General features: G+C 63.5%; 415 protein-coding genes, 1 tRNA gene and 6 pseudogenes (2 of these 422 running past the window's edge). 266 read left to right on the forward strand and 156 right to left on the reverse strand.

The annotated features are described in order from the left end of the window. The 10 genes from IC761_RS06220 to IC761_RS06265 form a co-directional block, all read left to right on the forward strand. Positions 1-687: the final stretch of a M3 family oligoendopeptidase gene (locus tag IC761_RS06220; protein ID WP_195802404.1), read on the forward strand. It extends 1,206 nt beyond the left edge of the window; only the last 687 of its 1,893 coding nucleotides appear in the window; its start codon lies off the left edge, out of view; the stop codon is at positions 685-687. A 150-nt stretch (positions 688-837) separates the two neighbouring features. Continuing rightward, on the forward strand, positions 838-990 hold the full coding sequence (locus tag IC761_RS06225; RefSeq protein WP_008136857.1) for an aa3-type cytochrome c oxidase subunit IV: 153 nt from the start codon (positions 838-840) through the stop codon (positions 988-990). Positions 991-1,126: 136 nt separating this feature from the next. Then, positions 1,127-2,254 (forward strand): Re/Si-specific NAD(P)(+) transhydrogenase subunit alpha, encoded by a 1,128-nt coding sequence (locus IC761_RS06230; RefSeq protein WP_195802405.1) that lies wholly within the window; start codon positions 1,127-1,129, stop codon positions 2,252-2,254. Positions 2,255-2,265: 11 nt separating this feature from the next. After that, on the forward strand, positions 2,266-2,583 hold the full coding sequence (locus IC761_RS06235; RefSeq protein WP_014492434.1) for a proton-translocating transhydrogenase family protein: 318 nt from the start codon (positions 2,266-2,268) through the stop codon (positions 2,581-2,583). Positions 2,584-2,622: 39 nt separating this feature from the next. Further along, positions 2,623-4,020 carry an NAD(P)(+) transhydrogenase (Re/Si-specific) subunit beta gene (locus tag IC761_RS06240; RefSeq protein ID WP_195802406.1) on the forward strand — a complete coding sequence of 466 codons (1,398 nt, stop codon included), beginning with the start codon at positions 2,623-2,625 and terminating at the stop codon, positions 4,018-4,020. A 42-nt stretch (positions 4,021-4,062) separates the two neighbouring features. Next, entirely contained in the window at positions 4,063-4,860 is a 798-nt protein-coding gene (locus IC761_RS06245; RefSeq protein WP_195804563.1) for an alpha/beta hydrolase, read from the forward strand. Continuing rightward, the gene (locus IC761_RS06250; RefSeq protein WP_195802407.1) at positions 4,814-6,289 is read left to right on the forward strand and encodes a sodium:proton antiporter; all 1,476 of its coding nucleotides are present in this window, start codon (positions 4,814-4,816) and stop codon (positions 6,287-6,289) included. Before IC761_RS06245 ends, IC761_RS06250 begins: the two co-directional genes overlap by 47 nt. A gap of 50 nt (positions 6,290-6,339) precedes the next feature. Beyond that, entirely contained in the window at positions 6,340-7,437 is a 1,098-nt protein-coding gene (locus tag IC761_RS06255; protein ID WP_195802408.1) for a calcium:cation antiporter, read from the forward strand. A 41-nt stretch (positions 7,438-7,478) separates the two neighbouring features. Then, a complete protein-coding gene (locus tag IC761_RS06260) occupies positions 7,479-7,763 on the forward strand; it encodes a cupin domain-containing protein (RefSeq protein WP_195802409.1) in 285 nt (94 codons plus the stop codon). A gap of 141 nt (positions 7,764-7,904) precedes the next feature. Beyond that, positions 7,905-8,846 (forward strand): prolipoprotein diacylglyceryl transferase, encoded by a 942-nt coding sequence (locus IC761_RS06265; protein WP_195802410.1) that lies wholly within the window; start codon positions 7,905-7,907, stop codon positions 8,844-8,846. Here IC761_RS06265 and IC761_RS06270 read toward each other — a convergent pair. Beyond that, positions 8,843-10,105, reverse strand: a complete 1,263-nt coding sequence (locus tag IC761_RS06270) for an ROK family protein (protein ID WP_195802411.1) — start codon at positions 10,103-10,105, stop codon at positions 8,843-8,845. The two genes, IC761_RS06265 and IC761_RS06270, sit on opposite strands and share 4 nt — an antisense overlap. 287 nt (positions 10,106-10,392) lie before the next feature. Between IC761_RS06270 and IC761_RS06275 the strand changes: the two genes are divergently transcribed. From IC761_RS06275 to IC761_RS06290, 4 genes are all read left to right on the forward strand, one after another. After that, positions 10,393-11,346 (forward strand): sugar-binding protein, encoded by a 954-nt coding sequence (locus tag IC761_RS06275; protein WP_246791444.1) that lies wholly within the window; start codon positions 10,393-10,395, stop codon positions 11,344-11,346. Positions 11,347-11,408: 62 nt separating this feature from the next. Further along, positions 11,409-12,935, forward strand: a complete 1,527-nt coding sequence (locus IC761_RS06280; protein WP_195802413.1) for a sugar ABC transporter ATP-binding protein — start codon at positions 11,409-11,411, stop codon at positions 12,933-12,935. Continuing rightward, positions 12,932-13,996, forward strand: a complete 1,065-nt coding sequence (locus IC761_RS06285) for an ABC transporter permease (RefSeq protein ID WP_195802414.1) — start codon at positions 12,932-12,934, stop codon at positions 13,994-13,996. The genes IC761_RS06280 and IC761_RS06285 overlap by 4 nt, the downstream gene beginning before the upstream one ends. A 134-nt stretch (positions 13,997-14,130) precedes the next feature. After that, positions 14,131-15,480 (forward strand): carbohydrate porin, encoded by a 1,350-nt coding sequence (locus IC761_RS06290; RefSeq protein ID WP_195802415.1) that lies wholly within the window; start codon positions 14,131-14,133, stop codon positions 15,478-15,480. Positions 15,481-15,540: 60 nt separating this feature from the next. Here the strand turns inward: IC761_RS06290 and IC761_RS06295 are convergent, their stop codons facing one another. Both IC761_RS06295 and rpsU read right to left on the reverse strand, forming a co-directional pair. After that, positions 15,541-16,188 carry a tetratricopeptide repeat protein gene (locus tag IC761_RS06295; RefSeq protein ID WP_195802416.1) on the reverse strand — a complete coding sequence of 216 codons (648 nt, stop codon included), beginning with the start codon at positions 16,186-16,188 and terminating at the stop codon, positions 15,541-15,543. A 127-nt stretch (positions 16,189-16,315) separates the two neighbouring features. Beyond that, on the reverse strand, positions 16,316-16,612 hold the full coding sequence (gene rpsU / locus IC761_RS06300; RefSeq protein ID WP_027545547.1) for a 30S ribosomal protein S21: 297 nt from the start codon (positions 16,610-16,612) through the stop codon (positions 16,316-16,318). 265 nt (positions 16,613-16,877) lie between these two features. Here rpsU and aqpZ point away from each other — a divergent pair, with 265 nt between their 5' ends. Further along, a complete protein-coding gene (gene aqpZ / locus IC761_RS06305; protein WP_195802417.1) occupies positions 16,878-17,600 on the forward strand; it encodes an aquaporin Z in 723 nt (240 codons plus the stop codon). A gap of 46 nt (positions 17,601-17,646) precedes the next feature. Here the strand turns inward: aqpZ and IC761_RS06310 are convergent, their stop codons facing one another. Both IC761_RS06310 and purE read right to left on the reverse strand, forming a co-directional pair. Then, positions 17,647-18,753, reverse strand: coding sequence for a 5-(carboxyamino)imidazole ribonucleotide synthase (locus tag IC761_RS06310; protein WP_195802418.1), 1,107 nt, complete (start codon positions 18,751-18,753; stop codon positions 17,647-17,649). Next, complete coding sequence (gene purE / locus IC761_RS06315) at positions 18,750-19,238, reverse strand: 5-(carboxyamino)imidazole ribonucleotide mutase (protein ID WP_195802419.1); 489 nt, start codon at positions 19,236-19,238, stop codon at positions 18,750-18,752. The genes IC761_RS06310 and purE overlap by 4 nt, the downstream gene beginning before the upstream one ends. 142 nt (positions 19,239-19,380) lie before the next feature. Between purE and IC761_RS06320 the strand changes: the two genes are divergently transcribed. After that, positions 19,381-20,100 (forward strand): GGDEF domain-containing protein, encoded by a 720-nt coding sequence (locus tag IC761_RS06320; RefSeq protein WP_195802420.1) that lies wholly within the window; start codon positions 19,381-19,383, stop codon positions 20,098-20,100. Here IC761_RS06320 and IC761_RS06325 read toward each other — a convergent pair. The 3 genes from IC761_RS06325 to IC761_RS06335 form a co-directional block, all read right to left on the reverse strand. Then, positions 20,097-20,348, reverse strand: a complete 252-nt coding sequence (locus tag IC761_RS06325; protein WP_195802421.1) for a hypothetical protein — start codon at positions 20,346-20,348, stop codon at positions 20,097-20,099. The genes IC761_RS06320 and IC761_RS06325 overlap by 4 nt on opposite strands. Positions 20,349-20,370: 22 nt before the next feature. Further along, entirely contained in the window at positions 20,371-20,583 is a 213-nt protein-coding gene (locus IC761_RS06330) for a hypothetical protein (protein ID WP_195802422.1), read from the reverse strand. 108 nt (positions 20,584-20,691) lie between these two features. After that, positions 20,692-20,898: a YdcH family protein gene (locus tag IC761_RS06335; protein WP_027553252.1), complete on the reverse strand. Its 207-nt coding sequence runs from the start codon at positions 20,896-20,898 to the stop codon at positions 20,692-20,694. A gap of 331 nt (positions 20,899-21,229) precedes the next feature. Here IC761_RS06335 and IC761_RS06340 point away from each other — a divergent pair, with 331 nt between their 5' ends. Then, positions 21,230-21,412 carry a YdcH family protein gene (locus tag IC761_RS06340; RefSeq protein ID WP_008131172.1) on the forward strand — a complete coding sequence of 61 codons (183 nt, stop codon included), beginning with the start codon at positions 21,230-21,232 and terminating at the stop codon, positions 21,410-21,412. 170 nt (positions 21,413-21,582) lie between these two features. Here IC761_RS06340 and IC761_RS06345 read toward each other — a convergent pair whose 3' ends face one another. Beyond that, complete coding sequence (locus IC761_RS06345) at positions 21,583-22,686, reverse strand: NAD(P)/FAD-dependent oxidoreductase (protein WP_195802423.1); 1,104 nt, start codon at positions 22,684-22,686, stop codon at positions 21,583-21,585. Between the two features lie 202 nt (positions 22,687-22,888). Between IC761_RS06345 and IC761_RS06350 the strand changes: the two genes are divergently transcribed. Both IC761_RS06350 and IC761_RS06355 read left to right on the forward strand, forming a co-directional pair. Beyond that, the gene (locus IC761_RS06350) at positions 22,889-25,576 is read left to right on the forward strand and encodes a sensor domain-containing protein (RefSeq protein ID WP_195802424.1); all 2,688 of its coding nucleotides are present in this window, start codon (positions 22,889-22,891) and stop codon (positions 25,574-25,576) included. 39 nt (positions 25,577-25,615) lie between these two features. Beyond that, complete coding sequence (locus tag IC761_RS06355) at positions 25,616-27,076, forward strand: glycerol-3-phosphate dehydrogenase (protein WP_195802425.1); 1,461 nt, start codon at positions 25,616-25,618, stop codon at positions 27,074-27,076. Here the strand turns inward: IC761_RS06355 and IC761_RS06360 are convergent. Then, positions 27,073-27,375, reverse strand: coding sequence for a type II toxin-antitoxin system RelE/ParE family toxin (locus tag IC761_RS06360; RefSeq protein WP_195802426.1), 303 nt, complete (start codon positions 27,373-27,375; stop codon positions 27,073-27,075). The genes IC761_RS06355 and IC761_RS06360 overlap by 4 nt on opposite strands. Beyond that, complete coding sequence (locus IC761_RS06365; RefSeq protein WP_195802427.1) at positions 27,372-27,602, reverse strand: hypothetical protein; 231 nt, start codon at positions 27,600-27,602, stop codon at positions 27,372-27,374. Before IC761_RS06365 ends, IC761_RS06360 begins: the two co-directional genes overlap by 4 nt. A gap of 123 nt (positions 27,603-27,725) precedes the next feature. On the opposite strand from IC761_RS06365, the gene IC761_RS06370 reads away from it, so the two are divergent. Genes IC761_RS06370 through IC761_RS06380 form a run of 3 tightly spaced genes read left to right on the forward strand, consistent with a single transcriptional unit; the run spans position 27,726 to position 30,620 of the window. Further along, on the forward strand, positions 27,726-28,898 hold the full coding sequence (locus IC761_RS06370) for an ABC transporter ATP-binding protein (protein ID WP_195802428.1): 1,173 nt from the start codon (positions 27,726-27,728) through the stop codon (positions 28,896-28,898). Beyond that, positions 28,895-29,806 (forward strand): ABC transporter permease, encoded by a 912-nt coding sequence (locus IC761_RS06375; protein WP_195802429.1) that lies wholly within the window; start codon positions 28,895-28,897, stop codon positions 29,804-29,806. The genes IC761_RS06370 and IC761_RS06375 overlap by 4 nt, the downstream gene beginning before the upstream one ends. 1 nt (position 29,807) lies before the next feature. After that, entirely contained in the window at positions 29,808-30,620 is an 813-nt protein-coding gene (locus IC761_RS06380; protein WP_195802430.1) for an ABC transporter permease, read from the forward strand. 1 nt (position 30,621) lies between these two features. Here IC761_RS06380 and IC761_RS06385 read toward each other — a convergent pair whose 3' ends face one another. From IC761_RS06385 to IC761_RS06400, 4 genes are all read right to left on the reverse strand, one after another. Further along, positions 30,622-31,488, reverse strand: coding sequence for a carbohydrate ABC transporter permease (locus tag IC761_RS06385; RefSeq protein WP_195802431.1), 867 nt, complete (start codon positions 31,486-31,488; stop codon positions 30,622-30,624). Beyond that, positions 31,485-32,357 carry a carbohydrate ABC transporter permease gene (locus tag IC761_RS06390; RefSeq protein WP_195802432.1) on the reverse strand — a complete coding sequence of 291 codons (873 nt, stop codon included), beginning with the start codon at positions 32,355-32,357 and terminating at the stop codon, positions 31,485-31,487. The genes IC761_RS06385 and IC761_RS06390 overlap by 4 nt, the downstream gene beginning before the upstream one ends. Before the next feature lie 65 nt (positions 32,358-32,422). Beyond that, on the reverse strand, positions 32,423-33,808 hold the full coding sequence (locus IC761_RS06395) for an ABC transporter substrate-binding protein (RefSeq protein ID WP_195802433.1): 1,386 nt from the start codon (positions 33,806-33,808) through the stop codon (positions 32,423-32,425). Positions 33,809-34,003: 195 nt separating this feature from the next. After that, positions 34,004-35,926, reverse strand: a complete 1,923-nt coding sequence (locus tag IC761_RS06400; protein WP_195804564.1) for an AsmA family protein — start codon at positions 35,924-35,926, stop codon at positions 34,004-34,006. Between the two features lie 282 nt (positions 35,927-36,208). On the opposite strand from IC761_RS06400, the gene IC761_RS06405 reads away from it, so the two are divergent. The 4 genes from IC761_RS06405 (at position 36,209) to hemN (ending at position 39,757) form a co-directional block, all read left to right on the forward strand. Continuing rightward, positions 36,209-36,916 carry a CoA transferase subunit A gene (locus IC761_RS06405; RefSeq protein ID WP_195802434.1) on the forward strand — a complete coding sequence of 236 codons (708 nt, stop codon included), beginning with the start codon at positions 36,209-36,211 and terminating at the stop codon, positions 36,914-36,916. Positions 36,917-36,931: 15 nt separating this feature from the next. Then, complete coding sequence (locus tag IC761_RS06410; RefSeq protein ID WP_195802435.1) at positions 36,932-37,582, forward strand: 3-oxoacid CoA-transferase subunit B; 651 nt, start codon at positions 36,932-36,934, stop codon at positions 37,580-37,582. 22 nt (positions 37,583-37,604) lie between these two features. Further along, the gene (locus IC761_RS06415; RefSeq protein WP_195802436.1) at positions 37,605-38,243 is read left to right on the forward strand and encodes a GNAT family N-acetyltransferase; all 639 of its coding nucleotides are present in this window, start codon (positions 37,605-37,607) and stop codon (positions 38,241-38,243) included. A gap of 161 nt (positions 38,244-38,404) precedes the next feature. Beyond that, on the forward strand, positions 38,405-39,757 hold the full coding sequence (gene hemN / locus IC761_RS06420; protein ID WP_195802437.1) for an oxygen-independent coproporphyrinogen III oxidase: 1,353 nt from the start codon (positions 38,405-38,407) through the stop codon (positions 39,755-39,757). Positions 39,758-39,763: 6 nt separating this feature from the next. On the opposite strand, the gene IC761_RS06425 is transcribed toward hemN, so the two are convergent. Continuing rightward, positions 39,764-40,801 carry an AraC family transcriptional regulator gene (locus IC761_RS06425; protein ID WP_195802438.1) on the reverse strand — a complete coding sequence of 346 codons (1,038 nt, stop codon included), beginning with the start codon at positions 40,799-40,801 and terminating at the stop codon, positions 39,764-39,766. A gap of 201 nt (positions 40,802-41,002) precedes the next feature. Between IC761_RS06425 and IC761_RS06430 the strand changes: the two genes are divergently transcribed. Together IC761_RS06430 and IC761_RS06435 are read left to right on the forward strand one after the other, a co-directional pair. Continuing rightward, on the forward strand, positions 41,003-41,623 hold the full coding sequence (locus IC761_RS06430) for a response regulator transcription factor (RefSeq protein ID WP_195802439.1): 621 nt from the start codon (positions 41,003-41,005) through the stop codon (positions 41,621-41,623). Positions 41,624-41,789: 166 nt separating this feature from the next. Next, entirely contained in the window at positions 41,790-43,481 is a 1,692-nt protein-coding gene (locus IC761_RS06435; protein ID WP_195802440.1) for a mucoidy inhibitor MuiA family protein, read from the forward strand. 70 nt (positions 43,482-43,551) lie between these two features. Here the strand turns inward: IC761_RS06435 and IC761_RS06440 are convergent, their stop codons facing one another. The 5 genes from IC761_RS06440 to IC761_RS06460 form a co-directional block, all read right to left on the reverse strand. Continuing rightward, positions 43,552-44,907 (reverse strand): esterase-like activity of phytase family protein, encoded by a 1,356-nt coding sequence (locus IC761_RS06440; protein WP_195802441.1) that lies wholly within the window; start codon positions 44,905-44,907, stop codon positions 43,552-43,554. Positions 44,908-44,992: 85 nt separating this feature from the next. Continuing rightward, positions 44,993-45,889, reverse strand: a complete 897-nt coding sequence (locus tag IC761_RS06445) for a carbohydrate ABC transporter permease (protein ID WP_195802442.1) — start codon at positions 45,887-45,889, stop codon at positions 44,993-44,995. Next, positions 45,882-46,838, reverse strand: coding sequence for a carbohydrate ABC transporter permease (locus tag IC761_RS06450; protein ID WP_195802443.1), 957 nt, complete (start codon positions 46,836-46,838; stop codon positions 45,882-45,884). Before IC761_RS06450 ends, IC761_RS06445 begins: the two co-directional genes overlap by 8 nt. A gap of 117 nt (positions 46,839-46,955) precedes the next feature. After that, entirely contained in the window at positions 46,956-48,293 is a 1,338-nt protein-coding gene (locus IC761_RS06455; RefSeq protein ID WP_195802444.1) for an ABC transporter substrate-binding protein, read from the reverse strand. A gap of 97 nt (positions 48,294-48,390) precedes the next feature. After that, entirely contained in the window at positions 48,391-49,434 is a 1,044-nt protein-coding gene (locus tag IC761_RS06460) for a C-terminal binding protein (protein WP_195802445.1), read from the reverse strand. A 251-nt stretch (positions 49,435-49,685) separates the two neighbouring features. Between IC761_RS06460 and IC761_RS06465 the strand changes: the two genes are divergently transcribed. Then, positions 49,686-51,371 carry a methyl-accepting chemotaxis protein gene (locus IC761_RS06465; protein WP_195802446.1) on the forward strand — a complete coding sequence of 562 codons (1,686 nt, stop codon included), beginning with the start codon at positions 49,686-49,688 and terminating at the stop codon, positions 51,369-51,371. 84 nt (positions 51,372-51,455) lie between these two features. Here the strand turns inward: IC761_RS06465 and IC761_RS06470 are convergent, their stop codons facing one another. Next, a complete protein-coding gene (locus IC761_RS06470; RefSeq protein ID WP_195802447.1) occupies positions 51,456-52,391 on the reverse strand; it encodes a DMT family transporter in 936 nt (311 codons plus the stop codon). A gap of 104 nt (positions 52,392-52,495) precedes the next feature. On the opposite strand from IC761_RS06470, the gene IC761_RS06475 reads away from it, so the two are divergent. Further along, a complete protein-coding gene (locus IC761_RS06475) occupies positions 52,496-52,885 on the forward strand; it encodes a DUF1330 domain-containing protein (RefSeq protein WP_195802448.1) in 390 nt (129 codons plus the stop codon). Between the two features lie 114 nt (positions 52,886-52,999). Here the strand turns inward: IC761_RS06475 and IC761_RS06480 are convergent, their stop codons facing one another. Continuing rightward, positions 53,000-53,932 (reverse strand): DMT family transporter, encoded by a 933-nt coding sequence (locus IC761_RS06480; RefSeq protein ID WP_195802449.1) that lies wholly within the window; start codon positions 53,930-53,932, stop codon positions 53,000-53,002. A 414-nt stretch (positions 53,933-54,346) separates the two neighbouring features. On the opposite strand from IC761_RS06480, the gene IC761_RS06485 reads away from it, so the two are divergent. Further along, positions 54,347-55,639, forward strand: coding sequence for an adenylosuccinate synthase (locus IC761_RS06485; protein ID WP_195802450.1), 1,293 nt, complete (start codon positions 54,347-54,349; stop codon positions 55,637-55,639). Positions 55,640-55,676: 37 nt separating this feature from the next. Next, a complete protein-coding gene (locus IC761_RS06490; protein ID WP_195802451.1) occupies positions 55,677-57,290 on the forward strand; it encodes a hypothetical protein in 1,614 nt (537 codons plus the stop codon). Between the two features lie 39 nt (positions 57,291-57,329). Here IC761_RS06490 and IC761_RS06495 read toward each other — a convergent pair whose 3' ends face one another. Together IC761_RS06495 and IC761_RS06500 are read right to left on the reverse strand one after the other, a co-directional pair. Continuing rightward, complete coding sequence (locus tag IC761_RS06495) at positions 57,330-57,602, reverse strand: hypothetical protein (protein WP_246791445.1); 273 nt, start codon at positions 57,600-57,602, stop codon at positions 57,330-57,332. Between the two features lie 266 nt (positions 57,603-57,868). Next, on the reverse strand, positions 57,869-58,114 hold the full coding sequence (locus tag IC761_RS06500) for a hypothetical protein (RefSeq protein WP_195802452.1): 246 nt from the start codon (positions 58,112-58,114) through the stop codon (positions 57,869-57,871). 143 nt (positions 58,115-58,257) lie between these two features. On the opposite strand from IC761_RS06500, the gene IC761_RS06505 reads away from it, so the two are divergent. Both IC761_RS06505 and IC761_RS06510 read left to right on the forward strand, forming a co-directional pair. Continuing rightward, positions 58,258-58,683, forward strand: a complete 426-nt coding sequence (locus tag IC761_RS06505; protein WP_195802453.1) for a DUF5413 family protein — start codon at positions 58,258-58,260, stop codon at positions 58,681-58,683. A gap of 61 nt (positions 58,684-58,744) precedes the next feature. Next, a complete protein-coding gene (locus IC761_RS06510) occupies positions 58,745-59,287 on the forward strand; it encodes a DUF4112 domain-containing protein (protein WP_195802454.1) in 543 nt (180 codons plus the stop codon). Positions 59,288-59,366: 79 nt separating this feature from the next. Here IC761_RS06510 and IC761_RS06515 read toward each other — a convergent pair whose 3' ends face one another. The 4 genes from IC761_RS06515 to msrA form a co-directional block, all read right to left on the reverse strand. Next, complete coding sequence (locus IC761_RS06515; RefSeq protein WP_027532521.1) at positions 59,367-59,660, reverse strand: hypothetical protein; 294 nt, start codon at positions 59,658-59,660, stop codon at positions 59,367-59,369. Between the two features lie 214 nt (positions 59,661-59,874). Then, entirely contained in the window at positions 59,875-60,039 is a 165-nt protein-coding gene (locus IC761_RS06520; protein ID WP_187436663.1) for a DUF3309 family protein, read from the reverse strand. Between the two features lie 108 nt (positions 60,040-60,147). Continuing rightward, positions 60,148-60,582: a peptide-methionine (R)-S-oxide reductase MsrB gene (gene msrB / locus IC761_RS06525; protein ID WP_195802455.1), complete on the reverse strand. Its 435-nt coding sequence runs from the start codon at positions 60,580-60,582 to the stop codon at positions 60,148-60,150. Between the two features lie 30 nt (positions 60,583-60,612). Continuing rightward, the gene (gene msrA / locus IC761_RS06530) at positions 60,613-61,317 is read right to left on the reverse strand and encodes a peptide-methionine (S)-S-oxide reductase MsrA (RefSeq protein ID WP_195802456.1); all 705 of its coding nucleotides are present in this window, start codon (positions 61,315-61,317) and stop codon (positions 60,613-60,615) included. Between the two features lie 319 nt (positions 61,318-61,636). Here msrA and IC761_RS06535 point away from each other — a divergent pair, with 319 nt between their 5' ends. Beyond that, on the forward strand, positions 61,637-63,325 hold the full coding sequence (locus IC761_RS06535) for a caspase family protein (RefSeq protein WP_195802457.1): 1,689 nt from the start codon (positions 61,637-61,639) through the stop codon (positions 63,323-63,325). Positions 63,326-63,508: 183 nt separating this feature from the next. On the opposite strand, the gene IC761_RS06540 is transcribed toward IC761_RS06535, so the two are convergent. Then, positions 63,509-64,624: an ATP-dependent DNA helicase gene (locus IC761_RS06540; RefSeq protein ID WP_195802458.1), complete on the reverse strand. Its 1,116-nt coding sequence runs from the start codon at positions 64,622-64,624 to the stop codon at positions 63,509-63,511. Between the two features lie 193 nt (positions 64,625-64,817). Here IC761_RS06540 and IC761_RS06545 point away from each other — a divergent pair, with 193 nt between their 5' ends. The 4 genes and pseudogenes from IC761_RS06545 (at position 64,818) to IC761_RS06560 (ending at position 69,899) form a co-directional block, all read left to right on the forward strand. Further along, positions 64,818-66,056, forward strand: a complete 1,239-nt coding sequence (locus tag IC761_RS06545) for an acyltransferase family protein (RefSeq protein WP_195802459.1) — start codon at positions 64,818-64,820, stop codon at positions 66,054-66,056. A gap of 97 nt (positions 66,057-66,153) precedes the next feature. After that, the gene (locus IC761_RS06550; RefSeq protein WP_195802460.1) at positions 66,154-67,359 is read left to right on the forward strand and encodes an LLM class flavin-dependent oxidoreductase; all 1,206 of its coding nucleotides are present in this window, start codon (positions 66,154-66,156) and stop codon (positions 67,357-67,359) included. A 237-nt stretch (positions 67,360-67,596) separates the two neighbouring features. After that, positions 67,597-68,385 carry a helix-turn-helix transcriptional regulator gene (locus IC761_RS06555; RefSeq protein ID WP_195802461.1) on the forward strand — a complete coding sequence of 263 codons (789 nt, stop codon included), beginning with the start codon at positions 67,597-67,599 and terminating at the stop codon, positions 68,383-68,385. 160 nt (positions 68,386-68,545) lie between these two features. Continuing rightward, positions 68,546-69,899, forward strand: a pseudogene (locus IC761_RS06560) (IS1182 family transposase). 190 nt (positions 69,900-70,089) lie between these two features. Here IC761_RS06560 and IC761_RS06565 read toward each other — a convergent pair. Next, on the reverse strand, positions 70,090-71,013 hold the full coding sequence (locus IC761_RS06565; RefSeq protein ID WP_195802462.1) for a dienelactone hydrolase family protein: 924 nt from the start codon (positions 71,011-71,013) through the stop codon (positions 70,090-70,092). A gap of 308 nt (positions 71,014-71,321) precedes the next feature. Between IC761_RS06565 and IC761_RS06570 the strand changes: the two genes are divergently transcribed. Both IC761_RS06570 and IC761_RS06575 read left to right on the forward strand, forming a co-directional pair. Next, positions 71,322-72,701, forward strand: a complete 1,380-nt coding sequence (locus tag IC761_RS06570) for a transposase (RefSeq protein ID WP_195798804.1) — start codon at positions 71,322-71,324, stop codon at positions 72,699-72,701. Positions 72,702-73,124: 423 nt separating this feature from the next. Beyond that, entirely contained in the window at positions 73,125-73,925 is an 801-nt protein-coding gene (locus IC761_RS06575) for a L,D-transpeptidase (RefSeq protein ID WP_195802463.1), read from the forward strand. Between the two features lie 22 nt (positions 73,926-73,947). Here IC761_RS06575 and IC761_RS06580 read toward each other — a convergent pair whose 3' ends face one another. Continuing rightward, positions 73,948-75,051 carry a tetratricopeptide repeat protein gene (locus IC761_RS06580; RefSeq protein WP_195802464.1) on the reverse strand — a complete coding sequence of 368 codons (1,104 nt, stop codon included), beginning with the start codon at positions 75,049-75,051 and terminating at the stop codon, positions 73,948-73,950. Positions 75,052-75,082: 31 nt separating this feature from the next. Then, positions 75,083-75,394 (reverse strand): hypothetical protein, encoded by a 312-nt coding sequence (locus tag IC761_RS06585; protein WP_246791446.1) that lies wholly within the window; start codon positions 75,392-75,394, stop codon positions 75,083-75,085. Between the two features lie 235 nt (positions 75,395-75,629). On the opposite strand from IC761_RS06585, the gene IC761_RS06590 reads away from it, so the two are divergent. The 7 genes and pseudogenes from IC761_RS06590 to IC761_RS06620 all read left to right on the forward strand — a co-directional run bounded on the left by IC761_RS06590 (position 75,630) and on the right by IC761_RS06620 (position 81,917). Further along, positions 75,630-76,796 (forward strand): cytochrome P450, encoded by a 1,167-nt coding sequence (locus IC761_RS06590; protein ID WP_195802465.1) that lies wholly within the window; start codon positions 75,630-75,632, stop codon positions 76,794-76,796. A gap of 373 nt (positions 76,797-77,169) precedes the next feature. Further along, the gene (locus tag IC761_RS06595; RefSeq protein WP_195802466.1) at positions 77,170-78,120 is read left to right on the forward strand and encodes a sulfonate ABC transporter substrate-binding protein; all 951 of its coding nucleotides are present in this window, start codon (positions 77,170-77,172) and stop codon (positions 78,118-78,120) included. Between the two features lie 136 nt (positions 78,121-78,256). Next, positions 78,257-79,414, forward strand: coding sequence for an FMNH2-dependent alkanesulfonate monooxygenase (ssuD, locus tag IC761_RS06600; RefSeq protein ID WP_195802467.1), 1,158 nt, complete (start codon positions 78,257-78,259; stop codon positions 79,412-79,414). Continuing rightward, a complete protein-coding gene (gene ssuC / locus IC761_RS06605; protein ID WP_195802468.1) occupies positions 79,411-80,217 on the forward strand; it encodes an aliphatic sulfonate ABC transporter permease SsuC in 807 nt (268 codons plus the stop codon). Before ssuD ends, ssuC begins: the two co-directional genes overlap by 4 nt. Positions 80,218-80,425: 208 nt before the next feature. Then, positions 80,426-81,061: pseudogene (locus tag IC761_RS06610) on the forward strand (ATP-binding cassette domain-containing protein); the annotation flags it as partial. A 32-nt stretch (positions 81,062-81,093) separates the two neighbouring features. Continuing rightward, on the forward strand, positions 81,094-81,675 hold the full coding sequence (locus IC761_RS06615; RefSeq protein ID WP_195802470.1) for a flavin reductase family protein: 582 nt from the start codon (positions 81,094-81,096) through the stop codon (positions 81,673-81,675). A gap of 86 nt (positions 81,676-81,761) precedes the next feature. Continuing rightward, entirely contained in the window at positions 81,762-81,917 is a 156-nt protein-coding gene (locus tag IC761_RS06620) for a hypothetical protein (protein ID WP_195802471.1), read from the forward strand. A gap of 12 nt (positions 81,918-81,929) precedes the next feature. Here IC761_RS06620 and IC761_RS06625 read toward each other — a convergent pair whose 3' ends face one another. The 9 genes from IC761_RS06625 to IC761_RS06665 form a co-directional block, all read right to left on the reverse strand. Next, a complete protein-coding gene (locus tag IC761_RS06625; protein WP_195802472.1) occupies positions 81,930-83,075 on the reverse strand; it encodes a M20 family metallopeptidase in 1,146 nt (381 codons plus the stop codon). 205 nt (positions 83,076-83,280) lie between these two features. Further along, on the reverse strand, positions 83,281-84,666 hold the full coding sequence (flbD, locus tag IC761_RS06630; protein WP_195802473.1) for a sigma-54-dependent transcriptional regulator FlbD: 1,386 nt from the start codon (positions 84,664-84,666) through the stop codon (positions 83,281-83,283). 53 nt (positions 84,667-84,719) lie between these two features. After that, positions 84,720-85,070, reverse strand: a complete 351-nt coding sequence (gene fliN, locus IC761_RS06635; protein ID WP_195802474.1) for a flagellar motor switch protein FliN — start codon at positions 85,068-85,070, stop codon at positions 84,720-84,722. A 3-nt stretch (positions 85,071-85,073) separates the two neighbouring features. Beyond that, complete coding sequence (locus IC761_RS06640) at positions 85,074-85,694, reverse strand: FliH/SctL family protein (protein WP_195802475.1); 621 nt, start codon at positions 85,692-85,694, stop codon at positions 85,074-85,076. Further along, positions 85,694-86,785 (reverse strand): flagellar motor switch protein FliG, encoded by a 1,092-nt coding sequence (gene fliG, locus IC761_RS06645; protein WP_195802476.1) that lies wholly within the window; start codon positions 86,783-86,785, stop codon positions 85,694-85,696. The genes IC761_RS06640 and fliG overlap by 1 nt, the downstream gene beginning before the upstream one ends. Before the next feature lie 17 nt (positions 86,786-86,802). Then, positions 86,803-88,419: a flagellar basal-body MS-ring/collar protein FliF gene (gene fliF / locus IC761_RS06650; protein ID WP_195802477.1), complete on the reverse strand. Its 1,617-nt coding sequence runs from the start codon at positions 88,417-88,419 to the stop codon at positions 86,803-86,805. A 192-nt stretch (positions 88,420-88,611) separates the two neighbouring features. Beyond that, positions 88,612-88,887, reverse strand: coding sequence for a CtrA inhibitor SciP (sciP, locus tag IC761_RS06655; RefSeq protein ID WP_002714638.1), 276 nt, complete (start codon positions 88,885-88,887; stop codon positions 88,612-88,614). A gap of 369 nt (positions 88,888-89,256) precedes the next feature. After that, positions 89,257-89,970, reverse strand: a complete 714-nt coding sequence (locus tag IC761_RS06660) for a flagellar hook assembly protein FlgD (RefSeq protein WP_195802478.1) — start codon at positions 89,968-89,970, stop codon at positions 89,257-89,259. A gap of 14 nt (positions 89,971-89,984) precedes the next feature. After that, entirely contained in the window at positions 89,985-91,595 is a 1,611-nt protein-coding gene (locus IC761_RS06665) for a flagellar hook-length control protein FliK (protein ID WP_195802479.1), read from the reverse strand. Between the two features lie 337 nt (positions 91,596-91,932). On the opposite strand from IC761_RS06665, the gene mnmA reads away from it, so the two are divergent. From mnmA to IC761_RS06685, 4 genes are all read left to right on the forward strand, one after another. Further along, positions 91,933-93,114 carry a tRNA 2-thiouridine(34) synthase MnmA gene (gene mnmA / locus IC761_RS06670; protein WP_195802480.1) on the forward strand — a complete coding sequence of 394 codons (1,182 nt, stop codon included), beginning with the start codon at positions 91,933-91,935 and terminating at the stop codon, positions 93,112-93,114. 247 nt (positions 93,115-93,361) lie between these two features. Next, a complete protein-coding gene (locus IC761_RS06675) occupies positions 93,362-94,000 on the forward strand; it encodes a class I SAM-dependent methyltransferase (protein WP_195802481.1) in 639 nt (212 codons plus the stop codon). 44 nt (positions 94,001-94,044) lie between these two features. After that, the gene (locus IC761_RS06680; protein ID WP_195802482.1) at positions 94,045-94,407 is read left to right on the forward strand and encodes a hypothetical protein; all 363 of its coding nucleotides are present in this window, start codon (positions 94,045-94,047) and stop codon (positions 94,405-94,407) included. 256 nt (positions 94,408-94,663) lie between these two features. Further along, a tRNA-Met gene (locus IC761_RS06685) sits at positions 94,664-94,740 on the forward strand. Positions 94,741-95,023: 283 nt separating this feature from the next. Here IC761_RS06685 and IC761_RS06690 read toward each other — a convergent pair. The 4 genes from IC761_RS06690 to IC761_RS06705 all read right to left on the reverse strand — a co-directional run bounded on the left by IC761_RS06690 (position 95,024) and on the right by IC761_RS06705 (position 99,682). Next, a complete protein-coding gene (locus tag IC761_RS06690) occupies positions 95,024-95,617 on the reverse strand; it encodes an acyl-CoA dehydrogenase family protein (RefSeq protein WP_246791447.1) in 594 nt (197 codons plus the stop codon). A 122-nt stretch (positions 95,618-95,739) separates the two neighbouring features. Continuing rightward, a complete protein-coding gene (locus IC761_RS06695; protein ID WP_195802483.1) occupies positions 95,740-97,020 on the reverse strand; it encodes an MFS transporter in 1,281 nt (426 codons plus the stop codon). A gap of 37 nt (positions 97,021-97,057) precedes the next feature. Next, positions 97,058-98,686: an FAD-dependent oxidoreductase gene (locus IC761_RS06700; protein WP_195802484.1), complete on the reverse strand. Its 1,629-nt coding sequence runs from the start codon at positions 98,684-98,686 to the stop codon at positions 97,058-97,060. A gap of 15 nt (positions 98,687-98,701) precedes the next feature. Next, positions 98,702-99,682, reverse strand: a complete 981-nt coding sequence (locus IC761_RS06705; protein WP_195802485.1) for an amidohydrolase family protein — start codon at positions 99,680-99,682, stop codon at positions 98,702-98,704. A gap of 124 nt (positions 99,683-99,806) precedes the next feature. Here IC761_RS06705 and IC761_RS06710 point away from each other — a divergent pair, with 124 nt between their 5' ends. From IC761_RS06710 to IC761_RS06765, 12 genes are all read left to right on the forward strand, one after another. Beyond that, positions 99,807-100,502, forward strand: coding sequence for a GntR family transcriptional regulator (locus tag IC761_RS06710; protein WP_195802486.1), 696 nt, complete (start codon positions 99,807-99,809; stop codon positions 100,500-100,502). Positions 100,503-100,649: 147 nt separating this feature from the next. Continuing rightward, positions 100,650-101,474, forward strand: a complete 825-nt coding sequence (locus IC761_RS06715; protein WP_246791448.1) for a fumarylacetoacetate hydrolase family protein — start codon at positions 100,650-100,652, stop codon at positions 101,472-101,474. 129 nt (positions 101,475-101,603) lie between these two features. Further along, complete coding sequence (locus IC761_RS06720) at positions 101,604-102,518, forward strand: VOC family protein (protein ID WP_195802488.1); 915 nt, start codon at positions 101,604-101,606, stop codon at positions 102,516-102,518. A gap of 73 nt (positions 102,519-102,591) precedes the next feature. After that, positions 102,592-103,056 (forward strand): (2Fe-2S)-binding protein, encoded by a 465-nt coding sequence (locus tag IC761_RS06725; RefSeq protein WP_195802489.1) that lies wholly within the window; start codon positions 102,592-102,594, stop codon positions 103,054-103,056. Beyond that, complete coding sequence (locus tag IC761_RS06730) at positions 103,053-105,275, forward strand: xanthine dehydrogenase family protein molybdopterin-binding subunit (protein ID WP_195802490.1); 2,223 nt, start codon at positions 103,053-103,055, stop codon at positions 105,273-105,275. Before IC761_RS06725 ends, IC761_RS06730 begins: the two co-directional genes overlap by 4 nt. A 167-nt stretch (positions 105,276-105,442) precedes the next feature. Beyond that, on the forward strand, positions 105,443-106,444 hold the full coding sequence (locus IC761_RS06735) for an NADP-dependent oxidoreductase (RefSeq protein ID WP_195802491.1): 1,002 nt from the start codon (positions 105,443-105,445) through the stop codon (positions 106,442-106,444). A 91-nt stretch (positions 106,445-106,535) separates the two neighbouring features. Beyond that, positions 106,536-107,015: a hypothetical protein gene (locus tag IC761_RS06740; RefSeq protein ID WP_195802492.1), complete on the forward strand. Its 480-nt coding sequence runs from the start codon at positions 106,536-106,538 to the stop codon at positions 107,013-107,015. Positions 107,016-107,322: 307 nt separating this feature from the next. After that, positions 107,323-108,261, forward strand: a complete 939-nt coding sequence (locus IC761_RS06745) for a helix-turn-helix domain-containing protein (protein WP_195802493.1) — start codon at positions 107,323-107,325, stop codon at positions 108,259-108,261. Between the two features lie 113 nt (positions 108,262-108,374). Continuing rightward, complete coding sequence (locus IC761_RS06750; RefSeq protein WP_195802494.1) at positions 108,375-109,619, forward strand: acyl-CoA dehydrogenase family protein; 1,245 nt, start codon at positions 108,375-108,377, stop codon at positions 109,617-109,619. A 39-nt stretch (positions 109,620-109,658) separates the two neighbouring features. Continuing rightward, positions 109,659-110,903: an acyl-CoA dehydrogenase family protein gene (locus tag IC761_RS06755; protein ID WP_195802495.1), complete on the forward strand. Its 1,245-nt coding sequence runs from the start codon at positions 109,659-109,661 to the stop codon at positions 110,901-110,903. Between the two features lie 38 nt (positions 110,904-110,941). Beyond that, on the forward strand, positions 110,942-111,661 hold the full coding sequence (locus IC761_RS06760) for an SDR family NAD(P)-dependent oxidoreductase (RefSeq protein WP_195802496.1): 720 nt from the start codon (positions 110,942-110,944) through the stop codon (positions 111,659-111,661). 136 nt (positions 111,662-111,797) lie between these two features. Continuing rightward, positions 111,798-112,100 (forward strand): hypothetical protein, encoded by a 303-nt coding sequence (locus tag IC761_RS06765; protein ID WP_195802497.1) that lies wholly within the window; start codon positions 111,798-111,800, stop codon positions 112,098-112,100. 264 nt (positions 112,101-112,364) lie between these two features. On the opposite strand, the gene IC761_RS06770 is transcribed toward IC761_RS06765, so the two are convergent. Both IC761_RS06770 and IC761_RS06775 read right to left on the reverse strand, forming a co-directional pair. After that, complete coding sequence (locus IC761_RS06770; RefSeq protein WP_246791449.1) at positions 112,365-114,017, reverse strand: tetratricopeptide repeat protein; 1,653 nt, start codon at positions 114,015-114,017, stop codon at positions 112,365-112,367. 173 nt (positions 114,018-114,190) lie between these two features. Next, a complete protein-coding gene (locus tag IC761_RS06775) occupies positions 114,191-115,168 on the reverse strand; it encodes a LysR family transcriptional regulator (protein ID WP_195804568.1) in 978 nt (325 codons plus the stop codon). An 837-nt stretch (positions 115,169-116,005) separates the two neighbouring features. Here IC761_RS06775 and IC761_RS06780 point away from each other — a divergent pair. From IC761_RS06780 to IC761_RS06855, 16 genes and pseudogenes are all read left to right on the forward strand, one after another. Continuing rightward, the gene (locus IC761_RS06780; protein WP_195802498.1) at positions 116,006-117,427 is read left to right on the forward strand and encodes an ABC transporter substrate-binding protein; all 1,422 of its coding nucleotides are present in this window, start codon (positions 116,006-116,008) and stop codon (positions 117,425-117,427) included. Positions 117,428-117,439: 12 nt separating this feature from the next. Continuing rightward, positions 117,440-118,453, forward strand: a complete 1,014-nt coding sequence (locus IC761_RS06785) for an ABC transporter permease (RefSeq protein WP_195804569.1) — start codon at positions 117,440-117,442, stop codon at positions 118,451-118,453. Between the two features lie 3 nt (positions 118,454-118,456). Further along, positions 118,457-119,299, forward strand: coding sequence for an ABC transporter permease (locus tag IC761_RS06790; RefSeq protein ID WP_195802499.1), 843 nt, complete (start codon positions 118,457-118,459; stop codon positions 119,297-119,299). Next, positions 119,299-120,210: an ABC transporter ATP-binding protein gene (locus IC761_RS06795; protein ID WP_246791450.1), complete on the forward strand. Its 912-nt coding sequence runs from the start codon at positions 119,299-119,301 to the stop codon at positions 120,208-120,210. Before IC761_RS06790 ends, IC761_RS06795 begins: the two co-directional genes overlap by 1 nt. Further along, positions 120,204-121,004, forward strand: coding sequence for an ABC transporter ATP-binding protein (locus IC761_RS06800; RefSeq protein WP_195802501.1), 801 nt, complete (start codon positions 120,204-120,206; stop codon positions 121,002-121,004). Before IC761_RS06795 ends, IC761_RS06800 begins: the two co-directional genes overlap by 7 nt. A 27-nt stretch (positions 121,005-121,031) precedes the next feature. Further along, entirely contained in the window at positions 121,032-121,844 is an 813-nt protein-coding gene (locus IC761_RS06805; RefSeq protein ID WP_210338520.1) for a phosphate/phosphite/phosphonate ABC transporter substrate-binding protein, read from the forward strand. A 275-nt stretch (positions 121,845-122,119) separates the two neighbouring features. Then, positions 122,120-123,550 (forward strand): FAD-binding oxidoreductase, encoded by a 1,431-nt coding sequence (locus IC761_RS06810; RefSeq protein ID WP_195802502.1) that lies wholly within the window; start codon positions 122,120-122,122, stop codon positions 123,548-123,550. A gap of 511 nt (positions 123,551-124,061) precedes the next feature. Then, positions 124,062-125,378: a flavin-containing monooxygenase gene (locus IC761_RS06815; protein WP_195802503.1), complete on the forward strand. Its 1,317-nt coding sequence runs from the start codon at positions 124,062-124,064 to the stop codon at positions 125,376-125,378. Between the two features lie 19 nt (positions 125,379-125,397). Continuing rightward, the gene (locus IC761_RS06820) at positions 125,398-125,814 is read left to right on the forward strand and encodes a RidA family protein (protein WP_195802504.1); all 417 of its coding nucleotides are present in this window, start codon (positions 125,398-125,400) and stop codon (positions 125,812-125,814) included. A 112-nt stretch (positions 125,815-125,926) separates the two neighbouring features. Next, on the forward strand, positions 125,927-126,856 hold the full coding sequence (locus IC761_RS06825) for an ABC transporter substrate-binding protein (protein WP_210338521.1): 930 nt from the start codon (positions 125,927-125,929) through the stop codon (positions 126,854-126,856). 12 nt (positions 126,857-126,868) lie between these two features. Then, positions 126,869-127,879: an ornithine cyclodeaminase family protein gene (locus IC761_RS06830; RefSeq protein ID WP_195802506.1), complete on the forward strand. Its 1,011-nt coding sequence runs from the start codon at positions 126,869-126,871 to the stop codon at positions 127,877-127,879. A gap of 4 nt (positions 127,880-127,883) precedes the next feature. Further along, a complete protein-coding gene (locus IC761_RS06835) occupies positions 127,884-129,542 on the forward strand; it encodes a thiamine pyrophosphate-dependent enzyme (RefSeq protein WP_246791451.1) in 1,659 nt (552 codons plus the stop codon). 122 nt (positions 129,543-129,664) lie between these two features. Further along, entirely contained in the window at positions 129,665-130,339 is a 675-nt protein-coding gene (locus IC761_RS06840; protein ID WP_195802507.1) for a DUF1028 domain-containing protein, read from the forward strand. Positions 130,340-130,509: 170 nt separating this feature from the next. Continuing rightward, positions 130,510-131,313, forward strand: coding sequence for an ABC transporter ATP-binding protein (locus tag IC761_RS06845; RefSeq protein ID WP_195802508.1), 804 nt, complete (start codon positions 130,510-130,512; stop codon positions 131,311-131,313). Next, positions 131,310-132,143 carry an ABC transporter permease gene (locus IC761_RS06850; RefSeq protein ID WP_195802509.1) on the forward strand — a complete coding sequence of 278 codons (834 nt, stop codon included), beginning with the start codon at positions 131,310-131,312 and terminating at the stop codon, positions 132,141-132,143. The genes IC761_RS06845 and IC761_RS06850 overlap by 4 nt, the downstream gene beginning before the upstream one ends. Before the next feature lie 60 nt (positions 132,144-132,203). Then, positions 132,204-132,696 (forward strand): annotated as a pseudogene (locus tag IC761_RS06855) (ornithine cyclodeaminase family protein); the annotation flags it as partial. 1,265 nt (positions 132,697-133,961) lie between these two features. Here IC761_RS06855 and IC761_RS06860 read toward each other — a convergent pair. Together IC761_RS06860 and rpoH are read right to left on the reverse strand one after the other, a co-directional pair. Next, positions 133,962-134,240, reverse strand: coding sequence for a hypothetical protein (locus IC761_RS06860; RefSeq protein ID WP_195802510.1), 279 nt, complete (start codon positions 134,238-134,240; stop codon positions 133,962-133,964). A gap of 1,205 nt (positions 134,241-135,445) precedes the next feature. Next, a complete protein-coding gene (gene rpoH / locus IC761_RS06865; RefSeq protein WP_195802511.1) occupies positions 135,446-136,354 on the reverse strand; it encodes an RNA polymerase sigma factor RpoH in 909 nt (302 codons plus the stop codon). Between the two features lie 146 nt (positions 136,355-136,500). Here rpoH and IC761_RS35795 point away from each other — a divergent pair, with 146 nt between their 5' ends. After that, positions 136,501-137,145 carry a cytochrome c gene (locus IC761_RS35795; RefSeq protein WP_246791452.1) on the forward strand — a complete coding sequence of 215 codons (645 nt, stop codon included), beginning with the start codon at positions 136,501-136,503 and terminating at the stop codon, positions 137,143-137,145. Positions 137,146-137,203: 58 nt separating this feature from the next. On the opposite strand, the gene IC761_RS06875 is transcribed toward IC761_RS35795, so the two are convergent. Further along, entirely contained in the window at positions 137,204-138,577 is a 1,374-nt protein-coding gene (locus IC761_RS06875; protein WP_195802512.1) for a sensor histidine kinase, read from the reverse strand. A 61-nt stretch (positions 138,578-138,638) separates the two neighbouring features. After that, positions 138,639-139,319, reverse strand: a complete 681-nt coding sequence (locus IC761_RS06880; protein ID WP_195802513.1) for a response regulator transcription factor — start codon at positions 139,317-139,319, stop codon at positions 138,639-138,641. 825 nt (positions 139,320-140,144) lie between these two features. Here IC761_RS06880 and IC761_RS06885 point away from each other — a divergent pair. Continuing rightward, complete coding sequence (locus IC761_RS06885) at positions 140,145-140,390, forward strand: hypothetical protein (RefSeq protein ID WP_195802514.1); 246 nt, start codon at positions 140,145-140,147, stop codon at positions 140,388-140,390. Between the two features lie 395 nt (positions 140,391-140,785). Here IC761_RS06885 and IC761_RS36235 read toward each other — a convergent pair whose 3' ends face one another. Then, on the reverse strand, positions 140,786-141,055 hold the full coding sequence (locus IC761_RS36235) for a hypothetical protein (protein ID WP_195802515.1): 270 nt from the start codon (positions 141,053-141,055) through the stop codon (positions 140,786-140,788). A gap of 485 nt (positions 141,056-141,540) precedes the next feature. On the opposite strand from IC761_RS36235, the gene IC761_RS06895 reads away from it, so the two are divergent. Next, positions 141,541-142,350, forward strand: a complete 810-nt coding sequence (locus IC761_RS06895) for an alpha/beta fold hydrolase (protein WP_195802516.1) — start codon at positions 141,541-141,543, stop codon at positions 142,348-142,350. Between the two features lie 276 nt (positions 142,351-142,626). On the opposite strand, the gene IC761_RS36140 is transcribed toward IC761_RS06895, so the two are convergent. Both IC761_RS36140 and IC761_RS06905 read right to left on the reverse strand, forming a co-directional pair. Then, entirely contained in the window at positions 142,627-142,794 is a 168-nt protein-coding gene (locus tag IC761_RS36140) for a hypothetical protein (RefSeq protein ID WP_368367098.1), read from the reverse strand. Positions 142,795-142,840: 46 nt separating this feature from the next. Further along, positions 142,841-143,425 (reverse strand): hypothetical protein, encoded by a 585-nt coding sequence (locus tag IC761_RS06905; protein ID WP_195802517.1) that lies wholly within the window; start codon positions 143,423-143,425, stop codon positions 142,841-142,843. A gap of 215 nt (positions 143,426-143,640) precedes the next feature. Here IC761_RS06905 and IC761_RS06910 point away from each other — a divergent pair, with 215 nt between their 5' ends. The 6 genes and pseudogenes from IC761_RS06910 (at position 143,641) to IC761_RS06935 (ending at position 154,427) form a co-directional block, all read left to right on the forward strand. Beyond that, positions 143,641-144,810 (forward strand): efflux RND transporter periplasmic adaptor subunit, encoded by a 1,170-nt coding sequence (locus tag IC761_RS06910; RefSeq protein WP_195802518.1) that lies wholly within the window; start codon positions 143,641-143,643, stop codon positions 144,808-144,810. Further along, positions 144,807-147,920, forward strand: coding sequence for a multidrug efflux RND transporter permease subunit (locus tag IC761_RS06915; protein ID WP_195802519.1), 3,114 nt, complete (start codon positions 144,807-144,809; stop codon positions 147,918-147,920). The genes IC761_RS06910 and IC761_RS06915 overlap by 4 nt, the downstream gene beginning before the upstream one ends. A 152-nt stretch (positions 147,921-148,072) precedes the next feature. Then, positions 148,073-148,768 (forward strand): hypothetical protein, encoded by a 696-nt coding sequence (locus IC761_RS06920; protein ID WP_195802520.1) that lies wholly within the window; start codon positions 148,073-148,075, stop codon positions 148,766-148,768. A gap of 51 nt (positions 148,769-148,819) precedes the next feature. Further along, positions 148,820-149,310, forward strand: a pseudogene (locus tag IC761_RS06925) (hypothetical protein). Positions 149,311-149,979: 669 nt separating this feature from the next. Next, positions 149,980-153,171 carry an efflux RND transporter permease subunit gene (locus IC761_RS06930; protein WP_195802521.1) on the forward strand — a complete coding sequence of 1,064 codons (3,192 nt, stop codon included), beginning with the start codon at positions 149,980-149,982 and terminating at the stop codon, positions 153,169-153,171. Next, entirely contained in the window at positions 153,168-154,427 is a 1,260-nt protein-coding gene (locus IC761_RS06935; protein ID WP_195802522.1) for an efflux RND transporter periplasmic adaptor subunit, read from the forward strand. Before IC761_RS06930 ends, IC761_RS06935 begins: the two co-directional genes overlap by 4 nt. Before the next feature lie 580 nt (positions 154,428-155,007). On the opposite strand, the gene bamA is transcribed toward IC761_RS06935, so the two are convergent. Further along, positions 155,008-157,293 (reverse strand): outer membrane protein assembly factor BamA, encoded by a 2,286-nt coding sequence (gene bamA / locus IC761_RS06940; protein WP_195802523.1) that lies wholly within the window; start codon positions 157,291-157,293, stop codon positions 155,008-155,010. Between the two features lie 286 nt (positions 157,294-157,579). Between bamA and IC761_RS06945 the strand changes: the two genes are divergently transcribed. Together IC761_RS06945 and IC761_RS06950 are read left to right on the forward strand one after the other, a co-directional pair. Then, a complete protein-coding gene (locus IC761_RS06945) occupies positions 157,580-158,635 on the forward strand; it encodes a hypothetical protein (RefSeq protein WP_195802524.1) in 1,056 nt (351 codons plus the stop codon). Between the two features lie 139 nt (positions 158,636-158,774). Beyond that, positions 158,775-158,999, forward strand: a pseudogene (locus IC761_RS06950) (metallophosphoesterase); the annotation flags it as partial. 232 nt (positions 159,000-159,231) lie between these two features. Here the strand turns inward: IC761_RS06950 and IC761_RS06955 are convergent. Further along, positions 159,232-160,407: a helix-turn-helix transcriptional regulator gene (locus IC761_RS06955; RefSeq protein ID WP_195802525.1), complete on the reverse strand. Its 1,176-nt coding sequence runs from the start codon at positions 160,405-160,407 to the stop codon at positions 159,232-159,234. A 206-nt stretch (positions 160,408-160,613) separates the two neighbouring features. On the opposite strand from IC761_RS06955, the gene IC761_RS06960 reads away from it, so the two are divergent. The 4 genes from IC761_RS06960 (at position 160,614) to IC761_RS06975 (ending at position 165,447) form a co-directional block, all read left to right on the forward strand. After that, complete coding sequence (locus IC761_RS06960; RefSeq protein ID WP_195804573.1) at positions 160,614-161,741, forward strand: metallophosphoesterase; 1,128 nt, start codon at positions 160,614-160,616, stop codon at positions 161,739-161,741. 302 nt (positions 161,742-162,043) lie between these two features. Then, positions 162,044-162,292: a hypothetical protein gene (locus tag IC761_RS06965; protein WP_195802526.1), complete on the forward strand. Its 249-nt coding sequence runs from the start codon at positions 162,044-162,046 to the stop codon at positions 162,290-162,292. 101 nt (positions 162,293-162,393) lie between these two features. Then, the gene (locus IC761_RS06970; protein WP_195802527.1) at positions 162,394-163,293 is read left to right on the forward strand and encodes a hypothetical protein; all 900 of its coding nucleotides are present in this window, start codon (positions 162,394-162,396) and stop codon (positions 163,291-163,293) included. A gap of 1,527 nt (positions 163,294-164,820) precedes the next feature. Next, positions 164,821-165,447, forward strand: a complete 627-nt coding sequence (locus IC761_RS06975) for a response regulator (protein WP_195802528.1) — start codon at positions 164,821-164,823, stop codon at positions 165,445-165,447. Between the two features lie 547 nt (positions 165,448-165,994). On the opposite strand, the gene IC761_RS06980 is transcribed toward IC761_RS06975, so the two are convergent. The 6 genes from IC761_RS06980 to IC761_RS36240 form a co-directional block, all read right to left on the reverse strand. After that, complete coding sequence (locus tag IC761_RS06980; RefSeq protein WP_195802529.1) at positions 165,995-169,123, reverse strand: efflux RND transporter permease subunit; 3,129 nt, start codon at positions 169,121-169,123, stop codon at positions 165,995-165,997. Continuing rightward, positions 169,120-170,364, reverse strand: coding sequence for an efflux RND transporter periplasmic adaptor subunit (locus IC761_RS06985; RefSeq protein ID WP_195802530.1), 1,245 nt, complete (start codon positions 170,362-170,364; stop codon positions 169,120-169,122). The genes IC761_RS06980 and IC761_RS06985 overlap by 4 nt, the downstream gene beginning before the upstream one ends. Positions 170,365-170,399: 35 nt before the next feature. Continuing rightward, positions 170,400-170,885 (reverse strand): DUF992 domain-containing protein, encoded by a 486-nt coding sequence (locus IC761_RS06990; RefSeq protein WP_195802531.1) that lies wholly within the window; start codon positions 170,883-170,885, stop codon positions 170,400-170,402. Beyond that, positions 170,886-171,845 carry an AI-2E family transporter gene (locus tag IC761_RS06995; RefSeq protein ID WP_497006448.1) on the reverse strand — a complete coding sequence of 320 codons (960 nt, stop codon included), beginning with the start codon at positions 171,843-171,845 and terminating at the stop codon, positions 170,886-170,888. 231 nt (positions 171,846-172,076) lie between these two features. Next, on the reverse strand, positions 172,077-172,313 hold the full coding sequence (locus tag IC761_RS07000) for a hypothetical protein (RefSeq protein WP_195802533.1): 237 nt from the start codon (positions 172,311-172,313) through the stop codon (positions 172,077-172,079). A 229-nt stretch (positions 172,314-172,542) separates the two neighbouring features. Beyond that, the gene (locus tag IC761_RS36240; RefSeq protein ID WP_438265084.1) at positions 172,543-172,740 is read right to left on the reverse strand and encodes a DUF6894 family protein; all 198 of its coding nucleotides are present in this window, start codon (positions 172,738-172,740) and stop codon (positions 172,543-172,545) included. Between the two features lie 241 nt (positions 172,741-172,981). Between IC761_RS36240 and IC761_RS07005 the strand changes: the two genes are divergently transcribed. Continuing rightward, a complete protein-coding gene (locus IC761_RS07005) occupies positions 172,982-173,692 on the forward strand; it encodes a Bax inhibitor-1/YccA family protein (RefSeq protein WP_195802534.1) in 711 nt (236 codons plus the stop codon). A 6-nt stretch (positions 173,693-173,698) separates the two neighbouring features. Here IC761_RS07005 and IC761_RS07010 read toward each other — a convergent pair whose 3' ends face one another. The 8 genes from IC761_RS07010 to IC761_RS07045 form a co-directional block, all read right to left on the reverse strand. After that, positions 173,699-174,202, reverse strand: a complete 504-nt coding sequence (locus IC761_RS07010) for a DUF1269 domain-containing protein (RefSeq protein WP_195802535.1) — start codon at positions 174,200-174,202, stop codon at positions 173,699-173,701. A 185-nt stretch (positions 174,203-174,387) separates the two neighbouring features. Next, positions 174,388-176,160, reverse strand: coding sequence for a complex I subunit 5 family protein (locus tag IC761_RS07015; RefSeq protein ID WP_195802536.1), 1,773 nt, complete (start codon positions 176,158-176,160; stop codon positions 174,388-174,390). Beyond that, a complete protein-coding gene (locus IC761_RS07020) occupies positions 176,160-176,501 on the reverse strand; it encodes an NADH-quinone oxidoreductase subunit K (RefSeq protein WP_195802537.1) in 342 nt (113 codons plus the stop codon). The genes IC761_RS07015 and IC761_RS07020 overlap by 1 nt, the downstream gene beginning before the upstream one ends. Then, positions 176,501-177,442 (reverse strand): MnhB domain-containing protein, encoded by a 942-nt coding sequence (locus IC761_RS07025; RefSeq protein ID WP_195802538.1) that lies wholly within the window; start codon positions 177,440-177,442, stop codon positions 176,501-176,503. The genes IC761_RS07020 and IC761_RS07025 overlap by 1 nt, the downstream gene beginning before the upstream one ends. Then, positions 177,439-177,732: a cation:proton antiporter gene (locus IC761_RS07030; protein WP_195802539.1), complete on the reverse strand. Its 294-nt coding sequence runs from the start codon at positions 177,730-177,732 to the stop codon at positions 177,439-177,441. The genes IC761_RS07025 and IC761_RS07030 overlap by 4 nt, the downstream gene beginning before the upstream one ends. After that, positions 177,729-178,019, reverse strand: a complete 291-nt coding sequence (locus IC761_RS07035) for an MrpF/PhaF family protein (protein ID WP_195802540.1) — start codon at positions 178,017-178,019, stop codon at positions 177,729-177,731. Before IC761_RS07035 ends, IC761_RS07030 begins: the two co-directional genes overlap by 4 nt. Continuing rightward, positions 178,012-178,533: a Na+/H+ antiporter subunit E gene (locus IC761_RS07040; RefSeq protein ID WP_195802541.1), complete on the reverse strand. Its 522-nt coding sequence runs from the start codon at positions 178,531-178,533 to the stop codon at positions 178,012-178,014. Before IC761_RS07040 ends, IC761_RS07035 begins: the two co-directional genes overlap by 8 nt. Positions 178,534-178,755: 222 nt before the next feature. Beyond that, positions 178,756-178,968: a DUF3551 domain-containing protein gene (locus IC761_RS07045; protein ID WP_195802542.1), complete on the reverse strand. Its 213-nt coding sequence runs from the start codon at positions 178,966-178,968 to the stop codon at positions 178,756-178,758. A gap of 408 nt (positions 178,969-179,376) precedes the next feature. Between IC761_RS07045 and IC761_RS07050 the strand changes: the two genes are divergently transcribed. Next, positions 179,377-180,480, forward strand: coding sequence for an efflux RND transporter periplasmic adaptor subunit (locus IC761_RS07050; protein ID WP_195804574.1), 1,104 nt, complete (start codon positions 179,377-179,379; stop codon positions 180,478-180,480). Then, positions 180,477-183,542 carry an efflux RND transporter permease subunit gene (locus IC761_RS07055; protein ID WP_195802543.1) on the forward strand — a complete coding sequence of 1,022 codons (3,066 nt, stop codon included), beginning with the start codon at positions 180,477-180,479 and terminating at the stop codon, positions 183,540-183,542. Before IC761_RS07050 ends, IC761_RS07055 begins: the two co-directional genes overlap by 4 nt. 6 nt (positions 183,543-183,548) lie before the next feature. Here IC761_RS07055 and IC761_RS07060 read toward each other — a convergent pair whose 3' ends face one another. The 7 genes from IC761_RS07060 to IC761_RS07090 form a co-directional block, all read right to left on the reverse strand. Then, positions 183,549-185,378 (reverse strand): SLC13 family permease, encoded by a 1,830-nt coding sequence (locus tag IC761_RS07060; protein ID WP_195802544.1) that lies wholly within the window; start codon positions 185,376-185,378, stop codon positions 183,549-183,551. A gap of 50 nt (positions 185,379-185,428) precedes the next feature. Continuing rightward, positions 185,429-187,258, reverse strand: coding sequence for an SLC13 family permease (locus IC761_RS07065; protein ID WP_195802545.1), 1,830 nt, complete (start codon positions 187,256-187,258; stop codon positions 185,429-185,431). Positions 187,259-187,312: 54 nt separating this feature from the next. Continuing rightward, complete coding sequence (locus IC761_RS07070; protein ID WP_195802546.1) at positions 187,313-188,695, reverse strand: M20/M25/M40 family metallo-hydrolase; 1,383 nt, start codon at positions 188,693-188,695, stop codon at positions 187,313-187,315. 106 nt (positions 188,696-188,801) lie between these two features. After that, complete coding sequence (locus IC761_RS07075) at positions 188,802-190,451, reverse strand: MFS transporter (protein ID WP_246791454.1); 1,650 nt, start codon at positions 190,449-190,451, stop codon at positions 188,802-188,804. A gap of 73 nt (positions 190,452-190,524) precedes the next feature. Next, positions 190,525-191,523 (reverse strand): glutaminase A, encoded by a 999-nt coding sequence (gene glsA / locus IC761_RS07080; RefSeq protein ID WP_195802547.1) that lies wholly within the window; start codon positions 191,521-191,523, stop codon positions 190,525-190,527. A gap of 203 nt (positions 191,524-191,726) precedes the next feature. Next, complete coding sequence (locus tag IC761_RS07085) at positions 191,727-193,292, reverse strand: AbgT family transporter (RefSeq protein WP_195802548.1); 1,566 nt, start codon at positions 193,290-193,292, stop codon at positions 191,727-191,729. 239 nt (positions 193,293-193,531) lie between these two features. Continuing rightward, positions 193,532-195,127, reverse strand: coding sequence for a DcaP family trimeric outer membrane transporter (locus IC761_RS07090; RefSeq protein WP_195802549.1), 1,596 nt, complete (start codon positions 195,125-195,127; stop codon positions 193,532-193,534). 501 nt (positions 195,128-195,628) lie between these two features. On the opposite strand from IC761_RS07090, the gene IC761_RS07095 reads away from it, so the two are divergent. From IC761_RS07095 to ertD, 14 genes are all read left to right on the forward strand, one after another. Next, a complete protein-coding gene (locus tag IC761_RS07095) occupies positions 195,629-196,846 on the forward strand; it encodes a sensor histidine kinase (RefSeq protein WP_246791455.1) in 1,218 nt (405 codons plus the stop codon). Positions 196,847-197,213: 367 nt separating this feature from the next. Beyond that, positions 197,214-197,849, forward strand: coding sequence for a response regulator transcription factor (locus tag IC761_RS07100; RefSeq protein WP_195802550.1), 636 nt, complete (start codon positions 197,214-197,216; stop codon positions 197,847-197,849). A gap of 616 nt (positions 197,850-198,465) precedes the next feature. Next, entirely contained in the window at positions 198,466-199,467 is a 1,002-nt protein-coding gene (locus IC761_RS07105; RefSeq protein WP_195802551.1) for an ornithine cyclodeaminase family protein, read from the forward strand. A gap of 22 nt (positions 199,468-199,489) precedes the next feature. Then, complete coding sequence (locus IC761_RS07110) at positions 199,490-200,302, forward strand: phosphate/phosphite/phosphonate ABC transporter substrate-binding protein (protein WP_195802552.1); 813 nt, start codon at positions 199,490-199,492, stop codon at positions 200,300-200,302. Between the two features lie 254 nt (positions 200,303-200,556). Further along, positions 200,557-201,498 carry an ABC transporter permease gene (locus IC761_RS07115; protein ID WP_195802553.1) on the forward strand — a complete coding sequence of 314 codons (942 nt, stop codon included), beginning with the start codon at positions 200,557-200,559 and terminating at the stop codon, positions 201,496-201,498. A 35-nt stretch (positions 201,499-201,533) separates the two neighbouring features. Further along, a complete protein-coding gene (locus IC761_RS07120) occupies positions 201,534-202,406 on the forward strand; it encodes an ABC transporter permease (RefSeq protein WP_246791552.1) in 873 nt (290 codons plus the stop codon). Beyond that, complete coding sequence (locus IC761_RS07125) at positions 202,403-203,386, forward strand: ABC transporter ATP-binding protein (RefSeq protein WP_195802554.1); 984 nt, start codon at positions 202,403-202,405, stop codon at positions 203,384-203,386. Before IC761_RS07120 ends, IC761_RS07125 begins: the two co-directional genes overlap by 4 nt. Further along, entirely contained in the window at positions 203,383-204,360 is a 978-nt protein-coding gene (locus IC761_RS07130; protein WP_195802555.1) for an ABC transporter ATP-binding protein, read from the forward strand. The genes IC761_RS07125 and IC761_RS07130 overlap by 4 nt, the downstream gene beginning before the upstream one ends. A 78-nt stretch (positions 204,361-204,438) precedes the next feature. Beyond that, entirely contained in the window at positions 204,439-206,376 is a 1,938-nt protein-coding gene (locus tag IC761_RS07135) for a LysR family transcriptional regulator (protein ID WP_195802556.1), read from the forward strand. 205 nt (positions 206,377-206,581) lie between these two features. After that, positions 206,582-207,874, forward strand: coding sequence for an NtaA/DmoA family FMN-dependent monooxygenase (locus IC761_RS07140; protein WP_195802557.1), 1,293 nt, complete (start codon positions 206,582-206,584; stop codon positions 207,872-207,874). 33 nt (positions 207,875-207,907) lie between these two features. After that, positions 207,908-208,975 (forward strand): flavin reductase, encoded by a 1,068-nt coding sequence (locus IC761_RS07145; protein WP_195802558.1) that lies wholly within the window; start codon positions 207,908-207,910, stop codon positions 208,973-208,975. Beyond that, entirely contained in the window at positions 208,972-209,838 is an 867-nt protein-coding gene (locus IC761_RS07150; protein ID WP_195802559.1) for an aldo/keto reductase, read from the forward strand. The genes IC761_RS07145 and IC761_RS07150 overlap by 4 nt, the downstream gene beginning before the upstream one ends. A gap of 35 nt (positions 209,839-209,873) precedes the next feature. Further along, the gene (locus tag IC761_RS07155; RefSeq protein ID WP_195802560.1) at positions 209,874-211,451 is read left to right on the forward strand and encodes an ABC transporter substrate-binding protein; all 1,578 of its coding nucleotides are present in this window, start codon (positions 209,874-209,876) and stop codon (positions 211,449-211,451) included. 50 nt (positions 211,452-211,501) lie between these two features. Continuing rightward, positions 211,502-212,896: a hydantoin-5-propionate amidohydrolase gene (gene ertD / locus IC761_RS07160; RefSeq protein WP_195802561.1), complete on the forward strand. Its 1,395-nt coding sequence runs from the start codon at positions 211,502-211,504 to the stop codon at positions 212,894-212,896. A gap of 59 nt (positions 212,897-212,955) precedes the next feature. Here ertD and IC761_RS07165 read toward each other — a convergent pair whose 3' ends face one another. Both IC761_RS07165 and ertE read right to left on the reverse strand, forming a co-directional pair. Beyond that, a complete protein-coding gene (locus IC761_RS07165; protein WP_195802562.1) occupies positions 212,956-214,311 on the reverse strand; it encodes a UbiD family decarboxylase in 1,356 nt (451 codons plus the stop codon). Next, complete coding sequence (gene ertE, locus IC761_RS07170; protein WP_246791456.1) at positions 214,308-215,546, reverse strand: N-carbamyl-l-glutamate amidohydrolase ErtE; 1,239 nt, start codon at positions 215,544-215,546, stop codon at positions 214,308-214,310. Before ertE ends, IC761_RS07165 begins: the two co-directional genes overlap by 4 nt. Positions 215,547-215,748: 202 nt before the next feature. Here ertE and IC761_RS07175 point away from each other — a divergent pair, with 202 nt between their 5' ends. Then, positions 215,749-216,327, forward strand: a complete 579-nt coding sequence (locus IC761_RS07175; protein ID WP_195802564.1) for a UbiX family flavin prenyltransferase — start codon at positions 215,749-215,751, stop codon at positions 216,325-216,327. Positions 216,328-216,375: 48 nt separating this feature from the next. Continuing rightward, positions 216,376-218,067 (forward strand): tetratricopeptide repeat protein, encoded by a 1,692-nt coding sequence (locus IC761_RS07180; RefSeq protein ID WP_195802565.1) that lies wholly within the window; start codon positions 216,376-216,378, stop codon positions 218,065-218,067. Positions 218,068-218,164: 97 nt separating this feature from the next. On the opposite strand, the gene IC761_RS07185 is transcribed toward IC761_RS07180, so the two are convergent. Next, positions 218,165-218,647, reverse strand: coding sequence for a winged helix-turn-helix transcriptional regulator (locus tag IC761_RS07185; protein ID WP_195802566.1), 483 nt, complete (start codon positions 218,645-218,647; stop codon positions 218,165-218,167). Between the two features lie 207 nt (positions 218,648-218,854). Between IC761_RS07185 and IC761_RS07190 the strand changes: the two genes are divergently transcribed. The 11 genes from IC761_RS07190 to IC761_RS07240 all read left to right on the forward strand — a co-directional run bounded on the left by IC761_RS07190 (position 218,855) and on the right by IC761_RS07240 (position 230,501). Further along, positions 218,855-219,493 carry a 2-hydroxychromene-2-carboxylate isomerase gene (locus tag IC761_RS07190; RefSeq protein ID WP_195802567.1) on the forward strand — a complete coding sequence of 213 codons (639 nt, stop codon included), beginning with the start codon at positions 218,855-218,857 and terminating at the stop codon, positions 219,491-219,493. Positions 219,494-219,553: 60 nt separating this feature from the next. Continuing rightward, entirely contained in the window at positions 219,554-221,101 is a 1,548-nt protein-coding gene (locus IC761_RS07195) for a class I adenylate-forming enzyme family protein (RefSeq protein ID WP_368367100.1), read from the forward strand. 40 nt (positions 221,102-221,141) lie between these two features. Beyond that, complete coding sequence (locus IC761_RS07200) at positions 221,142-221,879, forward strand: SDR family oxidoreductase (RefSeq protein WP_195802568.1); 738 nt, start codon at positions 221,142-221,144, stop codon at positions 221,877-221,879. A gap of 12 nt (positions 221,880-221,891) precedes the next feature. After that, the gene (locus tag IC761_RS07205) at positions 221,892-223,073 is read left to right on the forward strand and encodes an acyl-CoA dehydrogenase family protein (protein WP_195802569.1); all 1,182 of its coding nucleotides are present in this window, start codon (positions 221,892-221,894) and stop codon (positions 223,071-223,073) included. A gap of 25 nt (positions 223,074-223,098) precedes the next feature. Then, positions 223,099-224,229 (forward strand): acyl-CoA dehydrogenase family protein, encoded by a 1,131-nt coding sequence (locus IC761_RS07210; protein ID WP_195802570.1) that lies wholly within the window; start codon positions 223,099-223,101, stop codon positions 224,227-224,229. A gap of 13 nt (positions 224,230-224,242) precedes the next feature. Further along, positions 224,243-225,430, forward strand: coding sequence for an acetyl-CoA C-acyltransferase (locus tag IC761_RS07215; RefSeq protein WP_195802571.1), 1,188 nt, complete (start codon positions 224,243-224,245; stop codon positions 225,428-225,430). A 20-nt stretch (positions 225,431-225,450) separates the two neighbouring features. After that, positions 225,451-226,461, forward strand: coding sequence for an NAD(P)H-dependent flavin oxidoreductase (locus IC761_RS07220; protein ID WP_195802572.1), 1,011 nt, complete (start codon positions 225,451-225,453; stop codon positions 226,459-226,461). Between the two features lie 36 nt (positions 226,462-226,497). After that, positions 226,498-227,658: an iron-containing alcohol dehydrogenase gene (locus tag IC761_RS07225; protein ID WP_195802573.1), complete on the forward strand. Its 1,161-nt coding sequence runs from the start codon at positions 226,498-226,500 to the stop codon at positions 227,656-227,658. Positions 227,659-227,731: 73 nt separating this feature from the next. Next, positions 227,732-228,931 carry an ABC transporter substrate-binding protein gene (locus IC761_RS07230; protein WP_195802574.1) on the forward strand — a complete coding sequence of 400 codons (1,200 nt, stop codon included), beginning with the start codon at positions 227,732-227,734 and terminating at the stop codon, positions 228,929-228,931. Between the two features lie 30 nt (positions 228,932-228,961). Next, a complete protein-coding gene (locus IC761_RS07235; RefSeq protein ID WP_195802575.1) occupies positions 228,962-229,768 on the forward strand; it encodes a glutathione S-transferase family protein in 807 nt (268 codons plus the stop codon). A 31-nt stretch (positions 229,769-229,799) separates the two neighbouring features. Further along, on the forward strand, positions 229,800-230,501 hold the full coding sequence (locus IC761_RS07240; protein WP_195802576.1) for an SDR family NAD(P)-dependent oxidoreductase: 702 nt from the start codon (positions 229,800-229,802) through the stop codon (positions 230,499-230,501). Positions 230,502-230,507: 6 nt separating this feature from the next. On the opposite strand, the gene IC761_RS07245 is transcribed toward IC761_RS07240, so the two are convergent. The 3 genes from IC761_RS07245 to IC761_RS07255 form a co-directional block, all read right to left on the reverse strand. Next, positions 230,508-230,831 (reverse strand): hypothetical protein, encoded by a 324-nt coding sequence (locus tag IC761_RS07245; RefSeq protein ID WP_195802577.1) that lies wholly within the window; start codon positions 230,829-230,831, stop codon positions 230,508-230,510. A gap of 41 nt (positions 230,832-230,872) precedes the next feature. After that, positions 230,873-231,343: a DUF302 domain-containing protein gene (locus IC761_RS07250; protein WP_195802578.1), complete on the reverse strand. Its 471-nt coding sequence runs from the start codon at positions 231,341-231,343 to the stop codon at positions 230,873-230,875. Between the two features lie 1,026 nt (positions 231,344-232,369). Further along, a complete protein-coding gene (locus tag IC761_RS07255) occupies positions 232,370-234,157 on the reverse strand; it encodes a peptide ABC transporter substrate-binding protein (protein ID WP_195802579.1) in 1,788 nt (595 codons plus the stop codon). Between the two features lie 276 nt (positions 234,158-234,433). On the opposite strand from IC761_RS07255, the gene IC761_RS07260 reads away from it, so the two are divergent. After that, a complete protein-coding gene (locus IC761_RS07260; RefSeq protein WP_195802580.1) occupies positions 234,434-236,755 on the forward strand; it encodes a molybdopterin guanine dinucleotide-containing S/N-oxide reductase in 2,322 nt (773 codons plus the stop codon). Between the two features lie 231 nt (positions 236,756-236,986). Then, complete coding sequence (locus IC761_RS07265; RefSeq protein ID WP_195802581.1) at positions 236,987-237,826, forward strand: outer membrane protein; 840 nt, start codon at positions 236,987-236,989, stop codon at positions 237,824-237,826. 38 nt (positions 237,827-237,864) lie between these two features. On the opposite strand, the gene IC761_RS07270 is transcribed toward IC761_RS07265, so the two are convergent. Genes IC761_RS07270 through IC761_RS07280 form a run of 3 tightly spaced genes read right to left on the reverse strand, consistent with a single transcriptional unit; the run spans position 237,865 to position 240,536 of the window. Then, positions 237,865-238,752 carry a polysaccharide deacetylase family protein gene (locus IC761_RS07270; protein ID WP_195802582.1) on the reverse strand — a complete coding sequence of 296 codons (888 nt, stop codon included), beginning with the start codon at positions 238,750-238,752 and terminating at the stop codon, positions 237,865-237,867. Positions 238,753-238,777: 25 nt separating this feature from the next. Next, the gene (locus IC761_RS07275; RefSeq protein WP_195802583.1) at positions 238,778-239,863 is read right to left on the reverse strand and encodes an LLM class flavin-dependent oxidoreductase; all 1,086 of its coding nucleotides are present in this window, start codon (positions 239,861-239,863) and stop codon (positions 238,778-238,780) included. A 28-nt stretch (positions 239,864-239,891) separates the two neighbouring features. Further along, the gene (locus IC761_RS07280; RefSeq protein WP_195802584.1) at positions 239,892-240,536 is read right to left on the reverse strand and encodes a FadR/GntR family transcriptional regulator; all 645 of its coding nucleotides are present in this window, start codon (positions 240,534-240,536) and stop codon (positions 239,892-239,894) included. 187 nt (positions 240,537-240,723) lie between these two features. On the opposite strand from IC761_RS07280, the gene IC761_RS07285 reads away from it, so the two are divergent. The 11 genes from IC761_RS07285 to IC761_RS07335 all read left to right on the forward strand — a co-directional run bounded on the left by IC761_RS07285 (position 240,724) and on the right by IC761_RS07335 (position 250,337). Continuing rightward, positions 240,724-241,887 carry a zinc-dependent alcohol dehydrogenase gene (locus IC761_RS07285; protein ID WP_195802585.1) on the forward strand — a complete coding sequence of 388 codons (1,164 nt, stop codon included), beginning with the start codon at positions 240,724-240,726 and terminating at the stop codon, positions 241,885-241,887. Further along, entirely contained in the window at positions 241,887-242,798 is a 912-nt protein-coding gene (locus IC761_RS07290) for a dihydrodipicolinate synthase family protein (protein WP_195802586.1), read from the forward strand. Before IC761_RS07285 ends, IC761_RS07290 begins: the two co-directional genes overlap by 1 nt. Positions 242,799-242,855: 57 nt before the next feature. Further along, positions 242,856-243,299, forward strand: a complete 444-nt coding sequence (locus IC761_RS07295; protein WP_195802587.1) for a cupin domain-containing protein — start codon at positions 242,856-242,858, stop codon at positions 243,297-243,299. A 31-nt stretch (positions 243,300-243,330) separates the two neighbouring features. Beyond that, a complete protein-coding gene (locus IC761_RS07300; RefSeq protein ID WP_195802588.1) occupies positions 243,331-244,314 on the forward strand; it encodes a quinone oxidoreductase family protein in 984 nt (327 codons plus the stop codon). 100 nt (positions 244,315-244,414) lie between these two features. Further along, positions 244,415-245,293 carry a branched-chain amino acid ABC transporter permease gene (locus tag IC761_RS07305; protein ID WP_195802589.1) on the forward strand — a complete coding sequence of 293 codons (879 nt, stop codon included), beginning with the start codon at positions 244,415-244,417 and terminating at the stop codon, positions 245,291-245,293. Continuing rightward, complete coding sequence (locus tag IC761_RS07310; RefSeq protein WP_195802590.1) at positions 245,293-246,291, forward strand: branched-chain amino acid ABC transporter permease; 999 nt, start codon at positions 245,293-245,295, stop codon at positions 246,289-246,291. Before IC761_RS07305 ends, IC761_RS07310 begins: the two co-directional genes overlap by 1 nt. Next, on the forward strand, positions 246,288-247,052 hold the full coding sequence (locus tag IC761_RS07315) for an ABC transporter ATP-binding protein (RefSeq protein WP_195802591.1): 765 nt from the start codon (positions 246,288-246,290) through the stop codon (positions 247,050-247,052). Before IC761_RS07310 ends, IC761_RS07315 begins: the two co-directional genes overlap by 4 nt. Further along, positions 247,042-247,773, forward strand: a complete 732-nt coding sequence (locus tag IC761_RS07320; RefSeq protein WP_195802592.1) for an ABC transporter ATP-binding protein — start codon at positions 247,042-247,044, stop codon at positions 247,771-247,773. Before IC761_RS07315 ends, IC761_RS07320 begins: the two co-directional genes overlap by 11 nt. A gap of 36 nt (positions 247,774-247,809) precedes the next feature. After that, the gene (locus tag IC761_RS07325; protein ID WP_246791553.1) at positions 247,810-249,081 is read left to right on the forward strand and encodes an amino acid ABC transporter substrate-binding protein; all 1,272 of its coding nucleotides are present in this window, start codon (positions 247,810-247,812) and stop codon (positions 249,079-249,081) included. A gap of 37 nt (positions 249,082-249,118) precedes the next feature. Then, complete coding sequence (locus IC761_RS07330) at positions 249,119-250,039, forward strand: NAD(P)-dependent oxidoreductase (RefSeq protein ID WP_195802593.1); 921 nt, start codon at positions 249,119-249,121, stop codon at positions 250,037-250,039. Positions 250,040-250,049: 10 nt separating this feature from the next. Then, positions 250,050-250,337: a DUF1330 domain-containing protein gene (locus tag IC761_RS07335; protein WP_195802594.1), complete on the forward strand. Its 288-nt coding sequence runs from the start codon at positions 250,050-250,052 to the stop codon at positions 250,335-250,337. Positions 250,338-250,551: 214 nt separating this feature from the next. Here IC761_RS07335 and IC761_RS07340 read toward each other — a convergent pair whose 3' ends face one another. After that, a complete protein-coding gene (locus tag IC761_RS07340) occupies positions 250,552-251,127 on the reverse strand; it encodes a TetR/AcrR family transcriptional regulator (RefSeq protein ID WP_195802595.1) in 576 nt (191 codons plus the stop codon). A gap of 152 nt (positions 251,128-251,279) precedes the next feature. Here IC761_RS07340 and IC761_RS07345 point away from each other — a divergent pair, with 152 nt between their 5' ends. From IC761_RS07345 to IC761_RS07390, 10 genes are all read left to right on the forward strand, one after another. Beyond that, positions 251,280-252,734, forward strand: coding sequence for an MATE family efflux transporter (locus IC761_RS07345; protein WP_195802596.1), 1,455 nt, complete (start codon positions 251,280-251,282; stop codon positions 252,732-252,734). Between the two features lie 165 nt (positions 252,735-252,899). Beyond that, positions 252,900-253,682 (forward strand): MetQ/NlpA family ABC transporter substrate-binding protein, encoded by a 783-nt coding sequence (locus IC761_RS07350; protein WP_195802597.1) that lies wholly within the window; start codon positions 252,900-252,902, stop codon positions 253,680-253,682. A gap of 142 nt (positions 253,683-253,824) precedes the next feature. Then, a complete protein-coding gene (locus tag IC761_RS07355; protein WP_195802598.1) occupies positions 253,825-254,859 on the forward strand; it encodes a putative FMN-dependent luciferase-like monooxygenase in 1,035 nt (344 codons plus the stop codon). A gap of 27 nt (positions 254,860-254,886) precedes the next feature. After that, entirely contained in the window at positions 254,887-255,486 is a 600-nt protein-coding gene (locus IC761_RS07360; protein WP_195804580.1) for a CMD domain protein, read from the forward strand. 14 nt (positions 255,487-255,500) lie between these two features. After that, positions 255,501-256,076: an alkylhydroperoxidase domain protein gene (locus IC761_RS07365; RefSeq protein WP_195802599.1), complete on the forward strand. Its 576-nt coding sequence runs from the start codon at positions 255,501-255,503 to the stop codon at positions 256,074-256,076. 62 nt (positions 256,077-256,138) lie between these two features. Further along, the gene (locus IC761_RS07370) at positions 256,139-257,293 is read left to right on the forward strand and encodes an ABC transporter substrate-binding protein (RefSeq protein ID WP_195802600.1); all 1,155 of its coding nucleotides are present in this window, start codon (positions 256,139-256,141) and stop codon (positions 257,291-257,293) included. A gap of 53 nt (positions 257,294-257,346) precedes the next feature. Next, the gene (locus IC761_RS07375) at positions 257,347-259,170 is read left to right on the forward strand and encodes an ABC transporter permease (protein WP_195802601.1); all 1,824 of its coding nucleotides are present in this window, start codon (positions 257,347-257,349) and stop codon (positions 259,168-259,170) included. Further along, positions 259,170-260,018, forward strand: a complete 849-nt coding sequence (locus IC761_RS07380; protein ID WP_195802602.1) for an ABC transporter ATP-binding protein — start codon at positions 259,170-259,172, stop codon at positions 260,016-260,018. Before IC761_RS07375 ends, IC761_RS07380 begins: the two co-directional genes overlap by 1 nt. After that, positions 260,015-260,749: an ABC transporter ATP-binding protein gene (locus IC761_RS07385; RefSeq protein ID WP_195802603.1), complete on the forward strand. Its 735-nt coding sequence runs from the start codon at positions 260,015-260,017 to the stop codon at positions 260,747-260,749. Before IC761_RS07380 ends, IC761_RS07385 begins: the two co-directional genes overlap by 4 nt. A gap of 114 nt (positions 260,750-260,863) precedes the next feature. Further along, the gene (locus IC761_RS07390; protein ID WP_438265086.1) at positions 260,864-261,907 is read left to right on the forward strand and encodes a HoxN/HupN/NixA family nickel/cobalt transporter; all 1,044 of its coding nucleotides are present in this window, start codon (positions 260,864-260,866) and stop codon (positions 261,905-261,907) included. On the opposite strand, the gene IC761_RS07395 is transcribed toward IC761_RS07390, so the two are convergent. The 3 genes from IC761_RS07395 to IC761_RS07405 form a co-directional block, all read right to left on the reverse strand. Next, positions 261,904-263,397 (reverse strand): helicase HerA domain-containing protein, encoded by a 1,494-nt coding sequence (locus IC761_RS07395; RefSeq protein ID WP_195802605.1) that lies wholly within the window; start codon positions 263,395-263,397, stop codon positions 261,904-261,906. The two genes, IC761_RS07390 and IC761_RS07395, sit on opposite strands and share 4 nt — an antisense overlap. Positions 263,398-263,502: 105 nt before the next feature. Next, positions 263,503-264,321, reverse strand: a complete 819-nt coding sequence (locus tag IC761_RS07400) for a YkgJ family cysteine cluster protein (RefSeq protein WP_195802606.1) — start codon at positions 264,319-264,321, stop codon at positions 263,503-263,505. 398 nt (positions 264,322-264,719) lie between these two features. Next, on the reverse strand, positions 264,720-265,784 hold the full coding sequence (locus IC761_RS07405) for a ketopantoate reductase family protein (protein WP_195802607.1): 1,065 nt from the start codon (positions 265,782-265,784) through the stop codon (positions 264,720-264,722). 358 nt (positions 265,785-266,142) lie between these two features. Between IC761_RS07405 and IC761_RS07410 the strand changes: the two genes are divergently transcribed. Beyond that, positions 266,143-266,292, forward strand: coding sequence for a hypothetical protein (locus IC761_RS07410; RefSeq protein ID WP_195802608.1), 150 nt, complete (start codon positions 266,143-266,145; stop codon positions 266,290-266,292). A gap of 312 nt (positions 266,293-266,604) precedes the next feature. Further along, positions 266,605-267,531: an alpha/beta hydrolase gene (locus IC761_RS07415; protein ID WP_368367101.1), complete on the forward strand. Its 927-nt coding sequence runs from the start codon at positions 266,605-266,607 to the stop codon at positions 267,529-267,531. Positions 267,532-267,668: 137 nt separating this feature from the next. On the opposite strand, the gene IC761_RS07420 is transcribed toward IC761_RS07415, so the two are convergent. Next, positions 267,669-268,148: a MarR family winged helix-turn-helix transcriptional regulator gene (locus IC761_RS07420; RefSeq protein ID WP_195802610.1), complete on the reverse strand. Its 480-nt coding sequence runs from the start codon at positions 268,146-268,148 to the stop codon at positions 267,669-267,671. Positions 268,149-268,660: 512 nt separating this feature from the next. On the opposite strand from IC761_RS07420, the gene IC761_RS07425 reads away from it, so the two are divergent. Beyond that, positions 268,661-270,241 carry a porin gene (locus IC761_RS07425; RefSeq protein WP_195802611.1) on the forward strand — a complete coding sequence of 527 codons (1,581 nt, stop codon included), beginning with the start codon at positions 268,661-268,663 and terminating at the stop codon, positions 270,239-270,241. 870 nt (positions 270,242-271,111) lie between these two features. On the opposite strand, the gene IC761_RS07430 is transcribed toward IC761_RS07425, so the two are convergent. The 4 genes from IC761_RS07430 to IC761_RS07445 form a co-directional block, all read right to left on the reverse strand. Then, entirely contained in the window at positions 271,112-271,747 is a 636-nt protein-coding gene (locus tag IC761_RS07430) for a MarR family winged helix-turn-helix transcriptional regulator (protein ID WP_195802612.1), read from the reverse strand. Between the two features lie 845 nt (positions 271,748-272,592). Beyond that, on the reverse strand, positions 272,593-273,918 hold the full coding sequence (gene fliI, locus IC761_RS07435; RefSeq protein WP_195802613.1) for a flagellar protein export ATPase FliI: 1,326 nt from the start codon (positions 273,916-273,918) through the stop codon (positions 272,593-272,595). Positions 273,919-273,954: 36 nt separating this feature from the next. Continuing rightward, positions 273,955-274,683 carry a flagellar basal-body rod protein FlgF gene (gene flgF, locus IC761_RS07440; protein WP_195802614.1) on the reverse strand — a complete coding sequence of 243 codons (729 nt, stop codon included), beginning with the start codon at positions 274,681-274,683 and terminating at the stop codon, positions 273,955-273,957. Between the two features lie 3 nt (positions 274,684-274,686). Then, positions 274,687-275,487: a DUF1217 domain-containing protein gene (locus IC761_RS07445; protein ID WP_195802615.1), complete on the reverse strand. Its 801-nt coding sequence runs from the start codon at positions 275,485-275,487 to the stop codon at positions 274,687-274,689. 142 nt (positions 275,488-275,629) lie between these two features. On the opposite strand from IC761_RS07445, the gene motA reads away from it, so the two are divergent. From motA to IC761_RS07630, 37 genes are all read left to right on the forward strand, one after another. Then, positions 275,630-276,526, forward strand: coding sequence for a flagellar motor stator protein MotA (motA, locus tag IC761_RS07450; protein ID WP_195802616.1), 897 nt, complete (start codon positions 275,630-275,632; stop codon positions 276,524-276,526). Beyond that, on the forward strand, positions 276,523-277,464 hold the full coding sequence (locus tag IC761_RS07455; protein WP_195802617.1) for a flagellar motor switch protein FliM: 942 nt from the start codon (positions 276,523-276,525) through the stop codon (positions 277,462-277,464). The genes motA and IC761_RS07455 overlap by 4 nt, the downstream gene beginning before the upstream one ends. After that, on the forward strand, positions 277,445-277,759 hold the full coding sequence (locus IC761_RS07460; RefSeq protein WP_195802618.1) for a hypothetical protein: 315 nt from the start codon (positions 277,445-277,447) through the stop codon (positions 277,757-277,759). The genes IC761_RS07455 and IC761_RS07460 overlap by 20 nt, the downstream gene beginning before the upstream one ends. Before the next feature lie 76 nt (positions 277,760-277,835). Continuing rightward, entirely contained in the window at positions 277,836-278,210 is a 375-nt protein-coding gene (fliN, locus tag IC761_RS07465; RefSeq protein ID WP_195802619.1) for a flagellar motor switch protein FliN, read from the forward strand. Between the two features lie 2 nt (positions 278,211-278,212). Continuing rightward, on the forward strand, positions 278,213-279,253 hold the full coding sequence (locus IC761_RS07470) for a flagellar motor switch protein FliG (RefSeq protein ID WP_195802620.1): 1,041 nt from the start codon (positions 278,213-278,215) through the stop codon (positions 279,251-279,253). 13 nt (positions 279,254-279,266) lie between these two features. Then, positions 279,267-280,352, forward strand: coding sequence for a flagellar biosynthesis protein FlhB (flhB, locus tag IC761_RS07475; protein WP_195802621.1), 1,086 nt, complete (start codon positions 279,267-279,269; stop codon positions 280,350-280,352). A gap of 85 nt (positions 280,353-280,437) precedes the next feature. After that, positions 280,438-280,818 carry a flagellar basal body rod protein FlgB gene (flgB, locus tag IC761_RS07480; RefSeq protein ID WP_195802622.1) on the forward strand — a complete coding sequence of 127 codons (381 nt, stop codon included), beginning with the start codon at positions 280,438-280,440 and terminating at the stop codon, positions 280,816-280,818. Between the two features lie 11 nt (positions 280,819-280,829). After that, entirely contained in the window at positions 280,830-281,246 is a 417-nt protein-coding gene (gene flgC, locus IC761_RS07485) for a flagellar basal body rod protein FlgC (RefSeq protein ID WP_195802623.1), read from the forward strand. Positions 281,247-281,248: 2 nt separating this feature from the next. Further along, positions 281,249-281,578, forward strand: coding sequence for a flagellar hook-basal body complex protein FliE (gene fliE / locus IC761_RS07490; RefSeq protein ID WP_195802624.1), 330 nt, complete (start codon positions 281,249-281,251; stop codon positions 281,576-281,578). A 17-nt stretch (positions 281,579-281,595) separates the two neighbouring features. Further along, positions 281,596-282,387 (forward strand): flagellar basal-body rod protein FlgG, encoded by a 792-nt coding sequence (gene flgG, locus IC761_RS07495; RefSeq protein WP_195802625.1) that lies wholly within the window; start codon positions 281,596-281,598, stop codon positions 282,385-282,387. Positions 282,388-282,400: 13 nt separating this feature from the next. After that, positions 282,401-282,877: a flagellar basal body P-ring formation chaperone FlgA gene (gene flgA / locus IC761_RS07500; RefSeq protein WP_246791457.1), complete on the forward strand. Its 477-nt coding sequence runs from the start codon at positions 282,401-282,403 to the stop codon at positions 282,875-282,877. Continuing rightward, positions 282,874-284,004: a flagellar basal body P-ring protein FlgI gene (gene flgI, locus IC761_RS07505; RefSeq protein WP_195802627.1), complete on the forward strand. Its 1,131-nt coding sequence runs from the start codon at positions 282,874-282,876 to the stop codon at positions 284,002-284,004. The genes flgA and flgI overlap by 4 nt, the downstream gene beginning before the upstream one ends. A 67-nt stretch (positions 284,005-284,071) precedes the next feature. After that, positions 284,072-284,830 (forward strand): MotE family protein, encoded by a 759-nt coding sequence (locus IC761_RS07510; protein ID WP_195802628.1) that lies wholly within the window; start codon positions 284,072-284,074, stop codon positions 284,828-284,830. Continuing rightward, positions 284,831-285,538, forward strand: a complete 708-nt coding sequence (gene flgH / locus IC761_RS07515) for a flagellar basal body L-ring protein FlgH (protein ID WP_195802629.1) — start codon at positions 284,831-284,833, stop codon at positions 285,536-285,538. 12 nt (positions 285,539-285,550) lie between these two features. After that, positions 285,551-285,994 (forward strand): flagellar basal body-associated FliL family protein, encoded by a 444-nt coding sequence (locus tag IC761_RS07520; protein ID WP_195802630.1) that lies wholly within the window; start codon positions 285,551-285,553, stop codon positions 285,992-285,994. Further along, on the forward strand, positions 285,991-286,731 hold the full coding sequence (gene fliP / locus IC761_RS07525) for a flagellar type III secretion system pore protein FliP (protein WP_195802631.1): 741 nt from the start codon (positions 285,991-285,993) through the stop codon (positions 286,729-286,731). The genes IC761_RS07520 and fliP overlap by 4 nt, the downstream gene beginning before the upstream one ends. A 240-nt stretch (positions 286,732-286,971) precedes the next feature. Then, on the forward strand, positions 286,972-287,880 hold the full coding sequence (locus tag IC761_RS07530) for a flagellin N-terminal helical domain-containing protein (RefSeq protein WP_195802632.1): 909 nt from the start codon (positions 286,972-286,974) through the stop codon (positions 287,878-287,880). A 281-nt stretch (positions 287,881-288,161) separates the two neighbouring features. Continuing rightward, positions 288,162-289,073, forward strand: a complete 912-nt coding sequence (locus IC761_RS07535; RefSeq protein WP_195802633.1) for a flagellin N-terminal helical domain-containing protein — start codon at positions 288,162-288,164, stop codon at positions 289,071-289,073. Positions 289,074-289,396: 323 nt separating this feature from the next. Then, the gene (gene fliF / locus IC761_RS07540; RefSeq protein WP_195802634.1) at positions 289,397-291,022 is read left to right on the forward strand and encodes a flagellar basal-body MS-ring/collar protein FliF; all 1,626 of its coding nucleotides are present in this window, start codon (positions 289,397-289,399) and stop codon (positions 291,020-291,022) included. Continuing rightward, positions 291,019-291,699, forward strand: coding sequence for a hypothetical protein (locus tag IC761_RS07545; RefSeq protein ID WP_195802635.1), 681 nt, complete (start codon positions 291,019-291,021; stop codon positions 291,697-291,699). The genes fliF (IC761_RS07540) and IC761_RS07545 overlap by 4 nt, the downstream gene beginning before the upstream one ends. A gap of 7 nt (positions 291,700-291,706) precedes the next feature. Further along, a complete protein-coding gene (locus IC761_RS07550) occupies positions 291,707-293,026 on the forward strand; it encodes a MotB family protein (protein ID WP_195802636.1) in 1,320 nt (439 codons plus the stop codon). Continuing rightward, positions 293,023-294,204, forward strand: coding sequence for a chemotaxis protein (locus IC761_RS07555; RefSeq protein WP_195802637.1), 1,182 nt, complete (start codon positions 293,023-293,025; stop codon positions 294,202-294,204). The genes IC761_RS07550 and IC761_RS07555 overlap by 4 nt, the downstream gene beginning before the upstream one ends. Further along, positions 294,201-295,592 carry a flagellar hook-length control protein FliK gene (gene fliK, locus IC761_RS07560; protein ID WP_195802638.1) on the forward strand — a complete coding sequence of 464 codons (1,392 nt, stop codon included), beginning with the start codon at positions 294,201-294,203 and terminating at the stop codon, positions 295,590-295,592. The genes IC761_RS07555 and fliK overlap by 4 nt, the downstream gene beginning before the upstream one ends. Then, the gene (locus IC761_RS07565; protein WP_195802639.1) at positions 295,543-296,124 is read left to right on the forward strand and encodes a transglycosylase SLT domain-containing protein; all 582 of its coding nucleotides are present in this window, start codon (positions 295,543-295,545) and stop codon (positions 296,122-296,124) included. The genes fliK and IC761_RS07565 overlap by 50 nt, the downstream gene beginning before the upstream one ends. A gap of 122 nt (positions 296,125-296,246) precedes the next feature. Continuing rightward, on the forward strand, positions 296,247-297,485 hold the full coding sequence (locus IC761_RS07570; RefSeq protein WP_195802640.1) for a flagellar hook protein FlgE: 1,239 nt from the start codon (positions 296,247-296,249) through the stop codon (positions 297,483-297,485). Positions 297,486-297,531: 46 nt separating this feature from the next. Further along, positions 297,532-299,013 (forward strand): flagellar hook-associated protein FlgK, encoded by a 1,482-nt coding sequence (gene flgK / locus IC761_RS07575; protein WP_195802641.1) that lies wholly within the window; start codon positions 297,532-297,534, stop codon positions 299,011-299,013. Beyond that, complete coding sequence (locus IC761_RS07580) at positions 299,010-300,056, forward strand: flagellar hook-associated family protein (RefSeq protein ID WP_195802642.1); 1,047 nt, start codon at positions 299,010-299,012, stop codon at positions 300,054-300,056. The genes flgK (IC761_RS07575) and IC761_RS07580 overlap by 4 nt, the downstream gene beginning before the upstream one ends. A 52-nt stretch (positions 300,057-300,108) precedes the next feature. Beyond that, positions 300,109-300,453 (forward strand): flagellar biosynthesis regulator FlaF, encoded by a 345-nt coding sequence (gene flaF, locus IC761_RS07585; RefSeq protein WP_195802643.1) that lies wholly within the window; start codon positions 300,109-300,111, stop codon positions 300,451-300,453. Further along, complete coding sequence (flbT, locus tag IC761_RS07590) at positions 300,453-300,866, forward strand: flagellar biosynthesis repressor FlbT (RefSeq protein WP_195802644.1); 414 nt, start codon at positions 300,453-300,455, stop codon at positions 300,864-300,866. The genes flaF and flbT overlap by 1 nt, the downstream gene beginning before the upstream one ends. A gap of 14 nt (positions 300,867-300,880) precedes the next feature. Then, complete coding sequence (flgD, locus tag IC761_RS07595; protein WP_195802645.1) at positions 300,881-301,294, forward strand: flagellar hook assembly protein FlgD; 414 nt, start codon at positions 300,881-300,883, stop codon at positions 301,292-301,294. A 3-nt stretch (positions 301,295-301,297) separates the two neighbouring features. Continuing rightward, complete coding sequence (gene fliQ / locus IC761_RS07600) at positions 301,298-301,564, forward strand: flagellar biosynthesis protein FliQ (RefSeq protein WP_195802646.1); 267 nt, start codon at positions 301,298-301,300, stop codon at positions 301,562-301,564. Positions 301,565-301,642: 78 nt separating this feature from the next. After that, a complete protein-coding gene (gene flhA / locus IC761_RS07605; RefSeq protein WP_195802647.1) occupies positions 301,643-303,724 on the forward strand; it encodes a flagellar biosynthesis protein FlhA in 2,082 nt (693 codons plus the stop codon). Then, positions 303,721-304,473 (forward strand): flagellar biosynthesis protein FliR, encoded by a 753-nt coding sequence (fliR, locus tag IC761_RS07610; protein ID WP_195802648.1) that lies wholly within the window; start codon positions 303,721-303,723, stop codon positions 304,471-304,473. The genes flhA and fliR overlap by 4 nt, the downstream gene beginning before the upstream one ends. Positions 304,474-304,479: 6 nt before the next feature. Next, positions 304,480-304,899 (forward strand): hypothetical protein, encoded by a 420-nt coding sequence (locus tag IC761_RS07615; RefSeq protein ID WP_195802649.1) that lies wholly within the window; start codon positions 304,480-304,482, stop codon positions 304,897-304,899. Further along, positions 304,896-305,378 carry a rod-binding protein gene (locus tag IC761_RS07620; RefSeq protein WP_195802650.1) on the forward strand — a complete coding sequence of 161 codons (483 nt, stop codon included), beginning with the start codon at positions 304,896-304,898 and terminating at the stop codon, positions 305,376-305,378. The genes IC761_RS07615 and IC761_RS07620 overlap by 4 nt, the downstream gene beginning before the upstream one ends. A gap of 43 nt (positions 305,379-305,421) precedes the next feature. Then, positions 305,422-305,946 carry a flagellar biosynthesis protein FlgN gene (locus IC761_RS07625; protein ID WP_195802651.1) on the forward strand — a complete coding sequence of 175 codons (525 nt, stop codon included), beginning with the start codon at positions 305,422-305,424 and terminating at the stop codon, positions 305,944-305,946. Continuing rightward, positions 305,943-306,401: a hypothetical protein gene (locus tag IC761_RS07630; protein WP_195802652.1), complete on the forward strand. Its 459-nt coding sequence runs from the start codon at positions 305,943-305,945 to the stop codon at positions 306,399-306,401. Before IC761_RS07625 ends, IC761_RS07630 begins: the two co-directional genes overlap by 4 nt. A 105-nt stretch (positions 306,402-306,506) precedes the next feature. Here IC761_RS07630 and IC761_RS07635 read toward each other — a convergent pair whose 3' ends face one another. After that, positions 306,507-307,277: a response regulator transcription factor gene (locus tag IC761_RS07635; protein ID WP_195804581.1), complete on the reverse strand. Its 771-nt coding sequence runs from the start codon at positions 307,275-307,277 to the stop codon at positions 306,507-306,509. Positions 307,278-308,086: 809 nt separating this feature from the next. Between IC761_RS07635 and IC761_RS07640 the strand changes: the two genes are divergently transcribed. Next, a complete protein-coding gene (locus IC761_RS07640) occupies positions 308,087-309,028 on the forward strand; it encodes a hypothetical protein (protein ID WP_195802653.1) in 942 nt (313 codons plus the stop codon). 13 nt (positions 309,029-309,041) lie between these two features. Here IC761_RS07640 and IC761_RS07645 read toward each other — a convergent pair whose 3' ends face one another. Next, positions 309,042-309,620, reverse strand: a complete 579-nt coding sequence (locus IC761_RS07645) for a MarR family winged helix-turn-helix transcriptional regulator (RefSeq protein ID WP_195802654.1) — start codon at positions 309,618-309,620, stop codon at positions 309,042-309,044. 548 nt (positions 309,621-310,168) lie between these two features. Here IC761_RS07645 and IC761_RS07650 point away from each other — a divergent pair. Then, a complete protein-coding gene (locus IC761_RS07650; RefSeq protein WP_246791554.1) occupies positions 310,169-311,395 on the forward strand; it encodes an MFS transporter in 1,227 nt (408 codons plus the stop codon). Positions 311,396-311,509: 114 nt separating this feature from the next. Beyond that, the gene (locus IC761_RS07655) at positions 311,510-312,397 is read left to right on the forward strand and encodes a dienelactone hydrolase family protein (protein WP_195802655.1); all 888 of its coding nucleotides are present in this window, start codon (positions 311,510-311,512) and stop codon (positions 312,395-312,397) included. A 71-nt stretch (positions 312,398-312,468) separates the two neighbouring features. Here the strand turns inward: IC761_RS07655 and IC761_RS07660 are convergent, their stop codons facing one another. Further along, positions 312,469-313,320, reverse strand: a complete 852-nt coding sequence (locus IC761_RS07660) for an SDR family oxidoreductase (RefSeq protein ID WP_195802656.1) — start codon at positions 313,318-313,320, stop codon at positions 312,469-312,471. A 143-nt stretch (positions 313,321-313,463) separates the two neighbouring features. Here IC761_RS07660 and IC761_RS07665 point away from each other — a divergent pair, with 143 nt between their 5' ends. Next, a complete protein-coding gene (locus tag IC761_RS07665) occupies positions 313,464-314,189 on the forward strand; it encodes an HAD family hydrolase (protein WP_195802657.1) in 726 nt (241 codons plus the stop codon). Between the two features lie 3 nt (positions 314,190-314,192). On the opposite strand, the gene IC761_RS07670 is transcribed toward IC761_RS07665, so the two are convergent. Then, positions 314,193-314,606, reverse strand: coding sequence for a nuclear transport factor 2 family protein (locus tag IC761_RS07670; RefSeq protein ID WP_195802658.1), 414 nt, complete (start codon positions 314,604-314,606; stop codon positions 314,193-314,195). A gap of 108 nt (positions 314,607-314,714) precedes the next feature. Then, on the reverse strand, positions 314,715-315,653 hold the full coding sequence (locus IC761_RS07675) for a LysR family transcriptional regulator (protein WP_195802659.1): 939 nt from the start codon (positions 315,651-315,653) through the stop codon (positions 314,715-314,717). 211 nt (positions 315,654-315,864) lie between these two features. Here IC761_RS07675 and IC761_RS07680 point away from each other — a divergent pair, with 211 nt between their 5' ends. The 6 genes from IC761_RS07680 to IC761_RS07705 all read left to right on the forward strand — a co-directional run bounded on the left by IC761_RS07680 (position 315,865) and on the right by IC761_RS07705 (position 321,772). Beyond that, the gene (locus IC761_RS07680; RefSeq protein WP_195802660.1) at positions 315,865-316,947 is read left to right on the forward strand and encodes an ABC transporter ATP-binding protein; all 1,083 of its coding nucleotides are present in this window, start codon (positions 315,865-315,867) and stop codon (positions 316,945-316,947) included. A gap of 36 nt (positions 316,948-316,983) precedes the next feature. After that, complete coding sequence (locus IC761_RS07685; protein ID WP_195802661.1) at positions 316,984-317,700, forward strand: HAD family hydrolase; 717 nt, start codon at positions 316,984-316,986, stop codon at positions 317,698-317,700. Positions 317,701-317,716: 16 nt separating this feature from the next. After that, complete coding sequence (locus tag IC761_RS07690) at positions 317,717-319,024, forward strand: NAD(P)/FAD-dependent oxidoreductase (protein ID WP_195802662.1); 1,308 nt, start codon at positions 317,717-317,719, stop codon at positions 319,022-319,024. Positions 319,025-319,058: 34 nt separating this feature from the next. After that, positions 319,059-320,108 carry an ABC transporter substrate-binding protein gene (locus IC761_RS07695; RefSeq protein ID WP_438265133.1) on the forward strand — a complete coding sequence of 350 codons (1,050 nt, stop codon included), beginning with the start codon at positions 319,059-319,061 and terminating at the stop codon, positions 320,106-320,108. 69 nt (positions 320,109-320,177) lie between these two features. Then, a complete protein-coding gene (locus IC761_RS07700) occupies positions 320,178-320,990 on the forward strand; it encodes an ABC transporter permease (RefSeq protein WP_195804583.1) in 813 nt (270 codons plus the stop codon). Next, complete coding sequence (locus IC761_RS07705) at positions 320,987-321,772, forward strand: ABC transporter permease (protein ID WP_195802664.1); 786 nt, start codon at positions 320,987-320,989, stop codon at positions 321,770-321,772. Before IC761_RS07700 ends, IC761_RS07705 begins: the two co-directional genes overlap by 4 nt. A 343-nt stretch (positions 321,773-322,115) precedes the next feature. On the opposite strand, the gene IC761_RS07710 is transcribed toward IC761_RS07705, so the two are convergent. Further along, positions 322,116-322,766, reverse strand: coding sequence for a TetR/AcrR family transcriptional regulator (locus IC761_RS07710; RefSeq protein ID WP_195802665.1), 651 nt, complete (start codon positions 322,764-322,766; stop codon positions 322,116-322,118). A 211-nt stretch (positions 322,767-322,977) separates the two neighbouring features. Here IC761_RS07710 and IC761_RS07715 point away from each other — a divergent pair, with 211 nt between their 5' ends. Together IC761_RS07715 and IC761_RS07720 are read left to right on the forward strand one after the other, a co-directional pair. Beyond that, on the forward strand, positions 322,978-324,315 hold the full coding sequence (locus tag IC761_RS07715) for an MFS transporter (protein ID WP_195802666.1): 1,338 nt from the start codon (positions 322,978-322,980) through the stop codon (positions 324,313-324,315). Then, positions 324,312-325,808, forward strand: coding sequence for a carboxylesterase/lipase family protein (locus IC761_RS07720; protein WP_246791459.1), 1,497 nt, complete (start codon positions 324,312-324,314; stop codon positions 325,806-325,808). The genes IC761_RS07715 and IC761_RS07720 overlap by 4 nt, the downstream gene beginning before the upstream one ends. A gap of 187 nt (positions 325,809-325,995) precedes the next feature. Here the strand turns inward: IC761_RS07720 and IC761_RS07725 are convergent, their stop codons facing one another. Continuing rightward, positions 325,996-326,832 carry a transporter substrate-binding domain-containing protein gene (locus IC761_RS07725; RefSeq protein WP_195802667.1) on the reverse strand — a complete coding sequence of 279 codons (837 nt, stop codon included), beginning with the start codon at positions 326,830-326,832 and terminating at the stop codon, positions 325,996-325,998. A gap of 217 nt (positions 326,833-327,049) precedes the next feature. On the opposite strand from IC761_RS07725, the gene IC761_RS07730 reads away from it, so the two are divergent. The 10 genes from IC761_RS07730 (at position 327,050) to IC761_RS07775 (ending at position 336,612) form a co-directional block, all read left to right on the forward strand. Further along, entirely contained in the window at positions 327,050-327,967 is a 918-nt protein-coding gene (locus tag IC761_RS07730) for an NAD(P)-dependent oxidoreductase (RefSeq protein WP_195802668.1), read from the forward strand. A 9-nt stretch (positions 327,968-327,976) separates the two neighbouring features. Then, positions 327,977-328,330 (forward strand): RidA family protein, encoded by a 354-nt coding sequence (locus IC761_RS07735; protein ID WP_195802669.1) that lies wholly within the window; start codon positions 327,977-327,979, stop codon positions 328,328-328,330. A 112-nt stretch (positions 328,331-328,442) separates the two neighbouring features. Then, complete coding sequence (locus IC761_RS07740) at positions 328,443-330,104, forward strand: thiamine pyrophosphate-binding protein (protein WP_195802670.1); 1,662 nt, start codon at positions 328,443-328,445, stop codon at positions 330,102-330,104. Positions 330,105-330,107: 3 nt separating this feature from the next. After that, complete coding sequence (locus tag IC761_RS07745) at positions 330,108-331,373, forward strand: NAD(P)/FAD-dependent oxidoreductase (protein ID WP_195802671.1); 1,266 nt, start codon at positions 330,108-330,110, stop codon at positions 331,371-331,373. A gap of 9 nt (positions 331,374-331,382) precedes the next feature. Next, a complete protein-coding gene (locus IC761_RS07750; protein WP_195802672.1) occupies positions 331,383-332,126 on the forward strand; it encodes an aspartate/glutamate racemase family protein in 744 nt (247 codons plus the stop codon). A 103-nt stretch (positions 332,127-332,229) separates the two neighbouring features. Beyond that, positions 332,230-332,931 (forward strand): GntR family transcriptional regulator, encoded by a 702-nt coding sequence (locus IC761_RS07755; RefSeq protein WP_246791460.1) that lies wholly within the window; start codon positions 332,230-332,232, stop codon positions 332,929-332,931. 288 nt (positions 332,932-333,219) lie between these two features. Continuing rightward, positions 333,220-333,759 (forward strand): thiamine pyrophosphate-binding protein, encoded by a 540-nt coding sequence (locus IC761_RS07760; RefSeq protein WP_195802674.1) that lies wholly within the window; start codon positions 333,220-333,222, stop codon positions 333,757-333,759. A gap of 5 nt (positions 333,760-333,764) precedes the next feature. Next, a complete protein-coding gene (locus IC761_RS07765; protein ID WP_195802675.1) occupies positions 333,765-334,355 on the forward strand; it encodes a thiamine pyrophosphate-dependent enzyme in 591 nt (196 codons plus the stop codon). 57 nt (positions 334,356-334,412) lie between these two features. Next, the gene (locus tag IC761_RS07770; protein ID WP_195802676.1) at positions 334,413-335,192 is read left to right on the forward strand and encodes an SDR family NAD(P)-dependent oxidoreductase; all 780 of its coding nucleotides are present in this window, start codon (positions 334,413-334,415) and stop codon (positions 335,190-335,192) included. 121 nt (positions 335,193-335,313) lie between these two features. Continuing rightward, the gene (locus IC761_RS07775; protein WP_195802677.1) at positions 335,314-336,612 is read left to right on the forward strand and encodes an MFS transporter; all 1,299 of its coding nucleotides are present in this window, start codon (positions 335,314-335,316) and stop codon (positions 336,610-336,612) included. Positions 336,613-336,621: 9 nt separating this feature from the next. Here the strand turns inward: IC761_RS07775 and IC761_RS07780 are convergent, their stop codons facing one another. Continuing rightward, entirely contained in the window at positions 336,622-338,136 is a 1,515-nt protein-coding gene (locus IC761_RS07780; protein ID WP_246791461.1) for a glycosyl hydrolase family 79 N-terminal domain-containing protein, read from the reverse strand. 194 nt (positions 338,137-338,330) lie between these two features. On the opposite strand from IC761_RS07780, the gene IC761_RS07785 reads away from it, so the two are divergent. The 8 genes from IC761_RS07785 to IC761_RS07820 all read left to right on the forward strand — a co-directional run bounded on the left by IC761_RS07785 (position 338,331) and on the right by IC761_RS07820 (position 347,868). After that, complete coding sequence (locus IC761_RS07785) at positions 338,331-339,680, forward strand: ABC transporter substrate-binding protein (protein WP_195802678.1); 1,350 nt, start codon at positions 338,331-338,333, stop codon at positions 339,678-339,680. An 80-nt stretch (positions 339,681-339,760) separates the two neighbouring features. Beyond that, positions 339,761-340,651, forward strand: coding sequence for an ABC transporter permease (locus IC761_RS07790; protein ID WP_195802679.1), 891 nt, complete (start codon positions 339,761-339,763; stop codon positions 340,649-340,651). After that, positions 340,648-341,538 (forward strand): ABC transporter permease, encoded by an 891-nt coding sequence (locus tag IC761_RS07795; RefSeq protein ID WP_195802680.1) that lies wholly within the window; start codon positions 340,648-340,650, stop codon positions 341,536-341,538. The genes IC761_RS07790 and IC761_RS07795 overlap by 4 nt, the downstream gene beginning before the upstream one ends. A 7-nt stretch (positions 341,539-341,545) precedes the next feature. Beyond that, positions 341,546-342,652 carry an ABC transporter ATP-binding protein gene (locus IC761_RS07800; protein ID WP_195802681.1) on the forward strand — a complete coding sequence of 369 codons (1,107 nt, stop codon included), beginning with the start codon at positions 341,546-341,548 and terminating at the stop codon, positions 342,650-342,652. Positions 342,653-342,673: 21 nt separating this feature from the next. Then, the gene (locus IC761_RS07805) at positions 342,674-343,165 is read left to right on the forward strand and encodes a (2Fe-2S)-binding protein (RefSeq protein ID WP_195802682.1); all 492 of its coding nucleotides are present in this window, start codon (positions 342,674-342,676) and stop codon (positions 343,163-343,165) included. Positions 343,166-343,167: 2 nt separating this feature from the next. Beyond that, the gene (locus IC761_RS07810) at positions 343,168-345,555 is read left to right on the forward strand and encodes a xanthine dehydrogenase family protein molybdopterin-binding subunit (RefSeq protein WP_195802683.1); all 2,388 of its coding nucleotides are present in this window, start codon (positions 343,168-343,170) and stop codon (positions 345,553-345,555) included. A gap of 11 nt (positions 345,556-345,566) precedes the next feature. After that, complete coding sequence (locus IC761_RS07815) at positions 345,567-346,364, forward strand: FAD binding domain-containing protein (protein WP_195802684.1); 798 nt, start codon at positions 345,567-345,569, stop codon at positions 346,362-346,364. 16 nt (positions 346,365-346,380) lie between these two features. Beyond that, complete coding sequence (locus IC761_RS07820; RefSeq protein ID WP_195802685.1) at positions 346,381-347,868, forward strand: amidase; 1,488 nt, start codon at positions 346,381-346,383, stop codon at positions 347,866-347,868. A 3-nt stretch (positions 347,869-347,871) separates the two neighbouring features. Here IC761_RS07820 and IC761_RS07825 read toward each other — a convergent pair whose 3' ends face one another. Both IC761_RS07825 and IC761_RS07830 read right to left on the reverse strand, forming a co-directional pair. Next, positions 347,872-348,771 carry a LysR substrate-binding domain-containing protein gene (locus IC761_RS07825; protein WP_195802686.1) on the reverse strand — a complete coding sequence of 300 codons (900 nt, stop codon included), beginning with the start codon at positions 348,769-348,771 and terminating at the stop codon, positions 347,872-347,874. 46 nt (positions 348,772-348,817) lie between these two features. Next, positions 348,818-349,783, reverse strand: a complete 966-nt coding sequence (locus IC761_RS07830) for a LysR family transcriptional regulator (RefSeq protein ID WP_195802687.1) — start codon at positions 349,781-349,783, stop codon at positions 348,818-348,820. Between the two features lie 137 nt (positions 349,784-349,920). Between IC761_RS07830 and IC761_RS07835 the strand changes: the two genes are divergently transcribed. The 10 genes from IC761_RS07835 to IC761_RS07880 all read left to right on the forward strand — a co-directional run bounded on the left by IC761_RS07835 (position 349,921) and on the right by IC761_RS07880 (position 361,258). After that, positions 349,921-351,234 (forward strand): cation:dicarboxylate symporter family transporter, encoded by a 1,314-nt coding sequence (locus IC761_RS07835; protein ID WP_246791462.1) that lies wholly within the window; start codon positions 349,921-349,923, stop codon positions 351,232-351,234. 18 nt (positions 351,235-351,252) lie between these two features. Further along, positions 351,253-352,287: a PdxA family dehydrogenase gene (locus IC761_RS07840; RefSeq protein WP_195802689.1), complete on the forward strand. Its 1,035-nt coding sequence runs from the start codon at positions 351,253-351,255 to the stop codon at positions 352,285-352,287. Next, positions 352,277-353,731 carry an MmgE/PrpD family protein gene (locus tag IC761_RS07845; protein ID WP_195802690.1) on the forward strand — a complete coding sequence of 485 codons (1,455 nt, stop codon included), beginning with the start codon at positions 352,277-352,279 and terminating at the stop codon, positions 353,729-353,731. Before IC761_RS07840 ends, IC761_RS07845 begins: the two co-directional genes overlap by 11 nt. A gap of 15 nt (positions 353,732-353,746) precedes the next feature. Then, positions 353,747-355,183, forward strand: coding sequence for an MmgE/PrpD family protein (locus IC761_RS07850; protein ID WP_195802691.1), 1,437 nt, complete (start codon positions 353,747-353,749; stop codon positions 355,181-355,183). Between the two features lie 39 nt (positions 355,184-355,222). Continuing rightward, positions 355,223-356,194: a Bug family tripartite tricarboxylate transporter substrate binding protein gene (locus tag IC761_RS07855; RefSeq protein WP_195802692.1), complete on the forward strand. Its 972-nt coding sequence runs from the start codon at positions 355,223-355,225 to the stop codon at positions 356,192-356,194. Positions 356,195-356,198: 4 nt separating this feature from the next. Next, positions 356,199-356,987 (forward strand): SDR family NAD(P)-dependent oxidoreductase, encoded by a 789-nt coding sequence (locus IC761_RS07860; protein ID WP_195802693.1) that lies wholly within the window; start codon positions 356,199-356,201, stop codon positions 356,985-356,987. Continuing rightward, positions 356,987-357,805, forward strand: a complete 819-nt coding sequence (locus IC761_RS07865) for an alpha/beta fold hydrolase (RefSeq protein ID WP_195802694.1) — start codon at positions 356,987-356,989, stop codon at positions 357,803-357,805. Before IC761_RS07860 ends, IC761_RS07865 begins: the two co-directional genes overlap by 1 nt. Positions 357,806-357,892: 87 nt before the next feature. Continuing rightward, positions 357,893-358,684, forward strand: coding sequence for a fumarylacetoacetate hydrolase family protein (locus tag IC761_RS07870; protein ID WP_195802695.1), 792 nt, complete (start codon positions 357,893-357,895; stop codon positions 358,682-358,684). 61 nt (positions 358,685-358,745) lie between these two features. Further along, a complete protein-coding gene (locus IC761_RS07875) occupies positions 358,746-360,404 on the forward strand; it encodes a carboxylesterase/lipase family protein (protein WP_195802696.1) in 1,659 nt (552 codons plus the stop codon). A 56-nt stretch (positions 360,405-360,460) separates the two neighbouring features. Then, a complete protein-coding gene (locus IC761_RS07880) occupies positions 360,461-361,258 on the forward strand; it encodes a transporter substrate-binding domain-containing protein (RefSeq protein ID WP_195802697.1) in 798 nt (265 codons plus the stop codon). 12 nt (positions 361,259-361,270) lie between these two features. Here IC761_RS07880 and IC761_RS07885 read toward each other — a convergent pair whose 3' ends face one another. From IC761_RS07885 to IC761_RS07900, 4 genes are read right to left on the reverse strand one after another with little or no spacing between them, the layout of a single operon-like run. Continuing rightward, positions 361,271-362,011, reverse strand: a complete 741-nt coding sequence (locus tag IC761_RS07885; RefSeq protein ID WP_195802698.1) for an IclR family transcriptional regulator — start codon at positions 362,009-362,011, stop codon at positions 361,271-361,273. 21 nt (positions 362,012-362,032) lie between these two features. Continuing rightward, the gene (locus IC761_RS07890; protein ID WP_195802699.1) at positions 362,033-362,884 is read right to left on the reverse strand and encodes an HpcH/HpaI aldolase/citrate lyase family protein; all 852 of its coding nucleotides are present in this window, start codon (positions 362,882-362,884) and stop codon (positions 362,033-362,035) included. Continuing rightward, positions 362,884-363,336: a MaoC family dehydratase gene (locus IC761_RS07895; protein ID WP_195802700.1), complete on the reverse strand. Its 453-nt coding sequence runs from the start codon at positions 363,334-363,336 to the stop codon at positions 362,884-362,886. The genes IC761_RS07890 and IC761_RS07895 overlap by 1 nt, the downstream gene beginning before the upstream one ends. Positions 363,337-363,380: 44 nt before the next feature. Beyond that, positions 363,381-364,583 carry a CaiB/BaiF CoA transferase family protein gene (locus tag IC761_RS07900; protein ID WP_195802701.1) on the reverse strand — a complete coding sequence of 401 codons (1,203 nt, stop codon included), beginning with the start codon at positions 364,581-364,583 and terminating at the stop codon, positions 363,381-363,383. Positions 364,584-364,813: 230 nt separating this feature from the next. Between IC761_RS07900 and IC761_RS07905 the strand changes: the two genes are divergently transcribed. The 5 genes and pseudogenes from IC761_RS07905 to IC761_RS07925 all read left to right on the forward strand — a co-directional run bounded on the left by IC761_RS07905 (position 364,814) and on the right by IC761_RS07925 (position 370,164). After that, positions 364,814-365,830: a TRAP transporter substrate-binding protein gene (locus tag IC761_RS07905; RefSeq protein WP_195802702.1), complete on the forward strand. Its 1,017-nt coding sequence runs from the start codon at positions 364,814-364,816 to the stop codon at positions 365,828-365,830. Between the two features lie 27 nt (positions 365,831-365,857). Next, a pseudogene (locus IC761_RS07910) lies at positions 365,858-366,411 on the forward strand (TRAP transporter small permease). A 12-nt stretch (positions 366,412-366,423) separates the two neighbouring features. Further along, positions 366,424-367,713: a TRAP transporter large permease gene (locus tag IC761_RS07915; RefSeq protein ID WP_195802703.1), complete on the forward strand. Its 1,290-nt coding sequence runs from the start codon at positions 366,424-366,426 to the stop codon at positions 367,711-367,713. Between the two features lie 29 nt (positions 367,714-367,742). Continuing rightward, positions 367,743-368,909: an acyl-CoA dehydrogenase family protein gene (locus IC761_RS07920; RefSeq protein ID WP_195802704.1), complete on the forward strand. Its 1,167-nt coding sequence runs from the start codon at positions 367,743-367,745 to the stop codon at positions 368,907-368,909. Positions 368,910-368,916: 7 nt separating this feature from the next. Continuing rightward, complete coding sequence (locus IC761_RS07925) at positions 368,917-370,164, forward strand: acetyl-CoA hydrolase/transferase family protein (protein ID WP_195802705.1); 1,248 nt, start codon at positions 368,917-368,919, stop codon at positions 370,162-370,164. Here the strand turns inward: IC761_RS07925 and IC761_RS07930 are convergent. The 3 genes from IC761_RS07930 to IC761_RS07940 all read right to left on the reverse strand — a co-directional run bounded on the left by IC761_RS07930 (position 370,161) and on the right by IC761_RS07940 (position 374,537). Further along, the gene (locus tag IC761_RS07930; RefSeq protein ID WP_195802706.1) at positions 370,161-370,697 is read right to left on the reverse strand and encodes a hypothetical protein; all 537 of its coding nucleotides are present in this window, start codon (positions 370,695-370,697) and stop codon (positions 370,161-370,163) included. The genes IC761_RS07925 and IC761_RS07930 overlap by 4 nt on opposite strands. A 13-nt stretch (positions 370,698-370,710) precedes the next feature. Continuing rightward, positions 370,711-372,030 carry a hypothetical protein gene (locus IC761_RS07935; protein WP_195802707.1) on the reverse strand — a complete coding sequence of 440 codons (1,320 nt, stop codon included), beginning with the start codon at positions 372,028-372,030 and terminating at the stop codon, positions 370,711-370,713. A 92-nt stretch (positions 372,031-372,122) separates the two neighbouring features. After that, entirely contained in the window at positions 372,123-374,537 is a 2,415-nt protein-coding gene (locus IC761_RS07940; protein ID WP_195802708.1) for a hypothetical protein, read from the reverse strand. A gap of 513 nt (positions 374,538-375,050) precedes the next feature. Between IC761_RS07940 and IC761_RS07945 the strand changes: the two genes are divergently transcribed. Together IC761_RS07945 and IC761_RS07950 are read left to right on the forward strand one after the other, a co-directional pair. Then, positions 375,051-375,749, forward strand: coding sequence for an RNA polymerase sigma factor (locus tag IC761_RS07945; protein WP_195802709.1), 699 nt, complete (start codon positions 375,051-375,053; stop codon positions 375,747-375,749). A gap of 138 nt (positions 375,750-375,887) precedes the next feature. Next, the gene (locus IC761_RS07950) at positions 375,888-376,712 is read left to right on the forward strand and encodes a flagellin (protein WP_195802710.1); all 825 of its coding nucleotides are present in this window, start codon (positions 375,888-375,890) and stop codon (positions 376,710-376,712) included. Positions 376,713-376,744: 32 nt separating this feature from the next. On the opposite strand, the gene IC761_RS35805 is transcribed toward IC761_RS07950, so the two are convergent. Beyond that, entirely contained in the window at positions 376,745-376,927 is a 183-nt protein-coding gene (locus IC761_RS35805; protein WP_246791463.1) for a hypothetical protein, read from the reverse strand. On the opposite strand from IC761_RS35805, the gene fliD reads away from it, so the two are divergent. From fliD to IC761_RS07995, 9 genes are all read left to right on the forward strand, one after another. Then, positions 376,872-378,506, forward strand: a complete 1,635-nt coding sequence (gene fliD / locus IC761_RS07955; RefSeq protein WP_438265091.1) for a flagellar filament capping protein FliD — start codon at positions 376,872-376,874, stop codon at positions 378,504-378,506. The two genes, IC761_RS35805 and fliD, sit on opposite strands and share 56 nt — an antisense overlap. Continuing rightward, positions 378,506-378,934, forward strand: a complete 429-nt coding sequence (locus IC761_RS07960; RefSeq protein WP_195802712.1) for a flagellar export chaperone FliS — start codon at positions 378,506-378,508, stop codon at positions 378,932-378,934. Before fliD ends, IC761_RS07960 begins: the two co-directional genes overlap by 1 nt. Positions 378,935-379,103: 169 nt before the next feature. Next, the gene (locus IC761_RS07965; protein ID WP_195802713.1) at positions 379,104-379,376 is read left to right on the forward strand and encodes a hypothetical protein; all 273 of its coding nucleotides are present in this window, start codon (positions 379,104-379,106) and stop codon (positions 379,374-379,376) included. Positions 379,377-379,637: 261 nt separating this feature from the next. Then, complete coding sequence (locus IC761_RS07970; RefSeq protein WP_195802714.1) at positions 379,638-380,303, forward strand: flagellar hook assembly protein FlgD; 666 nt, start codon at positions 379,638-379,640, stop codon at positions 380,301-380,303. A 31-nt stretch (positions 380,304-380,334) separates the two neighbouring features. Further along, a complete protein-coding gene (gene flgE / locus IC761_RS07975) occupies positions 380,335-381,600 on the forward strand; it encodes a flagellar hook protein FlgE (RefSeq protein ID WP_195802715.1) in 1,266 nt (421 codons plus the stop codon). Between the two features lie 3 nt (positions 381,601-381,603). Further along, positions 381,604-381,864: a hypothetical protein gene (locus IC761_RS07980; protein ID WP_195802716.1), complete on the forward strand. Its 261-nt coding sequence runs from the start codon at positions 381,604-381,606 to the stop codon at positions 381,862-381,864. Between the two features lie 15 nt (positions 381,865-381,879). Next, complete coding sequence (locus tag IC761_RS07985; RefSeq protein WP_438265092.1) at positions 381,880-382,335, forward strand: flagellar protein FlgN; 456 nt, start codon at positions 381,880-381,882, stop codon at positions 382,333-382,335. An 18-nt stretch (positions 382,336-382,353) separates the two neighbouring features. Further along, entirely contained in the window at positions 382,354-384,129 is a 1,776-nt protein-coding gene (gene flgK, locus IC761_RS07990; RefSeq protein ID WP_195802718.1) for a flagellar hook-associated protein FlgK, read from the forward strand. A gap of 15 nt (positions 384,130-384,144) precedes the next feature. Next, complete coding sequence (locus IC761_RS07995; protein ID WP_195802719.1) at positions 384,145-385,056, forward strand: flagellin; 912 nt, start codon at positions 384,145-384,147, stop codon at positions 385,054-385,056. Positions 385,057-385,063: 7 nt separating this feature from the next. Here IC761_RS07995 and IC761_RS08000 read toward each other — a convergent pair whose 3' ends face one another. The 8 genes from IC761_RS08000 to IC761_RS08030 all read right to left on the reverse strand — a co-directional run bounded on the left by IC761_RS08000 (position 385,064) and on the right by IC761_RS08030 (position 390,136). Next, complete coding sequence (locus IC761_RS08000; protein WP_195802720.1) at positions 385,064-386,632, reverse strand: AMP-binding protein; 1,569 nt, start codon at positions 386,630-386,632, stop codon at positions 385,064-385,066. Positions 386,633-386,665: 33 nt separating this feature from the next. Further along, complete coding sequence (gene upp / locus IC761_RS08005) at positions 386,666-387,301, reverse strand: uracil phosphoribosyltransferase (protein ID WP_195802721.1); 636 nt, start codon at positions 387,299-387,301, stop codon at positions 386,666-386,668. 97 nt (positions 387,302-387,398) lie between these two features. Further along, on the reverse strand, positions 387,399-387,527 hold the full coding sequence (locus tag IC761_RS36070; protein ID WP_283814493.1) for a hypothetical protein: 129 nt from the start codon (positions 387,525-387,527) through the stop codon (positions 387,399-387,401). Between the two features lie 100 nt (positions 387,528-387,627). Further along, positions 387,628-388,005, reverse strand: coding sequence for a hypothetical protein (locus IC761_RS08010; protein WP_195804586.1), 378 nt, complete (start codon positions 388,003-388,005; stop codon positions 387,628-387,630). Between the two features lie 13 nt (positions 388,006-388,018). After that, positions 388,019-388,210: a hypothetical protein gene (locus IC761_RS08015; RefSeq protein WP_195802722.1), complete on the reverse strand. Its 192-nt coding sequence runs from the start codon at positions 388,208-388,210 to the stop codon at positions 388,019-388,021. A gap of 127 nt (positions 388,211-388,337) precedes the next feature. Next, complete coding sequence (gene dapA / locus IC761_RS08020; protein WP_195802723.1) at positions 388,338-389,255, reverse strand: 4-hydroxy-tetrahydrodipicolinate synthase; 918 nt, start codon at positions 389,253-389,255, stop codon at positions 388,338-388,340. Positions 389,256-389,281: 26 nt separating this feature from the next. After that, positions 389,282-389,530 (reverse strand): hypothetical protein, encoded by a 249-nt coding sequence (locus IC761_RS08025; protein ID WP_195804587.1) that lies wholly within the window; start codon positions 389,528-389,530, stop codon positions 389,282-389,284. Positions 389,531-389,668: 138 nt separating this feature from the next. Continuing rightward, positions 389,669-390,136, reverse strand: coding sequence for a hypothetical protein (locus IC761_RS08030; protein ID WP_195802724.1), 468 nt, complete (start codon positions 390,134-390,136; stop codon positions 389,669-389,671). Positions 390,137-390,647: 511 nt separating this feature from the next. Between IC761_RS08030 and IC761_RS08035 the strand changes: the two genes are divergently transcribed. The 6 genes from IC761_RS08035 (at position 390,648) to IC761_RS08060 (ending at position 398,862) form a co-directional block, all read left to right on the forward strand. Continuing rightward, entirely contained in the window at positions 390,648-390,737 is a 90-nt protein-coding gene (locus IC761_RS08035; RefSeq protein ID WP_038965694.1) for a K(+)-transporting ATPase subunit F, read from the forward strand. Positions 390,738-390,849: 112 nt separating this feature from the next. Further along, positions 390,850-392,553 carry a potassium-transporting ATPase subunit KdpA gene (gene kdpA / locus IC761_RS08040; protein WP_195802725.1) on the forward strand — a complete coding sequence of 568 codons (1,704 nt, stop codon included), beginning with the start codon at positions 390,850-390,852 and terminating at the stop codon, positions 392,551-392,553. Between the two features lie 29 nt (positions 392,554-392,582). After that, entirely contained in the window at positions 392,583-394,697 is a 2,115-nt protein-coding gene (kdpB, locus tag IC761_RS08045) for a potassium-transporting ATPase subunit KdpB (protein ID WP_195802726.1), read from the forward strand. Positions 394,698-394,806: 109 nt separating this feature from the next. Beyond that, positions 394,807-395,412 (forward strand): K(+)-transporting ATPase subunit C, encoded by a 606-nt coding sequence (locus IC761_RS08050; RefSeq protein WP_195802727.1) that lies wholly within the window; start codon positions 394,807-394,809, stop codon positions 395,410-395,412. A 40-nt stretch (positions 395,413-395,452) separates the two neighbouring features. After that, positions 395,453-398,176, forward strand: a complete 2,724-nt coding sequence (locus tag IC761_RS08055) for a DUF4118 domain-containing protein (RefSeq protein WP_195802728.1) — start codon at positions 395,453-395,455, stop codon at positions 398,174-398,176. Continuing rightward, entirely contained in the window at positions 398,173-398,862 is a 690-nt protein-coding gene (locus tag IC761_RS08060) for a response regulator (RefSeq protein ID WP_195802729.1), read from the forward strand. The genes IC761_RS08055 and IC761_RS08060 overlap by 4 nt, the downstream gene beginning before the upstream one ends. A gap of 118 nt (positions 398,863-398,980) precedes the next feature. Here the strand turns inward: IC761_RS08060 and ku are convergent, their stop codons facing one another. Next, complete coding sequence (gene ku, locus IC761_RS08065; protein WP_195802730.1) at positions 398,981-399,865, reverse strand: non-homologous end joining protein Ku; 885 nt, start codon at positions 399,863-399,865, stop codon at positions 398,981-398,983. Between the two features lie 119 nt (positions 399,866-399,984). On the opposite strand from ku, the gene ligD reads away from it, so the two are divergent. Beyond that, the gene (gene ligD, locus IC761_RS08070) at positions 399,985-402,657 is read left to right on the forward strand and encodes a DNA ligase D (RefSeq protein ID WP_195802731.1); all 2,673 of its coding nucleotides are present in this window, start codon (positions 399,985-399,987) and stop codon (positions 402,655-402,657) included. A 96-nt stretch (positions 402,658-402,753) separates the two neighbouring features. Here ligD and IC761_RS08075 read toward each other — a convergent pair whose 3' ends face one another. Continuing rightward, entirely contained in the window at positions 402,754-402,918 is a 165-nt protein-coding gene (locus tag IC761_RS08075; protein WP_007595743.1) for a DUF3309 family protein, read from the reverse strand. Between the two features lie 182 nt (positions 402,919-403,100). Between IC761_RS08075 and IC761_RS08080 the strand changes: the two genes are divergently transcribed. Further along, a complete protein-coding gene (locus IC761_RS08080; protein ID WP_195802732.1) occupies positions 403,101-403,418 on the forward strand; it encodes a polyhydroxyalkanoic acid system family protein in 318 nt (105 codons plus the stop codon). A 2-nt stretch (positions 403,419-403,420) separates the two neighbouring features. On the opposite strand, the gene treY is transcribed toward IC761_RS08080, so the two are convergent. Genes treY through IC761_RS08110 form a run of 6 tightly spaced genes read right to left on the reverse strand, consistent with a single transcriptional unit; the run spans position 403,421 to position 417,433 of the window. After that, positions 403,421-406,207, reverse strand: a complete 2,787-nt coding sequence (treY, locus tag IC761_RS08085) for a malto-oligosyltrehalose synthase (protein ID WP_195802733.1) — start codon at positions 406,205-406,207, stop codon at positions 403,421-403,423. 1 nt (position 406,208) lies between these two features. Further along, complete coding sequence (gene treZ / locus IC761_RS08090) at positions 406,209-407,963, reverse strand: malto-oligosyltrehalose trehalohydrolase (protein ID WP_195802734.1); 1,755 nt, start codon at positions 407,961-407,963, stop codon at positions 406,209-406,211. Then, a complete protein-coding gene (gene glgX / locus IC761_RS08095) occupies positions 407,960-410,038 on the reverse strand; it encodes a glycogen debranching protein GlgX (RefSeq protein WP_195802735.1) in 2,079 nt (692 codons plus the stop codon). Before glgX ends, treZ begins: the two co-directional genes overlap by 4 nt. Positions 410,039-410,041: 3 nt before the next feature. After that, entirely contained in the window at positions 410,042-412,189 is a 2,148-nt protein-coding gene (gene glgB, locus IC761_RS08100) for a 1,4-alpha-glucan branching protein GlgB (RefSeq protein WP_246791465.1), read from the reverse strand. Beyond that, positions 412,182-415,475: a maltose alpha-D-glucosyltransferase gene (gene treS, locus IC761_RS08105; RefSeq protein ID WP_195802737.1), complete on the reverse strand. Its 3,294-nt coding sequence runs from the start codon at positions 415,473-415,475 to the stop codon at positions 412,182-412,184. The genes glgB and treS overlap by 8 nt, the downstream gene beginning before the upstream one ends. 11 nt (positions 415,476-415,486) lie before the next feature. Further along, on the reverse strand, positions 415,487-417,433 hold the full coding sequence (locus IC761_RS08110; RefSeq protein WP_195802738.1) for a maltotransferase domain-containing protein: 1,947 nt from the start codon (positions 417,431-417,433) through the stop codon (positions 415,487-415,489). A 205-nt stretch (positions 417,434-417,638) separates the two neighbouring features. On the opposite strand from IC761_RS08110, the gene malQ reads away from it, so the two are divergent. After that, positions 417,639-419,615, forward strand: coding sequence for a 4-alpha-glucanotransferase (malQ, locus tag IC761_RS08115; protein ID WP_195802739.1), 1,977 nt, complete (start codon positions 417,639-417,641; stop codon positions 419,613-419,615). Between the two features lie 33 nt (positions 419,616-419,648). Next, positions 419,649-421,454, forward strand: coding sequence for a glycoside hydrolase family 15 protein (locus IC761_RS08120; RefSeq protein ID WP_195802740.1), 1,806 nt, complete (start codon positions 419,649-419,651; stop codon positions 421,452-421,454). Position 421,455: 1 nt separating this feature from the next. Here IC761_RS08120 and IC761_RS08125 read toward each other — a convergent pair whose 3' ends face one another. Genes IC761_RS08125 through IC761_RS08150 form a run of 6 tightly spaced genes read right to left on the reverse strand, consistent with a single transcriptional unit; the run spans position 421,456 to position 428,976 of the window. Continuing rightward, on the reverse strand, positions 421,456-422,268 hold the full coding sequence (locus tag IC761_RS08125; protein ID WP_195802741.1) for an HAD family hydrolase: 813 nt from the start codon (positions 422,266-422,268) through the stop codon (positions 421,456-421,458). 39 nt (positions 422,269-422,307) lie between these two features. Then, complete coding sequence (locus IC761_RS08130) at positions 422,308-422,838, reverse strand: gluconokinase (protein ID WP_195802742.1); 531 nt, start codon at positions 422,836-422,838, stop codon at positions 422,308-422,310. After that, entirely contained in the window at positions 422,825-423,574 is a 750-nt protein-coding gene (gene pgl / locus IC761_RS08135) for a 6-phosphogluconolactonase (protein WP_195802743.1), read from the reverse strand. Before pgl ends, IC761_RS08130 begins: the two co-directional genes overlap by 14 nt. Then, positions 423,574-425,085: a glucose-6-phosphate dehydrogenase gene (gene zwf / locus IC761_RS08140; RefSeq protein ID WP_195802744.1), complete on the reverse strand. Its 1,512-nt coding sequence runs from the start codon at positions 425,083-425,085 to the stop codon at positions 423,574-423,576. Before zwf ends, pgl begins: the two co-directional genes overlap by 1 nt. Positions 425,086-425,115: 30 nt before the next feature. Next, positions 425,116-426,114, reverse strand: a complete 999-nt coding sequence (gnd, locus tag IC761_RS08145) for a phosphogluconate dehydrogenase (NAD(+)-dependent, decarboxylating) (protein ID WP_195802745.1) — start codon at positions 426,112-426,114, stop codon at positions 425,116-425,118. Positions 426,115-426,126: 12 nt separating this feature from the next. Next, complete coding sequence (locus IC761_RS08150) at positions 426,127-428,976, reverse strand: bifunctional transaldolase/phosoglucose isomerase (protein WP_195802746.1); 2,850 nt, start codon at positions 428,974-428,976, stop codon at positions 426,127-426,129. Positions 428,977-429,270: 294 nt separating this feature from the next. Between IC761_RS08150 and IC761_RS08155 the strand changes: the two genes are divergently transcribed. The 4 genes from IC761_RS08155 (at position 429,271) to IC761_RS08170 (ending at position 435,017) form a co-directional block, all read left to right on the forward strand. After that, complete coding sequence (locus IC761_RS08155; RefSeq protein WP_195802747.1) at positions 429,271-429,942, forward strand: STM3941 family protein; 672 nt, start codon at positions 429,271-429,273, stop codon at positions 429,940-429,942. Positions 429,943-430,241: 299 nt separating this feature from the next. Further along, on the forward strand, positions 430,242-432,185 hold the full coding sequence (locus IC761_RS08160) for a PrkA family serine protein kinase (protein WP_195802748.1): 1,944 nt from the start codon (positions 430,242-430,244) through the stop codon (positions 432,183-432,185). Between the two features lie 19 nt (positions 432,186-432,204). Beyond that, positions 432,205-433,482, forward strand: a complete 1,278-nt coding sequence (locus tag IC761_RS08165; RefSeq protein ID WP_195804588.1) for a YeaH/YhbH family protein — start codon at positions 432,205-432,207, stop codon at positions 433,480-433,482. Further along, positions 433,479-435,017 carry a SpoVR family protein gene (locus tag IC761_RS08170; RefSeq protein ID WP_195802749.1) on the forward strand — a complete coding sequence of 513 codons (1,539 nt, stop codon included), beginning with the start codon at positions 433,479-433,481 and terminating at the stop codon, positions 435,015-435,017. Before IC761_RS08165 ends, IC761_RS08170 begins: the two co-directional genes overlap by 4 nt. 79 nt (positions 435,018-435,096) lie before the next feature. Here the strand turns inward: IC761_RS08170 and IC761_RS08175 are convergent, their stop codons facing one another. The 6 genes from IC761_RS08175 to IC761_RS08200 all read right to left on the reverse strand — a co-directional run bounded on the left by IC761_RS08175 (position 435,097) and on the right by IC761_RS08200 (position 437,732). Then, entirely contained in the window at positions 435,097-435,522 is a 426-nt protein-coding gene (locus IC761_RS08175) for a DUF1801 domain-containing protein (RefSeq protein WP_195802750.1), read from the reverse strand. Further along, positions 435,519-435,731, reverse strand: a complete 213-nt coding sequence (locus tag IC761_RS08180; protein ID WP_246791466.1) for a hypothetical protein — start codon at positions 435,729-435,731, stop codon at positions 435,519-435,521. Before IC761_RS08180 ends, IC761_RS08175 begins: the two co-directional genes overlap by 4 nt. A gap of 46 nt (positions 435,732-435,777) precedes the next feature. After that, a complete protein-coding gene (locus IC761_RS08185) occupies positions 435,778-436,209 on the reverse strand; it encodes an SRPBCC family protein (RefSeq protein WP_195802752.1) in 432 nt (143 codons plus the stop codon). Beyond that, complete coding sequence (locus IC761_RS08190) at positions 436,206-436,529, reverse strand: ArsR/SmtB family transcription factor (RefSeq protein WP_195802753.1); 324 nt, start codon at positions 436,527-436,529, stop codon at positions 436,206-436,208. The genes IC761_RS08185 and IC761_RS08190 overlap by 4 nt, the downstream gene beginning before the upstream one ends. Positions 436,530-436,618: 89 nt before the next feature. After that, positions 436,619-437,068 carry a DsrE family protein gene (locus IC761_RS08195; RefSeq protein ID WP_195802754.1) on the reverse strand — a complete coding sequence of 150 codons (450 nt, stop codon included), beginning with the start codon at positions 437,066-437,068 and terminating at the stop codon, positions 436,619-436,621. Positions 437,069-437,111: 43 nt separating this feature from the next. Beyond that, complete coding sequence (locus IC761_RS08200) at positions 437,112-437,732, reverse strand: hypothetical protein (protein WP_195802755.1); 621 nt, start codon at positions 437,730-437,732, stop codon at positions 437,112-437,114. Positions 437,733-437,929: 197 nt separating this feature from the next. On the opposite strand from IC761_RS08200, the gene IC761_RS08205 reads away from it, so the two are divergent. Beyond that, positions 437,930-438,514 carry an STM3941 family protein gene (locus IC761_RS08205; RefSeq protein WP_195802756.1) on the forward strand — a complete coding sequence of 195 codons (585 nt, stop codon included), beginning with the start codon at positions 437,930-437,932 and terminating at the stop codon, positions 438,512-438,514. A gap of 76 nt (positions 438,515-438,590) precedes the next feature. Here IC761_RS08205 and IC761_RS08210 read toward each other — a convergent pair whose 3' ends face one another. The 10 genes from IC761_RS08210 to pqqA all read right to left on the reverse strand — a co-directional run bounded on the left by IC761_RS08210 (position 438,591) and on the right by pqqA (position 448,646). Further along, positions 438,591-439,646 carry a 2-oxoacid:ferredoxin oxidoreductase subunit beta gene (locus tag IC761_RS08210; RefSeq protein WP_195802757.1) on the reverse strand — a complete coding sequence of 352 codons (1,056 nt, stop codon included), beginning with the start codon at positions 439,644-439,646 and terminating at the stop codon, positions 438,591-438,593. Next, positions 439,643-441,490, reverse strand: a complete 1,848-nt coding sequence (locus IC761_RS08215; RefSeq protein WP_195802758.1) for a 2-oxoacid:acceptor oxidoreductase subunit alpha — start codon at positions 441,488-441,490, stop codon at positions 439,643-439,645. Before IC761_RS08215 ends, IC761_RS08210 begins: the two co-directional genes overlap by 4 nt. Beyond that, complete coding sequence (locus tag IC761_RS08220; protein WP_195802759.1) at positions 441,460-443,259, reverse strand: FAD-dependent oxidoreductase; 1,800 nt, start codon at positions 443,257-443,259, stop codon at positions 441,460-441,462. The genes IC761_RS08215 and IC761_RS08220 overlap by 31 nt, the downstream gene beginning before the upstream one ends. Before the next feature lie 247 nt (positions 443,260-443,506). Next, the gene (locus tag IC761_RS08225) at positions 443,507-444,196 is read right to left on the reverse strand and encodes a DUF4286 family protein (protein WP_195802760.1); all 690 of its coding nucleotides are present in this window, start codon (positions 444,194-444,196) and stop codon (positions 443,507-443,509) included. Between the two features lie 12 nt (positions 444,197-444,208). Beyond that, positions 444,209-445,195 carry a prolyl aminopeptidase gene (pip, locus tag IC761_RS08230; protein WP_195802761.1) on the reverse strand — a complete coding sequence of 329 codons (987 nt, stop codon included), beginning with the start codon at positions 445,193-445,195 and terminating at the stop codon, positions 444,209-444,211. Further along, positions 445,185-446,381 carry a pyrroloquinoline quinone biosynthesis protein PqqE gene (gene pqqE, locus IC761_RS08235; protein WP_195802762.1) on the reverse strand — a complete coding sequence of 399 codons (1,197 nt, stop codon included), beginning with the start codon at positions 446,379-446,381 and terminating at the stop codon, positions 445,185-445,187. The genes pip and pqqE overlap by 11 nt, the downstream gene beginning before the upstream one ends. Beyond that, a complete protein-coding gene (gene pqqD, locus IC761_RS08240) occupies positions 446,378-446,689 on the reverse strand; it encodes a pyrroloquinoline quinone biosynthesis peptide chaperone PqqD (RefSeq protein WP_195802763.1) in 312 nt (103 codons plus the stop codon). Before pqqD ends, pqqE begins: the two co-directional genes overlap by 4 nt. 11 nt (positions 446,690-446,700) lie before the next feature. Further along, on the reverse strand, positions 446,701-447,468 hold the full coding sequence (gene pqqC / locus IC761_RS08245; protein WP_195804589.1) for a pyrroloquinoline-quinone synthase PqqC: 768 nt from the start codon (positions 447,466-447,468) through the stop codon (positions 446,701-446,703). 35 nt (positions 447,469-447,503) lie between these two features. Further along, on the reverse strand, positions 447,504-448,433 hold the full coding sequence (gene pqqB / locus IC761_RS08250) for a pyrroloquinoline quinone biosynthesis protein PqqB (protein WP_195802764.1): 930 nt from the start codon (positions 448,431-448,433) through the stop codon (positions 447,504-447,506). Positions 448,434-448,565: 132 nt separating this feature from the next. Further along, positions 448,566-448,646, reverse strand: coding sequence for a pyrroloquinoline quinone precursor peptide PqqA (pqqA, locus tag IC761_RS08255; protein ID WP_045002119.1), 81 nt, complete (start codon positions 448,644-448,646; stop codon positions 448,566-448,568). Between the two features lie 249 nt (positions 448,647-448,895). On the opposite strand from pqqA, the gene IC761_RS08260 reads away from it, so the two are divergent. After that, positions 448,896-449,153 carry a DUF6894 family protein gene (locus IC761_RS08260; protein WP_195802765.1) on the forward strand — a complete coding sequence of 86 codons (258 nt, stop codon included), beginning with the start codon at positions 448,896-448,898 and terminating at the stop codon, positions 449,151-449,153. Between the two features lie 168 nt (positions 449,154-449,321). Here IC761_RS08260 and IC761_RS08265 read toward each other — a convergent pair whose 3' ends face one another. Continuing rightward, on the reverse strand, positions 449,322-450,443 hold the full coding sequence (locus IC761_RS08265) for an IS481 family transposase (protein WP_195798467.1): 1,122 nt from the start codon (positions 450,441-450,443) through the stop codon (positions 449,322-449,324). A 181-nt stretch (positions 450,444-450,624) separates the two neighbouring features. Here IC761_RS08265 and IC761_RS08270 point away from each other — a divergent pair, with 181 nt between their 5' ends. Genes IC761_RS08270 through IC761_RS08280 form a run of 3 tightly spaced genes read left to right on the forward strand, consistent with a single transcriptional unit; the run spans position 450,625 to position 452,758 of the window. Then, complete coding sequence (locus IC761_RS08270) at positions 450,625-452,025, forward strand: amidase family protein (RefSeq protein ID WP_195802766.1); 1,401 nt, start codon at positions 450,625-450,627, stop codon at positions 452,023-452,025. Between the two features lie 2 nt (positions 452,026-452,027). Continuing rightward, positions 452,028-452,504, forward strand: a complete 477-nt coding sequence (locus IC761_RS08275; RefSeq protein WP_195802767.1) for a glutathione peroxidase — start codon at positions 452,028-452,030, stop codon at positions 452,502-452,504. After that, positions 452,501-452,758: a DUF3297 family protein gene (locus tag IC761_RS08280; RefSeq protein ID WP_195802768.1), complete on the forward strand. Its 258-nt coding sequence runs from the start codon at positions 452,501-452,503 to the stop codon at positions 452,756-452,758. The genes IC761_RS08275 and IC761_RS08280 overlap by 4 nt, the downstream gene beginning before the upstream one ends. Before the next feature lie 208 nt (positions 452,759-452,966). Here IC761_RS08280 and IC761_RS08285 read toward each other — a convergent pair whose 3' ends face one another. The 3 genes from IC761_RS08285 to IC761_RS08295 form a co-directional block, all read right to left on the reverse strand. After that, positions 452,967-454,415 (reverse strand): MmgE/PrpD family protein, encoded by a 1,449-nt coding sequence (locus tag IC761_RS08285; protein ID WP_195802769.1) that lies wholly within the window; start codon positions 454,413-454,415, stop codon positions 452,967-452,969. 218 nt (positions 454,416-454,633) lie between these two features. Then, complete coding sequence (locus IC761_RS08290) at positions 454,634-455,986, reverse strand: malonyl-CoA decarboxylase (protein WP_195802770.1); 1,353 nt, start codon at positions 455,984-455,986, stop codon at positions 454,634-454,636. A gap of 270 nt (positions 455,987-456,256) precedes the next feature. After that, a complete protein-coding gene (locus tag IC761_RS08295) occupies positions 456,257-457,057 on the reverse strand; it encodes an AraC family transcriptional regulator (protein WP_195802771.1) in 801 nt (266 codons plus the stop codon). A 59-nt stretch (positions 457,058-457,116) separates the two neighbouring features. On the opposite strand from IC761_RS08295, the gene IC761_RS08300 reads away from it, so the two are divergent. From IC761_RS08300 to IC761_RS08310, 3 genes are all read left to right on the forward strand, one after another. Continuing rightward, positions 457,117-458,289 carry an MFS transporter gene (locus IC761_RS08300; RefSeq protein WP_195802772.1) on the forward strand — a complete coding sequence of 391 codons (1,173 nt, stop codon included), beginning with the start codon at positions 457,117-457,119 and terminating at the stop codon, positions 458,287-458,289. 358 nt (positions 458,290-458,647) lie between these two features. Next, complete coding sequence (locus tag IC761_RS08305) at positions 458,648-460,915, forward strand: cation:proton antiporter domain-containing protein (protein WP_195802773.1); 2,268 nt, start codon at positions 458,648-458,650, stop codon at positions 460,913-460,915. A gap of 65 nt (positions 460,916-460,980) precedes the next feature. Then, a protein-coding gene (locus tag IC761_RS08310) for a potassium transporter Kup (RefSeq protein ID WP_210338524.1) crosses the window boundary here: on the forward strand, positions 460,981-461,373 show its start. Its footprint extends 1,581 nt past the window's final position; only the first 393 of its 1,974 coding nucleotides appear in the window; it begins with the start codon at positions 460,981-460,983; its stop codon lies beyond the right edge, outside the window.

The following is a 461,373-nucleotide window of genomic DNA, read 5'->3' on the forward strand; positions in this document are numbered from 1 at the left end:
GCGCACCCCTATGTGCTGATGAACTACCAGGGCAAGCCGCGCGACGTGATGACGCTCGCGCACGAGCTCGGCCATGGCGTGCACCAGGTGCTGGCTGCGAAGAACGGCGCGCTGATGGCGCCGACGCCGCTGACGCTGGCCGAGACCGCGAGCGTGTTCGGCGAAATGCTCACGTTCAAGCGGCTCCTTGCCCAGACCAAGAATGCAAAACAGCGCCAGGCGCTGCTCGCCGGCAAGGTCGAGGACATGATCAACACCGTGGTGCGGCAAATCGCGTTCTATTCGTTCGAGCGCGCGGTGCACACCGAGCGCAAGAATGGTGAGCTCACTGCGACGCGGCTCGGCGAGATCTGGCTGTCGGTGCAGGGTGAGAGCTTAGGCCCCGCGATCGAGATCAAGGCGGGCTACGAGAGCTACTGGATGTACATCCCGCATTTCATCCATTCGCCGTTCTACGTCTACGCCTATGCCTTCGGCGATTGCCTCGTGAACTCGCTCTATGCCGTCTACGAGAACGCAGCTGACGGTTTTGCCGAGCGCTATCTCGACATGCTCGCCGCCGGCGGCACCAAGCATTATTCCGAGCTGCTACGGCCGTTCGGGCTCGACGCCAAGGATCCAAAATTCTGGGATGGGGGTTTGAGCGTCATCGCGGGGATGATCGACGAGCTGGAGGCGATGGGCTGAGCGGGCAGGGCGGGCTCAGGCGCCGGATCTGCGACAATCCGGATTCCAAATGAGCCGATTTGCCGGAAAACCCCGTCTCGGCGCCGTTGCCCTGCCCGAAGGTTTAAGGTATCCCAGCCCAAGAATTCGACGTTCGACTGGGGACATTCCATGGCTGACCATAGCGAAGTGGCGTACACCACCGCCGACGGCAACGACTACGTTGCCCACGAGCAGACCTATGAGGGCTTCATCAAGCTGGTGAAGTACGGAACGGCCTCGGTCGCGCTCATCGTGATCCTGATGGCGATCTTCCTCACCTGAGCATCGCCTGTTGCACCGCCAGCGTCGTCGGTGCTCATAATATTTGCATTCAAGCCGGTACCAAAACCGGTATCCAACGTTGCGGGAGTGACGCTAAGTTTGCGTGCGCGCTTCGTCCCGCGTCGCCGGAGGGCCTATGAAGATCGCCGTTGCCAAGGAAATCGATCCGTCGGAACCGCGCGTTGCCGCTTCGCCTGATACGGTGAAGAAGTTTAGGGCGTTAGGCGCCGAGATCGCAGTCGAGCCGGGCGCCGGCCTCAAATCGGGCCTGCCGGATTCCGAGTTCACCGCTGTGGGTGCCACCGTCAGCGCCGATGCGCTTGTTGACGCCGACATCATCATCAAGGTGAAGCGCCCGGAGGCATCCGAGCTTGCGCAATACAAGCGCGGCGCACTCGTCATCGCCATCATGGACCCTTACGGCAATGAAGCCGCGTTGAAGGCGATGGCCGATGCCGGTGTCTCCGCCTTCGCGATGGAATTGATGCCGCGCATCACCCGCGCGCAGGTGATGGACGTGCTGTCCTCGCAGGCGAACCTCGCCGGCTACCGCGCCGTGATCGAGGGCGCCGAGGCGTTCGGCCGCGCCTTCCCGATGATGATGACGGCCGCCGGCACCGTTCCGGCCGCCAAGGTGTTCGTGATGGGCGTCGGCGTCGCCGGTCTCCAGGCGATCGCGACCGCGCGCCGTCTCGGCGCCGTCGTCACCGCGACCGACGTCCGGCCCGCAACGAAGGAGCAGGTGGAATCGCTCGGTGCGAAATTCCTCGCTGTCGAGGACGAGGAGTTCAAGAACGCGCAGACCGCCGGCGGCTACGCCAAGGAAATGTCCAAGGAGTACCAGGCCAAGCAGGCCGCGCTCACCGCCGAGCACATCAAGAAGCAGGACATCGTGATCACCACCGCGCTGATCCCGGGCCGGCCGGCGCCGAAGCTCGTCTCCGGCGAGATGGTCAAGTCGATGAAGCCGGGTTCGGTGCTGGTGGATCTCGCCGTCGAGCGCGGCGGCAACGTCGAGGGCGCCAAGGCCGGTGAGGTCGTCGACCTCGATGGCATCAAGATCGTCGGCTACACCAATGTCGCCGGCCGCGTCGCGGCGTCGGCCTCCAGCCTTTACGCGCGCAACCTGTTCAACTTCATCGAGACCATGGTCGACAAGGCCAGCAAGGCGCTCGCCGTGAACTGGGACGACGAACTCGTCAAGGCCACCGCCCTGACCAGGGACGGCGCTGTCATCCACCCGAACTTCCAGCCGAAGGCCTAAGGAGAGCCGCCATGGAGCATGCTGCACAGGTCGTCGACCCCTTCATCTTCCGGCTGTCGATCTTCGTCCTCGCCGTCTTCGTCGGCTATTTCGTGGTGTGGTCGGTGACCCCTGCGCTGCACACGCCGCTGATGAGCGTGACCAACGCGATCTCCTCGGTGATCGTGGTCGGCGCGCTGCTCGCGGGTGGTGTCGCCAACGTCTCGAGCGGCTCCGGCTGGGCGCGCGCCTTCGGCTTCGTCGCGCTGATCTTTGCCTGCATCAACATCTTCGGCGGCTTCCTTGTCACCCAGCGCATGCTGGCGATGTACAAGAAGAAGTCGAAGTAAGCGGCCACCTCGGGCTGATGGGATCAATGGGGACCTGAGATGAGCGCCAATCTCTCTGCATTTTTGTATCTCGTGGCGGGAGTGCTGTTCATCCTGTCGCTGCGCGGGCTGTCGAGCCCGGCGTCGTCGCGCCAGGGCAATCTGTTCGGCATGATCGGCATGGCGATCGCGGTCGCCACCACGCTGGCCAACCATCCGCCGGCAGACGGTCTCGCCTGGGTGCTCGTCATCGTTGGTATCGCGATCGGCGGCAGCATCGGCGCGGTGATCGCCCGCCGCGTGCCGATGACGTCGATGCCGGAACTGGTCGCCGCCTTCCACTCGCTGGTCGGCATGGCCGCGGTGCTGGTCGCCGCCGGTGCGTTCTACGCGCCCGAGGCTTTCGACATCGGCACGCCCGGCAACATCCATTCGCAGAGCCTGGTCGAAATGTCGCTCGGCGTCGCCATCGGCGCGCTGACCTTCACCGGCTCGGTGATCGCGTTCCTGAAGCTGTCCGCACGCATGAGCGGCGCGCCGATCATCCTGCCGTTCCGCCACATCATCAATATCGCGCTCGCTGTGGCGCTGGTGTTCTTCATCGTCGGCCTCGTGCTGACTGGCAGCGCGGTCGACTTCTGGCTGATCGTCATCCTGGCGCTGGCGCTCGGCGTGCTCATGATCATCCCGATCGGCGGCGCCGACATGCCGGTCGTGATCTCGATGCTGAACTCCTATTCCGGCTGGGCCGCGGCCGGCATCGGTTTCACGCTCGGCAATTCGGCGTTGATCATCACGGGCGCGCTGGTCGGCTCGTCGGGCGCGATCCTGTCCTACATCATGTGCCACGCGATGAACCGGTCCTTCATCTCGGTCATCCTCGGCGGCTTCGGCGGCGAGACGGCTGCTGCCGGCGGGGCGACAGGCGAGCAGAAGCCGGCCAAGCTCGGCTCGGCGGACGACGCCGCCTTCATCATGAAGAACGCCTCCAAGGTCATCATCGTGCCCGGCTACGGCATGGCGGTGGCGCAGGCCCAGCATGCGCTGCGCGAGATGGCCGACATCCTGAAGAAGGAAGGCGTCGAGGTGAAATACGCCATTCACCCGGTCGCGGGCCGGATGCCCGGCCACATGAACGTGCTGTTGGCCGAGGCCAACGTGCCCTATGACGAGGTGTTCGAGCTCGAGGACATCAACTCCGAATTCGCGCAGGCCGACATCGCCTTCGTGATCGGCGCCAACGACGTCACCAACCCCGCGGCCGAAGAGGACAAGACCTCGCCGATCTACGGCATGCCGGTGCTCCAGGTCTGGAAGGCCGGCACCGTGATGTTCATCAAGCGCTCGCTGGCATCGGGTTACGCCGGCATCGACAATCCGCTGTTCTATCGCGACAACACCATGATGCTGCTCGGCGACGCCAAGAAGGTCACCGAGAACATCGTCAAGGCGATGTAGCATCGTGCCGGAATAGCGGGTCAAATGACACGCCGCTCCGGCATGATCATCCTCAAGTGGATCCTCATCATCCTCGCGGCCGGTTATCTCGCCGGTCTCGCCCTGCTCTATCTGAAGCAGCGCGACATGCTGTTTCCGATCCCGCCCGTCGGCCGCACCGCGCCGGATGCCGCGGGCTTCGCCGAGGCGGAAGAGCATGTGCTGACCACGTCGGATGGCGAGAAGGTCATCGTCTGGCACGTGCCGGCCAAGCCAGGCCGTCCCGTCGTCCTGTTCTTCCCCGGCAATGGCGACTTTCTCGCCGGCCGGGTCAGCCGCTTCAAGGCGATCACGGCTGACGGGACCGGCCTCGTCGCGTTGTCCTATCGCGGCTATGCCGGCTCGAGCGGCGCGCCGAGCGAAGAGGGCCTGCTGCGCGATGCCAGAGCCGCCTACGCCTTCACCACCGCGCGCTATGCGGCGGATCGAATTGTCGCCTGGGGCTTTTCACTCGGGACGGGCGTTGCGGTCGCGGTTGCCTCCGAGCAAGCCGTCGGCAAATTAATCCTGGAGGCGCCGTACACCTCGACGGTCGATGTCGCCGCCTCAATGTTCCGCTTCGTCCCGGTCCGCCTCTTGATGCGCGATCAGTTTCGTTCCGACCAGCGGATCGCGCGCGTCACGGTGCCGCTGCTGGTGATGCATGGCACCAATGACCTTGCCATTTCGATCGGGTTCGGAGAGCGTCTGTTCGCGCTCGCGCATGAACCGAAGCAGTTCGTCCGCTTTGCGGGCGGCGGACACGAAAATCTCGATGCTTTCGGTGCGATTGAAACGGCGAGGCGCTTCATTGCAGATTAGATGGCTCGCAAGGTGTGCGGGCGGACTCATCGCCGCGATTCTCGTGCTCTTGCCACAGCCTGTATGGGCTGCAGCCGCCCTCGACGGCGCGGCAATGGGCTGGCCCTATGCGCTGCCATTTGCTGGTCTCCTGCTCTCGATCGCGCTCGGGCCGCTGCTGGCCCCGAAATTCTGGCATCACCATTACGGCAAGATCGCAGCCGTCTGGTCGCTGCTGGCGCTCGGCGCGCTGGTCTGGCTTGCCGGCGGCATGGCGATGCTCGCCGCGCTCGTTCAAGCGCTGCTCGCCGAATATCTCGGCTTCATCGTGCTGCTGTTCGCGCTCTATGTCGTGGCGGGCGGCATCCTCGTCAGCGGCGACATCAGGGGCACGCCATGGGCAAACACCGGCATCATGGCGCTGGGCACGCTGATGGCGAGTGTCGTCGGTACCACCGGTGCCGCGATGATCCTGATCCGGCCGCTGATCCGCGCCAACCGGTCGCGGCGACATAACGCCCATGTCGTCGTCTTCTTCATCATTCTGGTGGCCAATGTCGGCGGGGCGCTGAGCCCGCTCGGCGACCCCCCGCTGTTCGTCGGCTTCCTGCACGGCGTCGACTTCTTCTGGACCACCCGCAACATCTGGCTCCAGACCGCGATCGTTGCAGGCCTGCTGCTTGCCATCTTCTCCGTTGTCGATGCCTGGCGTTTCCGCAGCGAACCACGGTCCGGCGCGGCGGGACCTGGAGAACCCATCCGGATTCGCGGCCTCGTCAACCTCGCGCTGATCGCGGCCATTGTCGCGAGCCTGTTGGGGTCGGCGATGTGGAAGCCGGGCATTGCATTTGATGTCTTCGGTACGCGGATGGAGCTCGAGAGCCTCGTGCGAAATGTCGTGCTGCTGGTCATTGCCGCCCTGTCGGTCTGGCTGACGCCGGACGAGCACAGGGAGGCCAACGGCTTCACCTGGGAGCCGATCCGCGAGGTCGCAAAACTCTTTGCCGGCATCTTTGTCGCGATCATTCCGGTCATCGCCATGCTCGACGCCGGCCATCACGGCGCGTTCGCCTGGCTGTTGTCGGCGGTGACCGCGCCAGACGGGACGCCGCGCGAGGCGGCCTATTTCTGGTTCACCGGCCTGATGTCGGCATTCCTTGACAATGCGCCGACCTATCTGTTGTTCTTCGAGCTCGCCGGCGGCGATCCGCAGGTGCTGATGGGCCCTCTCGCGGGCACGCTCGCCTCGATCTCCATGGGCGCGGTCTATATGGGCGCGCTCACCTATATCGGCAACGCGCCGAACTTCATGGTGAGCAGCATCGCCAATGAGAACGGCATCGAGATGCCGAGCTTCTTCGGTTATCTGCTGCGGGCCGGCGCCGTGCTGATCCCGCTGTTTCTGCTGCTCACCCTCCTGCCGGTCGCGCCGATCCTGCACTGGCATTGAATCCGCCGGCCGATTTGCTACTGCTGAGCCCGAGCAATTTGGAGCGGTGGATGAGCGCGCATAGCCCGATGCCGAGATCGGCCTGGATCTTCCCGGCGCTGGCCGTGCTGTTATTCGCAGTTGTTACCGCGACAGGCTATGTATTCACGCTTTCGCCGGGCGGGCTCGGCTTTGCGATCGTGCTGCTCGTGATCCTGTTCGGGACGGTGTTCGCCGCCGTTCATCATGCCGAGGTGATCGCGGAGCGGGTCGGCGAACCTTTTGGGACGCTGCTGCTGACGCTCTCGGTGACCATCATCGAGGTTGCGCTGATCACGACGATCATGCTGGGCGACAAACCCGCGCCGGCACTGGCGCGTGACACCGTGTTTGCGGTCGTGATGATCGTCTGCAACGGGCTGGTCGGGCTCTGCATCTTCATCGGCGGCTTGCGCTACCGCGAGCAGGGTTTTCAGCTCTCCGGCGCCAACGTCTATCTCAGCGTTCTGTTCGCGCTGGCGACCATCACACTGATCATGCCGAACTACACCACGACGACGCCGGGGCCGGTCTATTCGACGATCCAGCTTGGCTTCGTCGACGTAGTCACGCTCGCGCTCTACGCGGTGTTTTTGTACACTCAGACGGTGCTGCACCAGGATTACTTCGTCCATGAACGTGCCGACGGCGAGGGCGGGGAAGTCCACCTCTCGGGCGGGATGTTCGTGCTTAGCGTCGTGATGCTGCTGGCTTCGCTGTTGGCGGTGGTGCTGCTGGCCAAGAAATTCTCGCTGGTGGTCGATGCGGTCGCGATCAAGATCGGGGCGCCGCCGGCCTTTGCCGGGCTTCTGGTCGCACTCCTGATCCTGATGCCTGAGGGCGTCTCGGCCATTTCGGCGGCCCGGAAGAACGACCTCCAGAAGAGCATCAACCTCGCGCTCGGATCGTCGTTGGCAACCATCGGGCTAACGATTCCGGCCGTCGGCGTCGCCACCTACGCGCTGGGCAAGGAACTCGAGCTTGGCCTTAGCCCCCAGGGCATCGTGCTGCTGCTCCTGACCTTCTTCCTGAGCATGCTGACCTTCGGTACGGGCAGGACCAACGTCCTGTTCGGACTGGTCCATATGGTGGTATTTGCGGTGTACGTGTTCATGGTTTTCGTGCCCTGAAGCGCGATCGCGCTTCAGATTATTGTTTGGAGAAGGTTCCGATGCTTACCGCCAAGTCCGAGGTTCAGATCGACAATGACGAGGTCCGGGTGACCGAATGGCGACTCGCCCCGGGCAGCGCTACCGGGCACCACACCCATGGGATGGACTATGTGATTGTTCCCGTCGTCGCCGGCGAAATGACCATCGTGGCGCCGGGCGGCGAGCGCTCCAAGGCGCAGCTTGCGGCCGGGAAGTCTTACTTTCGCAAGGCCGGCGTCCAGCACGACGTGCTTAACGAAACCTCAACCGAGATCGTGTTCCTTGAGATCGAGCTGAAGGCTTAGGGGAGCCTCTGGGAAGTGTTCCGCCGAAGTCTTTAGCCGAAGTCTTGGACTGACGTGATCGATTGCCATCGATCCGTCGCAGTTGATCCCTTACTATGCCTCAAAGTTCCCGCATCAGATCCTGCGGGGAGTGGCCGAGAAATGCTGAAATACCTCGCTAAAATCTCGATGGATATTTTCCCCTCGGTGCTCGCAACGATCATCGGGGCCTACATCGTCAATCATTACATCAACGCCAAGCCGGCGGCGGATGCGCCAGCCGCGGTGGTGGCGCCTGCCCAGGCCGGCAAGAACGGCAAGCCTGCCGATGTGGCCAACCTCCCGGCCCCCGGCGTCAAGGCCAAGGGTATTTCCGAGAAGAACGTGACCGAGAAGGCAGCGGTCGAGAAGGCTGCCGACAAGCCGGCCGAGCAGCCTGCTGCCGAGACCAAGGCTGCGGATTTGGCGCCCGCCGAGACCACCCCCCGCGGCCGCGTGTCGGCGCGTGAGAAGGCAGCGGCCAAGTCCAGCTCGGCGCCTACCCCGGCTGTTGCTGCTCCCGCCACCGTTCCCGTGGTGGAGGCCAATTCGGCTCCGTCCGTTGCGCCTGCGGCCGCGGGCCCCGATGCCAACGATCTCGCGCGCGCCGCAATCGAGCGCCTGCGCAAGTTCCCCGAGAGCAAGTCGGCAGAAAAGCCGGTTGAGCCCGCGTCGCAGTCGCAGGAGGCCGCTCGCACGCCCGAAGCGCCTCGTGCCCAGGAGGCTCCGCGTGTCGTGACTGCGGCGCCGTCGGCCGTGCGGCCGCTTCCACCTCCGATCACGGTCTCGACCCCATCCCCCGAAGCTTATGGCAACGGCGCTTCCGGTAATGGCGCTTCGTCGCCGGCTACCTCGCCCTATACGTCCTCGGTCGGCAATGACGATCCAAATCGGTTGACGCCGCCAGCGGATATTCCGGTCCCGGTAATCGCGCCGCCGCTCGACCTGCGCGCCGACGCCGGCGCGCCCGCGCCGCGGCCCAAGAGCAATGTCGCCGACGAGATGCTGTCCGGCGTCAAGTCGATGTTCCACGCCGTTCTGCCCAAGAACGTCACCCCGGACTAGCTCGTCTCCATATAGTTTCGGTCCACGAGCTCCAACGTTCGCCGCACCATGCCGTCGAGAATCGTCACCGACTCGCTCGGACGCACATGTATTGCAGTGGACTTGAGCAACCACGGCAAAACCGCCTGTTCGAGCCGCTCCTCATAGGCGGGGCGCATCATCTCAAATGCCTGCAGGCCGGAGCCCGCCAGGATGACATGCTGCGGGCGCAGCACCGATATTGTTACGGCGACCGCCTCTGCAAGCGCATGGCCTGCTTGCCGGAATAAGTGCGCGAGGCGAGGATCGCCGTCCATTGCTCGCTCGCGCAGCAGAGCCATCTGCGCCTCGGACGGCTGCTGTGATAGCGCCGGCGGCAGGTCAAGGAAGGTGCGGGCATCTCGATAGAGCGCATAATCGGCGAGATGGGCCTCGATGCAGCCACGCTGGCCGCAGCGGCACTGAGGGCCGTTCGGCGCCAGCTTGACATGGCCGATCTCGCTGCCGGCGCCCCAGCGCGCCTCGCCGTCGATCACGACGCCCATCCCGACGCCGTGGCCGACCATGATCGTGGCGGACAGGCCCTGGGCCAGTGCCGGCTCCGCGGCCGCGATGGCCAGCGCAACTGCGACGGCATCATTCGCCATCACGACCTCGACGCCGAATGCCTGACGTATCGGCTTCGCCAGTTCGACGTCGGTAACCGAGAGCGCCGGGCTCCACAGATGCCGGCCGGTGTCGGCGTTTACGATGCCCTGGAGCGCGATCCCGATACCAAGCAGCCGATGGCGCGGCGTGGCCGTCGCTTCGAGCATGGAGTCGATCTGTGCGATCACGAGGTCGCACAGCGCGGCTGAATCGAGCGCGCGCGTCGCGAGAGCGAGCCGCGATTGCGCCAGGTCCGAGCCACTGAAATCCGCGATCAGTGTCTCGATCTGGTTCATGCGCAGCGAGACCGCAATGATGCAGCCAAACGCCGGGTTCAGGGTCAGCAGCACCGCCGGCCGGCCGCGGCGACGGCCGTTCTCCGCGTCCTCCTCGTCGGTCTCGCCGGGCCACGACATCGCCGTGCCGGTCTCGGACTCGGCTTCGCACAGCAGCTCATCCGAGATCAGCCGCGCCGTTATGGCTGAAATGGCCGGGAAGCTCAGCCCCGTGCTGCGCGCCAGCTCCACCCGCGGCGATGGTCCCTGGCGTCGCAAGACTTCGACGAGACGGCCACGGTTCGATCCGCGAGCCACGCCTGACGCACGTTTCGGTGGCTCGGGTTGGTCATCCATGCCGCCGGTTTTTAATTCGTTTGCGAAGTTAATCAATGTCGGGAACCTTTAAATTCGGCCCGGGAAATTAATCGGCCGGACCGAGGTGGAAACGAGAAAAAGTGGTGCTCAAAAGTCGCACTATCATACCTTATTGCTACTCCTGCACGAGGGTTGTAGCAGAAACAGCCTTGACCAGAGAGCTTTCCCCGGCAATTAATTCATCGCGTAAATAAAATAAGGCGCGTAAACGCCGCGCTACCCCTCATGCGGGGTGATCAAAAGGGAGGATGCCCGTGAAGCACTCAATGAAGAAATTGATCGTCCCGTTGTTGGCGAGCGCAACCGCGCTCGTGATGGCCATCGACGTGGCGCAGGCCCAGCAGAAAAAGACCATCGCGCTGGTGACCAATGCCGCGGCCGATTTCTGGACCATCGCCGGCCGCGGGCTCGAGAAGGCTCAGAAGGAGCACCCGGAATACGATATCCAGTTGATCGTCACCAACGATGCGACCGCGGCGGGCCAGCGGCGTGAGCTGGACGACCTGCTGGTGCGCGGCGTCGCCGGCATCTCGATCTCCGTAGACGATGCGCCACATGCAACCGAAGAGCTCAACAAGGTTGCGGCCAAGACCGTGCTGATCACGACGGATAGCGACGCGCCGCAGAGCAAGCGCCTCGCCTATATCGGCACCGACAACATCGCGGCCGGGCGGCAGGCGGGCGAGGAGATCAAGAAGGCGTTGCCGAGCGGCGGCAAGATCGCGCTGTTCGTCGGCACGATGGACGCCGATAACGCCCGCGAGCGGGTGCAAGGTATCAAGGAAGCGATCGCGGGCACCAAGGTCGAGCTGGTCGACGTGTTCACCGACCAGGTGGACTTCGCCAAGGCCAAGGCCAACATGGAGAACGTGCTCGTCAAATATCCGGACATTGCGCTGTTGTCCGGCCTTTGGAGCTACGAGACACCGCTGATCTATGACGCGGTCAAGGCGGCGGGCAAGGCCGGCAAGGTGAAGATCGTCGGCTTCGACGAGGATCAGCGCACGCTGCGGGGAATTTCCGACGGCACAATCGAGTCGACGGTGGTGCAGCAACCGTATGAATTCGGGTATCTCTCCGCCGTCAACATCATCAAGACGCTGAACGGCGACAAGTCCTGGATTCCGGCCGACAGCAAGCTGATCGTGCCGACCCAGGTGATCGGCAAGTCGAACGTCGCGGAGTTCACCGCTCATATGAAGGAGCTGCTGAAGAAGTGATTTTCAGTACCTTTCGACGTCCGGCTGGCACAACCTGTCGGGCGTCGGACGGGAGGAAATGAATGGCGGAAATCCTGTTCGAACTCGCCGGGATCAGCAAGTCCTACCCCGGGGTCATGGCCCTCGACGATGTCAGCCTGCGCGTGGACCGCGGCGAGGTGTTAGGCCTGATCGGCGAGAACGGCGCCGGCAAGTCGACCTTGATGCGCGTGCTTGGCGGCGTGATTGCGCCGAGTGCGGGCGTGATCCGCATCGGCGGCACTGACCATGCCCGTATGACGGTGAGCGAGGCGACGCACGCCGGCATCGCCTTCGTGCACCAGGAACTGAATCTGTTCGAGAATCTCGACGTCGCGGCCAACGTCTTTATCGGGCGCGAGAAGCTTACCGGCGGCGCGCTGAAGCTGGTGGACAACGCGCAGATGCGTGCCCGCGTGACGCCGCTGCTGGAGCGGCTGGGAGCCGATTTCACGCCCAACACCCTGGTCGACAACCTGTCCATCGCGCAGCGTCAGATGGTGGAGATCGCCAAGGCGCTCTCGATCGACGCCCGCGTGATCATCATGGACGAGCCGACCTCCAGCCTGACCATTTCGGAGACTGAGCGGCTGCTGGAGGTGATTGCCGATCTGAAGGCGCACGGCATCGCCGTGATCTACATCTCTCACCGGCTCGGCGAGATCATGACCTGCGCCGACCGCGTCGTGGTGCTGCGCGACGGGCGCACGGTGGGAGAACTGGCGCGGCACGAGCTCAACCATGCCGCGATGATCCGGCTGATGATCGGCCGCGACCTGAAAGCACTGCATACACCGCCAAAACTACCCCCGCAGCCGGGCGGCTGCGACATCGTCGGCCTCGTGACGTCAGCCTTTCCCGATCGGCAGATCGATCTTTCCGTGCGGCATGGCGAGATCCTCGGACTGGCAGGGCTGGTAGGTGCTGGTCGTACCTCGCTTGCCCGCGCGGCCTTCGGCATCGACCCGCCACTAGGTGGCGAGATCAGGATCGACAACGCGCCGGTCGATGTCGCATCGCCCCGGGACGCGATCAGGCAAGGCATCTATCTGGTGCCGGAGGACCGCAAGAAAACCGGACTCGTGCTGGAGCTGCCGATCCGCGAGAACGTGACGCTGGCGAGCCTGCTGAATTACGCGCGGATGTGGCTGGTCAGCGGGACGGCCGAGCGCAATGTCGCGAAGGAACAGGTCAGGCGGCTCTCCATCAAGGTGCCGAGCATCGATATGGAGGTCGTGACGCTCTCCGGCGGCAACCAGCAGAAAGTCGTGCTGGGCAAGTGGCTCTCCATGCAGCCGCGCGTGATGTTCTTCGACGAGCCGACCCGCGGCATCGATGTCGGTGCCAAGAGCGAGATCTACGCGCTGATGCGCGAACTCGCCGACCGGGGCGTCGCGATTGTGATGATCTCCTCCGACATGGAGGAGGTCATCGGTGTCTCCGACCGGGTCGCGGTGATGCATGAAGGCAGCGTCAGCGGTGTGCTGGAGCGCCCGCAATTCAGCGAATACAACGTGCTACGGCTTGCAATGGGCCAGCCGCTGGAACCCATGGAAGCCGCTGCGCCATGAACAAGAAAGAACTTGGCCTCGGCTTGCTGCTCGTGGTGATTTCCGTCATCACGGGCGCGATCAATCCGGCCTTCCTGTCGCTGGTGAACCTGTTGAACATGGCCAATCTGATCGGCCTGTTCGGTGTGTTTGCGCTTGGCGAGGGGCTCGTGATCATCACCGGCGGCATCGACCTTTCGCTCGGCTCGATGTTCGCGCTGCTCGGCGTCGTATTCGTAGATCTTCTGACGACCTACGAGATTCCCTGGCCCTTGGCACTGCTGGCCGTGCTGCTGGGTGGACTGGCGCTGGGAGCCATCCAGGGTTTCCTGATCACGCGGCTGAAAATGCAACCCTTCATCGTGACGCTGTGCGGGTTGCTGATCTATCGCGGCGCCGCCCGCTACTATACGACCGATTCGACACGCGGCTTCGGCTACGGTGACGAGGCCGGGACACTGAGCAACATCGCCTCCGGCAATGTGGCGGGCGTCCCGAACACCTTCATCCTCCTCATCATCCTTGCGCTGATTCTCGGCGTGCTGCTGCACCGTTCGGTCTACGGGCGCTGGCTTTATGCCGTCGGCAAGAACGAGGAAGCCGCGCGCTTCTCCGGCATCAGCACAAATATCGTGATCGCAACCGCCTATATCATCAGCGGCGGGCTCGCCGGAGTTTCAACAGTCTTGTTCGTGTTCTACACGAACTCGGTCTCACCGAGCTCCTTCGGCAACTTTTATGAGCTCTACGCGATCGCGGCTGCCGTCCTGGGCGGGTGCAGCCTGCGCGGCGGCGAGGGCTCGATCCTCGGGATCGTGCTGGGGACGGCGCTGCTCCAGGTGCTGCAAAACCTCGTGAATATCCTGGGTATCCCCAATTCCCTGAACTTCGCGGTGATGGGGACGGTGATTCTGCTCGGCGTGTTGGCCGATCAGCAATTGCAGGCGCGGCGGCGGCGCAAGATGGCGCTGGCTGGCGTGGCCCCCACGGCACCGCGATCGAAACCGGCGCAGGAAAAAAACCAGGATGCATCGCCGCGCAGCGCGGCTGCATTGCCGGCGAGAACGGGCGATCAGGCATGACAGATCCAGGCTCCAGTTGAAGCAGGGCCGCTTCGTCGGCGGCTGCTGGAGAAGGAGCACGTTCCGGGCTCGTGGGCTTGGGCAAGGACGTGAGGCAAGAACAACAAGGCCCGAGACGGCGGGAGGACGAGAATATGTTGCGCAGGTTTGTAAGCATCGCACGTGTATGCGGTGTGGGGATTGCTTTCTCATCGTTGTTGAGCGGGACAGTGCAGGCGGCCGATTTTTCAACGAAAGCGGCTCCTGTTCCTTACGCTGTGGGCGACGATTTCTGGACAAGACCGTATCTGTTCGGCGATCTCGGCAGGACCAAGCTGAAGGAGCAGGGCATCGATCTGGGTCTGACGCTGGGTGACGAAGCCGTCGGCAACGTCTCGGGTGGAAACAGGAACACCGCAGCCAACGCCGGTCAGTTGTGGTTCGGCGCGAAGTTCGATCTGGCGAAGCTTGCCGGCATCCCCGGCGGCACGGTCGGCCTCACGCTGGTCGACCGCTTCGGCGACAATCTGAACAGCGAAGCGGGTATTCCCGCGCTCCAGTTGACCAACGAAGTGTTCGGCCGCGGTAATATTCTGCGCCTGACACAGCTCTACTATTCGCAGAAGCTGTTCGATGACCGCCTTGAGCTCAAGGGCGGCCGTCTTCCGGTCGGCTCCGACTTCTTCTTCGGTCTGTGCGAATTCATCAACCTGACGTTCTGCGGCGGCCAGCCCGGCAACATCCAGGGCGGGTACATCTATAACTGGCCGGTGAGCCAGTGGGCCGGTGTCGTCCACTACAAGGTGGCCCCGGAATTCACGGTTTCGGTCGGCGTCTACGACGCCAATCCGAAGTATCTGACGACGGACGAAGCTACCACCTACTTCTTGCCGGGCGTTCCCTCCTCGAGCCCCGCCAGCGGCGTGTTGGTGCCGGTTGAGTTGGTCTGGACGCCGAAGGCTCCCCTGAATGGCACCTGGAGACTTGGCGGCTGGTATGACAGCGCGTCGACCATCGATGGTGGCCTGCCGGGTATCATCACCACCATCCCGGGCACCGGTGGTATCCCGGATCAGAATCTCGGAGATCAAAGAGGCCGCTACGGCATTTACGAGTCGATCGTGCAGCGGTTGACCGTCGATGGTCCGGGCGCGGTGGGTTGGTATACCTTCCTCAATACGACGTGGGCCGATCACCGGACGTCGTACCAAGACTACCAGATCGCCCTGGGCTTCAGGCATACCGGAACGTTCGCCTGGCGTCCCCAGGACGAGGTCGGCTTCGCGGTGGGCACAACCCATGTGAATTCGGCCGCGCTCAGCCCCAATGCCGACGGCAACGAAGTTCCGCTCGAAGTCTGGTACGGATGGCAGGCGACGGGCTGGCTGAACCTCAAGTTCGACGCGCAGTATGTGATCAATCCCGGCGGGCGCGGCTACAACGCCGCGGGCGTGAAGACCGACAATGCCGTGGTTCTCGGCATGCGCACCGAGGTCCACTTCTGATCCGGCGTCATCCCGTGTCGAGAGGCCCCGCCATAGCCAGGGCCTCTTGAACGCTCCGGATCAGCCGCCGACGCGGGCAAGGCCGCTGCGGGCCGCCTCGTCGCGCGGACGAAGGGCGACGGCCCTGGCGTAGGACGCCGCCGCCTTGGTCTTGTCACCGAGCTTCTCGTAGGCCTGCCCCCGTGTCGTCCAGACCTGGGCGTTGTGCGGATCGGCCTCGGAGGCCTCGTCGAGATCGGCGGCTGCTTCCTTGACCTTGCCGATGGCGAGATAGCTGATGGCGCGGCCGAGCAGCGGTTCGACCTTCTGCGGATTGAGGCCGCTCGCCGCACCGAAATCGGCGATCGCGAAATCATGCTCGTTGTTGCCTTGGTAGACCAGGGCACGGCCGTAGAGAGCCTGCGCATTGTAGGGATCGAGCGTAACGGCGCGGTTGAACTCCTCGAGCGCCGCGGCCGTGTCACCCGACTTGGCGAGGGCCTGGGCCTTTGTCGTGTGGCTCTGTGCTTCGCTGACGTTTCCGGCGCTGACGGCGCTCTCGGAGACGGCCGGCTTGGGCTCCTCCCGCGGCTTGTCTTTCTCGGGCATCAGCGAACCCAGGTCGAAGGAGCAGCCGGAGAGAGCGATCGCGACCAACACCAAAGCGAGCAGGCGTTGCCAGGGTCGACACGACCGTGCAAAGCCGGGCTCGGGGAAGGGGAAGGCCATCTACGGTTCGCCCGCGCGCTGGTGCCGCATCTGTGGTGCCCGTCCCGGAAAAGGCACCGCTCACAAAATAATAACGCGGGCACAGGGCCCGCGTCATCGAAAACTCAGTCTTGCAATTCCGGCAAGATCAGCGCGGTCCGCGCGGACCTGCACCCGGGCCGCCACGACCGCCACGCTCGCCGCCGGGGCCAGCGCCGAACACCGGCTTCGGCTTCATCGGCAACAGGCCTTCACGCTGCAGCTTCTTGCGGGCCAGCTTGCGCGCGCGGCGCACGGCTTCGGCCTTTTCGCGGGCCTTCTTCTCGGAGGGCTTTTCGTAGTGACCGCGGAGCTTCATCTCGCGGAAAATACCCTCGCGCTGCATCTTCTTCTTCAGCGCCTTGAGGGCTTGGTCGACATTGTTATCGCGAACGAGAACCTGCACGCGGCATCCTCTTCAGTGGATCGGATTTGAATTCTGGTAAGTCTAAGGGGATGGCAAAACGCGCAGGCCCTTAACCTTGAGGGCGCGTCTGTATCAGACAAAAGCCGCGATGTCCACCTGCCAAGCAGGTTTTCGGACCAAGTTCAGCCATTAAATCAGGCGAAATTACCCCCTGTGCGGCCTTGATTTGGGTGGTTTGGCGCCAAGGACGGGCTGTTCCCGGACGACTCGCGCCGGAAACCAGAAAATCAGGGGAGGACGCCACATGGACATGAAGAAATACGCGGCCGAGGCGATCGGCACGTTCTGGCTGACATTTGCAGGCTGCGGCAGCGCGGTGATCGCCGCCGGCTTTCCCCAAGTCGGCATCGGCCTGGTCGGCGTGTCCCTGGCCTTCGGCTTGAGCGTCGTCACGATGGCTTATGCGATCGGCCACGTCTCGGGCTGCCATCTCAATCCGGCCGTCACGGTCGGTCTCGCCGCCGGTGGGCGTTTTCCGGCGGGGCAGATCCTGCCATACATCATCGCACAGGTCTGCGGTGCGATCGTCGCCGCCGAGCTGCTCTACGTGATCGCCAGCGGCGCGCCCGGCTTCGACGTCACCAAGGGCTTTGCTTCCAACGGCTATGATGCGCATTCGCCCGGCCAATACAGCCTGGTCGCGTGCTTCATCACCGAGGTGGTGATGACCATGATGTTCCTGTTCGTCATCATGGGCTCGACCCATGGCCGCGCGCCGGCGGGCTTCGCGCCGCTCGCGATCGGGCTTGCGCTGGTGATGATCCATCTCGTCAGCATCCCCGTCACCAACACGTCGGTGAATCCGGCGCGCAGCACCGGACCCGCGCTGTTCGTCGGCGGCTGGGCTTTGGCGCAGCTCTGGCTGTTCTGGATCGCGCCCCTGATCGGCGGTGCGCTAGGCGGGGTGATCTATCGCTGGCTCAGCGAGGAGCCGGGCGGCGTTGTCGCCGGCGCAAAGACGGCGTGATCGCAAAGCGGGATCGCGGGCGTCAGCGCGGTCCCGCCACCGGGCCTTACTTGGATTTTGAAGGCCAGACTTCGGTGACATGGCCCATCTTGCGGCCGGGGCGCGGCGCGCCCTTGCCGTAGATGTGCACGGTCGCGCCCGGCACGCTCAGCCATGTTTCGTAATCATTGATCTCGTCGCCGATCAGATTGGTCATGGTGACGATGTCGCCGTGGCGCACCGGCTTGCCGAGCGGCCAGCCGGCGATGGCGCGGATGTGCTGCTCGAACTGGGAGACGGAGGCGCCGTCCAGCGTCCAGTGTCCGGAATTGTGCACGCGCGGGGCGATCTCGTTGACCAGTACCTTCGGTCCGGAGCCGTTGGCGAGCACGAACATCTCCACCGCCAGCACGCCGACATAGTCGAGCGCGGTGGCAATCTTGCCGGCGATGCTGCGCGCCTCCTCGGCGAGTGCATCGGGAATCGGCGCGGGCGCGCGGGAGATCTTCAGAATGTGGTCGCGGTGCTCGTTCTCGGTGACGTCGAAACATTCGACCTGACCTGCGGCGGAGCGCGCGGCGATCACCGAGATCTCGCGCTCGAACGGCACGAAAGCTTCCAGGATCGCGGATTTGGTGGCGAGGCTGGTCCACACCTTGGCGATGTCGTCGCCTTCGCGGATGATGGCCTGACCCTTGCCGTCATAGCCGAAGCGGCGGGTCTTCAGCACGGCCGGCAGGCCAATCTTTGCGATCGCCTCGCGCAACGACGCGACGGAGGTCACGTCGGCATAAGCAGCAGTGCCGATGCCGAGCCGCGTCACAAAATCCTTCTCGGCGAGCCGGTCCTGGGTGGTCTCCAGGATCTTGCGATTCGGCAGCACCGGGCGGCGCGCATCGAGCACCATGGCGGCCGCCGACGGCACGTTCTCGAATTCGTAGGTGATCACGTCGACGTCGTTGGCGAACAGCTCGAGTGCCTCGACATCGGCATATTCGGCGCAGGTCGCGTTCAGCACGACGTCGAAGGCCGGCGAATCCGGATCGGGCGAGAACACCTGGCAGCGCAGGCCGAGCCGCGAGGCGGCCATTGCCAGCATGCGCCCCAATTGTCCGCCGCCGAGAATTCCGATGGTGTCGCCGGGCTTCAGCTTCACCTGCTTTCCGTCAGTCACGCCTTGTCCTCCGGACGCTCGGCGACCGCCTCGGTCTGCGCCTTGCGCCAGGCGGCGAGGCGATCGGACAGCGCCGGATCGGACAGTGCCAGCACGGCGGCCGCAAGCAGCGCCGCGTTGATCGCGCCCGCCTTGCCGATCGCGAGCGTGCCGACCGGGATGCCTGCCGGCATCTGAACGATCGAATAGAGCGAATCGATGCCCTTGAGCGTCCTGGATTCGACGGGCACGCCGAACACCGGCAGTTCTGTCAGCGCCGCGGCCATGCCGGGCAGATGCGCCGCGCCGCCGGCGCCGGCAATGATGACCTTGAAGCCTTCAGCTTTGGCGCCTTTGGCGAAACTAAACAGCCGGTCCGGGGTCCGGTGTGCCGAGACGATGCGGGTTTCGCAGGCAACCCCGAGCGCTGCGAGCGTATCGGCAGCATGCCGCATCGTCTCCCAGTCCGACTGGCTTCCCATGATGATGGCGATCGGCGCGGTCATGTCGTCAATTGTGCTCGGGAAAACAGAAACATAGGCCAGATTAACGGTTCCGGCCGGCGGCTCGCAAGGCGGTGGCAAGGAGAAGGGAATGCACTATCCTGTCTTGGTGAATCCCCGCAAGCCTTCATTGAGCAGGAAGCCCATGAAGAAACCAAAAAGGGCGACCGCTGCGAAGGCCAAAAAGGGCCGAAAAACCAGCGGGAGCCGACCCAAAACGGTCTCCAAGCGTTCGGCGGCGCCGGTGCGTCGTCGCGCCTCAGCCGCTGACGATGTCGAGGATACCGTCAAGGCGACCATTCGTGGTCTGCGCAGCAAGCTCAAGGAGGCGCAGCGTCGGGTCGCGGAACTCGAGTCGGCTGCCGACACCGATTTCCTGCTCGACATTCCCAACCGGCGCGGTTTCGAGCGCGAGCTCCAGCGCGCCATCGCCTACATGAAGCGCTACCGCGCCAGCGGCGCACTGATCGTGCTCGACGTCGACCGGCTGAAGCCGATCAACGATTCCTTCGGCCATGCCGCCGGTGACGAGGTGCTCAAGGCGATCGCCAGCACGTTGACGCGACAGATCCGCGCGTCCGACGTGGTCGGCCGTCTCGGCGGTGACGAGTTCGCGCTGCTGTTGTGGAATCTCAGCGAGACCGACGCCAAGGCGAAGGCTGTGATCTTCGAGCAGGCGGTCGACGAATTGTCGTTCGTGTTTCGCGGCCAGCACGTGACTGCGGGCGCCTCTGCCGGCGTCGCGCTGCTCGGCCCGCAATCCGATGCAGCCCGTGCGCTGGAAGAGGCAGATGCCGCCATGTATGTGCGCAAGGCCCACCGGCGGCACGAGCCGCGGATCAGGCTTGTCAGCAGCGAGCGCTAAAGTGTCGCGAGATCTTCCGGCACATTGCCGAATTTGCGCAGCAGTTTGGCGTCGCCGAATTCGCCGGTCATGGGATCGCCGCTGCGGCTGAATGCGACGGCGCCGATATGGCCGGCGGTGTGCGCCAGGTTCTCGGCGCGCCGTAGCGCGGCGGTCGATGTCTGGCATTCCTCCGCGGTGCCCGCGACAGGCGATCCATCGGCATCGATCAAAAAGGGCATTGCAACGTAATAGGTCAGATCGGACATGGCGTTGCTCCGGTATCAAAAACTAGGCGGCGCTGCTCCGCGCCTTGCTGCGTGAGGTTTCCGGAATGCAGCCGGCCGAGATCGCCGCCCGCAATTCCTCGAGCTCGGCTTCGAGATATTCGTTGGCCATGATCAGCGCCTTGATGGTGCTGCGCAGATTGCCGTCGCACATCGCGATGGCCTGATCGCAGGCTTGCTCATAGTGGCTGTTGTCGAAGAGGGCGGTTGCGGACATCGGCGTTTTCCTGGGCGGTTGGGTGTGAATGTTCCCTCTTTGTTCTTATTGAGTCAAGTGGAATCGAACGCCGTCGCGTCGCGTCGCAGCAAGACGCAGGCAGTCGGATCAGGCGATGATGTCAGGCGTGATCTGGTCTTCGATGAAGGCGATGCGGTCGCGTAACAACAGCTTGCGCTTCTTCAACCGCTGCAACCGCAATAGGTCGGGTGCTGGCGATTGATGCAGTGCATCGATCGCCGCATCGAGATCTCGGTGTTCCTGCTGCAACCGGGCGAGTTCGGCTTCGAGCTCGCGCTCGTCTTCATTGGTCATGTCTGCGGTGGCCGAAAAACCGATAGGCGTGAGATTAAGGCTGTGGATGCCCTGTGGAAATTATCGTCCTTGCGCGGCGTGATCGCAAGCGATCTGGATCGTCGCTCACCGTTCTCTCGCAAGATATTTCGGTGGATCGCTCAACGCTGCCTGCGTAAGCACTTTGATATCATGGATTTTTTGCCACGTGGTTCCTTACTCACGCTTCATTACATATGAAAATTCAAAAATGACGCTGCGACGACGGATACCCATCGACAGAACGAATCGGTGATGTACACTTCCTCGTCCGGATCGAATCCAAGGTTCACCCCTACCGAGGAGGTTTCGAATGACAATTCAGGCACATCTGGTTGAATTGGAACGGAAGCATAAAACTCTCGAAAACGAATTGCACGAAGCTCTCGTGCACCTTTCAACAGACGACCTGCAAATTGTTGAGTTGAAGCGCCGGAAGTTGATGGTCAAGGACCAGATCGAGCGTCTGAAGCACACCGGCGACACGCTTCACTAGTAACCCCCCGTAACAGCGTAGAGTTTGACCGTACCCTTTCGCGCAGGGATGAGGGCTTTTGCGTTCATCCCTGCCGCAAGATGCGCGCTGCGCAACGATCGTTGCGCGGCGGATTCTTGTTTTGACGCGTTTTCTCGCGCGAACCGGTATCTGCTTCGCTCGAAAACGCTCTAGATATTTGCGAGCTCGGCGACGTGATCGGCGATCGCGAGCGACGATGTCAGTCCGGGTGATTCGATACCGAACAAATTGATCAGGCCTTCGACGCCATGGTCGCGCGGGCCCTGCATTAGAAAATCCTGCGTGGCGACAGCTGGCGGCACGATCTTCGGGCGAATGCCTGAATAGCTCGGCATCAACGCGCCATCGGGCAGCGTCGGCCAGTATTTGCGGATCGCCGGATAGAAGCGCTCGGCGCGCGACGGATCGACCTCATAGTCGATCGTCTCGATCCATTCGACGTCGGGGCCGAAACGCGCCTGTCCTGCCATGTCCAGCGTCAGATGCACGCCCAACCCGCCGGGCTCTGGCACCGGATAGATCAGATGCGAGAACGGTGCCCTGGCGTTACAGCTGAAGTAATTGCCCTTGGCGAGGTAGGCCGGCGGAATCCGCTCCAGCGGCATGCCGTCGATGTGGCGCGCGACCGTCGTTGCCGATAGCCCGGCGGCGTTGACGAGAAGGCCGCATTGCAACGTCATCGGCGCCTCGCCGCCAGCGTCGATCTCGATGATCCCACCAGCCGCCTTGGCGCGGATCAGCGGTGTGTGAAACGCGAAGGCTGCGCCCGCCTCTTCCGCCTCGCCGCGCAGCGAGAGCATGTAGGCATGGCTGTCGATGATGCCCGTCGAGGGCGACAGCAGCGCGGCGTCGCAGGCCAGTGCCGGCTCGAGCGCGCGTGCGGCCTCGCCCGAGAGCAGCTGCATGTCGAGCACGCCGTTGGCCTCGGCATGCGCCTTGATCGATTGCAGCTTCTCGGTTTCCTTCGTGCTGGTCGCGACGATCAGCTTGCCGCAGTTCTTGTGCGGGATGCCGCGCTCGCCGCAATAGCGGTAGAGCGCGTGCTTGCCGCTGACGCACATGCGCGCCATCCAGCTTCCGGCGCGGTAGTAGATCCCGGCGTGGATCACCTCGCTGTTGCGCGAGGAGGTGACGGTGCCGATCGCCTCGGCTTCCTCGAGCACGATCACCTCGCGCCCAGCCTGTGCAAGCTTTCTGGCCACCGCGAGCCCGACCACGCCGGCCCCGATGACGACGCAGTCGACCCTATCCATGGTCGTTCAGGATGCTCGTCATGGGTTGCGCCGGGACTTCGCCGGGAAAGCGGGCCCGAAGGATGTTCTCCATTAAGGAAACATTTATCATGTCAGGGCAATTGCCGTATTTCTCGTCACATTTTTCCGTCGTTCTTACAGGCGTTTACCCGATCCAAACCCGTGAAGCCAGACAATCCGCAGTTGAAATCGCGGGTGGCTGATGGCTGAGAAGAACTGGCACGCGGGCAGCACCATTCTGATTGCTGTGCAGGTCGTCGTGTGCCTGTCCGGAGCGATCACGCCTGCGCGCGCCTTTGCGCAGTCCGAACCGTCCGCGCCGGAGGCCTATCTCCCCGGGCTCGATCCCAGCCTGGTCTGGGAGGCCCTGATCTGCGGCATTGCCGTCTGCTCGCTGCTGGTGGCCATCGGCGTGTGGATCAATTCCGCATTGCACCGGGCCAGGCGTTCGCAGTTGCGGCGTAACGCCTTCGTCTCCTCCGCCATGAACAACCTGAACCAGGGCGTGGTGATGACGGATGCGCAGCGGCGCATCATCTTCTGCAATGACCGCTATCTGGAGATCTACGGCCTGTTGCGGTCGGAGCTCTGGGCCGACATGACCGGCTACGACATCCTCGAGTTGCGGCGCCAGCGCGGGGTGCTCGGCGGCGTCTCCGACGACGAATTCTACGAGAAGGCGGCAAGCCCCAACGGCCTGATCACCGAACTGCCGGACGGCCGGGCCATCCTGGTGAAATATTTCGAGCTGCCGAATGGCGGTTCGGTGGCGACGCATCTCGACGTTAGCGAGCAGCGCATGCTGTCGCGGCAACTCGCCTCCACGAAACAGTTTCTGGAAACCGTGCTGGACCATGTGCCGGCCTGCGTCGCCGCGAAGAGCATCGAGGACGGCCGCTATATCTTCGCCAACAATGCCTATGAGCGGTTCTGGGGCTTTTCGCCGGACCAGGCCGTCGGCAAATGCGCGCGCGAGCTGTTTGCGCCGAGCTCGGCGGCCAGCATCGAGGCGACCGACCGGGCGGCGCTCATGGCGCCCGACGGCCAGTACCGCAACGAATTCGAGGTCGAGCGCGGCTCGGAGCGGCGCATGGTCGCCTCGATCCGCATCGTCGTCCGCAACGAGAGCAACAAGCCGGAATTCCTGCTGCTCGTGTTCGAGGATATTACCGACCGGCGTTCGCTCTCGCAGGAACTGGAGAGCACCAAGAAGTTCCTCGAGCTCGTGGTCGACAACATCCCGGTGGCTCTGATCGTGGAGCAGGTCAAGGATGGGCGCTATCTGCTCGCCAATCGCAGCGCGGAGACGATCCTCAACCGCAAGCGCGAGGAAGCCACAGGCTTGACCGCCTCCGACATCTTCAACGCCAAGGAAGCCAAGCTGATCATCGCGCGCGACGAGGCCGCGATCAAGAAGCGCGGGATGGTCACCGAGGAACATCCGATCTCCACCAAGGATGGCCTGCGGCTGTTCCTCACCCGCCGCGCCACCGTGCTCGGCGATGGCGGCGAGCCGCAATATCTGATCAAGACCCACGAGGACGTCACCGACCGGCGGCAGACCGAGTCGCGCATGGCGCATATGGCCTATCATGACGGCCTCACCGACCTGCCGAACCGCGCCGCCTTCCTTCAGGCGCTGACCCAGATGATCGAGGCCTGCGAGGGCACCAACGAGGAGTTCGCCGTCCTCTGCGTCGATCTCGACGGGCTGAAGGAGGTCAATGACGTCTTCGGCCATGCGCTCGGCGACAAGCTGCTGATCGAGGTGGCGCAACGGCTCCAGGACGCCGCGCGCGGCGGCGTGGTGGCGCGCCTGTCCGGCGACGAGTTCGGCCTGATCATCGACGGCAAGCAGCCCGAGGCCGGCCTTGCGCTGGCGCAGCAGCTCGGCGACGCCGTCGCCCAGGAATTCCAGATCGACGGCCGCGCGGTGCGCGCCGGCGTCACCACCGGCATGTCGGTCTTCCCGCACAACGGTGCCGACGGCGCCTCGCTGCTCGCCAATGCCGGTGCGGCGCTGTTCCGCGCCAAGCAAAAGTCGCGCGGCACGATCAGCCTCTACCAGCCCGAGATGGACCAGCAGATCCGCGATCGCCGCGTGCTGCATCAGGACCTGTCGAAAGCAATCAAGAACGGCGAATTGTCGCTCGCGTTCCAGCCGCAGGGCATCGCGCGCGACAGCGTTGCCGAGAGCGAGATCATCGGCTTCGAGGCCCTGGCGCGCTGGGCGCATCCGGTGCGCGGCCAGGTTTCGCCGGCTGAGTTCATCCCGATCGCGGAAGAGAGCGGCCTGATCGTCGAGATGGGCGAATGGATCTTGCGCCAGGTCTGCCGCGAGGCGGCGTCGTGGCCGAAGCCGCTTCAGGTTGCGGTCAATCTGTCGCCGGCGCAGTTCATGCACGGCGACGTGGTCGGGCTCGTCCATTCGATCCTGATCGAGACCGGCCTTGCGCCCGGCCGGCTCGAGCTCGAAATCACCGAGGGCGTGCTGATCGAGGACTTTGATCGCGGCTTGGCGTTGCTCCGCCGGCTGAAAGCGCTGGGTGTCCGCATCTCCATGGACGATTTCGGCAGCGGCTATTCCTCGCTGAGCTATCTCCAGGCGTTCCCGTTCGACAAGATCAAGATCGACCGCGCCTTCATCATGAATCTTGGCCGCAACCCGCAATCGGCGGCGATCGTGCGTGCCGTGATCGATCTCGGCCACGGCCTGGAAATGTCGATCATCGCCGAGGGTGTCGAGACCATCGACCAGCTCGCCTTCCTCGCCAAGGAGGGCTGCGACGGCGTGCAGGGCTATCTGCTCGGCAAGCCGCTTCCGATCGGCCAATATGCCGGCCTCATCGGCCGGGTCGAGGCCATGGAGCTTGCGCTCAAGACCGGCTAGTGGTGGCGGGCGTATCCTTTCGTTCCTCTCGACGGCTTCATGGCGGATTACGACCTAGCGATCATCGGCGGCGGCCTGAACGGTGTCAGCCTCGCACGCGATGCTGCGGGCCGCGGCCTGCGGGTGATTCTGATCGAGCAGGGCGATCTCGGCGGGGCCGCGTCATCGGCGACACCGCGGCTGATCCATGGCGATCTGTCGGTGCTGGAGCGGCGCGGCTTGTGGCGGGTGCGCCGGGCGCTGGCCGAACGGCGCACCTGGCTCCGGATCGCGCCGCATCTGGTGCGGCCGATGCGCTTCGTGATCCCGGCCCATTCCGACGAGCGTCCGCCCTGGCTGCTGCGCGCCGGCCTCTATGCCTATGACAGCCTCACCAACCGGGGCGGATTGCCGGCATCGGCCACCCTCGACATCACGCACCACCCGGTCGGCAACGCCCTGAAGCGACCGTTCGGCATCGCCTTCGAATATGCCGATTGCATCGTCGACGATTCCCGCCTGGTGGTGCTCACGGCGCTGGATGCCGCCGAGCGCGGCGCGGTGATCAAGACCGGAGCGCGTTGCGTGCGCGCTGACAGGACCGAGATCTGGCGGCTTGCGGTGGTCGATCGCGGTCATCGCCGGGTGATCACGTCGCGTGCGCTCGCCAATGCCAGCGGCGGCTGGACGTCGATGGTCGCGGAGACCGTGATGCGGCAGCCGCAGCCCGCGATGGCGGCGGTGCAGATGAGCCAGATCATCGTGTCGCGGCTGTTCGAGTCCGACAATGTCTACGTTTTCCAGAACGGCGACGGGCGGCTCATCTTTGCAAGCCCTTTCGAGCGCGACTTCACGCTGATCGGCACGATCACGCATGCCTTCACCGGCGATCCCGCGATCGTCGCGATGCCTAGCGCCGACGTCACCTATCTCTGCGAGGCGGCGAGCCGCTATTTTCGTGAACGCGTCGCGCCGACCGATGTGGTGCGGAGCGTCTCCGGCGTCAACCTGACGCCGGCGGCGGCGCGACGACGCGACGGGACAACGCTGTTCCACGCGCGCCGGCGCAAGGCCCCGCTGATCACGATGTTCGGCGGCGACGTCACCACCTCGCGGTTGCGCGCGGAGCGGGCGGTGACCAGGCTGACGCCGTTCTATCCGATGTCGCCGCGCTGGACCGCCGGCGCAGCGCTGCCCGGCGGAGACTTTTCCTGGGATCGCTTCGACACCGAGGTCGACGTCGCGCGCGACCGCTGGCGCTTTCTGTCGGAGCCGCAAGCCCAGCGCCTGGTTGCAGCCTACGGCTCGAGACTGCCGGCTGTGCTCGGCGAGGCGACGACACGCGACGAGCTCGGCCCTCACTTCGGCCCCGAACTGACCGGCGCCGAGGTGCGCTATTTGATGGCCCACGAATGGGCGCGCTTTCCCGACGATATTCTCTGGCGCCGCTCCAAGCTCGGCCTGACGATGCCCGAGGCGGACCGGAATGCACTCGCCGCGTTTATGGCGGGCGTGGCTTAGACCGGGCCGCGTGCACCCGGCATCCCTCCTGGATTGCGCGCGCCATGGCGGATGGCGTGGATGATGATCTCCTGGCTCGCGATCTCATAGAAGATGAGAAACGGGTAAGGAGTCGTCGTCAGCCTCCGAATGTCCGGATCGTCGGTTCGGAGACCAATCTCGGGATGCGCCAGCAGCAGGCTAACAATGTTCTGAATGCGCTTTTGGACCCGTGCAGCGCCCTGCGGTGATGTTGCCGAAATGTAGGTCAGAATGGAATCGAGATCGGCCAGCGCGGGAAGCGTGTAGCGGATCTTCACAGGCCGTGCTTGGCCCAAGTCGCCCGGACTTGAGCCTCGGTCGCGAATTCACCGCGCGCAGCAGCCTCTTTGGAGACAGCAATGGCCGACTTCTCGTCATCCGTGAGGATGACAGGGGATTCTGCCTCTGCGCCGGCGAGTTGAAGCACGATCCGGGCAATATCGTCCTGCGCGTCCGACGGCAGGCCGCGCGCAATTTCGAGAGCTTGGTCCAACAGCTTGGTCATGTCGCGAGCATACGCGGTTTGACGTCCGGCATGAAGACCAATTTGGAGCGATCCGCCGCGAACCGGTTGAGCAAAGGCCGATCCGCCGCTAGCGTGCGGCGGCATTTGGGGTTGGCAGGGAACATGACTGACGAGTTGCCCAAAACGGAAGTCGGGGCGGATGCTGCCGATGGTGAGACGCATCGGGCGGCCGACCAGCCGCTGCTGCGGATCGAGGGCGTGACGAAGACGTTCGGGACGTTCCGTGCGGTCGACGGTGTTTCGCTCGATATCAAGGCCGGCGAGTTCTTTGCGCTGCTCGGGCCCAGCGGCTGCGGCAAGACCACGCTGCTCCGCATGCTTGCCGGCTTCGAGGCGCCGGACGAGGGGCGCATTTTGCTTGGTGGCCAGGACATCGCACAGGCGCTGCCGCATGAGCGCCCGATCAACATGATGTTCCAGAGCTATGCGTTGTTTCCGCATCTGTCGGTGCGCGACAACATCGCCTTCGGTCTGAAACGAGCTGGGATGGCGCGCGTCGACATCGCCACGCGCGTGGCGGAGATGGTCGCACTGGTGAAGCTAGAGGGGCTGGAGAAGCGCAAGCCCGACCAGCTCTCCGGCGGCCAGCGCCAGCGTGTCGCGCTGGCCCGCGCGCTGGCGCGCCGGCCGCAATTGCTGCTGCTCGACGAGCCGCTTGCAGCGCTTGACAAGAAGTTGCGTGAAAACACGCAAGGCGAGCTGATGGAGCTCCAGCGCCGGCTCGGCATGACCTTCATCATCGTCACCCACGACCAGGAGGAGGCGATGACGATGGCGAGCCGGATCGGCGTGATGAATGCCGGCAAGCTCGCCCAGGTCGCAACGCCGCGCGAGCTCTATGAGGCGCCGCGCTCGCGCTGGATCGCGGAGTTCGTCGGCGACATCAATTTGTTCGACGCCGAGTCCAAGCTGCGCGACGGTCATCGCCTGGTCATTGGCACGCGTGATGCGGGTACCTTGGTGGTGGCCGAGCCGCGCGAGCCCGTCGGCGAAGGCAAGCTATCGGTGGCGATCCGGCCCGAGAAGGTCAAGCTGTCGCGCCGCGGTCCGGTGAGCGAAGCCGGTCATGAGTCGGCGATCAATCGCCTCGACGGCGTGGTTGCGGATGTCTGCTATCTCGGCGGCACCACCACCTACAAGGTGAAGCTCGATTCAGGCGGGATGGTGCAGGCCTCGGTCGCCAATAGCGCGCGGCTCGATGTCGACGCCTACAGCGTCGACCAGCATGTCGTCGCCTGGTTCACGCCCGATGATTGCGTGGTGCTGCCGTCATGAGCGCGCGCCGCATCTTCGCGCGGCCGGCGCGCTTTGCCGCGATTGCGCCCTATGTCTGGATGGCGCTGTTCTTCCTGGTGCCGTTCGGCTTCGTGCTGAAGATCAGCCTGTCGCAGACCGCGATCGCGCAGCCGCCTTACGAGCCGGTGTTCGACCTGACGGCCGGATGGGCGGCGCTGAAGGCTGCCTTTGCCGCGCTCTCGATCGACAGTTTCAAGCTGCTCGCCTCCGACGACATCTATGTCTACGCCTATCTGCGCAGCCTCACCGTGGCCATCACGGCAACCGCGCTGCTGCTGCTGATCGGCTATCCCATCGCCTATGGCATGGCTCGGCTGCCGCAACGCTGGCAGGCGGTGGCGATGGTGCTGGTGATCGTGCCGTTCTGGACCTCGTTCCTGATCCGCATCTATGCCTGGATCAACATCCTCCAGCACGACGGCCTGCTCAACCAGATCCTGCTGGCGCTGCATCTGGTCAGCCAGCCGGTGGTGTGGCTCTCGACCGACATCGCGATGTATATCGGCATCGTCTATTCCTATCTGCCGTTCATGATCCTGCCGCTCTACGCTACGCTCGCCAAGATGGAGCCGGCTTTGGAAGAGGCGGCCTCCGATCTCGGCGCCCCGCGGCGGCAGGTGTTCTGGCTCGTGACCTTCCCGTTGTCGTTGCCCGGCGTCGGCGCCGGCGTGCTGTTGTGCTTCATCCCGATCGTCGGCGAGTTCGTCATCCCGGATCTCCTGGCCGGCTCCGATTCGCTGATGATCGGCCAGACGTTGTGGCTCGAATTCTTCACCAACAAGGACTGGCCGGTCGCATCGAGCGCGGCGATCGTGCTGCTTGTGGTCTTGCTGTTGCCGCTGTTGCTCTACGAGCGGCTCCAGCGCCGGCAGCTGGAGGAGCGCTGAGATGCACAAGCTCTCGCGCCTGTCCCGCTTCAACATCGCTTCGCTCGCGCTGGGGCTGGCGTTCCTTTATCTGCCGATCCTCATTCTCGTCATCTATTCCTTCAACGCCTCGCGGCTGGTGACGGTGTGGGGCGGCTGGTCGCTGCGCTGGTATCGCGAGTTCTTTGGCGATCGCGCCATGATCGAGGCGTCCTGGATGAGCCTGCGGGTCGCGGTGTCGTCGGCGAGCATCGCCACGCTGCTCGGCACGCTCGCGGCGGTGGCGCTGTCGCGCGGCGAGCGTTTCCGCGGTCGGACGCTGTTCTCCGGCATGCTCTATGCGCCGCTGGTGATGCCGGAGGTGATTACCGGATTGTCGCTGCTGCTGCTGTTCGTCGCGCTCAACGCCGAACGCGGCTTCTGGACGGTGACGATCGCCCACACCACGCTGACGATGTGCTTCGTCGCCGTCGTCGTGCAGTCGCGGCTCGGCTCGCTCGATCGTTCCCTGGAGGAAGCGGCGATGGATCTCGGCTGCGATCCGGTCCGCGCCTTCCTGTCGGTGACGCTGCCGCTGATCGCGCCCGCGATCGTCGCGGGCTGGATGCTGGCCTTCACGCTGTCGCTCGACGATCTCGTGATCGCGAGTTTTACGACCGGCCCCGGCTCGGCCACCTTGCCGATCCGGATCTATTCCGAGGTGCGGCTCGGCGTGAAACCCGAGATTAATGCGATCTGCACGCTGGTGATCGGCCTGATCGCCGTTGTCATCGTCATCGCCTCGCTCGCCTCGAAACTGTCGAGCTCGCAGGGCGAGAGCGCAGCGCCGCTGTGACTTAAGACTTCACCGCACCCGCCGTCAGCCCGCCCACCATGTAGCGGCGGAAGGCGTAATAGACCGCAGCCGGCGGCAGCGCGTAGATGAAGCCGGTGGTCATCAGCAGCTCCCACGGCGAATCGTCGGCGGCGAGGAAGTTGCCGAGCGCGACGGGGAGCGTGATCTCGCGGTCGTTGGAGAGCAGCAGGAACGCATAGAGATATTCGTTCCAGGCAAGCAGCACCGCATAGGTTCCGATCGCGACCAGCGACGGCATCATCAGCGGCAGATAGACCAGGCGGAAGATCTGCGGGATCGTCGCGCCATCCATCACGGCGGCCTCGTCGAGCTCGACCGGCAATTTGTCGGAAGCCTGTTTCAGCACCCAGATCGCGTAAGGCGAGGCAATCGTCACCATCGCCAGGATCAGCGCCCAGTGATTGTTGAGCAGGCCGTAATTGCCCATGGTGCGGTACATGGGCACGGCGAGGAACGCCGCGGGAATGAAATAGGTGAACAGCGCGAGATTCAGCACCACGCGCCCACCCGGCACTTTCAGCCGCGAGATCGAGAAGGCCGCGGCCGTGGCGACGACCAGCGTCAGCACGCCGACGGCGGCTGCGATCACCAGCGAATTCCAAAACTGCACGTAGAAGTCGCGCAGGAAATAGTGCTGCTGCTTGAACACGATTTCGAAGTTGTGCAGCGTCGGATGATCCGGCCACAGTTTCCCGGAGAACGCGTCCTCCTTCGGGGAGATCGCGAACAGGAACATGTGGTAGATCGGAATCATCGTCCACAGGAAGACGGGAATGCCGATCAGGAGCAGCCGCGCTTCCGTTGCGATGTCGCGCCAGGAAAACTCGCTTACGCCGGGAAGCTTCATCGCGACAACCGTTTCATCATGAAATACACGAGCGGCAGGACGAACGGCATCGCGCAGACGATGGAGGCCATCGCAAGCGAGAGCTGGTCGAGCCGGAGATAGCGGATGCCCAGCGTCGACAGCACATGCGTCAGGTCCGCCGGGCCGCCGCCGGTGAGCAGATAGACGCTGTTGAAGTCGCCGAGCGTCCAGATCATCGAGAGCAGCGTGCAGGTGATGTAGAGCGTCTGCATCGACGGCCAGGTGATGAAGCGGAATTTCTGCCACCAGCTCGCGCCGTCGACCTCGGCAGCCTCGAATAGATCGTGCGGGATCGCGAGGCGTCCGGTGATCAGGATCAACGTCCAGAACGGCAGCGACTTCCAGATGTGGACGCCGATCGCCATGGTCAGAGCCACGGTCGGGTCGTTCAGCCAGTTCGGGCCGTCATCTCCGGTGAAGGAGAAGATGAGGTGGTTGATCAAGCCCCATTCGGGATTGAGCATGAAGCGTACCGACAGGATGGTCGGGATCGACGGCACCGCCCAGGGCAGGATGAAGATCACCGAGAGCCATTTGATCCAGGTGCGCTGCTGCGCGAAGAAGCCGGACAGGAACAGCGCGATCAGCATCTTGATGTTGATGCCGATGACCAGGAAGATCAGCGTGTTGACCGCGGCGCGCGCAAAGATCGGGTCGTTGTAGAGCGCGACATAGTTCGACGGCGCGCGTGCCAGCCAGAGCCCGTAGCAGACGGGATAGACGACGAAGGCGAGGAAGACGAGCAGATAGGGCGCGAGCAGCACAATGCCCCACACCTGCGGCGGGGTCAGCCGCGACGACAGGGGCGGAGAGGGGATCGCGTGATCGCCGGAGAGCGTGATCGCCATGCTTTCGGACTCTTCATCTCTAATCTAACCTCTCCCCGTAAGAACGGGGAGAGGGAGGGCAACACTTAACCCGCGACCTGCTTGATGCGGGCGATCAACTCGTCGACGGCTTTGTCGACCGGGACCTTCTCGCTGACGACCCGGTTCATCGCCTTGGCCCAGACGTTCTCGTTGTTGAGAATCGTGAACTTCCAGTTCTTGGTGAAGTCGAACGGCGCGGTACCGCCGGTGAACTGGGCGTGGACCGCCTTGCGGTGCTTGTCGGCCTGCCAGAACGGGCTCGCCTGGCTTTCCTTGGTCACCGGGAACCAGCGGCCGAGCGCGCCCTCGATGTAGGGGCGGACGTTCTCTTCCTGGAGCAGGAAGCTGATGAACTGCTTGGCCTCGGCCTTGTTCTTGGCCGCGGTGAAGATCAGCCCGGTCTTGACGTCGGAGCGGTAGCGAATGGTCGACCCATCGGGCGCTTTCGGGAAGGACGCCGTGATGATGTCCTGCTCATAGGCCTTCTTGCCGGCGTCGCGCTGCTCTTGCGTCAGCGCCTGATTCTGCGAGTCCTCGTACCACTTCGCCGCGATCGAGATCGTGAAGTTGTGGGTCATCACGATCGTCTTGTTGTGGAAGGCGACGTTGTTGTCGGGGTCCTTCCAGGTCGTGGACGAGGGCGGCGTGCAGCCCTTGATATAGGTGTCGGTGTAGTCCTTCAGCGCCTTGATCAGGCCGTCGCGCACCTTGGGATCGTCGACCAGCAGCTTGCCGTCGTCGTCGACGAGCTTGACGTGGTAGGCGTCCATGAAGGTGTAGAACGACTGGAAGGCGTCGGTGGATTCCACGCCCATCGGCTGGCCGACGGCGTAGATGCGCTGGCCGGTCGCTTTACGGATCCCCGGCTGCACCTTGTCGCACCAGAAGGTCCAATAACCTTCCCAGTCGGTCGGGATGTCGCTCTGCTTGAAGCCGGCCTTCTCCAGCATGTCGTTCCAGATCTGGACGTGCATGCTCTGCTGCTTCAGCGGGAAGCCGTAATAGGCCTTCTTCTTGGTGACGTCGTTATAGAGGATCGACGCGTCCAGCGTGTTCTGCACGAACCGATCCTTGATCGGCTCCATGACATCGGTGAGGTCCTCGAGCTTGCCCTCATAGGCCCATTTGCCCTGCGCCTGCACGTCGTAGGTGTCGGAATAGGCGACGTCGGGCACGGTGCCGGCGTCGAGGGCGGCGACCGTCTTCGGAATCATGTCCTGGATCGCGTATTGCGACAATTCGACCTTGATGCCGGTCTTGGCTTCGAACTTCTTGATCGTGTCGAGCAGCGCGTCGTCTTCGGAGCGATAGAAGCCCTTGCCCCACCAGACCGTAATCGTTTTTTGCTGTGCAAAGGCGGGTGCAGCGGCTGCAAACAGCCCGACCGCGGCGACCGCCAGTGTGACTGCGCCAATAACCTTGGATTTCACGTTTTTCTCCCTGAAGCCGCCGGTGTTTTAACCGGTCGGATAAAACTCTAGCGCATGGCCGCTATCCGATCTAGCGGCATGTTGTCAGACCTAGGTCGTGGGGTATTGGGCTGTGGAGGATGCTTAACGCGTGTATCGATGCGATCGCCGCATCAATTTGCCCCGATCAATTCGCGAGATCGGCGGACGCCATCCTCAGTTGGACTTCGCGCCCTCTTTGGCGTTCTCCGCCGTCGGTGCTGGCGGCGGCGCCGGGCGCTTGATGCCGGTGATCTGCTCGATGACCGAGCGCACCGCGTCGCCGGTTTTGCGATCCTTCGGCTCGAGCAGCGGCGCGGCGAAGGGCGAGCGGCGGATCAGCACTTCCGAATCGGGAAAGATCAGGGGATCGTCCCAGGGACCCTGCACCACAAAGGGCAGCTGGAAGCCGGACGTCGTGTTGAGGCTCGCCACGCCCTTCATGTCGTATTCGCGCGTCGGCACCGAGGCGGTACCGGTCAGCGTGATCTTTGCCGTGGGTCCTTCGATGCGGATGTCCTCGGCGGTCGCGACCCCGTCGGCGAACTTCACCGCGATGGTGAGATTGTCATAAGGCGTCGAGCCGTTGCGGAAATTGCCGCCGCCAGACAGCGGCCGCCGCTCCAGCCGCTTCAGAAGCTGCTCGGCGTTGATGCCCGCGATCGCGCCGTCATGCCCGGTGACAGTGGCTGAGCCGTCAAGCGACTGCACGAGGCCGAACGGGCTCGAGCCGGAAGCGAGCAGTGAGACGTTGATGTTGCCGCGGCCGGACAGCTTGTTGATGCCGAACAGCTCCGAGGCGCAGGCCTGGAGGTCGACGTCGATGAACTGGAATTGCGCCTTGACGTCGGCGACCGTGTCGGAACGTGCGATGCCGAACGAGCCCTTGGCGATGCCGCCATAGACCTGCGCCTCGCCGACCGAGAGCGCCAGCGTGCCGTTGCGCAAATTGGCGCCGATCGCGGTGCGGCCGAGCTTCGTCGGGCCGACCGTCAGCTTGGCTGCCGACAGGCGCATGTCGAGATCGGTGGTCGACAGCCCGTTGAGATCGAACAGCTGCCTGTTCCAGTCGCGCGCGCCGCTCGCGAGCAGGCGGAAGGTGGAGATATAGGGCGTGAAGTCGAGCGCGTCGGCGGCGAGCGTGGCCTGCAGCGTCTGCCGGCCGTTGTTGGCGTAGGTCATCACGCCCTCGGCGGTGTTGCCGTCGAGCTCGACATTGACGTTGGTAAGCGCAATCGAGGCGCCGACGACATTGGCGCGCGCCTTCAGCGCGAAGCGGCCGAAGCCGCCGCTGCCGGGTTGCGGCTGGCCGGTCCAGCGCAGCGCGTTGCGCAAGGACGGGCTGTCGATGGTGAGGGTACCTTCCATCATCGGGCTGGTGCGGTTGGCGACGCTGCCGTCGAAGGCGAGCTTGAGCGGGGCGCTGGCGATCCGCGCCTTCAGGCCCGAGCGGTCGCCGGAGAGCGCGGCGACGAAATCGGCAAAGCTGATCGAGCCGTCGACGCGCTCGCCGCGCCAGTCGAACTGCCCGGTCGCTGCAAAGGAGCGCGAGATCGAGGGCCAGGCCAGCGACAGGTCGATGTCGTCGAACTGCTCGGTGGCGTGAGTGGCGGCGTCCTCGTAATTGAGCACGCCGTCCTGGATCCGGATCTCGGAGAACGAGACCTGGTTGTCGGCGCCGGGCTTCATCGTGCGCGCAATGGTCTGGATGAAGGGCGTCCAGTTGCTCTCGCCGTCCGCCTTCAGGCTGACATGGATCTGCGGCCGCAGCAGCGTCAAATCGGCGATCTCGAATCGTTGCAGCAGCAGTGGCAGCAGCCGGAGATTGGCCGTGAGCACGTCGACATGGAGCGCGGGGTCGCTGGTGCCGCCGCCCTTCAGGCCGACGTCATGGAAGGAGATGTAGCTCGCCGGCAGCACCGAAATGTCGATGTTGCCGGCGACGTTGAGCTCGAGCCCGGTGACGTCGCGGATCTGCGCTTCGACCGCCTTGCGCAACGCGTCGCGGTTGATGAGCCAGGAGGTCGCGATCAGGGCGATCAGCGCCACGCCGAGCAGCGCCGCGATCGGCGTCCCGAGGCGCTTCATTCCTTGGGCCATGGTCAATGGCATGTCCTGATCGGGTTGGTCGTTGGAGCCAGAAGGCCGGGCCGGGAAACCTGCGTGCCCACGCCCAAATCCTGTTATGTTAAGTCCCGCAACTTGATGGGTTTTCTTGTCGCTTTCAAGGCCGCGGACGGGTCTGCCCACGGCGTGGGCAGCTTCTATCACCGGGGGCCGGAGCGGAGAACCCCGTATCATTGACGGCCTCGGACGATTTCGCCTAATAATCGCCGCCAATAAGGCGCTGCGCCTGCAAGCCGAAGGTTCGAGGGTTTTTGCATGAACAAGGTCTATCCCGACGCCAAGTCGGCTCTTGAGGGCGTTCTCAAGGACAACATGATGATCATGTCCGGCGGCTTCGGCCTCTGCGGCATCGCCGAGGCGCTTTCGGATGCGATCCGCGACGCCGGCGTCAAGGGTCTGACCGTGGTCTCCAACAATGCCGGCGTTGACGGCATCGGGCTCTCCCGCCTGCTCGAAACCCGCCAGATCAAGAAGATGATCTCGTCCTATGTCGGTGAGAACAAGCTGTTCGCCCAGCAATTCCTCGCCGGCGAGCTGGAGCTCGAATTCAATCCGCAGGGTACGCTGGCCGAGCGCATCCGCGCCGGCGGCGCCGGTATCCCGGCCTTCTATACCAAGACCGGCGTCGGCACGCTGATCGCCGAGGGCAAGGAAGTGAAGGAGTTCGACGGCGAGAAGTACCTGATGGAGCGCGGCCTGTTCGCCGACCTCGCCATCGTGCATGCCTGGAAGGGCGACACCGCCGGCAACCTGATCTACCGCAAGACCGCGCGCAACTTTAACCCGATGATGGCAACTGCCGCCAAGGTCACGGTGGCCGAGGTCGAGCATCTGGTTCCGGCCGGCGAACTCAATCCCGACCACATCCACACGCCCGGCATCTTCGTGAAGCGCATTGTCGAGGTCGGCACGGCCAACAAGCGCATCGAATTCCGCAACACCCGCCCGCGCACTGCCGCCTAAGATCAGGAGAGTTACATGGCCTGGACCCGTGAACAGATGGCCGCGCGCGCCGCGAAGGAATTGCGTGACGGCTATTACGTCAATCTCGGCATCGGCATCCCGACGCTGGTCTCGAACTACATCCCCGACGGCGTCGATGTCAGCCTCCAGAGCGAGAACGGCATGCTCGGCATGGGCCCGTTTCCCTATGAGGACGAAGTGGATGCCGACCTCATCAACGCCGGCAAGCAGACCGTGAGCGAACTGCCGTCGACCTCGTATTTCTCGAGCGCGGATTCCTTCGGCATGATCCGCGGCGGCCACATGGACCTGTCGATCCTCGGCGCCATGCAGGTGGCCCAGAACGGCGATCTCGCCAACTGGATGATCCCGGGCAAGATGGTCAAGGGCATGGGCGGCGCGATGGACCTCGTCGCCGGCGTCAAGCGCGTCGTCGTGGTGATGGAGCATTCCGCCAAGGACGGCGCCAAGCTGCTGAAGAAGTGTAACCTGCCGCTCACCGGCGAGCGCGTGGTCGACATGGTGGTGACGGACCTCGCCGTCTTCACCATCGACAAGCATGGCGACGGCGGCATGGCGCTGATCGAGCTTGCCGACGGCGTCACGCTCGACGAGGTCAAGGAAAAGACCGAAGCCGAATTCCGCGTCGCGCTGAAGAATACGTAGGGTCTTCGCAACGGGGGCGCGCATGACGACCATACGGTCTGCGCGTCCTGAAGACGCCGATTTCATCGCCAAAACCATCCTGCGATCGATGCGCGGCTACAGGCCGCGCGGCTGGTTCGACGTCGCGCTCGGCTGGCCCGAAGCGGAGTGCCTCGATTTCATCGCGCGCGTCGCGGTCGCACCCACGGTGTCGATGTGGCACGTCTCGCAGTTCCGGATCGCGGAAGTCGATGGTGAGCCCGGCGCCGCGCTCTGCGCCGTGCCCGCGGCTGGCACCGGTCCTGCGGCTTGGCATGCCATCGAGGAAGTCGGAGCCGCGACCGGGCTCACGACTTCAGAGCTGGATGCTATCCGCCAGCGCGGCGCCTACGCACGCGCCTGCTGGGTTCAGGGCGGCGAGGGCGACTGGATGATCGAGCATGTCGCAACCGATCCAGCCTATGGCGGCCGCGGTCTCGTGCAGGCACTGATCGCGCACGCGCTGGATCAGGGGCGGACAGCCGGCTTTACCCGTGCGACGATATCGTTCCTAATCGGCAACACGCCAGCCGAGCGTGCGTATACCAAGGCCGGCTTTGCGTTCGCGGAAGAGAAGCGCGATCCCGCGTTCGAAGCGCTGATCGGCGCACCGGGGTTTCGCATGTTTGCGCGCGCGATCTGACCTTGTCGCGAAGAGATCACGCGGGCAACGCGATCATCGACCAAATCCGGCACCGGATCGTTGAGCGAGCGCAAGGTCATCTTCCCAAAAACGGGTAATCCGATGCCATCCGGGATTTGCCGCGCCACTGCGCGCGGCATCGATTGACGAATGGACGACAGATGAGCACCGATCTCGCGGCGAGCTACGGCGAGGAGCGCTTGCCGCGCTACACGAGCTATCCGACCGCCCCGCATTTCTCGCCGGCAATCGGCGCGCACATCTACGCACGCTGGCTGTCCGAGCTCCCCTCGAACGCCAGTGCCTCTCTTTACCTGCACGTGCCGTTCTGCCGCGAGATGTGCTGGTACTGTGGCTGTCACACCCAGATCGTTCGTCGCGACCAGCTCGTCGCGGCCTACCAGCGGACGCTGCTGCGCGAGATCGCGCTCGTCACTGGGGCGATTGGACGCCGCATCAGGGTCGAGCATATCCATTTTGGCGGCGGCACGCCGACCATCATGGCGCCGGAGGCCTTTGCCGAGATAATGGCGGCGATGCGCCAGGCGTTCTTCGTGCTGCCCTCGGCCGAGATCGCCGTCGAGATCGATCCGCGCACGCTGACATCAGGGATGGTCGAAGCCATGCGGCTCTCCGGCGTCAATCGCGTCAGCCTCGGCGTGCAGAGTTTTGATCCCGTCGTGCAGCGCGCGATCAACCGCGTGCAGAGTTTTGAGCAGACGGCCGTCGTCGTTGACATGCTGCGGCGGGCCGGCGTCAACGGCATCAATTTCGACCTGATCTATGGGCTGCCGTATCAGACGGTCGCCTCGTGCCTGGACACCGTGCGGCGCAGCCTTGCGCTCGCACCCGACCGCTTCTCGGTGTTCGGCTATGCGCATGTGCCCGGCTTCAAGAGGCATCAGCGCATGATCGACGAGGCCGTCCTGCCCGATGGCCTTGCGCGTCACGACCAGGCTTGTGCGATCGCCGGCACGCTGAAAGACGCCGGCTACGTGCAGATCGGGCTCGATCATTTCGCGCGCCCAGACGATGCCATGGCCGTGGCCTTCGAAGAGCGGACGCTGCGCCGCAACTTTCAGGGCTACACGACGGACAGAGGGGAGGTCCTGCTCGGCTTCGGCGCCAGCGCGATCGGGCGTCTGCCGCAAGGCTACGTCCAGAACGAGGTGCAGATCGGCGCCTATGGGCAGAGCATCGCTGGCGGCCGCCTCGCCACCGCGAAGGGCTATGGGCTGACCGACGATGATCGGCTGCGCGCCGACATCATCGAACGGATCATGTGCGAGTTCGGCGCCGATCTCGGCGAGATCTGCGCGCGTCATGGCGCAGGGCTCGATGCGATGCTGACATCGGCGTCGCGGCTCAAGCCGCTGATCTCGGACGGTGTCGTGAAGCTCGATGGCGACCGGCTAGCGGTCGCGCACGATTCGCGCTTCCTGGTCCGCAGCGTCGCTGCGGCATTCGACGCGCATCTCGACCCGGCGAAGCAGTTGCACAGCAGGGCGGTGTAACCCGGCCTAGGCCGCGCTCGCCGGCCGCACGCTGCCCGGCTTTGCCAGCGGCCGCACGCCCCTACGCCATGCGGTGATGGTGCAGCCGAAGCGGCCGCGGAACCAGCGCGCCATGGCGCTTTGTGCCGAGAAGCCGAGTTGCGCGGCAATATCCGCCAGCGGCCGCTCGGGATCCTCGATCAGCTGGATCACGAGATCGGCGCGCTGCGCGTCGAGAATTTTCGAGAAGCTGGTGCCGGCCTCGGCAAGGTGGCGGTGGATGGTGCGGCGGGTGCAGGCGAGGTGCTCGGCGACGCGCTCGACCGTGCAGTCGCCGCTGGCGAGCAGGAGGCGCACGACTTCGTCGACTTTTTCCTCCCAGCTTGCCGGCCGGTTCTCGATCGCCTCGATCCGCTTGCGCAGATAGCTCGCGATCAGCGGATGCGCGCTCGGAATACGGCGCTCCATGTCGTGCGCCGACAGCAGGATCGCATCGTCCTCCGCGTTGAAGATCACGCGGCAGCCGAAGAAGTCGCGGTAGCGCTTGCGATCGTGCGGCGGCGGATAGTGCAGGTGCACCTCCTGCGGCCGCCAATCGCTGCCGAACAGCGACTGAATGATGCGGTGGATGCTGCCCAAGGCCATGTCGATCGACTGGCGCGGCGCGGTCGGCTGCCGGCCGCGCAGATGTAACCTGATGGTCACCGTCTGCTTGTCGCGCGCGACGTCGAGCCGCATGCCGTCATGATGAATATGGATGAAGCGCGAGAAGGCTTCGATCGCCTCGCCGACGGTCGCCTGCTCGCGCACGATCAGGCCGACCGCGCCGAAATTGGTCAGGCCGCCGTGCTCGGCCAGCCGCAAGCCGAAATCTTCGGCACCGGAGGCTTCTGCCGACAATTCGAGCAGGCGGCGCAAGGCTGTGACGGCGATGGGGGTGTCAGGCTTGTCGAGGACTGCCAGCGGCAGCCTGACCTTGCGCATCATCTGCCTGGGGTCGAGCCCGACCGACCGGGCGACTTCCGGGTAATAACTCAAGCCTGCGCTGCGAATGAGGTCGGTCATGCCAACCGTTCCTGCCAGCCATTCCCGCAGATGTCCCGAAATGTAAAGTTTCTGTCCCGATCCGTCAAATCCGGGAACACGGCGGAACATACATAACGGAAACCGAAGCACTGGCGCGAATGCCACGCTCATGACGGTGGGGTGCGATCGAGCCCCCGGCCGTCTCGGATCATTTGACCAAGACATTGCTGGATCGGGATTATGCCGGGGAACATGCTTTCCAAGGGTGAGGTATTCGTCATTGAAACCGACGCTGCCTCCCGCGAACAACTCTCAACGGCGCTTCAACAGAGCGCCTATGACGTGATCTGCTTTGCCGACGGCGCCTCGCTGTTGTCCGAAGCTAGGGCACGGATGCCGGCCTGCGTGCTGCTGGAGATGCCGCCCGATCGCTCCGCCCTCGACGTGCTCAAGCGGCTGCGCGAGGAGAATTGCATGGCGCCGGTGCTGGTGACCTCGGCCAATGGCAGCATCGCGATGGCGGTCGACGCCATCAGGAGCGGCGCGGCCGATTTCATCGAAAAGCCGTTCCGCACCCGTGACATCGTCAACCGCATCGACGCCGCGATCGACGAGTTCGCGCAGCCCGATGCGAGCCGGCAGCGCTGGCTGCCCGGCTGCGAGCCGCTGACCGTGCGCGAAGGCGACGTGCTCGAACATCTCGCCGCCGGCCTGACCAACAAGGAGATCGCTCGGCGCATGCATCTGAGCGCACGCACGGTCGAGGGCTATCGCGCCAGCATTTTGAAGAAGGCCGGCGCCAAGAACGTGACCGATCTGCTCCGCCGCATCTTCGGCCAGGGTTCGCCCGGCCAGATCTGATCTGCTGCGGGCCAATGGCGCGTTCCGCGGCCTTGGTGCCGCCGTAGCGGCGCCCCACGGAAACCCCATTCGAACCAGTTCCTTCGCTGCCGCGTCTTACCACGATGGCGTGGCATTTCTCGCGCGTCCGGCTGGCGGCGCAGCGATATCGGCAGGAGGGATCTTTATGCGGACGATCGCAAGATATCTGGCGACGACGAGCCTGGTTCTGGTGACCAATGCTGTCGTCTTACCGTCATGGGCTGCCGATGTGGACGCCACATCGGCCATCGATACCGTCACCGTCTATCCCGATGGCGCCACTGTGACGCGCGTCATGGTCCTGGATATCGCCTCGGGCGACAGCACGCTGGTCGCCAGGGATTTTCCGCTCTCGCTCGATCCGTCCTCCCTCCGGGTCGAGGGCGAGGCGGGCGCAAAGCTCACCATCGGCACGATCGACGCGCGCCCGCCGCGCGCGGCGCAGCCCGTCAACCTCCCGGAACTCGACAAGCGCATCGAAGCGCTGAGGGATCAGCGCGCCGATCTGCAAGGCGACATCGATGCGGCCACCGCCCGGCGCAAGTTCGCGCAGCACTTTGCCGAAGCGTCTCCGGCCGGTCTCGGCGAGAAGGGCGAGGCTCGGCCGATCGCTGAATGGCGCGCGGCCTTTACTGCCGTGGCCGAGGAAATCGCGACCGCTGACACCGCGATCCGCGATGCTGCGCGAAAGCAGCGTGAGATCGACCGCCAGATCGCGCAGCTCGAAGCCGAGCGCGCGGCCAAGCCGCCGAGCAAGCTCGAGGTGAGGATCGATGTCGCTTCAGCGGCTGCGACGAAGGCGACGCTGCGCGTGACTTACGCTGTGCGCAATGCGCGCTGGCTGCCGCTTTACGACGCCCGGCTCGACACCGGCGGCAAGGACCGCAAGCCGCAGCTCGAGCTGGTTCGCCGCGCCGAGGTCACGCAATCGACCGGCGAGGACTGGTCGAATGTCACGCTCGGTGTCTCCACCGTTCGTATCGGCCGTGGCGGCAGCGCTCCGGAGCTGATCTCGCTGGTTGCGCAGTATCCGCAGGTGCCGAAGCCGCGGGCCCTCGGTGCGGTCTCGGACGCCATGCCGTCAGCCGCGCCCGCGCCTATGTTGCGAAGGATGGAGCAGGCATCTTCCAATATGAAAGACAAAGACGAAATTGCGCCGGCCCAGCGCGCCGACGAGCAACAGGCGGCCGCCGAGATCGGCGACTTCCAGGCCACCTTCAAGATCCCCGGCCACGTCAGCCTCGGTGCCGCCGAAGGCGCCAAGAGCCTGCGCATCGCTTCAATGTCGGTGCCGGCCGATCTCGCGGTGCGCGCCGCGCCGGTTCAGGACCCCACCGCCTTCCTCGAAGCGAGCTTCAAGCAGGCCGACGACACGACGTTGCTGCCAGGCAAGGTCGCGATCTATCGTGATGGCGTCTTCGTCGGCCGCGGCAAGCTCTCGGCCTCGGCCAAGGACGACATCGTCCGGCTCGGCTTCGGCGCCGACGACAAGGTCAAGATCGAGCGCGCGGTGCTCAAGCGCAATGAGGGCTCGGCCGGCCTACTGGTCACGACCTCGAAGACCGACGAGCGTGCGTTCAAGACCACAATCCGCAACGGTCACGACTTCCCGATCAAGGTCGCGATCGAGGATCAGCTGCCGGTCAGCGAGAGCGAGGAAATCACGGTCGAAATGCTGCCCACGACCACGCCACCCACGGCAAAGGATATCCGCGACAAGCGCGGCGTGCTGGAATGGTCGTTCGACGCCAAGCCCGGCGAAGTCAAGGACATCAACTTCGCCTGGCGCGTCCGCTGGCCGAAGGACAAGAACGTGGTAATCGCGCCAGCGGGCTAGAGTCGGTCGCGACACGACGGAGGTGCTGTCCCGCTTGCGGGAGAGGGAGCGCACCTTCGCCGCCGAACCCTTACTTCGCCTTCAGGAAGTCCGCGACCTCGAGCAGCATGAACTCGTTGTCGTCGGCCTTGTTGGGATCGCGGCTCGAGGAGAACGGCAGATTGTTGTCGTTGCCGACGATGATGTGGGCGTCGTCGACACGATCGACGTTCTCGATGGTGAAGAACGGGAAGGTGTAGACGCCGTCATTGAGCGGCTTGCGGGCATTCTTGTCGGGGTCCTGGATCTTCATGAGGTCGATATAGCCGATCTTGCGCACGGGCTTGCCGACATTGGCGTCGGACAGCTCGATCTTGTAGATGCGCTTGAACTTGGCAACGTCCGGGAAGCAGTTCTCGCCGCGGGTGCCAGCCGGGCAGGCCTTGTCGGGCGTGCCTTCGCCATTGTCGCGCTCGATCACGAGGCCGGCTACCGGGTCCATCATGTTGAAGTCGCCGATGGCGTTGCCGTTCTGCTCGAACACATACTGCCAGTAGCGACCCGTGAACTTTTCGGTAGCGACGTCGAATTCGAGGATGCGCGAGGCTTCCTTGCCGTCGACCCGCTCCCAGTCCTTCTTGTCGGCGTCCCACAGCGGGCCTTCGAGCAGGCCGTAGAGGAACTTGCCGTCCTTCGACGAAGCAAAGCCTTCAAAACCCTTGGAGCGGCGGAGATTGACGTTGGTGTAGGTCGCGCCCGGCGCGCCCGGGGTCGAGACCGCCCAATGGTCGGGCGAGCGCACCGGCTTGCCGTCGGCGATGGTCTCGAACAGGGCGAGGATCTTGCCGGTCTTGTCGGCCTTCAGGATGTAGGGGCCGAACTCGTCGCCGATCCAGAAGGTGTCGCCGATGATCTGGAAACCCTCGGTGTCGAAATCGGCGCCGGTGAGGTAGCGCTTCTCGGTGTCCTCATGCACGATGCGGAACGGCACGCGTCTGTCGGGATCGTGCAGGAAGATGGTCTCCTGGCGCTCGATCTTGCCGCTCGCCCAATCCATCCTGTAGCGGTTGAGATACAGCATCGAGTCCATCGAGTTGGCGCGCGCGCCCATGCCGTTGTCGGTGATGACCCAGTAGCTGCCGTCGGGCATATGCTTGATGCCGGAATGGCCCTGGAGCGGCTGGCCCTTGAACGGCAGCGAGATGCCGGTCGGACGCTCAAACGACTTGCCCATCACGGTGCCGAGCGCGTCGACGCGTTTTCCCGTGGTGTACTTGCCGGACGTCTTGAGATCCGCGGGCGCGTCCGCCGGCGCATCGATGAAGGTCGCGGCCGGCATCACCACGTGGCCGGCGAGCTTGGCCGGGAATTCGCCCTCGCTCTCGGCGAGCGCGCTGCTCGCGGCGAGAATGATCGTTGCGACGGTGCTGAGAAAAGTCGCGCGCATGTGCGTCTCCTGTTAGCGGACGCACGCCTTATGGGGATTGCATATTGCAATTTTGTGAAGTCGGGCGAAACGCCGCAGGCGCCGGTTACTCCTTCACCGCGCCCGTCAGCGACGAGACGTAATAGTCCACGAACAGCGAGTAGAAGATCGCAACCGGCAATGAGCCGAGCAGCGAGCCCGCCATCAGCGCGCCCCATTGATAGACGTCGCCGGTGACGAGCTCGGTCAGGATCGCGACCGGCACGGTCTTGTTGGCGCCGCTCTGGATGAAGGCGAGCGCATAGATAAACTCGTTCCAGGACAGCGTGAAGGAGAAGATGCCGGCCGAGATCAGCCCGGGCACCGCGAGCGGTAGTGTGATCCGCCGCAGGATCTGCAGCCGCGTCGCGCCGTCGACCAGTGCGCATTCCTCGAGCTCGTAGGGGATCGACTTGAAATAGCCGATCAGGAGCCAGGTGCAGAACGGCACCAGGAAGGTTGGATAGACCAGAATCAGCGCCAGCGGTGAATCGAACAGGCCGAACTGCACCACGACGGTTGCGAGCGGAATGAACAGGATCGACGGCGGCACCAGGTAGGCGAGATAGATGCCGAGGCCGACATAAGCACTGCCGCGGAAGCGCAGGCGCTCGATGGCGTAGGCGGCGAGCGTGCTCGCGATCAGCGACAGCGTGGTCGAGCCGATCGCGACCAGCATCGTCGTCCACAGCCAGCGCGGATAGGCGGTGTCGAACAAGAGATGCTTGATGTGGGCGAGTGTCGGAGAGGAGATCCAGAACGGGTTGTGCTCCTTGTAGTTCATCAGCTCGGCGTTCGGCTTGAACGACGTGATCGCCATCCAGTAGAACGGAAACAGCAGGATCAGCACGAAGCAGCCGAGCGGCAGATAGATCATCATCAGCCGCCGCAGCCCGGAATCCCAGGCCATGGTGTCGGGTGCCGCCCTCGCGTCGGCGGTCGGTTGCGCGACGGTGTCAGTCATTGGCCTCTCCCTGCTGCCATTTGCGGCGCGCCAGGCCGAAATAGGAGAACAGCGTCGCGAACACCAGGAACGGGATCATCGACACCGCGATCGCCGCACCTTCGCCGAGCTCGCCGCCGGCGATGCCGCGCTGGAAGGCGAGCGTCGCCAGCAGATGGGTCGAGTTGACGGGCCCGCCGCGGGTAATGGCGTAGACGAGCTGGAAGTCGGTAAAGGTGAAGATGATCGAGAAGGTCATGACGATGGCGAGGATCGGCATCATCATCGGGAAGGTGATGTAGCGGAAGCGCTGCCAGGCGCTGGCGCCGTCGAGCATCGCGGCCTCGTAGAGCGAGGGCGAGATGGTCTGCAAGCCCGCGAGAAGCGAAATCGCGACAAAGGGAATGCCGCGCCAGATGTTGGCGGCGATCAGCGAGAAGCGCGCCGGCCACGGTGAGCCGAGGAAGTCGATGTTGCTCGTGCGCCAATGCAGCACGTCGACCAGCAGATAGGAGATGATCGAGAATTGCGGATCATAGATCCACCAGAACGCCAGCGCCGAGAGCACCGTCGGCACGATCCAGGGCAACAGGATGATCGCGCGCAACAGGCTCTTGAACGGAAAATGGTTGTTGAGCAGCAACGCGAGCCAGAAGCCGAGCGCGAACTTTCCGAAGGTCGCGATGGCCGTGTAGACCACGCTGTAGAATACCGCGTTCCACCACAGGGGATCGGTGAGCAGATACTGGAAGTTCTCCAGGCCGACGAAGACGCCCTTCCGCCCGATCGTGGTGTCGGTGAAGGCCAGCCAGATGCCCAGGCCGAGCGGATAGGTCAGGAACACCGCGAGCAGCCCGATCGCGGGCGCGAGGCACATCACGATCAGGAACGGCTTGGTGTCGAACAGCCGCACCAGCCAGGATGGCTGCCGTTGCGTCAGGGCGGGAGAGGGGAGCGTGGTCACGGACATTGGGTTGTTGGCCTGTCTTTGGAGGTCACCACACCGTCATCACGAGCGAAGCGACTCGTCCGCCGAAGCTCTAGCGAAGGCACAAGCCGCTGCTCGCAATGATGGTACTTCCCGCAACTACCTCCTGAAGTATCGCTTCGCCCGCCGCTCCGCCTCCGCCGCGGCGGCTTCCGGCGTCGCCGCATCGGTGGCGACAGATGCGAACATCTGGACGAGCACGTAGTCAGCACCTACGGCGCCGGTCGCAGTCGAGATCGGCCCCTTGTAGCCAGTCCAGTATTCGTTCCGCATGGTGTCCTTGAAGATCTTCACTTTCGGATCACCCGACCACACGGCTGCGTCGTCGTAAGCCGCGAGCGGCTGCGCCCAGTAGCCACTGTTGGCGTTGAGCCAAGGTTCGTACTGCTCCTTCTCGAGCATGAACTGGAGGAACGCCTTTGCCGCGTTGGGATAAGGGCTGTGCTTGAATACCATTGCATTCAGCGTGAGGCCGGACATCGGGGGACTCGGCGCGAGCCCCTTCGGCAGGAACTGATGCTCGCTGTCGTCGGCAATCGGCTTGGTCGCGGGATCGTTCTTCAATGAGAAATAGAGCGAGACGCCGTTCGCGGTCAGCGCGATTTCCTGGGAGGAATAGGCGCGATTGTTCGATACGTCGTTCCAGGACGGCGTGCCGGCGATGAAGGTCGGGTACAGCTCCTTCAGATATTTCAGTGCTGCGATCGTTTCCTTGCTGTTGATGGTAAGATTGCCGTCTACGTCGAGCAGCGCGGCGCCGTGCGACCACAGCAGCCATTCCGCAAAGCCGTTGCCGTCGCCGACGGCGTTGCCGAGCGCGAAACCGGCCGGTTTGCCGGCTTTCTGCAATTTACGGCAGACGTCGAGGACCCCGGCATGATCCTCGGGCACGCGGTCGAAGCCGATCTGTTGCAGCACCGACTTGCGGTAGATCAGCGGCCCTCCGCTGGCGCCGAACGGCAGGCCGATCCAGTCGTTGCTCTTGGCGCGCTTACCGAACTTCGAGGCCAGGAAGAGCCAGCCGCCGTAGCGCTTGCCGAGGTATTCGGCGACATCGCTGAGCTCGATCAGCTTGTCGACGTAGATATGCGGCGCGTCGCGGAAGCCGATGATGATGTCGGGACCGGCGCCGGAATTGGCTGTCACCGCCGTCTGCTGGTTGATGTCCTCCCAGCCGACGAAATCGACCTTGACCTCGACACCGGTGTCCTTGGTGAATTTTGTCGCATTGGCGCGGAACACGTCTTCGTCGGCCTGGACGAAGCGCACCGGCCGCAGCATGCGCAGCGTCGCGCCCTTCTCGATCGGCAGTTTCGGCGCGGGGACGTCCGCGGCCTTGATCGCGGATTGGGCGTGCGCTGCAACACCGGAGGCAGCGAACGTTGCTGCGGACAGGCCCAGCGCCAAGGCATCACGACGCGTGATGTCGTTCCTCATCAGTTCCTCCCTGTGATGTCTCCCTTCCCGGCGTTGATCGCCGGTGAAGGGCCGTTCCGGTTTTGCCGGTCTTTCGGCGCGTTTTGCGCCGGCCGCCTCAGCTGTTCGGACCGCGGTCCATGCTGACGGGCTGCCAGCGGCGGAGCGCGGTGTCCTGCAGCACCGACGGATTGACGCAGCTTACCGGCCACATGCCCTGAAGCACCAGTGACAATTCGTAGCCCACGCGGCGCTTGCGCGCCTCGTCGAACCGTGCCGAGGCCGAGGCGACATGGGCGGTCAGGGTCACGCTCTCCATGCCCAGAAGCGGGTTGTTGTGCGAGGGCGGCTCCTTCTCCAGCACGTCGAGGGCGGCATGTGCGATCCAGCCCTCCTGCAGCGCCTTGATCAGGCTTTCCTCGTCGACCGTCGCGCCGCGGCCGGTGTTGATGAAGATCGAGCCTTTCTTCATCTGCCGAAAGTGCTTCTCCGTCAGCATGTGATGCACCTCGGGCCGGGCCGGCGCGTGCATCGAGATGAAGTCGGATTGCGACAGCACCTCGTTCAGCGTCGCCGGGATGACGCCATGGTCCCACATCAGCGTTTCCTGGATGAAGGGATCGTAGGCCATCATGCGCAGGCCGAACGGGGCGGCGCGCTTCGCAACCGCGCGCGCGACGCGGCCGAACGAGACGAAGCCGAGCGTATGGCCCATCAGCCGCGGAATCTTCAGGAGCGCCGGCCGGCCCTCGGCCCAGCGCCCGCTGCGCACCATCCTGTCCTGCTCGACCAGGCGGCGGAAGCCGGCGAGCAGCAGCATCATGGCGTGGTCGGCGACCTCCTCGATGAAGGTGTCGGGGATGTTGGTGACGGGAATGCCGCGCGCGGTTGCCGCCTTCACATCGACGCTGTCGACGCCGACCGAGCCGAGCGTGATGACCTTGCAGCTCTCGAGTGCGTCGATGATGGTCTTGGTGATCGGGATGCCCTTGGCGTAGATCGCGTCGGCGTTTTTCGCGGCGACGATGAACTCGGCCTCGTTGGCGGGGGCCTCGACGATCTCGGCATCGATCGGATCGAGCGCCTCGCGCTCGTATGAATAGTCGCTGCCGGCGACCGTGAAGCTCGCGCCCTTCGGCGTCACCACCCTGTATTTCGGCATTTCCTGCTCCCGATTTGGTTTGTCGGTTCTTGTTGTGGCCGGCCTCCTTGGGCGGGCCTTTGCGTCTTTTACGCGAAATCGATGCGGTCGCGTACAATTCCCGGTTGTCGTGGCAGCGATTATTTGCCGGTTTCCCGGCAGCGTACGGGCTTCTACGGAGGCGTGTAAGTAACTTGCTAAGGGGTCTAACGGTAAAAATTGACTCAAATCAGAAAAACCGCGCCGCGTTCGCGCCGTTCAAGGAGCCCATCGTGAAGTTGAGCAATCTGAAAATCGCGCCCAAGCTTGGCATTCTTGTCGGCGTTACCTTGTTCGGCCTCTGCATCTCAGGCGTTCTCGCCGGGTATCTGATGAAGCAGGAGATGGTGAGCGCGCGCATCGACCAGACCAAGGCGATCGTCGATCTCGGCCGCAACTATGCTGCCGCGCTGAAGAAGCGCATCGATGCCGGCGAGATGACGAAGGATGCGGCCTTGGCCGAGCTTCGCCGTTACGGCAATTCGATGACCTACGACAACGGCTCGGGTTACTTGTTCGGCACGACCTATGACGGCATCACCCAGCTCGCCCCCGATCCGAAGCAGATCGGCACCAACCGCATGGACGTCGTGACCAACGGCCGCAAGCTGTCGGTCGAGCTGATGGACGGCGTCAAGGCCAACGGCTCGATCCTGCTCTATTATGAATATGTGAAGCCCGGCCAGGAGACGCCGATCCGCAAGATCGGTTACGCCGTCGCGGTCCCCGGCTTCGACATGTATCTCGGCACCGGTGCCTATCTCGAGGACATCGATCGGAAGATGGGCCCGGTCTACTGGCTGCTCGGCCTCGCCATGCTCGGCATCGTCATCGTTGCCGGCGGCGTCGCCTGGCTGCTCGGCCGCAGCATCAGCCGTCCGCTGGCGCTGCTCGGCACCCGCATGAAGGATCTCGCCGACGGCAAGCTCGAAGGCGACATCCCCGGCGTCGGCCGCGGTGACGAAGTCGGCGCGATGGCCTCGACCGTCCAGATCTTCAAGGACAACGCGGTCCGCATCCGCGACCTCGAGCAGACCGAAGCGGCTGCGAAGGAGCGCGCCGCGGCCGAGCGTCGCAGCGCGATGGAAGATATCGCCAACGACTTCGAACGCAGCGTCAACGGCATCGTCCGCTCGGTCTCCTCGGCCGCGGCCGGCATGCAGAGCACGGCGCAGTCGATGACCGCGACCGCGAGCGACGCCTCGTCGCGTGCGGCAACGGTCGGTGCAGCCTCGCAAAAAGCCTCCGGCAATGTCGGCACCGTTGCCGCCGCCGCCGAAGAGCTGTCGAGCTCGGTTGCTGAGATCTCGCGCCAGGTGACGCGCTCGACCGAAGTGGCGAGCAAGGCCGTCAGCGATGCCGAGCGTACCAACGCCACGGTGCAGGAGCTTTCCACCGGCGCCGAGAAGATCGGCGAGGTGGTCAAGCTCATTCATTCGATCGCGGCGCAGACCAATCTGCTCGCGCTCAACGCCACCATCGAGGCGGCGCGTGCCGGCGAATCCGGCCGCGGCTTCGCCGTCGTCGCTTCCGAGGTCAAGGCGCTGGCGAACCAGACTGCGAAGGCGACCGAGGAAATCTCTGCCCAGGTCGCGGCGATGCAGACCTCGACCAGCGACGCGGTCGCAGCGATCGGCGGCATCACCCAGACCATCGCTGAGATGAGCGAGATCACCGCCGGCATTTCGGCCTCGATCGAGCAGCAGGGCGAGGCCACCCGCGAGATCGCCCGCAACATCCAGTCGGTCGCGGCCGGCTCGAGCGAGATCAACGCCAATATCGGCAGCGTCACCTCGGCCGCGGAAGCGACCGGTACTGCGGCCGGCGACGTGCTCACCAACGCCCGCGAGCTGGACAGCCAGTCCGGCGCGCTGCGCAACGCTGTGGACGGCTTCCTCGCCAAGGTGCGCGCGGCGTAAATTCTTGCGCTGAATTCGTAGGGTGGGCAAAGGCGCGAAGCGTCGTGCCCATCTTTTCTTTTTTGAGGTCGCCGCGCTGCGGAATTACTTCACGCCCGAGCCCTGGCGCGAGGCGATCACCACGCCGGCGAGCACCAGCGCGTAGCCGATCAGGTGAAACGGCTGGAGCTTTTCGCCGAGCAGCAGGATCGCCATCGCCGAGCCGAACACCGGCACCAGATGGAAGAACGGCGCGGCGCGGTTCGGGCCGATCAGCGCGACGCCGCGGTTGAAGAAGAGATAGGCCAGCGTCGAGGGGAAGATCAGGATGTAGCCGAGCGTCATCAGCGTCACGGTGTCGAACTGCATGACATTGCCGCTCCACGCCTCCCAGATCGCCGTCGGCAGCAGCATCATCGCGCCGCAGCAGGTGGTGAAGGACAGGAACGAGAGCTGATGCACCTTCGGCCGGCGCGGGATGAAGGCCGAGTAGATTCCGAACGCCACCAGCGACGAGGCGAACATGATGTCGCCCCTGTTGAACGAGATGCTGGCCAGCGCCGCGAGATCGCCGCGCAGGATGATGATCAGCACGCCGGCGAGCGAGATCGCGATACCGGCGAGCTGTGCGGCCGTCAGCCGCACGCCGAACAGCAGCAGCGACCACAGCGCCACGAACAGCGGCCCGGCCGACTGGATCAAGAGCGCGTTCAGCGCTTCGGTATATTGCAGGGCCCAGTAGGAGATCGCGTTGTTGAAGGCAAAACCGACCAGCGACAGAAACAGCATCAGCGGCAGGCTGTTGCGCAACGCGGGCCAGTCGCGCCTCAGATGCGGCCAGGAAAACGGCAGCAGGATCAGGAACACGCCGAACCAGCGGATCGTGGTCACCGTCAGCGGCGGCACGTGCGCGCCGACATGGCGCGCGAGCACGATGTTGCCGGCCCAGAACAGCGAGCTCAGGCTGAGCAGCAGATAAGGCTGGTTGTTGAGCCAACTGGCCGGATTCGAGGCCGGTGGCGCGGGCGAAGCGATCGTCATTGGCGTTGGATGCGACCTTGCGCCGGATTCTCGTTGTGACACAAGTCACGTGACCGCAAGGCTACAATGCAAAGCAGATCAGGGAGGTGTCATTGGCGGTTAATATGTTGAACATCGAGGGCCTCGAACGGCTCGACCAGCATGCGCCTGTGGTGATGCTGAACCTGATGCGCTTCCACGAGCACGCGCTGGACGGCGACGGCTCCGGCTGGGACGCCTATTTGCGCTACAGCGCGATCACGGTGCCGATGATCAGGGCGCGCGGCGGCACGTTGCTCTGGACCGGCGAAGCCAAGGCGGTCGCGCTCGGTCGGCACGCCGGCAACCAATGGGACTTTGTGGCGCTGGTTTATTATCCGACTGTTACGGCCTTCCTCGACATGATGACGTCGGAAGCCTACGAGACCAACGCCGATCCGCATCGCGTCAACGGTTGCGCCGAACACGTCATCATCGCGACCAGCGAGGCTTACAGCAAGTTCAAGATGAGCTGACGTGAGATTCGTAGAGTGGGCAAAGGCGCGCTCTTCGCGCGCCATGCCCACCATCTTCCACGCTCCGTGTGGCATCGTGGGCACGCTTCGCTTTGCCCACCCTACGAATGGGAGTTACGTCGCCTGCTTCCGCGACGCCACGAACACGCCCGACAGCACCAGCGCGAAACCGATGAAGTGGAAGGCCTGCGGAAGCTCGCCGAGGAAGATCATCGCCATGATCGAGCCGAACACCGGCACGACGTGGAAGAACGGTGCGGCGCGGTTGGCGCCGATCAGGCGGACGCCGCGATTGAAGCAGAGATAGGCGAGCGTCGACGGGAAGACAGCGACGTAGAACAGGGTGAGCAGGTTCGGCCCGTCGAGCTTCATCACGGGACGAGCCGACAATTCCCAGATCTCGAGCGGGATCAGGCAGGCCGCACCGGCGCCGAAGGTGAAGGCGAGGAACGACAGGCCGTGGATCGGCGGGCGTTTCAGCGTCAGCACCGAATAGAGCGCGAAGATGATGAGTGCGACGATGAAGATCAGGTCGCCCTTGTTGAAGGCGATGTTCGACAGCGTGGTGAAGTCGCCGTGCAACAGGATGATCAGCACGCCGCACATCGAGATCAGCACGCCGAGCGCCTGCGCCGCGGTCAGCCGGATGCCGAGAATGACCAGCGACCACAGCGCCACGACCAGAGGTGCTGCCGATTGCAGCAGCAGCGTGTTGAGCGCCTGGGTGTGCTCCAGCGACCAATATTGCAGCGTGTTGAAGGCGCCGATGCCGGTGATCGACAGCACGATCATCAGGCCGAGTTTCTCGCGGATCGCGGTCCAGTCCTGGGCGAGGTGCTTCCAGGCGAATGGCAGCACCAGCAGGAAGGCGAAGGTCCAGCGCAGGAACGACAGCGTCACCGGCGGGATGTGGCCGGCGGCGAGCCGCCCGACAATTGCATTGCCGGCCCAGCACAGCGCGGTGATGCTGAGCAGAAGATAAGGCTGGTTGGCGATCCAGTTGTGGCCGGGCTGATCGGCGCTTGTGGTCTGGCCGGTGGCGGTCATTGTGATTGTTATGGCCCCGCAAGATGCGCCGAGGCCGTCGGCCCGGCGATGCCCGGGCCGGCTCAGAGCCCGGCCTCGCTCAAAGACACGGAAATCGCGGCGGCATCAACGGGGGGCGGACGCATCGCGACCATGCAGCGGCGGATGCTGCGTCTCACGCTTTGGTCGAGGCCCCCAGACGTTTCTGGATTTTCCGGGGATATCAAAGGCTTGGAGGAGCTTCCGGGCCCTGAAAAAGCCCCGTTCTTGCTTGCCTAGAGAGGCTGCTTCCTTTATCCGGTTGGGCTGCCTCGCGTGCGAGCGGCCCCGGCCGTGGATTGGGCTGGGCGATAGGCATGATCCCGGAAAAGTGGGCACCGGTTTTCCGCGAGGATCACGCCTCTTAGAGACAGGTTGAATAGGGATTACCCGCGAATGGCCAACGTTGTCGTCGTCGGCGCCCAGTGGGGCGACGAAGGGAAGGGCAAGATCGTCGACTGGTTGTCGGAGCAGGCGGACATCGTCGCGCGCTTCCAGGGCGGCCATAACGCCGGCCACACGCTGGTCATCAATGGCGAGACCTACAAGCTCGCGCTGCTGCCCTCCGGCGTGCTGCGCCCGTCGAAGCTGGCGGTGATCGGCAACGGCGTGGTGTTCGATCCACAGGCCTTCCTCGACGAGGTCGCCAAGCTGCGCGGACAGGGCGTGGCGGTCGGCCCGGAGAATCTGCGCGTCGCGGAGAACGTCACCCTGATCCTGCCGCTGCATCGCGAGCTCGATGCGCTCCGCGAATCCTCCAACTCCGCGACCGCGATCGGCACCACCCGCCGCGGCATCGGGCCGGCTTACGAGGACAAGGTCGGCCGCCGCGCCATCCGCCTGATGGACCTCGCCGACCTCGACACCCTGCCGCACAAGGTCGACCGGCTGCTGGCTCACCACAACGCATTGCGCCGCGGTCTCAACCTGCCGGAGTTCGACGGCAAGGAGATCTTGAAAGAGCTGAGCGCGCTGGCGCCGCAGCTCTTGCCCTATGCCGAGACGGTGTGGCGGCTGCTTGATAGCGAGCGGCGTGCGGGCAAGCGGATCCTGTTCGAGGGCGCGCAAGGCGCGCTGCTCGACGTCGACCACGGCACTTATCCGTACGTCACCTCGTCGAACACGGTGGCGGCGCAGGCCGCGACCGGAACGGGCATCGGTCCGGGTGGGGTCGGCTATGTGCTCGGTATCTGCAAGGCTTATACGACCCGGGTCGGCCAGGGACCGTTTCCGACTGAGCTTCTCAACGAGATCGGCGAAGAGATCGGCCGTCGCGGTCGCGAGTTCGGGGTCAATACCGGACGCAAGCGCCGCTGTGGCTGGTTCGACGCCGTGCTGGTCCGCCAGACCGTGCGGACCTGCGGCATCAACGGGCTGGCGCTGACCAAGCTCGACATTCTCGATGGCTTCGATTCGATCGAGGTCTGCGTCGGCTACAAGCTCGACGGCAAGGAGATCGATTATTTCCCGGCGGGCGAGGGCGCCCAGGCCCGGGTCGAGCCGATCTACGAGACCATCGAGGGCTGGAAGGAGCCGACCGCCAACGCCAGGTCCTGGGCGCAGCTGCCGGCCCAGGCCATCAAATATGTCCGCCGGATCGAGGAATTGGTGGGGTGCCCGGTCGCGCTGCTTTCCACCAGCCCCGAACGCGAGGATACTATCCTGGTGCAAAATCCGTTTGAGGCTTAACGATATCTTACCGGGACGCGCGTATAGTTGAGTTGAAATGGCTGATTACTATCCGCTGATCGCCCGCGCTATTGCCGCCCTGGACCCCAACGCTCCCGGCGAAAGCCGTCGCGCGCTCTATGAGCGGGCGCGCACGGCGCTGATCGCGCAGCTGCGCAGCGTGCAGCCGCCGCTCTCCGAATCCGAGATCACCCGCGAACGGCTGTCGCTGGAAGAGGCCGTCCGCAAGGTCGAATCGGAAGCCGCCCAGCGCGCCCGCGAGGCCTCGCGCGCCAGTGGCGGCGCCCGCGCGGGTGGCGGCAGCGGCGATGCGTTCCGCCGGGCCACCGCCCGCGCCACCGAGGCTAACCCGCCACCTGCATCGCCTCCGGCCGCCGCTGCTGCTCCGCCGCGCGCCCGTCCGGCCGCACCGCCGCCGCGCCCGCAACCCGGCGGCGACGATCAGGGCGATGCCCCGCGTCCGCCGCGCGCCCCGCGCTTCGACGCGCCGCGCCAACCGGAGCCGCCGGCGCCTCCGCCGGTCGGGCGTGATCGCTCCGCTGGCCGGCGTCCGCCGGATGCCAGTCCGCCGCCACCGCTGCCGCCGGCGCCCGGTGTGCGCGGCTTCCGCGACATTACAGCGGACGCCAATGATCTCGGCGGTGCCGCCGCGCAGGCCAACCGCGCCGCGCGCCGCACCTATGCCAACGTGCCCTCGCCCTCGCCGGAATTCGACCGGCTCGAGCCGAGCCTGGAAAACCGCGCCGGCGAGGGTGAGGCGCCCTATTCCTATGACGAGTCGATGGAGGAGGCCGAGCGCTATGCGCCGCGGCCGCCATCGGGGCGCCCGCATATCCCGGTCCTCGACCGCGGCGCCGACAAGAGGCAGAGGCCCAAGCGCGCCGGCTCCATCTTCCCGTTCAAGAGTGCGATCGCCGTCGGCATCGTGCTGATTCTGGTCGGCGCCGGCATCCTCTGGGGCAAGTCGCTGGTCCAGACCGCGACCAATTTGTTCAAGTCCTCGCCGACCCAGGTGGTGGAGGCGCCGAAGGATTCCTCGCAGCCGCAGTCCAAGCCCAAGATTCCGGACCGCGTCGGCCAGCCCTCGGCGAGCGATCAGCCGGTCGCACCGGTGGCGCAGAAGGTCGTGCTCTATGACGAGGATCCGTCCGATCCCAAGGGCAAGCAATATGTCGGCTCGGTGGTGTGGCGGCTCGAGCCGATCAAGGCGTCGGGCAACCAGAAGGCCGACGTCGCCGTGCGCGCCGACATCGAGATTCCCGACCGCAAGTTCAAGATGACGATGTCATTCCGCCGCAACACCGACTCGTCGCTGCCGGCGAGCCACACCGCGGAACTGACCTTCATCCTGCCACCGGACTTTCCCGGCGGCGGCGTCTCCAACGTGCCGGGCATCCTGATGAAGTCGAACGAGCAGGCGCGCGGCACGCCGCTCGCGGGCCTGGCCGTCAAGGTCACCGACGGCTTCTTCCTGGTCGGTCTCTCCAATGTCGACGCCGACCGAACCCGCAATGTCCAGCTCCTGAAGGAGCGCTCCTGGTTCGACGTACCGCTCGTCTACGCCAACCAGCGCCGCGCCATCATCGCGATCGAGAAGGGCGCCCCGGGCGAGCGCGCCTTCAACGACGCCTTCGCGCAGTGGGGCGACTGAGCTCTTCTCGCTGCTGAACGGCCCAACCGAAATTGAAGCCTACTGCGCCGCCGCTTCCCGCTTGCGCGCTGCGGCGGCGGCGGCAGCCTCGCGATCCATCACGGCGCGGCAGCCGGGGCTGACCTGCGCCTTCTTCTGGACCATGCAGGCCCTGATCCTGGGGATGTCGGGGATTTCACTGGCGCATAGCCGCATCGCATCGCCCGAGCACATCTGCTGCGCTTCGGGCGAGAAGGCGAGGCTTGGCGATGTCTGGAGGGCCATGGCGGTGGCAAAGGCGAACAGCGTGGCGATGGTCTGATAGCGTGTCATGCAGTATGCGTCCCCGAAGTTCCGCGGATTGAACCGCTTGATTTTGGGGCGCCGCACGCGGCTTGATCTGCCGCATGTCGCTGCCATCACGCAGGGCCCTCACCCTGCACGTGGTCGCTCGATCTCTTGATTTTCGAATCGAAAGTGCTGCGCCGCCCGATTCGAGTATGCGCCATTGCCACGAAGCTGCAATGGGAGTCGCGAAGGAATTCGCAGATGTTGCGCGTCCGTCACGCAAAATGCCGGCACGCACTCGCCAAGCCCGCTCACATGCCGTGGCTCTCGAACACCTTGCCGCACGATCTCGACAGTTTGGCGCGGTTGGCTTGCAGGCAGCTCTGCACCGCACCGTCATTGCCGAGGTCCTTGCGGCACAGCCGCGAAGCATCGCGCGAGCAGGCGTTCTGCTCCTGCGGTGTGCCCATATGGCCCTGCGCGAGAATGGGCGTGGTCGACAGGCCGCTCAGGGCCGCAAGTGCGATCGTCGCCAGGACAAACAGTTTGCGGGACATCGGCGGCTCCAAATCTGACAGGTGAATTTCAAGTCCTGTCAGAACCCGCCGCCTTGCCACTTGTTCCCCCAAGGCGGCCTGCAACCGCTATCCAAGGTTCCGGCCGCGCTGCTATAAAAGCCGCCGACTGCAAGGAGTACTTGATGAAACGCTATCTGGTGTTTGCGCTCGTCGGCCCGTTCGTGGGCGGGTTCCTGCTGCTGCTGACCACCACCTACCAGTCCGGCTACTGGACCCAGACCAATTGGGGCGAGGTCGGCAAGCTGTTCGTGGTGTTCTTCAAGACCCTGCAATACAGCTATTTGTTCGGCTTCCTGCCGTCGCTGATGATCGGCGCGGTCGACGACATCCTGCTCCATGTCAGGCGGGTCGGGCCGATGCTGCGGATGATGCTGGTCGGGCTGTTCGCCTTCATCCTGGCCTCGCTGACCTACAGCTCACGCGGGTCGGATTCGGGCGCGGTGCAGTTCATCCTGTACGGCCTGGTCGGCTTCGTGCCGGCGGTGCTGTCATCCTGGTTCGTGCATCGCTATGTCGAGGAGCCGCAACCGGCGGCGGTCGCGAGCTGAGCGCGCGATCCTCTGGCGCGGCGCAGCAACCTCTGCCGCGCTCGTGCGTTTCCTTCAGGCCATGACGATGTCCGACGACGATATTCTTGCCCCACGAAAGTCCCGTTCGGGGGCGCATGCGCGCGCCGACTTTTCGGGCCGCGCGGCGCGCGGGCCAATCATCGACCAGGACGGCCACGAGATCCGGCCCGAGACGCTGGAGCAGGGTTTTCGCGAATTCCGCTTCGAGTTCGGCCAAGGCAACCCGTTCGGCAACCTGACACGCGAGCAACGGATCGCGCGGCTTGAGGCGATCGCAAAACTGCTCGACGTCGCCTTCATCCTGCCCGGCACCAATATCCGCTACGGCATCGACGGGCTGATCGGGCTGATCCCGATCGTCGGCGACATCATCACCACCGCGATCTCGTTGTGGCTGGTGCGCGAGGCCCGCGCGCTGGGCGCGCCCTGGTATCTCACCGCGCGGATGCTCGGCAATGTCGCGGTCGACGGCGTGGTCGGCATGGTCCCGTTCGCGGGCGACGCCTTCGACGTCATGTTCCGCGCCAACATGCGCAACGTCCGCCTGCTGCGCCGCTGGCTGGACAAGCAGCCGCGGATCTGAGGCGCCCTCAAACGCAAAAAGCGCGATGACCGTTTGGCCATCGCGCTGTCTGCGCACATCGGAGGCTTGCGAGAGAGGCTTACGCCGCGTCGGCGTCGGTCTCGGCGACCGGTTCGGGCTTGCGGTGACGGGGCAGCGGGAACGCTTCGCTCTCATAGAGCGAGCGGATGCCGTTCTGGTCGAAGCGAGCTTCCTCGACCTGGAGATAGGCACCGTTCAACGAATCCGTCGGCAACTGCTCCATGGCGAACTGCACGGCTTCGGCCGCGGTGCCGAACCGCCGATAGGTGAAGCCCGCGCGCTTCTTCTTGCGGATCGCAGCGGGGAAGAGTTCGGCGGAAGTGTTGAAGTTGAACGGACGCAGTGGACGCATGGTCAAAGACCTCGTGATCTTCTCTGGGGCTTTAAGCGCGTGGGGTTTGGGAGGGCGGAGGCCACAATCGGGTGGGCCCGCCGCACATGTCATTCTCGGTCTCTAATATAAGCCGATTTGACAAAATTGCGACCCCTGCGATGCGAGATGATGAATCCGCGCATGGCTGGTCCGCAGCAGCATAAATCATAATTATTTCAATATCTTATGTGGTTTACAGTTTGCCGAGAAGCAGCAGGACGAGCAGCACCACCAGAACGACGCCGCCGATCCCCATGCCGGAATGGCCCATGCCGTAGCCATAGCCGCCGATCCGGCCCGACCAGCCGCCCAGCAGATAGATGATCACCAGGATGATCAGGATGGTCCCGAGTGACATTTCATCCTCCCTGGCGGCCGCCGGAATGCGATGACCGGCCGCGCCGCCTGAGAAGAAAAGCACAACGGGCCGCCGGGTTCCATGCGGGAACCCGGCGACCCCTAACGTTTATTTCGGATCGAGCTTCAGCGCCGCCGAGTTGATGCAGTAGCGCAGGCCGGTCGGTCCCGGGCCGTCGGGGAAGACGTGGCCGAGATGGCCGCTGCACTTCGAGCACAGCACCTCGGTGCGGATCATGCCGTGGCTGACGTCCCGCTCCTCGTCGACATGGCTATCGACGGCCGGGGCCGTGAAGCTCGGCCAGCCGCAGCCGGAATCGAACTTGGCGTCGGACTCGAACAGCACATTGCCGCAGCCGGCGCAGACATAGGTGCCGGCGCGGTGGTCGTGCTCATATTCGCCCGTGAAGGGACGTTCGGTCGCCTTCTCGCGCAGCACCGCGTATTGCATCGGCGTCAGTTCGCTGCGCCACTGCTCGTCGGTCTTGATGACCTTGTCGTCTGTGGTTTTGCCGTCTGTGGTTTTCGTCTTGGTGTCGGGCATGGGTCTCCCGTTTTTGTGGTGATCTCGCGATCAGTTGGTGGCCTTGCTGGCACTCACCAGCGTCGGCTTCTCGATATAGTTCTCCGCGAACAGCTTTTTCAGGTTCTCGACCTTCGGGATGTCGTTATAGGCGATGTAAGGCTGGCTCGGGTGCAGCGTCAGATAGTCCTGGTGATAGCCCTCGGCCGGATAGAACGCCTCCAGCGCGCCGACCTTGGTCACGATCGGCTTGCTGTAGACCTTGGCACCGTTGAGCTGGGCGATATAGGCGTCCGCGACCTTCTTCTGCTCGTCGGAGGTGGTGAAGATCGCCGAGCGATATTGCGTGCCGCTGTCCGGACCCTGGCGGTTGAGCTGGGTCGGATCATGGGCGACCGAGAAGAAGATCTGGAGGATCTTGCCGTAGGAGATCTTCTTCGGGTCGTACTTGATCTCGACCGACTCGGCGTGGCCCGTCGAGCCCGACGAGACGGTGTGGTAGTCCGCGGTCGCCTTCGAGCCGCCGGCATAGCCGGAGACTGCGTTGACGACGCCGGCCGTGTGCTGGAATACGCCCTGGACGCCCCAGAAGCAGCCGCCGGCGACCACCGCGGTCTGGATGCCGCTTGCGGGCGCGGCGTCCACGGTCGGGGCGGGGATCACGACCGCGTCCTCGGCGGCCCGCGACGGCAGGGCAAAAGCCAGCGTCAGGGCGGTGGTGGCGGCAAGCAGGGACAGCAGGGCGGCGCGGCGCATGGCGGATCCTCTTTTGCGGAAGATGTGACAGTTTAGGGCGGTTGGAGCCGGGCGAACAGCCTGCCCGGCGGCGTTTTCGCATCGTCTGAGATACGGCCGCAGCCCCTGCTTGTTACGCCGGAGCGGACACGAGTCCGTGAAAAAGGGCGTCCAGGATGGCGGGCTGAGAACTCGGCTTGGCGGGGCGAGGAACTCCGCGCTAAGAGCATGATCCGGAAAAGTGTGAAGCGGTTTTCTGCAAAGATCATGCTCAAACAATAGATGAACCCGCGCGATCCATGATCGACATAAAAATGGTGGCTGGAGCTGACCTGACAACATGCTGCGGATCGTTTCCCTGACCCTCGTCATCCTGGCCGCCGGTGCCTCGTTCGCGGCGGCCGAGCCGCAAGCCGGCGACGACCTCGCCACCTGCCGTGACCGCCAGGCGGACCAGCAGGCGCGTGCCACGGCCTGCGACAATCTGCTCGATGGCGACCGGGTGACCGGCAAGGACAAGGTGGTCGCGCTCTCCGTGCGCGGCAACACGCTGGTCAACAAGCACGACTATGACAAGGCCATCGAGGTGCTCTCAGCCGCAATTGCTGCCGATCCGGACAATGTCGGGGCCATCAACCTGCGCGGCGTCGCCCATGAGCGCAAGGGCGAGGACGATCTCGCGATGGCCGACTACAACCTCGCCATCCAGAAGCGCGCCAATTACGGCGTTCCCTACAGCAATCGCGCCACCATTCAGCTGCGTCGGGGCGCGCTGCAAAGCGCGCTCGACGATCTGAACGTGGCGGTCAAATTCGCACCGAAGTTCCTGCTCGGCTGGACCAATCGCGCCCGCGTGCGCACGCTGCTGAAGGATTTCGATGGCGCGCTACAGGACTTTGCCGAGGCCGAGAAGATCGATCCGAGCGCGCCGCAGATCGCCGGCAACCGCTGCATCACCTACGGCATGATGGGCAAGTACGATCAGGCTTTTGCCGATTGCAACGGCCTGATCGAGCGGCAACCGAAAAACACTTTCGCGATCAACAATCGTGGCGACGTCAACATGATGAAGGGTGACATCGACGCCGCGTTGAAGGACTACAATGCGGTCCTGGCCGCCTATCCCAACAACGTGCGTGCCCATTCCGGCCGCGGCCAGGTATTCGAGCAGAAGCACGATCTCGCCCAGGCCCGCGCGGACTATCGCTCGGCCGCCTATGCGCTCAGCCCGTTTGACGAGCTCGACGTCGCCCGTGCCCGCGCCAAGGCGCAGGAACGGCTCGCAGCGCTGACGGCGCAGACACCCGGAACCGCAACCAATGCGCGCCGCATCGCGCTCGTGATCGGCAACGGTGCCTACAAGAACGTCCATGCGCTCGACAATCCGCCGCGCGATTCAAAGCTGATTGGAAACGTGTTGCGCGATCTCGGCTTCCAGACCGTCACGGTCGCCAATGACCTGACGCGCGACAAGTTCTTCGAGACGTTGCGGGCGTTCGCGGCGGACGCGGAGAAGGCCGACTGGGCCGTGGTCTATTATGCCGGCCATGGCTTTGAGATCGGCGGGGTCAATTATCTGGTGCCGATCGATACCAGGCTCGTCGCCGACAAGGACGCCGAGACCGAGGCTGTGGCGCTCGAACAGGTGATTGCCGCGGTCGGCGGTGCCCGCAAGCTGCGCCTGGTCATTCTCGATGCCTGCCGCGACAATCCATTCGCGCCGACCATGCAACGCACGCTGTCGATGAAGCTCGTCGACAAGGGGTTTTCGAACATCGAGCCCGGCGCTGGCTTCATGGTGGTCTATGCCGCCAAGCACGGCGAGACGGCAATCGACGGTGACGGCGGTGCCGACAGCCCGTTCGCCACCGCGCTCGCCCGCGACATCAAGGAGCCGAAGGTCGAGATCCGAAAGCTGTTCGACATCGTCCGCGACGACGTCTGGACCGCCACCAGGCACGAGCAGCAGCCGTTCACCTACGGCTCGCCGCCGGGACGGGAAGATTTTTACTTCGTGGCGGGGAAGTGAGGGCTGTTCGCTGGACGCGATGGCGGCGCCTCACAACTGGCGTCGTCCCGGCGAAGGCCGGGACCCATAACCACAGGCAGAAGTTTGGCGAAGACTCGACGTGATCCGATATTCGTTCGGTACTTGCACCACCGAATACGGATAGATCGCGCGGTATGGGTCCCGGCCTTCGCCGGGACGACGCTACACCACGATACTCAATCGCTTCGCCGCGCGCGTGATCCCCGTGTACAGCCACCTCGCCCTTGAGTCCTGAAACGCAAAGCTCTCGTCGAACAGCACGACGTCGTCCCATTGCGAGCCCTGCGATTTGTGTACGGTCAGCACGTAGCCGTAGTCGAACTCGTCATAGGGCTTGCGCTGCTCCCAGGCGACCGCTTCGACGCCGCCCTCGAAGCAATCGGCGCGCACCGAGACTTTTGTCACCTTGTGCCCGAAATCCTCGTCGGGGGAGAGGCGCATCGAGAGGATGCGCGATTTCGAGCGCGAGGTGTTGCGCGATTTCACGCGCCAGAGGCCGCCGTTGAACAGGCCCTTCTTGCGGTTGTTGCGCAGGCAGACCAGCTTGTCGCCGGCGACCGGAAAAACATCCTCGATGTTCTGGCGCTGCCGCACCCGCATGTTGTAGGCGCGGCGCGTGTTGTTGCGCCCGACCAGCACCTGGTCGGCGCCCATGACGCGATCGGGGTCGAGCTCCTTGCGCGACACCACCTCGCTCTCGCCGTAACGGCCGATCTCGAGCTCGCGGCCCTCGCGGATGTCCATCGACATCCGCACGATCGGATCGTCCTGGGCCTGGCGGTGCACTTCGGTCAGCATCGCGTCCGGCTCGGTGTTGGTGAAGAAGCCGCCGCCCTGGATCGGCGGCAGCTGCGCGGGGTCGCCGAGCACCAGCAGCGGGCAGTCGAACGACATCAGATCGCGGCCCAATTCAGCATCGACCATCGAGCATTCGTCGATCACGATCAGCTTGGCCTTGGAGGCCGGCGCGTCGTCCCACAATTCAAAGCTCGGCTGCTCCTCGCCGGATTCGCGGGCGCGGTAGATCAGTGAATGGATGGTGGAGGCGTCGTCGCAACCCTTGTTGCGCATGACGAGCGCGGCCTTGCCGGTGAAGGCGGCAAACTTCACCTCGCCGTCGACGCCGTCGGCGATATGCCGTGCCAGCGTGGTCTTGCCGGTGCCGGCAAAGCCGAACAGGCGGAAGATCGGCGGCGTGCCGTTGCGGCCGGGTTTGGCTTTGAGCCAGTCGCCGACGGCTTTCAGCGCGGCATCCTGGTGCGGGGTGAATGTCGGCATGTCTGTCTTGAGGAAGGGCGAGGCGATTCGCCATCCCTCAAAACTAACCATTCGTCCCGCCGGTTCAAGCCGGCTGAGCTTTGGCCGCCGCGATCGTCAGCGCAATTTTAGATTGTCCCTGCACGAGCGTGATGCGACAATGATCAGGCAGATTGCGGGTTTGAAGTCGTTTTCCAGCAAGTCGAGCCTCGCCATGTCCCAGCTGCCCTCCGCCAGCTTTGCATCCGAACGGCTCCACGCGCTCGACGCGGTCAGGGGTTTTGCCCTGCTGCTTGGCATCGTCCTGCACGCGACATTGTCGTTCGTTCCGTCCCCGACCAGGATCTGGATCATCCAGGACACCCATCAAAGCCTCGCGCTCGCCCTGCTGTTCTTCACCATCCATGTCTTCCGGATGACGACCTTCTTCCTGATGGCGGGCTTCTTCGCCCGCATGAGCCTTCAGCGCCGGGGCAGTCTTGGCTTCGTCACGGACAGGTTGCAGCGGATCGCGCTGCCGCTCGTGGTCGGCTGGCCGATCCTGTTCGCGCTGATCTTTCTGATCGTGACCTGGGCGTCTTTTTTCCCGAATGGCGGCAGGGTCCCCGGCGCACGCACCTGGCCGCCGGTGCTGCCGAATTTCCCCCTGACCCATCTCTGGTTTCTCTATGTGCTGCTGGAGCTCTATGTCGCCATGTTCCTGCTCCGCGGCGCGATCGTTTGGCTCGACACGTCCGGCGCTCTGCGATCGCTGCTTGACCGTCTCTTCGCGCGGATCATGCGAAATCCGCTCGCTCCCCTGATCCCGGCGATCCCGATCGGCATCGCGTTCGGCCTCGACCAGAGATGGGTCACTGTGTTCGGCGTCAGGACGCCGGATCAATCGCTCGTCACCAATGCGCAGGCCTGGATCGGCTTCGGCACCGCATTCGCCGTCGGCTGGTTCCTGCATCGGCAGGTCGATCTGCTGCGGCTGCTCGAGCGGCGCTGGCTGGCGCATCTCCTGCTCGCAATCGGCCTGATCCTGATCAGCTTCGTTCTAGTGGGTGTGATGTTCCCCGCGCCGGGCGCACCGAAACCGCCGTTCAGCTTCGCGACGCTCAGGCTCGTCTCCGTGGTTCTGTATGCGCCGGCGATATGGATTGCGACCTTCGCGGTCATCGGTCTCGCGCTCCGCTTCATGTCCGGCTTCAGCCCGGCCCGGCGCTATCTCGCCGACGCCTCCTACTGGCTCTATCTGATCCACCTGCCGATCGTGATGGCATTGCAGGTCGCGCTGTCGCAGCTCGACTGGCCCGGGCTGGTCAAGTTCGCAATCATTCTCCTCGTCGCGATTCCGCCGATGCTGGCGAGCTATCATCTCTTGGTGCGCTTCACCTTCATCGGCGTGATCCTCAATGGCCGCCGCGCCGAGAAGCGCGTTCTCCCGCAAGGCGGAATTGCGACTGCGTAGACAGCGCCGCCCCGCGCATTAAGATGGGCGCAACAAAAATAAGCGGGCAAGAAAACTTGCAAGAACACTTGCAAGAAAACTTGGGAGAGACGTCGTCATGAAGTTCGGCATCTTCTACGAGCTGCAGCTGCCGCGGCCCTGGGTGGCCGGCGACGAACTCGCCCTCTACCAGAACGCGCTCTCGCAGCTGGAGCTGGCCGACAGCCTCGGCTACGACCATGCCTGGGTCGTCGAGCATCACTTCCTCGAGGAATATTCGCATTCACCCTCGCCGGAATCCTTCCTCGCGGCTGCGAGCCAGCGCACCAAAAACATCCGGCTCGGCCACGGCATCCTCCAGCTCACCACCAACCATCCGGCCCGCGTCGCCGAGCGCGTCGCGGTGCTCGACCTGCTCTCCAACGGCCGCTGCGAATTCGGCATGGGTGAGAGCGCCTCGATCACCGAGCTGACGCCGTTCGGCCGCGACATGGAGACCAAGAAAGAAGTGTTCGAGGAGGCCGTCGCTGCGATCTTCCCGATGTTCAAGGACGCAGGATCCGAGCATCACGGCAAATATTTCGACATCCCCTTGCGCAATGTCGTGCCAAAACCGGTGCAGAAGCCGCATCCGCCGCTGTGGATGGCCTGCTCGCAGCTGCCGACCATCGAGCGCGCCGGACGCCACGGCTTTGGCGCGCTCGGCTTCCAGTTCGTCAGCGCGGACGCCGCGCATGCCTGGGTGCATGCCTATTACAACGCGATGACCAAGCGTCTCGCAAAGCTCGCCGATTACGAGATCAACCCGAACATGGCGCTGGTGTCGTTCTTCATGTGCGCAAAGACGGATGAAGAGGCGCGTGCGCGCGCCGACGGCGCCACCTTTTTCCAGTTCGCGCTGCGCTTCTACGGCGCCGCGCAGAACCGCCAGCGGCCGGCGCCCTACACCGTCAACATGTGGGACGAGTACAACAAGTGGAAGCGCGATAACCCGGAGGCGCAGGAGGCGGCGCTGCGCGGCGGCCTGATCGGCTCGCCGGAGACGATCCGGCGGAAGCTGAAGCGCTTCCAGTCCTCGCATATCGACCAGGTCATCCTGCTGAATCAAGCCGGCAAGAACAGCCACGCGCACATCTGCGAATCGCTCGAGCTGTTCGGCCGCGAGGTGATGCCGGAGTTCCAGAACGATCCGGCGCAGGCGGCCTGGAAGCAAAGCGTGATGAGCGGCGAGATCAAGCTGGAAGAGATCGACACCGAGGCTTTTACGGACCGCTACGGCAAGCTCGCCATCAACGTCCCGCCGGCAAAGGCGGCGGCGGGGTAACGCTTCGTATCCGGCATGGGCCCCGGCTCAGCAGCGCACCGCCGAAGAGGCGCTGCGCTGCATCCGGGGCACGAGACTGTACGCGATACGCCAACTCTCGTGTCCCGGACGCGCTGCAACGCGTAGCGTTGCCGCGCAGAGCCGGGACCCAGAAGCGGCATAGGTCAACTCAGCCGACTTCCAGCTAACTCCCACTGCTGATATCGTCCGCCAAAAGAACCTTGGCGGAGGAAACCCATGCGGCCCCACGCGATGGCCTCAAATCCAGCGGCCGGCGACATCACGTCCGCGGTGCTCGCCATCGGCCGTCCCGACTTCCCGAACATCCTCATCGACACGCTGCGCCGGCAGGCCGGCGTCGGCCATTGCATGGTGTTCGCGCTGAGCCGCGCCGGCACTGCAAGCTGCCTGCTCGATGCCGGCAACATCCCGACCGGAGCCGATCTCGGCGCAGCCTATGCCGGGCAGTTCCACGAATCCGATCCGAACCGCGACGCGCTGTTCGAGGCCGAAGGCGGCACGCCGATCATGCTGCCGTCGTTCGCGCCGCGGATGTACGGCGCGCGCTACCGAAAAATCTTCTTTCACGATTCCGACATCGTCGACAAATGCGCGACCGCGATCTGGACTGGAGACACCTGCTTCTACGTCAATTTCTACCGCATCACGTCCCAGGGCCGATTCGACGATGCCCAGCGTGCGCGGCTGCAAACCATCGCGCCGGCCATTGGCGCAAGTGTCGCGCGTCATTTCCAGCGGACCGCCACTGCGACGCTCGACCAGAATCTCGCCACGCTGTTCGCGACACGCGCGCCGCTCTCCGCACTGACGCCGCGCGAGCAGGAGGTGTGTCGACACATCCTGCTCGGCTTAAGCTCCGAGGCGATCTCGCAGGCACTCGGCATCAGCCTGCATTCGACCCTGACCTACCGCAAGCGCGCCTATGAGCGGCTCGGCATTTCCTCACAGAACGAATTGTTCTCGATCGTGCTGGCTCTGCTGGCAGGACCACACGGCCTGAACTGAGGGAGACGTCAAGTCCGCGATATCTGCTTCCGGGCGCAAAGCCGATGCGCAGCCCGCCCGCCAGGATCGTCGCCTTTTGGCCGATTTTGTTGCAGAACCCTTGAGGAGCGGAGCAAACCGTGATTCCGTGAGGTGAAGCGGCCATCGACGGAGCGTTTCGATGATGGGGCGGTGCAAGAGTGAGCAGGGTCAGCTGTTCTATGCGTTCGACCTCGAAGCCGTAGTACCGGACGACCATCAGGTTCGGCAGATTGCGGCAGTTCTCGATCTCTCGCTACTCCAACACTGGTCGGCCATCGGTCGATCCGGAGTTGATGATCCGGATGCTCATCCTCGGATACGTATTCGCGATCCGCTCGGAGCGAGCATTATGCCGCGAGGTCCAGCTCAACCTCGCATATCGCTGGTTCTGCGGTCTTGGCATAGAGGACAGAATCCCGGATCACTCGGCATTCACGCGCGCCCGCAACGAGCGCTTTCGCGATCATGATGTCTTTCGTCACGTCTTCGAACATGTCGTCGTTTCGTGCATCAAAGCTGGCCTTGTCGGCGGCGATGGTTTCGCCGTCGATGCCAGCTTGATCGCGGCGGACGCCAATAAGTGCCGCTCGACCCCGGGCGACAAATGGAGCCACGACATCGACCCGATGAGGGCCAGGCGCGCCGTTCAGGACTACCTTGCCAATCTCGACGATCCGGCATGGGGTCGTGCGACCGACGTCGTGCCGAAGTTTGTCGCGCCGTCCGACCCAGCCGCGCAGTGGACTGGCGCACTGCGCAGCGCCGCGTTCTTCGCCTACGCCGACAATTACCTCGTCGACATCAAGTTCGGTATTATCATGGATGTCGAAGCGTCCCGGGCGATCCGCCAGTCCGAGGTTGGCGCATCCCAGACGATGATCGAAAGGACTGAGAAGACGTTCGGCATCAAACCCGACTGGCTCGTCGCGGATACGGCCTACGGCGCGGCCCAAAATCTCCACTTCCTGGTCGATGTGAAGGGGATCGCGCCCCACATCCCGGTGATCGACAAGTCAAAGCGCGACGACGGCACGTTCAGCCGCGACGATTTCATCTATGACGAGGCGCGCGATCAATGTATCTGCCCCAGCGGCAAGATCCTGCCGCGCTCAAGTGGAGCACGCGGACCACGCGGGGATGACGCTATCTCGTATTTCTCGCGCGTCGCCGATTGCCGCGACTGCCCGCTCAAGTCCAAATGCTGCCCAAACTCGCCTAGCCGGAAGATCACACGCCACGTGCATGAGGCAGCGCGCGATGTCGCCCGCGCGATCGCCAAGACGCCTGCCTACGATCAGACCCGACGAGATCGCAAGAAGGTTGAGATGCTGTTTGCGCACCTCAAGCGGATTCTGCGGCTCGGCCGCCTGAGGCTGCGTGGCCCGGCCGGCGCGCGGTTCGAATTTACGCTTGCAGCAATCGCTCAGAACCTTCGTCGCTTTGCCAAGCTGGCGCTCCATCCACCCAACACGGCCGCACCGTGCGTTGCGTAAGTGGCGTCCGTCGCGTTGGTTGCGTCAAACATCAGTGCCCGGGGGCGTATCCGCAGCCCATGCCGGGCAGGCGGCCGAGAGATCGCGAGCCCAAATTTTCAGATCTCGGCCTCGGCTGAGAGCGTCGATCCTACCGACTTCTGCAACAAAATCGGCCCTCAACGGACGCGAGAAGAGCCCACCTGCGCAGCTATTTCAACTCGCTCGCCAGGAACTGTGTGACACGATTGATCGCATCCGCGCGGGCTTCGGGATTTGATCCCGCGATCGGCGAACTGCCATCCGGCCGTTTCTGGCTGATCATTTGCATCATCGGAAGGTTCGGATGATCGAAGGCGTGATAGGTGTCGGGATAGAAATACATGTCAATGGGAGGGCTGCCTTCGGCCTTTGCCCGTGCGACCATGTCCTTGCACGGTCCCGGAGGCGTCGCGGTGTCTGACTCGCCCATCAGCAGCAGCATCGGTTGGCGGGGCCGCCAATGCGGGTCCTTGTCCGCGACTGGAGGGCAGTTCGGGTACAGTGCGATCGCAGCCCGGAAATCCTTATCCGGTGCCACATCTTTCGGCAATGCGCCGTTGGCGATCGTGAACATCATCGCCATTCCGCCGTACGACTGACCAAGAATGGCAATGCTGTCGGAGCGAACGTCGGAGCGCGACCTCAAATAATTCAACGCGCCATACACGTCCATTGGCGTCTCCCGGTTCGGCAGAACGGGGCGCGAGAAGACCGGCAACATTGCGCAAAGACTGCCGTGTCCGCGGGGTTGAAAGGAATCGATCAGGAGAAGGAGGTACCCCTTTTGAGAGAGGATTTCGCCCCATGTTCCGTAGAGCGGGCGGACTTCGCCTTTTTCGTTTGTTGCGCCGTCGCATCCGTGAATGCTGACAACTGCTGCAAAAGGACCTGGTCCTGATGGTCGGTAGAGATAGCCGCTGATGCTCGTTGGCGTTCCACCGTTCAGCTCACCGTCCGTCGAGGCGAATGAAACCTTCTCTTGTGCACTGGCTGTCGAAACCAATATGACAAGGAGACTAAACGCGAACGCAGTGCGATCAAAGAAAGCGATGGTATTCGACTTAGTGGTTTTCGACTTGGAGACCGACGCCATCTCGCGCTCCATGGTTTTGCCAATCAGCTATTCAAGAAGCATTGTCGCTCCATCGTCCTGCTGTCGGGTCGCGCACCGGACACCACGCCGTTACACAACCTCTAGCATCTCAGACATTTGAGGTCGGGTCATCCCCTAAACGGGTGACGAAATGCCGTGTCGCCGCGATCCAGCCCCTGCCGTCCTTGCGGAATACGGGTCCTTTGCCTGCGCGATGTCGCCTCTCGGCCGATTTTGTTGCAGAACCCTTGAGGAGCGGAGCAAACCGTGATTCCGTGAGGTGAAGCGGCCATCGACGGAGCGTTTCGATGATGGGGCGGTGCAAGAGTGAGCAGGGTCAGCTGTTCTATGCGTTCGACCTCGAAGCCGTAGTACCGGACGACCATCAGGTTCGGCAGATTGCGGCAGTTCTCGATCTCTCGTGGGTGCGCGCAGAGCTTGCGCCGCACTACTCCAACACTGGTCGGCCATCGGTCGATCCGGAGTTGATGATCCGGATGCTCATCCTCGGATACGTATTCGCGATCCGCTCGGAGCGAGCATTATGCCGCGAGGTCCAGCTCAACCTCGCATATCGCTGGTTCTGCGGTCTTGGCATAGAGGACAGAATCCCGGATCACTCGGCATTCACGCGCGCCCGCAACGAGCGCTTTCGCGATCATGATGTCTTTCGTCACGTCTTCGAACATGTCGTCGTTTCGTGCATCAAAGCTGGCCTTGTCGGCGGCGATGGTTTCGCCGTCGATGCCAGCTTGATCGCGGCGGACGCCAATAAGTGCCGCTCGACCCCGGGCGACAAATGGAGCCACGACATCGACCCGATGAGGGCCAGGCGCGCCGTTCAGGACTACCTTGCCAATCTCGACGATCCGGCATGGGGTCGTGCGACCGACGTCGTGCCGAAGTTTGTCGCGCCGTCCGACCCAGCCGCGCAGTGGACTGGCGCACTGCGCAGCGCCGCGTTCTTCGCCTACGCCGACAATTACCTCGTCGACATCAAGTTCGGTATTATCATGGATGTCGAAGCGTCCCGGGCGATCCGCCAGTCCGAGGTTGGCGCATCCCAGACGATGATCGAAAGGACTGAGAAGACGTTCGGCATCAAACCCGACTGGCTCGTCGCGGATACGGCCTACGGCGCGGCCCAAAATCTCCACTTCCTGGTCGATGTGAAGGGGATCGCGCCCCACATCCCGGTGATCGACAAGTCAAAGCGCGACGACGGCACGTTCAGCCGCGACGATTTCATCTATGACGAGGCGCGCGATCAATGTATCTGCCCCAGCGGCAAGATCCTGCCGCGCTCAAGTGGAGCACGCGGACCACGCGGGGATGACGCTATCTCGTATTTCTCGCGCGTCGCCGATTGCCGCGACTGCCCGCTCAAGTCCAAATGCTGCCCAAACTCGCCTAGCCGGAAGATCACACGCCACGTGCATGAGGCAGCGCGCGATGTCGCCCGCGCGATCGCCAAGACGCCTGCCTACGATCAGACCCGACGAGATCGCAAGAAGGTTGAGATGCTGTTTGCGCACCTCAAGCGGATTCTGCGGCTCGGCCGCCTGAGGCTGCGTGGCCCGGCCGGCGCGCGGTTCGAATTTACGCTTGCAGCAATCGCTCAGAACCTTCGTCGCTTTGCCAAGCTGGCGCTCCATCCACCCAACACGGCCGCACCGTGCGTTGCGTAAGTGGCGTCCGTCGCGTTGGTTGCGTCAAACATCAGTGCCCGGGGGCGTATCCGCAGCCCATGCCGGGCAGGCGGCCGAGAGATCGCGAGCCCAAATTTTCAGATCTCGGCCTCGGCTGAGAGCGTCGATCCTACCGACTTCTGCAACAAAATCGGCCCTTAGCAGACCAGTCCGGGCATGGTGCTCCGCCGTTGACGAAAGAGCGGAGCGTGTCCGCTCCGCCGGGCGTTTCAGACCTCGCCTCATTCCGGAAGCGCGTTGTCCACGTCGCGACCTATATCAGGCGGGACGCCCAATTTTTATGCTGCTGAGCAAGAGTTCGGCGTTAACCACGACTGACGGTTCCAGTCCGAACGACATCGCTTCGAAGTTTCTTAAATTTTGCTGGGTACCTGTTTTGGGCATGGTGACCTGGGAGAAGACATGAGCAAGCGGGCCAAACGTGGAAAGGCACAGACGCTCGCAATACCAATGGCCGCGAGAGTTGCAATTGGCGCCGTGGCCGTCGCCGCATTGGGGTACGGTTTGCTGTCTCGCCCGGCGAGCGTGCAACCGACACGGACACCGGCCGCGCACGAAGCCCGGGCATCGTCAACTCGGGTTTACGTGGCAGCACCAGCTCACGCATCAGCGCCAGCTCCGGCTCAGATTCCGGCCCCGGCCCCCGCGCCTCCGGTCGAACCTCCAAAGGCCGCTGATGGTCCCGGAGCCTTTGTCCGGCAGGTGGTTGACTACACCAGCCACCAGACGCCGGGCACCGTGATCATCGATACCAGGAACACATTCCTTTATTTCGTTCTGAACGACACGCAAGCGATGCGCTATGGCATCGGTGTTGGCCGCGAAGGTTTCGCGTGGTCCGGCGAACAGACTGTCGCCCGCAAAACAGAATGGCCGGATTGGCGTCCGCCCGCAGAGATGGTCGTGCGTCAGCCTTATCTGCCGCGGTTCATGGCGGGCGGTCCCGGCAACCCGCTCGGCGCCCGGGCGATGTATCTCGGCGAGACCGAATATCGAATTCACGGCACCAACAAGCCCGATACGATCGGCAAGCGGGTGTCGTCCGGCTGCATCCGGCTGACCAATGACGACGTCACCGACCTTTATGAGCGGGTGAAGGTCGGAGCGAAAGTGATCGTGCTTCCGGCATCGCCGTCGAGCCGGCCCTCCGCCGCCAACGCGCAGATGTCGTCATCCGGACCGAAGGTCGCCGAAGCGCAGTAGCTCGGTCCTCCGTATTCAGTCTTCAACCCGACGAATGCTTCTCCAGTGCCAGCGCGATCCTTTCGATGACGGCGTTCTTGCCTCGGATTTCGGCGAGTTCCCGTTCGACCATCTCGATCATCTTCGGACCGGACAACCACCCGCGCGCATGCGTGCCTGTTCGGGAGCAAACCCAGATCGTCACCGCCAGAAGGACAACAATCGCAGCGATCCATGAGAGCATCTGCTCCAGATCGAGGTCGGCGATGGAGCGACGGAAATCGCCCTTGAGCAGGTACGCGGTGGAGCGGCCGTTACGGGCGTCCTTGTCTTCCGGATCGAGCGTGATCATCTGATCGTAGTCGGCGATCGCGCGGTCGAGATCGCCCTTGGCTCGATAGGCATAGCTGCGATTGGCGTAGGCGTCCCTGTACCTCGGATAGAGCGTGATCGCCTGACTGCTGTCGGCGATGACGCGATCCAGGTCACCTTTCTCCCTGTACGCAACGGAGCGGTTGTAATAGGCGAGCGCATAGCTCGGATCGAGTGCGATCACCTGGTCGTAGTCGGAGATGGCACGATCGACATCTCCTTTGACCAGATAGGCGTAGCCGCGAGCGCAAAGTGCGCTTGTGTTGTTCGCATCGAGTTGGAGGCTGTCGGTATAGTCCGCGATGGCACGCTCATAGTCGCCTTTGGCTTGATAGGCGTAGCCGCGCGCGCCGTATCCGACCCGCTTTCCATAGGTCGACAGGCCGCCTGCGAACGCCCGGTCGACGTCCGCTATCGCCCGGTCGTAGTCGCGCCGGTGGTTGTAGATTTGCGACCGGTTCAGCAATGAGCTGACAGCCTTCGGATCAATCCGGATCGCCTCGGTATAGTCCTTGAAGGCGCGGTCCACGCGATCGGCGTAGTTCGTCCATGACCAGGCGTAGCCGCGGTGATGATACAGGTCGGACAGGTCCCACTCATCGTAGTCTTGGCTCTGGATCGCGCGTGTACAGGCGTCGATCGCAGCGGCAGCGGTTTCCTTCGATGCCTTCAGGCAATCCTGTCGATCGTCGGCTGCCGCCGGTCGGCTGACAGAAGCGGCTGTCGCGAATGCAAGGGCAACCAGCCAGACATACGCGGAAATCCCCGAGCGCATACCTTTATCTCCGCGATGGCCGGTGTTCGCGCTAACCCGGAGACGGTTTTTCCAGAGCCGCGGCGATCCTCTCCAGCAATGCATTCGTGCGCCTGTTTTCGACGACCTGCTGCTCGTAGAGATCGACCCAACTCGTCCCGGATGACGAGCGCCGACTCGCGCGCGAGACCCACAGCCAGACGCCCACCAGCATCAGGAACGGCAACCAGGATACGATCACACTCACCACCCAGGACGGCGAAACGCCGCCGGATTTGTTCATGAACGTGAACCAAACGAAGAGCGCACCGACGAGAGCGATCCACATGGCAACCATCAGAAGCCTGAGGCGAGGCTTGGTCATTCCAGTCACGGCAGTTCCCTTGGTTGATCCGAAAGCGAATGCTATCATGGGTTGATCGACCTTTCCATTTCTCGCCGGTGCAGCCGTCGCAACGTGGTTAGCCGTTTCTTTGCGGCGAGCATTCGACATGCGATGACACGCCCTGATGCCGTCTGTCCCTATCGCTAGGGACAGACGGCTGCGCCGCAGTGCGCTAGTCTCCCCTGAATCACACAACAATCCGGGAGAGGCCGCCTTGAGCACCGCGCCGCGCATCGACATCGACCCCTCGTCGTTCTGGGCCGATCCCTATCCGATGCTCGCGAAGCTGCGGAAAGAGGCGCCGATCGCCTTCGTGCCGCAGCTCGGCTCGACGTTACTCACAAGCCGTGACGACATCTCGATCTCCGAGAAGCAGATCGACGTGTTCTCCTCGCACCAGCCTGCTGGCCTGATGAACCGGCTGATGGGCCATAACATGATGCGCAAGGACGGCGAGGCGCATCAGGTCGAGCGCCGCGCGATGTTTCCGACGGTGTCGCCGAAGACGGTGAAGGGCTACTGGACCGCGCTGTTCCAGGCCCATGCGGATCGCATCATCGATGCGATCGAGCCAGGGCGCATCAACTTCATGCGCGACTTCGCGCTGCCGTTCTCCGGCGAATGCCTGAAGTCGATCACCGGTCTCACTAATATCGGTTTCGGCGAGATGGATGCGTGGTCGCAGGGCATGATCGAAGGCATCGCCAATTATGGCGGCGATCCCGCGGTCGAGGCGCGCTGCCATGCCGCAACGTCGGGCATCGATGCCGCGATCGACGACATTTTGCCGGTGATGCGCAAGCATCCCGATCAGAGCATCCTTGGCGTGCTCCTCGCCTCGGGCATGCCGATGGAGAGCGTGCGCGCGAATGTCAAACTCGCGATCTCCGGCGGCCAGAACGAGCCGCGCAAAGCGATCGCCGGCACGGTGTGGGCGCTGCTGACCCATCCCGACCAGCTCGACCTCGTGCGCAGGGGTGAGGTGACGTGGCTCCAGGCCTTCGAGGAATACGCCCGCTGGATCTCGCCGATCGGCATGTCGCCACGCCGCATCGCAAAACCCTGGACCATCCGCGATGTGTCGTTCGAGACCGACGAGCGCGTGTTCCTGATGTTCGGCTCCGCCAACCGCGACGAGAAACATTTTGAGCGCGCCGACCAGTTCGACGTGCGGCGCGACACCTCCAAGAGCGTTGCCTTCGGCGCCGGCCCGCATTTCTGCGCCGGCGCCTGGGCCTCGCGCGCGATGATCGCCGACGTCGCGCTGCCGACCCTGTTCGCGCGCGCCGGGAATATCGAGATCGCCGACGACGAGCCGGTGCGGATCGGCGGCTGGGCGTTCCGCGGCTTGCAGAATCTGCCGGTGAGATGGCTGCATTAGCCCGGAAAGGGCCCGTCCATCCCGAGCGCCGCCATGATGCCATTATGCCCCTGTTTTGCCCGACGAGTCAAATCGACTTCGGATAATACGTAAGCTGTTGTTTCGTATGCCCCGGCTACTGTGCATGGGGTTGTTTTCGATGTTTTTGTTGTCCGGCGGCCAGAGCCTTCCGCCGAGCGCGCCGGGTTCTCACATTCGCGTGCGGGAAAATTCTCCCTGCGTTCGCTCCGCCGCTTGAAAGATTAAACACGCGCACCGTGTCGCGCGCAGTGCTCGCATCGCTATTTTTCCGCGCGTCTCGACACCTCCGATAGCGCGCACCATCATTCCCGCATCGCAAGCAATGACGGCCGCGTACGGCCGGGAGTGTGGAATGCAGCGTCGTGACTTCTTGAGACTCTCTGTTGGAACAGCAGCCGCAGCTGCATTTGCCCCGCACGCGAACGCGCAAGGCGCAGTGAAGGAGATCCGTATCGGCTACCAGAAGAACGGCGTGCTGGTCATCACGCGCCAGCAGGCCGCCTTGGAAAAACATTTCACGCCGCAAGGTGTCGCGGTGAAATGGGTGGAGTTCTCGTCCGGCCCGCCGATGATGGAAGCGATGAATGTCGGCAGCGTCGATTACGGCGCGGTCGGCGATTCGCCGCCGGTGTTCGCCCAGGCCGCGGGCGCCGCGATCGTCTATGCCGCCGGCCAGCCCGTCACCAACGGCCAGGGCATTCTGGTGCCGAAGGACTCGCCGATCCGTTCCATCGCCGAGCTGAAGGGCAAGCGCATCGGCTTCACCAAGGGCTCCAGCGCCCACAACATCGTGGTGCAGACGCTGGAGAAGGCGGGGCTCACCTATGCCGACATCACGCCGGTCTATCTGACGCCGCCGGACGCAGGCCCTGCCTTCGCCAATGGCAGCATCGAGGCCTGGTCGATCTGGGATCCCTATTTTGCGATCGGCGAGACCAGGCAGAACGGTCGCATCCTCGTCAACGCCAACGAGATCACCAAGACCAACTCCTTCTACATCGCCAACCGCGACTTTGCGAAGAACCACGGCGCGGTGTTGCAGCAGATCATCGACGTCACCGCGGCAACCGCCGCCTGGGCCGAGCAACATCGCGACGAGGTTGCAAAGTCGCTCGCAGCCGTCACCGGCATTCCCCTCGATATCCAGACCATCGCAGCCGACCGCTCGTCCTACGCGGTCGGCCCCGTCACCGACGACATCGTCGCGACCCAGCAGGGCGTCGCCGATCGCTTCTACAAGCTCGGCCTGATCCCAAAACCCGTCGTTGTCGGCGACATCGTCTGGCGCAATCCGGCCGCGTGAACCGTGCCGACCAGCCTTCCCATTTCAAGAGGTTCGAACATGAAGCGGATCGTTCAACGCGTGATCGCGGCCATCGTCCTCTCCGTCGGCGTCGTGGCCGCCGCGGTCGGCACGACCTACGGCTAGGAGCACGTCCATGAGCAACAGCAACATCCTCTGGTTCCTGCCGACCCATGGCGATGGCCGTTATCTCGGCACCGCCACCGGCGGCCGCGAGGTCAACTTCAGCTATCTACGCCAGATCGCGCAGGCCGCCGACCAGCTCGGCTATTACGGCGTGCTGCTGCCGACCGGGCGCTCCTGCGAGGATTCCTGGATCGTCGCCTCCGCGGTCGCGCCGTTCACCGAGCGGCTGCGCTATCTCGTGGCGGTTCGCCCCGGCCTGCAATCGCCGAGCGTCGCGGCGCGGATGACCGCGACGCTCGACCGTGTCACAGGCGGCCGGCTGCTCATCAACGTCGTCACCGGCGGCGATCCCGTCGAGAACGGGGGTGACGGCATCTTCCTCGGCCATGACGAGCGCTACGAGGTCACCCGCGAGTTCCTCGACGTCTATAGCGACCTGCTCGCGGGCAAGACCGTCAATGTCGAGGGCAAGCACATCCGCATCGAGGACGGGCGCCTGCTGTTCCACCCCGTGCAGTCGCCGCGCCCGCCGCTTTATTTTGGCGGCTCCTCCGATGCCGGCATCGACGTCGCCGTCGACACCGTCGACAAATATCTCACCTGGGGCGAGCCGCCGGCGCAGGTTGCCGAGAAGATCGCGAAGGTGAGGGACGTCGCCGCCGCGCGCGGGCGAAAGCTCTCCTTCGGCATCCGCCTTCATGTGATCGTTCGCGAGACCAACGACGAGGCCTGGCGCGCCGCGGACGAGCTGATCAGGCATGTCAGCGACGAGACCATTGCCACCGCGCAGAAGACCTTTGCGCGCATGGACTCCGTCGGCCAGCAGCGCATGGCGCAGCTGCATGGCGGCCGGCGCGACAAGCTCGAGATCAGCCCGAACCTCTGGGCCGGCGTCGGCCTCGTGCGCGGCGGCGCCGGCACGGCGCTGGTCGGCGATGCCGAGACCGTCGCGGCCCGCATCCGGGAGTATCGGGACATCGGCATCGATACCTTCATCATGTCGGGCTACCCGCATCTGGAGGCAGCCTACCGCTTCGCCGAGCTGGTGTTCCCGCTGCTCTCGCTCGGGCAGGGCAGCAACGTGACGCGGCTGCATCCCAACCACGGTCCGTTCGGCGAGACCGTCGGCAACGACTTCCGCCCCCACAAGCAAGCCTCGCAATCATGAGCCTCATCGACGGCATCTCGCTTCCGCGGAAGCTTCGGCTGCCACGCGCTGACGGCCTGGTCCAGTGGATCGTGCCGCTCGCCATCATCGCGATCTGGCAGCTCGCCAGCGTCACCGGCTTCGTGTCGACGCGGGTGCTGCCGGCGCCGAGCGACGTCGCGCTCGCCGGCTGGAAGCTGCTGCTCTCCGGCGAGCTCGTCCGCAACATCTGGGTGTCGTTCTGGCGCGCCTCGATCGGCTTTCTGATCGGTGGCAGCATCGGCTTCGCCTTCGGGCTCGCCAACGGTCTGTCGCAGCGTTCGGCAAAGCTCACCGACACCACGCTCCAGATGGTGCGCAACGTGCCGCATCTGGCGCTGATCCCGCTGGTGATCCTCTGGTTCGGCATCGACGAGAGCGCCAAGCTGTTTCTCGTGGCGCTCGGGGTGTTCTTCCCGATCTACCTCAACACGCTGCACGGCATCCGCACCGTCGATCCCCAGCTCGTCGAGATGGGCCGCATCTACGGCATGACCGATGGTGAATCGTTTCGCCGCGTGATCTTCCCCGGCGCGCTGCCCTCGATCTTCGTCGGCATCCGCTTTGCGCTCGGCATCATGTGGCTGACGCTGATCGTCGCCGAGACCATCGCGGCCTCGTCCGGCCTCGGCTACATGGCGATGCAGGCGCGCGAGTTCATGCAGATCGACATCGTCGTGCTCTCGATCCTGATCTACGCCCTGCTCGGCAAGCTCGCCGACACCGCCTCCCGCGTGCTGGAGCGCCTGACGCTCGCCTGGCACCCCGCCTTCCAGAATGGTTGAGAGTGACATGCAGAGAGCGCTTCGTACGTCCCTTCCCGAAACCGAGCTCGCCAGCCGCGCCAATTTTGCGCCGGCGGCCCGCGAGGTGCGCGAGGAGCGCCCGGTCCACAGCAGCGGCCTGCCGCTCAGCATCCGCGGCCTGCGCAAATCTTTCGGCGACAACGAGGTGCTGCGCGGCATCGACCTGCACATCCCGGCCGGCCAGTTCGTCGCGATCGTCGGAAAGAGCGGCTGCGGCAAGAGCACGCTGTTGCGCCTCATCGCCGGCCTGGAAAAGATCGACGCCGGCAGCATCGGCTTTGGTGACGATATCCAGCCCGAGGACATCCGCGTGATGTTCCAGGAGCCGCGGCTGTTGCCCTGGGCCCGAGTGCTTTCCAATGTCGAGGTCGGCCTCGGCCGCGACCGCGCTTCCGATGACGCGCAGTCGCGGGCGGAGAAGGCGCTCGCCGAGGTCGGGCTCGCCGACAAGCGCGACCAGTGGCCCGCGGTGCTGTCGGGCGGCCAGAAGCAGCGCGTCGCGCTCGCGCGCGCACTGGTGTCGCGTCCCCGCGTGCTCGCCTTCGACGAGCCGCTCGGCGCGCTGGATGCGCTGACCCGCATTTCGATGCAGCGGCTCTTGGAGCGGGTCTGGCGCGACCAGGGTTTTACCGCGATCCTGGTAACCCATGATGTGGCCGAGGCGGTCGCGCTGGCCGACCGGGTGCTGGTGATCGAGCAGGGCCGCATCGCCCACGACGTGATGGTTAATGCGGCGCGCCCCCGCCAGCGCGGCTCGGTCGAGCTCGCCGGCCTCGAAGGCTCGATCCTGAGCCACCTTTTGTCGGCGGACGATCGTACCTAGATAGAGGGGACCCCATTTTCGGGGAGCATGCCATGAATCTAGTGCCCCGCGACCTCATGACCGAAATCCCCGTCTCGTCCGTCGATTTCCGCAACGCCATGCGTCACCTGACCGGCGGCGTCAGCATCATCACCGCCGGGCGGGGCAGGGACATCACCGGCATGACGGTTACATCCGTAACCTCGCTGTCGGTCGAGCCGCCGACGCTGCTGGTCAGCATCAACCGCGATGCCTCGTCCTTTCCGCTGATCAAGCGCCACGGCGCTTTTGGGGTCAGCATCCTCAATGCCGACCAGCTCGATGTCGCTGAACGCTTTGCCGGCAAGGGCGGGTTGAAGGGCGCCGATCGTTTTGCAGGCGCGCAATGGGTGACGTCGGTCTCCGGCGTTCCGCTGCTGGTCGGCGCGCTGTCGGCGTTCGACTGCGAGGTCGAGGAGATCGTCGAGCGGCATTCGCATGGCATCGTCATCGGCCGTATCAGGGACATCAAGAATTCGACCCGCAACGCGGCGCTCGCTTATTGGCATGGCCAGTATGTGGCGGTCGACCAGGACGAAGATGCGGTGAAGCTTGCCGATGTCAGCGTTCCCGCGCGTGGCCGGCGCGGCGTTTGATCGCGCGCGCAGGCTGGCCTTTTCCGCAGCAGCGCTCTAGAAGCGCTGCCTGAGCCTTCCCGCCGGGACGGCATTGGAGCGGAACGATGAAGCGCGTCGCGACCTGGGCCTTCTATGCCATCGGCGCGCTGGCGATCGCCTATCTCGCGCTGTTCGCCTATGCGACCTTCCGCGGCCAGCCGATCATTCCCGGCGACCCCATCCACATCTTCCGCAAGCCGGATGCGCCGAATTATTCGTGAGATCCCACGAAATCACCCCCGCAGGATTGCCAGCGCCAATGCCTGCGCGCGCGGCACGATGCTGTCGATCTCGAGATATTCCTCCGGCGTGTGCGCGAGACCGCCGACCGGCCCGAGGCCGCAGATGGTCGGCGTGCCGACCGCAGCGGTGAAGCCGGAATCGGCGCAGCCACCGGAGAACTCGCCCTCGACCGTGAGGCCGGCCTGCTTGGCGGCCGCCTGATAGCCTTCGAACAGCGCCTTCGAGGCCTCGCTCTGCACCACCGGCACGAACTCGCCCTTGATCGTCAGCACAGCGCTGGTGCCCGGCACGTAGGAGGTCGCGACGATCTTTTCGATCTCGGCCATCACGCGCGCGCGGTCCGCCGGATCGACGTAACGCATGTCGATCTGGCCTTCCGCATAAGGGGCGGTGGTGTTGACGGACTGACCACCGGAGATGAGGCCGACATTCAGCGTGATGCCTTTGTTCAGGTCAGTCAGCGCATGGATGTGCATGATCTTGTGCGCAAGCTCGCCGATCGCGCTGACGCCCGCGGAAAAATTGGCGCCGGAATGCGCGGCCTTGCCGGTGATGGCCATGTGCATGAAGATGCCGCCCTTGCGGCTGGTGACGACGTTGCCGGTCGGGCGGCCCGGCTCGGAATTGAACACGGCGCGCGCGGCGCGCCCCTCGCGCTCGATCACCGGACGCGATGAGGGCGAGCCGATCTCCTCGTCGGAGGTGATCAGCACCTTGATCGGATGCGGTGAGCCGCCGAATTTGTGGAAGGCGGTCGCCACGAACACGTTCATGACGAGGCCCGACTTCATGTCGGCAACGCCAGGACCGTAAGCGCGCTTGTCCTTGATCGTGAACGGACGGCGTCCGGCCTCGCCCTTGCCGAACACGGTGTCGCGATGCCCCATCAACAGCACCGGCTTCTCGTTGCTGCCTGGCTTTGCCACCTCGGCATGGATCGCGTCGCCAAAGCCGTCATGGCTTTCCCGCCGGAACGGAATGCCGTGCTCGGAAAAGTGCCGCTCGAACCGCGCACCGACGGCATCGACGCCTTCCTTGTCATAGGACCCGGAATCGATGTTCACGACATCGCGCAACAGATCGATCATCGCCTGCCGCTGCGTCGCCAGCCAATCCGTGATTTGAGCTTCAGACATGTGGTCCCTCGCATGGTTCTCAGGCGGGGTTATAGGCCGTTGCGCGGACTTGACCTAGTCGCCCGATGCGGTGCGGCCATGTCTCTCCACCGTCGTCCCGGCCTTCGCCGGGACGACACCATATATTTGGCTGGTAGGGTGGCCTCCAAAAAAATGCCCGGGACTGAGCCCGGGCACTTGTAGTCGCAATCAGCGCGGACGCTGCCTACGCCCCCATCACCGGCATCCGCGGATATTCACCCGGCGTTCCCGCCGGCGTAATCGGAATGCCGCCGTCGGAATATTCGTTGAGCTTGTTGCGCAGCGTGCGGATCGAGATGCCGAGGATGTTGGCGGCATGGGTCCGGTTGCCGAGGCAGTGCTTCAGCGTCTCCAGGATCAGGTCGCGTTCGACGTCGGCGACGGTGCGCCCCACGAGCGCCCGCGTCACCTGCTCGGCGGCCATGGTGGCATGCGCCACCGCAGGTGCGGTCTTGGCGAGATCGAGGCGGTCGCCGTCCGGGGTGAGGATCGCATCGGGCCCGATCTCGTCGCCCTGTGCCATCAGCACCGCGCGGTGCATGGTGTTTTCGAGCTCGCGGACGTTGCCCTGCCAGCGGTTGGTGGAGAGCACGCGGCGGGCGTCAGCCGAGATCGGGCGCATCGGCACGCCGTTGGCCTCGGCATATTTTTTCACGAAATGCTGGGCGAGCTCCAAAATGTCGGCGGGGCGCTCGCGCAGCGGCGGGATCTTCAAATTCACGACGTTGAGGCGGAACAGCAGGTCCTCGCGGAACGTGCCTTCGCGCACGGCCTCGGCCAGGTTGCGGTTCGAGGTCGCGATGATGCGGATGTCGACGGGTACCGGCTTGGTGCCGCCGACGCGGTCGATCACGCGCTCCTGGATCGCGCGCAGCAGTTTCGATTGCAGGCGGACGTCCATCTCGGAGATTTCGTCGAGCAGCAGCGTGCCGCCGGTGGCCTCCTCGAACTTGCCGATGCGGCGGGCGATCGCGCCGGTGAAGGCGCCCTTTTCGTGACCGAACAGCTCGGATTCCAGCAGATGCTCGGGGATCGCCGCGCAGTTGATGGAGATGAACGGGCGCTTGGCGCGGGTCGAGCGGGTGTAGACGTAGCGGGCCAGCACTTCCTTGCCGGTGCCGGATTCGCCTGTGATCATCACCGAGGCGTCCGAGCCCGCGATCTGCTGGGCGAGCTTGACGACCTTCGCCATGGCCTCGTCGCGATAGATCAGCTCGCGGGAATCGTTGGCGACGGCTGCGAGCACCGCGGCGATCAGCTCCGGATCCGGCGGCAGCGGGATGTATTCCTTGGCGCCGGCGTGGATCGCGGCGACCGCGGCGCGGGCGTCGTTGGTGATGCCGCAGGCGACGATCGGGGCGTGGATGTGCTCGGCCTCGAGCCGCATCACGAGGTCGCGGATGTCGAGGGCGACGTCGACCAGCAGGAGGTCGGCGCCCTTGCCGCCGCGCAGCACGCGCAAGGCCTGCTCGTGATCCTCCGCATGGGTCACGGTGGCGCCGTTCTCCATCGCGATCTTGGTGGCGGTGGTGAGCTGGCCCTTCAATGTGCCAACGATGAGAAGCCGCATGTCAGTCTCCTGTCCGTCTGTTCGCGCTGCCGCGCGTCATTCCTTGCAATTGCTTAACCGCGTTCGGTCCTGATGATTTCCGTCATGGTCACGCCGAGCTTGTCCTCGACCAGCACCACCTCGCCACGAGCGACGAGCTTGTTGTTCACATAGATGTCGATGGCCTCGCCGACGCGGCGGTCGAGCTCGAGCACGGTGCCGGGTCCGAGCTTCAACAGATCGGCGACGTCCATCTTGGACCGGCCGAGCACGGCCGAGACCTGCACCGGCACGTCGAACACCGCTTCGAGGTCGGCGGCGACGCGGGCTGCATATTCTTCCTCGTTGTAGCTGACGTCGTTGCCGGTCGGCGGCAACGGGCCGTTAAGATCGGGCAGCGGGACCTGTCCGTCGGTGTCGCTCATGGCTTAATTCCCTCTGCGGGACGCGATATAGCGTCCGACCAGTTCGTCCACCTTGGCCGCGATGGCGCCGCGCTCCAGCACGACGCCGCCATCGGCCCATTCGATCCGGCAGTCGCCGGTCGCAATCTCGGGCTCCGCCAGGATCACCAGCCGGCCCTCGAAGCCGCTCTGCTTGGCGAGCCGCTCGATCTTCTCCCGCGCGCTGTCGTAGAGCGCGTCGTTGATGCGGACGACGAGATGTGGTGTCGCGACCAGATGCGAGAAGCAGTCCTTGACCAGCGCCATGATTTCGCCGAGCGGCTCTGCGGCGACCAGGTCGGCGCATAGCTTGCGCGCCACCGCGACCGCGACGTCGACCGCTTCGGTCTCCATCTTGCTCTCGATATTGCCGATGCCCGCCGCAATGCCGCGGATGGCGATGTTGATCTCTTCCATGGCGAGCGCGACGCGGCGGTCGCTCTCGGCCTTGGCCTCGCGCTGGCCGGCGGCAAGACCATCCTGATAGGCGCGCGCTTCGGCTTCCGCGACCTTGTGGGCGATCTCGGCCGCGGTCGCGGCCTTCTCGCGCGTCCGGTCGGGTGCGGCGAAGTCGGTATCGAACAGGAATTTTGCCGGAGCGGCCATCAATACACCAGCTCGTCGTCGGCGCGGTTCTTGGTCAGCATGATCTCGCCCTTGGCGGCGAGGTCCTTGGCGAGGTTGACCAGCAGCGCCTGGGCCTCGTCGACGTCGCGCAGGCGCACCGGGCCCATCGCCGCCATGTCGTCCTGGAGCATTTTGGCCGCGCGCGAGGACATGTTGCCGAAGAAGAAGTTGCGGACGTCCTCGTTGGCGCTCTTCAGCGCGACGCCGAGCTTGTCCTTGTCGACGTTGCGCATCAGCGTCTGGGCCGAGCCGGAATCGAGCTTCACCAGGTCGTCGAAGGTGAACATCAGCGCCTTGATGCGCTCGGCGGATTCGCGGTTCTCTTCCTCCAGCGAGGTGATGAAGCGGGTTTCGGTCTGGCGGTCGAAATTGTTGAAGATTTCCGCCATCACCTCGTGGGCGTCGCGGCGGCGGGTCTGCGACAAATTGGACATGAACTCGGTGCGCAGCGTCTTCTCGACACTCTCGATCACCTCCTTCTGCACCGCCTCCATCTTCAGCATGCGGTTGACGACGTCGAGCGCGAGATCCTCGGGGAAGATGCCGAGCACGCGCGCTGCATGCTCCGGCTTCAGCTTCGACAGCACCACCGCGATGGTCTGCGGATATTCGTTCTTGAGGTAGTTGGCGAGGACCTCTTCCTGCACGTTGGACAGCTTCTCCCACATGTTGCGGCCGGCGGGGCCGCGGATCTCGTCCATGATGCCGTTGACGCGCTCGGGCGCCAGGTATTGCTGGAGCAGGCGCTCGGTGGCGTCGAAATTGCCCATCAGCGCGCCGGAGGCCGACATGCGCGAGACGAATTCGAGCAGCATGTCTTCGACCGTGTCGACCTCGACGGTGCCGAGGGTGGACATTTCCAGCGAGAGCTGGCGTACCTCGTCGTCGTCGAGCAGCGACCAGATCTTGCCGCCATACTGCTCGCCGAGCGCCAGCATCAGGATCGCGGCGCGCTTCGGCCCCGCCACCGCTTCGACCTTGGTACCCGCGCGGCTGCCGGCGCGCTGACCGAGCGTGGAGATCACGCTGGTGATGTCGTTCGAGTTGGCGTTTTGCAAGCTGGCGGCCATGTCAGTTCACTTCTCGATTATTTCGTGGGTTCGGTCAGCCATTGGCGGATGATGGCGACGGTTTCGTTGGGGTTGCGCTCGGCGAGCTCGCCGACGCGATGAACGGACTGGGCGTGGACTTGGCCCTGGATGGTGGCGACGTCGATCGCGCTGGCCGCGCCGCTCGGCAGCAGCGACTGGCCGGCGGCCGCCGGCGCGGCCTCGTCGCTCACGGCGGGGCCGGCGAGCACGCCGGAAATGGCGGCGGCGACCTCGTCGGAGGCGAGGATGCGCTTGACCAGCGGGCGGATCACCATGAACAGCACGACCAGGCCGAGCAGCATCATCACGCCGAGCTCGACGAAGTACATGACGTCGTCCTTGGTGAACTGGAGCATTCCGAGGAAGCCGCTTGGCTCGGCGATCGGGGCGGTGGAGGGGGCGTCGGCGAAGCGGAGGTTGACGACCTCGACCTGGTCGCCGCGCTTCTGGTCGAAGCCGATCGCCGAGCGCACCAGGGTTGCGATGCGGTCGAGCTGCTCCTTGGTGCGGTCGGTGTAGGCGAGCTCGCCCTTGTCGTTCTTGGTATAGATGCCGTCGACCAGCACGGCGACCGAGATGCGGTTGACACGGCCGGCCTCGGTCACCTCGGTCTTGGTGGTGCGGGAGATCTCGTAATTGTTGGTCTCTTCGGACTTCTTGCTCTGGTCCTTGGCCGTGACGCCGCTGTTCTGCCCGTTGCCGGGGAGCTCGTTGTTGACTGTGACCTGGCCGTTATTGTCGGCGGTCATGCTCTGCTCTTCGCGGGTCTGGCTCGATCGCAGCACGCGGCCTTCGGGGTCGAACTTGTCCGAGGTTTGCGTGATCTTGTTGAAATCGAAATCGGCGGAGAGCTGGACGCGGGCGCGGCCCGAGCCGACCACGGAGGAGACGATGTCCTCGATCTGCTTGCGCATCCGCTTCTCGAAGGTGGTGCGGCGCTCGTCGCCGAGCGCCTGCTCCGGATCGGACGCCGCACCATCGGCGAGCAGCTGGCCGGATTCGTCGACGATCGAGACCCGCTGCGGCTTGAGCCCGTTGACGGCGGAGGCGACGAGGTGACGGATGGCGCGGATCTGCTGGGCCTCCAGCGAGCCGCGAACGCGGACCACGATCGAGGCGGACGGCTCCGGCGCCTCGCGCGAGAACAGCGGGCGCTCGGGCAGCACGAGATGGACGCGCGCGGCCTGGATGCGGTCGATGGCGCGGATGGTGCGGGCAAGCTCGCCTTCCAGCGCGCGCAGATGATTGATGTTCTGGACGAAGGAGGTGGTGCCGAGCGCGTCCGACTTGTCGAACACCTCGTAGCCGACGCCGCCGCCCTTGGGCAGGCCGCCCTCGGCGAGCTTCATCCGCAGGCGCGTGACCTTGTCCTTGGGCACCATGATGATGGTGCCTTCGTTGCGCAGCTCGAATTGGATGCCCTGGCGTTCCAGATCCTTGATAATGCTGGACGAATCTTCGACCGAGAGGTCGGTGAACAAGGTCGTCATCTGCGGCGTGGTGACGCGCATGATGACGAAGGCAAAGAAGCCGATGAGCGCGGCGGTGACCGCAATCATCGCCCCGAACCGGGCGGCGCCGATACCTTTTAAAAAGTCCGCAAGACCTTGCAAGCAACCGCCCCGACAGATTCGGCTGCTTTCACTGGAAAGGCCGAGTGGGCAATTATTGCCTAGGTGATGGTTTCGATATGGTTAACGAAGGTTAAGAGCTCGGACAAAAGTCCCGCCAAAAGCGAACATGAAAAAAATCAGCCTCGCTTGGCAAGGCCGATTTTCGTCAAAAGCCGCAGATTTCCGGATCGCTTACTGGCGATATTGCTGGATGCGGGTGGTGCGAAGACCCGCCAGACCGTGCTGGTCGATGGAAAACTGCCAGGAGAGGAATTCGTCGACCGTCAGGGTATAACGGCTGCAGGCCTCTTCAAGGGACAGAAGGCCGCCGCGAACGGCAGCGACGACTTCAGCCTTGCGGCGGATGACCCAGCGTTTGGTGCCGGGTGCAGGCAGATCAGCGATCGTCAGCGGACTGCCGTCCGGCCCGATGACGTATTTTACCCTCGGGCGATGGGGTTCTGTCATGGCGTACTCACAAACTCTCAACCACTGAACTCACGCCACAACCGTACCCATCCCGGCTTAAAAATCCGCTAAGCCTAAGGCTTCAATACAATTCTCGTTGAATCCGGCTGGAACGAAGCTGGCCCGGCGGGCTGAAAACGTGATTCAGCAGGCCGAGCGGCAGAGAAGGTAAATACTTCACTAACAAACGAGGCCCGCGCGCGTCGCCGCGGAGCCCTAAGTGGTCGTCCCGGCGCAGGCCGGGACCCATAACCACAGGGAGGAGTTTGCCGAAGACTCGGAGTTCGGAAGCCTTCGCGGTACTGCTACCTGCGCCTCATCGATCAATCACGCGGTATGGGTCCCGGCCTTCGCCGGGACGACGGTTCCTCAATTACTCGTCGCGACGATGCTCTTCACCTGGCTCAGCGTGTAGCTGCTGCCGTCGATGGTGAGCAGCGGCGGCGACTGGGTCAGGTCCACCGAACTCACCACGCCCTGCACCTGCGCTGCGATACCGACATTGTTGTTCGCGACGTCCTTGCCGGTTGCCGTAATCGTATATTTGCCGTCCGGCCATTGCGTGCCGTCATTGCCCTGGCCGTTCCAGGTGAAGGGAACGTCGCTGGCAGCGCCGGCGGTATATTTGCCGGTAAACACCGTCTGGCCGCTGGAATTGGCGATGGAAATATCGACGGTCGAATCCGTCGGCACGTTGAGGTGCCAGGTCGCCGAGGCGTTCGTCATGGTCGCGGTGGTGCCGTCGACCACCGCGGTCTTGCCGACGAAGCCGAGCGCCTGGGTCGCCTGCGTGGTCTGTTGCAGGGTGACGAGCTGGGACAACGAATCGTTGGTCTTGAGCTGCTGCTCGACGCCGGCGAATTGCACCAGCTGCTGGGTGAACTGGTTGGTGTCGAGCGGATCGAGCGGGTTCTGGTTCTGAAGCTGCGTCGTCAGCAGCGTCAAGAAGGTCTGGAAATTGCCGGCGAGCGTCGCGCCCGTGGACGAGCTCAGGCTCGAGCTCGACGACGAGGACGACGAAGATGACGTCGGCGTCGTGCCGGAGACGACGGCGGGGGCGGTGGCGGCATTCGTGGTGGTCATCTATCGAATACTCCTCACACTCTGATATCGACGCCGCTGCTCGATCCGAGCATGCGGCCGTAGCTGCGGCTCACCGGCGCGCTGGCTGCTTGATCATCCTCGCTGATGATCAGCCGGCGGGAATTGCCGTTGTTGTCGTTGTTCTGGCCGGAGTTCTGCCCCGACGCGTTCTGGTCGCGCAGGCTGAACGACAGGCCGTTGCTGCCGGTCTTCAGCCCGGCATCGTCGAGTGCGCGCTGCAATTGCGGCGCGTCCTGCTTCAGCATCGACAGCGTCTCCGGCTTTTCGACGGTGAGATGCGAGGTGACCTGGCCGTTGCGGTCGACATTGATGCGGACGTCGATGCGGCCGAGATCGACCGGATCGAGGCTGATGTCGAAGCGCGTCTTGCCCGCGCGCGCGGCCGCCGCGATCTCGACCGGGATGCCGCTGATCGGCACGGAGGTGGAGGTTGCCGCGGTCGCGGTCAGCGTCGCTGTGGAGGCGGTCGCAGCCGAGGTCGTGTTGGTCAGCGGTGCCTGCACGGCGTTGGCCGCCTGCGCGCTGGTATCCGTTGTCGCGGCAACTGCTTGCGCGTCGGCATGGACATGCGCGGCCGGAGCAGCCGGCCCCGCATCGGCGGTGCGATCGACGCTAGCGGCCTTCGCATCGGTCGCGACCGCATCAGCCTGGGGTTTTGCGGCTTGCGGATGCGCGGCGGCGTTGGGGGCCGTGGCCGTTGCGGGATTTTGCGTTGTGGCGGATGCCGCGGTCTTGGTCGCATCCTGGCCGATATTGGAGACGTCGGCCTGTCCTTGCGCGGTGGCCGCAGCCTTGAACGACGTCTTCGGCGTGCCCTGGTCGACCGCGACAAGCTGCGCGGCGTTCGCCTTGGCATCGGTCGCGGTCGCGTCGGTGGTTGCCGTTGTCGCATCGCCGAGCGCGGTCTTCGCGCCCGTCTTGGCATCGCCGGTCTTGGCGGTCTTGTCGCCGTCCGTCTTGGTGCCGGCGATCTGCGCCGCGGTCGAGGCGCTGGCGGCGATGCCGGCCGCGGCAATCGTCAGCGGCGAGGAGGCGGTGCTGGCGGCCTGGTTCGCGGCTGCATTCGGATCGACCGGCACGACGGGGGCGGCCACCACGACGGCGTTCGGATCGACGGTGGCGGTTTGCGTCGCACCGGTCTGCGCGGTTGCGGCGGCGTCCACCGCGGCGGCGAGGCCGTCGGTCTTGTCGCTCTTGGTGCTGTCGGACTTGTCGCCCGCCTTGGTGGTGGAGGCGTCGGCCTTGTCCTTGGTCTTGCCGGTCGCCTTGATCGGATCGGTCGTGGTGTCGCTCGTGGCCGAATTCGCGGAATTGGTGCTGTCGCTCGCCTGGCTCTGCGAGGATTGGTCGGTCGAGGAGGTGTCGCGCGTGCTCGGGTCGGACGAGGAGGACGACGACGAAGACGAAGACGAGTCACTGCGCCGTGGCGCGGTGTCCTGGGTCGAGGACGGGGCGCTGTTGCTGATGGCCTGGGTGTTGCTGTCGACCAGCGCGCCGAAGGAATCGGAAGGCGTGGTATCCTTGGAGCTCTGCGACCGGGCAGGCTTTTGCTGCACGCTGGAAGCTTGCGCACTCGCCGCTACGTCTGACGTGACACCAACCACAGGCGACCCCTTGAAAACATCTTCGGGTGAAGGGGTTAGCAAGGAGCGGGCCAGCTCCGCGTGAGATAAGTTTCTGTAGTAAAATCAATACCTTGAAGAATCTGCGCCGGCGCCGCACGGGTCCCCCAAACCCCGCCATTTCTGCCGCCCCGGCAAGAATTGCCCTAAGCTTGTGGCGGGCGCGATTGCTTCACCGGAAGGCCGCCTATATTAAAGGGTGCTCTCAGCCGCTTTCGACCGGGCAAGCCAGCCCCCGGGGGAACCGAAGTTCCCGGGGACCACCTACGTCCCGGCCAGAGGCATTATCGCCGAACGTCGCCGTCAACGCATAAAACCCATGCTTAACAGTCTGGATCTCGAAGGCCGTCCGCAGGACACCAGGGTCGTCGTCGCCATGTCGGGCGGCGTCGATTCCTCGACGACGGCTGCGCTGTTGAAGGCGGAAGGTTATGACGTCGTCGGCATCACGCTCCAGCTCTACGACCACGGCGCGGCGACCCACCGCAAGGGCGCCTGCTGCGCTGGCCAGGACATCCACGACGCCCGCGACGTCGCGGCCAAGCTCGGCATTCCCCATTACGTGCTCGACTACGAGGACCGCTTCCGCGAGTCCGTCATCGACGTCTTCGCGGACTCCTATGCGCTCGGCGAGACGCCTGTGCCGTGCATCGAGTGCAACCGCAGCGTAAAATTTCGCGACCTCCTGAAGACCGCGCGGGAGCTCGGCGCGCAGGCGCTCGCCACCGGCCATTACGTCGCCTCGCGCCGCCGCGACGACGGCTCGCGTGCGCTGGTCTGCGCGGCTGACGCCGATCGCGACCAGAGCTACTTCCTGTTCGCAACCACGCAGGAGCAGCTCGACTTCCTGCGCTTCCCGCTCGGCGACATGACCAAGCCGGAGACGCGCGAACTCGCGCGCCGCTTCGGTCTTGCGGTTGCCGACAAGCACGACAGCCAGGACATCTGCTTCGTGCCGACGGGCCGCTACACCGACATCATCACGCGCTTGCGTCCGAATGCGATGGACCCAGGCGACATCGTCGATCTCGACGGCCGCGTGCTCGGCCGCCACAACGGCATCGCCAATTTCACCATCGGCCAGCGCCGTGGCCTCGGCATTGCCGCCGCTGCGCCCCTGTTCGTGGTGCGGCTGGACGCCGCCAACCGCCGCGTCGTGGTCGGCCCGCGCGATGCGCTGAAGATGCACCGCATCACCTTGCGCGACGTCAACTGGATCGGCGATGGCGACATCGACCGCGCCATCGGCTCTGGCCTCGAACTGTTCGTGCGTGTCCGCTCGACCCGCGCGCCGCAGCCCGCATGGCTGCGCGGCGACAATGGCCATTACGAGGTCGAGCTCGTCGCCGGCGAGGAGGGCGTCTCGCCGGGACAAGCCTGCGTGTTCTACGACGCGCCCTCGGGGCAGGCGCGCGTGCTCGGCGGCGGCTTCATCCAGAGCGCCGCGGCGAAGGTGACGGGCCACACGGCGCGGCCGCTGGCTGAAGCCGTGCGCGGCTAACCTTGTCGAGATCAGGCCCAACTTCTACCGCGAAGGCAGTGCGCCCCCTCTCCCGCTTGCGGGAGAGGGTAGGGGAGAGGGCTCTCTCCGCACGCGATATCTCGCGAGCGGATAAAGCCCTCACCCGCCACGCTCTTGCGAGCGTGTCGACCTCTCCCGCAAGGGGGAGAGGCGCTAAACCGCGCGCGGGACGAGACTTGATTTCACCAACACGCATCACACTCTAGAAACGCGTAGGGCAGGGGGCATGGCAGCAGACATCTCGCGGGCCGGGGTCGAGAAGGCCTATGGCCGCTGGGCGCCGGTCTACGATCTCGTGTTCGGCAAGGTGTTCGACGCCGGCCGGCAGTCGACCATCGCGGAAGCCGACCGCATCGGCGGCCGCATCCTCGACGTCGGCGTCGGTACCGGGCTGTCGCTGTCGGATTATTCGCGCACCACGAAGATCTGCGGCGTCGACATTTCTGAGCCGATGCTGCGCAAGGCGCAGGCCCGCATGCGCGCGCTTCGCTTGAGCAATGTCGAAGTGCTCTCGGTGATGGACGCCAAGAACCTCGCCTTCCCCGACAACGCCTTCGACGCCGTGGTCGCGCAATATGTCATCACCGCCGTGCCCGATCCCGAAGGCACACTCGACGAATTCGTGCGCGTGCTGAAACCCGGCGGCGAGTTGATCCTGGTCAACCACATCGGCGCCGAACGGGGCTTGCGCAAACTCTCCGAGCTCGCCTTCGCGCCGCTCGCCCGCCGCCTCGGCTGGCGCCCGGAATTCCCGTGGGCTCGCCTCGTCAACTGGGCCACCAAGCACGGCGGCATCACGCTCGCCGAGCGCCGCCCGATGCCGCCGATGGGCCATTTCTCGCTGATCCGCTACCGCAAATCGTGATCGTGTCACGGGAACGGGTGGCGCGCGCCGCGCGTTTCCTTCCCATGCGTACGAAACCAAAACTGATCTTCGCAGCCGCATTGATCGCCGCCTCTGGCGCAGCGATCGCGCAGGCCCCGCCCGCGCCGGCAACGCCGCCGCAAGCGACAGCGCCGCCCGCGGCGCAGCACGCCACCGACTGCTCGCCCGCCGACCGGGCGCGCGGCACCCATTCCATCGACGGCACTACCACCGGGCAGTCCCGGGAACCGCTCGGCGACAAGCTGGCCAAATCCGACGGCGTGCTCTGCCCGCCCTCCGGCGTAGACCCCGAAATGCATGCGCCGGCCCCCTCTACGGGCGGCACCATGCCCGTCATCCCGCCCCCCGGCAGCCCCGGCGGCGACCCGACGGTCCGGCCGAAATAGCCGAGCTTTCGCCTCTGGCGCCCTTCGCCTCTCCCCGGCGGGGAGAGGCCGGAATCCGCGCAAAAGCGCGGATTCCGGGGGAGGGGGACTCTCCGCGAATCTGATGCCAAAAAATTGCAGATTCCGGTGCGAAATCAGTCCCAACCGGGTTTGTCCCGCCGAAGCTTTTCGCAAACGCGGATTGACTTCCCGCCGCCCCCCTCATTATATGCCGCGCGTTCGCGAGATCGGCCGTCTCAGCCGTTCGCGACTCTGTGGCGGGGTAGCTCAGCTGGTTAGAGCACGGGAATCATAATCCTGGGGTCGGGGGTTCGAGTCCCTCTCCCGCTACCAAAGACTGGCTAGCTACCAATCGCTGAAATTCTCTTGCAATTTCAATGAATTCAGCCGTATTCTGTCGCGGCGGCGCGACCTGTGTCCCTCACATTGGACACGATGTCGAACATGGCTCGTCATGCCTACATATCCCGCCGGGACGGCAGATACCTGTTTAGAGCGCGCCTGCTGGCTTGCCTGGCGGCGGGATCCAAGTCAGCGTTTCGGATAGGCCTACGGACATCGGACCAGAAGGTCGCGGTCCGCCGGGCAGCCCGAATTGCGAGCTGGATGATGAGCGTCAAGGCGGCGGAGGACCCGAAGGAGGCGCTGCAGGCCCTGTGGCCGCGGCTGCAGGCCTTGGCAGTCGAGCCAGTCCGTGACGAGGCGGACTGTCGCTCGTCCGCGCCATCACCACGATGAAATCCGCGACGACGCCGTAGCTGCACCATTGCTTGCGGCCGTTGAGGACGTAGCAGTTGCCGTCCCTCCTGGCGCGGGTGTTGATGGCGCTGACATCGGACCCAGCCTGCGGCTCTGAGATCGCGATCGCAGTCACGACGCCGCCCTTCGCGATGATCTGCAGGAACTTCTTCCGTTGCTCCTCCGAACCGAAATGAAGGAGGGGCATGATGAACATGGTGTTGAGGCAGGCGATCGAGGCGCACGCCGGCGAGACCTTTGCGATTTTCTCGCGCGCGATGCAGGCCAGGGTCAGATTGCCGTTCGGCCCGCCATATTGCTCGGGGACCCAGATCTGCATCAGGCCCATCTCGCCGAACAGCTTCACGATCTCCAGGGGGCTCGTGACCGTGAGGCGCCCAACGAGGTCAGCGAGAGCGAAGTCGATGACATCGATCGCGTAGGGAAATTCGAACAGAAGCGTAGAGCGCACCTTGTCGTTTCGCTGCGGCGTCCGGGCCGAGTTCCCGCTGGCGATCTGTTGTAGCGTCTGCGCAAGTTGCGCACCTTCCCCAGCCATCGCTGCTGGGTTTCGAAAGGCGCGATCGTCGCGTCCTACGTGTGAGTGCCCGCCCTTTTTGGCGTGAACGGCAGGTCAATTTTCCGCAAAGTCATGATGAGCCCGCTGGCGACAGCAGAAATGCCCGCCGCAATCCATAGGGCGAGATGATAGTTCTGAAACTGATCGAAGATCTTCCCAAACAAGGTGGGTCCGAATGCCAAGCCCAACGTGAACGCGATCATGAGAAAGCCGAGAATCCGTCCAAAATATCGAAGCCCGAAGGAACGTGAGGCAATATAAGCCAGCGCATCGACCTCCGCGCCGAGGCCGAAGCCAAGGAATGCGGCCGCAATCATCGCGTTTACGCTTGTAGCATTGGGTAGCAATAGCACGCTGAATGCCAATGCCGGCGCCAAGAAGACAAGCGCGGTCAGGCGCGGCGCAAATACCCTGTCGAGCAATAGTCCGAATGAAAGGCGGCCGATCATCATGGTCAGTCCGACGATCGTCATGACAAAGGAGGCTTGCTGTGCGGACACTCCTCTGTCCGTTAAGACGAGCGGTAGACTGGTGCTGCCGCCCCCGATTGCGATCGAGATCAGGAAGAACGCCGCGAACAACGTCCAGAAGGCGCGACCTGTCAGCGCCGACCGCACGGACAGCCCTGGCGTCTTGTCGTCGTGACCACTGGTCTTGCTTGTGAGTTGTGGTGGATCGCGCAGCAGAACGCAGGCGGCGAACGCTCCGATTGCGAAGACGATGAGCCCGAGGAAGGCATAGGCATTGCGCCAGCCGAACTGCGCAATCAGCGCAGAGCTCAGCGGCGGAAACAGCGCCGTGCCGAGACCGCTCATGGTCAGCATGAGTCCGAGCGCCAGACCGCGCCGCTTGTCGAACCAGCCCGACACGATTTGCGCATAGGGCAACGGTGTCAGTGCGAAGCCGCACGCGTTTGCGACCACAAGCAGGAGCGCGAACTGTCCCGGCGTCTTCGAGAACTGACCCAGCAGAAGCATGCCGACTATGAACAAGATCGACGACAACAGCGCGATGCGCCGGGTGCCGTAGGCATCGACAGCCCAACCAACCAGTGGCAGCGTGAGGGTGATCAATAGGTTTGCCGGCAGGCTGGCGGCTGCGATCGTGCCCCTGGTCCATCCCGTGTCGTCGCTGATCGCCTTGATGAATATGCCGCTGGTGTAATAGAGCACCGGTCCGAGATTGATGAACATTAGAAGACCGGCGCCGGCGACGACACCCCATGCGCGGTCGAACCGCAATGCAGGTGCTGGAACAGCAGAGTCGGATGGCAGCTTTTCAGCCATGTCCGTCATTGTCCTCCTCCTTTGTTCGTTCCGTTGCGTGGCAGCTTCACGCATGCCCGGTTGCGATTGCTGCGACCCTGCGATGATCGGCTGGAACGGATTTGCCGCGCCAGACGACGTGCAGGTCGGGTCGAACGAGGACCAGGTCGTGACCATAGACCTCGCGCGCGGGATCGCTGTCGATCTGACTGATGTCAAGCCGTGCGCCGATTTCCGCGAAGGATTGACGGAGCGCGGGCAAGTTCTTGTGATCTCGGCCAAGACTGACGAGTGTGAAGTCATTGCCGATGCGATCGTGCAGCGCCTGGCCGTCATCGAGCCAGATGTGAGGCAATCTCGAGCCCGGCCGTGTCGTCGGCTGGTAGCGATCGTCGATCAGCGTGGGCGGTGGCTCGTCGTCCGAGCAAATGAGAGGTGAACCGGCATAGCTGTAGCCGAGTTCGGTCCCGATCATGTCGTGGCTCAGTCGTTGGCCGATGCCCGCCAGCCGCGCGACCTCCGCGCGGTTCGCCTCGCCCTCGGGCGTGTCGCTGTCGATCTCCGGGCGGCAGGCCGCGCGCCACGCGCCGACCCCGGCCGCAGCCCGACCGGAAACGTCACGGTTGTGCAGCCCGACCGGACGGCGTTCCAGTTCGTAGGATCGGAGCAAATTCGGTCCGCCCCAGCCGGCGAGCGTTCCAGCAAGCTTCCACGACAGGTCGATCGCATCCCCGACGCCTGTGTTCATCCCGAGGCCGCCGGTCGGAATCACGAGATGAACGGCGTCTCCGGCGAGAAATACCCGTCGATCCGCATAGCGCTCGGCGACCAGCAGATTTTGATGCCACAAGGCGACGTTCAGGATGTCGAAGGGAACAGTGATCCGGAAGACGTCCCGCAGCAGAGCGTCCGGCGCGGGATCGTCGACCGAGCCCGTATTCGCCATGAAGTGCTTCAGATCGTCCTGGACGACGAGCATGCCGGACGGGAAATGATAGTGGCGGCCGGGCCCGAACGGCAGGTGCGCGAACAGAGTCTCGCTGCGAAAGAAGATCTGGCGTTGTTGCGAGATGCGGCCCCGCCCTTCCAGCTTGATGCCCAATTGCTTGCGGACGGTGCTGCTGCCGCCGTCGCAACCGACCAGGTACCGTGTCCTGATCGTAGTCGTCTTGCCATCCGCAGATTTGACTTCGGCATCGACGCCGGTTTCGTCTTGTGAGTAGCTGATCATCTCACATCCAAAGCGGACGTCCGCTTTCGGCAGCCTTTCAACGACCGATTTCAGCAACGGCTCGAGCGTGTATTGCGAGATCAGTTGGTAGGGTTCGAGCGGCAGCGTGCCATCGTTGCAGCGCCTACCGGCTTCCTGCATGGCAACGACCGATGGATAGGAAAGCTGAAGCAGCTTCTTGCCGCCCAGATGCGTTGCGATGAAAACGTCCATCGGAATGTCCCGGAACCGGCTTGCGGATCGGATCCGGTCCGCCAGTCCGAGGCGGCGATAGAATTCCATGGTTCGCGCGTTGCAGCGTTCCATCTTCGGATGTTGCCGGCACGTCTCGTTCCGTTCGATCAGCACGACAGACACGCCGCGCCTGGCGAGATCGATGGCGAGGGTCTGCCCGACCGGGCCGGCGCCGACGACCAGAACGTCGGCCTCGAAGGTGCTTGCGCCGTCTCGCAGGGCAGCACGCATCAGTTCACATTCCTTCTATTGAGGACGAACCGATCCCAACAAGGCCGCAGCATTCGCCTCGAATGAAACGTCCTCGAGCGTGGAAGCCGCAAATGCTCCCGGTTCAGGCTGACGAATGACGAAGGGATAGTCGGAGCCGACGACGAGGCGGTCAGATCCGACCTGATCGGCCAGGAAACGGAGCGAGTCGGGGGCGTAGACAATAGTGTCGTACCAGAACTTCCTCAGCGTTTCGGACGGCGCCTGCGTGATCGCCTTGCTCCAGGGCGCGGCCATCTTCCAGGCAAACTCGATCCTAGGGGCGATCCACGGAAAGGCGCCTCCGCCATGGCTCAACAGGATGTTGAGCCGCGGAAACTTCTCGAGCACGCCACCTGCCAGTAGCGAAGTCGCCGCCAGCGCGGTCTCGAGCGGAAACACCGCCGCCGCCGCAAGCTCCTTGGGGCCACCAATGCGTTCAAGTCCGGCAGGATGCAGCGGATGAACGAAGACAAGAAGACCAAGCTTTTCGGCGCGCGCGTAAAACGGCAGCAGCTTTGGATCGCCAAGTGGAACGCCGTCGATATGCGTCCCGATCTCCACCCCGTGGAGACCCTGTCTTTGGATGTCATCGAGCCGCTTGGTTGCAAGCTCGACATTCTGCATTGGCACCATCCCGATGCCTTGAAACTTGGCCGGGGCGCGAGCGATCATCTCAACGATGTGATCGTTCATGATCCGCGCAAGATGATCGGCGAGTTCTGCGGGCAGCCAATGGGACAGCAGTTCAGGCATAGGCGAGAGGACCTGAAGGTCGGTGCCGTCCGCTGCCATATCGCTCATTCGCCGCTCGACGTCCCACGAGCGTGCATCAATTTCGCGAAAGGGCTTGCCGTCGATCATGAGCGCCGCCTGGCCGGCCTCGTGCATCTCCAGCGTCGGCCAGAGACGATGGCGCGCGGGCAGATCTGCCAAGGAATTCGGCACGACGTGCGTATGGATATCGATGACGGCCAACCGGAAATCCTCCCCAGGATTCGGCAGAGTCCTACTACAAGGAATATCGAGATAAAATAGAAAAGATAACCTTTATCGATTTTATGTATTCGGCTAAGATAAGCCTGAGGTGTGGAGACAAGGAATGAAAGAACCAGGAGAGGACGGCGCTGCGCCTGCCATCACCAGGACAAGCGCGATCTATGAACGGCTTCGTCGGGATATCATCCAGGGAACGTTAGTACCGGGCGAAAAGCTTCGGATCGAAGTGCTGCGGGCCAAATATGATGTCGGCGGCACCCCGCTGCGGGAGGCGATGAATCGCCTGTCCGTCGAAGGGCTTTGCACCCAGTCCGAGCAAAAGGGATTCCGGGTCACGCCGGTCAGTGCCGACGATCTGCTGGAACTTACGCGCACCCGCTGTTGGATCAACGAAGTCGGATTGAGGGAATCGATCGCGCGCGGCGGTCGGGACTGGGAAGAGCATGTTTTACTGTCCCTTCATCGGTTGTCGCGCATTCCGATCGTAGTCGATAATAGTCGCATGAACCCCGACTGGAGCGAATTGCACCGGGTGTTCCATGCCGCCTTGCTGGCGGGCTGCGGCTCGCGCTGGCTGATGGACTTCAACGACCTGCTGTTCGATTGCGCCGAGCGCTATCGCAATTTGCTCGCGGTCATGGGCACGGTGAGGGACGTGCACGGCGAACATCGCGCGATTGCCGAGGCCGCCATTGAGCGCAAGACCGCCTTGGCCGTCGGGCTACTCAACGATCATTACGAGAAGACCAGCGGGACACTGCTCCGCGCGATCGAGTCCGGCGGGCTCACGGGGCGTTGATCGACGCGCGTGCCATATCGCGCCATCGGAGCTAGACTATCGATAAAAACTATGTTTACGATAGAATATCGATATTAAGATCGACGTCTAGAGGGATGGAACGAGCCTATGCGAGTTGTGAGGTACGACCACCAGGGGACGGCCCGGTTGGGTGTCCGCGAAGGCAGTGAGGTTATCGACCTCTCACATGTCGATCGCGATCTGCCGCGCGATGTCGCTGATCTGTTGCGGTCTGGCCTAGATGCTCGGGACGCGTTGATGTCTGCAGCCCGGTCCAGCAGGACGCGCTTGCCTGTCGCCGATCTGAAGATGCTCCCGCCCGCTGTGAACTGCGGCAAGATTATTTGTCTTGGCTTGAACTACATCGATCATGCGGCCGAAGGTGGCGCCAAGCCCCCGGACTATCCGATGATCTTTTTGCGCGCGGCGACCTCGCTTGTCGGTCACAATACTCCAATGGTCCGACCGAGTTGCTCGGATCAGTTTGACTACGAGGCAGAACTCGTTGCGTTCATCGGAAGGAAAGGTCGGCACATCTCGCGCGCGGACGCGCTGTCGCACGTTGCGGGATATTCCCTGTTCAATGATGGCTCGATCCGCGACTATCAGTGGAAGACGTCCCAGTGGACCGTCGGCAAGAACTTCGACGGGACGGGCGGCTTCGGCCCCGAGTTCGTATCGGCCGAAGAGCTGCCTTCCGGCGCTACCGGATTGAAGATCCAGTCGCGGCTGAACGGGCATGTCATGCAGGATGCGAACACGAAAGATATGGTGTTTGGTGTTGCAGAGACGATCTCCTTGATCTCCGAATGCATGACGCTCGATGCTGGCGACATTCTGGTGATGGGGACGCCGGGTGGCGTCGGCGCGGCGCGCAAGCCGCCTGTGTTCATGAAGCCCGGCGACATCTGCGAGATCGAGATCGAGACCATCGGCGTGCTTCGAAATCCGATCGAGCAGGAAAGCCGCTGACCGCTCCTCGACGTCGTCTTTGATCCCGAGGGCGATGACAGCGAGCGGCTTGCGAGGCAGGTCGCCTCGCAGCGATCGCAGCTCGAGGCAGCCTTGCCGATCACGCGTACCAATACGGAGGAAACGAAAATGATCCGCTACAAGAAGCTCGGATACGTCGAGTTGAATGTCAGCAACCTCGACAGGTCGCGCAGGTTCTACGAGGATGTCGTTGGTCTCGAGTTTGTCGGCGAACGATCCGACGGGGCGGTGCTGTTTCGTTGCGATGATGAGGATCCTCGCTCCGTCGTCCTGCACCAGCAGCAGCCGGCGGGATTCAAGAGTGTCGGCTGGCAGTTGGAGGACGAGGCGCAGTTCGAGCTGTTGCATCGACGGCTTCGCGACGCCAGGGTGCCATATGAAGAGCTCGGCTCGGCGCAATGCGAGCTTCGCCAGGCGATCCGCGTCACCCGCACCACGGAGCCGCATTCGCATGCAGCTCTCGAATTTTTCACGGCCGACGGCCCACGACCGGACAAGCCGTTCGCGGTCACTCACACCAAGATTCAGCGCCTCGGCCATGTAGTGTGGTCCGTGCCGCACGAAGTTGAGTCTATCGCCTTCTTCCGCGAGGTACTGAACTTCCGGGAATCCGACAGCATCGGGGAGATCATGACCTTCATGCGGCCGTTCCCCAGCCCCTTCCATCACGGCATCGGCGTCGGCAAGGGTCCGAAGCGGGTCATCCATCACCTGAACTTCATGGTTTCCGAGATCGACGACATCGGAAAAGCCCAGAACCGCATGAGGAAGCACGATGTGCCGATCGTGTTCGGGCCGGGCCGGCATCCGGCTTCGACCAGCGTGTTTTTCTATTTCCTGGAGCCCGACGGCATGACCCTCGAATACAGCTTCGGAATGGAGGAGTTCACCGAGGTCGATCCGCGCAAGCCGCGTACGCTGCCCATGGCGGCAGAATCGATCGACGAATGGGGCTCGGTCCGGGATCCACGGATGGGGCAAACCGGTGACATCGAAGAGGCCAGGATCGGCGCGCCGGCGTGAGCGGAGCAGGCTGATCCGGGCCGACCCCGATATTCCTATCGCGGTCAGGAATACGCCACCTCGCGGGTGAGGGATGACATACCAAATTACTGTGAACGGCGAGTCCCAAATAGTGGCGGCGGCACCAGAGACGCCGCTGTTGTATGTGCTGCGGAACGATCTCGGATTGAATGGTCCGAAATTCGGCTGCGGTCTAGGGCAATGCGGCGCCTGCGCCGCATTGGTTGGCGGCAAGCTCGTGAGAACCTGCTCGATGGCACTGCGCGATGTCGGAGGCGACCCCATCGTTACGCTTGAAGGATTGGGGACGGTGCAGAAGCTGCATCCCTTGCAACAGGCGTTCATCGAAGAGCAAGCCGCGCAGTGCGGTTACTGCTCGAACGGGATGATCATGGCGGCGAAAGCCTTATTGGACCGCAATCCAAAGCCGAGCGATGAGGAGATCAGGGACGCGCTCGCGGACCAGCTTTGCCGTTGCGGGGTTCATAACCGTGTGGTGCGCGCCGTTCGCAAAGTTGCCATGGAGCAGATGCGATGAGCGTTGCGACGCTTTCCCGCAGGCTGTTCGTGCAGTCGCTCGGTGTCGTGCTCGCGACCTTCGCGCTACCGTCTCCGTCGGTCTTTGGTCAGACGCCAGCGAACGTGCCGTTCAGCCTGCGCAACAACCGCAGGCTGGAAGGATGGATCCGCCTGGAGGCGGATGAGACGGTGACGGTCTTCACGGGCAAGGCCGAACTCGGGCAGGGGATCCTAACCGCGCTGGCGCAGATCGCGGCGGAGGAACTCGATATCGGCTTCGACAAGATCCGGATGGTCTCCGCCGACACGTCACGAGGGCCGGATGAGCAGTACACGTTCGGCAGCCAATCGGTCGAGCAGAGCGGGGCCGCCATTCGCGTGGCAGGTGCCGAGGCGCGGGGCCTGCTGCTCGCTGCGGCGGCGCGTCGTTTTGGCGTCCGCGCCGAAGACCTGCAGGTCAAGGATGGAGCGATCGCCTCGGCCGATGGGCGGCGCGCGACGTTTTGGGAGATCGCGAAAGAGAGTGCTGGCCTGTTGGGAGATATCGCACTTGCTGCGACGCCGAAGAAGCCGAGCGACTATGCCATCGTCGGCAAGTCGATCAGACGGATCGATCTGCCCGGCAAGCTGACGGGAGCGCCGTCCTATGTCCAGGACATGAGGCTTCCCGGAATGGTCTTTGCGAGGGTGGTTCGTCCGCCGCGCTACGGTGCAAGGTTGCTCGAATGCGACGAAGCCGCGGTACGGGCGTTGCCCGGCGTGATCACCGTGATCCGCGACGGCAATTTCCTTGTGGTTGCCGCCGGGCGTGAGGAGCAGGCTATTGCCGCCCGTAGCGCGCTTGCTACGAGCGCACATTGGAGCGACGACACGGTCGCGCTTCCCGATATGACCCATTTGCGCACAGAGCTGCAAAAGTTGCGGGCGGAAACCATTGTCGTGGGCACCGCCGGCCAATCCGAGCCGGTGTCGGGTCAGGTTAGAAGAGTCAGCGCCGAGTATGCGCGCGCCTATGTGTCCCATGCCACGATTGGTCCCTCCTGCGCAGTCGCCTGGCTTAGGGACGGGCGCATGACGGTATGGTCCCACACCCAGGGGGCGTTTCCCCTAAGGGGCGATCTGGCCAAGGTGCTGGGCCTGCAGACCAGTGAGGTCGACGTCGTTCATATGCCTGGCGCAGGCTGTTACGGGCACAATGGCGCCGACGATGTCGCGTTGGACGCAGCGCTGGTGGCGCGTGCCGTTCCGGGCGTGCCGGTCAAGCTGCAGTGGATGCGGGACGACGAGTTCGCCTGGGCGCCCTTCGGTCCGGCAATGGCGATGAAAGTCGAGGCGGCGCTCGGATCCGACGGCAGGATCGTCGACTGGTCTTGCGACGTCTGGAGCAACAGCCACGCGATGCGGCCGGGGCAGGCCGGCGGGGTCAATCTTCTCGCGGCCTGGGATCTGAAGACGCCCTTCGTCAAAACTCCCGCGCCGCACATCCCCCAGCCGTTCGGCGATGGCGACCGCAACGCGGTGCCCTCGTATGAGCTACCGCGGAAGGAGATCCGGAATCATCTGCTGCTCGATGCGCCCGTGCGCAACGGCTCGTTCCGGACGCTGGGCTCGCACGGCAACATCTTCGCCATCGAGTCCTTCATGGACGAGCTCGCGCAGGTCGCGGGCAGCGATCCGCTGGCGTTCAGACTTGCCCATCTCCGGGATCCCCGCGCGCGGGCCGTGCTGCAAGCTGCCGCCGACAAAGCGGGATGGACTCCGGGAATGAAAGGCGACGGCCAGCGCGGCCGCGGCTTGGCGTTCTGTCGTTACAAGAGCATCGGGATGTACGCGGCCGCCGTGGTCGACGTCGAGGTCGACCGCAACAGCGGCCTTATCAAGGTACCCCGCGTGGTGATGGTGGCCGATCTCGGTCTCGTCGTCAATCCAGACGGCGCGACGAACCAGCTCGAGGGCGGCATCGTTCAGGCGGTCAGTCTCACGCTGAAGGAGCAGGTCACCTTCGACCGGCGCGAGATCACCAGCCGAGACTGGTCAGGGTATCCCGTCCTTGCGTTCCCCGAGGTCCCCAGTGTCGAGATCGTGCTGATGCAGCGGAACGATCCGTCGCTCGGCGCAGGCGAGGGCTCGCTGCCGCCAACCTCGGCCGCGCTCGCCAACGCGTTCGCTCAGGCCACCGGACGACGACTGCGCGAACTGCCCATGACGCCTGAGCGCGTGAAGGCGTCGCTGTCTTGATGGATCCGGATTCGAAGAGACGGTTCAATCGGCTGACCAGACACGCGTGAGGAAGCATATGAAGCCCTTCCGTAAGGTGTTTCGGCTGGGCTACGTCGCACTTGCAACGGCGGACATCGAACGAAGCGGCAGTCGTTTTTCAGCGAACAGGGACAAGGAAGACAGCAATGAAGAATCGCCAGGTATGGCTACGCTCCCGTCCGAACGGCATTCCTCAGGCGGCAGACTTTGATCTCCGTGAAGTCGAGCTGCCGACCTTGGCGGATGGAGAATTCCTCGTCCGCCACGCCTATCTCTCGGCAGATCCGGCGATGCGCGGATGGATCGCGGACAAGAGCACCTATTGGCCACGAATAGAGGTCGGCGACACCATGCGGGCATTTGCCGCCGGCGAGGTCGTCGAATCGCGCAATCCTGTCTATGCGGTCGGCGACAAGGTCATGGGCATCTTCGGTTGGCAGGATTACGCCGCGGTCAGACAGTCCCAGGTGATGCGCAAGGTCCAGGAAGCCGATTTGCCGCTGTCGCTCTCCCTGGGAATTCTGGGGCTGAACGGGTTAACCGCGTATTTCGGCCTGTTGGATGTTTGCCGGCCGAGGCCGGGAGAGACCGTTGCGGTTTCGACGGCGGCCGGGGGTGTCGGCTCGGCCGTCGGGCAAATCGCGAAGATTAAGGGATGTCGTACGATCGGGTTTGCCGGCGGACGCGACAAGGTTCGACAGTGTGTCGAGGACTTCGGCTATGATCACGCCATCGACTACAAGGCGACGAAGGATGTCGACGAGGCTCTGGCAGAGCGTTGCCCGGAGGGGATCGATGCGTTCTTCGACAACACATCGGGCGCGATCCACGACGCCGTCCTGCGCCGCATCAATCTGGGGGCGCGGATTGCGATCTGCGGGACAGCGTCCTACGCAAGTTGGGATCCATGGAATGAAGGGCCGCGCCCGGAACGGCATCTGCTGGTAAAGCGCGCGATCATGCAAGGATTTCTGACGACCGATTTCGCGGCAAGGTACGAGGAGGGAGTGGCCGCGCTCGCCGGTTGGATACGAGACGGACGTCTCAGGTATCGCGAGGACGTGCTGGAGGGCATCGAGGCGGCTCCCGCATCAATCGCGATGCTTTATGCCGGCGAAAATCGAGGAAAGCTTATCATCAGACTGTAGACAGGCTGCTCAAAACACAGCTCTCTTATGCGCTTCCGTACGATAGGCAAAGAACAGCCCTCTTGCGCTCCTCTACGGCAGCGGTCATGAAGTGCGATATCGTCTCGACGATCCTGAGAGCCGGCGTTTCCCTTTCTTCGATGAAATGCGCTCCGAAGGAGTGACCGACTACATTGCCGTTCCGCTGCTCTTTACGGACGGCACCATCCATGCGTCGAGCTGGACGACGAGGAATAAGGGCGGTTTTACCGACGATCATCTCGCCGCGCTGCGGTCAGTCATACCGCCCCTTTCGCGACGACGTCGTGATCGCCAACAAATTCATCGTCATATCGATTCGGCGACCGCCGGGCAGAGCGGCCTGGACAGCCGGTCCGAGCACATCAAGGCGCTCGCCGACGCTTCGCTGAAGTGGCTTGGGACCGATGTGGGACAACCTCACAATCGAGGCAACCGGCGAAGCGGTTGCCGCAACGTATGCGTGATTTCGTGGACAGGTCAAAAAGTTCGAATGATCGCCGTATGTATGCGGACCAGCTCGGCAGGGACGATATCCCTTTGCACAGCTTAATCCGTCCCTCTTCGTAACTATGTCCAGCGGCATGCTGTGCTAATTCGTCCGCTAGCTGTCACCATTCGGTCCGGCAATAGCAGAGCCGTCCCATCAATCAGCCATAATACACCGAGATCGTTATCGCTGCTTGGAATGCTCAGCGACAGGGCGAATATTGCGATCGCGCACCCGGTTAGCCTCGACTTGCACGCCGGCAGAATTGGAATGGGTGCGAAGAACGCGGTAACCTACGGAATTTGACCGTTCTCTCCGCGAGCGATATCCTGTTTCGGCCGGGACCTTTGCATCTTTGTTTGAGAGGCTCATGGAATGGTCGACCAAGCCGCGGCATCCGGATTTGCCCTTCGGAAGTTGGGCGGACGACCTCGCGGCTGCCTTCGTGCGACTTGAGCCACGCCGGCTTGCCGACCACCCTTTTGAAGGCGCAATTTCGAGGGCTGATGCCGCTCCGATCCAGATATCGCTGGTCACGGCTACCCGGCATACCGTACTTCGCCTCGCATCGCACATTGCATCGAGCACGGATGATCTTTGCTTTGTCAACCTCCAGCTCGAAGGCGTGGGGCGTACCACGCAGCGCGGTCACGAACAGATCAGCACACCCGGCGATCTGGCGCTTGCGGATACGACGGAGCCATTCGAGATAGCAAACTGCCACAATTTCAGGTTGTTCTGCTTTGCCGTGCCGCGGGGGCTGTTGCCGAAACGGATGCTCGATCGCCCGCGGCTCAACCTGTCCGCGACGGAAGGCGGGCGTGCTCTTTCCAGAACGCTTGCCGGCTATGCCGAGCTCTGCCTGAGCGATTTCCAACGTGCAAAGACCTCGGCGATGGTCGGCGCGCACCTGATCGACCTGATTTCGCAGGCGCCGGAAATCCTCACCGATGTGGCTGCGGAGCGCGTGCATATCCCGGTTCTGCTGTCGATGATGCTTGACCATATTGATCGGCATAGCGATGACCCCGCGCTCGGGGCGGCGACGCTGGCCGCGAGATTTCGCTGTTCCGAGCGTTATGTTCACCGCCTGTTTGCGACGACAGGCCGCTCAGTAGGCGAACACGTCAACGAGAAGCGGATTGTCGCGTGTACGCGCCGGCTTCTCGATAGCGCCGCTCGTCACAAGACCATTGCCGAGATTGCCTTTGCCGCGGGTTTCCGCGACATCTCGCATTTCAACCGCCAGTTCAAGCGCTGCAATGGTTTGACCCCGCGGGAATTTCGCCGCGTGACGGCCGCGCCCTAAGCCATCCGGTTCGCTCCACGCCAAGAAATCGGGCACCACCATCCAAGATTTTCTCTCGTGGCCGGGATAGCCGTTGGAATGAACGGCTGACACTCAGGTCAGGGGATACCGCGATGGCGATCGATTTCACACTCACGGCGCAACAGCGCGATCTCCAGCACGTCTCCCGCAAGTTCGCGAAGGAGGTGCTCGCCGAGGCCGGACGGGCCGAGTTGTTGGCAACTCCGGAAGAGCGCTTCGTTGCAACCAGGCCGACTTATGAGGCGATGGTCGCGGCCGGCTATCTGCGCAAATGCATTCCGGCGCCAGCGGGCGGCGACAACGCCGGGCTGATGGATATGGCGATCCTGGCCGAAGAATTCTACAGCGTAAACCCTAGCGTGACGCTCACGATGCTTGGCACCGTGCTTGGGCTGTTGCCGATTCTGCTCGGCGGCACGCCGGACCAATGTCAACGACTCATCCGGCCGTTTCTGAAGACAAATGGTGCGCCGCTTGCCGGGTTCTGTTCCAGCGAACCGGGGGGTAGCGCCAATGCTGCGTCTCCTCCACCCGGCGAGGGCGTCCGCACGACGGCCAGGCGGGAAGGGGAGAACTGGGTGATCAACGGCCGCAAGAAGTGGGTCTCTTCGGCCACGGGTTGGAACCGTGAAGGCGCCGATGTCCTGTGCGTCGTGTGCCGGACTGATCCAAAGGCGCCACCCGAGACCGCAATCTCAGTCATTGCCGTTGAGAGGCCGGTCAAGGGCATTGCGTTCGAACGTGCGATCAACACCATCGGTCATCGCGCGCATCTCGTCCCACAGTTCGGCCTCCAGAATGTCACGACACCTCACCACAATTTACTTGGACAGGAGGGCGCGGGGCTCGCACTGACCGCCGCGGCGTTCACGGGAACCGCGGCGCTCGTCGGCATCTTCGGCGTCGCCTTGATGCGGGCCGCGTTCGAATTCGCGCTGCATTTTGCGCGCACGGAAAAGCGTGGCGGTGTTCACGCGATCATCGAGCATCAGGCGGTGGGCTATGCCTTAGCCGATGCAAAGACCACAATCGAGGCCGCGCGCTATCTCTGCTGGCGCGCTTGCCATGCGCTCGACACCCAGTCACCTGTGGCCGAGGAGCTCGCGGTCGAAGCGAAGATTTTCGGCTCCGAGGCCGCAGTGCGCGTGATTACCGATCTCATGCGCGTGGTCGGCGTCGACAGCTACGATCACGAAGCGCCTTTCGCGCGTCTGCTCCAGGATGCACTCGCGCTGCCGATCTTCGACGGCGGCAATATGGGCGTTCGGCGGCGGCAGTTGCACACGATGCTGAAGCGAAGCGACTACGATCCGCTCGCCGCGAGCGGAGCGAGCTAGTGCGTCAGGTTGATGATGTTCCGGTGAGAGGGTAGATCGGTGGCCATCGACTTTCGCTTGACCGAGAGCCAACGCGAACTACAGTTTCGCTCGCGAAACTTCGCAAAGGACGTGCTGTCCTCTGCGATCGAGGCGGAGGCCCTGCACACGGCGGAGGAACGGTTCGCGGCAACGAAACCCGCCTACGAAGCGATGATCGCAGCCGGATTTCTGCGCAAATGCATTCCCAGGTCCGATGGTGGAGAGAACACGGGTCTGACCGATACCGCGATCATGGTCGAGGAACTGTATGCCGTGAACGCCAGCCTTACTCTGACGTTGATAGGAACCCTGCTTGGGCTGTTGCCGCTCTTGATTGGCGGCACGAGGGAGCAGCGCGACCGGCTGCTGCCTCGCTTTTTGGCGCCGGCAGGAGCGCCATTGGCGGGGTTCTGCGCCAGCGAACCCGGCGGCAGCGCCAATCCGGCGTCGCCGCCGCCGGGCGAGGGAGTGCGCACCTCGGCAAGGCTCTCGGGTGACAGATGGATCATCCACGGACGAAAGAGCTGGGTCTCGTCGGCCACGGGTTGGGATCGCAAGGGCGCGGACGTTCTCTCAGTTCTCTGCCGCACCGACCCCGACGCGACTCCCGAACAAGGCATTTCGGTCATCCTCGTGGAGCGTCCCGCATCAGGCCTGGTCTTTGGGCGCGCGATCGAATCGGTGGGGCATCGCGCACATCTCCTGCCGCAATTCGAATTCCAGGACGTCAGCGTCCCACGCGATAACGTCCTCGGCGGCGTCGGCGGCGGGCTCGCCCTGACGGGCGCCTGCTTCACCGGTGCAGCCGCGTTGGTCGGAGTTTTCGCGATCGCATTGATGCGTGCGGCGTTCGAATTCACGCTGGGCTTCGCGCGCTCCGAGAGACGAGGTGGTATTCATCCTATCATTGAGCACCAGGCGGTCGGATACGCCTTGGCGGACGCAAAGATGGCCATCGAGGCAACCCGCTGTCTGTGCTGGCGGGCGTGCCAGGCGGTCGACATGCAATCGCCGAGTGCGCAGGAACTCGCCGTCGAAGCAAAGGTCTATGGTTCTGAAACCGCCGTGCGGGTGCTGATGGACCTCATGCGCGTCGTCGGCATCGAGAGTTACGATCGTGCTCTCCCGTTGGGACGCCTGCTGGAGGATGCGCTTGCGTTGCCTCTCTTTGGCGGAGGCAATGTCGGCGTCCGACGCCGACAACTTCACGCGCTCTTGAAACGGCCGGAATACGATCCGCTCACGACCGATGTCGAACGATGAGACTAACGCGAGGCTTCCTTGATCGAAGGGGATAAATCATGAGCACAGAGCAGAAAGTAGCCGTCGTGACGGGGGCATCTCAGGGGATCGGCGCCGGTATCCTCGAGGCCTTCAAGGATCGCAACTACAGCGTTGTTGCGGCGTCGCGGTCAATCAAGGCCTCCGACGATCCGAACATCCTGACGGTGCCGGGCGACGTCGGCGCGCTCGACACGGCGGAAAAGGTGTTTAGGGCAGCGTACGAACGTTTCGGCCGTGTCGACACGCTGGTCAACAACGCCGGCATATTCATGGCAAAGCCATTTACCGCCTATTCGCAGGACGACTATGCGACCTACATTTCAACAAACGTCACCGGCTTCTTTCACATGACCCAGCGTGCGCTGGATCTGATGAGCAAGCAAGGACATGGCCACGTCGTCACCATCACGACGAGCCTCGTCGATCAGCCGATGAGTGGGGTTCCGGCCGCTCTGGCGTCCCTCACGAAAGGAGCCCTGAACGCGGCAACCAAGTCACTCGCGATCGAGTATGCCAAGACAGGCATTCGCGTGAATGCCGTATCACCGGGAATAATCAAGACTCCGATGCATCCGCTTCAAGCGCATCAAGCCCTCGCGGCCCTTCATCCGATGGGGCGGATGGGTGATGTGTCCGACGTCGTGGACGCGGTACTTTACCTCGAGGGCGCAACGTTCGTGACCGGCGAGATCCTTCACGTCGACGGCGGGCAGGCCGCCGGCCACCACATGATCTAGCCGCCCGACATCAAGCCAGCCAGAACGGGGCATGGAAGCGAGAAAATGGCATCCGTGAATGGGATCAGTTTCGCTGGGCCGTCAGTGGCCTGAGCGATGGGCAGTTCCTAGATGGCCGCACCAACTGGATGTCAAATTGCGGGAGAATTACGCCACTCTCTACCGTTACACCGTGGCCTTTCCCGAGTTTCACTGGCTCATGCGCCGAGACTCGCTGACCAACAGCCTGCGGCCGAAGTGGCTCGTGGAAGCCGTGTTGCTGACGCCGCTTCTGGGAAGGCTGACCCCTCAGATCGTTGCGGCACAGGGCCTATTCCCCGCAGTCGATCCCATCCTTTTCCATTACAAGACGGTCAGTCCGACTGCGACGCTGTCGGGATTCGGGCCTGAAATGCGGGTCACGAGCGGACGATCCGCCGAAGACATGGACCCGTACTGATGGACGAGACGGTTTTTGGTAGACCGCACGTGCGCGAAGCCTGTGCGAAGCGATGGGCGCGCGCACCGAGTTTGGCGCTGAGCTTGGGCTAAGAGAGGCCGAACTGCCCGCGCGCGTTGTCGCGGCCGATCTTCCTTCGATCGAATTCGTTGATCTCGAACGGTCGTTATTCTGCGCGAAAGCCGGGCGGAGTACGAGGTTATGCTGGCGATTTCGCGCTCTGCGTAAAGTGCTCTCCTCCCGGCGCTCGGCAAGAAGAGCTGTTCAGCTACAGCAGCAGGTCTGAGTTGGACGATAATCGTCGAGCCTGCACATGCAGGATGACGTGATCGGCGTGTCGGCCTTTGCGAGCGCGGCTGCCAGTTTCGACGAGAGGAGCGGCAATTCGACCTGGTCTTCTCGCCGTTGCAGGCACTCCACCAGGCCATGAAGGGCCCATACGTTGTCCGGATGCTGTGTGCAGCGCTGCACCCTGTTGGTCAAGCCGAGGTCGTCGCGATAGATCTCCTCGGCCTCGGCGTAGTGTCCCTGTTCCATCAGGAGGGCGGCGAGCGCGTGGCGCGGCGGATGCATCCAGGCCCAGGGCTCGGTATAGCCGAGATTGTCGTCGCGCCGGACCGCCTCCCGCAGATGGCGATAGCCTGCCTCGTGATATCCCTTGTGATACTCCAGCTCGCCATCGAGCATGGCTTCGCCGACCGCCAGGACGTCCAGCGCAAAATTGCTGAGAAAGCGCCTCGACGCCGGCACACGGCTTCTGGTGAGATGGAAGAGCCGCCGCTCCTCGTCAGCCCTCGCAAAGTCCTTGAGCGTCGCATGCGCAATGGCGCGGGCGTAGTGGTGCATCGGGATCGTGACCAGGAAGATGTCGCTGTCGGTCGGGACCGGCTCGTCGATGATCTCCTGCCAGCGTCCGAAGCGGATGAGGACATGCATCTTGACCGAGTAATATCCTTCGGTCGTATTGGCCAGCTTGGGGCGATGACGGACGCCGAGAATGTCGGACGTGAGCATCTGTCGTACTTTGTCGGCCGCGGCGATGGCGGGGGCGAATTGGCCCAGGAACATGCAGGTGAACATCATCAGATGCAGGTCGTGGCAGCGTGCGGTCACGTAGAAATTCAGCGAACCGGCGAACTCGGCGTACATGTCGTCGGCCTTGATGGCCTTCTCGCTTGCGATCCTGGCCCGTTCATAGTCGCCGCAGAGGACGTAGATGTGACCCGGCATGTGGTTCATGTGGCCGGCGTCGGGGCACAAATCCGACAAGACATCGGCCGATCGCAAGGCGCGTTCGGGTTCGTTCGACATCTCGAGCAGATGAATGTGAAGATGAATGATGGCCAGATGCAGAGGAATGCCCTGTTCGTCGGCCAACGCGATCGACCTGTCGCAGATCTGGAGGGCCTCCATCGTATCTGCGTTTCGCGACGGCAATCCGGTCTTAACGTCCCAGAGCTTGCGCGGCGTTCGCGTGATCAGCGCCTCGACGAACAGCGCCATCACGTCGTGGTCGTCGGGAAACGCATAGTGGACCCGCCGCATCGCGGCGGCGTAGTCGTCGTCCCAGCGATCGAACTGCTCGGGCTCGACGTGGTGGGGTTTCTGAAACCGCTTCGCGAGCGCTTCGACCAGATGCCGTTCGGCATCCTCCCGTCCCGCGCTCAATGCGAGGGCGCGCTGAACGTGGTGAAAGGCCACAGCCGTGACGCGATCAGCCTCGAGCTCTCCCAGATCGCGCCAGATCAGATTGTAGAAGGGGCCAGATCCGTAAGCGACACCCCAGTGGGCCATGACGCAATCCGGATCGAACGCCAGCGCGTTGTGAAAGCATGTCACGCCCTCTTCCTGGTTGAAGCCGAGGCACCAATTGAGGCCGAGGTTGAACCATTGCTGCGCCTCGGGCGACGTCGTCACGATCGTCCGGCCGTGGGATCCGAGATCGAAAGGATACTCATCGGCGGATTGGAGTGGAGCGGGCTGAGCGCCGAGATCGGACGTTGCTGGTGCGGAACTCTCGGCCTGGATTTGCATGTCTCAATTCTCGGTCCGTCGAAGCGTTTCGTCGCGTGCTCGTCTTGCAGGCAGCGTCACGATGGTTCCTCGGTATCCTCCGGGCTCGTCCGTCGCTTCGTTTTGTCGAAGACCGGCGCGACCATTCCGGGTATGTAGCTGTCGGAGACGAACGAACGGCAGTGGCTCTCGAACGCCTGGAGCAGGCGCGATTTGCTCACGGTCTTCAACGTGGCGGTGCCGATCACCATCGGCCGATTGTCTCCCATCAGCCTGACGCGCTTCAGGCGTTTTCCGTCCAAAGCCTGGTCAGATCGCGGCCTGATGTTGAGGAGCGAGTAACCCAGTCCGTTTGCCACCATGGTCCGGACAACCTCGATGTGCTCGGAGCGCGCATAGATGTTCGGCTCGAGGCCGTCCTTCATGAACAAGGCAAGGAAATATTCCCGGCTGAGCGGCAGATCGAGCAATATCATCGGATGGTCGACCATCTCCTTCAGCGTCAATGCGGTCCGGCTCGCCAGGGGATGGGACTCGCCCAACAGCACGTGCGGCGGCAACCGCGCCAGCGGCAGGAAGTCGATATCGGCAGGGACCTGCAAGTCGTAGATGATCGCGACGTCGATCCGCGACCGCCTCAAATCGTCGAGAAGCTGCTCCGGATTGGCTTCCCGGTGGGCGACCTTCGTCGTCGCGAAGGCGGTGGTGAAGGAGTGAACCAGTTCCGGCACCAGCATCGGCGCAAGTGTGACCATGCATCCAAGCGACAACGTCCCGCGGATCTGGTTGCTTGTCTCGGATGCAAACACATACAGGCGCTGGGCCTGCGCCACGACGCTCTTGGCCTCACGGAGCAAGTCTCGCCCGGCGGGCGTGAGCGACAGACCTTGGGCATGGTGACGAATGAAGAGCTGAACGCCCAGCTCCTTCTCCAGGAAGGATATCGCAGTCGAAATCGACGGCTGGGAGATGTGAATTCGCTCAGCGGCCAAGGTGATGCTCAGCGTTTCGCCCGCAGCGATGAAATACTCAAGTTGGCGAAGCGAATACCGCATGGAACCGACTTTATTGGCCCAAGATGGGCCGTCAAGTGCCGGCATTTGCGTGGAATTCCGACGATTTGGCCGGTGTGAGGGCATGAAGAGCCAAGGGGCGGGGCCGCGGTCAGCGCTGGAGGCGGATCGCGAGGCGAGGTGGGAATCGACGGCGATTGACGAGGGCGCTGCAGCCATTCCTGACGTTTCCAGTACGGCTCCCGGGCGATCATCAGCCGCGCTGCTTTTTCAACGGGCTGTGCAGGCCAATGACCCGGAGTGCAGTATGTGCTCGAAGGAGTACCGATAAAGAATTGCTTTCCTCTAGACTGCTTCGGTTTTCTTGAACCGTCGTACCGGGCGCCATGATGTGATGGTTTAGGCTGGGACTAATGGTGTTGAACGAAACGCGCCGGTCCAAAAGTCGAACGGGGGTGTCGAAGAGATATTCGGGGCGGCCTTTCGACAAGCAGCGAAGGAGATGATTTTTAAACTCCGGCGAAACGCACGGAGATGATTGGTTCAAAAACTGCGATCCAATGAAGAGGAAAATACTGTCCCTCGCTCCTCGACTAAATCCGTCAAACAGGCGATGGCCGGGGATACGGTGCAGTATGCTCGCTTGACTTCATGATTATGTCTATACAACATCGCGTATACGTTTTTTCAGGGGAGCGTATTGAAATGGATCGCCGACAGTTCGTAGGGCTCGCTGCCGCGGGTGCAGCTTCGTCGCTCTCGGTTCTTCCCGCATACGGTCAATCCAAATCAAGCCGCATCGTCATCGTCTCGGAGTCCAATTCGAATACGTTGGACGTTCACACGCCGGGGGCAAACCGTGCGTCCTACGGACTTTGCATGATGACCTACGACAGGCTTGTCCAGTTCGGTACAAAGATTCTGCCGAACGGCGTGCCCACTTACGACTACAACAAGCTCGAGCCGCAGCTCGCGGAAAGCTGGGAAATCGCGCCTGACAATTCCGCGATCGTCTTCAAGTTGAAAGAAGGTCTCAAGTTTCACGACGGCGCGCCGATAGCTGCGCGTGACGTCAAATGGTCGTTCGATCGTTTCGTTTCCGTCGGCGGCTTCCCCCAGCGACAGATGGAGCAGGTCTCACTCACCGACGTAAACCAGTTCGAGGTCGTCGACGAGCGTACCTTCAAGATCAAGCTTCTCAAGCGGGACAAGCTTACGCTTCCCAGCCTCGCGATCGTGGTGCCCGGCATTTACAACAGCGAGCTCTGCAAGTCGCATGCGACGACCGCCGATCCTTGGGCGCTGGAATTCACCAAGGTCAATTCGGCGGGCTCGGGCGCATATAAGGTCGAATCCTTCAAGCCCGACGAGCAGATCATCCTGACGCGCTTTTCGGATTGGAAGGGAGGGACATTGCCAAAACAAGAACGTGCTCTCTATCGGTCCGTGCCCGCGGCTGGAACTCGCCGCGCATTGGTCGAACGGGCGGACGCGGATGTCGCGACCGATCTCCCGCCGCGCGACGTGGCCGATATCGCTGCCGCCAAGAAGATCAAGATCGAGTCAGCGCCACAGGCAAACACCCTGAGGTATCTCGCGCTCTCGACGATAACCAAGCCGTTCGACGATGTGAGAGTTAGGCAGGCGATCGCCTATGCGATTCCCTACGACAAGGTGATCGAGAGCGCCGTCTACGGACGCGCAAAGCCGATGTTCGGCGCGCCTGCGAATGCGCCTCAGGACGCTTCCTGGCCGCAGCCGTTCCCCTACAGCCACGATCCCGACAAGGCCAAGGCGCTGCTTTCCGATGCAGGGCTCGCAGGCGGGTTCGAGACCAAGCTCTATTTCGACGCAGGCGCGGCAACCGTGGACGAACCGGCCGCGCTGATCATTCAGGACGCGCTGGGCAAGCTCGGTGTAAAGCTGACAATCGAGAAGATTCCGGACTTCTTTGCGCGCAGAAGCCAGAAGAACTGGCCGATGGCGATCGACGTTTTCGGCGCTTGGTTTGACGGAGCAGACTTCTTCTTTCGCTGGCTCTGGCACGGGCAAAATACCGTCTTCAATGTTGCCAGCTACAAGAACCCCGAGATGGACAAGCTGCTCGACGCCGCGAGACAGGCGCGCGAGGGGAACGACTACGAAGCGATCGCGAAGCAATTTATCAAGCTCGCGATGACTGAAGTGCCCTACATCCCGCTCTATCAACCCGTGCTGGATGTCGCAGTCCAGCAGGACGTCAACGGGTACGTCTACATGTTCCATCGTCAAGTGGATGCGCGCACCCTGGCAAAGGTCTGAAAGTTGTCCTCCCTGCTGCGGTCGGTTCTCAAGCGGGTCGCGTTTGCGGTGCCGACGATCTTCGGCGTCGTTCTGGTGTCCTTTGCTCTCACGCGGCTGCTGCCGGGGGACCCGGCGGTCTACTTCGCCGGCGCGGCGCCGACTCCCGAGGCGATCGTCGATATCCGCAAGGCCATGCATCTCGATCGACCTTTGTGGGAGCAATTCGGTTCCTACATCGTCAACCTGCTTCATGGCGATCTGGGAAAGTCCCTGATAACCGGTCAGCCCGTTATCAAGGACCTCGCGGCGAGAATGCCGGCGACGCTCGAGCTGACCGGGCTCTCGCTCCTGATCGCATTGCTGGTTTCAATTCCGCTTGGAGTCATCGGAGCGCTTCGCAAGGGCAGTCTGATCGACCACGCTTCCAGGTTCTTCTCGACCACGGCGTTGTCGATGCCATCGTTTTTCACGGGCCTGCTGTTGGTCTTCGTGTTCTATTATCTGCTCGGTCTTGCGCCGGCGCCTCTCGGCCGGATTGATCCACTCGGTCTCCCGCCGCCAGTAAGGTCTGGCCTGATACTGATCGACGGATTCCTTGCGGGTGACTACGAAAGTGTGGCGGATGGCCTCGCCCATCTGGTCCTTCCGTCGATTGCGCTCGCACTCTCCGGCATCGGACCTCTGACCCGGATCACGCGCGGAGCGATGTTGACGGTGCTCTCCAGTGATTTCATGCGGGCTGCCCGTTCCTACGACATGCCGAGGTGGCGCCTGATCTACGTCTATGCGCTCAGAAACGCCTTGCTGCCCGTTCTGACCACGGCCGGCTTTGTGTTCTCGTTTCTCATCAGCGCGAACGTCGTGGTCGAAAAGGTCTTCTCCTGGCCGGGCATCGGTTCGTACGCTCTCGAAGCCCTGGTTGCGTCCGATTATGCGGCCGTGCAAGGCTTCGTGCTCAGCGTCGCACTCCTGTACGTCTTGATCAATATCCTGATCGACGTCCTTTACGGGATTGTCGACGTTCGTGTTCGCCTGGCGGAGTAGGACATGGAGTTCGCGGCAACCCTCCAGGACGGCTTGCGTCGAGACCCTCTGACCGCGACGACGATGGCAATCATCGTGATCGTCTGTCTCGTCGCGATCTTCGGTCCGTTCGTTGCGTCTCACGATCCCTTCGCAACCAATCCCTCGATCGCGCTGAAGCCGCCGACCTGGGAGCATCCCTGCGGCACCGACCAGGTGGGCCGGGACATATGTACAAGGATCGTCTACGCGACCCGTCTCGATCTGTTCATCGCGCTGTCCGCAGTGGCGCTGGGACTCGTCGTCGGAGGCCTGATCGGGAGTCTCGCCGGTTTCTTCGGTGGAATCATGGACCGCCTGGCGATGTGGATCGTGGACACGATCATGGCATTCCCGCTGTTCGTGCTCGCGATGGGAATCGTCGCCGCGCTAGGCAACAGTCTCGAGAATATTATCTATGCGACAGCCATAGTGAATGTGCCGTTTTACGCCCGCACGATGCGGGCAGAGATGAAGCAGCGCCGCGAGATGGGATTTGTGGAGGCGGCGAGAGTGAGCGGGAACGGTCCCTTCAGAATTCTTGCCGTTCACCTCTTTCCTACCGCCGTACCTCAGTTGATGGTCCAGGCGACTTTGACGATGGGCTGGGCAATGCTCAATGCAGCTGCCCTCTCCTTTATCGGTCTCGGCATCAGACCTCCCACACCGGAGTGGGGGATCATGGTGGCGGAAGGCGCCAGCTTCATCATCACGGGTGAATGGTGGGTCGCGCTGTTTCCGGGGCTGACATTGGTCCTGGTCGTGCTCTCGCTCAACCTTGTAGGCGACGGCTTGCGCGACGTCCTCGATGCCAGGGAACGACGCTAGTGCTCGAAGTCAAGAATCTGTCGATCGAGTTTTCGACGCGCCGCGGCACGGTCAAGGCGCTGGACCGGATCGATTTGAGCATTGCTCCCGGCGAGATCGTCGGCCTCGTCGGGGAAAGCGGCTCGGGGAAGTCTGTCCTCTCCTACGCGATATCCGGTTTGCTCGATGCGTCCGCGCGGATCGTGAGCGGCGAGATCCGATGGCATGGCGCCGTCATCGAGCCTGTCAGGGAGCGGCGGAGCACGCGTGCCGCGATTGCGCAGATATTCCAGAATCCCCGGGCGAGCCTGAATCCGATCATGACCGTGCGCCGTCAGCTTGGCGATGTTGCTGGGCGGGACCGGGTGCTGTCACTGCTCGACAACGTCCGTATCGATCCCAATCGGGCGGACCATTATCCGTTTGAACTTTCAGGCGGTCAGTGCCAACGCGTCGGGATCGCGCTCGCTCTCGGCTGTGAGCCCGAACTTCTGATCGCTGATGAACCGACCACCGGGCTCGATGTGACTACCGAAGCAGCCATCATGGCGCTGATCAATGATCTTTCAGAGCGGCGTGCGATGGCCACCTTGCTCGTCACGCACAATCTAGCGCTCGCTGCCGCGCATTGCGATCGCATCGCTGTGATGCACGCTGGACAAATTGTCGAGTGCGGCCCTGCCGAGCGATTGGCTTACTCGCCGATGCATCCGTATGCGGATCAATTGCTTGCATCCGTTCCCCAGCATTCTGAAACCGCCGACGATCTTCGCACCGTACCAGGCCTGCTACCTGACTTGGCCGGTCCCTTGCTGCCTTGTCGATTTGCGCCCAGATGCGATCGTCACCAAGCTGATTGCGATGTATCGCCGCCATTGTTGATGGCTCTTTCTCCTCAGCACTTCGTTGCGTGCAGGCACCCCCTATGCTGAAGGTCTCGCGGCTCACGAAGTCGTTCAAGGGGCGGGGGTGGCGGGCGAACGACGTTCTCGCCGTCGATGATGTCAGTTTCGAGCTCGCTCGCGGTGGCAGTCTCGGCGTCGTAGGCGAGAGCGGCTCGGGAAAGAGCACCCTGGCTCGAATGGTCTCGCGCCTGATCGAAATCACGGGCGGCGGCATTGAATTCGACGGGAGCGATATTGGAGCCGTTTCGCCGTCATCCTTCGTACGTCGTCCGGAGAGGCGGAAAATACAACACGTCTTTCAGGATACTGGCGAGAACCTGACGCCACATCTTACTGCGCGCGCTGCCATCGCCGATCCTATCAGACGACTTGCCGGGTTGACCGACGAACGGCAAATTCGTCACAAGGTAGATACCCTCGCCACAAGCGTTGCGTTAAGCCCGGAGCTGCTGAATCGCTATCCTCATCAGTTGTCGGGAGGGCAAAAGGCCCGAGTGGGAATTGCGCGCGCGCTCGCCTCTGCCCCGGACCTGCTTATTCTGGATGAGCCGACCGCCGCCCTTGATGTCTCGGTTCAGGCGGCCATTCTGAAATTGCTACACCACCTACGGAGCGAATTCGGCTTGGCTTATTTGTTCATAAGTCACGACATCGAGGTTGTCAGACTGATGTGCGAAGATGTTATCATCATGCGCCTCGGGCGCGTGGTCGAACAGGGGCCGACGAGGCAGATTCTCGAGAGTCCCCAGAGCGACTACGGGCGTGCACTGCTGGAAGCGGTTCCTCGTCTTAACGATCGACGGCATGCCTCGAGTGCCTGATCGCGCGTAGCTAACGAGAGAGCTCAGATGTTGGAGCAGACCGCGAGCCTTCCGATGTACAATCTTCCCGAGATGGCGGCCCGAAACGCCGCCTTTTGGGAGGCGCTGTCGAAAGAAGTGCAGGGCCCGAAGCTGGCCACCTTTCCGTCCAATCTTGTGTTCTCGCGCCCGGTCGTGCCGGATGCCATTGGCCCAGAGATCCTGTTCACCCAGACCTGCGGCTATCCGTTGCGGACCATCTATAGCGGACAGTTCGCCTTCCTGGGTGTCCCTACCTACGACTTTCCGGGCTGCGGCCCGTCGACGCATCGGGCCTTTGTCATCGTGGGCAAGGAGTCCCCCTATCGAGCCATCGAAGATCTGCGCGGAGCCAGGTTCGCGCTCAACAGCATCCATTCGAATTCGGGGATGAACCTCCCTCGGATATTGCTGGCCCGACATGGGATCAAGGCCCCCTTCTTCGGGGCAGTCGTGGTGACGCGCTCGCATACCGAGAGCATCAGGCAGGTACAGGCGGGTCATTTCGACGCCGCCTCGATCGATTGCGTGACGTATGGCTTTTTCAAGGAGCTGTGTCCGGAGAAGGTTAGCGGCATCCGCGTGCTCGCCGAGACTCCGGAGAGCCCCGCCATTCCATTCGTCACATCGATAGCGACGCCTTCCGACCAGGCTGAAAAGCTGCGCTCTGCCTTGTTCCGCCTGGTGAATGATCCCATCTACCGGCCGGTCCTTGGCGGGCTCCATATCAAGACGATAACCGCTGTCGATCCGGTCGATTACGAACGCGTCATTGCCTACGAACGCGAAGCCGCTGAACGGGGATATGCCGAGTTGAAGTAACAGGAATGGTGCCGCCTCCATGTAGTGATAGAACCATATGGCGCTGCCGCTTCGAACCAACGACTGCCGCTTAGTTTCGAGCTCCAGGCGGTCTGGTGAGATCCACCAAAGGCAGCACAAGCGAAACGCCACGTTGGATGCTCATGCCAGATATCGATCCTGAGGTGGCGTGGGCGTCATGCGGGTTCTGCGCGTATGCCCCGGAAGAACGGGGCTAGGGGGGAGACTCATGAAATCGCTATCCATCTACATAATTGAGGCAGTGGTCCCGCGACATGAATCGGAACGATCAGTCTACTAATATTGTCTCGAAGTTGCGCGATTTGCTCGGTGACGGTGGCGTCTTAACCTCGCCGGAAGATATCGCTCCTTACGAGCGCGACAATGCGTTGAAGTCGAGCGGTCAGGCGATTTGTGTCGTCCGACCATCCGACACGGCCGGTGTGTCAGATGTCCTCCGGGCCTGCACGGAGGCCGAAGTCAACGTCATACCTCGCGGTGGAGGAACGGGATTGAGTGGCGGGGCGGTGCCGCGGCCGGACGATCGCGCGGTCATCCTCTCGCTCGACCGAATGCGTAAGGTTCGGATGATCGACGTCGTGGGGGATGTCCTGGTGGTCGATGCCGGGATAACGCTATTCGAGGCCCGGGAAGCCGCTCTCAAAGCCGGCCGGACGATTGGTCTCGACCACGGTGGAAGCGGGTCCAGCCAGGTGGGAGGCAATCTGGGGACGAACGCGGGTGGCAATAACGTCCTGCGATACGGCATGGCTCGCGACCAGGTTCTCGGACTCGAATGGGTCTTGCCGAGCGGCGAGATCATTGGACCGCCGAGCGAGCTTCGCAAATCCAATGCTGGTTACGACCTGCGCCATCTCCTGGTCGGGTCGGAAGGCACGCTTGCCGTGATTACCGGGGTCGCTCTCAAGCTGAGACCCGCGCCACTCACGACAGCCACGGCGTTGATGTCGGTCGACACGCCGGCCAAGGCCCTTGAGCTGCTTGGCCTGGCGCGCGAGATCTTTGGCGAAACAGTGAGTGCCTTCGAACTCATGTCGGAGGGCGCGCTGGCATTTCACTCCGCCCATGTATTACGAAAGCCGATCGTTCCGCTCGGCTCTCCCTGGACGGCGCTGGTCGAGTGTGATTCCTCGAGCCGTTTCTTCGATCTTGACGGCGCTTTTGCCTCCTTTCTCGAGCGCGCATTGGAGTCGGGGATCGTCTCGGATGGAGCGCTTGCGTCTTCGACCGCCCAGCGTGCCGCCTTCTGGTCGCTGCGAGAGGGCATTCCGCAAGCGATGCACGCGGCAAAGATTCCTATCGTGAGAACCGATGTGGCTGTACCGATCCGGGCGATCCCGGAATTCGCAGAGCGCATCAAGACGCTCTCGATTCAGCGCATACCGGGTGGACATCCCGTCTTTTTCGGTCATGTCGGAGATGGAAACATTCACTTCAACTTCTTGCCGCCAGACGACATGAATTCGGATGATTTCCGAGCCCGGATGCCGGAAATCTACCGGATCGTCGAGGATGCAGCACTTTTATTCGGCGGCACCATCAGCGCCGAGCACGGCATTGGTCAAACTAAATGTGACGCATTGACGCGAATGAAAAGTGCGAAGGAGATCGAACTGATGGGAGCAATCAAGAGCGTCTTCGATCCCCTTCGTATCCTCAATCCCAATAAGGTGATCCTCCAATGAAGTAGCTTTGTTCGGTGGATCAGATTTTCTGAGGATGAACCTCCGAAGAACGTTTTGGACGCGCTTTTCTTCCGGGAGCATCTTAGAGGGCCTCTGCTTCCCGGAGAAGCCCTGCCATGGGACATCTAGAGACCGAAGCACGTACGAAGACCTTGTGGCGACGCCTCGTCGAGATCTTCGAGGACTACATCAAATATATGGCGCCCTGCTACTGAGATGCATCAAATAGGCGAGAAATAGGCGCTGCCGTCAGCTCTCAATAGCTGGGATCGAGGGTGCGGCTAATCGCTGTGCCTGCGACGGCGGAAGTTTCATCGCGGCCTCAATCTACAGTTCATAGCGATCTGAATCGTCAGCGCACCGTGCAGCCGACCACCGGATCGGCGGTGTTTAGGAGTTGCCTAAGCACTGCGACGAGAAATGATAATTTCCTGGCCGATATGTTTGCTCCTAAGTGAGCTCCGTAACTGTACGCGCGTCTCGCTCGAACGGGCCGGAAATGGAAACAGTGATGGCGATAGAAAAAGTCGATACGGTTGTCGTCGGAGCAGGTCAGGCCGGATTGGCCATGAGCGAGCACCTGAGCGCCGCCGGCATCGCTCATGTCGTCTTTGAAAGGCATCGGATTGCCGAAAGGTGGCGGACTGCGCGATGGGACTCATTGGTCGCCAACGGACCCGCTTGGCACGATCGCTTTCCCGGCATGGAATTTCCGGGTCATCGAGACTCGTTTCCTTCCAAAGAGGTCGTGGCGGACTATTTCGTGTCGTATGCCGAGATGATTGCCGCCCCTGTGCGTTGCGGTGTGGACGTCACGTCGGTTTGCCGGCTCGAGGGCCGCGCCGGCTTTCGCGTCGAAACGTCCACCGGCATATTCGAAGCTCACAACGTGGTAGCGGCGACCGGCCCCTTCCAAATTCCGCTCATCCCCGACGTCATACCCAAGGACTCCGCCGTTACTCAGATCCATTCGAACGACTATCGCAGCCCTGCGCAGTTGCCGGACGGAGGAGTGCTGGTCGTCGGTGCAGGATCATCAGGCGGTCAGATCGCCGATGAACTTCTCAGGGCCGGCAGAGCCGTCTACCTTTCGGTCGGTCCGCACGAGCGGCCACCGCGATCGTACCGCGGGTATGATTTTTGCTGGTGGTTGGGCGTCCTTGGAAAATGGGACATCGAGACAAAAACGCGTGGCACGGAACATGTCACGATCTCCGTGAGCGGTGCTCGCGGAGGTTACACGGTGGACTTCAGGAGACTTGCCGAGGAAGGAATGACGCTCGTGGGCTCGACCAGGTCTTACAGCGACGGCAAGGTGACTTTCGCCAGTGACCTGCGGGAAAATATTGCGATGGGAGATCGGTCGCTCATCTCGCTACTAGATGAGGCGGACGACTACGTCAAACGCACCGGGCTCGATCTCCCCGACGAGCCCGACGCCCGCGTCATGCCGCCAGATCCGCAATGCCTGACCGATCCGCTGTGCGAACTCGATCTGCGCGCGGCTGGCGTGAATACGGTCATTTGGGCCACGGGCTATTCGTCGGACTATTCCTGGCTCAAGGTCGATACTTTCGATCTGGCAGGCAAGCCGAGGCACCAGCGAGGCGTATCGCTTGAGCCCGGGATATTCTTCTTGGGATTGCCGTGGCAGTCGCGCAGAGGCTCGGCGTTCATCTGGGGGGTCTGGCACGACGCGAAGTACCTAGCGGATCGAATCTCCACCCAGCGGCGCTATCGCGACTATCACAACGAGAGGACCGGGGAGATCGATCGCGGCAAGGCCGCAAAGTTACGCAGGGAATCAAACCCGGCGATTGCGAAATAGAGAACAAGGGAAGAGCCACGTGGCACATCATCGAATCCGGAAGTTCAACACCAAAGACACCTACCCGGAGCAAAAACTGGACAATGATCTCTGTCAGGCCGTCGTGACCTCGGGCGGTAAGATCGTGTGGTTGCGCGGGCAGTGTCCGCAGAATCTGGATGACGCGATGAACATCGGGAGCCATGACCCCGTGGAGCAAACCCACAAGGTCATGCAGAACATCCGGCAGCTCATCGAGGAAGCCGGCGGCAAGATGGAGCACCTAGTCAAGGTCGTGGTCTATCTCACGGACGTGCGGCATCGCGAAGCGGTGTACAGAACGATGGGCGAATACATCAAGGATGTTTATCCGGTGTCGACCGGCCTGGTCGTCCAGGCGCTGGCGCGGCCGGAATGGCTGGTCGAAATCGACGCTACCGCCGTAATCCCGGAGTGACCGAATGACACGCTTCATAAATATAGATCGCAGGCAATTCGCCTTCGCAACGCTGGCGCTCGCCGCGTCCGCGCGCTGGCCGGCCAGCGCGGCGGCCAAGGACACCGTGCGCATGGGACAAGCCACGACGACGTTGGGCTTTCTGCCAGTGTGGGCCGCGCGTGCCTACGATACCTTTGCAGCGGAGCAGGTTGACCTGAACTGGGCAGCCATCAACGGGGGAGATCCCGCCTGCCTGGCGGCGCTCGACAGCGGAGACATCGACATCGCCGCGACAGGGAGCGATTCAGTTCTTGAGGCGGTTGCCAAGGGACAGCCCTACCAGATCATCTATTCGCTGATGTCGAAGATCTCGCTCAATTTGACCGTCTCCGAAGCGATGGTCAAACGGACCGGTATTTCAAAGGATTTGCCGATCAAGGAGCGCATCGCCTGCCTCAAGGGCGCGACGTTGGGAGTCGCCGTGGTCGGAGGCGCTCAAGACCGGACTGTTCGCTGGTTGGCGACGCGCGGCGGCCTCGACGGCCGAAAGGATATCCAGGTTGTCCAGATAGGCTCGGCCGCGGCGCTGGGGGCCGCTCTGGAAAACGGACGTATCGATGGATTCATGTTGTCGCCGCCCGAAGGGCCATTGGCGGAGGCGGCGGGATACGGCAGGACCGTCATCGAGCCTGATGCCGATATTCCGGGCTGGAAGGGGATGCCGAGCCTCGTGCTCGTTGCTCGCTCCGATGCGAACGAGGCTGCGCAGAAGAAGATCGTCGCGACAGTACGGGCGATGAACGCCGCCAATCATGCGGTGCTGTCCGACCTCGAGGGAAGCGCCGACAAGATCGGAGGCAAGTTCTTCCCGAAACTGCCTCAACCCGTCATGCGCGTCAGCATCAGGACGCTTGCGGACGGAATCCGCGATGACGGGTTGCTCAATGAAGAGCGTGCCAAGCTGCTGTCTCAGTTTGTCGCAGACTCTGGACGGACCCCGCCGGCTCCGGGCTCCTTCTGGACCAACAAGTACGTCGAACTCGCGAAGAATACCAAATAGGGATCAGCCGCTATGGCTCGTATCGATTTCCGCTATCTCGATCGAGCGCAAGTGCGCTCGCTTTTACCTCCGATCAAAACTCTGCTGTCGCTGATCGAACAGGGGCTGTCCGCACATGGACGACGGGACGTTGTCCTGCCGCCGAAGGCACACATCCAGCTGGATGACCGCTATAACGGTCATTTCAACATTCTGGTGGGTTGGGCAGGCCCAAATGATACGGCGGGCGTGAAAGTCATCGGCGACTACGTCGAGAACTACAAGCACGGACTTCCCTCTGAGGTCGCCATGCTCACCCTGTACAATCCCCGGACCGGCGTGCCGCAGGCCCTGATGGACGCGACGGATTTGACGACTGAACGCACTGGTGCCGTCACTGGTATCGGAGCAAAATACCTCGCTCCCAAGGGAGCGAAGGTCATTGGTCATGTCGGTGCGCGGGGGACCGCGTTCGCGAATATCGCGATCCTCGCCAAATTGTTCGAGATCGCCGAAGTCCGTATCACCAGTAAGAGGCCGGAAACGCGCGAGGCCCTGGCGCAGAGGGTTTGGGAGGAATGCGGCATCAAGGCCGTGGCAGTCGCCACCGCCGAGGAAGCCTGCCGCGGCGCCGACATCGTCGTCGAGGCGACCCGTCTGGAGAAGCCCGAGATCCTGATCCGCGACGAGTGGCTGACGCCGAACTGTCTTCTGATTTGCTATGGCTGGAAAATGGCCGTCGATCCGGCCACGGTCAGAGCCGCATCGAAAGTCGTCGTCGATGATTGGGAGCAGTGCTGCAAGGGCGGCCAGTTGCACCCCATGATCGAGAGCGGCGAATTGACGCGTGCCAAGCTATACGCCGAGATTGGCGAGGTGACGTGCGGCGCAAAGGCGGGACGTGCCGATGCCGACGGCCGCATCGTATTCTGGCATCGCGGGTTCGCGATCAGCGACATCATGCTCGGGGCGAATATTCTGGAATCTGCCGTTTCAAAAGAAATCGGCACCGTCTTGAACCTGTTTGATTTGCCGGATGAGTGAGACGATGAACGAGGTGCTCGCGCCAGAGGCGATGCGTGATATGAGCGGCGCGGATGCGGTTGTCGACGCGCTGCTGTGCCAAGGATTGAAGTCGCTTTACTGTCTTCCCGGTATCCAGAACGACGCCTTGTTCGTGTCCTTGTTCGATCGTCGAAACGAAATGCAGGTCGTGCATACCCGGCACGAGCAGGGCGCTGCCTACATGGCGCTCGGCGCTGCACTGGCGACCGGAAAACCCGCTGCCTACGCCGTGGTCCCAGGCCCGGGCGTGCTCAATACCGCGGCCGCGCTCGGAACAGCTTACAGCGCGGGTGCCAAGGTCCTCTGCCTGTCGGGCCAGATACCAAGCCATGCGATCGGCAAGGGACTTGGCTATCTGCACGAGCTTCCGGATCAATTGGGCATCCTGGAGCGGTTGACGAAATGGGCCAGGCGGACAAAGGCGCCTGAGGACGTGCCAGCCGACTTTGCGGAGGCGTTCTCAGCGCTGCGATCGGGACGTCCGCGCCCCGTCGCCATCGAAGTCCCCATGGACGTCTTGTCCCGAAAAGCCCAAATCAAGTCCGCATTCTGGCGTGAGCCGGACGTTCGGGCGGCCCCCGAGGACGACGCAATCGCAAAAGCGGCATCGCTGTTGTCCCGCGCTGAGCGGCCGTTGATATTTGTCGGAGGCGGGGCCCAAGACGCTGGTCTTCCACTCAAGCTACTCGCGGAAAAGCTGGGTGCGCCCGTTGTGGCCCATCGCATGGGGAAGGGCGTGCTGGACGACAGGCATCCGCTCAGCCTTAATCTCTCAGCCGGCCACGCGCTTTGGAAAGGCTGCGACGTCGTCCTTGCAATTGGAACAAGGATGCATCTGCCGCTGACGCAGTGGGGATCCGACGACGGGTTACAGATCATCAAGATCGATGTCGACGAACTCGAGATGTCGCGCGGCCGCCAGCCTGACCTGGCCTTGTGTGGCGAGGCTCTCGAGGTCCTGCAACGGCTCAGCGACCAGATACAAAAGCCTGTCGCGGATCGCGATAGCCGAATTGCATCGATCCGTGCCTTGAAGGCCGAGATCGCGGGCAAGCTCGATCTGCTGCGTCCGCAGATGGACTATTTGCGCGCGATTCGGGACGTGCTCCCGGATGATGGCATTCTGGTCGACGAGTCGACACAGGTCGGCTACGTCTCGCGTATCGGGTATGAGACCCGGTTGCCGCGGACCTATCTCTCGTCCGGGCATGCGGGAACGCTGGGGTGGGGGTTTCCCACGGCGCTCGGCGCGCAGCACGCGCTGCCGGATAGCCCGGTCGTGTCGATCACCGGCGACGGCGGCTTCATGTTCAACGTGCAGGAGCTCGCCACGGCGGTCCATCACAACATTCCCCTCGTGACGGTGCTTTTCAACGATGGCGCGTTCGGGAATGTCCAGCGCATGCAGCGTGAGCTCTATGGACTGCGGGTCATCGCAACCGACCTGACCAATCCGGACTTCGTGCGGATGGCGGATAGCTTTGGTGTCTACGCCACGCGCGCCGAAGGGCCGCAGGCTTTGAGGAGCGCCCTGACGCGAGCATTCGAGGCGCGTCGCCCCTCCTTGATTGAAGTGCCGTGCGGTAAAATGCCGGAGCCGTGGCCATTTCTTCAGTTGCCGCGGGTTCGCGGGCGCCAGTGACAAATGCTGAGGTTCGTCGGATTTGGATTTGCGAACCGCATCATACGGAAATCGTAATTCTCTTGGCTCAGCGAGAGGCGATAATCGTATGATCGCGGGCGATGCTTGGCTCGGAGTGCGGTATGACAATCTCGATAAGCGGACGCTGCAATCGGACCGGTCAGCTTGGAATCGCCATCGCGTCGTCCAGCATGAGCGTGGCGGCGCGGTGCGCCTATGCCCGCGCCGGAACAGGCGTTTGCGCCACTCAAAACATCACCGATCCCCGCCTGGGACCGCGCGCTCTTGCTTTGATGGAGCTGGGGCTTGACGCCGATACGATCCTCGCCGGGATTCGTGCAAGCACAGAGGATATCGAATTTCGCCAACTGGGGCTTTTAGACCGTTCCGGGCGGACTGCATCCTATTCCGGGCTCCATAGTCTCGGTGTTCACGCGAGCGCCCACGGCGAGAACGTGATCGCGCTCGGCAATCTCCTCGCCAACGCCGAGGTGCCGAAGCGTATGATGTCGGCATTCAACGAGGACGAAGGCGCCGAGCTCGGCGATCGGCTGGTGGCTGCAATGCAAGCCGGCCTGGCGGCGGGCGGCGAGGCCGGTCCAATGCTTTCGGCAGGCATGATGATTGTAGATCGCGTTCCTTGGCCGATCGCAGATCTTCGGGTCGATCTTCATGACGAGCCGATCGCGCGACTGTCGGAGCTATGGAAGGCCTGGAGACCGCAAATGGAAGACTATGTGACCCGGGCGCTCAAGCCGTCCGCGGCGCCCAAGTTTGGAGTTCCCGGAGATTTGTGAAGTCGTTCGTATCTCTCATCTCTGGCGTACCGTGCTGCTATCTTTTTTGCGTCTCCCTGCTTAACATTTCGACAGACCGTGTCGAAAGCCGCAGGTAGACTGAGAAACCGAGAGGCAATGGCCATTGCAATGTGGTCCGTGGCCATCTCCGAAGAATGGATCCAACGGAAATGACCGAAGCTGCCAGCGCAAGCGCCCTCCGATTCAGTGCGATCCAACAGAGCTTCGCGAGTCCGACTGGAGATGCGCCAAATCTGGTCATCAGCGATGTCGGCTTCGAAGTGAAGCGGGGCAAGTTCGTCAGCGTCATCGGGCCGAGCGGCTGCGGGAAGAGCACTCTCATCCAGATGGCCGCAGGGCTCCTCAAGCCGTCGGTCGGCACGGTCTTCCACCATGACCGACAGGTGACCAGCGTTAATCGCACCATCGGCTTCGTGCCCCAGCAGGCGCAATTGTTGCCGTGGAAGACGATGATCGAGAACATCGAATTTCCGTTGTTGCTGCGTGGCATGAGTGCGTCCGAGCGCCGTGCGAAGGCCATGGAGGCCATCAAGCGCGTCGATCTGGCCGGCTTTGAATCGCACTACCCGTATCAGCTGTCGGGCGGCATGCAGAAGCGCGCGTCGATCGCACGCATGTTGGTCTACAAGCCGGATACGATCTTGATGGACGAGCCGTTCGGTGCGCTGGACGCGCAAACGCGCATGGTCATGCAGCATGACTTGCAGACGATGCTGGCGACCGAAGGTGCAAGTGTGCTTTTCGTCACCCACGACATCACCGAGGCGGTGTTGTTGTCGGACAGCGTTGTCGTGCTCAGTCGCCGTCCCGCGCGCGTGATATCGGAAATTCCCATCGATCTGCCGCGACCGCGCGACATGTTCGAACCTTACGCGACCCCCGGCTTTGCCGAAGCGTACGATCGCGTGTGGTCCGTATTCCGAAGCGAACTCAACATTAGGCGTGCGGCATGAGCGACCAGATCACATTGAGCTCCGTCCGAGCGCCGTCGCCGAAACAAGTCTGGGCGCCCGTACGTCGAGCACTTCTGCTGGCGGCTCCAGGCGTCGCGTTGCTCTGCTTTTGGCAATTTGCGTCCGGCCGACTGATCCGTGAGACGTATGTCAGCAAACCGACGGACATCGCATGGCGTCTTGTCGACCTGTTCTACACCGGTGAAATCTGGCCAAGCCTCCGCGTGACCGGGGAAGAGCTCGTTCTATCCTATGCCATCGGCGTCTTGCTCGGGCTGTTGCTTGGATATGCACTCGGCCGTTCGCCGCGTCTGGCCGCCATCTTCGAGCCTTACGTGATGGCATTCTACGGCATCCCGAAAATCGCCTTGGCGCCGCTGTTCGTCATTTGGTTCGGTATCGGGATTTGGTCGAAGGTGATGCTTGCGGGCACGATGGTGTTCTTCCTCGTCTTCTACAATGTCTTCGCCGGCGTTCGATCTGTCGATCGGGATGTCGTCAATTTGGCCCTGGTCTTGGGTGCAAATGAACGCCAGCTGGGCCGACAGATATATCTGCCCGCTGCTGCGCCGTTTCTGTTGCTGGGGATGCGGATGGCAATTCCCTATGCCGTCATCGGGGTGATCGTGGGAGAGTTCACTTCGTCAACGGCGGGGCTCGGTCTGTTCATCAACTACGCGTCTTCGACTTACGATCCGGCCGGCGTTTTTGCAGGCATCTCTGTCCTCCTGGCTTTCGTGATGGGGATGAATGCGTTGGCCACGCGTCTTGAGCGCAAGCTTCTGAAATGGCAGCCAACCTCCCAAAGGATTGCAGCCGATCCGAACTAGGCCCGCGATCGTTGGTCACGTTCGCGTTCCGTTGCACCGTCAACTGGAGAAGATCGCCTGATGGATCCAATCTATTTCACGTATCTCAATCGCCAGTGCATCGAAGCGCTGAAACTGTCCGATCAGGAGGTCCTGGACGCGATCGAATCGGGTCTCGCAAGACAAGGCCGCGGGGAGGCGGTTATTGAACCGCGAGTGCACCTGGGAACCGGGGTTGGCTGACGGGCATTTCAACGTTCTTCGAGGCGTTCTAGGCACAGCCGACAACGCCGCCGGCGTGAAGATTGTTGGTGACTTCGTAGATAACTACAAATCTGGAATGCCCTCGGAGTTCGGAGTGCTTCTGCTGTTCGACCCGCGCAACGGTGTGCCGAGAGCCATCATGGACGCGAGCGGCAACACGGACATGCGGACGGGAGCCGTGACGGCGATCGGCGCCAAATATCTCGCACGGAAGAACTCGAAGATACTGGGTCACGTCGGTGCGCGCGGCACCGCGTACTGGAACGTGCGCCTGTTGGACCACCTTTTCGACTTCGATGAAATTCGCGTCCAACCGGGCTGCCTACGACTTCTGGCGCGACAAAACACGGGCGCGGATCAAGGATCCCGCCGTCGCCGAGATGCGCGCTCCGACGGAGCCGTTTCACCCCTACGGAACCAAGCGGCCGTCCCTTGAACAGAACTTTTTTGATGTCTTCAATCAGTCCAATGTTCTTGTGCTCGTGCAGCAACGGTCGCCCGCGCGAGTCGACCATGCGGACGGTAGCCCCAGCTAACAGGGCAAGGGTGAGCAATCTGAACATTTCGGGTCTCTTGGAGCTAATCTGGAAGGGGCAGATCACATGGCGGGTAGTGCTGCGAACTGCTTTTGCGCGCGCGACGGCGTGGGCAGGGATCGGCGATCTTCCGCAATCATTGGGGTGCCTATCCATCACTTTGTTGTAGCCGTAAAAAGCAGACATTTGACGTCACTGAAACATCAGATCAAAGTTGATTCGATTGAAATGGCGGCGAACCATGGGCCGTCTGCGCCGAGGGTCGCCAAGATATCTCGTGATATCAAATGACCTTGGTGGTGGTGTTGCCGGCGCAACTGCTCCGCCAGAGGCAGTTGCTTGGTCCATTAGGGCATGTAGGGGGCGCGCACGATCGAGGAGCTGGAGCTGCGATCATTTACGTTCTACAGAACAGCCCCTCAGCATATTTCCGGATCATCTCCATGGTCGCAAACTCCATCCGGTTGGTTAGATGTCCTGACCGATGGCGCGGGCGTCCAGAAATGGCCGTGGATGCTTCGTCCGGCACGGACGACGCTTGCATGGGCGCTCTCTGCGGCGTATCGCTCATTCATATCGCGAGCCCTTACGGGCATCGTAAGCAGGGCAGTAGCGATCAGCCCAGCAGACAAGATCTTCAGCCTAATCATCAGCCTTCTCCGTTGAAAACGCCCAAAGACGTTTGGCTCTGTGAGTGAGGTGCGGATGGATACGACGCATCCAAACGCAACATTCGTTCACGGCCGCTCAACGCGCTGTGAGCGCCACGTCGTATCGCCTCAGCCTCTAAAGGCGTGGCCGACGCCGACATGCGACCAGGAAAGGCCGTCCTAACGGTAAGATGGCTTGGTGAGCGGCCGCGACTAGGGTATTCGCTTCCCGCGAAACGCGAGGGCGATATTGACTTCTCGCCAGCATTTTGTGCTCGGCTTGCATGAGACGATTGCAGCCGCGTGCTAGGAGCTGGCAGCCCGGCAAAATAAAGAAGTCGCATTTTGAGCAGACCTCAATCGTCATTCTTTGGTGACCTGCACCAGTTTTAACACCCCCGACAGATCGACCCCTCCAGCATCTTTTCGAGCCGAGCATCCTCCTGGTCGATGGCCGGGTTCGTGCCGAGGAGCGGCCCTTTCATGGCATGGCCACCTGCGCCGGATGACGGAAGTGCCGTGCCCGAGGAATTCGTTCCCGGCGTAGCGGCGGTAGTACCGAGCGTGCCGCCCATCGACATATGCGATCCCATGCCGCCGCGGCCAAACGCTGCGGGGGTCGAAAGGGCAAAACAAAGAGCGAAGCAAAGACGGGAAAGCGGTTTCATGATTCATGCTCCACATGCTTAGGTGACCTGAATTTGAATCTAGGCGTCACGCGCACTCCGGCAGCGCACGATCGCGAGAGCAGATCATGACAATGAATTCAGGAGCCGGCGCCGCGGGCCATGTATGGCGATCGCAAGTTGGCAAGAGCGCGCCGCTCCGATAGCAGGCTTCGCCTTCTCAGAAGTTTGATCGTAGATACGCCGAATTTTCGGTGGGAGTGCCTACATTAGTTGCGTGTAGAAACTTCCCTAGGAAACGCCACCGACAGAGCAGCAGTCAGCGCAAGCCGATTCTCCGCACGAACGAAACAACGGAGAACGACTATGACTGTAATCAAAACATTGATTGCGGCAGCACTGATCTCGATAGCGACAATTCCGTCTGCGTTTGCAGCTTGGTCCTTCGCGGACCAGGAGCCCGCCGCCTTCGCGTCGATGTATCCCAACCGAGACGTTCTAAACGGCGGCGCCCTGACGCCGGCAGGCAGAATGGGACTTGAGCGGGCCGGCGGCGCGGCTCCCGTGTTCGCAGGCAGAAACGTCTATCTCAGGACCCGGCACCGCTAGGCACGCATCCTGTGCTGCGAAATAGTGGTGCCGTCGCTGCGTGCGGCGCGCCCCTGTTTGCTACCCGAACTCTCGGCATCAATTCCGCCGGCCCTCACGCGACAGATCTTAGAGCATCGAGCTAAATCTGTTGTATCCCGGCCAGCCGTTGCCATTGCCGGGACATCAGGTGATCGACCATTTTTGTGGAGATGCCGGATTCCGCTGACGCGACCAACACCGGCGTCAGTTCCGCGCGAGCGTTATGCCGACACCGAACACGCCCGCATGCAGCGAAGGCATTTCGATGTACCTCGCCAATCCGGTCTCGACGGTTTCCGCCAACACAAGCGGCACTTCAACCACGCGGACCGCGTCACCGCTTCTGGTTGCTAAGTAGAGCCGTTTTGGCGAAATGACCCGTTTCACAACAAAGCGCCGGAGCCGTCCTCCGATCGCCGACTGCGCCTCGGCAGGCCCCTCCGTCACGCTCGTCCATGCGGTTCCGTAAGCTGCGCCACATCTGCGCCCCCGCCACTCGGAGGTGTAAGGCGATTTGCGCTGCGGCCGAAGAAGGGCGCACACCACGCAGTCCCCGGCGATCGCAAGATCAGAAAGGCTCAGCGACAGGATGCCGTCGGCATTGTGCGCCCTGCGTCTCACTCCGCCGTTGCGGTGTTGCCAGCCCTGGCAGCCAGTATCGTCGCCCGCTTGACCTTGGCGAAAGCACGTGTCTCGATCTGGCGCACCCGCTCGCTCGAGATCGACAGCTCGCAGCCGAGCTGTTCGAGCGTCAAGGGTTGCTCTGCAAGGCGCCTCGCCTCAAGGACGCGCCGCTCGCGCTCGGTCAATACTACCAGCGCGGTCCGAAGAGCTCTTGTCCTGAGCAGTGCCTCGTCGTGCTCTGCGACGATCACTTCCGCGTCAGGGGACCCATCGACGAGCATCGCTTCCCATTCCGTCGACCCGTCTTCGCCGCCGACGCAGATATTCAAGGAAAGATCACCACTAAGCCGGCGATCCATTTCGACGACGTCACGGGCGGTCACTTCGAGTTTGTCCGCAATGGCCTGTGCAATCTCCGGCGTGAGAACAGCTGCCTGGCCCGCGAGCTTTCTCATTTCACCGCGCAGCCGGAAGAAGAGCTTCTTCTGCGCGGCAGTCGTGCCGATCTTGACCAGAGACCAGGAGCGCAAGATGTACTCATGAATGGTCGCCTTCATCCACCACAATGCGTAGGTGGAGAAGCGCGCGCCGTGCCCTGGTTCGAAACGTGAGGCCGCGATTACGAGCCCGAGATTGGCTTCCGCGATCAGGTCGGCAATCGGAAGACCATACCCTTTGTAGTTTCGCGCCACCTTTGCAGCGAGGCGCAGATGGCTCGTGACCAATTCGTCCGTCGCTTTTGGATCACGACGCTCCTGCCAACGCCGGGCAAGCTGCTGCTCCCGATCGCGCTCAAGCAGGTCAAAGCGTTTGATAGCGGCAGAGTAGGCGAGAATATCGGCGGACTGGGGAGTCAACACTCCAGTCACATAGGCGCTGACGATGGCGTTCTGAGCTTGCATAAGCTGCTCCTACGGTTGAGCCCGGCACCTCAATTGTAGGAGGGCTCCAGATGGAGCGGCCACTAAATTGGCCTTAAGAAATCTGAATTAGCATTTAGACCACACGAGGTGCGTTTTGGCAGACCGAACCTTAAATCCGTATTTAATTGAGCGCGACCTTCGCCCTTGGCATGTTCGAAGCCAGGATCGCGCGCCCGCGTGATGCCAATCCGATTGTCGATTTGGAGCTCAACGTGCTTTTGTTCTCCCGTGGATTCGTTCGTAGGCGCGCAATCTCGCTGGCAACGAGCCTCTCGGTCATGGCAACATCGTTCGCCCTTGCCCAGGACCCAAGACACGAAGCCGGGCACCTGAACTCGAAGGGCAATGCTGCTGGCTCTGAGACGACGTCGTCTCGCTCCACCGAATACCTGCCCAGCATCAGCGATCTGATGATTGGCACAATTCAACCCCGCCATGAGCGGCTTTGGCGGGCTGGGCAGGACGGCAACTGGGAATTCGCCGCGTATGAACTCGGAAACCTGCGCGGTGCATTCGGCCGGCTTGGGCGCGCCCACCCGACCGAACACGAAACGTCCTTGCCTGACATGATTACTTCCGTCACGGAACGGCCGTTTAACAATCTCACGGACGCGATCCGGTCAAAGGACGCCGCAGCCTTTGCCAAAGCCTATGGCGAACTGACGGATGCCTGCAACTCGTGCCATCAGGCGCTAAATCACGGCGTCGTCAAAATTGGCCGACCGGACGACAAGTCCCAATCGGATTTGGCACTTCACAAGGCCCCCTGAGACTGCCTTTCGCGCAGTGTCTCCATTCCAGGGCCTGCGTAGTGGCAAAGGACGTCGGCTATTTTTCCGATTTGCCCTGCTGGTCAGCGCATACGATTTCTAATCCGCCCCCAGGACCGGGATGGATGATCAGCCGAAAATCATGCAACTTAACGATTGCCGCCACAAGGCTCAATCCTAGCCCGACACCCGGAGCGTTGCGCATCTTGTCGGAACGGTAGAACCGCCGCAAGACAGCTTCACGCTCCTGCTCGCCGATACCCGGTCCAGTGTCGGTCACACGCACGATGGTCGACTTCTCGCCGCGCAACAGCTCAAGGCCCACCTTGCCGCCGGCCGGCGAGAACTTGATCGCATTATCCACGAGATTGGCGATGGCCTCGAACAACAGATCACGATCGCCCCAGGCGTGCAGCCTGCGCTCGATGTCGACGCCGAGGTCGATGCCCTTGTCCTCGGCGATCGGTTCGTAGACGTCACACACCTCCCGCAGGATCTCATGGAGAGCAACATCGCCGAAGCCCGCGGAACGGCGGCTGTTCTCTATTTCTGTCAGTCGCAATAGCGCAGTGATGATCGCAAGAGACTGATCGATGCCTCCGATCGCCTTGTCCGCGACGGCCTGGAGTTGCTCCAGCGTCGTCGCGTGTGTCCGCCCCCGTTCCAGGGCCAGTCGAGCGCGGGTCAATGGGGTTCGCAGGTCATGGGCAATATCATTTCCGACGCCGGCCAGTGCGTTGATCATCGCTTCCATTTCATCGAGCATCCCGTTCACGATCGCGGCCAGCCTGGAGAACGGCTCGTCGATATCCCGATGTGGAAGACGCTCGCGCAGGTCACCAGCAATGATGCGCTGTACCCGCTGATTGACCTCCTCGACGCGCCTTTGAGCGCGCACGCTCAACCAGGCTCCCGCCAACAGGCAAAGGCAAAGCGCGGGCAGAAGCCCAAGCGCGAGAGCCTGTCCTACAACGCTCGAGATCTCGCGCGTCTCGTCGACATTTCGTCCGATGACAACGACATCGCCGTTTCCCAGACGCCTGCCTACCAATCGAATCACTGGATCACCACTTGGTGGTTGAACTCGCCCCATCCGTGTGGCTTGTACCGTTCCATCGACCCTAAAGCCCTGCGGCAGGTCTTGGAGGTTGCCGGCAAGGCGATACCCCGCAGAATCAAACAATCCAGCGAACTGAACGCCTCGAGAATCTTGGCCGAGATGGTCTGAGATTGCGTCGATGCGGCGGCCCTGCGGTAGCGTCGCCATGAAATTGAGCTGCATGTTGATCATGCGATCGGATCGCGCGATCAAATATGCGTCAATCTCCCAATAGATGAAACCGAACAGCGCGATGACGAATACCGCGAATACTGCGGCAACCGCCGAGGCCCAGCGGAAAGTGTTCGAGCGTATGAATTGGAGCTGGCTCATTGATCTGGCCGGACCGCTGTTCGTGCCTCATCCGATCGCTAGGCCATGTCCCTGGCGACGCCTATTGCTGGTCCCGCAGAACGAATCCGGAGCCGCGGACATTCTGAATCATCTGCGGCTCTCCAGGACCATCAACCTTGTGCCGCAACCGACCCATATGCACGTCGACGAGATTAGTTGTGGCCGGAACAAACTTGTAATTCCAGACTTCCTCGAGCAACATTGCCCGTGTCAGCAATTGATCGCATCGCCGCATCATGTATTCAAGGAGACGGAATTCACGCGGCAAGAGATCAATCTCGCGCGCGCCGCGCCGCGCCGTGCGCTCGATTAAATCGAGTTCCAGAGGCCCGACCCGCAACGTCGTCTCACGGGTGTCCGCCGGACGACGAAGGAGGGCTTCTATTCTTGCAACGAGTTCGACGACTGCAAAGGGCTTCGTAAGATAGTCGTCTCCGCCGCTTCGTAAGCCCCGCACCCGATCGTCGACAGCGCCGAGTGCACTCAGCACCAGGACCGGCGTGCTGATCTGGTCCTTCCGCAACGCCTCAATGATCGTAAGGCCGTCCATACCAGGGAGCATGCGATCGACAATCAGGGCATCAGGATGAATCGTACGCGCCTTGTCGAGCCCGTCGATCCCGTTCGATGACCATTCGACCTCAAAGCCGAGCTCAGTCAGCTCGGCAACGATCTCCTCGGCCGTTCCGCCGTCGTCCTCGATCAGAAGAACCTTCGTCATCAGCTCGGTCTCAAATATTTCAAGGCCTCTCGCCAATTGGCAGGAAATCATATGCTCGCTGGTTGGCAAAGTCACAGGTCACCACCAAGATAGCTGAACTTGAATGAGCCGGACCAGCCACCCCACCGACCTCGGCAAAGTAGCGCCTCCGGGTCGCTACGCCGCCTCGGCAAAGCACGGCACGGCTGCCTGTAGAGACATACTTCTCTTCCGGGACGCTGCCATTAAATAGCGATTTAAAGAGCTTAGGGCATCGGGAGCGAGCCGCCCCGCGTTTGCTCGAGCAGCGCTGCGCGCGTCTTCCGAGACCGCCACCACTCCGAACCCTGAATTCGATATTCGACGAAATCTTTCTGTCAGCGGCTTCTGTTCGTCGGCAACCGATCAACAGAACGAGCCGCCATTTGGGGCAATGTTGACGATCACTACCCAAAGCGCCCCCCATGCATTGATCAGCTGCAGCCAAACGCGACCTGATTTTCTTGATGGTCGTTGTATTCTCCTTTGAGTTTACGAACTGCGATTCTGAAAAGTCTTCGCGGTTCGTCTGACACTCTATGTGCGGTCGCGCAACCGCAGTGCGTCGGATTTGCGCCCACGGCCCTCGCTACGCAGACAGCGGGTTGATGTGTGTCCGATAGAGCGAGGTCCGAAACAAGCACACGTACACCGACTTGGATCGCGGGCCTTGCTTCGCATATTTCCATCTCACGCCGCATTGAAGCGGCGTGAGCAACTCGTGCGTTTGGCTGCTCCGCGATCGATCCCATTTGCCTAGAGGGGCCGTCTCTCGTTCGGCCTGCTGTTTTCAACGGAGAAGCTCAAATGACCAATCTCAAACTACTGTCGACTGGACTGATTGCGGTAGCAATGCTCGCTACGCCCGCCATGGCGCGCGAAAGCGGCGTCGCCTCACGGCGGGCTGCCGTGGAAGCCAATGCTGCCGCACCGGAAGTGCCCTTTAATGTGAACGAACCTGCTTGCGTTCCGGCGCCGCGTGTCGGTGCATTTGCGACGGCCCCGTGGACCGGCAACAACGTTCCTTGCGAGCCTGGGACAGGCGCGCTCTAGTTTGCGATCCCGCGCGCGTTTGCCCCGGCGAGGCGTCTCACGGCTTTTCGCGCGCTTGTGAAGCAGCGTCCTGCAGCGCAGGCATCGATCAATCAAAGGGCGGGCTGAAAGGCGTTTCAGCCCGCTCTCTTTCTTCCAAGATAACGATGAGCGACGATGCACATCGCCGGCAGCAAAGGCTTCTTCAACCGGTCGGGATAAGCCGTGCTCCAGCTTGCTGAAAGCGAATTTAATGGCACGGCCGCCGATCGCTCCTACTCTTCCGCTCATCGCATGGTTTGGTGGCGCTGCGACGCACGTGTCTCGCATTGGCCACTAAATTCATGAACAGAGAAGGAGTTAGCCCGATGAAACGAGTGATGATGATCCTAGCAACAGCTGCGCTTGCCTCAACACTAGCTGTCGGCGCGGCCGATGCGCGGGGCGGTGGCGGTGGCGGTCACGGCGGCGGAGGTTTCGGCGGTGGCGGGCACATGGGCGGATTTGGCGGAGGCGCGCACGTCGGCGGTTTTGGCGGGGGCGCTCATCTTGGCGGCTTTGGCGGAGGGGCGCGCATAGGCGGCACCCATTTGGGAGGGCTCGGCGGAGGCATCCATGTCGGCGGCGCGGCGATGCCTGGTGGTATTGCCAGAGTCGGTGGCGATCACCTCGGGGTTGGCGATCATCCCCGTCCTTACGGTACGGGCATTGGCTACCACGCTATGCATCGCTCCGGCAGATACTCGCCCGGCTATGGATACTACTACGGCGATTCCGATTGCTACGACTGGTACTACCTTCACCCCGATCAGCCGTTGCCCCTAAGCTGCAGCTGATCCCTGCGCAGTTCTTTGCCATCGGCCTGGATCGATTTCGCGCTGATCCGGACCGATGGCCACCGAACAGAAGCCGCCTCAATTGATAGTGACTTCCCTGACGTCCAATTTAGGGAGGACGCCTCGTCAACATTCGTAGCTCAGGCGTTGCAAGTTCATTTGTTCGAGCTCTCAAGGTGCTGTTGCGCTCTCATTCGAGACGTTGTTGGCCGCCGACACTCATCGGTGCCGAGCCAAACCAGCCAGAAAGCCAAGGGCAATAGGAAGATCTGCAATCGACTCTCACGAAACTCAAACTTTCCATGTAGCCAACGCCAACTCAAAGGAAAACTTCTATGAACAGCCAGGACGATCTTCGGCAGAGACATCCAATCAATCGACGCGCATTCGTGAGCATGGTGGCTGCGGGGGCGGCAAGCACTCTTATCCAGGGCACCGCCGCGGCTGCACAGCCGGCGCCGAAGGCCCGAAACGTCGTCCTTGTGCACGGGCTGTTCGCCGACGGGTCATCCTGGTCCGAGGTGATCGCACGATTGCAGGCAGCGGGGCTTAATGCCACGGCTGTACAAAACCCGCTGACAACGTTGCCTGACGCGGTAGCCTCGGCGGAGCGCGTGCTGGCGCGGCAGGATGGTCCGACGGTCCTGGTTGGGCACTCCTTCTCGGGAATGATCGTTACAGAGGCAGGTCAGCATCCCAACGTGTCGGCTCTGGTCTATGTAGCGGCGCGGGCGCCGGATGCGGGCGAGGATTACGCGGCGTTGGCCAAGAGATTTCCGACGCCACCCGCGTCAGCCGGGATTGTCTTCGACGGCGATGAGGGTCGTCTCAGCGAAGCCGCGTTCTTGCGCGATTTCGCGGGCGACCTGCCGGAAGCGAAGGCGAAGGTCCTCTATGCGGTCCAAGAGCCATTCCACAAGGCTCTGCTCACGGGCAAGACGACGCATGCGGCCTGGAGGTCGAAGCCAAGCTTCTATGCCGTTTCCACGGAAGACCGGACGATCAATCCAGATCTCGAACGCTTCATGGCCAAGCGCATGGGCGCCAAGACCATTGAAGTAAAGGCCAGTCACCTGTCGCTGATATCCCAACCGGACGAAATCACCCAGCTGATCCTGGAAGCCGCGGGCGGACACCCCGCCTAGCAACTGGACGTTCTCGTGCGCGGCTGTTCGCCGACCTGGCGCGACGACGGTCCGGACGAGCGGTCCCCAATCAACGAACCCCAACGAAGAAGGCATGTGCACTATGGCTGCTCTATATTCCACAAAAGTCACGGCGAGTGGAGGCCGTCACGGATCGATCCTCAGCGAAGACGGTCTCCTCGACCTCAAACTCGCACCGCCCCGGGCGCTTGGCGGAAGGGGCGATGCGACCAATCCCGAACGGCGATGTGCAGCCTGCTTCGAGAATGCGCTTCTTCATGTGAGCCGGGATGGCGGCCACCGCTTTGCCGATGACAATATCACGTCGCCGCCAGGATCGACCTTGGTCGAAATGGCAAAGGCTTCGTGGTGGTCGCCGCGCTTGCGGTAACCATTGCCGGCATCGACCAACAGACGGCTGAACGGCTCGTCGAGGGTGCTCATGCGATCTGCCCGTACTCGAATGCGATCCGCGGCAATGTCGATGTCATCATCGCGGTCTCGGTCCGGTGAGTCCAGCCGACCGATTCCACGCCCCAGAAAGAAAGCCATGAGAATAGCGGAGATCCGAAATGAAGAACCGTAACGCACAAAAGACTGCGAAAGGGATCTTGGTCGCCGCGACCGTCTGGTCGTTGTGTGACTTTGGCGCCGCTTTCGCACAGGTTGGCATGGGCACCGCGCCGCTGGGCATGACATCGCCGCTAGGAATCGGTGCCGCGGCGCCGGTCGGCGTGACCGGCGTTCCACTCGGGGCCACCGAGCTTGCGACGCCGGGCGTCAGTCCGATGTCGTCAAGTTCCTCCGCCCCAACCTCGATGACAACGACGACGCCCTCGGCGTGCTCCAGCACCATGGGGACGATGCAGACAACAACTACCGGCACGGGAAATTCGCCAAGCGGAGCCCCCGGTTCGCTCCCGGGAGAATCTTCGGCAACGGGGGCGATATCCGGAACCTCGGCACCGACCCCGCTGTTCGACGGCACCGGGATCGCCGGAACCGCGTCGGGTACCTGCGGGACCGCCGCGACCCCATCGTCCAGTCCAACCACATCGGCTTCGTCTCCAACCATCGGCTCGCGTAGCACCGTCGGGCGCGTCGGAATTCCGATGGGATCCACCGAGCTCGGAACGGGCGGCCTCAGTCCATTGCCGGATCCTACGCAGAACCAGTCGACCGTCGTGCCGACCGGGGCGAGCGCGGTGCCATGTCCGACGGGAACGTCGACGATGCCGGGATCATCGATGTCTTCTGGCTGCTGACACCACGTTCATAGGAGCGACATCCATGCGTTTGAGGACCTCCGTTGCTGCCATCGTTGTCATCGTGATCGGAGGCGCCGCGTTTGCCGTTACGCAAAAGGCGTCACCGCGACCGCAGCAAGCGCCGGCGCCTTCGATGCCGGTCGTCGCCGGAACCGTCAGCACCCAGGACGTGCCGGTCTATCTGCGCGGTATCGGCACCGTCATCGCCTACAACACCGATATCGTGCGCAGCCAGATTCAGGGACAGCTGACGCAAATCGCATTCACCGAAGGCAAGGCGGTTCGCGCCGGCGATCTGCTGGCCCAGATCGATCCGCATCCCTTCCAGGCGCAGCTCGACCAAGTGACGGCGACACGCGATCGCGATCAGGCACAGCTGACAAACGCGCTCGCCAACCTCGGTCGCTACACGCAACTGGAGGGCAAAGGATACGCGACGCCGCAACTCCTCGACACCCAGAAGGCACAGGTGGCGCAGCTGCAAAACGCCGTCAAATCCGATGACGCACTGATCGAACAGGCGCAGGTCCAGCTTGGATATACCCGATTGACGTCACCGATCACGGGCATCACCGGCGTGCGGCAGGTCGACGTAGGCAACATCATCCACCCGAGCGATGCCAATGGTCTGGTTGTCGTGACCCAGATCGAACCGATCTCGCTGATCTTTACGCTTCCCGAAACGGATCTGCCGCAAATCCAACAACAGATGGCCGCGAGCCAGACTCCGCTAAAGGTTCTTGCCTACAGCCAGGACGACAAGATCCAGCTTGATATCGGCAAGGTCGATCTCATCAATAACGAGATTCTGCAGACCACCGGCGCGGTCCAGCTCAAGGCCGAATTTCCAAACACCGCGCATCGGCTGTGGCCGGGGGAACTGGTCAATGCGCGGCTGCTACTGGATACGCGACATAATGGATTGACGGTTCCGGCCGGAGCCGTTCAGCAGGGCCAGCAGGGCTTCTATGCCTACGTAATCAAACCCGACAACACTGTCGAAGCGCGAACGATTGCGGTTGGGCAAACCAGCAACGGTCAGGCGCTGATCGATAGCGGACTTGCCGCGAACGAACAGGTTGTCGTCGACGGGCAATACAAGCTGCAACCCGGAAGCCATGTCACCATCCTGCATGGCAAGGCAGCAGCCGAGGCCGCCGCCCAGAGTGCCCAGCAGATTGCCATCCCATGAACATTTCCGCGCCATTCATCACGCGGCCGATCGCGACCTCAATGCTGATGGTCGGCTTGTTGCTGCTCGGCCTTGCAGCCTACCCGCTGCTGCCGGTCGCGGCGTTACCGAACGTGAATTATCCGACCCTGTCGGTTACAGCCCAACTGCCGGGCGCCGATCCCCAGACCATTGCGTCGTCGGTCGCAACGCCGCTCGAGGAGCAGTTTGGCCAAATTCCTGGCCTTATCCAGATGACCTCCTCGAGCGCGCTTGGGACCACTGCGATCACGTTGCAGTTCGACCTCAACCGCGACATAGAGGGAGCTGCAACGGATGCGTTGGCCGCGATCAATGCCGCCAGCGGGCAGTTGCCACCCGCCATGATCTTTCCGCCAACCATCCGCAAGGTCAATCCGGCAGACGCACCAGTTCTTCTGCTCGCCCTGACGTCCAATACGCTGCCGATGACCACGGTCGACGCCTATGCCGAGAACATCCTGCTGCAGAAAATCTCCCAGATTTCCGGGGTGGGTCTCGTCGGCATCGGCGGCCAGCAAAAGCCGGCGATACGGATACAGGTCAATCCACAGGCGCTCGCGTCGCGCGGGATCGGCCTTGAAGACGTGCGCAATGTGGTTAGCCAGGCCAATGTCGATCTGCCGAAGGGCACCCTCAACAGCCCGCGCAAGACCTACACGCTCAACACCAACGATCAGCTGGCAACTCCGGATGCCTATAACTCCCTGATCGTCGCCTATCGCAATGGCTCGGCGGTGCGGGTGAGCGACATCGGCAAAGCAATCAGCGCGCCCGAAAACGATCTCCTCGCCGGGTGGTCCAACCACCAGCGAGCCGTCATTCTCGCCATTCAGCGTCAGCCGGGCGCCAACGTTATCGCGACCGTCGATCGCGTCAAAGCGATGCTGCCTCAACTGCAGGCATCGATTCCCTCCGACATCAAGGTTTCGATCTTGTCGGATCGTACCCAGACCATCCGCGCTTCGGTCAGCGACGTGCAATTCACACTGGTGTTGACGGTCGCGCTGGTGGTCATGGTGATCTTTGTGTTCCTGCGCAATTTCTGGGCGACGATCATTCCAGCCGTGACCGTTCCCCTCTCGTTGATCGGCACATTCGCAGTGCTCTACGAATTCGGCTATAGCCTCGACAATTTGTCGCTGATGGCGTTGACGATTGCTGTCGGTTTCGTGGTGGACGACGCGGTCGTGGTCATCGAGAACATCGTCCGCCATCTCGAGGACGGTCTCTCGCCCATGCAGGCGGCGCTCACCGGCGCAAGTGAGATCGGCTTCACCATTGTGTCGATCACGCTGTCATTGATCGCCGTGTTCATCCCGTTGTTCCTCATGGGCGGCTATGTCGGACTGCTGTTTCGGGAATTCGCGATCACTGTCAGCGTAGCGCTGGTACTGTCGCTCGTGATTTCACTGACACTCACGCCGATGATGTGCTCGCGCCTGCTCAAACCCGAGAGCCGTGAGCACGGTCTCCTCTATGGGATACTCGAACGCGGATTCGACGGCCTGCTCGCACTTTACGAGCGCGGACTTAAGATCGTGATGCGTCACCAGTTCATCACGTTGATGACCCTGCTGGCCACGATTGCCCTGACGGGATACCTTTACGTCGTCATTCCGAAGGGCTTCTTCCCGCAACAGGACACTGGATTTATCTTCGGCATTACCGAGGCTTCCCAGGATATCTCCTTCCCGGCGATGTCCGAGCGTCAGCAGGCGGTGGTCGATACGGTGCTTCGGGATCCTGCGGTCGCCTCGGTCGGCTCGTATATCGGGCCTGGCGGCCCGACGGCTACGTTGAACAACGGCCGAGTATTCATCACGCTGAAGCCGAAAGGCGAGCGTACCGTCAGTGCCGACGACGTCATCAATCGGCTGCGGTCAAAGCTCGCCCACATTCAGGGGATTGCGCTTTATATGCAGGCGGCCCAGGACATCACCATTGGCGGACGGCTTTCGAGAACGCAATATCAATATACGCTTGTCGACGCCGACCCTGGCGAACTCAATTACTGGTCATCGATCTTCCTCGACAAGCTGAAGAGCATCCCCGGCATTGCCGATGTCGCCAGCGACCAGCAGAACGCAGGCCCTCTGCTCGATATTACCATCAATCGCGACGTTGCTTCGAGCCACGGAATCCTGCCCGCGACCGTCGACAATACGCTCTCTGACGCGTTCGGTCAGCGCATCGTCTCGACCATACTCACCCAGCAGAACCAGTATCACGTAGTGCTTGAAGTCTCGCCGGAGTTTCAGTTCGGGCCTGGCGCCTTAAGCGATATCTACGTTACCTCGTCCAGCGGGCAGCAGGTGCCCCTGAACACACTGGTCAAGGCTGTCGAGAAAGTCGCGCCCATCGTGGTCAACCACCAGGGCCAGTTCCCGTCGACCACGATTTCCTTCAACCTGCTGCCCGGAGCATCGATCGGCAATGCGGTGGCTGCGATCCAGCAGGCGGAACGGCAACTGGGTAAGCCGCTCTCCCTGAGCACCAGCTTCCAGGGCAACGCCCAGGCATTCCAGTCATCGCTGTCAAGTACGCCGGTGCTGATCGCCGCGGCGCTCATCGTCATCTACATCATTCTAAGCGTGCTGTACGAGAGCGTCGTTCATCCCATCACGATCCTTTCGACGCTGCCGTCCGCCGGCATCGGTGCGCTGCTGATCCTGATGGCATTTCGCATCGACCTGAGTGTGATCGCCTTGATCGGAATCATCCTGCTCATCGGCATCGTCAAGAAAAACGCGATCATGCTGATCGATTTCGCACTCGAGGCCGAACGCCATCAGCATCTCTCGCCGGAAGACGCCATCTACAAAGCCTGCGTGCTGCGCTTCCGCCCGATTCTCATGACCACGATGGCGGCACTGCTGGGCGCGGTACCCCTGATGATCGGGACCGGCGTCGGCGCGGAACTTCGTCAGCCGCTCGGATACACCATCGTGGGCGGCCTGCTCGTGTCGCAGCTGCTGACCCTGTACACGACGCCGGTGGTCTATCTCTACCTCGATCGTCTTCGAATCTGGGTTTCGACGCTCAGGAGCGGGCGGGCTCAAAGCGAAAACACCGCGCTTCCTGCTGAGTGATGCGCCCACTTCCAATAGCGCTCGCTCCGCTATTCTATTCGAAGCAAACTGTCTAAACCGCAATTTAATGGAATTTCCGGTGCGCCATTCCAAATTGTAACCCTGTATGACGCAGGTCCCTATCAGTGCGCGACAATTCCAAAGGAGAAGACATGAGCCCGAAGCGAATCCTTTGCCTTGCGATTGCAGCTTCCACCGCCCTTGCTTCAACCGCAGCGCTCGCTGCGATAGAGACGCCGGAGCGCGTGCGCGGGACCATAGTATCGGCCACCGCGGACTCGGTGACCGTCGATACCCATGCGGACAAACCGGTCACCGTTGCCCTGACGGGCGACACCTCATACTTGAAAGTGGAGAAATCGAACCTCAACAAGGTTGAGAAAGGCAGCTACATCGGCACTGCAACCAAGGATGTCAGCGGCACGCAGATCGCGCTGGAGGTCGTGATCTTCCCGCCCTCGATGCGCGGCGCGGGTGATGGCCACTACACCTGGGATAAGATCCGCGATACGACGCTCTCTGGGGGTGCGCAGACCAGCAGCAGCATGACGAACGGCAATGTCTCTGCCGTCTCGACCTCGGCGGCGACGGTGAACAGTACGATGACAAATGGCGACGTCGCCGCGTCGCAGCCGCAGGGTGGCCTCACGCATCTTGTCGTCACTTACAAAGGTGGCCAGCAGGACGTCCTGGTGCCTCCGACCGCTCCGATCGTGACCTTCCGGCCCGGCACGAAGGCGCTGGTGGCCAAAGGGAACGATGTTTTCGTCAAGGCGACGCAGACCGGCTCGGGTCTCGTGGCGAACACGGTCGCGGTCGGCGTCGACGGCGTGAAGCCACCGATGTGACGCTACTCCCGCGCCGCGCGAGGCTTTCCACCGCGAGAAGGAACATCCGCTATGGGAGAACGTGAAATGGGCCGCCGCCTGGCACATGCGGCCGCGATCCGCATCATGCACTGGATCGGCGTCTATGCCATGGGCTGCATGATCTTCAGCGGCTGGGAAATCTACAACGCCTCGCCCAGCCTTCCCTTCCTATTCCCGGCCTGGACCGGCCTCGGCGGCTGGCTGGGCGGCGCGCTGGCCTGGCACCTGAGCGCGATGTGGCTGCTGTTCGCAGACCGCGCTCCGCTTTCGCCTGAAGCACCACATCATTGCCGTCATCCTGCAGGTCATGACCGGGCTCTCCATCTGGAAGCCGGTGCAGTTGGGCTGGCTGGCTGGGTTGTTCGGCGGCTATCCGATCGCCCCGCGGCATTCACCTCGCCGTCATGTTCGGCATCGTCGCCTTCGTTCTCGTTCACGTCGCGCTGGTGATGATGGTCCACCCGCGCACACTGAAGTCGATGATCGTCGCCGTGCCCGCAGAGATCGAGGAAAGCCAATGAGCGACCAGCGTAACAAGCCGGCCGTCAGCATGGCCGAGATCAGGCCGGAGTTGGAAAGGCTGCTCTCGCAGACATGCTGCGCGCCCCCTTCCCGGCTGTCCCAAGCTACGGTGCCGACGAGTTCTACTCGATCGAAGACGTCCGAGGCTGGATAGGACTCGACTAGACAAGAAAACCCGGCATCCACTGCGCCATTGCCGGACTTGGACTCAAGTCGGCCCGCGCTCGGGGCGGTACCGTGACCGCGGCTCTTTTGGCTGGCCGCGCGGCCGCAACCGCTGCGATCCGTCATGATGGCCTCGCCTTATCTTGAGCGAGAGCGTGAATGAGATCACCGGATTGTGGTCGAGAGAGACTGCTGTTTGGGGCAAAACGGCGCTCAATTTCAATCACTAAATCCGTTGTAATTTGCCATTGGGCTTGCCAGCGACCACATCTGCCGCAGGGGTGCTCCGGTGTCGGTAAAGCATCGGTCGAGCCCGCCAAGAAAAATATCCAGGAAACCTGAAAGGGTGGCGAGCGGAGCGATCCGCAACGGTCCACGTGTGGCTTTGAGGCCGGCACTTCTTGATTTGGCGCGCCATTTTCGCGCAGTGCCTCTGCTCCAGGGCGAAACGAGAAAGGCCTCTCGCAGGCCGCGTTACGGCCAACCCGGAGGAGCGGGAAAGAATGGGTATTGTTCGCTTCGCTTTGCGGTTTCCGCATACTTTCTATGTCGCCGCGGCGTTGATCCTCTTTCTCGGTGCCGTCACCGTGTTCAGGATGCCAACGGACATATTTCCGGAAATCAACATTCCCGTTGTCACCGTGATCTGGAGCTACACCGGGCTGAGCACGCCCGAGATGGAGCAGCGCGTCACCACCTACAGCCAGTATTCGATCAGCTCGAACGTCAACGGCATCAAGAATATCGAAGCCCAGACCATGGCTGGTCTGTCGGTGCAGAAGATCTACTTCCAGCCCGACGTGAATCTCGACCTTGCGATCTCGCAGATTGTTTCCGCAACCAACGCGATCCGTGCGCTGATGCCGCCAGGCATTCAGCCACCAGTCGTGGTGCAGTTCAATGCTTCCAGCGTGCCGGTGCTGCAGATCAGCCTGAGCTCAGACACGCTGAGCGAGCAGCAGCTCTATGACTACGGCATCTACCGGATCCGCCAGCAGCTGGCGCCGATCCCGGGCATCACGCTGCCGACGCCATCAGGTGGAAAATACCGCCAGATCATGGTCGATATCGATCCGACGAAGCTTGTGGCCAAAGGGCTGACGCCGCTCGACGTGGTGAATGCCGTCAACGCCCAGAACCTGACGCTGCCGGCCGGCACCGCCAAGTTCGGCGACAAGCAGTATGTAGTCCGGACCAACGCGACCCCGGCCTCCATCGACGATCTCAACAATATCCCGATTAAGGTGGTGAATGGCGCTACGATCTTCGTGAAGGACGTCGGCCAGGTTCACGACGGCTGGCTGGTGCAGCAGAATGTCGTGCGCCAGAACGGCCGGCGCTCGGTCCTGCTCAGCATCGTCAAGAACGGCAATGCCTCGACCGTCAGCGTCGTGAACGCCGTGCACAAGGCGCTCGAGACGGCGCGTGCCGCAGCACCGGCAGGCATGCAGATCAACGAGCTGTTCGACCAGTCGGTGTTTGTCAAGCAATCGGTGGAGGGTGTGCTGCGCGAGGGTGCGATCGCCGCCGGGCTGACCGCGCTGATGATCCTGCTGTTCCTGGGGTCGTGGCGGTCGACCCTGGTGGTCATGATCTCGATCCCACTCTCGATTCTGACTTCGCTGGTCGTGCTGTCCTTCCTCGGCGAGACGCTGAATACGATGACGCTTGGCGGCTTGGCGCTTGCCGTCGGCATCCTCGTCGATGATTCAACCGTCACGATTGAGAACACCCACCGCCTGCTCGTCGAGGAAGGCCAGCCGCTGCCGCAGGCGACCTTGCACGGCGCGGCCGGCATCGCCGTGCCGACGCTGGTCTCGACCTTGGCGATCAGTTGCGTGTTCACGTCCGTCGTATTCCTGGACGGGCCGGCGAAATATCTGTTCACGCCGCTTGGGCTCGCCGTGGTCTTTGCGATGCTGGCCTCTTACGGCCTGTCGCGGACACTGACGCCGATCGTCATCGGATTGCTGCTCAAGAGCGAACATCATGGGCCACCCGGCGCGGCGTCGCGCGGCCTGTTCGGGCGCCTTCATGCGGCCTTCGAACGCAATTTCGAGGCGATGCGCCACGCCTATTCGCGCTCGCTCGTCGGGTTGGTCCAGCATCGCTTCATCATTCCGGCCGGAATGATCGGCGTGCTCGCGCTAGGCGTCGTGCTGTTTCCGCTGGTCGGCCGCGATTTCTTCCCCGCGATCGACGGCGGGCAGATCCAGCTTCACGTGCGTGCGCCGGCGGGAAGCCGGATCGAGACCACGGAGCGGATTTTCCAGGAGGTCGAGAACGAGATCCGCCAGGTCATCCCGGACAGTGAGCGCGAGCTGATCGTCGACAATATCGGCCTGCCGGCACGCTCCTACAACCTTGCTTTCACCGACGGCTCGACCATCGGCGTCAATGACGGCGTGATCCTGGTTTCGCTGAAAGAAGGGCACCGGCCGACGGCCGAGTATGTTGGGAAGCTGCGCAAGGTACTGTCTGCCGCATTCCCGGAAGACACTTTCTACTTCCAGGCGGCAGACATCGTCACCCAGATCCTCAATTTCGGATTGCCGGCGCAGATCGATGTGCGCACCGTTGGCTATGACCGGGCCAACAACCTTCGCGTGGCGCATGAGCTGCGCCAGAGGATAGCAGCAATCCCCGGCATCGCTGACGCGCATCTGCAGCAGGAGGTCGACGCCCCGGCCTTCTATGCCGATATCGACCGCACGCGTGCCGCACAGCTCGGGTTGAACGCGAGTACGATCGCGACCAACGTCAATGTCAGCCTGAGCTCGTCGGCGCAAGTCACGCCGAACTTCTGGACTGACCCGAAATCGGGCATTCCTTATTATTTCGCCGTGCAGACGCCCGAGAGCAAGATCGGTTCGCTGAACGATCTCGCGAACACGCCGGTTTCCACGGGGCTGACGTCGTTCCAGACGGACACGCCGATTCCGGGCCTGCTCAGCAATGTTGCCACCTTCAAGCGTACCAGCATTCCGACCAACGCCAACCAAGCCAACATCCAGCCGGTCTACGAGATCTATGCCAGTGCCCAGGGCCGCGATCTCGGCAGCGTCGCGAGCCAGATCAGCAAAATTGTCGCCGATCTGCAGAAGGAGCTTAAGCCCGGCAACACCATCCAGGTGATCGGCCAGATCGAGAGCATGAACAGTGCCTTCATCAACCTCGGGATCGGCCTCCTGTTCGCCGCCGTGTTCGTCTACCTCCTGATGGTCGTGAACTACCAGAATTTCGGCGATCCCTTCGTCGTCATCCTGGCGTTGCCGGCGACGCTGTGCGGCATCCTGACCATGCTGTTCATTACCGCAACCACCCTCAACGTACCCTCGCTGATGGGAGCAATCATGGCCGTGGGTGTGGCTTCCGCGAACTCAATCCTGCTGGTGACGTTCGCGCGCGAGCAGCAACTCGCCGGAAAGACCGCGTTAGAGGCGGCGATCGAAGCGGGGCACACCAGAATCCGTCCGGTGCTGATGACGGCGGCCGCCATGATCGTCGGCATGATCCCAATGGCGATCGGAGCCGCCGGCGAAGAGCAGAACGCCGCGCTGGCCCGCGCGGTGATCGGCGGGCTCCTGTTCGCCACGCCGACAACGCTTCTAGTCGTGCCTTACCTGTTTGCGGTGCTGCGCAAGGGCAACGACGGCAAGAAACATCATGGGGTTTTTGACGAGGTACTGGAATGAACTTCAACGGACCGTTTGATAGCGAGCAAGTCAGCGAGACCGATCGGGACGCGGAGAGGGAGGCGTCACCGGCCAAGAAGCGTCGGGGAGCGAGCATCGCAGGCCTTGGCCTGGTGCTTGTGACCACGGCGGCCCTCGCCTCGGGCGCCTGGAGTCATTACGCACAACAACGGCAGATCGATGCGAACGCGAGGCAGGAGCAGGACTTCATCCCGCAGGTCCGCGTTGCCGCGGTCCAGCCGAGCGACGACATCGACCTGGTGACCCTGCCTGCAACGACCTCGGCATTCGCCAGCGCCAACATCTTCGCGCGCGCCAGCGGCTATATCGCCGAGCGTGAGGTCGACATCGGAGACCATGTCAAGCAGGGCCAGCTGCTCGCCGAAATCGTCGCGCCGGAGCTCGATCACCAGATTGCGCAGGCCGAGGCGACCTTGGCTCAGCTCAGATGGGCCCTGACCCAGGCGGAGGCCAACCGTGAGCTGGCCAAGGTGACGTGGGACCGGGACCGCCCGCTGGTCGACAAGGGCTGGGTCACGGCGCAGCAGGGCACCATCGATGAGCAGACGCTCAAGGCGCAGGAAGCGGCAGTCTCAGTGGCGCAGTCCAATGTCACAGCGGAGCAGGCGCAACTGCAAGTGCTGCAACAGCAGAAAGCCTATCAACGCGTCGTCGCGCCTTTCGAGGGCGTCATCACCCAGCGCAATATCGATGTCGGCAGCCTGGTGCAGGCCGACGCGACCTCCAGCACGTTTATGTTTACCCTGCAGCAAGGCAATGTGATCCGCACCCAGCTGTTCGTGCCGCAGGATGCGGCATTTGGACTGAAGCCCGGCATCGACGCCGTGGTGCACGTGCCTGAAATCCCGGACCGCGCCTTTCCGGGGAACGTGACGCGGATCGCCGACGCGCTGCAGCCAGGCACCCGGACGCTGTTAACCGAGGTCGATATCCCGAACCCCGACAGAACGCTGTCGTCGGGCATCTACTGCACCGTCGAGCTCCATATCCCGCGCAAAACGCCGAGCTTCAGGATTTCCGCTGATGCCGTCATCTTCAACCAGGGCGGCCTGCAAGTCGCCGTGGTCGAGAGTGGCGTGGTACATCTGCGCAAGATCGGCATTGTCCGCGACCTCGGCCGCGAGGTCGAGGTGAACAGCGGCGTCAAGCGCGGCGACCAGGTGATCCTCAATCCCAGCGTCGATCTGGCCGAAGGCGCGCGGGTTCGAACAAGCCTACAGATAGCGACATCCTGACGCGCGAGTCGGTTTCGATAGAGAAGTCGGGACGCTTCCGTGCCTGTGCCAGATCGCGCGTTGCAGGGCGAGACCCGCGATTTCTGGGAGACGCATCGCAACGCGAGTTGAGCAGGAGAGGACATTGAACCGTTCGCCGCAACAACAAACCGTCCACGTCGGTGGAGCTTCGGGATGGCGCGCGCAAACTGACTGAGGGGCTCCGGCGCGACTGAGCTTGTCGCGCAAGGAGCCTCTGTCGCGCTCTCCGGCGACGGCGATACAGTGGTCGACAGGGCGGAAGGAGACTGGCTCTCTAAACTCACAATGCGCTGGCACCTCAGGAAGCGGGTTCCCATATTTTCGTTTTTCGATAGTTGGCCTCCCAGCGGGAAAAAACTGCTTCCTTCCATGTTCTGAATTAATCCAATCGAGGCCCCGCCGGCGTGACCAGGAGGCGTGTCAGCGCGGTCTTGAACATGATGGCCCGGACGCTGGCCTCATCCTTCGGCCCGGGCGTTCTGGCGCGGCCGCCGGCAATGTGCTCATTCCTGAGCGCGCTCATGCCCAGCTGAACCGGAAATTGGGGCGGCAGAGAGGATCAAAACGGGGAGGCACTGAAGTTGAATGGCTGCACCGCATCGTAGGGAGCTTTGGTTATCGGCACGGCGTAGCTTGCCGTGAGAGCGCCGAACGGCGACGCCCAGGTCAAGCCCACGCCGACCGATGACCGCAGGATATTGCGATTGGCGACGTTGACCGACTGACTGCCGAAAGTCGTGGGGCCGGTATAGCGAAAGACGCTGCCGGCATCGACAAAGGCCGAACCTTTCAGCCCGTACTCATCCGGCACGCCGGGAATCCCGCTCTGCAGTTCGGCCGTGGTTGCCCAGTACATGCTGCCGCCGACATTGTCCATCGTGCTGCCGCCTGTCAGATCGCGCGGACCGAAGCCGTTGGGCGCGAAGCCGCGCACCATGGTCGGCCCGCCAAAGAAGCTGTTGAGCAGCGGCGCCTGCTGGCCGCCCCAGCCGGTAATGTAGCCGCCTTGGGCGCGAACCATGCCGACGAGATCGCCACCCAGCGAATGATAGTAGCGAACGTCCTCCGTGGTGCGCAGGAATCGGACATCGCCGCCGAGGCCGGCAAGGTCCTGCCGGAGCTGTGCGTTGAGTCCGTTCGTCGGGCTCCTGCTGTTGTCGAGGGTGTTGTAGGTCGTCGTGCTGCCGATGGCCGACACCCAGGCGGATCCGGTGGCTGCCGCTTGCTGGATCGGCAGCGACACCGTCGCACCCGACAAGGTCGGGGAAAGCGTGACGTCCTGGTTGTTGATCGAATAGCGCCATTGCACGCTGGTCTCTTCCGTCATCGGCGTCGTCAGCGTGAAATTCGCGCCATAAGTGTTGGCGCCATAGGACTGATAGCTGTTCGCCAAACTCTGCTTGCCGAACAGCTCGGCGCCGGCTGTCGCGTTGCTGCCGAGCACATGGGGTTCGGACACCGAAAGATCGAAGCCGTGCGAATATTGGCCGTAGCTCAAAGTTCCCCGCACGGCCGCGCCGCTGCCATAGAAATTGCGATCGCCGAGTTTGACTTCGCCGAGCCACCCGTCGGTCGACGAAAGGCCACCGGAGACAGAGAAATCGCCGGTCGATTGCTCTGCGGTCTCGACATCGAGCACCACGCGGTCGCTTATGGAGCCCGGCGTGGTCGTGATCTTGACGCTCTTGAAGTAGTTCAGGTTCTTCAACCGCCGTTCGGCGCGATCGACCAGCGCCTGGTTGTAGGCATCGCCCTCCGCGATATCGAACTCGCGGCGGATCACATAGTCGCGCGTGCGCGTGTTGCCGTGGATCTCGATCCGCTCGACATAAGTTCGCGGTCCCTCATCGATCACGAAGGCCACGTCGATCCGGCGGGCCTCTGCATTGCGGCTGGTGCGCGGCAACGCGCGGGCAAAGTCAAAACCGAGCCTTGCCATTTCGATCGCCAGCGTCTCGGCGCTCCGATCGAGAGCGCCTTCATTGAAAGTGGTGTCCGTATGCACAGCCAGGGCGGCGCGCAATCGCGCGGGATCAAGCCCGGGAACATGAGACACGAGATTAATGCTGCCGAAGCGATATGGCTCGCCCTCGTCGATCGCAAACGTCAGCACGAAGCCCGAGATCGCCGGATCGTATTCCGCGCGCGGGCCGGCGACGTCAACATCGGCATAGCCGCGATTGCGATAGTAGCGCCGCAGCTGCGTGCGATCATTCGCGACCCGGTCGGGGTCATAGACGTCCGAATGGGTGAGGAAGCTCAGTACATTGGTCGCAGACGTGGTGATCACGGCGGCGAGCTGGCGGCTGCTGAACGCGTGATTGCCGGTGAAATTGATCTGCCGGACAGTCGTCTTGCGGCCTTCGGAGATGGTGAAGACGAGGTCGGCACTGTCGTTGCTGCGGTCGATGATCTCCGGCACCACGCCGACATCGGCGCGGCCGATATGCCGATAGGCCTCCATGATGCGGCCGACATCGCCCTGCACTGCGGCGCGTTGAAGCGATTCGTGCGGCTTCGACTGGATGGCGGCGGCGAGATCCTGGTCCTTGATCTTCTTGTTGCCCTCGAAAACCACGCGGGCAAGCAGTTTGGCCTCCGTCAGGCGCACGAGCAAATCGTCCCCGTTGTGCTCGATCTTGACCTGGTCGAACAGTCCCGTTGCGATGAGCGCTTTCAGCGCAGCATCGAGCGCAACCGCATCGTATCGCCCGTCGGGCGTAGAATGGAAATAGGAGCGTACCGTCTCCGCATCGATGCGCCGGTTGCCTTCCACGGTGATCGTGGTCGGCGATGCCGCATGGGCGCCGGTCGCGGCGATCAGCGCGATCGTGGCGGCAAGCATTCGGGCTATTTTCACCCCGCAGCTTCGTCGCCGACGTCCCGTGTTCGTCCTCTTCGTCACGTCCCACCTGGCCTTTGCCTTTCGCCACCAGATCGAATTGCAAACGCAGGGCAAAAGAATGTCGGAGGCGAGGTGAGTTGCTGGCCGGACGGTCAATGCAGCCATAATTTGGACGCGCCGCCGAACCCGCTCGTCCAGAAAACGTCGTATAGCCGCTCCAAAGCCGGCCTAGCGAGAATGCACAGAGCGCTCGCGATGCGGGCCATCGCGCGCGATGGAGCATCACATGCGTCATGCAGTTCTCTTCGCCTTTCTCCTGCTTCTCGGCAAATCGGCTTGCGCTGCCGTCGCGCCGGAGATCGACCCGCACGTCCCGCTCGGTGTCGTGCAGCAGTGGATCTACAACTATCGGGCCAAGCCGGACTACGCGCACGTGCCCGCCGCTGTCCGGGTCCTCTTCCATTCCCAGACATTCAAGGAGCCGGACAATGCCGGCATCTATCTCGGCTTCATCGCCGGCGCGATCGGCTCGAACGCCGCAAAGTCGGAGCAGCTCGTCGACAGCTTCTTTCCCATGCCGCCGGAAGATGAATGGGTGATCGTGCGCGCCGTCGCCTATTCCGGACTGCCCGATTGGCGCAATCTGCTGAGGCGGATCGCACCGAAGATGCCGGGTCGGCGGGTCATGATCGACAGCTATCTCAACGGCACGCTGCCGACGTTGGCCGAGATCCCCCTGGAAGAACAGAAGCCGGGCATGCTCGACAGAATGCGCAGTGCGCTCACCCGCAATCCCTTCGCAAAGGACGACAAGAAGCTCGATACGAAGCTTACCTTTGCGAGCAGCCAGGATCTCCTGGATACGCTATGGGGTTACTATTTTGCCACTGGCTCGCATGTACCGATCATGCGTATCGTGCAGATGTTGCCATGGTCCAAGAGCCGCGACACCGTCGACAAGCTGACGGTCGGCAGCATGGCACGCTACACGCTCGCAAGTTATGCGGTGCGAGACGGCTCTTTGCGCGAATTCTTGCGCAGCGAGCTGCCACACCAGTCGGAGGAGGTGAGGGGGCCGCTGTCCGAGGTGATCCAGGCCGCCGACACGGTTCAGCTCGGCGCGGTGCGACGGGATGCGGTCGCCGCCGTCGAAGAGCTCAAGACCAGGGGATCGGATGCGCGTCGCAATCTCGATTTCTGGGGGCAAGTCGGTGTCGGCGCGGTCGCGCTCGGCTGTGTGTCGGCGGCAGCGCTTGGGCAGGTCGCCGTCGGCGTTCCCTGCGTGATCGGTGGTGCCACGTCGCAAGGGCTGCTCTCGTTTTGGGAGAGGCAGCAGCAATGAAGTCACCGTACGCCCGGTGCCATTTCCGGCGCAGGCGCGCGACATGATGCGGCCTTGCCCGGTCAGGAAGGATCAGTCGCCCTCCGCCGGGAGACCCACGGCGAGGAGGCGCTCGATCATGGCGTTGATCTGGTGGCTCGGCGTGGCTCTGCAACTGTCCGGACACACGCACGGCGGATTGATCCTCGGGATCGACCGGCTGGCCGCACGCGCCAACGCCGGCTTCGTATCGGGTCGTTACGACGTCGACGGCATGACGCTCTATGTGAACAACGGCACCGGGCTGTGGCCGGGCTTTGCGCTGCGGCTCGGTCGCCCCTCCGAATTGACCCGGATCACGCTGCGCCCGGCGGGAGCGATCTGACCATATAGGTTTCCGTTTCCATGACGATGTCGGTGGCCGTCGTGGGTTCCGTCCGGGTGCAGATCCGGAATTACAGCGACAGTGCACTTAATTAAACGTGGCCGTTATCGTCTTCTTCAATCTGCGAGGTCTCCTAAAAATGACGTGGTTCAATTGAGTGCACTGTCACCGTAACTCAACTTATACTAGATGCACCGACGCGCGCGCTTCGTTATCACCTAACGGATGAAACTTATTCGCGCTCCGTGGACAAAAGTACAGTTCCGATCGCCGTGATTAGTCCAGCAAGCTCTGCCTGACGTCCCGTCGATGTCTTTGCGAAGACGTGGCGCAGATGCGTCTTGATGGTGTTTGGTGACAAGTTCAGCAGCCGCGCGGTTTCGCCGACGGTGTGGCCGGATGAGACGGCGAGAGCCACCCGCGCTTCGGCGTGGGTGAGCCCGTAGGCATGCATGATTTGGCCGAGCGGAATCGAGCGCCGGTTGGCGGGATCGATGATGAAAATCAGGACGGCGGCGTCCTTGAAGCCGGCGTCGGATAGCAGCCCGACGCTCCGGCCGCGGATCGAAGAGACCATGATGGTCAGGAGCCGGCCGTCGGTGCCGTTCGGAAAGCTCATCGTGCCGCCTGCGCCTCCGGTTAGCGCCGGCTTGATCAGCGCAATCAGGCGGGAGGAATAGGCGGGCGCCGCCATTGCAATCGACGGATGCAGGCGCAGCATGCCTTCCGCTTCAATTCTCCTTGCGGCCGCGTTGGCGAACAATATGCGAGCGCTTCTGTCGAAAATCGCGACGCCGTCGGAAAGGCGGTCGAGGACGTCGAAGGCCGCATCTCGGATGCTGCGATAGCCTTCGAGACGAAAACCCAAAGCCGCCGATCGGCGCAGATGGGGCGACAACCACTCGAGCAAGCGTTGTTCTTCAGGATTGAACTGTCCCTGGCTTTCGCTTCGGCAGATGTTGAAGGCAACGCGGAAATCCCGCTGCGCCGCGAGCGCCATCAACGCGCTGTGAGTGATGTTCTGGGGGCGAAACACGTCGTCGTAAAAGCTCGTGGCGCGGAATTTCCACAGTTCCATGATTTCGTCGGATAGAACCACTCGCCCGACCGGCTGATGCACCATGTAGTCGGCATAGGGATTCTGCATATGCCGTTCCTGGTAGTAGCGGTTGTATTCCTCGTTGAGACGCCCGTTGAATTCGTAATGGATGGCCCGCGTGTCGAACGACACGCCGAACAGGATGCCGCCTTGGCTGTTGGTCAGGTCCGCGACCGCGGTGAGCACGTTGCGCCAAAGGTCGTTCTCGGCGGCCGCGTCATAGATCAGGTCAACGACCTTTTCGATCTGCTCGCTCGAAGGATTCACCTGGGCATTCCCGCATGCATCGGTTTGCGCCCATGGTAGCACGCAACCGCCTGGCCGTGAGGAGGTAATGGAGGATAGCATAATCGGACGTCGGTGCCTCACCCACCTGGGTGAGGTTGCCTCGCAGCGCGTAGGATGGGTAGAGCACTTGCGAAACCCATCACACTTGTCGTCAGGCGGGACTGAAGGGTTTCGTTTCGCTCTACCCATCCTACATATGACGCACTGATCAAATCCGGAGCGCACCGATTCCCCAGCTCATCTTCGGCCTCGCCTATCTGCTGATCCTCACCCGCTTTATCTGGCCGCTGCAATTGCCGCTCTCGATCAAGATCGTGGCGGCGGCGCTCATTTTGGTCGCATTGCAGTTTCACCGGTGGAGCAAGCTCTCGTCGGGGTCGGTATTCTCCCCGGAGTTTCCGCGCCCGGTGGTCGCTCTCTTCAACTGGGCGTTCGGCGCGATCGTCCTGCTGGCGTTGCTGCAACTGCTGCTCGATGTCGGACTTCTGGCCGCAATGCTGATCCATGGCGGCATCGTGAGCGCGCCCGATGGTATCCGTTACGGATTGGCGGGGTTGGCTGCCGTCGCAGCCGCCATCGGCGTCCAACAGGCGATGCGGATTCCGCCGCTGAAGGACATCGAAGTCGGTATCCGCGGACTTCCGCGACAATTCGACGGATACACCATTCTGCACTTGACCGATCTGCACATCAGCCGGCTGTTTCCCGCGTCATGGGCGCGCGCCGTCGTCGCGCGATCGAACAAGCTCGGCGTCGACCTGATCGCGATCACAGGGGATCTGATCGACGGCTCCCTCGATGCGCGGCGCGCCGACATCGAGCCGTTGCGGGACCTGAAGGCGACCGACGGCGTCTACGTGATCTCGGGCAACCATGAGTACATTTTTGGCTACAGCGCATGGATGGCGCGCTTCGCCGAATTGGGACTGCTGTCGCTCGAAAACAGCAGCATCGTGCTCGATCGCGGCGGTGGCAAGCTGGCTGTCGCCGGGATCACCGACCGGGCGTCGCGCCGCAGCGGGCAGCATCCTGTCCGGGATCTTGCCGCGGTCCTTCAAGGCGTCCTCAGCGGCGTCCCAATCATCCTGCTCGATCACCAGCCGAGCGACGCGCGGCACGCCGCCAAGCTCGGCGTGGCTCTGCAACTGTCCGGACATACGCATGGCGGATTGATCCTCGGGATCGACCGGCTGGCCGCACCTGCCAACGCCGGCTTCGTATCGGGTCGTTACGACGTCGACGGGATGACGCTCTATGTGAACAACGGCACCGGGCTGTGGCCGGGCTTTGCGCTGCGGCTCGGTCGCCCCTCCGAATTGACCCGGATCACGCTGCGCCCGGCGGGCGCGATCTGATCGGGAGGCGTCTCAATTAAGTGCACTGTCACCGTAATCGGGGAGACCAGGATCATCGGCGTCCCGGCGAAGTTCGCGAAAGTGCAGTTCTTGACCGGCATCGCTTCGGTGACGGAGACGAAGCAGTACCCCAATGGTCGGTCGTTCATCGGTATAGGTGAAGACTGGCGTCCTGGCCTTGAGCCGTGCCGTATCATCATCGGGCCGCGGGCTAACAAGGACATTTCGGACGTGCTACCTCTATTCAACAATCCGCCGCAGGTTATTGTAGCAGAGTTTCCAATCTAATCGGGGAGGGACTGATGGCGAGCACGCCTGTCAGTAAGGACCAATTTGAGATCAACAAGAACGGCATCACGCACAAGCCGACTGGCGCTAATTTCACGCCGCACCCGGGTAGTCCACACTCAGGCAATGCCAATTGGGCGAACCTGGGTAATGTCCTTGCTGACGGCAAGGACTATCGGCCTGAAGAGGTCGAGCGGATGATGGAGCGTTTGTGGGCGGAATACGTTCAGGCGAATCCGGATGAGTTCACATGGGCCGAATAGCGCGTAGTTGAACACCTGCGAAACCTACCGAGGATCACGGACAAAATCAGGATAGGTTTCGCTTCGCTCTACCCCCTATGCGCTAGCATTGGATCAGCATGATGTCCGAAATGCAGAGAGATAGCGCTCACGTCAACGACGTGTTGGCGTCATCAGGGCCTAACTGGCCGTTTCGAGTAGCGATCGTTACCGCAGGCGATGAGCTGCAGTCCCCAGCGCTCAAGCTCTTCATACTGGCTATGAATGGGCGGCTACATCATTTCGAGTTTGAGTTCATTCCGGCCGATATTCCGGATCCCTTGCTGTCTACCCTAGATGTGTCGGGCGGGCTCGATCGGGAGGACGTACGAAAGATTGCCCGCGATTTTCCGGATCGCTTCGGTGGGAAATTACTGTCCGCTATGACGGATTATTCAATTAAGGACAGGCGCTTGCCAGACTACTTCATTGTAATCAGCATGGCGAAATTTGTGGATGGCTACTACAATTTGCGGACAAAGAGAATTTCTGTGATCGCTCTTGGAGACTGGGAAGCCTCCATGTCGCCGCCGTCGATCATTGAATTCATTCAAGCGTTGATAGTCCGTGAGGCTCTTGCAGGTGTTTGTCCTTCGCTACAAGGGTCCCAACATTTCGGGACCAGGGCATGTATCTGCGATTTCAATCAAGAGTTGGCTGATGTTCGATTGAAGGTCATCACGGGCTTTCTGTGCAGCCAATGCCGGAACACGCTTGACGCCGAAGTTCATGAGGGCTTGGCTAGCGAAGTTGGGATGATTCTATCAAAGGACTGGATTGGCGATCTGCACTCGAGCGCAAGTTTGGCGAGCTCAATAGAAAAATTCGGGGTCAATCTCTTTATTACTGCCGGACTCGTTCCAACTTGGAAAGAGCGTATCTTAAACACTCTACGTGAAGACGGATTCAAGGAATTCATCAAATTTCTTTACGCGATTTTGCTCGCGGGCTTTCTTTTTTATCTAGGCTGGAAGAAGGGCTAAGCATCAAAATTCTAAGCAGCGCCACCCGTCGGGCAAAACACCCGCCACCCCGTCAACCCCTCCCCGCAAAAATATTCTACTTTACCGAAATTCGGAAATATCGTATGTATCGCCCATCCCGGCTCATCCTTGAGGGGCGATCTCGTGTCGTCTTGATTGCGAGCCGGGCTTGCGGTGGACGCGGGCAGCGTCGGGTGCGAGAGGTGCGGGCAGGGCGGGTAGTCCCTGTGAGCCCGAAACCGCGTGCCGACGAGCGGCGCTGTCAGGTTCGTCTCGCCAGCAAGTTTCCGGCTCTGTCGACAGGGCTGGAAAAACTGCGGCGAACACGCGAACCGTGCGTACGGCAAAACCGTGTGGTCCTGGCCGTCGTTGCTACGGTCAAGCCTTTCGCGGAGATGTGCGCGAGCCCAACCGGGCAGACGGCATCGTCAATTCGCGGGGTGAGGGAGGCCAGCAGGAAGTCGGCTCCCGGGAGAGCACGGCATAAGCCGTCCGACCATCGCGCAGGGAAGGCCGAGTGATTGGCACCACCTGTATGCTGCTGTGCGGTCTCTTTGCGCTACATCTTCGCGCAGCAGACCGCGGGTGCGAGGTCAGCACCCGGTCTTCCCTGCGCCCTCTTGGCTAAGAGGGTGGAGAGATCAAGCAAAGCTCGGGCGAATTAAGCCGCGAGGACGCGGAGGTGTGTCTGCGACCATACACTCGCTGTCTTCGCCCGCGAAGGCGGGCGATCCAGTATTCCAGAGACGGTCGTGATTGAGCCGAGAAGCCGCGCCGGACTGGATTCCCCGCCTTCGCGGCGAATGACAGCGGGATTGGAGAACAAAGCTTGCCTCATACTGCGTCCCTGGACCGCCAGCCGCATGTTGCCTCGGCGCGAGGCGAGGACGTTGAGATCGTGCCGGTCTTCGCCGTGCGCGATGAGATGGTCGGCGGCGTCGCTGGCGCAGTATGGAAAGGCTTCTTACCCAACGGGCGGCGCCTTGCCACGCGATCCAGCATGCTCGCCAGGCCGTTCGATCGCTGTCACATAGACGTTATGGGGCCGATACCGTGCTATCCGGGTTTCCCTAGGCTGTGTCTTGAACACTCGCGCGCAGCTCCCTTTTTGAATCAAAGAATATTGCGCCAAGCCTGAGACGCTCCGCGCATGGTTGGGACAACTTGCCTGGAGGATTTCGACGTCGTGGCTTATACTGGTTGTATGATCAGCCGTCGGCCTGTCGCGCGGCGGCTGACTCAATTTCTCGGAGAATTGTCTGCATATGAGTCAGAACTAGCAGTCCAAGAGTGAGCACTGCAGGAAGGCGAATGTATCATGTCCCTTCGGGAGTCATCCATCAGCCGACGCGTACGAAATGCTTCCGGAGGACCGGGGCGCGCGCGCAAGGCAGATCTCGAGTCGCTCACTCGGCAAGACGAAGCTCGTCGTCAAATCCGGTTGCGCATTCGGGACGTGCTGCGGAACAGCAGAGTCAGGTGCCTGTCTGAGCTGTCTTGCGACGAGATCAGCGGGGTGGCCCACTCATGAAGCGAATTCTCATTGCCGATGATCATGATGCCGTCCGATCCGGGCTGCGAGCGGTGCTGGAGCAGCGGCCAGGCTGGGTGATTGTCGCCGAGGCGGCCGACGGAAAATCGGCATTTGAGGCCGCTCTCAAGGAGCGGCCCGATGTTGCGATCGTCGACTTCTTCATGCCGCGCATGACGGGACTGGAAATAACGCGCGGGATAAAAAAGCATCTCCGCGAAACGGAGGTGCTGATCTTTACCGCGCACGATTCCGGGGTACTGGCTCAAGAGGCGCTTCAGGCCGGTGCGCGCGCGTTCCTGGTCAAGTCGGACGCGAACAAGCTGCTGTTGGCTGCCGTTGAGGCGCTCATGGCGCGCAGGCCATTCATCAGCGAACGATTTTGCGGTCGATCGAATCGAGAAGACGGATCAGGCGAGGGGCACGCGAAGCTTTCTCCGCGAGAGCGGCTCGTTGTCAAGCTCGTGGCTGAGGGATACAGCAACAAGGGTATCAGCGCTATCCTGAGCTCAAGCGTGAAAACCACGGAAACGCATCGGGCGTCGGCGATGGGAAAACTGGGGGTCAATTCGATAGCTGGACTGGTCCGCTACGCGATCAGGGCCAAATTGATTGAAGAGTGAACGCGAAGAGCGGCGGCGGATCCGTCGCGCTTCGCAGCCGATCTGGTCTTGTTGTCAGCGGTGTCCGCCTTGGGCGAAAGGCCATCTGGGAGTCAGAGCGGGCCCGCTGCGGCGTCGGTGGATCGCGCTCCGCGGACGGTCACCTCCATCGCCACCCGCAATGGCGGCGACCGCGATGCCACCAGCAAACCCAACGGCGCCTGCGCGGTCGTGGCTGCCCCCAACCGGGGCCGGGTGGAGGACCCCACCACTGTGCCTGCGTCAAGAGGTCCGAGCTTGTTGCAGCCTGTCCCAGATCCGGGGCGACGGGCATCGCCTCCGCAGATGCGATGAAACGAAGGCCGATCGCGCCGGCGGCAGCAGCAGCGACGGCGCCCTGCGCAAGGCCAAGGAAGGCACGGCGTGTGGGAGCGCTCATTGTTCTTCTCCTCTCTTCTTGTTACGCAGTTGCGCGCGGCAACGATGGTAGCGGGGAACGGCAACGCCGGCATCCGACGAAACCCTGAGCAGCAATCCCGGAGTATTCCTGCCGCCCTGGATGCTCGGGTCACGTGGCTTGCGCCGAGACCGGCCGTGCCTTGGCGCGCTCGCGCAGGCGTTGAAACGTCACGTAGAGCATCGGCACCATGAAGATTCCGATCGAGCTTGCGGCGAGCATACCGGCAAAGACAGCGGTCCCGACCGCCCTGCGGCTCAATTCGGCTGCGCCGGTTGCGAGCACGAGCGGCAGGAGCCCGAGAATGAAGGCAACCGAGGTCATCATCACTGCGCGGAACCGCATATGGGCGCCCTGGATCGCGGCCTCCGCAAGCTCTGTCCCGGCTTCTCGTCGTTCCTTCGCAAATTCCACGATCAGGATGCCGTTCTTGGCGGCGAGCGCGATCAGCACCACGAGGCCAATCTGGCCGTACAGATCGAGATCGAGGCCGGCGATCTTGATGCCGATATAGGAGCCCAGCACGCCGACGACGACGGACAGCAGCACCGGGATCGGGATCACCGTGCTCTCATAGAGCGCTACCAGGAACAGATAGGCGAACAGCACGGCGAGCGCGAGCACCACCCCGGTCTGTCCTGCTGCCTGTTGCTCCTGATAGGCGGTGCCGGTCCACTCGAAGCTATAGCCTGCGGGCAGCACGGTGTTGGAGATCTCCGCCATCGCCGCCGTCGCGGTGCCCGACGAGACGCCCGGCGCCGGGCTGCCGTTCACCGTCACCGAGCGATAATTGTTGTAACGGGTAATGACCTGAGGCCCGGTTACGATCTTGATGCCGGCGAGCGACCGCATCGGAACCATCTGGCCGGTGCCATTACGCACGTAGATGCGCCAGATATCGGAAAGGTCGGCGCGATCGAGCGCCTCACCCTGCACGTTGACCTGCCACGTGCGTCCAAAGAGGTTGAAGTTGTTGACGTAGATGCCGCCCAGCGTCGCCTGAAGGGCGGTGAAGATATCGCTGATGTTGACGCCGAGCGCCTGCGCCTTGCGCCGATCGATGTCGAGATAGATCGATGGATTGGTCGCGGTGAAGGTCGAGAACACGCGCGTCAACCGCGAATCGGCATTGGCCGCTCCGATCAACGCGGTCGTGACACTGGAGATCGCGGCGGGGCTCTGTCCTTCCAGCGCCTGGAGCTGGTACTCGAACCCGCCCGAGGTGGAAAGTCCGATGATCGGCGGCATGTTGAACGGCAGCACATTGGCCTGCCGGATTTGCGCGCCAGCCGCGTAAGTCTGTCGGATCAATGCCTGCGCCGAATCCGCGGCTGCCTTGCGATCGGCAAACGGCTTGAGGCGCGTCACCACCAGCGCGCTGTTTGGCTCCGACGCCCCGTCGAGCAGCGAGAAACCGATGATGGCCAGAACATGGTCGACGGCCGGCATCTGCTTCAGGAGGCCCTCGATCTGTCCGGTGACCTCGCTGGTCCGTGCGACGGACGCACCGTCCGGCAACTGCACCGAAGTGAAGAAGGCACCCTGGTCTTCCTCGGGAAGGAACCCTGTCGGCGTCAGGTGCGACATCCCGAAAATGCCGGCTGCGAACACGGCGACCAGTACGAGCGAGAGACTGGCCACGCGCAGCAGCCGCCGTACGCCGCCGCTATAGCGATCGCGGATCCAGTCAATGCCGCCAAGAACGCGCCCGATCATGCCGCGCCGCGGGCCGGTATGCCGCAGGAACAGCGCGCACAGGGCAGGCGACAAGGTCAGCGCATTCAGTGCCGAAATCATCATGGCGGCGCTGATCGTCACCGCAAACTGCCGAAACAACGTACCGGAAATGCCGGGTATGAAGGCGATCGGAACGAAGACGGAGAGCAGCACCAGCGTGATCGCGATGATCGGCGCCGTGATCTGCGTCATGGCCTTCTTGCTCGCCTCGGTCGACGAAAGATCCGGTTCCTCCTCCATCACGCGCTCGACGTTCTCCACGACGACGATGGCGTCATCCACGACGATGCCGATGGCGAGCACCATGGCGAGCAGCGACACCGTATTTGCGGAATAGCCGAGCATCAGCAGCACGGCGAAGGTGCCGACCAGGCTGACCGGGACGGCAATGGCCGGTATCAAGGTCGCGCGAAGGTTGCCAAGGAACAGATAAACCACGATCACGACGAGGACGAAGGCCTCGCCGAGCGTCCGCAGGACCTCCGTAATGGTATCTCGCACAAAGCTCGTGGAATCGTACTGCACGAGATAGCTCAAGCCGGTCGGGAATCGCTTGGACAGCCGCTGCATCGTGGCCGCGACCGCCTGTGCGGTCGTTACCGCGTTGGCGCCCGGCGCCAGATAGATCGCGAGAGGCACCGCGGCGCGCCCGTCGATCCTCGCTTCGCTGTCAAGGTTCTGCGCGCCCATCTCGACCCGGGCGACGTCCTTGACGAGCAATGTCGAGCCGTCCGGGTTGGCGCGCAGCACGATATTGGCGAACTGGTCGACTGTCGCGAGCCGCCCCAACGTCTGCACGTTGAACTGGAACTGCTGGTCGTCGCTGATTGGACGCGCGCCGATGCGGCCGACCGGTGCCTGGACGCTCTGCGTTCGAATGGCCGCGATCACGTCCGAGGGTGTGAGATTGAGGCTGCTCAGTCGTTGCGTATCGAACCAGATCCGCATCGAGTAGTTCATCTTGGCGAACAAGTGAGCCTGGCCGACACCGGGCGTGCTGGAAATCGCGTCGAGCACGTTGATGATGGCGTAGTTGGTGATGAACAGCGGATCCTGCTGGCCGTCGGCGCTGTAGAGCACCAGGAATTGCAGGATCGCCGACGATTTCTTTTGCACTGTCACGCCCTGCTGCTGCACCTCCGTGGGCAACTGCGACAATGCGCTCTGCACCCGATTGTTGACATTGACGGTGTTGATGTCGGGATCGGTGCCGAGCGCAAACGACACCGTCAGGGTGTAGCTGCCATCGTTGCCGCTGGTCGATTTCATGTACAGCGCACGGTCGACCCCGACCACTTGCGCTTCGAGGGGCTGAGCGACGCTGGTCTCCACGACCTCGGCAGACGCGCCGGGAAAGGTTCCGGCAACCGTGACCTGCGGCGGCACGATGTCCGGAAATTGCGCCACCGGGATCCGCGTCAGCGCGAGCGCACCTGCGATGGTGATGATGAAGGCGACGACCATTGCAAGTCGCGGGCGATCAATGAACACGGCGGACATCATCGTTTGTTATCCTCCGGTCGCGGACCAGTCGCGCCGCCATGATCTGGTTCCAACGGTGCGTCGCCTGCGCCGGCCTTCATGCTCGACAGGATCAGCGCGCTTGCCGGCCCCGGCGAAACCGCCTGACCCGGACGAACCCTTTGCAGGCCTTCGACAATGACCTTGTCGCCCGCCGCGAGGCCGCTGATGACGGAGGCGATGGTGGGCGTCGATTGTCCAAGCTGGATGCGGCGTTGTTCGGCCTTGTCGCCGGCGCCAACGGTGAGGACGTAGTCGCCCTGCTGGTCTGACAGCACCGCCGAACGCGGGACCGCCAGCACCTCGATGGGTTGGACACCTTCCAGCAAGACCGTAACGAATTCGCCGTCGGTCAGTTCGTGGACGGTAACGCCCGCGGCGGACGGTGCGCGCAGGATCGGATTGGCGATCTCGCCGCGCACGGTAATCGTATCGGTGTTCTGGGCGATCGTGTTGTCGACAAAGTTCAGCTTGCCGGATTTGCCATACATGCGGCCATCAGGCAGCCGCAGCCGGATCACCACGGCTTCCAAACCTCCTTGCGGTCCATAGCGTTCGCGGAGTTCGAGCCCTTGCCGCAGCGGCACCGGGAAGGTGACGTACATCGGATTCTGGCTCACGATCGTGGTCAGTACGCCAGAGCTTGGACCGACGACATTGCCTTCGGTCACGGCCGTACGTCCGATCTTGCCGTCGATCGGTGTGCTGATCATGGTGTAGTCGAGGTTGATCCGGGACGCATCGACTTGTGCCTGCGCAGCCTGGACCTGGGCTTCCAGACTGCGTTGGTTGGCGATCGCTGCGTCGTAGGTCGATTGCTGACCGGCCGGCCCACCGAGCAGCGTAGCCGCACGCTCGGTCGTCAGCTTGGCGTTCTCGAGCATCGCCTGCAGCTGGGCCACCTGCGCCTGCTTTGAGGCGAGATCAGCCTCGAACGGTCCGCGCTCGAGCCGGTAAAGCGGGTCGCCTTTTTTGAGCTCGGCACCTTCGACGAACAGGCGCTCTTCCAGGAATGCGGTGACGCGGGCCACGACATTGACGCGATTGACCGCTTCGATCCGGCCAAGAAATTCGCTGGTCTCGGTGATAGGTCGTCTAATCGCTTCGACGATGCCGACAGCAGGCGGAGCGCCGGGGGCCGGCTGTGTCCAGGCCGTGCCGCCGATGACGAAAGTCAGCAAACTTGCAGCCAGCATCCTGACCGAGACGTCCGCAAGGTCCATTGTCCGCTCCTTGCTCTAGGGTTCGAGACAAGCCGCTATCGCCGTCCGCGCGGACCGAGAGTCAGGTTCGTAACTCCTGCCGCAAGGTTCAATCCGATCGATCGCTCGATCGACAGCGGCTGGAGCGCAATCGTCCGGCGAGAGCCTCCGATCAGGACGTTGGCTCCGAGCCCGGGGCCGAATGCAACATTGCCGCTCGCGCCCACGTAGCTCCCCCGCAGCGTGCCGGGACCGGCGCGGGAGTTTCTAGCGAAGACGGCCCATGAGAGAGTTCCTGCGCTGGTCACGCCGATGTCGAGACCAACGCGCCGGATCCGTCCGTCATAGACGTATTGTCGGGTCGGGCGTGTCGTGATGAATACGCAACGAAGCTCTTGCGCGGAGCCAAGCACCAGCCCAACGCGTGGGGTGCTGGTACATACGAGCCGGCCGACCCTGAACGTCTCGGCCCGTGCGGGCAGGGCATCGGTGCACATCAAGGCGAATCCGCAGATGATCGTGAGAAACAGGTTGATGCGCATTCAGGCCTCCGTTGTACCTATTTGCGATGGTCCCTTGTTAAGCATCGGCCCCCGGTCATCGCCGAGGTAATCCTCGACGTAGAATCTGATGATCGCGACCCGGCCGACGGCGACCAGCGGCATGGCGAGCGCGATGCCCATCACGCCCAGCATTGCGCCCAACAGCACGATCGCGACCAATGTCCATGCGGGAGGAATTTCGACCGCCTGGCGCTGGATCAGCGGACCGATCACATAGCCCTCGATCGACTGAACGATCGTGTAGATGACGACGGCCCAGATCAGCAGCGATGCGCCGAGCGGCATTGCGACGAGCGCGATCGGGATTGCGGCAAGGATGGGTCCCAGATACGGAACGAAGTTGGAAAGGCCCGCCTGCAGCCCCAGCACGAAGGGACCGGGAAGCCCGATAAGGTAGAGCGCGACCCACACGCACAGTGTCATCAGGACGATGCGGATCAGCTGCCCGACGAACCACAGCCGCATCACGTTTCCCATCTCGTTCATCACCGCGCGTGTCCGGGCGCGATAGGAGGGCTTCGCCAGCACCACAAGGCTCTCGCGGTGGCTGGTGGGATCGAAGGCAAAGAGGATACCGAGGAACGCGATCACCAGCGCGCCGGTCAGAAAGCTCGACGCTCTGCCAAGGACGAGCTGGGCGTGGCTGAAGAACCGGCCTTGATCGGACAACAGCCACTGCGCAAAATCTCGGCCCCACTCCGGACCAAGCAGGTCGACGCCGTACGTCAGAAGACGTTGCTGCAAGACGTCGAACTGGGTGTCCATGACCTTCAGCAAGATGCGCGTTTGCTCCGGCAGCTTGCCAACTCCCCAGACGAGGCCCAGTCCGACCATGGTGGCGAACAGCAGCAGCACGAATGTCAGCCGCCACAAACGATTGAGCGGAATTGCCGGCGCCAGTGCCCGCGCGGCGGCATCCAGAAAGGCGGCAAACAACACGCCTGCGAAGATGATGAGGAGACTCGAGACGGTTTGCCACACCAGGAAGAGGCCAACGCATGTGGCGAGCAAAGTGAGGCCCGTTGCGAGAAGGCCGCGGCGATTGTCGGACACGGCCTGGTCTGGAGGCTCGCGGAAACCGGCCTCGCGCGGTTGCTCTTGTCCTGTCCTCACGTCGCTCATCGGTCGGGCGTCCCGGCGGATTTCAATGATGGACCGTCGTGCCGGGGCTCAGGTGCGAACACGGCGGCTGCCATAATGGGGATGCGAGCCGCCGCGATGGCGCCAGTGGCGATGCTTGGTGGGGTTCGTATTGGTATTTGGCGCGGCGGCGCCTGGCGCAGGCGTCGTGACCTGCTTGGGCACGGATGCAGCCGGATCGGTCGTCTGCGCCTGAGAGCTGGTCGGCTGCGCGGCCGCGATCGATCCGGCAAGGATGAGAGCGCCGCAAAAGGTGCGGACATTCATGTTTGTCTCCAATTGACCCCACGATACTTCAGATCGGGATAGCGCCGCCGGCCGGCGCATGGACGCGGACGCACGCGGTTAGTCCCCAAACCCGGGGATGAGGTGGGCGCAAGGGTCGAATTTGAGTGGGGTAGACCGGCCACCCTCGGCTGCGAGACTAGAGGCGGCTTCCGCGTCTGCACATCGGGGATTCTATGTAGAGGGCGAGACAGGAAATCGGTCGACCCCTCTAGCGAGAACTTGCCGACCCTGGCGCCGCGGTTCGGGCGATCAACACGAAGCTCGCGCGGAAGAACTCGCCGGCCTTGGCGAGTTCAGCCGCGATACGCCTGGCGTGCAGAACGGCGGCGCCCTGGTCGGCGCACTCGCATGCAGTTCCGTCCGGACAAAGGCCGTATTTGTCGACGATGTGAAAGAAGTAGCGCATGCGGACGGATTAGGCCGGTGCGTGACCAGCTTCCAGTGACAAAGGTGCAAGAGTCCAGGCAAAAAGGATGAGAAGCTGAGGGCGACCCAAGGTTACACTTCGGTTAGCCGCCGCGGCCGGATGCAGGCGTTCCGCGATAGGGTGATATATCCTGCGGTACTCGGGTGATCATCCGATGTGCCCGCAAGGGCCAGACCGCTAGCTTGGCTTGTTCGTGCGAACAAATCCGAGGAGGAGAGCGATGTCGAATTATGATCCGAACCTGACCGCCTCAGGCAGCGGTGGCGCCGCGCTTGCGATCGATCCCGGATTGCGCGCCTATATGCTGCGCATCTACAATTATATGGCCGCGGGCGTCGGCCTGACCGCAATTGTGGCGGGGCTGACGTATCAGCTCATGGGTCCCACCTTGCTCGAGAGCCCATTGATGTGGGTTTTCATCCTGGCGCCGCTCGCGCTGGTGTTCTTCATCGGGGCGCGCATCAATACGCTGTCGGCGGAAACGGCGCGCCTTCTGTTCTTCGTCTATGCCGCGTTGGTCGGCGTCTCGCTCTCGACGCTGCTGCACATCTACACCAGTGCCTCGATCACGCGCGTCTTCTTCATCGCGGCCGCAATGTTCGGGGCACTCAGCGTCTTCGGTTACACCACCGGGCGGAACCTGTCCGCGGTCGGCAGCTTCCTGTTCATGGGCCTGATCGGCATCATCATCGCAGGCCTGGTCAACCTCTTCCTGAGGTCGACGGGGCTCGATTGGTTGATCTCGATCGTCGGCGTTGCCGTCTTTGCAGGACTGACGGCCTACGATACGCAGCGGATCAAGGCGATGTATGAGAGCAGGGACGATGAGACAACGGCGAGCCGCAAGTCCGTCATCGCGGCACTGTCGCTCTACCTCAACTTCCTCAATCTGTTCATGATGCTGCTGCGCCTGCAGGGCGGTCGACGGTAGGCGGCTTCAGGCCGCCGGCCGCTCCGCCACACTGGCGAGCGCGTCGCGGAGAATCTTCTCCTTGGTCTCGTCCAGGGACGTCTTCAACACAACTCCGCCGGCTTCCTTGATCTCGTTCAGCACCTTGTCGGCCGTCATGTTCTTGATCAGGACGAAGAGCGCGGCGTTGCCGGCGTGGAGCGAGGCGGACAGCTCTTTCATGAAGGAATCGTTGATGCCGAAATCGGACAAAGCGCCTCCAAGCGCGCCGGACGCGGCGCCGAGCGCGACACCGATGATCGGATTGAGGAAGAGAACTCCGATCAGCAGCCCCCAGAAGCTGCCGGTAATTGCGCCCGTCGCCGTGGTGTTGACGAGCTGGTTGAGCCGGATGCTGCCATTCTCGGCCTTGACGGCGATCACCGCGTCACTGATGGTGATCAAATATTCCTTTTGCAACTTAAGCAGCCGCTGACGGACTTCTTCGGCCTTTGCCTCGCTCGGGTATACGATTGCGACCAGATCAGACATGGAGACCTCCTGGGTATTTCCCGCAGGATTGACCGCGGGAAGACCGGTGCCAATTGCATTGGCGCGGAGACTACGCTGCGAACACAAGCTCGGTATCCATGAAAACCCTTGGACGCTAAAGAGATCGTTCCTGATCATTGTATCGAGGGATTCCCTCGGCACGACCTGCTCGATCCAGGTGGTCTTCAGCTCGCCGCGAACATTAGCGCTGCTAGCAGCAGCGCGACCAGGAGCAGGGAGATGCCGGCGGCGGACCATTGACGAAGAACGTCGTCGCCGCTTACGACAAGGCTGCTCAATCCAAGACAGCCGCGCCGGAGCGGACCGGCCACTCTGATGAGCGCTTTCCAGGCCGCTGAAGAGCCCAGCGGGTGCGGCCATGGGCTGAGCAAGATCGCAAGCGCTGCGCCTCCGAGCACAGGCAAGAGCAATTTGGGCAGCGCGTCGATGCCGAACAGGCTCGATGTCGGACCATACCGGACTGGCAAATACGAGTTCCAAGGCAACAAGCCAAGCAATAGCGAACAGAGCGCCAAGGCAAGCGCCGCGAGGTCGCGTCCGAGCGGCGCTCGGCCGACGAGGGCAATCGACTGGTCTGATGGCGCGAGCGCGTGGGACAGGACCAGCACGACATAGGCGGTCGTGAACATTCCGGCGGCCTGAAGCACGAGGGCCCACCACCACTGCCCCGTCCTCGCCGTCTCCTGGAGCAATAACTCCTTTGCGAGTGACGCTCCGCTCGGTTGAACACCCATCAAGGCGATGCCGCCAATTGCGAACGCTAGGACGCTCAAGGGCAGGGCCCGTGCGACACCGCGCAGCCCGGTGATGCGATCGTGGCCAAGCCCGGCATAGATTGATCCGGCGGCCATGAACATCGCCGCCTTCGCCGTCGCATGGGAAACTGCTTGCAACAGGCCGCCCGCCAGGGCCTGGTCGTTTTCGAGCTTTCCGGATGCGCCGAACGCGAGAGGAAACATCAGGAAGAGATATCCGATCTGAGCCAGCGTCGAATATGCAATCAGGAGCTTGAGGCGCTCTTGCCGGAGCGCGACAACGCTTCCGAACACGATCGCTCCGGCTCCCAGCGTCGCGAGCAATTGCGCGGCAGCCAAACCGGGCAAGCCCGGCATGGCATCGAACCAGAGTCGCACAAGAATGAAGAACGACCCCTTCACGACCAGACCGGACAGCATCGCGCTCGCAGCGGCCGGTGCGCCGGCATGAGCGGGCGGCAGCCAGAGGTGCAGCGGAAAGAGTGCAGTTTTGGCGAGGAGACCGCTTGTCATCAAGGCCGCCGCGATGAGCACGCCGGATTCGGCGCTCACGCGATGCGACAACAACACGATATCGAGTGTCCCGTAGAGACCATAGAGCAGCGCGGTGCCCAGCAGATAAAGGACCGAACCGAGCAATGCGAAGAGCAGATATCGCAACGCGGCCCGAAGCGTCTCCGCGCGACCGTCGAGCGACACCAGAGGCACCGCGGCGAACGTCAGCAGTTCCAGCGCAACATAGAGCGAGAAGAGGTCGCCGCCGACGAAGATCGTGTTCAGCGCGCCCCAGATCGCCAGCAGCAGAATCCATAATGCGAATGGTGCGCGCGCTTCGGCAGCTTGGGGACGAAAATCGGTCGCGGCAAAAATGGCGACCGCGCAGATCACGACCGCCGTCGTCGCGAGCATGACTGCCGACAATCCGTCGGCGCGGAGGGCTACGCCGAGCGGCGGCGGCCAGGCGCCGAGCAGATAGACGAGGTGGCCGTCGCTTCGCGGCAAGAGCACGAGAACCGCTGCCGCAATCGCCAATCCGGCCGGCATGACCGTGAAGGCGACCTGCCGAACGTAGCGCTCGCCGAAAGCGAACGCCAGCAAGATACCCGCGACCGGCAACGCGATCGACAGCACCAGCAGGACGCCGCCGGCAGTTGTCACCAGCACGGGGGCAGGGGGCAGCATCAGCCACCGGACGGATCGGAGGGCGGGCTCGCCGGCGCCGGACCGTCGAGTGTCGTCGAGCCGGCGATCTGGAAGAGCCGCAGCAACAGGGCGATCGCCAGTGCCGTCGCGGAAAACGCCACCACGACTCCGGTGATCACCAGGGCTTGCGGCACCGGGTCGTTGCCAAAGGCGGCTGCGGCGCCTCGGCGTCCGACAATGCCGAACAGAAGAAACACGCCGCTGCCGAGCAGGTTGAATGCGATGATCTTGCGAAGTGGTTGCGGATTCGCGATCAGGCCGTAGAGCCCGAGCCCGACCGCCGCGGCGGCGCATAATCCGAACACCGTCACGGCGCTCATCACTCGGCGCTCCTTTCCGGTGCGCCGGCGAGCAGCAGGCCGAGCGTCGTCGCGATCGTCAGTAGCATCGCGACCTCGATGCCCAGAATCAACGGTTTGGCGAACGCGACCGGATAAGCAAGGAACGCCGGCCCAAAACAGAGCCCGCCAAGGCCGACGACAAGGAACAGGCCAGGTCCGGACACCAGGATGAGCCGTAGCCATCGACTGCGCACGGGCGGCGTATCCGCCAGTCCGGCCATGATGACCAGCAGCCACATGGATGCGAGAACCGCGCCGCCCTGAAACGCTCCGCCGGGGTGATCAGCGCCCGTCCACAGGATGTAAATGCCGACGACAATGCCGGCGGGCGGCAACAGGCGCGCGAGAAAGGCGAGAACACCATTTGGATCGGCCTGGTGGCGCAGTCCGGGACGACCGCCCCAGGCCTGGTCCGATGCGAGCGACCAGACGCCGACGATGGCGAGCAGGAGCACGACCTTCTCGAGCATGGTGTCCATCCCGCGGAATGCCATGAGCACGTTGGTGACGGGGTTGGCCATTCCGGTCGCCCCGGAATTCGAGACGACCTCGGGCGCGAGCGTTGGCGCTGGATCGGGCAGAAGCAGGATTGCGACGGCCAGCGCTGCCGCGATCGACGCGGACAGGATGGCCGCGCTCAGGCGCACGATCAGGCTAGGTGCTTCCGTTGTCATCGCCTCGGTGTCGCGCAGCCGGGCCGCCGCGCCCAGCAGCACGACGCCGCCCAGGCCTCCGCCAATTGCAGCCTCGGTCAGCGCAACATCGACGGCGTCAAGACGGACCCAAATCAGCGCAACCAGAAGTCCGTAGGCGATAAAACCGACCGTGGCCGAATAGGTGTCGGGGACGGCGATCGTCCAGATGGCGAGGCCCAGCACCACGGCGGCGAGCGCGATCTCGAACACTGTTGCGATGCTCATTTGCCAGATCCGCTCTGACGTGCCGTGCGCGCTATCAACTGCGAGACGGAGGCGCCCGCGAGCAGCACGAACATCCAGATGCTGATCAGCTTCAGTCCGTCGCGCAGGCCTCCTGTTTGGGGGAGCAGCCCGAGCACGACGAAACCCAGACCGAGATTGTCGGCCTTACTGAGCGCGTGCAGACGCGTCAGGGTGTCGGGAAAGCGAAGAAGGCCGACAGTGCCGGCGAAAAAGAAGAACACGCCTGCCGACACCCCCGCAACCGTGATGATGTCGCGTACGACGCTCATCTGTCCTCCCCCGGACCGGCTCCATCGGTTGCGAGGCGGGAAAGCCCTTTCTTGACGAACGCGATGGATGCGAAGGTGGCGAGCAGTGCCAGGATCAATGCCACGTCGACGGCCGCCGGCACGCCTGTCACGGTCCCGAGCAGCAGCAGGACGGCAATGCCCGCGGTCCCGATCAATTGTGTCGCCATCATCCGGTCTGCATCTGTCGGGCCACGCAAGATCGACACCAGCCCGAGCGCCAGCATCGTCAGGATCAAGCCGACTGCGGCGGTCAGGAATTCAGTCATTGTAGAGCGCTCGAACCAACGCCGCTTCCTCGGCGGCAAGCTCGGCAACGACCGGTTGCTCGATGTCGAGGCAGTGATAGACGATCTGCCCGTTCTCCTCCCCGGTCGGCACCGTGCCGGGCAAAAGGCTGGTGAGTGTCGTGAACACGTTACGTCGCATCCCGCGCGAAAGGCCGGTCGGATAGACCACCAATCCCGGGCGCAGCGGCAGCCGGGGATCGAGCGCGCGACGCGCGACGTCTACGCCGGCGACCACCGACTGGTACAGGAAAAGCAGCGCCAGGCGTGCCATGGCAGTAACCGACCGCCGCGATCTGCTCGGCTCCAGCAGGTGCAGGCTTGTCCAGGTTGCTGCCGCGATCGCAGCCGCCGCGGCAGGAAGATCCGCGGGATTGACGCCGGCAAGCACGAGCCAGAGGCAGAGGAAAAATGCGGCTCTGAAAGTCGCAATCCGCCACAATCCTCCAACCGCGACGGCCGCACGTCCATCCCGACCACCTGAGGATCCTGTCATGCTGGTTTCCTCGGTTGCTCCCGGATTGTGTCGCCTGGGGCCCTGCCATTCCAACGACGGAGCAGCGGCAGGGGCGTCTATCCGCGAGTCATGCGCTGCATCGATCCGCAAGCCGGCGTGGCGATACATCATCATCCAGAAGGGTTCGGATGGCGCCCACGAGTGGATCGTCCGGCGCCATCGCCTTCGCTTGGGATAGGATCTTGCGACCCTGCCGCGCAACTACTGCGACGCCTGCCGAGCGAAGCATGTGCCGCCTCGTCCGCTTCTGGATGCACGGCACTGCTCTTCGGTAGAGTACCTGCAGTTCGTGTGTCCCTTAAACTTGGAGCACCATTGGTTCTGCGGGCTCTGCTGGGCCTGCGCCGAGGTTGACAGAGGCGTGATCGCCAGGGTCCCCAAGATCGCGGTTGCAACGAAGATAAACTTTCGCATTTGAAATCCTCCTGGTCGTTCAAGTCGGTTGGAGCCACGTTCAAGTGTCGATGTTCAGGCGTTGGTCGCGGCCCAGGTCGATCGTCACGTTTACGAGTCCCCGGATCGGTGACGCCGATCATGTGAAGTGTGAGTCGCGCGCAGCCGCGCGCCTCGCGCGATTGCTCCACATGACGATTGCATCATGCGTCGTCCACGGAACCGGCGACATCGGGTGATTGCCTGATCACGTCCTAGGAATCTGCTGATGGCCGACCACGGATTCCATCCGGCGCCACCGAGTAGATTTACCGATGTTGACGGCGGACCCCATCGGCAAAATGCCGATGGCGGTACCGGGAAACGCGACTGCAGAAGGCGCAATCCTCCCGGCAAGATCTCACTCCCGGAACGGAACAGCTCATGTTCATGCACGGCAGCCGATCCGCGCCTCGAAACATTCTCACATCGACGCTGGTGACGGCGATCTCGCTGATGCTGGCAGGATGTGGACGGGAAACCGAAACCAAGGACGCATCTTCGCCGCGGATCGTACGCACCGCGACCGTGGAAAAGCGCAAGGTCACAACGCCGCTGACATTCTCCGGACGGGTCGAGGCGGAAGACGAGGTGAATGTCGCATTCCGGATCTCGGGACGCTTGTTGAGCAATGACACCAAGATCGGCGACCGGGTCAAGGCCGGTCAGGTGCTGGCGCGATTGGAGTCGCAGAATGAGCTGAGCGCGCTGCGACAGGCGCAGGCATCCCTTGCCGCCGCTCAGGGGCAATTGACACAGGCGCGCAATCACTTCGACCGCCAGGAGACGCTGTTGGCGCAGGGCTGGACCACGCGCGTCAATTACGACGCCGCAACCCAGGCGAGGCAAACCGCGCAATCGCAGGTCGATGCGGCCGAAGCGCAGCTGAGTTCCGCGCATGACCTCGTCAGCTTCACCGAGCTCAAGGCTGATGCACCCGGCGTGATAACGGCCACAGGTCCGGTCGCCGGCGAGGTCGTCCAGGTCGGGCAGATGGTCGCCAGGATTGCGCGGCAGGACGGCCGTGATGCGGTCTTCGACGTCCCCGCTCAATTGATCAGGTCGGCTTCCGCTGATCCAGAGATCACCGTCAGCCTGGCTGATGATCCGTCGATAACCGCACAAGGGCGCATTCGCGAAGTTGCAGCACAGGCCAGTGCCGTGACCCGGACCTTCGAGGTCAAGGTCGGCCTGACGGATCCGCCGGCGGCGATGCGTTTGGGTGCATCGGTGATAGGACGAGTGAACACAAGCGCAGGGCCGATGATCGATATTCCATCTACCGCGCTGACCAGGATGAATCAGCAGCCTGCCGTATGGATCGTCGATCGGGCCACCAACACGGTCGCGGTGCGAAACGTGGATGTGCTGCGGTTCGATGAAGCGCAGGCCATCATTTCCCAGGGGCTCGACGTCGGCGAAATAGTTGTCACCGCCGGCGTTCAGGCGCTGCATCCGGGTCAAAAGGTCCGAGTTCTTGGATCCGAGCCATGAGCGGAATGAATCTTTCCGATTGGGCTCTGAAACACCGTTCGCTGGTCGTCTATATGATGATCATTGCGGTGGTCGGAGGTTCACTCTCCTATTTCCGGTTGGGTCGCAATGAAGATCCGGCCTTCATCATCAAGACCATGGTGGTCCAGGCCGCGTGGCCCGGAGCAACTGTGGAAGAGACGATGAAGCAGGTCACCGAGCGCCTCGAACGTCACTTGCAGGAAACGCCGCATCTGGACTTCTTGCGAAGCTTCACAAGGGCCGGTGTCGCAACCGTCTTTGTAAATCTGAAGGGGAGCGCGAATGCAAAACAGGTAGCCGACACCTGGTACCACGTCCGAAAGACGATCGGAGACATGCGTCATACGCTGCCCGCGGGCGTGATCGGGCCCGGGTTTAATGACGAATTCGGCGATACGTTCGGTATCATCTATGGTTTCAGCAACGACGGCTTCACCCAGCGAGAGCTGCGCGATCGGGTCGAAGACGTTCGCTCGAGGCTGCTTCTCGTACCTGACGTGTCAAAGATTGAGCTTCTGGGCGAACAGGATGAGGTGATCTTCGTCGAGTTCTCCACCAAGGAGCTTGCGGCCCTCGGAGTTGATCGGTCCGCGCTCATTGCGGCGCTCCAGTCGCAAAACAGCGTGCGTCCGGCGGGAACGATACAGACCGGCTCGGAAAGTATCTCGATTCGGGTGTCAGGCAGCTTCCAGTCGGAGCAGGACATCGCCAACATCAACTTTTCCGCCGGTGGGCGTATGCTTCGCCTGAGCGATATTGCGCAGGTGCGACGCGGCTACGCGGATCCACCCCAGCCGATGTTTCGGATCAATGGCAAACCGGCAATAGGCCTTGCAATCGCCATGCGGGATGGCGGCGACATTCTTGCGCTCGGCGCCAATATTAGAAGGGCAATGGCGCAGATCACCGCGGATCTCCCCATCGGAATCGAGCCCAGCCTGGTCGCGGACCAGCCCGTTGTGGTCGACCAGGCGATCCGCGAGTTCACGGTCTCGTTGATGCAGGCGATCGGCATCATCATGGTGGTGAGTTTCATCAGCCTGGGCGTGCGACCCGGCCTGATCATCGCGCTCGCCATACCATTCACGCTGGCGATCGTGTTTCCGATCATGGGACTCCTCAGCATCGATATGCAGCGAATATCGCTTGGCGCGCTCATCATTGCGCTCGCGTTGCTGGTCGACGATGCGATGACCACGACCGATGCGACGCTCAGTCGGCTCGCAGAGGGCGACAGCAAGATAGAGGCGGCAACTTTCGCGTACCGGACCCACGCAATGGCGATGCTCGCGGGCACGCTGGTGACGATCGCGGGCTTTATACCGGTCGGCTTTGCTGCGAGTTCCGCGGGTGAATACACGTTTTCGCTCTTCGCCGTCGTCACGATCGCACTGCTGGTGTCCTGGTTCGTTGCGGTCATTTTCACGCCACTGCTCGGAGCGGCCATTCTCGTTCCGCCGAAGCCGACAAGCACGGCGGATCCGGGCAGGATCTTCCGCATGTATAGGAGCTTCCTGACTTTCGCGATGCGCGCGAAATGGCTGACGATCGCAGCCTCCCTGGCGCTCTTCGTTTGTTCGGTGCTTGCGCTGCCGCTCATCCCGCGACAATTCTTTCCATCGTCGGACCGGCCAGAGTTGCTCGTAGACCTGAGCTTGCCGCAAAACTCGTCAATCCACGCGAGCGAGGCCGCAGCAGAGCGCCTGGATACTGCCCTTTCGACCGATGCCGATGTGGCGCGGTGGAGCACCTATGTGGGGCGCGGTGCCATCCGCTTCTATTTGCCCCTGAATGTTCAGCTCCCGAACGATTTCTTCACGCAGGCCGTCGTGATCGCCAAGGATGTCGCAGCACGCGAGCGCCTGCATTCCAAGCTCGAAAAGCTGCTCGCGCAGGAGTTTCCCAACGCGATTGCGTTTGTTTCTCCGCTAGAGCTCGGACCGCCGGTGGGATGGCCGGTGCAGTATCGGGTCAGTGGACCTGACGTGGAACGGGTGCGCGAAATCGCGCTCAAGGTCGGACAGATCGTCGCTTCCAGTCCGGACACCAAACAGGTGAATTTCGACTGGATGGAACCTAACCGCCAAGTGCGTATCCGCGTGGACCAGAATGAGGCCCGCCTTCTCGGCCTGAGCTCGCAGACGATCGCGACAGTCTTGAACACGGTCATATCCGGCACACCCATTACTCAGGTTCGCGACGATATTTACCTGGTCAATGTGGTGGCGCGCGCGACCAACGAGCAGAGGGTCTCGCTGGACGGTCTGCGCAATCTGCAGGTGGCGCTCCCGGGTGGACAGACTGTTCCTCTCGGCCAGTTCTCCTCCTTTGAATATGACCAGGAGTTTCCGCTCATCTGGCGGCGCGACCGCATTCCAACCCTGACGGTCCAGGCTGCCATTGCCGGTGACAGATTGCCGGAGAGCGTGGTCACCTCGCTCTCGACGGCGATCGAGAACTTCAGAAAGACCCTTCCTTCGGGATACAGCGTGGTCGTCGGCGGCACCGTGGAGGAAAGTCAGAAGTCGCAGGCATCTGTGCTGGCGGTGGTGCCGGTGATGCTGTTCGTCATGTTCACCGTCCTCATGGTGCAGCTTCAGAGCTTTCCGAGACTGTTGATGGTGCTGAGCGTGGCGCCGCTCGGCCTGATCGGCGTCGTTGCAGCGCTGATGCTGTCCGGCAGGCCCTTGGGTTTTGTCGCCATTCTCGGCGTACTCGCGCTGCTGGGCATGATCAGCAAGAACGCGGTCATCCTGATCGGACAGATCGACGCCGAACGCGCTTTGGGCAAGACGCCCTGGGACGCTGCGGTGGATGCCAGCAGCTCCCGTTTTCGGCCGATCATGTTGACGGCCGTATCGACTGTTCTAGGGATGATTCCAATCGCGCCAACGGTATTCTGGGGGCCGATGGCGTTCGCGATCATGGGCGGACTCCTGGTCGCGACCGTTCTGACGCTGGTCTTCCTGCCGACATTGTATGTGGCCTGGTTTGCGCGGGACGGAAACGCGGAACCACGTGCGGGATCGCATCCGGCCTGAGTGCTTCTAAAATCGCAGTAGCCAGGGCACCAGCGCCAAGGCAGCCAACATCACAATGACGGTGAAAGGGACGCCGATCTTCAGGAAATCGCCGAAGCCGTAATTGCCCGGTCCGACGACCAGGGTGTTCACCGGTGAAGACACCGGCGTCATGAAGGCGGCCGAGGCCGCGATGGCGATAATCATAGCGAAGGGATACGGCGAGGCGCCGACATCCTTCGCCACAGCGAGCGCTACGGGTGCCATGAGCACTGCCGTCGCCGTGTTCGAGATGAACAGGCCAAGGGCGGCCGTGATCACGAAGAGCAGCGCTAACAGCACCCGCGGTGATGTCTCGCCCGCAAAATGCGTCACCGCGTCGGCTGCGAGATCGACGCCGCCGGTCCGTTTTAACGCCAGCGAAAAGGGCAGCATGCCGACGATAAGGACCAGACTCTTCCAATTGATCGAGGCGTACGCGCTGTTGAAATCCACGCAGCGCAGCAACCCCATCAGCAAGCAGCCGATCAGAACCGCATGCACGTTCGGCACCACGCCGCTGACCATCATGCCGACCGTCAATGCCAGCACCGTCAGTGCCTGAGGTGCGAGGTTCGCGGCCGGCAGAACCTCCTTGTGCTCGGTCGGCAGGTTCAGCACGACAAGATCGGAGAATTCGGATCGCAGCTTGCGGATGTCGGACCAGAAGCCGGTCAGCAGAAGGGTGTCACCGACCTTCAACGTCTCATCGAGCAACCCCTGTCTGACGACCTTGCCACCGTGCCGCAGCCCCAGCACAGTCAATCCCATTTCGCTGCGCACCCGCGCCTGCAAAACGCTCGAGCCGATCAGCTTGGACTCCGCCGGGACGATGACTTCGACCATGCCGATTTCCTGCGAACGATCGGTGAAGTAGCCGCAATCGCCCAGCGGGAGCCGCTCGACCTTATAGTCGTTCAGCATTCGGTTGATCTCGGTAGGGGGCGCGATGACGTCGAGCAGCAGGATCTGGCCGGCGGCGAGCTCGGTCCTTGCGTTCGGGCGGATCGCCTCGGATCCGAAGCGGCCGGGAAGCTCGATGGCGAGCAGATTCACGCCGCTGTCCCGGAGCGAGAGCTCTTCCAGGCGCTTGCCGACCAGCGGCGAGCCAATCAGCACGCGGACGCGCAAGGCTCGGTCGGTGAGGCCATACTGCGTGACCCAATCAAGCATATTCGGCTGGCGGCGCTCGCCGTTCACACGCTTGGCCGAGACGGGCAGAAACCGCCGCGCGAACAGCATATAGGCAATGCCAAGCGCCAGAAATGCGAGCCCAAAGGGCGTGAAGCTGAAAAAGCCGAAGCCGGCCTCACCCTGACGGATCAACTCGGCGTTCACCACCAGATTCGGCGCCGTCGCAACGAGGGTGAGCATGCCGCTGATCAGGGCTGCAAAGCTCAGGGGCATCATCAACTGGCTCGGCGCGGCTCCCGTGTTCTGACAAATGCGCAGCACCACCGGGATGAATATGGCCACCACGGCGGTCGAACTCATGAATGCACCGAGCCCACTGACTGCGAGCATCAGCAGCGCCAGCATGCGCGTCTCGCTGCTGCCGGCGGTCTTATTTAACCAATCGCCGAGACGACGCGCCACGCCGGTGCGCACCAGCCCCTCTCCGATCACGAAGAGGCCTGCGATCAATACGATGCTGGGATCGCTGAACCCCGCCAGCGCCTCGTCGATGGTAATCACCCCGGTGAATGGCATGATCACGATCATCAGCAGCGCGACCGCGTCCATGCGCGGACGATTGGCCATGAACATCACGATCGCGGTCGCAAGCAGCAGAAGAACCAAAGCAAGATTGGTGTTCATGCGGAATACCCGGTCGGTTGAAACGCAAGCTGCTCATCCTGTGCAACTGGTCATCCTTTGAACGGCCAGAAGATGGGTACGAGAAACGTGGCCACCAGGAAGAACCAGAGCAGCAGCGGCAGGCCCATCCTCCAGAAATCACCGAATCGATAGCCGCCGGGGCCCTGCACCATGAGGCTTGCCGAGGCGGCGATGGGCGTGAGGAAGGAAGCAGCCGCAGCCACCGCAACGGTCACCAGCGCGGTGCGTGGTGAGACACCGACGGCTTCGGCGGAGGCAATCGCTATCGGAATGACGATGAGTGTCGTCGCCGTGCTGCTGATCAACTGACCGATCAGCGCCGTGAGCAAAAACAGCGCGGCCAGCAGCGCGTAGGGGCTCGCATTGCCGACGATGTCGACGAGCGCATCGGCGATGAGATAGGCCGCACCGGTCTTGTACATGGCGGTCGAGAGCGGGATCAGCGACGCCACCATGATCAGCACGTTCCAGTTGATCGCCCGGTAGGCCCGCTCGATCTTGAGTACGCCCGACAGGATCACCGCGCAGGCCGCCGCCAACCCGGCGACGACTCTCGGCACGGCGCCCGTCGCCAGCAGCGTAACCATGACTGCAAGAATGATAACCGCGCGCACGGAGCCGGTGCCCAGGGGCCTGGCCTGGCGACGGATCATGTCAGGGGCGGCAACGACGAGCACGTTCGGATCGCGCGTCTGCTCCTCCAATGCTTCCCAGCGGCCTTGCAGCAGCAGCGTGTCACCGGCTGCCAGAACGGTTTCTCCGGGCCCGAGATTCTCGCCACCGCGCTGAATGCCGAGGATAATCAAATCGCCACTTGCGGTGATCATGCCGGGGAAGACGGTCTCATCGATCAAACGAGAGCGGGGCGGCAGCACCACCTCGGCGAAGCCATGGCTGTTGTTGAACAATGCCTCTCGCATCTTGGCGGCCGTCTCCTGGCAAGGCGTCAGGCCATGCTGTTCGGCGAAGGCGTCCATTGCCGCCTGTTCACCGCGCATGATGAGCCGATCGCCCTCCACGAGAGAATGTTGCCACGAGATGCTGTTCTGGTGGCGTGGGCGAATAGCGATGAAGCTGAGCTCCGGATGGTTCTCGCGCTCCAGCCGCGATTCCAGCACCGCCTGCAACGTACCGAGATAGGGCGAGGCGGCGGTGATCTCGAACTGATACACCCGATCAAACAGCTTGTATTGCTCGGTCAGCATCCGCGAATGATGGCTCAGATCCTCGGGCATTTCCCGGCTGGTGCGCACCGGTAGCAGCCTCTGGCCGAAAAGAACCACAATGGCCACGGTGCCTGCCAGGAGCGGCACGCCGATCACCGTCATCTCGAAGAATCCGAAGGGCGCGAGACCGATATCGCTCGCCGCGTCGGAGAGCAGCACGTTCACAAGGCTTCCGGTCAGCACCAGCATCGAGCCCGAATAGGAGGCGAAGGCGAGAGGCATCATGAGCTGCGCGGGCGGGCGCTTGAGCCGGACGGAGACGATCACCAGCACGGGCAGCAGCGCAGCCACCGCACCGCCCGAACCGATCAGCGCCGTGAGAAAGGCCACGAGCAGCGTGGACAGCACCAACAGGCGTGTCCGGCTTTCGCCCGCGTAGCGGATCAACACCTGGCCCGCCCACGCGGTGACGCCGGAGCAATCCAGGCTGGCACTCACCACGAAGAGCGAAGCAATGAAGAGGACCGTGGTGTCACCGAAACCCGCCAGCGCCTCGTCGAGTTCCAGAATGCCGGTCGCGTAAAGCACGAGCGTCGCGCTTAGCGCCACGACCGCGACCGGCACGAGGTTCGAGACGAAGAGCAGCACCATCATAGCGATGATGGCGAAGGTAATGAGGATATGCGGCGTCATCGCACCTCGCGACGGCGGTCCGGCCTGGGGCCGGCGCCGCTTGCCCGTGCCGCTCTACCGCGACAACGCTTCCAGAATACGCGCCCAGGAGCGGATCCCCTTATGGAAGCTCTTGAGATTGTATTTCTCGTTCGGGCTGTGGATGCGGTCATCCTCGAGGCCAAAGCCCGCCAGCACCACGTCCATGCCCAGCGACTGCTTGAGCTGATGGGTCACCGGAATGGAGCCGCCACCGCCGATGAAGACCGCGGGCTTGCCCCATTCGGCCGTCAATGCGTCGCGCGCCTTGCCGAAGGCTGGAGCCTCGATCGGGAAGCGGATCGCCTGACCCGCGCCATGCTCCAGGAACTCCACGCGACAATCGGCCGGGACGCGCGCATGCACATGCTCCCGGAAGGCCTTGCGGATGGCATGGGGGTCCTGATCGAAAACCAGGCGGAAAGACACCTTTGCCGATGCCGTGGCGGGAATCACCGTCTTGAATCCAGCCCCCTGGTAGCCGCCGCCCATGCCGTTGATTTCGCAGGTCGGGCGCGACCAGACCATCTCCAGCGCGTCGCGACCCTTCTCACCGGCGGGAACCGAAAGCCCGATGGCGCCGAGGAAGGATCTTGCGCTGAAGTTCAGGCTGTCCCATTGCTCGCGCAACGTCTTGGGAAGCTCCGGTACGCCGTCATAGAAGCCGCGCAGTGTGACGCGTCCGCTCTCGTCGTGCAGGTCAGAGAGTATACGGGCGAGGATACGGTTCGGATTGGCCGCGGCCGAACCATAGAAGCCCGAATGCAGGTCGCGATCGGCGGCGTGAACGATGACTTCCTCGCCGCAGAGTCCGCGCAGCATGGTCTGGATCGCCGGCGTCTCGGGGTCCCACATGTTGGTGTCGCAGATCAGGCCGATATCTGCGCGCAGCTCGGCGGCATGGGCATCGAGAAAGCCCGGCAGGTTCGCGCCACCGGATTCCTCCTCCCCCTCCAGCAAAATCGAAATCGGAATCGGCAGTTTGCCGCTGACCGCCTTCCAGGCGCGGCAAGCCTCGATGAAGGACATGAGTTGGCCTTTGTCGTCGGCGGCGCCGCGACCCGTGATGATCTTCGCGCCATCGGGCATGGTTTGGATGGAAGGATCAAAGGGATCGCGATCCCACAGCGCGAGGGGATCCACCGGCTGCACATCGTAATGGCCGTAGAACAGCGCCGAGGGACCGGACACGCTGCGGTCATGCGCCACGACCATCGGGTGCCCCGGTGTCGGGCGCACGGCGGCGTCGAAGCCGATGCCTTTCAGGTCGGCCACGTGCCATTCGGCATTGGCCATACATTCGGCCTTGTAAGCCGGATCGGTCGAAATCGACTTGATGCGCAGGATCGCGAACAGGCGCTCGAGAGCAGCATCGAGATTTGCGTCGATGTTGGACAGGACATCGTCGAGCTTGGTCATGGAGCCCTCCGGGGGGTCTTCTATGCCGTTGGTCGGTACGCGCGGGCGCGATCGCCATATTGTCCGTCGTCGCAAACGCTGTTCCTTGGCGCGAGGTTACGATTGCCTATTCGTTCCTTCCGCGCTTTCTCGGCGCCGGGTCGGGAATTTCGCCCGGCAGGAAATTTGGAAGCTTCCCTGCCGGGAAAATCGCGAGCAAGGCAACGCCAGCCATGATGATCAGACCAATTTTCAAAGCGCGCAATCGCACGACGGTGTTGACGCGCACCGCTTCCGCCACTTGAGCCGGAGAAGCCGTGGTCTGCTCCATCGCGCTCCGCAACCGGTCATTGTTGATGAAGGTAATGTTATCAAGGTCCAGCTGCGCCTGTATCTCAGGCGGCAATTTGGGATTCTCGGCGATCGTGCGCAGAACGGCCGCGCTTAACAGGCCGACGAGGAGCGCTCCGGCCACCGCTGTGCCGACGGCGGCGGCGAGATTGTTGGTCGTGCCGCGCAGCGAGCCAACGTCGCCCGCGAGCTCTTTCGGCGAAGCCGTGACCAGCACGTTGAACAACAGTGTGACCAGCGATCCCTGTCCGATGCCGAAAATCACGAGCCCGAGGAGAACCGGGACGGCGCTCCAATCATTCCTCACGACAAAAGCGAGCCAAAGCAGCGCCACCGTGCAGAGTATGAAGCCATAGCGCCCGATCTGCCTGGGCGTGAGCCGATCGTAGAATCGCACAATCAGCATTGCGGCGAAGAAGACGGTGAGGTTGAACGGCATCATGGCGATCGTTGTCGCCAGCGGGGTGCGTCCCTGCACGATCTGGATGTACAATGGGACCGAGAAATTGAGCATTGCCTCCAGCGCGACGACGGCAAACATCGCATACACGGCGGCCCGTTCCTGCGGCGAGTCGATCACCTCGAGCGCAAGAAGCGGCGTCTTCCCCGCAGCCTGCTGTCTGTGCGTCCAGCTCAAAAAGCCCTGACCGAGCACGATACCCACCACGATCACGATCGGAGCGGGCGACACACCAAAGAGGTCAAACGGCGCATTTGGCCCCGCCAGTCCCAGCCCCCACCGATTGAGGTTGTTGAACCCGAAGCTGATCAGAATGATGGCTGCGGCGGCGAGAACAACACCGACGAAATCGATCCGCACCTCCGGACGCGCCTCATCCGGCCTGAGACGAAAGCTCAAGAGGAAAACCACAGCCGATACGGCGATCAGAATCCCGAACGCCGGGCGCCATCCGATGAATGTGCCTAGAGTGCCGCCGATGACGAACGCCAGAACGCCCGCCGCCGCGCGGGCGGAACCCAATGCGCCAACGGCCGTCGCTTGCTGCCGTCCCTTGTAGTTTTCGGCGATAAGCGCCACCAAGGACGGGACGATCACCGCACCAGCCGCGCCGGACAGGGACTGCGCCGTAATCATGAGATCCGCGTTCGGACTGAATGTCATCAGCACCTGCGCGGCGCCGAACACGGCGACGGCAACGCGGAATACGTGCGTCGCCCCGTAGCGCTGCGTCAGCTTCGCACCGAGCATGACGAAGCCGGCAACCAGCATCGAATAAGCCACGATACCGGTCGCCACGGTCGTGGGCGGAACGCCAAAACTGTTGACCATCCCTCCCAGCGCAACCGGCAGGGAGGCGACGTTGAAAGACATGATCATCTGGCCGAGCGCGATGGTGATCATCGGCACCCAGGATGCATTCTCTTCTTCAACGGAGTGAACCGTCGTCGCAGATGCCATCGTCATGGCGCGTCCCCTGTCTTTTTGTTCTGAGGTCCAGCGACAATCAGCGCCGGCTGAATCTCCGACACTTGCAAACCTACGCTTCCGGGTTGGACATGAATAAATCCATGCCGAGCCGCTGCGACAGATACTTCGCCACGAGCTGTCCCTTGACGCTGTTTCCGGCGCTGTCGAGCGGCGGCGCAAAAGTCCCGAGGCCCCCCTTTCCCGGAGAGACCGTGACGATCCCGCCGCCGATACCGCTCTTGCCCGGCAGGCCGACATCGTAAAGCCAATCGCCAGATGTCTCGTACATTCCGGCAGTCGTCATGACGGCTAGCGCGTAATGACAGACCTCCGGATCGACCACGCGCACTTTCGTGATGGGGTTCACGCCACCATCCGCCAAAGTCGCACCCATGACCGCCAGACCCCTGGCACTCACATTCAGCGCGCATTGTCTGGTGTAGAGATCGGTCGCCTCGGCTGGGTCGCAGTAGATTCGTTCGAAACTCTGGAGCAAGCGAGCGATGCTCTGGTTTCGGAAGTTGGTCTCCGTCGCCGAGGCATAAACCTCGTGGTTGAGCGCAAGCGGGCGGCCGGCGAATTGCGACAATCCGTCGTGGATGAACTTCCATTTCGCGTCAGTCGTCGTCCCCGGTACGAGGCTTGTCGTTGCAATCGCGCCGGCATTCACCATCGGATTTGTCCTGCCATCGGGACTGCGTTCGACGGCAGCGAGCGAGTTGAACGGAAGGCCGGTCGCGTTCGCGCCAAGCCTTTGGCGCGCCTGCTCCGCTCCCAGGGCCTGGCAAACCAATGCAAAGATGAATGGTTTGGAAACGCTCATGATGGAGAATTCGTATTCGGCCGCCCCCACGGCGTAGACCGCGCCGTTGGTGCCGACCACGCAAACGCCGAACAGCTCGCTCGGCACTTCGGCGAGCGCTGGATATACTTGAGAGTTCTTTCCGTCCCTATTTGATTTGTAGCGCGCGTACACCTCGTCGATCAGCGAGATGACCTCAGCCTCGGCCGGCAGGCGCCCGGTTGATACGTAGGAATAGTTGTTCTCGGTGTCGGCTTTCGCATTCATTGCGCGTTCCAAGCCTCCATGATCAGAAGCGCCGAGGGAGCTCCGACATTTGTCGGCTCAAACGCTTCTCGCTCGCCTCGTTTCGTTCACCGCCTTTGACGAGAGCCAGCGGACCGCCATTCAACGTTGATTTTCCTTGGTGAACCATCGGGCGATCTACCCGGACGTCTCGGGGTTTTTCCGGGTGAGGTCTGCGTTGCACCTCACAATCCCCAAGGCAGGCCCAGCAGGTACCAGGCAACGAACAGCACGGTCCAAATGATGGCCATCCAGAGCGTGTAGGGCAGCATCAGCGCGACAACCGTCCCGACGCCCGCCTTCTTGTCGTAAATCTGGGCAAATCCCACCACCATGGCAAAGTAAGCGTTGAGCGGGGTGATCGCATTGATCGGCGAGTCGCCAATCCGGTAGGCCGCCAGGACGGCTGCGGGATCGACGTTGAGCTGCACGAACACTGGCACGAAGACCGGCGCGAAGATGGCCCATTTGGCGATCGCCGGCGTGAATACGAAGTCCAGGATCATGACGACGATGATGAAGCCGAGCAGCAGCCACAGCGTGCCGACATGCGCGCTCTTCAGCGCATCGGCCATCGTCAGGGCCATCAGCGTCGGGATATTGCTGTAGTTGAAGTAATCGACAAACTGGCTGATGACCACGAACAGGAGGATGGTGCCGCTTAGTGAGGCCACCGCCTTGGTCATGGCCGCGATGACGGCCGCCGAGCTGTTCACCGTTTTCGCACCGATGCCGTATGCGACCCCGGTTGCGAGGAACAGTACCATGATGACCCCGATCAGGCCATTCATGAATGGTGAGTTGCCGATGAGGACGCCGGTGGTCGGATTGCGCAGGGGCGCGCCCGACGGAACCGTCAGCAGAAGGAACAGGATCACGACCCCGAGCAGCGCGAAGCCGCTGTACCTCAGCCCACGCGATTCGTCGGCGGAAAGCTGTCCGCCGCTCGGCCCTGGCTGAGCATCGGCGGCTTTCTCGGCCTGGTACGCGCCCAGCCGGGGCTCGATGATGCGGTTGTTGATGAGCGCAATGACGACGGTCAGGACAAGAACGGACGCGATCGAGAACGAGACGTTGGCGGTCAGATCCAGCGAGGTGGTGGGATTGACCATGTGGATCGCGTCGTTGGTGATTTCCGTCAGAACCGCATCAAGCGGCTTGATAATCATGTTCACGGTGAATGCGCCGGCGACGGCTGCAAATCCCACAGCGAGCCCGGCGAGAGGATTTCGGCCAACGCTCAGGAAGGCAGCGCCCGCCAACGGGATCAGCACCACATAGCCGGCATCCGCGGCGATGCTGGACAAGATGCCAACGAACGCGACGATGTAAACGAGCGCCCAGCTCGGAGAGACGGCCACGAGCTTTCTGATCAATGCGTTCACCAGGCCGGCTTCCTCGGCGACGCCGACACCCATCATGGCGACGATCAACAGCCCGACCGCGGTGAAACCCATGAGGTTTGGCACGAGCCGGGTGTAGATGTGGCGAATTCCGTCCGCCGTCAGCAGGCTATTGGCGGCAGTGGTCGCGGTCTCGATCTTGTGGGTATCCGGATTGATGGCCTGGTAGGTGACGCTCGCCCCCAACACGTACAGTAGGTGGGAGAGCGCCAGCACGATGGCGATGAGGATCAGAAATATCACGACCGGGTGCGGGACGCTGTTTCCGACACGCTCGACTGTGTCGAGAGCTCTTTGCGTCATCGTCTTGGATGATGCCGTGTTTGCGGCTTCATTGCGCGCGTTCATATCGGGAAATCCTCCCGCTCCATGGCCGCGAGGGCAGCCACTATCCGAAAGACCATGGATGCACGGAGCCCCTCGGGAGAGGATTGCTCGTCCTTTCGCGATCGGTCTGTTCACACGCTGCCTTGCGAACAATCAATAAGGCGCATCGAAATCCGGCTGAATACCGAAAGCGCCTAGATTGTTCCAGGGCAATTACCTACCCGAACAATCGCCGTCTCTGGCTCGCAATCAGATTGTCTTCAGAACCGCACGGTGGCGGAGCCGAGGATGCGATTGGCGGTGCCAGCGCCGGCGCTGACCGGCGCTGTTGCAGCGGTGCCGCCATACACATCCCGATGCGCGTAGACATATTCAAGGCCGACATCGAGCCATCCGGTCCCGACAGTGCTGCCACGAAGCTCCGCGAACGGGCTCCAGATCAAATTGACGATTCCCTGCTGCATGGTGCTGTTCAACGACGTCGCCGAGGCGGATCCCGGGACGAAGAGTTGGGCATAGGACGGATATTGCTGCCATGCGTAGGAGTAGACGAAATTGCTGCGCAGTTGCGGTGTCCAGAAGCGCCGGTAACCTGCGCTTGCGCCGTAGGTCGGCAGCGCGTCGAGGCTGGGATCGACAACGCCGGGCAGGCCGATGTTCGACAGCGCATCCTGGCCGAAGGTGTTGGCGCCGAAATAGCGCCCGATGCCTTGGCCGTAATAGGCCATGCCGACCAGCTCGTCCGGACCGAACGCCGGTGACAGCCATCGCATCGGGAAGCGACCACTGCCCGCGACACCCCAACCGGCGGTATTGCGCTCGACCGCCGGAGGCGCCGCCGCCGTGCCAGCCGTACGGATGGTGAGATCGCGCAGCAGGCCGCGCAGGTCGAAGCTCAGGCCGTCGTTCCGGTATTCCAGCCGGCCGAGCAAGTCGGGCACGGAGGCAAACGAGGGACTCAGTCCCGCAAAGCCGGCCGGTGTGCTGATCTGCGTGAAGACGCCAGCCACCGACGTGTACTGCGTATCCGGCATCTCGATCGAAACGTGCCCGGTCAATCCCGGAGCCAATGTTGCGGTCGCCCGAAGCTGCGGCTGGCGCACGAATGACTGGTTGAGATTGGTCGAGAAGTTCACGGTTTCGTAGACGCCCTCGTTCCACAGGCTGTTCGCCCAGCCGACCAGTACGCGAAACTGTTCGGTGCCGAGCTCGCCCCAGGCCTGACGGAGCCGAAAGACCGCATTGGGTGAAGCTGCCGTACCCCCGCCGAAGTCTCCTTCCACGCGGGTTTCCAGAGTGCCCCAGGCGATCGCCGTGCGCGTATCCATGCCGATGCGGCTGAACCGGGCAGACAATCCGGTATCGCCGCCCTGGATGTCGGCGGGGCTTCCGGAAAGGGGAATGGCTTGCACCGTCGGCGCATCGGACTGATTGCGGCCATTGAAGTCGTGGTAGCCATGGACGTTGGCGAAACCGTAGAACCGCACCTCGGACTGCGAACCCGGGATACGCAGGGACAAACCCGGGAGATCGGAACGCAACGCGTCCTGGCCTTCTCCGTCGTATTGACTGCCCATCGCTTCGGGTGGACGCAGGCCCGGAAGGGCCGCCGCAGCAGCTTGTGGTGGGATCGCAGCATTCGCAGTCATCCGCGGCTCAGTCGACGCAACCGCGGTCGCAGGCCGCTTTTGCCCGGCGGTGGGTGCGACGGCCTCACGACGTGCGGTGGCCTGAGACTTCGAATACTTGTCGCGCGCTTCGAGTTCGTCGACGCGATGGCGCAGCGCGCTGATCACCTTGTCACCTTCTGTTGCGCGGGCTTGCAGCGCATCGAGACGCCGCAACAACTCTTCCATGGAAGGCGTCTGCTCCTGACTGGCCGGTGTCTGTGCCAAAGCCGGACTGGCGAATATCGCGATTGATGCAATGCCGCAAAGCGCTCGGAGTGTCAGCATTCAAGCCTCCTGTTGGCACGTTTAGGGCACATCGAGTCTTGCGCTCGATTCCAGCGATCGCAAGGCGGCTCCGTCGACGGATCGAAGTTTTCGGCGAGAGTGTGCTATTTCGGTTGTAAAGTAGCGCAGCTGCACCCGCGCTCGGTCGGCTCAAGATTCTGGAGCGCAGAAGCCGCATTCACCGCGAACTTTAATCGTTATGTCGCGTCTGCGACGCTTTGCTTGGCACGAACTGCATAGTCACATGCCGGAATTCATGTCAGTCATGCGAGGTTTTGATCCTCGGAGAATACAACCGGCTGGCTGAGGGTAAAATCGAGCGTATAATCCGATCTGTCCCTAGGGCGTTTCCTGTCGTCCGGCGCTTCATGCTGGGACAACTGGAGAGGCGAGTTTTCGAGATTGAGCGTTGAGATCGATCTCGGGAATGACCCGGAAAGTTGGGTGCGTACCGTGAAGCCAGACATTTCTTCTGCTTGCGAGCCGACGCGTCCCTTTATCGAGGATCACCTGATTGGCGCTGACGCAGCTGGCGATCGCTCGTACTGGATACACTCCGAAGAGCTTCTTTTTGCGGTCCGTCCCTCGCGTGGCGGGCGCTTCGTGTACGAGGCAATCAATCAGGCCTTCGAGGCTCTCCTTGGAATGTCGCGGCGGGAGATTCGGGAGCTGGACGTCTTCGACTGTCTTGCCAGGGAAGACGCCGAGGCTGTCTGTGAAATCCTCCAGGCATGTCTTGCGGAAGGAGCCGAGGCCAAAATCCATCACAGCCTGCTGCTCGGCGGTTTGCGGCGGGACGTCGAGACGACCGTCGTTCCGATCCTCCATCCCATGGCCGGCAATGTGGCCCGGTTGATTGGCGGCCATCGGTTGCTGCGCAAGGAAGGTCTCGACGATACGACAGAAGAGATTGCTTACCTTCACGGGGACGTCAGCCTGATGTCTATCCGGGAGGACATTCACCAGCGGATCGCTTCGGAGCTTCATGATTCGACCTGCCAGGAACTGGTTGCCGCAAGTCTTGGCCTGATGCGTATCCGCACCTGCCTCGATAACCCACGCGACGTCGAGCGGCTTTGCGACGGTATCGACGCGTCGATCGACGCGGCGCTCAGGGAAATCCGCTCCCTGACCTATCTGCTCCATCCCCAGGACCTGACGGCCCAGGGACTGAAGGCGACGATCGAACAATATGCCTTGGGTTTTGGTGCACGTACGTCGTTGCGCGTGAGCGCCAGGATTCTCGCCACCGTCGATCAACTGCCTTATGCGAGCCAACGCTCGGTGCTGCGGGTCATTCAGGAAGCGCTCACGAACATATTCCGCCATGCGAAGGCGACGGAGGTCAAAATCGTCATAGAGGCGATCGAGGGGCATTTCCGGCTGACGATCAGTGACAATGGACGTGGCTTTCCGGTCAATCAAGCAAAACGCGGCAATGGTGCGATATCGCTCGGCGTCGGCATTCCCGCCATGAGAGCGAGACTTAAGCAGCTTGGGGGCACGTTCGAGATCCGGTCGGATCCCGCGGCGCCGTACTCCGGCACGACGCTGTGCGCGGAGTTCCCGCATGGTCTCGTGATCAAGAGGCGCAATCGGCGGGCGCCACTGCAATCATGAGTGCCGCCACTTGACGACGGACGTCAGGGATCCCCGACGGCAGGCGTCTCTATCCGTCGGTTTCCAGGCGTTTGAGTTCCTTCCGCGTAAACGAGCTCTTGTCGCCGATAATCACGAAGCAGTCCGATCGGCCGACCGCGCGGCGCAAGCTCGACGTGCGTTCGACCGCAAGTCTGGTCCGGTATGCGTTCGGCAAGACTCGTCGACGCCTGATCGGGAGCGCCGACCTCTGGTACATCCGCCCGGGGATATCAGGGTTTTGTAGGATAACCCATTGAAGGGTAATCAGTATGATTGGCAAGCTTGACTGCTGGAAATCTCCATCGATTGCCCGATAGGTTCTGGGCCCGCATACGGGAACGACGCCGTGAAACGCATCGTGATTGCGGACGATCATGAAGTCGTACGTTCCGGGCTGCGAGCGATCGTTGAGACCCGCCCGGACTGGATCGTCAGCGGAGAGGCGACCAACGGCGAGCAGGCTGTGGCCGTAGCAGGCGAGACGCGTCCAGACGTCGTGATCGCCGACTATTCGATGCCGCTGATGAACGGACTCGAGGTCAGCCGCCGGCTCAAGTCGATGCACCTGCGCACCGAAGTGTTGATCCTGACGATGCACGAGAATGAGGAATTGCTGACCGAAGCCATTCTGGCTGGCGTTCGCGGCTTCCTTTTCAAGTCGGACGCAAGCAAGCACTTGATTTTGGCGATCGAGGCCTTGCTCGACGGTAGGCCTTACTTCACTGGCGTCCTGTTGGAGAAGCTGCTCCACGAATACCAGGCGGGCAAGGACAATACGTCCAACATGCTGCTCACCGCACGCGAGCAGGGCGTCGTCCAGCTCATCGCAGAGGGACACACCAACAAGTCGATCGGCGTCATCTTGAAGCTCAGCGTAAAGACCGTCGAGACCCATCGCGCGTCAGCGATGCGCAAGCTCAGAATGTCATCGACGGCTGAGCTGGTCCGCTACGCCATCCGCAGGAAGCTGGTCAGTCCTTGATGCGGCTTTCAATACTGGCAGCCGCGACGCTCGCGGATCAGCAACAGCACGTTCTCCTACTGGAAAAGCGGCGATTGCCGCTAGACCGGCAGCAGTGCTCCCGCGCCAAGCTGGCACGGCAGCGGCCGTTGAATCGCGGGTCCCAGGTTCGAGCTCTGGCGCGCCCGCCAATCCTCCAGCACCAGTTCGATCGGCATCGAGATGTAGCCGCCCGACGTGTTGGAGCACTGCTCAGGTCCCAGAGCGCGATGTCGAAGGCGGCGATGGCTTGGGTCGCGCGCGCAGACCGGCGGTCAGCATGAGCGATCGCAGCAGGTTCATCTTCATTTGCGGATCTCCTCAATCACCTAAATGAACTACGATCATCCCACCCTTGTCCGGGAGGCGGAGCCAAGCTCCTCCTGATCGATGGCAAGATGGTTCGGCGGCTTCGGGGCGCACTTCCCGCTTCGACTAGGCGAATTGTATGTCTTGAGGCAGGGGTTCGCCCGGTGTCGTCAATGTTGTGACCTGGCCAGGGTCAGCGGGGACGTTCGTTGCGCACATGGGCGCCCGGGTGCATTGACAGTGTCGGCACGGACTTTAATGTCTAGACATATATCCGGAGTCCCTCGCGATGCCACCGATCTATATCGCCTATCTCAATCGCCTCGACATCGAAGAGCTCAAGATCACCGACGACGAGATCCTCACCGCGATCGAGACGAGCTTGGCGGCACAGGGACGGGGCAATACCGTGATCGAGCCGCGTGTCCATCTCGAACCCGGTGTTGCCAATGGTCATTTCAACGTGCTTCGCGGGGCCATCAAGGCGCCGATCGACAGCGCCGGCGTGAAAATCGTCGGCGACTTCGTCGACAATTACAAGCTCGGGCTCCATTCGGAGCTTGGTGTCCTTGCCCTGTTCGATCCACGCACCGGTGCCCCCAAGGCGATCATGGATGCCAGTGGCATCACCGACATGCGGACCGGCGCGGTGACGGCGATCGGCGCGAAATATCTCGCGCGGAAGAGCTCCAGAATTCTCGGTCATATCGGCGCCCGCGGCACGGCCTATTGGAACGTGCGGCTGCTCAATCATCTTTTCGACTTCGACGAGATCCGGGTTCACTCTCGCCGCAAGGAGAGCCGTGACGACTTTGCCGAGCGACTAGGCCGCGATATCGGAAAGACCGTCGTCGCAACAGAGGATTGGCAGAGCTGCGTCGAGGGAGCGGACATCGTCGTCGAGGCCTCGCGGCTCGACAAGCCGACGCCGCTATTGAAGACGGAATGGATCAAGAAAGGGGCATTTGTCGTTCCGTATGGCACGATGAGCGCAATCGAACTCTCGCTGACGGACATCATGTCGAAGCTGGTGGTTGACGATTGGGGCCAGTGCAAGGGCGGCAAGTTCGGCAGCCTCCGCGCCCATGTTGAAGCTGGCAAGCTTTCGGAGACGACGCTCCATGGCGAGCTCGGCCAGATTGTCGCGGGCTTGAAGCCCGGCCGCGAGAGCGATGCCGAGACGAACTTGCTCTGGCATCGCGGCTTGTCGCTGTCGGATATCGCGCTCGGTCATGCAATGCTGGAGAAAGCTGAGCGTATCGGCGTGGGGCAGCGGCTGCGCTTCGCCTGACCGGAGGATAAGGTTCAATCGCATGCGATATGCCGCGAATGCGCGAATGTACTCGGTCAATCCGCAGGCGGCCGCAGCCTGGAAGGAGCTGTTCGGCTGGATCGCGCGCGAAAGCGGAGTCGATCTCGAAGTCGTCGATCACAATTTCCCGCTGCCCTTGGCGGAGCTGTGGGCCCGCAAGGATCTCGCCTGCACGTTCATGTGCGGATATCCATTCATGCTCACAGGGCAGCGTCAACGGCCTGTTGCCGCGCCGATCCCGGCAAATGCGCCGCGGAAGGGGCAGCCCGTCTATGCGACGCGGCTGGTCGTCCGTGCGGGATCTGATTTCCGGAGTCTCGAAGATACTTTCGGCGGCCGGCTCGGCTATACCGTTCCGGACTCGCATTCCGGTTACAACGCGTTGCGTCACCATCTGCTGCCGTACTACCGGGATCGGAAAGCGAGGTTATACGGCGACAGCGTCGGACCGCTGACCACGCCGCGGCGCGTGATCGATGCGCTGCTCGCCGACACGATCGATGTCGGTCCGTTGGATGGCTATGCGCTGGACCTGATGCTGCGTCACGACGAAAATCTCCGATCGCAGATCAGGATCATCGCGAGCACGGATCCCGCACCCGCTCCGCTTCTGGTGGCGGCGGCCGATTGTCCGGATGAAGCCGTCGCAAAATTGCAAAGTGCCCTTGCGCGGGTGGCCTCCGCTCCTGAATGCGCATCCCTCAGGGACCGGCTTTGCCTCGATGGTTTCGCGCAGGTCGGAGCCAGCGCGTACGAGTTGATGCTTCAGTGGGAGGAGGAGGCTCGTTCGGCCGGATATGCCGAGCCGGGTTGATGATCCTGTCAGCGTTCACTGTCATCCGGAACCGACCAACGATCCGGACGAAGGCAGGCGACAAAAGAACAATTTCGTTGCATCCACTGGCGGCGCATTGGGCAGTGTGACTAAGCATTTCGCTTTGTAGCCCCCTTATTGCGGAATTGATCGCCGGAGACGTGAACGACTATTGGCCGTTCGAGAGCCGCGGGACTAGTCTTCCTCCGCCAGTCGGACCGCGCGTTGTCGACATGCGCGGCTCTGGAGACGATATGCTCTACTACATAGTCCGCCGCCTGCTGATGTTGCCCCCGGTCATGTTAATCGTGGCCTTCATCGTCTTCGGCCTGCTCTATGTCACTCCGGGAGATCCTGCTGCGATGATCGCGGGGGATCAGGCGACTCCGGAGGAAGTCGAGCGGATCCGCGTATCGATGGGGCTCGACCAGCCGTTCTATATCCGGTTCGGCGTCTGGATATGGCAGCTCATGAACGGAGATCTCGGCACGTCGATCTTTGCCAATCAACCGGTCGTGCAGATGATCGGTCAACGCATAGGACCGACATTCTCACTGCTGACATTGAGCCTCGTCATTTCGGTGGCAATCGCCATTCCGGTGGGGGTGGTGGCAGCCTGGCGCAGGGGACACGCCATCGACCGGGTGATCACGTCGCTCACAGTGCTCGCCTTTTCCCTGCCGGTCTTCGTGGTCGGATATCTTCTTGCATTCTCGTTCTCGACGTCGCTCGGCTGGCTGCCCGCGCAAGGCTATGCTCCTCTTTCCGACGGCTTTGCCCCCTACATTTCGCATCTGATCCTTCCTTCGCTGACCCTTGGCCTGTCGTATGCCGCGATCCTGGCGAGGACCACGCGAGCGTCGATGCTTGACGTGTTGACGCAGGACTACGTGAGAACCGCCCTTGCGAAAGGGGCTGGGCCGCGCGTCATCCTGTACAAGCACGCGCTGCGAAATGCGTCCGTGCCGATCGTGACGGTCATCAGCATCGGGGTCGCAACGCTGATGGGCGGGTCCGTCATCACGGAGAGCGTGTTTTCGATTCCCGGCATCGGACGTCTCACGCTCGATGCCATCCTGCATCGCGACTACCCGGTCATCCAGGGTGTCGTCCTGCTCTTCAGCGCCAGTTACGTTGCGATCAACCTTGTCACCGATCTGGCATACACGGTTTTGGATCCGAGGATCCGATATTGAACACGCACGCATCTCCTTCCAGCATCGCGGCGTCGCTGCAGGCAGTCGAGCGACCGGCCTATCGGAACGCTTCTGACTCGAAGCTGTGGCGCGTCCTGAAGCGTCATCCCCAAATCGCCGTGGGCGTTCTGATCTTGCTCGTGGTCACGTTGATCGCCATTTTTGCGCCGCTCCTGGGGACGGTGGATCCGCGCGCCATCTCGGTGACCAAGAGGCTCCGGCCTCCATCGGCCGAATTCTGGTTTGGTACCGACGCTCTTGGGCGGGATCTCTATTCGCGCGTCGTCTATGGCGCGAGGATCTCTGTCGCCGTCAGCGTTTCATGTGCGTTCTTGTCGTGCGTCGGCGGTACGCTTGTCGGAATGGTCTCGGCGTCCGGGAAGTGGGCTGACTCCGTCGTGATGCGTGTCATGGATGGCTTCATGTCGATTCCCGCCATGCTTCTTGCCATCGCCCTCATGGCCGCCACGCGAGGTTCGGTGGGCACCGTCATTGTCGCGATTACGGTCGTGGAGATCCCGCGGGTCGCGCGGGTGATACGTGGCGTCATGCTCGCGCTCCGCGAGATGCCCTTCGTCGAAGCGGCCGTCGCAGCCGGTTCGACCACTCCCAAAATCATCATCCGGCATCTGCTTCCGGCAGTCGTGTCGCCGTTGACGGTTCAGGCGACGTTCGTTGCTTCGGCGGCGATTATCATCGAGGCGAGTCTTTCGTTCATAGGAGCCGGTACGCCGCCGACCATTCCATCGTGGGGCAACATCATGGCCGATGGAAAGGCGCTCTGGCAGGTCAAGCCGCACCTTGTGTTCATTCCGGCCGTGTTTCTGGGTGTGACAATATTGGGTGTGAACCTCTTGGGCGACGGACTAAGGGACGCGCTCGATCCGAGAATGGCAGAGCGGTCGTGAGCGTCATCCTGGAAGTTCACGACCTCGACGTCTCCTTCACCGCTCCTGCCGGAAGCGTTCGCGTCGTCCGCGGTGTGTCATTCTCCGTGGGAACAGCGGAAACAGTGGCAATCGTCGGGGAGTCCGGCTCGGGGAAGAGCGTAACGGCTCTATCGCTCATGCGGTTGCATGATCCGGATAAGACCAGGATCTCCGGAAGCGTGAAGTTCAAGGGGACCGAGCTTCTTGAGGTGCCCGAAATCCGGATGCGGTCGGTGCGTGGCAACGCAATTGGCATGATCTTTCAGGAGCCGATGAGCTCGCTCAACCCGCTGATGCAGATCGGCGACCAGATCGCCGAGGCGATTCTGTTGCATCGGGACAAATCCCGCACCGAGGCCAGACGCCGCGCTCTAGGGCTGTTGATTCAGGTCGGCATTGCCGACCCGGAACGCCGTATGCGGGAATATCCGCATCAGCTGTCTGGGGGAATGCGTCAACGCGTCATGATTGCCATGGCGCTGGCATGCGATCCCGAGGTCTTGATTGCGGATGAGCCGACGACCGCGCTCGATGTCACGGTACAGGCCCAGATCCTCGATCTGATGCGCGAGCTCAAGACACGGACCGGCTCGTCGATTGTCATCATCACGCACGATCTGGGTGTCGTGGCCGAATTGGCTGATCGGGTCGTGATCATGTACGCAGGGACAAAGGTCGAGGAGGGGACGACAGAGGAGATATTCTCGCGACCGGCGCACCCCTACACGATAGGGCTCCTGGGAGCCATTCCGAGCCTGACGCGAAACAGGAACGACGGACCACTCACGGAGATACCCGGCCAAGTGCCTCCGGCCAATCAGGCCAGAGTCGGTTGTTCCTTTGCGGCAAGATGCAGCTTTTCCTCGTCGATTTGCTTCGAGATCGAGCCCAAGCTGGAGCAGGTATCTTCGAGCCACGTAGCGGCATGCCATCACAAAAGCGAGGCGCTACTCGCATGAGCCAGTCTACGCTTCTCGAGGTCATTTCGCTCAAGAAGCATTTTCCGCGACCGCGTATCGGATTCGGACCTCGAGAGGTCGTGCGCGCGGTGGATGACGTCTCCTTTACTGTAGGGCGAGGCGAAACGCTTTCCATCGTGGGCGAAAGCGGCTGCGGCAAGTCGACCTTGGGCCGAACAGTCCTCGGCCTGACCCCGCCCAGTGCCGGAGCGGTGTGGTTTGACGGCTGGCGAATCGACGGCTTGGCGAAGCCGCAACTGAGGAAGATCAGGCGGCATTTCCAGGTCGTGTTTCAAGACCCGATGGCCAGCCTCAGTCCGCGCATGCGCGTGCGCGACATTCTGGCGGAGCCGCTCATCAATTTCGGCCTGGTGAAGGGCCGCAAAGCGGTTGACGAGCGTGTCGGAGAGCTGCTCGACATGGTGGGTTTACCGCGCGACTCCGCGATGCGGTTCGCGCACGAATTCTCCGGCGGGCAACGCCAACGGATATGCATTGCTCGAGCGCTGGCGCCCGAACCGAGCCTCGTGGTTTGCGACGAAGCGGTATCAGCTCTCGATGTCTCGGTTAAGGCGCAGATCGTCAATCTGCTGGTCAACCTGCAGGACCGGCTGAACTTGTCGCTGCTTTTCATCAGTCACGATCTCGCTATCGTTGGACATCTCACCCACCGCATCGCGGTGATGTATTTGGGTGTCATGGTTGAGGTCGGCGATCGCGACCTCGTTCTTGATCGTCCGCTGCACCCCTACACGCGGGCGCTGATCTCGTCGGTGCCCAAGACCAAGGGCGAAACGTCCAAGCGGATTGTTTTGGCAGGAGACGTACCAAGCCCCGTCAATCCGCCGGCGGGTTGCCGTTTTCATACCAGATGCCCAAAGGCCTTTGACCGTTGCAAGGTCGAGGAGCCCCGATTGCGGTCGGTCGGAAACCAGCGGAGGATGGTGGCCTGTCATTTGGACATCTCGGAGTAGGCGCTTCTTCAGGCTCGGCGAGCCAAACTGGCATGCATCTTGCTCGAACTGTTCGGCAGTTCCGGTGAGAACAGTTAAATGCCTGTAGCAGAACTCCGCGATCGGGCCTCCGGCATCAATCTCAGCCAGATCGAGACCTTCCTGGCATTGGTCGAAGAGGGAAGCGTTCCCCCCGCACTGCGGCGTTTGGGGTTGGGGCGTTCCTCGTTAAGTGCCCACATCAAGTCACTCAGCGACGAGCTTGCCCAACGACTGGTTGTTCGGCTTCAAAATGGCTTGGCTGTCACCCCTGCCGGACGCGAAGCCTACAGGCTTCTGCGTCCGTTCATGGAACATGCGGCCTATTGCCTTGCCTATTTTCGCAGCGGAGCGGAAGCCGCGCCCGAGCGTATCCCGGTAATTCTGCCCCAGGGTTATGCTGGCGCGATGTTCGATCAAGCGCTGACCCAGGTCGCAAGATCGGCCATGCAACGCGCGCGTTCGGTATGGCTTGCACCGACGTATGGCAGGTCAGGGCAAGCGGACAAGAACGGCTTGGTCATCGACTTCGGAGACAAGCGCGATCGTCAAGCAGGTGGCGTCAATGTCCATGTGATCCCCGACCGATGGGTACTCGTGCGCGCGGGACCAAACAAGGGTTGGCATCCACGCGACGTTCCTTTGTCCGAGTTGATGAACAACTCGTTCGCAGTGCCCGAGCTGCCCGATAGCCAGCTTGCACTCCTGCTTGCGGTCGCGGAGCGGACGCAGGCCCGCATCAATTGCCTCAGTCAGGAACCGCAGGAGATATTGGCAAAGGGCAGTCTCAGCCGGAATTTCAACTTCCTGATCCCGGCGGCGCAGTTGAACCCGGCCTTGGTCGCAGAACATTTCGAATGTGCTCTGCTTGAAAGAAGCGAATTCGATCCAACGATCGCGATTTCCGGTGAATACGGGAAGATTTTCGCGTGCGAGATACAGCAGCGTTATGAAGCGTTGCTTGCCACGTCGATTGTGCCCGAAGCGCTGCTTTTGGAGGACGATACCGAGCCGGAGCGTATTTCGCTCAAGCTGTGCCGCTCCTTCCTGGCGTTGTACGAAGAAGGCAACATGAGGCGTGCCTCGCAAAGGCTCTGCATCGTGCAGCCTGCCCTCACGGTGCAATTGCATGGGCTGGAGGAATTGCTCGATACGCCTTTGTTCGAGCGCTCCCATCGTGGTCTCGAGCCGAACGCCCGCGCCGACGTCCTTTACGGGCTTCTAGCTCCGCTTATGGCGGAATTTGAAGATGCAGTCCGAACACTTCGTGCGGGCGCGATCGGCGGTCGGTTGAGGCGTCTGCGCCTCGGCTTGATTCCCGCCCTCGATGCCGAGAGCGAAACGGCCGAATATTTCGCAAACGCGCTCAATCGCTGGTCCGAGCGTTATCCGGAGACGATCGTACAAGTGCTGGAAGCCTATTCTGCCAAGCTGCTCCAGTGGCTGTCGTCCGGGCGGATCGATTTCGCCTTGACCGATCGTGTGGTCGAGAACCCCGAAATGTCCTTCGATCTGATCGCGGAAGACGAAATGGCGGTCATTGTCGAGAGATCGAGCCAGCTCTTGCTACCGGGACCCGTCACGCTTGAGACCGCTTCCAAATTGCCGCTGGTCCTTCCGTCCAGCCGGCACGGGTTGCGTTCGATTATCGCGCAACCACTGCAAAAGGCGGGTCTGGACTTAAGTCCCAAGATCGAGGTGGATTCCATGGCCGCGGCCATCAGTTTGGTGAAGATCGGCCGCTACGCGACGATTCTACCCACGGGAGCCATCCACAAAAGCACCGACCGGCGGCGACTCTCCATTCACCCGATACGCGCACCGCGGATCCTGCGCAGCATCTGCCTGGTGCGGATGCGGAACGAGATACCGGACCCAGCCGCTCAGGAGTTCATCGAAGAGTTGCGAAACGCGTTTTCCTCGGCAGGAGAGCGCGCCGCGGTCGAGCTGGACGGCGGAGACGATGAGGTTGGCGTTTCGTCAAAGCTCATTGCCTGACAGCGGACTTCAGACGAGTCGCCAAGCGACCGGCAGCCGATCTAGGCTGAGGGCAGCACGGCGTCTGATCGGTTGAAACCCGGTCGAAAACGCTACGGCAATTACTATCGGCGGTTTCGGGAGATTGAATTATCGGCTGCCCGGCGTTCGTGGTTCCGTGCCATCACGATTTGACCATCGGCACAATCGGAACGCAGGAGTCGTCATGAGCATGTTTCACCTGGGCTGGTTCTTGGGGCCAGGCATCACGGTCCAAGGCTGGAATACGCCCAACTACGCTGCGAGCTACGACTGGACGCAGCCTGACATCTATCAGGATGCGGCGAAAGCGCTCGAACGTGCCTGCTTCGATTTCCTGATCCTGGAGGACACGAGCGCCGTCCCCTATGCCTACAAAGGCTCGATGGATTTCTACCTCAAGAACGCGACCATGACGCCGAAGCTCGATCCGGCGGTTCTGACGCCTTACATTCTCGCGGTGACCAAGCGTCTCGGTGTCGCGCTGACCTTGACCACGACGTTCTATCCGCCCTGGATCCTCGCGCGGCAAATGGCAACGCTCGATCACTACTCGAAGGGGCGGATCGGCTGGAACATCGTGACTGCGACCAGCGATGCGGCCGCGCAGAATTTCGGGTACGCCAAGCAGTTCGAACACGACCAGCGCTACGACATGGCGGACGAATACATCGATCTCGCGGCGCAGCTCTGGGAGGCCTGGGATGCCGACGCCGTGCGCATGGATGTCGAAAACAAGACGTTCATCGATCCGTCGAAGGTGAAAGCGATCAACTTCGAAGGGAAGTACTACAAGTCGCGCGGGCCCCTGAACGTACCGCGCTCGCCGCAGACGAAGCCACTATACGTCGCGCCGGGTGGATCGCCGCGCGGCCGGAAGTTCAGCGGACGCAATGCCGAGGTTGTCCTCGCCGGCGGCGAGTCCATTGCCGAAATGAAGGAATACCGCGCCGAGGTTCGGGCGCATGCCAAGACCTACGGCCGCGACCCGGACAAGATCAAGACGATGTTCATCGCTGGCGTGTTCGTCGCCAGGGACAAGAAGATGGCCGAGGAGATCAAGGAGAACCTGCCGAAGATAAGGCAACAGCGCTTCGAAGCTCATTTGGCGTCGCTTTCCTTCCTGTCGGGCATCGACTTTTCGAAGTTCGACCTCGACATGCCGCTTCCCGAAATCAAGACCAATGGCATGCAGACGATGCTGCGCATGTTCAAGGACGCGGGACCGAAAGCGACCCTGCGTGACATCGGCATGCGGCCGCCCGGCTGGGAGTTGATCGGAACTCCGGACGAGATCGCGTCCGTCATGAAGGAATCGATGGAGGAAATCGGTGGTGACGGCTTCCTGATCACTGGACCGGTTACGCCGCGCTACATCGATACCGTGGTCGACGAACTCGTTCCCGTCCTGCAAAGGCGCGGCCTGACCCGGAAGGATTACAGCCATCAGCATCTGAGGGACAACGTGATGGCCTTCTAGGCCGGAAACGTTCGGCTGGACCAGGAGTGACTCGTGAACAAGCACGACGACATCGCGCTCATGAGCGGCGAAATCTTCAAGTCGCTCATGCGCAACATTGCTTCCAGCGTCGCGGTTATCTCGACGAGCAGCGAGGGGCGTCTGCATGGGATGACGGCAACGGCGGTTTGCAGCGTGAGTGCCGATCCGGCGACGATTCTCATCGTCGTGAACCGATCGACGCGCAGTCATCCGATCATAGCGACGACGAAGCAGTTCACGGTCAACATCCTCGCCGAAGATCAGCAGGCGATCAGCGGCCTTTTCGCGTCGAAGCAGGATAATCCCTTTTCAGCCGTCGAGTATCGGATGGGCCTCAATGGCAATCCGATCATCGTTGGAGCGGCGGCGCATCTCGAATGTTCCACCTACTACGAGCTGGACGTCGGAACGCATACGATTTTCGTCGGGCATGTGACCAGTGGCGATGTGTCGACCGTGCCGCCCCTCGTTTATCACGAAGGCCAATACAAGTCCCTCTCGCCTCGAAAGGCTGAACGAGAGGTGGCGCCGATGTTCCTGGACCGTTGGTCGCCCAGGGCCTTCTCGCCGAGCGAGATCGATGACGAAACTCTGATGTCGTTGTTCGAGGCGGCGAGGTGGGCGCCATCCTCGATGAACGCGCAGCCCTGGCGCTTTATCTATGTCAGGCGCGGGCAGCCGAAATGGCAGCCATTTCTCGAAACCCTCTCGAACACGAACCGATCCTGGTCGGTGCACGCGGCCGCGCTCATCGCGTTCGTGTCGAAGAAAACCTTGCAGTTCGACGGAAAGGAATTCCCGTCACCGACGCACAGCTTCGACACAGGTGCGGCCTGGATGAGCTTTGCGCTCCAGGCGAGCCTGTCGGATTGGTACACGCACGGGATGGCGGGCTTCAACGCCGAGAAGCTCTCGCGCGAGCTCGAGGTCCCGGAGGATTTCGTCATCAATGCCGTCGCTGCGATCGGCAGGCTCGGCGACAGCTCCTCACTGCCCGATCACCTCAAGGCGAGGGAAATCCCCAGCGAACGGAAGGCGCTTTCGGAGCTCGTCTTTAGCGGGACTTTTGGTGGAGCATGAGTGGCGAGGCGATCACGCGGCCGCGGGCATCATCTCGTGCCGCTTCAGCAGCAATGCTGCCGTCGGTCGGATTGGGGACGAGGCTGCTGCTTGGTGATCAGTGCGCCAATGTCGTGCACACGGCTATCGACATCGGATACCGCTATGTGGACACGTCCCCGAGTTACGGGAACGAAGATGCGGTGGGCCGGGGAGTGCGCCTCTCGGGGATCGATCGCCACGACATGTTCGTGACCACGAAGGTCGAACGCGACGATCTTCGTCCCGAGCGCCTGCTCAATTCGGTGCAGCGAAGTATCGATGTTCTTGGCCTCGGTTGGATCGATTTGCTGCTCATCCACTGGCCGAACGCCGAAGTGCCGTTCTCGGAGACATTTTCGGCGATGCGCGCGCTTCAGCAGTCGGGCGTCGTATCGCATGTGGGCGTCGCCAACTTCCCGATCGCGATGCTCGACGAGGCCATGGCCGCCGCCAATCAGGCAGGCACGGAGCTGTTCGCGAACCAGATCGAGGTTCATCCCTCTCTTCCGCAACCACGCCTCGTCTCCGCATGTATCGCGAGAGGAGTGCGGCCGATCGCCTACTCGCCGATGGGCCGAGAAGATCTTGGCCACGCTGCGGTTCTAGGCGTCGCCGGTCGTATTGGGCGGACGCCGGCGCAGGTCATACTCCGCTGGCACATTCAGAGAGCCGTTCTGCCGGCGCCAATCCCGGACACGGGCGAGCCGCGGCAAATCGCCTCCCAGTTCGACCTGTTTGATTTCGAGCTCTCCGAGGACGACATGGCGGTGCTGAGCGCGGTCGGTCCAGAGAAGCGGTATTTCTCGCCTGCATGGGCTCCAGCATGGGATCCGCAGGACTGAAGCAGTCAGCAGAATGGCGAACAAGGAGGCGATAGATGCGTCGACGAGATTTTCTCAAAGGCATGGCCGCGAGCACGCTGCCGTTGCCTGCTTTCGCCCAGGCCAAAACCACCACCCTGAGGATCATCAAGGGTCAGAACCTCGGAAGCGTCGATCCGATCTGGACCACGGCGGCCGCCACGCAGGATTTCGGCTTCATGGTGTTCGACACCATCGTTGGCGCGGACGCCGACTTCGCGCCGAAGCCGCAGATGGCCGAAGGATGGACGATCGAGGATGGCGACAAGACCTATGTCTTCAAGCTTCGCGAGGGACTTAAATTCCATAATGGCGAACCGGTCAGGTCCGTCGATTGCATCGCTTCGATGCGGCGTTGGTGGACGCGGGATGTCGCCGGACAGATGGTCGCTGCCGTCACGGATTCCGTGGATGTCATCGACGATCGTACGTTCAGGATGCGATTGAAGTCGCCCTTCCCCTTGCTTCTCGACGCCCTGGGCAAGCTGAGCCCGGCGAGCTGCATCATTATGCCTGAGAGCATCGCGAAGACGGATCCGTTCAAGCAGATCCCCGAAGCCATCGGCAGCGGTCCCTTCAAGTTCCTTACGAGCGAGTGGGTGCCTGGGCACAAGGCGTCCTTCGCGAAGTTCGCCGATTATATTCCTCGATCGGAACCCTTCAGCGGACTTGCCGGCAACCATGCCGCGGCCGTCGACCGGGTCGAGTGGTCGTTCATCGGCGATGCCGCGACGGCAGCGGCTGCCATGCAGTCGGGCGAGCAGGACTATTGGGACGGTCTGCCGGTCGATCTCGTGCCGCTCATGAAAGATAATCAAAACCTCGTTGTCGGACCGAGAAGTCTGAGCGCCACGAACTACACGTTCGTCATGAACCATCTCCAGGCGCCATTCAACAACCCGGCGATCCGCCAAGCTGTTGCGATGGCGATTGACCAGGGCGAATATCTGACAGCCGCGACGGCCGGCCTTCCCGAAAATGGCGGGGCTTGTCCAAGCTTCTATACCTGCAACTCGCCATACGCGAGCGAGGTGGGTTCCGCCGTGCTGAAGGAAAAAAATATCGAAAAGGCGAAGGCGGCTCTGAAGGCGGCCGGCTATGCCGGCGAGAAGGTCGTGTTCATCGGAGCGAGTGAGCCACCCGCGCTGGCGGCGATTGCTCAGGTCTCGGACGATCTTCTCAGGCGCATCGGTTTCAACGTCGAGTTCGTGACGACCGATTTTGCCGGAATGATCCAACGCCGCGTCAACAAGGGGCCGGTCGACAAGGGAGGATGGAGTGCTTTCAACAGCACCTATGGCGCTGTCGATCTTCGCAATCCGTCGGTCAACTCGCTGCTTCGCGGGGCGGGAGAGCAATCCTGGTTTGGCTGGCCGACCAATCCGCGACTTGAGGAACTCCGTAACCAGTGGTTCCTCCTGACGAATATGGAAGAGAGGGTCAAGGTTGCCCACGAGATCCAGATCGAGGCCTTCAAGACGCTTCCGTATATTCCGATTTGCTACTCGTATCCGCCGATTGCCTATAGCAAAAAACTGACGGGCGTTACGCGGCAGCCGATCAATTCGTTCTGGGGGATTGGAAAGCAGTCCTGAGACGCACGACCCTCGCGCGATAAAGCCGACGTATCAAGAAAGGTGTGTTCATGAGCGACTTCGATCTCGTTCTTACCGGGCAGGTGGTGCGAACCGACAGGGTGATAGAAAACGGCTATGTCGCCATCCGGGACGAGACCGTCGAACTGATAGGAAGCGGCGAACCTCCGGCTGCGCGCGAACGCCAGGATTTTGGAAAGTCTTACGTGCTCCCGGGGGCCATCGACGCTCAGGTCCATTCCAAATCGCAACTCGGGCAGGAGGATTTCATCTGGTCGACCCGTGCGGCAGCGGCCGGCGGCGTCACCACCGTCGTCGATATGCCTTACGATGCCGGCTTCCTCGTGTGTACCGGCGATCGGGTCAGGCAAAAGATCAAGGAGGCGGGTGAGCAGACACGCGTGGACTTCGCGCTCTATGGAACGATTGATCCCGCGGATGGCCCGCGGCATATCGCGGGCATGGTCGAAGCCGGCGTCTCGGCGTTCAAGTTTTCAACCTTCAACACGGATTCGAAGCGCTTCCCGCGCATCCCCCCGCAGGATCTTTATGCCTGCTTCACGGAAATCGGCAGGTTCGGTCTGGCTGCGGGCGTCCACAACGAAAACGACGAGATGGTGCGCGCCGCAATGGCCAGCGTCGAGGCCAGCGGAATCACTGACTATCGCGCGCACGCACTATCGAGGCCGCCGGTCACCGAAACGCTCGCGATGGCCGAGGTGTATGAACTTGGTGCGCAATCCGGATGTTCGACCCATGTCGTCCATTGCTCCGTAGGACGTGGATATGATCTGTGTGAGGGTTACCGCCAGCAGGGCTTCGATACCACCGTCGAGGCATGCATCCACTATCTGACGCTCGATGAAGAGAACGACGTCGCGCGGTTGGGTGGCAAGGCCAAAATCAATCCTCCGGTCAGGCCGCGAGCTGAGGTCGAATCTCTCTGGCAACATCTTGCGGCGGGTCACGTGACGGTCGTCTCGACCGATCACGTGAGCTGGTCGGAGAACCGGAAGGCTGATCCGGTCATGTTGAAGAACTCGTCGGGCGTCCCCGGCCTCGAGGTGCTCTATCCGTTGCTCGTCAAGGGGCTCGTTGAACGTCGCCTCGACATTTCCCTTGCCGCTCGCCTGCTTGCGGCCAATCCGGCCCGCCTTTTCAGGTTTGGACATCGAAAGGGAGCGCTTGAGCGGGGACGCGACGCCGACGTTGTGGTTATGGCGCATGCACCGCATCGGTATGACCCGGAAGAATCCGGCCACAACTTTGTCACGTGGAGCCCGTACGCAGGCATCGAGCTGCCCTACCGACCGGTCGCAACTTATCTCCGCGGCAAGCTGGTGTTCGATGGCAAGGATGTGCTGGCAGAGCCAGGCTCGGGCGCCTTCGTTCGGCCGCCGGCTCTTCGCCCCTCGCTCGCAAGGAACGAATCGGTAGCCGCCTGAGAAAGGCAGCTGCTCGTGGATACTCGAACGACCCCGTGCGGATGTCGCGTGGGGTCGTTTTAATACTGTCCGATGTCGGCCGTGACGCGGTCGAGAATGCTCTTGGGCGCGCGGACGAACTCCGAGCGGCTCAAAGGCTCGCCGTCGCCGGGACGTGTCGTCGCAATCATCGCGATCTTGGTCACGGTGAGATTTTCATGGAGCGGATCGCAGCGATCGGCCTTGACCCCGTCGATGACCATCAGGTCCTCATGCCCGCGGAAGCGGGCGGCGAGGGCCCATTCAACTTCGCGCGGGTTCTCGATATCGACATCGTCGTCCACGACGGTGATCAATTTCAGCAAGTTGACCTGCCCCATCGCAAGCATCGCCGCGCGCTTGCCTTCCCCCAATCGCGGCTTGTGCATGGAAATGATCGCATGAAGGCGGCCCATACCGCCTTCGGTGATCAGCACCCGCCGTACGGCCGGTATCATGCGCTGCAGCGCCTGACGGAGTGTCGCGCCGATCGCGATCCCACCAAGGAGACAGTGCTCGCTGGCGTAGCCAGGCAAAATGGCCTGGTAAATCGCGTCATGCCGCCGGGTGATGCATGAAATCCGCCCCCCCAAGCCCGCGCCATAGCTGACATAGAAGCCGTGAAACTCCGAAACCGGGCCTTCCTCGATCTGCTCTTCGGGATCGAGCTCTCCCTCCAGGACGATTTCGGCGTCAGCCGGGACTTCCAGGTCGACGGTCTTGCATTTGACCAACCTCAGAGGCTCACCAAGCATGCCGCCGACATTGTCGAATTCGTCATCGCCAAGACCAAGATACAATTGCGAGCCAAGAAGTACGGCAGGATGGTTTCCAATGGCGACCGCGATGGGCAACCGTCGGCCGAGCGCCTTGGCTTTTTCTGCCAACAAGTTGAGATGATGATTCTTGGCGATGCCCGCCATGATCCTGCCGCCGCCCTCGAGGCGAAGCCGCGCAATGGATACGTTGCGGCGCCCGTTCTCCGGATCCTTCGCGATGATCACGCCGGCGGTGATGTAGGGCGCCGTCTCGCGTTCGAACCAGGTTGGAACGGGCAGGGAGGCCCGCAGATCGATGTCGCCGGACTGGACGACCTCATGTACGGGTGCGGAGCCGCTCATCACCGGCTTTATCGGATGGGACAGTGCTTGCAGACAAAGATCGTCGAGCTTCTCGGGCGCGACGTTCAGCCCGAGGGCGAACCTCTCCCGCGAGACGAGAAGATTGCCGAGGACGGGTAGGGATCCTGTTTGTTCAAACAGAATAGCCGGGCCGCGATCCCTGAGGGCAAGGACAGCCCCTACTTCAAATTTCGGATCGATTGGCCGCTTCACCCGGTGAAGGGCTCCCAGCTTGTCGAGCTGCGATAGGAACGCGCGCATGCTTTGGTCGGTCATTGATTTGCGCTCTCAAGGATCGTTTTGTTGGTGGCGCCTGCGATGTCCAGTGACCTGACAGCCTCGTAGAGCGTGGCGGCGCCCATCGCCACTGCGTCTGGATCAGCCCATTCGTCAGGACTGTGGCTTTTACCTTCGAGGCACGGGATAAACAGCATGGCCGAGCGACCGATGCGAGCAACGAAGGCGGCGTCGTGGCCGGCTCCGGAGGCCAATTCCGTGGTCTTGTAACCGAGCTTCGCCGCGCTGTTCGTCAGCACATCTCGAAGGTGCGCGTCGCATGGGGTCGGATCGGTCCTGGAGATGATCGCGAAACGATCGCGCTTGACCCCGATCCGGCTTGCTGCGTCGAGGCTATAACGATCGAGCAGCAGCACAAATTCGTCGAGCTGCCCGCTATTTTCAGCCCGGATGTCCAGAACCAGTCGCGCCTGCCCGGGGACCACATTTGCCGCGTTGGGCGAGATTTCGATGATTCCTGTGGTGACCACGAAGTGCCCGCGGCCGCTATTCGCCTGCAAGACACCCTGCTCGGCGGCCCAGGAAATGATCTCGGCGGCTGCGACGCCGGCGTCCCGTCTCAAATTCATCGGTGTCCCACCGGCATGGTCGGCAGAACCGAGCAAAATCAGCTCCACCCGCGCGATTCCGACGATTGCGGTGACGATCCCAAGATCGATGCCTGCGTTCTCGAGAACCCGTCCTTGCTCGATGTGAAGCTCGAGATAGGCCGATATTTTCGGCGGCACCACGCGTTCGAGCGCGGACGGAACGCCGCCGACCCTGGCAATAGCCTCGGACAAACGCTCGCCGCGCTTATTCGTCCGAGACAGCGTTTCGGGGCTCAAGGCACCGGCCATTGCGCGGCTGCCGATGCAGGAGATTCCGTAGTCGCTGGGTTCTTCGGCCAGGAAGTCGACGATCTCAAGCGGGTGATCGAGGCGTTGGCCCGACCTGATCACTGCGCGTGCGACCTCAAGCGCAGCAACGAGGCCTGCTGCTCCGTCAAATCGTCCCCCTGATGGCACCGTGTCCGAATGCGATCCGAGCATGATCGGAGGGAGCGAGAGGCGTCCATCCAACCGGCCTATCAGGTTGCCTCCAGCGTCCATGCGGATGGACAAGCCAGCATCGACGAAGAGATTGCTGAGCCAGGTCCGCCCCTCGTCAAAGCGGGTCGTGAACGACCGACGGGTCCAGGGGCGATCGGGTTCCGTGATGGCGGCGAGCGCCATCAGGTCGGTCCACAGACGGTCGGCGTCGATGCTCGACGCTCTCGGATCGAAGGGCATACCTTACCTGAATATGCAGCCGGGTTGCCTGGCCAATAATCGTTTCCGGAAACGGGCATCAGAAACTTTGCCGTGGCCAGCATTCTGCACCGGGGCCGTTGACAGGGTGTTGCGGCCGGCGCATCTGCGAGGGATAGGAGAATGGATGTCGAGCCAGGCGCGATTGATCGTCGGAATTACTGGAGCGTCGGGCATCGCATACGGTGTCCGGCTCCTGAAGTTGCTGCGACAGGCCCCGGTCGAAACCCATCTTGTGGTGTCGCGGGCGGCTGAGATCGCCATGGCCCACGAAGGTCCCGTGAAAGTGTCGGATGTGCGCGATCTCGCGGATCGCTGGTACAGGTTCGATGATGTGGCTGCACCGATTTCTTCCGGATCGTTTCGCACGCAAGGCATGATCATTGCGCCATGCTCGATCAGAACGATGTCCGAGATCGCGACCGGGGTCACGTCCTCGCTCTTGTCGCGCGCGGCCGACGTCGTGCTCAAGGAGCGTCGCCGGCTGACATTGCTGGTGCGCGAGGCTCCGCTTCATACAGGGCATCTCAGGACAATGACTACGCTGTCTGAATTGGGCGCGATTATCTATCCGCCGGTACCGGCGTTGTATACGAAGCCGGCGGATATTGAGGAGATGATCGATCAAACCGTCGGACGCGTGCTTGATCTTTATGATATCGATCTTGGTGTCGTTACGCGGTGGAAGGATAATGGGCGTGGTTGAGACGCCATATCGCGGTGTGATGCTGGAACGTTCGGTCGGGGTCATCTGATGGATAGGTTTAACCTCGGCAGCTATTCCAGACCAATCTCGACGCCTTCCCCGGACGCGCAGCGTTGGTTCGACGCAGGGCTCAACTGGTGCTACGCCTTCAACAAGACGGAAGGGATCAAGTGTTTTCGGAAAGCACTCGGACATGATCCTGAATGTGCCATGCTGCATTGGGGCATCGCGTACGGAAGCAGTCCATTTTACAACCTGACCTGGCGCGATCATGGCGAGCGCGAGGCGAACGCTGCGACAGGCATTGCCTTTGAACACATCGAGCTGGCGCGCACGTCCTTCCATATGGCGAGCGAGGTCGAGAAGCGGCTGGTCGAAGCTCTGGCTTGCCGTATCCAGAGGCCGCATGCGGTCCCACCCGAGGAGTTCGATCGTTGGGACGACGCGTACGCGGCTGAGATGCGCAGGGTTCATTTTGATTATCCCGACGATCCAGATGTCACGGCACTTTTCGTCGAGGCGCTGATCACCAGGACGCCGCGACGTCTGTGGGATGTCAAGACGGGGCGACCCGCAAGGAACTCGGACGTGATCGAGGCACTTTCCGTCTGCGAGCGCGGCATCGATGTCGTCCATTCGTCAGGCCGGCAACCAAACCCGGCGCTTCTGCATCTGCATATCCATATTCTGGAGATGTCGAACGAGCCCGAGAGAGCCGCGGCTTCCGCGGCTGCTCTGGCGCCCTTGTGTCCGGATGGCGGGCACCTGAACCACATGCCTGCTCACGTCTATATGCTCATCGGCAATTACCGCGCCGCAAAGGAAGCCAGCGAACGGGCGATCGCGGCCAACGACAAGTTTCTTGCTTACGCGGGGTTATTAACCCCCTACACGACTGCATGCGCTCACGATCTTCTCCTGATGATGCATGCTTGCATGTTCCTGGGGCGATGCGGCGACGCGATCGGTGCAGCCGACAAGCTCTCGGGCATGGCGACTGACGAAGTCCTCGCGGTCCGTGATCGGCCGAAGTTCACGACGAGCCTTGAAGGCTACAACTCGATGCGCACGCACGTGATGGTGCGCTTCGGAAAATGGAGCGAAATAATCGACGAGCCTTTGCCTCGAGATCCTGAGACCTATCCGGTTACGACGGCCATGCTCCACTACGCGAAGGGCGTAGCGTACGCAACGTTGCGCGATTTTGTTGCCGCGGAGCGCGAGAGGACACTCTTCCTCGAACGAGTCTCGCTTATTCCGACAGATCGCAAGGTCTTCAACAACACCGCAAAGAGCATTCTCTCGGTTGCGGCAAGCATGCTCGAGGGAGAGCTGGCCTACCATCAAGGGCATTACGAAGCAGCATTCTCCCATTTGCGAGAGGCGGTATCGAGAGATGACGGTCTGGAGTATGTCGAGCCTTGGGCCTGGATGCATCCCCCTCGGCACGCGCTCGGAGCGTTGCTCGCCGAACAGGCGTACTTCGCGGAAGCCGAGCAATGTTTCCGTGACGACCTCGGCTTGAGTCGAGGCGTTCAAAGATGCGCCCAGCACCCCGACAACATCTGGGCGCTTCAGGGTTTGGTCGAGTGCCTGGAGGCACGCCGGGCCACCGACGAGCTAAATGAGATCGAGGTTAGGTTAGGGCAAGCTCGGTTATTGGCTGATATGCCCATCGAGGCTGCCTGCATGTGCCGACGTGGTTCGACCAAGCCATCGGGGCCACGGTCCTGCTGCTGAGAGGCAGAAACCGGGCCATGCGGTGCCTGATCGCACCCACTCGCGCTGATGAGATCGCCTTCGTTCTGGGCGGGCGCGTGCCCGCCGGACATCGCGATCATCGAACGCCTGCGCCGGCGCGCGAGGGCTTGCGCGCGCCCGGGCCCGGATGAACATGCACCTCCTTGGCCGACAGCGGCTCGCCGCATTCGGAGCAGACCATGACGGGGTCGAACATCTTGTGGCAGTTCTTGTGCTCGTGCAGCAACGGTCGTCCGCGCGAGTCGACCATGTGGATGTTGCCCCAGTGCACGATCGACATGATGATCGGATAGAGGTCGAGACCCTTCTGCGTCAGGATATATTCGTAGCGCTTGGGCGCGTCCTGATAGGGGATCTTGCGAAGGACGCCAAAGCGAACGAGCTTCTTCAGCCGGTCCGCCAGGAGGTGCCGGGTCACGCCGAGCGATGACTGGAACTCGTCGAACCTGCGGATCCGAAGAAAACATTCACGCAGGATGAGCAGGCTCCAGCGGTCACCGATGACCGCCACGGTGCGGGCCAGCGAGCACGGCTCCTCTTCGAGCGCATCCCATTTCATCAACGTTCTCCGGTCCATCTGCATTGGCGATACAAATAAATTCTAAATCAGAACTCACGCCATTTCAATAGGATGACGAGATTATAAGGCTTCAGGCCATGTTATATGACGACAATCATATTGACAGTTCTAAAATAGAACTTTAGAAACCCCGCCACGATCAATCAGGCGGCAAGCAATCGCCGCCATCGAAGGGAAGGGCGTTCCATGGCTGCTCCGCTCAAGGTCGAGTTTCACTTCGATTTCGGCAGCCCCAATGCCTACCTTGCCGAGCTCGCGCTGCCCGCGATTGAGCAGCGAACGGGCGTGACGTTCGACTACGTGCCGGTGCTGCTCGGCGGCGTCTACAAGGCGACCGGCAACATGTCGCCCGCCGAGTCGCTGCGCGGGATCAAGAACAAGCCGGACTACAATGCGCTCGAGACCGAGCGTTTCCTGCGCCGTCACAACATCACGAAATTCAAGACGAACCCGTTCTTCCCGGTGAATACGCTGATGCTGATGCGCGGCGTTGTCGCGGCCGGGTTCGAGGGGATGTTCGAGTCCTACTTCCGCGCGGCGTATCACCACATGTGGGTCGAGCCCAAGAAGATGGACGACCCGCAGGTGTTCCGCGAAGCGTTCCTGTCATCGGGGCTCGACATCGACCGCATCATCGCCCGCGCCCAGCAGGACGACGTCAAGAAGAAGCTGATCGAGAACACAAGCAGCGCCGTGGCGCGCGGCACGTTCGGCTCTCCGACGTTCTTCGTCGGCGACCAGATCTACTTCGGCAAGGACAGCCTGCGCGACGTCGAGGACGAGATCGTTGCGCAATTGGCCGCGGCGCAGCGCAAGCGCGCCTGACCGCGCGTCAGGATCCGGAACGAGCCGAGCCCGCAAAGGGCCTTTCAACGGGAGGTGTCATTGGCAAACTGGCAGCAGGCTGCAGCCGAAATCACGAACGCGTTGCCGCACCGCATCCATGAGGTGATGGACCGCTATGTCGCCGCCACACCCGACCGGACGGCGCTGATCGAAGACAATGCCAGCCTGACTTATCGCGAACTCGACCGGGCGGTTGACGCTACGGCGGACGCCCTCCGCGCGCTCGACGTTCGCGCCGGCGATCGCCTGATGATCGTCAGCGAGAACTCGATCGCGCTCGCGTGCCTCCTGTTCGCTGCAAGCCGCCTCGATGCCTGGGCGATTGTCGCCAACCCGCGGCTGTCGCGGCGCGAGCTCGATCAGATCAGGGATCACAGCGGCGCCCGGCGCATGTTCTTCACGGCAGAGGTCTCCGAAGAGGCGGCCGCGCACGCGACGCGTTACGAGGCTCCGTTGCAGGATGTCGGGCCGCTCCGCGGCATCGGCGTCTCCGCGCTGAACCGGGATACTCAGGCCGAGCCGGTCGAGGCGGATGGCACACGGCAAGTGGCGGTCCTCATCTACACGTCAGGCACCACTGGAACGCCGAAGGGCGTCATGCTCACGCATCGGAACCTGCTGTTTTCGGCGCGAACCACGGCGACCTTGCGCAACATGACGGCGGACGACGTGCAGTATTGCGTGCTGCCGATCTCGCACATTGTCGGCATCTCGCTCTTGACGATGACGCTGATGGTCGGCGGCATCACCCGGCTGGTCACCAAATATAATCCGGCTGCGCTGGCCAAGGCGCTGGCCGAGGAAGGCATCACGCTCCTGAACGGCGTGCCCGCCACCTACCAGCGGCTGCTGGAATACAAGCAGATGGCGGGCTTGCAGAGGCTGGCGCGCGGCGCGCTGCGCCTGATGAGCGTCGCCGGCGCGCCGCTCGACCTCGAGCTCAAGGCAAGGGTCGAGAAGGAGCTCGGTCTTCCGCTCGGCAACGCCTTCGGCATTACTGAATGCTCGCCCGGTATTTCCGGCGTGCGGCCCGAGGCGCCGCGCAGCGACAATTCGGTCGGCGTCCTCGTGCCGGGTATCGAGGCCCGGATCGTGGCGCGCGACGGCACCATCGTGACGAACGGCGATATCGGCGAACTGCATGTCCGCGGACCGAACGTGATGCGCGGCTATTATCGGGCGCCGGACCTCACCGCGAAAGCGATCGACCCGGACGGGTGGTTCAACACGGGCGACCTCGCGCGCTTCGAGGGCGATGCGCTGTTCATCGTTGGCCGCACCAAGGAGATGATCATCCGCTCGGGCTTCAACGTCTATCCCGCCGAGATCGAGGCGGTGCTGAGCACCCATCCCGACGTGGTGCAATGCGCCGTGGTCGGGCGGCCGGTCATGGGCAATGAAGAGATCGTGGCCTTCGTCCAGCTGCTCAAGGGCTCCTCGACCACCGCGCAGGACGTAATGGCGCATGTCGCGCCGGAGCTCACCTCGTACAAGCGGCCGTCCGAGATCATCCTCATGGACGCGCTGCCGGCCACTTCGACCGGCAAGCTCCTGAAACACAAGCTGGCGGAATCGCTGCGCAACTGAAGCGAGCGAGATCGCTTCAAAGTCTCATAAGGAGAAATCCGTGCAGAAGAGAAACAGGACGGTTGCGGTGATCGGCGCCGGTGACTTTATCGGCGGCGAGATTGCCAAGAAATTCGCTTCGGAAGGCTTCACGGTTTTCGCCGGCCGTCGTAACGGCGACAAGCTCGTGCCGCTGGTCAAGGACATCGAGGCCGCCGGCGGCGAGATCCACGCCCGCTCGCTCGACGCACGCAATGAGAGGGAGATCGTCTCCTTCCTCAATGACGCCGACAAGCACGCGCCGCTCGAGGTCTGCATCTTCAACATCGGCGCCAACGTCAATTTCCCGATCCTGGAGACCACCGAGCGCGTGTTCCGGAAAGTCTGGGAGATGGCCTGCTATTCCGGCTTCCTTGCCGGGCGCGAGGCAGCGCGGCTGATGCTGCCGCATGGAGGCGGCAACATCTTCTTCACCGGCGCGACCGCGTCCTTGCGCGGTGGGTCCGGCTATGCCGCCTTCGCCAGCGCCAAGTTCGGCCTGCGGGCCGTCGCGCAGGCGATGGCGCGCGAACTCGGACCGAAGAACATCCATGTCGCTCACCTCATCATTGACTCCGGCGTCGATACCGAATGGGTGCGGCAGCGCCGGCTCGAAGCGCTCGGCCCCAATGCGCTCGACGATCCGGACCTGCTGATGCCGCCCGCGTCTGTGGCCGCGTCCTACTGGCAGCTCTACCAGCAGCCCAAGAGCGCCTGGACGTTCGAGCTCGAGATCCGTCCCTTCGGCGAGAAGTGGTAGGGAGGGCGTCCCATGGAGCTCGCGCTGTCTCCGGAAGACGCGGCGTTTCGCGACGAGGTCCGCGCGTTCATCAAGGACAATTATCCGGCCGCGATGCGCGTCCCCAATCCGGAGACCGACCTTTCGAAGGAGCAGATGCTGCTGTGGCATCGCATCCTCCACAAGAAGGGCTGGATCGCGCCGCTCTGGCCCAAGGACTATGGCGGGCCCGGCTGGTCCATCACCCGTCGTTTCATCTTCGAGCAGGAGACGACGCGCGCCGGCACCATGCCGCCCCTGGCGTTCAGCGTCACCATGGTCGGTCCGGTGATCTACACCTTTGGCAACGAGGCCCAGAAGCAGAAATTTCTGCCGCGCATTCTTTCTGGCGAGGATTGGTGGTGCCAGGGCTATTCGGAGCCCGGATCGGGCTCGGACCTCGCCACCGTCCGCACCAAGGCGGTGCGCGACGGCGACCACTACATCGTCAACGGTCACAAGACCTGGACCACACTGGCGCAGCACGCCGACTGGATCTTCTGCCTGGTGCGGACCGATCCGGCCGCCAAGCCGCAATCCGGCATTTCCTTCCTCCTGATCGATATGAAGTCGCCGGGCGTCACCGTGCGCCCGATCATCACCATCGACGGCTCCCACGAGGTCAATGACGTCTTTCTCGAAGACGTGCGCGTACCCGTCGCGAACCTGATCGGCGAGGAAAACAAGGGCTGGACCTACGCCAAATTCCTGCTCGGCAATGAGCGCACCAGCATGGCCGGCATCGGCCGCTCGACGCGCTACATCGCCAGGCTGAAGCAGATCGTGAAGGCGGAGATCCCGGAAGACGATCCGGTGCATCTCGAATTCATCAGAGACATTGCCAAGGTCGAGCTCGACGTGCTGGCGCTGGAAGCGACCGAGTTGCGCGTCGTTGCCCAAATGGCCCGCGGCATCGACCCGGGGCCGGCGGCCTCGTTGTTCAAGATCCGCGGCACCGAGATCTTCCAGGACATCACCGAGCTGACCCATCGCGCGACCGGCAATTACGGGCTGGCCATCCGCGAGCATCCGGTCAGCGCCAATCGCTTCATGCCGGGGCCGGAATACGGGCACACCGCATCGGAAAAATACCTGAACTCGCGCAAGCTCTCCATCTACGGCGGATCAAACGAGATCCAGCGCAACATCATCGCCAAGGCCGTGCTCGGTCTTTAGCAAACAGCAGCACGGGAGGAAGCGGATGGATATCCAGTTCACGGAAGAGCAGGAGCTGCTCCGATCCAGCGTCCAGCGCCTGCTGCGCGACCAGTATGATTTCGATGCACGCCGCAAGATCCTCGCGAGCGAGGAAGGGACCGGCCGCAGCCAATGGCAGGCCTTCGCCGAGCTCGGCCTGCTGGCGGCGCCGTTCGCCGAGGAGGTCGGCGGTCTCGGCGGCGGTCCGCTGTCGACCATGATCATCATGCAGGAGTTCGGCCGTCACCTCGTGGTCGAGCCGTTCGTCGAGACGGTGGTGCTCGCAGGCCACCTGCTCGAGCGCGCCGGGTCGGCCGGGCAGAGGCAAGGCTTCATTCCGGACATCATCGCCGGCACCAGGACCTGGGCGCTTGCCTGGAGCGAAAAGGGCTCGCGCTTCGATCTCGCCAGCGTCGCCACCACGGCACGGCGCGAGGGCAAGGGCCATGTGCTGACCGGTGAGAAGACCGCGATCATCGCCGCGCCCTGGGCGGACTATCTGATCGTTTCGGCGCGGACCTCCGGTCAGCAGCGCGATCGTAACGGCGTCAGCCTCTTTATTGTTGACCGCCGCGCCGCCAACCTCGATCTCCAGAGCTTCAAGACGATCGACGGCCGTCGCGCGGCGGAGATCAGCCTGCGCGGCGTCGCCGGCCAGTTGCTGGGCGAGGAGGGCGAGGGCGTGACCGCGCTGGAAGCCTGTCGCGACCGTGCCATCGGCGCGCTCTGCGCCGAGGCGGTCGGTGCGATGGCTGAGCTGAATTCCGCGACGCTGGACTATTCCAAGACCCGCAAGCAGTTCGGCACGACGATCGGATCCTTCCAGGTGTTGCAGCATCGGATGGTCGACATGTTCATCGCCCATCAGGAGGCACTTTCGCTGATGCAGCATCTCACGCTGACCCTGGATGCAGGCGAGGCTGGAGTTTCGCGGCTAGCGTCCGGAGCCAAGACCAAGATCGGCTATGCCGGCAAATTCATCGCCGACCAGGCGGTGCAGCTGCACGGCGGCATGGGCATGACTGACGAATTGAACGTCGGGCATTATTTCAAGCGGATTTCCTCCATCAACATCCAATTCGGCGATCCCGCCTTTCACCTGTTGCGCTACGCGCAGCTTGATGCGGCAGCCTAGCAGAGAGGCAGACATGACGACTGAAGCAGTGATCGTTTCCACCGCGCGCACCGGCGTCGGCAAGGCCTATCGCGGCGCGCTCAACAACACCGACGGTCCGACGCTCGCCGGCCACGTGATGGCCGAGGCTGTGAAGCGCGCCGGCATCGCGCCCGGCGAGGTCGAGGACGTGGTGATGGGCTGCGCCATGCAGCAGGGCACCATGGTGATGAACGTCGCCCGCAAGGGTGCGATCCGCGCCGGCCTGCCGGTCACGGTCGCTGGCACCACGATCGACCGGCAATGCGCCTCCGGCCTCCAGGCGATCGCGGTTGCCGCGCGCTCGGTGATGCTTGACGGCGTCGAGATCGCGATCGGCGGCGGCATCGAGTCGATCAGCCTGGTGCAGAACGACCACATGAACCGCTTCCACGCCGTCGACGACGAGCTAATGGCGATGAAGCCCGAAATGTACATGTCGATGCTGGAGACGGCCGAAGTGGTCGCCGATCGCTACAAGATCGGACGCGACCGGCAGGACGAATACTCGCTCGAATGCCAGCGCCGCGTCGGTGCCGCATTGCAGGGCGGCCGCTTCGCAGACGAGATCGTGCCGATCACGACCAGGATGGCCGTCGTCGACAAGGACACCAGGGACGTCACGTATCAGCAGGTGACCTTGTCCAAGGACGAGGGCCCGCGTCCGGACACGACCGCAGAAGGCCTTGCCAAGATCAAGCCGGTGTTCGAGGGCAAGACCATCAGCGCCGGCAATGCCAGCCAGCTCTCCGATGGCGCTTCCGCCTGCGTGATCATGAGCGACAGGGTCGCCGCGCAGAAGGGCTTGAAGCCGCTCGGCATCTTCCGCGGCTTCGTCGCCGCCGGCGTCGAGCCGGACGAGATGGGCGTCGGTCCCGTGGTCGCGATCCCGCGGCTCCTGAAGCGGCACGGTCTGAAGATCGACGACATCGATCTCTGGGAGCTCAACGAAGCCTACGCGGTGCAGGTGATCTATTGCCGCGACAAGCTCGGCATCGATCCCGACAAGCTCAACGTCGATGGTGGCTCGATCGCGATCGGCCATCCCTATGGCATGACGGGTTCACGGCTGACCGGCCATCTCCTGATCGAGGGCCGGCGGCGCAAGGCGAAATACGGCGTGGTCACCATGTGCATCGGCGGCGGCATGGGCGCGGCCGGCCTGTTTGAAATCGTCCACTGATCGGAAAACGGAGTTTTCGCGTGAAGACAGCAATCACTGAACTTTTCGGCATCCAGCATCCGATCATCCAGGGCGGCATGCACTATGTCGGCTTCGCCGAGATGGCGGCGGCCGTGTCGAATGCCGGCGGCCTCGGCATCATCACGGGCCTGACCCAGAGGACGCCGGAACTGCTGGCGAAGGAAATCGCGCGCTGCCGCGACATGACGGACAAGCCGATCGGCGTGAACCTGACGTTCCTGCCGAGCTTCACGGCGCCGCCTTATCCGGAATACATCGCCGCGATCAGGGAGGGTGGCGTGAAGGCCGTGGAGACCGCCGGCCGCAGCCCGGAAGCGTACATGCCGGCCCTGAAGGCCGCCGGCATCAAGGTGATCCACAAATGCACCTCGGTGCGGCATTCGCTGAAGGCCGAGAAGATCGGCTGCGACGCGGTCAGCGTCGACGGTTTCGAATGCGGCGGTCATCCCGGCGAGGATGATATCCCGAACATGATCCTGCTGCCGCGGGCGGCCGACGAACTGAAGATTCCGTTCGTGGCATCGGGCGGCATGGCGGACGCCCGAAGCCTCGTTGCGGCGCTGTCGATGGGCGCCGCCGGCATGAACATGGGCACCCGCTTCATCGCGACCAGGGAAGCCCCGGTCCATGACAACGTGAAGCAGGCGCTGGTCAGGGCGACCGAGCTCGACACGGTGCTGGTGATGCGCGCGCTGCGCAACACCGAACGCGTGCTGAAGAACAAGGGCGTCGACGAGCTTCTCCAGATCGAGCGCGAGAAGGGCGCCGCGCTGAAGATCGATGACATCCACGAACAGGTCGCCGGCGTCTACCCCAAGGTGATGATCGACGGCCAGATGGATGCCGGCGCGTGGAGCTGCGGCATGGTGGTCGGCCTGATCCACGACATCCCGACGGTCAAGGAGCTGATCGACCGCATCATGCGCGAGGCCGAGCAGATCATCCGGCAGCGGCTGACCGGCTTCCTCGACGGTGCTTTCGAAACCACACCGGCCCGCGCGGTCGCCTGATCGCGAAAGGATTACACCAGCATCGAAGGAGCGAACATGAGCGTCATCGGCAGCTATCAATATCCCACCATGGAATCGGTGATCTATGGCAAGCCGGCGGCGGAGGCGCTCCGCGAGGAAGCTGAGCGGCTCGGGGCCAAGCGCGTCTACCTGATCGCGAGCCGTACGCTCAACACGACGACGGACGAGATCGAGAAGATCCGCGCAGCGCTGGGCGACCGTCACGCCGCGACGTTTGACGGCATCCCGCAGCACACCACCCGCGAGGTGGTGGTCAAGGTCGCGAAGCACGCCCACGACGCCAAGGCCGATCTGGTGGTTGCGATCGGCGGCGGCTCGGTGGTTGATGCCGCCAAGATCGTGCTGATGTGCATGGAGCAAGAAATCTTCGAACAGGACGGCCTCGACGGCTTCGAGACCACGCCTGATCGTCGCTTCGGGCAATTCCGCGCGCCGAAAGTCCGGATGATCGCGATTCCCAGCACGTTGTCGGGCGGCGAGTACAATTCCGGTGCACTGGTCACGGACACCCGACGCAAGCTCAAGCAGATATTCAACCATCCCATGATGATGCCGCGGAGCATCATCCTCGACCCGGCGATGACCAGATACACGCCTGAAAAGCTCTGGCTGGGGTCCGGCACGCGGGCCATGGATCACGGTATCGAGGCGATTTGCTCCAGCCGCCCGAATGTGCTGGTGGACGCCGTGTGTCAGCAGGGATTGCGCTATCTGTCCGATGGGCTGCGGCGCACGAAGGACAATCCGAACGACGAAGCGGCGCGGTTGAATTGCCAGCTCGGCTCCTGGATGTCGGCCTTCGGCTTGCAGGCGAGGGTCCCGATGGGCGCCAGCCACGCGATTGGCCATGTGCTCGGCGGCACTTGCGACGTGCCACATTATTTCTGCACGGCGGTGATGATGCCAAGCGTGCTTCGGTACAACCGCCCCGCCACGGAAGCGGCTCAGCGATTGGTCGCAGCCGCGCTCGGTGCGCCCGAACGGGATGCCAGCGATGCCTTTGCAACGTTCGTCGCAGACCTCGGCTTGCCGCGGAGGCTCGCGGATGTCGGCGTTGCCGAGGACCGCTTCGAGTTGATCGGCAAGAACGCCATGCTGTCGATCTTCACGCGGGCAAATCCGCAGCCGATCCGTGAGCCCGGCGACGTCGTCAAGATACTCAAACTGGCCGCCTGAAGCGGCCTCATACATTCGTCACGGCCTGCCGCAGGGAAGGCCGTGGGCAAAAACAGCATTGGAGGAACGCGCGATGTTCAGGGGCATCCGACTGGCCTGTGCACTCTTGATGGCGGCATCCGCGCCCTGTTGGGCGGGCGATACGCCGGGCGTCACAGCGACAACAATCAAGATCGGCGGCATTTTCCCGCTCAGCGGACCCGCTTCCTCGATCGGCCAGGTCGGGCGCGGCGTGCAGGCTTACGTGCAGTCGATCAACGACCGCGGAGGCATCAACGGACGCAAGATCGACTATGTCATGCTCGACGATGCGTATAGCCCGCCAAAGGCGTTCGAGCATGCGCGCAGGCTGGTGGAGAGCGACGAGATTGCCTTCATGTTCAGTCAGCTCGGCACCGCGGGCAACTCCGCCGTGGCGAAATATCTCGCCGCGAAGCGCGTGCCGACGATCGCGATCGTCACCGGTGCGAGCAAGTTCAGCAGCGTCAAGGACTATCCGCTGACGACGACGGGCCTCGTCAGCTATGACACCGAAGGCAAGATCTACGCAAAATATCTGATGCGTGCGTTGCCATCGGCGAAGTATGCAATCCTGTTCCAGAATGACGATCTCGGCCGCGACTACGTCAACGCCTTCAAGGCGGCGCTGGGAGCAGATTTCGACAAGCGCGTGGTCACGGCCAGCTACGAGGTCACGGAACCGACGGTCGACTCCCAGGTCGTCTCGCTCAAGAGTTCTGGCGCGCAAGCGCTGTTCGTCGCGGGAACGCCGAAATTTGCGGCGCAGGCCATCCGCCGCGCGGCCGAGACCGGTTGGAAAGCGACGGTGCTGATCAACTTCCCTTCATCCTCGGTTGCAGGCACGCTCAAGCCCGCGGGCCTGGAGAATTCCATTGGTGTGATCGTCGGGACCCCGAACAAGGATCCGAATGACCAGAAATGGGCGGACGACGAGGGCATCAAGACCTATCGCGCGTTCTTCGATCAATATCTGGCGGGCTCCGACATCACCAATACGAGCTATTTGACCGGCTACCAGCAGGGTATGTTGCTGGAGCAGATTCTCAAGCAATGCGGCGATGACGTCTCGCGCGAGAACGTCATCAAGCAGGCGAAGTCGCTCAAGAACGTCACGCTGTCGACAGCGCTGCCAGGCATCCGGATCAACACCAGCGAAGCCAACAACATGATCTGGACGCAACTCCAGCTTCAGCGCTGGACAGGGAGCCGCTGGGAGCCGTTCGGTGACATTCTCGACGCAAGCTCTGAATAGTGCCTTTGGGTCTGATAGCAGGAATCCACCATGGCTGACTTGCGGATATTCTCTTATTTGCCGAACCCGCGGGTCTGGAAAGCCACCATCGCAGCGCGCTTCTGCGGTGTGGACGTCGAGATCAGGGGAGCCCCGGCCAAGGACCTTCGGGACTGGCTGTGGGACTACAATGCCCGCCCGCTGGCGGAGCACGAACGCACGTCGCTGTCCGCGCTGGCGCGAACCGGGCGGGTCGGGCTGACCGGGTCGCAACTCTTCAAGACCGACGCGTTCATGGAGGCGCAGCCCTTTGGTAATGTGCCTGCCGCTTTCGGGCCAGACGGCGAGGTCGGGGTTTTCGAATCGAACAGCATCATGCGGGCGGTGGCACGGCTCGGCGAGACGAGGTTCGCGCTGTATGGGCGTGACGCCTATGAGGCGTCCAGGATCGACAGCTTTCTCGATGTCAGCCTGGTCTTTGCCAGGGATTCGCAGATTTACCTGCTCGCGCTGTCGGGCGGCACGGTCGATGCTGCCGTTCACGCGCGAGCCAGGGAGGCGTTTGGGATCTATGCTTCGGGGATCGAGCAGGCGTTGTCCTCGGGGCGGGATGCGCTGGTGGGCACGGCAATATCGCTCGCCGATATCTGCTTTGCCGCAGAGCTTGCGCTGTTCATGAATGAGCATGCGCGGGCCGACCAGTTGTCCAAGGTGGGGCTGGACAGGATCCTGCATCCGGCGGTGCAGGATGAATATCCGCGGACTTTTGCCCATTTCGCCCGCCTCGTCGAGCACGAGCATTTCCGATCCGATCTCAAGCCGTATGTCGAGAAGCTGTTGTCGAAGGCTGGCGCCTGAAGCTGTTGGCTGAACATGGAGGGTTGATCGCATGACCGCGCCTGTCTGTCTGATATCTGGCGTTGGGCCCGGCACGGGGTCCGCTCTCGCCAGACGATTTGCTGCGGGTGGCTATCGCGTCGCTCTGCTCGCCAGGAACGAGGAGCGTCTTGCCGCCCTGGAGAAGGAGTTGCCGGGCGCGAAGGGATATCGCTGCGATGTCTCCGATCCCGAGCAGGTCGACGCGGTGGGCGCCGCCGTGGAGCGCGATCTCGGCAATCCCGCCGTGGTGATCCACAACGCGGTTGGTGGCGCATTCGGCACATTCCGCGAGATCGACCCATCCATTCTGAATCGCAATTTCCAGGTCAACACGATGGGGCTGCTGTATCTGGCCAGGCGGTTCGCCCCCGCGATGGTGGAGGCCGGCAAGGGCGCCATCGTCGCCACCGGGAACACGTCGGCACTTCGAGGCAAAGCCGGCTTTGCGGGCTTTGCGCCAACCAAGGCGGCGCAGCGAATTCTGGCCGAGGCGATGGCGCGCGATCTTGGGCCACAGGGCGTTCACGTCGCCTATGTCGTCATCGATGCTGTGATCGATCTGGAGTGGACGCGGAAACGCTGGCCGGACCGGCCGGACGATTTCTTCATCAAGCCGCGCGCCATCGCGGACGAGATTTGGCACGTCGTGCACCAGGATCGCACCGCATGGTCGTTCAATGTTGAATTGCGGCCTTTCGGAGAGAGCTGGTAGGCGGCCTCAGCCTGGCCTGCCCCGCACATCGTCTTCGTCGCTCTCCGGCTCCTTGATCAGCACCGCCGGTTCGTCATAGCCGCCGCGGCTGCTGTAGAACACCAGCGCCATCAAGCCGGCACCGACGACCAGCGAAAACACGACGCCGAACACCAGGGCGACGTAGCCGGACTCCGGCACCGGGATATCCGTACTGGTCCAGCCGAGATAGGCGAGCACGCAGGTCGCGACGAGCAGCGCGATCAGCACGGCAATGACCGCCCATCGGGCGAGCCTGCCGTCGCGCGGGCTGGATGTCGCGATCGTCGATGGCGTGTTGGTGCTGGTCATGGACCTCTCCTCAGGCACGAGTGTCAAACCGCCAACTCGATCTATGGCGCAGTCGCCTTGGTCGCAATCGCATGTAAGGCAGTCGTGATGGCGCCGACGGCGGCCTTGGCCGGCTCACCGACGCCGTGACGTGCCGCGAGATAGGCTGGATCGTTGTAGGACAGCCAGGTCGCACCTTGCTCGTCCTGCCAGACCAGCGCCTTCAGCGGCAGGTCGATGCCAACGGTCTGCGTCTGCTGCATCAACGGCGTGCCGCCCCTGGCGTTGCCGAAAATCAGGAGATCGGTCGGCCGTAGCGGCAGGCCGACGGCGGCAGCGCCCGCGGCATGATCGACATGGGCAAACACCGTGAGTCCCTTGGCCTTCACCTCGGCTTCGAGCCGCTTCATCGTCTCTTCCGGTCCAAAACTGCTCTTGATGCTGATGAGTCCGTCTGCGGCCATGACTTGCGCCTCCCATAAGCACGTCGCTGCAACAACAGCGAGGATCCTGATCAGTGCCGATAGCCTCATGATCATCCGCTCCTACCTTCGGTCATGATACTGATCCAAGGCCGCGCTGATTGCATGTTAGGTCTTGTTAGAAGCCGTGAGGGCTAGCGGACATTTCGGCCGCACGCCTTGTTCCGCATTTGCGGCAACGCGGCCGACTTGATCAGAGGGAACGGTGAGACGCCGTCAGTCGGCTTCTTCGCAACCCTGTTTCGGGACCCCGTCAACCCCTCCTTGCAAAAATATTCGACTTTACAGAAATTCGGAAATGGCGTATGTGTCGCGGTATCCCGGCTCATCCTTGAGGGGCGATCTCGTGTCGTCTTGATTGCGAGCCGGGCTTGCGGTGGACGCGGGCAGCGTTGGGCGCGAGAGGTGCGGGCAGGGCGGGTAGTCCCTGCGAGCCCGAAACCGCGTGCCGACGAGCGGCGCTGTCAGGTTCGTCTCGCCTGCAAGTTTCCGGCTCTGTCGACAGGGCTGGAAAAACTGCGGCGGAATGGCGGGCCGTGCGTACGGCAAAACCGTGTGGTCCTGGCCGTCGTTGCTACGGTCAAGTGCTTTGCGGATGCGGCAGTCGCGTCAACCGGCGCGGTGTCGGTGACTTCTGCAGGCGCGAGGGAGGCCAGAAGGAAAGTTCGGCTCCCGGGAGAGCACGGCATAAGCCGTCCGACCATCGCGCAGGGAAGGCCGAGTGATTGGCGCCACCTGTATGCTGCTGTGCGGTCTTTTTGCGCTACACATTCGCGCAGCAGACCGCGGGTGCGAGGTCAGCACCCGGTCTTCCCTGCGCCCTCTTGGCTAAGAGGGTGGAGAGATGAAGCAAAGCTCGGGCGAAACCAGCCGCGAGAATGCCAATGCTTGTCTGCAAGTTGAGATGCGAACTTGAGAACGACGATGCCGCCCCCTGCTCCGTCATTGCGAGCGCAGCGACTTGTCCGCCGAAGCCTTAGCGAAGGCGGAAGCAATCCAGCGTCTTTCCGCGGAGGGATTCTGGATTGCTTCGTCGCAAGGGCTCCTCGCAATGACGAGGTGAGCAAGTGTCCCCTCTCAACTCCGATACCAGGCCCCGAGATTCCACGTCGTCACGTCCCAGCCCGAGATATCCGCCATAAGGCCATTGACGACGCCGCCGACGATGTTGCGCGAGAGCAGCGGCAGGAAAATGTTGGCCTCGCAGAAGGTTTCGTCGACCTTGATCAGCAACGCAGCGCGCTTGACCGGATCGAGCTCCTTCTGTGCGTCCTTGTAGGCCTTGTCAGCCTCGGGATCGGACCAGCGCGAGACGTTGCGGCCGAGCCATTTGTTGTCCTTGTTGGCGATCTCCCAGGAGACGCACTGGTTCAGGAAGCGTTCCGGATCTGGCTGCGGCTGCGTCGCATTGTACATCTCCATGTCGCAATAGAATTTCGTGTAGGTGTCGGGGTTGCCGGCATCCGACGAGAAGAACACCGATGCGACGACCGATTTGAGCTCGATCTCGATGCCGGCCTTCTGGCAGGCCTGCTTGATGATCGCTTGCGTCTTCTGCCGCGGCGCGTTGGTCGAGGTCTGGAACACGTATTTGAGCTTGTTGCCGTCCTTCTCGCGGATGCCGTCCGCGCCCATCTTCCAGCCGGCTTCCTCGAGGATCTGGTTCGCCTTGTCGACGTTGAACGCGTATTTGAGCTTGCTCGACTTGAACTGCGAGGGCTGGTTGACGAAGCTCGCGGTCGCGATGCCGCCGCGGCCGTAGATGAATTTCTGGATCGCCTCGCGGTCGATCAGGAGATTGAGCGCCCGGCGCACGGCCGGATCGGACAGCGTCGGGTGTTTGGTCTTGGCATTGGACCGCTCGCCGTCGACCTCGGTCCATGGGTCGGTCGTGTTGAGGATGATGAACTCGATGCCGCCCGCGGGCGTGAATTCCACTCTGCCCTTGCCACCGGTCTCCATGCGCTTGAGGACCTCGTCCTCGACCAGCAGATTCCAGGCATAGTCGTATTCGCCGGTTTGCAGTACGGCGCGCGCCGCGGAGACCGCGTCACCGCCACCCTTGAGTTCGATCGTGTCGAAATGCGGCTGGTTCTTGACGTGATAGTCGGGATTGCGTTCGGCCTTGAGCAGGTCGCCCGGCTTGAACTCGACGAATTTGTAGGGACCGGTGCCGACCGGCTTCAGATTGCCCGGCGCATCGCGCGACTTGGCGCCGGCATAGTCGCCGAAATGATGCTTTGGCAGGATCTGGCCGACCGGGCCGACGAAGGGGTCGGCCCAGAACGGCGTCGGGTTCTTGAAGATCACCTTCACAGCATGATCGTCGATCTTTTCGACAATGATGTCCTTGTAGGATCCCGTTGTATACGCCGCGGTCGCGAGATCGGCGGCATAGCTCCAGGTGAAGACGACGTCGTCGGCGGTGAAGGGCTTGCCGTCATGCCACGTCACGCCCTGCTTCAGCTTCCAGATCACGCTCATGCCGTCTGCCGAAAGCCCGCCATTCGCCTTGGTCGGGACCTCGGCGGCGAGGCAGGCGATCAGGTTGCCCTCCTTGTCCCAGCCGGCCAGCGGCTCGAAGAAGATGCGCGATGCGACCTGGTCCTTGGTGCCGAGCGCGAAATGCGGATTGAGCAGGGTGGGGGCCTGCCAGATCAGGATCTTGAGCGGGCCGCCGCCGCCGGCCTTGGCCGGCTTGTAGGCGAGCGTGGCGTCCGCCATCGCCACGTCGTTCCAGGCCAGGATCTGGCCTGCGACCGGCGCCGTGATCCCCACCGCAGCCATGGTCCGGATGAACGAGCGTCGCGACAGCGTGCCGTGCTTCACTTCCGCGATCAGGCTGCGGATTTGGTTCTCGTCCATCGGATGACCCCCATTTTCCCATCAGAAAAGTCGTCACCGGCCATGCAATTTACATGCACTTTAGCTCAGGATTTCGGGACCTGGTGGAGTCAGAGCAGCAGGGAAGCCCTGCGGCGAAATGGCAGCGATGTTGAAGGCTCCGACCCTTGCGGTGTCGCTATGCTCCGCGGTGCGAACATCGGTAAGCAATTGCCCTCCATGCGGCTGCCTCATTATAGTGCCCCGATGATTGCGACCGAGGCGGCCTGCACGGCGCTCCGCGACGAGGACCACGCGATGGACGATACGATTGGCTTCCCCGACCCCGGCCTTGACCTCTCCGACGGCTTCAGGCCGCACACCTCGCATTGGGGTGTATTCTCGGCGCGTCACGGCAAGGCCGGGCTCGAGGTTCGGGCCTATGCGGGCGATCCTGATCCGAACGGCATCATCGACAATTTTCCCGGAGCGCTCCGTCATCAGGCGCGCATCGCGCAACCGGCGATCCGCCGTGGCTGGCTGGAGCGCGGGCCCGGCCCCGACGACCGCCGCGGTCGCGACGAATTCGTCTCGGTGAGCTGGGAGAGGGCGCTCGACCTGCTCGGCGACGAGCTGGCGCGCGTCCGCGACACCCGCGGCCCCGGCGCGGTGTTTGGTGGCTCCTACGGCTGGTCGAGCGCGGGCCGCCTCCACCATGCGCAGAGCCAGGTGCATCGCTTTCTCAATATTGCGATGGGCGGCTATGTGAAATCAGTCAATTCCTATTCGTCGGGCGCGTCCTCCGTGCTGCTGCCGCAGATCATGGCGGGCTATGAGGACATCACCAAGCGCAACGTCACCTGGGAGCAGATCGCGGCCGAGACCGAGATCGTGCTCGCCTTCGGCGGCATGGCGCTGAAGAACTCCATGGTGGCCGGCGGCTCGATCAGCAAGCATGTCGAGCGCGGTGCGATGCAAGCGGCGCGCAAGCGCGGCTGCGCGTTCATCCTGATGAGCCCGTTGCGCGACGATCTGCCGGTCGAAGCCGGCGCCGAATGGATGACTTGCATCCCCGGCACCGATACCGCGCTGATGCTCGGCATCGTCCACACGCTGGTCAGCGAGGGTCTGCACGACCAGGCCTTCCTCGATCGCTACACCGAGGGCTGGCCGGTGTTCTTGCGCTATCTCACCGGCGAGAGCGACGGCCAGTCCAAGCACGCCGGATGGGCTGCCGCGATCTGCGGCATCGACGCAAGCACGATCCGCACGCTGGCGCGGCGCCTCGCCGGCAAGCGCGCGCTGATCACCGTCTCGCATTCGCTCCAGCGTGCCGAGCATGGCGAGCAGCCGGTGTGGATGGGCATGGTGCTGGCGGCCGCGCTCGGCCAGATCGGTCTCCCCGGTGGCGGCTATGCCTATTCGCTCGGGGCGATCGGCTATTACGGCCGCCGTGTCAACGACGTGCCGGGGCCGACGCTGGGGCAGGGACGTAATGGCGTCCGCGATTTCATCCCGGTGGCGCGCATCGCCGACATGCTACTCAACCCCGGCAGCACCTATCGCTACAATGGCGAGACGCGCACCTATCCGGACATCCGTCTGGTCTACTGGGCCGGCGGCAATCCGTTCCATCACCACCAGGACATCAACCGCCTGCGCAAGGCGTTCGCGCAAGTCGATACGCTGGTCGTGCACGAGCTCGCCTGGACTGCGACCGCACGGCACGCCGACATCGTGCTGCCCTCGACCATGACGCTGGAGCGCGAGGACATCGGCTACTCCACCAACGATCCGCTGATGGTCGCGATGCACAGGATCGCCGAACCGTTTGGGCTCGCGCGCGACGACTACGACATCTTCGCCGACCTCGCCGATCGTCTCGGCGCCCGCGAGCCCTTCACCGAAGGCCGCACGTCGCGGCAGTGGCTCGAACATCTCTACGAGCCGACCCGCGCTTCGCTCGCCAAGCGCGGCCTGGAGGCGCCAAGCTTCGAGGAATTCTGGCAGCGCGGCAGCCTGGTCGTGCCGCAGCAGCCCGACGACGGCGGCCGGCTGCGCTCTTTCCGCGAGGACCCGGTCGCGCATGCGCTGCCGACGCCGAGCGGACGCATCGAGATCTTTTCGCAAAAGATCGCGGCGCATAACGATGCGGATTGCCCCGGCCATCCGGTCTGGCTCGACAAGACCGACATGCCAAAGCCCGGCGCGCCGTGCTTCCTCGTCGCCAACCAACCGGTGACGCGGCTGCACAGCCAGCTCGACTTCGGCGGACATTCGCTGGGTGCAAAACATCGCGGCCGCGAGGTTGCACGCATGAATCCGCGCGATGCCGAGGCGCGCGGCATCAAGGACGGCGACATCATCCGCCTGTTCAACGCGCGTGGCGCCTGCCTTGCCGCGGTCAACGTCACCGACGGCATCGCGCCCGGCATCGTGCAGCTGCCAACCGGGGCCTGGTACGACCCGATGGACCCTGAGGAGGACGCGCCGCTCTGCGTTCACGGCAATCCGAACGTGCTCACCCGCGACATCGGCACCTCGTCCTTTGCGCAAGGCTGCACCGGCCAGCTCACGACCGTGGAGGTGGAGAAGTTCACCGGCAATCTGCCGCCGATCCGCGCGTTCGATCCGGTTTAAGGTTGACGCCGCGGACAGGGACTAGTGTCGCGCGAAGCCGATATTCAAAGGCGGCGGTTCCAATGCGGGAACAAGACTGCCCGGTTTGAGGGCAAATTGTCGCTTTGCTGCAACGGTTCCGCAAAAAGCGTTGGTCTGCTGTCCCGATAGCAGAGGTTGCATGCAGCGGTACAGGCCACGGGGTGTAATGTCCGGAAACATTCAAGTTGGTTTGACTGGTTGGAGGCTTCCATGAAGTTGCGACTGACCTCTATTTTGTCATCATTGATGCTCGTGACTGGCCTTGGGGCCGCTTCGGCCGCAGACATGGCAGTCAAAGCGCTGCCGCCACCGCCCGTGGTCGATAGCTGGACTGGCTTTTACCTTGGCATCAATGCTGGAGGAATTTGGGGGCGCAATCATTTGACGTCCACCCCGGCAGACCCCGGCACGACAGCCTTCTGGGCGGCGTGCTTCGCCGCCGGCGCCTGTCCGCGCGATTATGGCCACAACACCGGTACGAGCGGCGAAGTCGGCGGCCAGCTCGGTTACAACTGGCAGGTGAAGTCGATCGTGTTCGGTGTCGAGACCGATTTTCAATGGACCGATGTGAAGTCGACCGCATCAGTCGCTCTTCCGAATACCGGAACCGGTTTTGTCCCTTACAACGGCGCGGCGAGCTCGAAGCTCGAATGGTTTGGAACGACCCGCGGCAGGCTTGGCTTCCTCGCGACGCCGAACCTTCTGCTATATGGCACCGGTGGTGTGGCTTACGGTTCGGTCGCGAACTCCTGGACGGCCAACTTCCCGGCAACCGGTCAGTTGGTTGCCGGCTTCAACCGATCGACCCAGGTCGGCTGGGTTGCGGGCGCAGGCGCCGAGTGGAAGTTCAATCACAACTGGATCGTCGGCGTCGAATATCTTCACATGGAGTTGCAATCGCACTCTTTCGGCGCGACTGGATCTGGCAGCGCCGGCTGTACAGCGTTGATCTGTAACTTCAACGTCAACGCAGGCGACTTCAAGACCGACGCCGTTCGCGCGAGGCTGAGCTACGAATTCGCAGCTGGCCCGGTGGTCGCGAAATACTGATCCGTCTTGAGTGTCGCTCGAAATTCCGAAGCCCCGGCCTAACCGCCGGGGCTTATTCTTTTCATCTCCGAGCGGTACCAGTCGCCGATCTCGCTCGCTGTCATCGACGCGACGCCATCGTGGCCGATGACGTAATCGAGCAGCTGTTCGAGATATTTGATCCGGTGCGGCACGCCGGTGATGTAGGGATGGATCGAAATCGCCATCACCCGGGCATTGTCGGCGCCCTCGAGATACAGCCGGTCGAATTGATCGATGCCGCGCTTCAGGAATTGGTCGGACGGCAGGTGTTGGAGCGCATGGACGACGATGTCGTTGGTCTCGACCGTATAGGGGATCGTCGTGATGGTGCCGTGCGGCGTCGCGATGTCCTGCGGCAAATCGTCGATCACCCAGTCGGCGACATACTCGATGCCGTTGAGGCGCAGCAGGTCTAGCGTCTCCTCGGTCTCGGTCAGCCCCGGAGACTCCCACGAGCGCGGCGCGCGTCCGGTGAATTCTGCGATGGTCTCGACCGAGCGCTTGATCGCGTCGCCCTGGTCGGCGAGCTTGTGCATCGGGCCTTGCAGGAAACCGTGGCCCATGAATTCGAATCCGGCCTCGCGCGCGGCCGAGGCGACGCGCGGATAGGCGTTACAGACATCGGCATTGGCGGCCAGCGTCACCTTCATGTTGCGATCGGTCAGCGCCTTGAACTGCCGCCAGAAGCCCGCGCGCATGCCGTATTCGTGCCATGACCAGTTCGGCACGTCAGGCAGCAGCGGCTGTCCCATCGGCGGGCTCAGCACGACGCGCGGCATGGCGTTCTCGATCCGCCACTCCTCGACATTGAGGATCACCCACACGGCAAGGCGCTTGCCGTTGGGCAGCTTCAGCTTCGGCCGGTCGATCAGGGCCTGATAGGGAATGCGGTCACTGAGGGCCATCGCGAGCCTCCTGTCCAGATCAGGGCTATCGTGGGCCGGCGGCGATGCGCGGCATCACCTGCTCGGCCATCAGGATCATCGAGCGTCGCCCAAGCTCGCGGTCGCGCCAATCCTTGCCGGCATAGAGCAGCGCGCCGAACGGGCCAACTTCGTCCTGAAGCGCGAGGATCTGGTCGGCGACGCTGTCGGGCGTGCCATAGATGATGAGCTTGTCGCAGACCGATTCGAGCGTGACCTCGTCATCCGGCTGGTCGCGCCGCGTCTTGAACAGCTCGATGCGGCCGTTCCGCTTCAGCTTGGTGAAGAGGGAACGGTAATAGTAGACATAGGGGCTGTCCGGATCGGTGGCATAGGCCTTTGCGGTTGCCATGTCGTTCGCGACGAACACGCTCTTGGCGACACGCCAGTTGTTGAAGTCGACCGTCCTGCCGACGCGCTCGCAGCCCTCGACATATTTCGGCCAGTGGCTCTTCACCCACATCGGCATCAGGAAGTTCGCCGAGATCGGATCCCAGCCGCGCGCGGCGGCTTCGGTGACACCCTTGGAGAACGGCGCGACGGCGGTGACGACGATCGGCGGATGCGGCCGCTGCAAGGGGCGGGCAATGATGCCTTGGCCGATATCGGCCATCTGCGTCTTCTGCGTCGTGATGTTCCAGAACTGACCCTCGATATTGTATGGCGGCTCGCTCGCCCAGATCTGGAGCACCTGGTTGATCGCCTCGAGGAACATCGCGTTGCGATCGCGATCGAGCGTGCCGAACAATTCCGCATCCGACAGCAGGCCGCCCGGGCTGATGCCGAAGATCAGCCGGCCGTCGAGCATGTGGTCGAGCATCGCGATCGTCGCGGCGACTGTTGCGGGGTGAACATTCGGCATGTTGACGGTGCCGGTGCCGAGCTTGATCTGCTTCGTCGCCGCGGCGATCCAGGCGAGGAACGCGATGCAGGAGGTGATGTTCTCCGCCTTGTCGGTGACGTGCTCGCCCACGTAAGCCTCGGAGAATCCGAGTTCGTCGGCGAGCAAAAATGCTTCGCGATCCTCCTGCAAGGATTGTCGCCAGTCTTTGTCCAGCGGATGGATCGGCATCGTGAAGAAGCCCAGTTTCATGGCCGGTACCTTGTAAGTTGTGTGGAGCTCAAGCCTGCGTTCCCATCAGCCTGTCCACGGTGGTCCGCAAATGCCGGCGCATCGCTTCCATGGCCCCGATGCGATCGCGCTGCTCGATCGCATCGATTAGGACGTCGTGCTCGGCAAAGGAGGAGTAGTCCTGAGGCGGACGCGCCGGCCTGGTATCGAGCCATCGCCAGACCACGGCGCGCCGCACGTCGTCGACAGTGCGGTGGATCTCCGACAGCAGCGGATTTCCGGTCGCCTCCGCGATCAGGCAGTGCAGCCGCCCGTCCAGCGTCTCGTAATCCTTCCAGGTCTCGGCTTCGCGCATCTGCTGTGCCAGCACGCGCATGCCCTCGATCTGCTTGAACGTGGCGTTGACCGCGGCGAGGCTTGCAAGCTCCGGCTCGAGCACGAGCCTCGCTTCCATTGCATTGCGCGGGCTCGTGCTATCGCGCAGCGCATCGAGGTTGGAGGTCGCGGCTTCCGCGGGCGCACGGATGAAGGTGCCGCGGCCGACTTCGCGCGAAAGACGGCCGTCCAATTCCAGCCGGGCCAGCGCCTTGCGGATCTCGTTGCGCGAAACGCCGAATTGCGCTGCGAGTTGTCGCTCCGGAGGAAGGCGGGTGCCGGGACCGCTCTCAGTCAATCGGGCCAACAAGTCGAACACCGGATCAATCCTCTTCGCAACCAATATCAACCAATCTGTAATTCACGGCGTCTGCGTTCACAAGTGCAAGACCAAAATGACGGCGATGAAAGTTAGGCGTTGACAGCGGCTGAATTGAAGGCGAGGCTTCAACCAATCAAAGAGCCAATTACAAAAATTGGTTGACCATTAGGTGAGGATTGTCGCGATGGTCGAGGCCGCTGGCGTTCACGCGTCAACCGACATGCCCATTCCCGACACGATGAAGGCTTGGGTGCTGGGCGACCCCGGCCAGCTTCGCCTGACTGAAAAACCCGTGCCGATGCCGAAGCGGGCGGAGGTGCTGGTGCGGATCGATGCGGTCGCGATCTGCGCAACGGACCTGGAGATCATCGAGCACGGCACGCCGGCGCTGATCCAGGGCGGTCCGCCCTTCAACAAGAACTTCACGCCTGGCCACGAATACATGGGCACGGTCGCGGCACTCGGCCCCGGCGTTGACGAATACAAGATCGGCGAGCGCGTCACGGTCGAGATCCACGCCGGCTGCGGCCAGTGCAAGCGGTGCCGGCAGGGCATGTACACCTCCTGCCACAACTACGGCCTGAACTACGGCAGTGTCGACAAGGGCCATCGCGCCAACGGCTTCACGACCGACGGCGGCTTTGCCGAATACGCCGTCAACCACATCAATACGCTGTCGCGCGTGCCCGATGACATGAGCGACGAGGAGGCGACGCTGGTCGTGACTGCAGGCACCTCCATGTACGGCCTCACCGAGCTCGGCGGGCTTGTTGCCGGCGAGAGCGTGGTCGTCACCGGGCCGGGTCCGATTGGTCTCCTTGCGGTGGCGGTTGCGAAAGCGCTCGGCGCCGATCCGGTGATCCTGTCGGGCACCCGCGATGCCCGGCTTGCAATCGGCACCAAGCTTGGCGCGGACCGCGTCGTCAACGTGCGCAACGAGGACATCGTCGCGGTCGTCAAGGAGATGACGGGTCGCGGCGCCGACTACGTCGTCGAATGCGCCGGCACCGACACGGCGATCAACGAGGCCGCGAAAATGGTCAATCGCGGCGGCAGGATCTGCCTCGCGGCCTTCCCGCACGAACCGGTGCTCGCCGACATCGGCGCGCTGGTGAAGAACAACATCTACGTCTACGGCATTCGTGGCGAAGGCAAGAGTGCGACGCACCGCGCCATGGCGCTGATGGCGGAGAAGCGCTTCGATGCCACACTGATCCACACCCACACATTCCCGCTCACGGACCTGCCGATGGCGCTGCATTACGCGCGCAACCGCGTCGACGACGCGATCAAGGTCGTCGTCAAGACCCGCGGCGTCGTGACCCAGACCAGGAAGGAAGTGGCGTGATGAGCAAGGCGAAAAAAGGCGTCTACGCTGCGGCGATCACGTCGATCGGCGCGGATGGCGAGCCCGATCTCAAGCGCCTCGTCAATTATTGCCGCGGATTGATCGCGGCAGGCTGCGACGGCGTCGCGCCGCTCGGCACCACCGGCGAAGCGGCGGCGCTGCCGTTCCTGTTCCGCCAGCGCGTGCCCGAAGCGCTCGCGGCTGCGGGCATCGCTCCGGATGCAGTCATCCTCGGCGCAGGTTCGCCGTCGCTTGGTGACGCCATTGCGATCGGCAAGGCGTCGCTCGCCGCAGGCTATTCCAACCTGCTCGTGCTGCCGCCGTACTACACCAAGGAGCCGTCGGACGAGGGGCTCTACGACTACTACTCACGGATCATCGAGGCGCTCGGCGATAGCCGGCTTCACCTTTATCTCTACCATATCCCGCAGGTGACGATGGTGCCGATCTCGCACGCGCTCGTGGCGCGGCTGCGGGACAAGTTCGGCCGCATCATCGCCGGCATCAAGGATTCCTCGGGCAATTTCGACTCAGCCAAATCCTATGTCGGGCCGGAGGATTTCGACGTCTATCCAAGCACTGAGGCGGTGCTGACCGCAGGCCTTGCCGCCGGCTGTGCCGGCGTGATCTCCGGATCGACCAACATTTCCGCCGCACTTGCCCGCGACGTGCTGCGCGCGAGCGGCGCCGAGCGCGAGGCGCTCCAGGCACGGCTGACGGATTTCCGGCAGACCATTCAGAAATTCCCGCTGATTCCCGCCGTGAAGCAGGTTCATGCCTGGCGCACCGGCGACTCCGGCTGGCTGCGCATGCTGCCGCCTTTGCGCGGCCTGTCGGCGGAACAGACCGCTTCGCTCAGGCGGGAGATGGAGCGGCTGGGTCAGATCGGCGACGCGCGCGACGCCGCCTGACCGGCGTCATCGGACCAATGGCCGCGAAAGCGGCAAGCATCTGGAAGGAAACGGCTCATGTCAGACTCAAATCCCCGCGCCCACTGGCCCGTCGAAGTGCAGCGCGAATATGAGGAGGGGCGCAACAGCGGTTGCGTCGGTAGCGTGCTGGTGTCGGAGACCGACCGCGTGCGGGTCTGGCACCTGTCGATTGCGCCCGGCAAGCGCTGCGGCTTCCACCGCCACGTGTTGACCTATTTCTGGACCGCGCACAATTCGGGCAAGGCGCGCGGTTACTTCGAGGACGGCCGCATCGTCGATGTCGAGCATTGCAAGGGCGAGACCAAGCATCTCGCCTTCGGTGCGGGCGAATACATGGTGCATGCGGTTGAGAATATCGGGACCACGGATTTGCTGTTCACCACGGTCGAGTTCCTCGACAGCGTAAACAAGCCTCTTTCGGTCCCCGACAGCGTGCGGCTGACAATTCCGCAAGGCGCTGACATCAAGATGGCATCGTAACCGGGCAGGATCGGCAGAGAGGAATTCTCGTATGGGTACGACAGCCAAGGCAGTTCGCATGGCCGCGCAGGGCGGGCCGGATGTCCTGAAACTGGAGACGGTCGAGCTGGCCGCACCGGGCAAGGGCGAGGTGTTGCTGCGGCAGACCGCGATCGGCCTCAACTTCATCGACGTCTATTTCCGCGACGGCTCCTATGCACTGGATCTGCCGGCCGGCCTCGGCGCAGAAGCCGCAGGCGTGGTCGAAGCAATCGGCGAAGACGTAACCGGGTTCAGGGTCGGTGACCGCGTTGCCTATGGCGGCTCGGCGCCCGGCGCCTATGCGACGCACCGGCTGATGCCGGCCGCGCGCCTCGTTCCCATTCCGCAATCCGTCAGTGACGAGGCCGCCGCAGCCGTGCTGATGAAGGGCATGACGGCGGAATATCTCCTGAACCGCTGCGTTGCGGTCAAGCCGGGGCAGCAGGTGCTGTTCTATGCGGCCTCCGGCGGCGTCGGCCTGATCGCCGGCCAATGGGGCAAGCATCTCGGCGCCCGCATGATCGGCGTGACCAGCGGCGGAGAGAAGGCGGCGCTGGCGCTCTCGCATGGCTATGATGCGGTGATCGACCGCAAGACCGAACGGATTCCGCAGAGGGTGAAGGCACTGACCGGCGGCAAGGGCGTCGCAGTCGCCTATGATTCCGTCGGCAAGGACAGCTTTGAATCGACGCTGGCCTCGCTCGCCCCGCGCGGGTTCTTCGTCACCTTCGGTGCCACCACCGGCGCGCCGCCGCCGCTCGAGGCGGCATTGCTCCAGAAGAACGGTTCCCTCTACTATACGAGGCCGACGCTTGCGACCTACATCGCCGCGCGCGAGGATCTGGTGGCCTCGGCCGCCGCCGTGTTCGACCTGGTCGGCAACGGCGTGATCAAGCCGATGATCGGGCACCGCTATGCGCTGGCCGAGGCGGCGACGGCCCATCGCGATCTCGAGGCTGGATCGACAAAAGGGTCCTCGCTGCTGATACCCTGATCCTATTGATGGAGGCGGGAACGCCCGCCTCCATGTGACCCGCGAAAAACGAAAACAACAATTTCGGTAGCGTGCGTAAACAGGAGGAGACCGGGAGCGGATGGGACAGTTCGCAGGATTATTGCTCGATTCCATCGTGTCCGGCATTCTCGTCGGCGGCTTCTACGCCGCCATGGCGGTCGGCATCTCGATCGCCTTTGGCATGCTCGGCATCAGCAACATCGCGCATCCGGCGCTGATCCTGCTCGGATCGTTCATCGTCTATGTGTTGAACTCCCAGTTCGGCCTCGATCCGATCCTGGTCGGCGTGCTCGCGACCGTGCCGTTCTACTTCCTCGGCACGCTGCTCTACAGCGCCTATGAATTCGCCTTCGAGCGGCGCGGAACGCAGTTGATCCGCGGCCTTGCGTTCTTCTTCGGCCTGCTGTTCATCACCGAGGTCGGCCTTCAGCTGATCTTCGGTGTCGACTATCGCCTGGTCGAGGCGCCCTATATCGGGCCGTCCTACAATATCGGGCCGGTCTCGTTGCCGGTCCGGATGCTGATCCCGTTCCTGGCCTCTGTGTTGCTCCTGATCGGCCTGCAAATCTTCTTCGCGCGCACCTTTACCGGTCGTGCCATCATGGCGGTGGCGCAGGACAAGTTCGCGCTTCAGTTGATGGGCGCCGCACCCGTACGCGTCAAGCGCATTGCGTTTGGTCTCTCCACAGCCACCGCGGCGATGGCGGGTGCCTTCCTCATCATTCTCCAGCCGGTCGAGCCGTCGATGGGGCGCGACTATATCGGCCGCATCTTTGCGATCTGCGTCCTCGGCGGCATCGGCTCGTTGCCGGGCACCTTCATCGCGGCTGTGATCGTCGGCGTTGCGGAGAGCATCACGGCGACCTTCTACGGCCCGTCATGGTCGCCCGCGATCGCCTTCGGCTTCCTGCTGATCGCCCTGGTGGTCAGGCCCGCCGGCCTGTTCGGGAGAGCTTGATGTCGAACGGGCGCTTCATCCTGCTTGCCTGCCTGGTCGGCGTTGCGCTGGTCTCGGCGAGCCTGTTCGTGACCAACGAGTACTATGTGTTCGCGGCCTACTTCGTCCTGCAATATGTCGTGCTCGCCACGGCCTGGAACATCCTCGGCGGCTATGTCGGCTACGTCAATTTCGGCACCACGGCATTCCTCGCCATCGGGCTCTATAGCGCGGCGGCGCTGAATAAATGGCTCGATCTGCCGATCCCCGTGCTCATTCCCATTGCGGGCGTGTTGTGCGGAGCCGTTGGACTTGCGATGGGATATCTGACGATCCGCCTGCGCGGCGTCTATTTCACCATCGCGACGCTCGCGCTCTCGGTCGTGGTCCAGACCTTCATCACCAATTGGGACTATGTCGGCGGATCGCGCGGGATCTACATCATGCGGCCGAGCGAGGTGCCGGTGTTCGGCAGCTATGTCGCCTATCTCTTCTTCCTGATGACGGTGCTCGCGGTCGCAGCCGTCGTCACCGCGCGCGTGATCGAGCGCTCGACCTTCGGCTTTGGCCTGGCCGCCATTCGCGACGACGAGACCGCGGCGGCCGCGTCCGGCGTTCCCGTGCTGCGGCTCAAGCTGGTCGCGGCCGCCATCAGCGGCGCCCTGATGGGCATGGCCGGCGCGCCGCTGCCGTTCTATTTGACCTATGTCGAGCCGACCTCCTCGTTCAGCCTGGCCTATACCGTGAACAGCGTCGCAATGCCGCTGGTCGGAGGCACCACCAGCTGGCTCGGGCCGGTGATCGGCGCGGTGCTGCTCGGCACCATGCAGCAGGCCATGACAGTGATGATATCGTCATCGGTCAATCTGCTCGTGGTCGGCGTGCTGCTCGTGATCTTCGTGATCGCCGCGCCAAACGGGATCCTTGGATTGATCCGGTCCATCGGCGGCAAGAAGGTGGACCCTGAGACCAATCCGCTTGCGGCGATACTCGTTCCCGAGAAGCGGAGCAGCCAATGACGGTCGAGGCGAGCGCCGCGGCGGCGAACGATCTGATTCTCGATGCACGCGGCATCACCAAGCGCTTTGGCGGCTTCGTGGCGTTGAACAAGATCGATCTCGCGGTGCGGCCCGGCGAGCGGGTCGGTCTGATCGGCCCGAACGGCTCGGGCAAAAGCACGTTCACCAACTGCCTGTGCGGTGCGCTCCAGACCGACGGTGGCTCGATCGCGTTCGCGGGCAGGAACATCGACAAGCTGTCCTCCTACCAGCGCGCGCGGCTCGGCCTTGGCCGCAGCTTCCAGCTGCCGCGGCCGTTCCACAGCCTCTCGCTGCTCGACAATCTCCGCATCCCGCTGGTCTATGCCGTCAATGCGCGCGGCGGCGCGCACCTGACCGAGCAGCAGATCCGCGCGCGCGGCACGGACCTGCTCGGCGAGTTCGGTCTCGGCGGCAAGCTGCATCGCCTGCCCGGCGACCTGACCCAGGTCGAGATGCGCAAGCTCGAGCTCGCGCGCGCCATGGCGACGGACCCGACGCTGCTGGTCTCGGACGAGGCGCTCGCGGGCCTGTCGCATTCGGAGGTCGACGAGATCCTGTCGCTGCTGCTGGCGCTCAACAAGCGCGGTGTCGCCGTGATCTTCATCGAGCACATCATGCGCGCGGTGATGGCGTTCTCGGAGCGTCTCGTCGTGCTGGTCGCCGGCGAGAAGATCGCGGACGGAGCGCCAAAGGACGTGATTGCGGATCAGCGGGTGATAGGGGCGTATCTTGGCCAGTAGCATTCGCATCGACAACGTCTCGGCCGGTTATGGATCGGTCCGCGTCCTCCACAACGTGTCGCTGAACGTCGCCCCGCGCGAGACGGTGACGCTGCTCGGCACCAACGGCAACGGCAAGAGCACGCTGATCAAGACCATCATGGGCGTGGTGCGGCCGACCTCGGGCCGTATCGTCGCGACCATCGACGGCAAGGACCATGATCTGATCGGCAAGGAGACCGAGGAGATCATCGATCTCGGCGTGGCGCTGGTGCCCGAAGGCCGCCGGCTGTTTCCGCGCCTCACGGTCGAGGAGAATCTCCTGCTCGGCGCCTATCGTCCGACCGCGCGGGCGCGGCTGAAGGACAACATGGCGTATTGCTACGAGGCGTTCCCGCGGCTGGCGGAACGCCGCGCCCAGCTCGCCGGCACGATGAGCGGCGGCGAGCAGCAGATGCTGGCGCTGGGGCGGGCGCTGATGTCGGCGCCGAGCATTTTGATCGTCGACGAGCCGTCAGTCGGGCTAGCGCCGCTGTTCGTCAGCCGCACCATCGACATGATCGCGCAGCTCAAGGAGCGCTATCATCTGACCGTGCTGATGGCGGAACAGAACTTTATCCAGGCGATGCGGATAGCCGACAAGGGCTATGTGATCGTCCACGGGGAAATCGCCTTCCGCGGCGAAAGCCCCGAAGAGATGCAGCAGAGCGATCTGATACGGCAGCATTACCTCGGCATGTAGAGTTCCAAACAATAAACCAGGGAGGAAGACGTGAGGATGTTTCGGCTGAAGGGCTTCTGGGGCGTCACGCTGGCGCTCTCGATGATGATTGCCGCGTTTGTGTCCACCGACGCAGCGCGCGCGGCGGATCCGATCAAGATCGGCTTCGGCATGCAATTGACCGGGCCGCTCGCCGGCAACGGCAAGGCGGCGCTGCTCGGCGCGCAAATCTGGGCCGACGAGGTCAACAAGGCCGGCGGCCTGCTCGGGAGGCCAGTCGAGCTCGTCGCCTATGATGACCAGAGCAACCCCGGCCTCGTGCCCGGCATCTATTCGAAGCTGCTCGACGTCGACAAGGTCGACCTGCTGCTGTCCAACAACACCAACCAGACCGCGCCGGCGATGCCGACGATCATCCAGCACAAGCGGCTGATCATGGGCATGTTCGCGCTCGCCATCAACGAGCAGTTCAAATATCCCGGCTATTTCCAGATCCAGCCCTATGGGCCGAACGGCAAGGATTCGCTGACCCGCGGCTTCTTCGACAACGCGATCGCGATGAGCCCGAAGCCGACCACGGTCGCGCTGGTCGGGGCGGATGCGGAGTTCGCCAAGAACGCGCTCGAAGGCGCCCGGGCACAGGCCAAGCGGCTCGGCCTCACCATCGTCTATGACAAGGTCTATCCACCGACGACGGTGAATTTCACGCCGGTGCTGAAGGCCCTCCAGGCGACGTCGCCGGACCTGGTGTTCGTCGCGTCCTATCCGTCTGATACGGTCGGCATCATCCGGACGGCGCACGAGATCAATCTCGAGCCAAAGGTGTTCGGTGGCGCCATGGTCGGCACACAATATGCCGCGATCAAGCAGCAGCTCGGCGAAGCTCTCAACGGCGTCGTCAGCTTCGAGCAATATATCCCCGAGCCGACCGTCAAATTCCCCGGCATCGAGGAGATGCTCAAGAAGTACCAGGCCAAGGCGGCGGAGGTGGGTGTCGATGCGCTCGGCTATTACGTGCCGGCGTTCGTCTACTCGGCGCTCCAGATCCTCGGCGAGGCCGTGACCAAGACCGGCGGCGTCGATCAGCAGCAGCTGATCAGCTATATCCACGGCCACACGTTCCAGACCGTGGTGGGCGACATCACCTTCGGTCCGGACGGTGAATGGGTCGAGCCACGGATGTTCGCGGTGCAATTCCGCAACATCAAGGGCAACGACATCCAGCAGTTCACCCAGCCCGGCAAGGAAGTGATCATCTTTCCGCCGAAGTACAAGTCCGGCGATTTGGTCTATCCCTTCGTGAATGCGCAGAAGGCCGCGCAGAACTGAAGGCGGACGCGTTACCTGGAAGAAGAAACGAGACGTCATGACTGAAACGATCGGCATGCTCGGCATCGGGATCATGGGCTCCGCCATGGCGCGGAATCTGATCAAGGCTGGCTTTGCCGTGGTCGGTTACGATCCCGTGCCGGCGGCACGGGATCGTCTTATTGATATGGGCGGCAGAGCGCTGTCTTCGCCGAAGGATGTTGTTGAGACCGCCGCAATCAGCTTCGCGTCGCTGCCCAGCGCAGTCGCTCTCGCGGAGGCCGCTGCGGTCGTCGCCGGAGCGGGTGGTTCCGGGCAAATTCTGATCGAGTGCTCGACGTTGCCGCTTTCTGCAAAGCGCAACGCACTGGCCGAGATCGAGAACGCGGGAAAGATCCTGCTCGACTGCCCCGTCAGCGGCACCGGCGCGCAGGCCGCAACCGGCGACCTTGTGATCCTCGGCAGCGGCGACGAGCAGGCGTTCAAGCGCTGCGGGCCGGCCTTCGCTGGAATGTCGCGGCGGCAGGTCTATCTCGGCCGGTTCGGCACCGGCAGCATCATGAAATACATCGCCAATCATCTGGTGACGATCCACAATGCTGCGGCAGCCGAGGCGATGCTGCTCGGCATGAAGGCGGGGATCGATCCCGGGCTGATCTACGACACGCTGGCCGACAGCGCAGGGACGTCGCGTATGTTCCAGATGCGCGGACCGCTGATGCGAGACGAGACCTACGACAATCCGACTGCGACCATCCGGACGCATCTGAAGGATCTCTCCATCATCTCCGGCTTCGCCGCCGAGCTCGGATGCATGCTCCCGGTCTACGCTGCGGCAGAGCAGCTCTATCACGCGGGCGAAGAGCTTGGCTTTGCGGCGCGCGACACTGCGGCGATCTGCGCCGTGCTCGAGCGCATGAACGGATTCGACCGTCCCAGCGGCGCAGATGCGCCTATCGGTTCGTCCTCCCAATCATGAAGGAATATCCATGTCTGCCTATTGGTGCTCACGCGTTCACGTGACCGATCCCGAGACCTACGCGAAGTACGCCGCTCTCGCCGGGCCTGCCATCGAGAAGCACGGCGGCGTGTTTCTCGCACGTGGCGGCAAGCAGGTGATCCTCGAGGGCGGCAATTACGAACGCAGCGTCGTTGCTCGCTTCCCGAGCCTCGATGCCGCGGTGAAGTGTTACAACTCGCCCGAATATGCCGAAGCGCTCAAATACACGATCGGTGCTTCAGAGCGCCACATGGTGGCGGTCGAGGGGATAGACTAGGCGTCTTGCCTTGAGTGAGAACTGGACCGTGCCTGACAGCAGGGTCAGGCAACGGTCCAGTGCGAACTAAACGAACTTGGGGAAGTTGTAAGGCCGCGCGCAAACGCTAACCCGGGCGACGCTGGCACATCAAGTTTCGTAGTGTTGCTCCGGCCGGAGATTCATTGCAGCCGCCAGAAAACCGCCACAGATGGCGATCGGTGCGCCGAGTGCATCAGGGCGCGTTCGCAATGGCGATCGCCGTTTCCACCGCGTTGTCAAGGATCTCATCCGACAATTGTTTGTCGTTCACCGCGCGCGACAATTGCAGCGCGCCGACCATGGTCGAATAGATCGCGATCGCCTTGCGCCGTCGCTGATCTGCGGACCCCTGCCGGATCTGCTCCGCCATCAATGTGGTGATGTCGGCGACCTTGCCGGTGAAGGCGGCGCGCGTCGCTTTCGGGTGCCGCGCAATCTCGGCGACCAGCGCCGCGGTCGGGCAGCCGGTTCCGGCGCCGTCGCGGTGCCGCGTCGAGAGATAGTCGCGGATGACGGTCTCGACCGGGACGCCATTCTCGAGATTGGCCTTGTGCCGTTCCTCGCGCCGGGCGAGCGCATCGATCAGCACCTCCCGCACCAAATCCTCCTTGGAGGCGAAGTGCGTGTAGAAGGCGCCGTTGGTCAGGCCCGCCTCCGACATGATGCCGGCGAGGCCGACCGCGGCGATCCCGCTCTCGCGGAACTGCGCGGAGGCGACATCGAGGATGCGCCGGCGCGTCTCCTCCCTGTGTCCCTTCTCGTAGCGCATGGCCCTCAACTCCCTCCCGCCGCCTGCCCGAAGAGGTGGCCACGGAACCGTGAGCGATTTCACTATTGCATTACGGTCATAATAATGGATTATGGCTGTAATGCAATGGCCTTCCGATGGGGCGGCCTCCGGGAATGACGGGACCAGCACGAATGTCAGTCGAGGACGTCGCCGCACCGATTTTGCCTGCAATCGAGGCTCCGGCGCGCGCCGCGGCCTCGCTTCGGCCGGCGGTCACGGCCGCCCACAGCGCGAGCGAGCAGCGGCGTGACGCGCTCCTGACGGCGCCGATCCTGTCGACGCTGATCAGGCTTGCGCTGCCGACGGTGACTGTCCTTGTGGCGCAGACCGCGGTCAATATCGCGGAGGCGTATTATGTCGGCTATCTCGGCACCGATGCGCTGGCAGGCGCCGCGCTGGTGTTTCCGATCTTCATGCTGATGACCATGATGTCGAATGGCGGGTTCGGCTCCGGCGTCGCCTCCTCGGTCGCGCGCGCGGTCGGTGCGGGCCGTCGTGACGATGCCGATGCGGCGCTGTTCCACGCCATCGTGCTGGCCGTCATCGCGGGGGCGCTGTTCACGCTGGGGGTGACCCTCGGCGGCCCGGCGCTGTTCCGCACGCTCGGCGGCCGTGACGGCGCGCTCACCGCCGCCGTCACCTATTCCAGCTATCTCTTTGCCGGCGCCATTCCGGTCTGGATCGTCAACCTCCAGGCGGCGGCGCTGCGCGGCTCCGGCAACGTCAAGGTGCCCGCGCTGGTGACGCTGATCGGCGCGATCGTCACCATCCCGGTCTCGCCGCTCCTGATCTTCGGCTTCGGTCCGGTGCCGCGGCTCGGCATCGGCGGCGCCGGCATCGCCTTCGGCCTCTATTACGGTGCGGCGATGCTGTTTTTGCTGCGCTACATGGCTTCCGGCCGCGCCGGCCTGACGCTGCGCATCGTGCCGCTCCGCGCAAGGATTTTTGGCGACATGCTGAAGGTTGGCATCCCCACCGCCTTCAATGCGTTGCTCACCAACCTCACCGTCATTCTCGTCACCGGCGCGGTCGGCCTGTTCGGCACATCGGCGCTTGCCGGCTACGGTATCGCGTCGCGGCTCGACTACATCATGATCCCGCTGCTGTTCGGCATCAGCACGGCGACGCTGACCATGGTCGGCGTCAACATGGGCGCGGGCCAGACTGCACGGGCGCGAAAGATCGGCTGGGTCAGCGGCGCCGCCGGCATGATCATGACCGGCACGATCGGCCTGCTGGTTGCGATCTTCCCGACCGCCTGGCTCAATCTCTTCAGCCACGACGCAGACGTGGTGAACGAGGGCATGACCTATCTGCGCATCGTCGCACCAGCCTATGCCGCGCTCGGCTTCGGCTTCGTCACCTCCTTCGCTGCCCAGGGCACCGGCCGCGCCATGGGACCGCTGATCTCCTCGATCGCGCGGATCCTGATCGCGGCCGGCGGCGGCTGGATTGCCGTCGCAAGCTTCGGCGCGGGCATGGCGGGGCTCGCCGCCATGGTCACGGTGTCGCTCGCCGCCTATGCCGTGCTCTGCGTGCTGATCATGCTGTCGCCCTCGACCTGGCGTGCCGAGTCGATTGCGTAGAGTCTTGCTGCCGGAATCCTGCAACTTGCATTCGTTTCTGATTTGGTGCCGGATGGAGAAGCGTTATCCGTCCCAGGCAGCAAATATGAATTTCCATTTCATTGATTTCGTCTGCCGGGCAGGAGAAAGACGGTTCCAGTACTCGTAGTGCCACGGAGACCAAAAATGTCGTTTCGCCCCGCCTTGATCCTCGCAACGGTGCTCGTCGCATGGTCGGCCGCAACAAGCGCCGAGACCATCAAGATCGGCGTGACGCCGGGGCCGCATGCGCAGATCCTGGAGGCCGTGAAGCCGGTCGCTGCCAAGCAGGGCCTCGACATCCAGCTCATCGAATTCTCCGATTACGTCGTGCCGAACGCGGCGCTCGATGCCGGCGAGATCCAGGCCAATTCGTTCCAGAACCAGCCTTACCTGGACAACCAGAAGACCGACCGCGGCTATAAGATCGAATCCGTCGGCCTGACCGTGAATTTTCCGATCGGTGTCTATTCGAAGAAGCACAAGGCTTTCGCCGACATCCCCGACGGCGGCAAGGTATCGATCCCCAACGATCCGACCAATGGCGGCCGCGTGCTGCTGCTGTTGCGCGACAAGGGCGTGATCAAGCTGAAGGACGGCACGGGCTTCAGGCCGACGGTGCTCGACATCACCGAAAATCCGAAGAAGCTGAAATTCATCGAGGTGGACGCCGCGCAGGCGCCGCGCGCGCTCGACGACGTCGATGCCGCGGCGATCAACACCAACTATGCAACCCAGGCGGGCCTCGATCCCGTCAAAGATCCGATCCTGCGCGAGGATCCGAAGGGGCCCTACGTGAATCTGATCGCGGTTCGCACCGCAGACAAGGACAAGCCATGGGTCAAGATCCTCATCGACAGCTACCACACGCCTGAGGTGAAGGAGTTCGTCCTGACCAGGTTCAAGGGCGCGGTGCTGCCGAGCTGGTAGGCAGACTGCCTGCAATCAGGCGGCAGGGTATCCCGGCGGCGTGGCGGCCTTGCGTAGGCAGCCTTGCGCATTGCCGGCTTGTCTCGGGCCACGGCAACCGACATCATCGGTTCCGTGGCAATCCTCGCCCGACAGGGGTCGTATGAAACGCTTTGCAAACCTGAAACGCCTGGGCTTCTTCACGCGCCTTCTCGATGAGGCGCCGCCGGCGGACCGATATCGCTTTGCCGCCGAGCAGATCGTGCGCGCGGAAAAGGCGGGCCTCGATTCCGCGTGGATCGCGCAGCATCATTTCCACGAGCGCGAAGGCGGATTGCCATCGCCCTTCGCCTTCCTCGGTTATGTCGCAGCCCAAACCTCGCGCATTCGCCTCGGCACCGGTATCGTCACGCTGCCGCTGGAGAGCGCGGTGCGGGTGGCGGAGGATGCCGCAGTGCTCGATCTCCTCTGCAACGGTCGCTTCGAGCTCGGTGTCGGCACTGGCGGCAACCCGTCGGCCTTTGCCGCCTTCGGCCTCGACGGCACCCAGCGCAACGAGATCTTTGCGCGCAATCTGGACGTCGTCCGCACCGCGCTGGTCGGCAAGCCGCTCGCTGGTGGCGACACGCTCTATCCGCAGCGCCCGCAATTGGACAAGCGGATCTGGCAGGCGACGTTCTCGGTGGCCGGCGGTGCCCGCGCCGGCAAGGCCGGCGACGGCCTGTTGCTGTCACGCACCCAGCCGCGAAGCAAGGACGCGCCGACGGCCACGCTCGCCGAGATCCAGAATCCGGTGATCGATGCCTATCTCGCAGCGCTGCCGCCGGGCTGCGAGCCGCGCATCATGGCCTCGCGCAGCATCTTCGTCGCCGACGATCATCGTGAGGCGATGCGTCTCGCCGACATTGGCTTGCGGCGGGCGCTCCCGCAATTCATGAAGGGCGGCCATCTTCCCCCCGGCGAGACGCTGGAGGAGATGATCAAGGCCTTCGACACCCATGTCGGCGCGGCCGATGAGGTCATCGCCTCGCTGCGGACTGACGCGACGCTGGATCGGGTGACCGATCTGGTTTTCCAGGTCCATTCGGTCGATGCGCCGCATCCTTATGTGCTGCGCTCGATCGAGCTCGTGGCAGACAAGGTCGCGCCGGCGCTGGGCTGGACTAGGACGGCGCCCGCAGTGGCCTTGGCAGGCTAGTTTCACGGAATTGCATGAGGCCTAATGATGAGTACGCCTGACATCATCGACACGCTTGCCGGGATCAAGCCGGGATCGGCCCTGGACGCCATTCGCGCGCATCGCGTGCAGGCGCGCGACAACGCGCAGAAGAGCTATCTCTCTCTGTTCGAGCCAATTGACGCCAGCGACTTCTCGCTTGTCGAGCGTGCGGCGGTTGCCGCCTTCGTCACCGGCCTCCATGGCGAATCCCCGGTGGCCGCCTTCTATCGATCGAAGCTCGCGGCGAGCACGGACGGCGCGCGCCTGGTCGAGGCGATTGAGGCCGAGATCGCGCGCGGCAAGACCTCGGGTCCTTACGGCTCCTTTCCAGCCGGACCGCTCTCGGTCGAGAACACCGCCGGCTTGATCTATCGCGTCAGTGCGGAGCGCAGATCGGCGCTGGGTCCCCGGCTCGGTGCCGCGCTCGAACACGCGCATCTGCTGGTGTTCCGGCCGCGCGATGCGTCGTCAGCCGACATGAAGGCGCTGCTTGGCGCCGGGTGGTCGAACACCGGCATCGTCACGTTCTCACAGCTCGTCGCGTTCCTGTCGTTTCAGCTGCGCGTCGTCAGCGGCTTGCGCACGCTCGCCGCAGTCAACGCGTAAGAGGAGGCTGCATCATGAGCACCGTCAATCCGCCCGTCGTCTTCACCCAGGATGAGCTCGGTTGGGTCTCCTGGATCGAGCCGCTGCCCGAGGCCGAGCTGACCGAGCGGCACTTTGCTGGCCTCGTCGATCGTGCCCGCGCCAAGTCGGAATATTTCCGTCTGCTGGTGCGCGATCCCGAAGTGCTGGAAGCCCGCACCAAGACCGACAAGGACATCTTCTACAACGTCGCCGATGGCCTGCCGCGCGCCGAGCGCGAGCTCGCGGCGGCTGCGACCTCGCGCTACAACGGCTGCATCTATTGCGCCTCCGTGCATGCGCGCTTTGCCAGCACCTATTCCAAGCGCCGTGACGACGTGCAGCGTCTGCTCGACGAAGGCCTCAAGGCGGATCTCGGCGAGCGCTGGAACGCGGTGGTCAAGGCGTCGGTTGCGCTGGCCGCGACGCCGATCGCGTTCGGCCCTGACAATATCGCGGAGCTGCGCCGTGCCGGCCTCGACGACGCCGAGATCGTCGACGTCATCAACGGCGCATCGTTCTTCAACTGGGCGAACCGGCTGATGTTGTCGCTCGGTGAGCCCTCGAAATAGGCCATTTCACTGGCACAGAAATTGCCATTTGCTTTGAAACACCTGACTGGATGGAGCCGTGCATGAGCAACATCGACCGTCGTACCCTGATCAAGGGCTCGCTTGCCACCGTGATGGCGGGAACAGCCATGTCCCGCGCCGCCTTCGCTGACGCCGACCCGATCCTGCTCGGCGTCAGCGGCCCTCTCACGGGACCGAATGCGCAATATGGTACGCAATGGAAGCAGGGCTTTGATCTCGCGCTCGACGAGATCACGGCCGCCGGTGGCATCAACGGCCGCAAGCTCGCTTACAGTTTCGAGGACAGCCAGAGCGACCCGCGGCAATCGGTCGCGATCGCGCAGAAATTCGTCTCCGATCCCCGCATCGTTCTGGAGCTCGGCGATTTCTCGAGCCCCGCCTCGATGGCGGCCTCGCCGATTTACCAGCGGGCGGGGCTTGTGCAGTTCGGCTTCACCAATTCGCATCCCGATTTCACCAAGGGCGGCGACTTCATGTGGAGCACCTCGGTCAGCCAGGCCGACGAGCAGCCTCTGCTGGCGGCCTATGCCGTGAAGAAGCTGGGCCTGAAGAAGCTCGCGGTGCTGCACCTGAACACCGATTGGGGCCGCACCAGCCGCGACTACTTCGTCAACGCGGCGAAAGGGTATGGCGCGGAGATTGCGGTCACCGAGGGCTATATCGCCGAGGAGCGCGACTTCCGCTCCACCCTGGTCCGCGTGCGGGATGCCAATCCGGACGGGCTGATCCTGATCTCCTATTATTCCGATGGTGCGTTGATCGCGCGCCAGGCGCGTCAGGTCGGGCTGAAGCAGGTGATCTGTGCCGCGAGCTCAGTCTACTCGCCGAAATTTTTGGAGCTCGGCGGTGAAGCGGTCGAGGACGTTCACGTCGGCACGCGCTACTTCCCGGAGGATCCGCGACCCGAGGTGCAAAAATTCATCGCGGGCTTTAAGAAGAAATACAACGGGCTCGAGCCCGACGCGTTCAATGCCTATGCTTATGACGCGATGAACATGGCGGCCGCCGTGGTGAAGATCGGCGGCACCGATCGCCGTGCCATTCGTGACGCCTTCGCCAAGGTCAAGGACGTCCCGAGCATCATCTTCGGCACCGCGACGTTTGACGTCGCGACCCGCCGGGTCAAGGGCGCGATGAACGCCGAGCTCGTCGTACGCAAGGGCCAGTTCGCGCTCTGGGACGGCAAGCCGACTTGACATGATGGCCGGAGCGCTCGCTCCGGCTTTTCTCTCTTCATTAGGAACTCTGCGTGTCTTCCTGGCTCGACTACACGATCAACGGGCTGATCGTCGGTAATGTGTACGCCCTCGTTGCAGTCGGGCTCGCGCTGATCTTCGGCGTCAGTCGCCTGATCAATTTCGCGCAAGGCTCGATCTATCTGGTCGGCGCCTATATCGGCTGGGTCGCGGTGGTGCAGCTGCATACGCCGTTGCCGCTCACCATCATCGTGGTCGCTGTGGTGGCCGCGCTGGTCGGACTGATCATCGAGCGGTTTGGCCTGCGGCCGCTGCAGAACTCGGTGCGCATTGCGCCGCTGCTCGCGACCATCGGCATCAGCTTCGTGCTCGACCAACTCGTGATGCTGACCTTCTCGCCGAATCCGCGTGCGCTGCCGAGCCAGTTGCCGGATGTGCGCTTTCAGGTCGGCGGCGGCACGATCGGGCCGCTTGATCTCTTGATCGCCGGCGTCGGCATCACCAGCGCGATTCTGCTGTTCGTGTTCCTGCGCTACAGCAAGCTCGGCTGGGCGGTGCGCGCCACCGCGCAGGACCGTGACGCCGCGATGCAGATGGGCGTCGACGTCAATCGCGTCAATCAGGCCGTGTTCGGCATTGCGGCTGCGCTCGGCGGCGTCTCCGGCATGCTGGTCGGCATGTACTACAACCAGATCGACACCGCGATGAGCCTTCAGGCGACGCTCAAGGGCGTCGTGGCCGAGGTCGTCGGCGGCGCCGGCAATGTGCCGGGCGCCGTGGTCGGCAGCCTGCTGCTGGGACTTGTCGAGAGCTACGGCGTCGCCGTGTTCGGCACCAGCTATCGCAACCTGTTTGCGTTCCTGCTGCTGGTCGTCGTGCTCGTGCTGCGGCCGAACGGCCTGTTTGCGAGTGCGCGGCAGGCGCCGCCCGAGCCGCTCACCGGGACCTTTATTGCGCCGAGCCGGCCGGTGCGGATTCCGCGCTGGGCGCTGCTGGTCGCGGTCGCTGCCTTCGCGGTGTTGCCGTTCTTCCCGGTGTCCTTCTACGTGCTCCAGACCCTGATCAATGCCTGGCTGCTCGGGATGCTCGCGTTGAGCCTGACACTGGTTGCCGGCACGATCGGCCAGGTCTCGCTCGGCCATGCCGCGCTGCTCGCGATCGGCGCCTATACATCTGCGCTGCTGTCGCTGACGCTCTCCGTCCCCGTGGGCCTCGCCATCATCGCCGGCGGGCTGATGAGCGCGGCGCTCGGCACGGCCCTGATCTCGCCGTCGTTCCGCCTGCGCGGGCACTACGTGTCGATTGCGACGCTCGCCATCGGCGAGATCGTCTCGCTGGTGATCCTGAACTGGGAAAGCGTTACCCGTGGCCCGATCGGCATTTCCGGCATCCCGCCGCTGTCGCTGTTCGGCTACGATTTGATCAGCGCCTCGTCGGTCTACTGGTTCAGCTTTGCCGTGATGGTGGTGCTCGCACTGCTCCAGGCGCGCCTGCTCTCATCGCATCTCGGCCGCAGCTTTCGCGCCATTCGCGACGACGACATCGCAGCGCGCGCCTATGGCCTCAGCCTGAACCGCTACAAGTCGCTCGCCTTCATCTTCGGCGGGTTCGCAGCCGGCGTCAGCGGCGGCATCGCCGCGCATCTCTATTCCTACATCAACCACGAGACCTTCAACACGCAGCAATCCATTTTGGCGTTGACGGTGGTGATCCTCGGGGGTCTCGGCAATGTCGTCGGCGCCGTCGTCGGATCGGTGGCGCTGGTCGGCTTGCCGGAACTGTTCCGGATCGCGGCGGAGTACCGTATCCTGATCTATGGCATCGTGCTGCTGCTGCTGGTGCGGTTCAGGCCGCAGGGCCTGTTGGGGACGATCTGATGGCGGACGCAGACGCACCGCTGTTGCTCCTGCGCGGGTTGACGCGCCGCTTCGGCGGCCTCACCGCCGTTGATGGCATCGATCTCGACCTTGCCAAGGGCGGGCTGATCAGCATCATCGGCCCGAACGGCGCCGGCAAGACCACGCTGTTCAACCTCGTCACCGGGCTGGACCGGCCCGACGCTGGCGCGGTCCACTTCGAGGGTCGGGACATCACCGGACTTTCTCCGGAGAAGCTCGCGGCCCAAGGCATCGCGCGCACCTTCCAGCTTGGCCGCGTCTTCGGCAATCTCAGCGTGATGGACAACGTCCTGATCGGCGCGCACACGCGGCTGCGCGCGGTCAAGCCGGCGGTGCCGGTGATCGGCCCGCTGCTGGAATTGGGGCTGGCGTTGCTGCGTCCTGCGAGCGTCAGGGCCGAGGAAGAGCGGCTGCGCGAAGAGGTCAAAGCCATTCTCGCCCGGTTCGGCGAGCGGCTGCTGCCGCGGATCGACCAGCCCGCCTACAGCCTGTCCTACGCCAACCGCCGCCGCGTCGAGATTGCGCGTGCGCTGGCGCTGAAACCGCGTCTGCTGTTGCTCGACGAGCCGACCGCCGGCATGAACCCGAGCGAGACCGCGGAGATGCAGGCGCTCGTCGCCGAACTGAAGGCGGAGGGGCTGACCATTCTCCTGATCGAGCACAAGCTCGAGATGGTGATGCGCCTCTCCGACCGCGTCATCGTCATGGACGAGGGCAAGAAGATCGCGGAAGGCGCCGGCGAAGTGGTCCGCAACGATCCCAAGGTGATCGAGGCCTATCTCGGCCACGGCCTATCCGGCGCGGCCGAGCAGGAGAGCGCGGCATGACGACACCCGAACCGCTGCTGGCGCTGACTGATGTCAACACCTTCTACGGCCAGGCCCAGGTCCATTTCGATCTCTCGATCAATGTCGCGCGCGGCCACATCGTCTGCCTGCTCGGCGGCAATGCCAGCGGCAAGTCCACGACGATGAAGATCATTTTGGGCCTCGTAAAACCGCGCTCGGGCGAGGTCACCTTCGACGGCGCCTCGCTGATCGGGCTGACCACGCCGCAGATCGTCCGCCGTGGCATCGCCTCGGTGCCGGAGGCGCGACGCCTGTTCGCCGACATGAGCGTGCGCGAGAACATCCTGATGGGCGCCTTCGTGCGCAGCGACCGCGATGCGGTGGCGCAGGATCTCGACAAGATGCTGACGCTGTTCCCGAAGCTCGGCCAGCGGCTGTCGCAACGCGCGGGCTCCCTGTCCGGCGGCGAGCAGCAGATGGTCGCGATGGCGCGCGCGCTGATGAGCCGGCCGCGCATGATCGTGATGGACGAGCCGACCATGGGCCTGTCGCCGCTCTATGTCGACCGCGTGCTGGAACTGATCCGCACCATCAACCAGGAGGGCGTGTCGGTGTTCATGGTCGAGCAGAACGCCAGCCTCGCGCTCGAGATCGCGCACGAGGCCTATGTGCTCCAGACCGGCAGGATCGTGCTGTCGGGCTCGGCGCGCGCGTTGAAGGACGATCCCCGCGTCCGCGACGCCTATCTCGGCGGCTCTGAAGCCGCGTAGGGCGGCTATGCAGGAAAACCGCTCCGGCCGCGCGGGATTGCGCTGGTTGGTATGATTATTCTATGAAAATATCATACTGCTGGCGCAATGGACCGCGCGGACGGAATGAATGACGTGACCAGATTATCCTTGCGGCAGGTCGAGCCCGCCACTGTGCTGCTGTTCGGCGGGCTCGTCGCCGCCAACGTCGCCGCATGGGTCTGGGCGTTCGCGCTGTTCGCCGACCGCCCCACGGTGATGGCGACCGCGCTACTCGCCTGGGTGTTTGGTCTCCGCCACGCCGTCGATGCCGACCACATTGCCGCCATCGACAATGTCGTGCGCAAGCTGATGCAGGCGGGCGATACGCCGCGCTGCGCCGGTCTCTATTTTGCGCTTGGCCACTCTACCGTCGTCGTGATCGCGACCATGCTGCTTGCGCTCGGCGTGGTCAGCCTGGGCGGGGACAGCCTGCTCAAGCACATCGGCAGCTTCGTCGGCACCTCGGTGTCGGCGCTGTTCCTGCTCGTGATAGCGGCCATCAATCTCGTCATCTTCGCAGGCCTGTGGCGAACGTTTCGCGTGGCGCGGGAGCAGGGCGTTCATGATGCAGCCCAGCTCGATGCGCTGCTCGCCGGCCGCGGCTTTCTCGCGCGCCTGCTCGGGCCGATGTTTCGCCTGGTGACAAGGCCCTGGCACATGTATCCGCTCGGATTCCTGTTCGGCCTCGGCTTCGACACCGCGACCGAGATCGGTCTGCTCAGCATCTCCGCCACCGAAGCCGTGCGCGGCGCTTCGCTCGCCGATGTCCTGGTCTTCCCCGCTTTGTTCGCCGCCGGCATGGCGCTGATCGACACTGCCGACTCCGCGCTGATGGTCAGCGCCTATCGCTGGGCCTTCGTCGATCCCATGCGAAAGCTCTGGTACAACCTCACCATCACCGGCGCGTCCGTCGCGGTCGCGCTGTTCATCGGCGGCATCGAGGCGCTTGGCCTCATTGGTGATCGCCTCGGCCTCTCCGGCGGCCTATGGGCGCTGGTCGATAGCCTCAACGAGTCGCTCGCCAATGTCGGCTTCGCCGTGATCGCGCTGTTCGCGATGGCTTGGCTCGTTTCCGTCGTGCTATACCATCGTATGTTTGCCGATGAGCCGGCTCATCAAGCCGACGCCGCGCTCTAAGCCCGCTCCGCCGGCATCTCGTCCGCATCTGGATCGCCGGGCGCGGTCGCCCAGGCGAGCTCGACCAGCGTCGCGATCCGACGGCCGCCACCGTCGAGCTGGATGACGATCAGGCCCTGCTCCTCCATATAGCCGAGCAGGCGCTGCGCCCGGCGCAGCGAATGCGAGCCATAGGCGCGCGCGATCGCGGCATCGCCGGGGCAGGGCCAGCCTTCCTTGGCTGCCCGCGCAATCATCATGAATACGCCCTGCATGTCGTCGGGCAGGATCGAGGCGCGCAGCGTCACCTCCTGCCAGGAATCATCCTCGGCGATGTCAGTGCCGAGGCCTGCGCGCGCATGCGTCAGCATGCGGCGGAATTCACCGAGATCGGGCACTGAAGCGCCGAGGCCCTCGATGCGGCAGCGGACCACGAATTCCTGATAGAGCACGCCGATGGCGCGGAAGCCCGCATCGGGCGCGGCGAGCACGGCGCGCAAGGTGCGATCCACGCGCTCGCGCCGTTCTGCGAGCTCCTCGGCGCTGATGGGCTCCTCGATCGGCTCGGGGCTCGTTTCCGGCGCCGCGGCCTTCGCGGCGCGCAACTGCTCGAGCAGATCTGGTGCCGGCCGGCGCTGCGGCCGGCTCGCATCCGGCGGCGGCGCGGCCAAAATGACCGCGCGTGCGTCTTCAAGTGTGGCCTCCGGCATCGGCATCAGCCGCGGCGTCGAATTACGCGGGGAGGTGTCGGTCGGGCCGATATTCAGCCGCAGCGGACGGCGCGACAGCGCGGGCCCCAGCGCCATGAACTGTCCGCGCTCGAGATCGCGAAAGGCTTCCGCCTGCCGCCGCTCCATGCCGAGCAGATCGGCGGCGCGCGCCATGTCGATGTCGAGAAAGGTCCGGCCCATCAGGAAGTTCGAGGCTTCCGCCGCAACGTTCTTGGCGAGCTTTGCCAGGCGCTGCGTCGCGATGATGCCGGCAAGCCCGCGCTTGCGGCCGCGGCACATCAGATTGGTCATGGCGCCGAGCGAGAGTTTTCGCGCCTCGTCCGACACTTCGCCGGCGACCGCCGGCGCAAACAGCTGCGCCTCGTCCACCACCACCAGCATCGGGTACCAACGGTCGCGCTCGACGTCGAACAGGCCGCCGAGGAACGCGGCGGCGCGCCGCATCTGGTTCTCGGCGTCGAGCCCTTCGAGATTGAGCACGGTGGAGACGCGATGCAGCCGCGCCCGCTCGCCCGCGACCTGAAGGCCGCGCTCGGTGTGATCCTCGGCCTCGATCACCAGATGGCCGAAACGCTCGGCCAGCGTGACGAAATCGCCTTCGGGATCGATGATGGCCTGCTGCACCCAGGGCGCGCTCTGCTCCAAGAGGCGCCGCAGCAGATGCGATTTGCCGGAGCCGGAATTGCCCTGCACCAGGAGGCGGGTCGCCAGCAGTTCCTCGAGGTCCATGGCTGCCCCGGCGCCTGCCGTGGTCTGCCCCATCTCGATCGCAACCGTCATGTCCCCGACTCAAGTCCCCGCCATTCGCGGCAAGGGGCTTATCAATCGAAGCGGGATGCGTCGAGCGAAACAGGGCGAATCACGCCCCGTTGCCCACGGTGGATTTCAGCCGAGATCGGACAACCGTAGAAGCGCGGGCCGGTACGGTGCCTGGGGATCGTCGTCCTCGTCGGCGGGGATCGCGCAGGAGCCGTACTCCTGCCTGATCCGTTCGATCTCCGCGATACGTTCGTGCAGCCGTTGCAGGTGCTCCGGCGACTTCGCCCGCCAGAACCGGAAGGTGTCGGCCGTGAGCGGGAGGAACGCGGTGCCGAACAATGTCGGATCGGGAACGACGGTGCGCCCGAGCAGCAGGAATCGGTTCTCGCCGGAGACCACGAGGGTCGCGTAGCCGCGGTTGCCGATTCGCCTGATCCCGTTCAGCGACCATTCTGCGAGCTTGCTGAAATAGGGCTCCTCGCGCCAACGATCGGGGCAGTGATCATCGACGGTGACGTTCACGGCATCCTGGCTGAAATGCACGATGATGCCCGACTTCGCCGGAAACCACGCGTCGTCGAGATGGCCTTGCAGCCAGGCGCAGACGAATGAGCGGCACATCTGCGGACGGCGGTCGTAGATGGTGCACCCCGTGCCCGTCTGCCAGTGCTTGCAGAGCTGGTTCACCGGCTTGTCGACCGCGGCCACGTCGAGAATGTCGCAGCAGGCATTGCACGATCCGCATTGCCGGGTCAGCGGCGCGGTCTTCGGCAGGCCGGTCGGCCGAAACCCCTGGCCATCGCGAACCAGGAGCTTCTGCTTTTCCAGCGCATGCAACGCACGTTCGATCTTGAGACGCGACAGTCCGGTGGCGTCGATCACGCCCTTGATCGTCGTCGCACCTGCCCCTAGCGCGCGGACGACGCTCAGCATCGCCTGGTCCATGACCTTATTCTCTTGTTCTTGCCTGGATCCAACCACAGACGCTGCAACCCAGTGCCCGAATAGGTTGCAAGAGACAGCTTATTTACAAAGCTATGTTGCTCATGTCCATTCGCGAGACAAGAAGACGAGCCCGCGACGCACGCATGCAGCGCTTGCGCAAATGCGGGATCAAGCATGTGGAACGCGAGGCGGGCGGTGAGAAGAATCTCGTCGCTTTGGCTCGAGTTCGAACCGAAATGATGCGTTTTCACGCAGAGTCCCGTCGAGGCATGACGGGCAACATGCCGTTGTCTCGCGCCCAGGTGTTATTCGCGAGCGAAAGCAGGACCGTGCGCTCGGCGACACGATCGCGTGATCGCGGTCACTCCCGGTGAGTCAGCGCGGGCAGACGCGGCGCTTTACTGCGCGCCGGATCCGCCCTGCACGATCTTCTCGTTCAGCTTCTGGTCGACAGTCTCGACCGTGCGGTCGATCTCGGCATTGGGCACGCCGAGCTGGTGCGAGATCAGCTTCACCAGCAAGTCGACCCGCTCGATGAAGGGCGCGCCGCCGGCAACCGCGCGCGCCGCCGAGGACGGCTTCAGTAGGCTTTCAGCCGCCTTGGCATATTTCGCAAACGGCACCTGGTCCTGCGGATCGGCGCCGAGGCGACGCGCGATCCCGTCGACATGATCGTAGATCGTCTGCGAGCGCTTGAGATCGCCATGCACGGCATCGCGGATCGACTGCGGCTCGTGTGCGGTGATGCAGCGATAATTGCCGGTGAGCAGCATCGACCATTTCGCCAGCGGCACGAACAGAGAGGCGAACACTTTCAGCTTCACCGGCACGTCATGGCCATCGAGCGTCACCGCGTCGATGTCGGCTTCGAGCTCGCGCAGCACCTTGTTGTGCCTCTCGTCGGCGAAGGCCGATGCCTTGAAGTTGGTGGGAAGGCCGACATGAAGCACGTTCGCCGCTTCTTCCGGCGGACGGAACGCCTGCGGATCGGGCGAGCACAGTGTCACCAGGCCCGGCTCGAACCGCTCCCACACCTGCGCATTGGTGTAGGCCTCTTCGAGATCCATGCCGGCGAGTGCGGGGATGCGCTTCAGATAGGGCAGCGGCGGCATGTTCATGATCGAGAGGCACGGCAGCTTCGCCGCAGCAATCCTGATCATGAGAACGCGAACGGTGTGGTTGGTATATTGCGGCTCCTGCATCGCAAGGCCGACCAGATCGTAACGGGAGACGTCGACATCGCCCGGCGTCACTGCGTCGAGCTTGCCGGGCAGGTCGCGCGAGAAGATCGCCCGGTGCACCGCCTCGTCGCGCAGCTTGATGCGGACCTCGGTACCGTCGCGGTTGATCAGCTCCGCGGTCTTGGCGCGGCAAACCAGGGTCACGTTGTGCCCGGCCATCAGCAGCTTGGTGCCCAGCAGGGAGCCGTAGGAAGCCCCGAGGATCAGAATGTTGCGCGCCATGTTCGTCCCTCCGAGAAATCTGGCCGTCTTGGCCCCGCGCGTCGCCCGGGGGTGGATTTGGGCGGCATGTAATGGGAAGTCCCCAGCGATGGCAACTGGGATAATGCATACAAGCAAACGCCGGTATTCCCGCTTTGTTCGCAGGGCCGGGCGATCGCCAGCGGTCCGGATGGAGCCATTATCGTTTTGCCGAAATTCGGATTTGTCTTATCTGCGGGGCGGCGAGAGAGGCGGTTGGTTGTCTTGTGCGCGCGTGACGACGTAAGAACGAACTGCGCGGAAATTTCGTCTGCCAGCGACGATCCGACGCATTCGTCGCGCTATCGCGGCGCGCCAGATGCAGCCACACGAATGTAAGATGAGGGCCGCCGCGGCCGTGCCTTCTCTGTCATCAATTGCGATCTATTTTTTGAGCGCCGGCAGCAATAAAAAATACGATGCCAAGGCCCACAAAATGGCAGAATGGGGCGGGGCAAAACTGTGGATCAGCAACGGAGCTGGGGTGTGACGATTGAGTTGAGCCGGCGTGGACTTTGTATCGAGAGTGGCTCGTTTGGACTAACCACTGTTTCATCCCGCAGCTTCGCCGCGCGAAACGACGGCGGAACGATCGTCGGATTGGGTCTCGCTGCGCCGAAAGCGAAGCTGGCAAGTCCGGGCGCCCGCTGACATGGAAGGTGATCATTGGCCTCACGGCTCGTGCGACGGGGCCGGGCGAAACCTGGCACGCTTGCGGACACGAGCGTCGGAATTTTTCGAAAGCCTGTCTGTGGCAGAGCTCGTGCGTCAGGCGCACCGGCATCTGTGGATCTCGGACTGGATGAGGATCGCAGACGACTACCGCACATTCGCCGAAACCGCGCGCGAAGATCGCTCCACCCTGATTGCGCTGGAAGCGTGGCTGTGCTCGCTGACGGCGGTCGAAGTCGCGAGGAGCTTGTCCTGTCCGGGAGATTTCGCGACGGACGACCTCGTGGAGAAGGTCGGTGTCAGCCTGAAGGGATTCAAGGACGACGCAGGTCCGGCAATCGAGCGCGTGAAGATCGATGGCTTCGATCAAGGCGAGCTCACCGGCTTCTTTCTGCCGGCGTGCCATGGGTCTCTCGCACCTGTGGTCCTCTGCATCGGTGACGAGGACATCATGCAGGGCTCGATGATGAGCAGGCTGTTGCCAGCCTCGCTCCGCCGCAACATGTCGCTCCTGCTGATCGATGTCGGCAATTCATCCGCGCGTCTCCCCCTCAAGCCGGCGCATATCCTTCAATGCTGGCTGGACTATCTGGAGGCTCGCGGGGATATCGATCCGCGGCGGATCGCGGTCTATGGCGAAGGCGCGGGCGCCAGCCATGCGTCCCGCCTTGCCGTCTTGGATCGCAGGATCGCTGCCGCCGTGTGCGACGGTGGCATCATGACGCCGGTCATGCGCCGCGCGTCGCTTAGCCGGATCGCCGGCGCCGGGCAGGCCGTCGATAGCGGGGCCTCGACGGCGTTGGCGCCGTCGCGTCGGATAGCTTGTCCGCTTCTCGTGGTCGTCGGCAGTCGCTCGATGGTATGGGAGCAGGACGCGCTCGAGCTGCAAGCCGGCTACCGGCAGGCCGGAGCCGATTGCTCGGCCGTCGTGCCGAACTGCATCCCGCACCCCCTCGGCGAGGTCGAGAATTTCGTCGCGGTGGACGATTTCACGTTCGCGTGGCTCGACAGCAAGCTCGGAGCCGGGCGTCAGCTTGATCCCGTGACCTACCTCTAGCTCGCCTGCGGCCATCCTTCGAGGCGCCCGCCTCCGGCGGGCCCTCAGGATGAGGTCGCGTTCTGCCGCAAGATATCAGAGCCTCGTGGTGAGGAGCCCGCCGCGGCGGGCGTCTCGAGCCATGCAGGCCCAGCGGATCAGGATACGTCGATAGCCAGCAATCGCGCGGCGAGCCGCGCGTTCTTGGCAATCGTTGCGAGCGTGGCATTCAGGTCGGCCAGGGTCTTCTCGTCGAGCTCGTTGAACATGGTCGAGTTCAAGGCGAGCTTTCGTTTGGACAGTTTTTCGATTTCCGTCGTCGCCTTTGCCGTCAGCGACATCAGGACGAAGCGCGCGTCGTCTGCTCCCGGTCGCCGCGACAGGAAGCCGTCCTTTTCGAGCGTCTTGGTCTGGTTGGTCACGAAGGCCGGGTGGACGCGCAACTTGTTCGCAATGTCGATTCCAGCGACGCCGCGTCCCTCGTCCAGTTCAGTGATGGCCATCAGGATCAGCCATTGCGGCTCGGTAATGCCGAGCAGTCCGGCCCAGCTGGTGTGGATGTCCTCCAGCTGAGAGTGGATCTCGACGACATTCCAGATGAAGTCCGTAATCGCCCTGTCGAGTTTCTTCTCGATCATATGGTTCCCCCCGTTTCGCTTTGATCATTCTTTTAACGGGATATTTGGGGGGCGTCTCGACTATCGCGCAACGATGATGGCTTGGACATCGCGCGCTGGAAATCGTCGTGCAGTTTATTGCTTGCAAAAAACAATTAATCAAATTATCCCTTTTGGCACTCGATCTTTGCTGCTCTTGACCCTGTCGACAGGCGGCAATGTGAGACCTCCAAGAAAGCCCTCGGGATGCCCCCTGAGGGCTTTTTCTTTTTATTTCATGGATCTAACGCTGGGTCTGGTCGCCCCTGTTGCCCTCAGGCAACATCCCGTATCGAAGTTTCGATTCACTAAATCAATAAATTGAGGCGATTGTTTTTATAAACTATATGTGAAGCCACGACGGAGGGGGGGCACCTCGCTGTCGTTTCAGTCCGGACCTTCAGTGCGGACCTGAATTGAACGGAAATTGAAGAGGGTAAAGCGGCGTCCCCCGAAGGGGCCGAGCCCCCTGAACCGACCTGGAGGTTTATCTAATGAAGTTGACGAAGACGCTCTTTCTCGGCACGGCCGCCGGCCTGATGGCCGTCTCCGGCGCGTTCGCAGCCGATCTTCCCGTGAAGGCCAAGGCGGTCGAATACGTGAAGATCTGCTCGCTGTACGGCGCCGGCTTCTACTACATCCCGGGCAGCGACACCTGCATCAAGCTGGGTGGCTACCTGCGCGCCGACGCGGTGTTGGGCTCCAACTCGGACTTCAATCCGAACCAGAGCGGTACTGCCGGTGCTCGCAACCGCCTGATGAACTACTACACCTTCCGCGCTCGTGAAGACCTCAACATCGACACCCGCACCGCGACCGAGTACGGCGTGGTCCGCACGTTCTTCGATGGTGTCTTCACCTGGACGACCGGCAACTATACCCCCACCGGTTCGGCAACGGGCGCGACCCAGTACAGCGGTACGCTCGGTCTCAACGCTGCGGGCACCGGCCTCGTCGGTTCGGGCAGCGGCAACGTCAACGGCACCGACGGCAACACCTCGGCCGGTGCGCTCGGCGTGTACTACGCCTTCATCCAGTTCGCCGGCTTCACGATGGGTAAGGCCGTGTCGCAGTTCGACGCGCCCTGGACCAACTATCCCGGCAACATCACCGACAATCTCGTCGGCGGCAGCGGCACCGTTACCGGCGTCACCCAGTTTACCTACACGGCCGACTTCGGCCAGGGCATCACGGCGTCGTTCTCGGCGGAAGATGCGACGGCGTACTATCAGGCCGGTAACCTGAATATGACCGGCGCGACTGCGGGTGGCATGATCGGCGGCTCGTACGGCACCAACGCGATCGGCGGTTCACGTTCGCCGAACCTCGTCGCTCAGTTGCGTGTCGACCAGGCCTGGGGCCTGTTCCAGGCGTCGGTGGCTGCGCATGACAACCACGTTGCCTATTACGGCGCGACCGAATCGACTGGCCACCCCGACGACAAGTGGGGTTGGGCGGTTCAGCTCGCTCTGTCGATCAAGAACATCCCGACCGGCGCGGGTGACACGATCAACATCCAGGGCGTCTACACCGACGGTGCGACCCGCTACAACTTCCAGAACCTGTCGGGCAGCAGCTACTCGCTGTTCGGTGGCTCGGGCCTTGCCGGTGCCTACGGCAGCATCGGCTTCGCCAACGCTCCGGACACGGTGTACATCACCGGCAGCTCGCAGGAGACGGTCAAGACCTGGGGCTTCCGTGGCGCCTACACCCACAACTGGAATCCGGCCTGGAACTCCGCGATCTACGGTGCCTACGCTCAGGCCCAGTTCGGCACGCTGGCCAAGACCACGCTCTGCGGTGCTGGTGGCGCTGGCGGCGTGTTCGGCGGGCTCGCCGGCGTGACCTCCTGTAACCCGGACTTCGCGATCGGCCAGATGGGTCTCGTCACCCGCTGGACCCCGGTCAAGAACCTGACGTTCTCGGCCGACCTCTCCTGGACGCACCTCGACCAGAAGTATGCCGGCACGGTTGCGTTCACGCCGTCCGGTACGACCGCCAAGCCGACCGCGACCTACGAGCTGAAGGATCAGGACTCGATCGCCATGATCCTTCGCGCTCAGCGCAACTGGTAAGATCTGTCGAACCAATCGAACGAACACCCGGCGGGAAACCGCCGGGTGTTTTTTATTGGCGGGACGATTCGTAGCCCGGATTGCGCTGCGCTCCATCCGGACTACGGGACTGATTGTTACGGTGCCCGACGGGCAAAACACTTGCGAACGCCGTCAAGCCGCGCTCGCAAAAATATTCGACTTTACAGAAATTCGGAAATGTCGTATGTGTCGCGGTATCCCGGCTCATCCTTGAGGGGCGATCTCGTGTCGTCTTGATTGCGAGCCGGGCTTGCGGTGGACGCGGGCAGCGTCGGGCGCGAGAGGTGCGGGCAGGGCGGGTAGTCCCTGTGAGCCCGAAACCGCGTGCCGACGAGCGGCGCTGTCAGGTTCGTCTCGCCAGCAAGTTTCCGGCTCTGTCGACAGGGCTGGAAAAACTGCGGCGAACACGCGAACCGTGCGTACGGCAAAACCGTGTGGTCCTGGCCGTCGTTGCTACGGTCAAGTGCTTTGCGGATGCGGCATGCGCGCCAACCGGCGCGGTGTCGGCGACTTCTGCAGGCGCGAGGGAGGCCAGAAGGAAAGTTCGGCTCCCGGGAGAGCACGGCATAAGCCGTCCGACCATCGCGCAGGGAAGGCCGAGTGATTGGCACCACCTGTATGCTGCTGTGCGGTTCTTTTGCGCTACCATTTCGCGCAGCAGACCGCGGGTGCGAGGTCAGCACCCGGTCTTCCCTGCGCCCTCTTGGATCAGAGGGTGAAGAGACAAAGCAAAGCTCGGGCGAATTGCGCCGCGAGGATGCGAAGGCGCGTCTGCGAGTTGAAGTGCGAATTGGAGAAGGCGATGCTGCCCCTTGCTCCGTCATTGCGAGCGCAGCGAAGCAGAGTCTCTCAGCCCTGGCTTGCCATCCGCGTGCGGTCGATGTGCTCCTCGATCTTGGGGCGGTCGCGGGTTCGCTCGAAACTGGTGCACAGGAGCTCGGTCTCATCGAGCGAGATGGGGGCGCGATACAACCGGCACATGAACTCGGCGGTGGTGCGCCCCTTGCCGGTGCCCGGGCTGCGCTCGGCCAGGAACATGCAGTCCCGGCAGATGCTGGCATCGAGCCGCTGATGGGCCGCATCGAGGTGATTGAGGATCTCGCGCAGCGAGTCGCGCAGCCTGACGCATTCGTCGGTCCCGAGCGCCGTGACAGCATTCACCACGTGATTGATCGGATCATGCTGGCTCAGGCATTTCTCACCCTGTGGGGTGACGTGCAGCACGACGGAGCGCTTGTCCTCAAGCGACGGCTTGCGGACCAGGAACGACTTGCTCTCCAGCGTCTTCACGATCTGCGATGCGGTTGCCCTGGTCGCGCCGATGAAGCCGGCGAGCGCGGACGGCGTGCGCGAGAAGCGGTTGGCGCGGCCGAGAAAGCGCAGCGCCATCCATTCCCGATCGCGCAATCCGTGTTGATTGCCTTCGAAATACCAGGCTCTGGCCGCCTGAACCAGCAGCTCGACTGCTTCGCGTGCCAACGGCATGAATTCCTACCTTGCCCCGGGAATCACGTCTGCGGCGCCCCGAAGCCGCTTGCCGTCATCGCGCACGATTTGACCGTGACATGCCGAACGCCCGTCGATGTCCGATGACAACGCTGTGCCCGTCTCTTGCGCAAAGGCACGAACTGCCGGGCAACCGACTTGGATTGACGAGCGCTGGAGGATACGGCGCGAGATGCGGTGTCGCTGATCACTTGCCAGCAGTGGCGTCGTCGAACGAAAGCCCGAGCTGCCGTCACTGCCGGACGATGGATCGGAAATGTTCAACCGTAGCCCCTGAGTTCAAGTCACAAGCAGACGTTTCTTATGGCCCACCGAAACGATGAATGAGCTTCTCAACAAAATCAAGTAGAGACACTCTTTCGAGACTGGATGTCGTTGCACACGAATGTAACGTTCAAGACAATCTTGCTGTTCGGGACACATGATGGTGAACACAACACGCGATCTAGCAGGCTAGACGCAGCTAGTTCTACGACGGCTTCATTGCACGCGTATTGCTGTTCGCAGTTGATGCAAGTTGATCGATGCTTGTGCATGACAGGCGAAAACTGTCGCCGAGTCATCCACAACTTGCGTGATCTGCTCGGAGAATCGCCAAGGGAACGACAGGGGAACTCGGAACAATTGCACGCGGCGGTTGTCGTGGCATCGCATCCGGAGTATGATCCCCGGATCGTTGTCCACGACTGTGTCTCGTTGCTCATCCGAACGGCTGAGACCGACGCGGCGAACATGGTTGGCAATCAAACGCAAAGGCCGGCTGCGCAACGCGACGACATTCGCTGCGCGAATCTCCGGATGCGGGCACAGACGTGCGCGCTGTGCTAACCGCCCTTGAGCGCGTCTCTCAGCTCGCGGAACGGATCGGCGCTCGGCGCAGCCGAGGCGTCCTGTCGCATCGCGTTGTAGATTCGCGGGACCATGTCGACGGCCTGATCCAGGCTCGAATCACGCCCCGACTGATAACCGCCCATCAGGCGAAGGTCGCGCGTATCCTCGTATTTGGCGATCAGGGAGCGCAACTTGCTCACCAATTCGCGCTCCTCGGGGTCCCAGACGTTATGGGCGAGGCGGGAGACCGAGGCCAGGACGTCCACGGCCGGATAGCGTGCCTGGTCGGCAATATGCCTCGAAAGCACGATGTGCCCATCGAGCGTGCTGCGAATCGTGTCGGCGATCGGCTCGTTGTGATCGTCGCCGTCGACCAGCACGGAGAAGATGCCGGTGATCGTCCCGGAGCCCTCCTCGCCGGGCCCGGCGCGTTCCAGAAGGCGCGGCAGGTCGGTAAAGACCGTCGGTGCGTAGCCGCGCGCGACCGCGGGCTCGCCGGCGGCGAGCGCGACCTCGCGGGCGGCGTGGGCGAAGCGGGTGATCGAATCGACCACCAGCAGGACCGATTCGCCGCGGTCGCGGAAATACTCGGCGACTGCCATCGCCGTCTTCGGGGCCAGCCGCCGCATCATCGGGCTTTCATCGCCCGTCGATACGATGGTGACGGCGCGGTTGCGGTCGGCGCCCAGCACGTCTTCGATGAATTCCCGCACCTCGCGGCCGCGCTCGCCGACCAGCGCCAACACGACGGTGTCGAAGCCCTGGCTGCGGGCGAGCATCGCGAGCAGCGTCGATTTGCCGACGCCGGAGCCGGCGAAGATGCCGACGCGCTGGCCGGCGCAGATTGGCGCGAACAGGTCGATGACGCGGACGCCGGTGCGCAGCGGCTTGTGGACGCGCGCCCGCTTCATCGCCGGCGGCGCCTCCGTCTCCGCCGAGACGGCGCGCGATCCCGGGGTGAGCGGGCCCTGTCCGTCCAGCGGCGCGCCGAGCGCGTTGATGACGCGGCCCTTCCAGCTCGGATCCGGTGCGAAGGACAGAGGCGGCATGCGGTAGGCGACCGAGCCGAGCCCGCCGGCGAATTGCCGGTCGAACGGTTTTGCGACGATACCATCGCTGTCGATGCGGACCACCTCGCCGATCTGGGGGCGGCCGCCCGTATTGACGCCGATCAGCTCGCCGAGCCTGACGAAGCGCGACAGCCCGGAGACGCGAAAATGCGTCGGCGCGATCTCGGAGATCGCGCCGCTGATGCTTGCAAGCGGCGTGCTCTGCTGGAGCTCCAGCAGCGCCCACTCAAGTTGCCGGAGAGCGTTCAAGGAAACTGTCCACCCAAATTACGCGCCACGCGCAGCCTACTTGCCCGGATCGCCCAGCGTCCGGATTGCATTGTTGAGCTCGCTCTCGGTACCCTCGATCATCGAATTGGTGCCGTCAAAGGCGCGCGAGGCCGACATCAGCTTCGTCAATTCCATCATCGGATTGGCGCCCGAGCCCTCGACATAGCCTTGCTTGAAGCCGTCCCGGCTGAAATCGGCGATGGCAGTCGCGGGCCGGTCGGGCGTGACGCCGGAATTGCCGTAGCGGTCGAGACTGGCGTCAGCGGGAATGTTGAACAGGCCGATCGTGCCGATCTCGTTGTTGTCCTGGGTGATGGCGCCGCTGCGCGAGATCGAGACCGGTCCCCCGTTCGGGTCGAGCGTGAGCTGCGCGCCGCCGGAATCGATGACGGGGAAGCCCGACACGGTCTGAAGGTCGCCATTGGGGGCGATCTGGAGCCGGCCGTCACGGGTATAGACCGTGCCGTTCGGGCCGGCGAAGGCGATGAAGCCCTCTCCGACCACGGCGACGTCGAGCGGATTGCCGGTCTCAGTGATGTTGCCCTGCTCGCGCGAGATGATGTTGTCGCCGGGCGAGGAGAACGCGACCGGATTGGTGCCGGCCTTGGACAGGATGGTCTCGAACTTCACCACGTCGGTGCGAAAGCCGGACGTGTTGACGTTGGCGACGTTGTTGGCGATCGTCTGGAGGCGCTTCTCCAGCGCGACCTGCGCCGACAATCCCACATAAAGGGCCGATTGCATGACTTACCTTCCGATCCGGATCGACTGAAGCTTCGAGAGCATGTCGGTGTCCAGGCTGACCGAGGTCGACGCGCCGCCGATCAGGATCAGAGCAGGGTTGGTCGAGGTGCCGTTGGCGGCGTTGTCCTGGGCCTGGGTCGCATCCCACATCGCAGCGAAGCGCTGCACGAATTTGGTGACCTTGGTCGGGTCCTGCAAATCGGCGAGATTGAGCTTGTTCGTGATCATCTTGGCCTGGGCGTCGATGTCGCCCGAGCTGACGGTCGGAGACCAGCCGAACGTGGTCTGGACCACTTGCGTCAGCGCCTTGTCGGCAAGGATCTGGTAGGCGCTGGTGATCGAGGAGGCTTTGCGCGTGAAGTAGAGCGCCAGCCGCAGGCCCTCGTTCTGGTCGCCGGCGCTCTGCTCCAGCGTCTGGGTGGCATATTGGGTGGCCGTGCCGGTCGTGGCCTGGGTGGCCTGGGTGGCGTTGGCGCCAAGGGCTGCGAAATTGAAGGCGGCTGCAAAATCGCGGTAGCGGGTATCGGTCAGCTTGTTGGCGAACGTGTCCTTGGTCGCGATACCCTCGGTCAGCACCTTGCGCATGAACGCCTTGGCGTAGGTCATGTCGCTGAGGCCGTAGGCCTTCATCGCATAGGAGTAGAGGCGATAGTCCTTCAGGAAATCGTCGATGCTCTTCACCTTGCCGATATTGGCAAGATAGTAGGCGGTATCGCGGCTGACGTCCGGCTGCTGCGCGACCTGCGTCAGCGACTTGCCCATGTCCTTGGTCAGTCTGGTGTAGTCCGCGATGGTGGATAGCATGACACACGCCCCTGTGGCCGCTGTTGCGACATCGTTGCAAGCTGCCGCGAGTTGCTTGCGCGGGGCTGGCGACCCGGAAGCCAGCTTCGCGCAAGGCTCGCCGACTAGATATTTCCGATGGGATCGGCGATGGAGTGGCGCGTTGCTCAGTTTCGTGGGGATTTTCATCACGGTAGCGGCACTGCTCGGCGGATTTGCCGCCATGGGCGGGCATCTGGCCGTGCTGATGCAGCCGTGGGAGTTCGTGATCATCATGGGCACCGCGGTCGGAACCTTCATCGTGGCCAACCCGTGGAAGACGGTAGTGGACACCGGGCTTGCCTGCGTCCAGGCCGTCACCGGCGCGGTGCCCGGTGAGCGCTACTATCTCGATTTGCTCGGCGCACTTCATGCGCTGATGCGGGAGTTGCGCGGCAAGGGCCGCAACGAGGTCGAGGCCCATATCGACGACCCCTCGTCCTCCGAGATCTTCAAGGCGTTCCCGAGCGTGCTCGGCGATGCCGCGCTGCTCCAGTTCATCTGCGACTATGTTCGTCTGATCATCATGGGCAATGCGCGCACCCACGAGATCGAAGCGCTGATGGATGAGGAAATCCATACTATCGTGAAGGGCAAGCTGACACCCTATCATGCGCTGGTCGTGGTGTCCGAGGCGCTGCCGGCGCTCGGCATCGTCGCCGCGGTGCTCGGCGTCATCAAGGCCATGGGTGCGCTCGATCAGTCGCCGAAACTCCTCGGCGGCTTCATCGGTGCGGCGCTGGTCGGCACCTTCGCCGGCATCTTCCTGTCCTACGGCATCATTTCGCCCTTCGCGCTCAAGATCAAGATGACGCGCGAAAAGAAGTGCCGGCCCTACATCATCGTCAAGCAGACGCTGCTTGCCTTCATGAACGGGGCGATGCCGCAGATCGCCGTCGAGCACGGTCGCAAGATGATTGCGAGCTCAGAGCGTCCCTCGATCGACGTCGTCGAGAATGAGACGATCGCGGGTCCCAAGGCCGTCGTCACTGATGCCGAACCCAAGGCTGCACGCGCATGATGATGGAAGACGTCGACGTCGATCAGCGCAAGCAGCTGCCGAACTACCTGCTGGACGCTGCCGGCATCTCGATCGAACGCATGCCGATGCTCAATGTTATCTTCGATCGCATGGCGGCAACGTGCACCGACAGCCTGCAGCCGATGGCGGGAACGCCCTGCTATTTCTCGGTCAACGGCATCACCAACGATCGTGTCGGCGACATCATCAAGGACTACGAGGGCAACGCGGTCGCCGCCGTGCTCTATGCCGAACAGTGGGACTCCCGCGTCATGATCGTGCTCGACCGTGACTTCGTGTTCACGATGGTCGAGGCGATGTTCGGCTCCGACGGCGCCGAGCCGCCGCTCGACGTCGAGCGCTCCTTCTCCAACATCGAAATTCGCCTGGTCCAGGCGCTGTTCGAGCGGTTCGCAAAGGCGCTGCAATCCGCCTTCGCCGGCACGTCCAACGTCACCTTCCGTGTCGAGCGGGTCGAGACCGCGATGGCATCGCTCGCGATCGGACGCAGCGGCAACATGTCGATCTGCGCCAACATCATGCTGCAGGCGCTCTACCGCGGCGGCCAGATGTTCCTGATCATCCCGCATTCCGCACTCAATCCGCTGCGGCAAAAGCTTGCCACCGTCGTCGTCAGCGACGGCCGTGCGGCTGATCCGCGCTGGCGAGAGCAGATGGAGAGCGAGGTCCACCGGACCGAAGTGACGTTGAGCGCGGTGCTCGACGAGAAGATGATTTCCCTCGAAGACGTCGTGAAGTTCAAGGTCGGGCAGGTGCTCGAGCTTGAGGCCACGCCGCGCACGCTGGCGCGGCTGGAGAGCAACAACCAGGTGCTGTTCTGGTGTCAGATCGGTCAGCTTGATGGCTATTACGCCATGCAGGTGGCAGATCCCGTCGATCAGAAGCGGGAGTTCGTCGATGATATCCTATCTCGTTGATGCCGTGCTGCTGATCGCGCTCGGCTTCACCAGCATGCGGGTGACCAGGATGCACCGCGAGCTGGCACGGTTGCGCAGCTACCAGGGTGAATTCTCGACCATCGTCCAGGAGACTGCGGGCGCCTTCGATACGGTCATCACCGCGGCTCACGACTCGACCGCAAATCTCGGGCGGCTCGCCAACGTGCTGAGCACGAAGATCGATCAGGCCCACGAGGCGATCGCAGCGCTCGACGCGCGGAACGGACTCGTTTCGCCGGCGACCGCGCACGGTGCCGACGCAAACAAGCATTGAGATCGAACCCGGCAGAACCATTGCGAGCGGAACGTCGCGGCGCTCCGGGAGTGGAAATACCAAGAGGCGATACCAAATGGCGCAATCCTTCGACTACGAATCTGCATCGGCACCCGGAGACGCCGAGACGTCTCCGCTGGAGCGGCTGGCCGAGATCGCCGCGCGCACCGCGGAGGAGACCGGCAAGTTCGCCAATGTCGATGCCATCCTACGCATCCCCGTCACCATGCAGGTGGTGCTGGGATCCGCGACCATCCCCGTCGCGAATCTGATGAAGCTCGGCCGTGGCGCCGTGGTTCCGCTGGACCACCGCGTCGGCGAGCCGGTCGACGTCGTGGTCAACGGCCGCGTCGTCGCGCGCGGCGAGGTGGTCGTCGTCGAGGAGGACAATTCCCGCTTCGGTGTCTCGCTGACCGAGATCGTCGGACCGCTGGGACAGGGTGATTCCTGACCATGGCGGCACAGGTCGGCATCGCCCCCATCAAGCAGCGAGGCGTTGCCACGCTGGGCGGGACGGAAAAGGTCGCCGCACTCCTGCTGGCCATGGGCCGGCAGGCGGCCGCGAGCGTGCTCGCGCAATTCGAGCCGCAGGACATTCGCATCGTCACCAAAGCCGCAGCCGAACTGCGGCCGATCACGGCGCAGGAGCTGGAAGCGATCGTCGAAGAGTTCGCGCAGCAGTTCTCGATGGGTGCAAACATCCTCGGGACGCTTGGCGGGCTCGAGGCCGTGCTCGGTGACGTGCTGCCGGCAGATCAGGTCACGGCGATCATGTCGGACCTGCTCGGCAATTCAAGCCGGTCGGTGTGGGACCGCGTCTCGTCAGTATCGGAAAATTCGCTGGCGAGCTACCTCTCCAAGGAGCATCCGCAGACCGCGGCGCTGATCTTGTCCAAGGTCAAGCCGTCCTGCGCCGCCAAGGTGATGAGCCAGCTGCCATCGAGCCTGCGCAATGAGCTGATGCGGCGCGTGCTGAGCCTCAAGCCGATCGTCGACGACGCCATGAGGGTCCTCGAGAAGACCCTGCATGAGGACCTGACGCTCAATTTCGCCCGCAACCTCGGCGCCGACACCTATGCCCGTGTCGCCGACATCATCAACAAGATGGAGCGCGGTCACATCGAGGACATGCTGAAGAGCCTGTCGGAGAAGCGGCCGAAGTCGGCAGAAGTGCTGAAGGAGCTGTTGTTCACCTTCGACGACGTGGTCAATCTGACGCCGAAGGCGCGCACCATGATCTTCGATCAGGTGCCGACCGACCGCATCGTCGTCGCCTTGAAGGGCACCGACAAGCACTTCCGCGAGCTGATCCTCTCCTCGGTCGCCTCGCGCGTCCGCCGCGTCGTCGAGCACGAGCTCGCGATCGGCGAGCCCTCGAACCAGCGCGATGTGCTGGAAGCGCGCCGCGTGATCACCGATCTCGCGCTCGACCTGGCAGAGAAGGGCGAGATCGAACTCAACCCCGAGCAGGAGGATGAGCTGGTCTTCCGCTGACCGCTGAACGGGCATGGCAGAGACATCCGACCAGGAGAGCAAAACAGAAGAGCCGACCGAGAAGAAAGTCCGCGATGCGCTCGAACAGGGCAATATTCCGGTCTCTCGGGAGGCGTCCATCTTTGCGTCCATGGCGGCGCTGATGGTGATTCAGGCCTTCCTGATCGGCCAGGGCGTGCAGCAACTGACGCCGACCTTGAAGAGCTTTATCGACGACCCCGACGGCTTCCCGCTCAGCACCGCGGCGGACGCGCAGAACCTTCTCACCGTGGTGGGACTTCAGGCGCTGCGATTCCTGGTGCCTCTCGTTGTCATCCTGGCGGTATTCGGGTTGGCGGCGTCGCTCCTGCAAAACGCACCCAGCCTGGTGCTCCAGCGTATCATGCCAGACCTCTCGCGAATCTCCCCGGCCAGCGGTTGGAGCCGGATCTACGGTAGTCAGGGCCTCGTGGAATTCGCGAAATCGCTGTTCAAGCTCGTGTCGGTGACCGTCGTCGTCGCCTTCGTGCTGCGCTCGTCGGAAGCGCGGGCGTTCGAAGCGATGTACACCGATCCCGTCGCTCTGCCGGAGATGATCCTCACCATCGCGATGCGGATCGTTTCGGCAATCTGCATCGCGACGATCGTGCTGGTTGCGATCGACCTCGCCTGGGCGCGCTTCCACTGGCGGCGCGAGCTGCGCATGACGAGGCAGGAGATCAAGGACGAGCACAAGCAGGCCGAAGGCGATCCGTTGATCAAGGCACGCCTGCGCTCGCTGGCGCGCGACCGATCGCGCCAGCGAATGATTGCCTCCGTGCCGCGCGCGACCTTGGTGATCGCGAACCCGACCCATTTCGCCGTCGCGCTGCGCTATCAGCGTGAGGAGAACGCGGCCCCGCTCGTGGTGGCCAAGGGCATGGACGTGATCGCGCTGAAGATCCGCGAGGTCGCCGAGCAGAACAGGATTCCGGTGATCGAGAACAAGGCTCTCGCGCGCGCGCTCTACGAAGCGGTGCAGGTCGACCAGGTGATTCCGTCCGAGTTCTTCCGTCCGGTCGCCGAGATCATCTACTTCCTCCAGTCGAAGCAATCGCCGCGTCCCGAGAAGGTTCAGTAGATTTCCGGGGACCGTGTCCGCTGCATCAGCCTGGGGAAAGCTTGCAGCCCTAAGTTCATCCCGAACAGACCAGAATGGGACTGCCGTGGGACCGTTATATCTCTTCGAACTCGCATCGTCGCAGGCGCGCTGGCTCGAGCTACGTCAGTCGACCATCGCCGCCAACGTCGCCAACGCCAATACGCCGGGCTTCAAGGCGCGCGATGTCGAACCGTTCAACAAGGTGCTCGACGGAACGCCGGTGCGGCTCGCGACGACATCGCCGACGCACATGCAGCTTTCGCCTGCCGAAACCGATACGCGGGCGACCGCGAAGAAGGACAGCTGGGATGTCGTTCATTCCGGCAACTCGGTCAGCCTCGAGCAAGAGATGATCAAGGGCAGCGACGTCAACCGCGACTACTCCATGAACTCGGCGATCGTGCGGTCATTTCATCGCATGCTGCTCGCCGGCGCGAAGACCTGAGGTGAACTGACATGCTGGATGCCCTACAGGCGTCGTTGACGGTCGCGAGCTCCGGGCTCGAGGCGCAATCGACGCGCATGCGCGTCGTCTCGGAAAACCTCGCGAATGCGAGCTCGACCGGGCGCACTGCCGGTGCCGATCCGTATCAGCGCAAGACGATCACCTTCGACGCCGCGATGGATCGTGCCTCGGGCACGCAGCTTGCGAAGGTCAAGGAGATTGGGGTCGACACCACGCCCTACCGCGTCGAGTACGATCCGGGCCACCCCGCCGCCGACAAGGCCGGCTACGTCAAGATGCCCAACGTCAACATGATGATCGAGATGGCCGACATGCGGGAGGTCAACCGGTCCTATGAAGCCAATCTCCAGGTGGTGAAACAGGTGCGGTCGATGCTGGGCATGACCGTCGACCTTCTGAGGAGCTGACAATGTTAGAGGCGATTGCATCCACCGCGATCTCGGCAGGGCAGGCGGCGTTCCGTGCGACCGAAACGCAGGCCATCGCGCCGGCCGCGCCGACTGCGGTCCAGGCGAGCGACGATGTCGGCTTCGAGGCGGTGATGAAGCAGGTGACCACCGACGCGATCGGAACGCTGAAGACGGGCGAGGCGGCATCGATCTCGGCGATGCAGGGCAAGGAATCGACGCGGCATGTCGTCGAGGCGTTGATGTCGGCAGAGCAGGCGTTGCAGACGGCGGTCGCGGTTCGCGACAAGGTCGTGCAGGCCTACCAAGAAGTCGTTCGTATGTCGATTTGATCTAAAGGAATGATGCTGTGAAATCGCTCGCCATCGCGGCCACGGGCATGAATGCCCAGCAGACCAATATCGAGGTCATCGCGAACAACATCGCCAACATCAACACGACGTCGTACAAGCGGGCGCGTGCGGAATTCACCGATCTGTTCTACCAGATGGACCGCATGCAGGGCGTCGCCAACGTCAACGGCTCCTCCCCGATCCCGGAAGGCGCCAATCTCGGCCTCGGCGTCAAGTCGGCTGCGATCCGCAAGCTGCACATCCAGGGTGCCTTGACCCAGACCGGGAACCCTTACGACCTCGCGATCAACGGCCGCGGCTGGTTCCAGGTGCTCGGCCCGAACAACGAGGTGGAATACACCCGCGCGGGCTCGTTCAACACCAACGCCAACGGCCAGCTGGTGACGATGGACGGCTATCTGCTGGATCCCACCATCACGGTGCCGCAGGGAACGGTGCAGGTCACGGTCAACCAGACCGGTCAGGTGTTTGCCAAGCTGGACACCGAAGTGAACCCGCGGCAGATCGGCCAGCTCAACCTCGCCAATTTCGCCAACGAAGCGGGCCTCGAGCCGCTGGGCAGCAATCTCTATCGCGAGACCACGGCGTCGGGCGCGCCGGTCGTCGGTCTTCCCGGCGATGCCGGCTATGGCAAGATCAACCAGCAATATCTCGAGGCCTCGAACGTCGATCCCGTCAAGGAAATCACCGAGTTGATCTCGGCGCAGCGCGCCTATGAGATGAATGCCAAGGTCATCCAGGCGTCGGATGAGATGGCGCAGACGGTATCGAAGAATCTCAGTCGCTAGTTCCGGTGTGTCCATGTTGAACAGGGTAGGCCTGATCGTGCGCGGGGTGGCCGCTGCGCTGCTGGTTTTCGCGTCCGTGCGGATGGTCGCGGCCGAGGAGAAGCGCCTCCCCGTGCCGGCGGTATCGATCCGTGCCGGCGATCTGATCAGGGACGACATGATCACCGAGCGCGCCTTCTCGCCGAACGCGCTCGGCGTCGCCATGTTCATCGAAGGGCGTCAGGTCCTGGTTGGGCGCATGGCGCGGCGCGCGCTGCTGCCCGGCCAGCCGATCCCGACCAGCGCGGTCGAAGATCCCTTCACCATCGCTCGCGGCGCCATGGTCAAGGTCGTGGTCGAAGACTCCGGTCTGTCGATCGTGGCCTACGGCGCGGCCATGCAATCGGGTGCGCCGGGTGCCCTCATCACCGTGCGAAACACCGACACTGGCGTGATCATCAGGGCCATCGTCCAGCCGGACGGCACCGTCAAGGTCGCGGACGGGTCATGATCAGAGTCCTGCTCGCGCTCGTCCTCATCCTGTCCGCCGCCACCGCCCAGGCCGCCGTCCGCATCAAGGACATCGCGGACATCAAGGGGCTGCGCGAAAACCAGATCGTGGGTTACGGCCTCGTCATTGGTCTGAACGGCACTGGCGATACCCTACGCAATGCGCCCTTCACGGAACAGTCGCTTCAGTCGATGCTCGAGAACATGGGCATCAATGTCAGGAACGAGACCACTAGCACGAACAATGCGGCGCGGCCGACGACGCTGCGCACGCGCAACGTCGCCGCCGTGATGGTGACGGCGGACCTGTCGCCCTCGATCGGACCGGGCGAGCGGATGGACGTGACGGTGTCGTCGCTGGGAGATGCGACGTCGCTGCTGGGCGGCACGCTGGTGATGACGTCGCTGCGCGCCGCTGACGGTGCGGTCTACGCGGTGGCCCAGGGCGCGGTCACGGTCGCCGGCTACAGCGTCGGAGGCCAGGCCCAGAACGTCAGCCAGGGCACTCCGACCGCGGGCCGCATTCCGAATGGCGCGCTGGTCGAGCGCGAGGTGCAGGGAAGCCTCCACGAGATGGAGTTCCTGGTGCTGGAGCTGAAAAACCCCGACTTCGTCACCGCAACGCGAATCCTCGACGCCGTCAATCGCTATGCCGGCGGCCGCTATCGCGCCCAGATCGCCTTCGAGCGCGACTACCGGACGATCGTGCTGTCCAAGCCGCGCTACGTCGGCCCGGTCCGCTTTCTCGCCGAGATCGGCGAGCTGACCGTCGAACCCGACACGCCGGCGCGGGTGGTGATCAACGAACGCACCGGCACAGTGGTGATCGGACGCGACGTGCGAATCTCGACCGTCGCCGTGACGCACGGCAATCTGACCGTTCGTGTCACGGAGCTGCCCGTGGTGTCGCAGCCGGCACCGTTCTCGCAAGGCCAGACGGTGGTCGTTCCGCAGACCGTGGTCGAGGCCAACGAGGCCGGATCGCAGGTAGCGATCCTGAGTGGTGTCGATCTCCAGCGCCTCGTGCGCGGGCTGAACCAGATCGGGTTGAAGCCGTCGGGTATCATCGCGATCCTCCAGGCAATCAAGACGGCCGGTGCGCTCCAGGCTGAAGTCATCGTCCAATGATGCATAAGCGTCGTGCAAGCTTGGTCGCTCAATGCTCTGGTCTCGACCGAGAATCGCACGCGGCCCGATGTTGAAGCTGGATCACAAAGCGCAAGTCCTCCTCCTGGTCGCGGCGTCCGCGCTGGCGGGCGCCCCGCCGGCGTTGGCGCTCGACGAGGCGAAGCCGTCGAGGCCGCTCAACCTGCTAGCTTTCGCGCGCGCGCGTGCGGCCGGGCCGCAGAAGCCGCACGCGCCGGTCACGCCTGCTCCGGGCGACAACGCACGAGCAACGGCCTGGGCCGCTGAAGATTCGGGCCCCGCGATCACCGGTGCCGTGCCGGCTCCCGAGACGCCCGCACCAGCGCCGGCGCCCGCGCGCCCGGCGAAGCCGGGCAACGTCACGGCGCCGCCGAAGCCGGCACTACCCCAGGCCGCAGCACCTGCGGACAACGAGGTCGCGCTGTTCTGCGGCAACGTGGCCGACCCCGCCGTCGACGCGAGGCTGGCCTGGCAGATCAAGGAACTGGAGAAGGCCGAGAGCCAGCTGCGAGAGCGGATCGCCGAAGTCGAGGCCAAGCGGGCCGAATACGAGAAGTGGATGGCGCTGCGCGACGACTTCCTGAAGAAGGCCGAAGCGCAGGTCGTCGAGATCTATTCGCGCATGAAGCCGGACGCTGCGGCAACACAGATCGCCGGCATGGCGGACGAGACCGCCGCCGCCGTGCTCGCCAAGCTCAGCCCGAGGAACTCGAGCGCAATCTTCAACGAGATGGATACGGCACGCGCGGCGCATCTCGCCGACCTGCTCGGCGGAATGCGTCGCGTGGATGACGGAAAGACCAAGTAGATGAAAAAGCCGATCCTCATCCTGTCGCTCGTGCTGTCACCGCTGTTTCTTGCCGGATGCTCCCATGATCCGGCAGAAATCCTGACCGGGCCGAAACTGTCGCCCGTGGGCAGTGGTCTCAGGGCGCCGGCCGATCCGATCCCGGTGACGCCCCGCATGCGCACGCCCGTCAGTTATCGCTCGACCTGGGACGACGGCACCGATCTCTACCGCGATCCGCGCGCCCGGCGCGTCGGCGACGTCGTGACGGTGATCATCTCGATGCAGGACAAGGCCAAGCTCGACAACAAGACCGACCGCTCTCGCGATTCGCAGATCCAGTTCGGGCTGAACTGGCTGATGGACGTTGCAGGATGGCAGGACAAGGGCCAGACCAACGCCAACCTCAACACCAACACCCAGATCAAGGGCAACGGCCAGATCGACCGCTCGGAGGACATCAAGCTTTCCATTGCCGCCGTCGTCACCGACGTGTTGCCGAACGGGAATATGATGATCAGCGGTTCGCAGGAGTTCGGCATCAACACGGAGATGCGCGTGCTCAACGTCGGCGGCATCGTGCGTCCACGCGATATCTCGCGAACCAACACGATCTCCTACGAGAAGATCGCGGAGGCGCGCGTGTCCTATGGTGGTCGCGGAAACCTGTCTGACGTGCAGCAGCCTGGGTGGGGACACCGGATCTATGACGCCGTGGCGCCGTTCTGAGCAGGGGACATCATGCGCCTGATCGCTGCCATCGTCGCGCTGACCCTGATCGCGATCGGGGCGGGCGCGCTTGCGGGCCTGCAACTGTTCGCGGCCGCCCAACGAGTCGCCGACGCCAAGAAGAATGCGACGCCGCCGCCGATCGCGTCGAGCTACGCCGGCAGTGCGCGGCTTCGAAAGCTGTCGCCGATCGTGACCAATCTCGCGGCGCCGACCAACAACTGGGCCCGTGTCGAGGCCTCCATGGTGACCGACAGCATGAGCGATGAAGACGCCGGCATCCTGGCTGCTCATATCAGCGAAGACATCGTCACCTATCTGCGGTCCGCGTCGGTGACCCAATTCGAGGGATCGCGCGGGCTCCAGCATCTGCGTGACGACCTGTCGGAACGCGCCAACATCCGCTCGTCCGGCAAGGTCCGCGAATTGATCATTGAGACGTTGGTGATCCAGTGAAATTGAGAGTCCTGCTGCTCGCGTTGTTGCTGGTCGTGCTGCCCGAGGTGGCATTCGCCCAGATCCCCGACCTGAATTCGCTGCTGCCGCCGGGCAACGGCTCGACCAGTGGCCGCATCATCCAGCTGGTCGCGCTGTTGACGGTGCTCTCGGTCGCGCCGGGGCTGCTCATCATGATGACGAGCTTCACGCGATTTGCAGTCGCGCTGTCGTTCCTTCGCGCCGGCCTCGGCCTCCAGACGACGCCCCCGAACCTCGTCCTGATCAGCCTCGCGCTGTTCATGACCTTCTACGTCATGGCGCCCACCTTCGACCGCGCCTGGGAGACCGGCGTCCAGCCGTTGATGAAGAACGAGATCTCGGAAGAGGAGGCCTATCTGAGGATCAGCGATCCGTTCCGCGAGTTCATGCTGGCTCACGTCCGGGAGAAAGACCTCCAGACGTTCGAATCGCTCGCCGCGGAAAGCTTTCGCAAGAAGTTCGAGGACAAGCGCATCGATATGCGCGTCATCATCCCGGCCTTCATGATCTCCGAGCTCCGTCGCTCGTTCGAGATCGGATTCCTCATCATTCTGCCGTTCCTCGTCATCGACATGATCGTGGCGACGCTGACCATGTCGATGGGCATGATGATGATGCCGCCGACGATCCTCGCGCTGCCGTTCAAGATGCTGTTCTTCGTGCTGATCGACGGCTGGAACTTGCTCGCCTCCGGGCTGGTCCGCTCGTTCTCCTGAAAGAGCCCGGCTCTGACCACGCGATATGGTTAGCGGATCGTAACCGCGACACCCTCGCTACAGCGACGAAATTCAAGCCGATCTTAATCCGGAGGCAAGATTCGGCGTGCTAGCAATGCGTCACGGCGGGTTGGACCCCACCCACATCAGTCCAAAGGCATGATGCCGCCCCTCCGTACCGGTGAAAGTCCGGTATGTCCCCTCATGAAAATGTAACGCGTACATAAAGGGACATTCGCAATGTCAAGCCTGCTCACGAACTCGACTGCCATGACCGCGCTCCAGACCCTGCGGTCTGTCAGCTCGCAGCTCGCCACCACGCAGAACCGCATCTCCACCGGTCAGCGCGTCGCTACCGCGTCGGACAACGCCGCCTACTGGTCGATCGCGACCTCGATGCGCGCCGACAACGCCGCGCTCTCCGCCGTCTCCGACTCGCTCGGTCTGTCGGCTGCGACCGTCGACACCGAATATACCGCGCTCAACTCGGTTCTCGGCAGCGACGGCAACTCCGGCCTGACCAAGCTCCAGTCGCTGCTGGTCGAAGCCAAGACCGCCGGTATCGACCGCACCAAGATCCAGTCGGAAGTCACCCAGATCCAGCAGGACATGAAGAACACCGCCAACTCGGCGACCTTCAACGGCGTGAACTGGCTGAGCACGACCACGGCCACGCCGACCACGGTGAACCTGGTGTCGTCCTACTCGCGTGTCGGCGCCACCCCCACCACCAACTCGATCGCGGTGACCGTCGCCAACTACTCGCTCTACACCAGCTCCACGAGCGGTATCCTGGACACGCCGACCTCCGGTGTGTCGATCGACAACATGAACATCGGCACGTTGACCGATTCGTCGGCCGACCAGACCACGCTCGATGGTTACATCGCGCAGGTCACCGCGGCGATCAATTCGGTCTCTTCCGGCGCCGCCGATCTCGGTGCCATCAAGAACCGCATCTCGAACAACTCGGACTTCGTGAAGTCGCTGATGGATTCGGTGACCCGCGGTATCGGCCAGCTCGTCGACGCCGACATGAACGCGGAATCGACCCGCCTGGCGGCTCTCCAGACCCAGCAGCAGCTCGGCGTTCAGGCGCTCTCGATCGCTAACAACAGCAGCCAGAGCATCCTGTCGCTGTTCCGCTAAGCCTCGGACCACAAGCAAGGAGGGCCGCGCTTCTCGCGAAGCGCGGCCCCTTCATTTTGACGCGGCTCTGGTCGCGCCATGACCTCAATGAGACCGGCTGTGTAGCGGCGGGGTCACAGAGCCACAAGCCTCGCACAAGCTTCGGTCGTTAACCTCGCCGCTACGACAGATTGGGCCCTTCACCCGCTATCCCGCGGCCCAAAGGCATGACGCCGCCCTGCCGTACCGGTGCAAGCCCGGTATGTCCCCAAACTCAATCAATCTCCAAAGGGACATCAAAGATGGCTTCCAGCCTGCTTACCAACTCGTCTGCCATGACCGCGCTCCAGACCCTGCGGTCTATCAGCATGCAACTCTCCACCACGCAAAACCGCATCTCGACCGGCGAGCGCGTCGCGACCGCTTCGGACAATTCGGCCTATTGGTCGATTGCCACCTCGATGCGCGCCGACAACGCCGCGCTCTCCGCCGTCTCCGACTCGCTCGGTCTGTCGGCCGCGACCGTCGACACCGAATATACCGCGCTGACGGCGACCCTCGGCAGCGACGGCAATTCGGGCCTGACCAAGCTCCAGGCGCTGCTGGTCGAATCCAAGACTGCCGGTATCGACCGCACCAAGATCCAGGCTGAAATCACCCAGATCCAGCAGGACATGAAGAACACCGCCAACTCGGCGACCTTCAACGGTGTGAACTGGTTGAGCACCACCACCGCCACGCCGACCACGGTCAATCTCGTGTCGTCGTTCTCGCGCGTCGGCGGCACGCCCACGATCAACACGATCCAGGTCACCGTTGCCAACTACTCGCTCTACACCAGCACCACGACGGGCATCCTGGACACGCCGACCTCCGGTGTGTCGATCGACAACATGAACATCGGCACGCTGACTGATTCGTCGGCCGACCAGACCACGATCGACGGCTACATCACGCAGGTGACGACCGCGATCAACACGGTCAGCCAGTCGGCTGCCAACCTCGGCGCCATCAAGAACCGCATCTCGAACAACTCTGACTTCGTGAAGTCGCTGATGGACTCGGTGACCCGCGGTATCGGCCAGCTTGTCGACGCCGACATGAACGCGGAGTCCACTCGTCTGTCCGCCCTCCAGACCCAGCAGCAGCTCGGCGTTCAGGCGCTCTCGATCGCCAACCAGAACAGCCAGAGCATCCTGTCGCTGTTCCGCTAATCGGCGGCTTCGAAAACGACCGTGCTCCCTCAGGGAGCACGGTCCCCGCCGTGAACGGCGGGCCCGCGTGACACGTTACGTGTCGCCATTGTTGCTCCAGTAACCGGATGTGCCGGCCTGCCATGACGGCGGGCTTCGCGCGACATGTCGTCGATTGCAGATCCCAGTCCGCGATCACGTTCGGCGCTGCTCGCTCGTCCGCTTCCCATCTCATGCAAAATAGCAACGCCCCGTGCGCGAACTGACGCGACCGTGTTCCGCCGCAACCTTCAGACAAGGTTCGCAGCGGAGTGTCCTCATCGTTCGCATTGGTACGAGGTCACATGCTCAGTCGCGCGCAGCTACAGCAGCTGCTCAACAATCTGCTGGAACTTGGGCCGCGACGTCTGATGGCCTTGGGTCTGATTGGCTTCGCCGTCCTCGTCACCGTCGTCGGTGGTGCCTATTATCTGAGCCGGCCCGAATTCGAAACCCTCTATACCGGCCTCACCCGTGAAGACGTGACGCGCATCGGTGCGGCGCTGCGTGAGCAGAACATCACCTTCGACGTCAACGCGGCAGGCGATGCCGTTTCGGTGCGGCCGAGCCAGACCATGCAGGCGCGGATGCTGCTGGCCGAGAAGGGACTGCCGACCAGCGCCAATTCCGGCTACGAGCTGTTCGATAAGATCGGATCGCTCGGACTGACCTCGTTCATGCAGGAGGTCACGAAGCTTCGCGCGCTCGAGGGCGAGATCGCGCGCACCGTTCAATTGATGAAGGGCGTCAAGGCCGCGCGGGTGCACATCGTGATGCCGGTGCGCGGCTCGTTCCGCGCCACGCAGCAGCCGCCGTCGGCCTCCGTGGTGCTGCGTACCGATGGCGCGCTCGAGGCGCGCACGGCGCAATCGATCCGCCATCTCGTCGCCGCCGCCATTCCCGGCATGACGCGAGACAAGGTGACGGTGCTGGACGCCGATGGCTCGATGCTGCTGGCCGAAGAAGACGAGGCCAGTGCCGCGCCGACCAAGATGGCAAGCCTCCAGAAGACGGTCGGCGGGATGGTGCAGGAGAACATTCGCAAGGCGCTGACGCCTTATCTGGGGCTCGACAATTTCGAGGTCAGTGTCGCGCCGCAGCTGTCAACCGACAAGCGGCAGATCAACGAGACGGTCTACGATCCGGAGACCCGCGCCGAGCGCTCGGTCCGCAACGTCCGCGAAAACGAGAAGTCGCAGAACGCGGACCGCTCGACGCCGACCACGGTGCAGCAGAACCTTCCGGACCAGCAGGTGAACGCCGGCGGCGGCAAGAATTCAAGCGAGGACAAGACCCGCCGCGAGGACGTCACCAATTTCGAGGTCTCCTCCAAGACGACGACCACGGTGAGCGACGGCTATTCGGTCAAGAAGCTTTTCATTGCCGTGCTGGTCAATCGCGCGCGGCTGGTTGCCGATCTCGGCGACAAGAGTAACCAGGCCATCATCGACAGCAAGCTCGCCGAGATCAGCCAGCTCGCGGCGACCGCCGGCGGGCTGGACAAGACGCGCGGCGACCAGATCCAGGTGACGGCCGTCGATTTCGTCGAGGGCTCGCGCGAGCTCGCGCCGGTGCCGCCGATCAGCTTCGTCGAAATGATCAACAAGCAGCTGGGCAGCGTTATCAACGCGGTGACGATCCTGGCTGTCGCCTCGATGCTGGTCTGGTTCGGCTTGCGACCCGCGGTCAACGGCATCCTCACCCATCGCGCGCAGCAGGAGCAGACCGAGGCGGCCGAGGCCGCCGAGCTCGAAGCTGCCACCGCCCTTGCATTGGCCGAGAGCCAGGACCCCGAACTCAACCTGGTCGAAGACCTCGAAGGCAAGATGCAGCGTACGCCGCAGAAGCGGCTTGAGCAGATCGTTCGACTCGACCAGATGCAGGCGGCCGCAATCCTCAAGGATTGGATGCGGCGTGAGGAGGCGGCATGAACGCGGCAATCGGAAAGCTTCTCACCCAGTTCGACGCGAATGGCCGGGCCAAGTCGCCTCCGCCTCCGCCGCCCAAGGCTCAGGAGCAGCTGGGGCGGCCGAAGGAGGTCCGGCGCGAGCCTCAGGCGCAGCCTCAGCGTCAGCCCGAGCCGCAGCTTCAGGCCCCGAAGGCGGAAGCCGCGCCGGTCAATCTCCTCGATGACGCCTATCGGCGCGGCTATACCGCAGGGCTGGCGGAAGGCGATGCCAAGCTCGCGGAAGAGCGTGTCCGCAGCGCGATCCGGCTCGGCGAGGAGCGGGCCAAATGGTCGGACCAGCAGGCGGTCGCGATCGTCAACGGTTTCGCGACAGCCTGCCGCGAGATCGAGAGCAACATCGCAAGCTCGGTTGCACGGATCCTGCTGCCGTTCCTCGCAGACGCAGTCCGCGACAAGGCGATCGGAGCATTGGTCGAGCAAATCGGCGCGTTGACTTCCAATTCACCGGTGCCGGTGTTTCGCGTCACCGGACCGAGCGATCTCATCGACCTGGTCAAGGCGCAGCTCGATGCGACCAACCGCACCGGGATCGAATACCAGGCCTCCGACACCGTCGAGGTTCGCGTCCTCGCCGATCAGACCACGATCGAGACGCAGATATCGACCTGGATCGATCGCCTGAAAGAGGCGCGCCGGTAGCTGCGCCATGGAGGAAGTCAAGCACGAGCTCGTCATCATCCGTCGGCGGAGCGCATTCGAGGACGAGAAGGCGCACGGCGGCGTCTGGAAGATCGCCTATGCGGACTTCATGACGGCGATGATGGCGTTCTTCCTGGTTATGTGGCTGTTAAATGCACTCAACCAGGACCAGAAGCAGGTCGTCGCGAGCTACTTCAATCCGATCAAGCTTGCCGAGAACGCACCCGCGCCCAAGGGGCTCAAGGATCTCACCAAGAAGGAGCCGACGACGTTCGAAGGCCAGGACGGCAAGCGTCAGCCGGCCGGGCCGAACGAGGAACGCCGCGGCGATTCGCCAACCGCCGAGAAGCCGCCATTCTTCGAAGAGAAGGTTCTGTTCCGCGATCCCTATGCCACGCTCGCCGAGATCGCGGCCAGCGCAAACCAGGCCTCGGGCCAGCGGCGCGCCGGCGCCTTGACGTCGGCGGAGGAAGACGGCCTCAAGGGCGGCGACGCTTATCGCGATCCGTTCGATCCCGGCTACTGGAAGCTCGCCCCGGAAGCTTCCAAGGAAGCGGACCGGATCATGGAGGGCGAACCGAAGCCGAATGCGTCCGCGCGCGATAGCGCAGCCGGAACAAATCAGGGCGAGCCGCGTCGCGGCAAGACGGATGATGCCGGAGGCAGCGTGGCTTCCAACGCGGACGCATCGTCCGCAAGCCAGTCGCCGCTGTTGCCGCCGGGACCGCCGCCGTCGTCGCCTGCGCGCGACGGCAGCGTTCAGCCGAACACGCAAGCCAACTTTCAGGCCAACGCCGCGTCACCGACGCGTCCCGCTGACGCTCCGAAGGAATCCCAGCCGCGCGACGCAGCCCAGACGCAACAACCGACCGTCAAGCAGCTTCAATCGGCGATTGCCGATGCGCTGTCGGATATCAAGGCCGGTGCCGGTCCGGTGGCCGAGGTCCGCCAGGTCGACGAAGGCCTTCTCGTCAGCCTGACGGACGATGCAAGCTTTGGCATGTTCGCGGTCGGCTCGGCCGAGCCGCGCCCCGAGCTCATTCGCGTCATCGACAAGATCGGCCCGCTGCTGACGAAGCGTCCGGGCACGATCATCGTTCGTGGCCATACCGATAACCGGCCCTACAAGTCGGACACCTACGACAATTGGCGGTTGTCCACGGCGCGTGCACAGATGGCCTATTACATGCTTGTCCGCTCCGGCGTCGATGCGCAGCGGATCGAGCATGTCGAGGGCTATGCCGACCGGCGGCCAAAACTGCCGAGCGATCCCGCGGCTGCGCAGAACCGCCGCATCGAGATCCTGATCCGGGAGAAGCGCCCTTGATCCGGCCGCTGCTCCGGGCCGCGCTGCTGATATTGCCGTTCGCGGTGGCAGGCGCTTCTGCCGAACCGGCGCAATCGTCCGCCGATCCGTATGAGCTGGTGCGCTCGTTACAGGCCGTGCAGGACGGCATCGCCAAGGGCGATACCGCGGCGCATGGCAGTCACATCGCGCTGATCCGGCAGATCGGCGAGAAATTTCTCGCCGCCGATCCCTCCGTGTGGAGCAATCCGCAGAACGGCCAGGCCGTCGTCATCTATCTGCTCAGCGGCGGTGCGCCGCAGATCGTCCGCAGGCTGCCGCGCGACAAGATGAATGTCGACGCAAAGCTGTTCGACGGCGCGCTCGCCTATGTCGAGGGCCGCCAGGATGATGCGCGCGAGCTGCTCAAGGACATCAAGCCGCGCGCGATCTCGTCCGGCATGGGCGGACAGGTCGCGCTTGTGCAGGGCGCACTGTTTGCACGTTCGGAAGCCTCGCTCGCGATCGAGCGTCTCGACGACGCGCGCCTGCTTCTGCCCGGCACTCTGGTGGAGGAAGCGGCGTTGCGGCGTGAGATCCTGCTGGTGGGGCAGGCGGAGGATTTCGACAAGTTCGAGTTCCTGACGCTGGCCTATATCCGCCACTATCGCAACTCCATCTATGCCGGCGATTTCTGGCAGCGCTTCTCCACTGGGCTGACGCAATCGAGCCTCGCGTTGGACGATCGTCGCTTCGCAAGGATCACGGTTCTGCTGGAGCAGATCGATCGCGGCAGCCGCCTCAAGCTCTATCTGGTGATCGCGCGCGCCGCGCTGATACGCGGCCGGCTCGCCGTGACGCGACTCGCAGCCGAGCGGGCTTTGACGCTCAGCGCGGACATCACGGCGGAGCGCGAGCGCGCGCGTTTCTTGCGCGGCGCCTCACGCGCGCTCACCGACGAGTATGACGGTGGGCTCGCCGAGCTGAAGGCGCTCGACAGGTCGAAGCTGCCGGAGCGCGATGTCCTGCTCCTGAATGCGACTCTCCAGCTCGCGCTCGATGTCCGAAAACCGATCGCGGGGCCGCCGACGATCGTCGCAGCCGACAAGCCTCCGCCCACGCCGGCGCGTCTCGATCTCGCGTCGTCGACCGCGGCGCTCGCACGCGCGCAGACGCAGCTTGGCGAGCTGGAGCTCCTCACCAAGGATCGCCGCCCATGACCAAACTTAGCGGAACCTCCTCCGGACAGTCCTTCGCAGGCCTCGCCGAAACCCTCACGCGCGGAGTCTCCCGTCCGGCGAAGGGTACCGGAGCTGCCAGCGCCACGACGGCGGACGATTCCTCGTTTCACGATCTGCTCAACACCGTCTCGAACATGGCGAAGCGGGCGTTGAACGATCAGGGCACCGATGCGACGGCAAAGGCCGGTACAATGCGCCCGCGCGTGGCGCAATTGACCGATCGCGACACGTCGAAGGATGAAACCGTGCATGAGCGCACCGAGGCGGCCGATGACGCCAAATCATCGGACAAGTCGCCGGACAGTCCGATTGACAAGGCGGCAACGGCAGACGTGCCGAGCCGCTTGAACGTAACAACGATCGTCGGGCAGGAGCTCGCCGCGCTGCCGGCGTTGAGGCCGCAACCGCAATCGCCGTCAGGCAGCAACAACGAGGAGCCTGGACGCGACGGGCGATCGTCTGCGCCGAGGCGCGAGGTCCGGAGCACATCGGCGGAGCAGGCAGCCGCTGCGGATGTCGTTCGATCCGCCGCAGCTCCAACCGCGGTCGCCTCGTTCGCTGCCGCCCCGTCCCCTGCGGCGCCTTCCGGAGCACGTTCGCCGGCCACGGCCTTGCAGGCAATGGCGGATCCGCAGGCCGCAGCGACTTCGCAGCCGGGAAGCGAGGCTCCGTCGAAAGCAATGCCTGCCACGTCCGGCTACGAAGCCGTTACGGCGAACGTGGAGCGGGCCGCAAAATCGTCGTCGCGCGACGCCTTGCCTGAAGCGACCAAGGTTACCGTGGTCCAGCAGGAGACGCATCTGCCGCCCGTGCCGCAGTTCAGCGCGACCCAGCAGGTCGCAAACGCGGTAGTGACAGAGCTGAACGGTTCGCCAGCGACAGCGTCATCGGCTGCGGCCGATCTCGCGGCGTCGCAGAGCAGTGCGCCGGACCAGCCGCTCAAGATTCTGACCATCAATCTCGAGCCGCCGGCGCTCGGCAATGTCACGGTGCGCCTTCGCCTCGTCGGCACCGAGGTGTCGGTCCAGCTTGCCGCCGAACGCAAGGACACCAGCCAGATGCTGGACCAGCAGCGCGACCAGATCCGCGACCTCATGCAGTCGGCGGGCTATGTCGCCGACGTCGCGCCGGTGCAGCACGGCGCGCTGGATGGATTCCAGGCCGGCTCCGGCCAGTCGCAGCCGCAGCTCTCGGGCCAGCAACAGCAATCACCGCAATCGCAAGGCGCGTTCGGCGGCGCGGGCTCGTCGTCCGGTCAATCGGACAGCGGAGCGAGGCAGGCCCGGCAGGACCAGCAGCCAAACCAGGAGGCACGCCATGACCAGGACGTGGCGCCGCAGACTCGTCGCGGCCCTGTTTATCTGTAATGCCGGGGCCGCAGAGGCGGCCGCCGACTCGTCGCGCGCCTGCGAGCGCGAGATGGCGCGCGCCTCCCAGCAACACGGGATTCCGCTCGGCATTCTCTATGCCGTCGGCCTGACCGAGACCGGGCGCCGCGGCGCGCTCTATCCCTATGCTCTCGGCGCGGAGGGGCAGACCGTGTTCGCCAGGGATACGGACGACGCCATGGCGAATTTCGAGGCGATGCGAGCCAGAGGCATCAAGCTGATCGATCTCGGCTGCATGCAGATCAACCATTACTATCACGGCGACAAATTCGCCTCGGTGCGGGCGATGTTCGACCCGGCCAAGAACGTCGACTATGCCGCGCGCTTTCTCAAGGAGCTGAAGCAGCGCGAAGGCAGCTGGACCATGGCGGTGGCGCGCTACAACGCCGGCCCCAACAATCAGCCGGCGCAGAAGCGCTACGTCTGTCACATCGTCGCTCACCTGGTGTCCAGCGGCTTCGGCGCGTGGACCGACAAGGCGCGCTCCTTCTGTCAGCCCAAGATGAGCTGAGAGAGATGACCCGACATGACGAACCGAAGAGGCGACATGAAGTTGTGAATCGTCGACGATCATCAGCCCCGCGCAAGCAAGACCCCTCATTGTCAATGCAACCTACCTAAGGAGCCCAATCCATGAGCCTGTTCGGAGTTATGCGCACCGGCGTTTCCGGAATGTCTGCACAGTCCAACAAGCTGTCGACGGTTTCGGACAACATCGCGAACGTCAACACGACCGGGTACAAGCGGGCTTCGACCGAGTTCTCCTCGCTGATCCTGAAGAGCGGTTCGGGCAACTACGATTCCGGTGCCGTCGAGACGACCGTTCGCTACGCCATCTCCGATGCCGGCAATCTCCAGTTCACGACCTCGACCACGGACCTCGCGGTTCAGGGCAACGGCTTCTTCGTCGTGCAGGACCCGCAGGGCAACAACTTCCTGACCCGCGCCGGTTCGTTCGTGCCTGACAGCACGGGCAACCTGGTGAATGCGGCGGGCTTTCAGTTGATGGGCTACAACATCCAGAACGGTGCCGCGCCCGTCGTTGCCGCCAACGGCTTCGGCAATCTGCAGGTCATCAACGTCAATCAGATGGGGCTCCAGGCCTCGCCTTCGACCAAGGCGACCGTGGCGGCCAATCTGGATCCGAGTGCCGCGATTGTCGCCACGCCGGCGGCTGCGGCTGGTCCAGGCAACTACACCTCGAAGACGTCGATGGTGACCTACGACAATATCGGCAACGCCGTGACCCTCGACGTCTACGCCGCAAAGACCGCCGCCAACACCTGGGACATCGAAGTCTACAATGGTGCAACTGCGCTGACGACCGGTCCTTCGGCCGCGACCACGTTCACCTTCGACGTCACGGCCGTCGGTAAGGGTGCGCTGGCCACGACCAGCCCGACGTCGCTTGCCTTCAACATTCCCGGCGGCTCGGCCTTCACGATGGACATGTCTGCGATGACGCAGGTCGCCTCGGCCTTCGACTTCAAGGCGACGGTCGACGGCAATGCGCCGTCAGCCGTCGAGAAGGTGAACATCGACAAGAACGGCGTGGTCACCGCCGTCCTGGAGAACGGAACGCAGCTGCCGAGCTACCAGATCGCGCTCGCCACCGTGCCGAGCCCGGATCATCTGACGCCCGAAGTCGGCAACGTCTATTCGACGAACCTGGATTCGGGAACCGTGCAGGTCGACGTCGCTGGCAAGAACGGTCTCGGGACCATCCAGTCGGGCGCGCTGGAGGATTCCAACGTCGATCTCGCGGACGAGCTGACCTCGATGATCGAGTCGCAGCGCAGCTTCACCGCGAACTCGAAGGCGTTCCAGACCGGCGCCGACCTGCTCGACGTCGTCGTTAACCTGAAGCGCTGAATCCGCAAGCGCCGATCCCGGGCAAGAGAACGTTCAAGAGCACGCCATGTCCCTTACCTCCGCTCTCGACTCCGCCCGCGCCTCGCTCATGGCGTCGGGCGTCCAGTCGTCGGTCGTCTCGCGCAATATCGCTGGAGCCAGCACGGCCGGCTATTCGCGCAAGATCACCGTGCTGGACAATCTCCCCGGCGCAGGCGTCTATGTCGCGGCGATCCAGCGGGCGGCGAGCTCGGGCCTCTACAACAACGTCCTGACCGCGACCTCCGGTTCGGCCAAGCAGAGCGCGATCTATGACGGTCTCCAGAAGATCGCCGCTTCCACGGTGGACGATCCGGAGCTCGATCAGTCGCCGACCGCGCAGCTCAACGCACTGAAAGAAGCACTTCAGCAGTTCGCCAACGCCCCCGACAACGCGACCTTGGCGCAGGCCGCGGTGTCGTCGGCAAAGGACATGGCGACGTCGCTCAATCAGGCGACCCAGACCGTGCAGTCGGTCCGAGAAGGTGCGGATGCCGACATGGCGACCTCGGTCGCCAACATCAACCAGCTTCTCACCCAGTTCCAGACCGTCAATACGGCGATCGTGAAGGGAACGATCACCGGCGACGACGTGACCGACTACCTCGACCAGCGCGACAGCATCGTCTCGAAGCTATCGCAGGAGGTCGGCGTCACGATGTCGATCCGCACCAATGGCGATGCCGCGCTCTACACCGACAGCGGTGTCGTGCTGTTCGACAAGACGGCGCGGACGGTGAGCTTCACGACGACCAACGCCTATACGGCGGGCACCACGGGAAATGCGGTCATCATTGACGGCGTCCCGGTGACCGGCGCCAACTCCGTGATGCCGATCAAGTCCGGCAAGCTCGCCGGCCTCGCCGAATTGCGCGACACCGACACGGTTACCTATCAGAGCCAGCTGGACGAGATCGCGCGCGGCCTGATCGACGCCTTCAAGGAAAGCGATCAGTCCGGCGCGGCGCTGCCCGACGTTCCCGGTCTCTTCACCTATCCGGGCGCGCCGGCGATACCCGCGGGCGCCACCGTGTCGGTCGGTCTCGCCGGTACCATCTCGGTTGCGGCTTCCGTCGATCCGGCCTCGGGCGGTAACCCCAATCTGCTGCGCGACGGCGCGATCAGCGGCAACGTCGCCTACCAGTACAACGGCGCAGGCGACGCCGGCTACTCGACGAGGCTTCAGCAGCTCATCACCAACATCGATGCGTCGCAGACCTTCGATCCGGCAGCGCAGGGCAAGCCCAGCGGCAGCGTGATCGACTTCGCATCGTCATCGGCGAGCTGGATCGAGAACCAGCGCAAGACCGCCAACGACAACTCCACCTATCAGAGCACGCTGCTCGATCGCAGCACCTCGGCGCTGTCCAACGTCAACGGCGTCAACATGGACGACGAGATGTCCCTCATGCTCCAGGTCGAGCGCACCTATTCGGCGTCGTCGAAGCTGATCTCGACCGTCGACAACATGTTGAACACCTTGCTGGCTGCCGTGGGAACGACGTCATGATGAGCGCGAACTACATTTCCACCCTGATGCTGTCTTCGTCATTGAGGTACTCGATCACGAGCAACCAGAGCGCGCTGAGCAAGGCCTCGACGGAGGCGACCACCGGCCGCTTCGCCGATGTCGGCCTCGAACTTGGCGCCTCGACGGGCAGCGACGTCAGCCTGCGGGCCGACCTGAGCTTCGCCGATCAGCTCATCGACACCAACGGGCTCGTCTCGGGACGTCTGGACGTGACCCAGAACCGGATCACCCAGCTCGGTACGACTGCGCAGGACTTCCTGAAGAACCTGATCGCGGCCCGCGACGCCGACAGTGGAGCGCGGATCATCCTGCCGAGCGCATCTGCCAACCTCCAGGACCTGATTGGCGCACTCAACGTTTCCTACAACGGGTCGTATTTGTTCGCCGGCATCAATACGCAAAATGCGCCGATCACGAACTACGCCGCCGGCTCCGCCAACAAGAACCAGGTCGATTCCGATTTCCTCTCGACCTTCGGTTTCTCGCAGTCCTCGGCCAGCGTCAGCAGCATTGCGCCTGCGCAGATGCAGAGCTTCCTCAACACCACCTTCGATGCCGAATTCGCGAGCCCGGCCTGGAACACCAACTGGTCGTCGGCGACCGACCAGACGCTGACGAGCCGTATATCGACGACCGAGGTCGTCGATAGCTCGGTAAGCGCCAACGAGCCCGGCTTCCGCAAGCTGGCCGAGGCCTACACGATGCTTACCGATCTCGGTAATACGAACATGAGCCAGGCGACTTTCCAGACAGTGGTAGACAAGGCCATCAGCCTGGTCAGCGGTGGGATCAACGATCTCGCGGTGCTCGGCGGCAGCGTCGGCGCGGTGCAGCAGCGGATCACCAGCGCGACGGACAAGCTCAACACCCAGAAGGACATTCTGAACAAGCAGATCGTCGGCATGGAGCAGGTTGATCCGGCTGAGGCCTCGGTGCGCGTCAACACCTTGCAGACCCAGATCCAGACGGCGCTGGCGCTCACCTCGCAGCTCCAGAAGATCAGCCTCATCAATTATCTCTGAGCCTCGGTGGCGGTCGCCTTCTCATTTCAGTTTCCTGCGCAGAGTGGTCCGGATGACTTTTGAAGCCTACGAAGCGGTCGTTGAAGAAAGCGGCCAGGAGGCGCGGGGGCGCGAGCGGCAGGCGTTGAGCCTCGGCATCGACCGGCTGGAGCGGCTCCAGAGAGGGCCTTTCAGCCTCGAGGACCTGATCCAGAGCCTGCTTTACGTCCGGCGGCTGTGGACGATCTTCATCGAGGACCTGGCACATCCGGACAACGGATTGCCCGACAAGCTGCGCGCCGACATCATCTCGATCGGCCTGTGGGTCGTCAAGGAAGCGGATCGCCTTCGTGACGAGAGGTCGAACGACGTGATGCAGCTCATCGAAATCAACCGCCTGATCCGAGACGCTCTCTGATGAAGGTATCGTTACGAGCTGGAGAACGGATCTACATCAACGGTGCGGTGCTCCGCGTCGACCGCAAGGTCTCCGTCGAGCTCGTCAACGACGTGATGTTCCTGCTCGAAGGTCAGGTGATGCAGGCCTCCGACGCCAACACGGCGATGCGGCAGCTCTACTTCATCGTCCAGCTCATGCTGATGAACCCGACGGACGTCGATGCTGCCGCCGCGCTCTACGAGCAGCACCACGCGGCCCTGCTCGCGGTGTGCGAGAATCGAGAGATGCTGGACGGGCTCGCCGCGATCGACGAAATGGTCGGCGCGACCCGCTACTTCGAGGCGCTCAAGCGGATCCGGGCGCTGTTCCCGGTGGAGCAGGCGATCCTGGCTGGCACCACCATCACCAATTCCCCATTCGAGGCTGCCTGACAGCGGAGAGGCACATGAACGTCACCAGCGCGACCGACACCACTAGTTCGACCTCGTCGACCTCATCCACCTCGACCACGTCGAGCAACAGCGTTGACTACAACACGTTCCTCCAGCTCCTCATCGCCGAGATGAAGAACCAGGACCCGACCAATCCGATGGACACATCGCAATATATGAGCCAGTTCGCGCAGCTCTCTACCGTCGAGCAGGCGACATTGACCAATTCGAAGCTCGATTCGCTGCTCTCGTCGCAGGCGTTGACGCAGGCAGATGGGCTGATCGGGCACAACGTCAGCTTCACCGACTCGACCGGCGCGACCTTCACCGGCAAGATCGCCTCGGTCTCCATCAACAGCGACGGCTCGGTGGCGACCCTCGAGGACGGCACCAAGGTTGCCGTCGGCCCCGGCCTCACGCTCAGCTAGGTCATGAACGAGCGGGACGCCCTCGACATCGTCCAGGCGGCGATCTGGACCATCATCGTCGCCTGCGGACCGGCGGTTGGCGCAGCGATGCTGGTCGGTACCATCATCGCGCTGATCCAGGCCCTGACCCAGATCCAAGAGGTGACGCTGACCTTCGTTCCGAAGATCATCGTCATTCTCCTGGTCGTCGCCGTCTCCGGCTCCTTCATCGGCGCGCATATCTCCACCTTCACCGAGATGGTCTATTCGCGGATCGAGCACGGCTTCTGATCGGCCAAGCTTGCGGCCACCACCCCCGCGTAAGCTTTGCACGGCAGATTGCGGTCCGGAATCTGCTGCCGGTGACCCATGGCCGATACGTTAGCTGCTAGCCTGCCAAACCCGCGACGCCTCGGGGCGGACGCCTTCTTCGCGGGCGGCATCGTGACCATGCTCACGATCCTGTTCCTGCCGATTCCGCCGATCCTGATCGATCTCGGCCTCGCCTTCTCGATCGCGCTGTCGGCGCTCATTCTCATGGTCGCGCTGTGGATCCAGCGGCCGCTCGATTTCTCCGCCTTCCCGACCGTGCTGCTGATCGCGACGATCCTGCGGCTGGCGCTGAACGTCGCGACCACCCGTTTGATCCTGTCGCGCGGCGGCGAGGGAGAGACCGCCGCCGGCCATGTCGTCGCCGGGTTCTCCAAATTCGTGATGGGTGGCGACTTCGTCATCGGCCTGATCATCTTCGCGATCCTGGTCACGGTGAATTTCGTCGTGATCACCAAGGGCGCGACCCGCATCGCGGAGGTCGGCGCGCGCTTTACGCTCGACGCCATTCCCGGCAAGCAGATGGCGATCGACGCGGATCTCTCCGCGGGCCTGATCGACGACAAGGAAGCCCAGCGCCGGCGTCGCGAGCTCGAGGAGGAGAGTGCCTTCTTCGGCGCGATGGACGGTGCCTCGAAATTCGTTCGCGGCGATGCCATCGCCGGCCTGATCATCACCGCGATCAACATTTTCGGCGGCATTGTCATCGGCGTCACCCATCACGGGCTGACGCTGTCGCGCGCCGCTGACGTCTACACCAAGCTCTCGGTCGGTGACGGCCTGGTGACGCAGATGCCGGCGCTGATCGTGTCGCTGTCGGCGGGTCTGCTAGTGTCCAAAGGCGGCACCCGGGGCTCGGCCGAGCAGGCGGTGCTGCGGCAGCTCGGCGGCTATCCGCGCGCGGTGTCGGCTGCCGCTCTCATGATGTTCGTGCTCGCTTTGATGCCGGGACTGCCGATGGCGCCGTTCGTGCTGCTGGGTGGCGTCATGGCTTTCGTCGGCTACTCGCTGCCGAGGCGGCAAGCGGCCGCGAAGCAGAAGGAAGATGCACGCAGGGCGGAGGAGCGGGCGCAGGCCGAAGCCAAGGAATCGGTCAAGGAATCGCTCAAGACCGCTGAGATCGAGCTTTCGCTCGGCGGCCATTTGTCGGTCCATCTGCTGGGCTCGCGCACCGAGCTGGCGCACCGCGTCGGCAAGATCCGCAAGAAGTTCGCCAAGCAATACGGTTTCGTGATTCCCGAGATCAAGCTGTCGGACAATCTGTCGATCGACCCCAAGGGCTACCAGATCCGGATCCACGATACGCGCGTCGCCCATGGCGAGCTCAGGCTCGGCGAGGTGATGGTGCTGGTGGACAAGGACGGCAAGCCTGACGTGCCCGGCGACGAGGTGATCGAGCCCGCCTTCGGCATGAAGGCACTCTGGGTGACCGAAGCCTTCACTGACGAGGTCAAGCGGCAGGGCTGTAAGCCCGTCGACAATCTGTCGGTGCTGCTCACGCATTTGAGCGAAGTAGTCAGGGCGAACCTCGCCCAGCTGCTGTCCTACAAGGACATGCGTGGCCTGCTCGACCGGCTCGAGCCCGAATACAAGCGCCTGGTCGACGATCTCTGTCCGTCGCAGATCTCCTATTCGGGCCTGCTGGCGATCCTGAAGATCCTGCTGGCCGAGCGCGTGTCGATCCGCAACCTTCATCTGATTCTCGAGGCGATCGCCGAGGTCGCGCCCCATGTCCGGCGCTCCGAGCAGGTCGCCGAGCACGTGCGGATGCGTCTCGCCCAGCAGATCTGCGGCGACCTGTCCGACAACGGCGTGCTCAATGTCGTCCGTCTCGGCAATCGCTGGGATCTCGCCTTCCACCAGAGCCTGAAGCGCGACGCCAAGGGCGATGTCGTCGAGTTCGATGCCGACCCGAGGCTGATCGAGCAGTTCGCGACCGAAGCCAGCGCCGCGATCCGCAAATTCACCGACGACGGCACCAGCGTGGTGCTGGCGGTGACGCCGGAGTCGCGCCCCTATGTCCGCATGATCCTGGAGCGGGTGTTCCCGACCTTGCCGATCCTGTCGCATGTCGAGGTCGCGCGCTGTGCCGAGATCCGCGCGCTCGGAGCCATATCGTGATCAGCGGCCTCGCCGACAGCGTCCTTGCGACCTTCATCGTGTTCTGCCGCATCGGCGCCTGCATGATGCTGGTGCCCGGCTATTCCAGCGTCAACATTCCGCCCCAGATCCGCCTGTTCATCGCGCTTGTCACGACCTTCGCGCTCACGCCGATCCTGCTCGCGATGCTCAAGCCGCTCGTGGATACCGCGCCGCCGCTGACGCTTGCGCTCTTGATCGGCACCGAGATCCTGGTCGGCAGCGTCATCGGCCTCGGCGGGCGCGTGTTCTTTCTCGCGCTCCAGACCATGGCAACCGTGATGGCGAGCGCGATCGGGCTCAGCAACATCCCGGGGACGCCGGTCGGCGACACTGACTCGGCGCCGGCCCTGGTGCCGTTGATCATGGTGGCCGTCACCACGCTGTTCTTCATGACAGACCAGCACTGGCAGGTGCTGCGCGGCCTGATGAACTCCTACGAGGTCTGGCATCCCGGCGAAAAGTTGAGCGGCGAGATGGCGCTGAACCAGCTTTCGAGCCGCCTTGCGGAGGCGTTCGTGCTGACGCTGCGGATCACAAGCCCCTTCATCGTCTATTCCGTCATCGTCAATTTTGCGGTCGGCCTGATCAACAAGCTGACGCCGGCAATACCGGTCTATTTCATCTCGGTGCCCTTCGTCCTGTTCGGCGGCTTCATGCTGCTCTACCTCACCAGCGACGAGCTGCTGACGCAGTTCATGATCGGCCTGTCGTCGTGGCTGGCGGAATGATCGATCATGACCTCGCGCGCGGACAAGCTCGGCCGGATCGTGTCGCTTGTGAAGCTCCAGCTCCGGCTGTCCGAATGGCAGCTCGCGTATTTGCGGCAGCAGGAGCAGACCTTGCAGGATGAGCAATCGTGGCTGGTCGGAACCTTGAACGAAGGGACGCCGCCGGCGGGATCGTCGAGCGATTCGATCGCACGGCGTCTCAACAGAGCGAGCATCGGCGCGCGGGCCGTGCGGGAGCAGGCTTCGCAGCAGCTCGACCAGGTCCGCTCCGAGAGCCGGCGCCTGAAGCAGCTTGAGGAGGTCGCGAAGGCGGCGCTCGCCGACAAGCTTCGCGACGCGGAGAAGCGCGCGCTCGAGGAGATGACCGGGATACTTCCCGCCGTGCGCGACTTCACGCCTCGGGCAGCCAACCGGAACAAGACATGATCGTGACAGCGACGCCCGACCTCGTTCTCGACGTTCTGGACGCAGCCGATCCCGTGACACAGCGCGCGGCGACCGCAAAGCTCGACGCGCTGAAATCGTCGGACGCCGATTTTGCCGCCACGATGGACGCCGAGGCGAGCAAGGCCGCCACTGCGGCGGCCGCCGATCAATCCGGGACGACGGTGGCTGAGGCTCAATCGGGGGCGGTGTACGGGGCGCCGGTGCAGGTGATCAAGAAGCCCGGCGCGGACGAGGTGTACCGCAAGTTCGAGGCGTTCATTCTCCAGACCTTCGTCGAGACCATGCTGCCGAAGGAATCAGAGGACGTCTTCGGCAAGGGCACCGCCGGCGGCATCTGGAAATCGATGCTGGCCGAGCAGCTCGGCAACCAGCTGGCGAAGGGCAAGGGGATCGGTATCGCCAAGCAGCTCGCTGCGGCGCATCCGGCGGGTCCGGACGTGACGGGGAAGGCCGACTGATGGTTTTGGAGATGGGTGACGAAGGTCGAGGGGTGAATTTCCTATGCAGCTAGAAGAACGCGCAACAGCTTTGGCGATGGAGCAGCCGGTCGTGACTACCGAGGCGACGGCGGAGGCCGCGCCGGGCGATGCGCTGTTGCCCGTGCTCCTGCCGAATGTCGGCAGCGACATGATCACCGATGGCGCTGAGGCGGCAAGGCCGGAAGCAGCGCTGTCGGACGAGGTGCGCGGCTTGCTGTCGGCCGTACGCCGGCTCGAGGATATCGTCGAGGAAGAAACCGTCGCGCTCGCGACCGGAAAGAAGATCGATTTCGACGATTTCAGCATGCGCAAGAGCCGGAGCATGCTGGAATTCGTTCGCCTGATGCGGGCACGGATGCATCTCGGCGGTGAGGCCGAGATCACCGCGGAGATCCAGCGGCTGCGCGAGAAGCTCGAGCGAAACCGCTCCATTCTCGAAATGCACTACGACGCGGTTCGCGAAGTTGCCGCCATCATCGTCAAGGCGATGAAGGACGCCGAGTCGGACGGCACCTATACCGGCCGCGCAGCGAAGGACGGAAAATGATCAGATTGGTGCTGGCCGGGCTTTGGGTATGCATCCTCACCGCGGGCACGAGCTATGCCGTGGCCTATTGGAAGGAAAACGGCAGCCTGCTGCCGGCGAAGGACGAATATCTCGACGGGCTGCAATACCAGAAGACGCGGCCGCTGAGCGTGCCGATGGTCGAGAACGGCAGCGTGCAGGGCTACATCGTCGCGCGCTTCGTCTACACCGTCGAGGCGCGGACCATGCACCAGCTCACCGTTCCGCCGGAGCCGTTCGTCGTGGACGAAGCCTTCCGCAGGATCTATGCGGATGATCGTCTCGACTTCAGGAAGCTTGCCCGCTACGACCTCACCGTCCTCACAGCTTCCATCAAGCAGCACGTCAACGAGCGCATGCAGGCCGACATCGTCCAGGACGTCCTGGTCGAGGATTTCAATTACGTCTCGAAGGACGAATTCCAGCAGAAGCAGTGACAGGACGGCGCGACGCTGGCATTGTGACTTTCCGGCCTCCGAGAACAATCCGGCCTCTGCAGGATATTTCTCGCAGAGGCCGGTAGTCGTTGCGGCTTTCGCGCCTCAGTTGCCTGCCGGGTAGGCCGCCGGGGCGGTATGCGTCCGGTTCAGGAGGATGCCGACCTCGTCGAGCTCCTGCATCGGCACGTCGATGGTCTCGCCGGCCGGGATGTTGAGCCGGTATCCGACATAGCGCCGGGCCACGATCGCGTCGAAGCCGAGGCGGTCGCGCAGCTTCTTGCGCAGCTTGCTGACGTGGCTCTCGATCACGCTCTCGTCGAACGTCGATTCGAAGATGCCGTAGACCGCGTTGAAGATCTGCGTCTTGGTGATCCACTTGCCGTGGTTGGCGACCATATATTCGAGGATGCGCAGTTCGCGGCGGGGCAGCGTGAGGGCGTGGCCCGCGATCTCGGGGTCGCGCCCGTTGAAGAAGACCTGGATCCGGGTCTCGCAGGGCCTCGGCAGGTCGCCGACCCTGCGGCGTGCGATCGCCGCCGTCCGCGCCAGGATCTCGCGAAGATGGATCGGCACGTGAACCACGTCGTCCACGCCCGATTCGAAGAGCTCCAGAGTGTTCTTGAGCATCTTCTGGCCGCTCATGGCGATGATGGGAGCCGCCGAGCGCTTGCGCATTGCTCGCGGCAGGCTTCCGCGGGCATCGCAGTCCCCCAGAAGGAAGGCGTCGACCGCTGCCAGGTCCGCTTCGCTCGCGGATTGCAGCCAGTCCCAGAATTCCCCGGAGGTGAATCCGATCGACGATACACCTTCGCGAACGAGCGCTCCTACGTAGCTGTTCGTGACGCTCTCGCGATCATCAACGATAATATACATCAGTTCTTCGCCCCTGTTTCGCACTTGTTGCGGCCGGCTGATTGTTGTGATGCCCCGGCTCGGCAACGTGCTGTTTGACGACATTCCTTCCCGCGAACCGTTGTTATGGTTTCGATATTCGCGGGCAGCCCTACGCATTCAGTGCCTGCGGTGTGCAGGCCTGTTACTTCGACTCGACACTGAACGCTTACTGCGTGAAGCCCGGCGGGTGTTCTTACGGATCACCTCGCGGAGCGGATTGAGAAAGCGGCCTAGAACAGTTGCGCTACGTTGCTCATCGCTCCGAACACACCTGAACTTTGTCGATCTCCTCGCCAACTGGCGAGAATCACTTGAGATGACCGTAACAATTGCCGATTTCCGATCAAGCGTGCGGAACAAAGCGTTTGCTACGTCTGCTTGATGCTATTGGTTTGTTCCCGGTTGTTTCTTGATGTGAGCAAGCGCACCAGTTGATTTTATTCAAACTAGTTTTGCACCGTGGCGGTTATAAAGTTCCGCAGGCCCGTAGAAACACAGCCATTTTGGGTAGTGTCGCGGGTCAGGCGCATGGAGGGGTTTTCAACCCCGGATTGACTCTCCTGGCCGCGCACCCACATGCGACAATTCGACTCATGTATGGCGAGACGACTCCAGCTTGGCGAAATCTTGGCGAGTGTGTGTCTTTCGAGTCGCACTCTCGCCGCGTGTACGACGCATCGGACTCATTCAACGCCGCATCGTGCGTGAAAAAGTTTTGACGCGCACGTTTCGGACAAGCTTCGGCAACTAGCTTCGTTCGACAGATCGAAACGAACGGAGCATTTCACATGTTGTCCGATGCAAAAGCTCGTCCCAACGAGACTGCGGACATCTCTGCGGCGAAACCGGCTCCGCAGGTGCATGATACAAAGGACAATGCGGCGCGCGCGGCCAAGCCAGCTACGAAGCCGAAGCCTGCATCGGGCGCGGCGAGCGACGAAGCCCTCGCAAAGGAAGCGCTCGAGGGTTTGAAACGCATTCGTGCCAAGGCGCGCGCCGACAAGATGGCGATACCAAAGCCTGCGCCGGTCGTGATCAAGCCCGCCGTGATTGTCGCCAAGCCGCCGCCGCCCCGTCCGACCTGGGTCGCGCCGCTTGCCACGCTGGCGGTCGCCGCAGTTCTGGTGGTCTGCGCCTGCACCGGCGTGATCGCCTATCTCACCACGCAGCCGAGCCAGACCAATGTCGCGGCCAATGCCGAGATCAGGAATCTGCGCGAGACGGTCGCGCAGCTGCGCAAGCAACTGTCCGGCGTGTCCGAAAACCTCGACGGATTGCGGACCGCGGTCGATCAGTCGAGCAAGGCGACCAGCGATCGTTTCGGTCGGTTCGCCGAGAATCTCGATCGCATCGAGCGGGTCAGCTCATCCTCGACGGCGAAGCTCGACAAGCTTGCGCAAGCGCAGACCCCGGCGCCGGCAACCGTCGCCGCGCAATCGCCGTCGCCAGCGATGCCGATGATGGCCTCGCTCGCCGCGCCCGAGGTCACCGGCTCGTTGCCTCCGGCCGAACGCTCGTCGGCGCCGCGAAAGGCGGTCAAGGGCTGGTCGGTCCGCCAAGCCTATGAGGGCATTGCGATCCTGCAAGGCCCGAACGGCGTCGTCGAGGCTGTGCTGGGGCAGCAGGTGCCGAGCCTCGGCCGCATCGAGGAGATCAGAAACGAGAATGGTCGTCTCGTGGTGGAAACCAGCGGCGGCGTCGTCTATTCGCCGCGCAAGGGGGCGCCGTGATCGATGGACAGTTCTATTGGCGGTGATGTTCGAAGCTGGTGCATAGCAGCTCGATCTCGGCTTCCGCGATCGGCGCGCGAAACAGGCGGCAGGTGAACTCGACCGTCGTCTTGCTCTCGGACGAGGTGCGGTCCTCCCGGAGGAAGATGCATCGCTTGCAGACGTCGGTATGGTGGCGCTGCTCGGCGGCGTCCGCCTGGTCGAGCACGTGCCGCAGCGTATCGCGAAAGCGGATCTTGCCGTCGTCATCGAGAACGGCGATGGCGTCGACCAGCGCGTTGACGGGATCGCGTGCCAGAAACTTCTTGCCCTGCTGCGTCACGCTCAGCATCACCGAGCGCTTGTCTTTGGCCGAGCGCTTCCGCTCCAGATAACCGAGCCGCTCGAGCTCACCGATGATGAACGAGGCGGTGCCACGCGTGGTGCCGACATAGCTTGCCAGCGCCGAGGGCGTTCGGGAAAACCGGTTGGCGCGGGAGAGGAAGCGGAGCGCCATCCACTCGCGATCGCGCATGCCATGCTTGGTGCCTTCGAACCAAAGGATCCGCGCCACCTGTCCCAACAATTCAATCGCTTCGCGAGCCAAATTCATTTCGATGCCAGATCGGATAAAGCTTTATTCAATTGAGTCCTTGGTAGCGCAATCGATGCGGGTCAGAATGGAGCACTCGAGCGTTCTTGCGCTCGAAGCGGAAACACGTGCCGCGTCTTGGAAGACGCCTCTCCGTTCTGGAGATGGAACTTTCGGCAGTGGAACTAGAGCGCCACGAAGAAAGTTCGAGTAAATTGCACGGCTCAACTCTTCCGAAAATTTCAGTCAAATGGCGTTGGCCCACGCGCAAATCGCGGGCGCTGTGCGATGCCTGGGCAACATCATGTGTCGTTGCGGCCACGATCGAGCCGGATGTTGCTGCAAAACGTTTCGAATTGCGCGAAAGCGCGGATTGCCGGCAACGCGCGACAGCGCAATAAGTGGTCGGATAACCGGCTTTTTCGGTTAATGGATGTTGCGACGCAAGGCGGCCGCGCGGTTAAATCTGGCACACAATCGAACCGGGGAAGGCCAGGGTGTTGTCGGGAGCAGAGCATGTAGAGCCGTTCAACGTCAAACGCGCAGCATTGGCCGCCACCGTCGGCAACATGCTCGAATTCTACGACTTCATCACCTACAGCTTCTTCGCCATCCAGATCGGCCATACCTTCTTCCCGACCGGAAGCGAATACGGCAGCCTGATGCTGTCGCTGGCGACCTTCGGCGCCGGCTTCGTCACGCGGCCGATCGGCGGCGTCGTGCTCGGCATCTATTCCGACCGGATCGGCCGGCGGCCCGCCATGCTTTTGAGCTTTGCGCTAATGGGCGCCGCGATCCTGACTATCTCGCTCACGCCGTCCTACAATGCGATTGGCATTGCCGCCCCGATCATTGTGATCGCGGCGCGCATGGCACAGGGTTTTGCGCTCGGCGGCGAGGTCGGTCCGACCACCGCCTATCTGATCGAGATCGCTCCACCTGAGCACCGGGCGCTGGTGGTCGCATGGCAGCCCGCGAGCCAGGAGATTGCCGCGACAGCGGGCGCGCTCGTCGGCGTCATCCTGAGCAAGACGATGGCCCCGGAGATGCTGGATTCTTATGGCTGGCGGGTGGCATTCCTGCTCGGGGCGGTCTGCATGCCGTTCGGATTGTGGATGCGCCGGACGCTGCCGGAGACGATCCCGCAGGGGGAGGCAGCTGCTCCTGCCGAGTACCGAACAAATCACCTTTCGCAGGCACGTCGCCATATCGGGCTCATCGCGCTGGCGCTGATGATTTTGGCCAGCGGTACGATTTCGACCTATGTCACGCAATATATGACGACCTATGCCCAGAATACGCTGCATGTGTCCTCGACACTGGCCTTTGCCGTGTCGCTGGTCAGCAACGGGATTCAATTCGTCGGCGCGCTGTTCGGCGGCTGGCTCGCCGATCGCCTCGGCCGCAAGCCGGTGATGATCTGGCCGCAGCTGATCACGCTGCTATTGACCTATCCGGCTTTCCTGTGGATCGTCCACGCGCCCGGCGCGCTGTCGCTGCTGGTCGGCTTCGGCGTCCTCTCGGCGATCGGCTCGCTGCCGTTCACGGCGTTCTATGCGACCTTCACCGAGGCGCTGCCCCAGAACATCCGTGGCGGCGTGTTCGCGACCGTCTACGCGGTTGCGATTGCAAGCTTCGGCGGAACCGCGCAGCTCGTGGTCACCTGGCTGCTCCATGTCACCGGCGATCCGCTGGCGCCGGCCTGGTACTTGCTGCTTGCGGCCATTGTCGGACTTGTCGCCATGAGCCTGATGCCTGAGACCGCGCCGATGAAAAAGCACCCGGGCAAGTCCTGACCGCGGCGAAAGCTCGCAGGCTGGTGATTTGCGTTTCGCCGGCAATTATTGGCGAATGCGTCGCCTGAAGGTTCAGGGCAGGACACTAGGGCAAGGCATCAGGAAGGATCAACGATGAGTATCGAAACCACAATGACATCCGACGTCGTAGGGCTGGTCAAGCCGCCCCCGGTGTCGCGTCGCGGCTTCATGAGCGCCACCGCGGCCGTCGCCGCCGGTTACACGCTTGCGGCGGGTCCCGTCCGTGCCGAGGTCATCACGACCGACACCAGCGGCCTCCAGGCCGGAGACGCCAAGATCAAGGTCGGCTCCGAGGAAATGCCTGCCTATTTTGCCCGCCCTGCCGGTAACACCAAGGCGCCAGTTATCATCGTGGCGATGGAGATCTTCGGCCTGCACGAATACATCAAGGACGTGACGCGGCGCCTGGCCAAGCTCGGCGCGTTCGCCGTTGCCCCCGACTATTATTTCCGCAAGGGCGTCAACCTGACCAAGATCACCGAGATCGAGGACCTGCTGCCGGTCGTCAATTCCAAGCCGGATGCCGAGCTGCTGTCCGACCTCGATGCGACGGTGGCGTGGGCGGGATCGCAGGGCGGCGATACGACCAAGCTCGGCATCATCGGCTTCTGCCGTGGCGGGCGCACGGTGTGGGAATATGCTGCCCACAGCGGCACCCTCAAGGCCGGCGTTGCCTTCTACGGCCCCCCGGTCGATCCGGCCAATCCGCTGTGGCCGAAGAGCCCGCTTCAGCTCGCGCCCGAGATGAAGGCACCCGTGCTCGGTCTCTATGGCGAAGCGGACACCGGTATTCCCGTCGCGCAGGTCGAGCAGCTCAAGGCCGCACTCGCGCAGAACAAGAAGACCGCCGAATTCAAGCTCTACCCCGATGCGCCGCACGGCTTCCATGCCGACTATCGCGGCAGCTTCCGCAAGGAAGCGGCGGAAGATGCCTGGAAGCAGGCGCAAGCCTGGTTCAAGAAATATGGCGTCCTGAGCTGACGCCTGGTTTTCAGGGGCGGCCTGATTGGCCGCCCTCTCTACTATTGGGATGCACGGCAGGCGCCAAAACCCTATCGTCCGTCGCCGGCGTGCCATAATGCGTCGAGGCCGTGCCGATAGGTCGGATAGGCAAGCGTGACGCCAAGCTCGCGCTTTAATCTCGCGTTGGAGACTCGGGCGCTGCTGGAATAGAAGCTGCGCGCCATCGCCGACATCTCCGCCGCCGCGAACGCTTCCTCGGCCGGCGGGGCAACGCCCATCAGCTTCGCGGCATAGGCGATCACGTCCTGCGGCGGGGTGGGCTCGTCGTCGCAGACGTTCCAGCTGCCGCCGCCTTCGCGGCGAACCGCGGCCATGATCGCGCTTGCGATGTCGTCGACGTGAATGCGGTTGAAGACCTGTCCCGGCTTGATGATGCGCCGGGCGGTTCCGGTGCGCAGCGTCGCCAGCGCGTTGCGGCCGGGGCCGTAGATTCCTGCAAGCCTGAGGATTGCGGCATTGCCGCGCGCTACTTCCGTCCATGCCCGTTCGGCCGCGAGCCGCATGCGCGCGCGATCGAGCGTTGTCTGCGGCTGGGTGCTCTCGTCGACCCAAGCGCCGCCGTGATCGCCATACACGCCGATGGTCGAGAGATAGATGATCCTGCGATGACGGCCCGTCGCCAGCACGTCGCCAAACGCCGCAATTGCGGGGTCGCCTGCGCTGCCGGGCGGGATCGATATGAGAAGGATATCGGCGGCGCTGATACGTTCGATCGTCGCGTCAGTCGGGCCGCTTCCGGAAAATGGATGCATCTCGATGCCGGGGATCGCCTCCTGCGTCGTGGGATCCCGCATCGTGCCGGCAATATGCGAGAAAGTGCCGCCAAATCTGGCGACGAAGTGCCGGGCACTGTAGCCGAGGCCAAGGATGAAGAGCCGCATGCGTCCTTCGTGCTGATCGGGGTTTTTGTCGCGCTGCCCTGCGCACTCATAAGAGATTTTTGGGTCTAACAAAAGATATTGCGATTTTACTCGCTCGCGACCCCGGGCGATGGTCGCTCGCTACAGGCCAGGAGGCGTCGATCGTGCAGTCAGAAGCGGCCGCCATAGCGCCATCTGACGCGGCAGAGCTGATCCTGTGCGCTCGCGCGCTAATCTTCGATGTCGACGGGACGCTCGCTGAAACGGAGGAACTGCATCGGCAGGCCTTCAACGAGGCCTTCGTCCGCGGCGGTCTCGACTGGCATTGGGACCGTGCCGTCTACAAGGACCTGCTGCGGGTGACGGGCGGCAACGAACGCATACGCGCCTATCATGCAAGGCAGCAGATCGCGCCGCCATTGGCGGACCAGGATATCGCAGAGCTTCATCGCATCAAGAGCGCGCATTATGCCGGGCTGGTCGAAACAGGCCAGTGCCCGTTGCGGCCGGGCGTGGCGGATCTCCTCACAGCTGCGATGGCGCGAGGCCAGCGGCTCGCGATCGCGACCACCACCTCGCACGGCAACATCGATGCGCTCTTGTCGCGTGCGCTCGGGAGGCGCTGGGCTGCGGACTTCGATGCGATCGTCGCCGGCGACGATGTGCGGCACAAGAAGCCTGCACCGGACGTCTATCTCGAGGTCCTGGCGCAGTTGAAGCTCGCGCCATCGGACTGTGTCGCGATCGAGGATTCCGCCAATGGCCTGATCGCGGCCTCGCGCGCGAACATTCCCGTCCTCGTCATCCGCAGCATGTTCTTCGGGGACGATGAGTTCACCGATGCCCGCTTCGTGCTGAATGATCTGTCGGAGCTCGGACGCCCGTGCTGAGTTTCAATGAAAACGCCGGCTCGGGCCGGGCGGGTCCTCGTGGGTCTGCTCGACGATCTGCGCGATCGGGCTGGATTGATGGTGAACGAGGCGCCAGCCGTCGCCCACGCGCCTGAAATGATTGGCGGCGGCAAGCGCGGTGCCGTCAACGATTTCGATGCACAGCACGCGCGCGCTGTCGCCGTCGACGATCGCCTGCGGCTCGGCGCAGACGATCTGTGGCCGCTCCGGATTTTGCAGGATGTCACGCCAGCTGCCGATCACGGTGGCGCGCCCGACGATCGCCGGCCAGCCCGGATGGATGCAGGAGATGGCGTCGTCATCCGCCCACATCCGTTCCATGCCGGCAAAGTCGCCAGTTGCAAAGGCGGCATAAAAGGCCGCGTTGGCGGCAATGACCTTGCTGTCCTTCGTCATGCCTCTCGGGTGCGGCAAGGACGCGGAAAAATCAAGCGCGACTTCCGTTCGATTTTAGCCGCAGTGCAGCATCGGCACTGCCGCTGCCCGGCGCGGCGCGATCCTGCATCAATAACAGGCGGCCATCGCGCCGAGTTTTGGATACAGCCGGTCGATCGCGGCGATCTCGCTCTGCATCTGCGCGATGATCCAGTCGCGGATTTCGGCGGCGATGGGACGCATCGGCCGGTTGCGTGGCGGCAGGAACTCGCAGATGCGCTGCGTGGTGGTGAGTCTGTCGGAGGCCGGCACCAACGCGCCGGTCAGAAGCCAGTGCGAGGCGACCGTCAGCCAGCCGAGCGCGATGCCCTGGCCGAGCAGTGCGGCCTGCACCACGACCGCATAATCGGTGAAGCTCAGCGCCTTGGCCGCGCCGCGGCGGCAGGTGAGCAGCGACGCGTAATCCGCGGCCCAATCGCCCGGCGTCTCGGCGAGGCGGATGATGGTGTTGCCCTCGGCGGGATCGGTCTCGCCGAGATAGCCGGGACTGCACATCGGCAGCATGACCTCTTTCATGATCAGCGTGCCGCCCGTGGAAGGCTCGTCACGGTCGCGAAAGCGCATGCCGAGATCGACGTTCTCGACCGGCCCGCGCAGCGCGCCGGAGATCAGCTGAAAGCGCAGATCGACCTGCGGAAATTCCCGCTGCAGCTTGTCGATGCGCGGCATCAGCCAATGTGTGGTGAAGGCGGAAGAGACCGACAGCGTCACCGTCTCGGTGCCCTTGCGGCGTCGCTCGATTTCGACCAGCCCGGTCTCGATGCTGCGAAAGCCTTCGAGCACGCGGCGATAGAGTAGCTCGCCTTCCTCAGTCAGCACGGCGCGGCCCGCCTTGCGGTCAAACAGGCGTACGCCGAGATGCTCCTCGAACTGGCCGAGCATGCGGCTCACCGCCGGCTGCGTGACGTTCAGTTCGGCGGCCGCGGCGGTGAAGCTGCCATTGCGCGCCGCTGCGTCGAAGACGAACAGGGCATTACTGGAGGGCAGCATCCGGCGCAGCTCGGGCATAACGCCATGTTATGAGGCCGGTGAGAATTTGGCAATTGCCGAGTTTTGCCGGTTCTGTTGTCATTGACATGACAGCTTAAAGACAGGGCCTCTGAGCGAAGATTTTGGTGCGGCGCACGCTTCAAGCGTGAGTGCTCCAAGACCCTGTCTATAAAGCAGGCTTATGGCGCGCAGTGAGGCACGCCATAACAGGGTATGGCGAGGACGATCGTTGGACAAACGAGCGGAAAGCGTCGAGATCAGGTCTGCGAGCAAAGCCTATGGCGCGGTTCGCGCCCTCGACGACGTGTCCCTCAATGTTAGCGCCGGTGAGTTCGTCTCGCTGCTCGGCCCCTCCGGTTCCGGCAAGACCACGCTGCTCGGCATCCTCGGCGGCTTCATCCTGCCGACGTCGGGCACAATCCTCTTCGGCGGTCGCGACGTCACCTATATGCCGCCGCACAAGCGCGACATCGGCGTCGTGTTCCAGAACTACGCGCTGTTCCCGCATATGAGCGTCGGCGAGAACGTCGCCTTTCCCTTGCGCGCGCGCCAACTGCCGAAAGCGACCTGGCCCGACAAGGTACGCGCGGCGCTCGCGATGGTCGGTCTTGCCGGCTACGAGGCGCGCGGCATCGCCCAGCTCTCCGGCGGCCAACGTCAGCGCGTGGCGCTGGCGCGCGCCATGATCTTTGAGCCGCGCCTGATCCTGATGGACGAGCCGCTCTCCGCGCTCGACAAGCAGCTCCGCGAATCCATGCAGATCGAGCTGCGCGCGCTGCACCGGCGGATCCGCGCCACCATCATCTACGTCACCCATGACCAGCGCGAGGCGCTGACCATGAGCGACCGCGTCGCCGTGATGAGGGACGGTCGCCTGATCCAGATCGACGAACCCGCGCGCCTGCACAACCATCCCGCCGATTCCTTCGTCGCGAGCTTTATCGGCGAGGCGACGCTGCTGCCAGTGCGCCGCGTCGATACGTCCAGTGTGACGCTCGGCAACGCGCTGCTGCGCAGCGCCCGCGCCATTCCCGACGGCGATGCCCTGATGCTCGCGGTTCACAGCGAAAAGCTCCTGATCGACGACGGCGCGCAGGATACCGCCTGCAACCGGCTGACCGGGACCGTCACCGACATCGTCTACCAGGGCGAGAGCCTGCGCATCTTCCTCGCGCTCGCCGACGGCCTTGCGCTCAGCCTGCGCCAGCCGAGCTACCACCAGGCCTATAGCCGCATTCCGCCGCTCGGCGGCAGTCTCACCGTGACCCTTCACCCCGAGGACACCATCGTCGTCCCCAGGGTGGGGGACTGAACTCAAGCCCAGTCCAACCCGAGAGAAGAAACTGATATGTCGACCCAAGCCGCGTTCAGCAATTTCAAGGTCCTCACCTTCGACGTCGTCGGCACCTTGATCGATTTCGAGACCGGCGTGCTCTCCGCGGTGCGCAGGATCTCCGGCAAGACGCCGGCCCAGCTTAGCGACGACAAGATTTTTGAGTCCTACAAGCGCGGCCGTGACAAGCATCATGAGCGTTCGAGCGAAGTGATGTTTGACGTTTATCGCTATCTCGCCACCGAGCTTGGGTTGCCGGCTGATGACGACTCCTGCGACGTGTTCCAGCTCGCCGTGCTGCGCTGGGGGCCGTTCTCGGACTCGGTCGAAGCGCTCAAGCGCCTGCGCACGAAGTTCCGGCTGGTGGCGATGACCAATGCCGACCGCGTCGCGCTGTCCTGCTATGCGCACGCGCTCGGCAATCCCTTTGACGACACCGTCTGCGCCGACGACACCGGCGTGGCAAAGCCGAACCCTGAATTCTTTGCCTACAACAGGGGTCGCCAGTCGGCGTTCGGCTACAAGCAGTCCGACATCCTCCACGTTGCGCAGAGCCAGTACCACGACATCGGGATTGCGCGGAAGCTCGGCTACAAGGTGTGCTGGATCGAGCGCCGCCAGGGTATCGCCGGTTTCGGCGGCACGCCGGCGGTGGAGACGCTGACCAAGCCGGACTTCCATTTCCCGACGCTGAAGGCGCTCGCCGACGCCGCCATCGGCCCGGCGGCATAAATCCGTGAGCGCGGAGATGACACGGGACTGGAGCGCGCGGCCATCGGCCAATTCGCTGTGGGAAGCCACGGCGGAGCCCGCGCGCGCGTTTCCGGTCCTGTCGGGTGAGCATCAGGCGGATGTGGTGATCATCGGCGCCGGCTTTACCGGGCTATCGGCGGCGCACCACATCGCCAAGAGCGGTCTGTCGTCGGTCGTGTTGGAGGCCAATCGTCCCGGCTGGGGCGCGAGCGGCCGCAATGGCGGCGTGATCACCGCAAAGTTCCGCCTCTCGTTCCGCGAGGTCGATGCCGTGCATGGCCGCGCCATGGCAAAGCGCATGTACGAGATCGCGCATGAATCGACCGACATGGTCGAAGAGCTGGTCTCTGAATTCGGCATCACCAGCGCGAACCTGACGCGCACCGGTCAGGTCAAGGCGGCGCATAACGAGACGACGCTGAAGGCCGCGATCGACGAAGCCAACTGGATGACGCGCGAGATGGGCGATGCAGAGGTCCGCGTCCTCGACAAGCACGGCGTGCGCGACGAGACCGGCTCCGACATTTTTGTGGGCGGCGTGCTCAATCCCGGCTCCGGCGGCATTCATCCCTTGAACTATTTGCGCGGCCTCGCCGACGGGGTGGCCCGCCGCGGTGTCCCGATTTTCCAGGAGTCGCCGGTCGTCAAACTTCGGCGCGAGCAGGACGGCATCGTTGCCGAGACGCCGCAAGGCGCGGTACGGGCGAAGCAGGCGATTATCGCCACCAACAGCTACTCCGATCTGACCGGCGCGACCGCGCAGCTGCAACGCACGCTGATCCCGTTCCGCAGCGCCATCATCGCGACCGAGAAGCTGCCGCGTAATCTCGCCGGCAAGCTGATGCCGACGGGGCGCACCTACACCGAGACCAAGCGCATGATGCGCTGGTTCCGCATGGTCGACAACCGCGTGATCTTTGGCGGTCGGGGTGCCTTCGGCAAGCAAGATTCAGAGTTGGCGTTTGATGCGTTGCGCAAGGCGATGGTCGGCATCTTTTCCGATCTCGCCGATCTGCCGCTCGCCTACAGGTGGTCGGGCCTGGTCGGCATGACGCTGGATTCGGTGCCGCATATCGGCCGGCTCGACGACCGTACGCTGTTCTCGATGGGCTACAACGGCGCGGGCGTCGCGATGTCGAGCCTGATGGGCCGCTATCTCGCCGCCTTCGTTCGCGGCGAGACGCCCGATGTCGGCCTGCTCGACGCGCGGCGCATGAAATCGATTCCGTTCTATCCGTTGCGCGAGCCCGCCGTGCGCATGGTCGCCGGCTGGTACCAGTTTCTGGATGCGATCGGACAGTGAGATTTTGTTTGTGACAGAGGAGGCGAGGATGACGATGAGACAGCACTTTGGCTACGCCCTGTTGGGCGCTTCGCTCGGCGCGATCGGGTTGGCTGGCACCGCGGCCAGCGCCGCCGAGCAGATCACTTTCGTCTCGCAGGGCGGCGCCTATCAGCAGGCGCAGACGGTGGCGATCCTCGATCCCTCCGCCAAGAAGCTCGGCATCACCATCAACCAGGATTCCATTCCCGACGCCTGGCCGGCGATCAAGACGCAAGTCGGCAGCGGCAAGCCGATCTGGGATGTCGTCGACACTCCGACCGGCTATTGCCTGCGCGGCGGCGAGCAGGGGCTGATCGAAAAACTCGACTTCTCGAAGATCCCGAACGCGGCGGCGATGCCGGAGTCCTATCGCAGTCCTTACTCGGTGTCGTACGAGTTCTATTCCAGCGTGCTCGCTTACAGCCAGAAGACGTTTCCGAAGGACGCACCGAACAGCTGGGTCGATTTCTGGGACGTCAAGAAATTCCCCGGCCGCCGCGCGCTGCGCAATCACCCCATCGCCACGCTCGAGGCCGCGCTGATGGCCGACGGCGTCGCGCCCGACAAACTCTATCCGCTCGATGTCGACCGCGCCTTCAAGAAGCTCGAAGAGATCAAGCCGAGCATCACGGTGTGGTGGACCTCGGGCGCACAGTCGGCGCAGCTGCTCAACGACGGCGAGGTCGACATGGAGATGGCCTGGAACGGCCGCGTCAGCGCGGTCGCGAAGGAAGGCGCCAAGGTCGCCTTCACCTACAACCAGGGCATCTTGCAGAGCACCTCGCTCTGCATCCTCAAGGGCGCGCCGAATCTCGACACCGCCGTGAAGTTCCTCAACGAGGCCGTCGATCCCGTGCACCAGGCCAATCTGCCGCTCAACATCGACTACGGCCCGGGCAACCCGAATGCGTTCCAGACCAACGTGATCAAGCCCGAGCGCGCCGCGCAATTGCCGAGCGAGCCCGCGAACGCATCGAAGCAGGCGCTGATGTCCTACGCCTGGTGGTCCTCGCCTGCGGGAGAGGCCGCCGAGAAGCGCTGGGCCTCATTCATGCAGAAGTAAGCGAGGCGAGCCTTGGCAACATCCGTGCCAGATCCGTCCCAAAAGCATCAGCGCCGTGAGCACGGGCTGATGCTGGCATTGGTGTCGCCGGCGCTGCTGGTGATCCTGGCTCTGATCGTGCTGCCGGTCGGCTGGCTGGCCTGGCAGTCGATCTATCATGACGGTTTCACGCTGGAGAACTACCGCCGCGTCTTCACCGAGGACATCTACTGGCGCAGCTTTGCGCTGACCTTCGAGATCAGCCTCGCGGTCACCTTGATCGCGCTGCTGCTCGGCTATCCCGTGGCCTATCTCGCCAACGCGTTGCCGAAGGGGTGGAGCATCCTGATCCTGGCGCTGGTCGTGCTGCCGTTCTGGACCAGCGTTCTCGTTCGTGCCTATGCCTGGCTGGCGCTGCTCCAGCGCACCGGCGTGATCAACCAGCTGCTGCGGTATCTCGAATTGATCTCCGAGCCGCTGGCGCTGGTCCACAACACGTTCGGTACGGTGGTGGCGACCGTGCACATCCTGCTGCCGTTCATGGTGCTGCCGCTCTACGCCACCATGCAGAAGATCCCCGGCGACCTGATGCAGGCCGGCGCGAGCTTGGGGGCGAGCCCCTCGCTGACGTTCTGCCGTGTGTTCCTGCCGCTGTCGCTGCCGGGCGTGCTCGCGGGCTGCACCATGGTGTTCGTGCTCTGCCTCGGCTTCTACATCACGCCAGAGCTGCTCGGCGGCGGGCGCACGGTGATGGTGTCGATGCTGGTGAGCCGCAACGTCGAGCTCTACAACCAGTTTGGCGCGGCGAGCGCGGTCGCGGTCGTGCTTCTCCTCGGCGTGCTCCTGATCTTCTTCGCCGTCAGCCGCTTCATTTCGCTCGAACGCGTGTTGGGGCAGAAATGACGCGCATCTCGCCCGCCCGGATCGCTCTCTATGTGATCAGCGCGCTGGTGCTGATCTATCTGATCCTTCCCGTGCTGATCATCGCGCCGATCTCGTTCTCCAGCGCACGCTTCCTGACCTTCCCGCCGCCGTCCTTCTCGCTGCGCTGGTACCAGCAATATTTCTCAAATCCGGCCTGGATGCAGGCGACGCGGGTGACGCTGACGGTGGCGCTGCTGACCGTCGTGATCGCGACGCCGCTCGGCGTTGCCGCCGCCTACGCCATCAGCCAGTCGAAGCTGCGCATCATGCGCGTCATTCACATGGCGCTGCTGTTGCCGCTGGTGGTGCCGATCATCATCACCGCGGTCGGCATCTTCTTCGTCTACGCAAAAGTCGGTCTGGTTGCGACCCTGCCGGGCCTCGTGCTGGCGAATGTGATGCTGGGATTGCCCTACGTCGTCATCTCCGTTCTCGCAGGCATGCAGAGCTTCGACCCCGCTCAGGAGATGGTGGCGCGCAGCCTCGGCATGAACCGCCTGCGCAGCTTCTTCGCGGTGACCTTGCCGCAGATCAAGTCGAGCGTGGTCGCGGGCGGCATCTTCGCCTTCATCTCGGCGATGGACGAGACCATCGTCGCGCTGTTCATCTCCGGCGGTCAGTATCAGCCGCTGACCAAGCGCATGTTCACCGCGCTGCGCGACGAGATCGACCCGACAATAGCGGCGATCTCGACGCTGATGACGGCGGCGTCGTTCCTGCTGGTGCTCGCGGCGAGCGCGCGGCAGAAGAAGCCTGGGTGAGGGCGGTCCAAACAAAAATGTCGAAAACAACCCCATGCACAGTAGAATGGCGGTAGCTGGCAGGATGCGTCGCGGGGACCGCGATCCGTTGACTCGTCGGGCAAAACAGGCAGATAAAGGTATCGTCGCGCGGACTGGGTATGTCCTCCGTCGCAATCTTGAAACAGTTGTGCAGATGCCGCCCCAACGTCGTCCCGGCGAAGGCCGGGACCCATAACCACAGGGCGGGGTTTGGCGAAGACTGGTCGTTCGGTACTGCGATCGATCTCCACCGATAGATCTCGCGGTATGGGTCCCGGCCTTCGCCGGGACGACGGCGAATGTTTGGCGCGCAGTCGCCGCCTCACCCCTTCTTCGCCAGCCACGCCAGGATCATCTCCACGATCTGCGTTCTGCTCTTCGCCAGCACCCTGGGCTCGCTGAGGTCGCGGTCGAACAGCGCGCCGAAGGTGTGGCGGTTGGCGACGCGGAAGAAGCAGTAGGAGGAGATGGCGAGATGCAGATCAATGGCGTCGACGTCGTCGCGGAAGGCGCCCTCGGCGCGGCCACGCTTCAAAATGCCGTCGAGGGTCGCGATCACGCTGGCGTTGAGCTGGCGCAGCTGCAAATTCTGCTTGAGGTGCTTGCCGTGGTGAATGTTCTCGATCGAGACGAGGCGGATGAAGTTCGGGTTGCGCTCGTCATGGTCGAAGGTCGCCTCGATCAGCCGGCGCAGGCCCTCGCGTGTATCGCAGCTTGCGATGTCGAGCTGGTCCTCCAGCGCGCGGATGCTGCGATAGGCCTCCTCCAGCACGGCGAGGTAGAGCTGCTCCTTGCCGCCGAAATAATAATAGATCATCCGCTTGGACGTGCGCGTCCGCGCCGCGATCGCGTCGACGCGCGCGCCGGAATAGCCTTCCGAGGCGAATTCGGCCATCGCCACTTCGAGGATGTCGCGCTTGGTGCGCTCGGGGTCGTTGGTGCGCTTCGATGGGGGCGGCATGCGCTTGAGCATCACAATTTCTCCCGCCGGTTTCTATGGATCACCTTGAAGGTGAAGGCAAATTTCGCCCAATCCGACAACTTTTCGAGCTATCTTGCATAAACGTACTAGTTCGTACATTATGCCGGAACCTAGGTTGCGGCAACCAAAACCAAAAAACGCGCGCAAGGCCGGACGGGCCGGAAGCGAGCCGCGACGCCATCGCCCACGGGGAGGAATTTTGATGAGCTCGACCTCAATCGCATCGCTGCACGCGCCGTCCACTGCGGACGCCGGGCAAAACAAGCTGCCGAAGCGCGCTGCGCTCGTCAGCTTCGTCGGCAGCATGCTCGAATACTACGACTTCTTCATTTACGGCACCGCGGCCGCGCTGATCTTTCCAAAAGTGTTCTTCGCCAATGTCGACCCGTCGACCGGGACGCTGCTTGCGCTGCTGTCGTTTGGCATCGGCTACATCGCGCGTCCGGTCGGCGCCGTCATCCTCGGCCATTTCGGCGACCGCATCGGCCGCAAGACGGTGCTGTTGTTCACACTTGTGATCATGGGCGCCTCGACGCTCGCGATCGGGCTGCTGCCGGACGCCAAATCGATCGGCAATGCCGCGCCGATCATCCTGACGCTCTTGCGCCTGTTGCAGGGCCTCTCGGCGGCCGGCGAGCAGAGCGGGGCGAACTCGCTGACGCTGGAGCACTCCGCCAATTCCAACCGCGCCTTCTTCACGAGCTGGACCTTGAGCGGCACCCAGGCCGGCGCGATCCTGGCGACGCTGGTGTTCATTCCCGTCGCCAGCATGCCGGAAGATCAATTGCTGAGCTGGGGCTGGCGGATTCCGTTCCTGCTCTCCGCGCTGGTGCTGCTGGTCGCCTATCTGGTGCGGCGGACCATGCCGGAAACGCCGGTATTCGCTGACATCAAGGACAAGGCGCAGGTCGCGCGCTTCCCCGTCATCGCTCTGCTGCGCGACTACTGGCCGGACGTGCTGCGCGTGATCGTCTGCGCGCTGATCGCGACCGTCAGCACCATGACCGCGGTGTTCGCGCTCGGCTACGCCACCAGCAAGTTCGGCGTCGCGCGTCCGACCATGCTGTGGGCCGGTGTGCTCGGCAATGTCGTGGCGCTGTTCGCGCAACCGCTCTGGGCCTTGTTCGCCGACCGGATCGGCCGCAAGCCGGTGTTCATCGGCGGCGTGCTCGGCTGCGCCGTGCTGCTGTTCCCATATTTCATGCTGGTGACGTCGGGCAGCACACCGGCGATCTTCGCCGCCGCGATTGGCCTCTACATCATCTACTCCGCGCCGAACGCGATCTGGCCGTCGTTCTACGCGGAGATGTTCGAGGCGCGCGTGCGCTATTCCGGCACCGCGATCGGCACTCAGCTCGGCTTCCTTGCCGCGGGCTTCACGCCGCTGGTGAGCGCGAGCCTGGTCGGCGAGGGACCGAACGGCTGGATCCCGGTTGCGATCTTCGTCGCCGGCTGCTGCGTCGCCTCGGCGGCTGCTGCATCGACCGCGCGCGAAACCCACAAGGTCGACATCGCCGATCTCGGCAAGCGGCGCGCTTGAGTGAAGCACAGGGCAACGATCGCATGCTGACCAACGCAGTTCCGACCACGCTCGGCCCCGTCATTGGGGCCGCGCAAGGGGCCGTCCGCGCCTTCAAGGGCGTGCCGTTCGCGACCGCGCGGCGCTTTGCCAGGGCAACGCTGCCGCCGGCGTGGACGGAGCCGCGCCGGTGCACGGACTACGGCGGCCATGCGCCGCAGCCCGGGGATCTCGATCAGGCGGAGCAGTCCTGTCTCAGCCTCAACATCTGGACACCGGCGGAAGCCAACCGCCCGCTGCCGGTGTTGTTCTTCATCCATGGCGGCGCCTTCGTCACCGGCGGCGGCGCCGATTATGACGGCGCATTCCTCGCCGCGCACGGCCCGGCCGTCATCGTCACCATCAACTACCGGCTCGGTCCGCTCGGCTTCCTGCAACTGCATCGCCACGGATTGGGCGAAGCCAACAATCTCGCCATCTCGGATGCGCTCGCCGCGCTCGACTGGGTGCACGCGAACATCGCGAATTTCGGCGGCGATCCGGATGCGGTGACGCTCTCCGGCCAATCGGCCGGCGCCTCCATGGTGATTACGCTCGCAACATTGCCGCAGGCGAAAGGCAAGTTCATCCGCGCGCTCGCGCTGAGTGCCCCGGGCCGCAATATCATGAGCGCTGACCATGCCGACGATGTCGCGCGCCGCGTGCTCGATGAGCTCGAGCTTGCGCGCGATCCGGCCGCGATCACCACCGTGCCACTGCTGAAGCTCTTCGCGGGCGTGGAAAAAGTCGGCCGCAGGCTGGCGGACGAAACCGCTTCAGGCACCGTGTTCGGTCCGGTGCTCGACGGCGCCGTGATTCCGCGCGAGCCGCGCGATGTCTTTGCCGACGGCACCTTGCGCGACATTCCGCTCTGGCTTGGCTCCTGCCGCGACGAGATGATGATGTTCCTGAAGAGCGCGCCGCCGGCCGCAATGATCCGCACCACCGAGCGCAATGTGCGCGCTGCCTTCGGCGATGCCGGCTGGGAGCGTCTGCTGGCCTATTATCGGGGCTCGGCGCGCGTCGACGAGGATCCCTATGAAGCGTTGCTGTCGGATGCGTTCTGGCATCGCCCGATGGCCGAACTCGCGCGGCTTCATGCAGCCGCCGGCGGCGCGGTGTGGCTGAGCCGGTTCGACCATCGCCCGGCGCTGGAACCGTTTCTATCGCAAGGGCCGACCCATGGCGCCGACAACGCCTGCCTCTGGGCGCATTTGCCCAACTTCATCGATCGCCCGATCCTGAAGCGCAAGGGCGGGCCGATGACACCGGCCGACATCGATGTCGCCGCGCGGTTCCAGACCAGCCTGCTGCGCTTCGTCACCTCAGGCACGCCGGACGTTGCGCAAGCCTGGCCGCGCTTCGCGCCGGCCAGGGAGCCGCTGGCCATCTTCGGTCAGCCGTTTCACATTGTCCCTCTCAACGAAGGCGCGCGCTCCCGCATCTGGGCGGAGCTTGGCCTGAGTGGGACGTGAGCGCGACGACAGCGGCGTGCGCGAGGAGAACCGCGCGCGCCTCGAATTCCACACGCCGGCGAACGTTACGCCGTCAACGCCGCGGGTGTCGCGGGATTAGCGAGCATGACGAAATTGGGTTCGGTCGGCTGCCCGTGGGCCACCTCTCCCCGGCGGGGAGAGGTGTTTCGAGCTCTGGGCTCGGGTCTCAGAACTGCACTTCGCCCGGAATGTCGTCGGCGCTGAGGCCGACGGTTTCATAGGCTTTCAGCAGCCATTCGCGGGTCTGGCCCAGCGAACGGTTGTAGTCGGCCCAGGCGCTGAGGAAATCCTTGTAGCGGCGATCGGCTTCGGCGCGGATGCCGAGATTGGTCGGCAGCGTCAGGATCGGCCGCGGGATCGCGAGCTCGCCGAGTGTCGGATTCTTCTTCAGGGTGAAGATCGACAGCACCGCCAGCGAGACGTTGCAGTCGGCACGGCCGGTCGACACCGCAAGGATCGCCTCGTCGCGGGTCTTGAAGCCGAGGATGTTCGCCTTCGGGCAGTAACGCCGCGCGATGGTCTCGTGGGTCGAGCCGATGTCGACGGCGATCTTGACCTCGGGCTTGTTGAGCTCGGACCAGGTCTGCGGCTTGGCAAAGCCCTTCTTGGTGATGACGGTGAAGGAGTGCACCAGGATCGGGGACGAGAAGTCGATGACGAGCGAACGCTCCGGCGTCGGATTGACGGCGAAGGCGAGGTCGATCTTGTCAGCCTGGAGATCGAGGATCTGGTTGCCCCAGGTCGATTCCAGCGTCTCGACCTTGGCGCCGAGCTTGGCCGCGATGTCGTTCGCCATGTCGATGCAGGCGCCCGACCATTGATTGGTGGCGAGATCCTTGTGGAAATAGGGATCCTGGCCGGCGATGACCGCGATCCGCAGCACACCGCTCTTCTTGATGCGATCGAGCGTGGACGTCGGCGCGGCGTCGGCCTTGGCCGAGGCGGTCGCGGCCATGGCGGCGCCCGCCAATGCGACGGTGGTGAGTGCGTCCCTGCGGTTCATGGACAGTGCTCCTGGGGAATGGGGATCATCAGCTCCGGCTGGTTGGACTATTTCTGTATTCAGATCATAATGCAATATGGTATTGCAGCCTTGCCGGCGATTTGAGCGCTGAGGCAGGTCGGCGCCTAGTCCGTTGGCAAAGCGGGAGAAAATCCTCGTGACGCCGGGCCGGATGTTGGACCGCCCCGCGGGTCCAGGGATCAAGAGGAGAGAGTCTGTGCGTGCTGTTTTCGTCGATGCCAACGACACCCTGGCCGCGGTCACCGAGAAGTTGCTCGGCGCCGCCAATCTGCCGGTCAGCATCAACCGCAATCCCTCCATCAAGCCCGGCGATCTGCCCGGCCTGCTCGGCCCCGCCGAGATCATGATCGTGGACCATACGGCGGTGCCGACGGCGATTGCCGCGAAGTGCGCGAAGCTGAAGCATGTCGTCTTCCTCGGCACCGGCGCGCGCAGCTACATGAACCCGGAGGAGCTGGCCGAGCACGGCATCGCCGTTCACATCATCAAGGGCTATGGCGACACCGCGGTCGCCGAATGCGCGATTGCGCTGATGTGGGCCTCTGCCAAGAGCTTTGGCGAGATGGACCGCGGCATGCGCGAGGGCAATTGGCTGCGCCGCGACGCGGTCCAGCTTACCGGCAAGACGCTCGGGCTGATTGGCTTCGGCGGCATTGCGGCCGAAGCCGCGCGCATGGCGGCGGGCTGCGGCATGAAGGTGATCGCCTGGAACAGGACGCCGAAGACGCATCCGGGCGTCGAATTCGTTGCGCTGGAGAAGCTGCTGGCGGAGAGCCACGTCGTCTCGCTGCATCTGCTGCTCAACGACGGGACCAAGGGATTTCTGTCGCGCGAACGCATCGCGCAGATGCGCAAGGGCAGCATCCTGATCAACACCGCGCGCGGTGCCGTCGTCGACGAGGACGCGATGCTCGATGCGCTGCGCTCCGGCCACATTGCCCATGCCGGTCTCGACGTCTTCACGGTCGAGCCGCTGCCGGCCGGCCATGCCCTGACCAAATTGCCGAACGTGACGCTGTCGGCGCATTCGGCGTTCCGCACGCCGGAGGCGAGCGACAATCTGATCGGCGCCGCGCTCGATCACTGCCGCCGCATCATCGCGGCCGGCAAGTAAGGAAAGACCATGTCGGATATCACCCGCATCGACCAGAACGCCCGCCGCAGCCGCGCCTCCGTGTTCGGCGACCTCGTCTTCCTCGCCGGCCAAGTCGCGGACACCAAGACCGCCGACATCACCCAGCAAACAAAAGAGGCATTGGCGAAAGTCGACGACATGCTGGCGCGCGCCGGCACCGACAAGTCGCGCCTGCTCAGCGTCCAGGTCTGGCTCAAGTCCATGGACGATTTCGACGCCATGAATGCGGTCTATGATGCCTGGGTCGTGCCGGGCGACGCGCCGACGCGCGCCTGCGGCAAGGTCGAGCTCGCCGATCCCGCCTTTCGCATCGAGGTGATCGCGATTGCCGCGCGACGCTGACATGCGTGTCGATGCCCCTTGCGCTGGCTGCATTGGTCTTGCGCGGCCTGTCCGTCTATCCTACGCCACCTCGGAACAAACGCGCATCGCCAAAGCCTTTTAGGGAGCCGTCATGAGTATTCGCAACACCCGCACCGGGGGCCAGATCCTGATCGATCAGCTCGTCGCCCAAGGCGTCGAGCGCGTCACCTGCGTGCCGGGCGAGAGCTATCTCGCTGCGCTCGACGCACTGCATGACAGCCCGATCGACGTCATGATCTGCCGCGCCGAAGGTGGCGCCGCGATGATGGCGGAAGCCTATGGCAAGCTCACCGGACGGCCGGGCGTCTGCTTCGTCACCCGCGGCCCCGGCGCCACCAATGCCAGCCACGGCGTCCACATCGCGATGCAGGATTCCACCCCGATGATCCTGTTCGTCGGCCAGGTCGACACCGGCATGCGCGAGCGCGAGGCGTTCCAGGAGCTCGACTACAAGGCGGTGTTCGGCACCATGGCGAAATGGGCGGTCGAGATCGATCGCCCCGACCGCATTCCGGAGCTGGTCGCGCGCGCCTTCCGCGTCGCGATGCAGGGCCGCCCGGGTCCGGTCGTGGTCTCGCTGCCGGAGAACATGCTGACGGAAACCGCGGCCGTTGCCGATGCCATGCGCATCGAGCCGGCGGTGAGCTGGCCGGCGCCTGCGGACGTCGCGCGCGTCAGCGCGATGCTCGCGAGCGCCAAGGCGCCGCTGGTGATCCTCGGCGGCTCGCGCTGGACCGATGACGCCACCAAGAGCATCGCGCGCTTCGCGGAGCGGTTCGACCTGCCGGTCGCGACCTCGTTCCGCCGCGCGTCGCTGATCGACGCCGATCATTCGCACTATGCCGGCGATCTCGGCATCGGGCCGAGCCCGGGCCTGAAGGCGCGCATCGACAATGCCGATGTCATTCTGCTGATCGGCGGCCGCATGTCGGAAATGCCGTCCTCGTCCTACACGCTGTTCGATATTCCGACCCCGCAGCAGAAGCTGATCCATGTGCATCCGGGCTCGGAAGAGCTCGGCCGCATCTATCAGCCGGCGCTGGCGATCCAGGCGACGCCCGCCGCGTTCGCCGCCGCCGTCGAGACGCTGAAGCCCGCAGGCTCGGTTGCCTGGAAGGGCGAAGCGGCCAAGGCCCATTCCGATTATCTGGCCTGGACCGAGAAGGCGCGCGAGCTGCCGGGCCATTTCCAGTACGGCCAGGTCATGACCTGGCTGCGCGACCGGCTGCCGAAGGACGCGATCGTCTGCAACGGCGCCGGCAATTATGCCGGCTGGATCCATCGCCATCACCGCTTCCACAGTTTTGCCTCGCAGCTCGCGCCGACCTCGGGCTCGATGGGTTATGGCGTGCCGGCGGCGGTGCTGGCGAAACGGCAATATCCGGATCGAATCGTCGTCGCCTTTGCCGGCGACGGCTGTTTCCTGATGAACGGACAGGAATTCGCGACCGCCGTGCAGTACGACGCGCCGCTGGTCGTGATCGTCGTCGACAATTCGCAATACGGCACCATCCGCATGCATCAGGAGCGCGACTATCCCGGCCGCGTCGTCGGCACCCAGCTCAAGAACCCCGACTTTGCGATGTACGCAAAGGCGTTCGGCGGCCATGGCGAGCGCGTCGAGCGCACCGAAGAATTTGCGCCGGCGTTCGAGCGCGCGCTGGCTTCGGGCAAGCCATCGATCCTCCACTGCATCATCGATCCGCGCGCGATCTCGGTCGGCAAGGATTTTGTGCCGGCGGTGAAGGCGTAAGTGATGCCGGAAGGCCGCCACGTCGCCATCATCGGAGCCGGCGCGGTCGGCGTGATCAGCGCCATCGAGGCGCTGCGCGAGGGCCATCGCGTCACGCTGATCGATCCGGGCGAGCCCGGTGGCGAACAGGCAGCGAGCTACGGCAATGCCGGCTGGCTCTCCTCGCATTCGGTGATCCCGCCGGCCGAGCCCGGCGTCTGGAAGAAGGTGCCGGGTTATCTCATGGATCCGCTCGGGCCGCTCGCGATCCGCTGGTCGTATCTGCCGAAGGCGCTGCCCTGGCTGATCAAGTACCTGCTCTCAGGCTGGACCGAGGCGCGGGTCGAGACAACGGCGTTTGCGTTGCGCGATCTCCTCAAGGACGCGCCGCTGTTGCACCGGAAGCTCGCGGAAGAGGCCGGCGTCCCTGAATTGATCGAGCGCAACGGCGTGATGCACGCCTTCCCGTCGCGCGGCAATTTCGACAATGATCTCGGCTGGCGCCTGCGCAAGAAGGTCGGCGTCGAATGGCTGGAGCTCAATGCCGACGAGATCCGTCAGCGCGAGCCGGAGCTGCATCCGCGCTACTCTTTTGCCGTGGTGGTGGAGGAGGCCGGCCGCTGCCGCGATCCCGGCGCCTATGTCGCAGCGCTTGCCAATCATGCGTTGGCGAATGGCGCGAAGCTCGTGCGTGCCAAGGCAACGGGTCTGAAGCTGTCCGGCAACAAGCTCGTGGCTGTCATCACGGAGACCGGCGAGATTCCTTGCGATGCCGCGGTGGTCGCCGCAGGCGCGCGTTCAAAGGCGCTGACCGCATCGGTCGGCGATCCCCTGCCGCTCGAGACCGAGCGCGGCTATCACGTCATGATCGAGAATCCGGAGTCAGGGCCGCGCAGCTCGATCATGGCGTCGGATGCGAAGATGGTGGTCAACTGGACCGACAAGGGCCTGCGCGCTGCCGGCACCGTCGAGATCGCGGGCCTCGAGGCCGCGCCGAACTGGAAGCGCGCCGAGATTTTGCGCAACAATCTCTTCGGCATGTTCCCAAAACTGCCGAAGGATATTCCGGCCTCGCGCATCAAGACCTGGTTCGGCCATCGCCCGAGCATGCCGGACGGTCGGCCCTGCATCGGCTATGCGCGCGCCTCGCGCGACATCGTCTACGCCTTCGGCCACGGCCATGTCGGCCTGGTCGGCTCGGCCCGCACCGGCCGTCTTGTCGCGCAGCTCCTGAGCGGCAAGCAGCCCGAAATTCCGCTCGCGCCGTTTTCGCCCACTCGCTTCCTCTGAGATCGCACCATGACGTACCCGGCCAACTCGTCCTCCCGTATCGCCCGTGGCGGCAAGGCCATCTATGGCGCCCCGCTCGGCATCCTGATGCTGGAAGCGCGCTTCCCCCGCATTCCCGGCGACATGGGCAACGGCACGACCTGGCCGTTCCCCGTGCTCTATCGCGTCGTGAGCGGAGCTTCGCCGGAGAAGGTGGTGCTGAAGGGCGCGGCCGGCCTGCTGCCTGACTTCATCGACGCGGCGAAAGATCTGGTGCGGCTGGGGGCCGAAGCCATCACCACCAATTGCGGCTTCCTCTCGCTGTTCCAGAAGGAGATCGCGGCCGCCGTCGGCGTTCCCGTCGCGACCTCGTCGCTGATGCAGGTGCCGTGGGTGCAGGCCACCCTGCCGCCCGGCAAGCGCGTCGGCCTCGTCACGGTGTCGGGCTCGACCCTGACCCCGGCCCATCTCGAAGGCGCCGGCGTGCCGCTCGACACGCCGCTGGTCGGCACCGAGCACGGCAAGGAGTTTTTCCGCGTCCTGATCAAGGCTGAGAAGGACGACATGGACGTGGCGCAAGCCGAGCGTGATGTGGTCGAGGCCGGCAAGGAGCTGGTCGCCAAGAACCCCGATGTCGGCGCGATCGTGCTCGAATGCACCAACATGCCGCCTTATGCGGCGGCGTTGCAGGCCGAAGTCGGCTTGCCCGTCTACGACATCTATTCCATGATCACCTGGTTTCATGCTGGACTGCGTCCGCGCGCTTTTGGCTGATTCCGTCTGTCGCAGGGCCCTGAACAAGCTCTTTCCTTTGCATTGCAATCACTCCCACAGCCCCAGTATATTGGGCTGTGTTCGGGCATGAATGCAGCTGAAGATGAGCAACGTGGAACTGGCTTCCGATAGTATCGTCGATCGCGTCTATGAGCAGCTCAAGGCGATGGCCGTGAGCTACGAGTTCAAGCCGGGCGAGCGGCTCAACGAGGGTGAGCTGGCCAAGCGCCTCGGCGTCAGCCGCACGCCGTTGCGCGAGGCGCTCAACCGTCTCAACACCGAAGGCTTCCTGCGCTTCACGCCAGGCAAGGGTTTCTTCTGCCGCGAGCTCGATGCGCACGAGATCTTCGATCTCTACGAGCTGCGCAAGTCGATCGAGGTCGCGTCCGTCCGTCTCGCCATCAAGCGGGCGAAAGACGAGGACATCGACGCGCTGTTGAAATTCCTCGAAGCGACCGGCCCCGATCCCGGCGAGCGCACCTCGGTCGAGCTGGTCGAGCTGGACGAGACCTTTCACGAGCGGCTGATGGCGATGTCCAACAATGCCGAGATGCTGCGGGTGCTGCGCAACGTCAACGCCCGCATCCGCTTCGTGCGCTGGATCGACATGGACAGCATCAACCGCAACAACACGCAGGCCGAGCACCGCGCCGTGATCGAAGGCCTGAAGGCGCGGAACGAGGAGACTTGCGTCTCGGTGCTGGAGAAGCACATCGACCGCCGCCTCGATCGCATTACGTCGGCGATCAAGGAAGGCTACGCGCAGATCTACATGCCGGCCGCGGTGAGGTCCGCGGCGAACTAGCTTGCAAGCCGCAGTGACGGTGTCCTTCCTTCTCCCCTTGTGGGAGAAGGTGGCGCGAAGCGCCGGATGAGGGGTATCTCTCGGCGCGTACAGAGGCGCTCGACTGTGCGGAGGCAACCCCTCACCCTCGTGAGTTTGCATTGAGCTGCGGCGATGCCCTCTCCCACAAGGGGACAGGGCGCAGCCATGCGCAGCTATACAATCCCTCGATATCTGTTCGTGCCAGACGGTCAGTGCCTCCGCGCACGAACATCGCTAGCGTGGCGCTCGAAATCACGGAGACACGCGGTGCACAGCCCCCAACCAAATCCCGACGCGCGCGCAGACGACTGGCCGAGCGAGCTCTATCGCATTCTGAAAGCCGCCGACGTCCGGCAGATGTCCTATGTGCCGGACGCCGGCCACAGCCAGCTGATCCGCCTGTTCTCGGCCGACCGCGACGTCACCACCAATGTGCTGACCACGGAAGAGGAGGGCATCGCGATCGCCGCGGGCGCCTGGCTCGGCGGCCAGCGCAGCGTGTTGCTGATGCAGTCGAGCGGGGTCGGCAATTGCATTAACATGCTGTCGCTGTCGGCGATCGGACGCTTTCCGCTCTTGATGCTGGTGACGATGCGCGGCGAATGGGCCGAGTTCAATCCCTGGCAGGTGCCGATGAGCCGGGCGACGCAGCCATCGCTGGAGGCGATCGGTCTGAAAGTGATGCGGGCGGAGACGGCGGAGGATCTGGTCGAGACCGTCGAATCCGCGGCCACGCTCGCTTATGACTCCGATCAGCAGATCGCCGTCCTGATCGGGCAACGCCTGATCGGCAAGAAAAAGTGGTGATATCGATGTCCGTTTCCTCAAAGCTCGATCGCCGTGCCGCTGTCGCTGCTCTCCTGACTGATCGCAAGGACACGCTGGTCGTTTCCGGTCTGGGCTCGCCCACCTACGATCTGCATGCGACCGGCGACCGCGACGACAATTTCTATCTCTGGGGCGCCATGGGCGGCGCCGCCCTGATCGGGCTTGGGCTCGCTCAGGCTCAGCCCGGCAAGCGCGTCCTCGCTCTCACCGGCGACGGCGAGCAGCTGATGGGCTTCGGCGGCATCGCCACCATCGGCGTTGCCCGTCCGCGCAATCTCGACATCGTCGTGATCGACAACCAGCATTTTGGCGAGACCGGGATGCAGGCGAGCCACACCGGGCGCGGCGTTGATCTCACGGCGATTGCTGCGGCCTGCGGTTTCGCCGCGACCGGAACTATGCGGACGCTTGAAGAAGTACAACGCCTCGCAGCGCAGATCGCCGCGCCGGCCGATGGCCCGCGACTCTTTGTCATCAAGGTTCTGGCCGAAAATCCGCCGCGCTCGCTGCCCTCGCGCGATGCCGTCTTTATCAAGAACCGGTTCCGTGCTCATCTCGGCTTTGCGGCGGCCTGAACCGGAGTCTTATCCGGGATAGCTCGCTGCCTGAGCAGCTATCCTGGAGTAAGACCCATGAAACCATCCGGCAAGGTCGCCGCCATCACCGGCGCGGCACGCGGCATCGGCAAGGCCTGTGCAAAGCGATTCCTCGATGACGGCGTCAAGGTCGTCATCTCGGACGTCGATGCCGAGGGCCTTGCCGCGACGGCCGCCGAGCTGGGGCGGCCGGACAATTTGCGCACCGTCGTCGGCAATGTCGCGAAGCGCACCGACATCGATCAGCTCGTTGCAACCGCCGTGAAAGAGTTCGGCCGGCTCGACATCATGGTCAACAATGCCGGCGTCGCGCGCAACCGGGACATCCTCGAGATCTCGGAAGAGGAATTCGACGAAATCATCGGCATCAATCTGAAGGGCGCGTTCTTCGGCGTGCAGGCCGCGGCCAAACAGATGATCGCGCAGGGTGGCGGCGGCGTCATCATCAACATGTCCTCGGTGAACGCGCTGCTGGCGATCCCGGCGCTTGCGACCTATGCCATGTCCAAGGGCGGCATGAAGCAGCTCACATCGGTCGCCGCCGTCGCGCTCGCCCCGCACAACATCCGCGTCGTCGCGGTCGGGCCGGGCACGATTTTGACCGATATGGTGACGTCCTCGATCTACACGTCCGAGGATGCCCGCAGGACCGTAATGTCGCGCACGCCGGCCGGCCGCGGCGGCGAGCCGAGCGAGGTTGCGTCGGTCGTGGCCTTCCTCGCCAGCGACGATGCGTCCTATATCACCGGACAGACCATCTATCCGGATGGCGGACGGCTGATTTTGAACTACACGGTGCCGGTGAAGGAGAGGTAAGGCTGTGAGCAGCAATGCACGAATATCTCTCATTGGGGTCATCGCCGGCAGCAACACCGCCGCAGGTTGCAACCCTCGTCGCGATTGGCCATGATGCGGCTCGGAAATTGTGGGGCATGGCATGACGGCTGCAACGGGGGTCGCCCCGGCGACGGAGAAATCGGCGACGGCGCATGTGGTGTGGGCGAGCGCGCTCGGCACCGCGATCGAGTGGTACGACTTCCTGATCTACGGCACCGCCGCGGCGCTGGTGCTCAACAAGCTGTTCTTTCCGAGCTTCGACCCCTTCGTCGGCACGCTGGCGGCGTTCTCGACCTATGCGGTCGGCTTCGTGGCCCGGCCAATTGGCGGCGCGATCATCGGGCATTACGGCGACCGGCTCGGGCGCAAGAAGATGCTGGTCGCGACCATGATCGCGATGGGGCTCGGCACCTTCCTGATCGGCTGCCTGCCGACCTACAGCCAGATCGGCGTCTGGGCGCCGATCCTGCTCGTCATACTGCGCTTCATCCAGGGCATCGGGCTCGGCGGCGAATGGAGCGGTGCAGTGGTGATGGTGGCCGAGCATGCCGGCAACCGCCGCGGCTTCTATGGCAGCCTGGTGCAGATCGGCTTTCCCGTCGGCGTTGCCGCCTCCACCGGCATCTTTGGCCTGATGACGAAACTACCCGAAGCGGACTTCTTGAGTTGGGGTTGGCGCGTGCCATTCCTGATCAGCATTCTGCTCGTTGGCGTCGGCTTCATCGTGCGGCTCAAGCTCGCGGAGACGCCGTATTTCAAGGAGGTTGTCGAGCGCAAGGAGGTGCTGGCGCAGCCGGTGATGGAAGTACTTCGCAGCGACTGGCGCAGTTTTCTGCTGGCGATCGGCATCACGGTGTCGGAGGTGGGCCTTGCCTATCTGCTCACCGTCTTCACCGTGGTTTACGCCACGACAAAGCTCGGCCTGCCGCGCCAGGTGATCCTCGATGCGGTGGTCTATGCCGCGATCGTCGAGTTCGCGACGCTGCCGCTCGCCGGCTGGCTCTCCGACATTTTCGGCCGCAAGGCGCTGTATCTCGCCGGCGGCGTGTTTTCGGTGGCGTTGGCGTTTCCGCTGTTCTGGTTCCTTGATACGAAAGAGCCGGTGCTGATCACGCTCGCGCTCGTCGTCACGATGACCTTGACGCACGCGCTGCTGTTCGGACCGAAGGCCGCCTTCATGCCGGAGCTGTTTCGCACCCAGGTACGCTATAGCGGTGCATCGCTGGGCGCAAATGTCGCAGCCGCCATCAGCGGCGGCTTCTCGCCACTGATCGCGACCGCGCTGCTGGCCTGGGCGGGATCGTACTGGGCGGTGTCGGTCTACATCATCGCGCTGTCGATCATCACGATCATCGCGACCTTGATGGCGCCGGAGACGGCGCGCGACAGCCTGAAATAGGCGCTTGCCTTAGCGACAGGCGGCAGCATCCGGCATCGCCAGGAAGGTGATGCTGGCCGGCGGCAGGCGGAGCCGGCCCGCCGCAGTCTTGCGCGCCGCAAGGCGTGGCAGCTCATCGTTGGCGGCCAGTCTCAGTGTCTCGCCGTTCAACCGGACGGTCGCGCTTTGGAAGCTGTGCGCCCGAAGCGTATAGCGCTCAGCGACGCTTGCCAGCGTTACGGCGCGTGACGCGTTCGGCGACGTGTTGATGAGGAGCACGGACACGGCGCCCTTGGTCGTGGGATGACAATGGGCGTAGATGTGAAGGCCGGGCGTCGAGGTTGCTCCCGCATCGAGCACGGTCGTTCCCATTAGTCGATGCCACAGCAGCGCGGCCCAATAATTCGGCCGCGGGCGAAACGTCCCCTCGTCGAGCAAACCGTAGTCGCTGGCCGCGAGCGTGTTGTGCATGACCACCTGCACACCGGCCCGCGCGAGGCGTCCGAGCTGATCGAGATAGCGGAACGTGTCGAGAAAACTCGCATCCCATGGATTGCCGCCGCAGGCGGCGTCAGCCGTCTCCGTCAGCCAGATCGGCTTGCCCGGTTCGTACGCGTCGCGCAGCGCGCGGTGTGTCGCGAATGTGGCGTCGGTGCGCGCCAGCCAGTCTTCCGACAGAGCCTGCGCGGGATCGTCATGCACGCCACAGCGGGGCGAGAGCGTGTTGTAGTGATGATAGGAGACGCGATCGAGGCCTGGTCCTGACGCAGCAAGCAGATCGCGTGTGCGGATGCCAGTGGCGGAGTCGCCGATGGAGCCTGGGCCCAGGATCAACGTCTCCGGCGAGGCGCGCCGGATCCATGCGCGGAAGACCCCGGTGTCGCGGCCATAGGCGTTCGCATCATATCCCGGCGGCGCGCCATTGGTCGCCGCCAAATTCGGCTCGTTCATGAATTCGACGGCGGCAATGCGGCCGCCGAGCGCGCGCGTGACATCGATGAGACGCTGCGCCTGGTCCGGCGACCACGCGCCACCGGCGTCGCGGCTGCCCGGACTGACCGCAAACGACGTCACGATCTCCGCATTGGCCGCGCGCGCGAAGCCGATGACGCCATGCCATTGCGCGCGGCTGAGCACGGTTTTGAAGCCGGCAGGCGGTGTCGTCGGCGCGCTGTCGCCGTCCGCAAAATAGGTTGCATTCGCCCAGGTGCCGCTGACGCGCATGTAAGCGGGCGACAATGCTGCGGCGAGCTTGCGAAGGCGTGCGTTGGCAAGATCGATCGGCGGCCTGTCGCTGTAGCGATCGTGCTGCATGTGGCCTTGCGCGTAAGGTTTCCAGAAGCGGCCGCCGGTCACTTCGACCATCTCGATATTGTAGGATTGGAAGCGAGCGTCGACCGTGCCGATCATCGTCATGCGCGAAGGCGCGATCACGAGTTCACTTGCATGTGTCGCGCGACCGATCGCCGCGACAAGCAATGCGGCGCCGATCATGCGCGCGATGCGCATGCGGCGGCGTCGCGCGATCGCCGGCCTTGTATGCACGTCCTGACGCCTTCTTATGCGCGCTGCCGAAAGCGAAAGCAGCGGCCAAATCCATTAGCCGCGTTTATACGACGAATTTTTACTTCCAATTTTACTTCGCAAAATCCCGCCCATAGCCTCGCGGGCAATTGATCACATCGCAGCCGGTCAATGGCGATCGGTGCGGGCGTTCATCGTAACCAATGAGGGTTGCCATGCTTGACAGGGATAAGCGGACATCCACCTCCGATCCGGCGGGAACGGACGTGAAGTCTTCGAAAAAGCTGAGCCGGCGCACGCTGTTGAAGGGTGCTGCCGCGGTTGCGGGCGCAGCCGCCGGGTCGGACGCGATCCGCGGATTCCCGACCATCTGGGCGCAGGAGATCAAGGACATCGAGCTGCGCCATGTCGGCGTCTCCTATTCGGTGGTGAAGGCGATCGGCGACCAGGCCGCCAAGGATCTCGGCTTCAAGGTGACGATGCAGAATCTCGACACCTCCGCGGCCATCAACCGCTTCATAAGCCAGCCTAATACGGTCGACATCGCCGATCTCGAGGGCTGGCAGGCCAAGCTCGCCGCCAAGCGCAGCGTGATCCAGGGCATCGAGGTCAAGAAGATCAAGGAGTTCGACAACATCCTGCCGATCTTCACCAAGGGCGAGATCGACGGCCACAAGATCCCGCGCCAGGGCATCTCGCCCTACGAAGCGATGTACATCGCGAAGCCCGATTCAACCGATTTGAACGACGGCGTTACCGAATGGGCGACCTTCCTGCCCCAGGTCTACAACGCCGACTCGATCGGCTATCGGCCCGACCTCGTCGGCCACGAAGTCACCGAGTGGAAGGATCTGATCGATCCCAAGTTCAAGGGCAAGGCCGCAATCCTCGACGTGCCCGCGATCGGCATCATGGACGCCGCGTTGTGCTTCGAAAGTGCCGGACTGATCAAGTACGGCAACAAGGGCAACATGACCAAGGAGGAGATCGACTTCACCTGCAACAAGCTGATCGAGCTGAAGAAGCAGGGCCAGTTCCGCGCGACCTGGACCACCTTCGACCAGTCGGTGCAGCTGATGGCGGCGGGCGAGGTGATCATCCAGTCGATGTGGTCGCCGGCGGTCGCGGCCGTCCGCGTCAAGGAAATCCCCTGCGTCTATGCGCCGGTCAACGTCAAGAACGGCAAGGAAGGCTATCGCGGCTGGTGCAACGGCATGGGCCTGATGAAGCATCTTTCCGGCAAGAAGCTCGATGCGGCCTACGAATATCTCAACTGGTATCTCTCGGGCTGGCAGGGCGGTTTCGTCGCGCGCTACGGCTATTACAGCCCGGTGCCGTCGACCGCGAAGAAGTTCCTGACGCCGGCCGAATGGGCGTTCTGGTACGAGGGCCAGCCCGCGCCGGAGGTGGTCAACGATCCCTATGGCGTTGCGATGGAGAAGGCCGGCACCAAGCGTGACGGCGGCTCGTTCCTCGACCGCGTCAAGAACATCTCGTGCTGGAACACGCTGATGGACGAGGCGGCCTACATGAACAAGCGCTGGAACGACTTCAAGGTGGCCTGAAACCTGCTTTCCCTGACTTAAAGATGCACCGGCGCCGTCACGCGCCGGTGCGAAAGACCGACTTCGAGGCGTTCGCTGACATGCAGTCAAGTTCGAGTCCAGCTCAAGCTCAACCACGCGCCAATCTCGCCGGCTGGCTCTACGTCTCGCCGCTGGTCCTGGTGCTCGTGCCGTTCTTCGTGGCGCCGATCCTGGTGGTGCTGGCCGCGAGCTTCTTCGCCACCGACGGCTTTGGTGGATTGACGCCGGGCTTCACGCTCGCAAGCTATGTCGAGGTACTGCATTCGGCGCTGACGCTGAAGCTGTATCTCGCGACGATCAAGTTCACGCTGCTGACCTGGATCTTCACCCTGATCATCGGCTTCTTCGTTGCCTATTTCCTGGTGTTCCACGTCCGCAACCAGTTGCTGGCGATCGGCCTGTTTCTGTTGTGCACCGTGCCGTTCTGGACCTCCAACATCATCCGGATGATTTCCTGGATTCCGCTGCTCGGCAAGGAAGGCCTGATCAACCAGGCGCTGCTGGCGATCGGCGTGATCCATCAACCGCTGGAAGTGCTGCTGTTCTCCGACCTCGCGGTCGTCATCGCCTATGTTCACCAGCTCACGATCTTCATGATCGTGCCGATCTTCAATTCCATGGCGCGGATCGACAAGAAGCTGATCGAGGCCGCGATCGATGCCGGCGCCAGCCGTTTCGACATCATGCGCCTGATCGTGGTGCCGATGTCCAAGAGCGGCATCGCGCTCGGCACCATCTTCGTGGTCTCGATCGTGATGGGGGACTTCTTCGTGGTCAAGGTGATGTCCGGCGGCGGCTCGGCCTCGGTGGTCAGCGCGTTCTACGAGGACGTCGGCGTGCTGCAATATCCGAGCGCGGCGGCGAGCGCAGTGTTGCTGACGCTGGTTCTGGTCGCGATCGTCTCGCTGATCCTGCGCACCGTCGACATCCGGCAGGAGATCACGCAATGAGCGCGGTTCTCGCCGACATGCCGGAGACGGTGTCGCCCGCGACGACCAAGGCAATTGCGCCGAGCAAGGGCGGCCGGCCCTGGACGTTCTACGTGCTGGCGACCTTGTTTTCGCTCTATGTGATCGCGCTCTACGGGCCGATGTTCTGTATCTACATCCTGTCGTTCCAGGATATCCGCGGCGGCCTCGTGTTTCCGATGAAGGGGCACTCGCTGCACTGGTTCGTCGATCTCTTCACCCAGGTGCGGACCGGCGACGTCAAGGGCTCGTTCGACCGCTCGATCAAGCTCGCGGTCATCGTCACCATCATCACGGTGGTGGTGTCGTTTCTGGCCGGCCTCGGCTTCCGCAAGCGCTTTCGCGGTGACACGGTCGTGTTCTACATGATGATAGGCAGCCTCGTTGCGCCCGGCCTCGTGCTCGGTCTCGGCACGGGTCTCCTGTTCCAGGCGCTCGGGCTGAATGCAAGCTGGTACACGTCGGCGCTCGGCGCCCAGCTGTCCTGGACCCTGCCGTTCGGCGTGCTCGTGATGTTCGCGGTGATGTCGCGCTTCAACCATGTCTGGGAGGAGGCGGCCTATGACCTCGGCGCCAGCCGCTGGCAGTCGATCTGGTTGGTGATGATCCCGGTGCTCGCGCCCGGCCTGGTCGCAGTCGCGCTGTTCGGCTTCACGCTCTCCTACGACGAGTTCGCGCGCAGCCTTCAGACCGCGGGCTCGCTGAATACGCTGCCGCTGGAAATCTGGAGCATGACGCTGAATGTCACTTCGCCCTCGCTCTACGCGCTTGGCACGGTGACCACCATCGTCTCCTTCGTCGTCATCGGTGCAAGCCTCGGCACCATCGTGCTGATCCAGAAGAAGCGCGGCAGCCGGGTAAAGGGTTGAGCTTGGAATGAAGAACGATCGCGGCGATATCGAGCTGGCAGGCGTCTGCAAGAGCTTTGACGGCGTGACCAATGTGGTCGACGGCGTCAACCTCAAGATCGCGGACGGCGCCTATTGTTGCTTCATCGGCCCCTCCGGCTGCGGCAAGACCACCATCCTGCGCATGATCGCCGGCCACGAGGATCCGACCGCCGGTGAGATCGTGATCGGCGGCCAGAATGTCGTCGGGCTGGCGCCCGTGCAGCGGCGCACCGCGATGATGTTCCAGTCCTACGCGCTGTTCCCGCATCTGACCGTGCGCGACAACATCGCCTTCGCGCTGCGGGTGCGCGGGATGTCCAAGACGGATCGTCTGCGCGCCGCGGACGCCATGATCGAAAAAGTGCGGCTGACGCAGTTCGCCGATCGCCTGCCGGCGCAGCTCTCCGGCGGCCAGCAACAGCGCGTGGCGCTGGCGCGCGCCGCGATCACCGAGCCGCGGGTGCTGCTGCTCGACGAGCCGCTGTCGGCGCTCGACGAGCAGTTGCGCGTGCAGATGCGCCAGGAGCTCAGGCGGATGCAGCGGGAGCTCGGCATCACCTTCATCCACGTCACCCACACCCAGCTCGAGGCGATCGCGCTTGCGGACCTCGTCGTGGTGATGGAGCAGGGCAAGATTAAGCAGGCGGGCGCCGCGCGAGAGGTCTACGCCCATCCGCACGACCGCTATGTCGCCGAGTTCATGGGAGGGCAGAACGTGCTGTCGGGCCGGGTCGAGAAGGTCAACGGCGCGAGCTTCACGCTGGCGCAGGCGGCCCCCTCGGGCATCGAGGTGCCGCTCCAGGCACGGCCGACTGTCAGCGTCGGCGACAAGGTCGACATTGCCGTGCGCCGCGACGATATCGCGCTGGTCCGGCCCGGCAAGGACCTGCCGCCCGGCTATACCACGTCGCTCCCAAGCCGCGTGCTCGCGATCGAATACCAGGGCTATTTCGTCAAGGTCATGCTCGATACTGTGCCTGACGACGAGTTCGTCGCCTATGTGCCGGAAAAGACTTTCTTCGCAGATCCCTTCACTGTCGGCGATGTCGTCATGGCCACATGGGCCACCGGCAGCGCGCTTCCACTCGCCTAAAGACCCGTCGCGCACAGGAGTATGACCGTGCAGATATCCTTCACTCTCAACGGCCGGCCAACCACCGTGGACGTCGAACCGGCGACGCTCGTCGCCGAGCTCTTGCGCGAGCAGCTCAATCTCACGGGAACTCATATCGGCTGTGACACCAGCCAGTGCGGGGCCTGTGTCGTGCATTTCAATGGTCTGCCGGTGAAGAGCTGCACGCTGCTGGCGCCGGCGCTGGACGGCGCGACGCTGCTCACCATCGAAGGCCTGCAAGGCGCGCCGGGCTCCAACCAGATGCATCCGATGCAGGAGGCGTTTCGCGAGCATCACGGCCTGCAATGCGGCTTCTGCACGCCGGGCATGCTGATGACCGCGGTCGCGCTCGCCACCGAGAAACCGGACCTGACGGAGGCGGATGTCCGCCACGGCCTCGAAGGCAACATCTGCCGCTGCACCGGCTACCAGAACATCGTGGTTTCCGTGATGGCCGGCGCCGCCGCCATGAACGCCGCCAAGGGAGAGTGACCATGGGCAATGTGATCGGGATCGGCGCCTCACCGAAACGCAAGGAGGATCAGCGCTTCCTCACCGGCCGCGGCAATTACGTCTCCGACATTAAGCGCCCCGGCGTGACCGCCGGCGTGTTCGTGCGCTCGCCGCATGGGCATGCGGTGCTGCGCAGTATCGACAAGAGTGCGGCGTTGGCATCGCCCGGCGTGATCGCGGTGCTGACCGGCGACGACGTCAAGGCCGATGGCCTGGGTTCGCTGCCCTGCGGCTGGGGCATCACGGACGCCAAGGGCGTGCCGATGAAGGAGCCGCCGTTCCCGATGCTGGCGCAGGGCAAGGTGCGCTTCGTCGGCGACATGGTGGCCTTCGTGATCGCCGAGACGCCGGAGCAGGCGAACGCCGCAGCCGAGCTGTTGAAGATCGACTATGAGGTGCTGCCGTCCGTGGTCGGCGTGCTCGAAGCCGTGCGGCCGGATGCGCCGCAATTGTTCGACGATGTGCCGAACAACATCTGCTGCGACTGGGAGCTCGGCGACAAGGCGGCGGTCGAAACAGCGTTCCGCAAGGCCGCGCATGTCGCAAAGCTCAGCCTCGTCAACAACCGCCTGATCGGCAACCCGATGGAGCCGCGCGCGGCGATCGCGGAATACGAGCCCGGCACCGACCGCTTCACGCTGTGGACCACCAGCCAGTTCCCGCATGTCGTGCGCTTCCTGATGGGCGCTCTGGTCTTGAACATCCCGCAGCACAAGCTGCGCGTGGTCGCGCCCGATGTCGGCGGCGGCTTTGGCGTCAAGCAGTTCCACTACGGCGAAGAGGCCGTGATCACCTGGGCTGCCAAGCGCGTGATGCGGCCGGTGAAATGGGTCGCGAGCCGCTCGGAGGGCTACGTCTCCGATCGCCACGGCCGCGATCACGTCACCGAAGCCGAGCTCGCGCTCGACGAAAACGGAAAGTTTCTGGCGTTTCGCGTCAAGACGCTCGCCAATATGGGCGGATATCTCTCGACCTTCGGGCCGAACATCCCGACCAATCTCTACGGCCCGCTCCTCGGCGGCGTCTACATGACCCCCGCGATCTACTGCAATGTGAAGGTGGTCTTTACCAACACCGTTCCGGTCGACGCCTATCGCGGCGCGGGTCGGCCCGAGGCGACCTTCGTGCTGGAGCGCATCGTCGATGTCGCAGCCAGCGAGATGGGCATCGACCGCGTCGAGATTCGCCGCCGCAACATGATCCCGAAGGAAGCCTATCCCTACCAGACGCCCGTGCTGGTGCAGTACGATTCCGGCGACCCAATGGGCTGCCTCGACGGCGCGCTGGTCGCAGCCGACGTCAAGAATTTTGGCGTGCGCAAGGCGGCCTCGGCCAGCAAGGGCAAATTCCGCGGGCTCGGCTACTCGACCTATGTCGAGGCGTGCGGCCTTGCGCCGTCGCGCTTCGCAGGGCGGCTGGGTGCGCGTGGCGGCCTCTATGAAAGCGCCACGGTGCGCGTGCATCCGACCGGGCAGGTGACGGTCATGATCGGTACGCACAATCACGGCCAGGGCCATGAGACCACGTTCGCGCAGATCGTCTCGGACAAGCTTGGCGTCGCCTTCGAGAATGTCGACATCGTGTTCGGCGACACCGATCGCGTGCAGTTCGGCATGGGCACCTATGGCTCGCGCTCGCTGGTGGTCGGTGGCGCTGCGCTGTCGAAGGCCACCGACAAGGTGATCGCCAAAGGCAAGAAGATCGCGTCTCATCTGCTCGAAGCCGCCGAGGTCGATATCCAGTTCGAGAGCGGAAAATTTTCCGTAGCCGGCACGGATCGCAGCAAGACGTTCGAGGAGATCGCGGGCGCGGCCTACGTGCCGCACAATTATCCGCTCGAAGTGCTGGAGCCGGGGCTCGAAGAGCAGGCCTATTACGATCCCGTCAATTTTACCTATCCCGGTGGCTGCCACATCGCCGAGGTCGAGGTCGATCCCGAAACGGGCACGGTGACGCTGGTCAACTACACCGCGGTCGACGACGTCGGCACGGTCATCAACCCGATGATCGTGGAGGGCCAGCTGCACGGCGGTATCGTTCAGGGTGTCGGCCAGGCGTTGTACGAGAACGCCGTCTATGACGAAGGCTCGGGCCAGCTGCTGTCGGGTTCGTTGATGGATTACTGCATGCCGCGGGCCGACCATCTGCCGATGATGAAGGTCGCGACCCACTCCACGCTCTGCACGCATACGCCAATGGGTGTGAAGGGCTGTGGCGAGGTCGGCACCATCGGATCGCCGGCTGCCGTCATCAACGCCGTGGTCGATGCGCTCGCGCATCTCGGCGTCACCCATGTCGACATGCCGGCGACGCCGAACCGGATCTGGCGCCTGCTGCAAAACGCGTCGCTGCCGGTCGCTGCGGAATAGGGAGGACAACAATGAAACCGTTTGCCTATCATCAACCCGGCGAGATCCCCGACGCGGCCAAGCTGTTGACCTCGATCGAGGACAGCAAGCTCGTCGCCGGCGGCATGACGCTGATCCCGACGCTGAAGCAGCGGCTGGCCAGCCCCGTCGCGCTGGTCGATCTCTCGAAGCTCGGCTCGCTCAAGGGCATCACCGAGGATGGCGCGACCATCACCATCGGCGCGATGACGCCGCATGCGGTGGTGGCTGCCTCGAAGCTCGTGCAAACAAAAATCCCCGGGCTCGCCGCGCTCGCCTCGATGATCGGCGATCCCGCCGTGCGCAGCCGCGGCACCATCGGCGGCTCGGTTGCCAACAATGATCCGGCGGCCGATTATCCGGCCGGCGTGCTCGGTCTCGGCGCCACCATCATCACCAGCACGCGCGAGATCGCGGCCGACAAGTTCTTCCTGGGCCTGTTCGAGACTGCGCTTGAACCCGGCGAGATCATCACCGCGATCCGATTTCCCGTGCCCCTCAAGGCGGGTTACGCAAAGTTCAAGGCGCCGGCGTCGCGTTATGCGCTGGTCGGCGTGTTCGTCGCGAAATTCGCCGATCGCGTCCGCGTCGCCGTAACCGGTGCGGGTCCCGGCGTGTTCCGCGTGCCGCCGATGGAGGTGGCGCTATCGGAGAGCTTCGATCCGTCCGCGATCGCGGCGATCAGGATCGATACCGACGGCCTCACCTCCGATATCCACGCCGAAGCCGATTACCGGGCGCATCTCGTCACGGTGATGACCAAGCGCGCCGTCGACGCGGCGCTCAGCTAGCTCTTTAGGGTTGATGATGACTGATGGTACCGGCCGAACGGCCTTCCCGCCGGCGCCGACTGGCCTTGGCGCGCTTTCTGCAACCGAGATCATGGCCGGCTACCGGCGCAGGGCGTTCACGCCGCGCGATGTCGTCGACGACACCATTGCCGCGCTTCAGGCGACGAACGAGGCCTGCAACGCGGTGGTGACGCCGATGTTCGAGCAGGCACGGGCGGAGGCCGACCGTCTCACAAAGGAGATGCGCGCCGGCGAAGCCAAAGGGCCGCTCGCCGGGGTACCGGTTACGATCAAGGATCTCGTTTTCGTGGCGGGCGTGCCGGCCTATGCCGGCTCGCCGATGAACAAGGCCTTCGTGCCTGAGGTGGATGCCGCGGTGGTGTCGGCGCTGAAGGCCTCCGGCGCGATCGTCACTTGCAAGACCACGACCTGTGAGTCCGGCTACAAGCTGACGGCCGACAGCCCCGTCACCGGCACGACACGCAACCCCTGGAATCCTGATCGCACCAGCGGTGGATCGAGCGGAGGTGCTGCGGCGGCTGTGGCCGCGGGCTGCGGCCCGATTGCGATCGGCACCGACGGCGTCGGATCGATCCGCGTGCCGTCGTCGTTCTGCGGCGTGTTCGGGCTGAAGCCGACCTTTGGCCTGGTCCCGCGTTCGCCCGGCTTCTCGCCGCCGTCCTGGGCCTCGCTCGCGCATACCGGACCGATCACGCGCACGGTCGCGGATGCCGCGCTGACGCTCGAGATCATCGCGGGCTACGACATGCGCGATGCCGCGAGCCTCCCCGTGCCGTCTCGCCGCTTCGACATCAATGCCGTTTCGCTGAATGGCATTCGCATCGGCGCCAGCGTCGATCTCGGCTACGCTGCGATCAGCCCCGACGTGCGCGCGGCCTTCGCCAAGGCGCTGACGGTTCTCGATGCCTGCGGCGCACAGGTCACCATGGACGGCCCGGGGCTGGATCCCGGCATTCTGGAACACACGCTGAAGCCGATCGCCTTCACCGAGCAGGCAGCCGCCGTTGCGAGCAAGAGCACGGCCGATCTTGCAAGCTCCGAAGCGGACTATCGCGACGTCGTCAGCGCCGGCCGGCATTACAGCGGCACAGACTATGTCGAGGCCGGATACCGCCGCGGCCAGGCCCGCAACGCGTTCCTGAAGCTGTTCGAGCGCGTCGATGCGCTGGTGACGCCGACGGTGGCGGTGACCGCGTTCGAGGCCGGCCAGATCGGCGTCGACAAGATCGATGGCAGCAAGGTCGATCCGCATCTCGGCTGGTCGCCCTTCACCTGGCCAATCAATCTCGCTGGCCTTCCGGCCGCGACGCTGCCCTGCGGTTTTGACCGCGATGGAATGCCGATCGGTCTTCAGATCGTTGCACCCTGGCTGGATGAGCCCACGATCTTCCGCATCGCAGCCGCATTCGAGCAGGCGCAACCCTGGGCAAAATTCTGGCCGCAGCTGGCGTTGCGCGAGAGTGCCGCGCGCGCCAAGGCCTAGGGTTCAGGACAACTCGATCGGCGCGCCGCGGCCGCTGAGCTCTTCGTCGAGGCGCAGATAGTGCGCGAGATAGTCGTGCAGCGCGGTCGCCGCTTTCGAGGTGGCGCCGCTGGACTTGTAGAGCAGCAGCTCGATTTTCGGCAGCGGCGGCAGGCCCTCGTTCGGGCCGATCTCGCGCATTGCCGGCACCAGTGCGCTGCGGCCAAGCACGGTGACGGCCATGCCGGCGAATGCCGCAGCCTGGAGGCCGCCGACGCTCTCGCTGACGCAGGCGATGCGCCAGCGCAAATTTGCGCGCTCCAGCGTGTCGATCGCGTAGTCGCGATAGATGTTGCCTGGTGGCAAGAGCGCCAGCGGGATCGGGCGTTCCTGGTGCGCGGCAGATTGTTCGCCGGTCATCCAGACCAGTTGCTCGCGCCGCACCACCTGGCCGCCGGTGAAATCGTTCATGCGGGTGACGAGCGCGATGTCGACATCGCCGCGCTTGACGAGGCCGACCAGCGGCGTCGACAGCGCGCAGTTGAGCTCGACCTGGACGCGCGGAAAGGATTTTCGGAACACGCTGAGGATCGACGGCAGCATGAACGCCGCGTAGAGATCGGGCGTGCCGAGCACGACCTGGCCCTCGATTTCCTGCGACGCCAGCTGCGAAATCAATTCGTCATGCAACCGCAGGATGGATTTCGCGTAGGTGAGAACCGTGGTGCCATCGTCGGTCAGCGTCAGCCTGCGGCCGCTATGCTCGAACAATTGCTTGCCGGTCAATTCCTCCAGCCGCTGCAATTGCAGCGTGATCGCCGGCTGGGTGCGGCCCAGCCGGCGCGCGGTCTCGGTGATGCTGCCGGTCTCGACCACCGAGATCAGCGACCGGAGCATGCGAATATCGAGACTGATGAGGTTCATGCGGCGTCCATATCGCCCAGAATTTATGCAAGTTCCATGCTAGGGCTCATTTCGCCCGTGATGCTGAAGAGACGGATTTTGCGCCGGGTCGGCCCTTCCTGACCGCATTCCAGAAATTCTCCGCCGCCCGGGTCATCCGGGCGCGGGTGCGGAACAGCGAGACGCTGATCGGAATGTCCCAATCCGCGCCGCCTGCGCGTAGCAGGCGGCCGCTGTCGAGATCGGCGCGGACGAGACTCATCGGTGCCCATGTCACGCCGCGCCCCTCGCGCGCCATGTCGATCAGCAGCATGACCGGTGCGGCGAAGCCGGGGGCGAGCCAGGCCGCCGGATCCTTCGTCGCCAGGAACGATGTGACAAGTCGTCCTACGCCAGAGCCCGGGTGATAGGCGAGATAGGGCAGCGGCGCGCCGGACGCGCCGGGCAGGGCGTAGCGGGGCTGCGCCTTCTTGCGACGTGCGCCGCGGCCCGGCCTTGCGATCGGTGCACTGATCGGGATCAGCACGTCGGTCGCAAGATCGATGCGCTGGAAGCGGTCCATGTCGAGCCGGCTCACCAGCGACGGATGATAGTGCGCCAGCATGAAATGCGCCTGCGCATCCAGCAGCAGCTTCTCGCAGCCGGCGAAGTTCGAGGCGAACAGCTGAACCGCCGCGCCGGCCCGTGCACTTTCCGTGCTGCGGATCCATTCCGGGAAGAAGGTTTGCGACAATGCATGCGTGGCGGCGAAGGCGATGGTTTCGGCCTTCAGTCGCGCCACTTCCAGCGCCTCCTCGCGTCCGACCTGGACCCGGCGCAGCACGTCCTCGACCACTGGCCGGAAGCTCTCGCCCGCGGCCGTGAGTGTCACCGTGTGGGTGGAACGTTCGAACAGCGGCGTTCCCAGCCATTCCTCGAGCGACTTGATGCGGCGGCTCAGCGCCGGCTGGGTCACGTGCCGGCGCTCGGCGGCGCGGGAGAACCCGCGCTCCTCGGCGATGGCCAGGAAATCCTCCAGCCAGATCAGGTTCATAATAACGTTCTGTCCTCAATTCATTCCGATACGGCATTAGCGCCTCTGGTGCCGCTGGTCCAATGTAAAGGGCATCGAAAGACAAGAACAAAGCGCCATCGCCGCATGGCGCAACGATGCCGTTGGAGGAAAGCAAATTGCAGGTCGCCGCGACGCCGCTGTCTGAGCCCATACCGAGCCCGGTTTCCGAACGCCGCCGCAAGCCGCTCTGGCGCGAGCAGTATGTGCTGGTGGTCGCCGGCGCGGCGCTCGGTGCGCTGCTGGGCGCCCTGCTTCCGAACTTTGCGGTGGAGCTCAAGCCGCTCGGCGATGTCTTCATATCCTTGATCAAGATGACGATTGCGCCGCTGATCTTCCTGGTCGTGGTCACCGGCATCGCGCAGGTCGGCGACATGAAGGCGGTGGGCCGCATCGGGCTCAAGGCTTTCGCCTATTTCGAGGTGGTGACGACGATCTGCCTGCTGATCAGCTTCGTCGTGGTGCGCTGGGTGCAGCCCGGCGCCGGCGTCGCCCATGCCACGGCTCAGCAGGCCGAGACGGTGGCGCGCTATCAGCAGGCCCATGTCGGATCACTCTCCGCCTATATTCAGCACATGATCCCCGAAAGCTTTGTCGGCGCTTTCGCGGCCGGTGACGTGCTCCAGGTGCTCGTGCTGGCGTTGCTCTGCGGCATCGGCCTGCTGCTGCTTGGCGACAAGGCCGCGCCGTTGCGGACCGGCCTGGAGCGCGTGACCGAGCTGGTGTTCAGCGTCGTCCACGTCGTGGTGGCGCTGGCGCCGATCGGTGCGTTCGGCGCTATGGCGTTTACGGTGGCGAAGTTCGGCGCGGCGACGCTTTATGCGCTCGCGCTCCTGGTCGGCACGGCCTGGGCGATGATGGCATTCTTCATCTTCGTCATCCTCGGCACGATCTGCCGTCTGGTCGGCATCCGCCTGATGGACCTGCTACGCCTGCTGCGTACCGAGCTGCTCGTCGTGCTCGGCACCTCGTCGTCGGAGACCGCCATCCCCGGCATGATGGAGAAGCTGCCGAAAGCGGGCGTCGGCCGCGCGGTCGCAGGCCTCGTCATTCCCTCCGGCTATTCCTTCAATCTCGACGGCGTTGCGCTGACGCTGCCGCTCTCCACGATCTTCGTCGCCCAGGTCTACGGCATCGAGCTGAGTCCGGGCCAGCAGTTGAGCCTGTTCGTGGTGATGCTGTTCACCAGCAAGGGTGCGGCCGGCGTCACCGGCGGCGCGTTCGCCGCGCTCGCCGCGACCGTGGTTGCCGCTGGCCTGCCGGCGGAGGGCCTGGCGCTGTTGCTCGGCATCGATCGCTTCATGTCGCTGGCGCGCGCCATCACCAACACCATCGGCAATGCGGTCGCCTCGATCGTGGTTGCCAAATGGGACGGCGAATTCAACCGCGAGGACTGGATTCAGTCCGCCGCGCAAACCCAGGCAGTGAAGTAAGGATCCAAGGTTTCCAATATGTCGACCAGCACCAGCGAACTCCCCGTCATCGCGTTGACCCCCGGTGACTGCACCGGCATCGGCCCCGAGCAGATTGCGCGCATCCTCTCCGACGACCGTCTCGCCGATGCGGCGCGCCTCGTCGTGGTCGGTGACGCCCGCGTGCTCGAGATGGGCATGGAGCATGCCGGCGTGAAGCTCAAAGTCGAGCGGATCTCCTCGCCCAAGGCGGCGAATTGGGGCCGCGGGACGGTGCAGCTGGTCGATCTCGGCAACACCGATCCGTCGAAATTTCCGCTCGGCAAGGCCAGCGCCGAGTCGGGCCGTCTCACCGGCGAGACGCTGTCGCGCGCGATCGACTTCTCCAAGGCTGGTGAGGTCGACGCCATCACCTTCGCGCCGCTCAACAAGCGCGCGATGTTTGACGGCGGCTGGAAGTATCCCGACGAGCACAAGATGTTCGCAAGCCTGCTCGGGCATAAGACCTATTTCTCCGAGATGAACGTGCTCGACGGCCAGTGGATGTCGCGCGTCACCGGGCACCAGTCGCTGCGCGAGGCGCTGAATGGCATTCATCCGGAAAGCATCACCGATGCGATCGAGCTGGTCGACCGCATGATGAAGAGATCCGGCGTCGTCAAGCCGCGCATTGCGGTCGCAGCCCTCAACCCGCATGCCGGCGAGGGCGGGCTGTTTGGCCGCGACGAGATCGAGATGATCCGGCCGACGGTCGAAGCTGCCGCGAAGACCGGCATCGCCTGCACCGGGCCGTATCCTGCCGACACCGTCTATATCCGCGCCTTCGCCGGCGAGTTCGACAGCGTCGTCGCGATGTATCACGACCAGGGCCAGATCGCGACCAAGCTGCGCGGCTTCAACCGCGGCGTCACCGTGACCGCCGGGTTGGAGACCGTTTTCACGACGCCGTCGCATGGCACGGCATTCGATATCGTAGGCCAAGGTGTGGCCAACACCGGCGCGCTGGAGAGCGCGGTTCGTCTCGCCGCCAAGCTCGTGTCGATCAAGGTCAAGGAGGCCGCTTATGCACACTGATCGCAGGACCCTACTGCAGGCGGCGGCCGCGCTTCCGCTCGCGACCGTCGGCGCCAACGCTGCGTTTGCGCAAGCTCCGGCCGCAGCTCCCGCTGCTGCGCCGCCAAAAGAGGTCACGCGTGCGCTGGCGCATTATCTCGTGACCGCAAGCCATGACGATCTCCCGGCCAATGTCCGGAAAGAGGGCGTCCGTACGCTCTTGAACTGGGTTGGCGTCGCCATCGGCGGATCGCATCACGAGACGGTCGACATCGCGGTTTCCGCGCTCGGGCCGTTCTCGGGGCCGCAGCAGGCCTCGTTGTTCGGCCGGCGCGAGCGGTTCGACATCATGAACGCCGCCTTCATCAATGGCGTGTCGAGCCACATCTTCGACTATGACGACACACACCTGAAGACGATCATCCATCCCGCCGGTCCCGTGGCTTCGGCCATCCTCGCGCTGTCGGAAATGCAGCCGGTCTCGGGCAAGGAATTCCTGAACGCGCTGGTGCTCGGCGTCGAGACCGAGTGCCGGATCGGCAACTCCGTCTACCCGAACCACTATGATGTCGGTTGGCACATCACCGGCACCGCCGGCGTGTTCGGCTCGGCTGCCGCCGTCGGCAAGCTGTTGAAGCTGAACGAGCAGCAGATGACCTGGGCGCTGGGCCTCGCCGCATCGCAGCCAGTCGGCTTGCGCGAATCCTTCGGCTCGATGAACAAGAGCTTTAATCCGGGCCGTGCCGCATCCAGCGGCATCTTTGCCGCCATTTTGGCTTCGAAGAACTTTACGTCGTCGGATGCGATGATCGAGGCCAAGCGCGGCTGGGCCAACACCATCAGCACCAAGCAGGATTATAACGAGATCCTGGGCGATCTCGGCAAGCGCTACGAGTCCGCGCTCAACACCTACAAGCCGTTCGCCTGCGGTATCGTCATGCATCCCGCGATCGATGCGGCGATCCAGCTGCGCAATGAGAACAAGGTCACGGCCGACCAGATCGAGCGGGTCGATCTCAAGGTGCATCCGCTGGTGCTGGAGCTGACCGGCAAGAAGACGCCGAGCCAGGGTTTGGAAGGCAAGTTCAGCATATACCACGCGGTCGCAGTCGCCATCGTCGAAGGTGCCGGCGGCGAGAAGCAGTTCAGCGACCGCGCGGTGACCGATCCGACCATCGTCGCGCTGCGCGGCAAGGTCAATCCGGTGATCACGTCGGGCATCAAGCCGGAGCAGGTCGATCTCACCATCGTGCTCAAGGACGGCCGCAAGCTCAACCGCTACATCGAGCATGCGATCGGTAGCGTCGAGGTGCCGATGACCGACAAGCAGCTCGAGACCAAGTTCTCCGACCTTGCCGAGGGCATCATCCCGGCCGCAACGGCCCGGCGTGTGATGGATGCCTGCTGGAATGTCGAGAACCTGCCGAGCGCGGCGGAGATCGCAAAAATGTCGGTCGCGGTCTGATCGCGGAGGAGAGCCATGCCGTCACGCCGTCGTTTCCTGCAATCCGCCGGCTCGATTGCCGCTCTGGCCGCGACCGGCGGCCGCGCCACCTTCGCCGCAGGTCCGGGTGTGACGGAGCGGCTCGCCCGCTACATGGTCGCCGCGCGCGACCAGGAGTTGCCCGAGCAGGTGCTGCGCGAATGCAAGCACCGCATCCTCGACACGCTCGGCGCGATGATCTCGGGCTCACGCATGAAGCCCGGCGAGATGGCGCTGAAATACGTTCGCACGCTCGGCGGCGATGCGCAGGCCTCCGTGGTTGGCTCCGACGTCCGCACCACGGCAGTCAACGCGGCTTTGGCCAATGCGATGTGTGCGCATGCGGACGAGACCGACGATTTCGAGCCGGTGACCAAGGCGCATCCGGGTTGCTCGGTGGTGCCGGCTGCGCTCGCCATCGGCGAGCGGGAGCATCGCAGCGGACAGGATGTCATTCGCGCCGTCGCGCTCGGATACGACCTGACCTGCCGCCTGCTGATGGCATTGGGCCCCGATCTCGTGCGCGGCACGCATCGGAGCGCCGAGGGCACGTCGTCGACCTTCGGCGCGCTCGGCGCCGCTGCGTCGCTGGCGCAGCTCGACGAGACCGGAATGCGCTACGCGATCTCCTATTCGTCGCAGCAGGTCTCCGGCCTGTGGAGCTGGGTGAAGGATCACGACCACATCGAGAAGGCGTTTGATTTCGCCGGTATGGGCGCGCGCAACGGCGTCATGGCCGTCGACATGGTGAAGAACGGCCTCACCGGTGTCGATGACGTGCTCGACGGAACCCATAATCTCTTCATTGCGCTCTCAACCGATCCGAAGCCGGAGGAAATGGTGAAGGATCTCGGCAAGCTGTTCTATGTCACGGAAACCGCGATCAAGACCTTCTCGGTCGGCTATCCCATCCAGTCGCCTCTGGATGCCATGCTCACGCTGCGCAAGCAGCACGGCCTCACGCCAGATAACGTGCGGAATATCCTGGTGAAGCTGCCGACCGATGCGATGGGAATTGTGGGCGAGAGCGCTATGCCTGATGTGAATTGCCAGCATCTCATCGCAGTCGCCTTGGTGAAGGGCGCCGTCTCCTTCAACGACAGCCACGACGTCGCGCTGATGCACGACCCAAAGATCGTCGAGCAGCGCGCCAAGGTGACGTTGGCCGGCGACAAGGCGCTGATGGATCCGGCCGCGCCCCGCGGCGCTGTCGTCCAGGTGACATTGAGCGATGGCAAGACGGTCGAGCACTTCACAAAATACCCGCCGGGCACCAAGGAAAATCCGCTGAGCACGGAAGCGGTCGCTGCGAAGACGCGGGACCTGATCGCACCGGTGCTGGGTGCCGACAGGGCGGAGAAGCTGATCGCGCAGATCGGCAATCTGGAGCGGCTTGACGACGTCGGACAATTGAGGCCGTTGCTGACCGCGTGATGCACAATCAATAACAAGACAAACATCGAGGAAATGCCCATGCGCGGGATATTGCGCCGTTCCCTTCTTGCCGCCTGCACGGTCATTTTGGCTTGCGGCGCCGCGGTAGCTCAGGACTATCCCACCCGTCCGGTCAAGATCATCGTCCCGTTCCCGGCGGGTGGCTCCAACGACATCATCGCCCGTATCGTCGCGCAGAAGCTGACCGAGCGGATCGGCCAGACCTTCCTGGTGGAGAACCGCGGCGGCGCCGGCGGCAATATCGGCGCCGAGGCGGTCGCGAGCGCGGAGGCCGACGGCTACACCTTGCTGCTGACCGCGCCGCCGCCGCTGACGATCAATGGCTCCCTTTACAAGAAGCTGCCGTTTGACCCTGCGAAAGCGTTTGCGCCGGTGGCGCTGATCGCCTCGGTGCCGATCGTGCTGGTCGTCAATCCATCGGTGCAGGCCAAGAACGTCGGTGAGCTGATCGCGCTCGCCAAGGCCAAGCCCGGAACGTTGAATTTCGGCTCGTCCGGTATCGGCTCGACCAACCATCTCGCCGGCGAGCTGCTCAAGAGCATGGCCGGCATCGACATCGTGCACGTGCCCTATCGCGGCGCCGCGCCGGCGATGAACGATTTGCTTGCGGGGCAGATCCCCTTCATGTTCGACAACATGCCGGCCGTGCTGCCGCAGGTGCAGGGCAAGGCGATCAACGCGATCGCGGTTGCGGGCGCCAAACGCGCGGACGCGCTGCCCGAGGTGCCGACCGTCGCGGAGACCGTTCCCGGCTTCGAGGCGTCGTCCTGGTTCTGGCTGGTGGCGCCGGCCAAGACGCCCGCGCCGGTGCTTGCCAAGCTGAGCAGCGAGCTCGAAATCATCCTGAAGCTGCCCGACGTCAAGAAGCGGCTGGCCGAGCTTGGCGCCGAGCCTGGCGCCGAGTTCGGCGCCGCTTTCGGACAGTTCATGACGGACGAGACCGCGAAGTGGGGCAAGCTCGTTCAAGCCTCCGGCGCGACAGTGGATTAGCGCCATGGATTTGAACCTGGGCGGCAAGGTTGCCGTCGTCACCGGCGGCAGCATCGGCATCGGGCGCGCGATCGCGGCCGAGCTCGCCCGCGAGCAGGCGCATGTCGTGGTTATTGCGCGCGACGCCGAGCGCCTTGCGGCGGCAGCCACAGAGATGTCGCGCGAGACCGGCCGGCGTGTGGTCGCCTGTGCCGGCGACATGACCAAGCCGGACGACATCGCGCGGGCGATGGATGCCGCCCGCGAAGCTTTCGGCCGCATCGACATCCTCGTCAACAATGCCGGCGCCTCGCCAATGGGCCGGATCGCGGAGACACCGGATGCGGTCTGGGCCAAGTCGATCGAGCTGAAACTGCTCGGCTACATGCGTTGCGCGCGAAACGTGCTGCCCGAAATGCGCGACCGGCGCTGGGGGCGCGTCATCAACATCATCGGCCGTAGCGGCCATCAGCCGCGTGCGGCCTATATGGCGGGCGGCGCGGTCAACGCCGCGCTGTTGAACTTCACGCTGGCGCTTGCCGAGGAATGCGCACCGGACAATGTGCTGGTCACCGGCGTCAATCCCGGTCCGGTGCAGACCGATCGCTGGGACAGCCTGATCTCGCAGGGTGCGGCGATCGCGGGACAGGATCGCGGCGCGACGAATGCGGCTGCCATCGCATCGGTGCCGCTCGGCCGCGTCGGTCAGCCGCACGAAGTGTCCGGCCTTGTCGCGTTCCTATGCTCGGACCGCGCATCCTTCATTACGGGGACCTGCATCAATGTCGATGGCGGTGGAACGAGGTGCATCTGATGGCTAGCGACCTGCGGAAGATCGGTGTCAGCGACGATTGCGAGCTCGCGGTTCGCATCGACGATTATCTGCTGCCATGGGACATCAGGCCGCCGGTCGTGATGCTGCACGGGCTCGCCGAAAGCGGCGAGGCGTTCCGGCGCTGGGTGCCGTATTTCGCGACGCATCATCTGGTCGTGCGTCCCGACCTGCGCGGCTACGGCGATTCGACGCCGATGCAGGGCGATTATGTCTACCGTTTCGCCGGCCTCGGCGACGACATCATCCGGATGCTTGACGCACTCAAGCTCGATCGCGTCTTCCTCATCGGCGGCAAGATCGGTGGCACGCTGGCGTTGCATCTCACCGCAAAGTATCCCAATCGCGTGATCGCGGTTGCCGCGGTCGGCGCGCCGGCCTCGCTCACCTCGTTCAACGAGCGCGCGCCGACCTGGCGCAAGCAGATCCGCGAGCAGGGCGTTGAAGCCTGGGTGCGCGAGACCACCGCCGGCCGGCTCGGCTCGTCGCTGCCGCCGGCCGCGCTCGATTGGTGGATCGGTCTGATGTCGAAGACCAAGGCCTCGACGCTGGAAGCGTTTTTGAAGATGGTGCCGTCGGTCGACGTCACCGGTGAGCTGCCGTCCATCAAGCGTCCGACGCTGGTCATCACCACGACCGGTTCGGGTCTCGGCGACGTCGCGTCCGTGAAAGCATGGCAGGAGACCATCCCAGGTGCGAGGCTCGAAGTGCTGCCCGGCGATTCCTATCACGTCGCGGCCACCGATCCGGATGTCTGTGCGCGGAAGGTCCGGGAGTTCTTCGATCGCGTCGCGACTTAAGACGTAGTGGCTGGCCATTGGCCCGCCCATCGTTTGTCTCTAAGACGGGCGTTGCAGAAGAAAAGGCAAAATCAGGGAGTGAAGCCAATGACAAAGACCACGCGACGCAGCGTGCTCACCGCCGCAGCCGCGATGACGGCCGCAGGTATCGCCGAAGCAACGCCGGCCGCAGCGCAGGCCACACCCAGGCCGATGTTCCCGGTGCCGATGATCTCGATTCCGATCGTCGGCGAGACCCAGGTGTTCCAGGTCCGCCGCATCTACTGCATCGGCCGCAATTATGCCGCGCACGCGATCGAACGCGGCTCGGATCCGAACCGTGAGCCGCCGTTTTTCTTCCAGAAGCCGACCGACGCGATCCAGAATGTCGCGATCGGCGCAGTCGCCGATCATCCCTATCCGTCGCTGACCAAGAACTATCATCACGAGGTCGAGCTGGTCGCCGCGCTGAAATCCGGCGGCAGCAACATTCCCGCCGAAAAGGCGCTCGACCATGTCTATGGCTACGCGCTCGGCCTCGACATGACCCGGCGCGATCTCCAGAACGGCATGGCCGCGGAGAAGAAGCCCTGGGAGATCGGCAAGAGCTTCGACCATGCCGCGGTGATCGGCCCGATCCATCCCGCGAGCAAGACCGGCCATTTCGAGAAGGGCGCCATTTCGCTGGCGATCAACGGCGCGGTGAAGCAGAGCTCGGATCTCAGCAAGATGATCTGGAGCGTCGCCGAGCAGATTGCGAAGCTATCGGAAGCCTTCGAGCTGAAGGCCGGCGACATCATCTACTCCGGCACGCCGGAGAATGTCGGCCCGGTGGTGAAGGGCGATGTGCTGCTGTGCAAGCTCGAGGGCTTGCCGGATATGTCGATCAAGATCGTCTAGTCCGCCCACGATCCGGGTGCACCGAAACGACTCTCGCAGCGCCGAGGGGAGGAGTCTGGTGATGAAGCTCTACACCATGAGTCTCGTTGTGGCCCTGGCCGGGCTGATTGTTTCGTCTGCCGCCGCCCAAAATTCCGATTCCACCATATCGGTGGAAGGCGGCAACATTCGTGGCGTCCCCACCGATGTTGCCGGAGTGACCGTCTACAAGGCGGTGCCGTTTGCGGCGCCGCCAGTTGGCGCCAACCGCTGGAAGGCGCCTCAGCCGGTGCTGTCATGGCCGGGAGTAAGGGAAAGCACCGCGTGGCCGAACCGGTGCTACCAGCTCGCGAGTGCAAATCCGCCGGGGACATTCTACTTCAACGAATATTATTGGGACCCGTCCAAGGATCCCAAGGACAGCGAGGACTGCCTCTATCTGAACATCTGGGCACCCGTGAAGCCTGCCAGTGGGTCGCTGCCCGTGATGGTCTACTACCATGGCGGTGGCAACCGGCACGGCAACATTTCCGAGGTCGAGTTCAATGCGGCCAAGCTGGCCGACAAGGGTATCATTGTTGTCTCGGCCGCCTATCGGCTGAACATCATGGGCTTTCTTGCGTTACCTGGCATGAAGGACGAAGGCGCGGGAAATTTCGCCGTGCTCGACACTGTCGAAGCGCTCAAATGGGTGAAGAAGAACATCGGCGCATTCGGCGGCGACCCGGGCAGCGTGACCATTGCCGGCCAGTCGGCCGGATCGCGCAATGTCAGAACCCTCTTGTCCACGCCGCTCGCCAAGGGCCTGTTCCGCCGCGCGATCATGCACAGCAGCCCCACCGTGATGGCGCAACCGGGAAAACCGAACTACGTGACGCTGGAGAACAAGATGGCCGCGGCCGGCGCGGTCTTCCAGAAATATTTCCCCGGCAAGACCCTGGACGATCTGAGGCAGCTTCCGGCGGCGGAGTTCTACAAGGACCAGGCCAAGATCGACGACATGTATGCCGTGACAAGCAACATCTATGCGGCGATCGACGGCAATGTCCTGACCACGGACTCGGTCGATCTGTTGAAGGAAGGGGCGTTGAACGGCGTCGACGTCATCGTTGGCACCGTCGCCGACGAACGGACGGCGCTGGATGGCACGCCGGACAAGGTCATGGAGGTCCCTGCCTTCCATGCCTACTGGAAACAGCTTCTTGGCGAGGAGCTGTACGCCAGATATTCGTTCGAAAAGCTTTATCCTGCATCCACGCCGCTTGATGCCTACCGTCAGCATCTCAAGGCCCAGGCCGACCTGTTGCTGGAGCAAAACCGCGTCGCGGGCTCGCTCCTTAGCGCCAAAAATCCGGGCAGCAAGGTCTACGTGTTCTACTTCGATCATCCTCCGCCCGGCCGTGACCGCGAGTTCTACGGCGCATGGCATTCGTCGGATCTCTGGTACACCTTTAATTCGCTTCGCAACGAGCCCGGTCAGCGCCAGTGGAGTCCTTATGACTTCGAGCTGGCGGAACAGGCGTCGTCGATGTGGGCCAATTTCGTCAAGACCGGCGATCCCAACGGCGAGGCCTTGCCGGCCTGGCCGCGGAGCACCCGCTCCAACAACGGCACGTATCTGTCGTTCGGCGAAACATCGACGGGCGCCACCAACGGCTCGCCGTATTTTGGCACGACGGCCGAACGCCGAAACGCCCTGTTCCACGACTATCAGATGAAGTTCTACGGGGTGGCCGAATAGTCCGGAGCCCGTGGCGTCGGGCGGATGCTCAGACGGAAGGATGATCTGTGCGTATCATGCGCTCTTTTTTGACTGGCAGCATCATGCTGGCTCTTGGTCTGGCACTCACTGCCGGCGTCGCCGCCGCCGTAGCGGAGGAGACGCTCTATGTCGCGCCGACGGGGACGTTGCGCGTGGCGGTCGCCGTCGGCCCTGCCGCGTCGGCGTTCTGGGCCACGCGCGATCCTTCGACTGGAAAGCCGCGCGGCGTGACCGTCGAGCTCGCCAAGGCTGCCGCCGGCATGCTCAACGTTCCGCTCCAGCTCGTCGAGTACCAGAGCTCGGATGAGATCGCTGCCGCCAGCGGCAAGGACGTCTGGGATCTCTCCTTCATGCCGGCGGACGTCAAGCGCGAGCAGTTCGTCGAGCAGGGGCCCGCTTACGTCGCCTATATGAGCGGCTATCTCATTCGTGCCGGTTCGGACATCCGCTCCGTCGCCGATGTCGATCGTGCCGGCATGCGGGTTGGCTGCATCGAGGGGACGTCGACGTCGCGTACGGTCGAGAAGTCGCTGAGGCAGGCCAGGCTGACGAAGTTCGTGAAGCCGGAAGAGGCGGCCGCATTGATCGGCAAGGGCGAGCTCGATGCGCTGGCGATGGGCATGGGGGCGCTGGAGGATCTGTCGCGAAAGCTTCCCGGGGCCAAGGTGCTGGACGAGGTTATCCAGTCGACCGGTGTCGTTGTGGTGGTTCCCAAGGGCAAGGTTGTCGCGAAGGTCTGGGCCTCACAATTCCTGACTGAGGCCAAGGCGGACGGCACGGTTCGTCGCGCGCTCGACGCCAACGGATTTACCGGCGACAAGGTCGCGCCGTAGCGCCTCTCGCCGCTAAGCAGCTGCCTTCGGACGCAACCGATCCACGGTGCGTGCGATCAGCGCGGCGACCTCTGCGACCTTCGGCCCAATCCGGAACTCCGGCCCGGCGACCACGACGGAGAGGCGGCGGTCGCCGATCGGCAACGGAATCGCTGCTCCCGCGAGGTCGCGGCTGTAGTCGGCAAAACTCTGGCAATAGCCGCGCGCGATCGAGTTACGCAGCTCGGTCTCGACGGCCTCGATGCTGATCGGCGTCGACGGGCCGTATTGCTTGAACTCGATCTTGCGATAGACGGAGTCGCGCTCTTCCTGCGAATATTGCAGCAGCAGCGCGCGTCCGCTCGCGGTGGCGTGGATCGGCACGCGGTGGCCGATGGTCGCGAAATAGCGGATGGCGGTCTGGGACTCGACAACGTCGATGAACACGGCCATCACGCCGGCCGGCGCCACGATCGATGCGGTCTCGCCGGTCTCGGCGGAGAGGTCGGCGATCAGCGTGTGCGTCCAGGGCGGCAGCGGCTCGACCTCGGAGATCATCCGCGCCATCGCCAGCCACCGCGGCGTCGGATAGAAGCCGGCGCGGGGCCGCGGTTCGTAAAGATAGCCCTTCTCCGACAGTGTCGCGAGCAGGTTGAAGGTTGACGAGCGCGGCCAGCCGAAATGATCGGCGATCTCGGCAAGCGTCGCCGGCTTCCTCGCCTGCGCGAAGAATTCCATGATCTCCAGGACGTTTGCGGCTTGGCGAACGATCATGGCGGGGCTTTGCGTCCTGATCTAGGGCTGGCCGAGGATCTTCTTCGCGGCGCGAAGATGCGGCTTGTCGATCATCTGGCCGTCGAGGCGCAGCGTGCCGGAATTTGGATTGCTCGCGAATGCCGCGATCACCTTCTCCGCCCAGGCGCGCTCGGCTTCGGTTGGCTCGAACGCCGCGTTGACGACGTCGACATGCTTGGGGTGGATCAGCGCCTTGGCCGAAAAGCCGTCGCGCCGTGCCGCGCGCGTTTCCTGCTCGAGGCCTGCGAGATTGTCGATGTCGGTGTAGACAGTATCGATCGGTGCCACTTCTGCTGCGGCCGCTGCCATCAGGCAGAGATCGCGCGCGAGGCGATAGGGGCTGTGGAACACGCCGCCCGACGCCTTCTCGGTGGCGCCGAGCGAAGCCGAAAGATCTTCCGCGCCCCACATCAGGCCGGCGAGGCGAGGGGAGCAGCCCTTGTAGCTGCCGAGGCCGAAGATCGAGCTGGCCGTTTCCGTCGCGACGCAGACGATCCGGGTCGTGCCAACCGTGATGCCGGAGGCGGCTTCCAAAGCCTCGAGCCAGGTCGCGACCTGCCGGACATCGTCGCCGCCTTGCGATTTCGGCAGCACGATGCCGTCAGGCTTCCCCGGCATCACCGCGGCGAGATCGGCAAGCGTCATGCCGGTGTCGAGCGCGTTGACGCGGACATAGAGCTGGTGCGGGCCTGGGCGGCCTTTCAGCATGGACAATGTCAGCCCGCGCGCCTCGGGCTTCTTGTCGGTCACGACGGAGTCCTCGAGGTCGATGATCAGCGCGTCGGCGCCGCCTTCGCTCGCCTTCTCGAATTTGCGCGGGGAATCGCCCGGCACGAAGAGCATCGAACGCATCAGACCGGCCTCTTGTGCATCATCGCCATGCGGCGGCATTTACCGACGATCTCGTCGTTCTGGTTCAAGGCATGGTGCTCGAACTCGACGATGCCCGCCTTCGGGCGCGATTTGGATTCCCTCAACGAAAGCACCTTCGTCGTCGCCCGCAAGGTGTCGCCATGGAAGACCGGCTTCGGAAAGATGACGTCGGTCATGCCGAGATTGGCGACGGTGGTGCCCATGGTCGTATCATAGACCGTCATGCCGATCATGATGCCGAGCGTGTAAAGGCTGTTGAAAATGCGTTGGCCGAACTCGGTCTTTTCGGAGAAATGCGCGTCGATGTGCAGCGGCTGCGGGTTGAGCGTCAGCAGGCTGAACATGGTGTTGTCCATCTCCGTGACGGTTCGGGTCAGCGGATGCCTGAACTCCTGGCCCACGGAAAAGTCCTCGAAGTAGAGCCCGGCCATCGCGTTTCCTCCCTGTGTTTTGTACGATTTGGCTGGCGTTGCGCTTAGGGCGGCGCCGCCAGATGAACTGCCTTTTGTTCTGCGAGCTGCTCGATCTCCCCAGCCGAGAAGCCGGCCTCGTTCAAAATGTCGCGGCCATGCTGGCCGAGCGTCGGCGCGGGGCCGGCGGCTTCCGGCTGGGTCACGCTCCAGGTGGAGGGCACGCGCATCTGGCGGATACGGCCCTCCACGGGGTGATCCACCGTCCTGAAGAAGTCGATCGCCTTGAGATGGGGATCGTCCAAAATCGTCTCCAGGGTGTGCATCGGCATCACCGGAATGTCGGCGCGTTCCAGGAGTTCGCGCCACTCCGCGGTGGTGCGCGTCTGGAAGATGTGGCCGATCTCCTCGTAGATCTCGTCGATATGTTTTGTGCGGGCGGCGTGGTTGGCAAAGCGCGGCTGATCGAGGAAATGCGGCTGCCCGATCGCCTCGAAGAAGCTGCGCCAGTGCTTGTCGTTGTAGATGAGCACGCAGAGATGGCCGTCGCTGGTCTTGTAGGGCCGGCGATAGCGCGACAGCAGGCGAGCGTAGCCGCCATGGTCGAGCGGCGGCTCGTAGGTGAGACCGCCGAGATGATCGACCAGCACGAACTCCGTCATCGATTCGAACATCGGCACGTCGATACGCTGGCCGATGGCCGTGCGTTGCTGGTGCATCAGCCCGCCCATGATGGCGTTGACCATCATCAGGCCGACGATGCGGTCGGCGATGGTGACGGGCACGTAGCGCGGCGTGCCGTCGCCGGCGGCCGCGAGCAGCGTCGGAATGGTGGCCGCGCCCTGGATCAGATCGTCATAAGCGGGTTTTGCCGCATAAGGGCCGGACTGGCCGTAGCCGAAGGCGCCGACATAGACGAGGGCGGGATTGATCGCGGCCAGCGTCTCGTAGTCGAGGCCGAGCCGCGCCATCGCCTGCGGGCGCACATTATAGACCAGCGCGTTGGCGCTCTTCGCCAGCCGCAACAGCGTGTCGCGCCCTTCGGGCTTCTTGAGGTCGAGCACGATGCTGCGCTTGCCGCGATTGGCGTTGTGAAACATCCCGCCCATGCCGGGCGTGCGGCCGGGACCGATCTGGCGAACGATGTCGCCCTCGGGGCTTTCGACCTTGATGACGTCAGCGCCCATGTCCGCCAGCACCTGCGTGCCGTAAGGGCCCATCAGCACCGAGGTCAGGTCGAGAATGGTGAAGCCGGCGAGCGGTCCCATGGGGCCTCGTGAGATAAATTCATATCCGTGGAGTTAGAATTCAGAAAACGCCGTTGTCAATTCAGTGAGTTCGAGCTGCCGTGCATAGGCCTATGCAAAGTTCATATACTTGACAAATTAATTCACGTATTTGTACATTTTCCTCAAGCAAGAAATTGGAGCGAGGGGCCGAACGGTTGGGCAGCCAGCGGCTGCCGCCTTCGGCGTGGGGACGCGTCAGGGAGAATGAAATGAAGACGAATCTGGTCCGCGCTGTAGCCGCGCTCGCGCTTTCGCTGCCGCTATCGGCGCAGGCGCTGGAGTTGAAGGTCGCCGATAGCTTTCCCGCGGGCCACTATCTCGTCCGCCTGATGCTCAAGCCCTGGATGGACGATGTCACCAGGCGCACCAATGGCGCGGTGACCTTCACCTATTATCCCAACCAGCAGATCGGCAAGGCCGCCGACATGTTGCGGCTGACGCAGTCGGGTGTGGTCGACATCGGCTACATCGGACCGTCCTACGTCTCCGACAAGATGCCGCTGTCGGAAGTCGCGCAATTGCCGGGCGCGTTCGCGACCAGCTGCCAGGGCACGCTCGCTTATTGGAAGAGCGCGCGCGACGGCATCCTGGCCAAGCAGGAATATGCGCCGAACAAGATCAAGCTGCTGATGGCCGTGGTGCTGCCGCCCTATCAGGTGTGGACCGTCAAGTCGAAGGTCGAAACCACCAAGGACATGCAGGGCCTGAAGCTGCGCACCACCGGCGGCGCGCAGGATCTGACGCTGCGCGCGCTGAACGCCGTGCCGGTGCGCATGGCCGCGCCCGATGCCTATGAATCGCTGTCGCGCGGCACGATGGACGGCCTGCTGTTCCCGCTGGACAGCGTCGTGGCCTACGGTCTCGACAAGCTGGTCAAGCACGCCACCGAAGGCGTCAGCTTCGGCAGCTTCATCGTCGCCTATTCCATCAACCAGTCGGTCTGGGACAAGTTGCCTGACGACGTGAAGAAAGCGATGGACGAAGCTTCTGAATCGATCACGCCCAAAGCCTGCGCCGATGTCGACAAGGAAGGCGAGACCACCAAGAAGCACATGCAGGACGAAGGCGTCAGCTTCGACCCGCTGCCGGAAGCCACGCGCGCCGAGATGAAGGACAAGTTGAAGGGCGTCGGCCAGGAATGGGCCAGCGGCCTCGACAGCCGCGGCAAGCAGGCCTCTGCCGCGTTGAAGGAGTTCGAAGGCTTGCTCGCCGCCGGCGGCAAGTAATCCGAATCGGAACGGGAGGCAAAAGACGTGATCGAGCGAGCGGGAAATGTGCTCGGCGCGCTGGAGCGCGCGCTGACGGTGATCGCAGTGGCGTTCATGTTCGTGATCATGATGCTGGTCGTGACCGACGTGTTCATGCGCTATGCGCTGAACAGCCCGTTCTCCTTCACCTATGATCTGATCGGGCTCTATCTCCTCGCCGGCGTGTTCTTCTTCACATTGTCGGACGCCTTGCGCGAACACGTCCATGTCGGCGTCGACATCCTGCTTCGCGCTTCTCGCCCACTGGGCGGCGGCTGTCCGAGATCGTCACCGCGCTCGCCGGCCTGTTCGTGTTCGTGCTGATCTGCAAAGTTGGGTTCGAGCGCGCGCTGGAGAATTACGAGCAGCATGACGTGCTCTCCGGCGCCATCCCGTGGCCGACCTGGATCTCCGCGGCGCTGGTACCGTTCGGCTGCGGCGTGCTGGTGCTGCGGCTGGCGCTCCAGCTCGTCGGCAATGTGCTGAGCCTCGTCAGCGGACGCGACCTCTATCCGCTGCCGCCGGTCACCGGCGTCGGCGAAGCGCGCGGCTTTGAGTAACGGCAGGCATCCATGACACCTCTCATCGTCCTCGCCCTGCTGTTCGGCTTGCTCGCGCTCGGCACGCCCGTCGGTTTTGCCATGGCATTTTCCGGCTCGGTCGGCCTCGTCATGGTCGGCGGCTTTCCGACCCTGTTCGGCATCCTGGAGACCGCGCCGCTTTCGACTGTCTCGTCGTACGAGCTCATCACCATCCCGATGTTCCTGCTGATGGCGGACCTCGTGCTGCTGTCGGGCGTTGCGGATGATCTGTTCAAGACCGCCTCGGCCTGGGTCGGCCGCGTTCCCGGCGGCCTCGGCATGGCGACCGCGCTCGCCGGCGCCGGGTTCGGTGCGATCTGCGGCACCTCGACGGCCTCGGCCGCGACGCTGTCCTCGACCAGCCTGCCGGCGATGATCCGCCAGGGCTATGAGCCAAAGATGGCCGCGGGTGTCGTTGCGATCTCCGGCACGCTGTCGATGCTGCTGCCGACCAGCGTCGCGCTCGTTATCTTCGGCCTCCTCGCCGAAGTGAACATCGGCAAGCTTTTGATCAGCGGCATCATCCCGGCGATCCTCGTCACCTTCACCATCATGGCGACGATCTATTTCCTGGTCTGGCAGGATCCCTCGCGTGCGCCAGCCGCCAAGTCAGTGCCGTGGCGCGAAAAGTTCGCGCTGCTGTGGCAGGTCTCGCCGATGGTGGTGTTGTTCTCGATCGTCACAGGCACGATCTATCTCGGCGTTGCGACACCGACGGAGGCGTCCGCCTTCGGCGCGTTCGGTGCCTTCCTGCTTGCGATCGTCAAGGGCAAGATCACGCCCACCTCGCTCTACAAGACGCTGCTGCGCGCCTGCCACGGCACCTGCATGATCATCATGATCCTGGTCGGGGCTTCGATCTTCGGCTACTTTTTCACGCTGACGCACGTCACGCAGGATCTCGTCGCCTGGATCGGGTCCTTGCCGACCTCGCGCTGGATCATCATCACGCTGATCCTGTGCGGCTATATCGTGCTCGGCTCCTTCATGGACCAGATCGCGATCCTGGTGTTGACCGTGCCGATCGTGCTGCCGCTGATCAAGACACTGGATTTCGACCCGATCTGGTTCGGCGTCATCAAGATCGTCACTGCGGAGGTCGGCATGATCACGCCGCCGGTCGGGCTGAACTGCTTCATCGTCGCCCGCTATGCCAAGCGGCCGGTGGCGGAAGTGTTCCACGGCACCTTCCCGCATTTCATCGCTCATCTGATCGCGATCGCGATCCTGGTGGCGTTTCCGTCGATCATTCTCTGGCTGCCCTCGCAGATGGGGCGCTAGGCCCAACGAGCCTCCACAAGGAGATCATCATGGATTTCGCGCTCACCGACCAGCAGGAAGCCATTCGCGACGCCATCGCAAAGATCTGCGAGGGCTTTCCCGATGCCTATTGGCTGAAGAAGGACCACGACGGCGGCTTTCCGCACGACTTCCATAAGGCACTCGCCGATGCCGGCTGGCTCGGCATCTGCGTGCCGGAGGCATATGGCGGCTCGGGCCTCGGCATCACCGAGGCCGCGATCATGATGCGCACCATCGCGGAATCCGGCGCCGGCATGTCCGGCGCCTCCGCAGTGCACATCAACGTGTTCGGTCTCAATCCCGTTGTCGTGTTCGGCACCGAGGAGCAGCGCAAGCGCATGCTGCCGCCGATGGTCGAGGGCCGCGAGAAGGCCTGCTTCGCCGTCACCGAGCCCAACACCGGCCTCAACACCACCCAGCTCAAGACCCGCGCGGTCGCCAAGAACGACCGTTACATCGTCAACGGCCAGAAGGTGTGGATCTCGACCGCCCAGGTCGCGCACAAGATTTTGCTGCTGGCGCGCACCACGCCGCTGGAAGAAGTGCGCTCGCCGACCCACGGCCTCAGCCTGTTCTACACGGACTTCGACCGCAAGAAGATCAAGGTCCACGAGATCGAGAAGATGGGCCGCAAGATCGTCGATTCCAACGAGCTGTTCTTCGAGGACTTTGAAATTCCGATGGAAGACCGTATCGGCGAAGAAGGAAAGGGTTTTCAGTACATCCTCGAGGGCATGAACCCGGAACGTATCCTGATCGCGGCGGAAGCGGTCGGTCTCGGCAAGCTCGCGCTGTCGCGCGCGACCGAATACGCCAAGACACGCGTGGTGTTCAATCGTCCGATCGGCAAGAATCAAGGCATTCAGCATCCGCTCGCGGTGAACTGGGTCGAGCTCGAGGCGGCCTGGCTGATGGTGATGTCGGCGGCCTGGCAATACGACAAGGGCATGCCCTGCGGCGCCGCGGCCAATGCCGCAAAATATCTCGCGGGCGAAGCCGGCTTTTCGGCCTGCGAGCAGGCGGTGATGACCCATGGCGGCTTCGGCTATGCCAAGGAGTTTCACGTCGAGCGCTATTTGCGTGAGGTTCTGATCCCGCGCATCGCGCCGGTCAGCCCACAGCTCGCGCTCAGCTTCATCGCGGAAAAGGTGCTGGGGCTGGCGAAGTCGTATTGAGGCAACGATGTTCGGGGACACTTCGTCGATCGACTTTTCCGGCCTGATCCGGGAAAACGATCTCGTGGTGTGCGGACAGGCGACGGCGGAGCCGGTCACCCTGACCGAAGCGCTGATGGCGCAGGCGGCGCATCTGCCTGCGTTCCGCATGATGGTGGGACCGATCTTTTCGGACACGTTTTCTGGGACCTGCGCGAGCGTCTCGTTCCAGAGCTACGGCGTGATCGGCCATGCACGGCGGCTTGCGAGGGCCGGGCGGCTCGATGTGATCCCGAGCAATTACAGCGCCTTCTGCGCAGACTTCGCGTCGCGCCGTCACAAGGCCGATGTCGTTCTGGTGCAACTCGCTGAGACTGCCGACGGGCGGCTGAGCGCCAGCCTCTCCAACGACTATGTCATCGACGCGGCCCGCAGCGCGCGCGTGGCGATCGCCGAGATCAATCCGGATGCGCCGTGGACGTTTGGCGCGGAATGGCCGGAGGACGTGCCAATTCATGTGCGTGTGGCAGCACGCCGCCCGCCCGTCGAACTGCCGTCGCCGCCGCCCGATGAGGTCTCGCGCAAGATCGCCGCGCATGCGGCAAGCCTGATGGCCGACGGCAGCACGCTCCAGTTCGGCGTCGGCCGCATTCCGGATGCGATCCTGTCGTCGTCGTCGCATGCGCGCAATCTCGGCATCCATTCCGGCCTGATCAACGACGCCGTCGTCGAGCTGATCGAGCGCGGCGCGGTGACGAATGCTGAGAAGGGGATCGATGCCGGCATCACCGTCACCAATCAGGTGATCGGGACGCACCGGCTCTATCGCTTCGTGCATCAGAACAAGGCCGTCGCGGTCCGGCCGACGTCGTACACACATGGCCAGGGCGTGCTGGCGCGGATCAACCGGCTGGTCGCGATCAATTCGGCGCTTCAGGTCGGGCTCGACGGCAGTGTGAATTCCGAGACGCTGAACGGAGTCGCGATCGGCGCCATCGGCGGGCAGCTCGATTTCGTGCGTGGTGCCAATGCGTCACCCGGGGGCAGGGCGATCATCGCGCTGCCGGCGACGGCTTCCGACGGGACCAGCCGCATCGTTGTGCAGGTCGAGACGGTAACGACGCCGCGCGCCGATGTCGATGCCATTGTCACCGAATGGGGCATTTCGGAGCTGCGCGGCTGCGGGCTTGCCGAGCGCGCGCGCCGCATGATCGCGATTGCAGCGCCCGAGCATCGCGACGCATTGTCGGCGCAACTGCGCGGCGTCGCGCTTTAGTTCATCATCGCGAGCGTCGGACGCTGGCCCTCGTTGGAGCCGATGATCCCGGGGAGATCGATCACCTCGCCCGCGATCATGCCCGACATCCGCCAGAACAGATGCGCAAGGCGGGAGAACACCAGCCGTTCACGTTCGGCAGGAGCGGTGCCGCCGGGGATCGTCACGGTCTCCAGGCCGACCACTTTCTTGAAATCGGGCCAGATCATCATTGACTGCGCGATTACGGAGTAGCAGGGCGGATCCTCGTCGCTCTCGTCGGGCGCCGGTGGCAAACCCGGAAATTGCGTCGGCGCGGCGTAGAACTTGTAGGCGCCGTAGCCGAGCTGAAGCAGGAATTTTTCCGGCACCGCGACGTCGGCGGCAAACGACACCAGCCGCGCCTCGCTCAGGACATCCGGCTCGATGGCGCTGAGATCCTGGGCGCGCAGCGCCGAGCAGAAGGCGAGCTCGCGATTGTGCTCGCGGAGCAGATTGGCCAGCGGCTGCTGCTGTTGCACGGTGTCGGTGAGCAGGATGATGGTCTTGAGCATCGTGTGATGTCCGTCAGGGAAAGAGATGGCGAGCGGTCATGACTGCGTCGTCGGCGGCGTGAACAGCGAAGAAATCGTTGGCGATGCGCTGTCCCGGGGCGATTTCGAGGATACGATAGCGGGCCTGCGCTGCCGCTTCGCGGGCGGCACCGACGTCTTCCTGCCAGGCGCAGAGCGCCAATTCGAGCCGGCCGTAGCCGCCGCAATCGGCGGCGTATGCGCCGGTTACGGCCTCGACGGTCGCGGCAACAGCGCCGGCGTCGCTGGTGGAGATATCGCGCAGGATCACGGAGATGCCGCCTCCTGCCTCGGCCCTAGAGGTCATCACCATGAACGCGTCGCGCGGGCCGGTGCGGCCGGCGCGACGGGCCGAGCGCGCGAGGCCCGCGAAGGCCGGATCGGGCCCGAGCTCCAGCGTCGTCGTCTGCTGATCGTGCAGGACCGTTGCGCGCGCAGCCCCGAGGTCGCCCTTCAGCGCGTGATAGGAGCGCGGCAGCCACACAGTGTCGAGGGGCATCTGCGACGAGGTCAGGCTCCAGGCCTGGTCGAGCAGATAGCCCTCCCAGATCGCGGGATAGGATGCGGCGAGGTGCTGCCAGGTGCGCAGCAGCATTTCCGCGGCCCTGGTGCGGCCGAGATAGAGCGTGCGTGCCGACATCTCCCAGCGGTTCCATTTATGCAGGGCGACGTCGCAGCCGAGAAAGGACGGCAGCAGCGGAGATTCGCGCAGCACCGCGCCGGTTTCGACGAACAGCAGCGGCTCGCGATATTTGTTCCACATCCGCATCATGAACTCGGCTTTCTCGAAGCAGAGCACGCGATCGCCGAACTCCGTCTCGATCGGCTCGATATGGCAGGCGAGATCGAACCGCTCGAGTGAGTGCCGCAGCGCAAAGGCCGCGGTCGCATCGCCGCCACGCGGATAGCAGGACACGATCCGTGGGCGAGCGGTGGAGGCGTCGGAGGCTGCGAGAAATTTCGACCAGCCGATGCCGCCCCACCACATTTCGTGCGGGCCGTCGGCGCCGCAGGGGCCGACGGTGCCGAACTCGGTCAGCTTGGACTTGAGGAAATCGAAGCCGGGATTTTCGCTGAAGGGAATGACGACGGCGCAGCCCGGATTGAGCGCGCGGTAGAACAGCTCGGCCGCCGCACCACTCTGCGGCTCCTTGAGGATGACGACGCCATTCCGCCGGCCTGCGGGAGCGCCGTCGAACGTCGGAGCACCGTACTGGCCGACCAGCCAGCTCAGGCGATCGTGCTGAGCCCGGCCGAGCCGTATGCCGCCGGCTCGCAACAGGAGATCAAGGCTGTCGTGCGTCCCGTCCGTCAATTTCGTGCCCCCTCGCGTCGCCGGCACCTGGATTCCAGCCTTTGGATTCCGGTCCTTGGACTTCAACGGCGAGGGCAGCGCGATCAGGCGCACTATTTGGGGGTGGAGACGAGAGGGGTGATCGCGACCGAATAGATCGCGATATCATGCGTCATCGGGGTGACCGGGATCAGCAGGCAGGCGTCCTCATTCTCTGTGCGATAATGGGCCCCGTTCCGCTGCACGCCGGCAAAGACCAGGCTCTCGATGGCGATTCCGGTCACCGCCTGGCTCTCGGCGGCGTCGCGAATGTCATCGTCGGATTGCATGGTGACGCCATGAAGGAGACCTTCCGCGGCGAATTTCGGCAGCGGCAGTGCGATCACGGCGATGCCCATGGCGCGCGAGAGGGGAATGCGCAGGCGAAGTTCCCCGAGACCCGTACGGTGCACCGTCACGCTTTCCAGCGTCGCCTCGCCGTTGGTGCGGAACAGCCCGATCTGAACTGGGCCGCAAGGGGTCTCCTCGAAGACGTTGGCCGGCAGGCGATTGGCGCCGAACAGCGCGTAGAGATAGGCGTTGGACGGCGACAGATGCGCAAAGGTGCCCGCCAGCCACATTGGCGGAGCGGCCGCCGTGCAGGCGGCGGAAAGGCCGCGCGCTGTGATCTGCCGGCGGATGAAGTCGGCGTCGATCATTGGCGCCAGCGCATGGGTGCCGAGATTGACGTCATGCTTCAATCCGCCGAGCAGCGCCAGCTCGCCCTCGTCCGGCAACAGCATCAGCCGGGCCAATGTCGCCGCGCACCAGCGTGCGGCAACATCCTGCGTGGCATAGGGGGCGAGACAGAGGTCGAGCGCTATGTCCTCGGCTTTCTCTGCAAAGGCCAGGGCGCCGGCCTGGATCTCCGCAGCCAGCGCGATCTGGCTTGCCGGGCGCGGATTGATCTCGCGTAACACCTGATCGCCGTCATAGTCGCGCACCGAGCCGTCGGCCGAGCAGCAGATCTGTTCCACGAGCGCAATGTTGCGGATCAGCATGCGCTTGACGTGCGGCGTGACCACGAGATCGGAAATGAAGCCCGCGGCGCTGTCTTTCTCGTCAATATCGTCGAAGGCATCGTCGAGCGACAGCAGATAGGCGCCGTGAAGGCGGATCTTGATGCCCTCGATCTCGAAGACTCTGCGCAGCGCCTTCTGGACGCTGCCGGAGTAGCCGAGATCGGCAAGGACGAGATCGGTGAAGTTGTCGAATCCGGGGATGGTCTGGCGAAGATATGCAAGCAGTCGTGCGCGTAGCGCTGCGGCCAGTTCGGCGATCTCTCCGGCGTCCATCAATTCGGGCAGTGCCTGGGCCAGATCTTCGCCCGGGGCGATCCCATCGGGATAGTTTGCGAAGAACGCTGCGACTCTCGGCGGCAGTATCTTGATCATGTCGCGCAAGGTCAGCGCGTCGATCCTGAAGACCTTGTCGAGGAGATCGACCAATGGCTGCATCGTGTCGGCGGAGGCGATCAGGCTGACGCGGCGATTGATCTCGAGATAGGCCGCCGTGGTGCCGTGCAATTCCTGCCACACCCGGTGCGGCAGGAAGCCGTCGCGGCCGAGGAATGCGAGGGCGACCTTCCGGCCAGGGCCGGCGACCTCCTCGCAACGCCCAGCGACGAAGGCGTCAAAGGCCGTCGTCACCGGGCCGAGCACGGTCATACCGAGATGGAACGCCGGAGATCTCTCGGCGCTGCGCGCCGCCACCATGCGCCGCAGGGTGCGCGCGCCGTGATCGAGCCGGGATGGCACGCCCTGGCACAAGAGCTCGAACAGGGCGCTCTCGCGCTGGAACGTCGAGGCCAGTTGCGGCGTGGCCTGCGGATAGTACCGCGGCCGAATGCCGTGGCGCTTCGCACCCCTGATATCGGCCTTGTCGTTGTCGCCGACGTGAAAGGAGGCGCTCGCATCGATGGCTTCGTTGGCCAGGTATTTTGCGAACAGCGCCTCGCTCTTGCTGCTGCCATGGTCGCAGGACGCGTAGAGGAAGTCCCAGGTGAGCCCGGGGCGGCAGGCTCGCAGCAGCCGCGCCAGCCGATCGGAATCCCAATAGGTGTCGGAAATGAATCCGACGCGATGGCCGGCGCCATTCATGTCCATATATTGCTGAAGCATGTCCGGATTGGCGCGGCAGAGCTCGAGCTCGGCTGCGAACTCCGATTCGACGAGATCGTCGAGACTGCGGCGCGTAAGGCCGAACAGCCTGAAAGGAAAATAGGAATAGATCTCGGCGATGTGAACCTCGCTCGCGCCGCGCTTGTCCTTCTCGGTTCTCCGCGCGCGCGCTTCGGCCTGGATGCGATGCTGAACGAAATTCGCAGAAACATTCGGACAAATACTTGAAATGCCGGAAAGCTCGTAAGTCCTTTCAAATACGCCATCTGGCGTCGAACAGGCGCGAAGCAGAAATGTATCGAAAACATCGAACGACCAAGCAGAAACAATTTGCGCGCGGCGCTCGAGGCCGGCCGTTGCGATCGTCATGCCGAGATTCCCCATCAATCAGTACGATTAACGTGCGCATCGATGCAGTCAGGCGTCACACGAGCGAAAAAATTTAACGCGCGATTCAAAATCGCATTCGTCGCGACTGACAGATTCAAAAAAATCGCTAGGTTCGAAAAAGGTGATTCGGAAAAAATTGCCGAGTGCGGAAGCGGTCTCGCGTTCATTCACACTCGGAAACAATCGCTTCTCGACGCGCGACAAGCGTGTCGCGTTTGATCACCTAGTGCCGCGTAATGTCAGCGTTTTCTCCCGAGCGCATCTGTTCAGGATGGATGATCCGCCATGGCGCGAGACGATGTCGATGATTGCAGGACGAATGCGCGAAACCTCGCGCAGTCGGCAATTATTGCCCTCCACCCGGCAAAACATTCCGGCTAACATCTTGAAAAATAACAAAAATTCTCCGCCTGGATTGTTTTGGCCCCGCGTTCAACGCCTGGAAGCCGTGTGGCATGTGCGCCGTCGGCATTGCGGGTTGGAGGTTGCGGGATGAGTTACGCTGCTGATGTCTGGGCTCCCGCCGGGACCGAGATCACGACGACGGAGCCGACGGACGAGATCGTTCAGGTCACACCGTCGGTACCGCTTGCGCCGGACTGTGCGCCGGTCACCGCAAATGTCGCGTACGACGAGGACAGCGAGCTGCTCGACAAGCTCGCGACCGGCGATGAGGCGGCGTTCCGCATGCTGGTCGAGCGTCACATCGATCGCGCCTACGCGATCGCGCTGCGCATCGTCGGCAATGCCGCCGACGCCGAAGACGTGGTGCAGGACACCATGCTCAAGATCTGGAGCCATCGCGGTCGCTGGCAGCATGGCCGCGCCAAATTCTCGACCTGGCTCTACCGCGTCATCTCCAACCGCTGCATCGATTTGCGCCGCAAGCCGCGCAACGAGAATGTCGAGACGGTACCCGAAGTTGCCGACGCACAGCCCGGCGCCGTCGAGATCATCGAGCGCAACGAGCTGAACGGCATGCTGGAGCTCGCGATGCAGCGCCTGCCCGAGCAGCAGCGTATCGCGGTGATCCTGTCGTACCACGAGAACATGAGCAACGGTGAGATCGCCCAGGTGATGGACACCACGGTGGCCGCAGCGGAGTCGCTGCTCAAGCGTGGCCGTCAGCAGCTTCGCCAGCTGCTGCGCAAGCATGAACGCGACATCCGCACCGCGTTTACCGATTGCTAACCATAAAATTCGGCTCGCGAAAATTTTCGCGCCTGATCTCCTTGCGCTGCGCCGTTTGAGCGAACGGACGGGGCTGCGGTCCGCGTCGTCAATCGTCAACGATGCGGCACGTCATGCCCATCAGCACAGGAGCCTTCAATGCCCGCAATTTCCACCAACACCGCGGCGAACTCCGCGGTCCGTTACCTCAACATCAATTCCGCGCAGGAGAGCAGCGCGCTCGCAAAACTGTCGAGCGGTTCGCGCATCACGTCGGCCTCCGACGACGCCGCCGGCCTTGCGATCTCGACCCGCATCTCGTCGGACGTCACCACCCTCCAGCAGGCCGCGACCAACGCCTCGCAGGCGACCGCGATCCTCCAGACCGCCGACGGCGGCGCCTCGAACATCTCCGACATCCTGGCGCGCATGAAGTCGCTGGCCTCCGAGTCGGCCTCGGGCACCACCACCGATTCCAGCCGCGCCTACATCAACTCGGAATTCTCGCAGCTCACGAGCGAAATCGATTCGATCGCGACCGGCACGCGCTATTCCAGCCAGAGCCTTCTGGACGGTTCCAGCGTGTTCTCCTCGGGCGTCTCGGTGCTAGTCGGTTCATCCGGCTCCGACACCATCACCATCACGCTGACGAGCCTGACGTCGTCGACGCTCGGCGTGTCCTCGCTCGACGTCAGCTCGCTATCGGATGCGACCTCGGCGCTCGACGTGCTGGATACCGCGATCGACACGGTCTCCGCCGCCCGCGCCAGCATCGGCGCGCAGGAATCGCGGTTCAACTTCTCGGCCGACTCGATCTCGACCCAGACGCAGAACCTCCAGTCCGCGAACTCGGCGATCAAGGACGTCGACATCGCCTCCGAGCAGGCCACGCTGTCCTCGGCAGAGGTGAAGACCCAGGCCGCGGTGTCGGCCGAATCGGCGGCCAACCAGATGCCGCAGTACCTGCTCAAGCTGCTTGGCTAAGGCGCGACATCTAGGCGTCCGCCTAGCGACCGTCATACCGGGCCGGCATGATGCCGGCCCGGTCCTCCCTGGGATGGATCGGGCAGCAAAGTGACCAGCGTCAGTTCGAGCACCAGCAGCACGTCGACCACGAGCTCGAGCACGTCGAGCGCCTCGTCAGTGACGACGACCGGCACCAGCACGTCGACCAGCATCGATTGGAGCGCGTTGATCACGGCGGCGGTGGACGCCAAGCTGACCCAGGCGACCACGATCTCGACCACGATCACCAACAACGAAGCCAAAGTCACCGCCTACCAGACGCTCCAGACAGACCTGTCGACGCTCTCCAGCGGCCTGTCCTCGCTCGCGACCTCCGTCGTCAATTCGCTCGCCACCAACGTCTTTGCCACGCGTTCGGCAAGCATCAGCTCGACCGGCGACGTGAGCGCATCCTCCGCGCTCTCGATGTCGGTCAGTAATGGTGCTGCGACCGGCGACCACACGATGACGATCAGCCAGATTGCGACTGCGCAGAAGGTGGTTGGTACGGCGCAATCGAGTGAGAGCACGGCCCTCGGCTATACCGGAACCTTCTCGCTCGGGCTCGGCAGCGGCAGCACCGCCAGCGTCAGCGTGACGAGCACGATGTCGCTACAAGACATCGTCGATGCCATCAACGCCCAGACCTCGACGACCAATGTCCAGGCCTCGATCGTTCAGGTTTCGAGCGGATCGTACGAGATGGTGCTGTCGGGAACCGAGGACGCCGCCGATATCGCCTATTCGAGCACGTCCGGTGACGACATTCTGAACGAGCTCGGTGTGACCGACAGCTCCGGATCTTTCAGCGACGTGCTCCAGACCTCTCAGGCCGCGGAGTTCACGCTCGACGGTATCTCGATGACTCGGGATACCAACGACATCACCGATGTGTTGACCGGCGTCACCTTCGACCTCTTGCAGGCAACGACGAGCGGCTCGACGCTGAACATCAGCATCGGGACCGATACCAGCCAGATCACGTCGGCCCTCACGACTTTCGTCACCAACTACAACGCCTATCGCGATGCGGTGATCGCACAGCAGGCGACCGATTCGGACGGCACGGCCTCTTCCAGCGCAGTGCTGTTCGGCGACGGTACCATGCGCGACATCACGAGCCAGCTCGAAAATGCGCTCAACAATACGGTGGGCGGGCTGACCATGGCCGACCTCGGACTGTCCTTCAACGACAAGAACGAGCTCGAGCTCGACACCTCGACACTCTCGACGATCCTGAGCACCAATCTCAGCGGCGTGACCACGCTCCTGTCGGCACAGACCACGACGTCGTCGAGCCAGCTCAGCGTCGTCAACACGGGAACCTCGCCGCAGTCGTTCACCCTTGATGTGGCGGTCGACTCCTCCGGTAATCTGACCTCGGCGTCGGTCGGCGGCGACTCCTCGCTGTTCACCGTGAGCGGCAGCACGATCATCGGCAATGCCGGAACGGCCTATGCCGGCATGGCCTTCACCTATTCTGGAACGACCTCGCAATCGATCACTGTCACCTCGACCTCGGGTCTGGCGACCCAGCTCTATCAGATCGCCAAGAACGCGTCGTCCAGCACCGGCTCGCTACAGACGCTGATCACGAATCTGACTGATCGTGACAACGACCTTCAACAGAAGGTCGACGACATCCAGAGCGCGGCGTCGGCCTATCAGACGCAGCTGGAGGCGCAATACGCCAAGTACCAGTCGGCGATCGAGAGCGCCAACAATACGCTCACCTATCTCAAGGCCCTGCTTAACTCCAGCTCGAGTAGTTGATGATGCATAATTCGATGGCGTACATGGCCAACCAGGCCTATCGGGGAGCCGCGACCAGCGTCCCGCCGCTGAAGGCGATCTCGATGCTGCTTGGCGGCGCGATCACCTTCCTTCAGAAGGCGCTCGCCGCACAGGAGGCGCGGCGTTTCGAGGAAGGGCACGAGTACCTGATGAAGGCAACCGCCATCCTGCGCGGACTGAGCCACAATCTCGACTTCACCAAGGGCGGGGCGGTCGCCGAGCGGCTGTTCCAGACCTACAACGCCCTCATCCTGGCGAGCCTGAAGGCCTATGGTCGTCCGCATGCGCGGGACAGTTTTCGACGGATCATCGCGGGGCTGACCGAACTGCGCGAGGCCTGGGAGCACGTCGATGCGACGGTCCGGGGCGGCAAACCTGCCCAGGCCGATTCGGCCCGGAAGGGCTGAGCAGCCCGCCTTCGCATCCCCGGGGAACCGACGATCGCCGGAGCCGACCATTTTGGCGGCTTTCCGTCGTGCTTCGGGTACTTTTGGCGTGGGATGCCCGCGCAAATCCGGTTTTCGACGCGCCTGCAATGCTTTATGACGGGCCCGACCGAGGTGGGATCGGCGGGCGATGGACGTCACCGCGTTTGAGGAACTGATCGACCGGCTGGGCGAGGATCTCTCGCTCTGGCCCGACGAACAGCGTTTGGCCGCCGAAGTGCTGCTTGCGCAATCGTCCGCCGCACGAGCCCTGCTGGAGGAGGCGCGCATCCTGCGCAGCGCACTCGCGGCACCTCCGGTACGCGCGCCCGCAGGGCTTGCCGACCGCATTGTTGCCGCGGCTGCAAAGACGAAGAGCGATACCGCCGAGCCGCGCACCGAGGGCGAGACGGCGGAAGGCTGAGCGGCTCTCTCGCATAGACCTCGTTGCTGTCTTCACCTCTCCTCGCAAGCGGAGCGACGGAGCGCAGCGCCGCTCCGGCGCAATTCATCGCATCACTCTGAGCTCTCGCGCACGGCAGATTTTGCCGCCTCAACTGCACATCTGGCGCGGGTGAATCGCCGCCTGAATTCGCGCACCCACGCGTTTCATCAGCACACAGATTTCAAGCGCCGCCGGTCGACATCGTTGTGACCGGGCCGCGCGGGAAAGCCGGAGTTTCTGATGACCGTTTCCGCAACGAGCTCAACTTCGACGGCCACCACGACGACGTCGTCGTCTAGCACGTCGTCCAGTTCGACGCTCACTTCCAGCGAATTCCTGAGCCTGCTCACCAGCGAGCTGCAGAACCAGGATCCGCTGAACGCGACCTCGACCACCGACTTCATCAATCAGCTCACCTCCTACGCCAATTTCACCCAGCAGGAGTCGATCAACTCCAATCTGACCTCGCTCTCCAGCTCGTTCTCGAGCCTCGTGACGCTGAACTCGGTCAACTATATCGGCCACACCGTGGAGGCGAAGGGTGACACGGCAACGTTGACCAGCGGTTCGGCAACGTACGGCTATTCGCTATCTGCCGCTTCCTCGGACGTTAACATCACGATCAAGGACTCCTCTGGCAACACGGTCTACACCACCACCACCACCGGCACCGCGGGTTCAAATACCTTCACATGGGACGGTAAGAATTCCAGCGGCACTCAGCTTACCGACGGCGGCGAGTACACGATTTCGGTGACCGCGACCGACTCTGCCGGCAACTCGGTTCTCAACTACACGACCGTCACCGGCACCGTGACGGGAATCGACACCTCGACCTCCACGCCGTCGTTGACCGTGAACGGCGTCCCCGTCAGCGCCGCCAACATCATTGGCGTGACGTCCTGATGCCACGCCCTGATTTTCTCGGAGTTTCATCATGAGTCTCACCGGAGCATTGTCCTCGGCGATCTCCGCGCTCAGCGCCCAGAGCCAGTCCTTGTCGATGATCAGCGATAACATCGCCAATACCAGCACGACGGGTTACAAGACGACGTCGGCGATGTTCGACGACCTCGTCACCGCGTCGAGCAACACGGCATCCTATGCCTCGGGCGGCGTCACCGTGTCGGGCCGCGCCAACATCACCCAGCAGGGCCTGCTGGCGGCGACCTCCAACGCCACCGACGTGGCGATCCAGGGGTCGGGTTTCTTCGTCGCGAGCAACGCGACGTCGGGCGGCACCGTCTCCTATACCCGCAACGGCGCTTTCACCATCGACAATGCCGGCTACCTCGAGAACAACGGCTACTATCTGGAAGGCTGGCGCACGGATTCGGACGGCAACGTCGTCGGCAATGAATCGGCGAGTAATCTCGAAGCGATCAACACCGAGGTGGCATCGACCAGCGGCAGCGCCACCACCAAGACCACGATCGCGGCCAACCTGCCGTCGGATGCCACCACGGGCGACACCTATACCAGCTCGATGACGGTCTACGACTCGTTGGGCGCGGCAAACTCGATGCAGGTCACCTGGACCAAGACCGGCACCAACACCTGGAGCGCGAGCTTCGCCGATCCGACCTCGACATCGGATACCACGACCGCGACGGGCACGGCCTCCGGCACGATCGATATCACCTTCAACAGCGACGGCTCGCTTGCCAGCACCAGTCCAAGCCCGGCAACCGTCTCGGTCACGGGCTGGACGGACGGCGCCGCCGATAGCACGATCACCATGGATCTCGGCACCGCCGGCGGGACCGACGGCCTCACGCAATATGCGTCAGGCGAAACCACGCCGTCGGTCAACGTCACCAGCATCACCTCGGACGGCCTGTCCTATGGCACGCTCTCGAGCATTGCGATTGGCAAGAACGGTGTGGTCGATGCCACCTATTCCAACGGCAAGACGATCGCGATCTACAAGATCGCGGTGGCAACCTTCGCCGATCCCAACGGTCTCTCGGCCAACAGCGATCAGATGTATTCGGCGACGGTGACGTCGGGAGATGCGACGCTCCAGGCGTCGGGCGAGAACGGCGCAGGCACGATCTACGGCAGCGAGCTGGAGTCCTCGACCACCGATACCTCCAGCCAGTTTTCGAGCATGATCTCGGCGCAGCAGGCCTATTCGGCCGCCTCCCAGGTCATCTCCACCGTCAACAAGATGTACGACACCCTGATCTCGGCGATGAGGTGAGTGATGCGCAGTGGAGAAGCCAAGGCGGCCGGTGAGGCGCTGCTGCGTCGATTGCGACGACTGATGGCCCGGACCGCGAGCGTCGAGGGCGGCGATCGCAAGCAGCTGCTTGCGCTGCTCGACGATGTTGAGACGACCCGTCGCGGCTTGTTGAAGGAATGCGCCGAGGTCGAAGGTGAGATGAGGCAGGCGACCGTCAGAGCGACCGCGATCGGCGCATATCTGCGCAACTCGCAAGTCCGCCGCGGCAAACGGCACAACTAGAAGAAGGCGATGACCATGACTGTAGCTCAAGCCACGAGGACGAACGCCACAAGCGGCGATGCGCGAATCAAGTCGTTGATCCAGCTCATCGACGTCCTGACCGCGCTGGTCGCGGAGGAAAATGCAGAGCTCGCCAAGGGCCTGCCGGCCTCGCGCCTCAAGCAGGTCGACGAGAAGAACCACCTGGCGGAGATCTTCGAGAAGACCGTTGCCGAATGCGCGGCGGGCACGACCAGCCTGAACGTGCGGGACCGGCTCCTGCGCGAACAGCTCCTGGAGCGGATCCTGAAGCTGCGTGTTGCGATGGACGAGAACCTGGTGCGTCTGCGCGCGGCGATCGAGGCCAGCAACCGCCGGATCGAGGCCGTCATGCAGGCGATTCGCGAGCAGATCGCGGCGGTGTCGCCGTATGGCGCCTCCGGCCGCGTCGCGGCGAGGCCGGCCTCCAGCGGCACCAGCCGCAGCGCCTGACGGTTCGAGGAGCCCGCCGTGTCGCTCGATATCGCCCGCTCGATCGCCTTCAGCGGCCTTTCGGCCTCGTCGGTGCAGATCAGCGTGACGTCGTCGAACATCTCCAACGCCGACACGACGGGCTATACCGAGAAGACCGCCAATCAGTCGAGCAGCATCACCAACGGCGTCGGCACCGGTGTCACGGTGACGGGCGTCACCTCGACGGTCGACAAGCTGCTGCTGAAGTCGCTGGTCGGCGCGACGTCAGATCTCGGCTCGGCCGATACGACCAACACCTATCTGACGTCGCTCGAAAAGCTCTACGGCTCGACCAGCAGTACCGACAGTTCGTCAACCGGGACTTCGCTCGCCAACACCATCGCCTCGCTGGAATCGGCGTTGTCGTCGCTGGCGAGTACGCCGAGCAGCGCCTCGCTGCAATCCAACGTCGTCAGCGCGCTCGACGATGTCGCGAGCCAGTTGCGGGAGACGTCGAGCGGTATCCAGAAGCTCCGCTCCAACGCCGATCAGGACATTTCGTCCTCGATCGACGATGTCAATTCCGACCTCCAGCAGATCGCGGACCTGAACGCCCAGATCAAGCAGACGGCGGCAGCCGGCCAGTCGACGGCCGATCTGGAAGATCAGCGCAACACCGCGCTACAGGACGTTGCGTCCAAGATGAACGTGAGCTACTTCACGGCGTCGAACGGCGATCTCCAGATCTACACCAAGTCGGGCCAGGCTCTGGTCGACAGCACCGCACATGCGATCAGCTACACCGCCGCGGCCAATGTGACGTCGTCGACGACCTATACCGCCGGCTCGTCGTCGAGCGGTTTTAGCGCCATCACGGTGAACGGCGTCGACATCACCTCGCAGATCACGGGCGGTGACATCGGCGCGCTCATTACGCTCCGCGACAACACCTTGCCTGCGGCGCAGTCCCAACTCGATCAGCTCGCGCAGCAGCTCACCTCCGCGGTGAACAGTGTGTCGAACAGCGCTTCTTCGGTGCCCGCTCCGACGAGCCTGACCGGCACCGCCAGCGTCACCGGCAGCACGGCGCTGTCCGCCTCGGGCGCGGTGCGCATTGCCGTCACCGACCAGAGCGGCGATTTGGTCTCTTATGGCGATATCGACCTCTCGTCCTATTCGACGGTTGATGATCTCGTCACCGCAATCAACGGCATCTCCGGGTTGTCCGCCTCGGTCGATTCGGACGGTCATCTCTCGATCACCTCAACGGACTCGTCAGATGGCGTCGCCATCAACGAGATGACGAGTTCGGTGGGAAGCTCGGGCGAAGGGTTCTCGCAGTATTTCGGCCTCAACGACCTCCTGACCGGGACGAGCGCATCCGACATCGCGGTCAAGAGCGGCATCCTGTCCGGTACCAACGAGTTGCAGCTCGCGACGCTGGATTCCTCGTCGAGCCTGACGGTCGGCGACACCGTGCTGTCGTCGGGGTCGGCCACAGTGGTCAATGCGTTCTCCAGCGCGTTGACCGATTCCCGCACGTTCTCCTCGACCGGCGGGCTTGCCGCCACCACCGGCTCCTTCGCCGACTACGCGTCGGCCATCGTGTCCGATGTCGCGAGCAAATCCTCGCAGGCTTCCACCAACTACACCGCCAAGGAGACCACGCAGTCGACCTATGCGAGCTCGCTGTCGTCGCAATCGGGTGTCAACCTCGACGAGGAATCGGCCAAGCTGAGCACGCTCCAGAACAAATATACGGCGGCCTCGGCGCTGATCCAGGCCATCAACTCGATGTACTCGGCGCTGATCACCGCCGTACAGTCGACGTAAGATCGGAGCCCTGTCATGGTCGCGATGCGCATCGCCACCTTCGCCCAGTCGAACCAGATGGTCTCCGATGCGATGCGCATCGAGACTGTCATGGCTGACAAGCAGGTCCAGGAATCGTCCGGCGTGCTCTCGACCGATTATGGCGGCTATGGCTCGAACGCGCAGCATGTCGTCAACCTCCAGGTCTCGGTGACGCGCGCGCAGTCCTATGTCGATGCCGCCACGCTCGCCGACAGCAAAGTCCAGGTGATGTATTCGGCGGTCGGCTCGGTGAGCGATATCATCACGCAGCTCCGTTCCCAGCTCAGTGCCGCATCGACCAGCAGCTCGACCGAGACCAGCTCGGTGATCTCGTCCGCCCAGCAGATGCTCGAGCAGATGGGCTCGCTCATGAACACGCAGTATGACGGCCAGTATGTGTTCGCCGGCGGAAAGACGGATACTGCGCCGGTCGATCTCACGAGCTTTGCCAGCGGCACCGGATCCACCACGACAGCGGACACCAGCTACTACAATGGCGACGATGAGATCGCCTCGGTGCGGGTCGCCTCCGACGAGACCGTGTCCTATGGCGTTACCGCCGACAATTCGGCGTTCGAAGAGGTGATGCGGGTCTTGAAGTTCGTGGCGAACAGCACCACGCTGTCGTCATCGGACATTACCAGCGCGCTCGATCTCGCCAGCACTGCACTCGACGACACTGCGGCCGTGCAGGCAAAGCTCTCGAGCTCGGCGTCCTCGATCGAGACGGCAAGCGCCCGTCAAACCGACTACAAGAGCTATGCCGAGAGCCTCTCGAACGACCTCACCGGCGTCGACGTTGCCGCCATCACGGCCCAGCTCTCGACCTACCAGGCCCAACTCAGTGCGTCCTATTCGGCGCTTGCCAAGATACTGAGCCTGAATCTCGCGAGCTATCTGAAATAGGCAAGCTTTATTCGGCGACGATCCGTTCCATCGCCATGGCGCGGAGCCTGGCGCGCTGGATTTTCACGCCATTGGCGCTGTCGGTGACAGGGAAGGCGTCAACCACATAGATCCGCGCCGGGATCTTGTAGCCGGCGAGCCGCTCGCGCAGTCGCGCGGTCAGCGCCTCCTGTTGCGGCGGTATGTCGGCAGGAATGACGAAAGCAACGCAGCGCGCCTGTCCTTTCAGATCGACCGCGACGACCTGGGCATCGGCCACGCCGGGACAGGATTTGAGCTCGTCCTCGATCTCGCCGGGCGCGACCAGGAAGCCGCCGAGCCGCATCGCGTCGCCCGCACGGGTCTCGTAGACGAAGGCGCCGTCGCCGCGGAGCCGGCCGATGTCGCCGCTGCGGAAGAAGCCGTCCGCGGTGATCGCGTCGCGCGTCGCATCGGGGTTGTTGTAATAGCCGAGAAAGCGCGAGGGAGCGCTGATCTCGATCTCGCCGGAGATGCCCTGCACCGCAAGCTCACCGGTCTCGGTATCGCGTATGCGGACCTTGGCCTCCGGCGACATCGGCCAGCCGCCGCCTTCGATCCGATCGGCGAGCGCGTCGCTGGGGCGGGCGATCGAGAACAGCGCCTGCACCTCGCTCGACCCGTAGAGGCCGAACAGCGGCAGGCCCCGCCCCTCGGCCTCGGCGGCAAGCTCGCGCCAGCCCGGCTGGAACGCGGCGAAGCCGCACACTTCGAGATGGGGGAACGGCCGTGGCGCGTCGGTCAGTGCGAGGATGCGGCGGAACATCTCGTCGGAGCCGAAGCTGTGCGTGATCCTCTGTTCGCTGAGGATTTTTTGCGCTGGCGCCGCCTCGAAGGCGTCGAGCACATGGACGGTCGCACCGGCCGCGATGAAGCCGAGTAGGCTCGTCATGCCGAAGGTGCCGCAGAACGGCAGCATCGCCAGTAGCGAGTGTCTTTGCGGATCAAGCTTCAGCGCCTTGGCGACGACGGCGGCGTGCGCGGCCAGTGTCCGCTGTGAATGCGCGACCAGCTTCGGCCCCTTGGTCGTGCCCGAGGTCGTGTAGAGCAGCACCGGCAGATCGACATCGCTCTCGGCCGGCGCCGCCGCCGGATAGGAGTTTTCGAATGCGTCGAACCGGACGCAGGGCCAATGCGCGGGGATGGTATCCGCGCCGACCACGGCAAGCTTTTGCAGCGCGGGCACCTCGTCCCTGGCGACATCGGCGAGGATCGCAGCAAAGTCGATCGAGCGAAACGCAGTCTCGACGATCATCAGCCTGGCGCCGGACAATTTCAGCAGATGCGCGACTTCCGCGCTGCGGTAGCGCGTATTGACGGCGGCAACGACGGCTCCGCACCGTGCCGCTGCAAACAGCAGTGCGATCCATTCGACCCGATTGACGAGCCAGACCGCCACAACGTCGCCCTTGCCGATCCCCTGCGCGGCAATCCAAGCCGCGGTCTGCTCGACCTTCTGCGCGAACTGCGCGCGCGACACGGCTATGCCCTCGAACACGAAGGCGGGGCCAGCTTCCGACCCGATCAGCGATTGCAATGAAAAGCGGTTGGCGGGCATGGCGACCGGAGTAACCCGATCGCACAAACCTGTCTACTTGGTGCCGAACATCCGGTCGCCGGCATCGCCAAGGCCCGGCACGATGTAGCCGTGGTCGTTGAGCCTCTCATCGATCGCGGCGGTCCAGATCGGCACGTCGGGATGTTCGCTCTGGAACTGCGCGATACCCTCGGGCGCGGCCAGGAGGCACACGAAACGGATGTCGCGGGCGCCTCGGTTCTTGAGCAGGGAGGCGCCGGCGCAGGCTGAATTGCCGGTCGCCAGCATCGGGTCCATCAGGATCACGGTGCGGTCGGAGAGGTCCTGCGGCGCCTTGAAGTAATATTCCACGGCCTGCAATGTCTCGGGGTCGCGGTAGAGCCCGATATGGGCGATGCGCGCCGAGGGGATCAGCGCCAGCATGCCGTCGAGGAAGCCGACGCCGGCGCGCAGGATCGGCGCCAGCGTGAGCTTCTTGCCGGCGATCTTCGGCGCCTGCATCGGCGCGATCGGCGTCTCGATCTCGACCAGCTCAAGCGGCAGGTCGCGCGTCACCTCGTAGCCGAGCAGCATCCCGATCTCGTTCAGGATCTCGCGAAAGCTCTTGGTCGAGCGGTCCTTCTCTCGCATCAGCGAAAGCTTGTGCTGGACCAGGGGATGGGCGACGACGTTGACGCTGCTGTTGCTCATGAAACCGCTCTACACGGTTCCGCCAGGCGGCGCCAGATCGGCCGGGCTTTTTCCGCGGGATAGGAGGCCTATTGCTCGCCACGTAGGCAACGAGAGCCTAGACGCCGAGCCCGCGCGCCAGAAGCGTGATCACGAGTGTCAGGATCCCGCCCCAGACCAGGCTCAGCGCCATGGTCACGATTGTCGTGGCGACCGCGTGCTCGAGATGTCCCTTGAGGCGATGCACACTAGCCGTCCGATGCGGGCGCAGCACTGAGGCGCATGCCGAGCAGCAATGCGCCCATCAGCACGAGCAGGATGACGATCTTGAGTTCAACCATATCGCGCTATCTCGCGGCCAGGCGTGCAAAGAGCCGCCTCGCTCCCTCCGCCAGCACGATCAGCGGATTGCCGCGGTTCTCGATGTCGAGCTCGAAGGTCTCGGTCGGAAACACCAGCGCACACCGGGACGGCTTGCTCTGCCGGTTGGCAAAGTCGACGGCCGACTTTTTGAACAGGAACAGGCCACCGATGCGCCCACGTGCCTCGCGTGCGACCCAGAGGCCGGCCTTGTTGCGACCGATGAAGAAGGCGGGAATGGAAGCGCTGACCACATCGGGATCGAGCGGCTTGAACTCCGCCGCCGGCGCCTGCCGCGTCTGGCGGTGCGTAGCCTGGAGCGCAATCGCGGCCATGGCGGCCTCCTCACACATCTGCAAGGTCATGATGGTCTGCCGATCAGGCGTGGAGATGCCAGACATGGATCGCGGTCTTCAACGCGATCAGTGCCGTGAGCACGCTACCCATCGAGAGCACGGCCAGTGCGCGCAGCGCGACCCGCTTGAGCTGGGCCTTGCGCTCTTTTGAAGTCCGTGGCCGTTGTTCGGCCCAGTCGGAGAGCCGCTCAAGGCCATGTGTCAGCATCGACATTTCAGGAGTCCTTCTCGGCGGGCGGCGAGACCGTCGCCCCAATCTGTCTTTCATGATGCGCTTTGCAGCGTAGGAATTCGAGACGAGCGCGATTGCGATCGTATAGGAGCGGCATAAGCGTGCCCGCCTATGCTCCGACGCCGTCGATCAGCTCCTCGTCGGCGATCGCGGCAAATGCGCGTACCAGGTCCCTCTGTGCGGCCGCGTCCAGCGGCCCGAGCGGCAGCCTTGTGGTGGGTGAGATCAGGCCAAGCACGTTCAAGGCGCTCTTGAGTGCGGCCGGGCTTTCTTTCGCAAGGCAAGCGGCGAGCGGGATCAGGCGCTTGTGCAGATAGCGTGCCGATTGCAGGCGGCCCTGCCTGACCTGCGAGAAGATGGTGCGGCACAGATCCGGCGCGATGTTGGCGATCTCCGAGATCGCGCCGTCGCCGCCACCCGCGATGAAGCCAAAGGCAGTCGTGTCGTCGCCAGAGAGCAGGCGAAATCCGGCCGGCAGCAGCCGGCTCAGCCGCATCGGGCGGGTGATGTCGCCGCTCCCGTCGCGCAGGCCGGCGAACTGCCGGGACTCGACGAGGCGCAGTAGCGTCTCGTCGGCGAGCGGACGCAGCGTGCGGGAGGGAACGTCGTGCAGGATCACCGGCAATCCGATCGATCCGGCAATGCTGCGGAAATGCGCGAGCATGCCCTCCTGCATCGGCTTGTTGTAGGCGGGCACCACCGACATGATGGCATCGGCACCGGCCGCTTCCGCGCGCCGCGCGAGTTCGATGGCATGGCTGGTCGAATTCGTCACTGCGCCGGCGATAACCCGGACCCGACCGCGGGCGACATCGACCGCGGTGCGGATCACGAGCTCCTGCTCGGCCGGCGAGAGCGTCGGCGCCTCACCGGCGGTCTCGCACACCACAATGGCGGGAACGCCGGCCGCGACCTGGCGCTCGCAGAGCGCGGCGAACGCCTTCGGGTCGATTCCATCCGACGCATCGAACGGCGTCGGCAGATCCGGAATGAAGCCGGCGAACCAGGCAGAGGGAGGGATGAACATGATCGTCTCGCCGGATGGCGGCCTGCTCAGGCGGGGCGCTGCGAGAGGCTGGGGCTTTTTCCCATGTCGAGCTCGATCTCGCGCGGCAACTCGACGATGGTCTCGGGATGCTGTCCGTTTTCGAACAGCGCATATTTGATGGCCTGGGCGCGGCTGACGAACAGGCCGCCATAGAGGCCGTTCTGTTCTTGCGCAATCCACTGTCCGCTATGGTTGCGGCCGATGAAGACGATGCTTGAGGGAGAGTGGCACGAGGGAGGTTCGACGAGTTTCACGGATGCATTCCTTGCGATTCGCGCCGGCGGGAGCGTGTCCGGCACCTGCGCGCTCAATATCCCGTCTCGCGCGTATGATTTCGAGGGCGGCAGCACGACGATCTCATAGGAACGTCATAAAGCCGGGGCTCGGCTCCCCTAGCCGAAATGGTCGCAGGCGACAGGCTCGTAGAGCGAATCGTGCGCCGCGCGAACAGAGGAAACGCTCGGTCGCGACGCTTCCACGGCGATTGCCAGAACCTCGACGCATGCCGACAGCAGGGCGATCGCAAGGTCGCCGTGGCATCCTTCGACCGCGGCGTCGAGCCAATCCGGCAGCTCACGCTCGCGCGAAAGCGCACAATGCCATTCACCCTCGTCATAGGCGATGCGGCGGACCTGCCACAGCGGCAGCTCGAACTCCATCAGCGCCAGCGCAGCGTCGGTCCAGGCTTCGGCTTCGACCAGGTGCATGACACGTGCCGTGCGCTCGCTCTGACCGAGCGACGGGAAGCGCCGGCAGGCCTTCTCGATGATCTCGCACATCAACGGCGGTGTCATCGCCTGCGCATTGCGCAAACGGTCGCTAAGTGAGGGTAGATCGTGGGGGCGGAGATGGGCGGTCAAGTCAGGCCTCCTGGATTGGGCGTCGGTCAGTCGGCCGGCCTCTTCAGGATGGCGGGGAGGGCATTTGAAAACGAGATGAGGAAGGGACGCGAGATGTAGGAATTTCATAAGTATTTGGGGGGCGACGTCCGCGCCCATTCTCTGCTGTGGTCCCGGACAAATCTGCGCTTGCTTGTTCGGGACGACAGTGGGGATTGCCGCGCGAGCGTCGCGCCAACCGTTCGCCTTTATGAGATTCCTATAACTTCGCCATAGCCCTCGTCTCGAAAACCTATGCCGGTGGTGGCACCTCAGCACGGTGAAAATTCCGGCAGCCAAGCTGGGCGATATGCATCGTCATTGATCTACTGCAAGCCACGGGCCGGGAAACGGAGACACAGTTGCGTTGGAGACAGAGCGCAACGAGGAGCATTCCCATGATGGACATTCTGATGCTGGCGCTGGGCTTCGGCTTCTTTGCCCTTGCGATCGGCTACACCTACGCCTGCGAACGGCTGTGATGGAGCGGATCATGATTTTCGATTATGCGCTCGCCGGTGCCGTCTCGTTCGGCCTCCTGTTCTACCTCACCTATGCGCTGCTGCGGCCCGAACGGTTCTGAACCGTGCTGCCGCTGCTCGAATTGCTGCTGGCGGATGCCGTGCTCGTCGCCGGCCTGCTGGCGGTGCTTCTGCCGCTGTTGCGGCGGACACAAAGCCTGAAGGGTTAATGCCATGACTGTGATCGGTTGGCTCCAGATCATTTTATATTGCGCCATCATCGTCGCGCTGACCAAGCCGCTCGGCTGGTACATGACGCGCGTGTTCAACGGAGAACGCACGTTCCTCTCGCCGGTGCTGCGTCCGATCGAGGCCGGCATCTACTGGTTCTCCGGCGTCGACGAGAAGCGCGAGCAGCATTGGGTGACCTATACGATCGCCATGCTGCTGTTCCATATCGGAGGCTTCCTGATCATCTACGGCGTGATGCGCCTGCAGGCCGTGCTGCCCTTCAACCCGGCAGGCCAGGGCGCGGTTGCCGAGGATCTCTCCTTCAACACCGCGATCTCCTTCATCACCAACACCAACTGGCAGAACTACGGCGGCGAGAGCACGATCTCGTATCTCGTGCAGATGCTGGGCCTGACGCACCAGAACTTCCTGTCCGCGGCAACCGGTATCGCGCTTGCGGTGGCGCTGATCCGTGGCTTCTCGCGCGCGTCGATGCGCACGGTCGGCAATTTCTGGGTCGATGTCACCCGCTGCACGCTCTATGTGCTGCTGCCGATCTGCGTCGTCTACGCGCTGTTCCTGGTTTCGCAGGGCATGCCGCAGACGCTGGGTGACTATGTCGAAGCCACAACGCTCGAAGGCGCCAAGCAGAGCATCGCGGTCGGCCCGGTTGCCTCGCAAGTCGCGATCAAGATGCTCGGCACCAATGGCGGCGGCTTCTTCAACGCCAATGCCGCGCATCCCTTCGAGAACCCGACCGCGCTGTCGAATTTCATCCAGATGATCTCGATCTTCTCGCTGGGCGCCGCCTTGACCAACGTGTTCGGCCGCATGGTCGGCAACCAGCGCCAGGGCTGGGCGATCCTCGCCGTGATGGGCGTGCTGTTCGTTGCGGGCGTCTCCGTTACCTATTGGGCGGAAGCCAACGGCACTTCGACGCTCCAGGCGCTCGGCCTGACGGGCGGCAACATGGAGGGCAAGGAGGTCCGCTTCGGCATCGTCGCGTCCTCGCTGTTCGCCGTGATCACGACGGCGGCCTCCTGCGGCGCGGTCAACGCCATGCATGACAGCTTCACCGCGCTCGGCGGCATGATCCCGCTGATCAACATGCAACTCGGCGAGATCATCGTCGGCGGCGTCGGCGCGGGCCTCTACGGCATGCTGCTGTTCGTCGTGCTCGCGATCTTCGTCGCCGGCCTGATGGTCGGCCGCACGCCGGAATATGTCGGCAAGAAGATCGAGGCGCGCGAGGTCAAGATGGCGATGCTCGCGATCCTGGTGCTGCCGCTGATGTATCTCGGCTGGACTGCGGTCGGCGTGGTCTATCCCGCAGCGGTCGCCTCGATGGCCAATGCCGGCCCGCACGGCTTCACCGAGGTGCTCTACGCCTTCACCTCGGCGACCGGGAATAACGGCTCGGCCTTCGCAGGCCTTACCGGCAATACCTTGTTCTACAACCTCACGCTCGCAAGCGCGATGTTCGTCGGCCGCTTCTTCATGATCATCCCGGCGATGGCGATCGCGGGCTCGCTCGCCGCCAAGAAGTCGATCCCGCCGTCGGCGGGCACGTTCCCGACCACCGGCGGGCTGTTCGTCGGTCTCGTCGTCGGCGTGATCCTGATCATCGGCGGCCTCACCTTCTTCCCGGCCCTCGCGCTCGGCCCGATCGTCGAGCATCTCGCGATGAACGCCGGCCAAGTGTTCTGACAGCCTTCTGATTGTTCGGAGTGACCTCCATGGAAACCATGAAACTGCAAAAACGCGCCTCCGTCTCGGCGATGCTCGACCCGAAGATTGTCGTGCCCGCGATCCGCGCGTCCATTGTCAAGCTCGACCCGCGGCTGATGATCAAGAATCCCGTGATGTTCGTGGTCGAGATCGTGGCCGCGCTCACCACCGTGATCTTCCTGCGCGATATCGTCACGGGCGGAGCCAATCTCGGCTTTACCTTCCAGATCATCCTCTGGCTCTGGTTCACGGTACTGTTCGCCAACTTCGCCGAAGCCGTTGCCGAAGGCCGCGGCAAGGCGCAGGCTGATTCGTTGCGCAAGACCCGCACCGAGAGCCAGGCCAAGCTGCTCAACGGCGCCGGCCAGGACTTCAAGCTCGTGCCGGGCACGAGCCTGAAGGTCGGCGATATCGTGCTGGTCGAGGCGGGCGACACCATTCCGTCCGACGGCGAGGTGATTGAGGGCGTGGCCTCCGTCAACGAGGCCGCTATCACCGGTGAATCCGCGCCCGTGATCCGCGAGTCCGGCGGCGACCGTTCGGCGGTGACCGGCGGCACGCAGGTCTTGTCCGACTGGGCCCGCGTCCGTATCACCGCGGCGCAGGGCTCGACCTTCATCGACCGCATGATCAAGCTGGTCGAAGGCGCCGAGCGGCAGAAGACGCCGAACGAGATCGCGCTCAACATCCTCTTGGCCGGCCTCACCATCATCTTCGTGTTCGCGACCGTCACCATTCCGAGCTACGCGGCCTATGCCGGTGGTTCGATCTCGGTGATCGTGCTGGTCGCGCTGTTCGTGACGCTGATCCCGACCACGATCGGCGCGCTGCTGTCGGCGATCGGCATCGCCGGCATGGATCGCCTGGTCCGCTTCAACGTGCTGGCGATGTCGGGCCGCGCGGTCGAAGCCGCCGGCGACGTCGACACGCTGTTGCTCGACAAGACCGGAACGATCACGCTCGGCAACCGCCAGGCGACTGCGTTCCGTCCCGTGCGCGGCGTCACCGAGCAGGAGCTGGCGGACGCAGCCCAGCTTGCCTCGCTGGCCGACGAGACGCCGGAAGGCCGCTCCATCGTCGTGCTGGCGAAGGAGAAATACGGCATCCGCGGTCGCGATATGGGTGAGCTTGGCGCGACCTTCATTCCGTTCACGGCGCAGACCCGCATGAGCGGCGTTGACGCCGGCGGTTCGTCGGTGCGCAAGGGCGCTGTCGAGGCCATGCTCAACTATGTCGGCGGCGGTGCGCCGTTGGCGGTCGCCTCCGGCAACACGGCGCGCGCCATCCAGCCGGCGGCGTTGTCGGACATCGGCCGCGAGATTCAGACCATCGCGGACGAGATCGCCAAGGCCGGCGGCACGCCGCTCGCGGTCGCCAGGGACGGCAGGCTGCTCGGCGTCATCCAGCTCAAGGACATCGTCAAGGGCGGTATCCGCGAGCGCTTTGCGGAGCTGCGCCGCATGGGCATCCGCACCATCATGATCACCGGCGACAACCCGATGACCGCCGCCGCGATCGCGGCGGAAGCCGGCGTCGACGACTTCCTTGCGCAGGCGACCCCCGAGGACAAACTCAAGCTGATCCGCGACGAGCAGGCCAAGGGCAAGCTGGTGGCCATGTGTGGCGACGGCACCAACGACGCGCCGGCGCTTGCGCAAGCCGATGTCGGCGTCGCCATGAACACCGGCACGCAGGCCGCGCGCGAAGCCGGCAACATGGTCGATCTCGACTCCAACCCGACCAAGCTGATCGAGGTGGTCGAGATCGGCAAGCAGCTCCTGATGACGCGCGGTGCGCTGACGACGTTCTCGATCGCCAACGACGTCGCAAAGTACTTTGCGATCATTCCGGCGATGTTTTTGGCGTTCTACCCGCAGCTCAACGTGCTCAACGTCATGAACCTGTCGAGCCCGCAGAGCGCTATCCTGTCGGCGATCATCTTCAACGCGCTGATCATTATCGCGCTGATCCCGCTGGCGCTGAAAGGCGTCGCCTATCGCGCGGTCGGTGCCGGCGCGCTGCTCCGCCGTAACCTCTTGATCTACGGACTTGGCGGCATCGTCATTCCCTTCATCGGCATCAAGGCGATCGACCTCGTCGTCGTCGCACTTCACCTGGCCTAGCCCGTCATTGCGAGGAGCGAAGCGACGAAGCAATCCAGACTGCCTCCACAGGAGAGGTTCCAGGATTGCTTCGCTTCGCTCGCAATGACGAAATAACTGGAGACCCAACATGCTCAGAGAAATCCGCCCCGCCATCGTCCTCTTGCTGGTGCTCACCGCCATCACGGGCCTGGCCTATCCGCTCGCCGTGACCGGCATTGCTGGCGCTATCTTTCCGGCGCAGGCGAAAGGAAGCCTGATCGAGAAAGACGGCAAGATGGTCGGCTCCGCCCTGATCGGGCAGGAGTTCAAGGACGACAAATATTTCCATGGTCGTCCCTCGGCGACGCTGGCGCCCGACCCGAATGATTCGACCAAGACGGTATCGGCACCCTACAACGCCGCCAATTCGGGCGGCTCCAACCTCGGCCCGACCAGCAAGGCGCTGGCCGACCGGCTGAAGGACGACGTGGACAAGCTGAAGGCCGAAAATCCGAACGCCGCCGTTCCAGTCGACCTGGTCACGACCTCGGCCAGCGGTCTCGACCCCGACATCTCGCCGGAGGCTGCGCAATTTCAGGTGCCCCGTGTGGCCAAAGCGCGGAACATCTCGGAGGACCAGCTTAGGCAGATCGTTGCCTCCAATATCCAGGGACGTCTGCTCGGTCTGCTCGGCGAACCCAGGGTTAACGTTCTTGCCTTGAACCTCGCATTGGATCGTGCGTCCGCGAAGTAGCAGTCTAGGCTCGCGGCACACGGATGATTATATTCGAAACATGGTCCGAGAGCGCCGCGATCCCGAACAACGTCCGTCTCCCGAAGCGCTGCTGGAAGCCGCGCGCCGGGAGGAGAGCGCCAGCGGCAAGCTGAAGATCTTTGTCGGCGCCGCCCCCGGCGTCGGCAAGACCTACCAGATGCTGCAAAGCGCCCACGCCAGGCGCAAGGCCGGCATCGATGTCGTGGTCGGCTTCGTCGAGACGCATGGCCGCGCCGAGACCGAGGCGCTGGTGCGGGGGTTGGAAGTGATCCCGCGCAAGAAGCTCGACTATCGCGGCCAGATCGTCGAGGAGATGGACCTCGACGCCGTGATCGCGCGGCGGCCGAGAATCGCCCTGGTCGACGAGCTCGCCCACACCAACGCAGCCGGCAGCCGCCATCCCAAGCGCTATCTCGACGTGGAGGAACTGCTCTCCCACGGCATCGATGTCTACACCGCCGTCAACATCCAGCACATCGAAAGCCTGAACGACGTCGTCGCCCAGATCACGCATGTGCGGGTGCGCGAGACGGTGCCGGATTCGATCTTCGACCGCGCCGATGCGATCGAGCTGATCGACCTTACGCCCGACGATCTCATCCAGCGGCTGCGCGAGGGCAAGGTCTATGTGCCCAAGCAGGCCGAGCGGGCGCTGGAGCACTATTTCTCGCCGGGCAATTTGACGGCGCTGCGCGAGCTCGCGCTACGACGTACCGCCGAACGGGTCGACGAGCAGCTTCTCACCCACATGCAGGCCAACGCCATCGCCGGCCCCTGGGCCGCCAGCGAGCGCATCCTGGTCTGCGTCAGCGAGGATCCGCGCGCGGCCGGGCTCGTGCGCTACACCAAGCGGCTGGCCGACCGGCTGCATGCCCCGTTCACCGCGATCTCGATCGAGACGCGGCGGTCTCTGCAATTGTCAGACGACGAGCGCGACCGGCTCGCCGATACGCTGCGGCTGGCGGAATCGCTCGGGGGCGAGGCGCTGACCATTCCCGCGGTCGGCCGCCGCATTGCCGACGACGTCATCAATTTCGCGCAGGGCAACAACGTCACCCAGATCGTGATCGGCAAGTCGACACGCTCGCGCTGGTTCGAGATGACGCGCGGTTCCGTCGTGCATGATCTGGTGCGCCGCGCCGGCAATATCAGCGTCCACGTCGTTCCCGGCGACGAGCTGCCGGACGAGGCAGCGCCCAAGACGGCAGTGCAGACCGCCGCGCGCTCGGAGCCGTTCAATCCGCTGCCCTATCTGAAGGCGATCGGCATCGTCTTGCTCGGCCTTGGCGCCGCGGAGCTGCTTCAGCCGCGGTTCGGCATCGAGAACGTTGACCTCGTGCTGCTCACCGCGGTGGTGGCGGTTGCGGTCCGGTATGGCTTGTGGCCGTCGCTGCTTGCGAGCATCGCAGCGTCGCTCGCTTATAATTTCTTCTTCCTGCCGCCGGTCTACACCTTCACCATCACCGATCCGACCAACGTCGCGGCGTTCTTCTTCTTCATGCTGATCGCGATCCTGGTCTCGAATGTCGCCGCGCGCGTGCGCACGCAGGCCGACACCGCGATCGGCCGCATCAGGACCACCGAACAGCTCTACGCCTTCAGCCGCAAGCTCGCCGGCACCGCCACGCTCGACGACGTGCTGTGGGCCACCGCTTATCAGATCGCGCTGATGCTGAAGGTCCGCGTCGTGCTGCTGTTGCCGGAGGATGGGCTCTTGACTGTGAAATCCGGCTATCCGCCGGAGGACCAGCTCGACCAGGCCGATCTCGCCGCTGCCAACTGGGCCTGGAGCAATGATCGTTCCGCCGGTCGCGGCGCGGATACGCTGCCGGGCGCCAAGCGGCTGTTTCTGCCGATGCGCACCGGGCGCGGCCCGATTGGCGTCATCGGCATCGACAACGACCGCACCGGCCCGCTGTTGACGCCGGACCAGCGCCGGCTGCTCGACGCGCTGGTCGACCAGGGCGCGCTCGCGATCGAGCGCGTGCTGCTGGTCGAGGACATGGACCGTGTCAAGCGCACCGTCGAATCCGAGCGGCTGCGCTCGGCACTGCTCACCTCGATCTCGCATGATTTGAAGACGCCGCTCGCCTCCGTGCTCGGCGCCGCCTCGACCATGCGCGATCTCGCCGGCGCGCTGTCCGACACTGAGAAGCGCGATCTGCTCGCGACCGTGATCGACGAATCCGAGCGGCTCAACCGCTTCATCGCCAATCTGCTCGACATGACCAAGCTCGAATCCGGCGCCATCGTGCCCAACACGGCGCTGCACGATCTCGGCGAGATCGTCGGCAGCGCGCTGCGACGGGCATCCAAGATCCTGACTGCGCACAAGGTCGAGCTGGTGCTCGCCGCCGATCTGCCGATGCTCCAGCTCGATGCCGTGCTGTTCGAGCAGGTGCTGTTCAACCTGCTCGACAACGCCGCGAAATATTCGCCGCCCGATACCATGGTTTCGATCCGGAGCCAGCGCGAGCGGGATCAGGTGGTGCTCCAGGTCGCCGATGAAGGCGCCGGCATTCCGCCCGACGAGCTCGAGAGCGTGTTCGACAAGTTCTATCGCGCGCAGAAGGGCGATCATGTCCGTCCCGGCACCGGACTCGGGCTCGCCATCTCCCGCGGCTTCGTCGAGGCGATGCGGGGCACGATCTCGGCTGCGAACCGTACCGACCGCAGCGGCGCTGTGCTCACCATCCGTCTGCCCGTCCCGGCACAGACCCACGCATTGGATACCGCCGCATGAGTGCTGCCCCGATCAAGGTTTTGGTGATCGACGACGAGCCGCCGATCCGCAAATTGCTGCGGATGGGGCTTTCCACACAGGGCTATGAGATACTGGAGGCGTCGAACGGCAAGACCGCATTGGAGAAGCTCGCCGAAGAGCCGGCGCTCATCATCCTCGATCTCGGCCTGCCGGACATCCAGGGCCACGAGCTCTTGCGCACCATTCGCGCCCGCAACGAGGCCGTGCCAATCGTGGTGCTGTCGAGCCGCGGCGATGAGGCTGGCAAAGTGCAGGCGCTCGATCTCGGCGCCGATGATTATCTGACAAAGCCGTTCGGCATGGACGAACTCTTGGCGCGCCTGCGCGCGGCGCTGCGGCATCAGCTCCAGGTGCAGGGCGAGCGCCCGATCTTCCGTACCGGCGAGCTCTCCGTCGATCTCGTCCGTCGCATCGTCAAGCTCGGCGAGCGCGACGTTAAGCTGTCGCCGAAGGAATACGACCTCCTGCGCGTACTGGTGCAGCACGCCGGAAAAGTGCTGACCCATCGCTTCCTGCTCAAGGAGCTCTGGGACGAGCTGACCGACGCGCAATATCTCCGCGTCTATGTCCGGCAGCTCCGCCAGAAGATCGAAGCCGACCCGGAGCGCCCGCAATATGTGCTGACCGAGACGGGGATCGGCTACCGGCTGAAGGCAGGGGATTGACTCCGTCGTCATTCCGGGACGCGCCTCTTGGCGCGGGCCCGGAATCCATTTTTCGGCTAGGCATGCTTGTCGCGATGGATTCCGGGCTCGATGCTCCGCATCGCCCCGGAATGACGAGCTATCCCGCCTTCCGATGCCGGGCCGGCGACCGGTGCGCCTTCTTCGCACTGCTCTGCCGCCCGGTCGCCCGGCGCGCATGCGGCTTCGCCGCCGTCTTCTTCGCACCGCGTCCCTTCAGGCTCTGCTTCAGCGCGTCCATCAGGCTGACGACGTTGCTCGGGCGCTCCTCGGGTTCGGGCAGCTCGATCGTCTTGCCGCTCGCCTTGCGCTTGACGAGTGCCTTCAGCGCGGTCTCATACTCGTCCTTGAACTTCGACGGGTCGAAATGCGCGGCCTTGGTGTGCAGGATGTGGCCGGCAAGCTCGACCATGTCCTTGGTGATCTTCGGGCTCTTGATGTCGTCGAAGAACTGGTCCTCGTCGCGCAGCTCGTAAGGGAAGCGCAGCGTGGTGCCGAGCAGGCCCTTGCCGAGCGGCTTGATTGCGATGATGTGCTCGCGATTGGTGAGCACGATTTTGGCGAGTGCCACGCGCTCCTGATCCTTCATGGCATCGCGGATCACGGCAAAAGCATCGACCGCGGCCTTGCCTTCGGGGGCGATATAGTAGGGGTGGTCGAGATAGCGCTGATCGATCTCATCACGCGGCACGAAGCTCTCGATGTCGATGGTGTGATTGCTCTCGATTTGAACGGCTTCCAGCTCCTCTGGCTCGATCTCGACATATTTGCCCTTGCGCAGCTCATAGCCGCGCACCTTGTCCTCGCTCTCGACGACGTCGCCGGTCTCGGAATCGACCATCTGCTGTTTCAGCCTGTTGCCGGTCTCGCGGTTGATCATGTGAAACCGCGTCTTCTCGGCGGCCGTCGTCGCCGGGTAGAGCACGACCGGGCAACTCACAAGCGACAGTTTGAGTATTCCCTTCCAATAGGCGCGCGGGGCCATTCCATTCTCCAATGTTTTCAATGCGTTTTAGGAACCCCAACCTCTCGACTGGGTTTTGGTTCCGGGTGGGAGTTTTGCCGTGTTAGGCTTCGACGCAATTAGAGAATGCGGGACCGGTCGTGCTGCGAAAACTCTCCACCTATCGACAGAAGCGTGATTTCGAGAGGACGCCGGAGCCCTCCGGCGAGGCCGCAGTGGCGCCGTCGAAGCTGCGGCGTTTCGTGATCCAGAAGCACGACGCGACCCGGCTGCACTACGATTTCCGGCTTGAATTCGACGGTGTGTTCAAGTCCTGGGCGGTGACGAAGGGGCCCTCGCTCAATCCACACGACAAGCGGCTGGCAGTCGAGGTCGAGGACCATCCGCTCGACTATGGCGATTTCGAAGGCACGATTCCGGAAGGCCAGTATGGCGGCGGCACCGTGATGCTGTGGGACCGCGGCACCTGGGAATCCGACGATCCCGAAGCCGGCTTCAAGAAGGGCGACCTCAAATTCACCCTGCACGGCGAGAAACTGCATGGCAGCTGGGTGCTGGTGCGCATGCGTAATCGCGGCGGCGAAAAGCGTACCAACTGGCTGCTGATCAAGCATCGCGACGAATACGCCAGCGAAGACGAAGATATTCTGGCCGAGGACAAGTCGGTCGCCTCCGGCCGCGCGATGGCGCAGATCGCGGACGGCAAGGGCCGTGCACCAACGCCGTTCATGCTGGCGAAGGGCGCCAAGGGCAAGGCGGATGCGGTCTGGCAATCGAACCGCGCAGAGGAGACGAAAGGGCGGACCGTCAAACCCGCGCCGCGCACGGCGTTGAAGGGAGGTGCGGCGCCCAAGAGCAGGACTGGTAAAAAGGCGACGACGTCCACGACCGCCAAGAGCGTCTCGGAGATGCCGGATTTCGTGGCGCCGCAGCTTTGCACGCCGGTCGAGCGGCCACCGTCCGGCGATCGCTGGTGCCACGAAATCAAGTTCGACGGTTACCGTGTGCAGCTCCGGGTCGAGGGAGGCAACGCGACGCTGAAGACGCGGACGGGGCTCGACTGGACTGACAAGTTCGCCGCGATCGCGAAGGAGGCAAATGCGCTGCCCGACGTCATGATCGATGGCGAGATCGTTGCGCTGGATCATAACGGTACGCCGAATTTTTCGTCGCTCCAGGCCGCGCTGTCGGACGGCAAGACCGAAGACCTGATCTTCTTCGGCTTCGACCTCTTGTTCGCCGATGGCCTCGATTATCGGCGACTGCCGCTCGGCGCGCGCAAGGCGCGGCTCAAGGAGTTGCTCGCGGCGCGCAAGCGAAAGTCGAACCAGATCCGCTACGTCGAGCATTTCGAGAGTGATGCCGACACGGTGCTGCAATCGGCGCTGAAGCTCGAGCTCGAGGGCGTGGTCTCGAAAAAGCTCGACGCGCCTTATCGTTCGGGGCGGACGGAAAGCTGGACCAAGACAAAATGCCGCGCCGGCCAGGAGGTCGTGATCGGTGGCTGGAAGACGACGGCCGGAAAGTTCCGCTCGCTGATGGCCGGGGTCTATCGCGGCGATCATCTCGCCTATGTCGGCATCGTCGGCACCGGTTTTGGAGCCGACAAGGTCAAGCGTATCATGCCGTTCCTGAAAGAGGCGGCATCGAGCGAAAATCCCTTCGGCGGCAAGAACGCGCCGAAGAAGACGCGCGACGTGCACTGGCTGAAGCCGGAGCTGGTCGCCGAGATCGAATTCGCCGGCTTCACCGCCGACGGAAATATCCGCCAGGCCGCGTTCAAGGGCCTGCGGCAGGACAAGCCGGCTGAGGAGGTCGAGGCTGAAATGCCCGCAGATACCAGGCTTGCGCAGCCGACCGCCAGAAAGCGCGCCCCGGCAAAATCCGGAAAAGCAAAGGACGCCGGCACCGCCGAGGTGATGGGCGTCGCGATCTCAAAACCGGACAAGGAGCTGTGGCCCGACGGCGGCGACGGCGAGGGCGTCACGAAGCTCGACCTCGCGCGCTATTTCGAGGCGATCGGTGACTGGATGATCACGCATCTGAAGGGGCGTCCCTGCTCCATCCTGCGCGCGCCCGATGGCATCGGCGGGGAGACATTCTTCCAGCGTCACGCCATGCAGGGTGGCTCGAAGCTGCTCGAGCTCGCAAAGGTCTCGGGCGAGCGCAAGCCGTATCTCGAGATCAACCGGGTCGAGGGGCTCGCCGCCGTCGCGCAGATCGGCGGCCTCGAGCTGCATCCATGGAATTGCGCGCCTGGTGCCTATGACACGCCGGGCCGGCTGGTGTTCGATCTCGATCCTGCGCCGGACGTCGCTTTCGCCGATGTTGTCGAGGCCGCGAAGGAGATGCGGCAGCGGCTGGCCGACGTCGGCATGGAGAGCTTTTGCAAGACCACCGGCGGCAAGGGCCTGCATGTGGTGGTGCCGCTGCTCTTTGGGACGCGCGACAAGGTCAGCTGGAAGGAGGCCAAGGCCTTTGCGCAAGGAGTCTGCCAGTGGATGGCGAATGACGGTCCCGAGCGCTATCTGCTCAACATGTCCAAGAAGCTGCGCAACGGGAAGATCTTTCTGGATTATCTGCGCAACGATCGCCTGTCGACGGCGGTGGCCCCGCTGTCGCCCCGCGCCCGCGACGGTGCCACGGTGTCGATGCCGGTGACCTGGGCGCAGGTGAAGGGTGATCTCGATCCGATGCGGTATACGGTGCGGACGGTGCCGGGGCTGCTGGCGCGATCGAAGGCGTGGGATGGATACGATGATGCGGCTGCGTCGATCAAAGCTGCAATGAAGACGCTCGCGGCGAAGAAGTAGGGTGGGCAAAGCGAAGCGTGCCCACCAACTTTCTTCCTCTCGGCGAAGAAGGTGGGCACGGCGCTTTGCGCCTTTGCCCACCCTACAAGGTCCGTACTAGATCCGTCCCAGCAGTAGCAATATCAACAGAATGACAATGACGAGCCCGAGGCCGCCGCCGCCGTAATAGCCGGTGCCGTAGAACGGTCCGCCGCCAATGCCGCTGAAGCCGCCGAGCAGGGCGATGACCAGGATGATGAGAATGATGGTGCCGATAGACATACGAATCTCCTCCAGCCCTCTGTTGAAAGGGTTGCTTGCACTTGTCCCGTTGTGCGAGGGCAACTTGCCGCACGCTTGATGGTTCCGGTTTTGAGACGCGGCCGCGCGGGCCGAGTTGCATGGAACCTTTGCCTTTCCACTCGGCATGACTAAGTGAGAGTCAGTCAGCACGGGACAGGGTTATGTCAGCGCCGCTCATCGTTTCCATTCCGCATCGCCTTGGCCGCGAAGAGGCCGTGCGCCGGCTCAAGACCGGGCTCGGCCGCGCCGCCGCGAGCATTCCCGTGATGCTGGTCGAGGAGGAGCGCTGGAGCGGCGACAGCATGAATTTCCGCATTCGCGCGATGGGACAAATCGCGACCGGTCAGGTCGATGTCGCCGATGACCACGTCAAGGTGCAAGTGGTCTTGCCGTGGCTGTTGCAGCGTTTCGCCGAGATGGCGCAGGCTGCGATCCGCAAACGCGGGCAGCTGCTGCTGACCAAGGATGAGGGAAAGTGAGTTCAGGCGCCCACACGCTGCCGTGGAGGCCTGATGACACTTGTTGTTCGCGCCTCGAGAACCGCCGCAGGAAAATCGCGGAACACCCGTGCTACCGGTAGTTCGTTGCCGGCCAGTCCCGGCGCGGCATAGCCGGTGATATCGACGGTCGCGTCGAGACTCTCGGACACGGGCCATTCCCGGCCCGCCTGTGTGAATGGCGCGAACAGACGTCCGACGACGACGATCACGGCGTCGCGGTCGCGACGACGGGCGAAGGCGATGACATGGTCGGCATGCGCGCCGCGGACCTCCAGCGGCTGGTAGTCGCCATGAGCAAACACATCTGGGAGCGCGTTGCGTAACTTGAGGAGATATCGGATCCAGGCGAGCTTGAGCTGTCCGTCTGGCCAGGTCTTGATCAGGCCGCTCCAGTCCGGGTTGTCCAATAACGCCAGCGCCACATATCGAGCGGAAAAATCCACGGGCCGGCGATTGTCGGGATCGACCAGCGACAGGTCCCAGAATTCGGTGCCCTGGTAGAAATCGGGCACGCCGGGCAACATCGCCTTGAGCGTGAGCTGGCTCAGCGAATTCAACGTGCCGAGCAGCGCGATGCGGCGCGCCAGGGTTTCTAGCGATTCCAGGAATTCGGCTGATACCGCAGGATCGAGAATCTTCTCGATGTAGCTCTTCACGCCGCTCTCATACGCCTCATGCGGATTGAGCCAGCTCGTCTCCTCCTTGCCCTCTCGCGCGGCCTTGAGCGCGTAGGCCTGGATGCGTTCGACGAAGCTGGCATCGGTCAGCCCCTGAAGCGGCCAGGCGCCGAGCAGCGTCTGGTAGAGCATGTATTCGAACGTCGCCGACGGCGCGCGCAGGTTGCCGCGGAGCGCGAGATGCTCTGCGTTCAAGACTTTCCAGCGTGCCACGGCGCTTCCCCACTCGCCGGGAATCTCGCCGAGTGCCGTGATCCGCGCGCGGGCATCCTCGCCGCGCTTGGTGTCGTGGGTCGCGGTCGCCGTCATGCCGTGCGGCCACTCTTTCGCGCGTGCCTTCATCGCTTCGTGGAAGGCAGGGATTGCGAGGCCGTGGCTTGCGGGATCGCCGCCGACTTCGTTCAGGGCGAGCAGGCGGTGGAATTGATAGAAGGCGGTGTCCTCCAGCGATTTCGCCATCATCGGCCCGGTGAATTGCTGCACCTTGAGCGCGAAGCGGCGCACGCGCGGGGCACTGTGTGGCGGGCGGCCCGGCTTGAGCAGATCCATGGTCAAGGCATCGCGCAGGAAGTCGAAAATGCCTTCGTCGGTGGCGAACCATTCCGCGCGCGCCCGTGCGATTGTGTCGTCGATCAGCTTGCGGTCATGCGCGATCGGCGCGGCCGTCGTGAGATAGGTGCGGTAGACCGGGAAATGCAGCACATAGAGCTCGAGCGCTTGCCGCAGGCTGTCGGCGGAGAAGTCGCGTGTTGAATAATGTCCGTTGGCGATGCGCGCGAGCAGGCGCGTCAGAACGGTGAATTCGCTGGTCAGCAAAGTTTCCAGCACGCGCCGCTTGGCGTCCTTGACGTAAGGCGCAAGCCGCGGCGGCCGGTTGCTGATCTGCCGCCAGGTCTCGTCCAGCGCCTCCAGTCCCTTGGGATCGACCAGGACTTGCGTGATGGCGTTCATCCACTCATAGCCGGTGGTGCCCTGCACGCCGGCGAAATGCGGCAGGCGCTCGTGCTCGCACAGGATCTTTTCGATCACCGTATAAAAGGGCTTGGCGTTGCCTTGGGCGTCGCGGACCAATCGGTGCAGCCGCTGGCAATATTGCGCGGGATCGCGCAGGCCGTCGATGTGATCGAGACGGATACCCTGCAGCCTGCCGTCGGCGACGAGCTGCTTGACCAGCCGGTGCGTGGCGGCGAAGGTGCTCGCGTCCTCGACGCGCAGGCCGGCGAGCCCGTTGACGTCGAAGAAGCGCCGATAATTGATATCGCTCGATGCAAGCCGCCAATGGCCGAGCTTGTAATGCTGGCGCTCGAGCAGGTGATGCAGCGCCAGCGTCTGCGCCGGGCGGTCCTTGGCGGCGCGATAGGCGGCAAGGCCGTGTGCGATGATATCGGCGCCGCCCGAGATGTCCTTGAGCTCTGCCTTGAAGGCGGGCGCCTCCTTGCGGTTCGGCCGGCGCAGACCCGTATAACGCGCCGCAAGCGACAGCAGACGCTTGCCGGCTTCCGTCTCCGCCGCATCTGCTTCCTTCACGATCAGCCGCAGCAGCTCGCCATATCGCTCGGGCGCGATCGGCAGCCGATGCTCAAAGTACCAGGCGGAAAAGCTGCCTTCGTCGGCATCGTAGCGCAGCTCGATGTCGCCGCGCTCCAGTGCCTCGCCATAGGAAGAACCAAGGATCGGCAGCAGCACACCGCCACGGGCGCGGTGGGGCAAGAGATCCCAGTCGATATCGAAAGCGGCTGCGTGCGGCGAAGTCGGTCCCCATTCCAGCACGTCCAGCCACCAGGGATTGTCGGCAAAGTGCACGCCGACATGGTTCGGCACGAAATCGATGATGAGGCCGAGGTCGTGCGTTCTGAGCGCCTCACTCAGTCGTGCAAAGCCGGCCTCGCCGCCAAGCTCGGGATTGAACTGGCTGTGATCAACGGTGTCGTAGCCGTGGGTCGAGCCCTTGCGCGCCTTCATCACCGGCGAGGCGTAGAGATGCGTGATGCCGAGCGCCTTCAGATAGGGCACTACCGCGGCCGCCTTGTCGAAGTCGACATCCGCGGTGAGTTGCAGGCGGTAGGTGGCAAGGGGAATGGCGGGAGGCATGCTAACCTCCGAGACGCCAGACCACCGACCAGGGCGGAAGCCGGTTGCCGGCCGCGCCGCCCCAGATCGGCGTGGCCGCATCATTGTCCGTGTGTGTGATGTCCTTGTCCGACAGATTGGCGGTCAGGCGCAATGTCGCACCATCCTCCATGCGCCAATGTGCGGTCAGCAAGCCGTTGTCGGCGGCCTCGGCAGCGCCGAATCTCGCGCCCTTTAGGCGTGGTGCGATCTCCTTGCGGCGGAGCGTGAGCAGATCGCGCACGAGCGCAAGCCGCGCGTGCTGCTGCGCCGTGCGGCCGGTCCAGTCGAGCACGGCCGATTCCATCGTGGCCGGATCGAGCGGATCCGGCACATCGTCGCCGTATTTTTCGTAAGCCCAGGCATATTCCTGCTTGCGGCCCTTGCGCACGGCGTCCGCCAGCCCGCCTTGGAAATCGCAAAAGAACGGGAAGGGCATCTTTGAACCCCATTCCTCGCCCTGAAACAGCATCGGCACCATCGGCGCGAGCAGCGTCACCGCAAGCGCGGCCTCGATCTCTCCCGGCGTTGCCAGGCTCTCGAGCCGGTCGCCGAGCGGCCGGTTGCCGATCTGGTCGTGGTTTTGCAGAAAGTTGACGAAGGTCGTTGGCGGCAGCTCGCCGCTTGGTTCGCCGCGCGGCTTCTTGCCCCAGAATTCCGAGATCTCGCCCTGATAGACGAAGCCCGAGGCGAGCGCACGCGCGAGGTCCATGCGCGGCGTCTGGTAATCGGCGTAGTAGCCGGCGAGCTCGCCGGTCAGCATCACATGCCAGGCGTGGTGGTAATCGTCGTTCCACTGCGCGCGATATTTGCCGTTCGGTGGCTCCTGCGCGGCATCGAGCAGGCTGGCGCGATTGTCGCCATTCTCCAGCACGAGGTGGATGTGCCGCCCGGTGGCCTTGGCCAGCTCGCCGGCGGCGACGCTGAGCTCCTGCAACATCGACTGCTCGCCGGGGATCGTCATGATGTGGTTGGCGGCATCCAGCCGCAGGCCGTCGAAGCGATAGTCTGTCAGCCAGCACAGCGCATTCTCGACGGCGAAAGCACGCACCTGCGGCACGCGATAGTCGATCGCGCTGCCCCAGGGCGTATGTGCATCGGTGAAGAAAGTCGGCGCGTAGCGACCGAGATAATTCCCTTCGGGGCCGAAATGATTGTAGACGACGTCGAGAAACATCATCAGCCCGCGCCGATGCGCCTCGTCGATCAGCCTCTTCAGGTCTTCGGGTCGGCCGTAGGCGCTGTCGGGCGCGTACCACAGCACGCCGTCATAGCCCCAGCCGCGGCGGCCGGCGAAATCGGCCAGCGGCATCAATTCCAGCGCGGTGATCCCGGTCGCGACGAGATGATCGAGCCTGTCGATCATCGCGCGGTAAGTGCCTTCCGCCGTGAAGGTGCCGACATGCGTCTCGATCAGCACCGTCTCTTCCCATGGGCGTCCGCGCCAGTCCCTGGCGCGCCAGTCGAACGCGGCGTGATCGATCACCTCGCTCGGGCCGAACACATCCTCGGGCTGGAACGCCGAGGCCGGATCGGGCACGTCGATCTCGTCGTCAATTCGGAATTTGTAGCGGCTGCCGGCATCGAGGCCGGCAATCTCGGCTACATACCAGCCATCTTCGCGACGCCGCATGGCGTGACGCCGTTCGAGCAGCAGATCGACGCGCCTCGCGCCGGGTGCCCAGAGGCGGAACGATACGCCGTCCTTCGTCGGCCTGGCGCCGAAGGATGGCCTCATAGCGCCCCCGCGAAAGCGAGCACGGAACGCGGCGGCGCCTTGCTGTCGCTTCCGGGGAGGAAATCGACCGTGTTCAGCTTGGCGTCGGTCGTGTTCAGGATCTGCTGCCAGCTCTTGTATTCGGGCATCTTGGGCAATTTGAATGCGATCTCTTCGGGGGCGGCGTTCAGGACAATAAAGATCGCAGCGCTGCCCGGTTCCATCGGTCCCATCACATAGGAGAGAAACCGCCCCTCAGGGAATTTCCAGTCGCTCTCGGTCATCTCCGCGCCTGCCGGCGTCAGCCACAATGCGCCATAGGAGATGCCGTCCTTGGGACGGCCGTCGAGCCAGCGATGGCTGCGGAGTTGCGAGAAGCGGCTGCGGATGTCGGCGAGATGGGTGACGAAGTCGACCATGTCCTCGCCGTCCTTGCCGAGATTGTCCCAGCCGACCCAGCCGACCTCGTTGTCCTGGCAATAGGCGTTGTTGTTGCCGGATTGCGAATTGCCGACCTCGTCGCCGGCGAGAAGCAGCGGAATGCCCTGCGCCAGCATCAGGCAGGCCAGCACGTTCTTGCGCAGCTGCCGGCGCAGCCCGAGGATCGTTGGATCGTCGGTCGGTCCCTCGACACCGCAATTGTTGCTATGGTTGTCGTTGGAGCCGTCGCGATTGTCCTCGCCATTGGCCTCGTTGTGCTTCTCGTTGTAGCTGAAGAGATCGGCGAGCGTGAAACCGTCGTGGACGGTGATGTGGTTGATGCTGGCGCGCGGCCTGCGTCCGTCATGGTTGAACAGGTCGGAGGATGCCGTCATGCGGCTGGAGATGTCGCCGATCAGGCTGCCTTCTCCGCTCCAGTAGCGGCGCATGGCGCTGCGATAGCGGTCGTTCCACTCCGACCATTGCGAGGGAAACGCGCCGACCTGGTAGCCGCCGAGCCCGAGATCCCATGGCTCGGCGACGAGCTTGACGGTGGCGAGCACCGGATCCTGCCGGATCGCGGTGAGGAACGAGATGCCGCGATCATAGCCGTTCGGCCCGCGCGCGAGCGTGGTGGCGAGGTCGAAGCGGAAGCCGTCGACATGGCAGACCTCCACCCAGTAGCGCAGCGAATCCATCACCATCTGCAGCACGCGCGGATGGGCGAGGTTCACCGAGGAGCCGCAGCCGGTGAAGTCATCATAGTAGCGCGGGTTCTCGCGGTTCAGCCAGTAATAGGAGGCGTTGTCGATGCCGCGATAGCACAGTGTCGGACCGAGATGGTTGCCCTCGGCGGTGTGGTTGTAGACGACGTCGAGCATCACCTCGATGCCGGCATCGTGCAGCCGCGCCACCGTGGTGCGGAAGGAATCCAACGCGTTGTCCTGGGCGTAGCGCGGCTCCGGCGCGAAGAAGGACAGCGTGTTGTAGCCCCAGTAATTGGCGAGCTTCTTCTCCACCAGCACGCGGTCGTCGACGAAGCTGTGAATCGGCAGCAGCTCCACCGTGGTGACGCCGAGCTTCTTCAGATGCTCGATCATCGCGGGCGATGACAGGCCGCCATAGGTGCCGCGCAAATTCGGCGGCACGTCGTCGCGCTTCTGGGTCAGGCCCTTGACGTGAGCCTCGTAGATGATCGTGTCTTCCCAGGCGATGTTGGGGCGGATCTCGCGGCGGCCCCAATTGAAGGTCTCGTCGACCACGACGGCCTTGGGCATGCCGCGCGCATTGTCGCGGCGGTCGAAGGACAGGTCCTCGCGGGGCGAGCCGGTGCGGTAGGCGAAATGCGCATCGCTCCAGACCAGCCGGCCGGCGAGCCGCTTGGCGTAGGGGTCGAGCAGCAACTTGTTGGCGTTGAAGCGGTGGCCGTGCTCGGGTTCGTAGGGGCCGTGCACGCGATAGCCGTAGAGTTGGCCGGGCGAGACGTCGTTGAGATAGCCGTGCCAGACGTCTTCGGTGCGTTCCGGCAGCTCGATGCGTTCAAGCTCGCGCCGGCCCTGGCTGTCGAATAGGCACAGCTCGACCTTCTGCGCGTTGGCGGAAAACAGCGCGAAATTGGTGCCGCGTCCGTCCCAGCTTGCACCGAGGCGAGCGGGCGATCCAGCAGTCAGGCGCATATGTCAGCTTTCCGGAACGAGGAAGATCGCGGCCAAAGGCGGGATAGTGAGGCGGAGCTCGGGCGTCTTGCCGTCAACGGCCTGAACCTCGCCGATGTTCCCGACATTGCTGCCGCCATAATGGGCGGAGTCCGAATTGAATACCTCTTTCCACTTGCCGGCAAACGGCACACGAACGCGATAGTTGCGATAGACGTTGGGTGAGAAATTGACGATCACGAGGCAGCGCGCGTGATCGTCAAATCCCTTGCGCAGCCAGGCGAACACGTTGCGGTTGGCGTCGTTGGTGATCAGCCATTCGAAGCCGGCCTGGTCGCAATCCATCTGATGCAGCGCCGGCACCGCGCGATAGAGCCGGTTGAGGTCGCGGATCAGCGCCTGGATGCCCGAATGGTTCTTGTATTCCAGCAGGTGCCAGTCGAGCGACTGGTCGTGATTCCATTCGCGGCTCTGCGCGATTTCTGCGCCCATGAACAAGAGCTTCTTGCCGGGATGGCCGAACATGAAGCTGTAATAGGCCCGCAAATTCGCAAAGCGCTGCCACTCGTCGCCGGGCATGCGGCCGAGGATCGAGCGCTTGCCGTGCACGACCTCGTCATGTGACAGCGGCAGGATGAAGTTTTCCGAGAAGGCGTAGTGCAGGCCGAACAGGATCTCGCCGTGATGATGCTTGCGGTGGATCGGATCCTTGCTGATGTAGTTCAGCGTATCGTGCATCCAGCCCATGTTCCACTTGTAGCCGAAGCCGAGCCCGCCGAATTCCACGGGGCGCGAGACCTGCGGCCAGGCTGTGGATTCCTCCGCCGCCGTGGTCGCCTGCGGGAAGCGGGCGAACAGTTCGGTGTTGAAGCGGCGCAGGAACGCAATCGCCTCGATGTTCTCGCGGCCGCCATACTGGTTCGGAATCCAGGCGCCGGGCGGGCGGCTGTAGTCCAGATAAAGCATGGAGGCGACCGCATCGACGCGCAGGCCGTCGATGGCGTAGCGCTCGAGCCAGAACACCGCGTTCGACACCAGAAAATTCGTCACTTCGGTGCGGCCGTAATTGTAGATCAGCGTGCCCCAATCGAGGTGGCGGCCCTGGAGCGGATTGGCATGCTCGTAAAGCGAGGTGCCATCGAAGCTGCCGAGCCCGTGCGGATCGTCGGGGAAGTGGCCGGGCACCCAGTCGAGCAGCACGCCGATGCCCTCACGGTGGCAGGCATCGACCAGCGCGGCGAAATCTTCAGGCGTGCCGAAGCGGCTGGTCGGCGCATAGAGGCCGGTCGGCTGATAGCCCCATGAGCCGTCGAACGGATGCTCGCTCACAGGCAGGAATTCGAGATGGGTAAAACCCATGTCGCGAGCGTAAGCCGGCAATTGCTCGGCCAGCTCGCGATAGGTCAGCCATTCATTGTCACCCTTGCGGCGCCAGGAGCCGAGATGGACCTCGTAGATCGACATCGGCGCCGACAGCGCGTTGATGCCGTCGGGCGCCGGGCGGGGACGCGGGAGATGCGCCTCGTCGAAGACGATGGAGGCCGTCTTCGGCCGTACCTCGGCCGCAAAGGCCAGCGGATCGGATTTCAGCGGCAGTCGATGACCGTGCGGTCCGACTATGTCGAACTTGTAGTGGTCACCGGCGTTGGCGTGCGGGATGAACAATTCCCAATAGCCGGCGCCGCGCACCCGCATCGGATGGCGCCGCGAATCCCAGAAATTGAAATCGCCAACCACGGCGACGCGTCGCGCGTTCGGCGCCAGCACGACGAAGCCGATGCCGTCGACGCCGTCGAGCGTCATTGGATGCGCGCCGAGCTTGTCATAGAGGCGCTGATGGGTGCCTTCACCCAGCAGATAGAGATCGAAATCGGTCAGGATTGGCGGAAAGCGATAGGCGTCCTCCAGCTCGACGACGTCGTTGCCGAATTGCGCGCGCAACTGATAGCGTTTGGAACCGTTTGGCAGGGCGCCGATGAACAAACCGGAATCGTGGACGCGATCAAGCTTCGCCACCTCGCCGTGTTCGCCGATTGCCTCGACATTCGAAGCCTCGGGAAGAAACGCGCGAACCACGCTCTTGCCGCCCTCGGGATGCAGTCCGAGATAGTGGAAGGGATCGGAGTGGCGGCCCTCGATGATCGCGTAGGCCTCGGCAGGCAGTTTAGGCATGTGCTTCGCTCTCGGCATTGGACAAAATGCGAAGCAGCCCGGTCAGCGGCGCATTGAGCCCGTCCGGCCGGTGCGACAGCTCGTACTCTACTTCGTCGAACGCGTGATCAAGCATGAAAAACCTTAACAGGCTTTCCGCGGACTTCCGATTGTCCGGCCATAGCCGGCGGTCGGTCATGGTCTCGCGATAGGCGGTGAGGAATGTCGTGGTGGCGCGTTCGCGCCATTCGCCGAGGGCAGCTCCAATGCGGCCCTGCTCGTCGGGGCCGCCCGCGAGCGCGCGATTGAGCGCCGCGGTGGCCGCGAGCTCGATCGAGCGGACGAGGCCTGCGACGTCGCGCGCGGCAGGAGCCTTTCGCCGCTTGTCGGCCAGCGGCAGGCGCGGATCGCCGTCGAAATCGATGATGAAGATGTCGTCCTTCACGATCAGAGTTTGCCCGAGGCGGAAGTCGCCATGATGACGGATGTTCAACCCGCCGATGCCGGATGGCAATAGCGCCGTTAGCCGATCGGCCAGGTCCGCGCGCGCGGCGACGAGGCGGTCGACCAGCGGCCGGTCGGCCTCGCGCAGGCTGTTGCGGCTGTCGGCGAGCCGTTCGAACACCCGCTCGGCGCGCCCCTTGAGGTCCGAGGCCCAGCGCTTGAGGTGAGCCGGCCCGATCGCCTCGGGGGCGAGATCGGCAGGCTTGGCCGCGGCGAGTGCCATATGCAGCTCGGCAAGCCGCCGGCCGGTCTGCGCCAGATGGTGCAGATAGGGAACCTGGTCATGATGCTCGCGGGGGGTGTCGCTCGCCGCCAGCAGCCGCTGCTCGTCGACCTGACGGTCGAGATAGGAAGCGGTCACCGCCCAGCCGTCGCCCTGATTCTCGACATAGGCGTGCAGGACGCCGACGGCGCTGCGACTGTCGCCCTCGACAAGCTCGACGCTGCCGAGCAGCGCCGGCGCATGCGTAAAGCGGGCGACCTCGGTGAGATAATGGCCGATCTCGATCTCGGGATTGACGCCGCTTTCGAGCTGGCGATGGATCTTGGCGACATACTGGTTGTCGACGAGGGCCGTGCTGTTCGACTGCTCGACCGCCCGGATGCGCGCGGGTTCCTTGATGGCGTATTCGGCGAATCGGCTGGTGGCCTTGAACTCCAGTCGCAGATTGTTTTCATCCACAACGAGGTTCTGCGACAAGCCTCGCAGGAAAAGCCCGATGAAGATCTGGTCGGTCGCGACGTCGAGCAGCGTACCTTCGCGCGCGCCCTGGCGCACGGCGGCGAGCGCCTTCGGGTTGAAGCGCTCACGGTCGAACCGCACCCACTCGATTTGCATCGGCAGCACGTAGCGCGTCGTGACGTCGTCCTGCGGTGTTTCAAAGAACGCGATCCAGGGGCGGTTATCACCAATGTCGCTGAACGGCACCGCCGAGGTCAACGTGGCTTTGATGTGCTTGGGATTGTGCTCGGGATACCAGCGTGTCCGCGACAGGAATCCCGGGAGCACGTCGCGCTCGAACACGCCGCGTTCGCGCGCGAGCGACACCCAATTCGAATTAAGCGGCACCACTAGCGTTTCGAACTCGGGAACCGCGCGTGGCGTCACTGGCTCGGACTTGTCGCGTTCCTGAAGCTGGAACCAGTAGAAGCCGTAAGGCCCCAGCGTGATCATGTAGGGCAATTCGCCGATCGCGGGGAAACGCGTGCGGCCGAGCATCTCCTGCGGGATGCGGTCCTTCCATGGCGTGAGATCAAGCTCGGTCGCCTGCGCGGCACGTGACAGATTGGCGACGCAGAGGATCACCTCGTCGCGATATTGCCGGACATAGGCGAGCACGGCGCGGTTGGCCGGACGGATGAACGTCATGGTGCCGCGGCCGAAGGCGAGCGTCGATTTGCGCACCGAGATCAGCCGCTTGGTGGCGCTGAGCAGCGATGACAGGCTGCGCGACTGCGCCTCCACGTTGACCGAATCGTAGCCGTAGACAGGGTCCATGATCGGCGGGGCGTAGAGGCGGGCGGGATCGGCGCGGGAGAAGCCGCCATTGCGGTCCGGGCTCCATTGCATCGGCGTGCGCACGCCGTTGCGATCGCCGAGATAGATGTTGTCGCCCATCCCGATCTCGTCGCCGTAATAGATGATCGGCGTGCCGGGGAACGACAGCAGCAGCGAGTTCATCAGCTCGATCTTGCGCCGGTCGTTGTCCATCAGCGGCGCAAGCCGCCGGCGGATGCCGACATTGATGCGGGCGCGCGGATCGTTGGCGTAGGTGGTCCAGAGATAGTCGCGCTCGACGTCGGTGACCATCTCCAGCGTCAGCTCGTCATGGTTGCGCAGGAACAGCGCCCATTGGCAGATCGCCGGAATGTCCGGCGTCTGGCGCAGAATGTCGGTGATCGGGAAACGGTCCTCCTGCGCGATCGCCATGTAAATGCGCGGCATCAGCGGGAAGTGGTAGGCCATGTGGCATTCGTCGCCACGGCCGAAATATTCCTGCACGTCCTCCGGCCATTGATTGGCCTCGGCCAGCAGCAGCTTTCCCTTGGAATAGGCATCGAGCTCCTGGCGCAGGCGCTTGATGATCGCATGCGTCTCGGGGAGGTTCTCGTTCGAGGTGCCCTCGCGCTCGCAGAGATAGGGGATGGCGTCGAGCCTGAAGCCGTCGACACCGGCGTCGAGCCAGCGCTTCATCACCTGGATGATGGCGCTGACGACGCGCGGATTGTCGAAGTTGAGATCCGGCTGGTGCGAGAAGAAGCGGTGCCAGTAGAACGCGCCGGCTTCGGGGTCCCAGGTCCAGTTGGATTTCTCGGTATCGGTGAAGATGATCCGCGTGCCCTGGTATTTCTGGTCGGTGTCGCTCCAGACATACCAGTCGCGGGCGCTCGAGCCCGCCGGGCTGCGGCGCGCGCGCTTGAACCAATCGTGTTGATCGGAGGTATGGTTGACGACGAGCTCGGTGATGACGCGCAGGCCGCGCTTCTGCGCTTCTTGGATGAAGCGCTTGAAATCCTTCATCGTCCCGAAATCGGGATTGATCGAACCATAATCGCCGATGTCGTAGCCGTCGTCGCGGCCGGGCGAGGGATAGAACGGCAGCAGCCACAGCGCGGTGACACCGAGATCCTGGAGATAGGGCAGCTTCTCGGTTAACCCCGCAAAATCGCCGATGCCGTCATTGTTGCTGTCGGCAAAGGCCTTGACGTGGAGCTGGTAGATGATGGCGTCCTTGTACCAGAGCTCATCCACGACCTCGGCAGCCTCGGCCTTTTTTGTATCGACGGAAGACAGAACGTTCATGGCGTGAATCCTTACGCCAGGCAGCGGAACAACAGTGCGGGATCGCGGTCGGGATCGATCCGCAATCTGATCCCGCCCCATTCGATACGGGACTGTTCGCCGGTGAGGAGATTTTCGAGTGTTGTGACGTGGCGGCGCTCGCCGTCGACGTCGATGGCGAGGTCGCCGAGCGGCAACCAGAATTCGCGCACATGGCGCGAGAGGGCGATGACGACGACGACCGTGTTGGCGGGTTCAGCCGCCTCCTTGGCGAAGGCGATCGTCTCGTCGTCCTCGATATTGAAGAAGCGCAGATCCGCCGTCTGCTGAAGCGCCGCATTCTCGTTGCGGATGCGATTGAGCGCGGTGATGTAGGGCTTGATGTTGCCGGGCTTGTCCCAGTTGCGCTGGCGGATCTGGTACTTCTCGGAATCCTGATATTCTTCGCGGCCGGGGACGGCCTCGTGCTCCAGCAGCTCGAAGCCGCTATAGACGCCGTAACTGCCCGACAGCGTCGCCGCGAGCGCAGCGCGCGACTTGAACGCCCAGGCTTCGCCGCTCTGGAGATGATAGGGCAGCAAATCGGGCGTGTTGACGAACAGGTTCGGTCGATAGAAGTCGCGCTCGGGATAGCGCGTCAGCTCACCAAGATATTGCTCCAGCTCCCATTTCGCGGTGCGCCACGGGAAATAGGTGAAGGATTGCGTGAAGCCGAGCTTGGCAAGCCCCTTCATCAGCTTCGGCTTCGCGTAGGTCTTGGAGAACAGGATCACCTCGGGATGCCGGCGACGGATGTCCTGGATCAGCCACTCCCAGAACGGCAACGGCGCGGTGTCGTGATTGTCGATGGCGAAGATGGTGACGCCGTGGTCGATCCAGAACAACATGGCGTCGCGGAATGCGTTCCAAAGTCCGATCCTGTCGACGGAGGCGAAATCGGGGATGACGATGTCCGAGTAGGGGCCATCCGCGGCCCGCACCGAACGGTCCGGCCGCCACTTGAACCATTCCGGATGCTGCGTCAGCCAGGGATGATCCGGCGAGCATTGCGCGGCGAAGTCGAGCGCCAGCTCGAGACCGTATTCGAGGCAGGTCGCGACCAGCGCGCGAAAATCCTCGATGGTGCCGAGCTCGGGATGCAGCGCATCGTGTCCGCCCTCGGCCGAGCCGATCGCATAGGGCGAGCCGGGATCGCCCTCAGCGGCGACCGGAGCATTGTTGCGGCCCTTGCGGCTTGTGTGGCCGATCGGGTGGATCGGCGTGAAGTAGAGCACGTCAAAACCCATTGCAGCGATCTCGGGCACGCGCGCGATGCAGTCGCGCAGCGTGCCGTGCTGGCCGGGCGTCCGGCTCTGGCTGCGCGGCATCATCTGATACCAGGCGCCAAAGCGCGCTCTGTCGCGGTCGATGATCAGCGGGAAGTTCGGCGAGCGGGTGAGGTCGGGCCGCGACTGGCTCTCCGACATGGCCGCGCTGAGCTCGGTTGCGAGCAGCGGCGCGACGTCACCGCTTTGAAGGTAGTCCTCGCATTGTCTGACGATGACGGCCGCGGCGTCCTGCTGCGCGCCATGCGCCTTGGTCAGGAGGCCGGCGCCCTCGATGGCATCGAGCGTGACGTCGGCGCCGGAGAGCTGCCTGCGTTCGAGCCCATGACGCCAGGTGGCGAACTCGTCGGTCCAGGCCTCGATCGCATAGACATATTCGCCGGGCTCGCCGGGCACGAACGCGCCGGACCAGCGGTCATCGCCGTGATGGGTCATCGGCTCGCGCCGCCACTCGCGCTCCTGCTCGCCGCGCCAGATCAGCGCGGCACTGACCACGGCGTCGCCGTCGCGATAGATATCGGCCCAGACCTCGATCCGCTCGCTCGCGATCCGCTTCACGGCAAAGCGGCCGCCGTCGATCAGCGGATAGACGTCTTCGATGATGAAAGCGCTGCCGGCTGCGGCACTTTCGACAGTTTGAATTGTCTTGTTCACGGTGATGCCATTGACAAGAAAGCAGGAGCCCGTTTCCCTTGTCGGGAACCTACGCTTGGTACCTATATAGAAAGCCGCTTGTGTGTCATTAGTTCCCCCTGGGAACGGCAGCTGCGGTTTGCGCGTTAACCCTGACTAACGTCTTCCGCCACCTCGCTAAAATCGATGTCCCCGGCCAAACAATGGCCTGCAAGCTGCGTGCCGAATGGATCTTTTAGCTCAAGCCCAGATCAAGGGCGTTCAGTCCGAATTTACCGACGCCCTTGGCAAGCTGCGGGTCACCGCGCCCGAGGCGCTCAAATCGATCCTCGACGCGCTGCCGGAGAAGCGGGTCTATCGCTTCGTCAGCGGGCCGGTCGTGGTTCGTGCTCTCGGCCATCCGCGCACCGAACTGGCGGCCATCGGCGCCGCGCCACTGCAATGGAAAGTCACCGTCAGCGGCCAAATCAGCGAACCTAACGTGATCGCGCAAGGCGAGACGCGCGAGCCGGTGATCGCATGGCCCGCGGGCCTGCCGCTCGGCTATCATCGGCTGACACTGACCGATGCCAAAGGTACTACGGAAGAGGTGCCGATGATTGTGGCACCCGAGCGGGCCTTTGGCGGCGATTTCGATCGCGGCTGGCTGCTCGCCGTGCAGCTCTACGGTGTCCGCTCAGACCGCAATTGGGGCATCGGCGATTTCACCGATCTGGCCGGTCTCGTCCGGCTGGCAAAACAGCTCGGCGCCGACGGGGTCGGGCTCAACCCGCTGCACGTGCTGTTCGATAATTATCCAACCGATTGCAGCCCCTATTCGCCGAACAGCCGGTTGTTTCTCAACCCGCTCTACATCGACGTCGAGGCGATCCCGGAATTTTCGGCGGACCTCGTCCCCGATGCGGCGGCAACCGCCGAGCGGCTGCGTGAAGGCGATCGTGTCCCTTATGCGGATATGGCAGCGCTGAAATGGCTGGGCCTGCGCGCCGCCTTTGACAGCTTTGTGAAAAGCGCGAGCGGCGTCCGTCGCAATCAGTTCGACGCCTTTCGCGCCGAGCGAGCGCCGCTGTTGTCCCGCTTTGCCTGTTTCGAGGTGCTGCGCCATCGCTTCACCGGGCCGTGGTGGGAATGGCCGGTCGAATGGCAGCAACCGATTGATGCAAAATGCGCCGAATTGCGCAGCGGTCCCGACAAGCACGAGGTCGAATTCGTCGAGTTCGCGCAATGGACGGCCGACAGCCAGTTGCATGCCGCCAAGGAGTTGGCCGGCGAGCTCGGCATGCGGGTCGGGCTCTATCTCGACGTCGCCGTCGGCGTGCAGTCCAACGGCTTCGATGCCTGGAACGAGCAGACCGCCATTTCGCGCCATCTCGCCGTCGGCGCGCCGCCCGACGTGCTCAACACCGTCGGCCAGGATTGGGGCCTCGCCGGCTTCAACGCCGGCGGTCTTGAAGCGCAATCCTTCGTGCCGTTCGCCGACATGCTGGCCGCTTCGATGCGCCATGCCGGCGCGATCCGGCTCGATCACGTGCTGGGATTGAAGCGGCTTTATCTGGTGCCGCGCGGCTTCAGGCCGGACAACGGCGCCTACGTGCAGATGCCGTTCGAGGCATTGCTTGGCGCCGTCGTGCGAGAGAGCGCGGCCCACAAATGCATCGTGATCGGCGAGGACCTCGGCACCGTGCCGGAAGGTTTTCGCGAGACCATGCAGGACTTTGGCATCTGGTCCTATCTCGTCATGATGTTCGAGCGCGATGATGCCGGCCATTTCCGCAATATCGACCATTACCGGCCGAACGCGCTGGTGACGCTGAACACGCACGATCTCTGCACCTATGCCGGCTGGCGCTCCTTCAGTGATCTCCGGATGAAGCTGTCGCTCGGGCTAGATCCCGGCGAGGACGAACAGGCGCGCTGGGATGCGCTCGGCGCGCTCGACGAGATCCTGCGCCAGAACGGCATCGACGCCAACGACCTCTATTCGGTGCTCGCCTTCCTGTCGCGCACGCCATCGCGCCTGCTCGCCGTGTCGCTGGAAGATCTGCTCGGCGTGATCGACCAGCCCAATATTCCCGGCACGATCGACGAGCATCCGAACTGGCGTCAGCGGCTGCCTGTTATGCTCGACAAGATCGCCGCCAAGGTCGATCTCGCGGCTTTGAAGGCCGCGACGCGGGAACGTTCCTTGACCGGCGTGCGTTGAGAAGTCTTAAGAATTTCTCAGGCGCGCAAACCATTGTCAGAGAAGATCGAGGACTATGCGTTGATCGGCGACTGCGAGACCGCAGCGCTGGTCGGGCGCAACGGCTCGATCGACTGGCTATGCTGGCCGGCCTTCGATTCCGACGCCTGCTTTGCCGCAATCCTTGGTACGCCCAGCAACGGCCGCTGGCTGATCGCGCCGAGCGAGGAGGCGACCAGTATCTCGCGCCGCTATCTCGGCAACACCCTCGTCCTGGAAACGCGCTTCGAGACGAAAGACGGCACCGTCACGCTGATCGATTTCATGCCGCCGCGCGGCAAGGCGTCAGATATCGTGCGACTGGTGCGCGGCGTCGACGGCACAGTGAAGATGCGAATGGAGCTCGTCATCCGCTTCGGCTTCGGTGTTGACGTTCCCTGGGTGCGCCGCTGCGAGGATGGATCGCTGCTCGCGATCTCCGGGCAGGACATGACGGTGCTGCGCACGCCGGTCGAGACCCGCGGCGAGGATCTGACGACGGTTGCGGAATTCGAGGTGGCGGCCCGTGAGACCGTGCCGTTCGTGCTGACCTACGGCCCCTCGCATCTCGATCCTCCCGAGCCGATCGATCCCGAGATCGCGCTCAAGGAAACCGAGGAATTCTGGCAGGAATGGTCGAGCCGCTGCACCCAGGACGGCGACTACCACGATCTCATCCTGCGCTCGCTGATCACGCTGAAGGCGCTGACATTCGCGCCGACCGGCGGCATTGTCGCCGCCCCAACCACGTCATTGCCGGAGAAGCTCGGCGGGATGCGGAATTGGGACTACCGCTTCTGCTGGCTGCGCGATGCGACGTTTACCCTGCTGGCGCTGATGAACTCCGGCTATACCGAGGAAGCCTCCGCCTGGCACAATTGGTTGCTGCGCGCGGCGGCCGGTTCACCGTCGAACATGCAGATCATGTACGGCATCTGGGGCCAGCGGCGGCTCCTGGAATGGGAGGCGGGCTGGCTCGCTGGCTATGAGGGGGCCCAGCCGGTGCGCGTCGGCAATGCGGCGCACGCGCAGCTCCAGCTCGACGTCTATGGCGAGCTGATCGACGCCTTCCACCAGTCGCGGATGGCCAAGCTGAAGCTCGACGAGGAGACTTGGGCCGTCGAGTGCAACGTGCTCAACCATCTTGCCGAGGTCTGGGACCAGCCCGATCACGGCATCTGGGAGCGCCGCGGGCAGCCCAGGCACTACGTCTTCTCCAAGGTGATGACCTGGGTCGCCTTCGACCGCGGCATCAAGAGCGCCGAGACCTTCGGCTTCAAGGCGCCGCTGTTGCACTGGCGCGCCTTGCGCGAGGCCATCCACCGCGACGTCTGCCACAGGGGCTTCGACGCGGACGAGGGCGCCTTCGTCGAGTCCTATGGTTCAAAGTTGCTCGATGCCAGCGTGCTGCTGTTGCCGGCGGTCGGATTCCTGCCGGTGGAGGACCCGCGCATCCGTGGCACCATCGCGGCCATCGAGCAGCACATGATGCGCGACGGCTTTGTGCTGCGGCACGATCCGCGCGAGGTCTCCGAGGAGACGCAGCCGATCGAAGGCGCGTTCCTGGCCTGCACGCTGTGGCTCGCCGATGCCTACGTGCTCTCGGGCAATCTCGACAAGGCGCAAGAGCTGTTCGACCGTGTCGCGCGCCTGGCCAACGACGTCGGGCTGCTGGCCGAGGAATACGACCCTATCGCGCTCCGCCAGACCGGCAATTTCCCGCAGGCGCTGACGCACATCGCGCTGATCAACACCGCGCATAACCTCTCGGCGGCACGGCACGCGAGCGACAAGCCGGCGATGCAGCGGTCGAAGCAGTGACTTAACCGACCCCGTTCCGCTTCAAGATCATCTCCATCGCCTCCGCAAAACCATCCTGCTCGTTGCTCGCGGTGACGTGGGTCGCCTGGTCCTTGACGCTGTCGGTGGCGTTGCCCATCGCGATCGAGGTGCCGCTGACGCGGAACATCGCGAGGTCGTTCTGCATGTCGCCGATGGTGGCGACCGCGTCGGTCGAGATGCCGAGCCGCTTGGCCATCGCCTGCACGAATGTGCCCTTGTTGAAGCCGGGCGGAGTGATGTCGAGGTAGTAGGTCTGCGAGCGCACCGCGGTCGCCTCGCTGCCGAGCGCCTCCTGCATCGCCTTCTCGCAACGCTCCAGCCCTGCCGCATCGGCGCTGGCGCCGACGATCTTGCAGGCGCTGGCGAGATACGGCGAAAAATCCGTCACGATGGTCGGGGTGGAGCGGATCGTGTGCTCTTCATGCGCGACGTATTTTCCGTTCGGGTTATCGATCAGCCATTTGTCGTAGGTGAACAGCCAGATGTCGGCGCCGAACTCGCGGAGGATCTGTAGGCAACGTTCGGCCGCGCTTGCGGAGATCAGGTGCTGCTCGACCGGCCTCATGTCGGGGTCGATGATCGAGGAGCCGTTGAACGGGCCGACCGGCAACCAGAGCGCGAGCGGCTCGATCAGGAAGCGCATGCCGATGGCGGGGCGGCTGGAGGTGATGGTGAAGCCGATGCCGGCCTGGTGCAGCCGTTGCACCGCGCCGCGGGCGCGGTCGGTCAGCGTCTTGTCCTTGGTCAGCAAGGTGCCGTCGACATCGGAGACCACGAGGGAGATTTGCGTCATGGCAGCACCTCAGATTTCATGGCCTCGGATTTCATGGCCTCAGCGTTTCACACCGTCGAATCTTAACTGCCGCACGATGCCGTCCACGATCGTCTCGACGGATTCGTCGATCGAGACGGTGATGACATGCTCGCTCGCCTCGGGCGGCTCCAGCGTGTTGAACTGGCTGGTGAGGAGTCCGGGCGGCATGAAATGGCCCTTGCGGTGCGAGAGCCGGTCGGCGATCAGCTCCTGGCTGCCCTTCAGGAAGACGAAGCGGACGTCGCTGCGTCCACGCAGCAGCACGTCGCGATAGGTGTGCTTCAGCGCCGAGCAGGCAATGATGACGTGCCCGCCCTTGTCGCAGACCCGCGCGATCTCGTCGGCGATGGCGTTGAGCCAGGGCCAGCGGTCCTCGTCGGTGAGCGGATGGCCGGCCCGCATCTTCTCGACATTGCGTGCGGGATGAAAGCTGTCGCCGTCTTCGAAACGCCATCCGAGGCGCTGGCCAAGCAACTCGGCAATCGTGCTCTTGCCCGAGCCCGACACGCCCATCACGATCAACGCACAAGGTGCTTCAACGCCCGCCACGAATCCCCTCCGGAAGCGCGGCCTGGTCGACCAGCCAGACGGTCTCACCATTCGAGCGCGCGCGTACGGCCGGCAGAGTCTCGCCATTGAGGAGGCGCGTCAAGATCGGCTGCTTGTCGTGCCCTGCAATCTCGAACAGCATTTCGCGGCACGAGGCCAGCGCCGGCAAAGTGAGCGAGACCCGCGGCACGAAAGGCGCGACATTGGCTTTGGGCACGCCGACGACCCAGCGCCCGGTCTCCTCGATCTCGGGATAGCCCGGAAACAACGATGCGGTGTGGCCGTCCGGGCCCGCCCCCATCAGCACGAGATCGAATAGCGGCCGGGCCGGATCGAGGCTTTCAGCTCCGTAGAAGGCTTGCAGCTCGCGCGCATAGGCCGCGGCGCTGGCGTCGGGATTTTCAGCCGTTGTCGGAATCGGGTGGATATGCCCTGACGGCGCGCTGCGATCGAGAAAGGCCGCGCGCGCGACCGCCATGTTGTTGAGGGGATCGTTTTCCGGCACGAAGCGCTCGTCGCCGATGAACCAGTGCACGCGATCCCACGGAATCTTGCCGCGATACGCGTCGCTGCCAAGCAACTGATAGAGCTTCTTCGGACCAGAGCCGCCGGTCAGCCCAATCGCGATGCGCCCGGGATTGGCGGCAATGCGCGCCATCACCCGTTCGGCCGCAGCCTGTGCAAGGGCTTCCGCGTCGGCGACGACGATCAGCTTCGGCTGGTCGGCCGCCGCCATCACGAATATTTCCGCCAGCTGCGGCCGTCGCGCCGGAGCAGCTCGTCGGCGCAGGCCGGGCCGTCGCTGCCGGCTTCATAGGTTTCGATGCCATTGGTGCCGGCGTTCTGCCAGGCATCGAGGAACGGCTGTACCGCTTCCCATCCGGCTTCGACGCCGTCGGCGCGCTGGAACAGGATGTTGTCGCCGATCATGCAGTCGTAGATCAGCGTCTCGTACCCGGTCGAGGGATCGGCGCGGAAATAGTCGCCGTATTTGAATTTCATCTCGACGCCGTCGATGGTGATGCTCGGTCCCGGAATCTTGGCGTTGAACTGGAGCTCGATGGTCTCGGTCGGCGCAATGCCGATGGTCAGGAAGTTCTGCGAAAGGCGGTCGACGGTGGTGCCGTTGAACATCGACAGCGGCGCCTGCTTGAACTTGATCGCGACTTCGGTGCGCTTGTGCCCCAGCGCTTTGCCGGTGCGCAGATAAAAGGGAACGCCGGCCCAGCGCCAATTGTCGATCATCAATTTGAGCGCGACGAAAGTCTCGGTGGTGCTGCCGGGCTTGACCTCCTCGGTCTTGCGGTAGTCCGGCAGCTCATCATCGCCGATGCGGCCGGCGAGATATTGGGCGCGGACCGAGCTCTTCAGCGCTTCTTCTTCGCTCGGCCGCTGGATCGCGGTCAGAACCTCGGCCTTCTCCGAGCGCACGGAATGGGCGTCGAAACGCGCCGGCGGCTCCATCGCGACCAGCGACATCAGCTGGAACAGATGGTTCGGCACCATGTCGCGCAGCGCACCCGTGGCATCGTAGAACCCACCGCGATGGCCGACGCCGAGCTTCTCCTCCACCGTGATCTGGACGTGGTCGATATGGTTGCGATTCCAGATCGGCTCGAACATGCCGTTCGCGAAGCGCAGCACCAGGATGTTCTGCACCGTCTCCTTGCCGAGATAGTGATCGATCCGGTAGATCTGGTGCTCCTCCATGATCTTCAATAGCTCGGCATTGAGCGCGCGCGCGGTCACGAGATCGGTGCCGAACGGCTTTTCGATCACGAGCCGGCGCCAGGCGCCGTTCTCTTTCATCATGCCGGTGCGGCCGAGCTCGCGCGCGGTCGGCGCGAACGCGGCTGGCGGCGTTGCCAGATAGAACAGCCGGTTGCCACCGGTGTCCTGCGCACATTCCAGCGAATCCAGATGCTCGCGCAGGCGGTCGAACGACGGCGGGTCTTTTGGATCGGCCTCGACGAAGGTCACGCATTCCAGCAGCTTCCGGGCGATGTCGTCATCGATGGGCCGCGTCGCGAATTGCTTCAGGCCCTTTAACAGGCTGTCGCGCAGCTCGTCATCGGACTGGCCCTTGCGGGCCACGCCGACGACGCAGAACTTTTCCGGCAACAAGTGCTCGGCCGCCAGATTGTAGAGCGATGGCATCACCAGCCGATGGGTGAGGTCTCCGGTCACGCCAAAAATGACGAAGGCGCAATTTTCCGGCTTGCGCTTGGCTTGAAGGTCTTTTGTCACGAACTGTACGCCTTCGCTTGCTTGTTGCTCTTACTTCGGCTTCGAAGCGTCCGGCTGCTTCGGCTCCTTGTGGCCGCCGAAACCCGCGCGCATCGCCGAGAGAATTTTTTCGGCGAAGGTGTGTTCCTTGCGGGAACGGAAACGTGTGTAGAGTGCCGCGGTCAGGACTTCCGCCGGCACGGCCTCGTCGATCGCTGCGTTCACGGTCCAGCGTCCCTCGCCGGAATCCTCGACGAAGCCGGAATATTCCGCGAGCTGCGGGCTGTCGGCGAGCGCGGTCGAGGTGAGATCGAGCAGCCAGGACGGGATCACGCTGCCGCGCCGCCAGACTTCGGCGATGTCGGCGAGATCGAAATCGTAACGATGATCGGCGGGCAGCGCATCGAGGTTGGCGTTCTTGAGGATGTCGAACCCTTCGGCATAGGCCTGCATGAGGCCGTATTCGATGCCGTTGTGGATCATCTTGACGAAATGGCCGGCACCGACCGGGCCGGCGTGGATGTAGCCCTGCTCGATGCGGTGATCGCGCCCCTCACGTCCCTCGGTGCGCGGAATGTCGCCGGCGCCGGGTGCGAGTGCGGCGAAGATCGGATCGAGCCGGTCGACCACGGCCTTCTCGCCGCCGATCATCATGCAATAGCCGCGGTCGAGCCCCCAGACGCCGCCTGACGTGCCGACGTCGACATAATGGATGCCGCGCGTCTTCAACGCCTTGCCGCGGCGGACGTCGTCCTGCCAGAAGGTGTTGCCGCCGTCGATGATGACGTCGCCGTCCTGCATCACGCCCGCGATCGTGTCGATCGTTTGCTCGGTGATGCGCCCCGCAGGCAGCATCACCCAGGCGTTGCGCGGCCGCTCGAGTCTCGCGATGAACTCCTCCAGCGTCGCCGAGCCCACCGCGCCGTCTGCGGCCAGGCCGGCGACGGCCTTGGCGTCCTTGTCGTAGACCACGGTCGAATGTCCGTGGCGCATCAGCCGGCGAACGATGTTGCCGCCCATCCGGCCGAGGCCGATCATGCCGAGTTGCATTGAGATAATCCCCTAGTTCAGTGCGTCGTTAAGCGCCGCATTGAGCGCCGCGAGACCCTTCTTGAGCGGACCCTTCAGGTGCACCCGAAGCGCGCGCCGGCCGCGCTCGGTGAGCACGTCGAAATCGCCGCGGGCCTGCGCCGCCTTGATCACGCCGAAGCTCGCCTTCTGACCCGGCACGGCCAGGTCCTTGGCATCGTCAGCGGTGATCTGGAGGAACACGCCGCTGTCGGGCCCGCCCTTGTAGGCCTGCCCGGTGGAGTGCAGGAAGCGCGGGCCGAACTCGGCGGCAGTCGCCAGATGCCGCTTCTCGAGCACGGCCGTCCGCATCTCCTGAAGCGCCTCGATCGTGGCCTTGTCGCGCGCGATGTAGCCGAGCAGGGCGAAGTAGTCGCCATGGCGGGAGCGCGTGATATGCGCCTTCAGCCAGGAGGTGAGGTCGCCATTGGCCCCCATCGCGCGCAATGCGGCGGCGTTGGCGTCGTTGGTGTAGAGGTCGGCCTCAGCGGTGCTGACCACGGGCTGCTCCGGCGGCAACTCGCCGGTCTTCTCGTACGCTGCCGTCAGCTCGCGGGTCTTGATCTTGGCCGCTTCCACGTCCGGCTGGTCGAACGGGTTGATGCCGAGAATTGAGCCCGCCACCGCGGTCGCCATCTCGAAGCGGAAGAATTCCTGCCCGAGATGATCGATCGACTTCATCACGATGCGCACGGCGGGATGACCGGCCGCTTCGAGCGCGCTGAGCTTGGCGTCATGGTCGGCATCCGTTTCGCCTTCGGTGCGGATGTCGATGAAGAAGCGGTCGTTGCCGTAGACTGACGGATCGGCCAGCGGCTCGCCGGCGATCGGGATCAGACCCTTGCCCTCCTTGCCGGTCGATTCCGCGATGAGCTGCTCGGCCCAGGCGCCGAAATCGGCGATCTTCTTCGACGACAGGATCGTCACCTTGTCGCGGCCTTCAAGCCCGGCGAGGCCCATGGCGAGGCCGAGCTGCACGCCGGGGTTCTCAGCTGGCGGCACGTCCGGTCCGCACGAGCGGGCCATCGACAGCGCATGCTTGATCAGCGTCTTGACGTCGATGCCGGCGGTCGCCGCCGGCACCAGGCCGAATGGCGAGAGCACCGAATAGCGCCCGCCGATCGACGGCTCGCCGTGGAAGATGCGGGCATAGTCGAGCTTCGTTGCTGCCTTCTCCAGCGACGAGCCGGGATCGGTCACCGCAATGAAGCGGAAGCCGGTCTTGGCCTTCGGCCCGATCGCCTGCGCGACGCGCTCGTGGAAATAGTCCTTCATCGCGTTCGGCTCGGTGGTGCCGCCGGACTTGCTCGACACGATGAACACGGTGTTGGCGATGTCGATCTTCGCCTCCATCGCCCGCACCTGCGCCGGATCGGTGGAATCCAGCACATGCAGCTTGGGGAAGCCCGCCTTCCTCGCAAAGGTCTCAGCCAGCACCTCGGGCCCTAAGCTCGATCCGCCCATGCCGAGCACGACGGCATCGGAGAATTTCTGGCCCTTCACGCGGCTGGCATAGTCCTCATAATCGGCGACGTCGGCTTTCGCTGCGCTGTCGAGCCAGCCAAGCCATTTGTTTTCATCCGTCCCGGTCCAGACCGATTTGTCGCGCTGCCACAGCCTGCGAATTTTTGCCGAGGCGCGCCATTCCTCGGTGCTCTTGGCGACTGCCTTGCCGAGTCCGTCACTGAGCGAGAGCTGCTGGCGGTCGATCGCAGGGCCGAGCACGGTTGCGCGCTTGTGCGCGACCGCGCCGTAGAGCTTGTCGGCGGCGTCGGCAAACTGCTTGACGCCGTCCTTGACGAGCTCTTCCGTGATCGCATCCAGCGAGATGCCGGAGCGCTCCAGCTCTTCGAGCACACGATAGGCGTCCTCGACATTCTCCTCCAGGCTGTCGCGCGGCTTGCCGTGGTCGCGGAACGCATCGAGCGTTGCCGGCGGCACGGTGTTGACGGTGTCGGGGCCGATCAGCTCCTCGACATAGAGGACGTCGCTGTAGTCCTTGTTCTTGGTGCCGGTCGAGGCCCACAGCATGCGCTGCGGCTTGGCGCCCCTGGCGGCGAGCTTCTCCCAGCGCGGCCCCGAGAACAGGCGCTTGTAATCCTGGTAGGCGACCTTGGCGTTGGCGATCGCGACCTTGCCCTTCAGTGCAGCAAGCCGCTCCTTCTCGGATGGGTCGTTGGCCCGCGCGATCTTCTCGTCGAGCTGCTTGTCGACCACGCTGTCGATACGGCTGACGAAGAAGCTCGCGACGCTTGCGACATGCGACGGATCGCCGCCGCCGGCGACATATTTCTCGAGGCCCGCGAGATAGGCCTCGGCAACCCTGAGATAGACTGCCTTCGAGAACAGCAGCGTGATGTTGATGCTGATGCCGTCGCCGATCAGTGTCTCGATCGCCGGCAGGCCTTCCGGCGTCGCCGGCACCTTCACCATCAGGTTCTTGCGATTGACGTCCTTCCACAGCCGCCGCGCTTCGGCGATCGTGCCGGCGGTGTCCATCGCGAGGTAAGGCGAAACCTCGAGGCTGACATAGCCGTCATGGCCCTTGAGGCGATCGTAGACCGGGCGCAGCACGTCGGCGGCGCTCTGGATGTCCTCGACTGCGACCGTCTCGAACAGATCGGCGACGGTCCGGTCGCCGCGCTTCAGCGCCTTGCCGATCGGGGCGTCGTATTCGTCGGAGCTGCCGATCGCCTTCTCGAAGATAGACGGATTGGACGTGACGCCTTTGACGCCATCGGTGTCGATCAGCCGCTTCAGGTCGCCCTTGGCGATGAAGCCGCGGGCCAGGAAGTCCAGCCAGACGGCTTGTCCGTGCTTTTCCAGTTCTTTGACGGGATTCATGATGATTATTTATCTCCAAGCCTGCGGGCGAGGGGTTTCCGCGCCGGTCCTGACGCGCTATCGTCTAGCTTACATGCTCCCGGGAGGGAACCAATCAAGGGTATTCGCGTCATACTCTCAGTGTAACTCCGTCGCGATCATGACGATCCAGGCGGCAGCGTTGGTTTTGCGTAATAAAGTGCCGTCGGCCGGGATCGTTCGGTCGAGGTCTCCTGCGTAAAGCCTAACTGTCGCGTGACGGAGTGGTCGTCGGCGGATTTCGATCCGGCTGACGGATCGTTGGCTCGGTCGCGAATGGCCATGCTGGGGGAAAGCATGCACATACAGCGTCATGGCGTCGCGCTCGCCGTCGCCGACAGCCCCCAAGCGGTCGCGCCGGCGGTCTGCGTCGACGCATCCCACGATCTCGAAATCGGGCAATGCGTGACGCGCCAGCGGCTGCTGGTCGCCGCGGGCTTCGCGATGACGCTGCTGAGCGCTGGCCTTGCCTTCGATTGGTGGGATAGCGTCGCCTACGACACGGCGTTGGGCTATGCCGGCGTCGCGGTGTTCGGTCCCATCACCTGCTGGCTGATCTGGATGCTGCCGGCCGAGCGGGGTCCGGTGGTGGTCGTCACCGCCTACGGCGTCCGCGATCTCCGCATCGGCAACGACTTTCTGCTGTGGGACTCGATTGCGGAGGTCTCGGCTGACGAATGCCGCGGGCACAGGATGATCGTGCTGACGCCGACGCCGGCCATGCAGCGGCAGCTGTGCACGAGTGGTGCCCAGATGCGCTGCGCGCAGGACGATCGGCAGAGCGGTCGAATCGTTATCCGTTCGGAGGGGTTGGCGACCGATTTTGACACACTGCTGCGTGCTTGCCGCGATTGTCATGCTGCGAGCAATCAACGCACCGCATTGCAGCAGGAAGATGAACGCGGCGCGCAAGACGGTGCTCAAGGCTTCGCCGTACAAGCGTCATAAGTTCGCCGCTCGCGGGTCAGTATGGTGCGGTGCCGGATGGAGCGATCCCCGGTAATGCCCGGATGTTGCGACCGAGTGACATTTTCTGGAAATGAGCCAATATAGATATAGATTCGCACAAATAACAGGCATGTGCCTGTTCGTAACTCAAAGAGTGCCTACGTTGTGCGTTGCGTCGAGTCTGCACCCGGGTGTCCAATGATCGTCATGTGCTCACGCTGATTCGAGACTGGCGCTGAGGAACGGTCCAGTAACTGCTTTCGTTTCAGCTTGTAGCGGAACTCACGCGGAGAGGGATCATGTACAACGATTCTTTATTCAACGCTTTCGCTCGGTCGTTCGAGGCGAGAAGCCAGCACGACATGTCGATGGCGGAATATCTGGAATCGTGTCGAAGCGATCCCATGAAATACGCGAATGCGGCCGAGCGGTTGCTAGCGGCGATCGGCGAGCCCCAGACGATTGACACGGCCAAGGACCCACGCCTTGGCCGTATTTTTTTGAATCGCACGATCAGGACTTATCCAGCCTTCGCCGGCTTCTACGGCATGGAAGAAACCATCGAGCGCATCGTCGGTTTCTTCAGACACGCCGCGCAAGGCCTCGAAGAGCGCAAGCAGATCCTCTATCTGCTCGGACCGGTCGGCGGCGGCAAATCCTCGCTCGCCGAGCGGCTGAAGTCGCTGATGGAAGTGCAGCCGATCTACGTGCTCAAAGCCGGCGATGAACTCTCGCCCGTGTTCGAAAGCCCGCTCAGCCTGTTTGATCCCGATCATCTCGGGCCGATGCTGGAAGAGAAATATGGCATTCCGCGCCGGCGCCTCACCGGCCTGATGAGCCCGTGGTGCTACAAGCGGCTTGAGGCCTTCGGCGGCGACATCTCCCAATTCCGCGTCGCCAAGATCCAGCCGTCGCGGCTGCGCCAGATCGCAGTCTCCAAGACCGAGCCGGGTGACGAGAACAACCAGGATATCTCCTCGCTGGTCGGCAAGGTCGATATCCGCAAGCTCGAGACCTACGCGCAGAACGATCCCGACGCCTACAGCTATTCCGGCGGCCTCAACCGCGCCAACCAGGGCATCCTTGAATTTGTCGAGATGTTCAAGGCGCCGATCAAGATGCTGCACCCGCTGCTGACCGCAACGCAGGAGGGCAATTACATCGGCACCGAGAATATCGGCGCCATCCCGTTCACCGGCGTCATCCTCGCGCACTCCAACGAGGCGGAGTGGGCGAGCTTCAAGGCCAACAAGAACAACGAGGCCTTCATCGACCGCATCTGCGTGATCAAGGTGCCTTACTGCCTGCGGATCACCGAAGAGCAGAAGATCTACGAGAAGCTGATCCAGGGCTCCGAGCTCGCGGCCGCGCCGTGCGCGCCCTCGACGCTGGAGACGCTGGCGCGGTTCTCGGTGATGTCGCGCCTGCGCAAGCACGAGAACTCCACGGTGTTCGCCAAGATGCGGGTTTACGACGGTGAGAGCCTGAAGGAATCCGATCCGAAGGCGCGCAGCGTCCAGGAATATCGCGATGCCGCCGGCGTCGACGAGGGCATGGACGGCGTCTCCACCCGCTTCGCCTTCAAGATCATGGCTGCGACCTTCAACCACGATCCGCAGGAGATCGCCGCCGACGCCGTGCACCTGATGTACGCGCTGGAGCAGTCGATCCGCCGCGAGCAGCTGCCCGAGGAAGTCGAGAAACGCTATCTCGAATTCATCAAGGCGGATCTGGCGCCGCGCTACGCCGAGTTCATCGGCAACGAGATCCAGAAGGCCTATCTCGAATCCTACTCGGATTACGGCCAGAACCTGTTCGACCGCTACGTCGATTATGCCGACGCCTGGATCGAAGATCAGGACTTCAAGGATCCCGACACCGGCCAGCTGCTCGATCGCGAGCTTTTGAACCAGGAGCTGACGAAAATCGAGAAGCCGGCCGGCATCGCCAACCCGAAGGACTTCCGCAACGAGGTGGTCAAATTCTCGTTACGGTCCAGGGCCCAGAACGGCGGCAAGAATCCGACCTGGACCTCCTACGAGAAGATTCGCGATGTGATCGAAAAGCGGATATTCTCTCAGGTCGAGGACCTGCTTCCGGTCATCTCGTTCGGGTCCAAGAAGGACGGCGAGACGGAGAAGAAGCACGGCGAGTTCGTCGCACGCATGGTGGAGCGCGGCTACACCGAGCGTCAGGTTCGCCGACTGGTCGAATGGTACATGCGCGTGAAGCAAGCCGGTTGAGGCGGATGAGAAAGTGGCCATTCATATTATTGACAGGCGCCTGAATCCGGGCGGCAAGAGTCTTGAGAACCGGCAGCGGTTCTTGCGTCGGGCCAAATCCCTGGTGCAGGGCGCCGTCAAGAAGACCTCGCAGGAACGCGACATCAAGGACGTCCTGGAGGGTGGTGAGGTTACGATCCCGCTCGACGGCATGCACGAGCCGCGGTTCCGCCGTGAAGGCGGGACGCGCGACATGGTATTGCCCGGCAACAAGAAGTTCATCGAGGGCGACTATCTCCAGCGCTCCGGCCAGGGCAGCGCCAAGGATTCCGGTCCCGGTGAAGGCGACAGCGAGGATGCCTTCCGCTTCGTGCTGAGCCGCGACGAATTCGTCGATCTCTTCCTCGACGATCTCGAGCTGCCCGATCTCGCCAAGCGCAAGATCGCGCAGACCGAAAGCGAAGGCATCCAGCGCGCCGGCTACACCACGTCGGGCTCGCCCGCCAACATCTCGGTCAGCCGCACGGTCCGGCTCGCGCTTGCGCGCCGCATTGCGCTCAAGCGTCCCCGCAAGGAGGAGCTCGAAGAGCTGGAAGCCGCGATCGCCGCGTCCACCGACGAGGACGAGCGCGCCGAGCTTCTCGCCCAGCTCGCAACGCTGAAGGCGAAGTCGAAACGGATTCCCTTCATCGATCCGCTCGACATCCGCTATCGCCGTTTCGAGATGGTGCCGAAGCCGGTGGCGCAGGCGGTGATGTTCTGCCTGATGGACGTCTCCGGCTCGATGTCCGAGCACATGAAGGACCTGGCCAAACGCTTCTACATGCTGCTCTACGTATTCCTGAAGCGGCGTTACAAGCATGTCGAGATCGTCTTCATCCGCCACACCGACCGCGCCGAGGAGGTCGACGAGCAGACCTTCTTCTACGGTCCGGCCTCCGGTGGCACGCTGGTCTCGAGCGCGCTTCAGGCGATGCACGAAATCGTGCGCGAGCGCTTCAACCCGTCGGACTGGAACATCTATGCCGCGCAAGCCTCCGACGGCGACAATTCCTATTCCGACGGCGAGCTCACCGGCATGCTGCTGACCGAGAAGATCCTCCCGGTTTGCCAGTTCTTCGCCTATCTCGAGGTCGGGGAGTCCGGCGGCAGCGCCTTCGATCTCTCCGATTCCTCACTCTGGACCCTCTATGAGCGTCTGCGCAACAGCGGCGCACCGCTCTCGATGCGCAAGGTCAGCGAGCGCAGCGAGATTTTTCCGGTGTTCCACGATCTGTTCCAGCGCCGCGAAGCCACGCAGGAGAAAGCTGCTCCATGACGGAACGCTTGTTCGAAGGCGCCGATTGGGATTTCCGGACCTTGCAGCGCATCACCGATGCCTGCGAGGAGGTGGCGTTGAAGGATCTCGGGCTCGACGTCTATCCGAACCAGATCGAGGTCATCACCGCCGAGCAGATGCTGGATGCCTATTCGTCGGTCGGCATGCCGCTGTTCTACAAGCACTGGTCGTTCGGCAAGCACTTCGCCTATCACGAGGCGTCCTACCGCAAGGGCCTGATGGGACTTGCCTACGAGATCGTGATCAACTCCTCGCCCTGCATCTCCTACCTGATGGAGGAGAACACGGCGACGATGCAGACGCTGGTGATCGCGCACGCCGCCTTCGGCCACAACCACTTCTTCAAGAACAACTATCTGTTCAAGCAGTGGACCGATGCCGAAGGCATTCTGGACTATCTGGATTTCGCCAAGAACTACGTCATGCAGTGCGAGGAGCGCTACGGCCGTGTCGAGGTCGAGCGCACGCTCGACGCCGCGCACGCGCTGATGTCGCACGGCATCGACCGCTATCCCGGCAAGAAGAAGCTCGACCTGCGCGAGGAGGAGAAGCGGGCAGGGCGCCGGCGCCAGCACGAGGAAGAGGTCTTCAACGACCTCTGGCGCACCGTGCCGAAGGGCGCCTCGAAGACCCGGTCTGCGATCTCCCTCGAACGACGCCGCAAGCTGCTCGGCCTGCCGCAGGAAAATTTGCTCTATTTCCTGGAGAAGAGCGCGCCGCGGCTGGCGCCCTGGCAGCGCGAGCTGTTGCGCATCGTCCGCCACATCGCCCAATATTTCTATCCGCAGAGCCAGACCAAGGTGATGAACGAGGGGACGGCGACCTACGTCCACTATCGCATCATGACGAAGCTGCACCAGCAGGGCCGCATCACCGATGGCAATTTCCTCGAATTCCTGGGATCGCACACCAACGTGGTGTTCCAGCCCGAATTCGACGATCAGCGCTTCTCGGGCTTCAATCCCTATGCGCTCGGCTTTGCCGTGATGCAGGACATCGAGCGCATCGTCACCAATCCGGCTGACGAGGACCGCGAATGGTTCCCCGACATCGCCGGCAAGAACGACGTAATGGGTGTGCTGCGCGACGTCTGGGCCAATTATCGCGACGAAAGCTTCATCGCCCAGTTTCTGAGCCCGAAGCTGATGCGGCACTTCCGCATGTTCCACCTGCACGACGATCCCGAGGAACGCGCCGGCATCCGTGTCGACGCGATCCACGACGAGCGCGGCTTCCGCCGCGTCCGGCGCGAGCTGGCACGGCAGCACGACGTCGGCTACATCGACGCCAATATCGAGGTGGTCGATGTCGATCTCGCCGGCGACCGCCGGCTGATCCTGCATCACCGCGTCATCAAGGGCTCGCAGCTCAACGAGACCGACGCCAAGCGCGTGCTCCAGCATCTCGCCGATCTCTGGACCTACGACGTCGCGCTGATCGAGGTCGACGCCAACGACAAGGTCTTGCGCGAATATGTCGTCAGCCCGCGCCCGATCCCTGCGGCGGTGGCCTGAGGGGACTGGCCAGGCGGCGGGGTGCGCATTGATGTGCCCTCGGCCCTTGTGGGAGAGGGCCGCGTCCGTGGCTGCGCAGCTATGTGGAGCGCTTGGCCGGCTTCTTCTTCGACGCGTTCAGCTCCACCGCCGCGCGGATCAGCGCCTTCAACGCCTTCTCATTGATCTTCTCGCCTTCGCGAATGTCGATCGCGCGCCGCACATTGCCGTCGAGGCCGGAATTGAACAGGCCGGCCGGGTCTTCCAGCGCCGCGCCCTTGGCAAAGGTCATCTTCACGACGGCCTTGTAGGTCTCGCCGGTGCAGATGATGCCGTCGTGCTCCCACACGGGAACGCCGCGCCATTTCCATTCCTCGACCACGTCGGGGTCGGCCTGCTTGATCAGGCCGCGAATGCGCCCGAGCATCTCGCCGCGCCAATCACCGAGCTCCCTGATCCGGCCGTCGATCAGTTTTGAGGGCGACGCTCCGTCCCCATCCTTCTTTGCGGTCACCACCTTCTTCATGATCTCGCCTCGCTCGATGCAGCGCTGCGTCGGCCGACGTAAGGCTGCGCGAACAGATAGAGCCCGGTCGCAAGCAACGGGATCAGCGGCACGAACGCCATGAGCCCGATCCATGTGGCCTGAACCTGCATGATCAGCGCAACGATGTTGGCGCTGACGGCGAGTGTGAAGGCGATGGACAGCCAGCGATGGATCTGCCGAATCCACATGTTCGAACTCAATGGGACCTCCTTTGAGAAATGATTGATGGCCAGGCTAGTCGGCTCGCGCCAGCAGCTCATCCAGCTTGGCAAAAAACTGCTTCCAGCCGGCATGGGCGCCGCCATAGGCCTGCTTCTGGCTGGGGCGGAAGCCCGCTTGCTCGACGCGCAGACGCGTGCCGGCCCCTTGCGGGGTAAGCGTGAACGTCACCACGCTTTTGAGATCGTAGGCCGCGTCCTCATGCGTGAAATTCCAGGTATAGGCGAGCGATCGCTGCGGCTCGATGGCAAGCACCTCGCAGTCCAGCACGCCGCCCCACTCGCCGCGCAGATTGAAGCGATGACCGACCTCCGGCTTGAAGTCGTTCTTCATCAGCCATTCCTCGATCAGATGCGGCTGCGTCAGCGCGCGCCACAGCCGCTCCGGCGGAAACGCAAATTCGCGCTCGATGACCACGGATCGTGTTTCAGTTGCGGCTTCCATCATTGGTCCATCCTCTTCAGCAAATCATCGAGCGCATCGAGCCGGTTCTGCCAGAAGCCCGTCATCTGGCTGCTCCAGTCGATCAGCGGATTGAGCGCGCCGGGCTGTGCGCTGTAGTGCGTCTGCCGTCCCTCGTGGCGGTCGCGCACCAGGCCGGCCTGCTTCAGCGCACTGAGATGCTTCGAGACCGCCGGCTGGGAAACGCCGGATCGCGCCGTCAGTGCTCCGACCGTCTGTTCGCCCTCGTGGCACAGCCGCTCGAAGATCGCCCGCCGGGTCGGGTCGGCGAGGGTCCGGAACAGGAGATCGTGGGTGGCGGACATAGGCAATCCATAACTCACAAGTTATGGATTAATTCATAATCGCAGAGTTATGGATAAGTCAAGCGCGGCTTGGGGGATGTGGTGGCGCTTTACGGCCGCAAATACAGATACCCCTGCGACTGAAGCTCGGCGATGCGGACCACGCCGCCTTTCTCCGCGCTGACGAAGCCGGGGAGCAGATCCTTGAGCGTGACGTTCTGCGTCTTCATCGTGTTGCCGCAAGCGGCAAGCTCGACGCCGTCCTTCGTGAAATTGCTGATCCGCCCGCTGACATCAGGGTTGGCTTGCGCCAAGTGGAACGCCTTCAGCGCCGGCCCGTGGATCACCAGCGCGATCGTGACATGGTCGGGCCCGCCGACGCCGTCGATATGGTTCTGGATGTTGCCGAGCACGAAGTTGACCTTGTCGGCGTCGCTGAGGTGATAGACGACCTTCAGCTTGCTCGACGGTGCGGCCTCAGTGGCGGCCTTCGCGCGCGAGGCGGAGAACGCTGCGCCCAAAGCCGAGATTGTGCTCCACAAGATGTTCCGGCGGTTCATGGCGATCTCCTTGCGACTGCCCCCGCCATTGTCGGAAACCATATCACTTGTGGCGAAGGGCGGCGAGTTCCTTGCGGTCGGTCACGAGCGCGGCGCACTCGTTGTTGTCGGTTCGGTCGAGCCGGAAAACCCCGTCGTCGCTGCCCGCGACCAGCGATCGCTCGGCCTCGTCGTCCGGCTTGTTGTGCAGCCAGACCCTGACGCTTGCGAGCCGCACGATGGCCGACTTGTCGTCCTTCGAGAGTGCGATGCCGATGCCGCCGCCCTCGCAATCGACGCCGCAGCCGAGACGGGTCTCGTTGCCGTCCTTGGTGAACACCACGTGATGGCAGGAGCCGCTGGAGTCGAAATCGCCGTTGCGATTGCGATACCGGAAGCCGAGCCGGAATGAGTTGTGGAGCTGCTTGTCCTCCTCGTCGGTCTCAGCGGAGACCAGAAGCTTCATCGAGGCGACCTTTTGCTTCGGATGCCGGGCCAGATGGTCGGCATCGTAGCGGCGGACGAAGCAGGCATAGGCCGTGTTGCCCGGCGCGCCGGCATACATGCGCGCGTTGAAGGCCTCAGTCTCGGCCTTGCTGGCCTCGCGGATGTCGTCGGCCTCGTCGGCGCGGGCAGCGCCGATGAACGCCGCAAGGGCAAGCGGGACGATGAGGGCAAGCTTCATGATCGCACCGGACGCGTGAGCCGTTGACGGCCCACATCGGGACGGTGGGGCCAACTGGCGGTTAGTCGCAAGCCGCACGTGGCGCGTTCAACTGCACTCCCTCGCGGGGAGCCTCGCGCAAGGTTCCAGGCTTAACCCCTAGGAGGGAGGGGCGCGGATAAGCCCCGGGTTGCTGCAAATGGCTGGAGGCGGTCGAAATGTCCGAAAGTCAGAACTTGCCCAATCTTGCGATCGGCTATTCCCGGGTGCGGCTGCTGACGTTTTTCGGCGTCGGCCTGCTGCTGACGCTGCTCTGCGCTGCGCTTGCATTCAGCTGGCAGCAGGGCAAGAGCATCACCACGTTCGAAGTCGCCGCCTGCAATATCGGCGCGGTGTTTTTCGGCCTTGCCACCTGCAGGATGCTCTGGAGGCTGATCTCAGCCAGGCAGCCGGTGGTCTTCATCAGCCGTGTCGGCATTCGCGACACCAGGCTCGCCGGCGAGACCATTGCCTGGAGTGCCGTGCGGAAGATTTTTCTATGGGAGCAGCGCGCGCAGAAGTTCGTGGTGCTCAAACTCGATCCCCTTGTCGCTGAGCGGTTCTCCGGGGGATTTCTGATGCAGGCCTTGTCGATGATGAACAAGGCGCTCGGCCCTGACAGCGCCATCGTCAACGCGGGCGGCCTGACCATGGACGCCGAAAAATTGCTCGAGACCTGCAAGCGATATTGGGGTGCCGGACGACCGGCCCCATTGGACCACGCCGTGCCCGAGCCTGAGGCGAAGCCGGAGCCTGTCAGCTAAAGCTGTTTTATCCGAACCACTGCAAGCCCAGAGCTCAGAACACCTCTCCCGTAGGGAGAGGTAACCGAACAACGCCTCACCGCAGGCTGGCGTTGAGCTTGTCCAGTGCCGCCGAGCCCGGGCAGAGCGTGTCGGCTTCCAGCGTGTTGAGCGGCGTTTCGACCGTGTTGAGATGGGCGTGCAGATCTTCCGCGTCGGGATCGACGTACAGCAGCCCGGTGACGATCTGCCCCTTGGCGGCGTGCTTCTGGAGGAAGGTCATCGCACCCAGCCGGTCATGCGGATCGTAATCCGCGTCGATCTTGCGCAGCGCGATCTTGCTGCCGTCGTGCTGCTCGACCACCTGCACCGTGCCCGGCGCGTAGTCGACGGCGATCGGGTCGCGGCCGACCAGCACGTCGAGACGGTTCACCGCGTCATTGTGCTCGCGGACATAGTCGAAGCTCTTGGTCGAGCCGGCGTGGTTGTTGAAGGCGATGCAGGGGCTGATGACGTCGATGAAGGACGCGCCCTTGTGGCCGATCGCGGCCGCGATCAGCGGCACCAGCTGGCTCTTGTCGCCGGAGAAGCTGCGGGCGACGAAGGTCGCGCCCAGCTGCAACGCGATCGCGACGAGGTCGATGGCGTTGTCGGTGTTGGTGACGCCCTTCTTGGATTTCGAGCCGCGGTCGGCGGTCGCCGAGAACTGGCCCTTGGTCAGGCCGTAGACGCCGTTGTTCTCGACGATATAGGTCATGTTGACGCCGCGCCGGATCGAATGCGCGAACTGCCCGAAGCCGATGGACGCGGAATCGCCGTCGCCGGAGACGCCGAGATAGATCAGGTCGCGGTTGGCAAGGTTGGCGCCGGTCAGCACGCTCGGCATGCGGCCGTGCACCGAATTGAAGCCGTGCGAATTGCCGAGGAAATAGTCCGGAGTCTTCGAGGAGCAGCCGATGCCGGAAATCTTGGCCACGCGATGCGGCTCGATCGAGAGCTCATAGCAGGCCTCGATGATCGAGGCCGTGATCGAGTCATGGCCGCAGCCGGCGCACAGCGTCGAGATTTTTCCTTCGTAGTCGCGGTGGGTGTAGCCGAGCTCGTTCTTCTTCAGCCCGGGATGATGGAATTTCGGCTTGGCAATATAGGTCATGACACGGCCTTGCGGAGCGGAGTCACCTTGAGGTGATCCTGGTGGTCGCCAATGGCTTTTGCGATGTAGCGCGCGGTAATCGGCGAGCCGTCATAGTGCACGATCGGCACCAGGCGCACCGGATCGATGCCGTTCTCGTTGACGATGAGCTGACGGAGCTGACTGTCGCGGTTCTGTTCGACCACATAGACGAAGTCGTGCTCGGCGAGGAAGCTCGCGACGCTGGAATGGAACGGGAAGGCGCGGATGCGCAGGCGGTCGAGCTGGTGCCCGCGTGCCTCCAAGAGGCCGATCGCCTCGTCCATCGCCGGCGAGGTCGAACCGAAATAGATCACGCCGTATTTGCTCGGCTTTGCCGCATTGGCCTGGAGCGGTCGCGGCACGAGGTCCTGCGCAGTCTCGAACTTGCGCACCAGCCGCTGCATGTTGTCGGCGTAGACCGAGCCTTCCTCGGAATAGCGCGCATAGCGGTCGCGCGAGGTGCCGCGGGTGAAATAGGAGCCCTTGGTCGGATGCGTGCCGGGATAGGTGCGGTAGGGAATGCCGTCGCCGTCGACGTCGAGATAGCGGCCGAAGTCGCGGCCCTCGTCCAGCATCTCCGCGGTCATGATCTTGCCGCGGTCGTACTGTCGCGCATCGTCCCATTTCAGCGGACGGCAGAGCCGGTGGTTCATGCCGATGTCGAGGTCGAGCATCAGGAAGATCGTGGTCTGGAGCCGCTCGGCGAGATCGAAGGCCGCCGCCGCGAACTCGAACCCCTCGGCCGGATCTTCCGGGAACAGCAGCACATGCTTGGTGTCGCCGTGCGAGGCATAGGCGCAGGCGATGATGTCGCATTGCTGGGTGCGGGTCGGCATGCCCGTGGAGGGGCCGGCGCGCTGGATGTTCATGATCACGGCCGGGATCTCGGCGAAGTAGGAGAGGCCGATGAACTCGGTCATCAAGGAGATGCCGGGGCCGGACGTGGCGGTGAAGGCCCGGGCGCCGTTCCAGGACGCGCCGATCACGATGCCGATCGAGGCCAGCTCGTCTTCGCCCTGCACGATGGCGTATTTCGCCTTGCCGGTCTCGGGATCGTGCCGGTACTTCCTGCAATGAGCGGTGAAGGCCTCCGCCACCGACGAGGACGGTGTGATCGGATACCAGGCGCACACGGTCGCGCCGCCATAGACGGCGCCGAGCGCCGCCGCGCTGTTGCCCTCGATGAAGATGCGGTCGCCGACCTTGTCGGACTTCTTCACCCGCAGCCCGATCGGGCATTTCAGGTTTTGCAGTGCCCAGTCGCGGCCGAGATGCAGCGCATGGACATTGGAGGAGAGCAGCTTCTCCTTGCCCTTGTACTGCTCGCCGATCAGTTGCTCGATCAGCTTCGGGTCCATGTCGAGCAGCGCCGAGAGGCTGCCGAGATAGATGATGTTCTTGAACAGCTGGCGCTGACGCGGATCGGTGTAGGTCGAGTTGGTGATCGCAGTGAGGGGAACGCCGATCACGGTGATGTCGTCGCGAAACTTCGTCGACGGCATCGGCTTGGTGGAATCGTAGAACAGATAGCCGCCGGGCTCGATGCCGGCGACGTCCTTGTCCCAGGTCTGCGGATTCATCGCCACCATCATGTCGACGCCGCCGCGCGCGCCGAGATGGCCGGCCTCGGTGACGCGGACCTCGTACCAGGTCGGCAGGCCCTGGATGTTGGAGGGGAAGATGTTGCGCGGGGACACCGGCACGCCATGGCGCAGGATCGCGCGCGCGAACATCTCATTGGCGCTGGCCGAGCCCGAGCCGTTGACGTTGGCGAAACGGACGACGAAGTCGTTTACGCTGCTGATCGGCTTTTTGTCGGACATGTCGAACCTGCGTAGGTCATCTCGATGAAATATTTCTGCATGTCCCAGGCTCCGGTGGGACAGCGCTCGGCGCACAGCCCGCAATGCAGGCAGACGTCCTCGTCCTTGACCATCACACGTCCGGTCTTGAGATCGGAGGACACGTAGAGATCCTGGTCCGGATGCGGCGAGGGCGCCTTCAGGCGATTGCGCAAATCGTCTTCCTCACCGTTATTGGTGAAGGTGATGCAATCCATCGGGCAGATGTCGACGCAGGCATCGCACTCGATGCAGAGCGAGGTCGAGAACACGGTCTGGACGTCGCAGTTCAGGCAGCGCTCGGCTTCGCCCAGCGCCAGCTTGACGTCGTAGCCGAGCTCGACCTCGGTGCGGATGTCCTTCAGCGCGATCACCTTGTCGCGGTGCGGTACCTTGAAGCGCTTGTCGTTGGAGATGTCGTTGTCATAGCTCCATTCGTGGATGCCCATCTTCTGCGAGGAGACGTGCACCTCCGGCAGCGGCCGTTCGGTGATGTCCTCGCCCGAGAGCAGCTTGTGGATCGACAGCGCGGCGTCGTGGCCCTGCGCCACCGCCCAGATGATGTTCTTGGGGCCGAAGGCGGCGTCGCCGCCGAAGAACACCTTTGGATTGGTCGAGACGAAGGTCTTTGGGTCGACCTTGGGCATGTGCCATTTGTCGAATTCGATGCCGCAGTCCTGCTCGATCCAGGGGAAGGCGTTCTCCTGGCCGACGGCGACCAGCACGTCGTCGCACTCAAAAGTCTGGTCCGGCTCGCCCGATGGCACGAGATTACGGCGGCCCCTGGCATCGTATTCGGCCTTCACCTTCTGGAAGGTGACGCCGGTGAGCTTGCCATTGTCGTGGATGAAGGCTGTGGGCACGAGGAAGTTGAGGATCGGAATGTCCTCGTGGATCGCGTCCTCTTTCTCCCAGGGCGAGGCCTTCATCTCCTCGAAGCCGGAGCGCACGATCACCTTGACGTCTTCGCCGCCGAGGCGGCGCGCGGTGCGGCAGCAATCCATCGCGGTGTTGCCGCCACCGAGCACGATCACGCGCTTGCCGATCTTGTCGGTGTGGCCGAACGACACCGAGGACAGCCAGTCGATGCCGATATGGATATTGCCGGCCGCTTCCTTGCGGCCGGGAACGTCGAGCTCGCGGCCACGTGGCGCGCCGGAGCCGACGAAGATCGCGTCGTATTTTTCGGCGAGCAGCGTCTTCATGCTGTCGATGCGATAGCCGCCCTTGAAGTCGACACCGAGACCCAGGATGTAGCCGGTCTCCTCGTCGATGACCGAATTGGGCAGGCGGAATTTCGGGATCTGCGTCCGCATCATGCCGCCGGCCTGGGGATCGCCGTCGAACACGGTGCAGTGATAGCCGAGCGGCGCGAGATCGCGCGCCACCGTCAGCGAGGCCGGGCCGCCGCCGACCAGCGCGATGCGCTTGCCGTTCTTCGCTGACGGTTTCGGCAGGCGCTGTCTGATGTCGTCCTTGAAGTCAGCGGCGACGCGCTTGAGGCGGCAGATCGCGACCGGCGTTTCCTCGACGCGTCCGCGGCGGCACGCGGGCTCGCAGGGACGGTCGCAGGTGCGTCCCAGAATTCCGGGAAACACGTTCGACTGCCAATTGATCATGTAGGCGTCGCTGTAGCGGCCTTGTGCGATCAGTCGGATGTATTCGGGAACCGGGGTGTGCGCAGGACAGGCCCACTGGCAATCGACCACTTTGTGAAAGTAGTCGGGGGCCGCGATGTCGGTCGGTTTCATTCCTACCCTCGTCCGCGCAGGCTCAAAGACCCGGCGGCCTCTTCTTGAGCTTGTCGGACGCTTAACGCGCGTCGATCTGGTTGATCTGGTTTCTGAATGACGTCATTGGGTTAGCTTATTAGAACCGCTCCGAAGTACAACGGCAAATTTTCGCGATCACGGCCTTTCATGGGAGCTGCGCGCGAACAGCATTAATGGCAATGCGCAACCAATGCGGCGGTGCAGCATGTTGCGATGCGTGTGAGCGTCAGCCGCGCGCGATGTCGCTCTTGATGTCGCCCTTGGCGAGGTCCCACATCAGCGCATAGGTACCGACCGAGACCGGCACCGGCAAGGGCGATGCGGCTGGCCCGGTGAAGCGCTCGGCGATGGCGGTCGAGACCGCGCTGACCTGCGTGCCGTCGATCAGCACGAACCAGTCGCGCGCCCCTTCGTTGCGGATAGCTGGAATCTCGGGCGTTGCGCCCGACAATTCTGGCTCGCTTTCGAGCAGATGCATTGAGATGATGCCAGGAAGCTTCTCCGGGGCCAGCTTCTCTTGCAGTGCATCACGCCAGGCGCCTGCGTTGTCGGGCGTCGGCCGGAGCCGCACCACGCCGAGCGCGGCGCCGCGGCCGGTGCCGCTGCTGATCGTGATGCGCGCGACCACGCGCAACATGTTCTTGAAGCGCGCCATGGTCTGGCGCGACCAGTCGGTCGGGCTTGCGAGCCGCGCCCGATAGGCGGGGCTGTCGAGCACGTCGAGCGTCGCGGTCGAATACAGGCAGAGATATTTGGGATTGGCCGCGTGCGCGACATAGCGCCGCGCCTCCAGAAAACCCTCGATCGCAACGCGCTCTTGCAGATGCTCGCGATCGTACCAGCGGTTGAACTCGGCTTCATCCGAAACGTCGATGTTCATCGACGTCAGCAACATGCCTGTCCCGGCGAGCGGCATTGTGGCGTCCCCTTATTGCGGGATCTTGGACGCGAGGTCGGCGATCGACTTCATCACCGCATCCCTCACGCCGGCATCATAGAGCGAATGTCCGGCTTCTTCCACGATGCGAATCTCGGAACCCGGCCAATCTCTCGCGAGCGCGCGCGATGTCTCAGGCGGGCACAACAGATCGTAGCGGCCCTGCACGATGATGCCGGGAATGCCGGCGAGCCGGCCAGCGTTCCGCAGCAACTGGTCTTCGCTCATGAAGGAATTGTTGACGAAATAATGCGCTTCCATGAACGGCGTCGCCGGCAGCGTGCGCCAGACGTTCAGTGACGCCAGGTCGATCCGCGTCTTCGCCGGCTTGTGCTCCGACAGCGTGCGCTCGGTGTCGTGCCAGGCCTGCGCCGCAGGTCCATGCACGGCCGGATCGGCATCGAGGATGCGGCGCCAATAGGCCTCGACCGGCCGGTCCCGTTCCTCCGGCGGCAGCACGCCGAGAAAATCCTCGTACAGCGCCGGATAGAATTGCGACAGGCGCGAGGTGAAGCCGGTCACGACTTCGGCCCGCGTGCCCAGGAAAGTCGCGCGCAGCGCGATGCCGGAGACACGCTCGGGATGGGCTTGCGCATAAGCCAGCGCCAGTGTCGCGCCCCAGGAGCCGCCGACCACGATCCAGCGCTCGAAGCCGAATTTTTCGCGGATCTTTTCCATGTCCGCGATCAGATCCGGCGTGGTGTTGTGCTCGCGCCAGCCCTTCGGCCGGCTGCGGCCACAGCCGCGCTGGTCGAACAGCACGGCGCAGAAGCGATCCGGATCGAACAGCCGGCGATGGTCGGGCTGGCAGCCAGAGCCGGGCCCACCATGCAGATAGATCGCTGGGATTCCATCAGCGCGGCCGATGCTCTCGACATAGAGCTCGTGGCCGTCGCCGACATCCAACATGTCGGAGGTCAGCGGCGCAAAGGAATCGGCGCGCTTGACGGAAGCGGCCGCGTCGGCGTCAGGCGTCATTCTCGGATTCCAGGGTGCCGCCGGCGAAATTGCGGTAGAGGAAACGGTTGGTCTCGCCCTCGGCCTCGCGCTCGGCTTGCTTGAAGATGTTCTCGTGCAGCGGCGACAGCGCGCATGCCGGGTCGGTGTTGGCGGCATCGCCCGTCAGCGCAAAGGCCTGGCAGCGGCAGCCGCCGAAATCGATCTCGCGGAATTCGCAGGATTTGCACGGCTCCTTCATCCAGCCGGTGCCGCGATAGCGGTTGAAGGCGTCGGAGTTCTGCCAGATCCAGGCGATCGAATGGTTGGAGCGCACGGACAGGAAATCGAGCCCGGTGATGCTCTCGGCGGCGTGGCAGGGCAGCACCTTGCCGGCCGGCGAGATGTTGAAGAACTGCCGGCCCCAGCCGCCCATGCATTTCTTCGGACGCAGCGCGTAGTAGTCCGGCACGACGTAGTCGATTGCGAGCGTGCCTTTGAGCCGCTCGCGCGCCTCCTCGACGATGCGGGTGCATTCGTCGAGCTGCGCCACCGTCGGCATCAGCGCGGCGCGATTTTTCAGCGCCCAGCCGTAATACTGGACATTGGCGACCTCGAGCCGGTCGGCGTCGAGATCGATCGACATCTGGATGATCTCGGGAAGCTGGTGCAAATTCTGCCGGTGCATCACCGCGTTCACGGTGAGCGGCAGATCGAGCTCGCGCGTCCATTTCGCCACTTCGAGCTTCTTGCGATGCCCGTTCCTGTAGCCGGCAACGCGATCGGCGAGACCTTCTTCAACGCCCTGAAATGAGATTTGCACATGGCAGAGGCCGGCATCGGCCAGCTCGCCGAGCCGCTCGCGCGTCAGCAGCACGGCCGAGGTGATGAGGTTGGTGTAGAGGCCGACGTCGCTGGCATGCTTGACCAGCTCGACGAGGTCTTTGCGCGCGGTCGGCTCGCCGCCGGAGAAATGCACCTGGAGCACCCCGATCTCGGCGAGCTCGCTCAGCACCTTCTTCCATTCCTCCGTGGTCAGCTCCTTGCCGGAACGGTCGAGCTCGACCGGGTTGGAGCAATAGGGACATTGCAGCGGGCAGCGATGGGTGATCTCGAGCAGCACCGCGAGCGGAATACCGAAGGTCTCCGCGGTCGAGCGGCTCTTCTCCAGCACCGCGAGACTGTCGCTGGCGTCGGGCGGGATGGAGCTACCGAGCACGTCGGTCATGACGTCTTCTCCCGGGCTTCGGTGAGAAAACCCTTGTCGGCGAGATCCTGGAGCATGGCAATGACGTCGGCCAGGATCGCCTCGCGCGGGGCTGCGTATTTCGCCGCGAGCTGATCGGACACGTCACCAACACTGCGCTCGCCATCGCAGAGCTGCAAGACCTCGACCGCGATCTCGTCCGGCGCCAGCACGCGTTCCGGCGCCAGGATCACCCAGACCTTGCGCGTCTCGTCGTATTTCAGCCTGGCATGCCGCGGCAGCACCGGGCGGCTTGCCTCGCTGACGCTGATGTGACGCGGCCCGGCCATCGCTCTGATCCCTAGTTCGCTTTTTTAGTTTCTTGGGGCACGAACGCACCCGGCGGAATGTGGCCCTCGACATAGGCGTGCTGGAGCGCATCGAGCTGCACCCACAGCACATTGGTCTTGAAGATCAGTGCGTTGCAGACCTGCGCGCGCTGCTCCGGCGTCGTGGCGTGCGCCTTGACATAGTCGAGCGCGAAGCCGGCATCGCGTGGCGCCTGCGCCAGGCGGCGCTTGAAGTAGCTCATGATATCAGGATTGACGAAGTCGTAATGCTCCAGCATGCCGGAGATGCGCTCTTCGTGCAGGTTCGGCGCGAACAGCTCGGTGAGCGAGGAGGCGATCGCCTCCAGCTGGCTCTTTTCGCGGCAATAATGCACATAGGCTTCCACCGCAAAGCGCGTCGCCGGCAAGATGCCTTCGGTCGATTCGACGTAGGCCGTGTCGAGGCCGAGGCCTTCGGTCAGCTTCAGCCAGCGCTCGATGCCGCCTTCGCTGCCGACGTCGCCGTCATGGTCCTCGATGCGGTGCCGCCATTCCAGCCGCGTGGCGCGGTCGCGGAAGCGCGAGATCACCACCGCGTCCTTGATCGGGATCGTGCTCTGGTAATAGTAGCGGTTCAGCGCCCAGGCCTGCACCTGGCCCTTGCTCAGCTCGCCGCCGTGCAAGAGCTTATGAAACGGATGCAGGCTGTGATAGCGCGTCGCTCCGATATGGCGCAGCGTCGCCTCCAGCTCCTCGGCCGAGTTGAGGCGGATGTCCTTGCCGACCGAGAGCGCGGTCATTCCTGTCATGCTCATTCCAGTCTTGGACGCGGCATTCACAGCACGATCTCCGTTCCGTCGGCGGGGATCTGCCAGCCTGCCGCCTCGACGGCTTTGCGTTCGGGCGAGGCGGGCAGCAACGCCGGGTTCGAGTTATTGATGTGCAGAAACATCTTCCTGTCGATCCCGACGTCGGCGAGCCGCGCGATCGCGCCGTCGTCGCCGGACATTGCGACATGGCCCATGCTCTTGCCGGTCTTGTGGCCGAGCCCGCACCTGATCATCTCGTCGTCGCGCCAGACCGTGCCGTCGAAGAACACCAGCGCCGCGCCGTCGAGCTCGGCCTTGAGCGCGTCGGTGATTTCGGCGCAGGCGGCGATGAAGTAGAAGCATTTTCCCGTCGACTTGTCGGTGATCTTGAGGCCCAGCGTATCGCCGTCGCCGGTCGCGCCGCCGGGATGGGCCTTGCCTTCCAGATACCAGGCCGATTTTCCGGGCACCGCAAAGGGCAGCATCTCGAGCCCCGCGCGCGCGCCGTCCGGCAGTCGCGGCTCGAAGGGCTCGTGGATGTCGATCGGCTGGCGCCGCACATTCTCCTCGTTCAGCACGTTGAAGATGCTGTTGTCCCTCAGGATCGCCAGCACCTTCTCATGCGCATAGACCGTGAAGGGCGAGCCCTCGCGCATCGAGAGCAGGCCGGCGACCGCATCCACCTCGCCATTGGTCAAAATCACGCCCGCAATCGGGGTGTGGCGCAGCGCGCCGGCTTTGGGGTGCAGCTGCGGCGTGGCGTTCAATTGCTGGCGCAGATCAGGGGAGGCGTTGATCAGAAACCAATGCGCGCCATCGCCGCTGAAGGCGACCGAGGCCTGGGTTCGAACAAGCTCCTGGCCATTCTCGCGGGCCGCCCGGCAGCCCTCGCAGCCGCAATTCCATTGCGGGACTCCGCCGCCGGCTGCGGCGCCCAGGACGACGACGCGAAGCATGATCCGTCTCCTGGAGGCAACGTCGCGAGGTGGGTCTCAGGCCGACACGGTTTCTGTCGACAAACTTTCTGTCTTCCGGAAACCTATCGTGACCGAAAGAACCACCTGCGCGGAACGCGAACTCACCAACCCTTACTTGCGGGTGGCGCTCACATACATGTTGATTTCCATGCCGCAGGGCACTTCGACGATCTTCGGGGTCTTCCAGGCCATTTTGGCTCTCCATTTTCGCGAATTCGGACGTATCCGCCCAAGGACTAAATTACTGCGGGCGGAAAAGTTCGCCAGTTAAATCTTGGCGAGCAGGGCCATGTTGCGTCGCGAAAGTTGCTGTCGGAACATCGCCTGCCGTGATGCAGCCTTGCGCCCGGCGCATTCGGTCGCGAACCCTGTCCTGATAAAGCAGTTGTGAGTGCAGTGCAGCTTTCATTCCGGTACAGGCGCCTTTAGCTGGATCTCGTGATGCCCAAATATTTCTTCAACACCCGTATCGGCGATGAGTTGATCGTGGACCCCGACGGCGAGGATCTGCGCAACCCCGATCGCGCCTGGGAGGTCGCCCGCCAGATGATCCTGGAGGTGCTGAAATCCGAGGGGACCCAGCCGGCCCTGATGGAGGCGGTGATCGAGGTCACCGACGATGACGGGGAGATCGTGCTGGAGTTTCCCTTCACCGAGGCCCTGCTGGACATGCCGGACCAGTCCGCGACGCGGCACTGAGGCGGGCATTAGAGGCGCGAGAAACCCACTCTCTCCACGTCATGGCGAGGAGCCCTTGCGACGAAGCAATCCAGACTGCCTCTGCGGAGGGATTCTGGATTGCCTCACTTCTGTTCAGCCCGGGGACATAGCTTACACCTGTTCGGGGACATGGTTGACACTTTTGGATCATCCTAGATCGATCGCCGCGATCTGGTGCGCGGCGAAGAAGATGCCGAACCTGCCGTCGGTATTGAGTGGACGGATCGCAAGCCGTTCGCCGCGGAAGGCCTGCGGAACCTTCCACAATTTGCCTTTGAAGCTGACATAGGCCTTGGTGGTGGAGACGGAACGGACGACCTCGTGCTCGTCGTATTCCACCGCGGGCAATCTGTCCGGCATTTCCCGCGAACTGGGTTGGTACCGGCTTGCCGGAACGTTGTAGTTCAAAGCCTCATGCGGCCGATCGAGATTGTAGACGGCTCGCCATTGGTCGAATGCGCGCTGCACCTCGGCAAGGTCGCGGTAGCGCCTGAAGGCAAATACCTCGGCCTTCAGCGTGCGATGGAAGCGTTCGTTCTTTCCTCGGCTCTGCGGATGATACGGCCGGCTGTGGATCACCCGGACGCCAAGCTTCAAAAGCCAGACCGTCAGCCCGGTCCAAGGGTCTTCAAGGGTGAAGCCCCAGGGGCCGCCATTGTCGACGAACATCGCATCGGGGAGGCCGTACCGGCGGAATGTCTCCCTCAGATGCCCTTGCACGGTCGAACCTCGCTCGTTGTCACAAGCAGCCAGGCACAACGAGAACCGCGAGTGATCGTCCAGCATCGTCAGCGGGTGGCAGGATACGCCGTCCTCGAGTGGGCTGTGTCCCTTGAAGTCCATCTGCCAGAGCTGATTGGGTGCCTCCTTCTCGAAGCGGATGTAGGGCTGTCCAGGTCTCCCCGCAGGTTCGCTCACGCGATCGTAGCGACGCAGGATCTCGTGCGTCGTCGATATCGCCGGCACGGCTTGCCGGTCGCGCTTTAGACGATGCAAAATCTTGCGCGCCCCCCAGGCCGGGTGGACATCGCGCAAGGCCACAATCTGCTGCTCGATCGCAGCCTCAGTACGATCCGGGCTGTGATGCGGCCGGCGCGAGCGATCGGCCAGCGTCGTATCCCCTGCATCATAGCGCTCGATCCACTTGTAACCAGTCTGGGCACTAATCCCGAACTGCCGGCACAGCTTCCGCCGGTTCACTCCTTCCTGCTTAGCAAGCATCACAAACTCGCGCCGCTGGTCCATGACAGACACCTCTCGCCACGGCATGGCTCGCCCCCTTGTTCGACGAATCCAGCCGATTTTGATGTGTCAACCATGTCCCCGAACAGGTGTAAGCTATGTCCCCGGGCTGAACACTTCGCTCGCAATGACGGAGGTATCCCTGCGAAATCCGCATGACTTTGGCCCGTTCCCGGCGCTAAAAGACGCCGGTCATACGGAGCAAGTCATGCAAGATCTCTGGCGCCTGTCGGCCGCCGACCTCGCCACCCTCGTCAAAGCCAAGAAGGTCTCTGCCCGGGAGGCCGCCAAGGCCGGCCTCGACCGGCTCGATGCGGTCAATCCCCAGCTCAATGCCGTGATCGACCACCGGCCCGAGGACGTGCTCAAGCAGGCCGAGGCCGTCGATGCCGCGATCGCCCGGGGCGAAGACCCCGGCGTGCTGGCCGGCGTGCCCGTCACCATCAAGGCCAATGTCGACCAGGCAGGCTTTGCCACCACCAACGGCCTGAAACTCCAGCGCGACCTGATCGCGCGCGAGGACAATCCGGTGGTCGCCAACTTCCGCAAATCGGGCGCGGTTCTCCTTGGGCGCACCAATTGCCCCGCCTTCTCCTATCGCTGGTTCACCACCAACCTGGTCCATGGCGACACCAGGAACCCGCGCGATCCGTCGCTGACGCCGGGCGGCTCGTCCGGCGGCGCCGGCTCGGCGGTCGCGGCCGGCATCGGCCATATCGCCCACGGTACCGACATCGCCGGCTCGATCCGCTATCCCGCCTATGCCTGCGGCGTCCACGGCCTGCGCCCGACCTTGGGCCGCATCCCCGCCTTCAACGCGGCGCTGCCGGAGCGCCCCATTGGCCCGCAGATCATGGCGGTGTCGGGCCCCTTGGCGCGCACCGTCAACGATCTGCGCATCTCGCTCGCTGCGATGGCGGCGCCCGATGTGCGCGATCCCTGGTATGTGCCGGTGCCGCTGCAAGGCCCCGCGCGGCCGAAGCGCGCCGCGATCTGCCTCAACCCGGACGGCCTTGCCACCAAGCCTGAAGTGAAGGCGGCCGTGACCGATGCCGGCAAGCGGCTGGAGCGTGCCGGCTGGACCGTCGAAATGATCGACAACACGCCGCCGATGCGCGAGGCGGTCGAGTGGCAGCGCAAGCTCTGGCTCGGCGACGGCTACGAGGCGCAGCTCGAGATGGCCGAGCGCGAAGGCGATCCCGGCGCGCTGGCGTGCCTGCGCGGCAATCGCGCCAAGGTCACGCCGATGGACCAGGCGAACTACGCGATGGCGCTGACCCGCCGCGCCACGCTGACCCGCGACTGGATGCTGTTCTTCGAAACATATGCCGTGGTGCTGACGCCGGTCTCCGGCGAATTGCCGTTCCCCGATCATCTCGATCGCAAGGACTCCGAATCCTTCGAGCGCGTCTGGGAAGCGCAGATGCCGCAGATCGCCACGCCTTTCATGGGATTGCCGGGCCTCGTGGTGTCGACCGGACTTGTCGGCAAGATTCCGGTCGGCGTTCACATCGTCGCCGGCCGCTATCGCGAGGATCTTTGTCTCCTTGCAGGCGAAGCGATCGAGGCGGGCGGCGTGCCGCCGTCGCCGATCGACCCCGTGGGTTAGCGATGTCCGCGATCTACGACTTCAAGGCCAATTCGCTTGCCGGCGACGAGGTGCCGATGCGCCACTTCGAGGGCCAGGTGCTCTTGATCGTCAACACCGCGAGCAAATGCGGCTTCACGCCGCAATATCGCGGGCTGGAGGATCTGCATCGCGATCTCTCGCCGCGCGGCTTCTCGGTGCTCGGCTTTCCCTGCAACCAGTTCGGCGCGCAGGAGCCGGGGCAGGCCGCCGAGATTCAGGCGTTCTGTTCCACCAATTACGACGTCACCTTTCCGCTGTTCGAGAAGATCGACGTCAACGGCGCCCACGCGCATCCGCTGTATGAGTACCTGAAACGCCAGCAATCCGGACTGCTCGGCTCCTCCATCAAATGGAATTTCACCAAATTCCTGGTGGACCGTGCCGGCAAGGTGATCGCGCGCTACGCGCCGACCGCAAGGCCGGAAGGATTGCGGCACCAAATCGAGACCCTGCTATGAGCGAGACAATCATGAGCGACGAATTTCCCGACCGCCTGTCGGTCGACCCGAACAGCCCCTATTACAACGCCGACATCCTGTCGCGCGACGTCGGCATCCGCTTCAAGGGCATCGAGAAGACCAATGTCGAGGAGTACTGCATCAGCGAAGGCTGGGTCCGCGTCGCCGCAGGCAACGCCAAGGATCGCTACGGCAACCAGCTGACCATCAAGGTGCATGGGCCCGTGGAGCCGTATTTCAGGGACAAGAAGTAGGCGGTCGCTGCCGTCATTGCGCGACGGCCGTGCCAAACACTCAGTGTCGTCCCGGCCTAGTGCGCAATTGCGCACGGGGGCCGGGACCCATAATCCCAGGGAGGAGTTACGCTGGCCACTCCGAATCTTCGCGACAACTCAATCTTGTGGTTATGGGTCCCGGCCTTCGCCGGGACGACGGTTAAATGTGCAGCGAAAGCTCGCCCGCTCAGCCCCGCTGAAGCAACGGCCTTAGCGTGCGGATGTCCGTGACTCCCTCGATCCCATAGACCGACTTGATCAGCTGCTCCGCCTTCTCGGCTCCGACCACCGGCGCAATGAGATCGCGGGCCTTGTCGATGACCTCGTCGCGCGTCATCGGGTTGCGCGGGGTGCCGCGCACCGCGGTGACGCGTTCGGAGAGGCGGCTGCCGTCGGCGAGCTCGATCTCGACGATGGCGACGCGCACCGGCAGCAGCTTTGCCAGCTCCTCGTCACGCACCAGATTGATCTTGGCGCGCTCCTTCAGCACCGCCGCATCCTGCATGCGCGGCTTGTCGTGGGCGGCGTGGAAGGAGGCGGTCTTGTCGAGCAGCATCACGGCGACCATGTGCTGCAGGCAGATGTCGGGGATGTCGCGGTTGTCCACGACCTCGGCGACCGACGGCGCCAGCCGCACCGTCACGCGCTTCACCTGATCGGTCTCGAACGCCTGCTTGCTGCGGATCGCATAGATCGCATCGAGCGGTCCCTGGATCGGCGAGCCCACCGTCCATTTCTTGATGTCGGTGCCTGCGATCTCGTAACGCTCGCCGAGCTTGTCGACGAGCTTGCCGGGCTCCGCTTTCGGCGCATAGGCGAGGAAATAATTGTCCGGCCCCGAGAACACGTCGTCGACGCCATTCCAGTCTGAACGCACCAGCAAGGCCGAAGTGACGCCATTGCGCGCCGGCATGCCGGCGAACACAAAACCCTTCTCGATATGGTCGATATCGCGCCGCCACACGATGAAGCCGGAGGATTGCTGCGCGGCATAGTCGAGCACCCAGCGCATCCTTCGCGCGTCGAATCCGGCGACGCAGGCGGCTGCCGCGGACGAACAGAAGGTGCCGGAAATGCTGTGCGTGCTCAGCGTGCTTTCGTAGCTGAAATCCGCGCCGCCCATCGCCATCACCACGCGGGTGCCGACGTCGTAGCCGAGCGTCACCGCGCGGAGGAAATGCGCGCCGTCGATGCCGAGATGCTCGCCGAGCGCAAGCGCCGCGGGAACGGTCGAGCAGCCCGGATGTGAGCGCGACGGGCTGTGCGAATCGTCGGTCTCGTCGGCATGCGCCATCACGCCGTTGGCGAGCGCAGCCTCGACTGGTGAAGCCGTGAGCGCGGTGCCGGCGACGGTCGATGTTCCCTGCGCGGCATTGGCGCGGATGTAGCGCTGCGCGGCCTGGCCCGGCGGCAGCTCCGATCCCGAGATCATCGAGGCCAGCGTGTCGAGGATGTGGTGCTTGGCTTGCTCGACGACATCGGGCGGCAGCGCGCGGGTCTTGGCGGCGCTCATGTAATCGCACAGCGCCGTCATCTCCGGCCCGGAGCCTGGGCCTTCTGCGAAACTGCGTGTGGGGGAGAGCGAGAGGCTGGTGGCCGCCGCGGCGGTCAGGCCAAGAAATTCGCGCCGTTTCATGGTGTCTCCCCGTCTTTGGTGCAGGAATTCGGTGAAACGAATAGCGCTTATGGGAGCAGCATGTCTAGTGACCGCGGCCGACGGTGAGGCCGGGCGCCCGAGGTCTTGCCACACCCTCCGTCATTGCGAGCGCAGCGAAGCAATCCAGCGTCTTTCCGCAGAGGCAGTCTGGATTGCTTCGCTGCGCTCGCAATGACGGCGGAGAGAGCATCTTCCCGTTACGACAGCCGCATGTCCAGCAGCCGCCGTCCTTCGCCCTTGAGCAGCTTCTTCACCGCACTCGATGCCACGACCTCGCCGTCATTGGCGTAGGCTTCGTGGTTCTTCTCGATGTCGTCGAGGCGATAGAGGTAGTTGACCATGACGCCGGCCGACTCCCGCACGCCCTTCGGCGAGAGGTCGCCGAGCCAGTTGATGCGCTCCAGCCTTGCGCCGTTGCCGAGATGGAAGCGGGCGACGGAATCGATCAGCTTGCCCTTCGGCGTGCGCGCCCTCAGGAAATAGTGCGCTGCAAGCGGCTCGATCACGGCGCGCAGCAGCGTCGTCGTCTCGGGATTCTCGAACCATTTCGGATCGCCGAGGCGCTTCACGACCTCGCGGTCCTCGTCCGTGAGCGGCAAATCCTTGTCCTGCTTCACCCATTGCATGAAGCCCGGTACCGGCGACAGCGTCACGAAGGTGTCGAGCTTGGGCGTCTCGCGGCGCAGCTCCTCGACCACCTGCTTGATCAGGAAGCTGCCGAAGGAAATGCCGCCAAGCCCGCGCTGGGTGTTGGAGATCGAGTAGAACACGGCGGTGCGGGCCTTCTCGATCGGAAGGTACGGGCGATCGACGGCAAGCAGCGGCGCGATCGCGCCCGGAATCGTCTCGGTCAGCGCCACCTCGACGAAGATCAGCGGCTCGTCGACCATCGCGGGATGGAAGAAGGCGTAGCAGCGGCGGTCGACCGGATCGATGCGGCGGCGCAGATCGTCCCAGTCGGAGATCTCGTGGACGGCTTCGTAGCGAATGATCTTTTCGAGGATGTTGGCCGGGGTCGACCAGTCAATCCGGCGCAGCACGAGAAACCCCCTGTTGAACCACGACGAGAGAAGATGCGAGACGTCGCGATCGAGCGCGGCGAGATCGGTGTGTCCGTTCATCATGCCGAGCAGGTCGGCGCGCATGGCGACGAGATCGCCGGTGCCGCCCGGCGCGCGGTTGAGGCGGCGGATCAGCTCCTGCCGCCGCGGTTCCGAAGCGAAATGCAGCGAGCTCGCGTCCTCATCGGTCGGTTTGGCGCGCCACTTCTCGATCGCCTTGGCGAGGCGCTCCCGGTCCGGGCCGAAATCGCGCACCAGCCCCTCGAAGAAGGCGCGGCGTCCTGCCGCATCCAGATCCCCGTAGATGTCGAGCACTTCCCGCGCCATGGCGGTGCCGGACGCTTCGCCACGGCCCGACAGCAGCGCACCGCAGAGCTCGATCAGTCCGTCGGCATCCTGCTTGGTTTCGGCGGAATCGCCACGGCGAAGCAGCGTACGGCCGCGCTCGGAGATGGTGGCGAGCAGGTCGGAGAAGAAGGCATTGGCCATCTGGGCTTTTTCGATTCCGGGTTTGTGCGGCGCGGGAAGCTTACACGGAATTTAGGCAGAAGCCGATCACAATCAAGCAGGCGATTTTGGCAACTTTAGCTGGGCCGTGCGTTTCGAGAAGGCTGTCATGCCAGATGAACGCTGCCGTAGGGTGGGCAAAGGCGCACTTGCGCCGTGCCCACCATGTCTCGACAGCTGCGAAAGAGATGGTGGGCACGTTTCGCTTTGCCCACCCCACGAGTTCTGCGCTCGCCATGACGAGGAGGCAGCTCAGCCCTTCCCCGCAAACTCCGTCGGCGTCCGTCCCGTCACCTGGCGGAACGCGGCCGAGAACGCCGGCACGCTGGCGTAGCCGAGTTGCGTCGCGAGCTGTTTCACCGACACGCTCGCATCCATCGACAGTCGCTGGATCGCCGCCGCAATTCTCGCGCGCTGGCACCAGCTCTTGAAGCTCAGCTGCGTCTCCGTCGAGAACAGCCGCGACAGCGTGCGCGCGGAGGTTCCGACCTCGCGCGCCAAGGTATCGATGTCGTGCAGGCCGGTCGGATCGTCGAGCACGATCATCGCGGCGCGCCGGCAGCGCGGCTCATGCGGCAGCGGCACGAAGGTCGCGGAATCCTCGGCCTGGTGCAGCTCCAGCATCACCAGGCGCACGAGAAGCTCGGTCCGCTCCTCGGTGTTGCGGGCATCGAACAGTGCGAGGATGGCCTGATTGAGCAGCGGCGACACCCGCACCACGAATTCCTTGGTCAGGCTCTCATGGCGCTGCTCGCGCTTGAGCCAGCCCAGGTCGAAATACAGCGTGCGCATCTGGATGTCGGCGAGCAGATCAAGGGCATGCTCGAGCCCGGCCGGGACCCAGACCGCGCGGTCCGGCGGCACCAGCCAGCGGCCCCCGGGAGTCGTCACCTGCATCGTGCCCTTGGCCGCGTAGATCAGCTGTGACTCGCGGTGCATGTGCGGGTCGATCCGCATGCCCTTGGGATAGTCGCGCGCGACCAGATGCACGCCCGCGGTGGAGCGGTGGTTGCCCCGGACCTCCCTCAGGATTGGCGTTTCCACGACAGTCATTGGCAGCATCCCGTCATGGGTCCGACATATAACCCATTTCGGAGCAAGTGAGGATTCGAATGAACAGCCCCAGCCGGGTCATCAGTTTCGTCAACGCGGGCCATTTCATCGACCATTATGCGATGCTGATCTTTGCCGCCGCCGTCATCATCATGGGACCGGCGCTCGGCATGGCCTATTCGGAACTCTTGCCCTATGCGACGCCCGGCTTCATCGCCTTCGGTGCCGGCTCGCTGCTGACCGGCTGGCTCGGCGATCGCTGGAGCCGCCGCCACATGATGCTGATCTTCTTCATCGGCATCGGGCTTTCGATGATTTCGGTCGGCTTCGTGCAGACCCCGATGCAGCTCGGCGTGGCGCTGTTCGCGATCGGCATTTTTGCCTCGATCTATCATCCCGTCGGCACCGCCATGATCGTGTCCTATGCCGACAAGCTCGGCCGCGAGATGGGCCTGAACGGCGTCTGGGGCAATCTCGGCGTCGCCTCGTCGGCGCTGGTCACCGGCGTGATCGGGCAATATCTCGGCTGGCGCCTTGCCTTCATCGTCCCCGGCGTGGTCACGATCCTGATCGGCATCGCCTTTGCGATGATGGTCGTGCATGAGGACCGCAAGGGTGCGAGGCAGGCGGCCGCACAGGCGCGCGTGGCCAAGCAGGACATGTGGCGCGTGATCCTCGCGCTGCTGATCGTCGTGATCGCGATCTCCACCACCTTCAACGCCGTCACCGTCGCGCTGCCAAAGCTGTTTGCAGAGCGGCTCGCCGATCTCACCAAAAGCCCGGCGCTGCTCGGCGTCATCGCGGCCTGTGTCTACGTGTTCGGCGCGATGACGCAGTACACGATCGGCCGGCTGCTCGATCGCTATTCGCTGAAGACGGTGGCGCTGCCGCTGTCCTTCATGCTGGCGCCGTTCTTGTATCTCGCCGCGACCCTGTCCAATCTGCCGCTGATCTTGGTCTCGATCGGCATCGTCATGGGCGCGTTCGGCCAGGTCACGGTCAACGACGCCATGGTCGGCAAATACACCACCGAGGAGTGGCGCTCGCGCGCCTATGCCGTGCGCTATTTCGTCGGCTTCACTGCGGCCGGCGCGTCGGTCGGCCTGGTCGCCTGGTTGTATGAGCAAGGCGGCTTCGTCACCATGCTGCACGCCTTCGCCGCGCTCTGCCTGCTCGCGATCGCCGCCGCGCTGATCCTGCCGCGCGAAATCCGGACGCCACAGGCGGCGTGAAGGAGTGAGGCGCGTCGCTGCCTCCACATCGTCATTGCGAGCGCAGCGAAGCAATCCAGAATCTCTCCACGGAGGAACTCTGGCTTGCTTCGTCGCAAGGGCTCCTCGCAATGACGGGAGAGGGCGCGGCGCTTCGCCTGACGCCTGCCGATGATGCCATTATGCCGGTGTTTTGCCCGACGGAGCAAGCCGTTTCGGCAAGACCGAAATTTTCGAGCTTTTTCAACCCGGCTCTACTGTGCATGGGGTTGTTTTCCGATTTTGTCGAGACACCCGCCGCGGGAACCCGCTCCACCTCCCGTGGGTTCTATTCCCGTGGCCCCAGCACCGGGGCAGTTGAAGGGGGAATGACACCTGCATGCAGTGGAGCCCGCTCCGACCGGTCGGCCTTGTCCCCGCGGCGCTTGTCCTCACGACCATTGCGGCGAGTGCCGAAGGCGGCAAATCGGCTGGCCCGTCCGAATTCCTGCTGGTGGCGCAAATCGTGCTGCTGATCGCGGTGGGCCGCGGGCTCGGCGAGATCATGCAACGGATCGGCCAGCCTTCGGTGATCGGCGAACTGCTCGCCGGCATCATGTTGGGGCCGTCGCTGTTCGGCTGGGTCTGGCCTGAAGCACAGCACGCGATCTTCCCGAAGACACCCGAGCAGAAGGCGATGATCGACGGCATCGCCCAGTTCGGCATCCTGCTGCTGTTGTTGCTCACCGGCATGGAGACCGACCTCAAGCTGGTGAAGAAGGTCGGCAAGGCCGCGATCGCGATCTCGATTGCCGGCATCCTCGTGCCCTTCGCCTGCGGCTTTGTGCTCGGTGAGTTCCTGCCGGACGCGCTCCTGCCCAATCCGCAGCAGCGCCTGGTGGCGTCGCTGTTCATGGGCACGGCGCTGTCGATCTCCTCGGTGAAGATCGTCGCTGTGGTCGTGCGCGAGATGAATTTCATGCGCCGCAATGTCGGCCAGATCATCGTCGCGACCGCCGTCATCGACGACACCATCGGCTGGATCATCATCGCCGTCATCTTCAGCCTCGCCTCGCAAGGCGCGCCGGATATCGCCTCGGTCGGGAGGGCCGTGCTGGGGACGCTGACCTTCCTTGTCGTCAGCTTCACCATCGGCCGCAGGATGGTGTTCCAGCTCATCCGCTGGGCCAACGACAATCTCGTCAGCACCGCGCCTGTCATTACCGTGATCCTGCTGTTCATGTGCGTCATGGCGCTGATCACGCATCTGATCGGCGTCCACACCGTGCTCGGCGCCTTCGTCGCCGGCATCCTGGTCGGGGAATCGCCGATCCTGACGCGGCAGATCGACGAGCGCCTGCGCGGCCTGATCTCGAGCTTCTTCATGCCGGTGTTCTTCGGCCTTGCGGGCTTGAGCGCCGATCTGTCGGTGCTGCGAGATCCCAACCTGCTGATGCTCGCCGGCCTGCTGGTCGTGATCGCCAGCGTCGGCAAGTTCGGCGGCGCCTTTGTCGGCGGAACGTTGGGCGGCTTGAACAGGCGCGAGTCGCTCGCGCTCGCGAGCGGCATGAATGCGCGCGGGTCCACCGAGGTGATCATTGCCACCATCGGCCTGTCCATCGGCGTGCTCAGCCAGAACCTGTTCACCATGATCGTGACCATGGCGATCGTGACCACGATGGCGATGCCGCCGATGCTGCGCGCGGCGCTCGCGAAGCTGCCGATGAACAAGGAGGAAGAGGAGCGGCTGGAGCGGGAGGAGTTCGAGAGGCGCGGCTTCGTCGCCAATCTCGAACGTCCCTTGCTGGCGGTCGATGAAAGCGTCAACGCTACCTTTACCGCCCACATCGCAGGCCTGATCGCCGGCATGCGCGGCCTGCCGATCACCGTGCTGCATATCGGCCAGCGCGCCAAGGAGCAGGAGAAGGGCCGCGACGAGGATGAGAGCCACGAAGCCGTCGTGAAGAAGGCGGCCGAAACCGTCTCCGTCAATGGCGACGGCGAGGCCGGCGGTGTCGATGTCATCACCCGCACCCGGCGCGCGGAGCTCGGCGAGACCATCGCCGACGAAGCGCGCAAGGGTTTTGACCTCCTCGTCATCGGCGTCGACAAGGTCACCGCGAGCAAGGAACGCTTCGATCGGAAGATCGAGGACATCGCCGCAAAATTCGATGGACCGCTCGCGATCGTGGCGGCCAAGGGCAAGCACCTGAAGCAGCCGATGCCGGACACGCTGAACATCCTCGTTCCGGTCTCCGGCAGCGGCGTCTCCAAGCGCGGCGCCGAGGTCGCGGTCGCGCTGGCGCAGGCGGGATCGGGCTCGCTCCGCGTGATCTACGTGACGACCACGCGCGACAAGGGCGCACAGCGTGGTGCGTCCCGCAGGCTCAATCAGGAGGAGGGCATCCTGAGAGACACCGGCGATCTCGCCGCCCGCTATGACGTCGACATCACCACGACGCTGCGCGTGAACCGGGCGCCCGAGGCGGCGATCCTGCGCGAGATCGACACCACGGACGTCGACCTCGTGGTCATGGGCGTCGACCGCATCCAGGGCGACCATCTTTCGTTTGGCGGCGTTGCCGACGCCGTTCTCCGGCAGGCGAAGGTCTCGGTGCTGCTGGTGTCGAGCGGCGAGCCGCATAGGGGGCCGCCGCAGACGTCCTAGGCGGGGCCCCGGCATGCCCCTTGCATTTGTCGCTAGCGGGTATCTGCCCTGTTTCCGAGGCCCGCATGGATATGCCGTCCGATCTTCCGGTCCGGAGCCTGATCGATCGCGCCGCGAGTGGCGTCGTGTACGATCCGCTTGAAGCTGCGACCGAGCACCCGAAATTCGTCCATCATCTCGGCAGCCCCTGGTTTTTGGCGCTCACCGCGCTCGGCGTCGTCTTTGGCGATATCGGCACCAGTCCGCTTTACGCCTTCCAGGTGGCACTCTCCGGCCTCGGCCATCCCGCACCGGTGGCCGCCGAGGTGATCGGCATCGTCTCGCTCATTCTTTGGGCGCTGATCGCGATGGTGGCGCTGAAATACGTCGTGTTCATCCTGCGGGCCGACAATGACGGGGAGGGCGGCATCCTCGCGCTGTTGTCGCTGGTTGCCGCCGACAAGGTGGCCAACGGCGCG

This window comes from Bradyrhizobium commune (assembly GCF_015624505.1).
Lineage (GTDB): Bacteria > Pseudomonadota > Alphaproteobacteria > Rhizobiales > Xanthobacteraceae > Bradyrhizobium > Bradyrhizobium commune.

Excerpts from the sequence above, each read along its gene's own strand:
- IC761_RS07330 (WP_195802593.1), top strand. The coding sequence starts at position 249,119 with ATGACTGAAACGATCGGCATGCTCGGCATCGGGATCATGGGCTCCGCC.
- IC761_RS07850 (WP_195802691.1), top strand. The coding sequence starts at position 353,747 with ATGCCGTCACGCCGTCGTTTCCTGCAATCCGCCGGCTCGATTGCCGCT.
- IC761_RS06245 (WP_195804563.1), top strand. The coding sequence starts at position 4,063 with ATGATCATCCTCAAGTGGATCCTCATCATCCTCGCGGCCGGTTATCTC.
- IC761_RS07580 (WP_195802642.1), top strand. The coding sequence starts at position 299,010 with ATGATGAGCGCGAACTACATTTCCACCCTGATGCTGTCTTCGTCATTG.
- pqqA (WP_045002119.1), bottom strand. The coding sequence starts at position 448,646 with ATGGCCTGGAAGACCCCGAAGATCGTCGAAGTGCCCTGCGGCATGGAA.
- IC761_RS07840 (WP_195802689.1), top strand. The coding sequence starts at position 351,253 with ATGTCGACCAGCACCAGCGAACTCCCCGTCATCGCGTTGACCCCCGGT.
- malQ (WP_195802739.1), top strand. The coding sequence starts at position 417,639 with ATGGATCTTTTAGCTCAAGCCCAGATCAAGGGCGTTCAGTCCGAATTT.
- IC761_RS07360 (WP_195804580.1), top strand. The coding sequence starts at position 254,887 with ATGAGTACGCCTGACATCATCGACACGCTTGCCGGGATCAAGCCGGGA.
- IC761_RS07895 (WP_195802700.1), bottom strand. The coding sequence starts at position 363,336 with ATGGCCGGGCTCTACTTCGAGGACTTTTCCGTGGGCCAGGAGTTCAGG.
- rpoH (WP_195802511.1), bottom strand. The coding sequence starts at position 136,354 with ATGCAAGCTCAGAACGCCATCGTCAGCGCCTATGTGACTGGAGTGTTG.
- IC761_RS07775 (WP_195802677.1), top strand. The coding sequence starts at position 335,314 with ATGACGGCTGCAACGGGGGTCGCCCCGGCGACGGAGAAATCGGCGACG.
- IC761_RS07315 (WP_195802591.1), top strand. The coding sequence starts at position 246,288 with ATGACGGTCGAGGCGAGCGCCGCGGCGGCGAACGATCTGATTCTCGAT.
- IC761_RS07355 (WP_195802598.1), top strand. The coding sequence starts at position 253,825 with ATGAAACGCTTTGCAAACCTGAAACGCCTGGGCTTCTTCACGCGCCTT.
- IC761_RS06780 (WP_195802498.1), top strand. The coding sequence starts at position 116,006 with ATGATGACCTACGACAGGCTTGTCCAGTTCGGTACAAAGATTCTGCCG.
- IC761_RS06475 (WP_195802448.1), top strand. The coding sequence starts at position 52,496 with ATGTTGAACATCGAGGGCCTCGAACGGCTCGACCAGCATGCGCCTGTG.
- pgl (WP_195802743.1), bottom strand. The coding sequence starts at position 423,574 with ATGGCGGCGGCCGACCAGCCGAAGCTGATCGTCGTCGCCGACGCGGAA.
- IC761_RS06480 (WP_195802449.1), bottom strand. The coding sequence starts at position 53,932 with ATGACCGCCACCGGCCAGACCACAAGCGCCGATCAGCCCGGCCACAAC.
- IC761_RS06930 (WP_195802521.1), top strand. The coding sequence starts at position 149,980 with ATGGGTATTGTTCGCTTCGCTTTGCGGTTTCCGCATACTTTCTATGTC.
- IC761_RS08290 (WP_195802770.1), bottom strand. The coding sequence starts at position 455,986 with ATGGCCAATGCCTTCTTCTCCGACCTGCTCGCCACCATCTCCGAGCGC.
- IC761_RS06710 (WP_195802486.1), top strand. The coding sequence starts at position 99,807 with ATGAAAGAACCAGGAGAGGACGGCGCTGCGCCTGCCATCACCAGGACA.
- IC761_RS07070 (WP_195802546.1), bottom strand. The coding sequence starts at position 188,695 with ATGACCAAGCTCGACGATGTCCTGTCCAACATCGACGCAAATCTCGAT.
- IC761_RS07715 (WP_195802666.1), top strand. The coding sequence starts at position 322,978 with ATGAGCTCGACCTCAATCGCATCGCTGCACGCGCCGTCCACTGCGGAC.
- IC761_RS07105 (WP_195802551.1), top strand. The coding sequence starts at position 198,466 with ATGCCACCGATCTATATCGCCTATCTCAATCGCCTCGACATCGAAGAG.
- IC761_RS07795 (WP_195802680.1), top strand. The coding sequence starts at position 340,648 with ATGAGCGCGGTTCTCGCCGACATGCCGGAGACGGTGTCGCCCGCGACG.
- IC761_RS07655 (WP_195802655.1), top strand. The coding sequence starts at position 311,510 with ATGAGTATCGAAACCACAATGACATCCGACGTCGTAGGGCTGGTCAAG.
- IC761_RS06830 (WP_195802506.1), top strand. The coding sequence starts at position 126,869 with ATGGCTCGTATCGATTTCCGCTATCTCGATCGAGCGCAAGTGCGCTCG.
- flgA (WP_246791457.1), top strand. The coding sequence starts at position 282,401 with ATGTTGAACAGGGTAGGCCTGATCGTGCGCGGGGTGGCCGCTGCGCTG.
- IC761_RS06350 (WP_195802424.1), top strand. The coding sequence starts at position 22,889 with ATGGCTGAGAAGAACTGGCACGCGGGCAGCACCATTCTGATTGCTGTG.
- IC761_RS06255 (WP_195802408.1), top strand. The coding sequence starts at position 6,340 with ATGAGCGCGCATAGCCCGATGCCGAGATCGGCCTGGATCTTCCCGGCG.
- IC761_RS07175 (WP_195802564.1), top strand. The coding sequence starts at position 215,749 with ATGTCGAGCCAGGCGCGATTGATCGTCGGAATTACTGGAGCGTCGGGC.
- glgB (WP_246791465.1), bottom strand. The coding sequence starts at position 412,189 with ATGCCTAAACTGCCTGCCGAGGCCTACGCGATCATCGAGGGCCGCCAC.
- IC761_RS36235 (WP_195802515.1), bottom strand. The coding sequence starts at position 141,055 with ATGATCGCCAACCCCGAGGTGATCGCCACCGACTCTGGCAATACCACC.
- IC761_RS07830 (WP_195802687.1), bottom strand. The coding sequence starts at position 349,783 with ATGAACCTGATCTGGCTGGAGGATTTCCTGGCCATCGCCGAGGAGCGC.
- IC761_RS06880 (WP_195802513.1), bottom strand. The coding sequence starts at position 139,319 with ATGACGAAGGTTCTTCTGATCGAGGACGACGGCGGAACGGCCGAGGAG.
- IC761_RS07110 (WP_195802552.1), top strand. The coding sequence starts at position 199,490 with ATGCGATATGCCGCGAATGCGCGAATGTACTCGGTCAATCCGCAGGCG.
- IC761_RS06980 (WP_195802529.1), bottom strand. The coding sequence starts at position 169,123 with ATGATGTCCGCCGTGTTCATTGATCGCCCGCGACTTGCAATGGTCGTC.
- IC761_RS06280 (WP_195802413.1), top strand. The coding sequence starts at position 11,409 with ATGGCGGAAATCCTGTTCGAACTCGCCGGGATCAGCAAGTCCTACCCC.
- IC761_RS07520 (WP_195802630.1), top strand. The coding sequence starts at position 285,551 with ATGCGCCTGATCGCTGCCATCGTCGCGCTGACCCTGATCGCGATCGGG.
- IC761_RS08000 (WP_195802720.1), bottom strand. The coding sequence starts at position 386,632 with ATGCCCGCCAACCGCTTTTCATTGCAATCGCTGATCGGGTCGGAAGCT.
- IC761_RS07810 (WP_195802683.1), top strand. The coding sequence starts at position 343,168 with ATGGGCAATGTGATCGGGATCGGCGCCTCACCGAAACGCAAGGAGGAT.
- IC761_RS07260 (WP_195802580.1), top strand. The coding sequence starts at position 234,434 with ATGGACGATACGATTGGCTTCCCCGACCCCGGCCTTGACCTCTCCGAC.
- IC761_RS07970 (WP_195802714.1), top strand. The coding sequence starts at position 379,638 with ATGACCGTTTCCGCAACGAGCTCAACTTCGACGGCCACCACGACGACG.
- IC761_RS07265 (WP_195802581.1), top strand. The coding sequence starts at position 236,987 with ATGAAGTTGCGACTGACCTCTATTTTGTCATCATTGATGCTCGTGACT.
- IC761_RS07530 (WP_195802632.1), top strand. The coding sequence starts at position 286,972 with ATGTCAAGCCTGCTCACGAACTCGACTGCCATGACCGCGCTCCAGACC.
- IC761_RS06435 (WP_195802440.1), top strand. The coding sequence starts at position 41,790 with ATGCGGACGATCGCAAGATATCTGGCGACGACGAGCCTGGTTCTGGTG.
- IC761_RS07305 (WP_195802589.1), top strand. The coding sequence starts at position 244,415 with ATGGGACAGTTCGCAGGATTATTGCTCGATTCCATCGTGTCCGGCATT.
- IC761_RS07370 (WP_195802600.1), top strand. The coding sequence starts at position 256,139 with ATGAGCAACATCGACCGTCGTACCCTGATCAAGGGCTCGCTTGCCACC.
- IC761_RS07055 (WP_195802543.1), top strand. The coding sequence starts at position 180,477 with ATGAGCGGAATGAATCTTTCCGATTGGGCTCTGAAACACCGTTCGCTG.
- IC761_RS06570 (WP_195798804.1), top strand. The coding sequence starts at position 71,322 with ATGATGGGGCGGTGCAAGAGTGAGCAGGGTCAGCTGTTCTATGCGTTC.
- IC761_RS06680 (WP_195802482.1), top strand. The coding sequence starts at position 94,045 with ATGCGTACGAAACCAAAACTGATCTTCGCAGCCGCATTGATCGCCGCC.
- IC761_RS06370 (WP_195802428.1), top strand. The coding sequence starts at position 27,726 with ATGACTGACGAGTTGCCCAAAACGGAAGTCGGGGCGGATGCTGCCGAT.
- IC761_RS08265 (WP_195798467.1), bottom strand. The coding sequence starts at position 450,443 with ATGCCGTGGCGAGAGGTGTCTGTCATGGACCAGCGGCGCGAGTTTGTG.
- IC761_RS06540 (WP_195802458.1), bottom strand. The coding sequence starts at position 64,624 with ATGCCGACATTCACCCCGCACCAGGATGCCGCGCTGAAAGCCGTCGGC.
- IC761_RS06365 (WP_195802427.1), bottom strand. The coding sequence starts at position 27,602 with ATGACCAAGCTGTTGGACCAAGCTCTCGAAATTGCGCGCGGCCTGCCG.
- IC761_RS06375 (WP_195802429.1), top strand. The coding sequence starts at position 28,895 with ATGAGCGCGCGCCGCATCTTCGCGCGGCCGGCGCGCTTTGCCGCGATT.
- IC761_RS07815 (WP_195802684.1), top strand. The coding sequence starts at position 345,567 with ATGAAACCGTTTGCCTATCATCAACCCGGCGAGATCCCCGACGCGGCC.
- IC761_RS07960 (WP_195802712.1), top strand. The coding sequence starts at position 378,506 with ATGATGCATAATTCGATGGCGTACATGGCCAACCAGGCCTATCGGGGA.
- IC761_RS07025 (WP_195802538.1), bottom strand. The coding sequence starts at position 177,442 with ATGAGCATCGCAACAGTGTTCGAGATCGCGCTCGCCGCCGTGGTGCTG.
- IC761_RS08195 (WP_195802754.1), bottom strand. The coding sequence starts at position 437,068 with ATGAACCGCCGGAACATCTTGTGGAGCACAATCTCGGCTTTGGGCGCA.
- IC761_RS07860 (WP_195802693.1), top strand. The coding sequence starts at position 356,199 with ATGGATTTGAACCTGGGCGGCAAGGTTGCCGTCGTCACCGGCGGCAGC.
- IC761_RS06460 (WP_195802445.1), bottom strand. The coding sequence starts at position 49,434 with ATGCCGAAATACAGGGTGGTGACGCCGAAGGGCGCGAGCTTCACGGTC.
- IC761_RS07005 (WP_195802534.1), top strand. The coding sequence starts at position 172,982 with ATGTCGAATTATGATCCGAACCTGACCGCCTCAGGCAGCGGTGGCGCC.
- IC761_RS07135 (WP_195802556.1), top strand. The coding sequence starts at position 204,439 with ATGCCTGTAGCAGAACTCCGCGATCGGGCCTCCGGCATCAATCTCAGC.
- IC761_RS07350 (WP_195802597.1), top strand. The coding sequence starts at position 252,900 with ATGTCGTTTCGCCCCGCCTTGATCCTCGCAACGGTGCTCGTCGCATGG.
- IC761_RS06320 (WP_195802420.1), top strand. The coding sequence starts at position 19,381 with ATGAAGAAACCAAAAAGGGCGACCGCTGCGAAGGCCAAAAAGGGCCGA.
- bamA (WP_195802523.1), bottom strand. The coding sequence starts at position 157,293 with ATGCTTGCCGCCACGATCGCGCTGATCGCCGCGACCGGCGCCCATGCG.
- IC761_RS06470 (WP_195802447.1), bottom strand. The coding sequence starts at position 52,391 with ATGACGATCGCTTCGCCCGCGCCACCGGCCTCGAATCCGGCCAGTTGG.
- IC761_RS06905 (WP_195802517.1), bottom strand. The coding sequence starts at position 143,425 with ATGGTTGGAGACGAAGCCGATGTGGTTGGACTGGACGATGGGGTCGCG.
- IC761_RS07290 (WP_195802586.1), top strand. The coding sequence starts at position 241,887 with ATGAGCAAGGCGAAAAAAGGCGTCTACGCTGCGGCGATCACGTCGATC.
- IC761_RS06345 (WP_195802423.1), bottom strand. The coding sequence starts at position 22,686 with ATGGATAGGGTCGACTGCGTCGTCATCGGGGCCGGCGTGGTCGGGCTC.
- IC761_RS07010 (WP_195802535.1), bottom strand. The coding sequence starts at position 174,202 with ATGTCTGATCTGGTCGCAATCGTATACCCGAGCGAGGCAAAGGCCGAA.
- IC761_RS08270 (WP_195802766.1), top strand. The coding sequence starts at position 450,625 with ATGCAAGATCTCTGGCGCCTGTCGGCCGCCGACCTCGCCACCCTCGTC.
- IC761_RS07365 (WP_195802599.1), top strand. The coding sequence starts at position 255,501 with ATGAGCACCGTCAATCCGCCCGTCGTCTTCACCCAGGATGAGCTCGGT.
- IC761_RS07445 (WP_195802615.1), bottom strand. The coding sequence starts at position 275,487 with ATGCTATCCACCATCGCGGACTACACCAGACTGACCAAGGACATGGGC.
- IC761_RS06695 (WP_195802483.1), bottom strand. The coding sequence starts at position 97,020 with ATGACGGACATGGCTGAAAAGCTGCCATCCGACTCTGCTGTTCCAGCA.
- ssuC (WP_195802468.1), top strand. The coding sequence starts at position 79,411 with ATGAGCCTCATCGACGGCATCTCGCTTCCGCGGAAGCTTCGGCTGCCA.
- IC761_RS07245 (WP_195802577.1), bottom strand. The coding sequence starts at position 230,831 with ATGACCAGCACCAACACGCCATCGACGATCGCGACATCCAGCCCGCGC.
- IC761_RS07700 (WP_195804583.1), top strand. The coding sequence starts at position 320,178 with ATGCTGGCATTGGTGTCGCCGGCGCTGCTGGTGATCCTGGCTCTGATC.
- IC761_RS06800 (WP_195802501.1), top strand. The coding sequence starts at position 120,204 with ATGCTGAAGGTCTCGCGGCTCACGAAGTCGTTCAAGGGGCGGGGGTGG.
- IC761_RS06850 (WP_195802509.1), top strand. The coding sequence starts at position 131,310 with ATGAGCGACCAGATCACATTGAGCTCCGTCCGAGCGCCGTCGCCGAAA.
- IC761_RS06595 (WP_195802466.1), top strand. The coding sequence starts at position 77,170 with ATGCAGCGTCGTGACTTCTTGAGACTCTCTGTTGGAACAGCAGCCGCA.
- IC761_RS07050 (WP_195804574.1), top strand. The coding sequence starts at position 179,377 with ATGCACGGCAGCCGATCCGCGCCTCGAAACATTCTCACATCGACGCTG.
- IC761_RS07460 (WP_195802618.1), top strand. The coding sequence starts at position 277,445 with ATGATATCCTATCTCGTTGATGCCGTGCTGCTGATCGCGCTCGGCTTC.
- IC761_RS06805 (WP_210338520.1), top strand. The coding sequence starts at position 121,032 with ATGTTGGAGCAGACCGCGAGCCTTCCGATGTACAATCTTCCCGAGATG.
- IC761_RS07455 (WP_195802617.1), top strand. The coding sequence starts at position 276,523 with ATGATGATGGAAGACGTCGACGTCGATCAGCGCAAGCAGCTGCCGAAC.
- IC761_RS06975 (WP_195802528.1), top strand. The coding sequence starts at position 164,821 with ATGAAGCGAATTCTCATTGCCGATGATCATGATGCCGTCCGATCCGGG.
- IC761_RS06265 (WP_195802410.1), top strand. The coding sequence starts at position 7,905 with ATGCTGAAATACCTCGCTAAAATCTCGATGGATATTTTCCCCTCGGTG.
- IC761_RS07020 (WP_195802537.1), bottom strand. The coding sequence starts at position 176,501 with ATGAGCGCCGTGACGGTGTTCGGATTATGCGCCGCCGCGGCGGTCGGG.
- IC761_RS07345 (WP_195802596.1), top strand. The coding sequence starts at position 251,280 with ATGTCAGTCGAGGACGTCGCCGCACCGATTTTGCCTGCAATCGAGGCT.
- IC761_RS06985 (WP_195802530.1), bottom strand. The coding sequence starts at position 170,364 with ATGGACCTTGCGGACGTCTCGGTCAGGATGCTGGCTGCAAGTTTGCTG.
- IC761_RS06845 (WP_195802508.1), top strand. The coding sequence starts at position 130,510 with ATGACCGAAGCTGCCAGCGCAAGCGCCCTCCGATTCAGTGCGATCCAA.
- IC761_RS07065 (WP_195802545.1), bottom strand. The coding sequence starts at position 187,258 with ATGACGCCGCATATCCTCATTACCTTCGCCATCATCGCTATGATGGTG.
- IC761_RS08185 (WP_195802752.1), bottom strand. The coding sequence starts at position 436,209 with ATGATGGAAGCCGCAACTGAAACACGATCCGTGGTCATCGAGCGCGAA.
- IC761_RS07380 (WP_195802602.1), top strand. The coding sequence starts at position 259,170 with ATGGCGGACGCAGACGCACCGCTGTTGCTCCTGCGCGGGTTGACGCGC.
- IC761_RS07550 (WP_195802636.1), top strand. The coding sequence starts at position 291,707 with ATGGAGGAAGTCAAGCACGAGCTCGTCATCATCCGTCGGCGGAGCGCA.
- IC761_RS06675 (WP_195802481.1), top strand. The coding sequence starts at position 93,362 with ATGGCAGCAGACATCTCGCGGGCCGGGGTCGAGAAGGCCTATGGCCGC.
- IC761_RS08150 (WP_195802746.1), bottom strand. The coding sequence starts at position 428,976 with ATGAATCCCGTCAAAGAACTGGAAAAGCACGGACAAGCCGTCTGGCTG.
- IC761_RS07340 (WP_195802595.1), bottom strand. The coding sequence starts at position 251,127 with ATGCGCTACGAGAAGGGACACAGGGAGGAGACGCGCCGGCGCATCCTC.
- msrB (WP_195802455.1), bottom strand. The coding sequence starts at position 60,582 with ATGCCCGACACCAAGACGAAAACCACAGACGGCAAAACCACAGACGAC.
- fliG (WP_195802476.1), bottom strand. The coding sequence starts at position 86,785 with ATGGCCGCCAGCTTGCAAAACGCCAACTCGAACGACATCACCAGCGTG.
- IC761_RS06945 (WP_195802524.1), top strand. The coding sequence starts at position 157,580 with ATGCGTCATGCAGTTCTCTTCGCCTTTCTCCTGCTTCTCGGCAAATCG.
- IC761_RS06745 (WP_195802493.1), top strand. The coding sequence starts at position 107,323 with ATGGAATGGTCGACCAAGCCGCGGCATCCGGATTTGCCCTTCGGAAGT.
- IC761_RS07190 (WP_195802567.1), top strand. The coding sequence starts at position 218,855 with ATGGCTGCTCCGCTCAAGGTCGAGTTTCACTTCGATTTCGGCAGCCCC.
- IC761_RS08190 (WP_195802753.1), bottom strand. The coding sequence starts at position 436,529 with ATGTCCGCCACCCACGATCTCCTGTTCCGGACCCTCGCCGACCCGACC.
- flbT (WP_195802644.1), top strand. The coding sequence starts at position 300,453 with ATGAAGGTATCGTTACGAGCTGGAGAACGGATCTACATCAACGGTGCG.
- IC761_RS06290 (WP_195802415.1), top strand. The coding sequence starts at position 14,131 with ATGTTGCGCAGGTTTGTAAGCATCGCACGTGTATGCGGTGTGGGGATT.
- IC761_RS07930 (WP_195802706.1), bottom strand. The coding sequence starts at position 370,697 with ATGCTCAAGACCATCATCCTGCTCACCGACACCGTGCAACAGCAGCAG.
- IC761_RS07230 (WP_195802574.1), top strand. The coding sequence starts at position 227,732 with ATGTTCAGGGGCATCCGACTGGCCTGTGCACTCTTGATGGCGGCATCC.
- IC761_RS07625 (WP_195802651.1), top strand. The coding sequence starts at position 305,422 with ATGCAGCTAGAAGAACGCGCAACAGCTTTGGCGATGGAGCAGCCGGTC.
- IC761_RS06775 (WP_195804568.1), bottom strand. The coding sequence starts at position 115,168 with ATGCGGTATTCGCTTCGCCAACTTGAGTATTTCATCGCTGCGGGCGAA.
- IC761_RS06885 (WP_195802514.1), top strand. The coding sequence starts at position 140,145 with ATGACCAATCTCAAACTACTGTCGACTGGACTGATTGCGGTAGCAATG.
- IC761_RS07855 (WP_195802692.1), top strand. The coding sequence starts at position 355,223 with ATGCGCGGGATATTGCGCCGTTCCCTTCTTGCCGCCTGCACGGTCATT.
- IC761_RS08170 (WP_195802749.1), top strand. The coding sequence starts at position 433,479 with ATGACGGAACGCTTGTTCGAAGGCGCCGATTGGGATTTCCGGACCTTG.
- IC761_RS06920 (WP_195802520.1), top strand. The coding sequence starts at position 148,073 with ATGAGCCCGAAGCGAATCCTTTGCCTTGCGATTGCAGCTTCCACCGCC.
- IC761_RS06700 (WP_195802484.1), bottom strand. The coding sequence starts at position 98,686 with ATGCGTGCTGCCCTGCGAGACGGCGCAAGCACCTTCGAGGCCGACGTT.
- IC761_RS07275 (WP_195802583.1), bottom strand. The coding sequence starts at position 239,863 with ATGAAACTGGGCTTCTTCACGATGCCGATCCATCCGCTGGACAAAGAC.
- treZ (WP_195802734.1), bottom strand. The coding sequence starts at position 407,963 with ATGAGGCCATCCTTCGGCGCCAGGCCGACGAAGGACGGCGTATCGTTC.
- mnmA (WP_195802480.1), top strand. The coding sequence starts at position 91,933 with ATGCTTAACAGTCTGGATCTCGAAGGCCGTCCGCAGGACACCAGGGTC.
- msrA (WP_195802456.1), bottom strand. The coding sequence starts at position 61,317 with ATGCGCCGCGCCGCCCTGCTGTCCCTGCTTGCCGCCACCACCGCCCTG.
- IC761_RS06815 (WP_195802503.1), top strand. The coding sequence starts at position 124,062 with ATGGCGATAGAAAAAGTCGATACGGTTGTCGTCGGAGCAGGTCAGGCC.
- IC761_RS06625 (WP_195802472.1), bottom strand. The coding sequence starts at position 83,075 with ATGTCTGAAGCTCAAATCACGGATTGGCTGGCGACGCAGCGGCAGGCG.
- IC761_RS07615 (WP_195802649.1), top strand. The coding sequence starts at position 304,480 with ATGACCTCGCGCGCGGACAAGCTCGGCCGGATCGTGTCGCTTGTGAAG.
- IC761_RS07620 (WP_195802650.1), top strand. The coding sequence starts at position 304,896 with ATGATCGTGACAGCGACGCCCGACCTCGTTCTCGACGTTCTGGACGCA.
- IC761_RS07735 (WP_195802669.1), top strand. The coding sequence starts at position 327,977 with ATGTCGGATATCACCCGCATCGACCAGAACGCCCGCCGCAGCCGCGCC.
- IC761_RS07985 (WP_438265092.1), top strand. The coding sequence starts at position 381,880 with ATGACTGTAGCTCAAGCCACGAGGACGAACGCCACAAGCGGCGATGCG.
- IC761_RS07400 (WP_195802606.1), bottom strand. The coding sequence starts at position 264,321 with ATGGACCAGGCGATGCTGAGCGTCGTCCGCGCGCTAGGGGCAGGTGCG.
- IC761_RS06430 (WP_195802439.1), top strand. The coding sequence starts at position 41,003 with ATGCCGGGGAACATGCTTTCCAAGGGTGAGGTATTCGTCATTGAAACC.
- IC761_RS06505 (WP_195802453.1), top strand. The coding sequence starts at position 58,258 with ATGAAACGCTATCTGGTGTTTGCGCTCGTCGGCCCGTTCGTGGGCGGG.
- IC761_RS06915 (WP_195802519.1), top strand. The coding sequence starts at position 144,807 with ATGAACATTTCCGCGCCATTCATCACGCGGCCGATCGCGACCTCAATG.
- IC761_RS07875 (WP_195802696.1), top strand. The coding sequence starts at position 358,746 with ATGAAGCTCTACACCATGAGTCTCGTTGTGGCCCTGGCCGGGCTGATT.
- IC761_RS07785 (WP_195802678.1), top strand. The coding sequence starts at position 338,331 with ATGCTTGACAGGGATAAGCGGACATCCACCTCCGATCCGGCGGGAACG.
- IC761_RS06380 (WP_195802430.1), top strand. The coding sequence starts at position 29,808 with ATGCACAAGCTCTCGCGCCTGTCCCGCTTCAACATCGCTTCGCTCGCG.
- IC761_RS07945 (WP_195802709.1), top strand. The coding sequence starts at position 375,051 with ATGAGTTACGCTGCTGATGTCTGGGCTCCCGCCGGGACCGAGATCACG.
- IC761_RS06615 (WP_195802470.1), top strand. The coding sequence starts at position 81,094 with ATGAATCTAGTGCCCCGCGACCTCATGACCGAAATCCCCGTCTCGTCC.
- IC761_RS06730 (WP_195802490.1), top strand. The coding sequence starts at position 103,053 with ATGAGCGTTGCGACGCTTTCCCGCAGGCTGTTCGTGCAGTCGCTCGGT.
- IC761_RS08275 (WP_195802767.1), top strand. The coding sequence starts at position 452,028 with ATGTCCGCGATCTACGACTTCAAGGCCAATTCGCTTGCCGGCGACGAG.
- IC761_RS07905 (WP_195802702.1), top strand. The coding sequence starts at position 364,814 with ATGAAGACGAATCTGGTCCGCGCTGTAGCCGCGCTCGCGCTTTCGCTG.
- IC761_RS06575 (WP_195802463.1), top strand. The coding sequence starts at position 73,125 with ATGAGCAAGCGGGCCAAACGTGGAAAGGCACAGACGCTCGCAATACCA.
- IC761_RS06340 (WP_008131172.1), top strand. The coding sequence starts at position 21,230 with ATGACAATTCAGGCACATCTGGTTGAATTGGAACGGAAGCATAAAACT.
- glgX (WP_195802735.1), bottom strand. The coding sequence starts at position 410,038 with ATGCGCCTGACTGCTGGATCGCCCGCTCGCCTCGGTGCAAGCTGGGAC.
- IC761_RS07635 (WP_195804581.1), bottom strand. The coding sequence starts at position 307,277 with ATGTATATTATCGTTGATGATCGCGAGAGCGTCACGAACAGCTACGTA.
- IC761_RS07950 (WP_195802710.1), top strand. The coding sequence starts at position 375,888 with ATGCCCGCAATTTCCACCAACACCGCGGCGAACTCCGCGGTCCGTTAC.
- IC761_RS08215 (WP_195802758.1), bottom strand. The coding sequence starts at position 441,490 with ATGTCCGACAAAAAGCCGATCAGCAGCGTAAACGACTTCGTCGTCCGT.
- IC761_RS06325 (WP_195802421.1), bottom strand. The coding sequence starts at position 20,348 with ATGTCCGATCTGACCTATTACGTTGCAATGCCCTTTTTGATCGATGCC.
- IC761_RS08295 (WP_195802771.1), bottom strand. The coding sequence starts at position 457,057 with ATGACTGTCGTGGAAACGCCAATCCTGAGGGAGGTCCGGGGCAACCAC.
- IC761_RS07470 (WP_195802620.1), top strand. The coding sequence starts at position 278,213 with ATGGCGGCACAGGTCGGCATCGCCCCCATCAAGCAGCGAGGCGTTGCC.
- pqqE (WP_195802762.1), bottom strand. The coding sequence starts at position 446,381 with ATGACCGACGTGCTCGGTAGCTCCATCCCGCCCGACGCCAGCGACAGT.
- IC761_RS06390 (WP_195802432.1), bottom strand. The coding sequence starts at position 32,357 with ATGGCGATCACGCTCTCCGGCGATCACGCGATCCCCTCTCCGCCCCTG.
- IC761_RS07415 (WP_368367101.1), top strand. The coding sequence starts at position 266,605 with ATGAGGATCGCAGACGACTACCGCACATTCGCCGAAACCGCGCGCGAA.
- IC761_RS06355 (WP_195802425.1), top strand. The coding sequence starts at position 25,616 with ATGGCGGATTACGACCTAGCGATCATCGGCGGCGGCCTGAACGGTGTC.
- sciP (WP_002714638.1), bottom strand. The coding sequence starts at position 88,887 with ATGACAGAACCCCATCGCCCGAGGGTAAAATACGTCATCGGGCCGGAC.
- IC761_RS07075 (WP_246791454.1), bottom strand. The coding sequence starts at position 190,451 with ATGACGATGGCATCTGCGACGACGGTTCACTCCGTTGAAGAAGAGAAT.
- IC761_RS07130 (WP_195802555.1), top strand. The coding sequence starts at position 203,383 with ATGAGCCAGTCTACGCTTCTCGAGGTCATTTCGCTCAAGAAGCATTTT.
- IC761_RS08055 (WP_195802728.1), top strand. The coding sequence starts at position 395,453 with ATGGTCCGAGAGCGCCGCGATCCCGAACAACGTCCGTCTCCCGAAGCG.
- IC761_RS07745 (WP_195802671.1), top strand. The coding sequence starts at position 330,108 with ATGCCGGAAGGCCGCCACGTCGCCATCATCGGAGCCGGCGCGGTCGGC.
- fliN (WP_195802619.1), top strand. The coding sequence starts at position 277,836 with ATGGCGCAATCCTTCGACTACGAATCTGCATCGGCACCCGGAGACGCC.
- IC761_RS06490 (WP_195802451.1), top strand. The coding sequence starts at position 55,677 with ATGGCTGATTACTATCCGCTGATCGCCCGCGCTATTGCCGCCCTGGAC.
- IC761_RS06385 (WP_195802431.1), bottom strand. The coding sequence starts at position 31,488 with ATGAAGCTTCCCGGCGTAAGCGAGTTTTCCTGGCGCGACATCGCAACG.
- IC761_RS06550 (WP_195802460.1), top strand. The coding sequence starts at position 66,154 with ATGAAGTTCGGCATCTTCTACGAGCTGCAGCTGCCGCGGCCCTGGGTG.
- IC761_RS07000 (WP_195802533.1), bottom strand. The coding sequence starts at position 172,313 with ATGAATGTCCGCACCTTTTGCGGCGCTCTCATCCTTGCCGGATCGATC.
- IC761_RS07820 (WP_195802685.1), top strand. The coding sequence starts at position 346,381 with ATGACTGATGGTACCGGCCGAACGGCCTTCCCGCCGGCGCCGACTGGC.
- IC761_RS08305 (WP_195802773.1), top strand. The coding sequence starts at position 458,648 with ATGCAGTGGAGCCCGCTCCGACCGGTCGGCCTTGTCCCCGCGGCGCTT.
- IC761_RS08175 (WP_195802750.1), bottom strand. The coding sequence starts at position 435,522 with ATGAAGAAGGTGGTGACCGCAAAGAAGGATGGGGACGGAGCGTCGCCC.
- IC761_RS07215 (WP_195802571.1), top strand. The coding sequence starts at position 224,243 with ATGACGACTGAAGCAGTGATCGTTTCCACCGCGCGCACCGGCGTCGGC.
- IC761_RS08220 (WP_195802759.1), bottom strand. The coding sequence starts at position 443,259 with ATGAAACCGACCGACATCGCGGCCCCCGACTACTTTCACAAAGTGGTC.
- IC761_RS07410 (WP_195802608.1), top strand. The coding sequence starts at position 266,143 with ATGAGGGCCGCCGCGGCCGTGCCTTCTCTGTCATCAATTGCGATCTAT.
- kdpA (WP_195802725.1), top strand. The coding sequence starts at position 390,850 with ATGACTGTGATCGGTTGGCTCCAGATCATTTTATATTGCGCCATCATC.
- IC761_RS08225 (WP_195802760.1), bottom strand. The coding sequence starts at position 444,196 with ATGCCGCTCGCCGGGACAGGCATGTTGCTGACGTCGATGAACATCGAC.
- flgK (WP_195802641.1), top strand. The coding sequence starts at position 297,532 with ATGTCCCTTACCTCCGCTCTCGACTCCGCCCGCGCCTCGCTCATGGCG.
- IC761_RS07015 (WP_195802536.1), bottom strand. The coding sequence starts at position 176,160 with ATGCTGCCCCCTGCCCCCGTGCTGGTGACAACTGCCGGCGGCGTCCTG.
- IC761_RS06485 (WP_195802450.1), top strand. The coding sequence starts at position 54,347 with ATGGCCAACGTTGTCGTCGTCGGCGCCCAGTGGGGCGACGAAGGGAAG.
- ku (WP_195802730.1), bottom strand. The coding sequence starts at position 399,865 with ATGGCCCCGCGCGCCTATTGGAAGGGAATACTCAAACTGTCGCTTGTG.
- IC761_RS06405 (WP_195802434.1), top strand. The coding sequence starts at position 36,209 with ATGAACAAGGTCTATCCCGACGCCAAGTCGGCTCTTGAGGGCGTTCTC.
- IC761_RS08210 (WP_195802757.1), bottom strand. The coding sequence starts at position 439,646 with ATGACCTATATTGCCAAGCCGAAATTCCATCATCCCGGGCTGAAGAAG.
- IC761_RS08010 (WP_195804586.1), bottom strand. The coding sequence starts at position 388,005 with ATGACCTTGCAGATGTGTGAGGAGGCCGCCATGGCCGCGATTGCGCTC.
- IC761_RS07755 (WP_246791460.1), top strand. The coding sequence starts at position 332,230 with ATGAGCAACGTGGAACTGGCTTCCGATAGTATCGTCGATCGCGTCTAT.
- IC761_RS06840 (WP_195802507.1), top strand. The coding sequence starts at position 129,665 with ATGACAATCTCGATAAGCGGACGCTGCAATCGGACCGGTCAGCTTGGA.
- IC761_RS07395 (WP_195802605.1), bottom strand. The coding sequence starts at position 263,397 with ATGACGGTTGCGATCGAGATGGGGCAGACCACGGCAGGCGCCGGGGCA.
- IC761_RS07325 (WP_246791553.1), top strand. The coding sequence starts at position 247,810 with ATGTTTCGGCTGAAGGGCTTCTGGGGCGTCACGCTGGCGCTCTCGATG.
- IC761_RS06565 (WP_195802462.1), bottom strand. The coding sequence starts at position 71,013 with ATGGCGTCGGTCTCCAAGTCGAAAACCACTAAGTCGAATACCATCGCT.
- IC761_RS07870 (WP_195802695.1), top strand. The coding sequence starts at position 357,893 with ATGACAAAGACCACGCGACGCAGCGTGCTCACCGCCGCAGCCGCGATG.
- IC761_RS06720 (WP_195802488.1), top strand. The coding sequence starts at position 101,604 with ATGATCCGCTACAAGAAGCTCGGATACGTCGAGTTGAATGTCAGCAAC.
- IC761_RS07225 (WP_195802573.1), top strand. The coding sequence starts at position 226,498 with ATGAGCGTCATCGGCAGCTATCAATATCCCACCATGGAATCGGTGATC.
- IC761_RS06425 (WP_195802438.1), bottom strand. The coding sequence starts at position 40,801 with ATGACCGACCTCATTCGCAGCGCAGGCTTGAGTTATTACCCGGAAGTC.
- IC761_RS06250 (WP_195802407.1), top strand. The coding sequence starts at position 4,814 with ATGCTTTCGGTGCGATTGAAACGGCGAGGCGCTTCATTGCAGATTAGA.
- IC761_RS07165 (WP_195802562.1), bottom strand. The coding sequence starts at position 214,311 with ATGACCGACCAAAGCATGCGCGCGTTCCTATCGCAGCTCGACAAGCTG.
- IC761_RS08080 (WP_195802732.1), top strand. The coding sequence starts at position 403,101 with ATGTCAGCGCCGCTCATCGTTTCCATTCCGCATCGCCTTGGCCGCGAA.
- IC761_RS08180 (WP_246791466.1), bottom strand. The coding sequence starts at position 435,731 with ATGTGGATTCGGCAGATCCATCGCTGGCTGTCCATCGCCTTCACACTC.
- hemN (WP_195802437.1), top strand. The coding sequence starts at position 38,405 with ATGAGCACCGATCTCGCGGCGAGCTACGGCGAGGAGCGCTTGCCGCGC.
- IC761_RS06790 (WP_195802499.1), top strand. The coding sequence starts at position 118,457 with ATGGAGTTCGCGGCAACCCTCCAGGACGGCTTGCGTCGAGACCCTCTG.
- IC761_RS07900 (WP_195802701.1), bottom strand. The coding sequence starts at position 364,583 with ATGGGACCGCTCGCCGGCTTCACCATTCTCGACCTGACCTCGGTGCTG.
- IC761_RS08160 (WP_195802748.1), top strand. The coding sequence starts at position 430,242 with ATGTACAACGATTCTTTATTCAACGCTTTCGCTCGGTCGTTCGAGGCG.
- IC761_RS07705 (WP_195802664.1), top strand. The coding sequence starts at position 320,987 with ATGACGCGCATCTCGCCCGCCCGGATCGCTCTCTATGTGATCAGCGCG.
- IC761_RS06335 (WP_027553252.1), bottom strand. The coding sequence starts at position 20,898 with ATGACCAATGAAGACGAGCGCGAGCTCGAAGCCGAACTCGCCCGGTTG.
- IC761_RS07725 (WP_195802667.1), bottom strand. The coding sequence starts at position 326,832 with ATGAACCGCAGGGACGCACTCACCACCGTCGCATTGGCGGGCGCCGCC.
- IC761_RS08155 (WP_195802747.1), top strand. The coding sequence starts at position 429,271 with ATGGCCATGCTGGGGGAAAGCATGCACATACAGCGTCATGGCGTCGCG.
- IC761_RS07405 (WP_195802607.1), bottom strand. The coding sequence starts at position 265,784 with ATGGCGCGCAACATTCTGATCCTCGGGGCTTCCTACGGCTCCCTGCTG.
- IC761_RS06535 (WP_195802457.1), top strand. The coding sequence starts at position 61,637 with ATGCTGCGGATCGTTTCCCTGACCCTCGTCATCCTGGCCGCCGGTGCC.
- flaF (WP_195802643.1), top strand. The coding sequence starts at position 300,109 with ATGACTTTTGAAGCCTACGAAGCGGTCGTTGAAGAAAGCGGCCAGGAG.
- IC761_RS07140 (WP_195802557.1), top strand. The coding sequence starts at position 206,582 with ATGAGCATGTTTCACCTGGGCTGGTTCTTGGGGCCAGGCATCACGGTC.
- IC761_RS08205 (WP_195802756.1), top strand. The coding sequence starts at position 437,930 with ATGTCCGAAAGTCAGAACTTGCCCAATCTTGCGATCGGCTATTCCCGG.
- IC761_RS07155 (WP_195802560.1), top strand. The coding sequence starts at position 209,874 with ATGCGTCGACGAGATTTTCTCAAAGGCATGGCCGCGAGCACGCTGCCG.
- flgC (WP_195802623.1), top strand. The coding sequence starts at position 280,830 with ATGCTGGATGCCCTACAGGCGTCGTTGACGGTCGCGAGCTCCGGGCTC.
- IC761_RS07180 (WP_195802565.1), top strand. The coding sequence starts at position 216,376 with ATGGATAGGTTTAACCTCGGCAGCTATTCCAGACCAATCTCGACGCCT.
- IC761_RS07085 (WP_195802548.1), bottom strand. The coding sequence starts at position 193,292 with ATGAACGCGCGCAATGAAGCCGCAAACACGGCATCATCCAAGACGATG.
- IC761_RS07385 (WP_195802603.1), top strand. The coding sequence starts at position 260,015 with ATGACGACACCCGAACCGCTGCTGGCGCTGACTGATGTCAACACCTTC.
- IC761_RS07420 (WP_195802610.1), bottom strand. The coding sequence starts at position 268,148 with ATGATCGAGAAGAAACTCGACAGGGCGATTACGGACTTCATCTGGAAT.
- IC761_RS06935 (WP_195802522.1), top strand. The coding sequence starts at position 153,168 with ATGAACTTCAACGGACCGTTTGATAGCGAGCAAGTCAGCGAGACCGAT.
- IC761_RS07510 (WP_195802628.1), top strand. The coding sequence starts at position 284,072 with ATGTTGAAGCTGGATCACAAAGCGCAAGTCCTCCTCCTGGTCGCGGCG.
- IC761_RS07295 (WP_195802587.1), top strand. The coding sequence starts at position 242,856 with ATGTCAGACTCAAATCCCCGCGCCCACTGGCCCGTCGAAGTGCAGCGC.
- IC761_RS07250 (WP_195802578.1), bottom strand. The coding sequence starts at position 231,343 with ATGAGGCTATCGGCACTGATCAGGATCCTCGCTGTTGTTGCAGCGACG.
- IC761_RS07565 (WP_195802639.1), top strand. The coding sequence starts at position 295,543 with ATGACCAGGACGTGGCGCCGCAGACTCGTCGCGGCCCTGTTTATCTGT.
- IC761_RS08035 (WP_038965694.1), top strand. The coding sequence starts at position 390,648 with ATGATTTTCGATTATGCGCTCGCCGGTGCCGTCTCGTTCGGCCTCCTG.
- IC761_RS06330 (WP_195802422.1), bottom strand. The coding sequence starts at position 20,583 with ATGTCCGCAACCGCCCTCTTCGACAACAGCCACTATGAGCAAGCCTGC.
- glsA (WP_195802547.1), bottom strand. The coding sequence starts at position 191,523 with ATGAATGCGAAAGCCGACACCGAGAACAACTATTCCTACGTATCAACC.
- IC761_RS06660 (WP_195802478.1), bottom strand. The coding sequence starts at position 89,970 with ATGACCACCACGAATGCCGCCACCGCCCCCGCCGTCGTCTCCGGCACG.
- flgD (WP_195802645.1), top strand. The coding sequence starts at position 300,881 with ATGAACGTCACCAGCGCGACCGACACCACTAGTTCGACCTCGTCGACC.
- fliK (WP_195802638.1), top strand. The coding sequence starts at position 294,201 with ATGACCAAACTTAGCGGAACCTCCTCCGGACAGTCCTTCGCAGGCCTC.
- purE (WP_195802419.1), bottom strand. The coding sequence starts at position 19,238 with ATGACCGCGCCGATCGCCATCATCATGGGAAGCCAGTCGGACTGGGAG.
- IC761_RS06875 (WP_195802512.1), bottom strand. The coding sequence starts at position 138,577 with ATGAGCCAGCTCCAATTCATACGCTCGAACACTTTCCGCTGGGCCTCG.
- gnd (WP_195802745.1), bottom strand. The coding sequence starts at position 426,114 with ATGCAACTCGGCATGATCGGCCTCGGCCGGATGGGCGGCAACATCGTT.
- IC761_RS06725 (WP_195802489.1), top strand. The coding sequence starts at position 102,592 with ATGACATACCAAATTACTGTGAACGGCGAGTCCCAAATAGTGGCGGCG.
- IC761_RS07570 (WP_195802640.1), top strand. The coding sequence starts at position 296,247 with ATGAGCCTGTTCGGAGTTATGCGCACCGGCGTTTCCGGAATGTCTGCA.
- IC761_RS06495 (WP_246791445.1), bottom strand. The coding sequence starts at position 57,602 with ATGACACGCTATCAGACCATCGCCACGCTGTTCGCCTTTGCCACCGCC.
- IC761_RS07430 (WP_195802612.1), bottom strand. The coding sequence starts at position 271,747 with ATGCCGTTGGCACGCGAAGCAGTCGAGCTGCTGGTTCAGGCGGCCAGA.
- IC761_RS06895 (WP_195802516.1), top strand. The coding sequence starts at position 141,541 with ATGAACAGCCAGGACGATCTTCGGCAGAGACATCCAATCAATCGACGC.
- ertE (WP_246791456.1), bottom strand. The coding sequence starts at position 215,546 with ATGGCGCTCGCCGCCATCACGGAACCCGATCGCCCCTGGACCCGTCGG.
- IC761_RS07925 (WP_195802705.1), top strand. The coding sequence starts at position 368,917 with ATGTTCGGGGACACTTCGTCGATCGACTTTTCCGGCCTGATCCGGGAA.
- IC761_RS07865 (WP_195802694.1), top strand. The coding sequence starts at position 356,987 with ATGGCTAGCGACCTGCGGAAGATCGGTGTCAGCGACGATTGCGAGCTC.
- IC761_RS07270 (WP_195802582.1), bottom strand. The coding sequence starts at position 238,752 with ATGGCCCTCAGTGACCGCATTCCCTATCAGGCCCTGATCGACCGGCCG.
- IC761_RS06860 (WP_195802510.1), bottom strand. The coding sequence starts at position 134,240 with ATGAAACCGCTTTCCCGTCTTTGCTTCGCTCTTTGTTTTGCCCTTTCG.
- fliQ (WP_195802646.1), top strand. The coding sequence starts at position 301,298 with ATGAACGAGCGGGACGCCCTCGACATCGTCCAGGCGGCGATCTGGACC.
- IC761_RS08280 (WP_195802768.1), top strand. The coding sequence starts at position 452,501 with ATGAGCGAGACAATCATGAGCGACGAATTTCCCGACCGCCTGTCGGTC.
- IC761_RS06230 (WP_195802405.1), top strand. The coding sequence starts at position 1,127 with ATGAAGATCGCCGTTGCCAAGGAAATCGATCCGTCGGAACCGCGCGTT.
- IC761_RS06455 (WP_195802444.1), bottom strand. The coding sequence starts at position 48,293 with ATGAGGAACGACATCACGCGTCGTGATGCCTTGGCGCTGGGCCTGTCC.
- IC761_RS06990 (WP_195802531.1), bottom strand. The coding sequence starts at position 170,885 with ATGCGCATCAACCTGTTTCTCACGATCATCTGCGGATTCGCCTTGATG.
- IC761_RS07660 (WP_195802656.1), bottom strand. The coding sequence starts at position 313,320 with ATGCGGCTCTTCATCCTTGGCCTCGGCTACAGTGCCCGGCACTTCGTC.
- IC761_RS36140 (WP_368367098.1), bottom strand. The coding sequence starts at position 142,794 with ATGAGCACCCTCGACGAGCCGTTCAGCCGTCTGTTGGTCGATGCCGGC.
- IC761_RS08260 (WP_195802765.1), top strand. The coding sequence starts at position 448,896 with ATGCCCAAATATTTCTTCAACACCCGTATCGGCGATGAGTTGATCGTG.
- IC761_RS07845 (WP_195802690.1), top strand. The coding sequence starts at position 352,277 with ATGCACACTGATCGCAGGACCCTACTGCAGGCGGCGGCCGCGCTTCCG.
- IC761_RS06440 (WP_195802441.1), bottom strand. The coding sequence starts at position 44,907 with ATGCGCGCGACTTTTCTCAGCACCGTCGCAACGATCATTCTCGCCGCG.
- IC761_RS06760 (WP_195802496.1), top strand. The coding sequence starts at position 110,942 with ATGAGCACAGAGCAGAAAGTAGCCGTCGTGACGGGGGCATCTCAGGGG.
- IC761_RS06445 (WP_195802442.1), bottom strand. The coding sequence starts at position 45,889 with ATGACTGACACCGTCGCGCAACCGACCGCCGACGCGAGGGCGGCACCC.
- IC761_RS08050 (WP_195802727.1), top strand. The coding sequence starts at position 394,807 with ATGCTCAGAGAAATCCGCCCCGCCATCGTCCTCTTGCTGGTGCTCACC.
- IC761_RS07805 (WP_195802682.1), top strand. The coding sequence starts at position 342,674 with ATGACCGTGCAGATATCCTTCACTCTCAACGGCCGGCCAACCACCGTG.
- IC761_RS07650 (WP_246791554.1), top strand. The coding sequence starts at position 310,169 with ATGCTCGAATTCTACGACTTCATCACCTACAGCTTCTTCGCCATCCAG.
- IC761_RS07210 (WP_195802570.1), top strand. The coding sequence starts at position 223,099 with ATGGATATCCAGTTCACGGAAGAGCAGGAGCTGCTCCGATCCAGCGTC.
- upp (WP_195802721.1), bottom strand. The coding sequence starts at position 387,301 with ATGAGCAACAGCAGCGTCAACGTCGTCGCCCATCCCCTGGTCCAGCAC.
- IC761_RS06500 (WP_195802452.1), bottom strand. The coding sequence starts at position 58,114 with ATGTCCCGCAAACTGTTTGTCCTGGCGACGATCGCACTTGCGGCCCTG.
- IC761_RS07285 (WP_195802585.1), top strand. The coding sequence starts at position 240,724 with ATGGTCGAGGCCGCTGGCGTTCACGCGTCAACCGACATGCCCATTCCC.
- IC761_RS07750 (WP_195802672.1), top strand. The coding sequence starts at position 331,383 with ATGACGTACCCGGCCAACTCGTCCTCCCGTATCGCCCGTGGCGGCAAG.
- pqqD (WP_195802763.1), bottom strand. The coding sequence starts at position 446,689 with ATGGCCGGGCCGCGTCACATCAGCGTCAGCGAGGCAAGCCGCCCGGTG.
- IC761_RS06910 (WP_195802518.1), top strand. The coding sequence starts at position 143,641 with ATGCGTTTGAGGACCTCCGTTGCTGCCATCGTTGTCATCGTGATCGGA.
- pip (WP_195802761.1), bottom strand. The coding sequence starts at position 445,195 with ATGACGCCTGACGCCGACGCGGCCGCTTCCGTCAAGCGCGCCGATTCC.
- IC761_RS06555 (WP_195802461.1), top strand. The coding sequence starts at position 67,597 with ATGCGGCCCCACGCGATGGCCTCAAATCCAGCGGCCGGCGACATCACG.
- IC761_RS08300 (WP_195802772.1), top strand. The coding sequence starts at position 457,117 with ATGAACAGCCCCAGCCGGGTCATCAGTTTCGTCAACGCGGGCCATTTC.
- IC761_RS36240 (WP_438265084.1), bottom strand. The coding sequence starts at position 172,740 with ATGCGCTACTTCTTTCACATCGTCGACAAATACGGCCTTTGTCCGGAC.
- kdpB (WP_195802726.1), top strand. The coding sequence starts at position 392,583 with ATGGAAACCATGAAACTGCAAAAACGCGCCTCCGTCTCGGCGATGCTC.
- treS (WP_195802737.1), bottom strand. The coding sequence starts at position 415,475 with ATGAACGTTCTGTCTTCCGTCGATACAAAAAAGGCCGAGGCTGCCGAG.
- IC761_RS07425 (WP_195802611.1), top strand. The coding sequence starts at position 268,661 with ATGAAGTTGACGAAGACGCTCTTTCTCGGCACGGCCGCCGGCCTGATG.
- flgI (WP_195802627.1), top strand. The coding sequence starts at position 282,874 with ATGATCAGAGTCCTGCTCGCGCTCGTCCTCATCCTGTCCGCCGCCACC.
- pqqC (WP_195804589.1), bottom strand. The coding sequence starts at position 447,468 with ATGACCGCGCTCTCGGTCGGCAAGGACATCCGCCTCAACTCGGCCGAG.
- IC761_RS08015 (WP_195802722.1), bottom strand. The coding sequence starts at position 388,210 with ATGTCGATGCTGACACATGGCCTTGAGCGGCTCTCCGACTGGGCCGAA.
- IC761_RS07980 (WP_195802716.1), top strand. The coding sequence starts at position 381,604 with ATGCGCAGTGGAGAAGCCAAGGCGGCCGGTGAGGCGCTGCTGCGTCGA.
- IC761_RS07060 (WP_195802544.1), bottom strand. The coding sequence starts at position 185,378 with ATGAACACCAATCTTGCTTTGGTTCTTCTGCTGCTTGCGACCGCGATC.
- IC761_RS07040 (WP_195802541.1), bottom strand. The coding sequence starts at position 178,533 with ATGACAGGATCCTCAGGTGGTCGGGATGGACGTGCGGCCGTCGCGGTT.
- IC761_RS07335 (WP_195802594.1), top strand. The coding sequence starts at position 250,050 with ATGTCTGCCTATTGGTGCTCACGCGTTCACGTGACCGATCCCGAGACC.
- IC761_RS06825 (WP_210338521.1), top strand. The coding sequence starts at position 125,927 with ATGGGACAAGCCACGACGACGTTGGGCTTTCTGCCAGTGTGGGCCGCG.
- IC761_RS07695 (WP_438265133.1), top strand. The coding sequence starts at position 319,059 with ATGAGACAGCACTTTGGCTACGCCCTGTTGGGCGCTTCGCTCGGCGCG.
- IC761_RS07940 (WP_195802708.1), bottom strand. The coding sequence starts at position 374,537 with ATGACGATCGCAACGGCCGGCCTCGAGCGCCGCGCGCAAATTGTTTCT.
- IC761_RS06810 (WP_195802502.1), top strand. The coding sequence starts at position 122,120 with ATGAATCGGAACGATCAGTCTACTAATATTGTCTCGAAGTTGCGCGAT.
- IC761_RS06225 (WP_008136857.1), top strand. The coding sequence starts at position 838 with ATGGCTGACCATAGCGAAGTGGCGTACACCACCGCCGACGGCAACGAC.
- IC761_RS07885 (WP_195802698.1), bottom strand. The coding sequence starts at position 362,011 with ATGATCGTTCGCCAAGCCGCAAACGTCCTGGAGATCATGGAATTCTTC.
- flgH (WP_195802629.1), top strand. The coding sequence starts at position 284,831 with ATGAAAAAGCCGATCCTCATCCTGTCGCTCGTGCTGTCACCGCTGTTT.
- dapA (WP_195802723.1), bottom strand. The coding sequence starts at position 389,255 with ATGTTCATCCCTCCCTCTGCCTGGTTCGCCGGCTTCATTCCGGATCTG.
- IC761_RS07690 (WP_195802662.1), top strand. The coding sequence starts at position 317,717 with ATGACACGGGACTGGAGCGCGCGGCCATCGGCCAATTCGCTGTGGGAA.
- IC761_RS08285 (WP_195802769.1), bottom strand. The coding sequence starts at position 454,415 with ATGAAACGGCGCGAATTTCTTGGCCTGACCGCCGCGGCGGCCACCAGC.
- IC761_RS06410 (WP_195802435.1), top strand. The coding sequence starts at position 36,932 with ATGGCCTGGACCCGTGAACAGATGGCCGCGCGCGCCGCGAAGGAATTG.
- IC761_RS07790 (WP_195802679.1), top strand. The coding sequence starts at position 339,761 with ATGCAGTCAAGTTCGAGTCCAGCTCAAGCTCAACCACGCGCCAATCTC.
- flbD (WP_195802473.1), bottom strand. The coding sequence starts at position 84,666 with ATGCGGCTTCTCATCGTTGGCACATTGAAGGGCCAGCTCACCACCGCC.
- IC761_RS07150 (WP_195802559.1), top strand. The coding sequence starts at position 208,972 with ATGAGTGGCGAGGCGATCACGCGGCCGCGGGCATCATCTCGTGCCGCT.
- IC761_RS06835 (WP_246791451.1), top strand. The coding sequence starts at position 127,884 with ATGAACGAGGTGCTCGCGCCAGAGGCGATGCGTGATATGAGCGGCGCG.
- IC761_RS07310 (WP_195802590.1), top strand. The coding sequence starts at position 245,293 with ATGTCGAACGGGCGCTTCATCCTGCTTGCCTGCCTGGTCGGCGTTGCG.
- IC761_RS07255 (WP_195802579.1), bottom strand. The coding sequence starts at position 234,157 with ATGGACGAGAACCAAATCCGCAGCCTGATCGCGGAAGTGAAGCACGGC.
- fliN (WP_195802474.1), bottom strand. The coding sequence starts at position 85,070 with ATGAGCGACACCGACGGACAGGTCCCGCTGCCCGATCTTAACGGCCCG.
- IC761_RS08125 (WP_195802741.1), bottom strand. The coding sequence starts at position 422,268 with ATGACGCAAATCTCCCTCGTGGTCTCCGATGTCGACGGCACCTTGCTG.
- ertD (WP_195802561.1), top strand. The coding sequence starts at position 211,502 with ATGAGCGACTTCGATCTCGTTCTTACCGGGCAGGTGGTGCGAACCGAC.
- IC761_RS07030 (WP_195802539.1), bottom strand. The coding sequence starts at position 177,732 with ATGAGCGTCGTACGCGACATCATCACGGTTGCGGGGGTGTCGGCAGGC.
- IC761_RS07205 (WP_195802569.1), top strand. The coding sequence starts at position 221,892 with ATGGAGCTCGCGCTGTCTCCGGAAGACGCGGCGTTTCGCGACGAGGTC.
- IC761_RS07920 (WP_195802704.1), top strand. The coding sequence starts at position 367,743 with ATGGATTTCGCGCTCACCGACCAGCAGGAAGCCATTCGCGACGCCATC.
- IC761_RS06235 (WP_014492434.1), top strand. The coding sequence starts at position 2,266 with ATGGAGCATGCTGCACAGGTCGTCGACCCCTTCATCTTCCGGCTGTCG.
- flgE (WP_195802715.1), top strand. The coding sequence starts at position 380,335 with ATGAGTCTCACCGGAGCATTGTCCTCGGCGATCTCCGCGCTCAGCGCC.
- IC761_RS06510 (WP_195802454.1), top strand. The coding sequence starts at position 58,745 with ATGACGATGTCCGACGACGATATTCTTGCCCCACGAAAGTCCCGTTCG.
- IC761_RS06260 (WP_195802409.1), top strand. The coding sequence starts at position 7,479 with ATGCTTACCGCCAAGTCCGAGGTTCAGATCGACAATGACGAGGTCCGG.
- IC761_RS07685 (WP_195802661.1), top strand. The coding sequence starts at position 316,984 with ATGTCGACCCAAGCCGCGTTCAGCAATTTCAAGGTCCTCACCTTCGAC.
- IC761_RS07890 (WP_195802699.1), bottom strand. The coding sequence starts at position 362,884 with ATGCGTTCGATGCTCTTCGTGCCGGGCGATTCCCCGCGCAAATTCGAG.
- IC761_RS06240 (WP_195802406.1), top strand. The coding sequence starts at position 2,623 with ATGAGCGCCAATCTCTCTGCATTTTTGTATCTCGTGGCGGGAGTGCTG.
- IC761_RS06415 (WP_195802436.1), top strand. The coding sequence starts at position 37,605 with ATGACGACCATACGGTCTGCGCGTCCTGAAGACGCCGATTTCATCGCC.
- IC761_RS06970 (WP_195802527.1), top strand. The coding sequence starts at position 162,394 with ATGTCCGAAATGCAGAGAGATAGCGCTCACGTCAACGACGTGTTGGCG.
- IC761_RS07670 (WP_195802658.1), bottom strand. The coding sequence starts at position 314,606 with ATGACGAAGGACAGCAAGGTCATTGCCGCCAACGCGGCCTTTTATGCC.
- IC761_RS07545 (WP_195802635.1), top strand. The coding sequence starts at position 291,019 with ATGAACGCGGCAATCGGAAAGCTTCTCACCCAGTTCGACGCGAATGGC.
- IC761_RS07880 (WP_195802697.1), top strand. The coding sequence starts at position 360,461 with ATGCGCTCTTTTTTGACTGGCAGCATCATGCTGGCTCTTGGTCTGGCA.
- flhA (WP_195802647.1), top strand. The coding sequence starts at position 301,643 with ATGGCCGATACGTTAGCTGCTAGCCTGCCAAACCCGCGACGCCTCGGG.
- IC761_RS07915 (WP_195802703.1), top strand. The coding sequence starts at position 366,424 with ATGACACCTCTCATCGTCCTCGCCCTGCTGTTCGGCTTGCTCGCGCTC.
- IC761_RS06545 (WP_195802459.1), top strand. The coding sequence starts at position 64,818 with ATGTCCCAGCTGCCCTCCGCCAGCTTTGCATCCGAACGGCTCCACGCG.
- pqqB (WP_195802764.1), bottom strand. The coding sequence starts at position 448,433 with ATGCTTCGCGTCGTCGTCCTGGGCGCCGCAGCCGGCGGCGGAGTCCCG.
- IC761_RS07710 (WP_195802665.1), bottom strand. The coding sequence starts at position 322,766 with ATGCTCAAGCGCATGCCGCCCCCATCGAAGCGCACCAACGACCCCGAG.
- IC761_RS06400 (WP_195804564.1), bottom strand. The coding sequence starts at position 35,926 with ATGGCCCAAGGAATGAAGCGCCTCGGGACGCCGATCGCGGCGCTGCTC.
- IC761_RS07090 (WP_195802549.1), bottom strand. The coding sequence starts at position 195,127 with ATGGAAGAGTTGTTGCGGCGTCTCGATGCGCTGCAAGCCCGCGCAACA.
- IC761_RS08060 (WP_195802729.1), top strand. The coding sequence starts at position 398,173 with ATGAGTGCTGCCCCGATCAAGGTTTTGGTGATCGACGACGAGCCGCCG.
- IC761_RS06620 (WP_195802471.1), top strand. The coding sequence starts at position 81,762 with ATGAAGCGCGTCGCGACCTGGGCCTTCTATGCCATCGGCGCGCTGGCG.
- IC761_RS06275 (WP_246791444.1), top strand. The coding sequence starts at position 10,393 with ATGAAGAAATTGATCGTCCCGTTGTTGGCGAGCGCAACCGCGCTCGTG.
- flhB (WP_195802621.1), top strand. The coding sequence starts at position 279,267 with ATGGCAGAGACATCCGACCAGGAGAGCAAAACAGAAGAGCCGACCGAG.
- IC761_RS06270 (WP_195802411.1), bottom strand. The coding sequence starts at position 10,105 with ATGGATGACCAACCCGAGCCACCGAAACGTGCGTCAGGCGTGGCTCGC.
- IC761_RS07035 (WP_195802540.1), bottom strand. The coding sequence starts at position 178,019 with ATGACTGAATTCCTGACCGCCGCAGTCGGCTTGATCCTGACGATGCTG.
- IC761_RS07640 (WP_195802653.1), top strand. The coding sequence starts at position 308,087 with ATGTTGTCCGATGCAAAAGCTCGTCCCAACGAGACTGCGGACATCTCT.
- IC761_RS07965 (WP_195802713.1), top strand. The coding sequence starts at position 379,104 with ATGGACGTCACCGCGTTTGAGGAACTGATCGACCGGCTGGGCGAGGAT.
- flgF (WP_195802614.1), bottom strand. The coding sequence starts at position 274,683 with ATGCAATCGGCCCTTTATGTGGGATTGTCGGCGCAGGTCGCGCTGGAG.
- IC761_RS07675 (WP_195802659.1), bottom strand. The coding sequence starts at position 315,653 with ATGCCCGAGCTGCGCCGGATGCTGCCCTCCAGTAATGCCCTGTTCGTC.
- IC761_RS07825 (WP_195802686.1), bottom strand. The coding sequence starts at position 348,771 with ATGAACCTCATCAGTCTCGATATTCGCATGCTCCGGTCGCTGATCTCG.
- IC761_RS06750 (WP_195802494.1), top strand. The coding sequence starts at position 108,375 with ATGGCGATCGATTTCACACTCACGGCGCAACAGCGCGATCTCCAGCAC.
- IC761_RS07645 (WP_195802654.1), bottom strand. The coding sequence starts at position 309,620 with ATGAATTTGGCTCGCGAAGCGATTGAATTGTTGGGACAGGTGGCGCGG.
- IC761_RS07630 (WP_195802652.1), top strand. The coding sequence starts at position 305,943 with ATGATCAGATTGGTGCTGGCCGGGCTTTGGGTATGCATCCTCACCGCG.
- IC761_RS06640 (WP_195802475.1), bottom strand. The coding sequence starts at position 85,694 with ATGGCCGCTCCGGCAAAATTCCTGTTCGATACCGACTTCGCCGCACCC.
- aqpZ (WP_195802417.1), top strand. The coding sequence starts at position 16,878 with ATGGACATGAAGAAATACGCGGCCGAGGCGATCGGCACGTTCTGGCTG.
- IC761_RS07770 (WP_195802676.1), top strand. The coding sequence starts at position 334,413 with ATGAAACCATCCGGCAAGGTCGCCGCCATCACCGGCGCGGCACGCGGC.
- IC761_RS07800 (WP_195802681.1), top strand. The coding sequence starts at position 341,546 with ATGAAGAACGATCGCGGCGATATCGAGCTGGCAGGCGTCTGCAAGAGC.
- IC761_RS06965 (WP_195802526.1), top strand. The coding sequence starts at position 162,044 with ATGGCGAGCACGCCTGTCAGTAAGGACCAATTTGAGATCAACAAGAAC.
- treY (WP_195802733.1), bottom strand. The coding sequence starts at position 406,207 with ATGCCTCCCGCCATTCCCCTTGCCACCTACCGCCTGCAACTCACCGCG.
- IC761_RS06585 (WP_246791446.1), bottom strand. The coding sequence starts at position 75,394 with ATGACCAAGCCTCGCCTCAGGCTTCTGATGGTTGCCATGTGGATCGCT.
- IC761_RS06285 (WP_195802414.1), top strand. The coding sequence starts at position 12,932 with ATGAACAAGAAAGAACTTGGCCTCGGCTTGCTGCTCGTGGTGATTTCC.
- IC761_RS07995 (WP_195802719.1), top strand. The coding sequence starts at position 384,145 with ATGGTCGCGATGCGCATCGCCACCTTCGCCCAGTCGAACCAGATGGTC.
- IC761_RS07115 (WP_195802553.1), top strand. The coding sequence starts at position 200,557 with ATGCTCTACTACATAGTCCGCCGCCTGCTGATGTTGCCCCCGGTCATG.
- IC761_RS06295 (WP_195802416.1), bottom strand. The coding sequence starts at position 16,188 with ATGGCCTTCCCCTTCCCCGAGCCCGGCTTTGCACGGTCGTGTCGACCC.
- IC761_RS07235 (WP_195802575.1), top strand. The coding sequence starts at position 228,962 with ATGGCTGACTTGCGGATATTCTCTTATTTGCCGAACCCGCGGGTCTGG.
- fliE (WP_195802624.1), top strand. The coding sequence starts at position 281,249 with ATGTTAGAGGCGATTGCATCCACCGCGATCTCGGCAGGGCAGGCGGCG.
- IC761_RS07535 (WP_195802633.1), top strand. The coding sequence starts at position 288,162 with ATGGCTTCCAGCCTGCTTACCAACTCGTCTGCCATGACCGCGCTCCAG.
- ssuD (WP_195802467.1), top strand. The coding sequence starts at position 78,257 with ATGAGCAACAGCAACATCCTCTGGTTCCTGCCGACCCATGGCGATGGC.
- fliF (WP_195802634.1), top strand. The coding sequence starts at position 289,397 with ATGCTCAGTCGCGCGCAGCTACAGCAGCTGCTCAACAATCTGCTGGAA.
- IC761_RS06580 (WP_195802464.1), bottom strand. The coding sequence starts at position 75,051 with ATGCGCTCGGGGATTTCCGCGTATGTCTGGCTGGTTGCCCTTGCATTC.
- IC761_RS06735 (WP_195802491.1), top strand. The coding sequence starts at position 105,443 with ATGAAGAATCGCCAGGTATGGCTACGCTCCCGTCCGAACGGCATTCCT.
- IC761_RS06515 (WP_027532521.1), bottom strand. The coding sequence starts at position 59,660 with ATGCGTCCACTGCGTCCGTTCAACTTCAACACTTCCGCCGAACTCTTC.
- IC761_RS07765 (WP_195802675.1), top strand. The coding sequence starts at position 333,765 with ATGTCCGTTTCCTCAAAGCTCGATCGCCGTGCCGCTGTCGCTGCTCTC.
- IC761_RS07045 (WP_195802542.1), bottom strand. The coding sequence starts at position 178,968 with ATGCGAAAGTTTATCTTCGTTGCAACCGCGATCTTGGGGACCCTGGCG.
- IC761_RS08200 (WP_195802755.1), bottom strand. The coding sequence starts at position 437,732 with ATGAAGCTTGCCCTCATCGTCCCGCTTGCCCTTGCGGCGTTCATCGGC.
- IC761_RS07300 (WP_195802588.1), top strand. The coding sequence starts at position 243,331 with ATGGGTACGACAGCCAAGGCAGTTCGCATGGCCGCGCAGGGCGGGCCG.
- IC761_RS08075 (WP_007595743.1), bottom strand. The coding sequence starts at position 402,918 with ATGTCTATCGGCACCATCATTCTCATCATCCTGGTCATCGCCCTGCTC.
- IC761_RS06450 (WP_195802443.1), bottom strand. The coding sequence starts at position 46,838 with ATGTCCGTGACCACGCTCCCCTCTCCCGCCCTGACGCAACGGCAGCCA.
- IC761_RS07740 (WP_195802670.1), top strand. The coding sequence starts at position 328,443 with ATGAGTATTCGCAACACCCGCACCGGGGGCCAGATCCTGATCGATCAG.
- IC761_RS07240 (WP_195802576.1), top strand. The coding sequence starts at position 229,800 with ATGACCGCGCCTGTCTGTCTGATATCTGGCGTTGGGCCCGGCACGGGG.
- IC761_RS07185 (WP_195802566.1), bottom strand. The coding sequence starts at position 218,647 with ATGAAATGGGATGCGCTCGAAGAGGAGCCGTGCTCGCTGGCCCGCACC.
- IC761_RS06520 (WP_187436663.1), bottom strand. The coding sequence starts at position 60,039 with ATGTCACTCGGGACCATCCTGATCATCCTGGTGATCATCTATCTGCTG.